Source organism: Arthrobacter sp. SD1074B (assembly GCF_056780195.1).
In genome coordinates this window covers 3,462,563-3,919,187 of the sequence record NZ_JBRAZT010000001.1, presented here as the reverse complement: position 1 = coordinate 3,919,187, position 456,625 = coordinate 3,462,563, and the positions used below count along the sequence as shown (strand labels likewise).

At 67.2% G+C, this 456,625-nt stretch carries 411 protein-coding genes, 1 tRNA gene, 6 rRNA genes, 6 pseudogenes and 4 riboswitches (1 of these 428 only partly in view); of the genes and pseudogenes, 247 read left to right on the top strand and 177 right to left on the bottom strand.

Features of this window, described 5'->3' with window-relative positions:
* Positions 1–161: 161 nt before the first annotated feature.
* The 5 genes from ACUYM2_RS18255 to ACUYM2_RS18235 all read left to right on the top strand — a co-directional run bounded on the left by ACUYM2_RS18255 (position 162) and on the right by ACUYM2_RS18235 (position 6,160).
* Positions 162–1,634, top strand: coding sequence for a CCA tRNA nucleotidyltransferase (locus tag ACUYM2_RS18255; protein WP_481601346.1), 1,473 nt, complete (start codon positions 162–164; stop codon positions 1,632–1,634).
* Positions 1,635–2,219 carry a histidine phosphatase family protein gene (locus ACUYM2_RS18250; protein WP_346958759.1) on the top strand — a complete coding sequence of 195 codons (585 nt, stop codon included), beginning with the start codon at positions 1,635–1,637 and terminating at the stop codon, positions 2,217–2,219. It abuts the gene before it with no gap.
* Positions 2,220–2,788: 569 nt separating this feature from the next.
* Complete coding sequence (locus ACUYM2_RS18245) at positions 2,789–3,025, top strand: hypothetical protein (protein WP_481601345.1); 237 nt, start codon at positions 2,789–2,791, stop codon at positions 3,023–3,025.
* A gap of 221 nt (positions 3,026–3,246) precedes the next feature.
* Positions 3,247–4,728, top strand: a complete 1,482-nt coding sequence (locus ACUYM2_RS18240; RefSeq protein WP_481601344.1) for a glycosyltransferase family 87 protein — start codon at positions 3,247–3,249, stop codon at positions 4,726–4,728.
* On the top strand, positions 4,721–6,160 hold the full coding sequence (locus tag ACUYM2_RS18235; RefSeq protein WP_481601343.1) for a phytoene desaturase family protein: 1,440 nt from the start codon (positions 4,721–4,723) through the stop codon (positions 6,158–6,160). Before ACUYM2_RS18240 ends, ACUYM2_RS18235 begins: the two co-directional genes overlap by 8 nt.
* Here the strand turns inward: ACUYM2_RS18235 and ACUYM2_RS18230 are convergent.
* Together ACUYM2_RS18230 and ACUYM2_RS18225 are read right to left on the bottom strand one after the other, a co-directional pair.
* Positions 6,157–6,855 carry an ABC transporter ATP-binding protein gene (locus ACUYM2_RS18230; protein ID WP_481601342.1) on the bottom strand — a complete coding sequence of 233 codons (699 nt, stop codon included), beginning with the start codon at positions 6,853–6,855 and terminating at the stop codon, positions 6,157–6,159. The genes ACUYM2_RS18235 and ACUYM2_RS18230 overlap by 4 nt on opposite strands.
* Positions 6,856–6,914: 59 nt before the next feature.
* Entirely contained in the window at positions 6,915–8,012 is a 1,098-nt protein-coding gene (locus ACUYM2_RS18225; RefSeq protein ID WP_481601341.1) for an ABC transporter permease, read from the bottom strand.
* A 202-nt stretch (positions 8,013–8,214) separates the two neighbouring features.
* Between ACUYM2_RS18225 and ACUYM2_RS18220 the strand changes: the two genes are divergently transcribed.
* The 10 genes from ACUYM2_RS18220 (at position 8,215) to ACUYM2_RS18175 (ending at position 22,065) form a co-directional block, all read left to right on the top strand.
* Positions 8,215–9,489, top strand: coding sequence for a sensor histidine kinase (locus ACUYM2_RS18220; protein ID WP_481601340.1), 1,275 nt, complete (start codon positions 8,215–8,217; stop codon positions 9,487–9,489).
* A complete protein-coding gene (locus tag ACUYM2_RS18215) occupies positions 9,486–10,142 on the top strand; it encodes a response regulator (protein WP_481601339.1) in 657 nt (218 codons plus the stop codon). Before ACUYM2_RS18220 ends, ACUYM2_RS18215 begins: the two co-directional genes overlap by 4 nt.
* 56 nt (positions 10,143–10,198) lie before the next feature.
* The gene (locus ACUYM2_RS18210; protein ID WP_481601338.1) at positions 10,199–12,175 is read left to right on the top strand and encodes a penicillin-binding transpeptidase domain-containing protein; all 1,977 of its coding nucleotides are present in this window, start codon (positions 10,199–10,201) and stop codon (positions 12,173–12,175) included.
* Between the two features lie 56 nt (positions 12,176–12,231).
* On the top strand, positions 12,232–13,914 hold the full coding sequence (locus ACUYM2_RS18205; protein ID WP_481601337.1) for an ABC-F family ATP-binding cassette domain-containing protein: 1,683 nt from the start codon (positions 12,232–12,234) through the stop codon (positions 13,912–13,914).
* Positions 13,915–14,036: 122 nt separating this feature from the next.
* Positions 14,037–15,224: an MFS transporter gene (locus ACUYM2_RS18200; protein ID WP_481601336.1), complete on the top strand. Its 1,188-nt coding sequence runs from the start codon at positions 14,037–14,039 to the stop codon at positions 15,222–15,224.
* A 96-nt stretch (positions 15,225–15,320) separates the two neighbouring features.
* Positions 15,321–16,823, top strand: coding sequence for a phosphatase PAP2 family protein (locus ACUYM2_RS18195; RefSeq protein ID WP_481601335.1), 1,503 nt, complete (start codon positions 15,321–15,323; stop codon positions 16,821–16,823).
* 124 nt (positions 16,824–16,947) lie between these two features.
* A complete protein-coding gene (locus ACUYM2_RS18190) occupies positions 16,948–17,892 on the top strand; it encodes an ABC transporter ATP-binding protein (protein ID WP_481601334.1) in 945 nt (314 codons plus the stop codon).
* Positions 17,893–17,895: 3 nt separating this feature from the next.
* Entirely contained in the window at positions 17,896–18,789 is an 894-nt protein-coding gene (locus ACUYM2_RS18185; RefSeq protein ID WP_481601333.1) for an ABC transporter permease, read from the top strand.
* 342 nt (positions 18,790–19,131) lie between these two features.
* Positions 19,132–20,586 (top strand): amino acid permease, encoded by a 1,455-nt coding sequence (locus tag ACUYM2_RS18180; RefSeq protein ID WP_481601332.1) that lies wholly within the window; start codon positions 19,132–19,134, stop codon positions 20,584–20,586.
* A 144-nt stretch (positions 20,587–20,730) separates the two neighbouring features.
* Complete coding sequence (locus ACUYM2_RS18175; RefSeq protein WP_481601331.1) at positions 20,731–22,065, top strand: M18 family aminopeptidase; 1,335 nt, start codon at positions 20,731–20,733, stop codon at positions 22,063–22,065.
* A gap of 28 nt (positions 22,066–22,093) precedes the next feature.
* Here the strand turns inward: ACUYM2_RS18175 and ACUYM2_RS18170 are convergent, their stop codons facing one another.
* On the bottom strand, positions 22,094–22,780 hold the full coding sequence (locus tag ACUYM2_RS18170) for a DUF1345 domain-containing protein (protein WP_481601330.1): 687 nt from the start codon (positions 22,778–22,780) through the stop codon (positions 22,094–22,096).
* A 248-nt stretch (positions 22,781–23,028) separates the two neighbouring features.
* On the opposite strand from ACUYM2_RS18170, the gene rpsF reads away from it, so the two are divergent.
* The 4 genes from rpsF to rplI all read left to right on the top strand — a co-directional run bounded on the left by rpsF (position 23,029) and on the right by rplI (position 24,794).
* Entirely contained in the window at positions 23,029–23,334 is a 306-nt protein-coding gene (gene rpsF / locus ACUYM2_RS18165) for a 30S ribosomal protein S6 (RefSeq protein ID WP_056428835.1), read from the top strand.
* Between the two features lie 54 nt (positions 23,335–23,388).
* Positions 23,389–23,958, top strand: coding sequence for a single-stranded DNA-binding protein (locus tag ACUYM2_RS18160; protein ID WP_481601329.1), 570 nt, complete (start codon positions 23,389–23,391; stop codon positions 23,956–23,958).
* A 126-nt stretch (positions 23,959–24,084) separates the two neighbouring features.
* Complete coding sequence (rpsR, locus tag ACUYM2_RS18155) at positions 24,085–24,324, top strand: 30S ribosomal protein S18 (protein ID WP_003800144.1); 240 nt, start codon at positions 24,085–24,087, stop codon at positions 24,322–24,324.
* 17 nt (positions 24,325–24,341) lie between these two features.
* Entirely contained in the window at positions 24,342–24,794 is a 453-nt protein-coding gene (gene rplI, locus ACUYM2_RS18150) for a 50S ribosomal protein L9 (protein ID WP_175323062.1), read from the top strand.
* 119 nt (positions 24,795–24,913) lie between these two features.
* Here rplI and ACUYM2_RS18145 read toward each other — a convergent pair whose 3' ends face one another.
* Positions 24,914–25,336: a DUF1801 domain-containing protein gene (locus tag ACUYM2_RS18145; protein ID WP_481601328.1), complete on the bottom strand. Its 423-nt coding sequence runs from the start codon at positions 25,334–25,336 to the stop codon at positions 24,914–24,916.
* An 85-nt stretch (positions 25,337–25,421) separates the two neighbouring features.
* Here ACUYM2_RS18145 and ACUYM2_RS18140 point away from each other — a divergent pair, with 85 nt between their 5' ends.
* The 3 genes from ACUYM2_RS18140 to ACUYM2_RS18130 all read left to right on the top strand — a co-directional run bounded on the left by ACUYM2_RS18140 (position 25,422) and on the right by ACUYM2_RS18130 (position 27,514).
* On the top strand, positions 25,422–26,276 hold the full coding sequence (locus tag ACUYM2_RS18140; protein WP_481601327.1) for a PhzF family phenazine biosynthesis protein: 855 nt from the start codon (positions 25,422–25,424) through the stop codon (positions 26,274–26,276).
* Between the two features lie 194 nt (positions 26,277–26,470).
* On the top strand, positions 26,471–27,097 hold the full coding sequence (locus ACUYM2_RS18135; protein WP_481601527.1) for an FMN reductase: 627 nt from the start codon (positions 26,471–26,473) through the stop codon (positions 27,095–27,097).
* Between the two features lie 54 nt (positions 27,098–27,151).
* On the top strand, positions 27,152–27,514 hold the full coding sequence (locus tag ACUYM2_RS18130) for a TFIIB-type zinc ribbon-containing protein (RefSeq protein ID WP_481601326.1): 363 nt from the start codon (positions 27,152–27,154) through the stop codon (positions 27,512–27,514).
* A gap of 24 nt (positions 27,515–27,538) precedes the next feature.
* Here the strand turns inward: ACUYM2_RS18130 and ACUYM2_RS18125 are convergent, their stop codons facing one another.
* Both ACUYM2_RS18125 and ACUYM2_RS18120 read right to left on the bottom strand, forming a co-directional pair.
* Positions 27,539–28,114, bottom strand: a complete 576-nt coding sequence (locus ACUYM2_RS18125) for a hypothetical protein (RefSeq protein WP_481601325.1) — start codon at positions 28,112–28,114, stop codon at positions 27,539–27,541.
* Positions 28,115–28,117: 3 nt separating this feature from the next.
* Positions 28,118–28,579, bottom strand: coding sequence for a hypothetical protein (locus tag ACUYM2_RS18120; protein WP_481601324.1), 462 nt, complete (start codon positions 28,577–28,579; stop codon positions 28,118–28,120).
* A 705-nt stretch (positions 28,580–29,284) separates the two neighbouring features.
* Here ACUYM2_RS18120 and dnaB point away from each other — a divergent pair.
* Complete coding sequence (dnaB, locus tag ACUYM2_RS18115; protein ID WP_346958780.1) at positions 29,285–30,667, top strand: replicative DNA helicase; 1,383 nt, start codon at positions 29,285–29,287, stop codon at positions 30,665–30,667.
* Between the two features lie 13 nt (positions 30,668–30,680).
* On the opposite strand, the gene ACUYM2_RS18110 is transcribed toward dnaB, so the two are convergent.
* Positions 30,681–31,640: an acyl-CoA thioesterase gene (locus ACUYM2_RS18110; protein ID WP_481601323.1), complete on the bottom strand. Its 960-nt coding sequence runs from the start codon at positions 31,638–31,640 to the stop codon at positions 30,681–30,683.
* Positions 31,641–31,889: 249 nt separating this feature from the next.
* On the opposite strand from ACUYM2_RS18110, the gene ACUYM2_RS18105 reads away from it, so the two are divergent.
* The 3 genes from ACUYM2_RS18105 to ACUYM2_RS18095 all read left to right on the top strand — a co-directional run bounded on the left by ACUYM2_RS18105 (position 31,890) and on the right by ACUYM2_RS18095 (position 34,312).
* Positions 31,890–33,245 carry an MATE family efflux transporter gene (locus tag ACUYM2_RS18105; protein WP_481601322.1) on the top strand — a complete coding sequence of 452 codons (1,356 nt, stop codon included), beginning with the start codon at positions 31,890–31,892 and terminating at the stop codon, positions 33,243–33,245.
* A 34-nt stretch (positions 33,246–33,279) separates the two neighbouring features.
* Complete coding sequence (locus tag ACUYM2_RS18100; RefSeq protein ID WP_481601321.1) at positions 33,280–33,873, top strand: hypothetical protein; 594 nt, start codon at positions 33,280–33,282, stop codon at positions 33,871–33,873.
* An 85-nt stretch (positions 33,874–33,958) separates the two neighbouring features.
* Complete coding sequence (locus ACUYM2_RS18095; protein ID WP_481601320.1) at positions 33,959–34,312, top strand: hypothetical protein; 354 nt, start codon at positions 33,959–33,961, stop codon at positions 34,310–34,312.
* A 9-nt stretch (positions 34,313–34,321) separates the two neighbouring features.
* On the opposite strand, the gene ACUYM2_RS18090 is transcribed toward ACUYM2_RS18095, so the two are convergent.
* Complete coding sequence (locus ACUYM2_RS18090; RefSeq protein ID WP_481601319.1) at positions 34,322–34,864, bottom strand: CGNR zinc finger domain-containing protein; 543 nt, start codon at positions 34,862–34,864, stop codon at positions 34,322–34,324.
* A gap of 138 nt (positions 34,865–35,002) precedes the next feature.
* Between ACUYM2_RS18090 and ACUYM2_RS18085 the strand changes: the two genes are divergently transcribed.
* The gene (locus tag ACUYM2_RS18085) at positions 35,003–35,974 is read left to right on the top strand and encodes an EamA family transporter (RefSeq protein ID WP_481601526.1); all 972 of its coding nucleotides are present in this window, start codon (positions 35,003–35,005) and stop codon (positions 35,972–35,974) included.
* Positions 35,975–36,060: 86 nt separating this feature from the next.
* Here ACUYM2_RS18085 and ACUYM2_RS18080 read toward each other — a convergent pair whose 3' ends face one another.
* The 5 genes from ACUYM2_RS18080 to ACUYM2_RS18060 all read right to left on the bottom strand — a co-directional run bounded on the left by ACUYM2_RS18080 (position 36,061) and on the right by ACUYM2_RS18060 (position 40,230).
* The gene (locus ACUYM2_RS18080) at positions 36,061–36,327 is read right to left on the bottom strand and encodes a hypothetical protein (RefSeq protein ID WP_481599194.1); all 267 of its coding nucleotides are present in this window, start codon (positions 36,325–36,327) and stop codon (positions 36,061–36,063) included.
* A gap of 166 nt (positions 36,328–36,493) precedes the next feature.
* Entirely contained in the window at positions 36,494–38,764 is a 2,271-nt protein-coding gene (locus tag ACUYM2_RS18075) for a heavy metal translocating P-type ATPase (protein ID WP_481601318.1), read from the bottom strand.
* Between the two features lie 77 nt (positions 38,765–38,841).
* Positions 38,842–39,072, bottom strand: a complete 231-nt coding sequence (locus tag ACUYM2_RS18070) for a heavy-metal-associated domain-containing protein (protein ID WP_481601317.1) — start codon at positions 39,070–39,072, stop codon at positions 38,842–38,844.
* Between the two features lie 76 nt (positions 39,073–39,148).
* Complete coding sequence (locus ACUYM2_RS18065; protein ID WP_481601316.1) at positions 39,149–39,496, bottom strand: metal-sensitive transcriptional regulator; 348 nt, start codon at positions 39,494–39,496, stop codon at positions 39,149–39,151.
* Positions 39,497–39,714: 218 nt separating this feature from the next.
* A complete protein-coding gene (locus tag ACUYM2_RS18060) occupies positions 39,715–40,230 on the bottom strand; it encodes a universal stress protein (protein ID WP_481601315.1) in 516 nt (171 codons plus the stop codon).
* A gap of 110 nt (positions 40,231–40,340) precedes the next feature.
* Here ACUYM2_RS18060 and ACUYM2_RS18055 point away from each other — a divergent pair, with 110 nt between their 5' ends.
* The 8 genes from ACUYM2_RS18055 (at position 40,341) to ACUYM2_RS18020 (ending at position 46,943) form a co-directional block, all read left to right on the top strand.
* A complete protein-coding gene (locus ACUYM2_RS18055; protein ID WP_481601314.1) occupies positions 40,341–40,541 on the top strand; it encodes a hypothetical protein in 201 nt (66 codons plus the stop codon).
* 50 nt (positions 40,542–40,591) lie between these two features.
* The gene (locus ACUYM2_RS18050) at positions 40,592–41,734 is read left to right on the top strand and encodes a WD40/YVTN/BNR-like repeat-containing protein (protein WP_481601313.1); all 1,143 of its coding nucleotides are present in this window, start codon (positions 40,592–40,594) and stop codon (positions 41,732–41,734) included.
* 9 nt (positions 41,735–41,743) lie between these two features.
* On the top strand, positions 41,744–42,031 hold the full coding sequence (locus ACUYM2_RS18045) for a MoaD/ThiS family protein (RefSeq protein ID WP_481601312.1): 288 nt from the start codon (positions 41,744–41,746) through the stop codon (positions 42,029–42,031).
* 191 nt (positions 42,032–42,222) lie between these two features.
* Positions 42,223–43,029: an ABC transporter ATP-binding protein gene (locus tag ACUYM2_RS18040; RefSeq protein WP_481601311.1), complete on the top strand. Its 807-nt coding sequence runs from the start codon at positions 42,223–42,225 to the stop codon at positions 43,027–43,029.
* Entirely contained in the window at positions 43,016–43,726 is a 711-nt protein-coding gene (locus tag ACUYM2_RS18035) for an ABC transporter ATP-binding protein (RefSeq protein ID WP_481601310.1), read from the top strand. The genes ACUYM2_RS18040 and ACUYM2_RS18035 overlap by 14 nt, the downstream gene beginning before the upstream one ends.
* Before the next feature lie 6 nt (positions 43,727–43,732).
* Positions 43,733–44,614: a branched-chain amino acid ABC transporter permease gene (locus tag ACUYM2_RS18030; RefSeq protein WP_481601309.1), complete on the top strand. Its 882-nt coding sequence runs from the start codon at positions 43,733–43,735 to the stop codon at positions 44,612–44,614.
* A complete protein-coding gene (locus ACUYM2_RS18025) occupies positions 44,614–45,687 on the top strand; it encodes a branched-chain amino acid ABC transporter permease (RefSeq protein WP_481601308.1) in 1,074 nt (357 codons plus the stop codon). The genes ACUYM2_RS18030 and ACUYM2_RS18025 overlap by 1 nt, the downstream gene beginning before the upstream one ends.
* Positions 45,684–46,943, top strand: a complete 1,260-nt coding sequence (locus tag ACUYM2_RS18020) for an ABC transporter substrate-binding protein (RefSeq protein WP_481601307.1) — start codon at positions 45,684–45,686, stop codon at positions 46,941–46,943. Before ACUYM2_RS18025 ends, ACUYM2_RS18020 begins: the two co-directional genes overlap by 4 nt.
* Here the strand turns inward: ACUYM2_RS18020 and ACUYM2_RS18015 are convergent, their stop codons facing one another.
* The 10 genes from ACUYM2_RS18015 to ACUYM2_RS17970 form a co-directional block, all read right to left on the bottom strand.
* Positions 46,944–47,564 (bottom strand): PadR family transcriptional regulator, encoded by a 621-nt coding sequence (locus ACUYM2_RS18015; protein WP_481601306.1) that lies wholly within the window; start codon positions 47,562–47,564, stop codon positions 46,944–46,946. It abuts the gene before it with no gap.
* Positions 47,565–47,633: 69 nt separating this feature from the next.
* Positions 47,634–49,046: a vanillate/3-O-methylgallate O-demethylase gene (gene ligM / locus ACUYM2_RS18010; protein WP_481601305.1), complete on the bottom strand. Its 1,413-nt coding sequence runs from the start codon at positions 49,044–49,046 to the stop codon at positions 47,634–47,636.
* 89 nt (positions 49,047–49,135) lie between these two features.
* Positions 49,136–50,008 carry a formyltetrahydrofolate deformylase gene (purU, locus tag ACUYM2_RS18005; protein WP_481601304.1) on the bottom strand — a complete coding sequence of 291 codons (873 nt, stop codon included), beginning with the start codon at positions 50,006–50,008 and terminating at the stop codon, positions 49,136–49,138.
* A 10-nt stretch (positions 50,009–50,018) separates the two neighbouring features.
* Positions 50,019–50,915 (bottom strand): methylenetetrahydrofolate reductase, encoded by an 897-nt coding sequence (locus ACUYM2_RS18000; RefSeq protein ID WP_481601303.1) that lies wholly within the window; start codon positions 50,913–50,915, stop codon positions 50,019–50,021.
* A 98-nt stretch (positions 50,916–51,013) separates the two neighbouring features.
* Positions 51,014–51,139 carry a hypothetical protein gene (locus tag ACUYM2_RS17995; RefSeq protein ID WP_481601302.1) on the bottom strand — a complete coding sequence of 42 codons (126 nt, stop codon included), beginning with the start codon at positions 51,137–51,139 and terminating at the stop codon, positions 51,014–51,016.
* Positions 51,140–51,453: 314 nt separating this feature from the next.
* A complete protein-coding gene (locus ACUYM2_RS17990; RefSeq protein WP_481601301.1) occupies positions 51,454–52,947 on the bottom strand; it encodes an aldehyde dehydrogenase family protein in 1,494 nt (497 codons plus the stop codon).
* 61 nt (positions 52,948–53,008) lie between these two features.
* Positions 53,009–54,004 carry a VOC family protein gene (locus ACUYM2_RS17985; protein WP_481601300.1) on the bottom strand — a complete coding sequence of 332 codons (996 nt, stop codon included), beginning with the start codon at positions 54,002–54,004 and terminating at the stop codon, positions 53,009–53,011.
* 28 nt (positions 54,005–54,032) lie between these two features.
* Positions 54,033–55,112 (bottom strand): 4-oxalomesaconate tautomerase, encoded by a 1,080-nt coding sequence (locus ACUYM2_RS17980; RefSeq protein WP_481601299.1) that lies wholly within the window; start codon positions 55,110–55,112, stop codon positions 54,033–54,035.
* Complete coding sequence (locus ACUYM2_RS17975) at positions 55,099–55,809, bottom strand: 4-carboxy-4-hydroxy-2-oxoadipate aldolase/oxaloacetate decarboxylase (protein WP_481601298.1); 711 nt, start codon at positions 55,807–55,809, stop codon at positions 55,099–55,101. The genes ACUYM2_RS17980 and ACUYM2_RS17975 overlap by 14 nt, the downstream gene beginning before the upstream one ends.
* Complete coding sequence (locus ACUYM2_RS17970; RefSeq protein ID WP_481601297.1) at positions 55,806–56,537, bottom strand: PIG-L deacetylase family protein; 732 nt, start codon at positions 56,535–56,537, stop codon at positions 55,806–55,808. Before ACUYM2_RS17970 ends, ACUYM2_RS17975 begins: the two co-directional genes overlap by 4 nt.
* A 239-nt stretch (positions 56,538–56,776) precedes the next feature.
* Between ACUYM2_RS17970 and ACUYM2_RS17965 the strand changes: the two genes are divergently transcribed.
* Together ACUYM2_RS17965 and ligM (ACUYM2_RS17960) are read left to right on the top strand one after the other, a co-directional pair.
* Positions 56,777–58,150, top strand: a complete 1,374-nt coding sequence (locus ACUYM2_RS17965; protein WP_481601296.1) for an aminomethyl transferase family protein — start codon at positions 56,777–56,779, stop codon at positions 58,148–58,150.
* A 23-nt stretch (positions 58,151–58,173) separates the two neighbouring features.
* Positions 58,174–59,586: a vanillate/3-O-methylgallate O-demethylase gene (ligM, locus tag ACUYM2_RS17960; protein ID WP_481601295.1), complete on the top strand. Its 1,413-nt coding sequence runs from the start codon at positions 58,174–58,176 to the stop codon at positions 59,584–59,586.
* Positions 59,587–59,631: 45 nt separating this feature from the next.
* Here the strand turns inward: ligM (ACUYM2_RS17960) and ACUYM2_RS17955 are convergent, their stop codons facing one another.
* Complete coding sequence (locus tag ACUYM2_RS17955; protein ID WP_481601294.1) at positions 59,632–60,330, bottom strand: GntR family transcriptional regulator; 699 nt, start codon at positions 60,328–60,330, stop codon at positions 59,632–59,634.
* Between the two features lie 58 nt (positions 60,331–60,388).
* Between ACUYM2_RS17955 and ACUYM2_RS17950 the strand changes: the two genes are divergently transcribed.
* On the top strand, positions 60,389–61,201 hold the full coding sequence (locus ACUYM2_RS17950) for an NAD(P)-dependent oxidoreductase (RefSeq protein ID WP_481601293.1): 813 nt from the start codon (positions 60,389–60,391) through the stop codon (positions 61,199–61,201).
* 53 nt (positions 61,202–61,254) lie between these two features.
* On the opposite strand, the gene ACUYM2_RS17945 is transcribed toward ACUYM2_RS17950, so the two are convergent.
* Positions 61,255–61,491 (bottom strand): hypothetical protein, encoded by a 237-nt coding sequence (locus ACUYM2_RS17945; RefSeq protein WP_481601292.1) that lies wholly within the window; start codon positions 61,489–61,491, stop codon positions 61,255–61,257.
* 209 nt (positions 61,492–61,700) lie between these two features.
* On the opposite strand from ACUYM2_RS17945, the gene ACUYM2_RS17940 reads away from it, so the two are divergent.
* A complete protein-coding gene (locus ACUYM2_RS17940) occupies positions 61,701–62,777 on the top strand; it encodes an ATP-dependent DNA ligase (RefSeq protein ID WP_481601291.1) in 1,077 nt (358 codons plus the stop codon).
* Positions 62,778–62,915: 138 nt separating this feature from the next.
* Here the strand turns inward: ACUYM2_RS17940 and ACUYM2_RS17935 are convergent, their stop codons facing one another.
* Positions 62,916–64,235, bottom strand: coding sequence for an MFS transporter (locus ACUYM2_RS17935; RefSeq protein WP_481601290.1), 1,320 nt, complete (start codon positions 64,233–64,235; stop codon positions 62,916–62,918).
* Positions 64,236–64,614: 379 nt separating this feature from the next.
* On the opposite strand from ACUYM2_RS17935, the gene ACUYM2_RS17930 reads away from it, so the two are divergent.
* The 12 genes from ACUYM2_RS17930 to ACUYM2_RS17875 all read left to right on the top strand — a co-directional run bounded on the left by ACUYM2_RS17930 (position 64,615) and on the right by ACUYM2_RS17875 (position 76,272).
* Positions 64,615–65,355 carry an IclR family transcriptional regulator gene (locus ACUYM2_RS17930; protein WP_481601525.1) on the top strand — a complete coding sequence of 247 codons (741 nt, stop codon included), beginning with the start codon at positions 64,615–64,617 and terminating at the stop codon, positions 65,353–65,355.
* Positions 65,356–65,516: 161 nt separating this feature from the next.
* On the top strand, positions 65,517–66,398 hold the full coding sequence (locus ACUYM2_RS17925; RefSeq protein WP_481601289.1) for a shikimate dehydrogenase: 882 nt from the start codon (positions 65,517–65,519) through the stop codon (positions 66,396–66,398).
* Positions 66,398–68,371, top strand: coding sequence for a TIM barrel protein (locus ACUYM2_RS17920; protein WP_481601288.1), 1,974 nt, complete (start codon positions 66,398–66,400; stop codon positions 68,369–68,371). Before ACUYM2_RS17925 ends, ACUYM2_RS17920 begins: the two co-directional genes overlap by 1 nt.
* 45 nt (positions 68,372–68,416) lie before the next feature.
* Complete coding sequence (pcaH, locus tag ACUYM2_RS17915) at positions 68,417–69,322, top strand: protocatechuate 3,4-dioxygenase subunit beta (RefSeq protein WP_481601287.1); 906 nt, start codon at positions 68,417–68,419, stop codon at positions 69,320–69,322.
* Positions 69,315–69,926 (top strand): protocatechuate 3,4-dioxygenase subunit alpha, encoded by a 612-nt coding sequence (gene pcaG, locus ACUYM2_RS17910; RefSeq protein ID WP_481601286.1) that lies wholly within the window; start codon positions 69,315–69,317, stop codon positions 69,924–69,926. The genes pcaH and pcaG overlap by 8 nt, the downstream gene beginning before the upstream one ends.
* The gene (locus ACUYM2_RS17905) at positions 69,923–71,437 is read left to right on the top strand and encodes a lyase family protein (RefSeq protein WP_481601285.1); all 1,515 of its coding nucleotides are present in this window, start codon (positions 69,923–69,925) and stop codon (positions 71,435–71,437) included. Before pcaG ends, ACUYM2_RS17905 begins: the two co-directional genes overlap by 4 nt.
* On the top strand, positions 71,430–72,248 hold the full coding sequence (locus ACUYM2_RS17900) for an alpha/beta fold hydrolase (protein ID WP_481601284.1): 819 nt from the start codon (positions 71,430–71,432) through the stop codon (positions 72,246–72,248). Before ACUYM2_RS17905 ends, ACUYM2_RS17900 begins: the two co-directional genes overlap by 8 nt.
* On the top strand, positions 72,245–72,700 hold the full coding sequence (pcaC, locus tag ACUYM2_RS17895) for a 4-carboxymuconolactone decarboxylase (RefSeq protein WP_481601283.1): 456 nt from the start codon (positions 72,245–72,247) through the stop codon (positions 72,698–72,700). The genes ACUYM2_RS17900 and pcaC overlap by 4 nt, the downstream gene beginning before the upstream one ends.
* An 87-nt stretch (positions 72,701–72,787) precedes the next feature.
* Positions 72,788–74,014 carry a thiolase family protein gene (locus ACUYM2_RS17890; protein WP_481601282.1) on the top strand — a complete coding sequence of 409 codons (1,227 nt, stop codon included), beginning with the start codon at positions 72,788–72,790 and terminating at the stop codon, positions 74,012–74,014.
* A 3-nt stretch (positions 74,015–74,017) separates the two neighbouring features.
* Positions 74,018–74,677, top strand: a complete 660-nt coding sequence (locus ACUYM2_RS17885; RefSeq protein ID WP_481601281.1) for a 3-oxoacid CoA-transferase subunit A — start codon at positions 74,018–74,020, stop codon at positions 74,675–74,677.
* The gene (locus ACUYM2_RS17880) at positions 74,677–75,348 is read left to right on the top strand and encodes a 3-oxoacid CoA-transferase subunit B (RefSeq protein WP_481601280.1); all 672 of its coding nucleotides are present in this window, start codon (positions 74,677–74,679) and stop codon (positions 75,346–75,348) included. The genes ACUYM2_RS17885 and ACUYM2_RS17880 overlap by 1 nt, the downstream gene beginning before the upstream one ends.
* 105 nt (positions 75,349–75,453) lie before the next feature.
* On the top strand, positions 75,454–76,272 hold the full coding sequence (locus tag ACUYM2_RS17875) for an IclR family transcriptional regulator domain-containing protein (protein ID WP_481601279.1): 819 nt from the start codon (positions 75,454–75,456) through the stop codon (positions 76,270–76,272).
* 64 nt (positions 76,273–76,336) lie between these two features.
* On the opposite strand, the gene ACUYM2_RS17870 is transcribed toward ACUYM2_RS17875, so the two are convergent.
* Positions 76,337–76,570: a hypothetical protein gene (locus tag ACUYM2_RS17870; RefSeq protein WP_481601278.1), complete on the bottom strand. Its 234-nt coding sequence runs from the start codon at positions 76,568–76,570 to the stop codon at positions 76,337–76,339.
* 213 nt (positions 76,571–76,783) lie between these two features.
* On the opposite strand from ACUYM2_RS17870, the gene ACUYM2_RS17865 reads away from it, so the two are divergent.
* On the top strand, positions 76,784–77,737 hold the full coding sequence (locus tag ACUYM2_RS17865) for a diacylglycerol/lipid kinase family protein (protein WP_481601277.1): 954 nt from the start codon (positions 76,784–76,786) through the stop codon (positions 77,735–77,737).
* 63 nt (positions 77,738–77,800) lie between these two features.
* Here the strand turns inward: ACUYM2_RS17865 and ACUYM2_RS17860 are convergent.
* Positions 77,801–77,983, bottom strand: a pseudogene (locus tag ACUYM2_RS17860) (MscL family protein); the annotation flags it as partial.
* 248 nt (positions 77,984–78,231) lie between these two features.
* Between ACUYM2_RS17860 and ACUYM2_RS17855 the strand changes: the two are divergent.
* The 4 genes from ACUYM2_RS17855 (at position 78,232) to ACUYM2_RS17840 (ending at position 81,909) form a co-directional block, all read left to right on the top strand.
* Complete coding sequence (locus tag ACUYM2_RS17855) at positions 78,232–79,284, top strand: FUSC family protein (protein WP_481601524.1); 1,053 nt, start codon at positions 78,232–78,234, stop codon at positions 79,282–79,284.
* Positions 79,285–79,320: 36 nt separating this feature from the next.
* Positions 79,321–80,100, top strand: coding sequence for an IclR family transcriptional regulator (locus ACUYM2_RS17850; protein WP_481601276.1), 780 nt, complete (start codon positions 79,321–79,323; stop codon positions 80,098–80,100).
* 109 nt (positions 80,101–80,209) lie between these two features.
* Positions 80,210–81,400: a 4-hydroxybenzoate 3-monooxygenase gene (locus ACUYM2_RS17845; protein WP_481601275.1), complete on the top strand. Its 1,191-nt coding sequence runs from the start codon at positions 80,210–80,212 to the stop codon at positions 81,398–81,400.
* A gap of 116 nt (positions 81,401–81,516) precedes the next feature.
* Entirely contained in the window at positions 81,517–81,909 is a 393-nt protein-coding gene (locus ACUYM2_RS17840) for a nuclear transport factor 2 family protein (RefSeq protein ID WP_481601274.1), read from the top strand.
* Positions 81,910–81,932: 23 nt separating this feature from the next.
* Here the strand turns inward: ACUYM2_RS17840 and ACUYM2_RS17835 are convergent, their stop codons facing one another.
* From ACUYM2_RS17835 to purB, 4 genes are all read right to left on the bottom strand, one after another.
* Complete coding sequence (locus tag ACUYM2_RS17835; protein WP_481601273.1) at positions 81,933–82,436, bottom strand: GNAT family N-acetyltransferase; 504 nt, start codon at positions 82,434–82,436, stop codon at positions 81,933–81,935.
* Positions 82,437–82,540: 104 nt separating this feature from the next.
* The gene (locus tag ACUYM2_RS17830) at positions 82,541–83,209 is read right to left on the bottom strand and encodes a histidine phosphatase family protein (RefSeq protein ID WP_481601272.1); all 669 of its coding nucleotides are present in this window, start codon (positions 83,207–83,209) and stop codon (positions 82,541–82,543) included.
* 52 nt (positions 83,210–83,261) lie between these two features.
* The gene (locus ACUYM2_RS17825; RefSeq protein WP_481601271.1) at positions 83,262–84,137 is read right to left on the bottom strand and encodes an endonuclease/exonuclease/phosphatase family protein; all 876 of its coding nucleotides are present in this window, start codon (positions 84,135–84,137) and stop codon (positions 83,262–83,264) included.
* Between the two features lie 109 nt (positions 84,138–84,246).
* A complete protein-coding gene (purB, locus tag ACUYM2_RS17820) occupies positions 84,247–85,689 on the bottom strand; it encodes an adenylosuccinate lyase (RefSeq protein WP_481601270.1) in 1,443 nt (480 codons plus the stop codon).
* Between the two features lie 195 nt (positions 85,690–85,884).
* On the opposite strand from purB, the gene ACUYM2_RS17815 reads away from it, so the two are divergent.
* Positions 85,885–86,181 carry a hypothetical protein gene (locus ACUYM2_RS17815; protein WP_481601269.1) on the top strand — a complete coding sequence of 99 codons (297 nt, stop codon included), beginning with the start codon at positions 85,885–85,887 and terminating at the stop codon, positions 86,179–86,181.
* Positions 86,181–87,650, top strand: coding sequence for a hypothetical protein (locus ACUYM2_RS17810; RefSeq protein WP_481601268.1), 1,470 nt, complete (start codon positions 86,181–86,183; stop codon positions 87,648–87,650). The genes ACUYM2_RS17815 and ACUYM2_RS17810 overlap by 1 nt, the downstream gene beginning before the upstream one ends.
* On the opposite strand, the gene ACUYM2_RS17805 is transcribed toward ACUYM2_RS17810, so the two are convergent.
* The gene (locus tag ACUYM2_RS17805) at positions 87,647–88,075 is read right to left on the bottom strand and encodes a phage holin family protein (protein WP_481601267.1); all 429 of its coding nucleotides are present in this window, start codon (positions 88,073–88,075) and stop codon (positions 87,647–87,649) included. The two genes, ACUYM2_RS17810 and ACUYM2_RS17805, sit on opposite strands and share 4 nt — an antisense overlap.
* Positions 88,076–88,134: 59 nt before the next feature.
* Here ACUYM2_RS17805 and ACUYM2_RS17800 point away from each other — a divergent pair, with 59 nt between their 5' ends.
* The 4 genes from ACUYM2_RS17800 (at position 88,135) to ACUYM2_RS17785 (ending at position 93,197) form a co-directional block, all read left to right on the top strand.
* Positions 88,135–89,253 carry a histidinol-phosphate transaminase gene (locus ACUYM2_RS17800; protein WP_481601266.1) on the top strand — a complete coding sequence of 373 codons (1,119 nt, stop codon included), beginning with the start codon at positions 88,135–88,137 and terminating at the stop codon, positions 89,251–89,253.
* Positions 89,254–89,401: 148 nt separating this feature from the next.
* Positions 89,402–90,673 carry a pyruvate dehydrogenase (acetyl-transferring) E1 component subunit alpha gene (gene pdhA, locus ACUYM2_RS17795; RefSeq protein WP_481601265.1) on the top strand — a complete coding sequence of 424 codons (1,272 nt, stop codon included), beginning with the start codon at positions 89,402–89,404 and terminating at the stop codon, positions 90,671–90,673.
* Entirely contained in the window at positions 90,670–91,650 is a 981-nt protein-coding gene (locus tag ACUYM2_RS17790; RefSeq protein ID WP_481601264.1) for an alpha-ketoacid dehydrogenase subunit beta, read from the top strand. The genes pdhA and ACUYM2_RS17790 overlap by 4 nt, the downstream gene beginning before the upstream one ends.
* Before the next feature lie 11 nt (positions 91,651–91,661).
* Positions 91,662–93,197 (top strand): dihydrolipoamide acetyltransferase family protein, encoded by a 1,536-nt coding sequence (locus ACUYM2_RS17785; protein ID WP_481601263.1) that lies wholly within the window; start codon positions 91,662–91,664, stop codon positions 93,195–93,197.
* Between the two features lie 177 nt (positions 93,198–93,374).
* On the opposite strand, the gene ACUYM2_RS17780 is transcribed toward ACUYM2_RS17785, so the two are convergent.
* Positions 93,375–93,713, bottom strand: a complete 339-nt coding sequence (locus ACUYM2_RS17780) for a hypothetical protein (RefSeq protein ID WP_481601262.1) — start codon at positions 93,711–93,713, stop codon at positions 93,375–93,377.
* 227 nt (positions 93,714–93,940) lie between these two features.
* On the opposite strand from ACUYM2_RS17780, the gene ACUYM2_RS17775 reads away from it, so the two are divergent.
* On the top strand, positions 93,941–95,542 hold the full coding sequence (locus ACUYM2_RS17775; protein WP_481601261.1) for an AMP-binding protein: 1,602 nt from the start codon (positions 93,941–93,943) through the stop codon (positions 95,540–95,542).
* A 55-nt stretch (positions 95,543–95,597) separates the two neighbouring features.
* Here the strand turns inward: ACUYM2_RS17775 and ACUYM2_RS17770 are convergent, their stop codons facing one another.
* From ACUYM2_RS17770 to ACUYM2_RS17760, 3 genes are all read right to left on the bottom strand, one after another.
* A complete protein-coding gene (locus ACUYM2_RS17770) occupies positions 95,598–96,029 on the bottom strand; it encodes a universal stress protein (RefSeq protein ID WP_481601260.1) in 432 nt (143 codons plus the stop codon).
* A 65-nt stretch (positions 96,030–96,094) separates the two neighbouring features.
* Complete coding sequence (locus tag ACUYM2_RS17765; protein ID WP_481601259.1) at positions 96,095–97,387, bottom strand: aminotransferase-like domain-containing protein; 1,293 nt, start codon at positions 97,385–97,387, stop codon at positions 96,095–96,097.
* A 126-nt stretch (positions 97,388–97,513) separates the two neighbouring features.
* Complete coding sequence (locus ACUYM2_RS17760) at positions 97,514–98,074, bottom strand: NAD(P)H-dependent oxidoreductase (RefSeq protein WP_481601258.1); 561 nt, start codon at positions 98,072–98,074, stop codon at positions 97,514–97,516.
* 290 nt (positions 98,075–98,364) lie between these two features.
* Between ACUYM2_RS17760 and ACUYM2_RS17755 the strand changes: the two genes are divergently transcribed.
* The 6 genes from ACUYM2_RS17755 to ACUYM2_RS17730 all read left to right on the top strand — a co-directional run bounded on the left by ACUYM2_RS17755 (position 98,365) and on the right by ACUYM2_RS17730 (position 106,397).
* Positions 98,365–98,895 carry a TetR/AcrR family transcriptional regulator gene (locus ACUYM2_RS17755; protein ID WP_481601523.1) on the top strand — a complete coding sequence of 177 codons (531 nt, stop codon included), beginning with the start codon at positions 98,365–98,367 and terminating at the stop codon, positions 98,893–98,895.
* A gap of 363 nt (positions 98,896–99,258) precedes the next feature.
* Positions 99,259–100,245 (top strand): ABC transporter permease, encoded by a 987-nt coding sequence (locus ACUYM2_RS17750; RefSeq protein ID WP_481601257.1) that lies wholly within the window; start codon positions 99,259–99,261, stop codon positions 100,243–100,245.
* A gap of 2 nt (positions 100,246–100,247) precedes the next feature.
* Positions 100,248–101,213: an ABC transporter permease gene (locus ACUYM2_RS17745; protein WP_481601256.1), complete on the top strand. Its 966-nt coding sequence runs from the start codon at positions 100,248–100,250 to the stop codon at positions 101,211–101,213.
* Positions 101,210–103,447: a dipeptide ABC transporter ATP-binding protein gene (locus tag ACUYM2_RS17740; RefSeq protein WP_481601255.1), complete on the top strand. Its 2,238-nt coding sequence runs from the start codon at positions 101,210–101,212 to the stop codon at positions 103,445–103,447. Before ACUYM2_RS17745 ends, ACUYM2_RS17740 begins: the two co-directional genes overlap by 4 nt.
* A 46-nt stretch (positions 103,448–103,493) precedes the next feature.
* Positions 103,494–105,203 (top strand): ABC transporter family substrate-binding protein, encoded by a 1,710-nt coding sequence (locus ACUYM2_RS17735; protein ID WP_481601254.1) that lies wholly within the window; start codon positions 103,494–103,496, stop codon positions 105,201–105,203.
* A gap of 129 nt (positions 105,204–105,332) precedes the next feature.
* Positions 105,333–106,397 carry a Gfo/Idh/MocA family protein gene (locus ACUYM2_RS17730; RefSeq protein ID WP_481601253.1) on the top strand — a complete coding sequence of 355 codons (1,065 nt, stop codon included), beginning with the start codon at positions 105,333–105,335 and terminating at the stop codon, positions 106,395–106,397.
* Positions 106,398–106,442: 45 nt separating this feature from the next.
* Here the strand turns inward: ACUYM2_RS17730 and ald are convergent, their stop codons facing one another.
* Complete coding sequence (gene ald / locus ACUYM2_RS17725) at positions 106,443–107,561, bottom strand: alanine dehydrogenase (protein WP_481601252.1); 1,119 nt, start codon at positions 107,559–107,561, stop codon at positions 106,443–106,445.
* Positions 107,562–107,804: 243 nt separating this feature from the next.
* On the opposite strand from ald, the gene ACUYM2_RS17720 reads away from it, so the two are divergent.
* Complete coding sequence (locus tag ACUYM2_RS17720; protein WP_481601251.1) at positions 107,805–109,025, top strand: PucR family transcriptional regulator; 1,221 nt, start codon at positions 107,805–107,807, stop codon at positions 109,023–109,025.
* Positions 109,026–109,048: 23 nt separating this feature from the next.
* Here ACUYM2_RS17720 and ACUYM2_RS17715 read toward each other — a convergent pair whose 3' ends face one another.
* The 3 genes from ACUYM2_RS17715 to ptsP form a co-directional block, all read right to left on the bottom strand.
* Entirely contained in the window at positions 109,049–109,306 is a 258-nt protein-coding gene (locus ACUYM2_RS17715) for a hypothetical protein (RefSeq protein ID WP_481601250.1), read from the bottom strand.
* Between the two features lie 86 nt (positions 109,307–109,392).
* The gene (locus ACUYM2_RS17710; protein ID WP_481601249.1) at positions 109,393–109,830 is read right to left on the bottom strand and encodes a helix-turn-helix domain-containing protein; all 438 of its coding nucleotides are present in this window, start codon (positions 109,828–109,830) and stop codon (positions 109,393–109,395) included.
* 41 nt (positions 109,831–109,871) lie between these two features.
* On the bottom strand, positions 109,872–111,557 hold the full coding sequence (ptsP, locus tag ACUYM2_RS17705; protein WP_481601248.1) for a phosphoenolpyruvate--protein phosphotransferase: 1,686 nt from the start codon (positions 111,555–111,557) through the stop codon (positions 109,872–109,874).
* Between the two features lie 176 nt (positions 111,558–111,733).
* Between ptsP and ACUYM2_RS17700 the strand changes: the two genes are divergently transcribed.
* From ACUYM2_RS17700 to ACUYM2_RS17690, 3 genes are read left to right on the top strand one after another with little or no spacing between them, the layout of a single operon-like run.
* Entirely contained in the window at positions 111,734–112,462 is a 729-nt protein-coding gene (locus ACUYM2_RS17700) for a TetR/AcrR family transcriptional regulator (protein WP_481601247.1), read from the top strand.
* Positions 112,463–112,520: 58 nt separating this feature from the next.
* Positions 112,521–114,512: a PTS mannitol transporter subunit IICBA gene (locus ACUYM2_RS17695; RefSeq protein WP_481601246.1), complete on the top strand. Its 1,992-nt coding sequence runs from the start codon at positions 112,521–112,523 to the stop codon at positions 114,510–114,512.
* A complete protein-coding gene (locus ACUYM2_RS17690; protein ID WP_481601245.1) occupies positions 114,512–115,660 on the top strand; it encodes a mannitol-1-phosphate 5-dehydrogenase in 1,149 nt (382 codons plus the stop codon). The genes ACUYM2_RS17695 and ACUYM2_RS17690 overlap by 1 nt, the downstream gene beginning before the upstream one ends.
* 192 nt (positions 115,661–115,852) lie before the next feature.
* On the opposite strand, the gene ACUYM2_RS17685 is transcribed toward ACUYM2_RS17690, so the two are convergent.
* The gene (locus ACUYM2_RS17685; RefSeq protein ID WP_481601244.1) at positions 115,853–117,319 is read right to left on the bottom strand and encodes an amino acid permease; all 1,467 of its coding nucleotides are present in this window, start codon (positions 117,317–117,319) and stop codon (positions 115,853–115,855) included.
* A 186-nt stretch (positions 117,320–117,505) separates the two neighbouring features.
* Here ACUYM2_RS17685 and ACUYM2_RS17680 point away from each other — a divergent pair, with 186 nt between their 5' ends.
* From ACUYM2_RS17680 to ACUYM2_RS17670, 3 genes are all read left to right on the top strand, one after another.
* Entirely contained in the window at positions 117,506–117,991 is a 486-nt protein-coding gene (locus tag ACUYM2_RS17680; protein ID WP_481601522.1) for an N-acetyltransferase family protein, read from the top strand.
* A 27-nt stretch (positions 117,992–118,018) separates the two neighbouring features.
* Complete coding sequence (locus ACUYM2_RS17675; RefSeq protein ID WP_481601243.1) at positions 118,019–118,492, top strand: MarR family winged helix-turn-helix transcriptional regulator; 474 nt, start codon at positions 118,019–118,021, stop codon at positions 118,490–118,492.
* A 96-nt stretch (positions 118,493–118,588) separates the two neighbouring features.
* A complete protein-coding gene (locus ACUYM2_RS17670) occupies positions 118,589–119,815 on the top strand; it encodes an MFS transporter (protein ID WP_481601242.1) in 1,227 nt (408 codons plus the stop codon).
* Between the two features lie 101 nt (positions 119,816–119,916).
* Here ACUYM2_RS17670 and ACUYM2_RS17665 read toward each other — a convergent pair whose 3' ends face one another.
* From ACUYM2_RS17665 to rraA, 3 genes are all read right to left on the bottom strand, one after another.
* A complete protein-coding gene (locus ACUYM2_RS17665; RefSeq protein ID WP_481601241.1) occupies positions 119,917–121,356 on the bottom strand; it encodes a sugar porter family MFS transporter in 1,440 nt (479 codons plus the stop codon).
* Positions 121,357–121,627: 271 nt separating this feature from the next.
* The gene (locus ACUYM2_RS17660; protein ID WP_481601240.1) at positions 121,628–123,280 is read right to left on the bottom strand and encodes an MDR family MFS transporter; all 1,653 of its coding nucleotides are present in this window, start codon (positions 123,278–123,280) and stop codon (positions 121,628–121,630) included.
* 125 nt (positions 123,281–123,405) lie between these two features.
* Positions 123,406–123,891 (bottom strand): ribonuclease E activity regulator RraA, encoded by a 486-nt coding sequence (rraA, locus tag ACUYM2_RS17655; protein WP_481601239.1) that lies wholly within the window; start codon positions 123,889–123,891, stop codon positions 123,406–123,408.
* A 102-nt stretch (positions 123,892–123,993) separates the two neighbouring features.
* Here rraA and ACUYM2_RS17650 point away from each other — a divergent pair, with 102 nt between their 5' ends.
* From ACUYM2_RS17650 to ACUYM2_RS17630, 5 genes are all read left to right on the top strand, one after another.
* Positions 123,994–125,313 carry an MFS transporter gene (locus ACUYM2_RS17650; RefSeq protein ID WP_481601238.1) on the top strand — a complete coding sequence of 440 codons (1,320 nt, stop codon included), beginning with the start codon at positions 123,994–123,996 and terminating at the stop codon, positions 125,311–125,313.
* Positions 125,314–125,441: 128 nt separating this feature from the next.
* The gene (locus ACUYM2_RS17645; protein WP_481601237.1) at positions 125,442–126,038 is read left to right on the top strand and encodes a TetR/AcrR family transcriptional regulator; all 597 of its coding nucleotides are present in this window, start codon (positions 125,442–125,444) and stop codon (positions 126,036–126,038) included.
* Between the two features lie 221 nt (positions 126,039–126,259).
* The gene (locus ACUYM2_RS17640; protein ID WP_481601236.1) at positions 126,260–127,483 is read left to right on the top strand and encodes an NAD(P)-dependent malic enzyme; all 1,224 of its coding nucleotides are present in this window, start codon (positions 126,260–126,262) and stop codon (positions 127,481–127,483) included.
* Positions 127,484–127,530: 47 nt separating this feature from the next.
* Positions 127,531–128,031: a DUF456 domain-containing protein gene (locus tag ACUYM2_RS17635; RefSeq protein WP_481601235.1), complete on the top strand. Its 501-nt coding sequence runs from the start codon at positions 127,531–127,533 to the stop codon at positions 128,029–128,031.
* A 42-nt stretch (positions 128,032–128,073) separates the two neighbouring features.
* Positions 128,074–129,039: a hypothetical protein gene (locus tag ACUYM2_RS17630; RefSeq protein ID WP_481601234.1), complete on the top strand. Its 966-nt coding sequence runs from the start codon at positions 128,074–128,076 to the stop codon at positions 129,037–129,039.
* Positions 129,040–129,070: 31 nt separating this feature from the next.
* Here the strand turns inward: ACUYM2_RS17630 and ACUYM2_RS17625 are convergent, their stop codons facing one another.
* Positions 129,071–129,721, bottom strand: a complete 651-nt coding sequence (locus ACUYM2_RS17625) for a LysE family translocator (RefSeq protein ID WP_481601233.1) — start codon at positions 129,719–129,721, stop codon at positions 129,071–129,073.
* A gap of 105 nt (positions 129,722–129,826) precedes the next feature.
* Here ACUYM2_RS17625 and ACUYM2_RS17620 point away from each other — a divergent pair, with 105 nt between their 5' ends.
* Entirely contained in the window at positions 129,827–130,282 is a 456-nt protein-coding gene (locus ACUYM2_RS17620) for an Lrp/AsnC family transcriptional regulator (protein WP_481601232.1), read from the top strand.
* A gap of 9 nt (positions 130,283–130,291) precedes the next feature.
* Here ACUYM2_RS17620 and ACUYM2_RS17615 read toward each other — a convergent pair whose 3' ends face one another.
* A complete protein-coding gene (locus ACUYM2_RS17615; protein ID WP_481601521.1) occupies positions 130,292–130,750 on the bottom strand; it encodes an Lrp/AsnC family transcriptional regulator in 459 nt (152 codons plus the stop codon).
* A 329-nt stretch (positions 130,751–131,079) separates the two neighbouring features.
* On the opposite strand from ACUYM2_RS17615, the gene gluQRS reads away from it, so the two are divergent.
* Complete coding sequence (gene gluQRS / locus ACUYM2_RS17610; RefSeq protein WP_481601231.1) at positions 131,080–131,976, top strand: tRNA glutamyl-Q(34) synthetase GluQRS; 897 nt, start codon at positions 131,080–131,082, stop codon at positions 131,974–131,976.
* Positions 131,977–131,985: 9 nt separating this feature from the next.
* Positions 131,986–132,603: an HD domain-containing protein gene (locus tag ACUYM2_RS17605; RefSeq protein WP_481601230.1), complete on the top strand. Its 618-nt coding sequence runs from the start codon at positions 131,986–131,988 to the stop codon at positions 132,601–132,603.
* On the opposite strand, the gene ACUYM2_RS17600 is transcribed toward ACUYM2_RS17605, so the two are convergent.
* From ACUYM2_RS17600 to ACUYM2_RS17570, 7 genes are all read right to left on the bottom strand, one after another.
* A complete protein-coding gene (locus ACUYM2_RS17600) occupies positions 132,600–133,928 on the bottom strand; it encodes an ATP-binding protein (RefSeq protein ID WP_481601229.1) in 1,329 nt (442 codons plus the stop codon). The two genes, ACUYM2_RS17605 and ACUYM2_RS17600, sit on opposite strands and share 4 nt — an antisense overlap.
* A 157-nt stretch (positions 133,929–134,085) precedes the next feature.
* A complete protein-coding gene (locus tag ACUYM2_RS17595; protein WP_481601228.1) occupies positions 134,086–135,654 on the bottom strand; it encodes an amino acid permease in 1,569 nt (522 codons plus the stop codon).
* 26 nt (positions 135,655–135,680) lie between these two features.
* The gene (locus ACUYM2_RS17590) at positions 135,681–137,096 is read right to left on the bottom strand and encodes an aspartate ammonia-lyase (RefSeq protein WP_481601227.1); all 1,416 of its coding nucleotides are present in this window, start codon (positions 137,094–137,096) and stop codon (positions 135,681–135,683) included.
* Positions 137,097–137,107: 11 nt separating this feature from the next.
* Positions 137,108–138,148 carry an asparaginase gene (locus ACUYM2_RS17585; protein WP_481601226.1) on the bottom strand — a complete coding sequence of 347 codons (1,041 nt, stop codon included), beginning with the start codon at positions 138,146–138,148 and terminating at the stop codon, positions 137,108–137,110.
* A gap of 71 nt (positions 138,149–138,219) precedes the next feature.
* Positions 138,220–138,927 carry a FadR/GntR family transcriptional regulator gene (locus tag ACUYM2_RS17580; RefSeq protein WP_481601225.1) on the bottom strand — a complete coding sequence of 236 codons (708 nt, stop codon included), beginning with the start codon at positions 138,925–138,927 and terminating at the stop codon, positions 138,220–138,222.
* Between the two features lie 176 nt (positions 138,928–139,103).
* Entirely contained in the window at positions 139,104–139,700 is a 597-nt protein-coding gene (locus ACUYM2_RS17575; RefSeq protein ID WP_481601224.1) for a DUF305 domain-containing protein, read from the bottom strand.
* A 111-nt stretch (positions 139,701–139,811) separates the two neighbouring features.
* Complete coding sequence (locus ACUYM2_RS17570) at positions 139,812–140,282, bottom strand: DUF6153 family protein (protein WP_481601223.1); 471 nt, start codon at positions 140,280–140,282, stop codon at positions 139,812–139,814.
* Between the two features lie 140 nt (positions 140,283–140,422).
* Here ACUYM2_RS17570 and ACUYM2_RS17565 point away from each other — a divergent pair, with 140 nt between their 5' ends.
* Both ACUYM2_RS17565 and ACUYM2_RS17560 read left to right on the top strand, forming a co-directional pair.
* A complete protein-coding gene (locus ACUYM2_RS17565) occupies positions 140,423–140,758 on the top strand; it encodes an ArsR/SmtB family transcription factor (protein ID WP_481601222.1) in 336 nt (111 codons plus the stop codon).
* The gene (locus tag ACUYM2_RS17560) at positions 140,755–141,852 is read left to right on the top strand and encodes a cation diffusion facilitator family transporter (protein ID WP_481601221.1); all 1,098 of its coding nucleotides are present in this window, start codon (positions 140,755–140,757) and stop codon (positions 141,850–141,852) included. Before ACUYM2_RS17565 ends, ACUYM2_RS17560 begins: the two co-directional genes overlap by 4 nt.
* Positions 141,853–141,864: 12 nt before the next feature.
* Here ACUYM2_RS17560 and ACUYM2_RS17555 read toward each other — a convergent pair whose 3' ends face one another.
* The 4 genes and pseudogenes from ACUYM2_RS17555 to ACUYM2_RS17540 form a co-directional block, all read right to left on the bottom strand.
* Positions 141,865–142,833 (bottom strand): L-lactate dehydrogenase, encoded by a 969-nt coding sequence (locus ACUYM2_RS17555; RefSeq protein WP_481601220.1) that lies wholly within the window; start codon positions 142,831–142,833, stop codon positions 141,865–141,867.
* Positions 142,834–142,843: 10 nt separating this feature from the next.
* Complete coding sequence (locus ACUYM2_RS17550) at positions 142,844–143,587, bottom strand: glucose 1-dehydrogenase (RefSeq protein ID WP_481601219.1); 744 nt, start codon at positions 143,585–143,587, stop codon at positions 142,844–142,846.
* Between the two features lie 163 nt (positions 143,588–143,750).
* On the bottom strand, positions 143,751–144,368 hold the full coding sequence (locus ACUYM2_RS17545; protein WP_481601218.1) for a uracil-DNA glycosylase family protein: 618 nt from the start codon (positions 144,366–144,368) through the stop codon (positions 143,751–143,753).
* Positions 144,369–144,709: 341 nt separating this feature from the next.
* Positions 144,710–146,132: pseudogene (locus tag ACUYM2_RS17540) on the bottom strand (HNH endonuclease).
* Between the two features lie 110 nt (positions 146,133–146,242).
* Here ACUYM2_RS17540 and ACUYM2_RS17535 point away from each other — a divergent pair.
* Positions 146,243–146,782, top strand: a complete 540-nt coding sequence (locus ACUYM2_RS17535; protein ID WP_481601217.1) for a hypothetical protein — start codon at positions 146,243–146,245, stop codon at positions 146,780–146,782.
* A 26-nt stretch (positions 146,783–146,808) separates the two neighbouring features.
* Here the strand turns inward: ACUYM2_RS17535 and ACUYM2_RS17530 are convergent, their stop codons facing one another.
* Positions 146,809–148,353 carry an amidohydrolase gene (locus ACUYM2_RS17530; protein WP_481601216.1) on the bottom strand — a complete coding sequence of 515 codons (1,545 nt, stop codon included), beginning with the start codon at positions 148,351–148,353 and terminating at the stop codon, positions 146,809–146,811.
* Between the two features lie 358 nt (positions 148,354–148,711).
* On the opposite strand from ACUYM2_RS17530, the gene ACUYM2_RS17525 reads away from it, so the two are divergent.
* The 9 genes from ACUYM2_RS17525 to ACUYM2_RS17485 all read left to right on the top strand — a co-directional run bounded on the left by ACUYM2_RS17525 (position 148,712) and on the right by ACUYM2_RS17485 (position 156,448).
* Complete coding sequence (locus tag ACUYM2_RS17525; protein WP_481601215.1) at positions 148,712–149,092, top strand: hypothetical protein; 381 nt, start codon at positions 148,712–148,714, stop codon at positions 149,090–149,092.
* On the top strand, positions 149,089–150,144 hold the full coding sequence (locus ACUYM2_RS17520; RefSeq protein ID WP_481601214.1) for a zinc-dependent alcohol dehydrogenase family protein: 1,056 nt from the start codon (positions 149,089–149,091) through the stop codon (positions 150,142–150,144). Before ACUYM2_RS17525 ends, ACUYM2_RS17520 begins: the two co-directional genes overlap by 4 nt.
* On the top strand, positions 150,141–150,590 hold the full coding sequence (locus ACUYM2_RS17515; protein WP_481601213.1) for a flavodoxin family protein: 450 nt from the start codon (positions 150,141–150,143) through the stop codon (positions 150,588–150,590). The genes ACUYM2_RS17520 and ACUYM2_RS17515 overlap by 4 nt, the downstream gene beginning before the upstream one ends.
* A complete protein-coding gene (locus tag ACUYM2_RS17510; RefSeq protein ID WP_481601212.1) occupies positions 150,551–152,311 on the top strand; it encodes a DUF4389 domain-containing protein in 1,761 nt (586 codons plus the stop codon). Before ACUYM2_RS17515 ends, ACUYM2_RS17510 begins: the two co-directional genes overlap by 40 nt.
* A gap of 137 nt (positions 152,312–152,448) precedes the next feature.
* On the top strand, positions 152,449–153,285 hold the full coding sequence (locus tag ACUYM2_RS17505; RefSeq protein WP_481601211.1) for a DUF4397 domain-containing protein: 837 nt from the start codon (positions 152,449–152,451) through the stop codon (positions 153,283–153,285).
* A gap of 453 nt (positions 153,286–153,738) precedes the next feature.
* Positions 153,739–154,161 (top strand): class F sortase, encoded by a 423-nt coding sequence (locus ACUYM2_RS17500; RefSeq protein WP_481601210.1) that lies wholly within the window; start codon positions 153,739–153,741, stop codon positions 154,159–154,161.
* 50 nt (positions 154,162–154,211) lie between these two features.
* On the top strand, positions 154,212–154,787 hold the full coding sequence (locus ACUYM2_RS17495) for an RNA polymerase sigma factor (RefSeq protein ID WP_481601209.1): 576 nt from the start codon (positions 154,212–154,214) through the stop codon (positions 154,785–154,787).
* A complete protein-coding gene (locus tag ACUYM2_RS17490; protein ID WP_481601208.1) occupies positions 154,774–155,589 on the top strand; it encodes an anti-sigma factor domain-containing protein in 816 nt (271 codons plus the stop codon). Before ACUYM2_RS17495 ends, ACUYM2_RS17490 begins: the two co-directional genes overlap by 14 nt.
* 79 nt (positions 155,590–155,668) lie before the next feature.
* Positions 155,669–156,448 (top strand): SDR family NAD(P)-dependent oxidoreductase, encoded by a 780-nt coding sequence (locus tag ACUYM2_RS17485; RefSeq protein ID WP_481601207.1) that lies wholly within the window; start codon positions 155,669–155,671, stop codon positions 156,446–156,448.
* A 15-nt stretch (positions 156,449–156,463) separates the two neighbouring features.
* On the opposite strand, the gene ACUYM2_RS17480 is transcribed toward ACUYM2_RS17485, so the two are convergent.
* From ACUYM2_RS17480 to ACUYM2_RS17465, 4 genes are all read right to left on the bottom strand, one after another.
* A complete protein-coding gene (locus ACUYM2_RS17480; protein WP_481601520.1) occupies positions 156,464–157,561 on the bottom strand; it encodes a sulfite oxidase in 1,098 nt (365 codons plus the stop codon).
* A 129-nt stretch (positions 157,562–157,690) separates the two neighbouring features.
* Entirely contained in the window at positions 157,691–158,545 is an 855-nt protein-coding gene (locus ACUYM2_RS17475) for an SDR family oxidoreductase (protein WP_481601206.1), read from the bottom strand.
* Between the two features lie 3 nt (positions 158,546–158,548).
* Positions 158,549–159,553 (bottom strand): aldo/keto reductase family protein, encoded by a 1,005-nt coding sequence (locus ACUYM2_RS17470; protein ID WP_481601205.1) that lies wholly within the window; start codon positions 159,551–159,553, stop codon positions 158,549–158,551.
* A gap of 40 nt (positions 159,554–159,593) precedes the next feature.
* Complete coding sequence (locus tag ACUYM2_RS17465; protein ID WP_481601204.1) at positions 159,594–160,271, bottom strand: hypothetical protein; 678 nt, start codon at positions 160,269–160,271, stop codon at positions 159,594–159,596.
* Between the two features lie 263 nt (positions 160,272–160,534).
* Here ACUYM2_RS17465 and ACUYM2_RS17460 point away from each other — a divergent pair, with 263 nt between their 5' ends.
* Entirely contained in the window at positions 160,535–160,963 is a 429-nt protein-coding gene (locus ACUYM2_RS17460; RefSeq protein ID WP_481601203.1) for a YchJ family protein, read from the top strand.
* On the opposite strand, the gene ACUYM2_RS17455 is transcribed toward ACUYM2_RS17460, so the two are convergent.
* From ACUYM2_RS17455 to ACUYM2_RS17445, 3 genes are all read right to left on the bottom strand, one after another.
* Entirely contained in the window at positions 160,960–161,853 is an 894-nt protein-coding gene (locus ACUYM2_RS17455) for a YrzE family protein (protein ID WP_481601202.1), read from the bottom strand. The genes ACUYM2_RS17460 and ACUYM2_RS17455 overlap by 4 nt on opposite strands.
* 164 nt (positions 161,854–162,017) lie before the next feature.
* A complete protein-coding gene (locus ACUYM2_RS17450) occupies positions 162,018–164,033 on the bottom strand; it encodes an acyl-CoA dehydrogenase family protein (protein WP_481601201.1) in 2,016 nt (671 codons plus the stop codon).
* Positions 164,034–164,097: 64 nt separating this feature from the next.
* Positions 164,098–164,412, bottom strand: a complete 315-nt coding sequence (locus tag ACUYM2_RS17445; RefSeq protein ID WP_481601200.1) for a hypothetical protein — start codon at positions 164,410–164,412, stop codon at positions 164,098–164,100.
* A 285-nt stretch (positions 164,413–164,697) separates the two neighbouring features.
* On the opposite strand from ACUYM2_RS17445, the gene ACUYM2_RS17440 reads away from it, so the two are divergent.
* From ACUYM2_RS17440 to ACUYM2_RS17430, 3 genes are read left to right on the top strand one after another with little or no spacing between them, the layout of a single operon-like run.
* Complete coding sequence (locus tag ACUYM2_RS17440) at positions 164,698–166,146, top strand: DUF3375 family protein (protein ID WP_481601199.1); 1,449 nt, start codon at positions 164,698–164,700, stop codon at positions 166,144–166,146.
* Positions 166,147–166,148: 2 nt separating this feature from the next.
* The gene (locus ACUYM2_RS17435) at positions 166,149–167,123 is read left to right on the top strand and encodes a DUF4194 domain-containing protein (RefSeq protein WP_481601198.1); all 975 of its coding nucleotides are present in this window, start codon (positions 166,149–166,151) and stop codon (positions 167,121–167,123) included.
* On the top strand, positions 167,120–170,629 hold the full coding sequence (locus ACUYM2_RS17430; protein WP_481601197.1) for an ATP-binding protein: 3,510 nt from the start codon (positions 167,120–167,122) through the stop codon (positions 170,627–170,629). The genes ACUYM2_RS17435 and ACUYM2_RS17430 overlap by 4 nt, the downstream gene beginning before the upstream one ends.
* Before the next feature lie 20 nt (positions 170,630–170,649).
* Here ACUYM2_RS17430 and ACUYM2_RS17425 read toward each other — a convergent pair whose 3' ends face one another.
* Entirely contained in the window at positions 170,650–171,144 is a 495-nt protein-coding gene (locus ACUYM2_RS17425; RefSeq protein WP_481601196.1) for an FBP domain-containing protein, read from the bottom strand.
* 460 nt (positions 171,145–171,604) lie between these two features.
* Between ACUYM2_RS17425 and ACUYM2_RS17420 the strand changes: the two genes are divergently transcribed.
* The 6 genes from ACUYM2_RS17420 (at position 171,605) to ACUYM2_RS17395 (ending at position 177,827) form a co-directional block, all read left to right on the top strand.
* Positions 171,605–172,711, top strand: a complete 1,107-nt coding sequence (locus ACUYM2_RS17420) for an iron-siderophore ABC transporter substrate-binding protein (RefSeq protein WP_481601195.1) — start codon at positions 171,605–171,607, stop codon at positions 172,709–172,711.
* A 13-nt stretch (positions 172,712–172,724) separates the two neighbouring features.
* A complete protein-coding gene (locus ACUYM2_RS17415; protein ID WP_481601519.1) occupies positions 172,725–173,855 on the top strand; it encodes a FecCD family ABC transporter permease in 1,131 nt (376 codons plus the stop codon).
* Positions 173,856–173,962: 107 nt separating this feature from the next.
* A complete protein-coding gene (locus tag ACUYM2_RS17410; RefSeq protein WP_481601194.1) occupies positions 173,963–174,982 on the top strand; it encodes a FecCD family ABC transporter permease in 1,020 nt (339 codons plus the stop codon).
* The gene (locus ACUYM2_RS17405; protein WP_481601193.1) at positions 174,983–175,828 is read left to right on the top strand and encodes an ABC transporter ATP-binding protein; all 846 of its coding nucleotides are present in this window, start codon (positions 174,983–174,985) and stop codon (positions 175,826–175,828) included. It abuts the gene before it with no gap.
* Between the two features lie 4 nt (positions 175,829–175,832).
* On the top strand, positions 175,833–176,903 hold the full coding sequence (locus ACUYM2_RS17400) for a siderophore-interacting protein (protein ID WP_481601192.1): 1,071 nt from the start codon (positions 175,833–175,835) through the stop codon (positions 176,901–176,903).
* 99 nt (positions 176,904–177,002) lie between these two features.
* Positions 177,003–177,827, top strand: coding sequence for an SGNH/GDSL hydrolase family protein (locus tag ACUYM2_RS17395; protein ID WP_481601191.1), 825 nt, complete (start codon positions 177,003–177,005; stop codon positions 177,825–177,827).
* A 1-nt stretch (position 177,828) separates the two neighbouring features.
* Here ACUYM2_RS17395 and ACUYM2_RS17390 read toward each other — a convergent pair whose 3' ends face one another.
* Positions 177,829–178,116 (bottom strand): YciI family protein, encoded by a 288-nt coding sequence (locus tag ACUYM2_RS17390; RefSeq protein WP_481601190.1) that lies wholly within the window; start codon positions 178,114–178,116, stop codon positions 177,829–177,831.
* Positions 178,117–178,197: 81 nt separating this feature from the next.
* On the opposite strand from ACUYM2_RS17390, the gene ACUYM2_RS17385 reads away from it, so the two are divergent.
* From ACUYM2_RS17385 to ACUYM2_RS17370, 4 genes are read left to right on the top strand one after another with little or no spacing between them, the layout of a single operon-like run.
* The gene (locus ACUYM2_RS17385) at positions 178,198–178,686 is read left to right on the top strand and encodes a MarR family winged helix-turn-helix transcriptional regulator (protein WP_346958912.1); all 489 of its coding nucleotides are present in this window, start codon (positions 178,198–178,200) and stop codon (positions 178,684–178,686) included.
* 45 nt (positions 178,687–178,731) lie between these two features.
* Positions 178,732–180,549 carry a glutaminase A gene (glsA, locus tag ACUYM2_RS17380; protein ID WP_481601189.1) on the top strand — a complete coding sequence of 606 codons (1,818 nt, stop codon included), beginning with the start codon at positions 178,732–178,734 and terminating at the stop codon, positions 180,547–180,549.
* A gap of 57 nt (positions 180,550–180,606) precedes the next feature.
* Entirely contained in the window at positions 180,607–181,368 is a 762-nt protein-coding gene (locus ACUYM2_RS17375) for an SGNH/GDSL hydrolase family protein (protein ID WP_481601188.1), read from the top strand.
* Between the two features lie 39 nt (positions 181,369–181,407).
* Positions 181,408–182,844: a GH1 family beta-glucosidase gene (locus tag ACUYM2_RS17370; protein ID WP_481601187.1), complete on the top strand. Its 1,437-nt coding sequence runs from the start codon at positions 181,408–181,410 to the stop codon at positions 182,842–182,844.
* Between the two features lie 33 nt (positions 182,845–182,877).
* Here the strand turns inward: ACUYM2_RS17370 and ACUYM2_RS17365 are convergent, their stop codons facing one another.
* From ACUYM2_RS17365 to ACUYM2_RS17355, 3 genes are read right to left on the bottom strand one after another with little or no spacing between them, the layout of a single operon-like run.
* Positions 182,878–183,684 (bottom strand): FAD:protein FMN transferase, encoded by an 807-nt coding sequence (locus tag ACUYM2_RS17365; RefSeq protein ID WP_481601186.1) that lies wholly within the window; start codon positions 183,682–183,684, stop codon positions 182,878–182,880.
* Positions 183,668–184,213, bottom strand: coding sequence for an FMN-binding protein (locus ACUYM2_RS17360; RefSeq protein ID WP_481601185.1), 546 nt, complete (start codon positions 184,211–184,213; stop codon positions 183,668–183,670). Before ACUYM2_RS17360 ends, ACUYM2_RS17365 begins: the two co-directional genes overlap by 17 nt.
* A complete protein-coding gene (locus ACUYM2_RS17355) occupies positions 184,210–185,652 on the bottom strand; it encodes a ferredoxin reductase family protein (protein ID WP_481601184.1) in 1,443 nt (480 codons plus the stop codon). The genes ACUYM2_RS17360 and ACUYM2_RS17355 overlap by 4 nt, the downstream gene beginning before the upstream one ends.
* Positions 185,653–186,127: 475 nt before the next feature.
* On the opposite strand from ACUYM2_RS17355, the gene rpmB reads away from it, so the two are divergent.
* The 6 genes from rpmB to rrf (ACUYM2_RS17325) all read left to right on the top strand — a co-directional run bounded on the left by rpmB (position 186,128) and on the right by rrf (ACUYM2_RS17325) (position 193,018).
* The gene (gene rpmB, locus ACUYM2_RS17350; protein WP_011693744.1) at positions 186,128–186,364 is read left to right on the top strand and encodes a 50S ribosomal protein L28; all 237 of its coding nucleotides are present in this window, start codon (positions 186,128–186,130) and stop codon (positions 186,362–186,364) included.
* A complete protein-coding gene (rpmG, locus tag ACUYM2_RS17345; protein WP_056737121.1) occupies positions 186,364–186,531 on the top strand; it encodes a 50S ribosomal protein L33 in 168 nt (55 codons plus the stop codon). The genes rpmB and rpmG overlap by 1 nt, the downstream gene beginning before the upstream one ends.
* 4 nt (positions 186,532–186,535) lie before the next feature.
* Positions 186,536–186,841: a 30S ribosomal protein S14 gene (gene rpsN / locus ACUYM2_RS17340; protein ID WP_043485315.1), complete on the top strand. Its 306-nt coding sequence runs from the start codon at positions 186,536–186,538 to the stop codon at positions 186,839–186,841.
* Positions 186,842–187,474: 633 nt separating this feature from the next.
* A 16S ribosomal RNA gene (locus tag ACUYM2_RS17335) occupies positions 187,475–188,999 on the top strand.
* A gap of 519 nt (positions 189,000–189,518) precedes the next feature.
* A 23S ribosomal RNA gene (locus tag ACUYM2_RS17330) occupies positions 189,519–192,652 on the top strand.
* A 249-nt stretch (positions 192,653–192,901) separates the two neighbouring features.
* A 5S ribosomal RNA gene (gene rrf, locus ACUYM2_RS17325) occupies positions 192,902–193,018 on the top strand.
* Together the 16S, 23S and 5S rRNA genes form the textbook arrangement of a ribosomal RNA operon.
* A gap of 463 nt (positions 193,019–193,481) precedes the next feature.
* On the opposite strand, the gene ACUYM2_RS17320 is transcribed toward rrf (ACUYM2_RS17325), so the two are convergent.
* Complete coding sequence (locus tag ACUYM2_RS17320) at positions 193,482–195,941, bottom strand: HAD-IC family P-type ATPase (RefSeq protein WP_481601183.1); 2,460 nt, start codon at positions 195,939–195,941, stop codon at positions 193,482–193,484.
* A 612-nt stretch (positions 195,942–196,553) separates the two neighbouring features.
* Here ACUYM2_RS17320 and ACUYM2_RS17315 point away from each other — a divergent pair.
* The 6 genes from ACUYM2_RS17315 to ACUYM2_RS17290 all read left to right on the top strand — a co-directional run bounded on the left by ACUYM2_RS17315 (position 196,554) and on the right by ACUYM2_RS17290 (position 206,936).
* A 16S ribosomal RNA gene (locus ACUYM2_RS17315) occupies positions 196,554–198,078 on the top strand.
* 519 nt (positions 198,079–198,597) lie between these two features.
* Positions 198,598–201,731 (top strand): 23S ribosomal RNA (locus ACUYM2_RS17310).
* Positions 201,732–201,980: 249 nt separating this feature from the next.
* Positions 201,981–202,097: ribosomal RNA gene (rrf, locus tag ACUYM2_RS17305) — 5S ribosomal RNA — on the top strand.
* Between the two features lie 305 nt (positions 202,098–202,402).
* Positions 202,403–202,690 (top strand): HU family DNA-binding protein, encoded by a 288-nt coding sequence (locus tag ACUYM2_RS17300; RefSeq protein ID WP_011776355.1) that lies wholly within the window; start codon positions 202,403–202,405, stop codon positions 202,688–202,690.
* Positions 202,691–202,833: 143 nt separating this feature from the next.
* Complete coding sequence (locus ACUYM2_RS17295) at positions 202,834–204,954, top strand: bifunctional copper resistance protein CopD/cytochrome c oxidase assembly protein (RefSeq protein ID WP_481601182.1); 2,121 nt, start codon at positions 202,834–202,836, stop codon at positions 204,952–204,954.
* Positions 204,954–206,936, top strand: a complete 1,983-nt coding sequence (locus ACUYM2_RS17290) for an NHL domain-containing thioredoxin family protein (protein ID WP_481601181.1) — start codon at positions 204,954–204,956, stop codon at positions 206,934–206,936. Before ACUYM2_RS17295 ends, ACUYM2_RS17290 begins: the two co-directional genes overlap by 1 nt.
* Positions 206,937–207,114: 178 nt before the next feature.
* Here the strand turns inward: ACUYM2_RS17290 and ACUYM2_RS17285 are convergent, their stop codons facing one another.
* From ACUYM2_RS17285 to ACUYM2_RS17270, 4 genes are all read right to left on the bottom strand, one after another.
* Positions 207,115–208,107, bottom strand: coding sequence for a hypothetical protein (locus ACUYM2_RS17285; protein WP_481601180.1), 993 nt, complete (start codon positions 208,105–208,107; stop codon positions 207,115–207,117).
* A gap of 115 nt (positions 208,108–208,222) precedes the next feature.
* Complete coding sequence (locus tag ACUYM2_RS17280) at positions 208,223–209,914, bottom strand: helicase HerA-like domain-containing protein (RefSeq protein ID WP_481601179.1); 1,692 nt, start codon at positions 209,912–209,914, stop codon at positions 208,223–208,225.
* Positions 209,915–209,988: 74 nt separating this feature from the next.
* Positions 209,989–210,690, bottom strand: coding sequence for a type 1 glutamine amidotransferase domain-containing protein (locus ACUYM2_RS17275; protein ID WP_481601178.1), 702 nt, complete (start codon positions 210,688–210,690; stop codon positions 209,989–209,991).
* A gap of 64 nt (positions 210,691–210,754) precedes the next feature.
* Positions 210,755–211,624, bottom strand: coding sequence for an aldo/keto reductase (locus ACUYM2_RS17270; protein WP_481601177.1), 870 nt, complete (start codon positions 211,622–211,624; stop codon positions 210,755–210,757).
* Positions 211,625–211,804: 180 nt separating this feature from the next.
* Between ACUYM2_RS17270 and ACUYM2_RS17265 the strand changes: the two genes are divergently transcribed.
* Positions 211,805–212,794 carry an LLM class flavin-dependent oxidoreductase gene (locus ACUYM2_RS17265; RefSeq protein ID WP_481601176.1) on the top strand — a complete coding sequence of 330 codons (990 nt, stop codon included), beginning with the start codon at positions 211,805–211,807 and terminating at the stop codon, positions 212,792–212,794.
* Between the two features lie 60 nt (positions 212,795–212,854).
* On the opposite strand, the gene ACUYM2_RS17260 is transcribed toward ACUYM2_RS17265, so the two are convergent.
* Positions 212,855–213,901, bottom strand: a complete 1,047-nt coding sequence (locus ACUYM2_RS17260; protein ID WP_481601175.1) for a GmrSD restriction endonuclease domain-containing protein — start codon at positions 213,899–213,901, stop codon at positions 212,855–212,857.
* Positions 213,902–214,196: 295 nt separating this feature from the next.
* Here ACUYM2_RS17260 and ACUYM2_RS17255 point away from each other — a divergent pair, with 295 nt between their 5' ends.
* Positions 214,197–216,410 (top strand): discoidin domain-containing protein, encoded by a 2,214-nt coding sequence (locus ACUYM2_RS17255; protein ID WP_481601174.1) that lies wholly within the window; start codon positions 214,197–214,199, stop codon positions 216,408–216,410.
* A 57-nt stretch (positions 216,411–216,467) separates the two neighbouring features.
* Here ACUYM2_RS17255 and ACUYM2_RS17250 read toward each other — a convergent pair whose 3' ends face one another.
* The 3 genes from ACUYM2_RS17250 to ACUYM2_RS17240 form a co-directional block, all read right to left on the bottom strand.
* Positions 216,468–217,394 carry an AEC family transporter gene (locus ACUYM2_RS17250; protein ID WP_481601173.1) on the bottom strand — a complete coding sequence of 309 codons (927 nt, stop codon included), beginning with the start codon at positions 217,392–217,394 and terminating at the stop codon, positions 216,468–216,470.
* Between the two features lie 142 nt (positions 217,395–217,536).
* Positions 217,537–217,965, bottom strand: coding sequence for an aspartate 1-decarboxylase (gene panD / locus ACUYM2_RS17245; RefSeq protein ID WP_481601172.1), 429 nt, complete (start codon positions 217,963–217,965; stop codon positions 217,537–217,539).
* Between the two features lie 72 nt (positions 217,966–218,037).
* Positions 218,038–218,946, bottom strand: a complete 909-nt coding sequence (locus tag ACUYM2_RS17240; RefSeq protein ID WP_481601171.1) for a LysR substrate-binding domain-containing protein — start codon at positions 218,944–218,946, stop codon at positions 218,038–218,040.
* Positions 218,947–219,088: 142 nt separating this feature from the next.
* On the opposite strand from ACUYM2_RS17240, the gene ACUYM2_RS17235 reads away from it, so the two are divergent.
* Both ACUYM2_RS17235 and ACUYM2_RS17230 read left to right on the top strand, forming a co-directional pair.
* Positions 219,089–220,552 (top strand): amino acid permease, encoded by a 1,464-nt coding sequence (locus ACUYM2_RS17235; protein WP_481601170.1) that lies wholly within the window; start codon positions 219,089–219,091, stop codon positions 220,550–220,552.
* A 281-nt stretch (positions 220,553–220,833) separates the two neighbouring features.
* Positions 220,834–224,391 carry a bifunctional proline dehydrogenase/L-glutamate gamma-semialdehyde dehydrogenase gene (locus ACUYM2_RS17230; RefSeq protein WP_481601169.1) on the top strand — a complete coding sequence of 1,186 codons (3,558 nt, stop codon included), beginning with the start codon at positions 220,834–220,836 and terminating at the stop codon, positions 224,389–224,391.
* A gap of 157 nt (positions 224,392–224,548) precedes the next feature.
* Here the strand turns inward: ACUYM2_RS17230 and ACUYM2_RS17225 are convergent, their stop codons facing one another.
* Both ACUYM2_RS17225 and ACUYM2_RS17220 read right to left on the bottom strand, forming a co-directional pair.
* A complete protein-coding gene (locus ACUYM2_RS17225; protein ID WP_481601168.1) occupies positions 224,549–224,809 on the bottom strand; it encodes a hypothetical protein in 261 nt (86 codons plus the stop codon).
* Positions 224,810–225,123: 314 nt separating this feature from the next.
* Positions 225,124–225,978, bottom strand: a complete 855-nt coding sequence (locus ACUYM2_RS17220; protein WP_481601167.1) for a LysR substrate-binding domain-containing protein — start codon at positions 225,976–225,978, stop codon at positions 225,124–225,126.
* Positions 225,979–226,135: 157 nt separating this feature from the next.
* Between ACUYM2_RS17220 and ACUYM2_RS17215 the strand changes: the two genes are divergently transcribed.
* The gene (locus ACUYM2_RS17215) at positions 226,136–227,500 is read left to right on the top strand and encodes an MFS transporter (RefSeq protein ID WP_481601166.1); all 1,365 of its coding nucleotides are present in this window, start codon (positions 226,136–226,138) and stop codon (positions 227,498–227,500) included.
* Between the two features lie 109 nt (positions 227,501–227,609).
* On the opposite strand, the gene ACUYM2_RS17210 is transcribed toward ACUYM2_RS17215, so the two are convergent.
* The 3 genes from ACUYM2_RS17210 to ACUYM2_RS17200 all read right to left on the bottom strand — a co-directional run bounded on the left by ACUYM2_RS17210 (position 227,610) and on the right by ACUYM2_RS17200 (position 229,097).
* Positions 227,610–228,770, bottom strand: a complete 1,161-nt coding sequence (locus ACUYM2_RS17210; protein WP_481601165.1) for a N(5)-(carboxyethyl)ornithine synthase — start codon at positions 228,768–228,770, stop codon at positions 227,610–227,612.
* Positions 228,767–228,916 (bottom strand): hypothetical protein, encoded by a 150-nt coding sequence (locus tag ACUYM2_RS17205; protein WP_481601164.1) that lies wholly within the window; start codon positions 228,914–228,916, stop codon positions 228,767–228,769. Before ACUYM2_RS17205 ends, ACUYM2_RS17210 begins: the two co-directional genes overlap by 4 nt.
* A gap of 107 nt (positions 228,917–229,023) precedes the next feature.
* Positions 229,024–229,097: transfer RNA gene (locus ACUYM2_RS17200), tRNA-Gly, on the bottom strand.
* Between the two features lie 644 nt (positions 229,098–229,741).
* Here ACUYM2_RS17200 and ACUYM2_RS17195 point away from each other — a divergent pair.
* The 9 genes from ACUYM2_RS17195 to ACUYM2_RS17155 all read left to right on the top strand — a co-directional run bounded on the left by ACUYM2_RS17195 (position 229,742) and on the right by ACUYM2_RS17155 (position 244,318).
* On the top strand, positions 229,742–231,127 hold the full coding sequence (locus ACUYM2_RS17195) for a sugar transferase (RefSeq protein ID WP_481601163.1): 1,386 nt from the start codon (positions 229,742–229,744) through the stop codon (positions 231,125–231,127).
* Positions 231,128–231,137: 10 nt separating this feature from the next.
* Entirely contained in the window at positions 231,138–231,596 is a 459-nt protein-coding gene (locus ACUYM2_RS17190; protein WP_481601162.1) for an FAD synthase family protein, read from the top strand.
* A 112-nt stretch (positions 231,597–231,708) separates the two neighbouring features.
* Positions 231,709–232,920 (top strand): DUF1972 domain-containing protein, encoded by a 1,212-nt coding sequence (locus ACUYM2_RS17185; RefSeq protein ID WP_481601518.1) that lies wholly within the window; start codon positions 231,709–231,711, stop codon positions 232,918–232,920.
* Between the two features lie 368 nt (positions 232,921–233,288).
* Positions 233,289–233,735 carry a hypothetical protein gene (locus ACUYM2_RS17180; protein WP_481601161.1) on the top strand — a complete coding sequence of 149 codons (447 nt, stop codon included), beginning with the start codon at positions 233,289–233,291 and terminating at the stop codon, positions 233,733–233,735.
* A gap of 119 nt (positions 233,736–233,854) precedes the next feature.
* Complete coding sequence (locus tag ACUYM2_RS17175) at positions 233,855–235,033, top strand: hypothetical protein (RefSeq protein ID WP_481601160.1); 1,179 nt, start codon at positions 233,855–233,857, stop codon at positions 235,031–235,033.
* A gap of 490 nt (positions 235,034–235,523) precedes the next feature.
* Entirely contained in the window at positions 235,524–240,545 is a 5,022-nt protein-coding gene (locus tag ACUYM2_RS17170; RefSeq protein WP_481601159.1) for a PKD domain-containing protein, read from the top strand.
* Positions 240,546–240,788: 243 nt separating this feature from the next.
* Entirely contained in the window at positions 240,789–241,547 is a 759-nt protein-coding gene (locus ACUYM2_RS17165) for a CDP-alcohol phosphatidyltransferase family protein (RefSeq protein WP_481601158.1), read from the top strand.
* Positions 241,548–241,655: 108 nt separating this feature from the next.
* Positions 241,656–243,041, top strand: a complete 1,386-nt coding sequence (locus tag ACUYM2_RS17160; protein WP_481601157.1) for a Wzz/FepE/Etk N-terminal domain-containing protein — start codon at positions 241,656–241,658, stop codon at positions 243,039–243,041.
* Positions 243,041–244,318, top strand: a complete 1,278-nt coding sequence (locus ACUYM2_RS17155) for an O-antigen ligase family protein (RefSeq protein ID WP_481601156.1) — start codon at positions 243,041–243,043, stop codon at positions 244,316–244,318. The genes ACUYM2_RS17160 and ACUYM2_RS17155 overlap by 1 nt, the downstream gene beginning before the upstream one ends.
* On the opposite strand, the gene ACUYM2_RS17150 is transcribed toward ACUYM2_RS17155, so the two are convergent.
* From ACUYM2_RS17150 to ACUYM2_RS17140, 3 genes are all read right to left on the bottom strand, one after another.
* Positions 244,247–246,115 (bottom strand): right-handed parallel beta-helix repeat-containing protein, encoded by a 1,869-nt coding sequence (locus tag ACUYM2_RS17150; RefSeq protein ID WP_481601155.1) that lies wholly within the window; start codon positions 246,113–246,115, stop codon positions 244,247–244,249. The genes ACUYM2_RS17155 and ACUYM2_RS17150 overlap by 72 nt on opposite strands.
* A 145-nt stretch (positions 246,116–246,260) precedes the next feature.
* Entirely contained in the window at positions 246,261–246,941 is a 681-nt protein-coding gene (locus ACUYM2_RS17145) for an acyltransferase (protein ID WP_481601154.1), read from the bottom strand.
* Positions 246,922–247,695, bottom strand: coding sequence for a glycosyltransferase family 4 protein (locus tag ACUYM2_RS17140; protein WP_481601517.1), 774 nt, complete (start codon positions 247,693–247,695; stop codon positions 246,922–246,924). Before ACUYM2_RS17140 ends, ACUYM2_RS17145 begins: the two co-directional genes overlap by 20 nt.
* Positions 247,696–248,347: 652 nt before the next feature.
* Here ACUYM2_RS17140 and ACUYM2_RS17135 point away from each other — a divergent pair.
* The 3 genes from ACUYM2_RS17135 to dcd all read left to right on the top strand — a co-directional run bounded on the left by ACUYM2_RS17135 (position 248,348) and on the right by dcd (position 250,911).
* Positions 248,348–249,646 carry a glycerophosphodiester phosphodiesterase gene (locus ACUYM2_RS17135; RefSeq protein ID WP_481601153.1) on the top strand — a complete coding sequence of 433 codons (1,299 nt, stop codon included), beginning with the start codon at positions 248,348–248,350 and terminating at the stop codon, positions 249,644–249,646.
* 175 nt (positions 249,647–249,821) lie between these two features.
* Positions 249,822–250,268 (top strand): SRPBCC family protein, encoded by a 447-nt coding sequence (locus ACUYM2_RS17130; protein WP_481601152.1) that lies wholly within the window; start codon positions 249,822–249,824, stop codon positions 250,266–250,268.
* 67 nt (positions 250,269–250,335) lie between these two features.
* Complete coding sequence (gene dcd, locus ACUYM2_RS17125; RefSeq protein WP_481601151.1) at positions 250,336–250,911, top strand: dCTP deaminase; 576 nt, start codon at positions 250,336–250,338, stop codon at positions 250,909–250,911.
* Positions 250,912–250,929: 18 nt separating this feature from the next.
* Here the strand turns inward: dcd and ACUYM2_RS17120 are convergent, their stop codons facing one another.
* From ACUYM2_RS17120 to ACUYM2_RS17110, 3 genes are read right to left on the bottom strand one after another with little or no spacing between them, the layout of a single operon-like run.
* Positions 250,930–252,126, bottom strand: coding sequence for a cation:proton antiporter (locus ACUYM2_RS17120; RefSeq protein WP_481601150.1), 1,197 nt, complete (start codon positions 252,124–252,126; stop codon positions 250,930–250,932).
* Positions 252,127–252,131: 5 nt separating this feature from the next.
* Positions 252,132–252,614 (bottom strand): cation:proton antiporter regulatory subunit, encoded by a 483-nt coding sequence (locus ACUYM2_RS17115; protein ID WP_175322308.1) that lies wholly within the window; start codon positions 252,612–252,614, stop codon positions 252,132–252,134.
* Between the two features lie 39 nt (positions 252,615–252,653).
* The gene (locus ACUYM2_RS17110; RefSeq protein ID WP_481601149.1) at positions 252,654–254,054 is read right to left on the bottom strand and encodes an MFS transporter; all 1,401 of its coding nucleotides are present in this window, start codon (positions 254,052–254,054) and stop codon (positions 252,654–252,656) included.
* 228 nt (positions 254,055–254,282) lie between these two features.
* Here ACUYM2_RS17110 and ACUYM2_RS17105 point away from each other — a divergent pair, with 228 nt between their 5' ends.
* The 6 genes from ACUYM2_RS17105 to mnhG are packed head-to-tail and all read left to right on the top strand — an operon-like array spanning position 254,283 to position 260,720.
* A complete protein-coding gene (locus ACUYM2_RS17105) occupies positions 254,283–257,348 on the top strand; it encodes a Na+/H+ antiporter subunit A (protein ID WP_481601148.1) in 3,066 nt (1,021 codons plus the stop codon).
* Entirely contained in the window at positions 257,345–257,911 is a 567-nt protein-coding gene (locus ACUYM2_RS17100; protein ID WP_481601147.1) for a Na(+)/H(+) antiporter subunit C, read from the top strand. The genes ACUYM2_RS17105 and ACUYM2_RS17100 overlap by 4 nt, the downstream gene beginning before the upstream one ends.
* The gene (locus ACUYM2_RS17095; RefSeq protein ID WP_481601146.1) at positions 257,908–259,521 is read left to right on the top strand and encodes a Na+/H+ antiporter subunit D; all 1,614 of its coding nucleotides are present in this window, start codon (positions 257,908–257,910) and stop codon (positions 259,519–259,521) included. The genes ACUYM2_RS17100 and ACUYM2_RS17095 overlap by 4 nt, the downstream gene beginning before the upstream one ends.
* The gene (locus tag ACUYM2_RS17090) at positions 259,518–260,063 is read left to right on the top strand and encodes a Na+/H+ antiporter subunit E (RefSeq protein ID WP_481601145.1); all 546 of its coding nucleotides are present in this window, start codon (positions 259,518–259,520) and stop codon (positions 260,061–260,063) included. Before ACUYM2_RS17095 ends, ACUYM2_RS17090 begins: the two co-directional genes overlap by 4 nt.
* Positions 260,060–260,338: an MrpF/PhaF family protein gene (locus ACUYM2_RS17085; protein ID WP_481601144.1), complete on the top strand. Its 279-nt coding sequence runs from the start codon at positions 260,060–260,062 to the stop codon at positions 260,336–260,338. Before ACUYM2_RS17090 ends, ACUYM2_RS17085 begins: the two co-directional genes overlap by 4 nt.
* Positions 260,328–260,720: a monovalent cation/H(+) antiporter subunit G gene (gene mnhG, locus ACUYM2_RS17080; RefSeq protein ID WP_481601143.1), complete on the top strand. Its 393-nt coding sequence runs from the start codon at positions 260,328–260,330 to the stop codon at positions 260,718–260,720. The genes ACUYM2_RS17085 and mnhG overlap by 11 nt, the downstream gene beginning before the upstream one ends.
* A 69-nt stretch (positions 260,721–260,789) precedes the next feature.
* Here mnhG and ACUYM2_RS17075 read toward each other — a convergent pair whose 3' ends face one another.
* A complete protein-coding gene (locus tag ACUYM2_RS17075; protein ID WP_175322316.1) occupies positions 260,790–261,053 on the bottom strand; it encodes a DUF4235 domain-containing protein in 264 nt (87 codons plus the stop codon).
* A 41-nt stretch (positions 261,054–261,094) separates the two neighbouring features.
* On the bottom strand, positions 261,095–261,643 hold the full coding sequence (locus ACUYM2_RS17070; RefSeq protein WP_481601142.1) for a heme-degrading domain-containing protein: 549 nt from the start codon (positions 261,641–261,643) through the stop codon (positions 261,095–261,097).
* Between the two features lie 226 nt (positions 261,644–261,869).
* Positions 261,870–262,012, top strand: a riboswitch (TPP riboswitch).
* A 71-nt stretch (positions 262,013–262,083) separates the two neighbouring features.
* Between ACUYM2_RS17070 and ACUYM2_RS17065 the strand changes: the two genes are divergently transcribed.
* The 5 genes from ACUYM2_RS17065 to ACUYM2_RS17045 all read left to right on the top strand — a co-directional run bounded on the left by ACUYM2_RS17065 (position 262,084) and on the right by ACUYM2_RS17045 (position 268,090).
* Positions 262,084–262,716, top strand: a complete 633-nt coding sequence (locus tag ACUYM2_RS17065; RefSeq protein WP_481601141.1) for an ECF transporter S component — start codon at positions 262,084–262,086, stop codon at positions 262,714–262,716.
* 13 nt (positions 262,717–262,729) lie between these two features.
* Positions 262,730–264,346: an ABC transporter ATP-binding protein gene (locus ACUYM2_RS17060; protein WP_481601140.1), complete on the top strand. Its 1,617-nt coding sequence runs from the start codon at positions 262,730–262,732 to the stop codon at positions 264,344–264,346.
* Entirely contained in the window at positions 264,343–265,146 is an 804-nt protein-coding gene (locus ACUYM2_RS17055; protein ID WP_481601139.1) for an energy-coupling factor transporter transmembrane component T family protein, read from the top strand. The genes ACUYM2_RS17060 and ACUYM2_RS17055 overlap by 4 nt, the downstream gene beginning before the upstream one ends.
* A 130-nt stretch (positions 265,147–265,276) precedes the next feature.
* Positions 265,277–266,800 (top strand): UDP-N-acetylglucosamine 1-carboxyvinyltransferase, encoded by a 1,524-nt coding sequence (locus tag ACUYM2_RS17050; RefSeq protein ID WP_481601138.1) that lies wholly within the window; start codon positions 265,277–265,279, stop codon positions 266,798–266,800.
* Between the two features lie 60 nt (positions 266,801–266,860).
* A complete protein-coding gene (locus ACUYM2_RS17045; RefSeq protein ID WP_481601137.1) occupies positions 266,861–268,090 on the top strand; it encodes a glutamate--cysteine ligase 2 in 1,230 nt (409 codons plus the stop codon).
* A gap of 11 nt (positions 268,091–268,101) precedes the next feature.
* Here ACUYM2_RS17045 and ACUYM2_RS17040 read toward each other — a convergent pair whose 3' ends face one another.
* The 3 genes from ACUYM2_RS17040 to ACUYM2_RS17030 are packed head-to-tail and all read right to left on the bottom strand — an operon-like array spanning position 268,102 to position 270,014.
* Complete coding sequence (locus tag ACUYM2_RS17040; protein ID WP_481601136.1) at positions 268,102–269,310, bottom strand: O-succinylhomoserine sulfhydrylase; 1,209 nt, start codon at positions 269,308–269,310, stop codon at positions 268,102–268,104.
* A complete protein-coding gene (locus ACUYM2_RS17035) occupies positions 269,311–269,721 on the bottom strand; it encodes a rhodanese-like domain-containing protein (RefSeq protein WP_481601135.1) in 411 nt (136 codons plus the stop codon).
* Positions 269,718–270,014, bottom strand: coding sequence for a DUF1737 domain-containing protein (locus ACUYM2_RS17030; protein ID WP_481601516.1), 297 nt, complete (start codon positions 270,012–270,014; stop codon positions 269,718–269,720). Before ACUYM2_RS17030 ends, ACUYM2_RS17035 begins: the two co-directional genes overlap by 4 nt.
* A 38-nt stretch (positions 270,015–270,052) precedes the next feature.
* A riboswitch (SAM riboswitch) is annotated at positions 270,053–270,166 on the bottom strand.
* A 401-nt stretch (positions 270,167–270,567) separates the two neighbouring features.
* Here ACUYM2_RS17030 and ACUYM2_RS17025 point away from each other — a divergent pair.
* Both ACUYM2_RS17025 and ACUYM2_RS17020 read left to right on the top strand, forming a co-directional pair.
* On the top strand, positions 270,568–271,512 hold the full coding sequence (locus ACUYM2_RS17025) for an ATP-grasp domain-containing protein (RefSeq protein ID WP_481601134.1): 945 nt from the start codon (positions 270,568–270,570) through the stop codon (positions 271,510–271,512).
* Positions 271,499–272,233, top strand: a complete 735-nt coding sequence (locus ACUYM2_RS17020; protein ID WP_481601133.1) for a glycosyltransferase family 2 protein — start codon at positions 271,499–271,501, stop codon at positions 272,231–272,233. Before ACUYM2_RS17025 ends, ACUYM2_RS17020 begins: the two co-directional genes overlap by 14 nt.
* A gap of 9 nt (positions 272,234–272,242) precedes the next feature.
* Here ACUYM2_RS17020 and ACUYM2_RS17015 read toward each other — a convergent pair whose 3' ends face one another.
* A complete protein-coding gene (locus tag ACUYM2_RS17015; RefSeq protein ID WP_481601132.1) occupies positions 272,243–273,205 on the bottom strand; it encodes an aminodeoxychorismate lyase in 963 nt (320 codons plus the stop codon).
* 135 nt (positions 273,206–273,340) lie between these two features.
* On the opposite strand from ACUYM2_RS17015, the gene cls reads away from it, so the two are divergent.
* The gene (gene cls, locus ACUYM2_RS17010) at positions 273,341–274,774 is read left to right on the top strand and encodes a cardiolipin synthase (protein WP_481601515.1); all 1,434 of its coding nucleotides are present in this window, start codon (positions 273,341–273,343) and stop codon (positions 274,772–274,774) included.
* 47 nt (positions 274,775–274,821) lie between these two features.
* Here the strand turns inward: cls and pabB are convergent, their stop codons facing one another.
* From pabB to ACUYM2_RS16995, 3 genes are all read right to left on the bottom strand, one after another.
* A complete protein-coding gene (pabB, locus tag ACUYM2_RS17005; protein ID WP_481601131.1) occupies positions 274,822–276,882 on the bottom strand; it encodes an aminodeoxychorismate synthase component I in 2,061 nt (686 codons plus the stop codon).
* Positions 276,879–277,454 (bottom strand): low molecular weight protein-tyrosine-phosphatase, encoded by a 576-nt coding sequence (locus tag ACUYM2_RS17000; protein ID WP_481601130.1) that lies wholly within the window; start codon positions 277,452–277,454, stop codon positions 276,879–276,881. The genes pabB and ACUYM2_RS17000 overlap by 4 nt, the downstream gene beginning before the upstream one ends.
* Before the next feature lie 119 nt (positions 277,455–277,573).
* A complete protein-coding gene (locus tag ACUYM2_RS16995; RefSeq protein WP_481601129.1) occupies positions 277,574–278,053 on the bottom strand; it encodes a MarR family winged helix-turn-helix transcriptional regulator in 480 nt (159 codons plus the stop codon).
* A 124-nt stretch (positions 278,054–278,177) separates the two neighbouring features.
* Here ACUYM2_RS16995 and ACUYM2_RS16990 point away from each other — a divergent pair, with 124 nt between their 5' ends.
* From ACUYM2_RS16990 to ACUYM2_RS16965, 6 genes and pseudogenes are all read left to right on the top strand, one after another.
* Positions 278,178–279,113: an SDR family NAD(P)-dependent oxidoreductase gene (locus ACUYM2_RS16990; RefSeq protein WP_481601128.1), complete on the top strand. Its 936-nt coding sequence runs from the start codon at positions 278,178–278,180 to the stop codon at positions 279,111–279,113.
* A gap of 1 nt (position 279,114) precedes the next feature.
* Positions 279,115–280,008, top strand: coding sequence for an amidohydrolase family protein (locus ACUYM2_RS16985; RefSeq protein WP_481601127.1), 894 nt, complete (start codon positions 279,115–279,117; stop codon positions 280,006–280,008).
* A 1-nt stretch (position 280,009) separates the two neighbouring features.
* Positions 280,010–281,233, top strand: a complete 1,224-nt coding sequence (locus ACUYM2_RS16980) for an acyl-CoA dehydrogenase family protein (protein WP_481601126.1) — start codon at positions 280,010–280,012, stop codon at positions 281,231–281,233.
* A gap of 95 nt (positions 281,234–281,328) precedes the next feature.
* Positions 281,329–281,784 carry a MaoC family dehydratase gene (locus ACUYM2_RS16975; RefSeq protein WP_481601125.1) on the top strand — a complete coding sequence of 152 codons (456 nt, stop codon included), beginning with the start codon at positions 281,329–281,331 and terminating at the stop codon, positions 281,782–281,784.
* Between the two features lie 32 nt (positions 281,785–281,816).
* Positions 281,817–283,163, top strand: a pseudogene (locus tag ACUYM2_RS16970) (MFS transporter).
* 42 nt (positions 283,164–283,205) lie between these two features.
* Positions 283,206–284,795 (top strand): acyl-CoA synthetase, encoded by a 1,590-nt coding sequence (locus ACUYM2_RS16965; protein WP_481601124.1) that lies wholly within the window; start codon positions 283,206–283,208, stop codon positions 284,793–284,795.
* A gap of 54 nt (positions 284,796–284,849) precedes the next feature.
* Here the strand turns inward: ACUYM2_RS16965 and ACUYM2_RS16960 are convergent, their stop codons facing one another.
* The 4 genes from ACUYM2_RS16960 to ACUYM2_RS16945 form a co-directional block, all read right to left on the bottom strand.
* Entirely contained in the window at positions 284,850–285,473 is a 624-nt protein-coding gene (locus ACUYM2_RS16960; RefSeq protein ID WP_481601123.1) for a LysE family transporter, read from the bottom strand.
* 80 nt (positions 285,474–285,553) lie between these two features.
* Entirely contained in the window at positions 285,554–286,105 is a 552-nt protein-coding gene (locus ACUYM2_RS16955; protein ID WP_481601122.1) for a dihydrofolate reductase family protein, read from the bottom strand.
* An 86-nt stretch (positions 286,106–286,191) separates the two neighbouring features.
* Positions 286,192–287,007, bottom strand: coding sequence for a methyltransferase domain-containing protein (locus ACUYM2_RS16950; RefSeq protein ID WP_481601121.1), 816 nt, complete (start codon positions 287,005–287,007; stop codon positions 286,192–286,194).
* 80 nt (positions 287,008–287,087) lie between these two features.
* Entirely contained in the window at positions 287,088–287,591 is a 504-nt protein-coding gene (locus tag ACUYM2_RS16945; protein WP_481601120.1) for a MarR family winged helix-turn-helix transcriptional regulator, read from the bottom strand.
* Positions 287,592–287,767: 176 nt separating this feature from the next.
* Between ACUYM2_RS16945 and ACUYM2_RS16940 the strand changes: the two genes are divergently transcribed.
* Positions 287,768–289,993: an MMPL family transporter gene (locus ACUYM2_RS16940; protein WP_481601119.1), complete on the top strand. Its 2,226-nt coding sequence runs from the start codon at positions 287,768–287,770 to the stop codon at positions 289,991–289,993.
* 84 nt (positions 289,994–290,077) lie between these two features.
* On the opposite strand, the gene ACUYM2_RS16935 is transcribed toward ACUYM2_RS16940, so the two are convergent.
* Positions 290,078–291,040 carry an NAD-dependent epimerase/dehydratase family protein gene (locus ACUYM2_RS16935; protein ID WP_481601118.1) on the bottom strand — a complete coding sequence of 321 codons (963 nt, stop codon included), beginning with the start codon at positions 291,038–291,040 and terminating at the stop codon, positions 290,078–290,080.
* A gap of 129 nt (positions 291,041–291,169) precedes the next feature.
* On the opposite strand from ACUYM2_RS16935, the gene ACUYM2_RS16930 reads away from it, so the two are divergent.
* The 7 genes from ACUYM2_RS16930 to ACUYM2_RS16900 all read left to right on the top strand — a co-directional run bounded on the left by ACUYM2_RS16930 (position 291,170) and on the right by ACUYM2_RS16900 (position 297,489).
* Positions 291,170–291,901 (top strand): TetR/AcrR family transcriptional regulator, encoded by a 732-nt coding sequence (locus ACUYM2_RS16930; protein ID WP_481601117.1) that lies wholly within the window; start codon positions 291,170–291,172, stop codon positions 291,899–291,901.
* 113 nt (positions 291,902–292,014) lie between these two features.
* A complete protein-coding gene (locus ACUYM2_RS16925) occupies positions 292,015–292,461 on the top strand; it encodes a hypothetical protein (protein WP_481601116.1) in 447 nt (148 codons plus the stop codon).
* A gap of 324 nt (positions 292,462–292,785) precedes the next feature.
* Positions 292,786–294,645, top strand: coding sequence for a molecular chaperone DnaK (gene dnaK, locus ACUYM2_RS16920; RefSeq protein WP_481601115.1), 1,860 nt, complete (start codon positions 292,786–292,788; stop codon positions 294,643–294,645).
* A gap of 2 nt (positions 294,646–294,647) precedes the next feature.
* Complete coding sequence (locus ACUYM2_RS16915) at positions 294,648–295,316, top strand: nucleotide exchange factor GrpE (RefSeq protein ID WP_481601114.1); 669 nt, start codon at positions 294,648–294,650, stop codon at positions 295,314–295,316.
* A 94-nt stretch (positions 295,317–295,410) separates the two neighbouring features.
* Positions 295,411–296,391 carry a DnaJ C-terminal domain-containing protein gene (locus ACUYM2_RS16910; RefSeq protein WP_481601113.1) on the top strand — a complete coding sequence of 327 codons (981 nt, stop codon included), beginning with the start codon at positions 295,411–295,413 and terminating at the stop codon, positions 296,389–296,391.
* Positions 296,392–296,406: 15 nt separating this feature from the next.
* A complete protein-coding gene (locus ACUYM2_RS16905) occupies positions 296,407–296,829 on the top strand; it encodes a heat shock protein transcriptional repressor HspR (protein WP_346959400.1) in 423 nt (140 codons plus the stop codon).
* Positions 296,830–297,090: 261 nt separating this feature from the next.
* A complete protein-coding gene (locus ACUYM2_RS16900) occupies positions 297,091–297,489 on the top strand; it encodes a hypothetical protein (protein ID WP_481601112.1) in 399 nt (132 codons plus the stop codon).
* 87 nt (positions 297,490–297,576) lie between these two features.
* Here the strand turns inward: ACUYM2_RS16900 and ACUYM2_RS16895 are convergent, their stop codons facing one another.
* Positions 297,577–299,193: an FG-GAP repeat domain-containing protein gene (locus tag ACUYM2_RS16895; RefSeq protein ID WP_481601111.1), complete on the bottom strand. Its 1,617-nt coding sequence runs from the start codon at positions 299,191–299,193 to the stop codon at positions 297,577–297,579.
* A 159-nt stretch (positions 299,194–299,352) separates the two neighbouring features.
* A complete protein-coding gene (locus ACUYM2_RS16890; RefSeq protein ID WP_481601110.1) occupies positions 299,353–300,762 on the bottom strand; it encodes an aldehyde dehydrogenase family protein in 1,410 nt (469 codons plus the stop codon).
* Between the two features lie 295 nt (positions 300,763–301,057).
* Here ACUYM2_RS16890 and ACUYM2_RS16885 point away from each other — a divergent pair, with 295 nt between their 5' ends.
* On the top strand, positions 301,058–302,524 hold the full coding sequence (locus ACUYM2_RS16885; RefSeq protein ID WP_481601109.1) for an APC family permease: 1,467 nt from the start codon (positions 301,058–301,060) through the stop codon (positions 302,522–302,524).
* 81 nt (positions 302,525–302,605) lie between these two features.
* Here ACUYM2_RS16885 and ACUYM2_RS16880 read toward each other — a convergent pair whose 3' ends face one another.
* Complete coding sequence (locus ACUYM2_RS16880; protein ID WP_481601108.1) at positions 302,606–303,577, bottom strand: AraC-like ligand-binding domain-containing protein; 972 nt, start codon at positions 303,575–303,577, stop codon at positions 302,606–302,608.
* A 125-nt stretch (positions 303,578–303,702) separates the two neighbouring features.
* Positions 303,703–304,293: a TetR/AcrR family transcriptional regulator gene (locus tag ACUYM2_RS16875; protein WP_481601107.1), complete on the bottom strand. Its 591-nt coding sequence runs from the start codon at positions 304,291–304,293 to the stop codon at positions 303,703–303,705.
* A gap of 120 nt (positions 304,294–304,413) precedes the next feature.
* Between ACUYM2_RS16875 and ACUYM2_RS16870 the strand changes: the two genes are divergently transcribed.
* On the top strand, positions 304,414–306,330 hold the full coding sequence (locus ACUYM2_RS16870; RefSeq protein WP_481601106.1) for a primary-amine oxidase: 1,917 nt from the start codon (positions 304,414–304,416) through the stop codon (positions 306,328–306,330).
* A 15-nt stretch (positions 306,331–306,345) separates the two neighbouring features.
* Positions 306,346–306,813: a hypothetical protein gene (locus tag ACUYM2_RS16865; RefSeq protein WP_481601105.1), complete on the top strand. Its 468-nt coding sequence runs from the start codon at positions 306,346–306,348 to the stop codon at positions 306,811–306,813.
* On the opposite strand, the gene ACUYM2_RS16860 is transcribed toward ACUYM2_RS16865, so the two are convergent.
* On the bottom strand, positions 306,803–310,249 hold the full coding sequence (locus ACUYM2_RS16860) for a DEAD/DEAH box helicase (protein ID WP_481601104.1): 3,447 nt from the start codon (positions 310,247–310,249) through the stop codon (positions 306,803–306,805). The genes ACUYM2_RS16865 and ACUYM2_RS16860 overlap by 11 nt on opposite strands.
* A gap of 162 nt (positions 310,250–310,411) precedes the next feature.
* Here ACUYM2_RS16860 and ACUYM2_RS16855 point away from each other — a divergent pair, with 162 nt between their 5' ends.
* Positions 310,412–311,320: a DMP19 family protein gene (locus tag ACUYM2_RS16855; protein ID WP_481601103.1), complete on the top strand. Its 909-nt coding sequence runs from the start codon at positions 310,412–310,414 to the stop codon at positions 311,318–311,320.
* On the opposite strand, the gene ACUYM2_RS16850 is transcribed toward ACUYM2_RS16855, so the two are convergent.
* Positions 311,317–311,856 carry a COG4315 family predicted lipoprotein gene (locus ACUYM2_RS16850; protein ID WP_481601102.1) on the bottom strand — a complete coding sequence of 180 codons (540 nt, stop codon included), beginning with the start codon at positions 311,854–311,856 and terminating at the stop codon, positions 311,317–311,319. The two genes, ACUYM2_RS16855 and ACUYM2_RS16850, sit on opposite strands and share 4 nt — an antisense overlap.
* A 153-nt stretch (positions 311,857–312,009) precedes the next feature.
* On the opposite strand from ACUYM2_RS16850, the gene ACUYM2_RS16845 reads away from it, so the two are divergent.
* Both ACUYM2_RS16845 and ACUYM2_RS16840 read left to right on the top strand, forming a co-directional pair.
* Complete coding sequence (locus ACUYM2_RS16845; RefSeq protein ID WP_481601101.1) at positions 312,010–312,510, top strand: sigma-70 family RNA polymerase sigma factor; 501 nt, start codon at positions 312,010–312,012, stop codon at positions 312,508–312,510.
* Positions 312,507–313,241, top strand: a complete 735-nt coding sequence (locus tag ACUYM2_RS16840) for an anti-sigma factor family protein (RefSeq protein WP_481601100.1) — start codon at positions 312,507–312,509, stop codon at positions 313,239–313,241. Before ACUYM2_RS16845 ends, ACUYM2_RS16840 begins: the two co-directional genes overlap by 4 nt.
* Positions 313,242–313,261: 20 nt before the next feature.
* Here ACUYM2_RS16840 and ACUYM2_RS16835 read toward each other — a convergent pair whose 3' ends face one another.
* Complete coding sequence (locus ACUYM2_RS16835; protein WP_481601514.1) at positions 313,262–314,083, bottom strand: DUF1206 domain-containing protein; 822 nt, start codon at positions 314,081–314,083, stop codon at positions 313,262–313,264.
* 143 nt (positions 314,084–314,226) lie between these two features.
* Positions 314,227–315,150 (bottom strand): tRNA (guanosine(46)-N7)-methyltransferase TrmB, encoded by a 924-nt coding sequence (gene trmB / locus ACUYM2_RS16830; protein ID WP_481601099.1) that lies wholly within the window; start codon positions 315,148–315,150, stop codon positions 314,227–314,229.
* Between the two features lie 240 nt (positions 315,151–315,390).
* Between trmB and ACUYM2_RS16825 the strand changes: the two genes are divergently transcribed.
* Positions 315,391–316,629, top strand: coding sequence for an MFS transporter (locus tag ACUYM2_RS16825; protein WP_481601513.1), 1,239 nt, complete (start codon positions 315,391–315,393; stop codon positions 316,627–316,629).
* A gap of 93 nt (positions 316,630–316,722) precedes the next feature.
* Here the strand turns inward: ACUYM2_RS16825 and ACUYM2_RS16820 are convergent, their stop codons facing one another.
* Together ACUYM2_RS16820 and ACUYM2_RS16815 are read right to left on the bottom strand one after the other, a co-directional pair.
* The gene (locus tag ACUYM2_RS16820) at positions 316,723–318,012 is read right to left on the bottom strand and encodes an MFS transporter (protein WP_481601098.1); all 1,290 of its coding nucleotides are present in this window, start codon (positions 318,010–318,012) and stop codon (positions 316,723–316,725) included.
* 24 nt (positions 318,013–318,036) lie between these two features.
* Entirely contained in the window at positions 318,037–319,305 is a 1,269-nt protein-coding gene (locus tag ACUYM2_RS16815) for a M20 metallopeptidase family protein (protein WP_481601097.1), read from the bottom strand.
* Positions 319,306–319,474: 169 nt separating this feature from the next.
* Here ACUYM2_RS16815 and ACUYM2_RS16810 point away from each other — a divergent pair, with 169 nt between their 5' ends.
* The 3 genes from ACUYM2_RS16810 to ACUYM2_RS16800 all read left to right on the top strand — a co-directional run bounded on the left by ACUYM2_RS16810 (position 319,475) and on the right by ACUYM2_RS16800 (position 324,337).
* A complete protein-coding gene (locus ACUYM2_RS16810; protein ID WP_481601096.1) occupies positions 319,475–320,506 on the top strand; it encodes an Lrp/AsnC family transcriptional regulator in 1,032 nt (343 codons plus the stop codon).
* A 73-nt stretch (positions 320,507–320,579) separates the two neighbouring features.
* Positions 320,580–322,088, top strand: a complete 1,509-nt coding sequence (locus ACUYM2_RS16805) for an MFS transporter (RefSeq protein WP_481601095.1) — start codon at positions 320,580–320,582, stop codon at positions 322,086–322,088.
* A gap of 362 nt (positions 322,089–322,450) precedes the next feature.
* Positions 322,451–324,337: a DEAD/DEAH box helicase gene (locus ACUYM2_RS16800; RefSeq protein ID WP_481601094.1), complete on the top strand. Its 1,887-nt coding sequence runs from the start codon at positions 322,451–322,453 to the stop codon at positions 324,335–324,337.
* Positions 324,338–324,442: 105 nt separating this feature from the next.
* On the opposite strand, the gene ACUYM2_RS16795 is transcribed toward ACUYM2_RS16800, so the two are convergent.
* The 5 genes from ACUYM2_RS16795 to ACUYM2_RS16775 all read right to left on the bottom strand — a co-directional run bounded on the left by ACUYM2_RS16795 (position 324,443) and on the right by ACUYM2_RS16775 (position 327,903).
* The gene (locus ACUYM2_RS16795; RefSeq protein WP_481601093.1) at positions 324,443–325,093 is read right to left on the bottom strand and encodes an MBL fold metallo-hydrolase; all 651 of its coding nucleotides are present in this window, start codon (positions 325,091–325,093) and stop codon (positions 324,443–324,445) included.
* A gap of 20 nt (positions 325,094–325,113) precedes the next feature.
* Entirely contained in the window at positions 325,114–326,124 is a 1,011-nt protein-coding gene (locus ACUYM2_RS16790) for an aldo/keto reductase (protein WP_481601092.1), read from the bottom strand.
* 135 nt (positions 326,125–326,259) lie between these two features.
* Positions 326,260–326,661, bottom strand: a complete 402-nt coding sequence (locus tag ACUYM2_RS16785) for a DMT family transporter (RefSeq protein WP_481601512.1) — start codon at positions 326,659–326,661, stop codon at positions 326,260–326,262.
* Between the two features lie 2 nt (positions 326,662–326,663).
* Entirely contained in the window at positions 326,664–326,987 is a 324-nt protein-coding gene (locus ACUYM2_RS16780; RefSeq protein ID WP_481601091.1) for a DMT family transporter, read from the bottom strand.
* A 9-nt stretch (positions 326,988–326,996) separates the two neighbouring features.
* Positions 326,997–327,064: riboswitch (guanidine-III (ykkC-III) riboswitch) on the bottom strand.
* Between the two features lie 179 nt (positions 327,065–327,243).
* Positions 327,244–327,903, bottom strand: coding sequence for a HutD/Ves family protein (locus tag ACUYM2_RS16775; protein ID WP_481601090.1), 660 nt, complete (start codon positions 327,901–327,903; stop codon positions 327,244–327,246).
* Between the two features lie 131 nt (positions 327,904–328,034).
* On the opposite strand from ACUYM2_RS16775, the gene ACUYM2_RS16770 reads away from it, so the two are divergent.
* The 4 genes from ACUYM2_RS16770 (at position 328,035) to ACUYM2_RS16755 (ending at position 330,396) form a co-directional block, all read left to right on the top strand.
* Positions 328,035–328,634 (top strand): phosphoribosylanthranilate isomerase, encoded by a 600-nt coding sequence (locus ACUYM2_RS16770; RefSeq protein ID WP_481601089.1) that lies wholly within the window; start codon positions 328,035–328,037, stop codon positions 328,632–328,634.
* A 145-nt stretch (positions 328,635–328,779) separates the two neighbouring features.
* Positions 328,780–329,340, top strand: a complete 561-nt coding sequence (locus ACUYM2_RS16765) for a YceI family protein (protein ID WP_481601088.1) — start codon at positions 328,780–328,782, stop codon at positions 329,338–329,340.
* Positions 329,341–329,461: 121 nt separating this feature from the next.
* Positions 329,462–329,863, top strand: coding sequence for a YccF domain-containing protein (locus ACUYM2_RS16760; protein WP_479782276.1), 402 nt, complete (start codon positions 329,462–329,464; stop codon positions 329,861–329,863).
* A 44-nt stretch (positions 329,864–329,907) separates the two neighbouring features.
* Positions 329,908–330,396: an SRPBCC family protein gene (locus tag ACUYM2_RS16755; RefSeq protein ID WP_481601087.1), complete on the top strand. Its 489-nt coding sequence runs from the start codon at positions 329,908–329,910 to the stop codon at positions 330,394–330,396.
* A gap of 64 nt (positions 330,397–330,460) precedes the next feature.
* Here the strand turns inward: ACUYM2_RS16755 and ACUYM2_RS16750 are convergent, their stop codons facing one another.
* Positions 330,461–331,330: a DUF4031 domain-containing protein gene (locus tag ACUYM2_RS16750; protein WP_481601086.1), complete on the bottom strand. Its 870-nt coding sequence runs from the start codon at positions 331,328–331,330 to the stop codon at positions 330,461–330,463.
* 94 nt (positions 331,331–331,424) lie between these two features.
* On the opposite strand from ACUYM2_RS16750, the gene ACUYM2_RS16745 reads away from it, so the two are divergent.
* The 5 genes from ACUYM2_RS16745 to ACUYM2_RS16725 all read left to right on the top strand — a co-directional run bounded on the left by ACUYM2_RS16745 (position 331,425) and on the right by ACUYM2_RS16725 (position 335,644).
* Entirely contained in the window at positions 331,425–331,835 is a 411-nt protein-coding gene (locus tag ACUYM2_RS16745) for a TOBE domain-containing protein (RefSeq protein ID WP_481601085.1), read from the top strand.
* Positions 331,832–332,602: a molybdate ABC transporter substrate-binding protein gene (gene modA, locus ACUYM2_RS16740; protein WP_481601084.1), complete on the top strand. Its 771-nt coding sequence runs from the start codon at positions 331,832–331,834 to the stop codon at positions 332,600–332,602. The genes ACUYM2_RS16745 and modA overlap by 4 nt, the downstream gene beginning before the upstream one ends.
* The gene (locus tag ACUYM2_RS16735; RefSeq protein ID WP_481601083.1) at positions 332,602–333,432 is read left to right on the top strand and encodes an ABC transporter permease; all 831 of its coding nucleotides are present in this window, start codon (positions 332,602–332,604) and stop codon (positions 333,430–333,432) included. The genes modA and ACUYM2_RS16735 overlap by 1 nt, the downstream gene beginning before the upstream one ends.
* Entirely contained in the window at positions 333,429–334,478 is a 1,050-nt protein-coding gene (locus ACUYM2_RS16730) for a sulfate/molybdate ABC transporter ATP-binding protein (protein ID WP_481601082.1), read from the top strand. The genes ACUYM2_RS16735 and ACUYM2_RS16730 overlap by 4 nt, the downstream gene beginning before the upstream one ends.
* Positions 334,479–334,561: 83 nt before the next feature.
* Positions 334,562–335,644, top strand: coding sequence for an SDR family oxidoreductase (locus ACUYM2_RS16725; protein ID WP_481601081.1), 1,083 nt, complete (start codon positions 334,562–334,564; stop codon positions 335,642–335,644).
* Between the two features lie 73 nt (positions 335,645–335,717).
* On the opposite strand, the gene ACUYM2_RS16720 is transcribed toward ACUYM2_RS16725, so the two are convergent.
* On the bottom strand, positions 335,718–336,251 hold the full coding sequence (locus ACUYM2_RS16720; protein ID WP_481601080.1) for a carboxymuconolactone decarboxylase family protein: 534 nt from the start codon (positions 336,249–336,251) through the stop codon (positions 335,718–335,720).
* 434 nt (positions 336,252–336,685) lie between these two features.
* Between ACUYM2_RS16720 and betT the strand changes: the two genes are divergently transcribed.
* The 4 genes from betT to clpB all read left to right on the top strand — a co-directional run bounded on the left by betT (position 336,686) and on the right by clpB (position 344,862).
* Entirely contained in the window at positions 336,686–338,827 is a 2,142-nt protein-coding gene (gene betT / locus ACUYM2_RS16715; protein ID WP_481601079.1) for a choline BCCT transporter BetT, read from the top strand.
* Positions 338,824–340,320, top strand: coding sequence for an aldehyde dehydrogenase family protein (locus ACUYM2_RS16710; protein WP_481601078.1), 1,497 nt, complete (start codon positions 338,824–338,826; stop codon positions 340,318–340,320). The genes betT and ACUYM2_RS16710 overlap by 4 nt, the downstream gene beginning before the upstream one ends.
* A 3-nt stretch (positions 340,321–340,323) precedes the next feature.
* A complete protein-coding gene (locus tag ACUYM2_RS16705; protein ID WP_481601077.1) occupies positions 340,324–341,901 on the top strand; it encodes a GMC family oxidoreductase in 1,578 nt (525 codons plus the stop codon).
* Positions 341,902–342,204: 303 nt separating this feature from the next.
* A complete protein-coding gene (gene clpB / locus ACUYM2_RS16700) occupies positions 342,205–344,862 on the top strand; it encodes an ATP-dependent chaperone ClpB (protein ID WP_481601076.1) in 2,658 nt (885 codons plus the stop codon).
* An 85-nt stretch (positions 344,863–344,947) separates the two neighbouring features.
* Here the strand turns inward: clpB and ACUYM2_RS16695 are convergent, their stop codons facing one another.
* On the bottom strand, positions 344,948–345,307 hold the full coding sequence (locus ACUYM2_RS16695; protein WP_481601075.1) for a VOC family protein: 360 nt from the start codon (positions 345,305–345,307) through the stop codon (positions 344,948–344,950).
* Between the two features lie 144 nt (positions 345,308–345,451).
* Here ACUYM2_RS16695 and ACUYM2_RS16690 point away from each other — a divergent pair, with 144 nt between their 5' ends.
* Positions 345,452–346,210 (top strand): VOC family protein, encoded by a 759-nt coding sequence (locus ACUYM2_RS16690; protein WP_481601074.1) that lies wholly within the window; start codon positions 345,452–345,454, stop codon positions 346,208–346,210.
* A gap of 27 nt (positions 346,211–346,237) precedes the next feature.
* On the opposite strand, the gene ACUYM2_RS16685 is transcribed toward ACUYM2_RS16690, so the two are convergent.
* The 3 genes from ACUYM2_RS16685 to ACUYM2_RS16675 all read right to left on the bottom strand — a co-directional run bounded on the left by ACUYM2_RS16685 (position 346,238) and on the right by ACUYM2_RS16675 (position 348,505).
* Positions 346,238–346,882, bottom strand: a complete 645-nt coding sequence (locus ACUYM2_RS16685) for a DNA alkylation repair protein (RefSeq protein ID WP_481601511.1) — start codon at positions 346,880–346,882, stop codon at positions 346,238–346,240.
* A gap of 340 nt (positions 346,883–347,222) precedes the next feature.
* Positions 347,223–347,387 (bottom strand): hypothetical protein, encoded by a 165-nt coding sequence (locus ACUYM2_RS16680; protein WP_481601073.1) that lies wholly within the window; start codon positions 347,385–347,387, stop codon positions 347,223–347,225.
* A 110-nt stretch (positions 347,388–347,497) separates the two neighbouring features.
* A complete protein-coding gene (locus tag ACUYM2_RS16675) occupies positions 347,498–348,505 on the bottom strand; it encodes a septum formation family protein (RefSeq protein WP_481601072.1) in 1,008 nt (335 codons plus the stop codon).
* A gap of 304 nt (positions 348,506–348,809) precedes the next feature.
* Between ACUYM2_RS16675 and ACUYM2_RS16670 the strand changes: the two genes are divergently transcribed.
* Both ACUYM2_RS16670 and ACUYM2_RS16665 read left to right on the top strand, forming a co-directional pair.
* Positions 348,810–349,043, top strand: a complete 234-nt coding sequence (locus tag ACUYM2_RS16670; protein WP_346959438.1) for a DUF3073 domain-containing protein — start codon at positions 348,810–348,812, stop codon at positions 349,041–349,043.
* A 283-nt stretch (positions 349,044–349,326) separates the two neighbouring features.
* A complete protein-coding gene (locus tag ACUYM2_RS16665; RefSeq protein WP_481601071.1) occupies positions 349,327–350,106 on the top strand; it encodes a VOC family protein in 780 nt (259 codons plus the stop codon).
* A gap of 10 nt (positions 350,107–350,116) precedes the next feature.
* Here ACUYM2_RS16665 and purM read toward each other — a convergent pair whose 3' ends face one another.
* The 3 genes from purM to ACUYM2_RS16650 form a co-directional block, all read right to left on the bottom strand.
* A complete protein-coding gene (purM, locus tag ACUYM2_RS16660; RefSeq protein WP_481601070.1) occupies positions 350,117–351,286 on the bottom strand; it encodes a phosphoribosylformylglycinamidine cyclo-ligase in 1,170 nt (389 codons plus the stop codon).
* Entirely contained in the window at positions 351,283–352,986 is a 1,704-nt protein-coding gene (gene purF, locus ACUYM2_RS16655; RefSeq protein WP_481601069.1) for an amidophosphoribosyltransferase, read from the bottom strand. The genes purM and purF overlap by 4 nt, the downstream gene beginning before the upstream one ends.
* Positions 352,987–353,048: 62 nt before the next feature.
* Positions 353,049–353,375, bottom strand: a complete 327-nt coding sequence (locus tag ACUYM2_RS16650) for a hypothetical protein (protein ID WP_481601068.1) — start codon at positions 353,373–353,375, stop codon at positions 353,049–353,051.
* A gap of 196 nt (positions 353,376–353,571) precedes the next feature.
* Between ACUYM2_RS16650 and ACUYM2_RS16645 the strand changes: the two genes are divergently transcribed.
* Positions 353,572–354,420 (top strand): class I SAM-dependent methyltransferase, encoded by an 849-nt coding sequence (locus ACUYM2_RS16645; protein ID WP_481601067.1) that lies wholly within the window; start codon positions 353,572–353,574, stop codon positions 354,418–354,420.
* A 121-nt stretch (positions 354,421–354,541) separates the two neighbouring features.
* On the opposite strand, the gene ACUYM2_RS16640 is transcribed toward ACUYM2_RS16645, so the two are convergent.
* The 5 genes from ACUYM2_RS16640 to ACUYM2_RS16620 form a co-directional block, all read right to left on the bottom strand.
* Positions 354,542–355,489 (bottom strand): type IV toxin-antitoxin system AbiEi family antitoxin domain-containing protein, encoded by a 948-nt coding sequence (locus ACUYM2_RS16640; protein ID WP_481601066.1) that lies wholly within the window; start codon positions 355,487–355,489, stop codon positions 354,542–354,544.
* Between the two features lie 234 nt (positions 355,490–355,723).
* A complete protein-coding gene (bcp, locus tag ACUYM2_RS16635; RefSeq protein WP_481601065.1) occupies positions 355,724–356,200 on the bottom strand; it encodes a thioredoxin-dependent thiol peroxidase in 477 nt (158 codons plus the stop codon).
* A 178-nt stretch (positions 356,201–356,378) separates the two neighbouring features.
* Positions 356,379–357,587, bottom strand: coding sequence for an MFS transporter (locus tag ACUYM2_RS16630; RefSeq protein WP_481601064.1), 1,209 nt, complete (start codon positions 357,585–357,587; stop codon positions 356,379–356,381).
* A complete protein-coding gene (locus ACUYM2_RS16625; protein ID WP_481601063.1) occupies positions 357,584–358,420 on the bottom strand; it encodes a hydroxypyruvate isomerase family protein in 837 nt (278 codons plus the stop codon). Before ACUYM2_RS16625 ends, ACUYM2_RS16630 begins: the two co-directional genes overlap by 4 nt.
* A 29-nt stretch (positions 358,421–358,449) precedes the next feature.
* Entirely contained in the window at positions 358,450–358,611 is a 162-nt protein-coding gene (locus ACUYM2_RS16620; protein ID WP_441416662.1) for a hypothetical protein, read from the bottom strand.
* 38 nt (positions 358,612–358,649) lie between these two features.
* Between ACUYM2_RS16620 and ACUYM2_RS16615 the strand changes: the two genes are divergently transcribed.
* Positions 358,650–359,633 carry an aldo/keto reductase gene (locus ACUYM2_RS16615; protein WP_481601062.1) on the top strand — a complete coding sequence of 328 codons (984 nt, stop codon included), beginning with the start codon at positions 358,650–358,652 and terminating at the stop codon, positions 359,631–359,633.
* A 26-nt stretch (positions 359,634–359,659) separates the two neighbouring features.
* Here the strand turns inward: ACUYM2_RS16615 and ACUYM2_RS16610 are convergent, their stop codons facing one another.
* Positions 359,660–360,184, bottom strand: coding sequence for a DUF488 domain-containing protein (locus ACUYM2_RS16610; protein ID WP_481601061.1), 525 nt, complete (start codon positions 360,182–360,184; stop codon positions 359,660–359,662).
* A 95-nt stretch (positions 360,185–360,279) separates the two neighbouring features.
* Here ACUYM2_RS16610 and ACUYM2_RS16605 point away from each other — a divergent pair, with 95 nt between their 5' ends.
* Positions 360,280–360,930, top strand: coding sequence for a uracil-DNA glycosylase (locus ACUYM2_RS16605; RefSeq protein WP_481601060.1), 651 nt, complete (start codon positions 360,280–360,282; stop codon positions 360,928–360,930).
* A 64-nt stretch (positions 360,931–360,994) separates the two neighbouring features.
* Positions 360,995–361,309: a hypothetical protein gene (locus ACUYM2_RS16600; protein WP_481601059.1), complete on the top strand. Its 315-nt coding sequence runs from the start codon at positions 360,995–360,997 to the stop codon at positions 361,307–361,309.
* Positions 361,310–361,428: 119 nt separating this feature from the next.
* Here ACUYM2_RS16600 and ACUYM2_RS16595 read toward each other — a convergent pair whose 3' ends face one another.
* Both ACUYM2_RS16595 and ACUYM2_RS16590 read right to left on the bottom strand, forming a co-directional pair.
* Positions 361,429–361,905: a hypothetical protein gene (locus ACUYM2_RS16595; RefSeq protein WP_481601058.1), complete on the bottom strand. Its 477-nt coding sequence runs from the start codon at positions 361,903–361,905 to the stop codon at positions 361,429–361,431.
* Positions 361,906–362,201: 296 nt separating this feature from the next.
* Complete coding sequence (locus ACUYM2_RS16590) at positions 362,202–363,038, bottom strand: alpha/beta fold hydrolase (protein WP_481601057.1); 837 nt, start codon at positions 363,036–363,038, stop codon at positions 362,202–362,204.
* A gap of 178 nt (positions 363,039–363,216) precedes the next feature.
* Between ACUYM2_RS16590 and ACUYM2_RS16585 the strand changes: the two genes are divergently transcribed.
* The gene (locus ACUYM2_RS16585) at positions 363,217–363,378 is read left to right on the top strand and encodes a hypothetical protein (RefSeq protein ID WP_175322402.1); all 162 of its coding nucleotides are present in this window, start codon (positions 363,217–363,219) and stop codon (positions 363,376–363,378) included.
* A 120-nt stretch (positions 363,379–363,498) separates the two neighbouring features.
* Positions 363,499–364,419, top strand: coding sequence for a 2-hydroxyacid dehydrogenase (locus ACUYM2_RS16580; RefSeq protein WP_481601056.1), 921 nt, complete (start codon positions 363,499–363,501; stop codon positions 364,417–364,419).
* 23 nt (positions 364,420–364,442) lie between these two features.
* Here ACUYM2_RS16580 and ACUYM2_RS16575 read toward each other — a convergent pair whose 3' ends face one another.
* Positions 364,443–365,255: an MBL fold metallo-hydrolase gene (locus ACUYM2_RS16575; protein ID WP_481601055.1), complete on the bottom strand. Its 813-nt coding sequence runs from the start codon at positions 365,253–365,255 to the stop codon at positions 364,443–364,445.
* Between the two features lie 235 nt (positions 365,256–365,490).
* Positions 365,491–365,928, bottom strand: coding sequence for a VOC family protein (locus ACUYM2_RS16570; RefSeq protein ID WP_481601054.1), 438 nt, complete (start codon positions 365,926–365,928; stop codon positions 365,491–365,493).
* Positions 365,929–366,071: 143 nt separating this feature from the next.
* Between ACUYM2_RS16570 and ACUYM2_RS16565 the strand changes: the two genes are divergently transcribed.
* Positions 366,072–367,097, top strand: coding sequence for a DUF808 domain-containing protein (locus ACUYM2_RS16565; protein WP_481601053.1), 1,026 nt, complete (start codon positions 366,072–366,074; stop codon positions 367,095–367,097).
* A 99-nt stretch (positions 367,098–367,196) separates the two neighbouring features.
* On the opposite strand, the gene ACUYM2_RS16560 is transcribed toward ACUYM2_RS16565, so the two are convergent.
* Entirely contained in the window at positions 367,197–367,436 is a 240-nt protein-coding gene (locus tag ACUYM2_RS16560; protein WP_481601052.1) for a hypothetical protein, read from the bottom strand.
* 219 nt (positions 367,437–367,655) lie between these two features.
* On the opposite strand from ACUYM2_RS16560, the gene ACUYM2_RS16555 reads away from it, so the two are divergent.
* The gene (locus ACUYM2_RS16555; protein WP_481601051.1) at positions 367,656–369,392 is read left to right on the top strand and encodes an ABC transporter ATP-binding protein; all 1,737 of its coding nucleotides are present in this window, start codon (positions 367,656–367,658) and stop codon (positions 369,390–369,392) included.
* Complete coding sequence (locus ACUYM2_RS16550) at positions 369,389–371,440, top strand: ABC transporter ATP-binding protein (protein WP_481601050.1); 2,052 nt, start codon at positions 369,389–369,391, stop codon at positions 371,438–371,440. Before ACUYM2_RS16555 ends, ACUYM2_RS16550 begins: the two co-directional genes overlap by 4 nt.
* A 182-nt stretch (positions 371,441–371,622) precedes the next feature.
* Here ACUYM2_RS16550 and ACUYM2_RS16545 read toward each other — a convergent pair whose 3' ends face one another.
* A complete protein-coding gene (locus ACUYM2_RS16545; RefSeq protein ID WP_481601049.1) occupies positions 371,623–373,596 on the bottom strand; it encodes a hypothetical protein in 1,974 nt (657 codons plus the stop codon).
* Positions 373,597–373,751: 155 nt separating this feature from the next.
* On the bottom strand, positions 373,752–374,393 hold the full coding sequence (locus ACUYM2_RS16540; RefSeq protein ID WP_481601048.1) for a GntR family transcriptional regulator: 642 nt from the start codon (positions 374,391–374,393) through the stop codon (positions 373,752–373,754).
* Positions 374,394–374,531: 138 nt separating this feature from the next.
* On the opposite strand from ACUYM2_RS16540, the gene ACUYM2_RS16535 reads away from it, so the two are divergent.
* Positions 374,532–375,263, top strand: coding sequence for an alpha/beta fold hydrolase (locus ACUYM2_RS16535; protein ID WP_481601047.1), 732 nt, complete (start codon positions 374,532–374,534; stop codon positions 375,261–375,263).
* A gap of 31 nt (positions 375,264–375,294) precedes the next feature.
* Here the strand turns inward: ACUYM2_RS16535 and tcuA are convergent, their stop codons facing one another.
* From tcuA to ACUYM2_RS16520, 3 genes are all read right to left on the bottom strand, one after another.
* Positions 375,295–376,782 (bottom strand): FAD-dependent tricarballylate dehydrogenase TcuA, encoded by a 1,488-nt coding sequence (gene tcuA, locus ACUYM2_RS16530; RefSeq protein WP_481601046.1) that lies wholly within the window; start codon positions 376,780–376,782, stop codon positions 375,295–375,297.
* A gap of 161 nt (positions 376,783–376,943) precedes the next feature.
* Positions 376,944–377,366 carry a universal stress protein gene (locus ACUYM2_RS16525; RefSeq protein ID WP_481601045.1) on the bottom strand — a complete coding sequence of 141 codons (423 nt, stop codon included), beginning with the start codon at positions 377,364–377,366 and terminating at the stop codon, positions 376,944–376,946.
* Positions 377,367–377,443: 77 nt separating this feature from the next.
* A complete protein-coding gene (locus ACUYM2_RS16520) occupies positions 377,444–378,103 on the bottom strand; it encodes a GntR family transcriptional regulator (protein ID WP_481601044.1) in 660 nt (219 codons plus the stop codon).
* Positions 378,104–378,415: 312 nt separating this feature from the next.
* Here ACUYM2_RS16520 and ACUYM2_RS16515 point away from each other — a divergent pair, with 312 nt between their 5' ends.
* From ACUYM2_RS16515 to ACUYM2_RS16440, 16 genes and pseudogenes are all read left to right on the top strand, one after another.
* Positions 378,416–379,534 (top strand): PrpF domain-containing protein, encoded by a 1,119-nt coding sequence (locus ACUYM2_RS16515; protein ID WP_481601043.1) that lies wholly within the window; start codon positions 378,416–378,418, stop codon positions 379,532–379,534.
* 34 nt (positions 379,535–379,568) lie between these two features.
* Positions 379,569–380,666, top strand: coding sequence for an ABC transporter ATP-binding protein (locus tag ACUYM2_RS16510; RefSeq protein ID WP_481601042.1), 1,098 nt, complete (start codon positions 379,569–379,571; stop codon positions 380,664–380,666).
* Complete coding sequence (locus ACUYM2_RS16505; RefSeq protein WP_481601041.1) at positions 380,663–382,450, top strand: ABC transporter permease; 1,788 nt, start codon at positions 380,663–380,665, stop codon at positions 382,448–382,450. The genes ACUYM2_RS16510 and ACUYM2_RS16505 overlap by 4 nt, the downstream gene beginning before the upstream one ends.
* A 37-nt stretch (positions 382,451–382,487) precedes the next feature.
* Complete coding sequence (locus ACUYM2_RS16500) at positions 382,488–383,603, top strand: ABC transporter substrate-binding protein (RefSeq protein ID WP_481601040.1); 1,116 nt, start codon at positions 382,488–382,490, stop codon at positions 383,601–383,603.
* 400 nt (positions 383,604–384,003) lie between these two features.
* Positions 384,004–385,356: an SLC13 family permease gene (locus ACUYM2_RS16495; protein ID WP_481601510.1), complete on the top strand. Its 1,353-nt coding sequence runs from the start codon at positions 384,004–384,006 to the stop codon at positions 385,354–385,356.
* A gap of 857 nt (positions 385,357–386,213) precedes the next feature.
* Positions 386,214–387,722, top strand: a complete 1,509-nt coding sequence (locus tag ACUYM2_RS16490) for a glycoside hydrolase family 32 protein (RefSeq protein ID WP_481601039.1) — start codon at positions 386,214–386,216, stop codon at positions 387,720–387,722.
* Positions 387,722–388,720, top strand: coding sequence for an aldo/keto reductase family protein (locus tag ACUYM2_RS16485; RefSeq protein WP_481601038.1), 999 nt, complete (start codon positions 387,722–387,724; stop codon positions 388,718–388,720). Before ACUYM2_RS16490 ends, ACUYM2_RS16485 begins: the two co-directional genes overlap by 1 nt.
* Positions 388,721–388,980: 260 nt before the next feature.
* Positions 388,981–390,051, top strand: a complete 1,071-nt coding sequence (locus tag ACUYM2_RS16480) for a LacI family DNA-binding transcriptional regulator (protein ID WP_479784455.1) — start codon at positions 388,981–388,983, stop codon at positions 390,049–390,051.
* 78 nt (positions 390,052–390,129) lie between these two features.
* Positions 390,130–391,803, top strand: coding sequence for an ABC transporter substrate-binding protein (locus tag ACUYM2_RS16475; protein WP_481601037.1), 1,674 nt, complete (start codon positions 390,130–390,132; stop codon positions 391,801–391,803).
* A 123-nt stretch (positions 391,804–391,926) separates the two neighbouring features.
* The gene (locus ACUYM2_RS16470) at positions 391,927–392,904 is read left to right on the top strand and encodes an ABC transporter permease (RefSeq protein ID WP_476862080.1); all 978 of its coding nucleotides are present in this window, start codon (positions 391,927–391,929) and stop codon (positions 392,902–392,904) included.
* 32 nt (positions 392,905–392,936) lie between these two features.
* Positions 392,937–393,863: an ABC transporter permease gene (locus tag ACUYM2_RS16465; RefSeq protein ID WP_481601036.1), complete on the top strand. Its 927-nt coding sequence runs from the start codon at positions 392,937–392,939 to the stop codon at positions 393,861–393,863.
* Positions 393,860–394,813 (top strand): ABC transporter ATP-binding protein, encoded by a 954-nt coding sequence (locus tag ACUYM2_RS16460; protein ID WP_481601035.1) that lies wholly within the window; start codon positions 393,860–393,862, stop codon positions 394,811–394,813. The genes ACUYM2_RS16465 and ACUYM2_RS16460 overlap by 4 nt, the downstream gene beginning before the upstream one ends.
* Positions 394,810–395,907 (top strand): ATP-binding cassette domain-containing protein, encoded by a 1,098-nt coding sequence (locus ACUYM2_RS16455; protein ID WP_481601034.1) that lies wholly within the window; start codon positions 394,810–394,812, stop codon positions 395,905–395,907. The genes ACUYM2_RS16460 and ACUYM2_RS16455 overlap by 4 nt, the downstream gene beginning before the upstream one ends.
* A gap of 310 nt (positions 395,908–396,217) precedes the next feature.
* Entirely contained in the window at positions 396,218–397,642 is a 1,425-nt protein-coding gene (locus tag ACUYM2_RS16450) for a glycoside hydrolase family 32 protein (protein WP_481601033.1), read from the top strand.
* Positions 397,643–397,737: 95 nt separating this feature from the next.
* Entirely contained in the window at positions 397,738–398,697 is a 960-nt protein-coding gene (locus ACUYM2_RS16445; RefSeq protein ID WP_481601032.1) for a PfkB family carbohydrate kinase, read from the top strand.
* Between the two features lie 274 nt (positions 398,698–398,971).
* Positions 398,972–399,629, top strand: a pseudogene (locus tag ACUYM2_RS16440) (ATP-binding cassette domain-containing protein); the annotation flags it as partial.
* A gap of 404 nt (positions 399,630–400,033) precedes the next feature.
* Here ACUYM2_RS16440 and ACUYM2_RS16435 read toward each other — a convergent pair.
* On the bottom strand, positions 400,034–400,204 hold the full coding sequence (locus tag ACUYM2_RS16435) for a hypothetical protein (RefSeq protein ID WP_481601031.1): 171 nt from the start codon (positions 400,202–400,204) through the stop codon (positions 400,034–400,036).
* Here ACUYM2_RS16435 and ACUYM2_RS16430 point away from each other — a divergent pair.
* The 3 genes and pseudogenes from ACUYM2_RS16430 to ACUYM2_RS16420 all read left to right on the top strand — a co-directional run.
* On the top strand, positions 400,203–400,379 hold the full coding sequence (locus tag ACUYM2_RS16430; RefSeq protein ID WP_479782189.1) for a CsbD family protein: 177 nt from the start codon (positions 400,203–400,205) through the stop codon (positions 400,377–400,379). The genes ACUYM2_RS16435 and ACUYM2_RS16430 overlap by 2 nt on opposite strands.
* Before the next feature lie 68 nt (positions 400,380–400,447).
* Entirely contained in the window at positions 400,448–400,846 is a 399-nt protein-coding gene (locus ACUYM2_RS16425) for an FAD-binding protein (protein WP_481601030.1), read from the top strand.
* A gap of 74 nt (positions 400,847–400,920) precedes the next feature.
* Positions 400,921–401,493 (top strand): annotated as a pseudogene (locus tag ACUYM2_RS16420) (ABC transporter ATP-binding protein); the annotation flags it as partial.
* Between the two features lie 66 nt (positions 401,494–401,559).
* Here ACUYM2_RS16420 and ACUYM2_RS16415 read toward each other — a convergent pair.
* Complete coding sequence (locus ACUYM2_RS16415; RefSeq protein WP_481601029.1) at positions 401,560–402,024, bottom strand: phage tail protein; 465 nt, start codon at positions 402,022–402,024, stop codon at positions 401,560–401,562.
* Positions 402,025–402,165: 141 nt separating this feature from the next.
* Here ACUYM2_RS16415 and ACUYM2_RS16410 point away from each other — a divergent pair, with 141 nt between their 5' ends.
* Positions 402,166–402,879, top strand: coding sequence for a haloacid dehalogenase type II (locus tag ACUYM2_RS16410; protein WP_481601028.1), 714 nt, complete (start codon positions 402,166–402,168; stop codon positions 402,877–402,879).
* Here ACUYM2_RS16410 and ACUYM2_RS16405 read toward each other — a convergent pair.
* On the bottom strand, positions 402,825–403,526 hold the full coding sequence (locus ACUYM2_RS16405) for an HAD hydrolase-like protein (RefSeq protein ID WP_481601027.1): 702 nt from the start codon (positions 403,524–403,526) through the stop codon (positions 402,825–402,827). The genes ACUYM2_RS16410 and ACUYM2_RS16405 overlap by 55 nt on opposite strands.
* A 134-nt stretch (positions 403,527–403,660) precedes the next feature.
* Here ACUYM2_RS16405 and ACUYM2_RS16400 point away from each other — a divergent pair, with 134 nt between their 5' ends.
* Positions 403,661–404,128: an Lrp/AsnC family transcriptional regulator gene (locus ACUYM2_RS16400; protein WP_481601026.1), complete on the top strand. Its 468-nt coding sequence runs from the start codon at positions 403,661–403,663 to the stop codon at positions 404,126–404,128.
* Positions 404,129–404,132: 4 nt separating this feature from the next.
* Here ACUYM2_RS16400 and ACUYM2_RS16395 read toward each other — a convergent pair whose 3' ends face one another.
* The 3 genes from ACUYM2_RS16395 to ACUYM2_RS16385 are packed head-to-tail and all read right to left on the bottom strand — an operon-like array spanning position 404,133 to position 408,016.
* Positions 404,133–405,542, bottom strand: coding sequence for an aspartate ammonia-lyase (locus tag ACUYM2_RS16395; protein WP_481601025.1), 1,410 nt, complete (start codon positions 405,540–405,542; stop codon positions 404,133–404,135).
* Between the two features lie 13 nt (positions 405,543–405,555).
* Positions 405,556–406,971: an aldehyde dehydrogenase family protein gene (locus ACUYM2_RS16390; RefSeq protein ID WP_481601024.1), complete on the bottom strand. Its 1,416-nt coding sequence runs from the start codon at positions 406,969–406,971 to the stop codon at positions 405,556–405,558.
* Entirely contained in the window at positions 406,964–408,016 is a 1,053-nt protein-coding gene (locus tag ACUYM2_RS16385; RefSeq protein ID WP_481601023.1) for a homoserine dehydrogenase, read from the bottom strand. Before ACUYM2_RS16385 ends, ACUYM2_RS16390 begins: the two co-directional genes overlap by 8 nt.
* Before the next feature lie 300 nt (positions 408,017–408,316).
* Here ACUYM2_RS16385 and ACUYM2_RS16380 point away from each other — a divergent pair, with 300 nt between their 5' ends.
* Both ACUYM2_RS16380 and ACUYM2_RS16375 read left to right on the top strand, forming a co-directional pair.
* The gene (locus ACUYM2_RS16380) at positions 408,317–409,762 is read left to right on the top strand and encodes an amino acid permease (RefSeq protein WP_481601022.1); all 1,446 of its coding nucleotides are present in this window, start codon (positions 408,317–408,319) and stop codon (positions 409,760–409,762) included.
* Between the two features lie 137 nt (positions 409,763–409,899).
* On the top strand, positions 409,900–410,700 hold the full coding sequence (locus ACUYM2_RS16375) for an IclR family transcriptional regulator (protein WP_481601021.1): 801 nt from the start codon (positions 409,900–409,902) through the stop codon (positions 410,698–410,700).
* On the opposite strand, the gene ACUYM2_RS16370 is transcribed toward ACUYM2_RS16375, so the two are convergent.
* From ACUYM2_RS16370 to ACUYM2_RS16360, 3 genes are read right to left on the bottom strand one after another with little or no spacing between them, the layout of a single operon-like run.
* A complete protein-coding gene (locus ACUYM2_RS16370; protein ID WP_481601020.1) occupies positions 410,697–411,473 on the bottom strand; it encodes an IclR family transcriptional regulator in 777 nt (258 codons plus the stop codon). The two genes, ACUYM2_RS16375 and ACUYM2_RS16370, sit on opposite strands and share 4 nt — an antisense overlap.
* A gap of 31 nt (positions 411,474–411,504) precedes the next feature.
* Entirely contained in the window at positions 411,505–412,257 is a 753-nt protein-coding gene (locus tag ACUYM2_RS16365; RefSeq protein ID WP_481601019.1) for a cyclase family protein, read from the bottom strand.
* A complete protein-coding gene (locus ACUYM2_RS16360; RefSeq protein ID WP_481601018.1) occupies positions 412,254–412,703 on the bottom strand; it encodes a hypothetical protein in 450 nt (149 codons plus the stop codon). The genes ACUYM2_RS16365 and ACUYM2_RS16360 overlap by 4 nt, the downstream gene beginning before the upstream one ends.
* Positions 412,704–412,818: 115 nt before the next feature.
* On the opposite strand from ACUYM2_RS16360, the gene mmuM reads away from it, so the two are divergent.
* The gene (mmuM, locus tag ACUYM2_RS16355) at positions 412,819–413,775 is read left to right on the top strand and encodes a homocysteine S-methyltransferase (RefSeq protein ID WP_481601017.1); all 957 of its coding nucleotides are present in this window, start codon (positions 412,819–412,821) and stop codon (positions 413,773–413,775) included.
* Between the two features lie 34 nt (positions 413,776–413,809).
* Here mmuM and ACUYM2_RS16350 read toward each other — a convergent pair whose 3' ends face one another.
* Together ACUYM2_RS16350 and ACUYM2_RS16345 are read right to left on the bottom strand one after the other, a co-directional pair.
* Complete coding sequence (locus tag ACUYM2_RS16350) at positions 413,810–414,511, bottom strand: SCO1664 family protein (RefSeq protein ID WP_481601016.1); 702 nt, start codon at positions 414,509–414,511, stop codon at positions 413,810–413,812.
* Positions 414,512–414,524: 13 nt separating this feature from the next.
* Positions 414,525–415,190, bottom strand: a complete 666-nt coding sequence (locus tag ACUYM2_RS16345) for an MSMEG_4193 family putative phosphomutase (protein ID WP_481601015.1) — start codon at positions 415,188–415,190, stop codon at positions 414,525–414,527.
* Between the two features lie 92 nt (positions 415,191–415,282).
* On the opposite strand from ACUYM2_RS16345, the gene ACUYM2_RS16340 reads away from it, so the two are divergent.
* Both ACUYM2_RS16340 and ACUYM2_RS16335 read left to right on the top strand, forming a co-directional pair.
* Entirely contained in the window at positions 415,283–416,671 is a 1,389-nt protein-coding gene (locus ACUYM2_RS16340; RefSeq protein ID WP_481601014.1) for a sigma 54-interacting transcriptional regulator, read from the top strand.
* A gap of 19 nt (positions 416,672–416,690) precedes the next feature.
* Entirely contained in the window at positions 416,691–418,694 is a 2,004-nt protein-coding gene (locus tag ACUYM2_RS16335) for a vWA domain-containing protein (RefSeq protein WP_481601013.1), read from the top strand.
* A 20-nt stretch (positions 418,695–418,714) separates the two neighbouring features.
* Here the strand turns inward: ACUYM2_RS16335 and ACUYM2_RS16330 are convergent, their stop codons facing one another.
* Complete coding sequence (locus ACUYM2_RS16330; RefSeq protein WP_481601012.1) at positions 418,715–419,419, bottom strand: GntR family transcriptional regulator; 705 nt, start codon at positions 419,417–419,419, stop codon at positions 418,715–418,717.
* 245 nt (positions 419,420–419,664) lie between these two features.
* Between ACUYM2_RS16330 and ACUYM2_RS16325 the strand changes: the two genes are divergently transcribed.
* The 7 genes from ACUYM2_RS16325 (at position 419,665) to ACUYM2_RS16295 (ending at position 426,047) form a co-directional block, all read left to right on the top strand.
* Positions 419,665–420,579, top strand: a complete 915-nt coding sequence (locus ACUYM2_RS16325; RefSeq protein ID WP_481601011.1) for an ABC transporter substrate-binding protein — start codon at positions 419,665–419,667, stop codon at positions 420,577–420,579.
* Positions 420,580–420,588: 9 nt separating this feature from the next.
* Entirely contained in the window at positions 420,589–421,560 is a 972-nt protein-coding gene (locus tag ACUYM2_RS16320) for an amino acid ABC transporter permease (protein WP_481601010.1), read from the top strand.
* Positions 421,557–422,321, top strand: a complete 765-nt coding sequence (locus ACUYM2_RS16315) for an amino acid ABC transporter ATP-binding protein (RefSeq protein ID WP_481601009.1) — start codon at positions 421,557–421,559, stop codon at positions 422,319–422,321. The genes ACUYM2_RS16320 and ACUYM2_RS16315 overlap by 4 nt, the downstream gene beginning before the upstream one ends.
* A 23-nt stretch (positions 422,322–422,344) precedes the next feature.
* A complete protein-coding gene (locus ACUYM2_RS16310; protein ID WP_481601008.1) occupies positions 422,345–423,520 on the top strand; it encodes an alpha-hydroxy acid oxidase in 1,176 nt (391 codons plus the stop codon).
* Between the two features lie 118 nt (positions 423,521–423,638).
* Positions 423,639–423,962, top strand: coding sequence for a YciI family protein (locus ACUYM2_RS16305; RefSeq protein ID WP_481601007.1), 324 nt, complete (start codon positions 423,639–423,641; stop codon positions 423,960–423,962).
* Positions 423,959–425,197 carry an RNA polymerase sigma factor gene (locus ACUYM2_RS16300; protein WP_481601006.1) on the top strand — a complete coding sequence of 413 codons (1,239 nt, stop codon included), beginning with the start codon at positions 423,959–423,961 and terminating at the stop codon, positions 425,195–425,197. Before ACUYM2_RS16305 ends, ACUYM2_RS16300 begins: the two co-directional genes overlap by 4 nt.
* A gap of 511 nt (positions 425,198–425,708) precedes the next feature.
* Positions 425,709–426,047, top strand: coding sequence for a hypothetical protein (locus ACUYM2_RS16295; RefSeq protein ID WP_481601509.1), 339 nt, complete (start codon positions 425,709–425,711; stop codon positions 426,045–426,047).
* Positions 426,048–426,060: 13 nt separating this feature from the next.
* Here the strand turns inward: ACUYM2_RS16295 and ACUYM2_RS16290 are convergent, their stop codons facing one another.
* Positions 426,061–427,473, bottom strand: coding sequence for an MFS transporter (locus ACUYM2_RS16290; protein ID WP_481601005.1), 1,413 nt, complete (start codon positions 427,471–427,473; stop codon positions 426,061–426,063).
* 135 nt (positions 427,474–427,608) lie between these two features.
* Between ACUYM2_RS16290 and ACUYM2_RS16285 the strand changes: the two genes are divergently transcribed.
* Positions 427,609–428,187 carry a hypothetical protein gene (locus tag ACUYM2_RS16285; RefSeq protein WP_481601004.1) on the top strand — a complete coding sequence of 193 codons (579 nt, stop codon included), beginning with the start codon at positions 427,609–427,611 and terminating at the stop codon, positions 428,185–428,187.
* Positions 428,188–428,555: 368 nt separating this feature from the next.
* Positions 428,556–429,311 (top strand): hypothetical protein, encoded by a 756-nt coding sequence (locus ACUYM2_RS16280; RefSeq protein WP_481601003.1) that lies wholly within the window; start codon positions 428,556–428,558, stop codon positions 429,309–429,311.
* A gap of 63 nt (positions 429,312–429,374) precedes the next feature.
* Here ACUYM2_RS16280 and ACUYM2_RS16275 read toward each other — a convergent pair whose 3' ends face one another.
* From ACUYM2_RS16275 to ACUYM2_RS16265, 3 genes are all read right to left on the bottom strand, one after another.
* Complete coding sequence (locus tag ACUYM2_RS16275) at positions 429,375–429,521, bottom strand: hypothetical protein (protein WP_481601002.1); 147 nt, start codon at positions 429,519–429,521, stop codon at positions 429,375–429,377.
* Positions 429,522–429,708: 187 nt separating this feature from the next.
* Entirely contained in the window at positions 429,709–430,578 is an 870-nt protein-coding gene (locus ACUYM2_RS16270) for an alpha/beta fold hydrolase (protein ID WP_481601001.1), read from the bottom strand.
* 76 nt (positions 430,579–430,654) lie between these two features.
* Positions 430,655–431,302, bottom strand: coding sequence for a class F sortase (locus tag ACUYM2_RS16265; protein WP_481601000.1), 648 nt, complete (start codon positions 431,300–431,302; stop codon positions 430,655–430,657).
* Between the two features lie 404 nt (positions 431,303–431,706).
* On the opposite strand from ACUYM2_RS16265, the gene ACUYM2_RS16260 reads away from it, so the two are divergent.
* Positions 431,707–432,060, top strand: coding sequence for a hypothetical protein (locus ACUYM2_RS16260; RefSeq protein WP_481601529.1), 354 nt, complete (start codon positions 431,707–431,709; stop codon positions 432,058–432,060).
* Between the two features lie 35 nt (positions 432,061–432,095).
* On the opposite strand, the pseudogene ACUYM2_RS16255 reads toward ACUYM2_RS16260, so the two are convergent.
* From ACUYM2_RS16255 to ACUYM2_RS16235, 5 genes and pseudogenes are all read right to left on the bottom strand, one after another.
* Positions 432,096–432,683, bottom strand: a pseudogene (locus ACUYM2_RS16255) (ice-binding family protein); the annotation flags it as partial.
* 121 nt (positions 432,684–432,804) lie between these two features.
* A riboswitch (cyclic di-GMP riboswitch) is annotated at positions 432,805–432,879 on the bottom strand.
* A gap of 106 nt (positions 432,880–432,985) precedes the next feature.
* Complete coding sequence (locus tag ACUYM2_RS16250) at positions 432,986–434,593, bottom strand: cytochrome b/b6 domain-containing protein (RefSeq protein WP_481600999.1); 1,608 nt, start codon at positions 434,591–434,593, stop codon at positions 432,986–432,988.
* A 2-nt stretch (positions 434,594–434,595) separates the two neighbouring features.
* Complete coding sequence (locus tag ACUYM2_RS16245; protein ID WP_481600998.1) at positions 434,596–435,579, bottom strand: electron transfer flavoprotein subunit alpha/FixB family protein; 984 nt, start codon at positions 435,577–435,579, stop codon at positions 434,596–434,598.
* Between the two features lie 10 nt (positions 435,580–435,589).
* Positions 435,590–436,366 carry an electron transfer flavoprotein subunit beta/FixA family protein gene (locus tag ACUYM2_RS16240; protein ID WP_481600997.1) on the bottom strand — a complete coding sequence of 259 codons (777 nt, stop codon included), beginning with the start codon at positions 436,364–436,366 and terminating at the stop codon, positions 435,590–435,592.
* A 60-nt stretch (positions 436,367–436,426) separates the two neighbouring features.
* Complete coding sequence (locus ACUYM2_RS16235; protein ID WP_481600996.1) at positions 436,427–437,725, bottom strand: MFS transporter; 1,299 nt, start codon at positions 437,723–437,725, stop codon at positions 436,427–436,429.
* Positions 437,726–437,799: 74 nt separating this feature from the next.
* On the opposite strand from ACUYM2_RS16235, the gene ACUYM2_RS16230 reads away from it, so the two are divergent.
* The gene (locus ACUYM2_RS16230) at positions 437,800–438,342 is read left to right on the top strand and encodes an ArsR/SmtB family transcription factor (protein WP_481600995.1); all 543 of its coding nucleotides are present in this window, start codon (positions 437,800–437,802) and stop codon (positions 438,340–438,342) included.
* A gap of 118 nt (positions 438,343–438,460) precedes the next feature.
* Positions 438,461–439,246 (top strand): alpha/beta fold hydrolase, encoded by a 786-nt coding sequence (locus tag ACUYM2_RS16225; RefSeq protein ID WP_481600994.1) that lies wholly within the window; start codon positions 438,461–438,463, stop codon positions 439,244–439,246.
* A gap of 42 nt (positions 439,247–439,288) precedes the next feature.
* Here ACUYM2_RS16225 and ACUYM2_RS16220 read toward each other — a convergent pair whose 3' ends face one another.
* Both ACUYM2_RS16220 and ACUYM2_RS16215 read right to left on the bottom strand, forming a co-directional pair.
* Positions 439,289–440,038, bottom strand: a complete 750-nt coding sequence (locus ACUYM2_RS16220) for an ABC transporter permease (protein WP_481600993.1) — start codon at positions 440,036–440,038, stop codon at positions 439,289–439,291.
* Between the two features lie 28 nt (positions 440,039–440,066).
* A complete protein-coding gene (locus tag ACUYM2_RS16215; protein ID WP_481600992.1) occupies positions 440,067–440,639 on the bottom strand; it encodes an MOSC domain-containing protein in 573 nt (190 codons plus the stop codon).
* 92 nt (positions 440,640–440,731) lie between these two features.
* On the opposite strand from ACUYM2_RS16215, the gene ACUYM2_RS16210 reads away from it, so the two are divergent.
* The 3 genes from ACUYM2_RS16210 to ACUYM2_RS16200 all read left to right on the top strand — a co-directional run bounded on the left by ACUYM2_RS16210 (position 440,732) and on the right by ACUYM2_RS16200 (position 444,063).
* Positions 440,732–441,343, top strand: coding sequence for a helix-turn-helix domain-containing protein (locus ACUYM2_RS16210; protein WP_481600991.1), 612 nt, complete (start codon positions 440,732–440,734; stop codon positions 441,341–441,343).
* Positions 441,344–441,514: 171 nt separating this feature from the next.
* Positions 441,515–442,744, top strand: coding sequence for an acetylornithine deacetylase (gene argE / locus ACUYM2_RS16205; RefSeq protein ID WP_481600990.1), 1,230 nt, complete (start codon positions 441,515–441,517; stop codon positions 442,742–442,744).
* Positions 442,741–444,063, top strand: coding sequence for an MFS transporter (locus tag ACUYM2_RS16200; protein ID WP_481600989.1), 1,323 nt, complete (start codon positions 442,741–442,743; stop codon positions 444,061–444,063). The genes argE and ACUYM2_RS16200 overlap by 4 nt, the downstream gene beginning before the upstream one ends.
* Before the next feature lie 90 nt (positions 444,064–444,153).
* On the opposite strand, the gene ACUYM2_RS16195 is transcribed toward ACUYM2_RS16200, so the two are convergent.
* On the bottom strand, positions 444,154–444,795 hold the full coding sequence (locus tag ACUYM2_RS16195; RefSeq protein WP_481600988.1) for a M15 family metallopeptidase: 642 nt from the start codon (positions 444,793–444,795) through the stop codon (positions 444,154–444,156).
* A 159-nt stretch (positions 444,796–444,954) separates the two neighbouring features.
* On the opposite strand from ACUYM2_RS16195, the gene ACUYM2_RS16190 reads away from it, so the two are divergent.
* On the top strand, positions 444,955–445,761 hold the full coding sequence (locus ACUYM2_RS16190; RefSeq protein WP_481600987.1) for a GOLPH3/VPS74 family protein: 807 nt from the start codon (positions 444,955–444,957) through the stop codon (positions 445,759–445,761).
* A 94-nt stretch (positions 445,762–445,855) separates the two neighbouring features.
* On the opposite strand, the gene ACUYM2_RS16185 is transcribed toward ACUYM2_RS16190, so the two are convergent.
* From ACUYM2_RS16185 to pxpA, 7 genes are all read right to left on the bottom strand, one after another.
* Positions 445,856–447,052: an NAD(P)/FAD-dependent oxidoreductase gene (locus ACUYM2_RS16185; RefSeq protein ID WP_481600986.1), complete on the bottom strand. Its 1,197-nt coding sequence runs from the start codon at positions 447,050–447,052 to the stop codon at positions 445,856–445,858.
* A 351-nt stretch (positions 447,053–447,403) separates the two neighbouring features.
* Positions 447,404–448,432: a DUF6454 family protein gene (locus ACUYM2_RS16180; protein ID WP_481600985.1), complete on the bottom strand. Its 1,029-nt coding sequence runs from the start codon at positions 448,430–448,432 to the stop codon at positions 447,404–447,406.
* A 969-nt stretch (positions 448,433–449,401) separates the two neighbouring features.
* Positions 449,402–450,388: a 5-oxoprolinase subunit C family protein gene (locus ACUYM2_RS16175; RefSeq protein WP_481600984.1), complete on the bottom strand. Its 987-nt coding sequence runs from the start codon at positions 450,386–450,388 to the stop codon at positions 449,402–449,404.
* A complete protein-coding gene (locus ACUYM2_RS16170) occupies positions 450,378–451,283 on the bottom strand; it encodes a 5-oxoprolinase subunit B family protein (RefSeq protein ID WP_481600983.1) in 906 nt (301 codons plus the stop codon). The genes ACUYM2_RS16175 and ACUYM2_RS16170 overlap by 11 nt, the downstream gene beginning before the upstream one ends.
* Complete coding sequence (locus tag ACUYM2_RS16165) at positions 451,280–452,635, bottom strand: acetyl-CoA carboxylase biotin carboxylase subunit (RefSeq protein ID WP_481600982.1); 1,356 nt, start codon at positions 452,633–452,635, stop codon at positions 451,280–451,282. Before ACUYM2_RS16165 ends, ACUYM2_RS16170 begins: the two co-directional genes overlap by 4 nt.
* The gene (locus ACUYM2_RS16160) at positions 452,635–452,874 is read right to left on the bottom strand and encodes an acetyl-CoA carboxylase (RefSeq protein WP_346957941.1); all 240 of its coding nucleotides are present in this window, start codon (positions 452,872–452,874) and stop codon (positions 452,635–452,637) included. The genes ACUYM2_RS16165 and ACUYM2_RS16160 overlap by 1 nt, the downstream gene beginning before the upstream one ends.
* A 36-nt stretch (positions 452,875–452,910) precedes the next feature.
* The gene (pxpA, locus tag ACUYM2_RS16155) at positions 452,911–453,666 is read right to left on the bottom strand and encodes a 5-oxoprolinase subunit PxpA (protein WP_481600981.1); all 756 of its coding nucleotides are present in this window, start codon (positions 453,664–453,666) and stop codon (positions 452,911–452,913) included.
* Between the two features lie 120 nt (positions 453,667–453,786).
* On the opposite strand from pxpA, the gene ACUYM2_RS16150 reads away from it, so the two are divergent.
* Positions 453,787–455,232, top strand: coding sequence for a PucR family transcriptional regulator (locus ACUYM2_RS16150; protein ID WP_481600980.1), 1,446 nt, complete (start codon positions 453,787–453,789; stop codon positions 455,230–455,232).
* Positions 455,233–455,289: 57 nt separating this feature from the next.
* On the opposite strand, the gene ACUYM2_RS16145 is transcribed toward ACUYM2_RS16150, so the two are convergent.
* Complete coding sequence (locus tag ACUYM2_RS16145) at positions 455,290–456,330, bottom strand: LacI family DNA-binding transcriptional regulator (protein WP_481600979.1); 1,041 nt, start codon at positions 456,328–456,330, stop codon at positions 455,290–455,292.
* A 289-nt stretch (positions 456,331–456,619) separates the two neighbouring features.
* On the opposite strand from ACUYM2_RS16145, the gene ACUYM2_RS16140 reads away from it, so the two are divergent.
* Positions 456,620–456,625, top strand: the start of a protein-coding gene (locus tag ACUYM2_RS16140) for an asparaginase (protein ID WP_481600978.1). Its footprint extends 1,068 nt past the window's final position; the window shows 6 of its 1,074 coding nt (coding positions 1–6); the start codon lies at positions 456,620–456,622; its stop codon lies off the right edge, out of view.

Sequence of the window (456,625 nt, the reverse complement as noted above, 5' to 3'; positions counted from 1 at the left end):
CTAACGACTCTTGCCGGGACTTGATGACCTAAACATGACAGGAAAATGGCCGGGCGGGAAACTGGATCGGCTGTCCCTTCCGCTCCGCGCCGCGGGTACCGGCGGACCGTGGACCGCCATGGTGTGGTGCTGGCCGGGATTTCTGACAAGCTTAAGAGACTATGGCGCACGCACATCACCAGACTGACCCCCACACCGTCGATTTCCAGGTAGACCCGGTGGTCCTCGAGCTTGGGCAGCGCTTTGTCGACGCCGGTCATGAACTCTCCCTCGTGGGTGGACCCGTGCGTGACCTCTTCCTGGGCCGGATATCGCCGGACTTGGACTTCACCACGGACGCGACGCCGGACCAGACGGTGGCGCTGATCAAAAAGTGGGCCGACAATTACTGGGAGATCGGGCGCGCCTTCGGAACGATCGGCATGCGCAAGTCCGGGTTCCAGATCGAGATCACCACCTACCGCGCCGAGGCCTACGATCCGGAGTCACGCAAGCCCGTCGTGGCGTTTGGAACCTCGCTCACCGATGATCTGCTGCGCCGGGACTTCACGATCAACGCCATGGCCCTGCGACTGCCTGCCATGGAACTGGTGGACCCGTTCGGCGGCGTCCGGGACCTGCACTCCTCCACGCTCGCCACCCCCGGATCACCGGAAGACTCCTTCTCCGACGATCCGCTGCGGATGATGCGCGCCGCCCGCTTCGCGGCCCAGCTGGGCGTGGCGGTGCATCCGGATGTGCGGCAAGCCATGACGAAAATGGCCGAGCGGATCAAGATCATCTCCGCCGAGCGCGTCCGCGACGAACTGGTCAAGCTGATCTGCGCCGACCGGCCCCGGACCGGCGTGGACCTGCTGGTGGAGACGGGGCTCGCCGAGTTCGTGCTGCCCGAAGTGTCCGCCCTGCGGCTGGAGTCCGACGAGCACCACCGCCACAAGGACGTCTACCAGCACTCCCTGCAAGTCCTGGAGCAGGCCGCGTCGCTGGAATCCGATGCGGAAGGCCCCGTGCCGGGCCCGGACTTCGTGCTGCGGTTCGCTGCCCTGATGCACGACGTCGGCAAGCCGGCAACGCGTCGCTTCGAGCCCGGCGGCGCGGTGAGCTTCCGCCACCACGACATGGTGGGCTCCAAGCTCACGTCCAAGCGGATGAAGGCGCTCCGCTTCGACAATGACACGATCAAGGCCGTGGCCCGGCTCGTGGAACTGCATATGCGCTTCTACGGTTACGGAGAGGCCGGCTGGAGCGACTCGGCGGTCCGCCGCTACGTCACCGATGCCGGGCCGCTGCTGGAGCGCCTGCACCGGCTGACGCGCTCGGACGTGACCACGCGCAACCAGCGCAAGGCCGAGCGGCTGGCCTTTGCCTATGACGACCTTGAGGCGCGCATCGCCGCGCTGCGCGAGCAGGAATCGCTCGATGCCGTCCGCCCCGACCTCGACGGCGGCCGGATCATGGCGCTGCTGGGGCTGAAACCAGGTCCGGTGGTGGGGCGGGCTTACAAGTTCCTGCTGGAAGAGCGGATGGAACACGGACCGCTGGAGCCCGCCGTGGCCGAGGCCAAGCTGCACGAATGGTGGGCGGCGCAGCCGGAAGCTGCCGCCCTCGACGTTTCCCCAACTGAGGAGTCATAAGTGATTGCACCTTCCAACGGTCCCCGTCCCCAGCTCTGGATCCTGCGCCACGGTGAAACGGAATGGTCCAAGAGCGGCCAGTACACCGGGCTCACCGACCTGCCGCTCACGGTGGAAGGCGAGCAGCAGGCCGTGGAAGCGCGGAAGGTGCTCGACGCCGTTGACTTCGACCTCGTGCTGACCTCCCCGTTGCGCCGGGCACGACGGACCGCGGAGCTGGCAGGCTTCCCGGACGCGCAGCAGGAACCCCTGGCGGTGGAATGGGATTACGGGGAGTACGAAGGCATCAGTTCGGACCTGATCCGCAAGGACAACCCTGACTACCTGATCTGGACCCACGGCGTCCCCAACGGGGAAGCCCTCGACGACGTTGCCGCCCGCGCGGACAAGATCGTGGCCCGCGTCCTCGAATCAGGCCTGGACAACGTCCTGATCGTGGCGCACGGCCATTTTTCCCGTATCCTCACTGCCCGGTGGCTTGGGCTCGATGCCCACGAAGGCCGGCACTTTGTGCTGGGAACCGCGAAAGTATGCACGCTTGGCTGGGACAAGAAGACTCCCGCCGTTGTGCGTTGGGGCTTATAAACTCCGCCGGGAACAGTTTTCCGCAAAAGTTTATGAATTCGGTGGTCAACTGCCGCATTCATGGTGTATTTTTATTTCTGACCCCAGAGCGACCTGCCGGGGCCCACGGCGCACGTCGCCCGGCCAGTCAGCCGGAGCCACGGCAGAACAGAAAAGGAGGTTGGGAAAAATGATTACTTTGACTAGCGGATGGATGTACACCCTCACCGCAAACCCGGCCTCTGTCGCTGCCGCGCGCCTGAATGTCGGACTGTCCGCCTGATCGCTCCACCCTTCCCGGCCTGAAGCCGGAACCGGAAGATCGCCAGGTTGTTCCCGCAGGACGACCGGGACGGAACGTCTGACCCAGCGGACCACGCGGTTGCGCAGTATCCCCATAGTTCGGAACCCAGCTTCTTTGTTGGGGTTGCGGCGCGCAGCGTCCGGGGCTATTCTTTCGCCTTTTTAAAGGTCACTCGATTAATGCCGGGCATTACCACGCCTCATTAGGGCTGCATTCCTCCATTTTCAGGGGCCCTATTTGTCGTGCCCAATTACATTCCTATTTCCATAACGACGAAAGGTCCATTGTGACTGTTGCAACAGGTTCAACCTCCCGCCGCGCCGCCGGGCGGGGCCTCCGAAGCCACCGTTCCTTCCAGCACCCCCGAGGGGAGGTGACCACCATGATCCGGAAACTGCAGGGCGTACTGATCTTCAACTCACACCCCGTGCGCAAGGACAAGACGCGCTTCAACGCCCAGTTGCTTGAGCAGCGTCGCGAAGACATCTTCCTTGCCATGCACCAGATGGGACTCCTCCGCTGATGCCTCGGCGCCTCGGCCCAGACCACGGCAACGAACGTGCCCGGCGAAGGAGAAATCGATGAGGACCCTCGTATCCGAACCCCAAGCAGCCCACGCGGCAACGCGTGGGCTGCTTGTTTTAACCGCCCCCTCGCCGCCGCGGCAGTTGCCGGCCCCGGTCCCTGTCACCGTCCCCTGGGGCCTGCCACCGCAGACCGCTGCGGCCCCGGTAAGCTCAAGGCATGCAGGAGACAATGCCGCCGGAGAACCGCAAGCGGACCCGACTGGTAGTCCCAAGCCGTAGCGACCTGCTGTTGCGGAACTTCACCGAACTTGTCGGGGGCCCGCTGGGCCGGCGCACTGCACCCGGCATGGTCTCCCCTGGGGTCTTCACAGTGGAACGGGTCCTCGTCCTGCTTACCGTCCTGGCAGCCCTGGCAGGGATCCTGCTGAAGAGCTACTGCCGCAGCAAGGGATGGGAATCCCCCGGCCAGTTCTATGCCACCTGCTACTCGGACTTCCCGGAACTCTTCAGGAACCGCGGCCTGGGGGACGGCGCCTTCCCGTTCCTCACCGCGGGCAGCTTCTTCGAGTACCCCGTGCTGATGGGGTTCATCGCCGGTGCCACGGCGCTGCTGGTCCCGGGCCAGGGCGTGAGCAATGCCCGCGTCCTGGGCTATTTCGACGTCAACGCCACCTTGATCGCCGCAGTCTGGATCGTCACCGTGCTGGCCACCGCGCGGACCGCGCGCCGCCGGTCCTGGGACGCCGCCATGGTGGCCCTCGCCCCGGGCATCGTCCTCGCCGGCTTCATCAACTGGGACATGTGGGCCGTCGCGCTGCTGGCCCTGGGCATGTACTTCTTCTCAAGGAACAAGCTGCTCCTGGCCGGCCTGTTCATCGGCCTCGGCACCGCGACCAAGCTCTACCCGCTGCTGATCCTGGGCGCAGTCCTGGTACTGGCCCTCCGCACTGGGAAGTTCCGCCCCTTCCTGGTTACCGCAGGCGCTGCTGCCGCGACCTGGCTGGCCGTGAACATCCCGGCTGCCACCGGCGACCCGTCTGGCTGGAAGTACTTTTACCAGTTCACCGAATCACGGCCTGCGGGCTACAGCTCCCCCTGGTTCGCGTACAACCTCGTTGCCGGACGCCTGGGCTGGAAGCCGCTGGAAGCCGAGGCGATCAACGGCGCGGCCCTGGACCTCTTCCTGTTCGCCTGCGTACTGATCGCCGCCCTCGCCCTCGCGGCGCCGCGAAGGCCGAGGCTCGCCCAGTTGGTGTTCCTGATCGTGGCCGCCTTCATCCTCACCAACAAGGTGTATTCGCCGCAGTTTGTGCTCTGGCTGATTCCGCTGCTGGCCCTGGCCAGGCCCAGGTGGCGGGACTTCCTGATCTGGCAGGCCATTGAGGGCCTGCACTGGGCGGCCATCTGGATGTATCTGGGCCAGGTGACCAGCGGAGGTCCCACCCAGCACAACATTGACATGCCCTACTACGTCCTCGCCGTAGTGGCCCACATGCTTGCCACGGGCTATCTCATGGCGCGTGTGGTGTGGGACATCTGCGACCCGCGCTACGACGTCGTGCGCCGGGGCGGCGTGGACGACCCGCACGGCGGACCATTCGACGGCGCCCCGGACTGGCTGCGGCTGAACCTGCGGCGGCCCGGAGCTTCTGTGCTGCCATGGCGGCACGCCCACGCCGGGGCTGATACCCGTGCCTGATGTAGCCGTCGTCGGGTCCGGTCCCAACGGGCTGGCGGCCGCGGTGACCATGGCCCGGGCCGGGCTGGCGGTGCACGTATACGAGGCTGCCGGTGCCGTAGGTGGCGGGCTCCGGACCACCGAGCTGATCGAGCCCGGACACGTCCATGACGTGTGTTCCGCGGTGCATCCGATGGTCCTGGCGTCACCCTTTTTCCGGGAGTTTGAACTGTCCCGGCGGATCCGGCTGGAGGTCCCCGAACTTTCCCACGGTGCCCCCCTGGACGGCGGGCGGGCGGCGCTGGGTTACCGCTCGCTGGAACGGACCGCCGCGGCCCTGGGGCGCGACGGCGAGGCCTACCGCCGCCTGATGTCACCCCTGGTGGACCGGCTGGAGGGCGTTGCCGACCTGACCTTGAACCAGCTGCTCCGGGTTCCGCGGCGGCCGCTGGCGGCCGCCGTCTTCGGGCTGCGGACCCTGGAGCAGGGCACGCGGTTGTGGGACGCGAGGTTCCGCGAGGAACTGGCTCCGGCACTGCTGACCGGGGTGGCCGCGCACGCCGTGGCTCCGCTGCCGACGCTGCCTGCCGCCGGCGCGGGCCTGTTGCTGGGTGCCCTCGGGCACGCCGGCGGCTGGCCCATCCCGGTGGGCGGCTCTGCGGCGATCGCCCGGGCGATGGTGGCGGACATCGAAGCCCACGGCGGCGTGGTGCAGACCGGGATGCGGATTGACTCGTTGTCCGACCTTCCGCCGGTCCGGGCCACCCTGCTGGATGTCGCGCCGCCCGGACTGCTTCGGATCGCCGACGGCCGCCTCCCCGCCGGCTACACCCGTGCCCTCGAGTCCTTCCGCTTCGGCAACGCCGCTTGCAAAGTCGATTTCATCCTGTCCGGCCCGGTGCCGTGGGCGGCGCCGGAACTCGCTGACGCCGGGACCGTCCACGTGGGCGGAACCCGAGCCGAAACCGCAGCGGCGGAGCGCCTCGTCGCCGCCGGCCGGCACCCGGAGCGGCCCTATGTCCTGGTTTCCCAGCCGTCCCGGTTCGATCCCTCCAGGGCACCGGCGGGTCGGCAGATCCTCTGGACCTACTGCCACGTCCCGGCCGGGTCCACCGTGGACATGGGCGGTGCAGTCATGGCCCAGCTGGAACGTTTCGCGCCGGGGTTCCGGGAACTGGTAGTCGGCTACCGGGTGACGACGGCGGCGGAACTCGGAGAGTACAACGCGAACTACGTTGGTGGGGACTTCAGCGCCGGGGCGATGGACCTTCGCGGCCTGCTCCGGCGGCCGGTGCTGAGCCCGGTACCGTGGCGGACGCCGCTTCCCGGCCTGTATCTGTGCTCCTCCTCGACGCCGCCCGGCCCGGGGGTGAGTGGAATGCCCGGCTTCCACGCAGCAAGATATGCATTGAAGGACATGTTCGGGCTCCCGGTCCCGCGACTGGGCACCTAGGGCGCCGGCACGAGGGTTCCCGCCGCCGAAAGACGGCCGTCGCACATCATAGCCACGGCATCGGTGGAGGACAGCAGTCCGGTGTCGTGTGTGACCATCAGGGTGGCCACGCCGAACTCATCCGTAACCTGGCGGAGCAGCCGGACAATCTCTTCGCTCCGGTGGTGGTCCAGCGCCGCCGTCGGCTCATCGACCAGGAGGACCGCCGGGCGGGCCATCAGCGCACGTGCAATGTTTACGCGTTGGCGCTGCCCGCCGGACAGCTGGTGCGGACGCTTCTCCAGCACGGAACCGAGGCCTACGCGTGCCAGCAGAGTTGCGGCCTTGTTCTTCGCCTCGCGGAGTGGTTCGGACCGCAAATGGGCGGCGATCACGAGCTGTTCGACCGCCGTCAGGGACGGCAGCAGGTTTGGCTGCTGGAAGATGATCCCGATGCTGTCCCGGCGCAGCGCCGTCCGTCCGGCCTCGGGTAGGGAACCGGCGTCGCTGCCTGCGATCACGACCGACCCGGACGTGGGGCGGACCAGAGTGGCGGCGACGGCCAGCAGGGAGGACTTTCCAGACCCGGACGGGCCCACCAGAGCGGCGAATTCGCCCCGGCGTACTTCCAGGGTGACGTCATCGAGGGCCCGCAGGACCCCCTCGCCGTCAGGGTATTCGAGCGTCACGTTGCTGAGCTTCAGAGCGGTTTCCATAGATATGCCTTTCAAGGAATGTTCGTGTGCTAGGCGAAGGGCGGTGCGCGGCGGAGGGGTCAGTTCCCGCCGAGCGCCAGCAGCGGATCGACGCGCGTAATCCCCCGCACGGCCAGCGCCGACCCGGCCAGGCCTAGAATCACAATCCCGGCAACCGGCAGCAGGGTGGTCTGCGGGGTGGTGAGGAACGGTGCGGCCCGGGCGGCGAGCAGGCCGCCGAGCAGGCCCGCCGTGCCTCCGGCAGCCGCTCCGGCGACGAGGACGACCGCGGCCTGCACCATTGCGTCCCTAAGTACGTAGCCCGAGGAGCCGCCCATCGCCTTGAGCACGGCGATGTCCCGGGTACGCTGCACGGTCCAGACGGTCAGGAACGCCACGATCACCAGCGCGGAGATTCCGTAGAGGAAGGCCTGCATCAACAGGAGCGAACCGTTCTCGCTGCGGTAGGAGCCGAGAGCCTGGAAGGAGCCTTCCCGGGTGGTGCTGACGGTTCCGGCCGCCCGGTTGGCCGCCGCAACGTCGACGCCGGTGCCGTTCTCGAAGCTGACCGCGAGCACCGTGCCGACGGTGTCGTTTCCGGCAAGATGGGCCAGCTTCCGCCAGTCACCCAGCGAGGTCCACACGACGCTGGTGTGCGAGTACCACTGGTCCGGGACCACGGCCGAGACGGCCAGTTCGGTGCCGCCCACCGCTACCCGGCTGCCGACGGCGAGGTTGAGGTCCTTGGCCGTCCCGGCGCCGATCACCACGGTGCCGTCGGCCACCGGGGCCGGAGCCAGGCGGCTTCCGGACCCCACGCCGAAGACGGCCACGTTGGCGGTGCCCGCGGGGAGTCCCCCGTCGCCCAGGGCCTGCAGGCGGCCTTGGCTGACGCCCAGTGCCTCCGCTGTCCCGATGCCATCACGGGCGGACCATGCGGCCACCTGCGCGCCGCTGACCTCGGATTCGGTAAAGGAGGCCTCGGGGCTGCTGCCGGCGGGGGCGCCGAAGACCAGCTGGTCCGCGGGCAGGGCCGCAATGGCGGAGGTCGACTGGTTGCCGAGTCCGGCGGTGAGTCCGGAGAGCATCACCAGCAGCAGGGTGATGAGGGCGACGACGCCGCCCATCAGGGCGAAGCGGCCCTTGGCGAAGCGGATGTCGCGGATGGCGAGAAACATGGGTGTCCTTTGTCGGTGGTAGTGGTTGCGCTCCCTTCCACTCTCCCGCCGAGGGCTCGTCGTGCCATCAGGCCTCCGGATGGTCTGCCGCGCCCGTCGGGTTGACCCGCCGGTCAACCAAAAGGTTGATCCTCGCCGCCGGGACCGCTTTCCCGGGGACGTTTCCCGGCTTTCGGCCGGGGCGCGGCACTAGGCTGAAACCATGGACGGCAGAAGCAGCGGGGCGGCGGAGGACTCCGCCGGCGCCGCCGTGGTCCTGCGGGTCCTGCGGGTCAGCCTGCATGTCGGATTCGCCGTGCTGCTGCTCGTGGCGCTGGTGCGGCTGCTGGCCGCCGGGGTCCACGGTGCGGGCTGGCTGCACTTGGCCCTCGCCTTGTGCCTCGCCGGCGTGTACCTTGCCGGCACGGTGCTCGAGAAGCGTCACTCCGCCCGGCCCGGCCGCTTCGACCCGCGCCGGTTTTCCGCGTGGTGGCTGGGCGTGGTCTGTCTGCTCTGGCTGCTGCTGGTCTGGGGCAGCGCGGACTTCGTCTGGCTGGCCTTCCCGCTGTTCTTCCTGCAGCTGCACGTGCTGCCCCGCGGCCCGGCACTGGCCGCGATCACGGCCAGCACGCTGCTGGTGATCACGGCATTGTGGTTCCACAACGGCGGCCCGGCCGGGAGCGCGCCGCAGCTACCGATGGTGCTCGGCCCAGCCTTCGGGGCCGCGTTCGCCGTCGTCACCGGCCTGGCCTACCGTGCACTGTACCTCGAAGCGGAAAACCAGCGGCGGGCGGCCAACGATCTCCGCCGCACCCGGGCCGAGCTGGCCCGCAGCCAGCACGAGGCGGGAACCCTGGCGGAACGGACCCGCCTGGCCCGGGAAATCCACGACACCCTGGCCCAGGGATTCTCCAGCATCGTGCTGATGGGGCGGTCGGCTGAACGGGCGCTGGACGCCGGGGACACGGCCCTGGCCCGGACTCGGCTCCGGACCGTCCAGGACACGGCAGCCGCCAACCTGGCCGAGGCGCGCAACTTTGTCCGCGGCCTGCAGCCGCCCGAACTTGAACAAAACCCGCTGGTGAACAGCCTGCGCCGGCTCTGCGAAACCACGGAAAGGGAAGCGGCCGCGCGCGGCACTGTCCTGCGCTGCCGCCTCGAAGTCGACGGGACCCCGCCGGAGCTCCCCGCCCCCTACCGGAGCACCCTGCTCCGCGCGGCGCAGGCCAGCCTCGCCAACGTGTGGACCCACGCGAACGCCGGCACTGCCGTCGTGACACTGTCCTTCCTGGGCACCGAGGTGGCCATGGATATCTTTGACGACGGCGCCGGGTTCGACCCGGCGGGAGTGCGGCCCCGGGCCGACGGCTCCGGCTACGGACTGAAATCGCTGCGGGACCGGGTCGCCGCGCTGGCCGGGACCCTCGACGTCGAGTCCGCGCCAGGTGACGGGACGGTGGTGGCCATCCGGCTGCCGCTGGGAAAGGAAAGGCCATGAACGGCATCCGCGTGCTGCTGGTCGACGACCACCCGGTTGTCCGGGCCGGCCTGCGGGCTATGCTGGGCGATTTCGACGGCATCACCGTCGCCGCGGAAGCCGCCGACGGCGCCGCGGCGCTGGCCGCGCTGGCACGGCTGCACGCCCTCGGTGAACCGGTCGACGTCGTACTCATGGACCTGCAGATGGGCGCCGGCATGGACGGAGTCACCGCGACCGGAAGGATCAAGGGCGGCGAAGCCGGGACACCGGCGCCGCCCGTGCTGGTGCTCACCACGTTCGATTCCGACGCGGACATCCTTGCTGCGGTCGAGGCGGGCGCAAGCGGCTACATGCTCAAGGACGCGCCGCCGGAGCAGATCCGCCAAGCGGTCCTGGCTGCCGCCGCCGGCCAGACGGCGCTGGCCCCAGAGGTCGCCGCGCGGCTGCTGGGGCGGATCCGCAACCCCGGGCCGGCCCTGTCCGCCCGGGAAATCCAGCTGCTCGAGCTGCTGGCCACCGGGCTGGGGAACCGGGCCATCGCCAGGCAGCTGTTCATCTCCGAGGCGACAGTCAAGACGCACCTGGTGCACATCTACGCGAAGCTGGGCGTGGACAACCGCACGGCGGCGATCGCCGTGGCCGCACAGCGGCGGATCATCCGGCGCGGCTAGGCAGGCGGCAGCCACGTGACACGGCCGCTGTCGGGGGCTCGGGGCATAATGGCGCCATGGGGAAATTTCACAAGCTGTCCTTGGCTCTTGTCGGCCTGCTCCTGGGCACCTCGCTCGTAGCCTGCGATGACGGCCGGTCCGGGGCGCAGGATGCAGCGAAGCAGTTGGCCTCGGCGGTCGCGGCGCTCGACGTCGGCGCCGTCGCCTTCGAAGGCACGGATTCCGGCGCGGCAAATGAACGGCTCAAGGCCGTGTTCAAAGCGCTTGATCCGGCAAAACCCGCGGTGACCGTGGGAGAACTGAAGCTGGAGAAGGACACCGCCACGGTCCCGCTGGATTACAGCTGGAAAATCGGCGCCGGCGAGTGGAGATACACCGTGTCCGCGCAGCTGAAGAAGGCGGACGGGAAGTGGCAGACGCTTTGGAACCCGGAACTGCTGGTGCCCGGCCTGGCTGAGACCGAAGTTCTCGGCACCTCGACCGAGTCCCCGCAGCGGGCCGAGATCCTGGGCGCCGGCGGCGCCAAGCTCGTCACCTACCGGCCGGTGGTCCATGTCGGCATCGACAAGCAGCAACTGGGGTCGGCGGATCCGTCCGCGGCGGCGGGCAAGCTGGCCCGGCTGGTGGGCGTCGACCCGGCCGCTTACACCAAGCAGGTCACGGCCTCCGGACCCGAAGCCTTCGTCGCCGCCATTACGCTGCGCCAGGACGGACGGACCATTACTGACGAACAAATTGCCGCGATCCCGGGGGGCCGGGCCGTCGCCGACTCGGTTCCGCTGGCGCCCACCCGCAGCTTCGCCCGCGCCCTGCTCGGAACCGTCGCCGAGGCCAGCGCCGAACAAATCGAAAAATCCGGCGGCGCGCTCCAACCCGGTGACATCACGGGCACCGGCGGCCTGCAGCAGCAGTACGACGCGCAGCTGCGCGGCACCAGCGGCACCCAGATCTTCGCCCAGACCGCCGGGCTCACCGCGGAGCAACGCCGGGCCCAGCCCAACGAAGGCCGCCGCGTCCTATTCCAGGAGCCGATGAAGCCCGGAACCGCGGTGAAAACCACCCTGGACCCGCGGCTGCAGCAACTGGCCGAGGACGTGCTGGGCGGCGTGGGACCCGCTTCGGCCATCGTCGCGCTCCGCCCCTCCAGCGGCGCGGTCCTGGCCGCCGCCTCCGGTCCGGGAAGCAACGGGTACGACACGGCCATGCTGGGGCAGTACGCCCCGGGCTCCATCTTCAAAATCGTCGACTCACTGGCCATGATCCGCAACGGAATGACCCCGGATGCCAAGGTTGACTGCCCCGCCACCCTCACGGTGGACGGCCGGACCTTCAAGAACGCCGAAGGCTACCCTGCCTCCTCGCTGGGCTCCGTGACCCTGCGCGACGCCTTCGCGCACTCCTGCAACACCGCATTCATCAACGCCCGGGAAAGGGTCAGCCAGGCCCAGCTGGAGTCGGCGGCCACCTCCCTCGGCGTCGCAGTGGAGGCCCCGTCCCTGGGGGCTGCTGCCTTCCTGGGCTCCGTCCCGGGCGAGGCGGAAGGAACGGAACACGCCGCCTCCATGATCGGCCAGGGCAAGGTGCTGATGTCCCCCCTGGCCGCCGCCGTCATGACCGGGTCGGTGGCCAAAGGCGCGCCGGTGTCGGCGCAGCTCGTGTTGAACCCGAACGCCGCGGCAACGGGCAGCGCGACGCCGTCGGCAGGCCCGACGGCGTCGCCATCGCAGTCCGCGCCCGAGCCCGCGAAGTCCGCCGGCAAACCGGTGACCGCCGCGGAGGCAGCGTCCCTGGCGGACATGATGCGCGCCGTGGTCACCTCGGGACACGCCGGTTTCCTCGCCTCGGTGCCCGGCGCGCCGGTGGGCGCCAAGACCGGAACCGCGGAGTTCGGCAAGGAGAACCCGCCGAAGACCCACGCCTGGATCGTGGCCGTGCATGGTGACCTTGCCGTCGCCGTGTTTGTGGAGGACGGCGGCCTCGGCGCCACCACCTCGGGGCCGCTGCTCAAGGAGTTCCTCACCGCCGCCGGCTAAGGGGGGCGGACCGACCTGCCGCGGTCCGGGCCGCCCTGCCATGGGAAGATTGGCGGGTGGCTCATATTGACGTTTCCGGCATCGACTACTTCCTCTCCGACGGCACCCAGCTGCTTAACGGGGTGACCTTCAAGGTCCCGGACGGCACCAAGACGGCGCTGATCGGACCCAACGGGACGGGCAAGACGACGCTGTTCCGGATCATCGCCGGCGACCTCGTTCCGGATGAAGGCGTCGTAGGCCGCTCCGGGAACATGGGCATCATGCGCCAGTTCGTCGGCCAGGTGCGCGACGACTCGACCGTCCGCGACCTGCTGGTTTCCGCCGCGCCGCCCGCGCTTGCCGCCGCAGCCCTCGCCGTCGACGAGGCGGAGCTGGCGATGATGGAGCACGACGACGAACCCACCCAGATGAAGTATGCGCAGGCGATCGTGGACTGGGGCGACGCCGGCGGCTACGACGTCGAAACCGTCTGGGATGAGGTCTGCATGGCCGCCCTCGGCCTGCCCTTCGACCGTGCGCAGCACCGGCCTGCGTCAAGCCTCTCCGGCGGCGAACAGAAACGGCTGGTCCTCGAGGCGCTGTTTGCCGGCCCGGACGAACTGCTGCTGCTCGACGAACCGGACAACTACCTCGACGTCCCCGGCAAGCGCTGGCTCGAAGCCAAACTCAACGAGTCCAAGAAGACCGTGCTCTTCATCAGCCACGACCGCGAACTGCTCAACAACGCGGCGGGGCGCATCGTGACCCTGGAGCCGGGTATCAACGGCGCCGGCGCCTGGATCCACGGCGGCGGCTTCGGCTCCTATGTCCAGGCCCGTGCGGACCGCAATGCCCGCTTCGAGGAGCTGCGCAAGCGTTGGGACGAGGAGCACGTGAAGCTCAAGGAACTCGTCAACATGTACAAGAACAAGGCCGCGTTCCGCTCCGACATGGCCAACCGCTACCACGCCGCGCAGACCCGGCTGGCAAAGTTCCTTGAGGCCGGCCCGCCCGAGGCGCTGCCGATCGAGCAGAACGTGCAGATGCGGCTCAAGGGCGGACGCACGGCCAAACGCGCCATCGTGGCCGAGAAACTGGAACTGACGGGACTGATGAAGCCGTTCTCCACCGAGGTCTGGTTCGGTGACCGGGTGGGCGTGCTCGGGTCCAACGGTTCCGGCAAGAGCCACTTCCTCCGCCTGCTCGCCACCGGCGGCACGGACCCGGAGCGGGAGCACCTGCCGGTATCCGACGTGGAGATCGCCGAAGTCCCGCACGAGGGCACCGTAAAGCTCGGCGCCCGGATCCGGCCCGGGTTCTTCGCCCAGACACACGTCCGGCCGGACCTGCTCGGCAAGACGCTGCTGGAAATCTTGCACCGCGGCGACGAACACCGCTCCGGCCTGGGCCGCGAGGCGGCGGCCGGTGCGCTGGACGGCTACGGCCTGGCTTCACAGTCCGAGCAGAAGTACGAATCCCTCTCCGGCGGCCAGCAGGCCCGCTTCCAGATCCTGCTGCTGCAGCTCTCCGGCGCCACCCTGCTGCTGCTCGACGAGCCCACCGACAACCTGGACCTGCACTCGGCCGAGGCACTGGAACGGGCCATCGACCACTTCGAGGGGACCGTCCTGGCCGTCACGCATGACCGCTGGTTCGCCCGTACCTTCGACCGCTTCCTGGTCTTCGGTTCCGACGGCAAGGTCTATGAATCGGCCGAGCCGGTCTGGGACGAAAAACGCGTCGAGCGGGCCCGCTGATTACAGGCAACGCGAGTCACTTCAGCGCCCACCCCCGGGGATTTGTGGGCGCTGAGTGACCCCGCGTTGCCGTGGCAAGAACATGACCGGCCGGCACAACACTCCGTGGAGGCAGTGATCGTATGACCAAAACCGCAACCGCCCCGCCCCTGAAGGCCGCCGCTGCCGCGACTTTCCTGATTTTCGGCATCAACGGCCTCGTGTTCGCCAGCTGGGCCGCGCGGATCCCCGCCGTGACCGAGACCCTGCACATCACCTCCGGGCAGATGGGAAGCCTGCTGCTGTGCGTCGCGGTCGGCTCGCTGATCGCGCTGCCGACCGCGGGGTGGGTGGTGGGCCGGCTGGGGACAGGCAACACGGTCCGGGCAGCCGGCCTGCTGGCCGCGGCCGCCGGTGTCGGGATCGCGCTATCCCTCAACGCCGGTTGGATCCTCGGAACCGCAATATCGCTCTTCTTCTTCGGCATCGGCATCGGACTCTGGGACGTGTCCCAGAACATTGAGGGGGCCGACGTCGAACACCGGCTGGGCCGGACGATCATGCCGCAGTTCCACGCCGCGTTCAGCGGCGGGGCCTTTGTGGGGGCCCTGGTCGGGGCGGGGCTGTCCACGCTTGGCGTGGGGCTCCCGGCGCACTTGCTGGTCATCGCCGCGGTGGTGGTCGTCGCGGCTTTGGTGGTGCCCCGCTACTTCCTGCCGCACATCCCGGCGCCGGTTCCGGGCGACGGCGACGCCAGGCCGGTACGGGCCGCCTCCGCCTGGCGTGACGGCCGCACCCTGCTGATCGGCGTCGTCGTCCTGGGCGCCACCCTGACCGAAGGCGCCGGCAATGACTGGATCGCCAAGGCGGCCGTGGACGGCCTCGGCGCCGAACAGTCCACGGGAGCCCTGCTGTTCGCGGTCTTTGTGCTGGCGATGACCGCCATGCGCTTCTTCGGCGGACGGGCGATCGACGTATACGGGCGGGTGGCGGTGCTGCGCGCCAGCATGGCAGCCGCCGCGGCCGGGTTGGGATTCTTCGTCTTCGCCGGCAACATCTGGCTGGCGGCTGCCGGCGCCGCACTGTGGGGCGTGGGAGCGGCCCTCGCCTTTCCGATGGGCATGTCCGCCGCCGCCGACGACCCCCGGTTCGCCGCGGCCCGGGTGTCGGTCGTGTCCACCCTCGGCTACCTCGCTTTCCTGGCCGGACCGCCGCTGCTGGGTTACCTCGGCGACCTGACCGGGATCCGGCTGGCGCTGTTGGCTATCGGGGTACCGATTCTGGGGGCGCTGCTACTCGCCGGCGCCGCGAGGCCCTTGCGCGCCAGCTGAGCAGCCGCCGGGCACCTGCGCCCTCCCGGACGCAGGCGGGCCCCGGCGTTCGAGTCACCGCCTCGTTCCAGCGGCGCCCCGCAGTAGGGTGGGGAAATGCGGAGCATGTTGGGAAAAACGCCACACCAACTGGAGAAGCTGGACCGCAGACTGGTTCAGTCTGTTTCCGCGCTGCCCGGCGGGAGCCACGACGACTTCTTCCGGCGGCTGTCCGCGGCCGCCAACAAGGGCAGGCTCTGGTTCGGCATTGCCGGCGTGATGGCACTCTTTCCCGGCAGGACCCGGCGTGCGGCGCTGCACGGCGTCCTGGCGCAGGGCGTCGCCTCCGCCGTGACCAACGTGGTCTTCAAGACCCTGCTGCCGCGGGCCCGGCCGCTGCCCGAGCACCTCCCGGTCTTCCGCTTCGTGCACCCGCAGCCGACCAGTTCCTCCATGCCTTCAGGGCACTCCGCCTCGGCAGCCGCCTTCGCCCTGGGCGTGGGATTGGTCCGCCCCGCACTTGGGGCCGCCCTGGCTCCCATCGCCGCCGGGGTCGCATATTCCAGGGTCCACACCGGGGCGCACTGGCCCTCGGACGTCTTCTTCGGCTCCGCGCTCGGGGCCGGCGCGGCCCTCGTGACGAGGAACTGGTGGCCGGTCCGTCCCCCGTTCCCCGCCGTCCGGCGCACCCCCGTGCCGGCGGCCGCGCTGCCCGGCGGCGAGGGGCTCGGCATTGCGGTCAACACGCTAGGCGGGTCCTACGCTGAGGAAACCGTCGCGGCCCTGCAGAAAGTATTCCCTAAGGCGTATATAAAGGTGATCGGTCCGGACGAGGACGTGGCCGCCGCCATTGAGTCGGTGGCGACCCGCCCCGGCGTCGTCGCGCTAGGCGTCTGGGGCGGCGACGGGACCGTGGGCACCGCCGCCGCGTCCGCCGTCGACCATTCCATCCCCCTCCTGGTCCTGCCGGGCGGGACTCTGAACCACTTCGCCCGCGACGCCGGCACTCCCACCCTGCAGTTCGCCGTCGAGGCCGCCGCCAAGGGGGAGGCGGCGCGAGCCGACCTTGGCCACGTCGCGGTGGAGCGCGGACTGCCGGACAGCCCCGAAAAGCTGGAGCTGACCATGCTGAACACCGCCAGCATCGGCCTCTACCCCAATCTGGTGCGCCGCCGGGAGCAGCTTCAACCGGCCCTGGGCAAACCGCTTGCCGGGGTCGTCGCCATGTTCCGCACCTTCGCCGCCGGCACCCCCAGCATCCTGGTGGTGGACGGCGTCCGGCACAAGCTCTGGATTCTGTACGTCGGCCGGGGCCGCTACTACCCCCGTGACCACGCGCCGCTGGTCCGGCCGGTGCTGGACGACGGCGTGCTGGACCTGCGCATGATCACGGCGGACGAATCCTTTGCACGCCTGCGCCTGCTGTGGGCCGTTCTGACCGGCACAGTGGCCACCTCCCGGATCACCCATCTGCGTGAAACCAGCCGGATCAGGGTGGAGCCAGGCGGCGCGACGATGGTGCTGGCGGTGGACGGGGAAGTCATGCCCGGAGTCCGCGCCGTGGAGTTCTCAGTCCAGCACGGCGGGCTGGTCTACTACTCCCCGAAGCCGCAGGACTGACCGGAGGTCCGCCGCGGGACGACCCTGATTGATCCCTGAATCAACCCTGAAAGGGGCGAATTCGGGTGGCCGCATCGGTAGCGTGGTGGGTAAACAACCACACGCAACGCAAAGGAACGCTTCCATGATCGAAGCACGAGGCCTGACCAAGGTGTACGGCGAGAAAACCGCCGTCGCGGGAGTCAATTTTACTGTCGAAGCAGGCCGGGTCACCGGCTTCCTCGGCCCCAACGGCGCCGGCAAGTCCACCACCATGCGCATGATCATGGGACTGGACCGGCCGACGTCGGGCTCTGTCACCGTCAACGGCGTGCCGTTCGACCGGCACCACGCGCCGCTGCGCGACGTCGGCGCCCTGCTGGACGCCAAAGCCGTCCACACCAGCCGCTCGGCCTATAACCACCTGCTCGCCATGGCCGCCACGCACGGCATCCCGAAGAAGCGGGTCCACGAGGTCATTGAAATGACCGGACTGGCCGAGGTCGCCCGGAAAAAGGTGGGCGGTTTCTCGCTCGGCATGGGCCAGCGCCTCGGCATCGCGGCGGCGCTGCTCGGCGACCCGCAGACCATCATCCTGGACGAACCCGTCAACGGCCTCGACCCGGAAGGCGTGGTCTGGGTCCGCAACCTGGTCAAGTACCTGGCTTCCGAGGGCCGCACCGTGTTCCTGTCCAGCCACCTGATGAGCGAAATGGCCGTCACCGCGGATCACCTGATCGTGATCGGACGCGGCCGGATCATCGCGGACGCCCCGATCCAGGAGATCATCACCGGCAAGGGCCAGGGCCGCACCCGGGTCCGCACCGAACAGCCGGAGCAGCTGATGCGCCTGCTGGCCGGAGCTGGGGGTGCTGTTGACGTCCACGACAGCGAACTCCTCGAAGTCACGGGGCTTCAGCCCCGGGACATCGCCCGCATCGCCCTCGACAACCACGTCATGATCTACGAACTCACCCCGCTCCAGGCCAGCCTCGAGGAGGCCTACATGGAGCTGACCAAGGATGAGGTCGAATACCACTCCCTGATCACCACGGGCGTCCCCGCCCCCGCCCAGTCCGGAGGCAACTAAGCCATGAGCTCGACCACTCTCGAACCCAACCCCTCAAGCCGCGGGGCGCACGCCGGCACCGAACCCGGCCGGGGCGACGGCCTCAGCAACGGCTCCGGCCCGAGCTTTACGCGTGTGCTCAATGCCGAATTCATCAAGTTCCGCACCTTGCTGTCCACCCTGATCCTGCTCGCCTCGACCGCGGCGGTGCTGGTGGGCTTCGGCGCACTCTCCGCGTGGGGAACGGGCCAGTTCTCGCGGGCTGCCGCGACGGATCCGGGCGCCGCCGCAGCGTTCGCCGCGCAGGGAAGTGAACTCGCGCTCGGCGCGCCCACCTCCGGCATCCCCTTCGCGCAGCTGATCCTCGGCTCGCTGGGCGTGCTGCTGATGAGCTCCGAGTTCACCACCGGCATGGCGCGCTCCACCTTCGCGGCCGTGCCGAGGCGGACGCCGGCCTTCGTGGCCAAGCTGCTGGTGGTGGTGCTGACGGCGTTTGTCCTCACCGCGGTGTCTGTGTACCTCGCCGGGCTGGTGTCCCTGCCGATCCTGGGCAATTACGATCTGCCGCTGGACCTGGCCAGCTCCCAGTCGATCAAGCTCCTGCTGGTCAACAGCATCTATGTGGCGGCTGTCGCTGCGATCGGCATGGCCCTCGGCGCGCTGCTGCGCAACTCCGCCGGCGGCATCATGAGCCTGGTGGGGTTGTTCTTCGTGCTTCCAATCGTGTTCCAGCTGATCCCCGGCGATTTCTTCGAGGAGGCGCGGAAGTACCTGCCGGGCAACACCGTCCAGGCGATGACCGCCGCCGAACACCTCCCGGACACACTGGAGGCCTGGCAGGCGGCCCTGGTCCTGGGCGCGTGGGTTCTTATCCCGGTGGTGCTGGCGGGAGTTCTGCTCAAGAAACGGGACATCTAGCCCGCAGTGGTTGCCGTTATGGGGCGGCATAACGGCAACCACTGCCAGCGGGTTTGGTGGGCGGCCGGGGCGGCCAGCGGGGCCGGCGGGAGCGCTGCCCGGCCTGAAACAGTGGTTTCAGGCACATTTCGGAATTGCCCGTGAGGCAACAGCCTTTGCCTTCAGGGCCCCGTCGCTGGAGTTCCGCCCCAACGGCGGCGGCGTAATCTGTGGGACTGCACAGACCGGGCCCTCCCCCGGGCGGTCTAGGGTGAAACGACATTGTGGTCCGCCGCACATCTTTGCCTGGCATCGCCGGCACGAGGCGCACGGGCCGACACCACCCACGAAGGACCGCGCTTAATGCAGGCTGACCAGCAACTCTCCAAATCCCTGAAACCCCGGCATCTGTCCATGATCGCCATCGCCGGCGTCATCGGCGCCGGGCTGTTCGTCGGTTCCGGCGCTGCCATTCAACAGGCCGGCCCCGGCATCCTGGTGGCCTACCTGGCGGCAGGGCTCGTGGTCATCCTGGTCATGCGCATGCTGGGCGAAATGGCTGCCGCCAACCCCGAGACCGGATCGTTCTCCACCTACGCGGACAAGGCACTTGGCCGCTGGGCCGGCTTCAGCATCGGCTGGCTCTACGCCTGGTTCTGGATCATTGTGCTCGGCATCGAGGCAACTGCCGGCGCCGCCATCATGCACCGGTGGGTGCCCGGCATCGACCAGTGGGTCTGGGCCCTGCTGCTGATGGTGCTCCTGACCCTGACGAACCTCGGCTCCGTGAAGTCCTATGGCGAGTTCGAGTTCTGGTTCGCCTCCATCAAGGTCGCCGCGATTGTGCTGTTCCTGCTCTTCGGCGCCGCCGCCATCCTCGGCCTCATCCCCGGCGTCCCGGCCCCGGGACTGGACAACCTGACCGGCAAGGGCGGCTTCATGCCCAACGGCCCCGGCGCAGTGCTCGCCGGCATCCTCGTGGTGGTCTTCTCCTTCTTCGGCGCTGAAATCGCGACCATTGCCGCCGGCGAATCCGAGAACCCGGTCGACGCCGTGAAGAAGGCCGTCAAGTCCACGGTCTGGCGCATCCTGGTGTTCTACATCGGCTCCATCGCCATCGTCGTGACCCTGCTGCCTTGGAACTCGGCCTCCGTGGCCAAGAGCCCGTACGTCGCCGTGATCGAACTCTTCGGCATCCCGGGCGCCGGCACCATCATGGACATCGTCGTGCTGACTTCCGTGCTGTCCTGCCTCAACTCGGGGCTGTACACCGCCAGCCGCATGCTCTTCTCGCTTTCCCGCCGCGGCGACGCTCCCCGCGCCTGGATGCGGATCTCCAAGCGCGGGGTTCCGGCCGCCGCGGTGCTGGCGTCGACCGTGGTCGGCTTCATCACGGTGGGCCTGAACTACATCGCCCCGGACACCGTGTTCCTGTTCCTGGTCAATACTTCAGGCGCCATCGCACTGTTTGTCTGGCTGGTCATCTCGGTCTCGCAGCTGATCCTGCGCCGCCGGATGGGCACCGCCGCGCGCGAACTGCAGCTGAAGATGTGGCTGTTCCCGTACCTGACCTGGCTGGCGATCGTCAGCATCGTCGCGCTGCTGGTGGGCATGGTGGTACTGGACACCACCAGGGAATCGCTGCTGCTCTCCCTGGCCCTGGCCGCCGTCGTGGTCGGGATCGGACTGTGGCGTTACCGCAGGCACGGCGCCGCGGCGGTCCCCGCTGCGCAGGCCGACCAACAGCCAGCCGAGCAGCCCGCCGACGCCGAGCTCCGCCGCGAGGATGCCGACGCCGGCGTCGGTCCGGCTAAGTAGGCCCGCGGCACAACCGCGCCACCGGACATGCCCCACCCCGGCGACCAGCAATGGACATAGTGCCACTATGCCCATCCGCCGCCGCCCAAGGAGGGCATGTCCGGTGCGGCGTTGGGGTCCAACCGCGACGCTAGACTCGGAGCCATGCCTTCTTCCACCACTGCCGCAGACCACATCCGGGACCTCGGCGCGTACGTCAGCGCGTCGCCGTCGAGCTTCCACGCCGTCCACGAGGCCGCCCGGCGGCTGGGCGAAGCGGGGTTCACCGGGCTCGACGAGCTCCAGGCCTGGCCGGGCGCCGCAGTCGGCAGCGCTGCCGACGGTTCCGCCGGCAAGTTCTACGTGATCCGCGACGGCGCCCTCATCGCCTGGGTGACGCCGCACGGTGCCGGCCCCACGACCGGCTTCAACATCCTCGGCGCGCACACCGATTCGCCCTCCTTCAAGCTCAAGCCCAAGCCCACCACCGGCAAGTTCGGCTGGCTGCAGGCCGGCGTCGAGGTCTACGGCGGGCCGCTGCTCAACTCCTGGCTCGATCGCGAACTGCAGCTCGCCGGCCGGCTCGTGATGCTGGACGGCACCGAGCACCTGACGGCCACCGGGCCGCTGCTGCGCTTTCCGCAGCTGGCCGTCCACCTGGACCGCGCCGTGAACGACGGCCTGGCGCTGGACAAGCAACAGCACATGAACCCGGTCTTTGGCCTCGGCGACCCGGCCGGTGCGGACCTTCTGGGCCTGCTCGCGGAGCGGGTGCCCGGCGCCGCGGTGGACCCGTCGCAGATCGGCGGCTACGACGTCGTCATCGCGGACACGCAGGCGCCGGCCGTGTTCGGCGCCAAGGGCGAATTCTTCGCCTCCGGACGACTGGACAACCTCTCCGCCACCCACGCCGGCCTCGCCGCGCTGATCGCGCACGCCGCCGGAGAGGTGCCGGCGGACGGCCCGATCGCCGTGCTGGCGGCCTTCGACCACGAGGAAATCGGCTCCGCGTCGCGCTCCGGTGCCTGCGGACCGGTCCTTGAGGACATCCTGGTCCGCGTCTCCGACGGACTCGGCGCCACAGCGAGCCAGCGCCGGCAGGCGTTCGCGGCGTCGTTCTGTGTTTCCGCCGACGCCGGCCACGCCGTGCACCCCAACTACGCCGAGCGCCACGACCCGGCCAACCGCCCGGCCCTGAACGGCGGGCCGCTGCTGAAGATCAACGCCAACCAGCGCTACGCCACGGACGCGGCCGGGGCGGCCCTGTGGGCCAGGCTCTGCACCGACGCCGGGATCCCGTACCAGGAATTCGTCTCCAACAACGTGATGCCCTGCGGCTCGACGATCGGCCCACTGACAGCTACCCGGCTGGGAATCAGGACGGTCGATGTCGGTGTCCCGCTGCTGTCGATGCACTCGGCCCGCGAGCTCTGCGGCGTCGAGGACCCGCATCGGCTGGCGGTGGTGACCGAACTGTTCTTCCGCACCGCCTCCCAGTAACCCGCCCGGGACCGCTCCGGCACGGTTCCTAGGACCCGGCGAGGCCGATCACGAGGTTGATGGTGGCGGCCAGGATCACGGTGCCGAACAGGTAGGACAGCAGGCTGTGCTTGAGTGCCTCGGCCCGGATCGCGTGGTTCTTCAGTGCCGTGTCCGAGACCTGGTAGGTCATTCCCAGGCTGGTGCTGAGGTAGGCGAAGTCGGTGTACTGCGGCGGGTCGTCCTGGTTGAAGTCGATGCCGCCCACTGCCGCCCCGGCCCGCGGCGCAGTGCTGTAGTAGAGCCCGGCGTAGCGGACGGTAAAGAGCGTTTGCACAAGCATCCACGACAGCGCGACGGACGTCAGCGCCAGCAGTCCGCCGCCGAGGCGGGAGCCGCCGTTGTTGCCGTGCGAGTCCAGCACGACGGCGGCCACCGCCGCCAGGCTGGCGATGTTGGCGGCGAGGATCATCAGATCCGTGACGCTGCGGGACGGGTCCTCCGAGGTGGCGTGGGCCCGCGTTTCGGCGGCGTCCAGCGGCCCGATCACGATCCACACCCACAGCACGTAGGTCAGGGCCGCGCTGCTCCAGCCGACCGCCGGAGCTTCCACCCAGTGTCCGGTGAACCCCGAGGACCCGCCGGCAATCAGGCCCGCCAGCAGCATCACGGCGAACCGCAGTCGGCTGCGGTGGACGGGGGATGCCACGGAACGGGACGGGGAACCGGTGCTCATTCCCCGATCATGGCACAGGCGGCCGGGCAGTTATCCACAGACCGGCCGGGACGCTTCCGCTGACGGCCCCCGGGGCCTAGGGTGGCGGTGGAAGAAATCGCTGAAACCGGCCCGGATGCACTAAGCTGTTGAAGTCTGTGCTGCGCCCTGCCTCCGTTCCGGGGGCTATGCACCGCACAAGCACCGCAAATGAACCTCCTGTTACGGAAATGCCGTAACCGCTTAGCCCAAAGGAGGTGGGTTCACATATGCGTCCTTACGAATTGATGGTAATCATCGACCCCGAGGTCGAAGAGCGTACCGTTGAGCCAACGCTTCAGAAGTTCCTGAACGTCATCACGACCGATGGTGGGACCATCGAAAAGGTTGACATCTGGGGCCGTCGTCGCCTGGCTTACGAAATCCAGAAGAAGTCCGAAGGTATCTACGCCGTGGTGAACTTCACCGCTGAGCCGGCTACCGCCAAGGAACTTGACCGCCAGCTGAGTCTCAACGAGACCATCATGCGCACCAAGATCACCCGCCCCGAAGAGCAGAAGGTTGTTGCTGAGTAATTCAGCTCCCCTCTTCAATCTTTAACCCCGCAGGAACGAACAAGGAGGACGTAGATGGCAGGCGAAACCACTATTACGGTCATCGGTAATCTCACCAATGACCCCGAACTGAGGTTCACACCGTCAGGTTCGGCAGTAGCGAACTTCACCATCGCTTCTACGCCCCGCACTTTCGACCGCCAGTCCAATGAGTGGAAGGACGGGGAAACCCTGTTCCTCCGCGCATCGGTATGGCGCGAAGCAGCCGAGAACGTCGCCGAGTCCCTCACCAAGGGCATGCGCGTGATTGTTTCCGGCCGCTTGAAGAGCCGTTCCTACGAAACCAAGGAAGGCGAGAAGCGCACCGTTATCGAGCTTGAGGTCGACGAAATCGGCCCCAGCCTGCGCTACGCCAACGCCAAGGTCAACCGCACCCAGCGCTCCGGCGGACAGGGTGGCCAGGGTGGCTTCGGCGGCGGCAACAGCGGCGGTTTCGGTGGCAACTCTGGTGGAAACCAGGGCGGCAACGCCGGCGGAAATTGGGGCGGCAACCAGCCCGCAGCGCAGGACGATCCCTGGGCAACGCCCGGGGTCAGCAATGCAGGCGGCTGGGGCAACGGCCCGGATTCCGAACCTCCCTTCTAAACAACATCTAAGGTCCGACATCGGGACCCGCATGGCAGCCTTCCGGCGGCCGCGCGGTGACCGCCGGCGGATCACCACCATCCCGTGGATCAATATCCACGGGCTCCATCGAATAGGAGCTCCACGATGGCTAAGGCTGAACTCCGTAAGCCCAAACCAAAGTCCAACCCCTTGAAGGCCGCTGACATCACTGTCATCGACTACAAGGACGTAGCATTGCTGCGCAAGTTCATCTCCGACCGCGGAAAGATCCGCGCCCGTCGCGTCACCGGCGTCACGGTGCAGGAACAGCGCAAGATCGCACAGGCAATCAAGAACGCCCGCGAAGTTGCTCTGCTGCCTTACTCCGGCGCTGGCCGCGGCTAAGGAAGGGATTAACTAACATGGCAAAGCTCATTCTGACCCACGAAGTAACCGGTCTCGGTGCTGCTGGCGACGTTGTCGAGGTCAAGGACGGTTACGCACGTAACTACCTGCTGCCCCGCAACTTCGCCCTGACCTGGTCCAAGGGTGGCGAGAAGCAGGTTGAGTCCATCAAGGCTGCCCGCGCCGCCCGCGAGCACGCTTCCCTGGAAGACGCTCAGAAGCAGGCCGCTGCACTGCAGGCCAAGCCGGTCAAGCTCGTTGTCAAGGCTGGCGAGACCGGACGCCTGTTCGGCACCGTCAAGCAGGCCGACGTGGCGGACGCCGTTGAAGCCGCCGGCCTCGGCCGCATCGACAAGCGCAAGGTTGAACTGCCGGCTCACATCAAGTCGACCGGTTCTTACCAGGCCAACGTCCGTCTGCACGACGACGTATCCGCTGTGATCGAGCTCGACGTAGTTGCAGGCAAGTAGTCTTTCCGACTGACTGAACTGCACGGGAGGCCCCTGCCTCCGGATTCCTTCGGGAGCCCGGATGCGGGGGCCGTCCGCGTTAACTCCAATACCCCCCGCGTTGCCCTCTGCAGCCGTGCTCAGTCCTGGTGCAGCACGGTGGTGACGTGGGCGTAGCCCCGCCAGATCAGCTCCGACAACACGGGCTCGTCGACGTCCGCGAGCTTGTAGATGTACAGGCACCCGGCGCCCGACTTGTGTTTTCCGAGCCGGCCGAGCAGTTCGGCGGCGTCCGGCCCGTAGGTCAGGCCGTAGAGCGAGAGGCTGGACTTCCGGGGCGAAAACCCGACGGCGGGGGAGTCGCCCCCGCGGCCGCTCGCGTACCGGTAGTGGTAACGGCCAAAGCCCACAATGGTCGGCCCCCACATTTCGGCGGGCTGGCCGGTGATCCGGGACATCAGCGCCAAGAGGCGAAACCCGTCCCCGCGCCGCACGGGGTGCTCGACGGAACCGAGAAACTCGTCCACGGACGCGCCCGTTGCCTGTGTTTTGTTTTCAGCCATAGGGGCAGTCTGACAGCTTCCGGGCGCGCCGTCAGCCGCGCCGGGAGCCAGACGCGGGCCGGGTGCCGGGTGATAGCCTGCGGCGGTGACCCCGACTACCGCTCCCCGTCTCCGCCCCTTCGCCCAGGTGGACGTCTTTTCCGCCGAACCCTACCGCGGGAATCCCCTGGCCGTCGTCCTCGACGCCGAGGGCCTCGACACGGCAGGTATGCAGCAGTTCGCCAACTGGACCAACCTCGCCGAAACGACGTTCCTGCTGCCGCCCACCGACCCGGGCGCCGACTACCGGGTGCGGATCTTCACCGGCAGCGAGGAGTTCCCCTTCGCAGGCCATCCCACGCTCGGCTCGGCCCACGCCTGGCTTGAGGCGGGCGGCATCCCCCGGCAGGACGGCGTCGTGGTGCAGGAGTGTGCCGCCGGGCTGGTCCGGGTGAAGCGCGACGGCGGACGGCTGGCCTTCGCAGCCCCGCCGCTCACCCGCTCCGGCCCGGTTGCCGCGCCGGACCTGGCCCGAATCGCGGCTGGCCTGGGGCTGCCGCAGGAGGCGCTCCTGGACGCGTCCTGGCTGGTCAACGGTCCGGAATGGATCGGAGTGCTGCTGGAGTCCGCGGCACAGGTGCTCGCCATCCGGCCCGATTACGCGGCCATGGCGGGACTGATGGTGGGCGTGATCGCCCCCCATCCCGCAGGTTCCGAGGTCGGCTTCGAGGTGCGCACGTTCATCCCCGGGGACGCGGCCGCGGAAGACCCCGTCACCGGAAGCTTCAACGCCGGGGCTGCCCAGTGGCTGATCGGGACCGGACGGGCCCCCGGGTCTTACCTCGCGGCGCAGGGCACGGCGCTGGGCCGGGCCGGCAGGGTCCACGTCGAGACACTGGACGGGGATATCTGGGTTGGCGGGCACTCCGTGAGCTGCATCGAGGGATTCGCCCTGCTCTAAGTGGACCGGCCCCGTCGAATCCGGCGCGTTCCACCGTGGTTGCTCAATCAGTTGTGGCTGCCACTCCGCGGGCAAAGGAACCATACGCGGCAGGGCAAACGGGGAAGGGAATAAAGACGGGCGCCCGCGGCTTCTACAGGTATATGCAAATGCATATAGTTACCCAAACCGTGGAACAGCTACAGGAGCACACCGTGGAAAGCCGCCGCATTACCGTTCTCTCCGCCGGACTCGGCGTCCCGTCCTCGAGCCGCCTGCTCGCGGACCAGCTGGCGGCCTCGGCCGAACGCCAGCTCGCCGCGGCTGGCTACGCCGTGACGGTCGACGTCGTCGAGTTGCGGGATCTCGCGGTTGAGATCGCCAACAACTTCGTTACCGGGTACGCAGCACCGCGGCTGGCCGAGGTGATCGCCGGGGTTGAGGCCTCGGACGGCATCATCGCAGTCAGTCCGGTCTTCAGCGCGTCCTACAGCGGGCTGTTCAAGTCATTCATCGACGTGCTGGACCCTAAGTCCCTCGACGGCAAGGCCGTCCTGCTGGGTGCCACGGGCGGCACGGACCGGCACCAGATGGTGCTGGACTACGCAATGCGGCCGCTTTTTAGCTACCTCCGGGCCCGGACCGCGGCCACCGGCGTCTTCGCCGGACCGCAGGACTGGGGAACCACCGGCGACGGTGGCTCGCCCCTCTCGTCACGGATTGAGCGGGCGGCGGCGGAGTTCGCCCGGCTGCTCGACGGCGCGCAGCCGCGGCCGAAGCAGGCTGCGCTGGAGTCGCTGCCGTTCGAGCAGCTGCTGGCGGGGATCTCCGGAGGCAACTAGCCCGGGTCCTGCCGGGGACCGAACTAATCCGGCCTCCGGTTCGTTGTCCGGGACATGAAATGCCCTGTGGATTCCGTAGACCTGGTAATGAGCGAACGAAGCGGCGTGGAAATCGACTACTGCCCGCAGTGCCGCGGCGTGTGGCTGGACCGCGGCGAGCTCGACAAGATCATCGACCGCGCCGCGGACGGCTTCGGTGGCGCCGCCCCGGCGTCCGGCGCAGCCGCGGCGCCGACTCCGCCGGGGCACATCCCGCCGCCGCTCTATAATCTGGACCCGCGGCGGGATGACCGCCGTCCGGACGACCGGCGCTTCGAGGAGCGCCGCGACCGGCCGCGTTACGAACAGCCGCGCTACGACGACCGCCGCCGGCCCAAGAAGAAGGAAGGCTGGCTGGGGGAGCTGTTCGACTTCTAGGACTGGCGGGTCCGGAGTGCGGCGTCAGTCCTCGAGCAGGGCGATGAACTCCTGGGCCTGCTTGAGGGAGATGTCCGAGTGCCGGGTCAGCGCGGCCGCGGCCGCCTCGGTGTCGCCGCTTTTGGCCAGGGTGCGGATTCGGCCATAAATCTCGTCGTTCAGCATGTTGCTGCTGACCTCGCGCGTGACGTCGCCCTTGCTGGCTATCGCCCGGTAGCGGTAGGGAAAGCGTTGCGGGGCGTCATCGTCGTCGTCGTGCGCGGGCTGCTCGGGCGCCTGCTTGGGCTGGTACGGCTGCGGGTGGGCAGCCAGGGCACCCACCGCGTCCCGTGAGGCGCGGAGGCCCTGGCCGGTGGCTTCAAGGTACAGCTTGATGGCGGCCATGGCCTGGCCCTGGGCGATCAGGGCGTAAAGGCGGCGGTGCTGCTCCTGGTCCAGCTTGGCGGCCGCGGCACGCGCCAGCTCCACGGAACTGCGGGCTGGCTGTGCGGGCGCCTCCTGCGGGCTCCGCGGCCCACGTCGCCCCAGGGCGCGCGCGGCCAGGACGACGACGACGCCGACGAGCACGAGGATCAGGGCGGGGACTAGCAGGGCTTCCATGGACTACAGCCGATCTACGTAATTCTTGGCGGTCAAGAGGTCTGTTCGGGTGGCCTGGCGCAGCAGTTTGATGGCCTGGACCTTGTGGCCGGAACGGGCCAGAGCCTGAAGTTGCAGCGTGAAGCCGGGGCTCAGTTGGCCGCCGGGAAGCACCGCGGCCGGGTGGCCCGGCTGGCTGCCAAAGGAGCCGTGCACCCGGCTCTGGGCCGCCCGGGCGTGCTCAGCCTGCTGCGACTGCTGCTGCTCGTTCTGGCTCGGGCGGGTCGCGGCGTCCACCCGGGCACGGGCGGCCGTTGCGGCCTTCACCTGGGCCTCGTAGTGCGCCCGGGAACGCAGCGCCAGCTCCATCTGGTAGCGCTCCGCGTCCGAGATGCCAAAATTGCGGGGTTTCAGCGCCGCAGAGACTGCCCAGAGCACCCCGGCGAGGATGAGGGCAGGGAGTATGACTAGCAGTACATCGCCCATGGCCACAGCTTATGCCAGATAGCAGTTATCCACAGCATATTCTGGGCCGGGCATACAAAATGCGGCCCGTCCGGCCAATTTGCCGCCGGTCGGGTGACAAGCATCACAAAATGCGTATGTTTTGAGCTGGCTGTGGTGTGGCAGTGCGCCCGCTATCCCCAGCCGCCGGTTGCAAGCTGTGGATGAAGCTTGCTGAAAAATGATTTCCATCCACAGGGAATGACCCGCGTTTCCGCATGTCAGAGCGCTATTTCCGGGAGAAGAATTTTGCTATCCACAGACCTTCCCACAGGCTGTGCACAAGCTGAGGGTAGTAGTCCACAACTTATCCACAGGCTGGCTGGTTGGTCGGGTTGGTGCCTGTCGAATCGGGGGATAACGTAGCGGGAGACCAGGTTGGCGGCGCGGAAACCGCGGTGCCGAACCGCGGTGCCTTGCGGCGGGTTCCACGGTCGCCCGCCGCCGGGTGAGTGATCCAGGGGCTCTGTGGACGAGGCGGGAAAATCGACCCGGCTGGTGGGCGGAGCGGCTGCCTGGGGGTGCGCCATTCCGGCGGACGGACAAACTGTCGGAGCCGGCTGATAGGAAGTAACCGGTGGTTGCCTGCCCGCCCCCGGGACGGGACGCAGCACACCGGGCACCACAACACATGGCTTAAGCGCCGGCTGCGACTGTTGCGCCGGCACACTATGAAGGACGGCAGTTTTGTCAGTTACGCATCTGGACTCGATCGAGGGCACCCGGGGATCCGAAGGCAGCCGCAAGCCGCCGCAGGACATCCCCGCCGAGCAGTCCGTGCTGGGCGGCATGATGCTGTCCAAGGATGCCATTGCTGACGTCGTGGAGATTCTCCGCGGCCAGGACTTCTACCGCCCGGCACACGAGACCATCTACGAAGCCATCATTGACCTCTACGGCCGCGGTGAGCCCGCCGACGCCGTCACCGTCTCGGACGAGCTGACCAAGCGCGGCGAAATCAACCGGATCGGCGGCCCGGCCTACCTTCACGAGCTGATCCAGACCGTCCCCACCGCCGCAAACGCCGGCTACTACGCCGAAATCGTGGCCGAACGTGCCGTCCTGCGCCGGTTGGTCAACGCCGGAACCAAGATCGTCCAGCTCGGCTACGGGCAGGACGGCGAGGTGGAGGACCTGGTTAACCAGGCGCAGGCCGAGGTTTATGCCGTGGCCGAGCGCCGCACCGCCGAGGACTACGTCGTACTCAAGGACGTGATGGAATCCACCGTGGACGAGATCGAGGCGTCCGGGCACCGCGGCGAGGGCATGGTGGGTGTCCCCACCGGCTTCTACGAACTCGACGAACTGACCCACGGCCTGCATCCCGGCCAGATGATTGTCATCGCCGCGCGCCCCGCCGTCGGCAAGTCCACCTTTGCCCTGGACTTCGCCCGGTCCGCGGCTATCAAGAACAACCTCGCCACGGTCATGTTCTCGCTGGAAATGGGCCGGAACGAGATCGCGATGCGCCTGCTGTCCGCGGAGGCCACCATCGGTCTGCAGGATCTCCGCAAGGGCACCATCAAGGACGAGCAGTGGTCCAAGATCGCCACCACCATGGGCCGGATGAACGATGCCCCGCTGTTCATCGACGACAGCCCTAACATGTCGCTGATGGAAATCCGCGCCAAGTGCCGGCGGCTGAAGCAGCAGCACGACCTCAAACTGGTCATCCTCGACTACCTGCAGCTCATGAGCTCGGGCAAGAAGGTCGAATCGCGCCAGCAGGAAGTCTCCGAATTCTCCCGCGCCCTGAAGCTGCTGGCCAAGGAACTCCAGGTTCCCGTGATTGCGCTCTCGCAGCTAAACCGTGGCTCCGAGCAGCGCCAGGACAAGCGCCCCATGGTCTCCGACCTCCGTGAGTCCGGTTCCATCGAGCAGGACGCCGACATGGTCATCCTGCTCCACCGCGAAGACGTTTACGACAAGGAGTCCCCGCGTGCCGGCGAGGCGGACATTCTCATCGCAAAGCACCGTAACGGCCCCACCAAGGACATTGTGGTGGCGTTCCAGGGCCACTACTCGCGCTTCGCCAACATGGCGGGCGACGCCGGGGGCGGCGGCTTCTAGGGCGCGGCGGCTCCTAGAGCAGGTGGTTGGGCAGCCGGTTCCCGGGCGCCCGGCCCCGGATCTCGAGCAACTCGCGGGCGTGGGCGTGCAGCCGCTTGTCCTCCTCGGACACCGGGACCCACTGCGGCACCGGAACCGAGGTGCCGCTCTCGTCGCGCGCGACCATCACGGTGAGGCAATACGTGGTGAGGTTGAGTTCGTGGCCCTTGGGGTCACCGGAGCGGACATGGACGGCAATATGCATCCCCTTCGTCCCCGTATAGACCAGCCTGGCCTCGACCTCCACCAGGTGGCCGATCAGCAACGGCCGGTAGAACCGCACCCCGCCGGAGAAGACCGCCACCGTGTCCATGCCGCAGTAACGCGAGGCGCAGACGTAGGCGGCCTCGTCGATCCACTTCATCACGATTCCGCCGTGCACCTTGCCGCCCCAGTTCACGTCCGTGGGGGCCGCCATGAACCGCAGCGTGACGCGTTCGGCGGTCCCGGCGTCGGTGTATTCCTGTCCGCTCATCGCGTGGACGATGTCTTCGCGGACCTTGATCCGCGCCAGCGCGTGCCCGCGTTGCTCGATTTCCTCCGGCGTGGCCGGGTCGAACTGCGGAACCGGAATCGGTTTTCCGTCCTCGCCCACCGCCACGAAAATCACCATGCACTGGCTGCGCATCGTGGCCGGGCCGCCCTTCGGATCGCCGGACGACACCACGGTGCGGATGTGCATCGAGGACCGTCCCGTGTAAACGATGGTGGCGGTCACTTCCACCATGTCGCCGCTGTTGACCGGATCCGCGAAGTGGATGTTCCCCACATAGGCGGTCACACAGTAGGACTTCGCCCAGCCGACGGCGGCGGCGTAGGCCGCCTTGTCCACCCACTCCAGCACCGTCCCGGCATCCACCGAGCCGCTGTGGCCGACGTCCATGGGGGCGGCCAGGAAACGCAGGGTAACGGCATTGGCGGAAGTCTCACTCATGGATGTGAGTGTACTGAGGGACCGGCGAAGCGTCGCGGGCTGCCGACACATTCGCGCTGGCCGCTGCCACAGACGGCGGCCAGGATGGGGACCGGTTTGTATCCGCCGGAACCCGCGCATATTCCCGCCCGGGCATGGACCAGGAACATTGCATCCGGCATGTCCACCGCGGACAGCAGGGCGAGGGCGCGGGTGAGGGCAGTGAACCAATCCGAAGCCGTGTGTCCGAACTGCCGCTAGGGTGGTGCCGTGCCAGCCTCCGCCCCGACCCCCGTAGCACCCCCGTCCCCGGCGCTCCTGCGTCGTGAAATCCTCCGCCTCGCGGTGCCCGCGTTCGGCGCGCTGATCGCGGAGCCGCTTTTCCTGCTGGCGGACTCTGCGATTGTGGGGCATCTGGGGGTGGCCCAGCTTGCCGGCGTCGGTCTCGCCTCGGCGGTGCTGCACACCGCGGTGGGCCTGATGGTGTTCCTGGCCTACTCCACAACCCCCGCCGTGGCCCGCGCGATCGGCAACGGCCAGCTGCCCAAGGCGCTGGCGGCCGGCCGCGACGGCGTCTGGCTTGCGCTGCTGCTGGGCGTTGCCCTGGCCGCGGCGGGATTCCTGGCCGCCGAACCGCTGCTGGACCTGATGGGCGCCCGCGGCGAGGTGCGTGCCTTCGCTGTGGACTACCTGCGCTGGTCCATGCCCGGCCTGGTCGCCATGCTGCTGATCTTCGCCGGCACCGGGGTGCTCCGGGGGCTGCAGGACACCCGGACCCCGCTGGCCGTGGCGGCCGCCGGGTTCACCGTCAATATCGTGCTGAACCTTTTCCTGGTCTACGGGCTGCGGCTCTCGGTCACCGGATCCGCACTGGGCACCAGCATCGCCCAGTGGGGCATGGCCCTGGTCTACGTGGTGATGGTGCAGCGCAACGCCCGCAACCACGGGGTGTCACTGCTTCCGGACTGGCGCGGCATCCGGTCCCTGGCCCGGGTGGGTTCGTGGCTGATGCTGCGGACGCTCAGCCTGCGCGTTGCGATCCTCGCCACGGTGCTGGTGGCCACCGCCCAGGGTCCGGTCAACCTGGCCGCCCATCAGCTCGCGATGACTGTCTTCACCTTCCTGGCGTTCGCCCTCGACGCCCTCGCGATCGCCGCCCAGGCCCTGATCGGCAAGGAACTTGGTGCCTCCAACCCGGCGGCGGCGCGGGCGCTCACCGGGACCATGATCCGCTGGGGCCTCGGATTCGGGGTGCTGACCGGGATCCTGCTCGCCGCCGTCGCGCCGTGGGCCGGGCTGCTGTTCACCTCTGACGCCGGGGTCCGGTCCACGCTCACGCTCGCCCTGTGGATGCTGGCGGTCGGTCAGCCAATCGCGGGCTACGTCTTCGTCCTCGACGGGGTGCTGATCGGCGCCGGCGACGCGCGCTACCTGGCGATCGCCGGCGTCGTCAACCTCGCCGCCTATCTGCCGCTGCTGCTGGTGGTAGGGCTGACCGGAGCCGACGGCGGCACGGCGCTGCTCTGGCTCTGGGCGGCCTTCTCGCTGGGCTACATGAGTGCGCGGGCGCTCACACTGGGACTGCGGGCACGCACGGACAAGTGGATGCTGCTCGGCGCCCACTGACGCCGCGCGCGCCGGCACGCACTAAACTGGGCGGGTGACTCATCCCGCGGACCCCCACGCCCCTGCTGCCCTGCTCGCCGCCACGGACCTCTGGAAGCCTGTGCTCCTCCGGGCCGTCATCGCGCTGGCCTTTGGCGCCGTGACGGTCTTCTGGGCGTCGCCCCCCGTCGCCGGCATGGGCTGGGCCGGCGGACTCTACCTCCTGGCCACCGGCCTGGTGCTGATCTGGAGCGTCAAAAAGACCGGGCTGCGTCACGGGGACCGGAACGCAAGGGTCCTCTCGGCCGCGGGGGCGGTCCTGGTGGGAACCGGCGCGGCCCTTATCCTGCTCGCCGGCAATTTGGTGTTCGGGATCATCGGAGCCCTCGGCCTGGGCCTCGCCGGCGCCGCCGAGCTCTACCTGGGGCTGGCCGCCCGACGCCGCTCCGGCCTGGCGCGGGACTGGATCGCCTCCGGCGTGATCGGCCTCGGCACCGCGGCGGCGCTGCCGTTCTTCATTGACCTGGGCCCGCATGCGCTGCTCGGCGTGGCGGGCGGCGGCGCAATCCTCGGCGGCGTGCTGTGGACCCTCGCCGGGCTGACCCTGCGGCACGATGCGCGGGACGTTTCCGCCGAGGCCGTAAACTAGTAGCGACAGGTTCTACCCAGCGTAGAACACCCGCGGTATCACGACTGCCACGCCTGCCCGGCGCTGGCGGCAGGAGGAAAGCACCTTGGCAGAGCAGACATCAGGAGAACGCCGCAGCCTGCGGACCTCGGTCAAGGGACCGCTCATGTTCTCCGCGTTCTGGGCAGTGCTGGCCTTCTTCGCCGTCCTGATCTTCGCTTCCGGGGGCAGCGCCAAAACGCCCCGCTTCGACCTGGCCTTCACCGGCGCAGGCATCGCCTTCATCGTCACGCTGGTCATCGCGGCCATGCTGTCGATGAGCTACAAGGACAACGCCGAGCACCTCGGCAAGGGCTCCGGTGTCAACCTGAGCTCCAAAGCGCCGTCCTCCCACGGCGGCCACGCGGCGCCGCCGGCCGCCGGCACCGAATCCCCCGAAGAGGGCGGCGACGCCCGCTAGTCGGTCCGCCTAGGACGCAGCCTTCCGGGCACGGTAGGCCGCCACGTGCGCGCGGTTGGCGCAGTTTCCGGTGTCACAGTAGCGCTTGGACCGGTTGCGGCTGAGGTCCAGCACGACGGCGTCGCAGTCGTCCGCTGCGCAGACCAGCATCCGGTCCATTTCCTTGCTGCGGATGACGTCCACCAGGGCCATCGCGGCCTCGGTACTCATCCGGTCGGCCAGCGGCGCCTCGGATGTGGTGGCGTGCAGGTGCCAGTCCCAGCCGTCGTGTTTGACCAGCTGCGGCAGGGCCTTGGCCTCGCGCAGCAGACGGTTGACCGTGTCCACCGCGGTGGCCTCGTCAGCCAGCCACAGGGCCGCAAGCTCGGCGCGCAGCCGGTGCACGCTGGCCAGTTCGTCCGCGTCCCGCCTCCGGGACCCGCTGAAGCCCTCGGCCGCGAGGAAGCGGTCCAGGTCCGCGACAGTCGACAGCTGCTCCGACCCGTTGGCCGCCGTGTTGATCAGCCCGACCACCGAGCGCAGCGCAACTTCCGTGTCAGGGGCAAATACCATCTTGACTCCTTACGTCGGCCGGGCGTACTGTCATGACCATAACCCAACTTTACTCCTGACAGGAGGCAGCCCGTGTCTGCCGCACGCCACCCCGCCGGGGCCCCGGCCCAGAATCGAACCCGGGCACGCGGAGCCGGGATACCGGACGCTTCGGGTTTCCTGGCCTCCGGGCTGGGCGTGGCCTTGTTTTCCTCGGCCGTGTTCGGCCTCTCCGGCTCCTTCGCCAAGGCGCTGTTGGAAACTGGTTGGACGCCGGGCGCCGCGGTCACTGCCCGGCTCACCGGAGCCGCGCTGGTGCTGGCGGTCCCGGCACTGCTCGCCCTGCGTGGGCGCTGGCATCAGCTCCGGGACAACTGGCTCACCATCGGGCTGTTCGGGCTGATCGGTGTGGCCGCCTGCCAGCTGTTCTACTTCAATGCCGTTGCCAGGCTTTCGGTCGGGGTCGCGCTGCTGCTCGAGTATCTCGCACCCGTCATCATTGTGCTGTGGCTCTGGACGGCCAGCCGGAAAAGGCCGCGGACCCTCACTATCGCCGGGACCCTGCTCTCCCTGGTGGGCCTGGTCCTGGTGCTGGACCTCACCGGAGCGGTAAAGATCGACGTGATCGGCGTGCTGTGGGGCATCGCGGCGGCCGTCTGCCTGGCCATCTACTTTTTCATTACCGCCAAGGAGAATGACACGCTGCCGCCGATCGTGCTTGCCTCCGGCGGACTAATGGTGGGCGCGCTCATCATGTGGCTGGCCGCCGCCACCGGTCTGCTGCCGATGGCCGCGAGCACGGCGGACACCAGGCTGGGCCCCTGGGTCACGCCGTGGTGGGTGGCGCTGGGCGGGCTGGTGATCCTCGCGACCGTGCTCGCCTACGTCTCCGGCGTCGTGGCCGCGCGGGCGCTGGGTTCCAAGGTGGCGTCCTTTGTTTCGCTGACCGAGGTGCTGTTCGCCGTCATCTGGGCCTGGCTGCTCCTGGGCGAGCTGCCCGGCCCGGTGCAGCTGCTGGGCGGCCTGCTGATCGTCGGCGGTGTGGTGCTGGTCCGGCTGGACGAACTGCGCCGCGCGGCGCCGCTGCCCGCCGAACTCGACCACGCCAACGACGTCGAGCCTGTCCCCTAAGCGGATGGTGCCGACCGGCGGCCCAAGGATTTAAAAGAAAGGCCCGGACGCGGCTGCGTCCGGGCCTTCCATGATCATGCTCCGGCTTAGTTGGAGGAGGCGCTTTCCTGGTCGGACGCGTTGCGGCTGGCCTGCTGGCTGGCCTGCTGCAGGGCCTGGGCCGCCCGGGTGAGGTTGGCCGCGTGCTCGCCGTTCCACTCGTTGCGGAACTTCGTCGCGTCCGGCCCCATCCATTCGGTCGACGCCAGCGCCTTCGTCAGGAGCGACCTCTGGTTATCGATCTCCTGCGAACCCGCCAGCAGCTTCGACCCCAGTGCCTTGAGCTGAGTAACATCCGCGCCCCACATAGCCATTGAAAAAACTCCTTAGTTCATCGGACCCGAACACTTTCGGCATCCCCAGCGGCCCCCGGCTGTTCCGGAAGATCCAATGCCTCGAACCTACCCTGCCCCGCGAAAACCTGTCGATGGGCAGCCCTCCCCATCCATCTGGCTACTGCGAGTTAGGTGGGCCGGCGGGCTACTTGCCGAAGCTGCGCAGCCGCAGGGAGTTGGCCACCACCAGCACGGAGCTGGCCGCCATCGCCGCGCCGGCGATCATCGGATTCAGCAGTCCCAGAGCGGCCACCGGAATGCCGACCGCGTTGTAGAAGAACGCCCAGAAGAGGTTGGTCTTGATCGTGGCCAGGGTCCGGCGGGACAGCTCGATCGCCTGGGCGACCTGCCCCAGCTCGTTGCCCATCACGGTCAGGTCCGCGGCCTCGATGGCGACGTCGGTGCCGGAGCCCATCGCAATGCCCAGGTCCGCCTGGGCCAGGGCCGCGGCGTCGTTCACGCCGTCGCCCGCCATGGCCACCGTCGCGCCACCGGTCTGCAGCGTCCGCACGGCCTCCACCTTGCCCTCCGGCAGGACCCCGGCGAAGACGTCCACCGGCGGGATGCCGACGGCGGCAGCCACCTGGCCTGCCACCGCCGCGTTGTCGCCGGTCAGCAGGATGGGCCGCAGCCCCAGCTCGCGAAGCCGCGCGATGGCTGCCGCGGAGCCGGGCTTCAACGTGTCGCGCAAGCTCACGATGCCGGCCGGTTCCCCGTCCACCGCAACCCAGATGGCGGTGGCTCCGGCGTGCTCGGCCCCGGCAAGGGCGGCCTGCTGCGGGCCGGAGACGCTGACGCCGTTCTCCTGCAGCCAGCCGGAGCGGCCCACCGTCACGACGCGTCCTTCCACACTGCCTCGGACGCCGCCGCCGGGGGCAGAGTGGAAGCCGACGACGTCGGGCAGCCGCGCGGCGTCGTCGGCGTCCCGCTCCGCGGTCAGCGCCGCGGCGGCGATGGCCCGGGCGATGGGGTGCTCGGAAGCGGCCTCTGCCGCTCCGGCGAGCCGCAGGACCTCGCCGTCACCGAACGGGGCGAACGCTCGGGTGCCGGCGACGGCAAGGTGCCCGGTGGTGACGGTGCCGGTCTTGTCCAGCAGGATGGTGTCCACAGTGCGGGTGTCCTCAAGTACCTGCGGGCCCTTGATCAGGATGCCCAGCTGGGCTCCGCGGCCGGTGCCGGTCAGCAGCCCCACCGGGGTGGCGAGGCCCAGGGCGCACGGGCAGGCGATGACCAGCACCGCGACGGCCGCGGTGAACGCGGCTCGGAGCTCGGCGTCGCTGATGTCAGGGCCGGCCGCGAGCAGCCACGCGCCGAAGGTGAGCGCGGCGATGGCAAGGACCACCGGGACGAAGACCGCGCTGATGCGGTCTGCGAGCCGGGCAATCGGGGCCTTCCCCGATTGCGCCTGGGAGACCAGCCGGCCCATCTGGGCCAGGGTGGTGTCGGCGCCCACCCGCGTGGCACGGACCAGGATCCGCCCGGAGGTATTGATGGTTGCGCCGGTGACCGGGCTGTCCGGACCCACTTCGACCGGCACTGATTCCCCGGTCACGAGGGAGGCGTCGACCGCGGAGGTCCCCTCCGTGACCACGCCGTCGGTGGCGATCTTCTCACCGGGGCGGACGACGACGACGTCCCCGACCTGGAGCCGGTCCGCGGGGACCCGGAACTCCGCCCCGTCCCGCAGCACGGTGGCGTCCTTGGCGCCCAGATCCAGCAGGGCCTTGAGCGCGTCGCCGGCTTTGCGTTTGGCGTTGGCCTCCAGGTAGCGGCCAAGCAGCAGGAAGGTGGTGACGACGGCGGCGACTTCGAAGTACAGGCCGGCGGACCCCATCCCCTCCATGCCCGGATGTTCGGTGAGGCGCGGGTCGGCCAGGAGCTGCCAGGCGGAGAAGACGTAGGCGGCCGTCACGCCGATCGACACCAGCGTGTCCATGGTGGAGGACAGGTGCCGGGCATTCACCGCCGCGGCCCGGTGGAACGGCCACGCCGCCCAGCTGACCACCGGCAACGCCAGCGCACCGGCAACCCAGCCCCAGTTCGGGAACTGGACTGCCGGGACCATGGAGAGCACAAAGACCGGAACAGTGAGGGCGGCCGCGGCGACCAGCCTCGGCCGCAGCTTTGCGGCCGGGCCAACTGCCGGGTCCTCGGCTGCGGCGGCCGGTGCCTGCGGAGTCCTGACGGTGGCCTTGTAGCCGGCGGCGTTCACGGTGGCGGCGATTTGCTCGTCCGTGATGTTGGCCGGGACCATGACCCGGGCGGACTCCAGCGGGAGGTTGACCGAAGCCTGCACGCCGTCGAGCTTGCCGAGCTTGCGTTCGACCCGGCCGACGCAGGAGGCGCACGTCATGCCCTCGATGTCGAGCTCAACCACCCGGTTCCCGGGCTGGTCCAGCAGCTGCGCGTTACTCACGGTATGTTCCTCTCGTCCTGCTCGGTGAAGTCCTGCCCGGGTCCTGGCCCGTTGCTGCCGAAATCCCGCGGTCGGGTTCAGGCCTCGTTCGCGACCACCAGGTAGCCCGCTTCGGCGACTGCCTCGCCGATGTCGGCGGGAGAGAGTTCCTTGTCCGAGGTGATCGTGACGGTGGAGATCCCGCCGGCGTTGAGGTCGACGTCGACGCTTTCAACGCCGGCCAGCGACTCAAGTTCTTCGGAGACGGAGGACACGCAGTGCCCGCAGGTCATGCCGGATACCTCGACGGTGGTGGAAACGGTGCTCATGGCTTGCTCCTTGGTGGGGGACTGGTGGTGGTCCATCAGCCCGGTTGTCTGACGGGTGGTGTGGGTGGTGTTGCCGTTACCGCAGCAGGCGCCCGATGGCATCGGTAGCCTCCTTCACTTTGAAGTCGATGGCTTCGGCCCGGAGTTCCGGATCCGGCTCCGCGGCCGCCCCGACGACGCAGTGCCCGATGTGTTCTTCCACCAGCCCGAGGCTGACGGCATGCAGGGCTTTGGTGACGGCGGCGACCTGGGTCAGGATGTCGATGCAGTACTTGTCCTCATCGACCATCCGGGCGATCCCGCGGACCTGGCCTTCGATCCTTTTAAGCCGCTTGAGGTAGGCGTCCTTGTTGGCGGAATAGCCGTGCTGCTGGGGCGGTGCGCCGTCCGGCAGGCCGGCAAGGGAGGCTTCGGACTCGTTCATGCCCCCAAACATATACCCCATGGGGGTATATGGCAAGTACCCTCCGGGGGTATCGGGAGCACCAAGGCCGACGGTCCGGAAATTAAAGAGCTCCGGAGTGCGTTATTGGGGGATACGCACTCCGGAGCAGCTATGGGGTAGGGGGTCTGCCGCCTACAGGTACAACCTTACGGGGCCGTGGAGACGATGCGCCAGCACCTCGAATAACTACTTTCGCTTTATTTTTCCGGCCCGCGGTGTGCCCGGCCGGTGCCGGCAGTCCGGGCCGGCACGATCAGGACCGGACGGTCCTGATGCTGGCTCAGCCAGGCGGCTACTGACCCGTTGAGGGCGGCGGTGAGCCGGTGTCCCAGTCCAGGTTCGGGAGTCCCCAAAATGATCATGGTTGCGCCGGCTTCCGCGGCCAGCCGCCCCAGCGCCCGCGCCGGGTCCCCGGCCAGCGTCCGCAGGTTCCACTGCACCCCGGGGCCCTCGCAGACGGCCCCGATGCCGGACCGCAGCCCCTCGGTCGTCGCCAGGATCTCCGCGCGGTCCGCTTCGGGATGGAGTGAGAGCCGGTGGGCGGAGCGGGCCGGATCCCATTCCACGAGGAAGCTGGCCTCGTCCACGTAGGCGCAGAGCAGCGGTGCGGCGAGCCTTTTCGCCAGGGCCGCTGCCGTTTCCAGCACCTCGGGCGGCTGGCCCGGCAGGACACCGACCAGCAGGGGTGCGGGGCTCGTGCGCTCGGCAGGCATACTCGATTTTTGCCCCGGCCCGGCGCCCCCCGCTAGGGCCTTCCTCCCCGGTCCCTTGCCCGCCTCCGGCCCCGGGCCTACCGTGGAAGGACACGGAAAGGCGGGCAGCGGTGGAAATCTTCATGTGGTGGCTGGATTTGGATCTCGCCAGCAAGGAATGGCTGCGCGCGAACCTGCGGACCGAGGAGTTGCCCCTGCCGGTGCTGCAGGGCATCGCCGAGGCCGGCGGCCCGCACCCGGACAAGGCGTCCGGCGTGCTGAGCGCCGCCGACTGGGACTTCGTCGAAACCCAGTCCGAATTCGTCGATTGACTGGCGAAAAACCATTGCGGCCGCCGGGCCGCGGTGGTTGCATGTAGGGCATGGCTACCGCAGAGAGTTATGTCCTGGCGATTGGAACCAAAAAAGGCCTGTGGCTGGCAACCAGCCCGGACCGGCGGGAGTGGTCCCTCTCCGGCCCGCATTTCCTGATGAGCGAGGTCCCCAGCATCGGCATTGACACCCGCGAGGGCAGGACCCGGATCCTGGTCGGGGTCCGCTCGGAACACTGGGGACCCACCGTTTTCCACTCCGACGATCTCGGCGAAACCTGGGACGAGCCTGAAAACGGTGCCATCCGCTTCCCCGAGGACACCGACGCCGCGCTGGAGCGCGTCTGGCAGATCTATCCCGACGCCGAGTCCCGGCCAGGCGTCGTCTGGGCCGGCTGTGAGCCGATTTCGGTCTGGAAATCCACCGACGGCGGACAGCACTTTGAGCTCAACCGCGGCCTGTGGGACCATCCGCACCGCAGCGAATGGGGTGCCGGGTACGGCGGGGCCGCGGCACATTCGATCGTCGTCCACCCGGACGGCGAAAAGGTGCACGTCGCGATGAGCACCGGCGGCGTCTACCGCTCGCTCGACGGCGGGACCTCCTGGGAGCCGCGGAACAAGGGGATCTCCGCCTACTTCATGCCCGACCCCAACCCCGAATTCGGCCAGTGTGTCCACAAAATCGCTGCGGATGCGGCCGTGGACGGGCGGCTGTACGCGCAGAACCACCACGGCGTCTACCGCAGTGACAACGACGCCGAGAGCTGGGAATCGATCGCCGAAGGGCTGCCGGCCGATTTCGGCTTCGTCATGCTGACGCATCCCCGCCGCGCCGGCACGGCCTGGGTCATCCCGCTCAAGGCCGACGGAGAACGGATCCCGCCGGGCGGAAAGCTGGCCGTGCACCGGACCGACGACGCCGGCGCGAGCTGGAAGCGGCTCGACGCCGGGCTGCCGGAGTCGGAATACAATGCCGTGCTCCGCGACGCGGCCTGCGTCGACACGGCCGAACCCGCCGGAGTCTATTTCGGCACCCGCGGCGGCAGTGTCTACGCCAGCGCCGACGAGGGCGAACACTTCACCGAGGTGGCCTCCCACCTGCCCGACGTACTCTGCGTCCGGGCCGTGCAGGTGACCGGCGCCCAGGCTCACGGGGCGCAGGGCGCCGCCGCCGCGGCGGTTTCCGCCTGAGGCTGCACCGTGCCGGAGATCAGCGTGGTGCTTCCGAGCGTCCTGGCGCCGCTGGCGGGCGGGCAGTCCGTCCTGACGGCCCCCGCGGACGGGCCCGTGACGGTCGAAGGGCTCCTGGATTCCGTAACCGGGGCGTTCCCGGCCCTGTCCAGGCGGCTGCGGGACGAGACCGGTGCCGTCCGCCGCTACGTGAATATCTACGTCAACGGGAATGAGGTCCGGCGGCTGCAGGGCCTGGGCACGGAAGTGTCACCGGGCCAGGAGGTCCTGATCATCCAGTCCGTCGCCGGCGGCTGACCCTACGGCCGGCACCCGGTCAACCCCACGGCCGGCACCGCCGGCCGTGTGCGCCAGGGACCGTCGACGTCCGCCCGGATTACCGCCGGCATACCCCCGCCGGCTGGGCTCCCTCAAATCGTTGACAATTGTGTCTGCGATCCGTACCGTCGGTCTCGGGCGGTCGTGACTGATCGCGCCGATTCCTAGCAATGGTGCGACAGGAAGGTATTCCGGTGGCCGCGAGCCTGAGCCTCAAGGACGTGAACCTGCATTTCGGCGGGGTCAAGGTGCTGCAGGAAGTGAGCTTCGACGTCGAGCCCGGTGTTATCTTCGGCCTGGTCGGTCCCAACGGGGCCGGCAAGACCTCGCTTTTCAACTGCATCAGCGGCCACTACAAACCGAGCTCCGGATCGATCACCATCAGCGGCACCGAGGTGTCGGGGAGTGCTCCGTCCCGCCTGGCCCGGCTGGGCCTGGCCCGCACGTTCCAGCATCCCGCCCTGCAGCTGAACGCCACCGTGCTGGAGAATGTGCTCCTCGGCGGGCATATCCGGCTCCCCGGCGGCCCGGTTTCCTGGGCGCTCCGGCTGCCGTACACCGCCCGCGCCGAGCGCGGCATCCGCGCGGAGGCGCGCGAACTGCTCGACGGCGCCGGTCTAGGCTGGGCCGCGGATCTGCCCGCCGATGAACTCTCGCACGGGCTCCACAAGGGGGTTGAGCTGTGGCGTGCCCTGCTCTCCAAACCCGCCCTGCTGCTGCTCGATGAGCCCGCGGCAGGGCTGTCGCACGGCGAGGTGGAACAACTCATCGCGACGGTGAAACGGGTCCGTGCCGAGCAGGACATCACCATAATCATCGTCGAGCACCATATGGGTCTCATCTCGGCCCTCACCGACCAGGTCGTGGTGCTCGACCACGGCCGCAAGCTGATGGCAGGGACCGCGGCGGAGGCCCAGTCCGATCCGCGCGTCATCGAGGCCTACATCGGGAAGGACGCCGCGGATGACGCTGCTTGAACTCACCGACGTGACCGCGTCCTACGGTCCCGTGCAGGTGATCGACGGGGTCTCGCTCAGCGTGCCCGAGGGCGGCTCCGTCGGCATCCTCGGAGCGAACGGGGCCGGCAAGACCACCACCCTGCGCGCGATCAGCGGCACGGTGCGCACCGGCGGCCGGATCATCTTCGACGGACGCGACATCCGGGGCCTGCGCCCCGACCAGGTCGCCGCCCTGGGGATCGCGCACGTCCCGGAGGGCCGCGGAACCCTCGGCCAGCTGAGCGTCCGGGAGAACCTGATGGTCGGCGCGTACCTCCGCAAGGGCCGGCAGGCCATCGCCGCGGACATCGACTACTGCCTGGACCTGTTCCCGCAGCTGAAGGACCGGGTTGGCTCGCGCGCGGCCGCACTGTCCGGCGGTGAGCAGCAGATGCTCGCCGTGGGCCGGGCCTTTATGGCCAAGCCGCGGCTGCTGCTGCTCGACGAAGCGTCGCTGGGCTTGGCGCCCAGCACGGCCAAGACCGTATACGACGCGATCCGCCGGCTCCGGCGCGAGTCGGGGATCGCCATGCTCGTCGTCGAGCAGAACGCCAACCTCGCCTTCTCCCTGGTCGACACGGCGACCGTGCTCGAAACGGGCCGCAACGTGCTGACCGGGTCCTCCGCCGAACTCAAGGGCATGGACGAGATCCGCCGTGCCTACCTGGGGGGTTGAACGGACATGGGAACCTTTATCCAGCTCGTGGTCGACGGCCTCTCGACCGGCTCCATCTATGCGGCGCTGGCCCTCGCGATCGTGCTCGTGAACCAGGCGACCGGCCTGATCAACTTCGCCCAGGGCGGCATGGCCGTGCTGTCCAGCTACATCGCCTACGCCTTCGTCAAGACCGGCCTGCCGCTGATCCTCGCGATCCTCATCGCGGTGGTGCTCTCGTTCTTCATCGGCGCGCTGGTGGAGCGTTTCCTGGTCCGCCGATTCGAACGCGGCGATCCCGACACAGCCGTGGTGGTGACGATCGGTCTGCTCACCCTTGTCACGGGCATCACCGCCGTGCTCTGGGGCTACAACAACCTCGGGTTCCCGTCGCTGTTCCCGCTCACCAGCGTGGAAATCCTCGGGGCGGTGGTGAGTGTCCGGTCGCTGGCCACCACGGTGACCATCGTGGTGATCATGGTGGTGCTGCAGCTGTTGTTCCTCCGCACCAAGCTCGGGCTCGCGCTCCGCGCGGTGGCCGACAACCCGGCGTCGGCTGCGTTTTCCGGCCTCCCGGTGGGGCGGCTGCTGATGGTCGGCTGGGGGCTGGCCGCGACCCTCGGGGCGATCGCAGGCGTCCTGGTCGCCCCGCAGCTGACGCTGACGCCGGGCATGCTCGACACAGCGCTGGTGTACGCGCTCGCCGCCGTAATCCTCGGCGGCCTGAGCAGCCCGATCGGCTGTGTCGTGGCCGCCTCGGCGATCGGTGTGCTGGAGAACCTGGTGGCCGTCTATGTGCCGCTGATCGGCCATGACCTGAAGATCGCCGTGCCGTTCGTCCTGATCTTCGTCATCCTCGTCCTCCGTCCCCAAGGCCTGTTTGGCAGAAAGGTCGTGGTGAGGGTCTGATGGCTACGGTAGCGTCCGCTTTCCGCAACAGGCCGGCACGGATTGCCCTCACTGCCGTGGCCGCGGTGGCGCTGATCCTTGCCCCGCTTGTCCTCCCGGCGTTTGCCAACCAGACGCTGGTGCGCATCGGCGTCTACGCCGTCGCGGTGCTGGGGCTGAACATCGTTATGGGCTACACCGGACAGGTCAACCTCGGGCAGATCTTCTTCGTCGGTCTCGGCGCCTACGTCACCGCCTACGGCGTCAACCAGGGCTGGAACATCCTGGTGGTGTTCCTCGCGGCCTGCGCGGTCGCGGGGATTGTCGGGCTGCTGGTGGCGCTGGCCGCTGCCCGGCTCGGCGGCCTGGCGATTGCCATGGTGACCATTGCCCTGCCGATTGTCGGCGTCCCCCTGGCCAAGCGCCTCTCGGAATTCACGGGCGGTTCTCAGGGCATCTCGGCCCGCTTCTCGGATGCCCCCGACTGGTCGGGCCTGTACAACGACCAGTGGCAGTTCTACATCGTGTTGTTGGTGACTGCTGTGGCGTTCCTGCTGGCCCGGAGCCTCGTGCGGGGCAAGTACGGGAGGGCCTTCGCAGTGGTGCGCGAGAACGAGGCCGTCGCTGCATCGATGGGCGTCTCGCCCTACCGCACCAAGGTGCTCGCGTTCACCATCGCCTCGATCTTCGGCGGCGCGAGCGGTTTCCTTTACCTGGCGGCCGTGCAGTACACCTCGCCGGAGACCCTCAGCTTCGGCCACTCCATCAGCCTCGTAGCGGCGATGGTCATCGGCGGCGCCGGCAGCATCGCCGGCGCACTCCTTGGCGGCGCCTACTACGTCTTCGTGCCGCAGCTGACGAACGCGATCGATCCGAACTTCACAACTGTCAGCCAGGGTGTGATCCTCCTCGCGGTGCTGTTCCTGTTGCCCGGAGGACTGGTCAGCCTTCCGCGGGTGGTCCGCCGGCTCAGCCGGCGTCGGACCGGCCGCCCCCAATCCGGGAATCCCCCGCAGCCCGCTCCTGCGCATCATCCGGTTCCGGACGCCGCGCCGGAGGGAGTCGAAAACACAGAGAGGCAAGACCGACCATGAAGATTAGAACAAAGCCAGGCGGGGTCCTTGGCATCGTCGCGATGGCATCGGTCGTCGCGCTCTCCCTCTCAGGGTGTACCCGCGACGGCGCCGGCCAAGGCGGCGGCTCGGGGGCGTCCCCCGGTATTACGGACACGTCCATCACGCTCGGTATCACCACCCCGCTCAGCGGCGCGACGGCGGGCCCCGGCAAGTGCACCGTCGCCGGCGTCTCGGCCTACTTCGGCGCGGTGAACGCGGCGGGCGGCGTGAAGTTCGGCGATGGCAAGACGCGCACTGTCAGCATCAAGTCCTACGACGATGCGTACGATCCGCAGAAGTCGCTGGCGAACTTCCAGCAGATGGTGTCGGACAACGTCTTCGCCGCCACCGCCGGCCTCGGCACGCCGACCAACCGCGCCTTCCGGGAGGCCGCGATCAGCCAGAAGGTCCCGCAGGTGCTGGTGATGACCGGCGATCCCTTGTTCAGTGACCGGAAGCAAAGCCCCTGGCAGCTGGGGTTCGTGCCGGTCTACCAGAACGAGGGAGCGGCGTTCGGCAAGCTGCTCGCGGCCTCCAAGGACCAGCACAAGGTCGCCATCCTGTCGCAGAACGACGACTACGGCAAGGGCTACGTGCAAGGCTTCAAGGACGCCATCAAGGGCGCCTCCAACATCTCGGTGGTGGGAGAACAGACCTATGAGGCCACCGACACCTCGGTGGACGCGCAGCTCACCCAGCTGGCGGCGTCGAAAGCCGATGTTTTCTTCAACGCCATGTCGATCACGCCGCTGACGATCGCCGCGCTGCAGAAGGCGCAGCAGATCGGCTGGAAGCCCAGCTGGTTCCTCCCGTCCAACACCTCAAGCCCGACGGCGATCCTCGAGCCGGGCGGCGGAGCCGCCTACCCGGGCGTCTACTCGGTGTCGTTCGCCAAGGCGCCGCAGAGCCCGGCGTTCGCGAAGGATCCCGACGTCGTGAAATTCCTCGGGGAACTCAAGCAGTACGGCAATTACCCGGACATGCCGGCGTTCCCGCACTGCATGTGGAGCTACATGGTCGGCGCCACCCTCGAGCAGGCGTTCAAGTCCATGACCGAGCCGACGCGTGACAGCTTCATGACGGCCCTGCGGAACATCAAGGACCTGAAGGCGCCGCTGATGCTGTCGGGCACCGCGGTCGACACGACGGTCGACGGCCAGCCGGCCGTGTCGTCGGTCATCGTGCAGAAGTACAACGGCAAGGGCTACGCTACGGCCGAGAATTTCGGCGGCTAGCTAGGCGCGCACCGCGCCGGGACCGGACCACACCCCGCCCGAGGCCTCCAGCTCATCGATGAGCTGGAGGCCTCGCCGGGCCCAGCCGATTTCGATCCGGGCGCGCTCCACCAGGCCCTCGTACGTGAAGCGTTTGAACGCTACGGTCCGTTCGCGGTCCTCGGGTTCGGTGACGGCGAGGCGCCGCACCAGCATCGGGTTGGCTGTCTCCGCGATCCGGACGAGTTCACCCTCCCACTGGGCGAGTTCGCCTTCCCACTGGGCGATATGCCGGCGGAAGAACTCGCGCGCCGCCGCGGGTGATGCCGCCTCCAGGTAGGCGGCCCGCAGGTGGGCGGGGTCGCGGACGCGTGCGTACTCCAGCGGGGTCTGCATCCAGTCGAGGAACGCACGGTTTCCGGCGTCCGTCACGTGGTAGACGCGACGGGTGGCGCGCTGGCCCCTGGGCTGCTCTTCGCCTTCGATGAGGCCTTCGGCCTCCATCTTGCGCAGCTCGGGGTAGATCTGGGAGTCGGGCGCGTGCCAGACGTGGCCGACCGACATGGCGAACTGCTTCTGCAGTTCGTAGCCCGAGAGCGGGCCTACCCGCAGCAGCGCCAGCAGCGCGTATCGCAGGCTCATGCGGCACTCCTTCAGTGGCTGGGTAGGTACAGGGGGGCGCCGCCGCCCCCCTGTACCGAGATCCCCAGCCTAGGCCGACTGGTAGTTCGTGCGCCAGCCGCCCTGGTAGGTAGCGCGGGCAACGGTGGAGTAGGGCACCGGGCTGACGACGGCGCGCACCTCGGTCTGCACGTGCGGCTCGACGGTGGCCTTGGCGGTGCCGCCGTTCGGCTCCCCCCACACGACCTTCAGTTCGGTGCCCTCCGGGACGTTCGGATCGATCGTCGCGAGTGAGAGGGCACGCCGCTCGTTGGCGCTGTAACCGGTGAACATCGAGTACCCGACGACCGTTCCGTCGGCGTCGACGACCGAGTCGTAGTTCGCCGAGCCGTAGTTGGCCAGCGGCAGGTCGAAGAACTTGTAGCTCGGTCCCTCAACGTTGAACAGCGACGCGTAGATCGACGTGACATCCTCGGCGTCCCAGGCCAGGGTCACTTTCTTGCGCTGTGCGGCCGGGTCAAGCCGCTGCAGGGCGTCGCGGCCGATGAAGTCGTGGTCGAACTTCACGAACGAACCGTAGCCGAGCTCCCAGGGGGTCAGGTAGTAGTCCTCGATGTTCTCGGACACGAACGACCCGGCGAGGGTGCCGGTCGCCTCGTAGCCGTCCGCGGGAAGCCATTCGCGGTAGCCGCGTTCGGCCTCGCCGGTGTAGATGGCCGGCAACGGCGAGGGGATCCAGCCTGATTCGAGCGTGTTGGACGGGTAGGCGCGCGAACCGACCGGAACGAGCCCGAACTCGGCACCGGCTTCGACGATCGCGTCGCGGATGCGGCCGTGGTCGGCGTAGGGGCCCCAGATCTCAAGCCCGGGTGCACCGGCCATGCCGTGGCGGAGGGTGCGGACGGTCGTCCCGTCGATCGTCATGGTCGACATGTTGAAGAACTTGAGCTGCTCGAGCGGACCCCCGTTGAGCTTTTCGATCACCTGCCAGGCGTTCGGGCCCTGAATCTGGAAGCGGTAGTACTGGCGGGTCACCTGGTTGCCGTAGGGCCGTGACGGCGAACGGCGGTCGACCGTGATGTCCAGATTCCCGTAGCCGCCGGTCTCGCCGTGATAGAGCAGCCAGTTCGCGGCCGGGGCGCGTCCGACGTAGACGTACTCGTCCTCCGCCTCGCGGAAGAGGATGCCGTCGCCGATGACGTGCCCGGACTCGGTGGTCGGCACATACTGCTTCGCCTTATTAACCGGGAACGCGGCGGTCGAGTTGATCGCCGTGGACGTGATGAGCTTGATCGCGTCCGAGCCCTTCATGAACAGGTTGTCCATGTGGTGGGACTGGTCGTAGAGCACGGCGGTCTGGCGCCAGGCGGTCTGTTCCTTGATCCAGTTCTGGAAGTCGGCCGGAACCACAGGGTAGATGTAGGAGCCGATCTGGGAGTTGCGGAGGAGGTCGACTGCGCCGCGGGACGCGTCGAGGACTTCCTGCAGATTCTTAGGTGCCACGGTGAACCTCTTGTTCTGTTTCGGTTGGTGCTGTCGGACTGTTCGGTCGGGGCCGCGGGGAGAAAGCCCGCGGCGCTGGGATTGATGGGTCAGAAAACGATGGTCTGGTTGCCGTGCCGGATGACGCGGTCCTCGGCGTGCCATTGGACGGCACGCGAGAGCACGGCCCGTTCGACGTACGCGCCGCGGGCCTGAAGATCAACGGCCGAATGGGCGTGCGTCACCCGGGCGACGTCCTGCTCGATGATCGGTCCCTCATCGAGGTCCTTGGTCACGTAGTGCGACGTCGCGCCGATCAGTTTGACGCCCCGCTCCTTGGCCTTGCGGTAGGGGGCCGCGCCGATGAACGCGGGCAGGAAGGAATGGTGGATGTTGATCAGCGGTACCCCCACCCGGTCCAGGAAGTCCGGGGACAGGATCTGCATGTAGCGCGCCAGCACCACAAAATCCACGTTCCCGTCCAGCAGCTTTAGGACCTCGGCTTCAGCCTGTGACTTGTCTTCGCCCAGGGAGGGCACGTGGAAGAAGGGCACCCCGAAGGAACGGACGTCCTCAGCCGTGTTCGTGTGGTTCGAAATCACCATCGGGATAGTCACCGGCAGCTCACCGCGCCGGTGCCGCCACAGCAGTTCGAGCAGGCAGTGGTCCGACGTCGACACCAGGATGGCCATCCGCTTGGGAACGGACCGGTCGGTGAGCGTCCAGGAGAGCCCCAGCGGCCCCAGGGTATTTTCCAGGTCCGCCTCGATCGCCGGCATGGCGGCCGCGAGGTCCGGCCGGTTGAACACCACCCGCTGGAAAAAGTCACCCGACGTCGGGTCTGACGAGTACTGGTCCAGGGAGACGATGTTTCCGTTGCTGCGGGTGATCAGGGCCGCGACCGCGGCCACAATCCCGGGCTGGTCGGGGCCGTGGACGATCAGGCACGACTGATCCCTCAGCGATTGCGTATGAAGGGCCACCGCTGCCTCCTCAACCCTGCTCGGCGGTAAAGTGCCGGGCCCACTCCGCCGTCGCCAGCAGGCCGCCGAAGGTGTAGAAGTGCAAGCCCACCCGGCCGCCGGTCTGAGGCTGCGCGCCGGGCGAATGTGCTGCGAGGACGGCCGCAAGATCGTTGACGAACCGGTCCGGTCCCGCGTCCCCCATCAGATTCGTGAGCGAGAAGCCGTACTTCTTCACGATCATCGCGTTGGCGCCGACGCCGAAGCGGCGCGCGAAGCCAAGCAGCCGTTTGATCCCCGCCGGCCCAGGGGTGCCGACGCGGATCGGGGCATTGATGCCCTTGGCCCGCACGGCATCGATCCAGTCGGCGACCGGGTCGGTGTCGAACGCGAACTGGGTCAGGATGACGGCGCCGAGCTCCTGCTCGGCCAAGGCAGCGGCCTTGTCCTCCAGGGCGCCCCAGAGACGGTCCTTCGGGATATCCGGGTGGCCTTCCGGATATCCGCCGATGCCTACCTCGCGCACGCCGAACTGCTGCAGGATGCCGCTGCGGATGACTGCGAGCGAGTCCTCGTATGGGCCCTCCGGTGCGGCCGGGTCACCGCCGACGGCGAAGACGTGTTCCGAGGCGCCGACCTCCTGCAGCCGGCCGAGGAACTCCTCCAGCTGGCCCTGGGTCTTCAAGCGGCGGGCGGAGATGTGCGGGACCGGCACGAAACCGAGGTCGCGGACCGCCTTCGCGGCGGCCACCCGCATCTCGAGGTCCTCGTTGCCAAGGAAAGTGACGTTGATCCGCGTGCCGGGAGGGATCTGGTTCTTCGCCTCGTTCAGGGCGGGGATGTCCTTGCCGGTCATCTCTAGTGAAAAATCCTGGATGAGTTCCAGCGATGCTGCCCGGTTGATCGCGGGCGTGATTCGAGTCGCCATCGGGGAGTCCTTTCGGTGGGTGCGACGGTGCGCCCACCTCCGACTTTAGCTATGTCGATAGGGACTGTCCATAGGTATTTGCAAAGAAGCCGGCGCCCCTACCGGCCGGCCCGGCCGGAACCGGCAAGTACGTGGCGTTCGCGTCCGACGAACAGGCCGACCACAAGCTGCGCCCCGAGCGCGAGCCCCACCAGCAGCAGCATCACGTCGATCCCGGCGACCACCTCCGCTGAGGAAGGCGGTGAAGAGGGCGGTCACCACCGGGAGGCGGTCGCTGAAGTCGCGCTTGATCACCGTCGGCAGCAACACGTTGGCGATGGCGAGGGACGCGCCGATCAGCGCCGTGCCGGCCCAGAGGTTCACTGGCGTGCCGGGTGCCGGGTGCCGACCGCCACACGGTGCCGGCTCCCAGCGCGAGGAGCGAGACGAGCACGACGGTGGAGATACCGAACCGCGTGCCGAGTCCATGGGCCAGCGGCGAGACCACCGCGAAGGCGATCAGGGGGATCGCCGGACCTGGCTTTGCCCGTGGCGCCGGTCAGCCCGCTGACGGGTCAACCGGCTCCAGGTGGGCGATCGCGCGGGTGTCCTGGAATGCCCGGACCCCTTCGATCCCCTGCTCCCGGCCCATGCCGGACTGCTTCATGCCGCCGAACGGAGCGCGCAAGTCCAGCCGGGTGGCGCCGTGGTCATTGACCCAGACATAGCCGCAGACCAGTTTGCCGCCCACGCGGTCCGCCGTCGCCGGGTCCGCGGTCCAGACCGAACCGCAGAGCCCTGCCCAGGTGGCGTTCGCGGCCTCGATCCCTTCATCCTCGGTGTCGAACGGGATGAGCGGGATGACCGGGCCGAACTGCTCCTGGGTGACGACGCGCAGCTTGGGGTCCGGGTTGATCACCAGGGCCGGTCGCAGGAAGTTCCCGTCCTGCAGGGCCGGGTCCGTCGGCAGGGCCCCGTACTCCCTGACGTCCGCCCCGGCCGCCTTCGCCTCCTCGATGAGCTCGGTGACGAAGGCCTTCTGTGCCGGCGAATGCAGGGGCCCCATGGTGGTCCCCTCCTGGAGCCCGTAGCCGATCACGGCCTGCTCGAGCCGGCCCGCCAGCCCCGCGACAACCTCGTCGAGGCGCGAACGGTGGACGTAGATCCGCTTCGCGTTCATGCAGATCTGCCCGGTGGTATCGAAGATCCCGGCGTAGAGCCGGTCCAGATGGGTGTCATCGAGGATGGCATCCGCCAGGATGACGGCGGCGTCGTTTCCGCCGAGTTCCAGCGTCACCCGGGTCAGCGATTTCGCGGCCATCTCCATGATGCGCTGGCCGCCGCCGACGCTGCCGGTGAAGCAAACCTTCGCGACGTCGGGGCTGGTGATGAGGGCGGCCATGTCGGCATCCTTGCCCGTCACGACGTTCAGCACGCCCGGCGGCAGTTTCTCCGCGATCCTCTGGACCACCCGGGTAGTCGCCAGCGGGGCCGTGGGCGGCGGCTTCACGATGGCGGTGTTGCCGGCGAGCAGCGCGTGCGGCAGCGAGGCCGCAAGGATGGCGATCGGCCAGTTGAACGGCACGATCACCGTCACCACGCCCAGCGGCTGGAACGCGACCGTGGTGGTGACCGGGATTCCGGGGGCCGGCGGAAGCACCTTGGTGGCCTCCACCTCGTCGGCAAGTGCCAGGGCGAGGTTCCAGCGGATCTCGAACACCAGCGAGTCGACCCATGCCTCCATCCGGATCTTCCCGTTCTCCTGGGACAGGATGGCGGCATCCTCGTCACGGAAGTCGGCGATGCCTTCAAGGGCGGTCCGCATCTGCGCTGCGCGCTCTTGCGCGCTCAGCGCGGACCACCCGGGGTAGGCCGCCTTCGCCGCGGCAATCGCGTCGTCGACGTCGCCGGGACCCGCTGCGGCCGCGTGCCCGACCGTCACGCCGGGCTTTCCCGGGTCCGCGATCTCCAGGGTCGAGGCGGCCTGGCGCTCGGACCCCCCGATATACAGTCCGGTTGTCACCGGCGTCGACGTGTTCGTTGCGTTGGTCATCATTTTGCACCTCTCTGTGCAGTACTGCCGGTTCCGTTGGTTTGGTACTTCATTGGGTGGTTCAATGGGTCGTTCGTGCGTCGCCGGCCACGTTCGGCGTGCCGTGGGTGTGGAACGTCTCGATCGTTTTCATGCCCCAGGCCTGGCCCTTCTTGCGTTCCTCCTGGGTCCATTCCACCACCGGGGAGTCAGGATCCAACAGCAGGCGGGCGCCGGCGTTGGCGAACTCGATGCGGTTGCCGCCGGGCTCCCAGACGTAGAGGAAAAAGGTCTGGTTGATGGCGTGCTTGTGCGGGCCGGATTCGATGTGGATGCCGTTCTCCAGGAAAATGTCGGCGGCCTTGAGGATGTCCTCGCGGGTGTCGGGGGCGAAGGCGACGTGGTGCAACCGGTTGCCGTGCTTGAGCCAGTCGTCGGAGTACACGATGTCGTAAGACTTGTTGTTGAAGTGGAACCACCAGGCGGCGTAGCCGCCGTCGTCGAGCTTGATGCGTTCGCTCTCCCGCCCCCCCAGCGCCTTCGCCACGAACTCGCCGTTGGCCACCACGTCTTTGGCCAGGTAGTTGATGTGGTCCAACCGCCTGGCGTTGACGCCGCGGCCGGGGAAAGCCGAGGCCTGGTTCTTCAGCGCGGGCTTGTCGTCGGTGGCCACATACCGCTCGGTCTCGTAGTAGACGGCCATGTCGTGCCCGTCCGGGTCGCGGAAGGCGTATGCGGGGCCCGTGCCCACCTCGCCGTCCACCCAGCCGACGCCCAGTCCGGTCGCCTCGATCGCCGCCACCCGGCGCTCCAGCGCCGCCTGGCTGCTGGTCCGGAACGACGTCCGCCCGACGCCGGCGTCGGCCGACTCGGTGAGTTTCAACGTGTAGACCTGGTACTCGTCCCACGTCCGCAGGTAAACCGACCTCTTGGTTCCGGATCCATCAGTTCCGCCGGTTTCCGCGACGACGCGCATGGCCAGCAGATCGCGGAAGAACCACAGGCTCTCCTCGAAGCTGGGGGTCAGTAGCTCCACGTTTCCCAGGTGGGCGACGTCGAACGAGGTGAACTCGGTCATGGAACTGTCCTCTCTACGGGGGTGGGTGTCACAGGCGGGGGCGGGGGTAGACGCGGCCCTCGAAGATTTTCCGCGCTGTGCGCAGGGCGGCCGAGCGGGTGACGGTGAATCCGCCGGCGGAAGCCTCGATCCCGACCTCGACGTCGAAGTGGCCGGTGGGATGCTCGACCCGGAAGGGGGCGTCCGGCGGCGGCAGCGCGGCCAGGCCGTGGCCCACCGACCCGTCCGCCAGCACTCCGGCGGCGACTGTGAGCGCCCCGAGGACGCCGATCGAGGTGTGGACGCGCACGGGCAGGAAACTGCGGGTGGCGATGGCCCCGCCCGCCCGGGGCGGGGCCAGCAGGACCAGCTTCGGCACCGTGGCGCCGGTGACGTCCCCCAGACCCATCAGCCCGGCCGCGGCCAGGCGGAGTTCGGCCAGGCGGGCGGCCAGGCCGGCATCCGCTTCCAGCTCTTCCGGCCGTTCGTCTCCGGTGACGCCAAGGTCGGCGGCACGCAGCAGCACGCTCGGCATCCCGTTGTCGACGCAGGTCAGTTCCACGTCCCCGACGCGGTCCAGGACCCGGCCCGAGGGGAACAGCGCCCCGGTCGACGAGCCCGCGGTGCCCTCGAAATTGAGCCGGATAGCGCCCGCCGTCCCGGGAACGCCGTCGATCGCGAGGCCGCCGTCGTAGTCCACCACGCCGCCGGGGGTGGCGAAGCGCGCGGTGGCGATGCTGTTGGTGTTGACCATCCGGATGCGCACTTCGGTCTGCTCGCCGCCGGCCGGCACCAGGCCGCGCTCAAGCGCGAACGGGCCGACCCCGGCCAGGATGTTGCCGCAATTCTGGCGGCTGGTGACAAACGCCGTGTCGACTCCCAGCTGCAGGAAGAGGTAGTCCACGTCAGCGCCGCCGTCCGGGGACGGCGCGATCACGGCGACCTTGCTGGTGAGCGGGTGCGCGCCGCCCAGCCCGTCGATCTGCCGGGCGTCCGGGGTGCCCATGATCCGCAGCAGCAGCCCGTCGCGTTCACCGGGGTCGGCGGGCAGGTCGGAGGCGAGGAAATATGCGCCCTTGGAGGTGCCGCCGCGCATCAGGGTGCACGGGATCCCTTCAACTGCGGCCATCGTCCGCCTCGTACTCTGCCGCGCTCAGGTATCGGACGCCCAGTTGCTCCAGCAGGCCGCGGAGCCGGTTCCGGTCCAGGCTGAGCTCTCCGGCGAGGTAGGCCGCGCGCGATTCGGCTTCTTTTGCGACCCGTGCGTCGGCGGCGTCGAGGGCGGACCGCACGTCGCCGCGGGGCACACACAGCACGCCATCGTCGTCGGCCACGATCACGTCCCCCGGGCAGATGCGGGCACCGCCAACAGTGATCGGCACGTTCACCGAGCCTGCCGTGGCCTTGACCGTCCCCTGCGCATTGACTGCGGCGGACCAGACCGGAAAACCCATCTCCCGCAGCTCGGCCACGTCGCGGACGCCGCCGGTGGTCACGAGCCCGCGCACCCCGCGGTACCGCAGCGCCGTGGCGAACAGTTCGCCGAATGAGCCGTCCAGGCACGGTGAGGTGGTGGTCACCACCAGCACGTCGCCCTCCTGGCACTGTTCGACGGCTGCGTGGATCATGAGGTTGTCCCCGGGCCAGCAGAGCACGGTGACGGCCGAGCCGGCAATCCGGACCCCGTCCTGGATCGGCCGGAGCGAGGCGCCCACCAGCCCGCTGCGGCCCATTGCCTCGTGCACCGTCGCCACGCCGTGCGCGGCGAGGGCATCGATCGACGGGGCGTCCGCCCGCTCGACGCCGGTGACCACAACGGTCTTCACTCGAGCACCTCGGTTACCTGCGGGTAGTAGCGCATGTAGGCTTCGCCCCGGGTATCGACGGGCAGGCCCAGGTTCGGGCCGGCGTTGCGTTTGACCTGCACGCCCCGGCGCACGGCGAGTGAGCTGTAGTAGTCCCACATGTGCTGCTGGGCGGGCAAGCACTTCATCGCCCGCTCCTTGGCGGGAAAGGCGGAGGTGATATCGAGCAGGACGTCGGGCTTGAAGTCGCACTGCTCGGGCTGGTGCGGTTCGAAGAAGAACACCGGCGGCGCGCCAAGCACCTCGCCCGGGGCGTCGTACCCGATGGCCTGGGCCAGGATCCTGGCCTCGATCGCCAGCTTCGCGGCCGTCGGATGGTCGCCGTTGTAGGGATCCAGCAGCGGATGGGTCAGCACGACCGCTGGCTGCACCCGGCGGTAGATCCGCACGAGTTCATCGAGCAGTTCCCGGCTCGGCAGGAGCGGGTAATCGCCGGCGTCGAGGAATTCGATTTCCGCCCCGAGCGCAGCCGCGGCGGCTTCCGCCTCCCCGCGCCGCAGCCCCTTGATCTCCTCCAGCGTCTTCCCGGCCAGCCATTGGCTGGCGGATTCGCCGCGCTCGCCGTAGGAGAGGCAGACGACGACGGCGCGCTCGCCGCGGGCGGTGGCGGCAGCGATCGCCCCGCCGGCCCGCCAGACGAAATCGCCCGCGTGCGCGCTGACCACCAGCACAGTGCCTCCATTGCCCATGATGAGGTCCTTCCCGAAATTGCTTGCGCATCCTCGACGTGCGTTCACGACGTGCGTTCCCGATCTCGCCCCCGGCAGCCGCGGACAATGCCAGAGAACCACGCTCTGGCACTACGGTCAAGGCATCGGATACAATTTTGTTAGCAATCGCGGGCTGATGGCTCCTGCGACGATGTCTTGCCCGCTGGGATCCGTCCCGTGGTCCGAACAAAGGAGTTCACAGTGACGGAGGCCTTGCGGTGACGGAGTCCTTGCAGGAAGCGCTGGACCGGGTCGGCTCACCGGTTGGGCTGCTGCGGAACTCGCCGGCCCGCCCCCATGTGTTCCCGGTGACGCCGGAGTTCAGCAACTGGCGGTCCGAGCAGCATTCCTGGCGCACCAGCTGCGCACTGCTGGACCAGTCCCACCACATGACCGATCTTTTCCTGGGCGGACCCGGCGCGGAGCGCCTGCTCAGCGGGCTGGCGGTGAACTCATTCGCCAAGTTCCCGGTGGACCGCGCCAAGCAGTTCATCGCGGTGAACCACCGCGGGCAGCTCATCGGCGACGCCATCCTCGCCCACCTTGAGGACGCCTCCTTCAACCTGGTCGGGCATCCGATGGTGATCGACTGGGTGCAGTTCCACGCGGAGACGGGGGACCACGACGTCGACGTCGTCCGCGACGGCAATTCGATCGTGCGCCCCGGCGACCCGCGGCTGTTCCGCTACGAGCTTCAAGGCCCCACCGCCGTCGCGATCATCGAGAAGCTGATCGGCGGCCCGGTGCCGCAGATCGGCTTCTTCCACATGGGCCGCTTCCCGATCGCCGGGCAACAGGTCCGCGCGATCCGCCACGGCATGGCCGGCCAGCCCGGCTACGAGCTTTTCGGACCGTGGGCCGACGGTGCGCGCGTCCGGGACGCGCTGCTTGAAGCCGGAGCCGAGTTCGGCCTGACCCCGGTGGGCGCGAAGGGCTATTCGACGGCGAACCTTGAATCGGGATGGGTGCCCTCGCCGGTGCCGGCGATCTTCTCGGACGAGCGGCTGCGGGCCTACCGCGAATGGCTCCCGGCCACGGCCGCGGGTTCACTGGGCGGAAGCTTCGACGCGCCGGACATTGAGGACTACTACCTGACCCCGTATGACCTGGACTACGGACGCTCGGTCGCGTTCGACCACGACTTCGTCGGACGCGAGGCGCTGGAGGCCCTGCCGGCCGGCGCTCACCGGCGCAAGGTGACCCTCGTCTGGGACCCCGACGATGTCCAGGCGGCGATCGGCTCACTGCTGCGCCCGGGCACCCCGGCGAAATACATCGACCTGCCGAAGGCGCGGTACGCCCTGTACCAGGTGGACCGGGTGGTGCAGGAAGGAGTGACGATCGGCCAGTCGTTCGACTGCGGCTATATCGCCAACGAGCAGTCGTTCGTCTCGCTCGCCACCCTGGACCCCGGCCGCGCCGAGCCCGGCGCCGAGGTCACCGTGCTCTGGGGCGAGCAACCCAACTCGGCCAAGCTCCAGGTCGAGCCGCACCGGCAGATCGCCGTGCGCGCCACCGTCGCCCCGGCCCCGTTCGTCCAATACGCCCGTGAAAGCTACCGCGCCGCCCCGCTGCGCGGCCCAGGCACCTGATCGACTACGAAGGAGAAAACCCGATGACCCAGAAGTCCCTGCAGGATGTGCTTGATGCGGCAGGCAACACTGTCGAACACCTGCGCAATTCACAACTTGGCACCTACATCTACCCGGTGGTCCCCGCGGAATTCACCAACTGGCGGCGGGAACAACGCGCCTGGCGCGAGACCGCAGTGCTCTACGACCAGTCCCACCACATGGTGAACTTCTTTATGAAGGGCCCCGATGCCCTCCGGCTCCTCTCCGACACGGGCATCAACAGCTTCGCGAACTTCCCGGTGAACACCGCCAAGCAGTTCGTACCGACGGCGTCCAACGGCGGCGTGATCGGCGACGGCATCCTCTTCCACCAGGCCGAACACGACTTCGTCTATGTCGGACGCGCCCCCGCCGCGAACTGGCTCCAGTTCCACGCCGAGACCGGCGGGTACGACGTCGAGTGCCGCTACGACGACCGGTCGCCGTCGCGCCCCTACGGCGAGGCCGTCCAGCGGGACTACTACCGCTTCCAGATCCAGGGCCCGAACGCCTGGCAGATCATCGAGAAACTCAACGGCGGGACCCTCGAACAGGTGAAGTTCTTCCACATGGGGCACCTGGACATTGCCGGCGAGCAGGTGCGCACCCTGCGCCACGGGATGGCCGGCGCCCCGGGACTCGAGATCTGGGGACCCTACGAGCAGCACGGCAAGATCCGGGACGCCGTGCTCGAAGCCGGCGCCGAATTCGGCATCGAACCCTGCGGCTCCCGGGCGTACTCGTCGAACACCCTCGAATCGGGCTGGATTCCGTCCCCGCTGCCGGCCATCTACAGCAGCGAGGCCGAGCGGGCCTACCGTGAATGGCTGCCGGCCACGAGCTACGAAGCGATCAACGCGCTCGCCGGCTCCTTCGTATCGGCGGACATCGAGGACTACTACCTGACACCCTGGGAACTCGGCTATGGCTCGTTCGTGAAGTTCGACCACGACTTCATCGGACGCGACGCCCTCGAGCAGATCGATCCGGCCCGGCAGCGCAAGAAGGTCACGCTCGCCTGGAACGACGAGGACCTGGCGAAAATCTGGGCGTCCTTCCTGGACCGCGACACCCCCGGCTACCAGTTCTTCGACGTCCCGAACGCGAACTACGGCTCATCGAACTACGATTCCGTGGTGGACGCGGACGGCGCGGCGGTGGGGCTCTCGCTCTTTACCGGTGTCACCGCCAACGAGCGCCGCGGGCTGTCGCTGGCAACAGTGGATCCCAACGTGGAAATCGGCACCGAAGTGCGTGTGGTCTGGGGCGAACCCGACGGCGGATCGCGCAAGACCACCGTGGAGCCGCACGAGCAGCTCAGCGTGCGCGCCGTCGTGAGCCCGGTGCCCTACGCCGTCACCGCGCGCACCGAGTACCACGGCGGCTGGCGTACCGCAGGCACCGCTGCCGGGTGAGGACCCTCGCGCCCCTGCCTGGCTCCGGCCGGGCAGGGGCGCACCTCAGCCCGCGGCGGCCGGACCGGGTTCTGCCGCTGAGACCTCGCGCAGGGCGTCGATGACGCTGAGCAGGTGGCGGCGCACGGCCAGTTCGGCAGCGTCGGGGTCGCGGGCGACGACCGCGTCGATGATCGCGGCATGCTCCAGCACCGAGACTTTCGCCCGCTGGGGCCGCGACGAGAGCTTGAACTGGTGCCGGACGCTCTGGGCGTGCAGCCGGGCCAGCACTTCGGAGGCGGTGGCATGGTGGCTCAGTTCGCGGAGCCGGACGTCGAGGGACAGGTTCAGGCGCGAGTACTCGACCAGGTCGCCCTCGGCGACCGACTCGATCATCCGGGTCCGCAGGTCCTCCAGGGCCGCGGCATCGTCGTCGGAAAGGCGGGCGGCGGTCTTGGCGGCACACAGGCCCTCGACGCCGATCCGCACCTCGAGGATCTCGATGGCCTCGTCCACGGAGATCGCCCGCACCCGGGACCCGCGGTTCGGCAGCCGTTCCACCAGGCCTTCGCCCGCGAGCTCGAGCAACGCGGTCCGTACGGTGGCCCGGCTCGCAGAGAACGCAGCACTAAGGTCCGCCTCGATGAGCCGCTGGTTGGGCGCGTAGTCACCGCGGATGATCGCGTTTCGAATGACGTCGGTGACACTCGGGTCAACGGCGGCGGCTTCGGCCTCCAGCGGTGGACCGCCAGTTACTGACGACATGTGCATTCAACTCCCAGAACGGCCGGACAAGGAAAGGGCCCCGATGCGAGACACCATATTGTCTACAATCCTAGGAGCAACGGAGGGCAGTGTCCGCAGGCGCGTCGCCGTTTTGGGTCTTGGCGAGGCAGGAAGCATCTATGCCGCGGATCTTGCCCGCCGCGGAGTGGCCGTCACGGCGGCCGATCCGGCCGTCTCCGCTGTCCCGGCCGGTGTGACGCCGGCCGCCGGTGTCGGCGACGCCGTCCGCGGCGCCGACCTGGTGCTGAGCCTGGTCGGAGGAGCTGCCGCGGGCGCCGCCCTCGAGGAGGCCTTGCCGGCTATGGCGCCGGCAGCCCTCTTCGCCGATATGAACACCGCCGGCCCCGGGGAAAAGCGGCGGCTCGCGGAACGCGCGGAGCGGCACGGCATCCTGTTCGTCGACGTCGCCATCATGGCGCCGGTTCCCCGCGCGCGGATCCTGACGCCGTTGGTGCTGAGCGGGGCGGGGGCCGATGAGCTGCTCTCCGTCCTGACCGGGTGGGGGATCCCGGTGACCACTGTGGGCGCCGACGCCGGGCTGGCCGCGGAATTGAAGCTGCTGCGCAGTGTTTTTATGAAGGGCCTGGCCGCGACCGTCCTCGAGACGGTGACGGCCGCCCGGGCAGTGGGAGCCGGGGACTGGATCGCGGACCAGATCGCCGCGGAACTGGGCCCCTCCGGCCACTCGCTCGTGGCCCGGCTGCTTGAGGGCAGCCGGGTGCATGCCGTGCGGCGGGAGGAGGAGATGCGGCAGGCGCGCTCGTTGCTCGAATCGCTCGGCGCCGCCCATCCGATCACGGACGGCACGATCGAGTGGCTGCATTCGCTGGCCGCGGGCAGTCCTGACTGACTACGCCCGACGGCCCGGCCGACTGGCTGCGCCGCGCCACTCCTGAGGAGGGCTCAGGCCACCCGCCAGAGGCTGCATTCGTCCGCGTTGACGGCCTTGCGCGTGCCGGATTGCCGGTCCAGGATCCAGACGACGCCGATCCCCGGTGCCGTTTCCTGCACGCTGCCGCGGCGGATCACGACGTCGTCGTAGTTCGGGCCGACGCGCAGGCGGGCTTCGATCTCGTCGCCGCGGTGCAGCTGGTCGAGGGCGCGGATGCGGGTTGTCTGGGCTTTGATTTCCTTCACCATGGCGGGCCTCCTGGACTGGAGCTGGTGCCTGCTCTTGCCGGCACCTCCAGTGTGCCGCGGCATTGTTGCCGCCGCGTTTCGGCCCGGTAAGCGGCGGGTTAGTTTTCCGGGGCCTCCGGGTTTCCGCGCCGTTCCGGCGGGCACGGGTCCGGCGCGCCGGGCGGGCCGGGGGATCGACGTCGGCGTCCGGGCGCGCCAGAATGGGCCGTATGCGACTGCCCTTGATGCCCCCGATCGCGCCGATGCTGGCGAAGGCCGTCAGCGCCCTGCCGGAGGGGGCCATGAGTTTCGAACCCAAGTGGGACGGATTCCGTTCCATCATCTTCCGCGACGGCGACGAGGTGGAGATCGGCAGCCGCAACGGCAAACCCCTGACCCGGTACTTCCCGGAGCTCGTTGAGTCCCTGAAGTTGAACGTCCCGCCGCGCTGCGTGCTTGACGGCGAGATCATCCTGGTCGGTGCGCCGGGGGACCGCCTCGACTTCGACGCGCTCCAGCAGCGGATCCATCCCGCCGCGAGCCGGGTCCGGCTGCTCGCGGCGCAGACCCCCGCGAGTTTTGTCGCCTTCGACCTGCTGGCCCTCGGCGACGAGGATTTCACCGGCCGGCCGTTCCAGGAGCGCCGCGCGGCCCTGGAACAGGCGCTCGCGGACAGCTCCGCACCGGTACACCTGACCGCTGCCACCCGGGACCGGGACACCGCGGGGCTGTGGTTCCGGCAGTTCGAAGGCGCCGGCCTGGACGGGATCGTGGCCAAGGCGCTCGACGCCAGCTACCAGCCGGACAAGCGCACCATGTTCAAGGTCAAGCACGAACGCACCGCCGACTGTGTCCTTGCCGGATACCGAGTGCACACCTCGGGTCCGGACCGGATCGGTTCGCTGCTGCTGGGACTGTACGACGAGGACGGCGTGCTGGCCAACGTCGGCGTGGTGGGCGCCTTTCCGATGCAGCGCCGCAAGGAACTGTTCGAGGAACTCCAGCCGCTTGTCACCGACTTCGCGGACCACCCGTGGGCGCGGGCCAGGCAGGAGGAGGGATCCCGGACACCTCGCAACGCCGAGGGAAGCCGCTGGAGCGGGGGCAAGGACCTGAGCTTCACGCCGTTGCGGCCGGAGCGGGTGGTGGAAGTGAAGTATGACCACATGGAGGGCGAGCGATTCCGGCACACCACCCAGTTTGTGCGCTGGCGGCCGGACCGGGAGCCGGCCTCCTGCACGTACGCCCAGCTGGAGGAACCGGTCAGCTACGACCTGGCCGCTGTGCTGGGCGCCGGCCGCGGCTGAACTCCCGCCGTCCAGCGTTCCACGCGACGCTCCCGCCCGGTTCTTCCGCCCACGCAGCGCCGACACGCGGAAAAGCCCGGTGTGTTGCGGAAACACACCGGGCTTTCCCGCGGAGAACCGGGCGGGAGCGTCGGGGCCTTAGCGCAGGCCGAGCTCCTTGGTGGGAACCTTGAAGGTCTCCTTGGCGGTCAGCGCCGAGACGGCGGCAATGACGCAGATGATGCCGGTGAAGATGGTGATCTGGACCCAGCCGCCGGGCTTGATGCCGCCCATCGCCGCCACGATTGCCGGGGCGAAGCCCGCCATCAGGAAGCCGAGCTGGGTGCCGATGGCCAGGCCGGAAAAGCGGACCTTGGTGCTGAACATCTCGGCGTAGAAGGACGGCCAGACGGCGTTGGAGGCCGCGTAGCCGAAGGAGAAGAAGCCGATCGCGGCCAGGAACATCAGCGGAACGCTCCCGGATTCGAGGCTGAGCAGGAACACCGGGGTCAGCACCGCGCTGGAGAGTGCCCCGTAGATGAAGACCGGCTTGCGGCCGATTCGGTCGGCCAGCTTGCCGAAGAGCGGCTGGGTGCCGAGGGCGACCAGGTTGGCGCCCACAACCAGCCAGAGTGTGACGGTGCCGTCCACATTCGCAACGTTCTTGGCGTAGGCGATGGCCAGGGTCCCGAAGACCGTGGATACGGCGGCGATGAAGGCGCAGGCAACCACACGCAGGACGTCGCGCCAGTGGTGCTTGAGCAGGTCGGCTACCGGGAGCCTGGAGATCTGGGCACTCTTCTGCGCTTCCTCGAAGGCGGGCGGCTCGTGCAGGGTGCGGCGGATGAAGAACGCGACCACCACGACCACGGCGCTGAGCCAGAACGGAATGCGCCAGCCGACGCCGTACTTGATCTCGTCCGGCAGCGCCAGGACGGGGATGAAGACGAGGGCGGCAAGGATCTGGCCGCCCTGGGTGCCCGTGAGGGTCCAGGAGGTGAAGAACGAGCGGCGGTTGTCCGGTGCGTGCTCCAAGGTCATGGACGAAGCGCCGGCCTGCTCGCCGGCGGCGGAGAGACCTTGGCAGAGCCGGGCCACGACGAGCAGCGCGGGAGCCCACCAGCCGACGGTCTTGAAGTCCGGCAGGCAGCCGATCACGAAGGTGGAGGCGCCCATCAGCAGCAGCGTGAACATCAGGACCTTGCGGCGGCCCACCCGGTCACCGAAGTGGCCCAGGATGACGGCGCCGACCGGCCGCGCCACATAGGCGAAGCCGAAGGTCGCGAAGGACATGATGGCGGCGTTGGCGTCAGCGTCCGGGAAGAAGACCTTCGGGAAGATCAGGGCGGCGGCGGAACCGAAAATGAAGAAGTCGTAGTACTCGACGGCGCTGCCGAGGAAGCTGGCGAGGGCTGCCTTCTTTGGTGTCCCGGCCGGTGCGGCAGTGCCCGGCGTCGTAGACGGGAGTGTCTGGCTCATGGTGTTCCTTTAGTGTGACGACGTTGTCGCGGATGGATCGGGAAGGTCTTGCCGGCCGCTGGCTTCAAGTGTGCGGCAGCCGGTGGACCGAGGAAAGACCCGGACTAGTAGCCACATGGTGGGAGCTACTTGTGCGATGTAGCAAGCATGGCTGTGAGCGTCATCACTTGTCAAGAAAAATAATCACGATCTAGCAATAGCTCTCATCATGTGAGAACATCGATGCATGAGTGTGAACCAAGACACAGCGGCGGCCCCTGGTGCCGACAGCCGCGGCGACGCCGCCGTTGCCCCTGCCGAAACCCCCGGAGGCGGTCCGGCCCAGCTGGCCCAGCCCGCCAAGGCCGCCAAGGCCGCCAAGGAGGACTCGCGCACCGACATGGTCGGCAAGGCCCTGGGGCTGCTGGTGCTGCTGGGCGATGAGCCCCGCGGGGCCAGTGCCGCCGAGCTGTCGCGCCGCGCGGAGCTGCCCTTCAGCACCACCTACCGGCTGCTGGGCTCGCTGACCAGGGATGGCTTTGTGGACTACGAGGCTGACGGCCGCCGCTACCACCTGGGCCTGCGGGTCTTCCAGCTCGGCCAGCGGGTCTCCAACCACCACGGCTTCGCGGGCACCGCGCTCCCCATCCTGCGTCGCGTCACCGAGGAGACCGGCGAGGCCACCATCCTGTCGGTCCGCGACGGGAAGCACCACCTCACCGTCAACAAGGTGGATGGTCCGCAGACTTTCCGCGTTACGTCCGATCCGGGCCACCTCGGTGCCCTGCACACCACCTCGGTGGGCAAGGCGCTCGTAGCGTTTGCCGACGACGCCACGCGGCAGCAGTTGGTGGAGGACCTTGAGCTGGAGCCGCTGACCGGGCTTTCCATTACGGACCGGGACGTCTTCCGGGCCGAGATCGAGCTGGTCCGGAAGCGCGGCTACGCCACCATGGACGAGGAAAACGAGCTGGGCATGCGTGCCGTTGCGGTTCCGGTCTTCAATTCGCAGGGCCATGCGTTCGCCTCGCTGGCCACCGCGGTCCCCGTTTTCCGGATGAGCATGGAGGCCCTGGTGGCACTCGTGCCACTGCTTCAGTCCGCCGCGGCCGAACTCTCGGCCCGCCTTCCCCAGGGCTAAAACCGGCGGATCCCTGCGGTCCGCAACTCAACGACTTCACAATGTGTTCGCTATAAGAACATTGGTGCAATATGTGAACACCTGCGCTAATGTAATCCCTATCACCCGGCCCGCCGCCCACTTCGCGGCCGCCGAGTGCCGTTGTCAAAGGAGCTAGACGGATGAGCAATCGAGCAGAGTCCTTCCTCGTGGGCCTGGTAGGCGATGGCGTCACGCCGTCCCTCACGCCCCCCATGCACGAACGCGAAGGCGACGTGCAGGGCCTCCGGTACCTTTACCGCCCCATCGACCTCACCGAACTGGGCCTCCCCGGCCAGGCCGTCGGAGAGCTCCTGACCGGCGCCCACCGGCTCGGCTTCAACGGACTGAACATCACCCACCCGTGCAAACAGCTGGTACTCGAACACCTCCACGAAGTCTCGCCGGACGCCCGGCGCCTCGGTGCCGTCAATACCGTGACCATCCGGGACGGCCGCTTCATCGGCCACAACACCGACTTCTCCGGCTTCGCGTCCGCCCTCGCCGCCGGCCTGCCCGGGGCGAAGCTGGACCGCGTCGTGCAGCTCGGTGCCGGCGGCGCCGGATCCGCCGTCGCCTACGCCCTGCTGACCGCCGGGGTCCGCCGGCTGGACCTCGTGGACACCGACGCGGCACGCTGCGCCGCCCGCGCGGCCGAACTGGCCGGATTCTTCCCGCGCAGCCAGGTCACGGCCCGCACGACGGCGGAGCTGCCGGAGCTGATGCCGCTCGCCGACGGTCTGGTGCACTGCACCCCCGTGGGCATGGCCGCCCACCCCGGCGTCCCGCTGGACATGTCCCTGGTGGAGCCCCGGCACTGGGTCGCGGACATCGTCTACCGGCCGATCGAGACCGAACTGGTCCGCGAAGCCCGGGCCAAGGGCTGCGACGTGCTCGACGGCGGACGGATGGCCGTGGGACAGGCCGCCGACGCGTTCCGGATCTTCACCGGCCTCGAGGCCGACGCGGACCGGATGCGTGCCCACTTCCTGGAGCTCGTCGCCGCCGAGGAAGTGGCCGCCTGATGCGCACCGGAATCGCCACCGTCTGCCTCTCCGGCACCCTGAAGGAGAAGATGCAGGCCTGTGCCATGGCCGGTTTCGACGGGATCGAAATTTTCGAGCAGGACCTCGTGACGTCGTCCCTGAGCCCGGAGGAGATCCGGGCGATGGCCGAGGACCTGGGCCTCAGCCTTGACCTCTACCAGCCGTTCCGCGACTTCGACAGCGTTCCGGAGGAGCTCCTCGGGGCCAACCTGCGCCGTGCGGAGGCCAAGTTCCGGCTGATGTCCCGGCTGGGCATGGACACCATCCTGGTCTGCTCCAACGTGGGCACCGCCAGCATCGACGACGACGAGCTCCGCGCCAGCCAGCTGTCCCGGCTCGCGTCCCTCGCCGGTGAGCACGGCGTCAAGGTCGCCTACGAAGCCCTGGCCTGGGGCAGGTACGTCAGCGACTATGAACACGCCCACCGCCTGGTGGAACTGGTGGACCACCCGAACCTGGGCACCTGCCTGGACTCCTTCCACATCCTGTCCCGGGACTGGGACACCGCCCCGATCGAGCAGTTCAACCCGGACAAGATCTTCTTCGTCCAGGTGGCGGATGCGCCGAAGCTTTCCATGGATGTGCTGTCCTGGAGCCGGCACTACCGGGTCTTCCCGGGCGAGGGACAGTTCGAGCTCGCCAAGTTCATGGGCCACGTGGTCCGCGCCGGCTACACCGGCCCCGTCTCGCTGGAGGTCTTCAACGACGTCTTCCGGCAGTCCGACGTCGAGCGCACCGCCGTGGACGCCATGCGTTCGCTGATCTGGCTGGAGGAACAAAGCGCACAGTGGCTGGAGGCGCACCCCTCGGCAGCAGCGGCGGCCGAAACGGACGCCGGGACCGCCGGCCGCCGTCGTCATGCGATGGAGCTGGCCACGCTGCCGCGGGTGGCCGAACCGGCAGGGTTCAACTTCGCCGAGGTGCGGGCAGCCGACACCGCCACGCTGGAGACCCTGCTGGGCCAACTGGGATTCGATTTCAACGGCCGGCACCGGACCAAGAATGTGCAATTGTGGAGCATGGGCCACGCACGCGTGATCATCAACGAGGAAGCGCCCGCCGCGGCGGAGACCGCCATTGCCGCTGTCGGCTTCGATGTCGACTCCCCGGTGATCGCTGCCGCGCGGGCGCAGCAGCTCAAAGCCCCCGCCGTGCCGCGCAAGAGCCAGGCGAACGAGGAGATCTTCCAGGGCTTCGCCGCCCCCGATTCCACCGAGGTCTTCCTGTGCCAGGGCAGCCCGGACGGCACCGCCGCCTGGGTCAACGAGTTCGGCGCCTCCGGCGACCCGGACCCGGCGGGATTCCAGGCCGCCGGATCCGGCGCGGCGGCAGCTGGCCCGGCCGCGGGTCCGCGGGCCGTGATCGACCACGTCAACCTTGCGCAGCCCTGGCAGCACTTCGACGAGGCGGTGCTTTTCTACACCAGCGCCCTGGCCCTGGAACCGCAGCCGTACGCCGAGGTGGCCAGCCCCACCGGGCTGGTCCGGTCCCAGGTGATGACCACCCGGGACCGCGGAGTACGGCTAGTGCTGAACCTGGCCCCGCTGCTCCAGCAAGAGGCCGGCCCGGACGCAGGCGTCGCCTCCGCGGGAGCACAGCGCCGGACCTACCAGGAACACATCGCGTTCGCCGTCGACGACCTCGTGGCCGCGGCCCGGGCCGCCCGCGGCCGTGGCCTGGAATTCCTGCGGATCCCGGCGAACTATTACGAGGACCTGGACGCGCGCTTCGACCTGGACCCTGCGTTCCTGGCCACCCTGCGCGAACTGAACCTGCTCTATGACCGTGACGCCGACGGCGAGTTCCTGCACTTCTACACCGCCACCGTCGGCAGCGTCTTCTTCGAAATGGTGGAACGCCGCGGCTCCTACGACGGCTACGGGGCCCCCAACGCCCCGGTCCGGCACGCCGTCCAGTACGACCACCTGCACCAGCTGAAACTCACCGCCTGACCGCACCCGGCCAGGACCGACCCACCCCAACGAAAGGAGGCTGCCGTGCCTGAAGAAATCAATCTCGAAATTTTCAACGCGGACCCGCTCACCGAAGACGTGTCCGACGCAGCGCCCGCGGCACCGGCTCAGGCCGCAAAGGCTGTTCCGGCCCTGGATACCGCGGCGGAATCGCAACAGATCCTCAGCGACGAGATGAAGGCGCTGGGGGAGGCCTACGCACTGGCCCGCCGCAACGGCGCCCCGGCGGAAACCCAACCGCGGCTGGACTATCCGCCGTACCGCAGCAGCATCCTGCGGCATCCGACCAAGAGCCTGCAGCACGCGGATCCGGAAACCATCGAGCTGTACTCGCCCGCGTTCGGGCACATGGACGTCCATGCCCTGGAATCCGACCTCACCATCCAGCACAACGGCGAACCGCTGGGCGAGCGGATCATTGTTTCCGGCCGTGTGCTCGACGGTGACGGCCGGCCGGTCGCCGGCCAGCTGGTGGAGATCTGGCAGGCCAACTCCTCCGGCCGCTACATCCACAAGCGCGACCAGCACCCGGCCCCGCTCGACCCGAACTTCACCGGCGTCGGCCGCTGCATCACCGGCGCGGACGGGTCCTACAGCTTCATCACGATCAAGCCCGGCGCCTACCCGTGGAAGAACCACCTGAACGCCTGGCGCCCGGCCCACATCCACTTCTCCCTGTTCGGCCGCGAGTTCACCCAGCGGATCGTCACGCAGATGTACTTTCCCGGCGACCCACTCTTCGCGCTGGACCCGATCTACCAGTCCATCGTGGACCAGGATGCCCGGGACCGCCTGGTCGCCAGCTACAACCACGACCAGACCAAGCCGGAGTGGGCGCTGGCCTACAACTGGGACATTGTCCTGACCGGTTCGAAGCGGACCTGGACCGAAAATGAGGCATTGGGTGCAGAAGGAGACGACCATGAGTAACTTGACCCCCACCCCCGGCCAGACCGTGGGCCCGTTCTACGGCTACGCCCTGCCCTACGCCAAGGACCGGGAGTTGCTGGCGCCCGGTTCCGCCGGCTCGATCCGCCTGCAGGGAACCGTGTACGACGGCGCGGGGCACCCGGTGCCCGACGCCATCCTGGAGATCTGGCAGGCCGACGCCGAGGGACAGGTTCCGCAGCGCACCGGCTCCCTGGTCCGCGACGGCTACACCTTCACCGGCTTCGGCCGCAGCGCGGTGGGCAACACCGGCGTCTTCACCTTCACCACGGTCAACCCCGGCCCCACCGCGCCGGGCGCCGCGCCGTTCATCTCCGTAGTCGTCTTCGCGCGCGGCCTGATGAACCGGCTCTTCACCCGCGTCTACCTGCCGGAGAACGAGGAAGCCCTCGCCGCGGATCCGCTGCTGTCCGCCCTGGATCCGGAACGCCGCCGGACGCTGATCGCCCGGCGCGACCCGGACGGCGGCCTGAGCTGGGACATCCGGCTGCAGGGCGAGGGCGAGACCGTGTTCCTCGACTTCGAAGGCGCGGGCGCCGCAGGAACCGGCGCCGGCGAAAACAGCGCCGCGGACGCCTCGCAGTGACGGCCGGCAATGCCGGCGGCGACGCCGGGCGGGACGGCGACGTCGGCCTGCTGAGCCCGGTGTCGGCGTCGCCCTCGGTGGCGGCCCTGACCGGGGACAGGGCGGTGCTCGCCGCCCTGCTCCGGGTCGAAGCCGGCTGGGCGGAGGTCCTCGAAGAGGCCTCTCTCGCCCCGGCCGGGTCCGCCGCCATGGTGGCGGAGGCCGCCGGCGTTGACCGCTACGACATCGCTTCAATCGCCGTCCGCGCCCAGGGCGGCGGCAACCCGGTGATCCCGCTGCTTGCCGACCTCCGCGCGCAGGTTACGGCCCTCGACACGGCCGGCATCGGCGCCGGACGGGCGGTGCACACCTCGCTGACCAGCCAGGACGTGCTCGACTCCGCCCTGATGCTGCTGGCCTCGGGAGCCGTCCGGGAACTGCTCGGTGACGTCAAGCGCACGACGGCGGCCCTCGCCGCCCTCGCGCAACAGCACCAGCAGACCCTGTGCGTCGGCCGGAGCCTGACCCAGCACTCGCTGCCGTTCAGCTTCGGCCTGAAGGCCGCGCAGTGGTTCCACGGCCTCGCCGCGGCCGCGCGCCGGCTCGAGGGACTGCCGTTTCCGGTGCAGACCGGGGGAGCGGCCGGAACCCTGGCAGCAGGCACCGTGCTGACCGATGGCTCGCCCCTGGCGCCGCTCGACCTTGCCGACCGCCTCGCCGCCCGGCTCGGACTGGCCGCAGTCCCGGCACCGTGGCACACCAACCGCCTCGCGGTCACCGCGCTCGGCGACGCCCTCGCGGCCGTGACGGACGCCGCGGGCAAGATCGCCGCCGACGTGCTGTTCCTGAGCCGTCCCGAGGTGGCGGAACTCGCCGAGCCGCGCGCTGCCGGCCGCGGCGGCTCCTCGGCCATGCCGCAGAAGCAAAACCCGGTGCTGTCCGTGCTGGTCCGCAGCGCCGCGCTGCAGGCACCTGCGCTGGTGGCCCAGCTGCACCTCGCGGCGGCCAACTTCAACGACGAACGGCCCGACGGCGCCTGGCACACCGAGTGGTCCGCGCTGCGCTCCCTGCTCCGCCTGGCCCTGGGCGCCGCCGGCCAGCTCCGCGAGCTGACCGAGGGCCTGCAGGTCTTTCCGTCGGCGATGCGGCGCAACCTTGACCTCTCCGGCCCGTTGCTGCTCTCCGAGGCGGTCTCCGCCGCCGTCGGACCCATGCTGGGAGCGGATGGCCGGCGCCGGCTCCAGGACGTGGTGGACCAGACCCTGCAGGTGCCCGCGCCCGAACAACCCGGCGCCTACCGGAAACACCTCCGCGCCACCGTCCCGGCCGGACTGCTCTCCGATGAGCGGCTCGAGGAACTGCTGGACCCGGCCAACTACCTCGGCGAGGCCGCCGAAATCTCCCGCCGCATCCTTGCGGCGTGGCCCGACTTCGCGCAGCCTGACGCCGCCCAGCCCGTCGCCGGGCAACCCCGCCCCGAACCGACTGAACCGACTGAACCGACCAAAGTGAAAGGCGCCAACCGTGGCTAGACCAACCGTTAAGGCCGTACTGCTCTCGCCCGTGCGCGAGCTCGGTGACAAGCCACTCCTCGTGGTGGGCCCGTCCCTGGGCACGTCCACACTGCTCTGGAGCCAGGCCGGCGCCCTGCTGGGCGACGACGTCGACGTCGTGGCCTGGGACCTGCCCGGCCACGGCATCTCGCCGGCCGCGGCGGAAACCTTCTCCCTCGCCGAGCTGGCCGACGCCGTCGTCGAGCTGGTCGATTCGATCGCGCCCGGTGCACAGTTCCACTACGCCGGAGTCTCGCTCGGCGGGGCCACCGGCCTGCAGCTGGGCCTCAAGCATGGGGAGCGGCTCAAGAGCCTGTCCGTGCAGTGCGCCGGCGCGAAGATCGGCACCCCCGAGGGCTGGCTGGAGCGGGCCGAAACCGTCCGCAAGCAGGGCACCCCGGTGATGATCGAGGGCTCCGCCCAGCGCTGGTTCGCACCGGGCTTTATGGAGCGCGAGCCGGAGCGCAGCAGCCAGCTGCTGCACACCCTGCGCGACGCCGACCGCTTCAGCTACGCCTTCTGCTGCGAGGCCCTGGCCGGCTTCGACCTGCGGAGCGAACTGGGCAGCATCCGGGTCCCTACCCAGGCGGTGGCTGGCGCGGAGGACACCGTCGCGCCGCCGTCGCTGGCCAAGGAAATCGTGGACGGCATCACCGCCGGCGGTGGGACGGCCAACGCGGTAACCCTGGAGGGCGTGGCGCACCTGGCCCCCTTCGAGGCGCCGGGCCATGTCGCCGGGCTGCTGCGCAGCCTGATCAGCTGGACCGAATCCCGCGGAGCGGGCCAGTGACCGGCCAGCAGCGGACCGGCCCGGAACGGAACGGTGTGGTGCAACCGGACGCCACCAGCCAGGAGATCTACGACGGCGGCATGCGGGTCCGCCGCGAGGTGCTCGGCGCCGCGCACGTGGACCGGGCCAATGCCAACAAGGACTCCTTCACCGAGGACTTCCAGGACATGATCACCCGGATCGCCTGGGGCGGGATCTGGACCCGGCCCGGGATCAGCCGCCAGATGCGCTCCGCCGTCACGATCACCGCGATGGTTGCGCACGGCCACTGGGAGGAACTGGCGATGCACATCCGCGCCGCCGTCACCAACGGCCTGAGCAGGGACGAGATCAAGGAAATCCTGCTGCAGACCGCCATCTATTGCGGAGTCCCCTCCGCCAACACCGCCTTCAAGACCGCGCAACAGGTTTTCCATTCCATGGACACCCCCGAACCGGCCCCACCCAACTAGCTCGCACTTGATGTCGTTTTGAGCCCTCATAACGACATCAACTGCGAGCCAGTTGGGACCATCAGACGCAAATCTAAGGGAACAGGTATGAATCAGGCTTTTGTGTACGACGCCGTGCGGACCCCGTTCGGCAGGTTCGGCGGCGGCCTCGCGGGAGTGCGCCCGGACGACCTTGCCGCCCACGTGATCGGGGAGGCGGTGCGGCGCGCGCCGGGACTCGACGCCGGGCGGATCGATGAGGTGGTGTTCGGCAACGCCAACGGCGCGGGCGAGGAAAACCGCAACGTCGCCCGGATGGGCACTTTGCTGGCGGGCCTGCCCGTCTCCCTTCCGGGAACAACGGTCAACCGGCTGTGCGGCTCGTCGCTGGACGCGGCGATCATCGCCTCCCGGCAGATCAACACCGGCGACGCGGACCTGATGCTGGTCGGCGGCGTCGAATCGATGTCCCGGGCGCCCTGGGTGCTGCCCAAGACCGAGAAACCCTACCCGGCCGGGGACATGACCCTGGTCTCCACGACGCTGGGCTGGCGGCTGGTGAACAAGAACATGCGCCCGGACTGGACTGTGTCCCTGGGCGAGGCCACCGAACGGCTGGCCGAAAAGTACGGGGTCTCCCGCCAGCAGCAGGACGAGTTCGCCGCGGCCTCGCACAACCTGGCCGCCGCGGCCTGGGACGAAGGGTTCTACGACCAGCTCGTCACGGCCGTGCCGGGCACGGACCTGGTCCGGGACGAGGGCATCCGCCCCGGGTCCACGGCGGAGAAGCTGTCCGGACTCAAGACCGTGTTCCGCGCCGAGAAGGGCACCGTCACGGCGGGCAATGCGTCCCCGCTTTCGGACGGGGCGTCCGCGGCCTGGCTGGGCTCCGAGGCCGCCGCCGGGATCCTGGGCCTTGACCCGCTGGCCCGCGTCGCGGGCCGTGGCGCGCACGCCAACGACCCCCAATTCTTCGGCTACGCCCCGGTCGAGGCCGCGAACAAGGCCCTCGCCAAGGCCGGAATCGGCTGGGACCAGGTCGGCGCCGTCGAACTCAACGAGGCGTTCGCCGCGCAGTCCCTGGCCTGCATCAACGCCTGGGGCATCGATGCGTCCATTGTGAACCGGCACGGCGGGGCGATCGCCATGGGCCACCCGCTGGGCGCCTCCGGCGCCCGGATCCTGGGCACCCTGGCCCGGTCGCTGCAGGCTTCCGGCGAACGCTGGGGCGTCGCCGCGATCTGCATCGGCGTCGGCCAGGGCCTCGCCATCGTCCTCGAAAACGTCACCACCGCCCGCCGGAATGACCCGTCGGCACCAGCTGCAAAGGGCTAGTCCATGCTGAATTTCATTGACACCGTCGGCGAAGCCGTCGCCGCGATCCAGGACGGTTCCACCGTGATGATCGGCGGCTTCGGCAACGCCGGGCAACCGTTTGAACTCATCGATGCCCTGATGGACTGCGGCGCCACGGACCTCACCGTGGTCAACAACAACGCCGGCCAGGGCGACCAGGGCCTCGCGCTGCTGATCAAGGAGGGCCGGGTGAAGAAAATGATCTGCTCCTTCCCGCGGCAGTCCGACTCCTGGCACTTCGACGCGAGGTTCCGCGCCGGAGAGATCGAGCTTGAGCTCGTCCCGCAGGGCAACCTGGCCGAACGGATCCGCGCCGCCGGCGCCGGGATCGGCGGCTTCTTCACCCCCACCGGCTACGGCACCATGCTGGCCGAGGGCAAGGAAACCCGCTTCCTGGACGGCAAGTGGCAGGTGTTCGAGACCCCGCTCCACGCCGACGTCGCGCTGGTCAAGGCATTCAAGGCCGACGGCAAGGGGAACCTGGTCTACCGCAAGACGGCGCGCAACTTCGGCCCGATCATGGCCGCCGCGGCCAAGCACAGCATTGTCCAGGTCTCCGAGATCGTCCCGACCGGCGGGCTGGACCCGGAAGTCATCGTGACACCTGGAATTTACGTCAACAGCATCGTGGAGGTGGCCTGATGAGCAGCGAGACGAGCATCCAGACTTCCGACAAGCCGCTGGGCCGCGATGACCTGGCCCGGCTGGTGGCCCGGGATATCCGGCCCGGCTCCTTCGTCAACCTCGGCATCGGCCAGCCCACCCTGGTGTCCAACTACCTCGAGCCGGAGCAGAACATCACGCTCCATACCGAGAACGGCATGCTAGGGATGGGCCCGGAAGCCACCGGCGACCAGATCGACGGCGACCTCATCAACGCGGGCAAGATTCCCGTGACGGAACTGCCCGGCGCCTCCTACTTCCACCACGCGGATTCCTTCGCGATCATGCGCGGCGGTCACCTGGACATCTGCGTCCTGGGCGCTTTCCAGGTCTCCGCGACCGGCGACCTCGCGAACTGGCACACCGGCGCCCCGGACGCGATCCCCGCCGTCGGCGGCGCCATGGATCTGGCCACCGGCGCCAAGGACGTCTTCGTGATGATGACCCTGCTGACCCGCGACGGCGTATCCAAAATCGTCGAAGCGTGCAGCTATCCGCTAACCGGGATCGGCTGCGTCACGCGGGTGTACACGGACAAGGCGGTGTTCTTGACCGGCCCCGACGGCGTCCAGGTGCGGGAGACTTTCGGCTGCACGCTTGAGGAGCTGCAGGCCCTGGTGCCGGTGCCGCTCACAGCCGCCGCAGCCTGACCCCCAATAGCGCGAACGTACACTTCCGGCCCCGCCGGAGCGCCCTTCCGGGGCCTGAAGTGTACGTTCGCGCCGATAGAGTGATGCGTGATCGAGAGGCGTGAAATGACTGAGGCAGCACAGGGCACCCGGACCGACGGGGCGCCGTCGGCCAGCGACCAGTACGTGCAGTCGCTGGCCAGGGGACTGGCGGTGATCCGATCCTTCGATTCCGAGCACCCGCTGATGACGCTGACCGAGGTGGCAGCCCGGACCGGCCTTACCCGTGCCACGGCGCGTCGTTTCCTGCACACCCTGGTGGGGCTGGGCTACGTCCGTACCGACGGCAAGACCTTCGCGCTGACCGCCAAGGTGCTGCAGCTCGGTTACGCCTACCTGTCCGGATTGTCCCTGCCGCAAATCGCCCAGCCGCACCTGGAGGAGCTTTCGCTCAAGCTCGGGGAGTCGACGTCGGCCGCCGTCCTGGACGGGACGGACATCGTCTATATCGCGCGGGTGGCCACGCGGCGGATCATGACCGTTGGCATCACCGTGGGCACCCGGTTCCCGGCCTATGCCACCTCCATGGGCCGGGTCCTGCTTGCCGGCCTGCCGCCCGCGAAACTCCAGGAATACCTGGCCGCGGCTGAGATCCGGCCGCTGACGCCGCGTGCGATCGGCACCCGCGAGGCGCTGCTGGCGGAGCTGGACACCGTCCGGGCCCAGGGCTGGTGCCTGCTGAACCAGGAACTGGAGCTCGGACTCATGTCCCTGGCCGCGCCAATCCACGACGGGCCCGGCAAGGTGGTCGCGGCCATCAACGTCTCGCTGCAGGCCCAGGCCGTGGCCGCGGAACCGGATCCCGAGGCTTACGTTGCCGCGGTGCGCGAGGCCGCCGTCGCCACCGCCGAACTCATTTCCGCGGACCTCTCCGCCGGACGGTAGCGACGCCGGCCAAGGCGCGCCGTCCGGCCAGAGTTGGCGACCGCGGCATTACCCTAGCCGGGCGTCACCGGGAGGAATCCGTCGACGTCGATACCGTGATGGTGACCCCGGCCGCCTCGTCACGGATGAACAGGTTTAACGGCCGGTCCACGAGGCTGGCGTGCATGTCCTCGCTGTCCTCCGGGGCCAGCTGCTCTGCCAGCCGGGTCAGGGCCAGGGCCATCGCCCGGCCCCAATCATGCGGATCCCTGCTTGATGCCTCAGCCTCGGCTGAATAGTTTTCTTCTGGTCCGGTCATGTGCCCCGCCTTCCGCGTCTGGAACGCGGCCGCCCCGGCGAGTCCGGAGAGGCAACCGGCCGAGCCGGCACGCTTCAGTTCCTAAACATGGCCAGTGTAGTGACCAGCCGCACAACGCGTCCATGACTCCCCGCCCCGCTGCGCGAGTCAGCCCTGCTGCACCGATAAACTTTCAGTTGCGGGACCCATCCCGCCAATTGCCCGAAGGACGCCATGCCACAGACGAATGCCGCGCAGGACACCACTGTTCCGACCAAACGCGCCGCCGTGATCATCAACCCGATGAAGTCCCCCGGCGAAGACTTCAAGGCCGCGTTCTACCGGCTCTGCGAGACCCAGGGCTGGACAGAGCCGCTCTGGCTTGAGACCACGGCCGAGGACACCGGCCTGGGCCAGGCGCGCGAGGCGCTCGAGGCGGGTGTCGACGTCGTGATTGCCGCCGGCGGCGACGGAACCGTCCGGTGCGTCGCGGAGGTCCTCGCGGGCACCGGGACTCCCATGGGACTGGTCCCGATGGGCACCGGCAACCTGCTGGCCCGCAACATGAACGTCGATATCACCGACCCCGTGGCCGCCAGCTTTGACATCCTCAACGGCGCGGACGTCAAGGTGGATGTGGTCAAGGCAACGCTGGACCACAGCCAGGACGAACAGCTCTTCCTGGTCATGGCCGGCCTTGGCTACGACGCAGCGATCATGGCCAACACCGTGGACGAACTCAAGGACCGGGTGGGCTGGCTCGCCTATGTGGAGGCCGGCATCCGGCACCTGCCCGGCAAGCCGGTGCGGGCGCAGATCAGCATCGACGGCCAGCGTCCGGTCCGCCGCCGGATCCGCAGCGTGATGGTGGGCAACTGCGGCAAGATCACCGGCGGGGTGGAGGTTTTTCCGGACGCCAGGCTGGATGACAACATCCTCGACGTGCTGCTCCTGGCCCCGAAGGGCAAACTGGGCTGGTTCAGTGTGCTGGCGGCCATGTTCGGCCGGAAGAACGACAAGAACAAGTCGGTCGAGTATTTCGCCGGGAAGACCGCGGAAATCAGCCTTGAGCGCGAACTGGAGTTCCAGCTTGACGGCGACCACAACGGCAAGGCCAAGCACCTCAGGGTCGAAGTGGAGCACGAGGCGCTGACCATCCGGATGACGCTGCCTCCGAAGCTGTCCTAGCCTCCGGGCGCCGCTTAAAATGAAATACACCACCGCCGCGGTGGTCATGAAAGTCACGAACGACGTGAAGGCGGCGCCGATGGTCAAGAAAGACTTGGAGTTTCCGGGCCAAATGGCGAAGCCGAGCCCGTCGGCGTGGGCCCCGCCCGTCGCGGCGACGATCGGGTTCGCGATGTTCGTCGTGAAGGCCGCGACCAGTGCGGTGAAGTCCGTGCCGACGACGGCGGCGATGGACAGATCGATCACGTTGCCGCGGGATGAAGTCCTGGAATCCTTTGAGCATGGGTCCTCCGCAAGGGTGCCGGCCGGGTGGTCCAACCGCTAGGCGCCACCACCTCGCCCACCCGCGCCGCCTTCCGTTGAATGGAAGACGGGGCGGGTTCTGCGGGGGATCCGGCGTAAAATCTACGCGGATGCCAGTGCCGTCGTCGTTCCCCCTCGACAGCAAAGGAAAGCCCATCCCACCCGTGAAGCCCGCGACACTGCTCGCCGAGATGTTCACTATGGCCCCAGCCAATAAAGACCACCAGGCCGCGGTCCGTTGCGCCGTCGGCGTTTTTGTGCCGCTGATCTCGCTGCTGTTGCTGGGCCGGTTGGATCTGGCCATTTTTGCCTCCTTCGGTGCCTTCGCCGGGATCTACGGACGGAACGAGCCCCACGGCCGGCGCTTCGTGCTGCAGCTGCGCGCTGGCTCGCTCATGCTCGCCGTGATCCTGCTCGGCGCCCTGACCGCCCGCGCCGGATCAGTCTTAGCGCTCACGCCATGGGCCACCACCTGGCTGCAGGTCCTGGCAACCACGCTGGTGGCCGGCGGCTGCTCCCTGATTGTGGCCTGGTGGCGGCTCCGCCCGGCCGGATCGCTGTTCCACATCTTCGCCTTCGCGGCCATCGCCTCGATCCCCAGCCAGCCGCCGCTCTGGCAGGGAATGCTGGTGGCCGTCCTGACGGTGACGTTTTCCCTGTTGGTCGGCCTGTCGTCCCGGGTGGCACCGGGCCGCCGCCAGCCGTGGGCATGGCCCCGGCGCGTCCGGCTGACCGCCGAGGAGCGCCGCGTGGCCTGGCTCGAAGCGGTGGGCTACCTCGTCGCGGCCGGGCTGGCCGGCAGCCTGGCCACCCTGGCCGGCGAGAGGCTCGGCTTGGGCCACAACTACTGGGCCATGGTGGCCGCCGTGGTGCCGTTGGTCGGGCACAGCACACGCCACCGCATTAGCCGCGGCGTGCAGCGCATCATCGGCACCGCGCTGGGGCTGGTACTCCTGGCCGCGATCCTGCTGCTGGAACCGGCCCCCTGGCAGACCGTGCTCGTTATTGCCGCCTGCCAGTTCGGCGCCGAGATGTTCATCGCCCGCCAATACATGCTGGCCCAGATTTTTGTCACCCCGCTGGCGCTGATCTCGACCCTGCTGGTGGCCCCGATGTCCGCCGGAACCCTGCTGCGCGACCGGTTCCTGGAGACCGTCATCGGAGCCGGCGTCGGCGTCGGCGTCGTGCTGGCCCCGGCCCTCTGGCGCCGGCTGTCCCCCGGCGGCCGTTCAATGGAAGACTGATCCCAGGCAGACAACAGTTCGCAGGAAGCGGGACGAGTGGCTAATTCCGGGTCGGGGGACTCCGTTGTGGACCGTGTGGTGCGCCTGCTGGAGGCCATCCCCGAGGGCTCCTCGGCCCTGCAGCTCTCCGACCTCGCGGACCGGGCCGGCCTGCCGCTGACCACCGCCCACCGGCTGGTCCGGCAACTGGCCGGGCACGGCCTGCTCGAGCTGGGCGACGCGGGCTCGGTCCGGCTGGGACTGCGGCTGTGGGAACTGGTCAACCGGAATTCGCCGACCCTGGCCCTCCGCCAGGCGGCGATGCCGTTCATGGAAGACATCCAGCAGGTGCTGAACCAAAACGTGAACCTGGCCGTGCTCGACGGCTGGGACGCCTTGTTCGTGGAGCGGCTGTCCCGCCGCGGCTCCGTGGCGAACCGCGCGAAGATCGCGGGACGGATGCCGGTGCACCTTTCCTCGGCCGGGGTAGTCCTGATGGCCCACCAGCCGGTCGCGGTGCAGTCCGCGTACCTGCGCCAGTTCAGCGATCCCGCGGGCCAGCTCCGGCCCGGGGAACTCCGGGCGCTTCTGGCCGAAGCGGCCGACCAGGGCTTTGCCCAGCTTGCCGGGGTGGTGGACCCCGACACCTGGGGGATCGCCGTCCCGGTCCGGGACACCAGGAAGCGGACCGTGGCGGCGCTCGGCGTCGTGGTCCCGCTGCGCGAGATGCGGCTGCAGGCGCTGGTGCCTGCACTGCAGACCGCGGCACGGGGCATCGGACGCCGGCTGGGAGACTCCCGCGCGGCCGCCGATTTCCATTCAACGGAACGCATGTAACGCGGATCACTGCTCCGGGGGCACACTGTTAGCCAGAAGACCGATCCGGTCCGGAACCGGGCGTGCACCTGACACGCGGTTCCGGACCCCGCAATGAAGCGAGGACACCATGGCAGCCCGAAAAGTCATTACCACCCAGGTGGCCATAGTCGGCGGCGGCCCCGCCGGGCTCATGCTCTCCCACCTGCTGGCCAAAGAGGGCATCGAATCCACCGTGCTCGAAGTGCGGAGCCGGCAGGAAATCTCCGAAACCGTCCGGGCCGGGATCCTCGAACACGGCACGGTGAACCTGCTCGTGGACAGCGACGTCTCCGACCGGGTGCTGCGCGACGGCGACCGGCACGACGGCATCGAGCTGCGGTTCAACGGCGAAAGCCACCGCATCGACTTTCAGGACCTGGTGGGCGAGTCGGTCTGGCTCTACCCGCAGACCGACGTCTTCATGGACCTCGCCGCGCGCCGGGAGGCCGACAGCGGCGATGTCCGCTACGGCGTGACGGACACCAGCGTCCACGACATCGACGGCCCGCCGAAGGTGTGGTTCACGGATGCCGACGGCACTGAGTTCGAACTGCGGGCCGACTTCATCGCCGGCGCGGACGGCTCGCGCAGCCACTGCCGTGTCCAGATTCCCGAGGCAGACCGCAAGTGGTACTTCCATGAGTACCCCTTCGCCTGGTTCGGCATCCTGGCCGAGGCGCCGCGCAGCTCCGAAGAGCTGATCTACGCCAACTCGGAGAACGGCTTCGCGCTGATCAGCCAGCGGACCGAGACCGTGCAACGGATGTACTTCCAGTGCGACCCGAATGAAAACGTCAACGACTGGAACGACGAGCGCATCTGGGAAGCCTTCCGCAGCCGCGTCAACGGCAACGGTTTCGAACTCAAGGAGGGCCCGGTCATCGACAAGACGGTCCTCAAGTTCCGCAGCTTCGTGCACGCCCCGATGCGGCACGGCAAGCTGTTCCTGGCCGGAGACGCCGCCCACACCGTCCCGCCGACCGGAGCCAAGGGCCTGAACCTGGCCATCCACGACGTCAAGGTCCTGTTCGAAGGCCTGGACAGCTTCTACAAGACCGGCTCAACGAAACTCCTTGACCTCTACAGCGACCGCGCCCTCGACCGGGTCTGGAAGGCGCAGCACTTCTCCTACTGGATGACCTCCATGCTGCACACCCCGGCCGAAGCCGACGACTTCGCCCGCGCCCGCCAGCTCGGCGAACTCAACTCCGTGGTGTCATCGCGGCACGGTCGCGCCTTTCTGGCCGAGGCCTACACCGGCTGGCCGGCAGGCCGCTAGGACCTCCTCGGGGGCTCGGGCAGCTCCGCAGATTTCCGTCGACAGCACCCCGGCCCAGGACTAGCCTTTAACCGTCCCAGCATGACCCGACAAGGACGACGGAGAGGTGTCCGATCATGGGAACCGCAGAGAATGTTGAACTGGTCCGGCGGGGGTACGAGGCCTTCAACACAGGGGATATGGCGACCCTCAGCGAGTTGTTCGCGGAGGACGCAGTCTGGCACGTGGCCGGAAGCGGCGTGCTATCGGGAACGAAGCAGGGCCGCGACGCGATCCTGGCGTACTTCGGCGAACTGGGAACGCGCACCCAGGGTAATTTCCAGGCCAATGTCCAGGACATCGTGGGCGGGGAAAACCACACGGTCGCCATCCAGCAAACCCATGGAGAAAGCAACGGTAAGACCTTGGACATGGGCACGGTGATCGCGTTTGTGGTCCGGGACGGAAAGATCGCCGAGGGCCGGGAATACTTCGAGGACACGGCCACATCAGACGATTTCTGGACCTGACCGCTCGCAAGCCTGGCCCACAGCTACGCCATCGCGGTGTGCGCGGCGCTGTGCGAATCGATCCGCTTCGCGTAGCAGTACGAGTGCTCGACGCCGATGTACGGGCCAAAGTTCGGCACGGCCACAAAGCCGGAGCTCTGGTAGAACTGCCGCCCGTCGGTCTGTACCGACCCCGCCTCCGCGGTCAGGGTGGTGACGCCGAGGGCATGGGCATGCCCCTCCAGCGCCGCCAGGATGGAACTGGCCACGCCCGAGCCGCGTGTGTACGGCAGCACATAGAGCCGCTTGATCTCGGCGGTGTGCTCGTCCAGGAGCCGCAGGCCGCCGCAGCCTACGGGCTGTCCGGAGCCCTTCTCGTAGGCGAGCAGGAACACGGCGGTGTCGGCTTCCGACGGCGGAAGCCCTGCCTCGTGCGCGCTGTGGCCGAAGCGGGCATCCAGTTCCGCCTGCTGGGCCGCCCGCAGGTCGGCGCCCACGGGGTTCGTCCAGGGGACCTGCCGGATGTTGAGCCGCGGGTTGGTCTGCATCGCTGCCTCGCTTCGCCGAAGGGTTATGCAGACCAAGACTATGGAGCGGCGGTTTCGGTGGTGTTTCCTGCAGGTTAGGGTTCGGCGAAATTGCCGCCGGTGCCTCAGGCGGGGCGGCCGGTGGGATCCTCCGCCGCCGGGTCCGCCAGGGCGAGGCCGCCCACCGGGGTGTCGTCCCAGTGGATCAGGCGCCAGCCGGCGTCGGGATCTCCCTCCAGCGCCACTATGCCGGTGTTCGCCAGCACATTCCGCGCGGCGAACTCCGCCTCGACGTTGGACGCGCGCAGCCCGGTCCACACCCGGATCGCGGCGCCGTGGCTGACGACGGCGACGGCGGCGGCGTCGCCGGCCGAGGCAGCGGCGGCGATCCGGGCGATCGAGTCGTCGTAGCGCTCGAAGAAGTCGTGGCCGCTGGGGCCGGAGGGCATCCGCCGGTCCAGTTCGCCCGCGGTCCAGGCGAAAACGGTGCCGAGGTAGCGCAGGTGGGATTCGCGGTCGGTGAGCTTCTCAAGCGCCCCGGCTTCGATTTCCCGCAGCCCTTCCAGCACCTCGATGTCCAGCCCGCGGGTGGTGGCGAGCGGGGTGGCCGTGAGCTGGGTGCGGATCAGGGTGGACGCGTAGAGCAGGCCGATCCGCTCGTTCGCCAGGGAGCGGGCCAGCGCGTGCGCCTGGCGTTCACCGAGTTCAGTCAGGCCCGGCCCCGGATGGGCGGTGTCCAGCTGCCCGAGGACATTGCCGGGGGTCTGGCCGTGGCGGATCAGCAGAAGCCTCATGGCAGTGATTTTACCGGCTGAGCGCCGCCCTGCCCGCGTCGCGGGCCGGGCATCAGGGGATCCTGACCTTGGCCTGGATGGGGGCGTGGTCGCTGGGGTAACGGTCGTCGAGCCTGAAGGTATTGACCGCGGCCTCGGCAACCTGGATGTCCGGCGTGACGGCGATCCAGTCGATGCGGCTTTCGCCGATGACCGGGTCCTTGTAGTTCGGGAACGTCCCGTACTCCGGGGTCAGCCGCTGCTTCGCCACGGCCCAGGAGTCCCGGAAGGTGCCGCTGCCCACCAGGGTGCTGTACGCCCCGGAGGCGCCGGCGTCGGCGTTGAAATCGCCCATCAGGACGGTCGGCAGGCCGGCGCCGACCTTCGTGGTGTGCTCGACGATGGCATCCGCACTGCGCAGCTGGGCGTATTCGGACTCGTGGTCGAAGTGGGTGTTGACCACCATCAGCTCGCGTCCGGTGCAGTTGTCTTCGAACCGGCCCCAGGTGGCGATCCGGGTGACGTCGTTGCCCCACGTCGCCGAGCCGGCCACGTGGGGCGTGTCGGAGAGCCAGAACTGGTCCCAGGTCCGCAGTTTCAGGCGGCGGGAGTCGTAGAAAATGCAGGAGTGCTCGCCCCGACTGCCGCCTTCGCGGCCGTGGCCGATCATCCGGTAGTGCTCCGGAAGGGCTTCGCCGATCACGGCCAGCTGGTGCTCCAGGCCTTCCTGGATGCCCAGCACCTCCGGCAGCTCCTCCGCCAGGACGGCCTGCAGTGCCGGAACGCGCTCGGGCCAGTAGTCGGCCTGCCCCGGCAGGGTCGCCTCGATGTCACAGCGGATGTTGAAGCTCATCAGGCTCAACGCCGCCGCATCTGCGTCAGCCTCGGGGTCGGCTGGGCCGGGGTCGGTCAGAACGGTCCGTGCTGTCGACGGATAGTCGCTCGGCAAGGGGTCTCCTCGGGTCGGTAACAGTCCCAGCTTCCTGGCGAAAGCTGGCCAGTCTTCGACGGCTGCGTAAACGGCGGCCTGCCGGAAGGTGAATTAAAGGACCTCCCGGCTACGCCAGGTGGTCGACCAGCTTGTCCGCGATGCCGGTGTACTTGCCCGGGGTCAGGGCCAGCAGCCGTGCCTCGGCGTCAGCGGACAGACCCAGGCCCTGCACGAATTCCTGCATCCGCGCGGCGTCCACCCGCTGTCCGCGGGTCAGGTCCTTGAGCCGTTCGTACGGGTTCTCCATACCGGCGACGCCGGCGATGGCCTCCGCGCGCATGACCATCTGGATCGCCTCGCCGAGGACCTCCCAGTTGGTGTCCAGGTCCCTCGCGAGGACGTCTTCCGCGACATCCAGGCGGTCCAGGCCCTTCGCCACGTTGGAGATGGCCAGCAGCGAGTGGCCGAAGGCCACGCCGATGTTGCGCTGCGAGGAGGAGTCCGTGAGGTCCCGCTGCCAGCGGGAGGTCACCAGGGTGGAGCCCAGCACGTCCAGCAGGCCGGAGGAGATCTCCAGGTTGGCCTCCGCGTTTTCGAAGCGGATCGGGTTGACCTTGTGCGGCATCGTGGAGGAGCCCGTGGCGCCGGCCACCGGGACCTGCGCGAAGTAGCCGATCGAGATGTAGCTCCAGATGTCGGTGCACACGTTGTGCAGGATCCTGTTGAAGCGCGCGACGTCGGCGTACAGCTCCGCCTGCCAGTCATGGCTTTCGATCTGAGTCGTGAGCGGATTCCAGCCCAGGCCCAGGCCCTCCACAAAGCTCTTGGCGACCTGCTCCCAATCGGCGCCTGGAACGGAGGCGACGTGGGCGGCATAGGTGCCGGTGGCGCCGTTGATCTTGCCCAGGTATTCGGTCCGGGCGATGCGGTCCAGCTGGCGGGTCAGCCGGTGCGCGATCACGGCCAGTTCCTTGCCGAGCGTGGTGGGCGTGGCGGGCTGGCCATGCGTACGCGAGAGCATCGGCACCGCACGGTTTGCCTCTGCCATCGCGCTGATCTGCGCGACGAGCTTCCGGGCCGCCGGCAGCCACACGTCCTCCACGGCGCCCTTGATGCCCAGCGCGTAGGAGAGGTTGTTGATGTCCTCGGAGGTGCAGCCGAAGTGCACCAGGGCGGTCAGGTGCTCGATCCCGATGCCCGGGAGCCGGCGGCCGATGTAGTACTCCACGGCCTTGACATCATGCACCGTCACGGCCTCGATTTCGGCCAGTTCGGCAACCGACGCGGCGTCGAACTCGGTGACGACGGCGCGCAGCTTGTCCTGCTGCTCGGCGCTCAACGGTCCGGCGCCGGGCAGTACGTTGTTGCTGGTCAGGTGGATCAGCCACTCAACCTCGACGGCGACCCGGTCGCGGTTGAGGGCGGCCTCGGAGAGGTAGTCCACCAACGGTGCGACCGCCGCCTGGTAACGGCCATCGAGCGGGCCGAGCGCGATCTGGTGGTCGGACGCGGCGAGGGCCAGGCGTCCGGACGGCGTGCGGGTCTCAGCTGTGGCGGCAGTTTCAGGCATGGTCCGATTCTTTCACGAAGTTCCGCCGGGCCTTAAGCGGGCCATTCCCGTATGACATCGCGGCCCAGCGGCGCGGGTGCTCTCCCGGCACGGTTCGGCTGTTTTTCCACATAGCCGTCCGGGCCGCTTCCGGCGCCGGCGGCCGGTGCCTAGCGTCGAACCGGGACAGAACCACGAACGAAAGGAGTTTCGGGCATGAGCGGGACGGTGACGGCAGCGGACGCGGCGGCGTGCGCCTCACGCAGCTACGAGGTCCAGCAGCTGGCCACCAGGGTTGCGTTGTGCGCCGAGCAGGCAGGCGCCGCGCTCGCCACGCTGAGCCGGCTGGAACTCGAGACCTGGCAGTCCCCGGCCGGCCGCGCCTACCGGACCACGCTGTCGCTGCAGGCCGCCTCGCTGCGGCGGAGCCGGGACGGGCTGCAGGACGCTGCCGCGCTCGTGCTGCGGCACGCCCAAAATGTGGCGCTCTCTTCCGGACGTCCGGGGCACTGATGCCGGAGGTCAGCCCGGCGGGTTCCGGAGAGGTCCCCCGCCCTTCCGCGCCGCCGCCCGACGGAATATTGCGGATCCGCGGGGGGATCGGCGGCCTCAACTTCCAGTTCGAGGAGCTGCTGGCCGGCGCGGCCGCGCTGGACGGTGTGGTGCGGGAGCTCTGCGCCGTGGAGGCTGAAGCCGACGGCATCCGCCGTGCGCTGTTTGACTACCAGCCCGACTCCTACCGGAGCGGCAGCAACGCCATCATCGCGGTCGGGGAGGCGGGCCGGGATGTCGGCCGGGTCCGGGCCGAGCTGGAAAACATCGCGGCCCAGGTCCGTGCCAGTCAACGGGAGTATGAATTCACCGAAGCCCGGAACGCCCTGCTGCTCCGGATGGGGGTTTCAGCTCCGGAGTACGGCTCCGCCCGGCGGCTCTTCGAGCTCCCCGGCGTCCGCGACCAGGTCGAACACGGGGTGGCCATGGCGTCAGGCGGCCTCGCCCTGTTGCTGGGACTGCCCGTTCCGCTGGCCGGGGCCGTCGGCATACCCAGCGGCCCCGCCGACGTCCGCCACGCGATCCGGGGGCTGTCGACGGCGCCGGGGCTGGGGTTCCTGAAGCCGCGGCCGGTCACCATCGTCGGCAGCCAAACGGCCGTGGCGAACGTTGACCTGTCCCCGGCGGGCCTGCTGCGGCGGGCGGAGGCAGTTGGCCGGACCAGCGGCGAGATTGAAGTCATCCGGGTCGACGGCGGCAGCCGGCGCGCCTGGACGGTTGTCCTCCCGGGAACCCAGCTCGGCGGCCTGCCCGAGGGAACGAACCCGTTCGATGCGGCAGGCATCGCCGAAGGGCTCGGCTACGACTCGCAGGCGACGACCGGGGCCATCCGGCAGGCCCTGCGGCAGGCCGGCGCGGAGACGGGCGAACAGCTCGCCGTCGTCGGCTACAGCCAGGGAGGCATCCATGCCATGAACCTCAGCAGGGACAAAGCCTTCCTGGGCGAATTCGACCTCAAATTCGTGATGACCGCCGGTTCCCCGGTCGGCGGCATCACCCCGGAGCCGGGGATCGGCAGCCTGCACCTCGAGCACCAGCACGACTGGGTGCCCGGAGCCGACGGGCTGGCCAACGCAGACACCAAGGACCGGGTGACCGTCACCCTGACCAACGAGCTGGTCATGCCACCGCCGCAGGACTTTGGCCTCGGTCCCGGCCACCGGCTGGAGAACTACGCGGACGGGGCGGAAGCGGTCTCGGCGAGCCGGGATCCCTCGCTCCAGGCGTCCACCGTGGCGCTGGCGGCGGTCACCGGTGCGGGCGGTACCGCGACGGTGACCCGATTTTCCTTGCGGCGTCAGGGGCTGCCCGCGCAGGGGGTGCTCACGGCCCCAGGTCCGGACCGCCGGGCAGGCGAACCGCCCGCGACCCGGTCCGCGCCGCGCACAGGACCGGCCGTGAAACCGGTGCCGCTGGGAGTGGCCGGCTAGCGACGCCGGCCGCCCGGCAGCCTGCCGGCAACCAAGGAGACCACGGTGATGATGATGGCGGCGAGGACCGCGGTCCAGAAGAACGAATCAATGGTGAAGTGAACCGGCGTGTAAGCGCTCAGCCAGGAGGTGAGGTAGAGCATGGCGGCGTTGATGATGATGGTGAACAGCCCCAGCGTCAGGATGGTGAGCGGCAGCGACAGCAGGCTCACCAGCGGCTTGACGAGGGCGTTGACGATCCCGAAGATGAGCCCGATGAACAAGTAGGCCAGGATGATCCCGATCGCATCCGTTCCCTGGGTAACGCCGCTGTTGGCCACGGCCCCGGTAGTGGCGGAGGTGGAGATATCCAGCCCGGGCAGGATCCAGCTGGCAATCCATAGGGCGAGTGCATTGACGATGACCCGCACGAAGAGTGAGCGCATGGCCCCATGCTGTCACACTGCCTGACGTTCCGGCAGGAGGGCGAAGTAGGCTAAGGGGCATGACTTCAACAGACAACCCGGCCGGCGGGATCCGCCCGCGGCCGGTGGTAGACCAGCTTCCCCGTTATGCCGCCGGCAAACCGCCTGCGCCGGTCGACGGACTCGTGAGCTACAAACTGTCCTCCAACGAGAACCCTCTGCCTCCGATTCCTGCAGTGCAGCAGGCCATTGCCGCGCAGACCGACTTTAACCGCTACCCGGACCCGCTGAGCACCAAACTGCGCGGGGCGCTCGCCGGCTTTCTGGACGTTCCGGCCGAGGACATCGTCACCGGCGCCGGCAGCCTCGGCGCCCTCAACCAGTTGCTGGCCACCTTCGCCGGCCAGAATGACGACGGCAAGGCCGACGAGGTCGTCTACGCGTGGCGCTCCTTCGAGGCGTACCCCATCAGCGTGGGTCTCGCCGGCGCGGAGAGTGTGCGGATCCCGCTGACGGCGGACGGCCGGCATGACCTGGACGCGATGGCGGCAGCAGTGACGGCCCGGACCCGGATGATCCTGCTGTGCACCCCGAACAACCCCACCGGCCCCATCCTCACCACCGAGGAGACCGAGCGGTTCCTCAAGAGGGTCCCGTCGGACATTGTGGTGGTCATCGACGAGGCCTACCAGGAGTTCGTCCGGGCCGAGGATGCTGTCGACGGCATCGAAATGTACCGCAAGTATCCCAACGTCGTCGTGCTGAGGACCTTCTCCAAGGCACACGGGCTGGCCGGCCTGCGCGTGGGGTACAGCGTGTCCCAGCCGGACCTCACGCAGCACCTGCGTGTCACCGCCACGCCGTTCTCGGTTTCACAGATCGCCGAGGCGGCGGCCGTCACCTCGCTCCAGCACTACGGCGAGGTTGTAGAAAGGGTACAAAGCCTGGTCGACGAACGGGAGCGGGTGACGGCCGGGCTGCGCGATTTGGGCTGGTTTTTCCCGGACGCCCAGGGCAACTTCGTCTGGCTCAATCTGGGCGCCAACAGTGCGGAATTCGCTGCGCTGGCGGGGGAGCGGGCGCTGTCCGTCCGTGCTTTCGGCAATGAGGGGGTGCGGGTCAGTATCGGCGAAGTCGAAGCCAACACCCGGTTCCTCGACTTGTGTGCGATCTATACAAAACCCCCGCAGCGTTCCTAGCGCTTAACACGAAACCCGCCGGTAGCGGCCTGCGGATAAAGTAGGGGACGAGTAAGCCAACATATATGCCAGACCAGGAATGCATGCCCGGTCCGGCATATATCCCAGCGATTGCGGCGCATTCGGGTGCGGCAGGCAAGGAGACGGTATGGGCGCCACACATCTGCCCGCTACCGAGTTCGACGGAACCGAAGTGGATGACCAGCTCGAGGCGCAGGCCGAGGCCGTCCTGGGCGATCCGGATGTCCCGATGGTCCAGCTGCTGGGTCCGGACGGCAGGATGGGCACCGATCCGGTGTTCTCCGAGTACGCCGCGCGACTCGACACCGAAAAACTCCGCGGCTTCTACGCCGACATGGCCAAAATACGCCGCTTCGACGTCGAGGCAACCGCCCTCCAGCGGCAGGGCCAGCTGGCCCTCTGGGTTCCGCTAACCGGCCAGGAAGCGGCGCAGATCGGCTCCGGCCGCGCGAGCCAGCCGCAGGACTACATCTTCCCCACCTACCGGGAGCACGGCGTCGCGCTGACCCGCAACGTCGACCTTGCCGAGCTGCTGCGCCAGTTCCGCGGTGTTTCCAACGGCGGCTGGAACCCCAAGGACACCAACTTCCACCTCTACACCCTGGTCCTCGCCGCCCAGACGCCGCACGCCGTCGGCTACGCCATGGGGATCCAGCGCGACCAGAAGCTCGCCGCGGCCAGCGCCGCCGACGGGGAGGCGGCGGCCGGCGCGCCGAAGCCCAAGGCCGCCGTCATGGTCTATTTCGGTGACGGCGCCAGCTCCGAGGGCGATGTCCACGAGTCCATGGTGTTCGCCTCCTCCTACAACGCACCCGTGGTGTTCTTTTGCCAGAACAACCACTGGGCCATCTCCGTGCCCACCGCCGTCCAGACCCGCATCCCGCTCTCCAACCGCGCCAAGGGCTACGGCTTCCCCGGCATCCGGGTGGACGGCAACGACGTGATCGCCGTGCACGCCGTCACCGAGTGGGCCCTCGAGCGCGCCCGCGAGGGCAAGAGTCCGGTGCTGATCGAGGCCTTCACCTACCGCGTCGGCGCGCACACCACCGCCGATGATCCGACCAAGTACCGCGGTTCGGAAGAAGAGGCGCAATGGCGGGCGAAGGATCCGCTGGACCGGCTGGAGAAGTACCTCCGCGCCGAAGGCTTCGCCGACGACGCCTTCTTTGATCAGGTCAAGGCCGACGGCGACGAACTGGCGTCCTACGTGCGCAGGACGATCCACGACCTGGGCAGCCCGGATATCCGGACGGCCTTCGCCAACACCTACGCCGAGGCGCACCCCCTGGTGGCCGAAGAGCTGGCGTGGTTCGAGGAATACAGTGCAGGTTTCGCCGATGAGGCGGACTCAGCCGGGCCGGACAACGCGGCAGATTCAGACGGGGCGGTGCGCCAATGACCACCATGACCATTGCCAAGGCCATCAACGAAGGCCTCCGCGCGACCCTGGCCAACAACCCCCGCACCCTGCTGATGGGCGAGGACATCGGGCCGCTGGGCGGCGTCTACCGTGTCACCGACGGCCTGATCGGCGAGTTCGGCGCGGACCGCGTCGTAGACACCCCGCTGGCTGAGTCCGGCATCATCGGTACCGCGATCGGACTGGCGCTCAGCGGCTACCTGCCGGTATGCGAGATCCAGTTCGACGGGTTTGTTTTTCCGGGCTTCAACCAGATCACCACGCAGCTGGCGAAGATGCATTCGCGCAGCAACGGCAACCTCACCGTCCCGGTCGTCATCCGCATCCCCTACGGCGGCGGCATCGGCTCGATCGAACACCACTCCGAATCCCCGGAAGCGCTGTTCGCCCACACCGCCGGACTGCGCATCATCACCCCGTCCAACCCGCACGACGCCTACTGGATGATCCAGCAGGCCGTCGACTGCCTGGACCCGGTGATCGTCTTCGAGCCGAAGCGGCGCTACTGGCTCAAGGGTGACGTCGACACTGACTCCCCGGGCCAGTCCGCGGACCCGTTCAAAGCCCACGTGCTGCGCGCCGGTACCGATGCCACCGTGGTGGCCTACGGCCCGCTGGTCCCCGTGGCCCTCGCCGCCGCCTCGGCTGCGGCCGAGGACGGCCACAGCGTCGAGGTGATCGACCTGCGTTCCATTTCGCCGATCGACTTCGACACCGTCACAGCCTCGGTGCGGAAGACGGGCCGGCTGATCGTGGCGCACGAGGCGCCGACGTTCGGCGGCATCGGCGGCGAAATCGCCGCCCGCGTCAGTGAGCGGGCCTTCCACTCACTCGAAGCCCCGGTCATCCGCGTCGGCGGCTTCCACATGCCCTACCCGGTGGCCAAGGTGGAGGAAGACTACCTGCCGGACATCGACCGCATCCTTGAGGCGCTGGAACGCGCCCTCGCCTACTGACGGGGACCTCCATGACCGTGAACAAGTTCAACCTTCCCGACGTGGGCGAGGGCCTGACCGAGGCAGAAATCGTGTCCTGGAAGGTCAAGGCCGGTGACACCGTCGCCGTCAACGATGTGCTGTGCGAAATCGAGACCGCCAAGTCCCTCGTAGAGCTTCCCTCGCCGTACGCAGGCACCGTCACCGCGCTGCTGGTGCCGGAAGGCGTGACAGTCGATGTCGGGACGCCGATCATCAGTGTCGCCGACGCCGACGCCGCGCCGGCTGCCCCGGCCGGCGCCCCGGCGGTGCCCGCCACCGCCCCCGCTGCTCCGGCAGCCCCCGCACCCGAGGCGCCGATGTACGGAAAGCTGGAGCAGGACGTGTCCGACGCCGAAGAGCCGGCCGGGCGCCCGGCCGGCGGACCGCTGGTCGGTTCCGGCCCCAAGGCCGACGCCGTCAAGCGCCGCCGCCGGATCGCCGCACCGTCGGCGGCAGCCCCGGCTGTCCGGGCGGCTCCCGCCACGGCGGCCGCCCCCGCTCCCGCCGTCGAGGCGCACGACATCTGGATCAGCCCGGACGCCGTTTCCCACGCCGAACGGAGCGCGCCCGCTGCCGGGGCCATCGACCAGCGCCCGACGCTGGGCGGGGCGATCACCGGCCTGGTCAACCGCGTCCTGGCCAAGCCCCCGGTCCGGAAGATTGCCCGCGACCTCGGCATCGACCTGGCCGACGTCGTGCCCACCGGCGCGCGCGGCGAGGTGACCCGCGAGGACCTGGTCAGCTACCAGGCACAGCGCGACGCCGAGCTGGACCAGGCGGACTCGTTCTGGGGCAAGACCGGCCGTCCCCAGGAACAGCGGATCGAGCGCATCCCGGTCAAGGGCGTGCGCAAGGCCACCGCCCGGGCCATGGTCGAGTCGGCCTTCGCGGCTCCGCATGTGAGCATCTTCGTGGACGTCGACGCCAGCCGCACCATGGAGTTCGTTAAGCGGCTCAAGGCCTCCCGCGACTTCGAGGGCATCAAGGTATCGCCGCTGCTGATTCTCGCCAAGGCTGTGATCTGGGCCGCGGCCCGCAACCCCAGCGTCAACGCGAGCTGGGTGGATGCCGAAGACGGCAGCGATGCGGCGGAGATCCACGTCAAGCACTTCATGAACCTCGGCATCGCGGCCGCGACCCCCCGCGGCCTGATGGTGCCAAACATCAAGAACGCCCAGGACCTGTCGCTCAAGGAACTTGCGCTGGCACTCAACGAGCTGGCCACCACGGCCCGGGCGGGCAAGACCCAGCCGGCGCAGATGCAAGGCGGAACGCTCACGGTCACCAACATCGGCGCCTTGGGCATCGACACCGGCACGCCCATCATCAACCCGGGAGAAGTCGCGATCGTGGCCTTCGGCACCATCAAGCAAAAGCCCTGGGTGCTCGACGGTGAAGTCATTCCGCGGTGGATCACCACGCTGGGCGGCTCCTTCGACCACCGGGTGGTGGACGGGGACCTCTCGGCCCGGTTCATGGCCGACGTCGCGTCCATCCTGGAAGAGCCTGCGCTGCTGCTGGACTGACCCCGGTGAGTGCGTACGCAGCCGGTCTCCGGCCGCTGACGTTCCCGCCCGGTTCTTCCCGGCCGGAGCCACGTGCGCTGACGGAAAGCCGCGGTTCTTAGGGCCCCGTGGACGCCGCCGCCGAAGAACCGGGCAAAGAACCGGGCAGGAACACCGACGGCGGTAGCGGAGTCAGGCCTAGCTGCCGGAGAACGAGGCGAGCAACTGGCTCATGGCCGGGTCATTGCCCCCGGAGGCAACGGCGACGGCGGCGGCAAAAACCACGCCGGCGAAACCGAAACTGGCGGCAGTGACAGCGCCGAGGAATTTCCAGTCCTCACGCAGCACGCTCCGGACGGTGGCGGGCATCCGCACTGTCGGGGAGATCAGGTTCGGGGCGCTGTCCACGGACCCGTCGTCGAGGTAGGCGACCACCCGGCCGGCGGCACGGTCGACCCGCATGGTGCTGATGTGGTTGCCGTGCCGGGCCAGCAGGATGTCGTGGCCGACGAGCTGGCGGCGCTGAAGGGTGGGCATGGTGTCTCCGGAGGAAGCGGGCGGATAGGACTGTCCGCACCATCGGGGGCACCCCCAATTTTACCGCCGCGTACGGCGCAGGTTCCGGCTGATGCGGGGTGAGACTGCCCACGAAGAGTGGTGACGGCGGTCAACTCGCCCCGAACCCTGTCCGGAAGTTGCGTGGCGGGATTAGAGTGGCACCAGCCGCCGGCGAGCCGGCGAACGCCGATCAAAGGAGATTTTGCGTGTTCTCGAGCCCGTTCCCTGCTGTGGATATTCCCGACGTCAGCCTCTACGAGTACCTTTTCGGCGGTCTGCGGGAGGCGGACCTGGACCGTGTCGCCGTCGTCGACGGCACCAGCGGCGCGCAGACCAGCTACCGCGAGCTGCGCGACCGGGTCGACGCCCTCGCTGGCGCCGTTGCCGCGCAGGGGCTGGGCATCCACGGCGTCGCCGCCATCCTTTGCCCGAACATCCCTGCGTTCACCGTCGTGTTCCACGGGCTGCTTCGGGCCGGTGCCACCGTTACGCCCGTCAATTCGCTGTACACGGCCAACGAGATTGCGAAGCAGCTCACCGACGCCGGAGCCGGTTGGCTCTTTACGGTCTCCGCGCTGCTGCCGGCCGCCCGGGAAGCGGCCGGTCAGGTGGGCATCCCCGCGGAGCGGCTGGTGGTGCTCGACGGTGCCGAGGGCCACCCCTCGCTGGCGGATCTGCTCAGCAGCGGCGCCCCGACCCCGGAGGTCAGCTTCGATCCGGCCACCCATGTCGCCGTGCTGCCGTACTCCTCGGGGACCACCGGGCGGCCCAAGGGCGTGATGCTCAGCCACCGCAACCTCGTGGCGAACGTGGAACAGTCGCGCGGGCTGCTCAAGGTGCGGCCGGACGACCGGTTGCTGGCACTCCTGCCGTTTTTCCACATCTACGGACTGACCGTGCTGCTGAACCTGGCCCTCCGGGAGCGTGCATGCCTGGTCACCATCCCGAAGTTCGACCTCGCGGAATTCCTGCGGATGGTCCAGGACCACAAGTGCAGCTATCTCTTTATCGCCCCGCCGGTGGCGGTGGCGCTGTCCAAGCACCCGCTGGTGGCCGACTATGACCTCAGCTCGGTGCACACCACGCTGTCCGGCGCAGCGCCGCTGGACGGCGAGCTGGGCGCGCGGCTGGGCGAGCGGCTGGGCTGCCGGGTGCTCCAGGGCTACGGCATGACAGAAATGAGTCCCGTCTCGCATCTGATCCCGGTGGATGCGACAGACGTTCCGGTCAGCTCGGTGGGCTACACCGTCCCCAATATGGACTGCCGGCTGGTGGATCCGGCCACGGGGGAGGAGATTGAGGTGCCTGCGGAGGGAACCAGCGCGCCGGGGCACCTGCTGTGCCGGGGGCCCAATGTGATGCTGGGGTACCTGAACCGGCCCGAGGAGACGGCGGACACCCTTGACCCGGACGGCTTCCTGCACACCGGGGACATCGCCACCGTGCGGGCGGACGGGGTGGTGTCGATCGTGGACCGGCTCAAGGAGCTGATCAAGTACAAGGGGTACCAGATCGCACCGGCCGAGCTCGAAGCGCTGCTGCTCACCCACCCCGGCATCGCGGACGCAGCCGTGATCGGGACCGCCGACGCCGATGGCCAGGAGGTGCCGATGGCCTTTGTGGTGCGCCAACCCGGTGCGGACGGCGACCAGCTCGACGCGGCCGCCGTGGAGGACTTCGTCGCCGCGAGGGTGGCGCCGTTCAAAAAGATCCGGCGCGTCGAGTTCATCGAGGCCGTACCGAAGTCCTCCTCCGGCAAGATCCTGCGCCGGATGCTTAGAACGGCGGAGCCGGCGACGCAGCCCTAGGCGGTCTGCCCTGGCACTGCGCGCCGGCTCCCGGGTATCCCCTGCGGAGTGCTTCCTAGTCGGGGATGTCGGTCTTGGCGATGTAGACGTCACAGGGGGCGTTGTGGGCCACGCTGTTCGCAACGCTCCCCAGAACGCGCCCCAGGCCCCGCATCCTGCGGTTCCCCACCACGATCATCTGCGCCCCGGTGCGCTCCGCTTCCTGAATTAGCGCCTCCGCAGGCTTGCCCCGGGCGGCGGAGTACGTGACATTGATGTCGGCCGTGCGCAGGCTTTCAGCGACGCCCTTGGCGACCTTCTCGGCGTCGTCGGCGTCGGACACGATCCACCGGTCGCTGCCGCTGCCGAACACCTCGGTCCGGTCGCTGTCGAAAGCGCTGACCACGTGCAGGGTGGCGCCCAGGGAAACCGCAAGATCACGGGCCGTGTGGGCCGCCTTCAGGGCAGTTTCACTGCCATCGACGCCGACAACGATGATTCCGGTCATAAGAGACTCCTCTGGTCAAGCATGGGTATGGTCAGGCACGTTTCAATCCACGGCAATGATTCAGGCTACAACGCCGCAATGGCTTCCCGCAGCACCGGAGCCAGGCGGCGCACGCCTTCCTCGATTGCGTCCGGCGGCACCGCGCTGAAGGCGAGCCGCAGCTTGTTGGAGGGCTCGTCCGAGTGCGTGAATGCTGCGCCGGGAATGAACACGACGCCCGCGTCGATGGCTTTCTGCAGCAGCGGGTAGGTATCCACGCCCTCGGGCAGTGTCACCCAGATGAAGAAGCCTCCCTCCGGCCGGGTCCAGCTCAGCCCCTCCGGCATGTACGTTTGCAGGGCGGCCAGCATGGCTTCGCAGCGTTCCTGGTACAGCCCGCGGTAGGTGGCGATCTGGCCCCGCCAGTCGTAGTCACGCAGGTAGGCGGAGACCAGCATCTGGTTGAGCGTCGGCGGGCACAGGGTGACGGCTTCCGAGGCGAGGTAGTAGCGGCGCTGCAGGTGCGCCGGGACCAGGGCCCAGCCGATCCGCAGGCCGGGGGCGAAGATCTTGGAGAACGACCCCATGTAGATAACGTCGTCCGGGTTCCCGGCCCGCAATGGGGTCAGCGGCTGGCCGTCGAACCGCAGCAGCCCGTACGGGTTGTCCTCGAGGACAAGGATATTCGCATTGCGGCATATATCCACGACCTGCTGCCGGCGTTCTGCGGCGAGGGTGATGCCGGAGGGATTGTTGAAGCTCGGAATCGTGTAGAGGAACTTGATGCTCTTGCCCGCGGTCTGCAGGGCGGCGATCTTGGCCTCGAGGAGGTCCGGGATGATCCCGTTCTCATCCATCGGGACGGTCCCCACCTCGACCTGGTAGGCCTCGAAGGTGTTAAGCGCACCTACGTAGGTGGGATCCTCCACGAGGACGACGTCGCCCGGGTTGCAGAAGACCTTGGTCGCGACGTCCTGCGCGGACTGCGAGCCAGCCGTGATGACGACGTTCTCGGGCTTCGCGTCGAGGATGCCTTCGGCTGCCATGACCTCGCAGACTTGCGCGCGGAGCTCCTCGGTGCCTTGCCCGCCGCCGTACTGCAGCGCCGTCATGCCCTGCTCGGCGATGATCTTTGCGGCGGACTGGCCGAGCCGCTCCAGCGGAAGGGACTGGAGGTAGGGGCTGCCGCCGGCCAGGGAAACGAGGCCCGGGCGCAGGGAAATGTCGAAGACATCCCGGACGGCGGATTGCTTGATATTGGCTGCGCGCTCCGAGAAAAGCCTCTCGTGGCGGTGGGCGGACGTAGCCGCTCGTTCGATTGCGTCAATTGCCTCGGCCGGAAGGAGCTCTGCGGCGGCATCAAGTGTTTCGTGGGTCACAGTCCTAGGATACAGGCCCGCGTTGTCACAGGGAAAACTTTTGTTCACAACCACGGCTAAAGCCGCCGGGCACAGGACACCCCCGGCAGCTGGTGTGCTGCCGGGGGTGTCGGACCGGGGTCTGGATCAGGCCGCGGCGGTGCGGCCTTCCGCCAGGGCGTCGAACACGCCCTTAATCTGCTCGACGATTTCGGCGTCGTCCTTCGGGTGGATCTCCGCAAAGCGGACCATCGAGCCGGGGACGGCCAGCTTGACGTCCTCCAGCACCTGGGCGCCGGCAATGCCTACAGCCTTGCGGGCCTCGTCCTGGGCCCAGACGCCGCCGTACTGGCCGAATGCGGTGCCGACGACGGCGGTTGGCTTGCCGCTCAGGGCACCGGCGCCGAACGGGCGGGACAGCCAGTCGATGGCGTTCTTGAGCGGCGCGGGAACGGTGCCGTTGTATTCCGGGGTGACCAGCAACAGCGTGTCGGCCTCGGCGGCGGCGGCGCGCAGCGCGGCGGCGGCGGCGGGAACCTGGCCTTCGACGTCGATGTCCTCGTTGTAGAACGGGATGTTGCCGAGGCTGTCGTGGATGACCACCTCGACCTGCTCGGGAGCGTTGAGCTGGATGGCTTCGGCCAGCTGGGCGTTGGTTGAGCCGGCGCGCAGGCTGCCGACCAGGGTAAGAACGGTGTTGGTGCTCATGTGGACTCCTCGTATACGCCGCGGAGGCTCCGGCGGCTGAATGGTCATGGAGGCGCGAAGGCCCTCACCCATAAAAACGGACTGCGGTCCGGTTATTATTCCCCGGTACTAGAATGGGCGCTGTGAGCCTCATCCCAATCCGCCCCGCGGGGGCCGCGCCCGGAAGTGCTGGCCATCCCCCAGGCCACCCCGCGGGTCCGCCAGCCGGCCCGCGTGGCGAATCAGCCGGCCTTCCCGCCGGCCGGCGTGCCGCCGAGTCCGAGCGCCGCGACGCGGCCCGCAACCGCGAGGTGCTGCTCCGGGCCGCCCGCGAGCTGGTCGAGGAGTGCGGGGCCGACGGCCTGACCATGGCGACCCTCGCGGGGCGTGCGGGCGTGGGCAAAGGAACCGTCTTCCGGCGGTTCGGTAGCCGCGCGGGACTGATGATGACCCTGCTTAGCGACGCCGAGGCCCAGTTCCAGGGCCGCTTTATGTTCGGCCCGCCGCCGCTGGGGCCGGGCGCTCCGCCGCTTGACCGGCTCATTGCCTTCGGCGCGGAGCGGATCGGCTGGGTGCTGGAATACGGTGAGCTTGCCCGGGCCGCGGACGTGTCCGCCTACAACCGGTTCGATGTTCCCGCCGCGGTGCTCTGGCACCGCCATCTGGAACTGCTCCTGCGCCAGGCCGGGGTCACCGCGGATCCCTGGCTGATGGCGGGCGCCCTGAGCGGGACGCTCGAACCGGAGCGCATCCTGCATTCGGTCCGGGTCCACGGCGTCTCCCCGGACCGGCTGGTCGAGTCCTGGCGGGAGCTGGCGACGCGCGTGGTCCGCGGCGCGTAGGCTAACCGACCAAAGCGGCGACTGCCAAGTCAAATCCATTCAAATGAGTAATTCATAACGATCTGGTAGTGCGCGTACCGTTTCGTCCCCTGTCGCGCGCCTCCCCGCAATTTTTATGTGGTAGTTTCCTCTGGAATGTGACCCGCAACATAGTCCTACTGGGCTGGCCGGAAGGCCTGCGGGCGGCCAGACACCCGCTGGCCGAGATCCCGGCGTGGCAGCGGACACCCCCCTGCCGCGCGGGGGACAACGGAAGGATCCATGCTGTGAATGCTGAAACCAACCCAGCTCCCGGACTGGCGGGTATGGCCCGCCCGGCGGCGGCCGGTACCGCGCAGGCAACGGCAATCCTGAACTAGTCCCATGCTCCGATACCTTGCCAAACGTGCCGTCACGTATGCGTTCATGATCTTCCTGACCACCAGTGCCGGGTACTTCCTGGCGGTCACCAGCCTGCAGCCGGCGTTGCTGGAGCAGGAAAAGATCCCCCGCCCTACACCCGAACAGATCGCCAACTCCTTCCGGCTGAAGGGACTGGATCCGGCGCTAAGCCCCTGGGAACGCTATATCGACTGGCTCACCGGGATCGTCACGCGCTGGGACTGGGGACGGAGCCCCAACGGCGCGTTCATCAACGCCGAGTTCGGCGACCGGGTCTGGATCTCCACCCGGCTGTTCCTCGCTTCAATCATCCTGACGCTGATCATCGGCGTCGCCTTGGGCGTCTACACCGCGGCCCGGCAGTACAAGTTCTCCGACCGGGCCATCACCTCGTACAGCTATCTCGTGTACATCGTGCCGGCGCCGATCGCCTACTTCCTGGTCCAGCTCGGCGCCATCAACGTCAACGAAACCGTCGGCGACCGCATCCTGTTCGTCACCGGGATCTCGACTCCCGGGCTGGACGGTGACGGCTGGGTCCAGTTCCTGGACATGCTGGCGCACTACGCCGTGCCGACCTTCGCGATCACCATCGTGGGCTGGGGGGCCTACCAGATTGCCCAGCGGCAGTACCTGCTGGACAACGTCAACGCCGACTTCGTCCGCACCGCCCGGGCCAAGGGCCTCACCCGCAACCAGGCCATCACACGACACGCCCTGCGTGTCTCCTTCATCCCGGTGGCGCAAAGCATCGCCTTCACCATCCCGGCAATCTTCGCCGGCGGCTTTTTTGCGGAAAAGATCTTCGCCTGGCACGGCGTCGGCTCCTGGAGCATCGATGCGATTGCCCTGCAGGATGTCAACGCCGCGACGGCGACGCTCGCCTACGGATCCGTGATCTTCGCGATCGGGGCGATCCTGGCCGACTTCGCCACCACCCTTGTCGACCCGAGAGTGCGGGTGCAATAGCCATGACGAACCTGAATGCCATCGACCCGGCAGCCGTCGCGGAAGAGGCGAAGATCGAGAACAACGACGTCGTCATCGCCAAGTCGAGGATCATCCTGCGACGCTTCCTGCGCAACAAGACCGCCGTCGTCGGCCTCACTGTCTTCGTGCTGCTGACGTTGTTTTCCCTGATCGGCGGGGCCTTCTCCAGCTGGGACAAGGAAACGATTGACTCCTTCAACATCGGCATGGGCCCCTCTGCAGAGCACCTGCTCGGCACCTCGCAGGCAGGCATCGACCTGTACGCCCTGACCGTGGAAGGAACCCGCGTCTCGATCCTGATCGGCTTGGTCGTCGGGCTCGTCTCTGTGCTGATTGCGGCAGTGTACGGCTGCACCATGGCCTACTTCGGCGGCAAGGTCGACAAGGTCATGCTCTTCATCCTGGAAGCCTTGATCATGATGCCGGCCCTCCTGGTCGTGGCGGTAGCCACCAGCGGCGGAGGTGACGGGCTGAAAAAGAACCTCCCCAGCTGGCTGCTGTTGATCATCGTCCTGCTCGTTTTCAGCTGGATGGGAACAGCCCGGCTCATCCGTTCGCTTTCCATGTCCCTGATGCAGCGCGACTTCGTGAAGGCGGCCCAGTACATGGGGATCCCGCCCCGGCGCATCGTCTGGCGCCACCTGGTGCCGAACATCGGTTCGCTGCTGGTCCTCGACATCACCCGGGGCGTTACCGGTGCCATCCTCGCCGAGGTCGCTTTCTCCTTCATCGGCATCGGCATCAAGGTCCCGGACGTGAGCCTGGGCGTGCTGATCGGCCAGGCCACTTCCCAGGTCTCCACCTTCCCCTGGATGTTCTGGGTGCCGCTGACCGTGATGTTCCTGCTGACCGGTTCGCTCGCCATGATGAACGACGGCCTGCGCGACGCGTTCGACCCCAGCTCCAGCTCCATTGGCAGCGCCAAAAAGAAGAAGAAGACCTCATGAGCAGCGACACCACCGCCACCGACCCGAGCACCGCCGAGCGGCTGCACGTCGCCGGGCTGCACGCCCCCGATGATGCCCCGGCGGGTGCCGTGCTCTCCGTCCGCGACCTCAACGTCCGCTTCAACACCGAGAACGGCGTGGTTCACGCGGTCCGCGGCATCGACTTCGACCTGATGCCCGGCAAGACCCTCGGCATCGTCGGTGAGTCCGGCTCGGGCAAATCCGTCACGTCCATGGCCATCATGGGCCTGCTGCCGGAGACAGCCGAGGTCACAGGTTCGGTCCGGCTCAAGGGCACCGAACTGCTGGGACTCAGCGACAAGGCCATGTGCCAGTTCCGCGGCAACGATATGGCGATGGTCTTCCAGGACCCGCTGTCCTCGCTGACCCCGGTGTACACCGTGGGCGCCCAAATCATCGAAGCCCTCACGGTGCACAACCCGACCATGAGCAAGCAGGCCAAGGAAGCCCGTGCCGTCGAACTCCTTGGCATGGTGGGCATCCCGAGCCCCAAGGACCGGCTGAAGGCCTTCCCGCACGAATTCTCCGGCGGAATGCGACAGCGCGTGATGATCGCCATCGCCATCGCCAACAACCCCCGCGTGCTGATCGCGGATGAGCCGACGACGGCGCTCGACGTCACCATCCAGGCGCAGGTGCTCGAGGTGCTTCACACCGCGCAGGAGGAAACCGGCGCCGCCGTCGTGATGATCACCCACGACCTGGGCGTGGTGGCCGGCATGGCGGACGACATCATGGTGATGTACGCGGGCAAGCCGGTAGAAACGGGCAGCGTTGATGACATCTACTACAACCCGCGGATGCCGTACACCATGGGCCTGCTGGGCGCCGTGCCACGGGTGGACGTGGCCGAAAAGACTTCGCTGGTGCCGATCGAGGGCATTCCGCCAAACCTCATCCACACTCCCACCGGCTGCTCCTTCGCGCCCCGCTGCCCGCTGGCCAGCGACCCCTGCTTCAAGGGCGAGCCCGAGCTCTGGCCCGTAGGCGGGGACAACCCGGATGGCGGGCTGCCGCACCGGGCAGCCTGCATTAAGACGGACTCCCTGGGCTTCGAAGTAGACGTCCGTGAGGTCTTCCGGGCACCGGCAGTGCCGGTCTCCCGCTTCGACGCGGTGCCGCGCGCCGACCGCAAGGCCGTCCTTGAACTCAAGGACGTCAAGAAGCACTTCCCGCTGATGAAGGGTGCACTGATCAAGCGCCGGATCGGCACAGTCAAGGCCGTGGACGGCCTGAGCTTCGATATCCGCGAGGGCGAATGCTTCTCGATTGTGGGGGAGTCCGGCTGCGGCAAGACCACAACGCTGCTGGAAATCATGGAATTCCACCGGGACCAGGACGGCGAGGTCACTATCGGGGGGCTAAGTAACAAGGCCGCCTCGGACGCCAAGACCAAGTCGGCCATGCGCAAGGAACTCCAGATGGTCTTCCAGGACCCCACCGGCGCGCTGGATCCGCGCTTCACCGTCTTTGAGGTGCTGGCCGAGCCGCTGGAGAACTCCGGGATGGCCAAGCCTGCCATCCGCAAGCGGATCATGGAGTTGATGGAACTCGTGGGCCTGCAGCCGGACCACGTCAACCGCTTCCCGAACCAGTTCTCGGGAGGCCAGCGGCAGCGCATCGGCATCGCCCGCGCCCTGGCGGTGAACCCCAAACTCGTGGTCCTGGACGAGCCGGTCTCCGCGCTGGACGTCTCCGTCCAGGCGGGGGTCATCAACCTGCTGGACAAGCTCCGGGCCGAACTCGGACTCAGCTACCTGATGGTGGCCCACGACCTCTCCGTGGTGCGCCACATCTCCAACCGGGTGGCCGTGATGTATCTGGGCAAGATCGTGGAAATCGGGAATGTCGATAACGTCTTCGACAATCCGCGCCATCCGTACACCCGGGCGCTGCTCTCGGCGATCCCGGTGCCGGACCCGCAGTTGGAGCGCACGCGGGAACGCATCATCCTGCAGGGCGACCTGCCGTCGCCGCTGGATGCGCCCAAGGGCTGCAACTTCGCCACCCGCTGCCCCGTCTTCGCCGCGCTCCCTGCCGCCAAGCAGGAGAAGTGCCTGACCCTGGAGCCGCCGCTGGAAACAGCAGCGGCACGCCAATCGGGCCGCCCGGCCGGCGATGCGCCGGTGGCCCCCACAGACCAGCAATTCGCCTGTTTCTACCCGGACGGCGAACTGGACGCGGACATGCTCGTTGTCCACGAAACCACCTGACTTACCCGTCAGACGCAGCACTGCAACAGAAGAAAATGAGGGAAAAATGAAAAATCTGACCAAGATCGGCGGCGTTTCCGCTGTCGTGGCAGCGCTTGCGCTGACCGCCTGCGGCGGCGGAGGTGCAGCCAAGGGCCCCGAAGCCGCAAAGGCCCAGGACTCGGGCAGCGACCTGGCCAAGCTCATCAGCATCAACGCCAAGGACGCCAAGGACCTGCAGCCGGGCGGCAAGGTCACCCTGCCGCTGGGCAACATCGGGCCGGATTTCAATGGTTTCTCGAACACGGGCAACAGCGCAGACAACACGGCCCTGCACCGGCCGATCGACGGGGCCGGCACCTGGGGCTGCTGGAACTTCGACTTCGACGGCACCGCCTCGCCGAACAAGGACTTCTGCGAAGACGTCAAGAGCGAGGTCAAGGACGGCAAGCAGACCATCACCATCAAGGTGAACGACAAGGCCACCTTCAACGACGGCACTCCGATCGACGTGAAGACGTTCGAGAACACCTGGAAGATGCTCAACGGCAAGAACAAGGACATTGACGTCGTCACGTCCGGTGCCTACGAGTTCGTCGACTCTGTCAAGGCCGGCGCCAACGACAAGGAAGTCGTGGTCACCACCACCCAGCCGGTCTACCCGCTGGACTCCCTCTTCACCGGCCTCATCCACCCCTCGGTCAACACCCCGGAGATCTTCAACACCGGCTTCACCGGTGAAATGCACCCGGAGTGGATGGCCGGCCCGTTTAAGGTGGACAAGTACGACTCCGCCGCCAAGACGGTCACCATGGTTCCCAACGATAAGTGGTGGGGGACCAAGCCGGTTCTCGAGAGCGTGGTCTTCCGCCAGCTGGAGACCAGCGCCCAGATCGCCGCGTTCAAGAACGGTGAAATCGACGGCGTTTCCGCCAACACCATTTCCCTCTACAAGCAGCTCGACGGCACCAAGGACGCCGAGGTCCGCCGCGGCCAGCGCCTGTTCGCGGGCGGTCTGAACATCAACGCCCAGAAGGCGCCGATGACGGACGTCGCCATCCGCAAGGCGATCTTCACCGCCGTGGACCGCGAGGCCCTGCGCAAGGTCCGCTTCAACGGCCTGAACTGGGAAGAGGAAAGCTCAGGTTCGATGATGCTGCTGCCGTTCTCCAAGTACTACCAGGACAACTACCCCGTCACCGAGACCGGCCCGGATGCGGCCAAGAAGGTCCTGACCGACGCGGGCTACAAGCCGAACGCGGCGGGCATCATGGAAAAGGACGGCAAACCGGCCTCCTTCAAGATCAGCAACTTCGGTGACGATCCCACCACCCTGGCCTTCGCGCAGACCCTGCAGAAGCAGCTTCAGGCCGGCGGCATGGACGTCGGCATCGACCAGCGTGGTTCCGCCGACTTCGGCAAGGTCCTGGGCAGCCGCGACTTCTACCTGAGCGTCTCCGGTTACACCGTCGGACCCGATGCCACCGATGCCGTCAAGCAGTTCTATGACTCCAAGACCAACGAGAACGAGCTCGGCGACGCCGAGCTGGACGCCAAGATCAAGAAGCTCTCCACCATCGCCGACAACGCCGAGCGCAACAAGGCAGCGATGGAGGTAGAGAAGGAGCACATGGCCAAGTACTTCTCCATGGGCGTCGTGATGAACGGTCCGCAGATCTCCTTCGCGCGCACCGGCCTGGCCAACTACGGCCCCTCCCTGTTCAAGAGCCTGTCCCAGGTTCCGGACTGGACCACCATCGGTTGGGAAAAGAAGTAAGCCTTCCCTTCCGACGCTCCCTCACCTAGGGCAGCAATCCAGGCGACCCTCCCTCACTCTGTGGGGGAGGGTCGCCTGAATTGTTGCCGGACCTGAGGGAGCGTCGCGTCGGCGGGTAACGTGGAGGCCATGGCACCTTCCTCCCCGCCCCTCCGCACCGCCATCGCCGGCTTCGGCCTCTCCGGCAGCGTGTTCCACGCGCCGCTGATCGCCGCCAACCCGGCCTTTTCCCTTGACGTCGTGGCCACCTCCGACGCCGGCAGGAAGTCGGCCGCTGCCGCAGGCTATCCGTCGGCCAGGATCGTCGACACCCCGGACGCCGTCCTGGAGCTCGCCGGTGGACTGGACCTGCTGGTGCTGGGAACCCCGCCGGCCACCCACTACCGGCTCGCCAAGGCCGCGCTGGAGGCGGGCCTCGACGTCGTCGTGGACAAGCCCTTCACGGTACGCAGCGCCGAGGGCCAGGAGCTGATCGAGCTCGCCGCGCGGCTGGGCCGGGTCCTCACCGTGTTCCAGAACCGGCGCTGGGACGGGGACTTCCTGACCCTCCGGGCCCTGCTGGACAGCGGGGCCCTGGGAGCTGTCACGCGGTTCGAATCACGCTTTGAGCGCTGGGCGCCGAAGGTCACGAAAGCGTGGAAGGCGGCGGCCACCCCCGACGACGGCGGCGGGGTGCTGTTCGACCTCGGCACCCATCTGTTGGACCAGGCGCTGCAACTTTTCGGCCCCGCCACCGTGGTCCATGCCGAACTGGCGGCCCGCCGGGAGGGCGAGCCGGCGGACGACGACGCGTTTGTGGCCCTGCGGCACGACTCCGGGGTCACGAGCCACCTCTCGATGAACCTGCTCTGCGCCCAGCAGGGGCCGCGCTTCCGCCTGCTGGGCAGCGAAGGCGGCTTCACCAAGAACGGCGTCGACCCGCAGGAGCCCTATATGGCAGCTGGCGGGAGCCCGCTGGATGCCAGTTACGGCGTGGAGGACCCGGAGTGGGCCGGGCTGCTGGGCCGCGACGGCCACTTGGACCGCCTGCCCACCGAACGCGGCGCGTACCCGGAGTTCTACCGCATCCTGGCGGAGAAGATCACCGGCGGTGGCACGTCCTCGGCCCTGCCGCTCCCGGTGGATCCCGCCGACGCCGTCGACGTCCTCAAATTAATTGAAAAGACTCGGGAGCTGGCCGGTAAGAGCAGTTAACGAACGACGCTGGACGACAGACATCCGGCAGCCCGGCAGAGCCAGTTACGCGGAGACCAGCTCGTGCCAGTCGGCGACGAGGGGCAGGTTGTGTGCCTCGGAGACCGAGCGGTGGGCCACCTGGCCGGCGGCAATGTTGAGGCCGGCGGCGAGGGCGGCGTCGCGCTCAAACGCGGCCTTGACGCCCAGGTTGGCCAGCGATACCGCGTAGCGCAGCGTGACGTTGGTCAGGGCGTACGTTGAGGTGTTCGGCACGGCGCCGGGCATGTTGGCGACGCAATAGAAGATCGTGTTGTGGACCTTGTACGTCGGTTCCTGGTGGGTGGTGGGGTGCGTGTCCTCAAAGCAGCCGCCCTGGTCCACGGCAATGTCCACCAGCACGGAGCCGGGCTTCATCCGGGAGACAAGTTCGTTGGTGACCAGCTTCGGGGCCTTGGCGCCGGGGATCAGCACGGAGCCGATCACGAGGTCGGCGTCGACCACGGACTTCTCGATCTCGTAGGCGTTGGAGGCAACCGTCTTCAGGCGGCCCTGGTACTGGGCGTCGAGTTCGCGCAGCCGGTTGATGTTGATGTCCAGGATGGTGACGTCGGCGCCGAGGCCCAGGGCCATGGCGGCGGCGTTGGTGCCGGCCACGCCGGCGCCCAGGACAACGACCTTGGCGGGGCGGACGCCCGGGACGCCGCCGAGCAGCACACCCTTGCCGCCGGCCGGAGCCATCAGTGAGGTGGCGCCGACCTGGACGGACAGGCGGCCGGCCACTTCGGACATGGGGGCCAGCAGCGGCAGGGTGCGGCCTTCCTGCACGGTCTCGTACGCAATGGCCGTGACGCCGGAGTTGATGAGCTCCTGGGTCAGTTCCGGCTCGGCCGCGAGGTGCAGGTAGGTGAAGAGGATCAGGCCCTTGCGGAAGCGGTGGTATTCGGCCTTGACCGGCTCCTTGACCTTCATGACCATGTCGGCGCGGGACCACACGTCGTCGGCCTCGGCGACGATCTCGGCACCGGCAATGGCGTATTCCTCATCCGTAATTCCGGAGCCGAGGCCTGCGCCGCGCTCCACCAGGACGGTGTGGCCGTGGTGGCGGAATTCGTGCACGCCGGCGGCCGTCATGGCGACGCGGAATTCGTTGTTCTTGATCTCTTTGGGGACACCGATGATCATTTTTGGCTCCAGGAGTGGCGGCCGTAGGGGCCGGGGTGTGCGGGGAAGTCGTGATTCCAGAATAGATCCGGCTGTGAGGCAGGCGACAGGGGCGGCGAACCGGACACCCGCCCCGCCCGCGTGTTTCCGGGGATTTAGAAAAGTCCGGCGCGACAATTGTCGAGCGCGGAAACGTCAGGTGTCGCCTGCTGTCCGTTGCAGGACTGTTCGTCGCCGCGGCCGGCGGGGCAGTAGTGTTGCAGCATGCAGCAGCAGGACGTGGAGCAGCTCGTGGAGCGTGTGGCCCTCAGGCTCGGCCGCGGGCTCTCGCTCGAAGACCTTGACGGCGTCCTGCTCGCCTACAGCTCCAACCAGTCCCACGCGGACCGGGTCCGGGTGAACTTCCTGCTCAGCAAGCGCGTTGCGGCGGACGTCAGCGCCTGGCAGCTCTCGCACGGCATCGCGACGGCGGTGCGCCCCGTCGTCGTGCCGGCCAACGAGGAGCTGGGAATGTTGGGACGCGTGTGCGTCCCGCTGTTGGTCCGCGGGTTCCGGGTGGGCTACCTCTGGGTGCAGCTCGACGCCGAGGAACCCACCGCGGGTACCGTCCTGTCCCAGCTGCCGGACGTGGCGCGCGAATTGGAGGAGCTCTCCGCCCTGCTCCTGGATTCCAACACCGCCGAATCCGAGTTCCGCCGCCGGCGCGAACAGGAGTTCCTCGCCGCCTGCCGCGGCGAACCCAACGCCGTGGCCGCCGTCGCGGGCTGGAAGGAAGTGCAGGGCCGGGGGCCGTGGCAGCTGGTCACCGTGCTCGACGCCGACGGCTGGGCCGAGGGCTCCGACCCGATCGCGTCCACGCTGATCCACCGTTCCGCCGCGCTGCAGGCGACCATCGGCGTGGACGCGGCACTGTTCAGCGCCGGGACCGAGACCCACGCGGTGGTGCTGTTCAAGGAATCCACCGGCCGGGCCGACCACGCCCAGGTGCTGGTCCACTACCAGCTGGAACTGGCCAAGCGCGCCGGCCGCCCGGTCCGACGCATCATCCTGGGCACCTCCGAGGGCTTCTCCCGGCCGCGGGAATTGGCCGAGGCGTACCGGCAGTCCCGCCAGGCGGCGCAGGCCGCGGCCGTGGACCCCCAGCTCGGCGAGCTGGTGGACTGCCGCGCCACCGGTCTCTACCAGTTGCTGGCCTCGGCGGGCGGCGGGGCGGGAGCCTGGGCGGACGCGGGTTCGGTGTACTTCCGGATGCTGGAGGACCACGACCGCAACGGTGAACTGCTGCCGGTGCTGGAGCTTTTCTACGACAACGACAGTTCGGTCCAGGAAGTGGCGGCCAAACTGCATCTGCACCGCAGCAGCATCTACAACCGGCTCGGCCGGATCCGGCAGGTGCTGGGCGTCGATCCGCTCAAGGGAATGGTGCGGCTGGAACTGCATGCGGCGCTGAAGGCTAGGCGCTGGGCCGAACGGCCAAGGATCTAGGCGGGGATTCAGGGCCCCCAGGGCTAGGGGTCGTCCCGGATGGCCGTCTCCCGCGGTGCGTCCTGCGCTGATTCGCGCGGCGCGTCCTGCGCTGTCTCCCGAGCTATGTCCCGCCTGCGGCGCGATAGCCGGCTGTCGGTCCACAGGGCTACGGCCACGAACGCGACGCAACTGGCCATGAAGGCCGCCGTGTTGTTCAGCCCCATCACGGTTCCGAGGATGCCTGTGAGCACCATGGCGGCGATGCCGGCCAGGATGTGCCACCCTCTGAACTTACCCACAATTCAAGCGTAACCCCGGCCTCCTCCGCGTTTCCGCGCTGGGCCGGGATCGTTGTTTGATCCTTATCACGCCGTCACGAAGCACGTCACGAAGCATCCGCGCCGCCGTCATCTTCACCGCCGCCGGCGGCCCCGGGGGAGACATTTTCGGCGGCCGTTTTCTTCTTCTGGGTTTCCAGCCAGGCCATGATGTCGGCCAGCCGGATCCGCCGGTGCGTGCCGCGGTATTCGACCGGGATCTCGCCCCGGTCCGTCATGTTCCGCAGGTAGGTGTGCGAGATGCCCGCCAACTCTGCCGCCTTCGAGGTGGTGAGCATTTCCTCCACGCTGCCGACCGTGACTGATTCGCCCCGGCTGAACCGGCCCAGCAGGTCCACGACGGCGTCCCTCGCCGCGGGCGGCAGGCGGTGCACGGTGCCATCCACAAAGACAGTGATGTCGTTGCTGCCGGTGAGCGCGTACTGGAGTTTTTGTGCATCCTCGGCCGGGAGTCCGGCCGTTACCCGGGGAGCTATCAGTGTCATGGAGTGCATCCTAGCGCCCCGGGTGGGGGCACGCCCTCTGGTTACAGGCCCAGTTCTTCCAGCACCGGCAGCTTGGCCCGGACCCAGGCGCGCGCCTCGGAGGCACTCGGGGCGGACAGGGCCAGCTTGGCGAGCTCCTGCGCCTCGGCGAGGGTGACGGTCTTCAGTACCGCGGCCACCGCAGCGATGGACCGCGCGGTCATGGACAGGGTGGTGACGCCCAGTCCGGTCAGCACGACGGCGAGGGCCGGATCCGCCGCAGCCTCGCCGCACACACCGACCGGTTTGCCGTGGCCTTCCGCGGCGGAACCCTCCACCGTGAGGGCCACGAGCCGCAGCACGGCCGGCTGCCACGGGGTGTTCAGCGCCGCCAGCGGGCCCAGCTGCCGGTCGGCGGCCATGGCGTACTGGGTGAGATCGTTCGTGCCCAGGCTCGCGAAGGACACCTCCCGGAGGATGGCCTCCGCCGTGAGTGCGGCGGACGGAACTTCCACCATGACACCGGGGGTCTTGATCCCCGCCGCGGCGCAGAGGGACGCGAACCGGGCGGCCTCCTCCGCCGTCGAGATCATCGGCGCCATCACCCAGACGTCCGCCTCGGACTCATGTTCCGCCAGGGCGATCGCCTGCAGCTGGCGTTCCAGCACCCCCGGCGTGGTGAAGTCGGTCCGGTAGCCGCGGACCCCGAGGGCCGGGTTCGGCTCGGTGGCGTCGGTCAGGAACGGCAGCGGCTTGTCCGCCCCGGCGTCCAGGGTCCGGAGCACCACCTTCTTGCCGGGGAAGGCGTCAAAGACGCCCTTATAGGCGGCGGCCTGCTCCTCCACGGAGGGTTCGGTGTCGCGCTCGAGGAAGCAGAACTCGGTCCGGAACAGGCCGACGCCCTGGGCGTTGAGCCCGGCCGCGGCCACCGCGTCCTTCGCGCCGCCGACGTTGGCCAGCAGCGGCACCAGGTGGCCGTCCGCCGTCGCGCCGTTGCCGTCAAAGTCCGCCAGCAGCGACGCGGTGGCGGCCCAGTGCTCCGCGGCGGCGCGCTGGGTCTCGTCGGGCTCCGCCGTGATGGTGCCGGCCGCGCCGTCGACATAGACCTCCGTGCCGTCCGGCAAGGCGTCGACGCCGGCTGCGGCGACGACGGCGGGCAGGCCGAGGGAGCGGGCGATGATCGCGGTGTGGGACTGCGGTCCGCCGCCGGCAGTGAGCAGTGCCAGCACCTTCTCCGGATCGAGCGTCGCGGTGTCCGCCGGGGCCAGGTCCTCGGCAATCAGGATGAACGGGCTGGTGGAGGAGGGGATGCCCGGGGCGGGCACACCGCGCAGCTCGGCCACGATCCGGGCCCGCACGTCCAGCACGTCGGTGGCGCGCTCTGCCATGTAGCCGCCGAGGTTGTGCAGCATTTCCGAGACGGAGGCGCCGGCTTCCCAGATGGCGCGCTGGTTGGAGGTGCCACGGCCGATCAATTTCGCGGCGGACTTCAGCAGCATGGTGTCCGTGGCCATCAGCGCCGTGGCTTCCAGCACCGCCTTGCCGTCGCCGCTGACCGTCTCGGACCGGGCCTTGAGCTCATCGTGCACAGCCTTCGCCGCCGCCTTCAGCGCCGCCGTCGCCTCCTCGGCGGAAACGCCGGCCGGCAGCTGCTCGCCCGCCGCAGGCTCACTGACCGGTTTCGGCATCTGGCGGATGGTGCCGATGATCCGGCCGGGGCTGACGCCTACTCCTTGGAAGTTCTGCACTGAAAGTCCTCATTCTCTGCCGTGAGCCAGTAAGTCAGTTCAGGTGCCGCCACTGAACGCCTAGATCCTAGATTTCCTGCGGCTGTCCGCTACGTCAACCGGCAATGTGCGGCACCTGAAAAAAGTGTATGTGATGCACTTCATATAGCGTTGCTATAGGTGCTAGGGTAGCGGCTATGAGTATCGATGGCCAGTTGCCACCCAAAATCCGGCTGCTGCGTGCAGCGGCCGGATTGCTGGCCAAATCCGGGGGAGCGGCGGTCTCCACACGCCAAATCACGCAGCTGGCGGGCGTCACCGCCCCCACCCTCTACCACCACTTCGGTGACAAGGAAGGGCTGTTCGACGCCGTCGTGGCGGCCGGCTTCGAGGAATACGTGGCCGGCGAACGCGACATTGCGCCGTCCGGGCAGCCGTTGGAGGATATCCGGCGGATGTGGGACCAGCACGTACAGTTCGGGCTCAAACAGCCGGAACTGTACCTCGTGATGTTCGGCAATATCCGGCCCGAGAGCCGTCCCGCCGTCGTCGCCGACGCCGAGGCGCTCATGGAGGAGATGCTGAACAAGGCCGCCGTCGCCGGCCAGCTCAGTGTCCCGCCCAGGGAAGCGGCGCGGAGCATCCTGGCCGCCAACGTGGGCGTGACCCTCATGCTCATCACGGAGAAGGCGCCGGAGCGCAACCTTGAGCTCTCCGCCATGACCCGTGACGCGATGATTTTTGCCGTCGCCACCGAGCAGGCCCGGGAAGCCGGGCCGGAGGACTCCGGGAAATCCCCGGTCGTGGTGGCGGCTATCGCCTTGAATGCGGCGCTGCAGGCCTCACACTCGGACCAGCTGTCCAGCTCTGAACTCAAGCTCTTTCTCGAATGGCTTCACCGGATCTCCATCAGTTCCACCAGCTAGCTCGTCGAAAATATCGGACAATCCTGCGGTGCAGCAGGAATCACGGTTAGGAAATCACATGGCAACAGAGACAGTTGCAAAACCCCGGACCAGCGTTCGGGTCGGCGTCCAGAAATTTGGCACCTTCCTGTCCGGCATGATCATGCCCAACATCGGGGCCTTCATCGCCTGGGGCATCATTACCGCCTTCTTCATCCCGGCGGGCTTCACCCCGAACGAGGAACTGGCCAAGCTGGTCGGTCCGATGATCACCTACCTGCTGCCGCTCCTGATCGGCTACACCGGCGGGCGCATGGTTTACGGTGTGCGTGGCGGCGTGGTCGGCGCCGTCGCCACGATGGGCGTGATCGTCGGAACGGACATCCCGATGTTCATCGGTGCCATGATCATGGGGCCGCTGACGGCGTGGATCATGGAGAAGATCGAAAGCCTCTGGGAAAACAAGGTCAAGCCCGGCTTTGAGATGCTGATCGACAACTTCACCGCGGGCATCGTCTCCGCTGGCATGGCCATCTTCGGCATGCTGGTGATCGGTCCGGTGGTGAAAGCTTTCAGCACCGGCGCCAGCGCCGTCGTCGAATTCCTGGTCAACAACGGACTGCTTCCGTTCACGAGCATTTTCATCGAGCCCGCGAAGGTATTGTTCCTGAACAACGCCGTGAACCACGGGATACTGACCCCGCTGGGCACCGAACAGGCGCTCGCCCAGGGCAAGTCCATCCTGTTCCTGCTTGAGGCCAACCCTGGCCCGGGCGTGGGCATCCTGCTCGCCTACATGGTCTTCGGCAAGGGCATGGCCAAGGCCTCGGCCCCCGGTGCAGCGCTGATCCAGTTCGTCGGCGGCATCCACGAAATCTACTTCCCGTACGTGCTGATGAAGCCGATCATCATCCTCGCCGCGATCGGCGGCGGCATGACGGGTATCTTCACCCTCGTCCTGACCGGCGCGGGCCTGCGCTCCCCGGCCGCCCCGGGCAGCATCCTAGCGGTCTTCGCTGCGACTCCGCCGGACAGCTATTTCGGCGTGGCCCTGTCCGTGCTGCTGGCCGCCACGGTGTCCTTCCTGATCGCCTCCGTGATCCTCAAGTCCAGCAAGGACGTCGAGGGCGATGAGCTCGGCGCCGCCACCACCCGGATGGAAACCATGAAGGGCAAGAAGAGCTCCGTTTCTTCCGCCCTCGTGGGTGCCGGAGCCGGTGCCGGCGGCGTCGCGGTGCTGGCCGGTCCGGTCAAGAGCATTGTCTTCGCGTGCGACGCCGGCATGGGCTCGAGTGCCATGGGCGCCTCGGTGCTGCGGAACAAGATCAAGGCTGCCGGCTACCCGGACGTCAAGGTCACCAACTCCGCGATCGCGAACCTGAGCGACACCTACGACGTCGTCATCACGCACCAGGACCTGACCGAACGGGCCAAGCCCGCGACGTCCAGTGCGGTCCACGTCTCGGTGGACAACTTCATGAACTCGCCGCGGTACGACGAGATCGTGGAACTGGTCCGGACCAGCAACGCGCCGGTTGACGCCTCCGGTGCCATGGACGCGGGGGCTGGAGAGGCCGCGGGCGCGGCCGTCGCTTCGGACGCCGAGGCGGCGCCGGACGCCGGCACCGGGTCCGGCCCGTCCGGGATCCTCGTGGCCGACAGTGTGGTCCTCAGCGGCACGGCAACCACCCGTGACGCCGCGATCGACGAGGCGGGGCGGCTGCTGCTGGAGCGCGGCGCCGTCGACGCCGGCTACCTGGACGCGATGCACGAGCGCGAGGAATCCGTCTCCACCTACATGGGCAGCTACCTCGCGATCCCGCACGGCACCAACGCCGCCAAGGACCACATCATGAAGTCCGCGGTGTCGGTGATCCGCTACCCGAACGGCATCGACTGGAACGGCAAAGAGGTCAAGTTCGTCGTCGGCGTCGCCGGCATCAACAACGAACACCTGCAGATCCTGTCCTCGATCGCCAAGGTCTTCACCAACAAGGCACAGGTCGCGCAGCTGGAGGCGGCCACCACCGTCGATGAAGTGCTCGACCTGTTCGGAAAGGTTAATTCCTAGTGAAGGCTGTTCATTTCGGAGCCGGAAACATCGGCCGCGGATTCGTCGGGCTGCTGCTGCACGATGCCGGGTATGAGGTGGTGTTCGCGGATGTCGCGGACGCCCTCATCGCCCAGCTCGCTGCGGCGGACAGCTACCAGGTCCACGAGGTGGGGGACAGCCCCGCCGTGCGGACGGTGGACAACTTCCGCGCGCTGAACTCCGGCACCCAGGAAGCCGACGTCGTCGCGGAAATCGCGACGGCGGACATCGTCACCACCGCGGTGGGCCCGCACATCCTCAAGTTCGTGGCGCCCGTGATCGCCAAGGGTATTGCGGCCCGCGCGGCGGGGCTGGCGCCGCTGCAGGTGATGGCCTGCGAGAACGCCATCAACGCGACCGACATCCTGAAGTCCGAAATTGCTGCCCAATGGGATCCGGCCGCCGGCTCCCTGGACGACGCCGCCGTGTTCGCCAACACGGCGGTGGACCGGATTGTGCCCAACCAGGAGGCCGGGCAGGGCCTGGACGTCACGGTGGAGACGTTCTACGAGTGGGTCATCGACCGGACGCCGTTCGCGGGCAAGGAACCGGTCATCCCTGGAGCGACCTTCGTGGACGACCTGGCCCCGTACATCGAGCGGAAGCTGTTCACCGTGAACACCGGGCACGCCTCGGCCGCGTACTTTGGTTTCGAGGCCGGGCTCGCCAAGATTTCCGAGGCCATGGCGGACCAGGACGTCGCCGCGGACGTGCGCGCCGTGCTGGACGAGACCAAGGAACTGCTGGTGGCCAAGCACGGCTTCAACCGCGAGGAACAGGAAGCCTACGTGCAGAAGATCCTTGGCCGGTTCTCCAACCCGCACCTTCCGGACACCGTGAACCGGGTGGGGCGGGCACCGCTGCGGAAACTCAGCCGGCACGAACGCTTCATCGGACCCGCGGCGGAGCTGGCCGAACGCGGGATCGTTCCCGAGGCGCTGCTTGGCGCGATCGCCGCCGCGCTGCGCTTCAACGACCCGGCCGACGCCGAGGCCGTGGAGCTGGCGCAGATCCTGAACTCCTCCACTCCGGAGGACGCCACGACGAAGATCACCGGCCTGGAGGCGGAGCACCCGCTCTTCCCGGCCGTCTGCGCCCTCGTCGAGGAAGCCAAGGCCGCCGTCTAGCCGGACGCTCCCGCACCTGCTGCACCATTCCGGCCGACGCTCCCTCACCTTTGGCCGGAAAACGATGGGCCCTCCCTCACATGATGTGAGGGAGGGCCCATCCTTAAAGCCGCGAATCTGCGGGAGCGTCGGCCCCGGACGTGCAGGAGCTGCGGGAGCGTCGGCCCCGGACGTGCAGGAGCTGCGGGAGCGTCAGACGCGACTGGCCGTGGCGGTCTCGGCGTCGGACATCGCCTTCCAGTCGGCCACCCGCGCCTGGTGCAGCGGCGAGCGGCGGACGACGGCGAACGCGGCGCCCAGGACGGCGAACCAGAGCGGCGTGACCAGCAGGGCCACGAAGGTGTCCGGCTGGGTGGTCAGCGCCCAGATGAGGAACGCGAAGAAGGCGAACACCACCCACACCATCGGAATGCCGCCGGGCATCTTGAATGTCGACGCCGCGTGCAGCTCCGGCCGGCGTTTCCGGAACACCAGGTAGCTGGCCAGGATGATGCTCCAGACAAACATGAAACAGACGGCGGACACAGTGGTGACCATATCGAAGGCCACGCCCACGTCCTTGCCCGCGTACAGCAGCGCAACACCGGCGAGCAGCAGCACGCAGGACAGGAACAGGGCGTTCTGCGGGACCTTGCGGCTGGAGAGGCGGCCGAACAGCTTGGGGGCATCGCCGTCGTTGGCCAGGCCGTAGACCATCCGGGAGGTGGAGTAGATGCCGGAGTTGGCCGAGGACATCGCGGAGGTCAGCACCACCAGGTTCACCACCGTGGCGGCCATACCGAGGCCGGCGAGAGAGAACATGGCGATGAACGGGCTCTCGCCGGCCTTGAAGCCGGTCCACGGCGTGACGGACATCAGGATGATGAGCGCGCCCACGTAGAAGAGCATGACACGCAGCGGGATGGCGTTGATGGCGCGGGGCAGGTTGTGCTCCGGGTTCTTGGTCTCGGCCGCGGCGGTCCCCACCAGCTCGATGCCCACGAACGCAAACACGGCGATCTGGAAGCCGGCCACGAAGCCCATGAATTCCTTGGGGAACAGGCCTCCGTGGCTCCACAGGTTACTGAAGCCCGCGGTGCCGGCGTTGGACTGGAAGCCGGTGAAGATCATGACCAGGCCAACCGCGATCAGTGCCACGATGGCCACGATCTTGATGAGGGCGAACCAGAACTCCGTCTCGCCGAAGGCCTTCACGGTCGGCAGGTTCAGCAGTAGCAGGATGATGATGGTGGCGATCCCGGGGACCCACAGCTGGACCCCGGGCCAGAGCTGCTCGGCGTAGCCGGCAATCGCTATCACGTCGGCCACGCCGGTGACCACCCAGCAGAACCAGTAGGTCCAGCCGGTGAAGAAGCCCGCCCAGGGGCCCAACAGGTCGCCGGCGAAGTCGCTGAAGGACTTGTAGCTCAAGTTGGACAGCAGCAGCTGGCCCATGGCGCGCATCACGAAGAACAGCATGAAGCCGATGATCATGTACACGAAGATCACGGACGGTCCGGCGACGGAGATGGTCTTGCCGGAGCCCATGAAGAGGCCGGTGCCAATGGCGCCGCCGATGGCCAGGAGCTGGATGTGCCGGTTGCTCAGCGAGCGTGCAAGGTGGGGCTCGGTGTCGCGGCTGGAGGCAGTTCTCTGCTCCGCGGTTGTCTGTTCGGGCATGTCAACAATCCTTAGTGTGGTCCGCCGTATTGGTGACGGCGGTTACAAATCAGCCTTTCTAAGGTACAGGCTCGGGGACCTGGCTGCCTTCTCGAACGTGTCACCCTTGCGTCATGGCAAGCTGGGCGGGTGCCTCCGAATTCAGCCGACCCGACAGTCCTGCTAGCAATCGGCGTCGACGCCGGGATGTTCCGGTTGCGTCCCGCAGCCCGGGCGGACCTGCCCGCTATTCTTCGGCTGCTCGCCGACGACCAGTTGGGCTCCTCGCGTGAGGACCCGACGGATCCGGCGCCGTATGAGGCGGCGTTTGCGGCGATCGACGCCGACCCGGCCCACCTGCTGCTGGTCGGGGAGTTGGATCCGGCCGGCGGAGCCGGGTCCCGCGTGGTGGCGACCTTCCAGCTCAGCTTCCTGCCCGGCCTGGCCCGCCGCGGTTCGTGGCGTGCCCAGCTTGAGGCCGTGCGCGTCGCCGGCGAACTGCGGGGCCAGGGCGTCGGCGCCGCCATGGTGCAGTGGGCGCTTGGGGAAGCGCGCCGCCGGGGCTGTTCGCTGATGCAGCTCACCACGGACAAATCAAGGACGTCGGCGCACCGCTTCTACGAGCAGCTGGGGTTCACGGCCAGTCATGAGGGCATGAAGATCCTGCTCCAGCAGCCTGCCATTGACTCTTAGGGCGCCTAACTGTTAGGCTCCCTAAGTATGAGTGACAATCCGCTGCCGGACGACGGCCTGCTCTCCCTCTCCCGGGACTTCCGGGAGGCCCTTCGCCACAGCATCTACCTCGTGCGGCGCCTGGACGCCGACGGCGAACTCAGTGCCGCGCAGCTCAGTACGCTCAAGATGCTGCTGGACACCCCGGACGGGAGTGACGAAGCCAGCGGCGTGCGGGTGGGCGAGATTGCCCGCAACCTCGGCGTGAAGGTGCCGAGCGCCACCGAGCAGATCATCAAGCTGGAACGGGCCGGGCTGGTCCGGCGGGAGACGGATCCGGCTGACTCCCGCGCCGTCCGGGTCAGGCTCACGCCGGAGGGCCATGCCGCCGTCGAATCATCCAATGCCCGCCGCAACGCGGTAATGGCGGGGATCCTCGGCTCACTCACGGACGGGGAACGGCATGCACTCGCGGCCGCCATTCCGGTGATCGGCAAGATCAACGAGACCCTGCAGCCCTGACAGGCAGGAATCCCCGCAGCCAGGCCCCCTCACAGCCGGGCACCCGGCCCGGCAGGGACAACCACATTACGAACCACAACAAGAGGAGCGCCCTCCATGGACGGCCAGCTCACGGCGCCCGCGCCGGAAGCAGCATCAACCCTCGAGGCCGAGAAGGCCTCACTACTCAAACAGCCCAAGGCGGTCTGGGCGACGGCCCTGGCGGCGGTGTTCGCCTTCATGGGGATCGGGCTGGTGGACCCTATCCTGCCCGCCATCGCCAAAAACCTGGACGCCACCCCCAGCCAGGTGTCCCTGCTGTTCACCAGCTATTTCATGGTCACCGCGATCGCCATGCTGATCACCGGGTTTGTCTCTTCCCGGATCGGCGGCAAGCGCACCCTGCTGGCCGGCCTGGCCATCATCGTGGTGTTCGCTTCGCTGTCCGGCTTCTCCGGCAGCGTCAACGAACTGGTCGGATTCCGTGCCGGCTGGGGCCTGGGCAACGCGCTCTTCGTGGCCACCGCCCTGGCCGTGATCGTCGGCGTCGCCAGCGGTGGCGCCGGGACCGCCATCATCCTCTACGAGGCCGCGCTGGGCCTGGGTATTTCGCTCGGCCCGCTGCTGGGTGCCCTGCTCGGCGGCTGGCAGTGGCGCGCACCGTTCTTCGGCACCGCGGTGCTGATGGCCTCGGCCTTCGTCGCGCTGATCGCGCTGCTGCCCAAGACCCCGCTGCCGGAACGGAAGGTCCGGCTCCGGGACCCGCTGCTGGCGCTGAGCCACAAGGGGCTGCGGACGACGGCGGCCAGCGGGCTGTTCTACAACTACGGCTTCTTCACCATCCTCGCCTTCACGCCGTTCATCCTGGGGATGGATGCCTACGGGATCGGCGGTGTGTTCTTCGGCTGGGGCGTCGCCGTCGCGGTCTTCTCGGTCTTCGTGGCCCCCGCGCTGCAGCGCCGGTTCGGGGCGGTCCGGGTCCTGGCCGGCACGCTGGCGCTGCTGCTCCTGGACCTGGTCGGCCTCGGCCTGGCCGCGGGGCATTCGGTGCCCGCCGTCGTCGTGCTGGTGGTGGCCTCGGGCGCGCTGCTGGGGGTCAACAACACCATCTATACCGAGCTGGCCATGGGCGTTTCGGATTCGCCGCGGCCGGTGGCTTCGGCCGGGTACAACTTCGTGCGCTGGATGGGCGGGGCGCTGGCCCCATTCGCCGCGGCCCAGCTGGGCGAGCACTTCGGGCCGCAGGTTCCGTTCTTCGCCGCGGCGGTCGCCATGGTGTTGGCTATCGCGGTGGTCCTCGGCGGGCGTCGGTACCTGAGCTCGCACGAGCCGCACCTGGTCTAACTCCGCCCCACCAAAGCGCGAACGTACACTTGAGGCCCATGTTTCCGCGGAAACATGGGCCTCAAGTGTACGTTCGCGCCTCTGTGACGGGCGCTAAGGGGCTACTTCTTGGCGGAGCCCTTCGGGACAAAGAGCGTCTCCGCGTGCTCCAGAGCCATGCCGTTGGTTTCCGGCACCTTGAACATCACGAAGAAGAACGACGCCGCCGCGAACAAGGCGTACATGGCGTAGGTGAGCGGCAGCGAGGCCGCCGCCATTACCGGGAAGCTCAGCGTGATGGCGAAGTTCGCGATCCACTGGGCCGCCGCAGCCAGGCCAAGGGCGCGGGCGCGGATACGGGACGGGAAGATCTCGCCTAGCAAGACCCACACCAGCGGACCCCAGGAGGCGCCGAAGCTGATGACGAAGACGTTGGCGGCCACCAGGGCGGCCGGGCCCCAGGCGCCGGGCAGCGTGATGGCGTCGCCGCTGCCGGTCGCGGAACCGAAGGCGAAGGCCATGGTCGACAGCGAGACGGCCATGCCGATGGAGCCGGCCAGCATGATCGGGCGCCGGCCGATCCGGTCCACCAGTGCGATGGCCACGAGCGTCACCAGGATGTTGGTGATCGCGGTGGCCACGGAGATGGTCAGCGAATCCTTCTCCTGGAAGCCCACGGCCTTCCAGAGCGTCGTGGAGTAGTAGAAGATCACGTTGATGCCGACGAACTGCTGCAGCACGGACAGGATGATGCCGATCCATACCACCGGCTGCAGGCCCAGGGCCTTGCCGCGCAGCGACCCCTTCTGGCCGGCGAGCTTGTCCTCTTCGATGGCCTTCTTGATGTCGCGCAGGTGGCGGTCGGTGTCCTCGTCCGGGGCGATGGACGCGAAGATCTTGAGGGCTTCCTCGTCCTTGCCCTTGAATACCAGGAACCGCGGCGACTCGGGAAGGGTGAAGGCGATCCAGCCGTAGACGACCGCGGGGACGGCACCGGCGATGAACATCCAGCGCCAGGCTTCGACGCCGAACCACAGGTCCTGGTCGGCGCCGCCGGCAAAGTTGGCGAACACGGCGTCGGAGAGCAGTGCGGCGAAGATGCCGGTGGTGATGGCGAGCTGCTGCAGCGAAGCCAGGCGGCCGCGCACGTGGCGCGGCGAGATCTCCGAGATGTAGGCGGGGGCAATCACCGACGCGAGGCCGATGCCCAGGCCGCCGATGAGGCGCCAGAAGATCAGGTCCCACACGCCGAGGGCGAAGCCGGTGCCAAAGGCGCTGACCAGGAACAACAGGGCACCGATCTTCATGGCGGGGATGCGGCCGTAACGGTCCGCGACCTTGCCGGCCAGGTAGGCCCCCGCCGCGCAGCCGAGCAGGGCGACGGCGACGGCGAAGCCGGTCACGGCCTCGCTCAGCGCGAATTCGTCCTTGATGGCGTCGACTGCGCCGTTAACAACAGAGGAGTCGAAGCCGAAGAGGAAGCCGCCAACGGCGCCCGCCACGGCCAGCCAAATGACCCGCTTGGGGATCTTGGCGACGGTCTGGTCCTGGGTGGTGGTCATATGGCTCCCTCGGCAATTCGTGGTCCACGGCTCACGCCGCAACTACCCAGTCTTACACCGGCCCCGCCGCGGTGCATGTCACAGGGCAGCTAAATGAGAGCAAGCTTACAATTCCGGCCACGCCGCTGGCTATGCCGCCGGTCTGGCCGCCGTCGGCGTCGTGCGGAGCAGGTTTTCGACGCCGTCGGGCACCGGCGGCCGCGTCCTGACAGGAAACGCAAACGGCAGGCAGTCCAAAAGACTGCCTGCCGTGACGCGCCGTTGCGTGCGGCTAGTGCGCGGGGACAGACTCCTGGGCGGCGGCCTTCGGATCGGTGAGCTTCTTGTTCGGCAGCGCGAAGCTGATCAGGAAGGCGATGCCGGTGAGGACGGCAGCGGTGAGCATTACGGCGTCGATCGAGTGCGCGAAACCCTCGGTGATCGGCCGGGTCAGGGTGGCGTTGGCGGTGTGCAGCCAGCTGGTGTCGTTCAGCGAATCGTTGCTGGCACCGTTCTTGAAGAACTCGTACAGCTTGGCGTTCGCCGGATCGCCCGCCACGGCGGGGTCCTTGAGGACCTTGAGGTAGTCGGCGTTCTGCGCGGCGTCCTTCATCCCGGTGGCAATCTTGTCCGCCGCGAGGCTGAACAGCATCGAGATGAACACCGCGGTGCCCACGGCGCCGCCCATGGAGCGGAAGAAAGCGGCGGAGGAGGTACCCACGCCCATGTCCTTGGCCGGGACGGAGACCTGCATGGCGAGGGTGAGCGGCTGCATGCAGAAGCCCAGGCCCAGGCCGAAGAACACGGCGATCGCGCCGGGGACCCAGAGCGGCGTGTCCGCCCCGAGGGACAGGCCCATGACGACGGCGGCCGCGGTCAGCACGGCGGTGCCCAGGATCGGGAAGATCCGGTACGTGCCGGACGCCGAAATGGTCCGGCCGGCCGTGATGGAACCGGTCAGGATGCCCACCGTGAAGGTGATCATCATCAGGCCCGCCTCGGTGGGGGTAAGGCCCTTGACCAGCTGGAGGTACATCGGCAGCATCGCGATCGCGCCGAACATGCCAACGCCGATGATGAAGTTCAGCAGCGAGGAGAGTCCGAACGTGATGTTCTGGAACAACCGGAGGGGGATCAGGGCGTAGTCTCCGGCACGCTTTTCAGCGAGCAGGAACGCGATGATGCCAAAGACGCCGAGACCGTAGCAAAGGAAGGCGCCGGTGGAGGCCCAGCCCCAGGTGCGCCCCTGTTCGGCGACGAGGAGCAGCGGGACGATCGCCAGGGTGATGGCGGCGGCGCCCCAGTAGTCGATTTTCTGCTTGAGGTGCTTGGCCGGCAGGTGCAGGTACAGGAAGACGACGGCGAGGGCGGCAAGGCCGATCGGGATGTTGATGAAGAACACCCAGCGCCAGCCGTCGAAGCCCAGAATGTTGGCGGACCCGGCGAATGCACCGCCGATCACCGGTCCCAGCACTGAAGAGATGCCGAAGACCGACATGAAGTAGCCCTGGAACTTGGCCCGGTCCTTCAAGGCCACGATGTCGCCGATGATGGTCAAGGCGAGGGCCAGCAGGCCGCCGGCGCCCATGCCCTGGATGCCGCGGGCAATCGCGAGTTCGGTCATCGAGTGGACCGAGCCGGCGTAGAGCGAGCCGGCCAGGAAGATCAGGATCGCCGCGAGGTACAGAGGGCGCCGGCCGAAGATGTCGCTGAGCTTGCCGTAGAGCGGCGTGCTCACAGTGGACGTGATCAGGTACGCCGTCGTCGCCCAGGCCTGCAGCGAGAGGCCGTCCAGGTCATTCGCGATCGTGTAGATCGACGTGGAGACGATGGTCTGGTCCAGCGAGGACAGGAACATGCCGAGCATGAGGCCCACCATGACGGTGATGGTCTGGCGGTGGGTCAGGACCTCTCCGGGCAGGCGAGAGGACGTGGTTTTGGACATGACTGCTCCGAGGGGAAGTTTTAGGGTCAAGCAGGAAGGTTGCTTTCAGTAACTATCTTAGGGCCTGCTTTGTTCCCGCCGATACTCTTCCCCTGGCCACCGCCGTCGCGGGGGCCCGCCACGGGTCACCGTTCCAGCAGGATCCCGTCCGGGTCGCACCAGATCAGCTGGCCCGGTCGGATGGCCACACCGTCGATTTCCAGCTCCACGTCGGTCTCCCCGGCACCGTCTTTGGCGCTCTTGCGCGGGTTGCTGCCGAGGGCCTTCACCCCGAGCGGCAGGCCGGCGACCGCCACCCGGTCCCGGATGGCGCCGTTAATCACGACGCCGGCCCAGCCGTTGTCGACGGCGCTCGCCGCAATCAGGTCACCCATCAGCGCGGTGCGCAGCGATCCGCCGCCGTCGACCACCAGGACGGCGCCGTTCCCCGGCGTGGCCAGGGTGGCCTTGACCAGGGCGTTGTCCTCAAGGCAGCGGACGGTCCGGACCGGGCCGCTGAAGTGCGTCTGACCGCCCAGCGACTGGAACTGAAGGGAGAGGGAGTCCAGCTCTTCGCCCCGCTCGTCGTAGAGGTCGGCGGTATTGACGGGGTGTGGCGGGGTGTCCGGCATGGGTTCTCCTCCTGCTGGCAAAGAGCTGATGAGCGTTGAAGCCCACGATAGTCTGGGCCCCCACTGATCATCAGCTTCAGTCATCCGTTCCGGGGGAACCACATGAGCCTGTCCGATCTGCCGGGCGCCGTTCCGGCCTCCGGTGCCAGCCAGGGTGCCGCCGCCGGGCCAGCCGCCGCGGGGGCCCTTGCCGAGCCGGAGCGCCGCGTCGGCCCGGCCTGGACTGCGGGAGTGGTCCTGGTCAACGTAGGCATCAACGCGGCGTTCTTCGGCCCGCTGCAGGTGCTGCTTGGCCAGCAGGCGGCGGCCTTCAACGAAGGGGAAAAGGAAGCAATCCTGGCCCTCGTGACCGGGGCGGGCGCGGCCGTATCGCTGGTGGCCAACCCCCTGTTCGGCGCGTTCAGCGACCGGACCGCCGCACGCCGCGGCCGCCGGGTGCCGTGGGTCCTGTTCGGCGCCATCCTCGGCGCCGCCGCGCTGACCGCGCTGGCCGGCGCACCGAACGTCGCCGTTATGACCATTCTCTGGTGCCTCGTGCAGGCAGGCTGCAACGGCGCCTATGCCGCCATCACCGCCGCGATCCCGGACCGGGTGCCGGTGCCACAGCGCGGCACCGTCGGAGGACTGGCGGCGATGGGCCAGACCGTGGGCATCCTGATCGGCGCGGTCATCGCCGCCGTCGCGTCAGGTAATTTTGCGGTTGGCTACGCGTTGTGCGCCGCGGCGCTGCTGGCCGGCGTCGTGCTGTACTTCTTTAAGAACGACGACGTCGCGCTGCCGCGGCACGGGCGGCCGCCGTTCCGGCTGGGCGAATTTGCCCGCAGCTTCTGGATCTCCCCGGCCCGTTACCCGGATTTCGCGTGGGCGTGGCTGACCCGCCTGCTCGTGAACATCGGCAACCACATGGTGACGCTGTATCTGTTGTTCTTCCTCACGGATGCCGTGCAGCTGCCCGAGACGCAGGGCATGAAGGCGGAGTTCGGCGTCCTGATCCTGACCGGCCTATACGCGGTCATGGTCATCATTACCAGTGTGATCGGTGGGCCGATCAGTGACCGGATGGGCCGGCGCAAACCCCTCGTCATACTTTCTTCGGTCATCATCGCGCTGGCAGCACTGATCCTGGCCTTCGCGCCGACCTGGCCCGGCGCCCTGGTGGGCGCAGCCGTGCTGGGCATCGGCTTTGGCTGCTACCTGGCCGTGGACTTCGCCCTGATCACCCAGGTGCTGCCCACCGCGCTGAGCCGGGGCAAGGACTTGGGGGTCATCAACATCGCCAATTCGCTGCCGCAGGTGCTCGCGCCGCTCATCGCGTACCCCTTCGTAGCCCTCTGGGGCGGGTACGTTTCGCTGTACGTGGCAGCCGCGGTGATCGGCCTGTTGGGTGCGGTCTTCGTGGTCAAGATCAAGGGCGTGGACTAGGCCGTCCGGGGCGCCCGCTTGACTGGCAAACCGCCCCGTGCGGTGCCGTATAGTGGACGGGATTGCCGCGGCAGCGCTGTGGACTAACCCTCCCGGTTGCCGAGAAAGACGACCCCGGAACGCTGCTGATGCCTGAATTCCCTTCGGATCTTCCGCCAATGGCCCCGCCGCCCACGCTGCCCCGGCAGCGCCGGCGCTATGCGCAGATTCTCGAGGTCGCGGCCGGCTTTGCCCGCAAGGGGATCGACTCCGTGGTCCTCTCCGAGGTGGCGGCCAGGGCGGACGTGCCGCTGGGAACCCTGTACCGCTACTTCCCCTCCTCGACGCAGCTGATGCTGGCCCTCTACCGCAACCAGCTCGGCGAGCTGCACCTCGGCGACCGGCCGGCCGGTGCCAGGATCCCCGTGCAGGCCCTCGTGGGCGTGGTGATGGAAATCTTCCACATGCGCCTCATGCAACCCGCGGTGGAGCAATGCCTGAACCGCGCGGTATATGCCAAGGACACGGACACCACGCACCTGCTCCGGGACATCGATGCGACGGCGGAGAAAGCGGTGACGGAGGTCAGCGGCGACACCGCCGTCTCCAGGGTGCTGCTGCTGACCGTCACCGGCCTCGTCCAGTCCGTCCGCTGCCGCCGGCTCTCGCTGTTCGAAGCCGAGGAAGACCTGAAGAAGGCCTGTTCGCTGTTGGCCCGGGGCCGCGGCGCCGCGCAGTCGGTCTAGACCAGTTACCGGAATATGTCCGCCCGAATCCCCCCGCGGGAACGGCATTGTTTACGATGGCAGAACCGGAGCGGCGCCAGCGCCAGCACTTCCGGGAGCTTCACCGCCGGCCCGCCACCCCCGGGCCCGCCCCGAAGTTCCTCCCCCAGACCCATCCTCGGCACCCCTGTGCCCAGTAGCCAAGCGCCGTACGCCCACGGTGAGCCCCAGGAGACAACGACGTGTCCATTGAAACGATCATTCCCGCCGATCCCACTTCCCCCAACGGAGCCGCAGAGGCGCCGCTAGCAGCGCTCAGCGACGAGGAGATCTTCGCCTCCCACCAGGGCGGCAAGCTCTCCATCGCCAGCACCGTCCCGCTCGCCAGCAAGCGCGATCTGTCCATCGCCTACACGCCCGGCGTCGCGCAGGTCAGCCGCGCCATCGCCGCCAACCCGGAACTCGCCAAGACGCTCACCTGGGCGCAGCGCCTCGTGGTGGTGGTCAGTGACGGCACCGCCGTGCTGGGCCTGGGCGACATCGGCGCCAGCGCCTCGCTGCCGGTCATGGAAGGCAAGTCCGCGCTCTTCAAGGCGTTCGGCGACCTCGACTCCATCCCGCTGGTGCTCAACACCACCGACGTCGACGAAATCGTCGAGACGCTGGTCCGGCTGCGGCCCAGCTTCGGCGCGGTCAACCTCGAGGACGTTTCGGCTCCGCGCTGCTTCGCACTTGAGGAAAAGCTGATCGAAGCCCTCGACTGCCCCGTCATGCACGATGACCAGCACGGCACGGCCGTCGTCGTCCTCGCCGCGCTCACCGGCGCCGCGAAGGTGACGGCACGCGGGCTTGAGGGGCTCCGCGTGGTGGTTTCCGGCGCCGGCGCCGCCGGGATCGCCGTCGCCGAAATCCTGCTGGCCGCCGGCATCGACGACGTCGTGCTGCTGGACTCCCGCGGCGTGATCAACAGGGACCGCACGGATATTGCCGCGGACCCGGCCAGCAAGAAGGCCCAGCTCGCCGCGCGCAGCAACCCCCGCGGCGTGGCCGGCGGCCCCGGCGAGGCCCTCCTCGGCGCGGACGTGTTCATCGGTGTCTCCTCCTCCCGGCTGGATGAGGAGCACCTGAAACTGATGAACCACAGCGCGATCGTCTTTGCCCTCTCCAACCCGGATCCCGAAGTCCTGCCGGAGGTCGCCGCCAAGTATGCGGCCGTCGTCGCCACCGGCCGCAGCGACTTCCCGAACCAGATCAACAATGTGCTGGCGTTCCCGGGCATCTTCCGCGGCGCCCTCGACGCCGGCGCCCGCCGTATCACCCCGGCGATGAAGCTCGCCGCGGCCCGCGCCATTGCCGAACTGGCCGAGAATGACCTCTCGGCCGACTACATCGTGCCGAGCCCCCTGGACCCGCGGGTCGCCCCGGCAGTCTCGGCCGCCGTCGCCGCGGCGGTGGAGGCGGAGTAACGGCGCCCGGCCCGGGCCTGGCACCCGCCCGGCCGTAGACTGGGCCGATGAACCCCGAAGTCGTCGTGACGATCCTCTGCGGCCTGGCCATCCTGGTGGGCGTGGCAGGCATCATCATCCCCGTCCTGCCCGGAAGTATCCTGATCGGCCTCAGCCTGCTGGCGTGGGCCCTCTGGGGAGGTGCCGGAACCGCCGGCTGGGTGGTCTTCGGAATCGGGCTGGTGCTGGTCCTGGCGGGAATGGCGGCCTCCGCCGTGCTGACCGGCCGGAAGCTCAAGCAGCACAGCATCCCCGGCCGTTCCGTCGTGACGGGCCTGGTCCTCGGCGTCGTGGGCATGTTCCTCATCCCGGTGGTGGGGCTGTTCCTTGGCTTCGCGGCCGGCCTGCTGCTCAGCGAATTCCACCGCACCCGCGTCTGGCGCACGGCGGTGGCCTCCAGCTGGGCAGCGCTGAAGGCCACGGGCCTGGGGATGATCGCCGAGTTCGTGCTGGGCTGCCTGGCCGCGAGCACCTGGGTGATCGGCGTCTGGGTGGCGGCGGCCAGCTAGCCCGTCCGCCGGCTGCCAACGGTGCACTATTAGCATGGAAGAATGAGCGCCGGACAGTCCCGAGGACCCATCTATCGCGACACCCGCGACCTCACCCCGTTCGGCGGCGCGCACGTCCGCACGCCGGTGCGCGACATCGCAGACGGCGTCGGCGGCGTCCTGCACACGGCCCTTGGCGGCCGGAACGGTGCGCTGCTCAGCGTGGACGGCGCCACCCCCCGGCTTAAGCGGATGCCCGGGAAGGCGGCGAAGGCGGTGTACGAGGCGACCTTCCACAACACCGATCCCAACCGGCTGATCGCGTTGGGCCGCGCCTACCCCGGGTGGGCCGGGCTTTGCTATGTTCTGGCCGGGCTCCTGGCGCACAAGCAGGGCGGCTATCTGCGTGCCTCGGAGCTCCTCCAGCGGGGACTCAGCACCGGGAACGACAACGACGCCAATCAGTTCGCGTCCGGCTATCTGACCCGTGTGGTTACCCGCGTCGAAGTCGCCGAGCGCATCGAGGTTCCGGTTCTCTTCAGCGAGGAAGCGGTGTTCCTGGCACTTTCGCACTCCCTGCGGGAGACAGGCCACCTCGAGGCAGCGCTGCAAACCGTAACGTCGCTGCCGCCGTCGCTGCCCGCGGCCCTGGCCCGGTGCTCTGTTGCATTCTCGATGGGCCGGGACAAGGAAGTGGTCGTCTGGACGGAGGGGCTGCTGAATGCCGATGACCTTTCGGCCGCGCTGCTCCTGATCCGCGCCCGGTCCCTTCGCCGCCTTGGTGCGGCTACGGCCTCCCAGGCAGCGTTAAAGGAGGTTCTCCGGCGGCGGAAGACCCACCTGGTGCTCCGTAATGATGCCCTGACGGACCGCGCTTTGCTGCTCCTGGATAGCGGCCGCAAATCACTCAATCCCCGCGACTGGCTGCGTGGCCGGCCTGCCCAGCTCGAAACCTTCGAAGTCATCCGCAAAGACGTGGAAGAACGCAGGCTCTGGGAACAGGAATGGAAGCAGTTGAACGGTGAATAATCCCGTCTGGGCAGATGCCTGAGGGCTACTGTCAGGCGATCCCTGCGACCAGCGGCACCAAGTGCTCCGCCAGCAGCACCAGGCCCAGTGCCACCATTATCACTCCGCTTGCCAGGGTCACCCGCCGGGCGGCGCCGGGCCGGGAGTGCAGGAGCTTCCGGGACAGCAGGGCCACGCAGCTATAGATGACGGCCACCAGCAGGACGAAGGTGAGGCCCAGCAGGCCGGACTGCAGCGGCACCGGAAGAGCGGCGTCCGGGCTGACGAACTGCGGGACCAGGGCGACGAAGAAGAGCAGTCCCTTCGGATTAATGCCGCTGGTGCCCACGCCCTGCAGGAAGACCCGGAACTGATTGGCAGCCAGCTGCGGGCCCGCGGCGGGCTCCCCGCCGAAGCTGGCGCCCCGCCACGAACGCACCGTGCTGGCACCCAGCCACAACAGATACGCCGCGCCCGCCACGGTGAGCCACCCGAGGAGCCCGGGCAGGCCGGTGATCACGGCGGCCAGCCCGGCGGCCAGTAACGCCGTATGCACCACATACCCGCCGCACAGCCCGGCAACGGCCGGCACGAAACTGCGGTCCTTGAGCCCCGCCGCGATGGAGTAGGCCCAGTCCACTCCCGGCGTGCAGGCGAGTGCCACGGCGACGCCGACAAAAGCGAGAAAGAGCTGGGGGTTCACGGCGGTCTCCTGACGCTGGGGGTACAGAAGCAAGCCTAGGAATTCCCGGCCCATAAGTGTTTACTGCTTTCGCCCGGCGACCCGCGTCGACGCTACGATTATTGCGTGATTGACCATGTTGATAGAAACATTTTGCGCCACCTCCGGGATGATGGCCGAATGACTGCGACGGCGCTCGCGGCAAAGGTCGGTCTGACCGTTGCCCCGTGCCACCGCAGGCTCCGCGAGCTGGAGTCCTCGGGCGTGATCCGCGGCTACCGCGCTGATATCGACCCGGCTGCCGTCGGACTCGGCTTCGAGGCGATCGTCTTCGTCACCCTGCGGCAGGTGGACCGCGCCACGATGGAGATCTTCGAGAACCGCGTTGCCGAGAACCCCAACATCGTTGAAGCCCAGCGGCTCTTCGGCGAACCGGACTACCTGCTGAAAGTCATCGCGGAGGACCTGCCGGCATACCAGCGTTTCTACGACGCCGAACTGACCTCGCTGCCCGGTGTCGAGCGGCTGACCTCGACGCTGGTCATGAAGAACCTGAAGGCAAACACCGGGCCGCCGGTGTGATCCGTAACTTCACCCGCCCAGCAGGCCCGTGGTCCGGTAGGGGATGACCTCGCGCAGGAACATGCTCGTGGAAGTCCGCACAATTCCCGGGCACAGCCGGATTTCCTCGGAGACCCGGTAGAGATCGTCGGGACTGGTGGCCACCACCCTGATCAGCAGGTCGGTGTCGCCGGCAGGTGCGTGGCACTCCAGCACCTCCGGGATCTTCCGCAACGCGGCGATCGCCTCATCCAGGTGGCTCTGATCCAGTTCAGCGCTCACTGCCGCCGCCACTCCGCGGCCCAGCGCGGACGGCAGCACCCGGCTGCTGTTCGGCCGGAGCGCGCCCGACGCCGTCATCCGCTCGAGGCGGGACTGGACCGTGCCGCGGGCCAGACCGAGTTTTTGGGCCAGCACCATGATGGGTACCCGGGGATCCGCGTCCAGGGCGAGGAGGATTCGCCGGTCCGTCGCGTCAAGCTGCTGCAATCTGACCACTTCCTGCTAACTATCGAAGCGCCTTATGGTCAGTCTGACCAGTAAGCACAGTGTGCGTTGCACCAACTGTATGTCTTCTGCTCAAATAGTGACAACAAGGGATGCGGGCCACCGCCGGCGCCCGAAGGCTACAGATTCCCCGGCACACCTCCCGGACTCTGGATGAGGCATCCCGCAAGGAGCCCGCCGCTGATTGACTCTTGTTCACGCATCGTCATTCCGCACACCTTTACGGCAAGAGCCCCTGAGCCCCCGACGTCGGTTGTCCGAAGTCATCGGTGGCTGAGGGGCTCTTGTGTTGCCCGGCATAGGCTTGTGCCATGACACCCGCCGGACGTTTCGCCCCCAGCCCCTCCGGCGTGCTCCACGTGGGCAACCTCCGCACCGCCATCCTCGCGTGGCTCTTCGCCCGGTCCACCGACCGGCGCTTCCTGATGCGCGTCGAGGACCTGGACCGCGCCCGCGCGGGTGCCGAGGCCGAGCAGCTCCGTGATCTGGCGGCGATCGGCGTGGACTGGGACGGCGGCGTCGTCCGCCAGACTGACCGGGAGCACCTCTACACGGCCGCGATCGACCGCCTTGCCGCGGCCGGGCTGACCTACGAATGCTTCTGTACGCGCCGCGAGATCCACGAGGCGCCGTCTGCGCCGCATGCCCCGCAAGGCGCCTATCCGGGCACCTGCCGGAACCTCAGCGACGCCGAGCGTGCCAGTAGGCGTGCCGTGCGGCCGGCCGCGGTCCGGCTCCGCGCAGCCGTGACGTCGGGGACCATCCAGGATGTGCTGCACGGCAACTTCACCGGGGTAGTGGACGACTTTGTCTTGCGCCGCAACGACGGAGTGACCGCCTACAACCTGGCCGTGGTGGTGGATGACGCCGCCCAGGGAATCGACCAGGTGGTCCGCGGGGACGACCTGTTGCCCTCCACGCCGCGGCAGGCCTACCTGGCTTCGCTTCTGAATATTCCAGTTCCGGAATATGCCCATGTGCCCCTGGTCGTGAACGCCGACGGCGCCCGGCTGGCCAAGCGCGACGGCGCGGTCACGCTCGCAGACCTGGCCGCCGCGGGCATCCCCGCCGGCCAGGTGCGGGATGCGCTGCTGGCCTCCCTGGGTCTGCCGGCGGGTTCGCTGGAGCAGGCGCTCGAGGTATTCGACCCGGCCGCCCTGCCGCGGGAGCCGTGGGTATGGCCCGGGCTGGGCGGACACGGCGCGTAGGCTGGAAACATGTCAGAACCAGAGTTCATGGAAGCGCACGCCCCGCAGCCGGGCTTCACCGTCGAGACGGCGAAGGTCCTCGCCGAGGTCGCCCACAACCGGCAGAAGGACAAGCTCAAGCGGCCGTACCGCGAGCACGTGATCGCCGTCGGCGACGCGCTGGCCGACTTCGATGACGACATCCGGATTGCCGGCTACCTGCACGACATCGCCGAGGACACCCCGATGACGCGGCAGGCGCTGCTGGAGATGGGCGTTTCCGAGCGGGCGGTGGACATCATCGAACGCGTCACGAAGCGCCTGCACGAAAACCCGGACGACTACCAGGCCGGAATCCGCTACATCGCCGAAGACCACGATGCCACCCTGGTCAAGATCGCCGACAACGCCCACAACTCGCTGCCCGAGCGCGTCAAGGCACTGGCCGAAAAGTGGCCGGACAAGCCCCCGGTCACCCGCTACGACGACGCCCGGCCCGTGCTCTACGCCGCCGTCCCGGTCGAGGAGACCCGCAAGATCCTGGCCCGGATCAACCCCTGGCTGCTTGAGGAACTCGATGACATGCTCGACGAGGCCGACGACACCGACTACGAGAACCTCTCCTACGACAGCACCCCGGAGGGCTAGACCCGGCCCAGCAGGTCGATGTCCTCCAGGAATTCCTGCTGCACCTCCGCGCTGACGGTGGTCCGGGTGTCCGCGATCGCGTCGAGGTAGTCCTGGGTCGCCGGGCCCTTCCGGACCGCTTCCCGGAGGGACGCGCCGTCGGATGCCCCGCCCCCGGAAGCCGCCCCGTCGTCGTCGTATACCGCCTTCTCCAGCGCACGCTGGGAGGCGCTCCGGGCCGCGTATTCGATGTCCGCCGGGGAGAAGCCTTCGGTGCGGTCCACCAGCAGCTCCACATCCACGTCGTCCACCACGGTGGCGGGGATGAAGCGCTGCCACATGGCCTCGCGGGCCAGTCGGTCCGGCAGGCCGATCGGGATGACGTAGTCGAAGCGGCCGTGGCGCAGGAACGCGGAGTCCAAGGCACGGATGAAATTGGTGGCGCAGACCAGCAGCCGTCCGGGCTGCTCGCGGAACGCCGGAATGATCTTTAGCAGCTCGTTGGTGACGCCCTGCAGCGGGGACGGGGGTTCGCCGGAGCGCTGTGAGGCGATCTCCTCCACCTCGTCGATGAAGACGACGGCGTGTTCCAGCTCGGCGATTTCCAGGAACGTCTCGCGCAGCGCGCCGGCCAGGCCCATCGGGTCGGCGGCGAGCCGGGAGGGGAAGACCTCCACGAAGGGCCATTCCAGCCGGGACGCAATCGCCTTGGCAAAGGTCGTTTTGCCGGTGCCGGGCGGGCCGAACAGCACCACGGCGCGCGGCGGCACCACGCCGTACTCGTCCGCGAGGTCGGCTTCGGCCAGCGGCAGCACGAGTCGGCGCTCCAGCAGTTCTTTCTCGTTGCGCATGCCGGCGACGTTTTCCCAGAGGTCGCGGGCCAGGATCCGGCCGCCCAGCTGGCTCAGCGGTTCCAGTTCCTGGCGCTGCACCGGGATTTTGCGCTCGAAATAGCGCAGGTTCTTCTTCAGCACGAAGCCGCGGCTCAGGAACGCCTCGACGCGGGTTTCGGACTCGGGCATCAGCGCGGAGAGTTTGTTCAGCCCGTGCGGGGCCATCCGGCTTTCCACCGAGGCCAGCAGCGAGGTGCCGATCCCGCGGCCGCGGAACTCGGGCAGCGTGGCCAGGAAGACGATCCAGCCCTGGTCGTGTGCGGCGCGGCCGACGGCGGCGCCCACCACCTGTTCGCCCTGCACCGCCACGACGGCGTGGTCCTTTTCGCACGAGGCGAGGACCTCGGAGAGGGCGTAGACCGGTTCGACATTCGTGGCCTTGAGGGATTCCCACAGGTGCAGGATCCCGTCGAGGTCGGACGAATGGAAATCCCTGATGCGCCAGTTGGTCATGTGGTGTCTCCCGGGTGGTTCGTCGCTGAGCCAGGTGGAACTGTTCCTCCGAGCTTAGGCGAACCGGGCGGGACCGGAGTGCCCCGGGGCCCTCCATTACGCCGCCCCGCGGCCAGTTAGTCCGGGCCGCGGGGCGCTGACGCGGGGTGCCGGAGGGCTAGCGCGGATCCCCGCCGGCTCCGGGGCCGGGACGGTTAGCCACGAGCGGGGCCGGGCCGGTGAAACCGTCACGCACCGCGGCGATCTCCAGGATCCGGTGCCGGCAGAGGCGCCAGCCGAGCATCAGAGCCGGAACGATGATGACCAGGGACGCGATTGTCCAGGTCCCCACCGGCGAATCGAACGCCATCAGAACCAGCACCGCCAGCAGGAAGGCCAGGGTGATCCAGCCCGTCACAGGTGCACCGGGCATCCGGAAGGCGGGCCGGAGCAGCTCCCCGCGGGCCGCGAGCCGGGCAAGCTGCATCTGGCACAGGACGATCATGGCCCAGGTGCTGATGATGCCCAGCGATGCGACGTTCAGGACGATCTCGAAGGCCTCGGCCGGGACTATGGCGTTGAGGATGACGCCGAGGCCGGCCACGCAGGCGGTCAGGGCGATCCCGCCGTAGGGGACGCCGGACTTGTTCATCCGGGCCGCGAATTTCGGCGCGGACCCCGAAACGGACATGGAGCGCATGATCCGGCCGGTGGAGTAGAGGCCGGCGTTGAGCGAGGACAACGCCGCGGTCAGGACCACGAGGTTCATGATGGCGTCCACGCCGTCCACCCCGATGGAGCCGAAGAACGTCACGAACGGGCTTTCGCCGGCCTTGTAGGAGCTGTAGGGAAGCAGCAGGGACAGCAGCACCAGCGAGCCGACGTAGAAGACCGCGATCCGCACGATTACCGTGTTGATGGCCCGCGGCATGATCTTCTCCGGGTTTTCCGTCTCGCCGGCTGCGGTGCCGATCAGCTCGATCGAGGCGTAGGCGAAGACGACGCCCTGCATCACCACGATGGCCGGGAGCAGGCCGTTGGGGAACAGGCCGCCGTTGTCCGCGATCAGGCTGAAGCCAACCTCCTGGCCGGCGACGGGGGTGCCGAAGATGACGAAGTAGATGCCGATGAGCAGGAAGGAGACCAGCGCCACCACCTTGACCAGGGCGAACCAGAATTCGAGCTCGCCGAACACCTTGACGCTAATCAGGTTCAGGCCCAGCACCAGGATCAGTGCGGCCAGGGCCCAGGTCCATTGCGGTACGTCCGCGATGGGCGCCCAGTACTTCTTGAAGAAGTTCATGTACAGCGCGACGGCGGTGATGTCCACAATCGCGGTCATGGCCCAGTTCAGCCAGTACAGCCAGCCGGTGACGAACGCGGCCTTCTCGCCGAAGAACTCGCGGGCGTAGGAGACGAACGAGCCGGACGAGGGCCGGTGCATCACGAGTTCGCCGAGGGCGCGCAGGATCATAAAAGCGAAGAAGCCGCAGAGGGCATAGCTGATGATCAGGGCGGGGCCCGCGGTGGCCAGGCGGCCGCCGGCGCCCATGAACAGGCCGGTGCCGATGGCGCCGCCGATCGCGATCATCTGGACCTGCCGGGGTTTCAGGCCCTTGTGGTAGCCCTGGTCCTCGGCGTGCAACGCCGCCTCGGAGGCATGCGCATGGGCCGGGACGGTGTGGTCGGAGATTGCAACCTGTGGGGCAGACGGTTTTTGGGCGCGGGCAGTTTCGGGATAAGTCATGGTGGTCCTTCGGGATTCGGGGGGCGCTACTTGCTCAGGTTGGCCAGACGCTGCGGGCTAAGTAGTTCGGTGAGCTGCTCGGCGGTGAGCAGCCCGTGTTCGAGCACGAGTTCCGCGACACCCTTGCCCGTGGCCAGGGCCTCCTGGGCGATGGCGGTGGCGGTGGCGTAGCCCAGGTGCGGGTTGAGGGCGGTGACGAGACCGATTGACTGCTCCACAGTGAGGCGGAGCCGTTCGGTGTTGGCGGTGATGCCCCGGACGCAGCGTGCCGTGAGGGTGCGGCAGGCGGCTTCCAGGTGGGAGATGCTCTTGTGGAGGCTGTGGACAATGATCGGTTCGAAGGCATTGAGCTGGAGCTGGCCGGCTTCGGCCGCCATGGTGATGGTGACGTCGTTGCCGATCACCTCGTAGGCGACCTGGCTGACCACTTCGGGGATGACGGGGTTGATCTTGCCGGGCATGATCGAGGAGCCGGACTGCACGGCGGGGAGGTTGATTTCGCCGAGGCCGGCGCGCGGACCCGAGGAAAGCAGCCGGAGGTCGTTGCAGATCTTGGACAGTTTCACGGCAACCCGCTTGAGCACGCCTGAGAGGTGCACGAAGGCGCCGACATCCTGGGTGGCCTCAATCAGGTCCACTGCCGTGACGAGCGGCAATCCGGTGATCTCGGCGAGGTGCCGGCAGGCAGCTTCGGCGTAACCCGCCGGGGCGTTCAGGCCGGTGCCGATCGCCGTGGCGCCGAGGTTGATCTCGTGGATCAGCAGGTCGGCTTCGGCCAGCCGGAGCCGGTCCTCGCCGATTGTCACGGCGTAGGTGCCGAACTCCTGGCCGAGTGTCATGGGGACGGCATCCTGCAGCTGGGTGCGGCCCATCTTCACCACGGTCCGGAATTCCACGGCCTTGGCGGCGAAAGCCTCTTCCAGCTCGGTCAACGCTTCCAGCAGCTCCCGGGCGGCGAAGATCGTGCCGAGCTTGACCGCGGTGGGGTAGACGTCGTTCGTCGACTGGCTGAGGTTGACGTGGTCATTGGGGTGCAGCCGTGCGTAGTCGCCCTTTGGGTGTCCGAGAATTTCCAGGGCCCGGTTGGCGATCACCTCGTTGGCGTTCATGTTCGACGACGTTCCGGCGCCGCCCTGGATGACGTCCACTACGAACTGCCCGCTGAGTTTGCCGCTCATGACATCGGTGCAGGCGTCCTCGATGGCCCGGGCGCGCTCGGCGTCGAGCAGTCCGAGTTCGTGGTTGGTGCGGGCGGCGGCCAGTTTCACGGCGGCCAGCCCGCGGACCAGGTACATGTTGGAGGCCAGGGGCTGGCCGGTGATGGGGAAGTTCTCCACGGCCCGGAGGGTATGGACACCCCAGTAGGCGTCGGCGGGCACGTCCCGGTCGCCCAGGAGGTCATGTTCGGAGCGGAAGGCGGCGGGATCGTCGAGCGGGGTCATGGCGGTGGTCCTTAGCGGGCGTCGGGGGCGGTGAAAGTTTCGCGGGAAGCGAGGAAATCGGTGGCCTGCACCAGCCCGACGGGCTCGCCGCCGCCCAGCACCGTGGCCGCGGCGAGGGGTGCCAGGGCCGAGGTGTCGACGTCGAGCGCTGCCAGGAGCCGCACGGTGGCGGGCATCCGGGCGCGGTCTCCGCCGTCGGAGATCTTCACGGCGATGGCGCGGCCGTCGGGGAGGCCCGCCAGCTGGACGCCCTCGAAGCCGTCTTTCGCGAGTAGTCCGGGGACCAGGCGCATCAGCGCGGTGACATCCCGGTCCTCGCCGGCCACCATTCCGGGGTGGCGGCGCATGGCGTTCGCGACGGCGGCCTCCGCGCTGCCCGTATCCGTTGCCGAGGCCAGCTTGCCGAAGGCGCGGGCCATGCCGCGCAGGGTAAGGGCGAAGAGCGGGGTGCCGCAACCGTCGGTGGACGTGCGCTCCGGCTGCTCGCCGGTCAGTTCCACCACGGTCCGGGCCACGAGCTGCTGCAACGCGTGCGCCGGGTCCAGGTATCCCCGGACGGGCCAGCCGTTGATGACGCAGGTGGCGGCCATCGCGGCGTGCTTTCCGGAGCAGTTCTGCGCCAGCTGGGTGGCCTGGCCGCCGCCGCTGAGCCATTCCTCGCGTTCACGGACGCCGTAAGGGAGGTCGGTGCTGTTCTCGAGGTCGGCGGGGGTGAGGCCGTGCAGTTCCAGGATTTGCAGCGCGCCGTCGCGGTGGATGGCGGCGCCGGAGTGGCTGGCGGCCGCGAGTGCGAGGAGGTCCCCCGGGAGGTCGAGGCCGGCGCGGACCATGGCGACGGCCTGCAGGGGCTTGAGGGCCGAGCGCGGGTAGAACAGGGCGAGCGGCTCGCCGGCGGCCAGGAGGGTCCGGCCGTCGGCCGCGGTGGCGATGGCCGAGCCGTAGTGGATGCTCTCGGCCAGGCCGTCGCGGGTCTGGAGCGCAAGCGGGACGTGCTGCGGGAGCCTCGCCGGGGCGGGTGGAGTCGGAATGTGCGCGACGGCAGGGGAAGTCATTGCGTCCTTAGCGGTGGAATTGATCGTTGCTGGTCAAGCTGCTGTTGCGGAGTCTGCGCGGTAGGCCGGGATCACACGCCGGCGCGGGGTTGCCGGATCGAGGCGAGGGCAAGGCCGACGGCATGCAGGTGCTGGCTCATGGCGATGCGCGCCGTTGCCGCGTCGCCGGCTTCGATGGCGGCAAGGATGCGCCGGTGTTCCTCATCGGAGGCGTGCTGGCGGTCCGCCACCATATTCAGTGTCTCGGACTGATGGGCCAGGGCCTCGCGGATGTCCGCGACGACGTTCTCGAAGACCTTGTTCCGGCTGGCCTTCGCGATCAGGGCGTGGAAATTCGAGTCCAGGCCAACCCACACCTCGGGGTCGTCCTCGGCGGTCATGGCCGCGACGATGTCGCGCATGGCGTCCAGTTCCTCGGCTGACCGGCGTTCCGCGGCGAGTCCGGCGGCCGGAACCTCAATGTGGGGGCGGGCCTCAGTGAGATCCAGGGCGGAGTACTGGCCAAGGACCAGGTCTTTAGCCACGTGGTCGGCGACGACGAAGGTGCCGCGCCCGGTCCGGGTGACGGTGAGCCCCAGGGCATTGCAGGAGCGCAGGGCCTCACGGACCACCGAGCGGCTGACACCGTATTGCTGGGCGAGTATGGCCTCGGAGCTCAGTTTGGCGCCGATGCCGAGCTTGCCGGATTCGATCTCGGAGCGCAGGACGTTGAAGACCGCTTCGGCCGCGCTAAGGCGGGCGAGAGGTTGTCCGGCTGTCCGGCTGTCTGACAGGTTCACGCTTCAAATATGGCAGAGGTCACACTGGAGTGTCAACTCTCTCCCGCGCCCGAGGCTAGGCCGAACGTACACTTGGGGCCCCATTTCCGCGCCCCGGTATGGTCGAACGTGCACTTGGGGCCCAAAAACGTTCGCGATTGGGGCCTCAAGTGTCCGCTCGGCCTCCCCAGGCGAGCCTAGAGTCCGGCCAGCAGCTCTTTCATTTCGGTGATTTCATCCGCCTGGGAGGCCGCGACGTCCTTGGCCAGGCCGATCGCCTCCGGGTCCTTGCCACCCCGGACCTCAGCGTTGGCCATCTCGACGGCACCCTCGTGATGGCCGATCATCTGGGTCAGGTACAGCCTGCTCGCCTCGGCGCCGGCGGCGGCGTCGAGCTTCTCGAGTTCGTCGTCGCCCAGCATGCCGGACATGACATGGCCACCCGGCATCTGGGTGGATTCATTCCAGCGCTGGAGCCAGCCGGTCATCCGGTCGATCTCCGGACCCTGGGCAGCTTTGATCCGGCCGGCCAGTGCAGCCACCTTGGCGTCGACGCCTCGCTTCTTGAGCATCATCTCGCTCATCTCCACGGCCTGGGCGTGGTGCGGGATCATCCCCTGGGCGAACATGGTGTCCGTGCCGTTATGGTCCGCGGCTCCGGGGGCGGAGCTTGATCCTGAGCCGCCGTGGTCCATTCCGGGCATGCTGCCGCCGGAGCTGGTGCTTGCGGAGCAGCCGGTCAGGGCGATGACCGCGGCGAGTGCAGCGGCCGGAATCGTCAGTGTCTTGTTCATCGAAATTCTGTCCTTTGCTGTCCGGCGTGAGCCGGCGTCGGACGATGCGAGCCTGAGGGGTGCGCACCGTGTGGGGGCGTGGGTGCCGGCGAAACGCGGCACGGATCCCCTTTACGTCCGGCTAATGGACAGCTCGTTCGGCGTTGGCGTGGCGGGGAGGTAGCAGTTGGCGGGGAGCTGCTCCACTTCCGCCGCGCTCCGTGGCTGCACCGCGAGCAGTGTTGTCCCGGGCGGGGGAGCGCTGAGGGAGGCTCCGGAGGGCACCGGGGTGCAGGTCGCGTGCGCAGTGTGCTGATCGCCGCAGTCTCCACCGCAGACGCACGACGACGTCGGCTCCGGAGTTTGGGGGAGGGCCGCCGGGCTGGAGCGGCCGGAGTCGGCGTGGCCGGACATAGGGTGGTCGAACGGGTGGTCGGATGCGGTTGACGCCGCGTCGGTCCCGGAGACGGGAGGCCAGATCGAGTCGTGCGCGCCGGCAAAAACATGCATGCCGAGCAGCCCGGCGACTACGGCGAGAATGGCGCTCAGCAGGGCGGCGCGCGTGAGTGCGGCTGCCGGTTTGCGCATGGGTGCTGTGACCATTGCTGCCCCCTCCTCACGGCTGTTGTCCCGCACTTCAGGCTACCTGTGTTCAACGGTGGTCCCGGGCACTGTGTTCCAGCGTTCCAGGTCCGGCGGTGTCATCAGTTGGCATAGCGCTGAAGACATGACAGTATCTGCGTATGAATGCAGATATGCAGATTGAAGTCGACAGCCCCTATGTGGAGCTTGCCGTCGAGGTGTTCTCCATGCTGGCCGACGCTACCCGGGTCCGATTGATCCTCGCTCTGGGGGACGGCGAGCTGCCGGTCAATGCGCTGGCCGAGCGCGTAGCGAAACCGGCCTCCGCCGTCTCGCAGCACCTGGCTAAGATGCGGCTGGGCGGCATGGTCGCCACCCGGCAGGAGGGCACAAAAGTCTTCTATCGGCTGCAAAATGACCACGCCCGCCAGCTGGTGATGGATGCAATCCACCAGGCCGAGCACGCGCTTGGCACTGCCCCGGGACACGGCGCATGAGCGGGCCGGGGAGCGCCTTGGGCCAACACAGCCACGGCGGACACGAGGGCCATGAGCATCCGCACGGCAGTGACCACGCTCATGATCACGGCCACGAGGCCCACGACCACCCGCATGACCACACCCACGGCCATGACCACACCCACGCCACCGGGCTGAAGGGCTGGCTGCACGAGCTCTTCGTCCCGCATTCCCACGACGCCGCGGACTCCATCGATGAGGCACTGGAATCCAGCGCCCAGGGCATCCGCGCCGTCAAGGTTTCGCTGTTGGGCTTGGGTGCCACCTCACTCTTCCAGCTGGCGATTGTGCTGATCAGCGGCTCGGTGGCGCTGTTGGCGGACACCGTCCACAATTTCTCCGACGCGCTGACTGCCGTGCCTCTGTGGATCGCGTTCCTGCTCGGCCGGCGGAAACCCACCCGTACCTACCCGTACGGCTTCGGCCGCGCCGAGGACCTTGCCGGACTCTTTATTGTCGCCATGATCGCCCTCTCCGCGGTCGTCGCCGCCGTCGAGTCCATCCGCCGCTTCTTCGAACCCCAGCCCGTACAGAACCTCGGCTGGGTGCTTGCCGCCGGCCTCGTCGGCTTCGCCGGCAACGAGCTGGTCGCGATCTACCGGATCCGGGTCGGCCGGCGGATCGGTTCCGCGGCGCTGATCGCCGACGGCGTCCACGCCCGGACCGACGGCTTCACCTCGCTCGCCGTGGTGGCCGGTGTGATCGGCGTCTGGCTTGGGTTCCCGCTGGCCGACCCGATCGTGGGACTGATGATTTCAGTGGCCATCATGGTGCTCCTGTGGGGCACCGTGCGCGACGTCGGACGGCGGCTTATGGACGGCGTCGACCCCCAGCTAAGCGATGCGTTGGCCGCCGTCGTCCGGGAGCGTGCGCAACCAGGCGGGACCTCCCGGCTGCGCTGGTCCGGCCACCGGCTGCACGCGGAGATCACCATCCCCGTCGATCCTGACGCCCGGTTGGCCGACCTGGCCTCGGTGGCAGCACACCTGGAGGAGGGCGCCAGGGGAGCGCTGCCGCACCTCGGCTCGGTGACGGTGGTGCCGGCGCTGACGCGTCCCTCTGCATCCAACTAGCTGGCAGTTGGGTCAGATCCCCAGCGAGGCGAGGCTCTGCCGGAGCGTCTCGGCCGAGTGGTGGAGCGAGGCGCGTTCGCCCTCGTCCATGGGCGTCTCCAGGACCGCGCGTACGCCGCCCTGGCCCACGATGCTGGGCAGCGACAGGGCGACGCCGTCGATACCGTATTTCCCGCCAAGCACGGTGGAGACCGGCAGCACCGCGTTTTCCGAGCGCAGCAACGCCTCTACGATCCGGGCGCCGGAGAGCCCGATCGCGTAGTTCGTGGCGCCCTTGCCGGCGATGACTTTGTAGGCGGCCTGGGTGACTTCGCGGGCAGTCTCAGTGAGGTAATCGGCCGTGAAGATGCGCTCGCCGTCGACCGTCCAGTCGCGGATCGGTACCGGACCGATGGTCGCGCCGGACCACACCGGGAACTCGGTGTCGCCGTGTTCACCGACCATGCTGGCGTGGACGCTGCTTACGGAAACCCCGGCACGGTGGGCCAGAAGCCAGCGCAGCCGCGAGGTGTCCAGCACGGTCCCGGAGGAAAAAATCCGGGTCGCCGGCAAGCCGGTGATTTTTTGCGCGGCGACGGTCAGCACGTCGCAGGGGTTGGTGACCAGGACGTAGACCGCGTCCGGGGCGTGCTCCAGCAGTTGCGGCATGAGCTGCTCCAGGATGCGGACATTGGTGCCGGCCAGGTCCAGCCGGGTCTGCCCGGGCCCCTGTTTGGCACCGGCGGTGATGACCACGACGTCGGCACCGTCGGTGACGCTGATGTCCGCGCCGCCGTTGACGGTCGCCGCGGCCGCGGTGAACTGGGTGCCGTGGGCCAGGTCCAGGACCTCAGCCTCGGCCTTGGCCGCGTTCACGTCAAAGAGCGCCACATGGCTGGCCGAACCGCGGATCAGGGCGGCGTAGGCCAGGGACGTGCCGACGCTGCCGGCGCCGATGACGGCCAGTTTGGAGCCGGAGTGCGCGGACAAGAGCGTCTCCATCTTCTGCCGGTCAGCGGGCGGGCGGCACGACGGTGCCGGCCGTTTCGCCGCCGTCGATGACAAATTCGGCGCCGGTCACGAAGGAGGATTCCTCACTGGCCAGGTAGACGGCAAGGTCCGCGACCTCCGTGGGCTGGCCGATCCGGTGCAGCGGAACGTGCCCGGTGTCGAAGGTCATGCCCTCGGTCATGGGGGTCTGGATGACGCCGGGGTGCACCGAGTTGACCCGGATCCCGTCCCGCCCGAGGTCCAGCGCTGCGGCCTTGGTCAACCCCCGGACACCGAATTTCGACGCGGTGTACCCGGCGAGGTTCTCGTAGCCGCGCAGCCCGGCGATGGAGGAGACGTTGATGATGGACGCGGTTCCTGTTTTGGCCAGATCGGGGGAAGCGGCCTTGATGCCGTTGAAGACACCCGTGAGGTTCACCTCGATGATCCGTGTCCACTCTTCGTGCAGGTAGTCATCGATCCGGCCAAAGTTCACGATGCCGGCGTTGTTGACCAGGACGCTCAGGCTGCCAAACGAGGTAACTGCCTCGTTGACTGCAGCGTCCCAGTCTGCCGGGCGGGTCACGTCCAGGTGCACATAGCGGGCGCCGTCGCCGAGTTGGGCCAGCAGGTGGGCGCCGTCGTCGTCCAGGACGTCACCGACGACGACACTTGCCCCTTCGTCAAGGAAGCGCCGCGCGATCGCGGCTCCGATGCCGCGGGCGCCGCCGCTGATCAGGGCAACTTTGCCGTCCAACCGTCCCATGCTGTTTCCCTCCATGGCGCAACCGTCAGCGCTGTAACCGTCTGCGACGGGCCGGCCGTGATCCGGCCAGATATTCCAGCTTGGCCGTGGGGGGACGTGCTTGGGCAGGGCCGTTGGTCCCAACCGGCGCCGCCGGGAGGCGGGGGCCGACGTCGGGGTTCCCTTAGAGGTGCTGGATCCCCGCCCGCTGCATGGCGTCCTTGTAAACCGCGACGTTCTTGGCCAGGAGTTCTTCCTGCTTGGCCGGCGACACGGCGAAGGCGCGGCCACCGAGGGCGGTGGCCTTGTAGATTTTGACGCCGCGGTTCTTCAGCGAAGAGTGGTAGGTCTTTTCAAACAGCGTCAGGAAGGCATGGGCGTCGGCGCCGTGGGCGATGATCGCCGAGGTGCGCTTGTTGATCTTCATAAACTGGCGGAAGGGGCGCAGTCCGTCAGTCTTTTCCTGGACGTTCAGGGCAGAGGGGAGCTCCGGGTCGCGGACCCAGGGGTACGCGTTCCACGGCATCACATAGCGTGGGTCAAGTTCGACTGCTTCGTAGATGGAGGTGGCGCGGCGGGCTGCCTCATCCTCATTGAAATGCGAGACAAACCCTGATTCGCAGCCCTTGCCGGGCGCAACATGGAGGCTGACGATCCGGCACTCGTCCTCGTCGTGGACGGGGTCGATGTAGGGGACCACGGACCCCGGCTTCTTTTCCATCAGTTCGTCGCAAAGTTGTGTCACGGCCGCGATGTTCGGTTCCTGCAGCAGGGTCTTCTTTTCGTCCCAGTCAATCGTCACGATTTCTCCCTCAGCACTCGGCGTCCAGAATCAGGCGTCTTGTTCCACTCTACGCTTCTGTGCCGGAGGGCGTTTTCGAGTGTCGCGGAAGAGGCGACGGACCCCTAGTCACGGCTCCGCGGCCGGGCGTACGCTTAAAGCGCCTGCAGGTAACCACTTGATTAAGCCGGGTCGTTCTGGACATGAAAATGTCCGAGCCGTCTCATAGCGAGATCGCGAAGGTACCTGCAGGTCCTGTGTTTAAGGCAACCTGGGTGCCGGGCAGGGCCAGCGCAATGGCCGGTTTCGCGGAGCCTTAGCGGGCCGGGTCCCTATTTTCCGCGTGCCTTTTCAGGAATTCCTCAGACCGCCGGTGAACCTGCTTGGGCGGGGTGCCGCAGTTCCCGACGACGACGGGATGGTGGCGTCGACCGATTCCTGGTTCCCGGCAACGGCGGGGCGGTGGAGTAGTAGCGGTGGCCGGTGGGCGTCGTTAGTTGGAGGGTGTGCCGGCCGGGTCCGGGGCGTGGTTGTTCGCTCCAGCCGGGGGTTTCTTTGGTGTGGTTGCAGGCCTCGCAGAGCCCGGCGCCGTTGCTGAGGCTGGTGGGTCCGCCGTTGTGCCAGGGGACGATGTGGTCCAGGTGGCGGATCGGGGCGTCGCAGTACGGCGTCCGGCAGGTATGGTCCCGCGCCTCGATGAACCGGCGGTGTCCGGCCGGGAAGAGCCGGGCGCGGGAGTCCATGGCCACGAGTTCCCCGGAGCCGGGGGCGGTGTAGAGGCGGCGCAGCCAGGTGACGAAGGCCTGCTCGCCCGGGCCGGACACCGGGCCGGTGCCGGAAGCGTTGCTGTCGCGGCCGCCGCCGGTGTCCGGGGCTGCGCCACCGACGTCTTTGAGTAAACGTCTGGCCCACCCGGCGGGGACGGTGCCGTAGCCGGGGAGTCGGGCGGGTTCGCTGTCGGCCTGGAAGAGGGCGCGGTCGGTCATGACGAGCTGGATCTCGATCCCCGCGATCCCGCCGGTCTTTCCGGTGGTGCGTTCGACCAGCGCGTCGGCCATCAACTGGCCCCGGGTCCGGGTATCCCCGGCGGCGCGGGCAGCGTCGGCATGCCGCGTCAGCGCGGCGTGGGCGGCGACGCCCTGGCTGACCGGCAACAGCGCGGTCAGGTAGCACATGGTGTCCGGGGCCGGGCGGAGGCTGACGTGGCGTTCGGTTTCGGCGTGGGCGGCGCGGTCGGTGACGGAGCGCGGGTCGCGCCGGTACGCGGCGGTGCGGGCCGCGGCGATGATGGCGCGGTCCCCGGCGCCATCGAACGTTCCGGTGTCGGGGGGCGAGTTCCTCGTCGACGGCGGCCCGGTCGGCGGCGGAGAGGCAGGCGGTTTCGCGGACCAGGAGGGTGGCGCGCCATTCGTTGAGCCGGCCGGTTTCCAGGGCGGCGAGGGTGTGCGGCATTTCGGTGACGAGTGCTTTGGCGAGGCCCAGGAGCCGTCCGCCCTTGGCCGGGGACTCGGACCGGGCGAGGGCAAGCTGCGCAGCAACCCCGGCACCGAGCCGGTCCGCCGGAACGCCGGCAAGGGATTGTTCGCGGCGCTGGGACAGGTCGAACGCGACGGCGTCCCGGGCCTGGCGGGCGGCCAGGGCAGACTTCAGGTCCTCCAGTTCGCGTGTTTCGTCGATGAGGGCCGCGGCGCTGGCCGGGGCCGGGATCCCGGCCAGGATCCGCGCAAGGTCCGAGACCGTCACGCCTGCCGTCAGAGCCACATCGGGCCCTCGCTTGCCGTCCATGGAACCCAGTCAATCAGGCACCTGTGACAATTAAGGCGGCCGATAAGAGCGGCCGCTAAACCGGTGCCGCCGTATGACTCAAGGGGAAGCCGTCCCGAACCAAGGAACCAATGCCGATCAACAGACAGTCACTGAAGCAGGACGGGTTCACCGGGTTCCGGCCGCTCGCGGAGCTGGACATCAACCGCATCCCGCAGAAACCCGGCATTTTCGCGGTGCTGTTGCCCGAGGGCGCCGGGCCGGGCAACGCCGCGAACGGCACCGCCAGGCCCCAGTTCCTCGCCAAGAGCACGGCGGGCATCTTCAAGAAGAAGGACCCCACCCTGAAGCCGGAAGCGCTCCACGCCGAATGGGTCGACGGCGCCGACGTCCTCTACGTCGGCAAGGCCGGTCCCGGGAGCAAGGGCAACCGCGGGCTGCGCCGGCAGATCCAGGAATTCGTTGACTTCGGCAAGGGCAAGCCGCCCGGTCACTGGGACGGGCGCTTGATCTGGCAGCTCGCCGCCGCCAACACGCTGGTCGTCGCCTGGAAAGAGCTGCCCGTTGAGCAGCTCACCGCGGCCGAAGCCGGCTACCACGGCGCGTTCGTCGAGGAACACGGCCGGCTGCCGTACGCCAACCTGGTCCAGGCCCGGGTCAAAGGCGCCTAAGGGCCGTCGGCGCCTCGAAGCGTCAGCTACATCCCGCCGCCGTGCGTAAACCGTCCCGCCACCAGCGTCGCGGCCACCGGCATCGCGGCAAACCCGGAGTCTGAAACAGCCAGCGGATCGGCGTCCAGCACGACGACGTCCGCCGTGTCACCAACGCTGATCCGGCTCCGTCCGCGCGACGATGCCGCCAGCGCTTCCTGCCGCGTCAGGGCCTGCTCCGGGTGCCACGCCGGACGCCCGTCCCCGCGTGCCCGGGTGGTGGCCGCCGACATCGCGGTCCATGGTTCCAGCGGCGCCACCGGCGCGTCGGAGCCGAGCGCCAGCCTCGCTCCGGTGTCGAGCAGCGAGCGCAGCGGGAATGCCCGCTCCGTTCGGCCTGCCCAGTTGGAGTCGGCGGCGTCGCGGTCGTCAAGGGCGTGGGCGGGCTGCACGCTGGCGGTGAGGCCCAGTTCGCCGAACCGCGCGAAGTCCTCCCGCCGGACGAACTGGGCATGCTCGACCCGGCCCCGGATGCCGGCGGCGGCGAAAGCGTTCAGGGCTACCTCGTTGGCGCCGTCGCCAATCGCGTGCACCGCCGGGACAAACCCCGCCACGCCGGCCTTGACCAGCAGCTCCAGCAGTTCCGTCTCGCTGACCGTGAGCAGGCCGCGGCCGCCGTGCGGGTAAGGGTCCACGCAGTATGCTGTGCGCGTGTTGAGCGAGCCGTCAATCAGCACCTTCAACGGTCCCACCCGCAGCAGCCCGCCGCCCTCCGGAACCAGCTGGCCCGTCCGCATGCCCTCGCCGATGGCACGGTCCAGGTCCTGCGGGTAGACCCCGGCGTCCACACGGAAGGAATCGAAGCCGGCGGCGATCCGCCGGAGCCAGGCATCCCGATTCCAGACCATCTCAAAGTCGACAATTCCCACGACGCCTCGCGCCGCGGCTGCCTTTCCGGCGTCGCGGACCAGGGCGTCGACTGCCTCGTCGGGAAGGCGCCCGAGCTCCCGGGTCAGTTCAAAGGCCGGATCCTCGCGGAGGAGCCCGTCCGCGTCCACCGTCACCCCGTAGCGCGCCGCCGCCGCACTGTTGAGCCACACGCAGTGCAGATCGTGGCTTACCAGCGCCGTGGGGACGCCCCCGGTCGCCCCATCGAGCAGTTCGCGACTGGGCATGTCCCCCCAGATGGCATCGCGGAATCCGACGCCGACGACCGTCGGGCCGCCCGCGATGTCCGCCGTATTTGCGCGCTGTTCTTCCAGCCGGGAACGCACGACGGCGGCCGCCTCCTGCGCGGAGGCGGCGCCGGACAGGTCGATGCGGCCGGTGGTCAGGGCCCACTGGGTCATGTGGACGTGCTCATCCCAGAGCCCCGGAATCACGAAGCGTCCGTCCAGGTCCACCACCCGCGGCCCGCCTGCCTGCCCGCCTGCCTGCCACCCGGCCGGCGAACCCGCCGGCGCTCCGGTCGGCACGATCTGCGCAACCACCCCGTCAGTAATGAAAATGTCACACAGCGTCATGTCGCCCGGTTGCCGGACCGAGGCGAGCGCGAGGCCGGACTCGGCGGCGGGAATGGCGTTTTTCGGCATGGGAACAGGGTAGGGGCGCAGGGCGGCTGCAGCAATTCACGCCACTTTGGTCACTGCCGACACATCGTTACCAAGCCGCCGGAGCCGCGGCCCCGCAAGGGACCTTCGCCCCCTTGCCCGGCAACGGCGGCGAGGTCATTCTGGAGTTGGGCGGTTCCTGCACGGTTATTTGGGGGATGAACCGCTTGTCAGCAGTATCGGTCTCGCTAGGACCCTGGGGTGAGGAAATGGCATTTGCACTTTCCAGCTTGGGCAGGAAAGGCAGGAGACCATCCATCATGGCTATACATTCACTGACAGCAGCTACTGAGGCGCGGGCGACCGCGGTGGCTCCTCTGCGGGGGAGCTCTGAGGACGTATGAGCCCGCTGCGCCATCTGAACCATGCCAGCCGCGCCCGGTCATACCTGGCGCACCCAGCCCACGGAGATCCGCGGCTCAAGGTAGTGATCCGGATCGACCCCGCGCAGGAGTCCGCCCGGGTGGAGGTCCGCGGCGGAGTGACCTCCGCCAACATCAGGGCACTCTATGTCGTCTGCCGCCGCGTCACCGCCAAACTTGCAGGCTACGAGCTCATCGTGGATCTTGCCCATGCCCGGGTCACCGAAGCGGCGTTCGAGGAACTCCGCGAGCATGCCCGCCAATCCATCGTTTCTTCCGGCATTGACTCCTCGGTCACTCCGTGCCGCCTGCGGATCGTCGATCCGCACGTCATCCTCAGAACCAAGGAGCTCGCATGAAAGCACTCGTCTACGGCGGTCCGGGCCAGAAGTCCTGGACGGAGGTCCCGGATCCGAAGATCCAGAACCCCACCGACGTGATCGTGAAGGTGGACACCACCACCATCTGCGGCACGGACCTTCATATCCTCAAGGGCGACGTGCCCGCCGTCACCAAGGGCCGGATCCTCGGCCATGAGGGCGTGGGGACCATCACCGAGGCGGGATCGTCCGTGACCGGCCTCAAGGTGGGGGACCGGGTCATCATTTCCTGCATCAAGTCCTGCGGTCACTGTGCAAACTGCAAGACCGGCCTGTACTCGCACTGCATGGGCGACGAAGGGCAATCAGGCATCGGCTGGGTGTTCGGCCACCTGATCGACGGCACGCAGGCGGAGTACGTCCGCGTTCCCTACGCCGAAAACTCGCTGCACTTGCTGCCGGCTGGCGTCAGCGATGAGCAGGCCGTCATGCTGTCCGACATCCTGCCCACCGGGTTTGAAATCGGTGTGCAGTACGGCCGGGTCAAGCCCGGCGACACAGTCGCCGTGATCGGCGCCGGACCGGTCGGCCTCGCCGCGATCGCCACCGCGGGCCTGTACGGCGCCGCCACCATCATCGCCGTCGACCTCGATGCGAACCGGCTGGAAAAATCCCGTGAATTCGGTGCTACCGACGTCGTGCTCTCCGGTGACGCCGACTGGAAGGACCAGGTCCTCGCGCTCACCGACGGTCAGGGCGTCGATGTGGCGATTGAGGCCGTCGGCATCCCGGCCACCTTCAGCATGTGCACCGGCATCGTCCGGCCGGGCGGCAATGTGGCCAATGTGGGGGTCCACGGCAAGCCGGTGGAGCTCCACGTGGAGGACCTCTGGATCCAGAACATCAACATCAGCATGGGCTTGGTCAATGCCAACACCACCCCGATGCTGCTGAAACTCGTGGCCCAGAACAAGGTGCCGGCGGAAAAGTTCGCCACCCACCGTTTCTCGTTCGACCAGTTTATGGACGCCTATGACACCTTTTCACGGGCCGCGGAAACGAAGGCGCTCAAGGTGGTGATCACCGCATGAAGGCCCATATCGTCTACGACTCAGCCTTTGGCAACACAAAGTCCGTTGCGGAAGCAGTCGCTGGCTCACTCGGCGAACTCGACGCCAGCCCCGTTGCGGTCGGCGACTTCCGGCCCGACGACCTGGCCGCCGGTGACCTGCTCGTCCTCGGCAGCCCCATTAATGGCTGGCGTCCGACGCCGAAGATCACCCAGCTTCTCTCGGCGCTCGGGGACGGCCACCTCAACGGGGTCAAGGCCGCCGCTTTCGACACCCGCGTCCGAATGTTCGTCCATGGCGACGCGGCGAAGAAAATGGCGCACACGCTCCGCGACAGCGGCGCCGATATCATCTCCGAGCCCATGCCGTTCTACGTCCAGGGCAGCGAGGGGCCGTTGCGCCCCGGCGAAATCGAGAAGGCTGCACGATGGGGCAAGTCACTGTTGGAGGCGTTGGCACGGCCATGAAACCGGGCCGGATTGTCATGCTGGTGCTCGGCACGCTTGCAGCGCTGCTGGGCCTTGGACTTCTGGCCGGCGCCGGTTTCACCGGCTGGGCCAATTATCAGCAGCGCGACGGGGGATACTTCACCACCCCGTCGGAGCGCTACACGGTGGACTCTTACGCCCTGACGTCCCCGCGGCTGAATGTTATGACCGATGCCGGGCCTTCCGGCGTTGACCCGGCCGCGATGGCCGGCCGCGTGATGCTCCGCGGATCCGCTGCCGACTCCGCGCAGCAGATCTTCATTGGCATCGCGCCCCAGGCGGAGGTCGCCGCCTACCTCAGCGGCGTCAGGCATTCCGAGCTGACCGAGGTCCGTTTCTCGCCCTTCCGCGCCCAGTACCGGGACGTGTCCGGGACCAAGCCGCCGGCCCGGCCGGCAGAGCAGACGTTCTGGACAGCTTCCGCAACCGGGCCCGGCACACAGGAACTCCGATGGGACTTGCGCTCCGGAGACTGGGCCGTGGTGATCATGAACGCCGATGCAAGCAGCCCGGTTTCCGTTGATCTGCGCGGCGGCGCACGCTCAGACCTCCTCTGGCCGGTCTTCATCGGCCTCCTGATCGGAGGCATCGTGCTGCTGGCAGTGGGTGTCCCGTTGATTGTGGCCGGCGCTGCCGGGCTGGGCCGCGGGGGACCGCCGCAGGGCCCGGGCCAGCAGCCGCATCCCGGAACTCCCTACGCCGGTGCACCGTATGGCGGTGTCCCCTCAAGCGGGGGTCCCTACGGTGCCATTCCCTACGCCGGCGCTCCCCCTGCAGGGTCTCCGTACGCGGCGGCGCCGCCAGGGGGCGCCCCGCCGGGGGGATACGTCTACCCGGCGCGGCTCAGCGGCTATCTGGACCCGCAATTGTCCCGCTGGCTGTGGCTGGTCAAATGGTTCCTGGCCATCCCGCACTACATCGTGCTGTTCTTCCTGTGGTTCGCGTTCGTCGTTACAACGATCGTTGCGGGGTTCGCGATCCTCTTCACCGGCCGCTATCCGCGCTCGCTGTTTAACTTCAACGTGGGTGTGATCCGGTGGAGCTGGCGGGTGGCGTTCTACTCGTACGCCGCGATCGGTACGGACCAGTACCCCCCGTTCACGCTGGCCCGCACCGGCTACCCCGCGGATTTCGACGTCGACTACCCCGAGAAGCTCTCCCACGGGCTGGTGCTGGTGAAGTCCTGGCTGCTGGCCATCCCGCACCTGCTCATCGTCGCTGTGCTCACGGGGACCGCGCGCGGTTGGGGCGACCGCGACCGGTACTGGGCCGACGGGCAGTGGGTGCAGCAGAACGCCGGCATCTCGCTGATCGGGCTGCTCGTGCTGATCGCGGGCGTCATCCTGCTGTTCACCGGACAGTACTGGCGCGGCCTGTTCGACCTGCTGATGGGCCTGAACCGCTGGGTGTCCCGGGTGGTCACCTATGTGGCCCTCATGCGGGACGAATACCCCCCGTTCCACCTTGACATGGGACCGACCGACCCGGGAGACCTGCAGCCCGTGACGCCCGCCGGACCGCCGCCTGCCCCCGCCTACGGCCAGACCGCGCCCGGTGCGGGCCAGTCGGCACCCCAGGCCGGAACGCCCGAACAACAGTCCCGGCCGCCGGGCTTCTATGGGATCGGCGGTCCGTCCGCGGCGCTGCCTCCTGAAGTACACGAGGGGAGGGACGGCCCGGAGACCCCTCCGCGGCCCTAAGCCACACGTCCTCCCGGACATCTCTGTCCTCCTTCAAAAGATTTCTACATGCATGTGCATCCAAACGGCTCCGCGCGCCGGTAGTAGGTGTGTAAGCAAAGAATCGCCCGCTTGCCGGGCCGTTGAAGGAGACGTAAATGCGTACCAGCCTTTTCACCGCGGGCGCCGTGGCAATCGCGGCAGCTCTCACCCTTGCCGGCCCCGCCCAGGCGGCCGAGCCCGACGCCCAGCTTTCTGTCCTCCACGGAGTGCCGGGGCTGACCGTTGACGTCTGGGTCAACGGCGAACGAACCCTTGACGACTTCGCCCCCAGTACCCTGGCAGGACCGCTGGCTTTGCCCGCGGGGGACTACGACCTTGCCATTACCGCCGCCGATGCCGCGGACGCTTCCGACCCTGTGATCGGCCCCGTGAAGGTCACGCTCGCCGCCAGCGGCAACTACACGGCGGTGGCCAACCTGGGCGCAGACGGCAAGCCAACGGCCAACTTCTTCACCAACGACGTTTCACAGATCGGTGCAGGCAAGGGCAAACTCACCGTCCGGCACACGGCCGCCGCGCCGGCGGTGGACATCCTGGCTGGCGGCACCCCCGTCATTTCCGGCCTGGCCAATCCCAAGGACAAGACGCTGACCCTGGATCCCGGCACCTTGTCCGTGGCGGTGGCCGCTGCAGGCACCACGGCGCCGGTGATCGGACCGGCCGATGTGACGGTCACGGAAGGCACCCACACGGTGGTGTACGCGTGGGGCAGCCTCGCGGACAAAAACCTGCAACTCGCGGTGCAGACCATTGACGGGCTGCACTCCGCCCCAGCAGGCGTTCCCGGCGGACGTTCGGGAGCCGCCGACTCCGGGACGGGGACTACCGACCAGACAGCCGTCACGGTAGGCATCGGCGCCGCGGCCCTCCTGCTGCTTGCCGGCGGGATCGCCGCGACCCGCAAGCAACTGGCACCTCGCCGCATCCGCTAGCCCGCCCCAGCTGACCGGCCGCCCGGCGAACTACCGGGCGGCCGGCCCCTTGAGGTCCACCACGGCAGGAGGACGGACATGTTGCGCACGACGACGACGGCGGAGGCCACCGGGCGCCCCCCGGCTCCCGGTCTGCGGACTGAAGCAAGGCGAGCTGAAGCAAGGCGGGCAGCCCCGCGGATTACGGCCGCCGCCGTCACGACGGTGCTGCTGATCGCGGGGTGCGCTGCGCCCCGGGGGGCCGAGGCCCCGCCAGCCCCCGTTGCGGAGCGAACTGCCGCGGCGCCGGCCGTCCCTGACGACGGAGGCCCTGACTCCGGGCGCACCGCGCCGGCGCCGAACCAGCCGCCGGCGCGGCCCGCTGCCGGCTCCGTCCCGAAGTCCGGCATCGCTGTCCGGCCGGCAGCCCCGCGGGCGCAGGCGGCCAAGAACCCAGCCCCGCGACTCCTCAGCGTGGAGGGCACCACGATCACCGACATGGCCGTCGTCGAAGTCGGCGTGAGCCCGAACGGGGCCATGGAAATCCCGGAGCCCTTCAACCAGGCAGGGTGGTACCGTTTCGGACCGGCTCCTGGAGCTGCCGCCGGCACCGCGGTGATGGCGGCGCATGTTGACACCACCTCCGATTCGGCGCCGTTCTCCCAGCTCAAGTCGCTCCCTGCCGGCACCCAAGTGACGGTTCAGCGGCAAGGTGCCCCGCCCCTGACCTTCCGGGTGACCCGGGTGGAACTCATGGCCAAGGACGCGTTCGACGGCGCGTCCGTGTTCCGCCGCGACGGACCGCCCCAGCTGAAGCTCGTGACTTGCGGGGGCAGATGGCTGGACGAACAACAGGACTACGGCGACAATGTCATTGTCACGGCGGTGCCGGCGTGATCCAGGACGCAGCGCTCATCGCCGCCACCAGCAGGGGGAAGGAGCCGGGCTTGGCACCTCTCGAGTCCCCTTCCGCCTGGGACGCGCGACTGAACGAGGCGTTCGCCGCCGGTGACGAAACCGCCCTGGCAGAGGCGTACCGGCAATTCTCGCCCATGGTGCATACGCTGGCGCTGCGCTCGCTGCGCGACAACGCCGCAGCCGATGACGCCACCCAGGAAGTCTTCATCCGAGTGTGGCGCTCGCGGTCCGCTTTCGACCCGTCGAAGGCGCGGCTGCCGGCGTGGATCGTAGGCATCACCCGGAATGTCATCACGGACGCCCAGGCGGCCTCAACGCGGGAAACCCGGAAGGTCCTGGCCGCCGTCGAGCTCTCACCTGACCCGGAACACGCCGCCGGGCACGCAGCGGCGGAGCTGCTGGCCGACCGGCTGCTCCTGGACGGGGAACTGGAGCGGCTGGGCGAACCGCAAGGATCCATTCTTAAGCTGGCCTTTTACGATGACCTGACGCACTCGCAGATCTCACAGAAACTGGACCTGCCGCTTGGTACCGTCAAGAGCCACATCCGCCGCAGCCTGTCCCAGCTCAGAAGCCGATTGGAGGTAGACCGTGCAACATCTTGATCCGGAGTCCTTGAGCCTGCTGGCCCTTGGCGAGGAGCTCGGAGACGACGCCGCGGACCACCTCCGCTCCTGCGCCAGCTGCGCAGCCGACTACGCGGGGCTCCGCCGCGCCGTGGTGGCGGCGAAGCCGGCGCCGGACTCCACCGCCCTCGAAGCGCCGGGGCCGCAGGTGTGGGCGGGAATCCACAGTGCGCTGGGCCTTTCCGCCGCCGTCGCCGCCGATCCGCTCGGATCCCCGGCGCCGACCGATTCGCGACATGCGTCACCGGCGGGTTCGCGCCCGGCGCCACCGGCGCCGTCGGGCTCGGTCACGCCGTTTCCGTCCCGGGGTGGAAACGGCAACGGAAAACGGGGACCCGGCGCGGGGCGTGGCTGGTTCGGCCGTCCGGGGGTGTGGCTGGCGGCCGCCGCGGCCACAGCACTGCTGGCGGCGGGAGTTTTCTGGTCCGTGCAGCAGAACCAGGCGCAGGTGACCCCGCTGGCCCGCGCCCAGCTCGCCCCGGTCGATCAGCACTCGGCCACCGGATCGGCCCGGGTCGTGGAGGCCAAGGACGGACAGCGCACCCTGGAAGTCCAGGTCAACAAGAACGAGGCCCGGGGTTACCAGGAGGTCTGGCTGATCGCACCGGACCTGTCGCGGCTGGTGAGCCTGGGGGTCATGACCTCCGATTCCGGCACCTTCCCGGTGCCGGCGGGCCTGAACCTGAGCGAGTACCCGATCGTGGACGTGTCCGATGAACCGGTTGACGGCAATCCCGCGCACTCCAGCGTGAGCATTGTGCGCGGAACCCTCGTGTCCTGAGCCGTTTGTCCCCTTGCCACCGGACCCCGGCGGGAACATAGTTGAGGGACTTCACCACTCCGCGGCGGGAGGCAGGGAAATGCTGACGAACCAGACGCCGGCCGGCGGCCTGTTGCAGGGCAAGACGGCGCTGGTCTACGGCGCCGGCGGCGCGATCGGCGGAGCGGTGTCCCGCGCTTTCGCGGCCGAGGGGGCCACGGTCTATCTCGCCGGGCGCACGGAATCGCGGCTGGAGAAAGTCGCCCGGGATATCAGGGAGACCGGCGGATCAGCGGAAACCGCCGTCGTCGACGCCCTGGACGAGGAGCAGGTGGACGCCTTTGTGGACGCTGTGGCAAAGAAAACCAAGCGGATCGACATCTCCTTCAACGTCATCTCCTTCGGGGATATCCAGCAGCCGCTCATGGAAATCGATGTCAACGACTTCACCCAGCCGATTACCCTGGCCACCCGAACGCACTTCCTGACCACCCGGGCCGTGGCGGGCTACATGATCAAGCAGAAGTCCGGCGTTGTGCTGATGTTCGGCGGCTCAGGCCCGCAGACGCTCGCCGGGCTGGGCGGCTTCAAGGTGGCCCTCGACGCAATGGAGGGGCAGCGGCGGCAGTGGGCGCTGGAGTTGGGCAAGTCCGGTGTGCGCGTTGTCACCATGGTCAGCGGCGGCATCATCGAGACAATCCCGTGGCAGGTGGAGGGGCGTGAGGAGATCGTGGTCGAGATCGCCAAAGCGGCACACCTGAACCGCACGGCCACCCTGGCGGACGTCGGCGCCGTCGCCTGTTTTATCGCTTCGGACAGGGCCGGCGCCATCACCGATGCCACCCTCAACATCTCCAGCGGCGCGATCGTGGATTACTAGCACGCCAGAGTTGGCTCATTCCACCGTGACCTTGATCCGCTGGACCGCGTTGTTGCCCATGCCCTGGTAGTTCCAGACCGGCTCCAGCGGCTGGGTGGCGCCGCTGGCGTCCGTGGCGCGGCAGGAGAGTTCGTGCTGCCCGGGATCCGCTACCCACGGCATGGACCAGGCGGACCAGGCGAACGGCGCGGCGGGGTGCTCCAGCTGCGCGGGGGCCCATTTGCCGTCGATCCCCACCTCGACCCGCTGCACCCCGCCGTGGCCGGACCAGGCCCGTCCGGTCAGCATCACCGGGCCCGCGGGGAGGACCCGGTGCCGGGTGAAGAAGTCCGGGATGCCGGGCGGGACCATCAGTGCGCGGACCTTGATCCACGTGACCGGAGTGCCGGCGTCGTCCGCATCCTGCTGGTAGCGGTACGCGACGGACTGCTGGAAACCATCAAACGGCCTGGTCAGCACCTTGATCGAGGACAGCCACTTGACGCTCGCCATGCCGTACCAGCCGGGTACCACCAGCCGCAGCGGGTAGCCGTGCTGCGGCGGCAGCTCGGCGCCGTTCATCCGGTACGCGAGCACGACGTCGGGCCGCAGGGCCTCGCTGACCGGCAGGCTCCGGGCGTACTGCTGGCGCACGCCGCCCTGGATCCCGGCATCGGCGCCGGTGAAGGCCACCTCGACGGCGTCCTCGTCCACGCCGGCCTGGCTAAGCAGGTAGGCCAGCGGCACCCCGGTCCAGACGGCGGTGCCGACGCCCTCCAGCATCCAGGGCTGGCTTAGCGGCCGCGGCTTGAGCAGGGACCGGCCGTTTCCGGCGCATTCCAGCGTGACGGGGACGCTGATGCTCGGCGCTCGGCGGAGGGCGCGGAGGTTGAGTTCCAGGGACCGCTGCACGGCGCCGCCGATCCGCAAATGCCAGCGGTCCCCGTCGATGGCCGGGATGTCGAAGTGGTCCAGCAGGTAGTGCAGTCCCGGCGGTGTTACGTCGTTCCGGAGTGCCTCGAGCGGCATCGAATGGTTCCGCACCGCAAGCTGCAGCTCTTCGGCTGTCAGCGGCCCGTGGCTGGGCTCCCCGGGATGAGCTGCCAGCTGCTGTGCCTGCCGGCGCCGTGCCATGAGCGGTGAGGTGTGCTTGGACACTTGTTTGGGCATCTGACTGCGATTCTGTGCGGGTTCGCCTGCCTTCAGGTCTACGCCGCGGCCCGTGGTGCGTCAATACCGGGCCGCGGTCCCCGGCCTGTCGCCCTAGAGTGAGTGGGCTTCGGCCAGGAAGTCCGCGAGTCCCAGCGGTTCCCGCCCGGTCAGTTCGTGCACGTCCGAAGTCGGCCCCGCGAGCTCTCCGGCGGCTATGGCGGTGTAGGTGCTGACCCAGGCGTCCACCTGCCACCGCGGCGCGCCATAGGATTCCCGGGAAGCGTAGGCCTCCTTGAGGGTCTCGTTGTGGAAGCTGATGGTGCGTCCCGTTCCCGCGGTCAGCAGGCCGGCGGCCGCCGCCAGCGAAATGTCCTCCGGGCCGGTCAGGTCGTAGCTCCGGCCCACGTGCAGCGCCGGATCGCGCAGCACCGCCACGGCGGAGCGTGCAATGTCCGCCCGGGCTACAGCTGCCATGACACCGTCGCCGGCGGGTCCGCGGATCACCCCGTCCTCCCCGGCCAGCAGCGGCAGGAAGTCCAGGTAGAAGTTGTCCCGCAGGATCGTGTAGTCCATGCCGGAGGCTTTGATCCGCTGCTCGGTGGCGTAGTGGTCCCGTCCCAGCGTGAAGGTGCAATCCGGGGCTGCGCCGAAGAAAGAGGTGTACACGATGTGCTGAACGCCCGCGTCCGCTGCCGCGTCGACGAAGGCATAGTGTTGCTGCAGCCGGTCCTCGGCCTCCGCGGCGGAGACCATGAACAGCGTTTTCACCCCGGCCAGGCCGGCTCGTGCCTGCGCGGCGTCCGCGTAGCTGGCGACGGCGGGAACCGCGCCGTCGAGCTCCGGCGCGCGGCCGGCGTCGCGCACCAGAAGCCGCTGCGCGCTGCCCGCGTCGGCCAGCATCCGGGCCACCTGGCCGCCGAGCTGGCCGGTGGAACCGGTGACGGCGAGTCCCGGGAGGGTCTCCACCGACTAGGCCTCGCGGGAAGCGGGCGACTTGGTCTGCGCCGGATCCCGCTCGGCGAGGGACCCAATCGCGGCGTCGATCTTGTCCATGATGACCTGGTCCAGCTTCACCCCGGCCGCTGCCACGTTGCCGGCAATCTGCTCCGGCCGGGACGCGCCCATGATCGCCGAGGCGACGTTCTTGTTCTGCAGCACCCAAGCGATGCTCAGCTGGGCCATGGTCAGCCCGGCCTCCTCCGCGATCGGCTTGAGCTGCTGCACGCCGGTCAGGACCTCGTCGGACATCCAGCGCTCGATCATCCGGGCGCCGCCCTTTGCGTCCGTGGCGCGGCTGCCCTCCGGGGCGGGTTTGCCGGGGTGGTACTTGCCGCTGAGCACGCCCTGGGCCATGGGGGACCAGACGATCTGGGACAGGCCCAGCTCCTCCGATGTCGGGACCACTTCTGCCTCGATGACCCGCCACAGCATGGAGTACTGCGGCTGGTTGGAGATCAGCTGGAAGCCGAGCTCCTTGGCGAGGGCGTGGCCGTCGCGGATCTGGCTGGCCGTCCACTCGCTGACGCCGATGTACAGCGCCTTGCCCTGCCGGACGATGTCGGCGAACGCCTGCATGGTCTCCTCCAGCGGAGTCTCATAGTCAAAGCGGTGCGCCTGGTAGAGATCCACATAGTCCGTCTGCAGCCGGGACAGGGAGCCGTTGATGGATTCCATGATGTGCTTGCGGGACAGCCCAAGGTCGTTGTGGCCCTTGGGTCCGGTGGGCCCGAAGACCTTGGTGAAGATCTCCAGCGATTCGCGCCGCTCGTCCTTCAGCGCCTCGCCCAGGACCGATTCGGCGGCGGTGTTGGCGTAGACGTCCGCGGTGTCGAAGGTGCTGATCCCGGCGTCTAGCGCTGCCCGCACGCACTGGGTGGCGACGTCGTTCTCCACTTGCGAGCCGTGCGTGAGCCAGTTGCCGAAGGTGATTTCCGAGATCTTGAAGCCGCTGTGCCCGAGGTATCTGAATTCCATGGGTTCCAACGTAGCCCAGATGACGGTCGGGAGTAAGGCCTCAGCTGGCCTTGCGCTCCGTATCCTGCCGCTGGTCTTGCCGAGGACCCTGCCGCTTGCCTTGCTGCACCGGCTGGTTCTTGAGCATGGCCAGCGATCCGGTATCCAGGACGGGGCTCTTGGCCGGAACCGGGGGTTTCGTGAAGGCGCGTGGCGCGGACGTGGGGGCGCCGTTCCTGTCCGTCGCGGACTCGACCAGGGGCCCTACCTGCTGGATCTGGAGTGCCGGGGCCTTCGGGCTGGGCAGCTCGCGGACTGAAACCTTGACCTCGGGTACGGCATCGGCGTTTGCCCGGGCCGCGGCGCGGGCGTCTGCACTCTCGACGGCGGCGGCCCAGTCCCGGGACAGCTGGGGCTCCTTGCGCGCAAGCTTGGCCGGCTTGGCAGGCTTGGCCGGCTTCGCGGGGGTCTGCGGGGACGCGGATTGCGGCGCCGGGGCTCCGGCGGTGCCGGGCGCTTCCGGGCCACGTGCGGCGGTGCCGGCGGTCCGGCCGGCAGGTGTGCGCAGGTGCTTCACGCCGTGGAACAGGCCCATGGCGACCGTGGCCAGCAGCCGGCCGATGCCGGCAATGAGCAAGGTGATGACAAAGGCGAGGAAGACGCCGACGAACATCACGAAGCCAACACCAAGGGTGCCGAAGAAGGTCAGGTTCATGGCGATCGTTGTTGGGTCTTCCACTTCGCCTCTCCATTCCAGCCTGCAGTGAGGTCCGTGCCGCAATCGTCTCGCCGGGCAACAGCCCTCCTTAACCATACGGACTATTTCCAACGGACACGCGGCGAAAAGCCCTGCGGGGCACTATGTGTCCAAGCTGATACCTTAGGCCCCGGCCGACGCGACGCCGGCGGCCCGGGTTCTGCCCGCCAGGTCCTCCCGTGCGGCGGCGTCTATAGTCGGAGGCAGCCCACGCCGGAGAAGCCCGGCCTGCCGGAAGGAACCTCGTGACGCACGCCCAGGCCGACAACGCCGAGCCCTATGGAGCCACGTACCGGGGCAACTGCCCGTGCCTGTTCGGCGAGCAGTACGCCGACTGCTGCGGCCTGTTCCACCGTGGCGACGCGGAAGCGCCAACTGCGGAACAGTTGATGCGCTCCCGCTACAGCGCGTTCGTGCTGCGCGATGCCGGCTACCTGCTGCGGAGCTGGCATCCGGACACCCGGCCGGCCGGGGTGGACCTGGATCCGGACATGACGTGGCGGCGCCTGGACATCGTCTCCACGGGCCGCGGCGGCCCGCTGGACAGCGAGGGCATCGTCGAGTTCAAGGCCTGGTACCGGCACGGCGGTGAGCGCGGCGTGCACCACGAAACAAGCCGGTTCGTCCGAGAGGACCGCCGCTGGTACTACGTCGACGCGCTCACGCCCGCCTAGCGCTCCTCGACGGACTCCACCGGGGTGAAGCCGGCGCGGTCCACTTTGCGGTGGAAACGCATGCCCGCCAGGCCGCCCAGCACGGCGCCGACGAGGGCCACCAGGGCCACGACGACGGCGGCGATGATGCTGGTGGTGGTGAGGGCGCCCTCGTTCACGGGAATGCGGGGGAAGCTGTTCAGGTTCGCCAGCACGTTGTACTGCTGGCCAGCGGTCAGGGCCAGGATGGCGACGACGATTGCCGCAATCAGCGCCCAGATCCACACCATGAGGCCCTGACGGGCGCCGTTGAACCGGGCCATCCGACCGGCTACGTAGCCGCCGCAGTAGTAGGACACGAAGAGGACCACGAGCAAGGTGATGATCCCCGCGATCCCCACGCTCTGGTTCCGTGAGGCCTGGTTGACGGCCTCGTTGACGTTGGTGTTGGTGGCGAGGCCGACGGCGGTGCCGGCGGCGGCGACCAGTGCGGTCAACAGCACCGCCATCCCGGTGGCGGCGAGCCAGCCGAAGAACGCCGAGCCGATCTTGATGCCGCCGAACTGTTCTTTCTCCCTGGCCACCACCGTCTCGCGAGTGGGGATCTCGTCAACGACGGTGTCATCGACATAGCCGTCGTCGCGGGCGCCGTGGAGAGGCCGGTCGTCGCGGCCGGCTGGGCCCGCGGCGCCGGCCGGAGCGGCGGGGAAAGCGCGGGTGTCGTCGGTGCGTTCTTCGCGCATCTCAGCGCGTGCCGCTGCGCGGCGGTCTGTTTGTTCGTCGGCCGGGACGGGCCGTACCACGGTTGCGCCGTCCTGGCGGGCGTCGTGGATCCGGCCGTCCCGGTCAAGCGTTCCGTCTTCGTTCCGGGGGCGGCGGGGGAGGTCTTCGGGGCCTGTTGTGCTGCTCATGATGGCTGCTCGCTTTCATTGATTGACCCGGACTCGGCGCTTGGTCAAGGCACTGCGATGCGTCGACCGTCACCAGGTCTTGACCTCACCTAACCATGGCAGCGGCTCAATAGCAAGGGTGCTTACTATTTACGCCGGGAGCTCCGGGCGGGCGTAGCCGCACGTCAGCGGTACTTTCGGTGGAGGTTCTGCTTCACCGAGGCGCGCGGGCTGGCGTCCGCGATCCAGGGTCCGGTCCCCTCGGACTGGTCCAGTACTCCCGCCTCCAGCCACTGGAAGTCCCCGGCCAGCACTTTACGGGTTAGGGAGCGGTCGCCGTCGTCGGTGTTGCGCCAGAGCTGGTCGAAATACTCCTCGACCCGGACCCGCGCCTGCTCGCAGTATGCGTCGGCGAGTTCGTAGGCCGAGGCGCCGCGCTCCGGGGCGGTCCGCAGCAGCATTTCCGCCCGCGAGCAGCTGGCGGCCATCGCGAACAGCTCGGCACCGATGTCCACGATCCGGCCGAGGAACGCCTGCTTGTGCTCCAGCTTCGCCTGCCAGCGGCCCATGCCGTAGAAGGTCTGCCGCGCCAGCCGCCGCGACGCCCGCTCCACGAACCGCAGGTGCCTGGCCAGCCGGCCGAAATCGCCGTAGGAGCGAGGGTCCATGCCGGTGCCGGCCACCAGCTTGGGCAGCCAGCGGGCATAGAAGCCGGAGGCGCCGACCGCGGCCTTCGCCTTCTCTGACAGGCTGGCGTCTTCCGAGGCGAGCGCGCCAGCGGCGGCAAGGTGGGCGTCCACGGCTTCGCGCGCGATCAGCAGCCGCATGATTTCCGAAGACCCCTCAAAGATCCGGTTAATCCGCAGGTCCCGCAGCTGCTGTTCGGCCGGGACGGCGCGCTCACCCCGGGCCTCCAGCGAATCGGCCGTCTCAAAGCCCCGGCCGCCGCGGATCTGCACCAGTTCGTCCGCGATCCGGCAGCTGATCTCGGTGGACCAGAGCTTGGCCAGGGCGGCCTCGATCCGGACGTCCTTCTGCCCCGCGTCGGCCAGTTCGGCGGACAGTTCGAAAACGGCGTCGAGGGCGAAGGCGCTCGCAGCGATGAAGGCGATCTTCTTCCCTACCGCCTCATGCTGACCCACCGGGCGGCCCCACTGGGTGCGGGCGTTGGACCATTCGCGGGCAATCTTCAGGCTCCAGCGGCCGGAGGCGACGCAGAGCGCCGGGATGGAGAGCCTGCCGGTGTTGAGCGTAGTGAGGGCGATTTTCAGGCCCTGGCCTTCGCGGCCCAGCCGGTTGGCAGCGGGCACCCGTACCTGGTGGAAGCGGGTGACGCCATTCTCGATGCCGCGCAGCCCCATAAAGGCGTTGCGGTTCTCTACCGTGATGCCAGGCGAGTCCATTTCCACGACGAAGGCACTGATGCCGCCTTTGTACGCTGTGCCGTCCGCGTCGGTGTGCGCGGGCACCAGCGCCATCACCACCACGAGTTCGGCGATGACGCCGTTGGTCGTCCAGAGCTTCACGCCGTCCAGCACGTAGGACTGCCCGTCCTCGGACGGGACGGCGGTGCTCCCCATCCGGGCCGGGTCGCTGCCGACGTCGGGCTCGGTGAGCAGGAACGCGGTCACCGCGCCCGCCGCACAGCGCGGCAGGTACTCACGCTTCTGCTCCGGCGTGCCGAAGACCTTTACCGGCTCTGGAACGCCAATTGACTGGTGCGCGGACAGGAGCGCGCCGAGGCTGGGGTGCACCGAACCGAGCAGGGCCAGCGCCCGGCCGTAGTACACCAGCGACAGGCCCAGGCCGCCGTATTCGCGGGGGATCTTCATCCCGAAGACGCCGAGGCCGGCCAGCCCGGACAGGTATTCGTCGGGGATCCGGGCGTCGCGTTCGATGGTGCGCCCGGACATGGTCCGGCAGTAGGCGGTGAGCCGTTCCATGAACGCTTCGCCGCGTTCGACGTCGTCCGCCGGAGCCTGCGGCCAGGGGTGGATGAGGCTGAGGTCGAAGCTGCCGAGGTAGAGGCCCTTGGCGAAACTGGGCCGGTCCCAGCTGGTTTCGCGGGCGGCCTCGGCGATGGCCCTGGCGTCGGCGGCGGTGGCGTCGGGACCGATCTTCTGCGTGTCCACCGGGACTTTGGCGGCGGGGCTGTCGGTGGCCGGATCTTCGGTGGCTGGGTTGTCGACGGCGGAGCTCATTGGGCATCTCCTCTAACCGGGTTGTCCGGCTCGAGCCCTGGATCCGCCGCGGGTGGAGGACCCTTCAGCTGTCCCGCAATACTACCCGCGGGTAGGTGCCCGTACTAGGGGAGGACTGCCCTATTAGCTCGCCGGGGAACTCAACCGGCAGCTCCACGGTGGCGGCGTGGTGCAGGAGCCGGTCCCAGCCGGTGTTGATGCCGTGGACCAGGCCGAGCAGCACGCTGGCCGCGAGGAACCAGGCCAGCCGCCCCACCCCCACCAGGACCAACGCCGCGAAGGCCGCTGCCAGGATGAAGAGGGCTATCACGAGGGCGAAAACCAGCGTTCCGAAAAACACCAGGGTGCCCGTTTCCACCGCGCTTAGATCGAACTGCATTCTTCCTCCTGCACCGTCGCTTCGGCTGAACCAGTAGGCCGAGCGTAGGGTGCCGGAGGGAACGCAGCCAGAGTCGCCGGGCGCGTCGGGGGCCCTTGATACGGGATCGAAATGCTACCCGGGCGTAGGTCACGGAGAGGTCGCGGCAACGTCACCGGCAGCTCGGTCCGGCAGGTCACGACCGGGACAGCGGGGATCCCGAAGGCCCTGCGTTAACCTTGTAGTTGGCAGTTTTTCTTTGACCCGCTGCCCGACCCCCCACCCCGGCAGCGATTGGAGAACTGCGTGTCCCGTTCCGCTGTGTCCTCCGCCGACGCCATCAGCGCCCGGCTCAGGGACCTCGAACTCCTCACCAAAGGGCCTGCCTGGGCACTGACCCGCTCGGCGCCGTGGGTGATTGCCGTGTTGCAGGCTTCCTTCACCCGCACCCGGCCGCAGCTGCCGCTGGAACAGTTCCACGCCGACGTCGACGCTTTCCTTGAGCAGCTCCGCCGCCAGGACCCCGGGCTGGGCGGCTCCGCCAACGGAAAGGGTTTCGGCGACGAGTGGACGCGCAAGAACTTCCTGACCCGGCGCAACCAGTCGGGCCAGATCGTGTACGAGGTCACCGAGCCCGCGGCCCGCGTCCTCGCCTTCCTGGACAGCCTCTCCAGCGAACGCTCCACCCTCAACGGATCGCGGCTCGGCACGCTGCTGGGCGACGTCGAAAAGCTCGCCAACGAGACCAACCCGGACCAGAGTGCCCGGCTGGAATCGTTGGAAGAGGAGATTGGCGAACGCCGCCAGCTGATCGAGGAGATCAGCTCGGGGGAGTTCGACGGCCTGCTCGACGACGAGGAAGCCGTCGAGGCCGCGGGCAACATCCTGGACCTCGCCGCGAGCCTGCCCGCGGACTACAAGAAGATGCGTGACCGGATCGAGGAGCTGGTGGGCGAGCTCCGGAACCAGATCATCGAGGAATCCCTCAGCAAGGGCGCCACCATGGCCCAGGTTTTGGAGGCGGACAAGCGACTCCGACAGAGCCCGGAGGGCAGGACGTTCCGGTCCTTCACCGCGTTCCTGGAGGACCCGCAGCAGCAGCTGCGTTTCCGCTCGGCGATCGGGGAGGTGCTCAGCCGGCAGTTCGCCGACGAGCTCACTCAGGACGAGCGCGAGACGCTGAAGAACCTGGTGGCCGAACTGCGCAGCCAGCACAGCCAGATCCAGCGGATCTACGGCAAGCTCAGCGAAAGCCTCAACACCTACGTCCAGAGCGACGACTACCGCCAGTCCGTCCGGCTGCGAAAGGTGTTGCGCGAAGCCGAGCAGGCGATCCGCTCGCTGCCCTACGAGCGCGAACGCCCCGGGCTGGTCCGCGGCCCGGTGCTCTTCAACGCCGGCTTCGAATCGCTGGCTATGGTCAAGCTGTTCGACCCGGACGAGTTCGCCGCGCCGCCGAAGTTGGCCGATCCCATCGCGTTCAGTGACTCGGACCGGGTGCGCTCGCCGCGGACCGGCAAGGCCAGCCCCGAGGCGATCCGCACCGCCGTCGCTGGGGCGTCCACCCTCGCCGAAGCCTGGCAACAGCTGCCGGAGGCGGAACGCCACATCAACTCCATCCGCGCCCTGCTCTCGCACGCCCTGCACCAGGGCGCCGGCTTCGACCGCGCCGCCTGGGAGCCGCTGGACTTCGAACAAATCGACGGCTCCACCCGCACCGCTTACTTGCCCGTCGTCACGCTCAAAAAGGATTGAAGATGACCGAACTTTCCCAGGAAGCGCCCGGCACGGAACCGGATCGGGAGCCCCGGAACGCGCCGGAGCACGTGCCGGCGGACCCCTTCACCGTCACCCCGCGGGATACCTTCGTCGACGGCGCCGCCCTCTTCCCGGGGGACACCGGCGTGCTCCCGATGAAGGTCCGCCAGGCCCTGGTGAAGCTCCTCAAGGGCCCGTACATCGACGGTGGCCGGGACGAAAAGCTCTGGACCACGCTGCTGGACAACCAGCTGATCCTGCGCAGCCGGCTCTCCGAGCTGTTCCTGTCACTCCAGCTGGACCACGACCGCAAGGTGGCGGTGCTGCGTCCGGTGGACCCCGAGGCAATCGGCGGCAGCACCCGCTCCAGCATCCTGCGCCAGCAGCGGGCCCTGAGCCGGGTCGAAACGATCGTGCTGCTGCGCCTGCGCCTGCTGCTGGACCGCCACGTCACCGCCCAGACCGATCCCACGATCACGCGCGAGGAAATCGCCGACCTCGTGGCCCACTACCAGCCCTCCGGCCAGCAGGATGCCCTGCGCGATTCCGACGTCGTCAACCGAGCCATCACCAAGCTCCTGGCCCGCCAGCTCCTCCTCCCCACCGGCCTGGACGAGGTCTACACCATCTCCAACGCCCTCCCGCTGGCGCTCCCCTTCGAAAACATCGGCGACATCCCGGCCCAAATAGAATCCCTCATCGCCGCCAGCACCGACCCCGCCGGCACCGAACCCCTGCTGGAACTGGACGGCGACGGCCCGGCCAGCTCTGGCGACGACGCAGAGGACGACGACGGCGATGTCGCCGGTGTAGATCTGAGCCACGACGATTCGGTTACTGACAGCAGCGGCAGCGCCGGGGACATGCGGCAGCATGCGTCTAAGCGAGGAACGAGCGAGCATGCAGAGCATGTGTCCGGTGATGTCGCGAAAGGCGACCACAACGGCGCGATCATTGAGGAGGCCACCAAGTGAGCATCGCAACCATGCTGCCAATGGGCGAGCTCACCAACCCCGGCCAGATGCGCCTGGCCCTGGTCCAGGTGGTCAACTGGGGCACGTTCCATGGCGCCCACACAATGCACGTGGACCGCAACGGCACCCTGCTGACCGGCAATTCCGGTGTCGGCAAGTCCACCCTGTTCGACGCGATGCTGCGGGTTTTCGACGCCCGGCCGCGCTCCAACGAGGCCGCCGCGCAGCGCGCCGGCGGCGCGGTCGAGGACAAGAGGACCACGTTCACGTACATGCGCGGCAAGGTGGGGGACAAGGCCGTCGGCGAGGGATCGGCCAGTGCCTTCCAGCGTCCCGGCGCCACCTGGTCCGCCGTCGCGCTCACCTTCGACAACGCGGCGGGCACCCGGGTGACGATCTCTGCACTGTTCGACCTGCCCAAGAACGGCACCGAGTCCAGCGTGGGCCGGTACTACGTGATCGACCACAAGCCGCTGGACCTGGCCGCCCTGGAGGGCATCGCGGAGAAGCGGTTTACCAAGTCGGCGCTGGAGGCGATCTTCCCCGAGGCGCAGATTTTCGACGTGCACAAGGCCTTCGCCGAGCGGTTCCGGCGCCTGCTGGGGATCAACTCGGACCAGGCCCTGCCGCTGCTGCGCGTGATCCAGGCCGGCAAGGGCCTGGGCGGCAGCGTCAACACCTTCTTCCGGGACCAGGTCCTGGATGCACCCGCCACGCTGGCCGCCGCGGACGACGTCGTCGAGGAATTCAGCAACCTGATGTCCATCCGGCAGCGGCTCGAGGACGTCCGGCAGCAGCGCGACCAGCTTGCTCCGGTCCCCGGGCTGAACAAGGAGTATGCGCAGTCCCTGCTCGACGCCAACCGGCTGCGGGACCTCGCGGGCGAGGAATTCGAGGCCTACAAGCAGCAACTGGCCGTCACCGTGCACGAGAAGACCTTGGAACGCTTCAAGTCGCTGGCCCAGGCGAAAGCCCAGGAACTCGGCGCCGAACGGAGCGTCCGTGACGGCCTGGCCAAGGAACTGCGCCAGCTCGAGACGGATTACAACAACCAGGGCGGCAACGCCATCTCCGCGATCGAACAGTCGCTGGAGAACGCCCGGGTGGGCCTCAAACTCCGCCAGCAGGTCGAAGAATCCGCCCGCAAGGCCCTCACCGACGCCGGCCTGGAGCTCGAATGGTCCGCCGCCGGCTGGGAGCAGGCGCACGAGCAGGCCGCCGCACGCTCGACCGAACTCAAGGACGACTCGGAGGCGCTCAAGGAGCTGCGTTTCGAGGCCTTCGACTCCCACGCGACCAGGAAGCGGGAGCTCGCCGCGGCCCAGCAGGAACTCGTCTCGCTCAAGACCCGCAAGTCCCTGCTGCCGCCGTCGAGCATTGAAAACCGGAGCGCCATTGCGGCCGCCACCGGCGTCCCCGAGGAGCGGATGCCCTTCGGCGGCGAGCTGATCGACCTCGCCGAGGGCCAGGAACAGTGGCGGCCGGCGGCCGAGCGCGCGTTGCGCAGCCTCGCCACCACCCTGCTGGTCCCGGGCGAGCATTTTGCCGCCGTCACCCGCTACCTCAATGACCACCCGGTCCGCGGGGCGTTGCGCGCCGTGGATGTCTCCAAACCCCTGGCCGGCGGCGCGCTGGCCGTGCAGGACGCGGCCGACGGCGACCTGCTGACCAAGCTGGACATCCTCACCGCCGGGGCCGCCACGGAGGCGGGCGAATGGATCCGGGAGCGGATCGCCCTCGATTTCGCCTACCCGTGCGTCGAGGACCCGGATGAACTGGCACGGCTGGACAAGGGACTGAGCCTGGGCGGGGTGGTCAAGCGCAACCGCCACACCGTGGAAAAGGACGACCGCTTCACCTCCCGGCAGGACTACGTCCTCGGCTTCGACAATGCCGCCAAGCTCGAACTTGTCGCGGCGCAGGTGGAGGACCTGCAGCAGGAACTCGCCAAGGCCGCCGAACTGGCGCAAAGCCGGGAAGAATCCCACCAGGGCATGAGCCGCCAACTCGACGCCCTTCGCCGTGTGGCCGATGACCACCGGAGCTGGGAGCAGGTGTCCGCGGCGGTCGCAGCCGACGAGCTCGCACGGATCGAGCGGCGGCTCAAGGACGCCCTCGCCGCGCAGGCCGACCTCGAACCGCTGCGCGCCAACATCGAGGCCACCCGCCAAAGGCACCAGTCCAGCACTGAAGCCGCCGCCGTGCTGCAGAGCGAATACAAGGCCCTCGAATCGCAGCTGACCACCGCCGACTCACTGCTGGACGCGTCGCGGCAGCGGCTGGCGCAGCAGCCGCCGTCGGAGGCCTCGGTCGAGGCGCTGGCGCCGTACTTCGCGGACTTCGGCGACGTGCTGGAGATGCACGAGCTGGACAACCTGGCCAACCAGGTCCGGACCCGGCTGCTGGCCGAGCTGCACACAGCCGAATCCCGCGGCCAGGCCACCTCGGAGCGGCTCACCCGGATCTTCGAAGGCTTCGTGCGCGAATGGGGCACGGCCATCTCCGCCGACCACGGCACCTCGATCGGCGCTGCAGGCGAGTTTGAAGCCCGCTACCACGCGATCGTCAGTGACGGCCTCCCCGCGCAGGAGGCCGAGTTCCGGCAGTTCTTCAACCAGCGCACCCACGAATCCTTCAGCACGCTGCTGCACTTGCTGGACGAGGAACGCCGCTCCATCACCAGCCGCATCCTGCCGCTGAACGGCATCCTCTCCCAGGTGAACTTCCACGAAGGCAGCTTCCTGGAACTCGACATCAAGCAGACCCTGCCGGCGACGGCGAAGCAGTTCAAGGACGCCATCCAGAACGCGCTGAAAGTCCGCCACGCCCGGCCGGGGAAGGTTGCCGCGGCCGCAGCCGGCGCCTCCGCCCGCTCCTCCGGCACGGACTCCGACGACGACGCCGAGCTCACCACCCGCTACAAGTCCCTCGAAACGCTGGTGAAGCGTCTGGGCTCGCAGACGCCCGAGGACCGCCGCTGGCGTGCCGAGGTGCTGGACGTCCGCGGCCACCTCTTCATCCAGTGCAAGGAGCACCGCGAGGTGCAGGGTTCCGGTTCCAAGGCGGTGCCGAGGGGCGGCGGCGACAACCGTGCAGCGAAGACCGAGGTCTTTATGCACGCGGACACCGGATCGATGTCCGGCGGCGAGCGTCAACGTTTCACCGCGTTCATTATGGCCGCGGCGCTGAGCTACCAGCTGGGCATCGCCGAGCAGGGTTTCACCACGTACGGCACCGTGATGATGGACGAGGCCTTTGTGCTCGCCTCGGAGGAATTTGCCGGTGCCGGCATCAAGGCGTTGCACGAATTCGGCTTCCAGTTGCTCCTGGCCGCGCCGGAGAATGTGATTGACCTGTCCCGTCACCTCGGATCCGTAACCGAGATCCTGCGGGACAAGCGCACCAACCGCTCCGGTGTGCTGACGGCGCCGGTGATCGCCCAGGGCCCGGGCGCCGAGGGCGTCTGGCGTTCCGAGGCGAACCCGGTGGACATCGTCCTGCGCTGAGCTGGGTTGCGGGCGCCGGGCTAGGTTCCGCGGACGCGGTCCAGGAACTGGGCGGTCCGGCCCACCAGCCCGTCGATCTGTCGGCGGACCACGGCGGCCGGGTCCGGGTTGATCTCGTTGGCCGGGGGTTCCACCCGCACGTTGCGGCAGCACCCGAATTCGGCGCAGATCAAAGTGCCCACGGTGTTGCCGTTGCGGCCGGACTGCCCGGCCCGCTTGGCCACCCACAGCAGCACATCATCCTTGGAGTGGATGTCGCGGCACAGCTCGCACAGCACGGACCGGTTTTTCTTGGCGCCGCCTTCAGGGGCCCGGAGCATGATTCCGGTGGGGCCCTTCGGGCCGGGCAGCAGCAGATAGCCGCGCAATGGCATCTTCGCATCGCGCCAGCCGAGGAAGTCGAGGCTCTCCCAGTCCAGGGTGTCGAAATTTTTGGGCAGGTTGAGCTTGGCGGCTTCTGACCGGCTCGCGTTGATGAACGACGAGCGGACTTGCTGGACGGTGATTTTTTGCATGTCGGAGTCTTTCGGAATCAAAGGGTCCCCGCCGGGCGGCACAGTAGCGCCAAGGCGGGAGGAGGGCAGGGGGCTGCCAGCCTGCGCGACTCCGATGGAATCTGGGCGTTCCCGTGGACTCAGTCCGCGGCGGGAGCGGATCCTTCGGGAGGGGCTGGCGACTGTGCGGGCGCGTAGCAGGCCAGAGCGGCCACCCCGCTAACCGCGGCAACAGTCATCATCGTGATGCCCATGCTCACTTCCCCATCAATCCGTGCCATCAATCGTGCTTGTGAATTCCGGGCCGGTCCCGAACTGCCGGCCGCGCCCATCCTTGCAAAACCGGCCCAGTCCTGTCCAGTTCCACGCTCCGCTCCGGAGTGGAGCGCAACCGAGGTAATTACGTTACTCAAACCTTGCGTAATTATAGCGAGGATAGGCTAGCCTTACTTAGGTCGTCTTCACTTACCTAAGGAGTTCCGTGGCTTCCGCCATCTTCCGCCGTCCCACCGGCCCTTCCGACGGCCGCCCCCGCCGCAGGACCGCCCTTCGGACGGCGGCTCTGCTGGCCGCCGTCGGACTGGGCTTGAGTGCCTGCTCCACCGGACCGGTGGTGTCGCCGGCGGGTGACGCTGCCGCCCCGGTTCCCGGCTCCGGGTTCCCGGTGACCATCAAGAACGTCTATGGCGAGACAACCATCAAGGAACAGCCCCAGCGGGTCGTCACGGTTTCCTGGGTCAACGACGACGTCGCCCTGGCCCTTGGCGTGGTTCCGGTAGGTGTCCCGAAGAATGAATGGGGTGGCAACGCGCAGGGGTCCACGCCCTGGAAGGACGCCGCGCTGACCCAGTCCGGCGCCGCGTTCGGCTCGGCGAAGGCCCCGGCCCAGTACTCCGAGGCCGACGGCATCAACTTCACCGAGATTGCCAAGCTCAACCCGGACGTCATCCTCGGCGCCTACTCCGGCCTGACCGCGGAGGACTACAAGAAGCTCAGCGAAATCGCCCCCGTCGTAGCCCAGCCGGAGGTCGCCTACGGCACGTCCTGGCAGGATTCCACGGCCGTCATCGGCAAGGCCCTGGGCAAGGCGGCGGAGGCCGGCAAACTCATCGCCGACACTGAGCGAACCATCAAGGACAAGGTCGCGCAGTACCCCCAACTGGCGGGCAAGACCTTCATATACGGCAACCTCGAGCCGGCCAAGAGCGACGGCATCAACGTCTACACCGCCAATGACAACCGCCCCCGCTTCCTCAGCGAGATCGGCATGAAGCTGGCCCCGGTGGTCGAGGAGAAGTCCAGAAACTCCAAGGACTTCTTCATCCCGTGGTCGGCAGAGAAGGCGAACGAGCTCAACTCCGACGTCTTCGTGACCTGGGTTCCCGACGCGAAAACCGCGGATTCCATCAAGAACGACCCCTTGCTTGGCCAGATTCCGGCCCTCAAGACCGGTGCCCTGGTCGCCGATTCGGACAACACCCTCACGCTGTCCATCTCGGCGTCCTCGCCGCTGAGCCTGCCCTGGGCTCTGGACAGGTTCCTGCCGCAGCTGGCGACCGCGGCGGACAAAGCCGCCGCGGCGAAGTAGGCGCCGTACCATGATGCCGCTGACGACGACGGCGCGTCCGGCAACGCCGGGCAGTCCTGGAGCACCGGAGCCCTGCGCTGCACCGGAAGACTGTGCTGCCCGGAAGCCCTGCGCTGCGCCGGATGGGCCGGCGTCGGCATCCGGTTCTGCAGCGGTCCGCCGGACCGCCTGGCTGCTGGCGGCCGCCGTCGTCTTGGCGCTGGTGGCCGCCGCATCCCTCGCCGTTGGAGCCCGGGGCCTTGGCCCGGGGACCGTATGGCAGGCGCTGGCCGCTTTCAATCCGGCCGACGGCGACCACGCCGTGGTCCACGCCCGCATTCCGCGCACCGTTCTTGGCCTGCTGGCCGGCGGCGCCCTGGGCCTGGCCGGGGCGGCAATGCAGGGTGTGACGCGCAACCCGCTGGCCGATCCCGGCATCATCGGCGTCAACGCCGGGGCGGCGCTGGCAGTCGTTACCGGAATCTACGTGTTCGGGATCTCCTCGCTGTCCGGCTACATCTGGTGTGCCTTTGCCGGGGCCGCTGCGGCCGCCGCGCTCGTGTACCTGATCGCGTCGCTGGGCAGGGACGGTGCGACGCCGATCAAGCTGGCGTTGGCGGGGGCTGCCCTGAGCGCGGGGCTGTATTCGCTCATGAACATCATCCTCGTCTCCAGCCAGGACACCCTGGACCGCTTCCGGTTCTGGCAGGTCGGGGGGATCGCGGGCCGGGACTGGTCCGCGCTCCACGCCGGAATGCCGTTCCTGCTGCTGGGTGCGGCCATTGTGCTCGGGACCGGCCGGAACCTCAACGCACTGGCGCTGGGTGATGACCTCGCCCGCGGCCTCGGCCAGCGCGTTGGCCTGACCCGGGGCATGACGGCCCTCGGCGTGGTCCTGCTCTGCGGTTCGGCAACGGCGCTGGCGGGACCGATCGGCTTCGTGGGCCTGGTGGTTCCGCACGCCGTCCGCTTCCTGACCGGCCCCGACTACCGCTGGATCCTGCCGTTCTCGATGGTGCTCGCGCCGGCGCTGCTGCTCGCAGCCGACGTCGCCGGCCGCGTCATCCTGCCGCCCGGCGAGGTTCCGGCCGGGATCATGACCGCGCTGGTGGGTGCGCCCGTCTTCGTCTGGCTGGTCCGCCGGAGCAAAGGAGCCGGACTGTGAGCACCGGCCCAAAGACCGCACCTCCCGCCCCGGTCTTCCCCGCCGAAGCGGCACCTCGCGGCAGTGATCGGCGCAAATATCGGCGCCATCTGCCACCTCGGCGGAGGATGCCCGTCCGGACCGCGGCGCTGGCCCTCGCGGCGGCGGCCCTGTTCGCGGCGAGCATCCTGCTGGGCGGCTACACCGTCACGGTCCCGGACTTCTTCACTATCCTGGCAGCCCACGTCACCGGCGGCGCGAAGATCCCCGGTGCGAGCTTCATCGTGATGGAACACAAGCTGCCGCGGGCTGTGGTCGGCGGGTTGGTCGGCGCGGCGTTCGGCCTCTCCGGGGCACTGTTCCAGACGATGCTGCGCAACCCGTTGGCCAGCCCGGACGTGATCGGCATCAGCTACGGTGCCAGCGCCGCTGCCGTCACCGCGATCGTGGTGTACGGCGCCGCCGGGACCGCCGTGTCGGGAGCGGCCCTCGCCGGCGCGCTCGGCGTCGCGGCCCTTATCTATGCCATTTCCGGCCGCAGGTCCTCCGGCTCCCCGGCCGGCAGGGGAGCGGCCGGGAACCGGCTGATCCTGGCGGGGGTGGGAATCGCCGCCGCCCTGCAGGCGGTGGTCAGTTTCCTGATGACCCGGGCGGACATCCGCACAGCAGCCGACGCCCTTGTCTGGCTCAACGGCTCGCTCAACGCCGCCAGTTGGGAGCGGGCAGGAGTCCTCGGGATGGCACTGCTCGTGCTGGTGCCGGCCGTCGCCGTCATCGCCGGCCCGTTGCGCATCCTCGAACTCGGCGAAGATACCGCCTCGGGCCTGGGCGTCCGCGTCGGCACCACCCGGCTCGCGGTCGTCGTTACCGCCGTGGCCCTCTCCGCCGTGGCGACGGCGGCGGCCGGACCGGTCGCATTCGTAGCCTTCCTCGCCGGCCCGGTTTCCCGCCGCTTTGTCCGCAAAGCGAGTCTGCCGGCCTCGGCCCTGGCCGGAATGCTGATCGTTCTGGCCGCGGACTTCCTGGCGGCGAACCTGGCCCCGCTCCTGCTGGGCGGCACCGTCCTGCCCGTCGGCGTCGTCACCGGCGCCCTGGGTGCGCCGTTCCTGCTGTGGCTCCTGGTCACGGCCAACCGAAAGGATGCCTGAATGGCTACCCTGCAAGCCTCCGGCCTGAGCCTCAAATACGACCAGCGGACCGTCATCGACGGGCTGTCCACCGGCATCCCCGAGGGCAAGCTGACCATGATCGTCGGGGCCAACGCCTGCGGAAAATCGACGCTGCTCCGGGCCCTGTCCCGGCTGCTGAAGCCCGCGGCCGGGACGGTGGCCCTCGACGGCAGGGACATCCACGCGCGGCCGGCCCGGGAGGTTGCCCGCACCCTCGGCCTGCTTCCCCAGCACCCGACGGCGCCCGACGGCATCACCGTTCGGGACCTCGTGGGCCGCGGCCGCTTCCCGCACCAGGGCCTCTTCCGCGGCTGGCCGGCCGCCGGGTCACCGCAGGACGAGCGGGCCGTGCAGCGCGCAATGTCGGCCACGGACACGCTGGAGCTTGCGGACCGGACGGTGGATCAACTCTCCGGCGGGCAGCGCCAGCGCGTGTGGATCGCGATGGCCCTGGCCCAGGAAACCGAGGTGCTGCTGCTCGATGAACCCACCACCTACCTGGACCTCGCGCACCAGGTCGAAGTCCTGGACTTGCTGACGGACCTGAACCGCCAGCGCGGCACCACTGTGGCGATCGTGCTGCACGACCTGAACCTGGCCGCGCGCTACGCGGACCACGTCATCGCCATGAAGGACGGACGGATCGTGGCCGAAGGCGACGCACGGACGGTGATCACCGAGGCGCTGGTCCGCGAGGCGTTCGGCTTGGAATCCCGCGTGGTACCCGACCCCGTCTCCGGCACGCCCATGATCGTCCCCCTCGGCCGCCATCACGGAGCGGCCCCAGCGCCGTCCGCCGAAAACCCGACCCGCAGCTGGAGCTGATCCCATGACCGCAACGCTTCCCCCGCCCCTGGCCACCGCGGCAGCGTCCGCTCCGGCTGCGGCCGAACCCCTGACCCGGGCTTTTGAGGTCCGGGTCACGGCCGTTGAACAGCTCAGCCCGAACTTCCTGCGGATCACCTTCGGCGGCTACTCACTCCGGCAGTTCGGTGTGCACGGCAGCACGCTGGACCTGCGGATCAAGCTGATGATCCCCTCCAAGGCCCCCGACGGCACCGACGTCCCGCTGCCCGAACTCAAAACCGAACGCACCGGCTGGTACAGCGAGTGGCTTGCCCTGGACCCGGCCGTCCGCGGCTCAATGCGGACTTACACCGTGCGGCAGGCGCGCCTGGACGCCGTGTACCCGGAGATCGACGTCGACTTCGTGCTGCACCTGGACGCGTCCGGACACGGCGGTCCCGCGGCCAAGTGGGCTGTGAACGCCAGGCCCGGTGACACCCTGATCCTCATCGGGCCGAACAACCGGGCCGCCCACTGCGTCACGGCGGAAAGCTACGCCGGCATTGAATGGCGCCCGGGTCTGGCCCAGCGCGTGCTGCTGGCCGGGGACGAAACAGCGGTTCCGGCCATCGCTGCCATCCTCGAAAGCCTCCCGCCGTACCTGAGCGGCCACGCCTTCCTTGAGGTTCCGTCGGCGGCCGACTTCCAGGACCTCAGCTCGGCGGCCGACGTCGACGTCACCTGGCTGGCCCGCGGGGCAGCCAACGGACCCCGCCCGCACGGGGAACTGCTCCGGGCGGCGGTCCGTGCCGCCGTACCGGAGCCAGGCTGGGTGGGCGCCACCTTCCCGCACCCTGCCGCCGGGCCGGAGCCCGAGGACGTCAACGTGGACCGGGACATTCTGTGGGAAACCCCGGCCCGGTTGGATGCCCGCGCGGTTCGAGCGGGCCGGAACCCCGACAGGGCCGCCGGTTCCCTGCCCTTTTACGCCTGGATCGCCGGCGAAGCGGGCACCGTCAAGGAGGTGCGGCGCTACCTGGTGCGGGACGTGGGGATCGACCGGAAGCAGGTGGCGTTCATGGGGTACTGGCGGCAGGGGAAGGCTGAGCACTAAGCCTGCGCCGGGACCGGACGGCGGCGGCGCGTAGAGCCGAACATCTGGGGTTAATCCGGCCGTCGCCTGACGGTTTTGTGGAACGGCTAGCGTGCTGGCGTGGCGTCATTACCTTTGCTTCCGGGCCCGGACGGGCGGCGGGTCTACGTTGCCCTGGGGGATTCGTTCACCGAGGGCGTGGGGGACCGCAGCAAGCGGCTGCCCAACGGGGTCCGCGGCTGGGCGGACCGGGTGGCGGAGAAGCTGGCGAAGGCCCAACCGGGATGGGAGTACGCCAACCTCGCCATCAGAAGCAAGCGGCTGCGCCACATCATTGCCGAGCAGCTGGAACCGGCGCTGGCCATGAAACCGACCCTCGTGACCCTGTATGCCGGCGGCAACGACCTCCTTGACTTCGGCACGGACATCCAGGACCTCATGGATGACTACGAATACCTCGTGGCCAGGCTCGTTGCCAGCGGCGCCACGGTAGTGCTGTTCACAGGGTTCGACGTCAAAGTCTCGGTGCTGTTGGAGCCACTGAAAAGGCGCAACACCCTCTACAACCGGCGGGTCCGGGAACTGGCCGCCTGGTACGGCGCGGTCCTGGTGGACTACTGGTGCTTTGACGCCTTCCACGACCCCCGGATGTGGGATACGGACCGGCTCCACATGTCTAAGGCCGGCCACAAGTACCTCGCCGCCCAGGTCCTGGACCAGCTCGGCGTGCCGCACAACATCAGCCCCAAGGAATGGGAGCCGCCGGCCAGGCTGGGTCTTTGGGACTGGGAACGGCGGCAGCGCCGCTGGGTGCACGACTGGGTGCTTCCCCTCTTTGGCCGCAAGCTGCGCGGCGTAACGCTGGGGGATGAGCTCGGCCCGCGCTGGCCCGAACCGGTAAAGGTGCCCCGGAAGGGCGGCCTGAAAAAGCTGTTGCCGGGCTGAGCTAGCTGTCCAGCAGGTTCTCGTACCCGGGGGCGACGCGGCTGGCGTGGAACTCCTCGACGTCGAAGTCGGCGACGCCATTGACGTAGAAGGGGTCCTGGACGAGTGCGGCGTCCAAATCGGCGCGGTCGGCGTTGGAGAGCAGGAGGCCGCCCGTGCGGGGGATCTTGCGGCCGGCCACCATGAAGACGCCGCGGTCGAAGGCGTCCTGCAGCCAGGCGACATGTGCCGGGAGGTGGAAGTCGACGATCTCGTCAGGCACCTTGTAGGTCAGGGAGACTACGTACATAGCGCCAGCCTACCTCCTGGACCGACGCTAAAGACGGCACGAAGTTGAACCGTCAAGCATCGAGGCTCATAGAATGGAGCCATGACCGAACCGCGCTGGCTCAATGCCGACGAACGCCGGGCCTGGCTGGCCCAGCTGAGCATCAACACGCTGCTGCCCGCCGCCTTGGACACGCAACTGCATGCGGCCGGGAAACTCTCGCTGTTCGACTACAACGTCCTGGCCATGCTCTCCGAAGCCGAGGGCCGGTACCTGCCCATGAGCGAACTCGCGGCGCGCACCAGCGCCTCGCTTTCCCGGCTCTCGCACGTGGTCACCAAACTCCAGAACCGTGGATGGCTGGAACGCCGCCCGCACCCCGGCGACGCCCGGGTCACGACGGCGCACCTCACCGACGCCGGCATGGCCACCATCGTGGGGCTCGCCCCGGCGCATGTCGAAGCGGTCCGCTCGCTGTTCCTGGACGCCCTCGATCCGGACGACGTCGCCGACCTGGCCCGCATCGGCGAGAAGATCGTGTCCCGGCTCGACGCCGGCCACTGGATCCTGCGGGAGAACAAACGGGCCTGAGACCCCCGTGGGGCCAGCGGCCCGGTGTCCCCTAGTCTTGGCATTATGGAATCGCCGATCGACAGCTATCTGCGCCAGATCCACGCCGAGATCGCGCTGCTCAAGGACGGCAAGCCGTACAGCGCCATTCCGGCCATGGCCAACGTGGATCCGGACAACTTCGGCATCGCCCTCGCGACCGTTGACGGCAAGGTGTACGAAATCGGTGACACCCGCGAGGAATTCACTATCCAGTCCATCTCCAAGCCCTTCACCTACGGACTGGCACTCGAGGACCTTGGCGCCGAGGCCGTGGATGCCAAGGTCGACGTGGAACCGTCAGGTGATTCCTTCAACGAGATCTCCCTCGCCGAAGGGACGGGGCGGCCTGCCAACGCGATGATCAACGCCGGGGCCCTCACCGCCACCTCCCTGATTAGGGGATCAGGCGGGCAGTCCGGGTTCAAACGGATACTCAGCACGTACTCCGGGTTCGCAGGCCGTCAGCTCTCGGTCAACGAGCAGGTCTACGAATCCGAGCTCAAACACGGCCACCGCAATACAGCCCTCGCCTACCTGCTTCGCTCCTTCAACATCATCGAAGACGACCCGACACCGGTCCTGCAGGACTACTTCCGGCAGTGCTCGGTCCTGGTGAACTGCTTCGACCTCTCGGTCATGGCGGCTACGCTGGCCAACGGCGGCCGGAACCCGCTCAGCGGCAAACAGGTGCTTGAGATCGGGCCCGTGGAGCGAGTGCTGTCCGTGATGATGACCTCCGGCATGTACGACGACGCCGGCGCCTGGATCAGCAGCGTGGGGATGCCGGGCAAGAGCGGGGTAGCGGGCGGCATCATCGCCGTGCTGCCCGGCCAGGTGGGCCTGGCGGTCTACTCACCGCCGCTGGATGAGCACGGCAGCAGCGTCCGCGGGCTGGCCACCGCGCAGCGACTCTCCCGCGACATGGAACTCCACTTCGTCCGGGCGGCCCGGGCGGGCCGGTCCGCCATCCTCGCCGCCTACGACGTTACCGAAACACCTTCGGGCATCCGCCGCAACGACGAGGCCGCCGATGTCCTGCGTGCCCACGGCCACCGGGCCCGGGTGATCGAACTCAACGGCGACCTTCTCTTCGCCGGGACTGAATCCATGGTGCGTGAGGTCAGCGGCCTGGCCGACGACGTCGAGCTGGTGATCCTGGACATGCGGCGCACGGACCAGGTCAGCGAGGTCGCAGTGCGTACGCTGGCCAGAATTAGGCAGGGGATGGCCGACGCCGGGCGCGACCTGGTGCTGGTTGAGGCGGACGGGTCGGTCACCGAAGCCCTGGCAACGTCAAGCGAGCGCCCGGTTCCGTCCTTCACAACACGGAGCGCCGCCGTCGAATACTGCGAAAACCGCCTGCTGGAGCGCCACGGGGACCATCTGCTGATCCCGGACCACGTTCCCGTCACCGCCTCGCCCGCGCTGGCACCGCTGGAGGAAGCGGAGGCGGCGGCGCTGGAAGCGCTGATGACGCCGAAATCCTATGACGACGGCGACGTCATCCGGCGCGTCGGTCTGCGGTTCGGCGGAGTCTACTTCATCACCTCCGGAAAGGTCAGCAGCACGTCCCCCGGTCCCACCGCGGACCGGGTCAAGCTGAACACCCTCAGTGCCGGGATGACTTTTGGCGAACTGGCGCTGGGCAGTGGCAACCGGCAGGAAACCACTGTCCGGGCAGTGGGGCCGGTGGAGGTCATGGTGCTTAGTGTGGAGGCGATCGCCGAGTTGGAAGCCGCCGACCCTCGCCTGGCCATTGCCCTGTGGAAAGCCCTGACCCGGGACGCCTACACCCGGGTGGAGCAGTACCTGCGAGAAACGGCGGTCCGGATCCGGGAATAGCGGCTGCCGCGATTCCCTGGTGTGAGCCACCCAGGCGGGCTCTGGCAGACTGAATCCATGGATTTCACAGCCCGCTACGTTGCACTCGGAGACTCCTTCACGGAAGGCGTCGGCGACGACGACCCGGCCCGCCCCAACGGTGTCCGGGGCTGGGCGGACCGGGTTGCCGAGCAGCTGGGCTCGGCCGACCCCGGCTTTGGCTACGCCAACCTCGCCATCCGCGGCCGGAAGCTCCGCCAGATCATGGCAGAGCAGGTGGATGCTGCCGTCGAGCTCAAACCCACCCTGGTGACCATCTACGCCGGCGCCAATGACATCCTCCGTCCCAAGATCGACATCGACGACCTGCTGGTGGAATACGACGCCGGCATCCGCAAACTGAAGGCCGCCGGCGCCACCGTCGTGATGTTCACCGGCTTCGACGCCCGCGGCTCCAAGGTCTTTGGCACCATGCGCGGCCGCACGGCCATCTACAACGAGCTGGTCCGCGGGATCGCCGGAGACCACGATGCGCTGCTGGTGGATTATTGGCGGTTTAGCGAGTACTACGACTGGGGCATGTGGGCCACCGACCGCATGCACATGTCCGCCGCCGGCCACGCCAACATGGCCAAGCGCGTCCTGACCGTGCTGGAGCACAACCACTCGATCGACGTCCCGCCGATGACGCCGGTTCCGGAACTGAGCCGCTCCGAGGCGCTCCGGGCGAACGCCCGCTGGGTCCGCGAGTTCGCCGGGCCGTGGGTGATGCGCCGGGTCACCGGCAAGTCCTCCGGCGACGGCCTCTCGCCGCGGTATCCTCAGCTCACCCGCCTCTAGCACTACGCCGGCTAGTCCGATGCAAGGAGCAGCACCAGGATGAACAGCAGCCCCCTCGCCTTTCCTGCCGGCTTCCTGTGGGGAGCTGCCACCGCGGCGTACCAGATCGAAGGCGCCGCCCACGAGGGAGGCCGCGGGGAATCCATCTGGGATGTGTTCTGCCGGGTGCCCGGGGCCGTCGCGGATGCCCACAACGGCGACGTCGCCTGCGACCACTACCACCGCTCGGCCCAGGACGTCGGGCTGATGCAGGACCTGAACCTCGCGGCCTACCGCTTTTCCATCTCCTGGGCCCGCTGCATGCCCGACGGTGTGACCCCGAATGCGGAAGGCATCGCGTTCTACTCGCGGCTGGTTGACCAGTTGCTCGCCGCAGGCATCACACCCTGGGTCACGCTGTACCACTGGGACCTGCCGCAGGCACTGGAGGACAAGGGGGGCTGGGCCACGCGGGAGACGGCCGAGCGTTTCGCGGCCTATGCCGCGGTGATGCACGAGGCGCTCGGCGACAGGGTCCGGATCTGGACCACGCTCAACGAACCCTGGGTCTCCGCCTTCCTGGGCTACGCCGCCGGGATCCACGCCCCCGGCCGCCGGGACCCGGCCGCGGCGCTCGCGGCTGCCCACCACCTGCTGCTGGGCCACGGGTTGGCCGTCCGGAAACTCCGCCGGCGCGATCCCGGGGCGACCCTGGGCGTCACGCTGAACCTGACGGTCGCCGATCCCGCGGACCCGGTCCGGGAAGGGGACGTGGACGCGGCGCGCAGAGTCGACGGCCAGTCCAACCGGCTCTTCCTGGACCCGCTCTTCCGCGGCGAGTACCCCGCCGACGTGCTCGCCGACGTGGCCCACCTCGGCATGGCCGACGTCGTCCTGCCCGGGGACCTGGACATCATTTCGGAGCCCGTCGACGTGCTGGGCGTCAATTATTACCACGGCGACGCTTTCACAACGGACCCGGAGCAGGGACCGGACAACCCGGCTGCAGCAGCTCCCGCGTCACCATTGGTCGCTGCCGACGGCGTCCGGCAGGTCCCGCGCGGGCTCCCCGTCACCGGGATGGGATGGGAGATCCAGCCCGAGGGCCTGCGCCGGCTGCTGAACCGGCTGCAGCGCGACTACACCGGACCGACCGGGATCCCGATATACATCACCGAAAACGGTGCCGCCTTCGAGGACGTTCCCGATGCCGACGGGTTCGTGGATGACCGGGCACGGCTGGAGTTCTTCGATGCGCACCTGCGGGAACTGCACGAGTCACTGGCCGACGGCGTGGACGTCCGCGGATATTTCGCGTGGTCCCTGCTGGACAACTTTGAGTGGGCGTTCGGGTATCACCAGCGCTTCGGGCTGGTCCGGGTCGACTACGAAACGCAGCGGCGCATTCCCAAGGCGAGCGGGCTCTGGTACTCCCGCGTCGCAGCCTCGAACACACTCCCCGCAATGGGGCAGGGGCAGGAGCAGGAGCAGCAGTAACGGCCCCGGGGGAGGGCCCGTCGTCGTGCCTGCCTAGGCGCGGAACCCCGGCGTCGCTAGGATGCCGCCGTCGGTCCGGACGGCCAGCACCTCAACGTTCCAGCCGCTTGTCGCGCGGTTGAGCATTCGGGAGCCGCCCGCCACGACTGCCGTCGCGAGCACGTCGGCGGTGACAATATCAGCGGCGGCGACCGAGACCTGGCGGAATTCGCTGGCCCCGGACCCGCGGGTCCAGATGTGGTCGCCGCGTTCGGCAGAGCCGGAGGTGGCCAGGGCGCCGAAGCCGGCGCCGCCGTCCAGCGGGAACGCTGCAATCAGGGTCCTGCGGTCCTGGGGATCGACAATTCCGGCCTGCCACGACGAACTGCTGCCCGCGATGGGCGAACCTGCCACCAGCACATCACCGCCGGCGTTCAGGCACCAGTCGCCAAACCCCAGAGAGTGCAGCGCGGCTCCGGCTTCCTTGATCGCAACCCCCTTCACCAGCCCCGACAGGTCCGGCACGCCGTCCGGCCGTTCCGGCGTGAACGCCCCCTCAGTGAGCAGCCGCCATTCGGCGGCCTCGGCGTACCGGTCCCGGAACTCCTGCGACGCCGCGCGCAGCGACAGTTCGCCGTGCGCCAGTCGGCTGGCCTCGGACTCGGGCCGGTAGAGGCTGAAGCGGGCGTCCAGTTCCCGGAAGCACCGCTCGACGACGCCGGTGGCGTCTGCCAGCGCGGCGGCCGCCGCCGGGGACAAGCCCACGGTTGCGGCGGGAAACGTGAGGCTGACGACGGTCCCCATGCACTGGAAGGTTTTGGCCGACAGGTCCGGCCGGCCCAGCTCAGAGGTGGGCTGCATCAAGGGCTGCCTGGAGCGAGGTCAGGTAAGCGTCACTGGTGACGGTGGCTCCGCTGATGGTCTGCACGTTGGCTGATTGGGCCTGGAGGACCTCATCGCGCAGCAGGGGCGCGGCGTAGTGGCTGATCTGCACCGATCGGCCGCCGTCATCCGTGAGTTGGAGCGCGGTGACATCGGATATGCTGCCGCCGCTGACGGTGATCTGCACCTGGACCGGACCGAAACGGGTCTGCACGACGTCGCCGGCGAAGGTGCCGCCGGCCTTCGCCGCCGCGCCGGTGGAACCGGTCGTGCCGGACGAACCGGCAGACCCGGAGCTTCCGGTGGTTCCCGAGGACTGCGCTGAACTCCCGGCGGAACCGCTCGACCCCGGGCCGGCGGAGCTTGCGCCCGTGGAACCGGCCCCGGCGGAGCCGGCTGATGTGCCGACGGCGCTCGCCGTGCCGGCGACGTGGGTTCCGGACTGCCAGCCGGCCACAAGAATCCCGACCGAGGCCAGGGTTGCTGAAACTACTGCACGAATTCTCACCAGTCGAACCTTTCGTAGTGGAGTTGTTCTTCCCGCACGCCCGCCCGGCGTGCGTCATCGAGGACGTTTTTTGCCCAGCCGGCCGGTCCGCAGACGTAGATGTCAGCGTCGGCGATGTGGGGGGCGTAGCTCGACAGCCGGTAGCCGGCGCGCACCTCCGCTTCCGGCTGCCAGGTCCGGACACCGCGGGGCCGGCGGCCGGTCAAATGGAAAAGTGTGGCGCCGCGGCGCCGGCAGAGCTCCAGGATTTCCTCGCCGAGATACAGCCCGGACTGGCTGTGGCCGCGCAGAATCACGGTCGCGTCACCTGGGGCGAAGGGGGTGTTCTCGAGCAGGGCGCGGATGGGGGTGATGCCGATGCCGGCTCCAATCATCACGACGCGCGCCCGGCTGCGGGCCGCGGTACTGAAGAGCCCGTACGGACCTTCGACCACTACCCGGGTGCCGGGCTTCAGCCTGGCCAGGGCCGCCGAACCCCTGCCGAGGTTACGGACCGTAATCCTTAGCCGGCCGCCGCCGTCGACGTCGAACTGCAGCGGCTCCGCGGAGAGGCTGAAGGGATGCGGGTGCCACCACTGGCCAGGGGCGAGGAAGCGCCAGATAAAGAACCGCCCGCCGCTGCCGGCCAGCTCGTCGAGGTGCCGGCCCGTCATTTCGATGCTCACCACGCCGTGGCCCGCGGCCACGACTCGGCTGACCCGCAGCTGGTGCCGGACGGTGGCGACAATCGGCTCAAGGACGCGGTAGTGCAGCAGCGCCGCACCCGTGGCGATGCACACAGCCAGCCAGTACCAGCGCTGCCAGGTGCCCTCGGCGAACAGCCCTCCGACGCTGAACTGGTGCGGCAGCGAGGTCAGCACGGCGGCGTAGGTCAGCAGGTGGACGGCGTACCAGAACTCATAGGGGAACCGGCGGCGGACGGCCACCAGGGAGGTGACGACCACCGCGAGGAACAGCGCAAGGGAGACAAACGCCAGCCACATGTCGGGGACCAGGACCCATAGGGCGACCGCCTCGCTGAACGGATCGATCCCTTCCGCCAGACCGTAGCCGATCGCGAGCAGGACGCCGTGCGCCAGCAGGAGGTACAGGGACGGTTTCCCGAGTTTGCGGTGGAATTCGAGTGCCCGGTCATGGCCCACAGCGCCGTCGATGATCGGAAGGCGGGCCGCGAGGAGCAGCATGAGCAGCACCAGATCCATGCCGGCGAGCCCGGCCACGATCCCCACGGCCGTGAACGCCCCGGCAACGCTTGAGAATCCGGCGGCGCCCCCGTCGGCCAGCCACAAAGCCACCGCTCCGGCCAGTGACGCCCAGGCGATCACGGTGAGGAGGTCGGCTCGGAGCAGCCGCCTGCGGTACTGCCCTTGGAAGGGATTGCCGGCGGCTGTCACCCGCCGGGTCAAGGGCTCCACGGCAGTCTGGGATGGTGGGTTCATGGATCCAGCGTCTGCCCGTTGCCTATCATTTTGCTGTGAAAGGACTACGTTGCTGATGTGACTAGGGAGCCGCCGCACGGTGCCCGCTTATACACCCTCCGGGCCCGGATTGGTCTTTAATTCACCAAGCTCGTAGACTTGGTAGGCGCTAGGTGGCGCGGAGCGTGCGCAATTGCTCCGGTTGGCGGAAACGGCTGAGAAATCAGGTCCCTCCGGTGGCCGGTAGTTAGGGGCTCAAGTTGCGTGCACTCCTGTATTCGCCCAGCATCCCGGCACGTCGCAGAGATTCCCTTGTGGTTATCACCGCCCGGTGCCCGTGACCCATAATCTTCGCCGCAGTTGAGGACTGAAGCCGGTTTACCGGTTATCCGCCGGCTGCGCGTCGCTTGTGGGAGCTGGATGCGGACGCCGCCTGTCGCACGGTTATGCGGAACTCCGCCAGCCGTTTCATTTTATTTTCATGAGGAGAGTCGTCATGGCAGCACACTGCCAGGTGACCGGAGCCGAGCCGGGCTTTGGACACAGCATTTCGCACTCGCACCGCCGCAACAAGCGCCGGTTCGACCCGAACATCCAGAAGAAGCGCTACTGGGTTCCGTCCCTGCGCCGCAACGTCACCCTGCAGGTCTCTGCACGTGGCATCAAGACCATCGACGTACGCGGCATTGACGTAGTCGTCGCCGCCATCCTGGCACGAGGAGTGAAGCTCTAGTGGCAAAGGACAAGGACGTACGTCCGATCATCAAGCTCAAGTCGACCGCGGGCACGGGTTACACCTACGTGACGCGCAAGAACCGTCGTAACGACCCGGACCGTATGGTCCTGCGGAAGTACGATCCCAAAATCCGCCAGCACGTCGAATTCCGAGAGGAGCGCTAAACACATGGCTAAGAAGTCAATGATCGCTAAGAACGAACAGCGTAAAGTCATCGTCGAGCGTTACGCTGCAAAGCGCCTTGAACTGAAGAAGGCCCTGGTTGACCCCAACTCAACCGATGAAGCACGCGAAGCCGCACGCCTCGGCCTGCAGAAGCTGCCCCGCAATGCCTCGCCGGTCCGCCTGCGTAACCGCGACATCATCGACGGCCGCCCCCGCGGTACGTTCCAGAAGTTCGGTATCTCCCGTGTTCGCTTCCGCGACATGGCTCACCGCGGTGAGCTCCCGGGCATCACGAAGTCTTCCTGGTAATTCAGTACTCCTGACACCAGTGGCTTGAAGAAGGGCCGGCAACCAAGTGGTTGCCGGCCCTTCTTGCGTTTAATCGCAGCTGACTGACGGGGTCGTGACGGTGACAAAGAGCACATGCGCCACTTCCGACGCTGGCGCTTGGATTCCTGCCCCGGTGGCCCCTAATTCCCCGGATTTTCGCGGATCCATGTGCTCACGATGCCGATTTGCGTGGCGTCCTGGGCGTGTGTAAAGTAGTTCGAGTCGCCGCCGCTGAAGCGGAAAGATAGCGACCGACCCCCTGATAAACGGCCTGGAAATGGCGTGGAATTTTGCGCGCTGATTCATGGTGGGGCCCTGTTCGTGGGTTTGGGAATCGCGGAAACGCTGGTTTGCGAAGTGTCAGGGACTCGGGTAAGTTTGAAAAGTTGCTCCGGAGCGATCCTGGACCGTTGGGTTTGGGTGGTGCCGGGTGTGTCTGTTGTTTGAGAACTCAATAGTGTGCCAAGTTTGTTGATACCAATTTTGTATTGAATTGGTTGATTGTGCCGGATCTGCCACCCCGTGGTTGGGTTCGGTGTTTTTAGCTGGTTTCAAATTTTGTGCAGCCTGGTTCCGCGTTTTCCCGTGGTGCCTGGTTGTGTCTGTTTTTCTTCAACGGAGAGTTTGATCCTGGCTCAGGATGAACGCTGGCGGCGTGCTTAACACATGCAAGTCGAACGATGATCCCAGCTTGCTGGGGGATTAGTGGCGAACGGGTGAGTAACACGTGAGTAACCTGCCCTTAACTCTGGGATAAGCCTGGGAAACTGGGTCTAATACCGGATATGACTCCTCATCGCATGGTGGGGGGTGGAAAGCTTTATTGTGGTTTTGGATGGACTCGCGGCCTATCAGCTTGTTGGTGAGGTAATGGCTCACCAAGGCGACGACGGGTAGCCGGCCTGAGAGGGTGACCGGCCACACTGGGACTGAGACACGGCCCAGACTCCTACGGGAGGCAGCAGTGGGGAATATTGCACAATGGGCGCAAGCCTGATGCAGCGACGCCGCGTGAGGGATGACGGCCTTCGGGTTGTAAACCTCTTTCAGTAGGGAAGAAGCGAAAGTGACGGTACCTGCAGAAGAAGCGCCGGCTAACTACGTGCCAGCAGCCGCGGTAATACGTAGGGCGCAAGCGTTATCCGGAATTATTGGGCGTAAAGAGCTCGTAGGCGGTTTGTCGCGTCTGCCGTGAAAGTCCGGGGCTCAACTCCGGATCTGCGGTGGGTACGGGCAGACTAGAGTGATGTAGGGGAGACTGGAATTCCTGGTGTAGCGGTGAAATGCGCAGATATCAGGAGGAACACCGATGGCGAAGGCAGGTCTCTGGGCATTAACTGACGCTGAGGAGCGAAAGCATGGGGAGCGAACAGGATTAGATACCCTGGTAGTCCATGCCGTAAACGTTGGGCACTAGGTGTGGGGGACATTCCACGTTTTCCGCGCCGTAGCTAACGCATTAAGTGCCCCGCCTGGGGAGTACGGCCGCAAGGCTAAAACTCAAAGGAATTGACGGGGGCCCGCACAAGCGGCGGAGCATGCGGATTAATTCGATGCAACGCGAAGAACCTTACCAAGGCTTGACATGGACCGGACCGGGCTGGAAACAGTCCTTCCCCTTTGGGGCCGGTTCACAGGTGGTGCATGGTTGTCGTCAGCTCGTGTCGTGAGATGTTGGGTTAAGTCCCGCAACGAGCGCAACCCTCGTTCCATGTTGCCAGCGCGTAATGGCGGGGACTCATGGGAGACTGCCGGGGTCAACTCGGAGGAAGGTGGGGACGACGTCAAATCATCATGCCCCTTATGTCTTGGGCTTCACGCATGCTACAATGGCCGGTACAAAGGGTTGCGATACTGTGAGGTGGAGCTAATCCCAAAAAGCCGGTCTCAGTTCGGATTGGGGTCTGCAACTCGACCCCATGAAGTCGGAGTCGCTAGTAATCGCAGATCAGCAACGCTGCGGTGAATACGTTCCCGGGCCTTGTACACACCGCCCGTCAAGTCACGAAAGTTGGTAACACCCGAAGCCGGTGGCCTAACCCCTTGTGGGAGGGAGCTGTCGAAGGTGGGACTGGCGATTGGGACTAAGTCGTAACAAGGTAGCCGTACCGGAAGGTGCGGCTGGATCACCTCCTTTCTAAGGAGCACCTACAGCAACCCTGCCCCGTGTATGCGGGTGTGGTGGTGTTGTCAGGAGTAGGCCCGTTGCGCAGGCGTTTGTTCTGCGGCGGGTGCTCACGGGTGGAATATCAGCAAATAGCGGCCGCATGGTTTTGTTCTTGCCCAGTACGGATGCTCTTGAGTGTCCTGGAACGGCGGGGGCGGGGCGGAGGCGGTTTAGTGTTTGGCACACTGTTGGGTCCTGAGGCAACAGGACCGGGGATTGAAAAGTTCCCGGGACTTGTGTTTCTGGTTTCCCGGCTGCAGCGAACATGCACTGGTGGGTCCTTTCGGGGGTCCGGGTGTGTGGGGTGTGTGGTATGGGGTTGTTGTTTGAGAACTACATAGTGGACGCGAGCATCTTTTATAAGAAGCAATTTCCAAGAAATATGAACCTGGATCTGTGCTGTTGCTGCGGTGGTGCCCTGTTTGGGTGTTGTTGTGGTGATGGTGTGGTTTCCGTGGTTTTCTCGAAAATTACTCCTTGATCTTTTGTGGTCAAGTTTTTAAGAGCACACGGTGGATGCCTTGGCATTAGGAGCCGAAGAAGGACGTAGGAATCTGCGATAAGCCTGGGGGAGTCGATAACCGGACTGTGATCCCAGGGTGTCCGAATGGGGAAACCCCGCCAGACGCGCGAGTGATCTGGTGACCCGCATCTGAACACATAGGGTGCGTGGAGGGAACGCGGGGAAGTGAAACATCTCAGTACCCGCAGGAAGAGAAAACAATAGTGATTCCGTTAGTAGTGGCGAGCGAACGCGGATCAGGCTAAACCGTTCCATGTGTGATAGCCGGCGGGCGTTGCATGGTCGGGGTTGTGGGACTTTCCGTTCTGTCTCTGCCGGGACAGTGGGGTGAGAGCATGTGCATAGGTGAACGGTCTTGAAAGGCCGGCCAGAGAGGGTGTGAGCCCCGTAACCGAAATGTAGTGTGCCGCCTGGGAAGTATCCCAAGTAGCACGGGGCCCGAGAAATCCCGTGCGAATCTGTCAGGACCACCTGATAAGCCTAAATACTCCCTAATGACCGATAGCGGACCAGTACCGTGAGGGAAAGGTGAAAAGTACCCCGGGAGGGGAGTGAAACAGTACCTGAAACCGTGTGCTTACAATCCGTCGGAGCAACCGCAGCTTGCTGTGTAGTTGTGACGGCGTGCCTTTTGAAGAATGAGCCTGCGAGTTAGTGTTACGTCGCGAGGTTAACCCGTGTGGGGAAGCCGTAGCGAAAGCGAGTCTGAACAGGGCGTTGCAGTGGCGTGATCTAGACCCGAAGCGAAGTGATCTACCCATGGCCAGGTTGAAGCGACGGTAAGACGTCGTGGAGGACCGAACCCACTTCAGTTGAAAATGGAGGGGATGAGCTGTGGGTAGGGGTGAAAGGCCAATCAAACTTCGTGATAGCTGGTTCTCCCCGAAATGCATTTAGGTGCAGCGTTGCGTGTTTCTTACCGGAGGTAGAGCTACTGGATGGCTAATGGGCCCTACAAGGTTACTGACGTCAGCCAAACTCCGAATGCCGGTAAGTGAGAGCGCAGCAGTGAGACTGTGGGGGATAAGCTTCATAGTCGAGAGGGAAACAGCCCAGACCACCAACTAAGGCCCCTAAGCGTGTGCTAAGTGGGAAAGGATGTGGAGTTGCGAAGACAACCAGGAGGTTGGCTTAGAAGCAGCCATCCTTAAAAGAGTGCGTAATAGCTCACTGGTCAAGTGATTCCGCGCCGACAATGTAGCGGGGCTCAAGTACACCGCCGAAGTTGTGGCATTCAGATATTAGCTAAGCCCTTGTGGTTCAGGCGTCTGGATGGGTAGGGGAGCGTCGTGTGGGCAGTGAAGTCGCGGTGTAAACCAGCGGTGGAGCCTACACGAGTGAGAATGCAGGCATGAGTAGCGAAAGACGGGTGAGAAACCCGTCCGCCGAATGATCAAGGGTTCCAGGGTCAAGCTAATCTGCCCTGGGTAAGTCGGGACCTAAGGCGAGGCCGACAGGCGTAGTCGATGGACAACGGGTTGATATTCCCGTACCGGCGAAAAACCGCCCATGCTGAACAGGGGATACTAACCGCCCGAGACCTGCCCGATCACCCTTGTGGTGTGAGGGTTTTGGTGGAGCGCGGGACCTGATCCTGGGAGGCAAGCGTATTAACAGGTGTGACGCAGGAAGGTAGCCGAGCCGGGCGATGGTTGTCCCGGTCTAAGGATGTAGGGCGAACGGTAGGCAAATCCGCCGTTCATGATGCCTGAGACCCGACGGGACCCCCGTATGGGGGGATTCGGTGATCCTATGCTGCCTAGAAAAGCATCGACGCGAGGTTTTAGCCGCCCGTACCCCAAACCGACACAGGTGATCAGGTAGAGAATACTAAGGCGATCGAGAGAATTATGGTTAAGGAACTCGGCAAAATGCCCCCGTAACTTCGGGAGAAGGGGGGCCCCCATCGTGATGGACACTAGCTGTCCGGAGCGTGCAGGGGCCGCAGAGACCAGGGGGAAGCGACTGTTTACTAAAAACACAGGTCCGTGCGAAGTCGCAAGACGATGTATACGGACTGACTCCTGCCCGGTGCTGGAAGGTTAAGAGGACCGGTTAGCCGCAAGGCGAAGCTGAGAATTTAAGCCCCAGTAAACGGCGGTGGTAACTATAACCATCCTAAGGTAGCGAAATTCCTTGTCGGGTAAGTTCCGACCTGCACGAATGGAGTAACGACTTCCCCGCTGTCTCAACCATAAACTCGGCGAAATTGCAGTACGAGTAAAGATGCTCGTTACGCGCAGCAGGACGGAAAGACCCCGAGACCTTTACTATAGTTTGGTATTGGTGTTCGGAGTGGCTTGTGTAGGATAGGTGGGAGACGTTGAAGCCCGGACGCCAGTTCGGGTGGAGTCATCGTTGAAATACCACTCTGGTCACTTTGGACATCTAACTTCGGCCCGTAATCCGGGTCAGGGACAGTGCCTGATGGGTAGTTTAACTGGGGCGGTTGCCTCCTAAAAAGTAACGGAGGCGCCCAAAGGTTCCCTCAGCCTGGTTGGCAATCAGGTGTCGAGTGTAAGTGCACAAGGGAGCTTGACTGTGAGAGAGACATCTCGAGCAGGGACGAAAGTCGGGACTAGTGATCCGGCGGTACATTGTGGAATGGCCGTCGCTCAACGGATAAAAGGTACCTCGGGGATAACAGGCTGATCTTGCCCAAGAGTCCATATCGACGGCATGGTTTGGCACCTCGATGTCGGCTCGTCGCATCCTGGGGCTGGAGTAGGTCCCAAGGGTTGGGCTGTTCGCCCATTAAAGCGGTACGCGAGCTGGGTTTAGAACGTCGTGAGACAGTTCGGTCCCTATCCGCTGCGCGCGCAGGAAATTTGAGAAGGGCTGTCCTTAGTACGAGAGGACCGGGACGGACGAACCTCTGGTGTGTCAGTTGTACTGCCAAGTGCACCGCTGATTAGCTACGTTCGGATGGGATAACCGCTGAAAGCATCTAAGCGGGAAGCTCGCTTCGAGATGAGATTTCCATACACCTTGTGTGTGAGAGGCCCCCAGCCAGACCACTGGGTTGATAGGCCGGATGTGGAAGCGAGGACTAACGACTCGTGAAGCTGACCGGTACTAATAGGCCGATAACTTACACCACACACTTCCCCGCGTGAACGGATTCAAAAGACGTTCACACCAGCGGAGAAGTACAAAGAAACAAGACTGCTTGCGTCCACTATGTGGTTCCCAACCAACAAACCCGCCACGGGCACGTTGCACGGAAACCCACAGCTGAATAACAACACCACAACTGCACCACCAAGTGCAGCGAACATGTTGTAACCACCAGATTTCCCACCCCGGAAACGCCCCTTACACGGGCCGGACCAGGGCGCGGACACAGGGTTACGGCGGTCATAGCGTGGGGGAAACGCCCGGTCCCATTCCGAACCCGGAAGCTAAGACCCACAGCGCCGATGGTACTGCACCCGGGAGGGTGTGGGAGAGTAGGTCACCGCCGGACAACCATTACAGCCAGGCCCCGACACACACGTGTCGGGGCCTGAGCTCTTTAACCACCCACACCACCACCAAACCCCCGGCACCCCCGCCCACCACCCACACCCTCCCGCACCAGAGACGCCCACCACCGGAACCCTCCCGCACGAGAGACGCCCAAAACCGGAACCCTCCCGCAGACCCTGACGGCACGACACCAACCCTTCCGCACAACCAGGGCCCACCGCGGAAGCCCTACCCCGATGTTTCAACGCCCGGCGCCGGTCGCAGCCGGAGGCGTCACCCGCACAGCACCAGACTCCATGGATCCCCCGCCGCGCCGCGGTTAGGCCACGTCTGCGGGAGCGTCGGTCATGGGCGTGCCACGTCTGCGGGACCGTTGCGGGGAAGGGGGGCGTCCCAAGCCGAGCTGGGATCCGGGCGGGATTGTGCGTTTTTCCACGAAGGAGTCAACGCCGTCCGCAGAATCAACGCGGAAATTTCCGTCCGTGCAGCCATGCCAGCAGCTCTATGGCGAGCCCCCCGGCAGCCCCCGCAATCAGCGCCGGGACGAGGAGCGAGGATGGCGGCCAGGAGAGGATGAAGAAATCCTGCGCTAAGGGGAGGTTGAACAAGGCCACGAGCGCTCCGCACATGCCGGCCAACACCCCCACCCGGCCGGCGTTGAGCGGCCGCGACACCACGGCCAGGATCCAAAGCCCCACGATCGAAAGAGTGAGGACGGAGGCAGAACGAACGGCATCCGGTGCCGGCTCCGGAGCTATGGCGACTGTCGCGAATCCGTTAAGCACGAGCAACGAGGCGGCGACGATGAGTCCTGCGGGCAGGGAAAACCAGAGGGAACGCTGGAGGAATCCAGGCTTGTACCGCCGGGTATTCGGCATAAGTGCCAGGAAGAACGCAGGGATTCCGATCGTCAGGCCGTCGGTAAAAGACAGTTGCCGGGGGAGAAACGGGAACTGCCACTGCAGTAGCCCGAAACTGACGGCTATGGCGATCGAATAGGCCGTCTTGCTGAGGAAGAGGCTGGAGACGCGTTCGATGTTGGCGATCACGCGACGGCCCTCCGCCAGCACTTCCGGAAGCCGGTCAAAGCGGCCGTCGAGGAGGACCAGCCGCGCGACGGCTTTCGTGGCCGGCGCAGCCGAATCCATGGCAATGCCCAAGTCGGCCGTCTTGAGGGCCAGGGCGTCGTTGACCCCGTCGCCGGTCATGGCCACGGTGTGCCCAAGCCTTTGCAGTGCCGCAACCATGTCCTTCTTCTGATCCGGGCTGACTCGGCCAAACACAGTGTTGCCCTCCATGACTTGCTCAAGCAGCCGGGGGTCTTCCGGCAACGAGCGGGCATCAAAGCCCTGGCTGACGTCGAGGCCAACGCGCCGCGCAATGGCTGCGACTGTCCGCGGGTCGTCCCCGGAAATGATCTTCAACTCAACGCCCTCGGCGCGGAAGAACTCCAGGGTTTCCCGTGCGTCCGTGCGGGGTTGTTCCCTGAACGTCAGGAGGGCGACGGGCCGGAGACCGTCCGGCAGCGTCGCCGACTTGCCCGCCCGCGTCAGCCCGTCTGCCCCGGCCAAGAGCAATGTCCTCAGACCGGCGCCGGCCAGCTGGCCGGCTTGCTCCAGGACGCTGGCGTGGCTTGGGTCCAGTGCTCGGGACGGAGCGTCGCCGGAACGGGCTTCCGGGCGGAATGCCGGCTCGGATGGAGTGCGGTTTGCCGGAGCAAGGATCATTTCAGGTGCGCCCAAGATCCACGTGGGGGTCGACCCATTACTCCCGCCGAAGGTCACTCCGCTCCACTTCCGGGAGGAGGAGAACGGAACGTACGAGATTGACTGAAATCCGCCGTCGTCCTCAAATGCGGTGCCAAGGCTCCGCGCGGTCGCGTTCGCCTCGGGCTCGGAGGCGAACCAGCCGAGAGCCTGCTGCCAGCCCGGATCCGGAGCACCGGTCAGCTGGTGGACTGCGTCGAACCTGAGGCCGCCCTCCGTCAGGGTGCCGGTCTTGTCCATGCACAGGACGTCAACGCGGGCTAGCCCTTCGACGGCCGCGAGCTCCTGGATCAAGACCTCGTGGGCGGCGAGCCTGAGTCCTCCGACGGCGAACGCGACGCTGGTCAGCAAGACGAGACCTAATGGCACCATGGCGATGACGCTGGCGATGACCCCTACCAAAGCCTCCGTCCAGCTGCCGGTGGCAATCGCATCCTGCCAGCCGCCCCGTGCCTGCAGCTCGCCGTTCACCACAAGAACGGCGACCGGCAGGATGGCCCAAGTAATCCAGCGAAGCACCCTGTTGAGGCTGTTGCGGATCTCAGAATTAACGAGCGAGAACCTTCGGGCATCAGCCGTGAGACGGCTGGCGAACGACTCGGCACCCACCCGCACCACCCGCGCCTTGCCGTGGCCAGCCACAACTATAGATCCAGATAGCACGTCCGACCCGGTGTCCTTGTCAACGGGATCCGATTCGCCGGTCAGCAGGGACTCATCGGCTTCAAGGCCTGCGGCTTCGAGCACTGCTGCGTCCGCTGTCACCTGGTCGCCGGCCCGCAGGACCAGGACATCGTCGCGGACGACATCGGCGGTTGCGATCTCCTGGATCTGGCCGTCGCGCAGCACGCGGGCACGAGGGGCATCCATGACCGCGAGGCGGTCCAGGGACCTTTTGGCGCGGAATTCCTGCACCACGCCGATCACGGCATTTCCCAGGGCCGCGAGCCCGAAGAGGGCATCCTGCCACCGTCCCAGGAGGAGCAACGCGAGGAAGCTCGCGCCGACGACTGCGTTGAAGAGCGTCAGGACGTTGGCGCGGAAGATCTGCCACAGGCTCCGGCTGGTCTTGTCCGGGACCCGGTTGTCGAGCCCGCTCTCGACGCGGGCAGTGACGTCGTGCTGCGAGAGCCCGTCCACAGCCGGGCCGGACACGCGACGATGGGGCTGGACTGCATTACGGCGCCGGCGCTGTGCCCTCACCCCCTGACGGTATCCATAGCAACGGCCTAAAGTGATGGGTCATACGCCCCCAATGTGGACGGCGGGTGCCGTCCTGGCGCATACGACGGCGGTGCTGGAGCAGCCCCGGAGTGGGTTGCGGTTACGGCCGACTGGGTGTATTGTTTTCTAAGTCGCCACGAGGGAGAACAGCGGAAACGCTGGAGGACCGGAGGCGGCCAATCCCCCAAAAAAATTCAAAACCGAGTTCTTTCGGCGTCTCAATCGCTAAAGGATTTTGGTGGGGCTGGTTCGTCTGCTGATGCGGATCCGGGAAGCCGGATTTGCTTCGGGAGCCGAGACCGGGTAAGTTTGAAAAGTTGCTCCGGAGCGATCCTGGACCGTTGGGTTTGGGTGGTGCCGGGTGTGTCTGTTGTTTGAGAACTCAATAGTGTGCCAAGTTTGTTGATACCAATTTTGTATTGAATTGGTTGATTGTGCCGGATCTGCCACCCCGTGGTTGGGTTCGGTGTTTTTAGCTGGTTTCAAATTTTGTGCAGCCTGGTTCCGCGTTTTCCCGTGGTGCCTGGTTGTGTCTGTTTTTCTTCAACGGAGAGTTTGATCCTGGCTCAGGATGAACGCTGGCGGCGTGCTTAACACATGCAAGTCGAACGATGATCCCAGCTTGCTGGGGGATTAGTGGCGAACGGGTGAGTAACACGTGAGTAACCTGCCCTTAACTCTGGGATAAGCCTGGGAAACTGGGTCTAATACCGGATATGACTCCTCATCGCATGGTGGGGGGTGGAAAGCTTTATTGTGGTTTTGGATGGACTCGCGGCCTATCAGCTTGTTGGTGAGGTAATGGCTCACCAAGGCGACGACGGGTAGCCGGCCTGAGAGGGTGACCGGCCACACTGGGACTGAGACACGGCCCAGACTCCTACGGGAGGCAGCAGTGGGGAATATTGCACAATGGGCGCAAGCCTGATGCAGCGACGCCGCGTGAGGGATGACGGCCTTCGGGTTGTAAACCTCTTTCAGTAGGGAAGAAGCGAAAGTGACGGTACCTGCAGAAGAAGCGCCGGCTAACTACGTGCCAGCAGCCGCGGTAATACGTAGGGCGCAAGCGTTATCCGGAATTATTGGGCGTAAAGAGCTCGTAGGCGGTTTGTCGCGTCTGCCGTGAAAGTCCGGGGCTCAACTCCGGATCTGCGGTGGGTACGGGCAGACTAGAGTGATGTAGGGGAGACTGGAATTCCTGGTGTAGCGGTGAAATGCGCAGATATCAGGAGGAACACCGATGGCGAAGGCAGGTCTCTGGGCATTAACTGACGCTGAGGAGCGAAAGCATGGGGAGCGAACAGGATTAGATACCCTGGTAGTCCATGCCGTAAACGTTGGGCACTAGGTGTGGGGGACATTCCACGTTTTCCGCGCCGTAGCTAACGCATTAAGTGCCCCGCCTGGGGAGTACGGCCGCAAGGCTAAAACTCAAAGGAATTGACGGGGGCCCGCACAAGCGGCGGAGCATGCGGATTAATTCGATGCAACGCGAAGAACCTTACCAAGGCTTGACATGGACCGGACCGGGCTGGAAACAGTCCTTCCCCTTTGGGGCCGGTTCACAGGTGGTGCATGGTTGTCGTCAGCTCGTGTCGTGAGATGTTGGGTTAAGTCCCGCAACGAGCGCAACCCTCGTTCCATGTTGCCAGCGCGTAATGGCGGGGACTCATGGGAGACTGCCGGGGTCAACTCGGAGGAAGGTGGGGACGACGTCAAATCATCATGCCCCTTATGTCTTGGGCTTCACGCATGCTACAATGGCCGGTACAAAGGGTTGCGATACTGTGAGGTGGAGCTAATCCCAAAAAGCCGGTCTCAGTTCGGATTGGGGTCTGCAACTCGACCCCATGAAGTCGGAGTCGCTAGTAATCGCAGATCAGCAACGCTGCGGTGAATACGTTCCCGGGCCTTGTACACACCGCCCGTCAAGTCACGAAAGTTGGTAACACCCGAAGCCGGTGGCCTAACCCCTTGTGGGAGGGAGCTGTCGAAGGTGGGACTGGCGATTGGGACTAAGTCGTAACAAGGTAGCCGTACCGGAAGGTGCGGCTGGATCACCTCCTTTCTAAGGAGCACCTACAGCAACCCTGCCCCGTGTATGCGGGTGTGGTGGTGTTGTCAGGAGTATGCCCGTTGCGCAGGCGTTTGTTCTGCGGCGGGTGCTCACGGGTGGAATATCAGCAAATAGCGGCCGCATGGTTTTGTTCTTGCCCAGTACGGATGCTCTTGAGTGTCCTGGAACGGCGGGGGCGGGGCGGAGGCGGTTTAGTGTTTGGCACACTGTTGGGTCCTGAGGCAACAGGACCGGGGATTGAAAAGTTCCCGGGACTTGTGTTTCTGGTTTCCCGGCTGCAGCGAACATGCACTGGTGGGTCCTTTCGGGGGTCCGGGTGTGTGGGGTGTGTGGTATGGGGTTGTTGTTTGAGAACTACATAGTGGACGCGAGCATCTTTTATAAGAAGCAATTTCCAAGAAATATGAACCTGGATCTGTGCTGTTGCTGCGGTGGTGCCCTGTTTGGGTGTTGTTGTGGTGATGGTGTGGTTTCCGTGGTTTTCTCGAAAATTACTCCTTGATCTTTTGTGGTCAAGTTTTTAAGAGCACACGGTGGATGCCTTGGCATTAGGAGCCGAAGAAGGACGTAGGAATCTGCGATAAGCCTGGGGGAGTCGATAACCGGACTGTGATCCCAGGGTGTCCGAATGGGGAAACCCCGCCAGACGCGCGAGTGATCTGGTGACCCGCATCTGAACACATAGGGTGCGTGGAGGGAACGCGGGGAAGTGAAACATCTCAGTACCCGCAGGAAGAGAAAACAATAGTGATTCCGTTAGTAGTGGCGAGCGAACGCGGATCAGGCTAAACCGTTCCATGTGTGATAGCCGGCGGGCGTTGCATGGTCGGGGTTGTGGGACTTTCCGTTCTGTCTCTGCCGGGACAGTGGGGTGAGAGCATGTGCATAGGTGAACGGTCTTGAAAGGCCGGCCAGAGAGGGTGTGAGCCCCGTAACCGAAATGTAGTGTGCCGCCTGGGAAGTATCCCAAGTAGCACGGGGCCCGAGAAATCCCGTGCGAATCTGTCAGGACCACCTGATAAGCCTAAATACTCCCTAATGACCGATAGCGGACCAGTACCGTGAGGGAAAGGTGAAAAGTACCCCGGGAGGGGAGTGAAACAGTACCTGAAACCGTGTGCTTACAATCCGTCGGAGCAACCGCAGCTTGCTGTGTAGTTGTGACGGCGTGCCTTTTGAAGAATGAGCCTGCGAGTTAGTGTTACGTCGCGAGGTTAACCCGTGTGGGGAAGCCGTAGCGAAAGCGAGTCTGAACAGGGCGTTGCAGTGGCGTGATCTAGACCCGAAGCGAAGTGATCTACCCATGGCCAGGTTGAAGCGACGGTAAGACGTCGTGGAGGACCGAACCCACTTCAGTTGAAAATGGAGGGGATGAGCTGTGGGTAGGGGTGAAAGGCCAATCAAACTTCGTGATAGCTGGTTCTCCCCGAAATGCATTTAGGTGCAGCGTTGCGTGTTTCTTACCGGAGGTAGAGCTACTGGATGGCTAATGGGCCCTACAAGGTTACTGACGTCAGCCAAACTCCGAATGCCGGTAAGTGAGAGCGCAGCAGTGAGACTGTGGGGGATAAGCTTCATAGTCGAGAGGGAAACAGCCCAGACCACCAACTAAGGCCCCTAAGCGTGTGCTAAGTGGGAAAGGATGTGGAGTTGCGAAGACAACCAGGAGGTTGGCTTAGAAGCAGCCATCCTTAAAAGAGTGCGTAATAGCTCACTGGTCAAGTGATTCCGCGCCGACAATGTAGCGGGGCTCAAGTACACCGCCGAAGTTGTGGCATTCAGATATTAGCTAAGCCCTTGTGGTTCAGGCGTCTGGATGGGTAGGGGAGCGTCGTGTGGGCAGTGAAGTCGCGGTGTAAACCAGCGGTGGAGCCTACACGAGTGAGAATGCAGGCATGAGTAGCGAAAGACGGGTGAGAAACCCGTCCGCCGAATGATCAAGGGTTCCAGGGTCAAGCTAATCTGCCCTGGGTAAGTCGGGACCTAAGGCGAGGCCGACAGGCGTAGTCGATGGACAACGGGTTGATATTCCCGTACCGGCGAAAAACCGCCCATGCTGAACAGGGGATACTAACCGCCCGAGACCTGCCCGATCACCCTTGTGGTGTGAGGGTTTTGGTGGAGCGCGGGACCTGATCCTGGGAGGCAAGCGTATTAACAGGTGTGACGCAGGAAGGTAGCCGAGCCGGGCGATGGTTGTCCCGGTCTAAGGATGTAGGGCGAACGGTAGGCAAATCCGCCGTTCATGATGCCTGAGACCCGACGGGACCCCCGTATGGGGGGATTCGGTGATCCTATGCTGCCTAGAAAAGCATCGACGCGAGGTTTTAGCCGCCCGTACCCCAAACCGACACAGGTGATCAGGTAGAGAATACTAAGGCGATCGAGAGAATTATGGTTAAGGAACTCGGCAAAATGCCCCCGTAACTTCGGGAGAAGGGGGGCCCCCATCGTGATGGACACTAGCTGTCCGGAGCGTGCAGGGGCCGCAGAGACCAGGGGGAAGCGACTGTTTACTAAAAACACAGGTCCGTGCGAAGTCGCAAGACGATGTATACGGACTGACTCCTGCCCGGTGCTGGAAGGTTAAGAGGACCGGTTAGCCGCAAGGCGAAGCTGAGAATTTAAGCCCCAGTAAACGGCGGTGGTAACTATAACCATCCTAAGGTAGCGAAATTCCTTGTCGGGTAAGTTCCGACCTGCACGAATGGAGTAACGACTTCCCCGCTGTCTCAACCATAAACTCGGCGAAATTGCAGTACGAGTAAAGATGCTCGTTACGCGCAGCAGGACGGAAAGACCCCGAGACCTTTACTATAGTTTGGTATTGGTGTTCGGAGTGGCTTGTGTAGGATAGGTGGGAGACGTTGAAGCCCGGACGCCAGTTCGGGTGGAGTCATCGTTGAAATACCACTCTGGTCACTTTGGACATCTAACTTCGGCCCGTAATCCGGGTCAGGGACAGTGCCTGATGGGTAGTTTAACTGGGGCGGTTGCCTCCTAAAAAGTAACGGAGGCGCCCAAAGGTTCCCTCAGCCTGGTTGGCAATCAGGTGTCGAGTGTAAGTGCACAAGGGAGCTTGACTGTGAGAGAGACATCTCGAGCAGGGACGAAAGTCGGGACTAGTGATCCGGCGGTACATTGTGGAATGGCCGTCGCTCAACGGATAAAAGGTACCTCGGGGATAACAGGCTGATCTTGCCCAAGAGTCCATATCGACGGCATGGTTTGGCACCTCGATGTCGGCTCGTCGCATCCTGGGGCTGGAGTAGGTCCCAAGGGTTGGGCTGTTCGCCCATTAAAGCGGTACGCGAGCTGGGTTTAGAACGTCGTGAGACAGTTCGGTCCCTATCCGCTGCGCGCGCAGGAAATTTGAGAAGGGCTGTCCTTAGTACGAGAGGACCGGGACGGACGAACCTCTGGTGTGTCAGTTGTACTGCCAAGTGCACCGCTGATTAGCTACGTTCGGATGGGATAACCGCTGAAAGCATCTAAGCGGGAAGCTCGCTTCGAGATGAGATTTCCATACACCTTGTGTGTGAGAGGCCCCCAGCCAGACCACTGGGTTGATAGGCCGGATGTGGAAGCGAGGACTAACGACTCGTGAAGCTGACCGGTACTAATAGGCCGATAACTTACACCACACACTTCCCCGCGTGAACGGATTCAAAAGACGTTCACACCAGCGGAGAAGTACAAAGAAACAAGACTGCTTGCGTCCACTATGTGGTTCCCAACCAACAAACCCGCCACGGGCACGTTGCACGGAAACCCACAACTGAATAACAACACCACAACTGCACCACCAAGTGCAGCGAACATGTTGTAACCACCAGATTTCCCACCCCGGAAACGCCCCTTACACGGGCCGGACCAGGGCGCGGACACAGGGTTACGGCGGTCATAGCGTGGGGGAAACGCCCGGTCCCATTCCGAACCCGGAAGCTAAGACCCACAGCGCCGATGGTACTGCACCCGGGAGGGTGTGGGAGAGTAGGTCACCGCCGGACATACATTAGGTCGAGAGCCTCCAACCACCAGGTTGGAGGCTCTCCCCCTTAACCACCAAAACCCCCACCAGCACCCGCCGGAATGCGGGCGCGGCTCCGTGGAGTCTGGCCTGGATCGGGCAGCGTCCGCTGACGGCTGAAAAAGGGCCTCCAAAGTCATCGAAACCCGGATTTTTTCCCGAAAAACGGCGAAAACACGCGGAATTTGCCGCCTCAAGGCCAGCAAGCTGGTAAGTTTTCGAAGAGTGGCTTGTGCGCATGCCGCGTGCAGGCTTCAGAAATTAGAACAGTCCAGGAGGACATAAATGGCTAAGAACCGTAGTGAACTTGTTGCAGAGGTAGCTGGCAAGGCCGGCACCAGCCAGGCAGCCGTCAACTCCGTGCTCGATGCACTGTTCGAGGTTTTCGAGACCTCTGTCGCCGCGGGCGAGAAGATCACCATCCCGGGCTGGCTTGCCGTCGAGCGCACCGACCGTGCCGCCCGCACCGGACGCAACCCGCAGACCGGCGAGACCATCCAGATTGCCGCTGGCCACAGCGTCAAGCTGACCGCCGGGTCCAAGCTGAAGGCTGCAGTCGCCAAGAAGAAGTAGTCTTCTTCTCACGCTTGAGAGGAGCGGCAGCCCATGGGGCTGCCGCTCCTCTGCGTTAAGCACCGTCGCCCCGATTCGGCGCGCAGGCGGCCGTAGCGGACAATAGAGTTGTGCCTTCCGCAGCAAAACCCCGAACCTCAGCAGTGCCCACCCCGACGGGGGGAGCGCTTGGCTCCGGTGCCGGAGCGCCGGGAATCTCCCGCCCCTGGCAGCTGGCCGGGCTGGGCGCATTGATCCTCGGGCTGGTGGCCGCGCTGCTCTTTTCGGGAGCGGCAGGGGCCCGCGCGGTCTCCGACCCGGGGGCGCTGGTGCGCTGGGGGCTTCCCGTCAGCAAGGCTCTCCACAACGTCTCCCTCGCCACGGTGATCGGCGGCCTCATTTTCGCCGTCGGGATCCTGCCCAGGAACCTCTCCGGCCGCCGGTCCAAGGACAAGGACGCTCCCGAACATCCCGCGTTCACGCGCTCACTGGCGATTGCCGCCGTCGCGGGCGTCACCTGGACGCTTTCGGCCGTTGCGGTCCTGGTGCTGAGCTACTCCGACATCGCCGGTCAGGCGGTTTCGGGGGACCCGCAATTCACCAAGTCCCTGGTCTACTTCATGACCGATATCGACACCGGCCGGGCCTGGCTGGCGGTGGTCATCATCGCCGCGGTAGCCACCACCGCGCTGTTTGGGGTCCGGTCGAGGGGAGCGCTGGCCCTCACCCTGATCCTCGCCATGGCGGGACTTGTCCCGGCGGCGCTGATCGGCCACTCGGCCAGCTCGAACGACCACGAAGGCGCCATCAACTCCCTGGGCCTACACCTCGTGGGCGTCTCGGCCTGGGTGGGAGGCATTGTTGTCCTCGCCCTCCTCTCCGGAGTCCTGGCTGCTGCATCGGCCCCCGGGGCCAGGGGCGCATCCGACATTACCGAGCCCACCCTCCGCCGATTCTCGTCCCTGGCCGGCTTCGCCTTCGCCTTGGTCTTCGCCTCCGGCGTGATCAACGCCAGCATCAGGGTCTCCAGCTGGGCCGACCTCTTCGGGTCGGCGTACGGCCAGCTCATCCTGGCCAAGACGGCAGCGGCACTGGTCCTCGGCGGCATTGGCCTGATGCACCGGCGCTGGGTGATCCCGCAGCTGGGCGCGATGGGGGCCGGCCTGTCCGCCCGCCGGGTGCTCTGGCAGCTGGTGCTCGTGGAGCTGCTGATCATGGGCGCGACGTCGGGAATCGCGGTCGCGCTGGGCCGTTCCGCGCCGCCGCAGCCCACAACGTTCGCCCCGGACGCGTCGCCGGCTTTCATCCTCTCCGGCTACGAACTGCCGCCGGAGCTAACCCCGCAGCGATGGCTCACGGAGTGGCGGCTGGACTGGCTGTGGGTCGCCGTCGCCGCCTTCGGCCTGGTGTCCTACTTCCTGGGCATCCGCAAAGTCCTCCGGCGCGGTGACTCCTGGTCCTGGTTCCGCAGCGTCAACTGGGTGATTGGCCTCGCGGTGCTCACCTACGTAACGTCCGGTCCGCCGTCGGTCTACGGCCGGGTGCTGTTCTCCGCGCACATGGTGGACCACATGGCACTAACCATGGTGGCACCCATCTTCCTGGTCCTGGGCGCGCCGGCCACGCTCGCGCTGCGGGCGCTGGCCCCGCGGCAGGACAGCTCCCGCGGACCGCGGGAATGGCTGCTGGTCTTTGTGCACTCCAAGTTCTCACAACTCGTCACGCACCCGCTGTTTGCCGCCGCGAACTTCGCCGGCTCGATCGTGCTGTTTTACTATTCGGACGCCTTCGGCTACGCCATGCGCGACCACGTGGGCCACGAGCTGATGAACCTGCACTTCGCCCTGACCGGTTACATCTTCGTCCTGACCATGATCGGCACCGACCCGTTGCCCCGGCGGGCCCCCTACCCGATGCGGCTGCTGCTTCTGCTGGCCACCATGGGCTTCCACGCTTTCTTCGGTGTCGCCATCATGGGCGGCACCGGTCTGCTGGCCGCCGACTACTTCGGCAACCTGGGCCGCAGCTGGGGCCCTTCGGCCCTCCTGGACCAGCAGATGGGCGGCGCGGTGGCCTGGGGAATCGGCGAAGTACCCACCCTGCTGGTGGCGATCGGCGTCGCCGTCATGTGGTCCCGGTCCGACGCGCGCGAGTCCAAACGCACCGACCGGGCGGCGGACAGGAATAACGACGCCGATCTCACCGCTTACAACGATATGTTTGCCCAGCTCGCACAACGCGACGCGAAGCTGGCAGAACGCAATTCAAAGCTGGAAGGACGCTGATGAGCGAAACAGTACGCACCCACCTCCGGGTCCGGGCCTCCGAACTCGTGGGCCGGGGCTGGCTGAACACCGGCGGCAAATCCCTGGACCTCGAATCCCTCCGCGGCAAGATCGTGCTGCTGGATTTCTGGACCTTCTGCTGCATCAACTGCCTTCACGTCCTGGACGAACTGCGCCCGCTTGAGCAGCAGTACTCCGACGTCCTGGTGACGGTCGGCGTGCACTCGCCCAAGTTCGAACACGAGGCGGACCCGGTCGCTTTGGCTGCCGCCGTGGAGCGTTACGAGATCCACCACCCGGTGCTGGATGACCCCGAGCTGGAAACCTGGAAGGCTTACACCGCCCGCGCCTGGCCGACCCTGGTGGTCATCGACCCCGAGGGCTACATCGTCGCGCACCTTTCCGGCGAAGGCCACGCGGACGGCCTGGCCGTACTCATCCCCGAGCTGATCGCCGAGCATGAGGCCAAGGGCACCCTGCACCGCGGCAACGGCCCCTACGTGGCCCCGGAGCCGACGTCGGGCACGCTGCGGTTCCCGGGCAAGGCCCTTTATCTTCCGGCCAGCCGCGGCGGCAGCGCCGCTGCGGGAGACGCCCCGCCGGAGTCCGGCGCCGGCTCCTGGCTGGTCACCGACACCGGCCACCACCGTCTGGTGGAGCTCTCCACCGACTTCCAGACCGTCCTGGGCACCTACGGGTCGGGGGAGAAGGGCTACGCCGACGGCGGCGCCGCAGACGCCCGCTTCAACGAACCCCAAGGCCTGGTGCTGCTGCCGGCGGACGTGGCCGCGAGGGCCGGCTACGACGTCGTGGTTGCCGATTCGGTCAACCACCGGCTCCGCGGGCTCTCCCTCACAGACGGCACCGCCAGCACCCTCGCCGGCAACGGGGTGCAGCGGCTGCTCGAGACCGGGCCCGCCCGCGTTGACGAGGAGGGCGCCGCCTACGGTGCCCGGCTCGAAGCGGATCCGCTGCAGGTCTCGCTGAGCTCGCCCTGGGATGTTGTCTGGTCCAGCAAGCTCAGCGCCGTCGTGGTGGCCATGGCCGGCGTGCACCAAATCTTCAGCTTCGATCCGGTCACCGGCGCCGTGTCCATCGTCGCCGGCAACGGCCTCGAGGGGCTGCTCGACGGCCCGGCCGCGGAAGCCTGGTTCGCCCAGTCCTCCGGCCTCGCCGAGGACGCGGACGGCAACATCTGGGTCGCGGACTCCGAGACCTCGGCGCTGCGCAAGCTAGTGATCGACGACGCTGGCGCCATCACGGTCGAGTCGGCCGTCGGCAAGGGCCTGTTCGACTTCGGCTTCCGCGACGGCCCGGCCGCCGAGGCGCGGCTGCAGCACCCGCTGGGCGTGACGGTGCTGCCGGACGGCTCGGTGGCGATCGCGGACACCTACAACGGTGCGGTCCGGCGCTACGACCCGACCTCGGGAACGGTGTCCACGCTCGCGCGCGGCCTGTCCGAACCTTCGGACGTGATCGTGGACCACACGCACGTGGCCGGCTCCGAGCCGCTGCTGGTGGTGGTCGAAGCGAACAAGCACCAACTCGTCTACGTGCCCATCCCCAAGGAAGCCCAACAGGTGGATGAGGGGGCAGCGCAGACCCACCGGCCCAAGAGTCCCGTGGCCCCCGGACTGATGTCCCTGACGGTGCGGTTCACCGCCCCGACCGGGCAGAAGCTGGACGACCGCTGGGGCGACCCGACGCAGCTGAAGATCTCGTCCACCCCGCCGGAGCTGCTGGTGGCCGGCGGCGGGACCTCCGTGGGCCTGCTCCGCACCCTGGAGCTCGCCTCCGACGTCCCCGAGGGCGTGCTCCACATTACCGCCCGCGCTGCGGCCTGCGACGGCCCGGAAACTGAAGACGGCGAGATCCCGGACCACGCGGCGTGCCACCTGTACCAGCAGGACTGGGGCATCCCCGTGGTGCTGCAGGCCGACGGTGACACCGAGCTGGTCCTGGACCTGCGCGGGATGGACTAAAGCTCCGCCTGGCGCCAAAAAGGCTGCTGTCCGCGACCTGCGTGTCAAGGACGGCAGCCTTTTGGTGTTCCTGGGGCACCGCTGCCTTGGGGTCGCGGGCGGGTCCGGCGTTGGAATCGGCAAAAGACTGCGGTGAACGACGCAGGCCTGCAGCGACGGACGGCCGGGCCGAGCAGCCCTAGTTGCTTAGCTGCGGGGTGAGCTTGACCGAGTCGCCGGCGATGTCCAGCCGGGTGGTGAAGCTGAAATCATGGACCGTGTTGAGCTCCGTGACCGCGCCGGTGAAGAGGTCCACCTGCCGGGCCTTGATCCTGGCCTTGCCGTCCAGCGGTGCCACTACCCAGCGGCCGCCGAAGGGCTCGATGCTGACGGCAGGGTAGTCGGTGATGCTCCAGTCGATGGTCCCGTCCACCACCCGGTTGTTGGTGGCGTGGTAGAACGGGCAGTCCGGCTGAAGCCGCTGCTGTTTGTCGGCCTGTGCAGCGCAGGTGTCCAGGAACTCCTTGACCTTGGCGGTGACGGCGTCCTTGAGCCCGTTGGTGGCCTCTGTGAGCAGGTTCAGCGGCGCCGAGGGCATGTCCCGGCTGGAAACCGTTGCCCGGGTCGCGGGGGCGGCGAAGAACTTGCCGTTCAGGGACGCCACGTACTCGCCGGGGTAGAACACGGCGAAGGAGTTGCGGCCGTTGGGCATGTTCACCGGAACGCCGTTAAGGGAAGCCTGGTTCGAGTTCACGACGGTGACGTCCAGTACCGGGAGCGCGGCCGGAACGAAGGACCAGTCGTGGAAGAAGAGCCACTGTGTGCCGGACCGCTGGAGCAGGAACTCGGTGTGCAGCCGGCTCCCGCCGAGGGTGTAATCAATCGGAACCATAACCTGGTTGCCGCCCCGGTCCTCCGCGTTACCGAATTTCACCTCCGAAATCCCGGCGGCCGCAGTCTTCAACGCCTCCCCGTCCAACATCGCGGGGTTGCTTTGCGGTACAGAGGCATTCAGCAGGCCGAGGGCCTTCTCGCCTTCGCCCTTCTGCAGCGCGTCCAGATATTCGCGCACCGGCTGTTGCGGGCTGGCAATCGAATTGTTCACCAGATTGATGGCGACGACGGCGCCGGCCACGGCGAGCATCAGGCCCAACAGCCACACGGCTGCAATCCTGACCAACGCCTGACTCATTTGCACGTACCTTACGTTACCTGCATGCCCGCTGAATACCGGCCTCAAGGGTGCGCGCTGTGACGCGGACCATTCACGGCGTGCGGGTTGGCGGGAGCGCCGGTCGGCGGTGCGGCTAGCGCCTGCGCCGCCGGGACGAGGTTCCGAAAACGCCGCGGAGCAGCTCCCGGCCGATCTGCGTACCCAGCGAACGGGCCATGCTCTTAAGGCCGCCGCCAAGCGCGCCGCCCAGTGCCCCGGCGAGGTCTCCGGCCATGCCGCCACCGGTTTCCTGCGGCTTCGGGGCGCGCGGCTGCGGGGCGCGGTCCGGTCCGGGCGCAGTGGCGGAGCGGCTGCTGGGACGGCCCAGGATCTCCTCCTCGATCCGGCGGGCATCAGCGTCGACGTCGGGATCCAGGCCGGTTCCGGATCCCGAACCCGTGGGGGAGCCGGCCGCCGGGCCGGTCGGTGCTGCCGCCCGGCCCGCGAGCTTCTCGAAGGCGGAGACGTTGTCCACGGCGGTGCCGTACTTGGCGAGCAGGGCGGAGCCGGCCACGGTGCTGGAAATCAGCGCATCGTCGCTGGGGCCCATCACGGACTCCGGTGCCCTCAGCCGGGTCAGCGCCACCGGCGTGGGCGCGCCCCTCTCGTTCATAACGGTGATGACGGCCTCGCCGATTCCGGCCGAGGTCAGCGTCTCTTCGAGGTCGTAGTCGCTGATCGGGAAGGTCGACACCGTCGCCCTGAGCGCTTTGGCGTCGTCTGGGGTGAAGGCGCGCAGGGCATGCTGGACCCGGTTGGCCAGTTGGCCCAGGACATCGGCGGGAACGTCCTTGGGCGTCTGCGTCACGAAGAAGATCCCGACGCCCTTGGAACGGATCAACCGGACCGTGGTGGTGATCGCGTCCAGGAACGCCTTGGAGGCGCCGTTGAACAGCAGGTGCGCCTCGTCGAGGAAGAACACGAGCTTCGGCTTGTCCAGGTCCCCGGCTTCGGGAAGGTCCTCGAACAGGTCGGCGAGCAGCCACATCAGGAAGGTGGAGAACAGCATGGGCTTGGCCTGCAGGGTGGGCAGTTCCAGGCAGGTGACGACGCCGCGCCCGTCGGGGGCGGTCCGCAGCAGTTCCGCCGTGTCGAACTCCGGCTCGCCGAAGAATTTCTCCATGCCCTGCGCCTCAAGCGTGATGAGTTCGCGCAGGATGACGCCGGCGGTCGACTTGGAGAGGCCGCCGAGGTTCTCCAGTTCGTCCTTGCCCTCCGTCGAGGTGAGGAACTGGATGACCGCGCGCAGGTCTTTCAGGTCGATCAGTTCAAGGTTGTTCTTGTCCGCGAAGTGGAAGACCAGCTGCAGGCTGGACTCCTGGGTCTCGTTGAGCTCCATCACGCGGGACAGCAGGATGGGGCCGAACGACGTGATGGTGGAACGGACCGGGATGCCGGCCCCGTCGCCGCCGAGGGCGAGGAACTCCACGGGGAAGGACTTGCCGGACCACGGCTGGCCGATGCTGTCCGTGCGGGCCTTCAGCTTGTCCGAGCCAACGGCGGCGGTGGCGAGGCCGGACAGGTCACCCTTGATGTCTGCGAGGAAGACCGGGACCCCGGCGGTGGAAAGCTGCTCAGCCATCATGTGCAGCGTAACGGTCTTGCCGGTGCCGGTGGCGCCGGCCACCAGGCCGTGCCGGTTCATCATCGCCAGCGGCAGCCGAACCGGGGCCTCTTTATGCAGCTCGCCGTCGACGATTGCGGCTCCCAGCTCGATCGTGGGCCCTTCCAGGGTGTACCCCTTCTGGAGGGTGGCGACTTTATCTGCAGTGGATTTGATGGCCATGCCGCTAGCTTAGCCGGGTCCGCCAGCGCGGACCCGGCATCGGCCGAGGTTTATGTGCGGCTTGGCCGACGGCGCTATTCGGCGAGGGCCTTGAGCACTTCCTTCGCGACGTCCTCACTGGACTGCGGGTTCTGGCCGGTGATGAGGTTGCCGTCGCGGACCACGTTGGAGCTCCAGGCGGCCCCGTTTTCGATGAGCGAGCCTTTCTCCTTCAGCACGTCCTCGGCGAACCATGGCGTGTTCTCGCCGGTGCCGCCGCCGAGCTCCTCCTCGTTCGTGAACACGGTGAGGCGGCGCCCCGCGAAGGCGAACGTCCCGGCGTCGTCGACGGCGCTCAGCAGGCCGGCGGGACCGTGGCAGAACGGCGCGATGATCTTTCCGGCCTTGTTGGCCTCGATCAGCAGGCGGCCGAGGTCCGCGTCCTCGAACAGGTCGGCCATGGGGCCGTGGCCGCCGGGCATCACGATCGCGTCGTACGCGGAAAGCTCGACGTCGGCCAGCACCAGCGGGGCGGAGAGCTCGGCGTCGATCTCGGCCAGGTACTGGCGGAAACCATCGGCGCGGTCCTGGCCCCCGGCGGACTCGGCGGCGAGGCTGACCTCATCCACGGTGGGCTTGGCGCCGGCGGGGGTCGCGATCCGGACGCTGTGTCCGGCCTCAAGCAGGGTCTGGTGCGAGACCACGAGCTCCTCGGCCCAGTAGCCGGTGGGGTGCTTGCTGCCGTCACGCATGGTGAGGGAATCTGCGGCGGATACGACCATCAGGATGTTAGCCATGTTGTGCTCCTGTTCTGCCGGCCACAGGGCCGGCCAAGGGTGGGGAGAGGGGGTGGTGGGTTTCTTAGCGAGCGGCTTCGAGTTCGGCAAAGGTGGCATCATCGAGAACGACGCCGACGGCGGCCAGGTTCTCCTCGAGGTGCTTGACCGACCCGGTGCCCGGGATGGGCATCATGACGGGGGAGCGGCGCAGCAGCCAGGCGAGGGCAACCTGGGAGGTGGTGGCGCCCAGCCGCGTGGCTGCCTCGTCCAGCGGGCCTCCCGGGCGGGCGAGTTCGCCCGCCGAGATGGGCGCCCACGGGATGAAGCCGATGCCGTGCTCTTCAGCGTAGTCAAGGACGTCCTCGGAACTGCGGTCCGTCATGTTGTACCGGTTCTGCACCGTGGAGACAGTGAAGTATCGGCTGGCCTGCTCCAGCTCCGCCACGCTGACCTGGGAAAGGCCAAGGGCCTTGACCTTGCCTTCTTTCTGCAGGTCACGGAGCACACTGAACTGCTCTTCCGGATCGACCTTGGGGTCGATCCGGTGCAGCTGCAAGAGGTCCAGGGCCTCGACCTTGAGCTTGCGCAGGCTCAACTCGGTCTGCTGGCGCAGGTATTCGGCCCGGCCCAGCGGCACCCATTCATTGGGGCCGGTACGGGTGAAGCCGACCTTGGTGGCAATCTTCAGGCCGTCCTTGTAGGGGTGTAGGGCCTGTGCGAGGATTTCCTCGCTGATGTTGGGCCCGTACGAGTCGGCCGTGTCGATGAAGTCGACGCCCAATTCGACGGCCCGCCGGACGACGGCGATGGCCGCGTCCCGGTCGGCTGGTTCGCCCCAGACACCGTCGCCGACGATGCGCATGGCGCCGAAGCCCAGCCGGTGGACTGTCCCAAGGTCCTTTAAATCGATCGTTGCGGATGATTCCGGATGCTGCGAGTGGTCGTGGCTCATAAGGGCGGCAACCCACTAAGGGTGCTGAGTATTCCAGCCGGGCGGTCTTGCCGGCGATTCCGGCCGCCCTGAAATAAGCCGGGCCCCGGCGTCGTTGGCACCAGTGTACGCCGGCCGGAGTCCGGCGCGGCATATGAAATTTTCCCGAACCATGCTCCGCTACGAAAGGCCGGCTATTCCGTGACTGTTCCGCTTTCCATCCTTGACCTGGCAATCATCGGCAAGGGCCAGACGGCGGCAGAAAGCTTCGCCGGAAGCGTGGCCATGGCCCAGCGCGCCGAGGAGCTGGGTTACCGCCGCATCTGGTACGCCGAGCACCACAACATGTCGTCCATCGCTTCGTCCGCGACGAGTGTGCTGATCGCCCACATCGCGGCCCACACCAAGAGCATCCGGCTCGGAGCGGGCGGCGTGATGCTGCCCAACCACGCGCCGTTGACCATCGCGGAGCAGTTCGGCACGCTGGAGACCCTGCACCCGGGGCGGATCGACCTGGGCCTGGGCCGCGCGCCCGGCAGCGACCAGAACACCATGCGGGCCCTGCGCCGCGACCCGATGAGCGCGGACAGTTTCCCGCAGGATGTCCTGGAACTGCAGGGCTACCTGACCGGTCCCACCCGTATTCCCGGTGTGGAGGCCACCCCCGGCAAGGGCACCAACGTCCCGCTCTACATCCTGGGTTCCTCGCTGTTCGGGGCGAAGCTGGCGGCCCAACTGGGCCTGCCGTACGCTTTCGCCTCGCACTTCGCGCCGAACGCCCTGCAGGACGCTGTGGCCCTCTACCGCCGCGAATTCCGGCCCTCCGAGCAGCTGGACGCCCCGCACGTGATCGCCGGCGTCAACGTGATCGCCGCGGATTCCACGGCCGACGCCCAGGAGATGTTCCAGGCCACCAAGCGTGCCCGGGTATCGCTGTTCTTCGGCAACGGCCGCGTCTTCAGCGACGACGAGGCGGACATGATCCTGGACTCGCCGCAGGGCCAGCACATGGCACAGATGATGAAGTACTCCGCCGTTGGCACGCCGGCCGCCGTGCTGGAATACCTGGCGGAGTTCACCGCGCACGCCGACGCCGACGAGCTGATCGTCGCGCACCAGAGCGCCGGCGTCGAGGACAGGCTGCGTTCGGTGGAGCTCCTCGCGGAGGTCGCCGGGCTCGCCCGCGTCTGAGCTCGGGCCACCCCCGCAGCTCACCCCGGAGCCCTGCCTGTACCGGAGGCCTGAGGGCGGCTACTCGCAGCCGACCCCGTCGCCGTCGCCGTCGAATTTGCTGCTGAAGCCGGGCTGCCCCTGCCGGATGGGGGCGGCACCGGCGGCCCGCACCGCTGTGCAGTTTGCGTAGGTCACCGCAGCCGGTGCGGGCGCCGGCGGTGCGGGGACCGCGGCCGGGGCTTTCCGGGCCGGCGGAGCCGCCGGTGCGGGTGTCGGCCTCGGAGCGGCGGGTTGCTGGCCGGCGGGGACCACGGCATCCGGGCAGTCGGCCAGGATCCGCGTCATGGCGTCGTGCTCGGCCGGGGTGACCCAGAGTGCGTAGCTGGCCTTGACCGAGATCTGGCGTGCCACGTAGGCGCAGCGGTAGGACTTGTTCGGCGGCAACCAGGTGGCGGCGTCGCCGTCGCTCTTTTGCAGGTTCGCCGGGCCGTCCACCGCCAGGAGGTTGAGCGGATCGTTGGCGAAGGCGAGCCGCCGCGCCGGGCTTAGCCGCTGCGCGCCCTTCTGCCAGGCGTCGCTGAGCGCCACAACATGGTCAATCTGGACGGCGCTGCTGGTGCTCGCTCCTCGAAGGAAACTGATGGGCTTCCCGGTGTAGGGGTCCTTCAGGGCTCCGGAAAGCACCACGCAGCCCCGGGTCCCCGGCTTGAGCGCCTCCGCCGTCAGGTCGCGGCGCAGCATGTCGTTGCGGGTATCGCAGCCGTTGCGGTCGACGTCGGCCCAGGCCTGGCCAAACTGGTCACGGGAATAGCCGGTCTTGGGCGCCCTGCCCTTGACCGGAAGGGTGGCCAGCACGTTGAGGGCCGTGTGCGCGACGGCGGTCTGCCCGGAGGCCGGAGCCGAAGTTTTGGCGGCGGCAGTCGCAGTGTTGGCGGCCGCCGCGCCGGAGGCGGCAGTGGGGGGCGCTGTGGTGGCGCCGGCAGTGCCCGAGGGCGGCCTCGCCATTCCCGTGCCAACCGGGACGGCGCAAGCGGTGGAAGCCGCCAGCATGAGTCCGGCAACGCCGCAGGCAATCCAATCGACGGCGCCGCGGCGCGAGCCCTTCTTGAGCAAATGTTCCCCCATTGCCTGCCTGGTTTCGGGACCCGTTCTGTGGCCTTTACCAGCTTAAGGCCTGCGGCGGCCCGGGCCGTCCTGCCACGCCGTCCCCGGCGGCCCGGCCCTGCCCCTGCGCGGCACGGCGCTGGGGAGGCGCGTTAGCGGAGCAAATTGGGGCCCTCCGGGCCGTAGAAATTTACGGCTTGGCCCGGCACACTGGGACTTGATCGTCTCGACGGCGTTGCCGTTGCGGGTGGCTGGCTCAGAGCCGCCCAGTTTAGTTCCCATGCCCTGCACGGACTACTGCGGACCAGAGGATCTCATGACATCTCATGCTGAGCGGAAAAGACCGGCCCTTCGACCCTCCCGGCGCGTGGTCCTGATGTCCGTCGCGGGCCTCGCGGCCCTGGGCATCTGGCTGGGTTCGACCGTCGCGTTGCGCGGTGCGCCGCCGGGTCCGCTCCCGCACGCCGACGGCATCATCAGCATCGAGACGGACAACGCGGTGAACAAGTTCGACGGCCACCGTGCCATGGGTGTCGGAGTCGACGGGCTCGAAGAAAACGAAATCGACCGGGTCTGGTCGGCCAGGAACGTTGAAGCCATGAAGTCGGCCGGGTTCGGCCCGGTGAGTTACCGCCTGCGCACCGAGCTGGGCGTCAAGGCATGGCACTGGAACCCCCGGGGGACGTGGAGCCAGCCGGACAAGCAACAGGGATACTGGACATCTTCCTCCGAACCCGTGGAAGACTATGGCGTCTCCTACGGCTACCGCCTTCCCCGACGCGGCAACACCATCGATCAAGGAAAGAACAGCGGCCACTCGCGCCTCAACGACGGCGACGTCGAGACATTCTGGAAGTCCAACCCCTACCTGGATTCCCACTTCACCGGCGAACCCGACGGCCTCCATCCGCAGTGGATCATGGCCGAGTTCCCGCAGGCTCTGCCAATGGACACGGTCCGCTTTGACTGGGGGGCGCCGTACGCCACCCGCTTCAAGGTGCAGTACTGGAGCGGCCGGGATGCTCGCTTTCCTGTTGACAACGGCATCTGGCGGGACTTTCCGCAGGCCGCGCAGCGGGGGACCGGGGGATCCCAGACGGTTCGGATCGCGCCCAAGCCGGTCAACGCCCAGTACGTGCGCATCCTCTTCACGGCGGACTCGAACACCGCGCCCGCCGGATCCCGCGACATCCGCGACAGGCTCGGGGTCGCCGTGCGCGAACTGTACATCGGGCAGCAGCAGGCCGGGGACTTCGTCGACCACGTCCGGCACCGGAAGTCGCATCGGCAAACGGTCATGTGGACCTCGTCGACGGACCCGTGGCACAGCAAGGACGACATCGACAAGGACTATGAGCACGCCAGCTTTGAGCGTCTTTTCGCCAGCGGTATTACCAAAGGCGAGCCGATGATGGTCCCCGTTCCCGCCCTGTACGGAACGCCCGACGACGCCGCCGCCCTGGCCCGCTACCTCGGCAAGCGCGGCTACCCCATCCAACGGATTGAGATCGGCGAGGAACCCGACGGGCAGCTAGCCCAACCGGAGCACTACGGGGCCCTATACGTGCAGATGGCCGCCGCCATGAAGGCCGTGGACCCGTCGCTGGAGTTCGGGGGCCCGGGCTACCAGACCACGCTGCCGGACTGGGTGCACTGGCCGGACGACAAGGGGGTCCGGTCCTGGACCGGCCGGTTCGTCTCCTACCTGCGTCACCGGGGGGCGATGGCGGACTTCGATTTCTTTTCCTTCGAGTGGTACCCCTTCGACGACGTCTGCGCCAATCCCGCCGGGACCCTGCCCCAGAACCCGGAGCTGCTGAGGCAGCTCCTCAAACGCCAGGCGGACGCCGGCCTGCCGGCCGAGGTGCCCAAAGTCATCACCGAGTACGGCTATTCCTCGTTCGTTGGACAGGTGGAGCTGGAGTTGCCCGGCGCCATGGTCAACGCGGAAACGGCCGCTATGTTCCTGGCGATGGGCGGAGAGACCAGCTACTTTTACGGAATAGAGCCGAACTGGGTCTTCCAGGACGAGGTGGGCGAGAAATGCGACACCCGGGGCAACCTGATGATTTTCCAGTTCTACGACGAATGGAGAATCCGGCCCGTGGCCGGATACCAGGCCGCCAGGCTGGTGAACCACACCTGGCTGGAAGCCGGCACCGGCAGCCACACGATGTACAACACCACCAGCGATGTGCGAAACGCCAAAGGCCAGGATCTGGTCACCGCCTATACGCTCCGCCGCCCCGACGGCAAGCTCAGCGTGATCCTGTTCAACAAGGACCCTCAGCGGGCCATCACGGTCCGGCTGATGCAGAAAGGCGGCGGCACGTCCCAACCGGTCGAAGGCAAGCTCGACCTGGACCAGTACTCCGCTGAGCAATACAAGTGGAACCCATCCCATGGCAGGGGCAACGGTGGACACCCGGACCCCAATGATCCGCCGGTGAGCAGCACGATCGCCCCGGACAGACACGCCACCATCACACTGCCGCCTTACAGCATCTCCGTGGCGACCGCCGCGGGCTGAGGAGCGCCCGGACCCGCCGTCCGTCGGCGTCGCACCGCTCTCAAGCCACCCCCGTTCTCAGGCGAGGAGCAGGGCCACTCCGATCATCGCGGGGACGGCGACCACGGTGGTGATCAGTACGGTGTCCTTGGCGACGGTCAGTCCGGTCCGGTAGCGGTTGGCCACCACAAAGACGTTCTGCGCAGTGGGCAACGCGGACGTGACGACGACGGCGAAGAGTGCCTGGTCCTGCAGGCCCAGTGCGAACCGGGCGAAGAGGTACGCCAGCGTCGGGTGCACGATGAGCTTGAAGGCGCAGGCCAGCAAGGTGTCGGTCCGGCGTTGGGCCGAAGCGTGCAGCGGGCGGGAACCGTTCAGGCTCATGCCGAAGGACAGCAGCATGGCCGGGATCGCCGCGCCGCCGATCAGGTGGATGGGCTGTAGTACCAATTCGGGAACCTGCCAGCCCGTCCCGGCCACCAGCAGCCCGAGCCCGGAGCCCACGATCATCGGGTTCCGAAGGATCATCAGGACAAAGCTGAGCGGCGTTGTCCGGTGGGCGCTGGTGGTGGCGTCCAGGACCATGAGGAACAACGGGGTGAAGAAGGCCAGTTGGAAGATCAGCAGGGGTGCCACGTAGCTGGCGTCGCCCAGGACGAACACGGCGATCGGAATACCCAGGTTGGCGGAGTTGGCCAACGAAGCGCTCATGGCGGAGACCAGGGCTTCCGGCAGCGGGCGTTTGAGCAGGAGCCGCACCACGCCGAAGTAGAGGGCAGCCGTGGTGATGGCGCCGACCGCGGTCACAAGCAACGGTGCGGCAAAGACGTCGCTGAGCCTGGCTTTGCTGAGCGTCTCGAACAGCAGGGCCGGGCTGGCCACGAAGAACGTCAGCGCGCTGAGGACGGAGCGGGCGTTGTCGCCCAGAATGTTTCGCCGGCCGACGAACATACCGACCAGGATGATGCACCAGACGACGAAAAAACCGGCCAGAACGCCTAGCACGCGGTTGTCCGGGGCAGCACGGGCGGGGGAAGGATAACGGACACCGTCCCACAATAATCAGATTTTTGCGTTGCGCCCTCAGGCGGGCAGCGGGACGACATGTTCGGTCCACGGCCGCCGGCGGCGGCGCGGCAGCAATGGGTCAGTTCAGCGTAGCGTTGTTCAGCGCGTGCGGCGGCCGGAGGAGACCGGCCGTGTGACCCTCTGCCGGGTCGCTCCCGATCTGGACCACCTTGTTGTCCTTGTCCACGTGGACCACCTTGGGAGTGTAGGACTTGGCCTCTTCCGTGGTCATCTGGGCGTAGGTAATCAGGATGACGATGTCGTTTTCGTGCATCAGGTGCGCGGCCGCGCCGTTGATGCCAATGACACCGGATCCGCGCTCGCCGGCGATGGTGTACGTCTCAAGCCGTGCCCCGTTGGTGACGTCGACAATGGCCACCAGTTCACCGGGCAGGATGTCGGCGGCCTCGAGCAGATCCAGGTCCACGGTGACCGAGCCGACATAGTGAAGGTCCGCGTGGGTAACCGTGGCGCGGTGGATTTTGGACTTGAACATTGTTCGATTCATAACGTAAATAGTCTAGCGCCGGCGTCGGAGCTGCGCTGTGAGCCAGAAAACACCGGCGACGGCGGTTGGACTTCAGGCCGCGGGAGCGATGGACGCTGCGGTCTCGGCCAGGATTTCGCGGGCCGCGACGATGGCCGGGCGCTTGGCGCTGGAACGGCGCACGGACGTGAAGACGGTGCGGTGGGGGTCGCCCGGGAGATCGATCAGCTGCGCCGTGGTGCCCCGGCCCGTCCAGACCAGGTCCGGCATCAGCGCCACCGCGTTGCCCGACTCGATCAGCCGAATCTGCGCCTGCAGGTCGGCGGTCTCAAAACGAACATCCGGCTCGAAGCCGGCACTGCGGCAGGCCTGCTCGGCCCAGTGCCGGGACGCCGCACCCCGGGGCTCCATCACCCAGGCCAGCCCTGCGGTGTCGGCGAGGGTCATGACGGCGGGACGGTCCGGGGACGCGGGCGGGACCGCCAGGCGGATCGCATCGCCAGTGAGGCGGAGCCGGTCCAGCTCGGCGTAGCGGGGCGCCGCGTGGCCGGGATACTGTTCAGCGATGACCAGGTCAAAGTCCCGCGCCCAGGTCTCATGGAGGGCCGTTTCGGGCTCCCGCTGGATCATTTCGATCCGGACCTCCGGGTAGCTGGAGGACATCCGGGTCAGGGCGTCGGGCATCAGGGCCAGCGCCGCGGACTGGAAAACGGCGATCCGCACCGTTCCGGTCACGGTGGTCAATGAGGCCGCGAGGTCGGCCTCCGCCTGCTCCAGTGTTTCCAGCAGTTGGGCAGTATGGGCCACCAGCACTTCGGCCTGGGGAGTGAGCTGCACCCGCCGTCCGGTCTTCCGCAGGAGTTCGACGCCGGCTTCCTTTTCCAGCAGGGCCAGCTGCTGGGAGACGGATGAAGGACTGTACTGCAGCGCCTCGGCGACCTCGGCGAGCGTGCCCCGGATTTTGAGTTCGCGCAACAGGCGCAGCCGCCGGACGTCGAGCATCGCTATTCCTTTGTGAATTCTAATGCTTATTGATTAGGAGAATTCACTTTATCTAATGCAATCCGGCTTGCATACTGTTGTCACCGAGTAACCCCCATCACAGGGTGGATTGATGGGCGCCACTTCTGAGCAGGAGACCCTGATGAGCACCAGAGATTTAACCAAGTCGATCATGCGGCGCAAGCCCATCGATGACATCGAGGAAGAAAACAAGCACAGCGGCCTTTTCAAGAGCCTGGGCCTGTGGCAGCTGACGGCCATCGGCGTCGGCGGCATTATCGGCGTCGGCATCTTCTCACTGGCCGGGCTGGTGGCCCACGGAAGCGAGAGCGAGCCCGGCGTCGGCCCCGCCGTGTTGTTCTCCTTCCTGATCGCCGGCCTGGCGTCCGCGGCCGCCGCCCTGTCCTACGCCGAGTTCGCGGGCATGATCCCCCGGGCCGGCTCGGCCTACACCTACGGTTACGTGGCGCTGGGGGAGGTGATTGGCTGGTTCATCGGCTGGGACCTGCTGCTGGAATACATCGCCATCGTTGCCGTGGTGGCCATCGGCATTTCCGGTTACTTCGATGCGTTCCTCTCCGGAATCGGCGTCCACATGCCCGCCTGGATGACCTCGACGTTCGATGAAGGCAAGGGCGGTGTCGTCAACATCCCCGCCATTGCCGTCTGCCTGCTCGTGACCTGGATCCTCTCCCGCGGTACCAGGACGTTCGGGCGATTCGAGCTCGTGGCCGTCGCCATCAAGGTGGTCCTGATCCTGTTCATCATCGGGCTGGGCATCTTCTATATCGACACCAACAACTACAACCCGTTTATGCCCAGCGGCTTCGGCCCGGTGTTGGCCGGCTCAGCGACCGTGTTCTTTGCCGTGTTTGGCTATGACGCGATGAGTACCGCGGCGGAGGAGGCCACGGACGGCAAGAAGCACATGCCGAAGGCGATCATCCTGTCCCTGATCGTGGCCATGCTCCTGTACGTCGCCGCAACGCTGGTGCTGACCGGCATGCAGAACTACCAGGACATCGATCCCAAGGCCGGCTTCGCCTCCGCCTTCAACGGGGTGGGCCTGCCGGTGATCGCCACGATCATCTCCGTCTTCGCCGTGCTGTCCATCCTGACGGTCATGCTGACCTTCCTGCTGGGCGTTACCCGCGTCTGGTTCTCGATGAGCCGCGACGGGCTGCTGCCGGGCTGGTTCGCCAAGACCGACCGCCACGGCACCCCGCAGCGGGTCACCTGGATCGCTGGCGTGGCCTCGGCGGTGCTGGCCGGCATCTTCCCGATCAAGGCCGTCGCGGACCTGACGAACATCGGCATCCTGGCCGCGTTCGTCGTCGTCTGCCTCTCCGTGATCATCTTCCGCTACAAGAAGCCAGACGCGCCGCGCACCTTCCGGCTGCCGTTTATGCCGGTGGTTCCGCTCTTCGGCATGCTCGCCTCCGCGTTCCTGATGTTCCAGCTGCACTGGGAGACCTGGGTCCGTTTCGGCGTCTGGCTGGTCGTGGGGCTGGCCATTTACTTCGGTTATGGCCGCAAGAACTCGCTGATGAACCCGGACAGCCCGCGGCACGAAGAAGCCGTGGAGCTGCACCGCCACGTCGGCTAGCAGCCCACGCTCCCTCACTTCCTGCGACCATCATCCGGACGCTCCCTCAGGTCCGGCCCATTTTCTGCGAACCCTCTCTCACCCTGTGGGAGAGGGTTCGCCGTTTCGGGGCAGGGACTGAGGGAGCGTCGTCCCGGTAGGTGCCGGAGGTGAGGGAGGGCCACTCGAATGTGCGATTTTCCTAACGAGTATCGCTTAGAAAACATCGCTTTATCTTATGGAAATCCGGTCGCATACTGATTTCAAGAACGCCCATACCCTGAGAAAGAACGAGTGCCACCATGACCAACACCTCAACGGAATCCGGCCTCACGACCGGCGACGCCGCCGGCAACGACGCCGCCCACGCCGCCGTCTCGGAAGGCTCGCCCGTGCTCGAGGCGGCAGCCCTCGCCGAGGAGGCCATCTCGCTGGTCCGCCGCTGGCTCACCGCGGCGGCCCAGGTCCCCGTCGACGCCTCCGCCGCGCAGCTCGCCGGCGTGTTGAAGGACCCGAACGGCCTGGACTTCACCGTTGGATTCGTCGACGGCGTCGTGCGCCCCGAGGATCTGCAGGTTGCCGCCCGCAATCTCGCAGCCCTCGCCCCGAAGGTCCCGGCCTTCCTGCCCTGGTACATGCGCAGCGCCGTCCGCGTTGGCGGCGCCGTGGCCCCGGCACTGCCGCAGGTGGTCATCCCGATTGCCCGCCGCGTGCTGCGTGAAATGGTCGGGCACCTCATCGTCGACGCCACCGACGCCAAGCTGGGCCCCGCGATTGCGAAGATCCGAAAGGACGGCATCAAGCTGAACGTCAACCTGCTGGGCGAGGCCGTGCTCGGCGAACACGAGGCATCCCGCCGGCTCGAAGGCACGCACACCCTGCTCGCCCGGCCGGACGTGGACTACGTCTCGATCAAGGTTTCCTCCACCGTGGCCCCGCACTCCGCCTGGGCTTTCGACGAGGCGGTAGAGCACGTCGTCGACAAGCTCACCCCGCTCTTCGCCCGCGCCGCGTCGTTTGCCAGCGGCGGGCAGAAGGCCAAGTTCATAAACTTGGACATGGAGGAGTACAAGGACCTCGACCTGACCATCGCGGTCTTCACCCGGATCCTGGACAAGCCGGAGTTCAAGGACCTCGAGGCAGGGATCGTGCTGCAGGCCTACCTCCCGGATGCCCTCGCCGCGATGATCCGCCTGCAGGACTGGGCCGCGGCCCGCCGCGCCGACGGAGGCGCCGCCATCAAGGTCCGCGTGGTCAAGGGCGCCAACCTGCCGATGGAACAGGTCGAAGCCTCGCTGCACGACTGGCCGCTCGCCACCTGGGGCACCAAACAGGACTCGGACACCAACTACAAGCGTGTCATCAACTACGCGCTGCACCCGGACCGGATCCGCAACATCCGGATCGGCGTCGCCGGCCACAACCTCTTCGACATCGCCTTTGCCTGGCTACTGGCCAAGCAGCGCGGCATCGCGGATGCCGCACAGCAGGGCATCGAGTTCGAGATGCTGCTTGGCATGGCGCAGGGCCAGGCCGAAGCCGTCAAGAAGGACGTCGGCTCGCTCCTGCTCTACACCCCGGTAGTCCACCCCGCGGAGTTCGACGTCGCGATCGCCTACCTGATCCGCCGGCTCGAAGAGGGTGCGAGCCAGGACAACTTCATGTCCGCCGTTTTTGAACTCAGCGAGAACGAATCCCTGTTCGAGCGCGAGAAGCAGCGCTTCCTCGCCTCCCTCGCCAAGCTCGACGACGAGGTCCCGGCGCCGAACCGCCGGCAGAACCGCGCCCTCCCGGCCGCGCCGATGCCGCACGATTCCTTCGAGAACACCCCGGACACCGATCCGTCACTGCCGGCCAACCGCGACTGGGGCCGTGCCATCCTGGGCCGCGTAGCGACGTCCACCCTGGGCAACGCCGCGGTCGAGGCAGCCACCATCGACGATGAGGCAACCCTCAACGCCGTCATCGACACTGCCGTGGAGAAGGGCAAGGCCTGGGGCGCGCTCTCCGGCGCCGAGCGTGCCGCGATCCTGCACCGCGCCGGCGACGTCCTCGAGGCCCGCCGCGCCGACCTCCTCGAGGTGATGGCCAGCGAAACCGGCAAGACCATCGACCAGGGCGATCCCGAGGTCAGCGAGGCTGTCGACTTCGCGCACTACTACGCCGAATCGGCCCGCAAGCTCGACGACGTCGACGGCGCCACCTTCGTGCCGGCCAAGCTCACCGTGGTGACCCCGCCGTGGAATTTCCCGGTGGCCATCCCGGCCGGTTCCACCCTCGCGGCGCTCGCCGCCGGCTCCGCCGTCGTGATCAAGCCCGCCAAGCAGGCCAGGCGCAGCGGCGCCGTGATGATCGAGGCGCTCTGGGAAGCCGGGGTACCCCGGGACGTGCTCACCATGGTGCAGCTGGGCGAGCGTGAGCTGGGGCGGCAGCTGATCTCCCATCCCGCCGTGGACCGCGTCATCCTGACCGGCGGCTACGAGACTGCCGAACTGTTCCGCTCCTTCCGCAAGGACCTGCCGCTACTGGCCGAAACCAGCGGCAAGAACGCCATCATTGTCACCCCCAGCGCCGATCTGGACCTGGCGGCGAAGGACGTTGCATACTCCGCCTTCGGCCACGCCGGCCAGAAGTGCTCCGCCGCCTCGCTGGTGATCCTGGTGGGCTCCGTCGCCACATCCAAGCGGTTCCACAACCAGCTGATCGACGCCGTCACCTCGCTCAAGGTGGGCTACCCCGAGGATCCGGCCAGCCAGATGGGCCCGATCATCGAACCGGCCGGCGGCAAACTGCTCAACGCGCTGACCACCCTCGGCGAGGGCGAGGCCTGGGCGGTGGAACCGAAGCAGCTGGACGAATCCGGCAGGCTTTGGAGCCCCGGCGTGCGGCACGGCGTCCGGCGCGGGTCCTACTTCCACCTCACCGAGTTCTTCGGGCCGGTCCTCGGCGTCATGACGGCCGCGACCCTGGAGGAGGCGATCGCGATCCAGAACCAGATCGAGTACGGCCTGACCTCGGGCCTGCACTCGCTCGACTCGGATGAACTGGCACTCTGGCTGGACACCGTCCAGGCGGGAAACCTCTACGTCAACCGCGGCATCACCGGCGCGATCGTCCAGCGCCAGCCCTTCGGCGGCTGGAAGAAGTCCGCCGTTGGCGCGGGCACCAAGGCCGGAGGTCCCAACTACCTCGCAGGGCTCGGCGAATGGGTCAGCAAGCCCAGCACCGCCGCCGGCGCCGGGTCGGCCCCGGCGCCGCTGCACTCCGGCGTGCGCCGGATCGAGGACGCGGCCAAGGGATTCCTGACTGCCGAAGAGCTGGCCCCGCTGCAGCGCTCGCTGGCCTCCGACGCCCAGGCCTGGGCCGAGGAGTTCGGCACCGCCAAGGACGTCTCCGGGCTGAGCGCCGAACGCAACGTCTTCCGCTACCGCCCGCTGCCGGTCACGGTGCGGCTCGCCGCCGGGAAACCGCTCGGCGAACTGGTCCGGGTCGTTGCCGCCGGCGTCCAGGCGGGATCGAAGCTCGCGGTGTCCAGCGCCGTCGAACTGCCCGCGCAGCTGCGCGCCGTGCTGTCCGGCCTGGGGATCGCGACCACCGTGGAGGACGACGCCGACTGGCTGGCTTCGGCAGCCCGGCTCGCCGGAGCCGCGAAGCTGTCCGCGACGCGGATCCGCCTGATCGGCGGGGACGCGAAGGCGCTGGCAGAGGCCACCGGTGGCCGGCCCGACCTGGCCGTTTACTCCCACCCGGTCACGGAGGCCGGGCGCGTGGAACTGTTGCCGTTCCTGCATGAGCAGGCCGTCAGCATCACGGCACACCGCTTCGGCACCGCCAACCACCTCTCGGACGGCCTGATCTAGCTGCTTCAGATCTGCCAAGCTTCGGCCGTGCCCGGGATTCACCGGCACGGCCGAAGCAGTGTCCGGGTAGACAGCATCGCCGCCGGACCGCACTTATCGAGAGCGGGCACGGCGGCGATTGCCGTTCGTGGGGGGGGTGCGGTGGGTGGCGCGGCTCTCAGCCGAGATACCAGCCCGGCGGCGCCCAGGACGCCGGAACGGCGTGCGCGGAGAAGTCTTCGCATCCCGAGCAGAAGTACGTGACCTCGCCCAGCCTGCTGACGGTCCCGTCCCGGCGGTGCTTGGCCGGAACGAACGTCTCCAGGTAGACGAACTCGTCCGTCCCGCAGCGTTCGCAGTAGGGGATGCCGACGAAGTCGTCGTCACTCCGTGCGGGGGCGGGATGCGGATCGAGACGGCCGAGGCCGGGGTGCGGCACGCTCTCGAGTCGGGCCGATGCCGCGAGTGGCCGGGAGGCCTTCAACAAGCGGGCGGACCGGATCGCTGGATGGGGTCGGTTTATGGCTGGCGTCATTGCTGGCCTATCCCGAACGCCGGGTGACCTTGCCGCAGGGCAGCAACAATCACTGGCGTTCGTTTATCGAATAGTGGTGGCGGGCCTCTGCTTGACCTTCAACAAGGTCAGGATAGGGCAAGTACCACCCGTGTTCAATGGGCGCGTAATGACCCCGTCCGATCGAGTATTTTGCGGGTAGGTACCGGGCCCGACCCAGTAGGTACACGGGTACGCGTTCAGGACGAGCGGTTCAGGGCCCGGCCGACGATGGTCTGGGTGAGGGCCTCAATCACCTCGGTGTTGGCCAGCGGATTGCGGATCAGGGTGAAGTCGACATCGCCCACCGCAGGCAGCTCGAAACGCCGGGTGATGACTTTCAGGTCCTCCGGGACCAACGAGGACGGCATCACGGCGACGCCGATTCCGGCCCGAACGGCGGCAAGCACGCCGCTGATCTGCCGGGTAGTGCAGGTGATGCGCCAGGTCCGGCCGCTGGCTTCGAGGGCGTCGATGGCCAGTTTCCGGCTCAGGCTGGGTGCGGGGTAGGCGATCAGCGGCACCGGGTCGCCCGGGTCCAGCACGGTCTGCTCGAGGCCCACCCAGGAAAAGGAATCCTGCTGCACCACGGTGCCTTCCTTGGCACCGGCCACCCACTTGACGAAGACGAGGTCCAGCTGGCCGGCGTTGAGCCGCTTGTAGAGCTGGTCGCTTTGGCCCACCGTGAGCTCGAGGTTGATCTGCGGGTAGATCTGCCGGAACTCGCGCAGGATCCGGGGGAGTCCGGTGATGGCAAGGTCGTCCGCTGTGCCGAAGCGCAGCCGGCCGCGCATGGCCGAGCCGGAAAAATAGCGGGCGGCGGAATCATGGGCGGCGAGGATACTGCGTGCGAAACCGGCCATGGCGTCGCCGTTGTCCGTCAGGCGCACATCGCGGGTGTCGCGGGTGAACAAGGTTCGCCTGGCCGCCGCTTCCAGTTTCCTCACGTGCTGGCTGACGGTCGGCTGCGCCAGTCCGAGGCGTTCCGCCGCCCGCGTGAAGCTGAGCGTCTCTGCCACCGCCAGGAAAGAGCGGAGCTGGGCGGGTTCAAACATGGCCGTCCCCGGTCAGTGCATCCCGCACTCGCTTCATTCCGGCTCCCGTCCATTGCATTTCGTGATGCTAGTTATGCGCAGAATAACCTTCCATTATCGATTGGCGCCAGCTTAGCGTTAAGGCAAGCCCCGTAAACCCCTTCCTGAGGACCCCCCCGTGCCACCCCCTCCGCCCCTCCAGGCAACCGAAACGCAGCAGGAGCCACTCCGGCAGGACTGCCAGCAACCCGTTACCGAGCCGATCGGCGTCGTCAGTGAGCGGCTGCCTTGGCGGCACACCTTCATCTCGCTTAGGGTCCGTAACTTCCGGATCTTCGCGGCCGGGCACTTCGTCGCGGTGGTGGCGCTGTGGATGCAGCGCATTGCCCAGGACTGGCTGGTGCTCCAGCTCTCCGGCTCCGTCACCGCCGTCGGCGTCACGGTGGCGCTGCAGTTCCTGCCCTCGCTTCTTCTCGGCCCGTGGGGCGGCATGATGGCGGACCGTTTCGCCAAGCGGAGGATCCTGATGCTGTGCCAAGGGGCGGCAGCGGTCCTGGCCGCGGGCCTCGCGGCCCTGGCTCTCTCGCAGCGGATCGAGGTCTGGCACGTGTACGCGATCGCCCTGACGCTGGGCCTGGTCACGGTGCTGGACCAGCCGGCCCGTCAGGTCTTCGTGAACGAACTCGTGGGGCCGGCCTACCTGCGGAACGCCATCAGCGTGAACTCCACGATCTTCCAGCCCGGCGGCCTGATCGGACCGGCCGTCGCTGGCATCCTGCTCAGCGCGGTGGGGGCGGGCTGGGCGTTCGCCGCCAACGCGCTGGCCTGCTGTTCCACGCTGGCCATGCTCCTGGTCCTGCGCAAGGACGAGCTGCATCTCACGGCGCCGGCCGCCAAACGCAAGGGCATGCTCAGGGAGGGGCTGCGCTACGCCCTGGCCAAACCCACGATCTACTGGCCCTGGCTGATGGCCGGCTTCGTCGCGGTGTTCGCGATGAGCCTGCCGGTGCTGCTGGCGGCCTTCGCCGACCACGTGTACGGCGCCGGAGCGGGCGGCTACGGCCTGCTCAACGCCCTGGTGGCGCTCGGCGCGCTCGCCGGGGCCATCACCTCCGCGCGGCGGAGGCAGCTCCGGCTGCGCTCGGTCGTGCTGGGCGCCGGAATCTACGGGCTGATGCTCTGCCTTGCCGCCGGCGCGCCCTCGGTGGCCTGGTTCGGGGCAGCCATGGTGCTGGCGGGTTTCTGGTGCCTGATGTTCCTCACTGCAGCCAACCAGCTGGTCCAGGTCAGCGCCAACCTCGGGATCCGTGGCCGGGTCATGAGCCTGTACATCATGGTGCTGATCGGCGGGCAGGCCATCGGCGGCCCGCTGATGGGATTCCTGGCAGAGCACCTGGATCCCCACACGGCGATCCTCGTCTCCGGCGGCGTGCCGGCGCTCGCCGCGGCGGTGATCGCCGTCGTACTGGCCAGGCGTGGCGAGCTCACACTCAAGGTGGACCTGAGGGACCGGCGGCGCCTGCTGCGGATCGTCCGGGCCTAGCTTTCGGCGCCGGATACAGTTTTCCGCCCCGACAACGGACAGCCGCTCCGCCGATCGGCGCAGCGGCTGTCCGGAAACGCCGCGGAAAACCGGACGGGGTGCGAAACCGCTAGCCGGCCAGCGGGAGGTGCGGGTAGCCCGGCTGCCGCTGCTGGAACTCCAGGACATCCGGGTTGAGCACCACGCCGTCGCGGATCTCGATGGCGCGGCGGATGGTCTCGTTGCCGTCCCAGGCTGCCGGCCCGGAAATCACCGTCTCCAGGAACGGCAGCAGCGCCTCGCTGATCTCCGAGCTGGCGGAGTTCCACAGGTAGGACGGGCTGTGATCCACCGCATAGTAGTCGATGTGGTCACCCACCTTGAACATGGGGTCGGCGAAGGTGGTGGTCTTCGCCCAGCTGAACCCCATGCCCTCGTCGCAGGACACGTCCACGATCAGGCTGCCGGGCCGGAAGGCGTCCAGATCCTCGGTGCGCAGGTATGTCAGCGGCGCGTTGGGGTCCTGCAGGGTGCAGTTGACGACGATGTCGCTCTCCGCCAGGAACGGCGCGAGCGGCACCCGGCCCCGTTCGGTGATGACTTCGCTCAGGAACGGCGCCTCGTTGTCGTGGTCGAACTGTGCGATCCGCACCGAGTGGATGGGGGAGCCCACCGCCGCGACACCGCGGTTGGTCAGGACCTGCACATCGTGGACGCCGTGGGCGTTCAAGGCGGTCACTGCGCCGCGGGCCGTGGCACCGAAACCGATCACGACCGCACTCAGCCGACGGCCGTAATCCCCGGTGGTACCGGTCAGGGACAGGGCATGCAGCACCGAACAGTAACCGGCCAGCTCATTGTTCTTGTGGAAGACGTGCAGGCCGAAGCCGCCGTCGCTGGCCCAGTGGTTCATCGCCTCGAACGCGATGAGCGTGAGCTTCTTGTCGATCGCCAGCTGAGTGATCGCCGCGTCCTGGACGCAATGAGGCCAGCCCCAGAGGACCTGACCGTCGCGCAGTTCGGCGAGGTCCGCCGGCTGCGGCTTGGGCAACAGCACGACGTCGGCCTCGGCCAGCAGCTGCGCCCGCGGCGCGATCCGGCCCACAAGACCGGCCAGCTGGGCGTCCGGGACGCCAAAACGCTCCCCGTAGCCCGCTTCCAGAATCAGGTGCTGCCTGAGCTCCGGGGCGATGCGTTCGAAGTGGCGGGGGTGGATGGGAAGGCGGCGTTCGTCCGGCTTGCGCGTGGCTGCGATGACGCCGAGGGTGAGGTGGTTCGGGGAACCGGTCACTTCTTTTTGGGGCTCGCCGTCTTGGCGGCGGTCACTTTGTCCAGGGAGCTGGGCGGCGCGGAGGCGGCCCTTTTATCAGCGCGCTTTTCCTTGATGGACTTGGCGGATTTTTTGGATGCTGCTTGACGGGGGGATTTGTCAGCCATGATTGCTCCTGTAGCGGAACCGGAAAGGTTCCTGACTTCTGACGATACAGGTACACACCTAACCGGCTCCGGCGCGGCAGGGCTGCGGACCAGAGCGTGCGACGAACTGGAGCGGCTGACGGGAATCGAACCCGCGTATCAAGCTTGGGAAGCTAGCGCTCTACCATTGAGCTACAGCCGCAGAGAGACGGGCCGGAATCCTGCAACCCGTCCCACGGAACAACGAGATTCACCTTACCCCAGGCGGGCGACTTCCCAGAACAGCGACACTGACTGGCAGGGACGTAAGCGCTCTGCCCGGTGGGCCGGAGAGAGCCCCAAAGCGGCACGGAATGGACGGCTGAACAGGTAGTCCCGTCTCGGAACCCCGTAGTACCTGCCGGACGCACCGAGTGGACCACAAGCCATAAAAGGGTAGCCCGCACTCGTGTGCGGCCAAAAGTCATCTAATTTACTTGGGGAGACCACAGCCAACCTATTCGCTAGAAGGTCTCACAATGTTTCGTCGAACGTTGATCGGTGTTCGCGTTTCCAGGCTAGTGAGTCAAACTCGTCGACCGAAGTCGCTCTCCAGGCTCGCCGGCAGCGTCGTTCCCACCCCACGAACCCTGGCACGTCCACGGGGTGGCAGTCATGAGTGAACTCAAGCACCGCCGTCCAGTCCATGCGGTGAAGCCGCTGACGCCTCCAATCACGATCCACGAGCGACCACATGCTTCTGCGAGGCCGCGGCATTCGGTGTGGGACGACGAATCCCGGACTGATATCACCGCTTCAAGAAAGGCGGTCACCCGACGGTGGCGAAACTTCGCCAACCGCCTTCGAATGACCGATGCGGCAGCGATCGCAGTGTCCGTCGTGCTGGCATATGTGGCCAGATTTGGCGTGGACGCGATGGTTCCGGCCGGGGCCGAATTCGAGATGCGATATCTGGCGGTCTCTATCCTGCTCATAACGGCATGGATCGCGGTGCTGGAAATCTACCCCACCCGTGACTGCCGGACGTTTGGTGTCGGCGCTGCCGAGTACAAGCGCGTAGTTCAGGCAACCCTGAAGCTATTCGGCGCACTCGCCATCGCAATGGTCTTTGTCCGCTTCGATGTGGTGCGAGGCTACTTTGCTGTTGCGTTGCCACTGGGACTGCTCCTGCTGACCGGTAGCCGCTGGCTGTGGCGCCGGTGGTTGAACCGCAAGCGAGCCGAGGGCGGATACATGTCCAAGGTGATTGTGATCGGTGATGCGGCTGACGTCGAGTACGTGGTCAACCAAATCGAACGGAACCCGACTGCCGGCTACCAGGTTTCCGGAGTGGGTCTGCCAACACTGGACAAGTCAATGGAGTTACGTCCCCCGTGGTACCGGGTCCCGGTGGTGTCGACCCTGGCCGATGTGTCCCGAATGGTGGAAATCGCTGGTGCAGACGCCGTCATTGTCGCGGGCCGCGTGCCTGGGGGCAGCACGTACATTCGGGAACTCGGGTGGAAACTCGAGGCCTCCGGAACGGAGCTCGTCCTCGCCTCAAGCCTGACCAACGTGGCCGGGCCCCGAATCCACTGGCGCCCGGTCGATGGATTACCACTCGTGCACGTGGAGCTTCCGCAGTACGCGGGCGCCAAACACGTGCTCAAGAGGGTCATGGATGTCGCCGTCGCATCCCTGGCGTTGCTGGTGCTGGCGCCGCTCATGCTGGTTCTCGCCATTATCGTCAAACGGGACAGCTCCGGCCCCGTCCTTTTCCGTCAGTTGAGGGCAGGCAGAAACGGCGCGCCCTTCCACATGCTGAAGTTCCGTTCTATGGTCCAGACTGCCGAATCGGACCTCGATGCCTTGCGCGAACTCAACGAAGGCTCAGGACCATTGTTCAAAATCCGGAACGATCCGCGGGTCACCAGGTGCGGGCGGTGGATGCGGAAGTACTCCCTGGATGAGCTTCCACAGTTCTGGAACGTGCTGACCGGCGAAATGAGCCTGGTTGGCCCCCGACCGCCGCTGCCTGCCGAAGTTGAACGCTACGAGAAGTTCACCAATCGCCGGCTGCTGATCAAGCCCGGCATCACGGGCCTGTGGCAGATCAACGGCCGCTCCACCCTCCCGTGGGAGGAGAGCATCCGGCTGGATCTCTACTACGTGGAGAACTGGTCACTCACCGGGGACCTGATGATCCTGTGGAGGACCTTCAAGGCCATGCGCAGCCCAGTCGGCGCTTACTGATGGAGCAGCCATGACAACGCGAATTGGATACGCGGCCGGTGCTTTCGATCTGTTTCACATTGGCCACCTGAATTTGCTGCGGCACGCGAAGGCGCACTGCGACTTCCTGATCGCCGGCGTCGTATCGGACGAGCTGCTGGTCCAGTCGAAGGGCCGGTATCCCGTGATTCCGCTGGCCGAGCGCCTGGAGATCGTCCGGAACATCCGCTACGTCGACGAAGCAATAGCTGAGACCCTGCCCCGCAAGATCGACACCTGGCGCAGCCATCCGTTCGATGTCTTCTTCAAGGGCGACGACTGGCGGGGAACGCCGAAAGGCCTTGCGCTGGAGCGGGAATTCGCGGCGGTCGGGGTGGAGGTCGCCTATTTCCCGTACACGATGCACACGTCCAGCACCGCACTCCGAAGGACTTTGGAACTCATGAACTCCGGGGCCGAGGAGAGAGGGGCTCTGCAAAGTCTGCCCTGAAAGCCAGTCCGGCAGCTGCCAGCACGCTTACCAAGGCTGTGCCCGGTCTCGATCAACGCTCGGTCTCCATTTACAGCTCGGTCTCTATCAGAAAGAAACACCTGTGGGGGTAATAGTGAAGCATTCAACTCGCCTGTCTGACGGTTTACGGATTGCCTTAGTGGGTACGCGCGGCGTGCCGGCACACTATGGAGGATTCGAAACCTGCGTCGAGGAAGTAGGGCGCCGACTCGCGGAACGCGGGCACCGGGTGACCGTCTACTGCCGCACCGGTAACAGCCCGGGCCCGGAAGCCCGGGAATTTGCCGGCATGCGGCTGGTGCACCTGCCCGCCCTTCGCCGACGCTCCCTTGAGACTTTGAGCCACACCGGACTTTCAGCAGCTCACCTCCTGGCCCGCCGAGCGGATGCCACGATAGTTTTCAACGCAGCCAATGCGCCCTGGCTTCCACTGCTCCGGCTGGCCCGGCTTCCGGTCGCCACCCACATGGATGGCCTGGAATGGAAGCGCGCCAAATGGGGCCCCGTCGGCCAACGCTATTACCGCTGGGCCGAGGGTTTCGCTGTTCGGTTCTCCAATGCATTGATCGCGGATGCGGTCGGCATTCGCGACTACTACCGGGCCACCTTTGACGCCGATACCGAACTGATTTCGTATGGTGCGCCGTTGCTTGCGCCCCGGGAGCCCAAAGAGCTGGCGTCCCTTGATCTGGGTTCCGGCAAATACCATCTGGTGGTTGCCCGGCTTGAGCCGGAGAACCACGTCCACACCATCGTGGAGGGCTATGTACGCAGCAGCGCCAAACTCCCCTTGATCATCGTGGGCTCCACACCCTATGGCCGCGAATACAACGAAAGGCTCACGGCGTCAGCGGACGAACGGGTGAGATTCCTCGGCGGAGTCTGGAACCAAGACCTGCTGGACGAGCTCTACGCCAACGCCCTGGTCTACTGGCACGGACACTCCGTGGGCGGGACCAATCCGTCGCTTCTTCGGGCCGTCGGTGCCGGCGCGGCAACAAACGCCTTCGATGTGAACTTCAATCGGGAGGTCCTCGGCTCGGCCGGGCGGTATTTCCGAGACCCGGGCGACGTTGCGCGCCTGGTGGAGGAATCGGAAGCGCACCCTGCCGATATCCGGTCCAGGGGAAGCCAGTCGAGGGACGTCGCCACGCGTTACGACTGGGACGTCGTGGCCGATCGCTATGAGGCCCTCTGCATCGCCCTGGCATCCAGGACGCTGACGAGGGCGCAGGGCCGAGGCCGTGGCCGGACCGCCGCCCCGGCCAGCCACGCTCCGGACGAAAGCCAGGTGGCGTTGTGACCCGCCTGGGCCGGGGAGCTCCCGGGGGTTCTGACTCGATCCGAATCGGCTGTGGCGCCGCTCTGCCCGTTTCCAGTAGTGCGCTTATGGAGGTCCCAATGCACCAAAGCCCGGTGGTACAGCAAATCTTCGCTTTTTGGGGTTCAAATGGCGGGCCGCTGTCGCGGAAAGTCCTCGTGGCCGTCGTAGGAGCTACCGCAAGCATCGCCCTCTTGTCGGGCTGCAACGCGCCCTCCGTACCCGGCGTCGGGCAAGCCGGTACTGTGTCGCAGTCAGATGCCGGCGCGGCTGACCCCAAACCCACGGCGGAAGGACCGGCAGTAGCGCCAGGCGGCCCGGGGTTCGTAGATAATTCCAAGGTTGCCCCCGTGGTCAAGCGGGACCACGAAAAGCCTGCTGCAGCCAAGGCCCGCGCCGTCGCCGGGGACTTCGAATCAACGCCTGCCAGATACAGCGACGGAGTGCTCGTCTCGGCAGGAGGCCTGCGCAGCGGCGTCGTTACGGCCACTGGCCCTGGTTCGATATCCGGGGCGTCCTACGTGTACATGGACATCAAGATCCAAAATGGCTCCAGCCAAAGCCTCACGGTGTCGAACGTCGTGGTGACCATGCGGTACGGTAGCGGCAACACGGCAGCTGCACCGCTATACGAGGGCAAGGACGAGCTCGACTTCGCCGGCACCGTTAAGGCCGGTGAGAGCCAGACGCGGGGTTACGCCTTCATGGTCCCCAAGGGCACCGACGCCGGCACCGTGTTCATCGACATCGACGGCGCCCACACACCGGCCGCCCTCAGCGGAAACCTGCCACGGTAGTGGGCAGTCACAAAGTCCAGCAAAAAACCTCGGCTGCCGCCGGCGGCCGAGGGATGGTGGGCGGTGTCGCGGCCCAGGGATCCCAGGCGCTCGCAAGCTTTGGACTGCAGCTTCTGGCGGTGAGGACTCTCGGGCTCGACGGCCTGGGGCAATTCGCGATCTTGTACGGCGTCATTCTTTTGATCACCGCGATCGTGAGCGGCTTCGTGGGCGACACCCTGACCGTACTGGACCGCCACGACTCGTCGATCAGGTTCACCCTTCAGCTCTGGTGCCTCGGCCTGAGCCTTGGGACCGGCCTTTGCGGCGCCGTGGTTGCGCTGGCTTCGGGTTTGCTGGCGCCGTCCGGAGCCTGGATCTTTGGCGGCGCGATCATCGCCTTCGTCCTCGAGGACACAGTGAGGCGGCTGCTCATGTCGCACCTCCTGTTCTGGAAGATCGTGGTGGTCGACCTGACCGGGCTCGGTGGGGCCCTTGCGGCCCTGGGCTTGGCCGCAACTGCCGGTCCGCTTGCCCTGACCTCCTTCTTCGCGGCCCTCATCTGGGGGCAATTGGCGGCGCTTGCGGTCGGGATCGTGCTCCTGCCGAAAAGCGACCGCTACCTCATTGTCAGGGCCCGGACATTCTCGCCGGAGGTGGCACGGTACGGGATCTGGCGTTCCCTCCAGCAGGCCGTCCGCCCCGCGCTGCTGACGGCCGTCCGGGTGACGGTCACCCTTATGGCCGGACTGGCCGCGACCGGTCACCTAGAGGTCGCGCGGATCTACGTCGCCCCGATCATGTTGATGGTCAGCGGGGCATCTTCGTACCTCTTTGCAGCCTTTGCCCGGGAACACGCCGTTCCGATGAAGGACCTGCTGCGGAGGGCGGACCGGGGTGTGGCCGTGCTAACCCTCGTCGCGCTGGGAGCCGGCATCATCGCCATGGCTTCGCTGCCCAGCATCGGCAAGTTGGTGGCCGGGCAGCAACCCGATGCGGCGGCCGTCCTCGGGTGGATCGCCTACGCCACCTCCGTGGCGGCGGTAACGCCGTACGGTGCCCTAGCCGCCGTCCGGGGAAAACAGGCAGGCGTCCTCGGCTTGCGCCTGGTGGACTCCGTCTTATCCCTCTTTCTCGCCGGAGTTTTCGTCGCCTTCACAGCTGGATACACCTTGGTTCCGGCGCTGATGGCGGTGGGCTCCTTGCTGGGAGGGCCCCTCATACGCGGGTTGCTCATCCGGCCCCTGCTTACTTCCGAAATTCGATCACAAGCAGCAGTTCAATATCCGCGGTCTCGAAAGGTGGCACATCGTGCATAGCAGTAAGTATCCAGCGCAGGAACGCTCGTTCAGGGGGTCATCGGCGGGGAAGGCGGGCGATGTCGGCTTCCGGCGTTCCGTCCGGGCCCTCGCGGGCGCAACCGCAGCCGTCGTCATTGCCGCCTTCTTCAGCGCCGGTGCCGCGGCGGCTGCGGACAACCCCCCGCCGCCACCCCCACTGCCACCAACAGTAAGCGGCGATGTGCTGCCTACCCCGCAGATCAACGGTGTTGTCTGGAAGACGGCGGTCGTCGGTAATACGGCTTATGCGGTTGGCAGTTTCACCAAGGCCCGCCCGTCGGGGGCCGCGCCGGGTACCAGCGAAGTTATCCGGAACAATGCGATGGCCTTCAACATCCTTACCGGCGCTATTCTGCCTTGGAATCCGAACCTGAACGCTCAGGCGCGGACGGTCAAGGTGTCGCCCGAGGGGACAAAGATATACGTGGGCGGTGATTTCACGACGGTATCGGGAGCCGCTCGGTCAAAGGTGGCAGCATTTGATGTGGCCACCGGAGCCTTGGACCCCGGTTTCAAGCCCGTTGTGAACGGAGGTGTTCGCAGCGTCGCGATCAGCAACTCCGCGGTGTACGTTGGCGGTGGCTTCGGTAACGCAGGAGGAGTGGCGCGGCAAAACCTGGCGTCCTTCAGCCGTTCGACGGGCGCCGTCCTGCCGTGGCAGCCCTCCACTGACGATCTTGTGGAGGCCCTGATCGCGGCACCGGACAACAGTAGGGTCATTGTCGGCGGCCGGTTCCAACAGCTTAACGGTTCACCAATCGTCGGAATCGGAGCGGTCAACGGTGCCGAGGGGAGCTTGCTTCCCTGGACGAGCCGTCCCATTCCAGCCCGGCAGGGCACAAACAGGTCCGGAGTGACCGAGATGTCCCTGGTCGGAGGCGTAGTCTACGCCAGCGCCGACGGCGAGGGTGGGCACTGGTTCGACGGCCGGTTCGCGGCAGAATTCAGCACCGGTGACCTAGTCTGGCTGAACAACTGCTACGGCGCGACGTATGACGTCTCCGTGATGGACCAGGTCATGTACTCCGTTGGGCACGCGCATGATTGCACGTCAGTTGGCACTTTTGCCGACCACGACCCGCAGATTTGGAAGCGGGCTACGGCCGATACGACCTTCGCCACCGGAACTGACCAAGGCGCGCCCGGGTCAAACATGAACTACGCCTATCAGCCCGTACCGACGCAGCTGCCGTGGTACCCAGAGGTCAACGCTGGCAGCTACACCGGTATCTACCAAGGTGGCTGGGCGCTCGCGAACAACGGCACATATCTCGTAATGGGCGGTGAGTTTACCCGCGTCAACGGACAGAACCAGCAGGGCCTCGCGACCTTCGCCAAACGATCCGTCGCCCCCAACAAGGTGGGACCGGCCTACAGCCCGATGAAGCCTTCCGTTCTGTCCCTGAACTCAGGGACAACCCGGGTTGCCTGGACCGGCACCTCCGACGTCGACGACGGAACGCTCACCTATGAGGTCCTGCGCGACAACGGCACCGTCCCGGTGTTCAGTATCGACGCCAAATCACCCTGGTGGGCCCTGCCACAACTGGGCTTCACGGATACCGGCCTCGTTCCGGGCTCCAGCCACACCTACCGCGTCCGGGTGAAGGACCCGGCGGGCAACAATTACACGGGCAGCCGGTCGGATGCTGTTGTAGTCTCGTCGGCCACGCCCAGCGCCTACGCCCGGAAGATCATTGCCGACGGGGCCACGAACTACTGGCCGCTGAATGAGCCCACCGGGTCCGTCGTCTTCGACAATGCCTCCTTCGCGGATGCCGACGCCGGCACCGGAGTCACCCGCGGTGCCACGGGCGCCATTCCCAACGACGCGGCGTCGAACTTCGACGGCTCCGGCGCCGGGTTCGCTGCCACACGTGGCGCCGCACCCGGTCCTGACACCTTCACGGCGGAAGCATGGTTCAACACCACCAGCACTCGGGGCGGGAAGATTCTCGGGTTTGGCGCCTCGGCGACCGGAAACTCGGGGAGCTACGACCGCCATATCTATATGGATAACGCAGGGCATATCTGGTTTGGTGTCTACCCAGGTGGGGTCCAGACACTGAGCACCAGCAACACCTACAACGACGGACAGTGGCACCAAGTCACCGCCAGCCTGGGCACTGACGGCATGCATCTGTTCATCGACGGGGTCCCCGCGGGTCAAAGAAGCGACGTTACCTCCGGCCAGGCCTACAGCGGCTACTGGCGCATCGGCGGCGACAACCTCGGAGGCTGGCCCAACCAGCCGGACAGCGCCTACTTCGCCGGTGCCATCGACGACGTTGCCATCTACCCGACGGTGCTTTCCCGGCAGACGGTCCTCTCGCACTTCACTGCAAGCGGCCGGGAATCGAGCCTTCCTCCGGCACCGACGGACGCCTACGGAACGTCCGTAACGTCCGACCAGCCGGATCTCTACTGGCGCCTGGACGAGTCAACAGGCAACGTGGCTGCTGACTCTAGCCAGTCCAGCAACAACGGTGCCTACCAAGGCGGCGTAACCAAGGGCGCTACCGGTGTGATTCCGGGCTACAGCGGGACCGCGGCCAGCTTCGACGGCCGGGACGGAGCAGTCGCCAGCCAAAGCTCGCTCACTAATCCGACGAGCTACTCCCTCGAGTCGTGGTTCAAGACGACCACCACCAGAGGTGGGAAGATCATCGGATTCGGCAACAGCAACACGGGCCTGTCCGGTAACTACGACCGCCACGTCTACATGCAGGACGACGGAACTCTCGCCTTCGGTGTCTGGACGGGCCAGCCAAACCTGATCATCACTCCGGTCGCGTACAACGACGGCAAGTGGCATCACATGGTCGCCGAGCAGTCCAGCGACGGGATGAAGCTCTTCCTCGATGGCGCCCTGGTGGGAACCAACCCGCAGACGCAAGCCCAGCCCTACACCGGTTACTGGCGCGTCGGCGGGGACACGACCTGGGGATCGTCCAGCCCCTACTTCGAGGGCACCATCGACGAAGTAGCGGTGTACTCGAAGGCGCTGAGCGCAGATCGGGTGGCTGCCCACTACGACCTGGCCGCACCGGCGAATGTCCTGCCTGTCGCGGGTTTCACCTCGACGGGCGACAACCTGAACGTCACCATGGACGGCACCCAGTCCAACGACCCTGACGGCCAGATTGTGGACTACGCCTGGGACTTCGGTGACGGCCAGCTGGGTTCGGGGGCCACGGCAACGCATAGCTACACGGCTGCCTCCACGTACGTCGTCAAGCTGACGGTTACCGATAACCGCGGCGGGAAATCAACGGTCTCCCACGACGTAACCGTCACGGAACCGCCCAACCAGCTGCCGTCGGCGGATTTCACCGCGACGGTGGCGAACCTCAAGGTGTCCGTGGATGCAGCGGATTCCCAGGACCCGGACGGCACCTTGGTGAACTATGCCTGGGACTTCGGCGACGGGCACACGGCGACCGGCGTGGACGCGGAGTACACCTACCTGACTCCGGGAAAGTACACCGTGACGCTGACCGTGACGGACAACCGCGCCGGGACCAGCACCACCACGCGGGAGGTGACCGTGGAACGGCCGCCAAACGTGCTGCCCACCGCAGCCTTCACCCCGGCGACCCAGGGCCTCGACGGATCCTTTGACGCTTCGGCTTCAAGCGACTCCGACGGGCAGATCGTGGACTACAGCTGGGACTTCGGTGACGGCTCAACTGGTACCGGGGTAACCGCGCACCGCAGCTACGCGGCTGCCGGCACATACACCGTCACACTGACGGTGACCGATGACCGCGGAGGCCAGGCGCGGATCGCACACGACGTCACCGTCGCCCCTGTACCCAACAGGACACCGACGGCCGCCTATGCGTTCACAGCCACCGATCTTCGGGTGGCCTTCGACGGATCTGCGTCCTCGGACCCGGACGGAACTGTTGACAGCTATGCGTGGGACTTCGGCGACGGTTCAACCGCTTCCGAGGGTGCACCGACGCATACCTATGCTGCGGCCGGGACGTACAACGTCACATTGACTGTCAGCGACAACAAGGGGGCCCGGGATGCGGTTGTCCACGCGGTCACCGTCACCGTCGCCCCGCCGCCCAACACGCCGCCGGTTGCCTCGTTCACGAGCAGCATGGACGGCCTCAGCGGGCAGTTCGACGGCACTGGCTCATCAGATCCGGACGGCACACTCTCCAAGTACGTGTGGGACTTCGGTGACGGAAAGGGCGCGAACGGACCGACCGCGAACCATAACTATGTCAGCGCGGGTGAGTACTCGGTCACCTTGACTGTCACTGACAACGAAGGGGCAACGGCCTTGATCGTCCACACCGTCACGGCCACGGCACCCGCGAACGCTGTCCCGGTGGCGGCCTTCACGTCCCGGGTTCAGAACCTGAAAGTCAGCTTTGACGGCTCGGATTCCACGGACGCGGATGGCACCATCAGCAGCTATGAGTGGGCCTATGGCGATGGCGGCACGGGCACGGGAGCCACCGCTGACCACACCTACGCGACCGCCGGCGACTACGACGTCGTACTGACGGTGACGGACAACACCGGAGCGACCAACTCGGTCACGCACCGGGTGACGGCCACCGCGGCGCCGAACACCCCGCCGGTGGCGGCCTTCACCAATTCGGCGGGCAGCCTGCAGGTTTCCTTCGACGGCTCCACGTCGACGGATTCCGACGGATCGGTAGCCGGCTACGCCTGGGACTTCGGTGACGGGGCAACCGGCACGGGAGTGACAGCGTCACACCGCTACGGGAAGCCCGGAACGTTTACTGTCCGCCTCACGGCCACCGATGATCAAGGGGCAAGCTCCACCAAGACTGCTCAGGTGGTGGTGACGCAGCGGAGCTTCTCGCAGGATACGTTCTCCCGGACCGTCACCGGCGGCTTCGGTTCTGCCGACCAGGGCGGCGCCTGGACTAGCACTTCCAACGCCAGCAACTTCTCGGTCACCAACGGAAAGGGGAACATCCGCATGGCGGGTCCGGGATCGGGCCCTTCCATCTTCCAGAAGTCGGTAAGCCAGACTGACGCCGAGATTCGGGTGGCCGTCGGAGTGGACAAGGCGCCGACAGGCGGCGGAATCAATCTGTCCGTCATTGGACGCAGCGTTGACGGGCAAGGCGACTACCGCGCCAAGGTCAACCTGCTGGCCAACGGGGGAGTCACCCTGGGCCTGTTCCGTGTGAACACCTCCGGGGCGGGCGCCATGGTTTCGGCCGAGTCGGTGGTTCCAGGGCTCACCTACCAAGTCGGGGATGTCCTGAACATGCGGGTGCAGGTAACAGGAACATCCCCGACGACGGTGAAAGCCAAGATCTGGAAAGAAGGGTCGGCAGAGCCGACGGACTGGACAAAGATGGGTACTGACTCAACCACCGCCTTCCAAACGGCGGGGTCGATTGGACTCTTCGCCTACTTGTCCGGTTCAGCCACAAATGCGCCGGTTGTTGCCTCGTGGGACAACCTGTGGGCGGGGGAGAGCTCCGCACAGTAAGTGGCGGCGAACCTCCCGGGCGTTGGTTGAGACCGGCGGCCGGGAGGGCCCTGCCTCCCACGGAACTCCGTAGGGAAGTGACAATACCCGACAAGCGAGTGGCGGAGCCCGGAGCGGCCAGGCAGGCCGCTTGGGGTCCGCCCTGGCAGCCCTTCCATGTCCCCCTCCCGGAAGTGCGGGCGGGCCGAGAACTGAAACACCTGGGAGGTCGGTCTGGTCTCCCAACCAGAAGGAGAGACTCACATGTATGAAGTAGCCGGAACCGGAGTGCCGGCAGCGACCGGGTACAGGCAGGCGCTGGCGACGCTTCGAGGAGCCCAAAAGACCTCGAAGGGTGCACCGGCGTATTCGCGGTACATAAACCGGCCGCTTGGCCGCTATGCCGCGGCCGGCGCACACATCCTGAAAATGACACCCAACCAGATCACTGCACTGAGCGCAGGATGCACCTTCGTCGGCCTGCTGGTCGTCGCCTTCAGTCCGCCCACGCCATTGTCTTCTCTCGCAGCAGTGCTGCTGCTGGTTATTGGGTATGCGTTGGACGCTGCAGACGGGCAACTCGCGCGGCTGGGGGCGGGCGGGAGCCCGGCCGGCGAATGGCTGGACCATGTCGTGGATTCAGTCAAGGCCAGCCTCCTGCACATCGCCGTTCTGTTGTGCTGGTGGCGACACTACGACGTGTCACCGGCGTGGTTCTTAGTGCCCCTCAGCTATACCGCTGTAGCCACGGTCTTCTTCTTCGCTATGATCCTCACCGATCAGCTACGACGCCAGAACCGGGGCAACTCTGCCATGTTCCTCAAGGGGGAGGGGCACTCGACCCTGTTGTATTCGTTGGCGGTTGCACCGACCGATTACGGCGTCATGATCCTGGCGTTTGGTCTTATCTGGTGGACAGACGGATTCCTGTGGTTGTACAGCGCATTGCTCGCCGCAAACGTCATCTTCCTCGCATTGGCGCTTCCGAAGTGGTTTCGAGAAGTGCGCTCGTTTTCCAGATAGCGTGATTTTCCGTGTTTGTATCGAGTTTTTCTCGTCAATTTCGCTTTGGGGTGTAATGCTGTGTACGTCCAACCTGAACGGGCATTGAACTGCGAACGGACCAACCTAATGGAGCTATCGGACTATTTGAAGGCCATCCGTGAGCGTTGGCTCATGATCCTGGTGGTTACAGTCATGGGGGCCGGGCTCGCGGGCGCCATTACCGAGCGCATTACGCCAACCTATACAGGTGAGGCCACGTTGTTCCTAAGCGTCGATTCACCAACCGGTTCTCTGTATGAGAGGTCGCAGTTCGCTCTGCAACGTATTAAGTCCTATCCGGGCGTGGTGGAAAGTCCGGACGTATTAATGCCCGTCATTGACGAGCTCAAGCTGGGTCTGAGTCTGGCAGAGCTAAGATCACGCGTCACAGCGACGAACCCGACCGAGACGGCCTCCCTCGTAGTGAAGGCCGAAGACAGCACACCGGAGCGGGCAGCTGCGATAGCCAATGCCGTGTCTAGAAGTCTGGCTTCGAAGGTGGCCGACATTGAAACCGCTAAAGGAGAAGCCAAGTCAGCTGTCTCCCTCATACTGACCGTTCCGGCATCGGCACCGACGAGCAAGACGTCTCCGAGCCTGGCGCTGAATGGTGCGCTCGGCCTGTTGATTGGGCTGTCGGTCGGGCTGTCCGGCGCGGTCATTTGGAAAAGATTCCACCAACGAATCAGGAGCGAAGAAGATGTCCGGTCGGCAAGCGGCCTGCCGCTCCTGGGTCAGTTGAGCCGCCCCTCGGACCACCGCCCGCTGAAGCATTCGCTTCAAGGCCACGACGTGGCGGCGGAGTACCAGGAATTGCAGACTAACCTGCAGCTAATCGCCGGCGGCAAGGTTCCCAGTGTTCTCGTCTTCGTGTCGGGCGAACCCGACTGCAAGGAACCTTGTTTGGTGCTCGCACTGGCCTCATCGCTGGACCGAAGCGGAAGAGTCGTCTGCGTCCTTGAGGCGGGTTACCCGTCCAGCGCGCCACCCCACGAGGGAACTGCCCCGGCGCCAGTCGGCGTAGCAGACATTCTCAATGAAAGCGCCACAGTGGCCGACGCGCTTGTGGAGGATGGCGACGGGAATTTAAAAATCCTTCCGTCCGGATCAATGTCTTCCGGGCCGAGAGAGTTTATTGCACAGCAACGTTTCCCGGCCATTGCCAAAGAACTTCGGGACGGTTTCGATGTGGTTCTGGCCCATACGAGCCCCGTCTCCCAGCCCATTAGCCTGGCGATGATGGCCCCCTTTGCGGACGGATCCGTCTTGGTCGTCGAATATGCAAAGACGGGCATACGCGACCTTGCCCGGCTGCTGGCAGAGGCAAAGGCTTGTGGCGTTCGCCCACTGGGAGTGGTCATGGTTTCTGTCCCGAAGCGTCGTCGCCGAGCCGTCAAAAAGGATTGGCGCCCAGGCGATTTCGCGGACGCTGACCCGGAAATGAAGTTGGAAAGAGTCGACGGGTACCGGTAATGCCCCCCTCGCACCACCATCCTCTCCTTCATGCGCTGGCGCCTTATGCGGCTTGGCTGCTCACTCTGGCGAGCATCGTCTCCTGGCGAAGGGGAGTCTATTTTGCCGGTGGGGCCGATCCGGTGGTGGTGCTCAAAGCGGTAGTCGGAGTCGCTGCCCTGGCCGTAGCCGCCTGCAGTTTCTACTTCCGCAAAGCCAAAATCCGTTCCGGTGCACGGTCAATCGTGCTCCTCTGCGCATTCGTCGCGGTTTCGCTGCTCGGGGCAATCGCCGATGGAAATTTCGCGGCCTCTGCTGTGCTCTCCGTAAGGGTACTGCTTATTGCTGCGACAGTGATGTTTCTTGTGAGCGCTTTCCCTCCCCGAGTGCTCATTAACTCCCTGCTCGCAATGATGTCCGTGGTCGGCCTCGTAGCGGCTGGTTCCGGTATCGGCGCCTTCGCGGCTGAGGGCCGTATATTCGGCGTGATTCCGCCACTGAATCCGAACGACATCTCACTTCTCTGCGGTCTGCCCGCCCTCGGGCTCGTGCACGAACTAAGCCTCGGCACGGCGAAGAACCGCTTCGGAGTTCCATTGCTGGCGGTACTGATGACCGTGGTTTGGTTCACGGGATCGCGCACCGGTCTCTTTGCTTTCGCTACCGCCGCGGCACTTATTCTGCTGCATGCCAGGCGACTGCGGATTGGTGCCGCGATAGCGGTGTTCGCACTCGTCCCCGTCACCTTTTATGTCCTGACTTCAACAGATCTCTTCACTAAGGTTTTGCAGCGAGGCGACGATACGGGGGCGAATCTGCTGACCCTCAACGCGCGGACGATCGCATGGCACGCCGTCCTGAACACGCCGTCTGATACTTGGCAACGATGGGTGGGTGCTGGATTAGCGGTAAAGCAGGTGGCAGTAGCAGGGCAGTACTGGCAAGACCAAGTGCTGGACAGCAGTTGGATCTCGGCGCTGGCGCAGGCGGGAGTCGTAGGCACCGCCTTGCTGGCGGTCTGGGCGCTCGGAACATTGTTCTCCAGTGCCGCGTCGCGGCCTATCCGTTCCTTTACGACTCCCGCCCTGGTTTTCATCCTGATCCGGAGCTTTCTGGAGAACGGATTGGTGGATTCCAATGTGCCGTTTGTCGTGTTCCTAACGATTTCCTTCTTGGTGGAGCGATCTGCCGGGGAAGAAATGGGCGTCAACCGACATGTGTGGACCTCAGCTCTGCCAGGCTCCGAGGTGTCGAGTGCCCGCAGCTTTGCCCAAGATGGCGGCTACCCCCGCCGATAGCGGCTGGGCAACAGTCGCGTCCTTCGCCGCCAGCTCCGGCGCAGTCCGCCACCCGCTCAGCGCCGGGCGCCCCTCAATGAAGAAATGCGTGGCCTCCTGTCCTGTGGCCGCACGGAACGCGGCGATTGTCGTGTAGACGCCGGGATTGGCGGCGCCTTTCGACCACACCGCGACCCATGCGGGACTTGTGGCTGACGGCCGCTGGTAAACGTCGCCATTGGCGGAAATTTTGAGCTGTTCGGCAGTGAACTGGCGGGAATAGTCCTCGACGCACAACAGGCAGTTGCCAGTGCCACCCGCGATGATGTTGTTGCGTACCGCGATGTTGGAGTTGATCCATGTCATCGTCGGGTCGGGGAACGCTTGTCGGGGATCGTGGCCCGGCACCGATCGATTGCTCGCGCGCCGGGTGTCCTGGACGATGTTGAGATTTCTCCCGTTATCACTGATGGTGTTGTTCCAGATGTCGACGTTGCTCGTGTCGTTTAGCTTGATTCCGTTACCCGCGTTGCCCGTTATGACATTGTCCGCAACTACGAACTTCGCTGATATTTCCAGGATCAATCCATGGCCGGTGTTGGCCATGAAGTCATCGTGGGTGATTTGCCCGTTGTAGACAGATTCATCTATCCACAGCCCGGGGCCCAAATTGCGAATGAACGAGCTGTCTACGAAGCGCACATTGCGGGAGCGACTGATCTTGAAGCCACCGGCTACCGGCGCCTGGTTGAATTGTTCTGTGTTGTTGCCGTAGGCCAGGATGCCCGTGGCCTTGAAGTTGTCGGCGGTGCTGGCGCTTCCGCCCAACATGCCATTGCGGGCCAGCGTGACATTCCGGAAAGTGATGTTGGAACCCACAGCATGGAGGCCGGTCACGGCGTTGTCCTGGGCGATGACGTTCTCGATAGTGACGCCATCCTTCTCCGCGGTGATGGCCCCCATGTCCGGGACCGACGGTGCAAACCGCTGGAACCCGACGCCGCGAAGAGTGCTGCCTGCGCCCTGGACCGTGGCGGCCTTGGAAATGTCGCTGGCTCGAACGCTGTGACCGGCTGGGTTACTGCCGAGATAGAGCTTCTTGGCGGAGTAATCAACGTAGAACGTCCCGGGGTGAACGAGGTTCAACGACTTTACTTGGGTTACTGATTTGCCGTCTATCCACACTTGATCAGGGTGGGCAGCCATGGGGTGCGCAGGATTGACAAAACTCCAGCCGGCCGAAGTGCCGTCCGCGGCTCCCCGGGTGTAGGTGGGACTTGCGTCGAACCGGGCCGTCCAACCCGAGGATACCCAGGCGCTTCCTGCAGGCACCCAATTGGTTACTTGGCGGCTACCGTCGAACCAGACACTCTCCCGCGGGTATGACTGCACCGTAAGGCGCTTATTCGCGGGGATCTGAAGGCCTTCGTGATAGGACCCGCCTCGAACGACAATGGTGGCGCCACTTGCGGCCGCTCCGACGGCGCGGCTTACGGTCTTGAAGGGTTTCTGGATGCTCCCCGCTCCGGAATCCGAACCGGTGGCCGCGACGTAAACCGCGTTGGATGGGAGGGCATAGCTGGTGGAGCCCAGCGGCGCAGCCCCGGCCGGGACGCGTTGGCCGGACAGGTCCATCGCCGACGACTGTTCCACCGGCGGGGAAACGGACGTGGCTGCCTCAACCGGAGCGGACAGCAGGACAAATGAAGCCGCGACAGCGGCCGCAACGACCGTTGTTACCCGCGGCGTCCGGTGGGATCCGCCCGCAGCCGAGCGCGGCTGGGCAAAGAGATTCTTCGAACTGTTATAGGAAACCACGGGTGATCCTCATGTAGGCAATGGTGGGGGGCCAAAGAGCGGCAGATTTGAGACCAGCATTACGAGACCGTTAGATGATTGTTACATTTGGAGTCGCGGAATGGCAAAGCCCCCCGCGCAGCAGGCTCAAACCGGTGGTTGAGTTCTAAGCCCCTCTTTTTCCGATCACTCTGGCTGGAACCCCGCCCACAATCTGGAAAGGTTCCACATTTCCCCGTACCACTGCCCCGGCCGCCACCACGGCTCCGTCGCCGATGCAGGCACCTCCCAAAATGACCGCGCCGGCGCCTATCCAAACGTCGTTGCCGATTGTTGTGCGGGCTCTCGTTTCCCCTTGTGCGCGGATCGCTTGCTGAGCGTTGTCGAAGTTATGGTTTTCCGATACGACGGTTACGTGCGGGGCAAGCAGGCAGTCTTCTCCGATGGTGATCCCTCCTTGACCCAGGAGGACGTTGAAAGCGCCGATAGCTGATCGGGCACCGACCGTAACTCCGGTTCCAAGATTGCGGATGACCCCTGACCCGCGTATCACTGCGTGTTGGTCCACAGTTGCCCGGTCGTGCAGTCTCACGCCTTCTTTGCTGACGGCGTCGATAGTGACAAAGTCATTCAGGACCACTTGGTGCCCCAGGGACAAATAGGATTTCCCCCGGATAGTGACGCTGGGGGAGATGAGCGCCCCCGGAAAACCGCGGACCCCTGAGGAGAGGAGTTGCACGCCGCGCCGCGTCAACGTGGCGGCGAGCTCCTTCGAAGTCAAAGCAGGGTCGATTCCCGATTCGACCCCCCTGACGCATCGGTACAGACTATCGAGTGCTTTTCTCACTGCGGCGACCTGATCTTTCTGCGAGGGCTGCGCTGATGAGGGCACGAGAGCTTCGAACCGTGGATTCCCACGAATAAGATGTCACGCGGCGGAAGCCGTCCGCTGGCCCGTTCAGCGCCTCGCGTACGCCCCTTGCTATATCTACCGGGTCGGTTGGATCAAAAAAGGTTCCGACATCGCCAAACTCTTGGAATGCGGGGATCCGGCTCAACGCCATCGGGGCGCCGCAGGCGGAGGCCTCGAGAACGGGCAAGCCAAACCCCTCGTCAAGTGACGGAAAGACAAATACTGCGCACTCGCTGTAGAGGCCTTTAAGTTCGGCGTCGGAAACCGGCCCCGTCCACACAACGTCATTATCCGTCGCAGATGACGGGTCAGGGATATTGCGGTTTAGACCGTCGGGAGCCCCGACAACGACCAGCGGAAAGTCGGGGGAGATCAATGATTCGCGACGGAGGGAAAGAATGAGCGTCTCCACATTTTTCCTTGCCGTCAGGCGGCCCACGGTCAGAAAAAAGCGTTTCGGAGAGAGGCGAGAGCGCAAAGGAGTGGCGACGGCAGCGTGAAAATCGGTCGGAAGAGCAAGTCCTACGTGATGAACGCGGTGAGCCAGTTTGTGATTCAACCGTGCTATTCGCGCTCGCTCGGCCTGGGATGACGTCAGGATCAAGTCTGCTCCACGAGCGAGACGGGTTAACGGGGCCAAGTAGAGGCGTTCAGACCTCGTAAACCACTCCGGGTGCTCTTGGTACATGACATCGTGGATAAAAACGACTCGGAGAGCCTTTGACCAAGCCGGGGTGAAGTTTTGCGTCAAAATGACGTCGTAGTTCCGGAAGTGGCCGATTTCTAGCGTTGCAGAAGCCGCCTGCTGGGGGACGCGGCTGTGGCGAATTGTAGGGTGTGCAATCCCCGGCGCCAATCCTAGCGATTCGCTATCAATGCTGGGCGGCAAAGCAAGGGTTATAGAGTCGCCCGGGTATGTGGCAAGCCACTGGGTCACCATCGAACGGACAACGTTCCGTCCTGAGGGGGGTCCATGCGTCCACCAAAATGCGTCAAGTAATATTCGCACCGCGTCTCCTTGAGTCACAGGTTAATGCAGTCTAATGGATTAGTTGTGAAATTCCATGGGATTATTTGGGCAAATTGTCTGGGAACGCACCGGGTGGCGCTCCGCCATAACGTTCAGAAACTAGGCCTATACTCACGTCCAGACAGCAGATGTTGGCAGCTAATCGACGTTGGGACGAGAAGTGGTGACTGCGGGTGGGGACCAAGGGCGGAAACTCCTTACGCGCCGTCGTGCGTTGGCGCTTGGAAGTTCGTCTCTGCTTCTGCTGACTGGTTGCGGCCAGGGGGCACCTGCCTTGCAGGGTCCCAAACAGGCGACTGTCGACGACCTAGTGGGTACCGATCCGTTTTTCGTTGCCCACAGGGGTTCAGGCGATAATTGGACAGAACATACCGCCCTTGCCTATTCCTCGGCGATCGCTGCTGGAGCCCGTGCGATCGAAGTTTCCGTCCACGCCACATCGGACGGTGTGCTTGTCTGCCATCACGACGAAAGTACTCTTCGCCTGGCGGGCCGGGATCAACCGATTGCCGCCCAAGACTATGCGACTATCGCCGCCCTCCGGGCCGACGCCCGCCAATGGCTTGGCCCGAACGCCGCGCCGCAGCCAATTCCGAAGCTCGAGGAAGTGCTGGACGAACACGCGTCGAAAAGCGTGATCTTCATAGAGGACAAGCAGGGTACAAACACCCATGCGCTACTCGACCTGATGGACCGCTACCCTGCTTCGAACGACCACTTCGTTTGGAAGCAACCTGCACGATCGCAAGCCCGGATCGAGGCCCAGGCGCGCGGCTATAAATCATGGGGCTACTTCATGGACGGCTCGGGGGGACAATTCGACAAGTATGCGCAGGACCACGACTTCGTGGGGTTGTTCCATGCCGCCTCCGACGACGACATCCGCGCACTCGTCGCCTTCGGCAAGCCGGTGATCGTGTGGGAAGTTCACACGCGACGGATGCGGGACCGGTTGCTGGCACTGGGGGTGCGGGGGCTGATGTGTTCGAACATCCCCTACGTGACGACTGATGTTCCTCTCAATAGGTCGGACACCTTCGCTTCCGGCACCCGGAGCGCGGGCGATCTGCCTTGGGTGATCAACTGGAAGCTGCAGCCGAAAATCCAGCCGGAAAGCAGGTCCATTCGCCTCGACGACGGATCCAACTTCAGCTACTCCATGGGGTCGCTTTGCCCGGTCCGGGCGGGCGTCTATTCCATCGACTTTGAAATGCGATGGGCAGGGGCGGTTCCCAAGAATGGGGCGCAGGCGGGAATCGCCTTCGGCCTGCGGGACGACCGCCCGTATCTGCCGAATGTCTCCAGCAGCCCTGGGGGTTACCACGTGCTGATCGACGTCGCGGGCACGGTCCAACTTTTCCGCCGCGCCGCTAGCGGCGCGGCGTCGGAAGTCATTGGCTCCTTCGACTCCACTGCCCCCTGGGAGGGGCAATGGTTGAAATTCTCCGTCAGGATGACCGACGATGGCATTCGTTGCTCCCGATTGGACGACGGGGAGCAGACCCTCGCCGTCGCGGACGCCACGCACAGGGGCGGATATTTCATGCTCTGCAAAGCCTATGACGGAGAGCAACCGGTGGAGTTCCGGTCGATCGCCGTTTCGCCGTGATGCCCCGGCCCGGCACTGATTCGCCGCGCCCTCCGGCCCTGGTTGGGTAACTCTTCGATAAAGGCCCGCCGTGCACAGGGCCCGCAGCGGGTCTGGCTGGATACCCTGAGTAGGTTAGCTGCAGTCTCCGGGGAACGGGCTACGTCCATCAGCCGTCCGCCAAGCGAGGATTTCCGTGGCCTATGCAGAGTACGAAGTCGTCATTCAACGCGACGCGTTGAGCGTCTACCATTTCCTGCTGGACCCGGAGAACCTGCCGTCCTGGCGGGACGGAATCCGCGGTATTGAACTGGTCTCCGGGGTTGCCGGCTCCGTGGGGGCCGTCTACCGTCCGCTGTTCGCCGGGACCGGCCAGCGGCCGGCGGACGCGGACTTCGAACTCACCGCGGCCCGGCCCGGAGCCGAGATCCAATTCCAGGTCATTTCCGGACCGGCGCGTCCGCACGGCGGTTACTACCTCAGCACGGAGGGCTGCAGCACCCGCGTCCGGTTCGCCCTCCGGTACCGGCCTGCAGCTGCCGCGCTCCTGGCCTATCCCAAGGTGCGCCGGGCGATGAAGGCGCAGGTCGCCCAGCTGGAACGGCTCAAGTCCGTGCTGGAGCACCGGCTGGCGGCAGCCTAGGGTGTTACCGCGGTAACACTTGGCCCCGCGCGTACCGGCCGGCCATTACTGGGGTATTTTTGATCCTGTGCTGATCTCTGACCGCGACATTCGTACTGAAATCGATTCCCGGCGCATTGTGCTGGAGCCGTTCGACCCCGCCATGGTTCAGCCGTCGTCGGTGGATGTGCGGATTGACCGTTTCTTCCGGCTTTTCGACAACCACAAGTACGCCCACATCGACCCGTCCGAGGACCAGCCCGAGCTGACCCGTCTGGTGGAGGTCGACGCCGGCGAGCCCTTCATCCTCCACCCGGGCGAGTTCGTGTTGGGCTCCACCTATGAAACCGTCACGCTGCCGGACGACATCGCGGCGCGGCTGGAGGGCAAGTCCTCGCTGGGACGGCTGGGCCTGCTGACACATTCGACGGCGGGTTTCATCGATCCGGGATTCTCCGGCCACGTCACGCTGGAGCTCTCCAACATGGCCACCCTGCCGATTAAGCTGTGGCCCGGCATGAAGATCGGGCAGTTGTGCTTTTTCCGCCTGACGTCGGCCGCCGAGCACCCGTACGGTTCCGGCGAGTATGGAAACCGCTACCAGGGCCAGCGCGGCCCGACGGCGAGCCGCAGCCACCTGAACTTCCACCGCACCGAGATCTAATCCCGCGGGTGGCGGGTCCTAGCTGACCGGCCGGACCGGGACAGCCGCCCGCCGGATCGGGCGGCGGAGCATTCGCACAAGGGGCTCCACAAAGCGGGCCGCCAACGGGCCCATAACTGCCATGATCAGCACATAGGCAGTGGCCAGCGCGGCGAGATCGCGGGGCACCACCCCGGAGGCGACCGCGAGCCCGGCGATCACGATGGAGAATTCGCCGCGGGCAATCAGCGCCGCGCCGGCCCGGAAGCGTCCGGGCAGGGCGATCCCGGCCCGCTTGGCAGCCCAGATTCCGGTGATCATCTTGGTGGTTGCCGTCAGTACGGCCAGCACCAGGGCCCAGCCGAGCACCGGCGGGATGGACGTCGGATCAGTGTTGAGGCCGAAGACCACGAAGAAGATCGCGGCGAAAAGGTCCCGCAGGGGCTCAAGGATCCGCGTCGCGCTGTGGGCGGTGGCGCCGGAGATCGCAATCCCGAGCATAAACGCGCCGACAGCCGCGGAGACCTGCATGGCGGCGGCCAGCCCCGCGACCAACAGCGCCGCACCCAGCAGGTTGAGCAGGAACACCTCGGAATTTTCGCTGTGCACGGCCTTGGAGACGTGGTGGCCGTGGCGCAGTGCGACCACCAGCACCAGGGTGACGACGGCCAGGGAAATCCCGACGGTCTGCAGGCCCACCAGGAAACTGACTCCGGCGAGGGTGGCTGTCAGGACGGGCAGGTAGACGGCCATCGCCAAGTCTTCAAACACCAGGATGGACAGGATCACGGGCGTCTCGCGGTTACCGATCCGGCCCAGGTCGGTGATGACCTTCGCAGCGATCCCGGAGGAGGAGATGTAGGTGACGCCGCCCATCACCATCGCCCCCACAACGCCCCAGCCCAGCATCAGCGCCAGGCCCGCGCCCGGAAGGAAGTTCAGCACAAGGTCCAGCACGCCGGCCTGCCAGGAGCGGCGCAGCCCCGTCACGAGCTCGGCCGCCGTATATTCCAAGCCGAGCATAAGTAGGAGGAGGATGACGCCGATCTCACTGGAGAGATGTGCGAACTCGTGCATCCCCTCCAGTTTGACCAGCCCTCCGGCGCCGAAAAACAGGCCGCCGATGAGATACAGCGGAATGGGGGACATACCGATCCGCCCGGCCAGCCTGGCCAACAGGCCAAGACAGAACACGACAGCCCCCAGTTCGATGAGGGTCAGGGCGAGCGGATCCATGCCGCTTATCCGTTGCGCAGGATGCTGGCTGCCGTGTCCAGGCCTTCTTGCGTGCCCACCGCAACGAGGAGGTCCCCGGGGTGCAGGACGACGTCGGGGCCCGGGGAGGGAAGCACTTCACCCTCCCGCATGATGGCCACGATCGAGGCGCCGCTGCGGGTCCGGATGCAGGCCTTGCCCATGGGCTGGTTCTGGAAGGGGGAGTCCGCGGCGATGGAGAACTGCCGGGTCACGATCCCCGGGACTTCCCGGTGCGCTTCGGAAAGCTGCATGGCCAGGCGTTGACCGCCCAGGAGGTTGCCGAGGGCGGCCGCCTCGTCTGCGGTCAGCGGGATGGAGGCCTGGCAGGTGTCCGGATCGTCCCAGGTCGAGACGATCAGTTCGGTCTGGCCTTCGCGGTACTCGACGACGCCGATCCGGCGTCCCGAGGCGGTCATGAAGTCCTTGCGCCGGCCCAGGCCGGGTAGGTCTGTCTCATCCACGTTCATGCCTCCAGCCTAGTGGGCCGGCCGGCTTTTGGCGCTGGTTCAGGCCTCGGGCACCACGGCGATTTCCGTCTTTCCCGGCGGCTTGACGGGCAGCATCACCAGCAGCCCGGCCAGCAGGACGACCATGATGCCCAGGATGCCCCAGCGCTGGGCTTCGCCGGCGGCGACAAGGGGCGTCGCGACCGTGATGCACAAGGTGAAAAGCGCCGGCGCGAGGAAACTGACGGCCCGGCCCGTGGTGGCGTACAGGCCGAAGAGCTCGCCCGATTCGCCGTGCGGGGCCAGGCGCGCCAGGTACGCGCGGGAGGAAGACTGGGCCGGACCCACGAAGAGGCACAGGAACAGGCCGAACACCCAGAAGGTCGTGCTGCCCGCCCACTGCATGCCGAAGAAGGAATAGTTTCCGTTCCCCAGGGCCAGGAGCACCGTTCCGGCGGCCAGCAGGCCGATCAATGAGCCGATAATGACCGCCTTCGGCCCTACCCTGTCGTCCAGGAAACCACCGAGCAAAGCACCGACGGCGGCGACCACGTTGCCGAAGATGGCGAAGAAGATCACCTGCTTGAGTTCGAAGCCGAAAGTGCCGGCGGCGATGATCCCGCCGAAGGTGAACACCGCGGCAAGCCCGTCACGGAAGATCGCACTGGCCAACAGGAAGTAAATGGTGTGCGGGCTGGTCCGGTAGATCGCGCGGACGCGGCGTACGAGCAGGCCGTAGGACGCGAAGAACCCCAGGCCGGACTGCTTGGCCTTGGGCACTTCCGGGACCGCGAACAGCACCGGAAGCGCGAACACCAGGAACCAGAGGGCGGAGAAGACCGCTACGAGGCGGATGTTCAGGCTGTCCTCGGTGGAGGCCCCGAACCAGTCGATACTGGGCTGGACGAAGAGCTGCAGCACGATCAGCAGAGCCACGATGCCGCCGAGGTAGCCCGCCGCCCAGCCGAATCCGCTGATCTTGCCGATGTTCGCGGGGGTGGAGATCTGGGCCAGCATGGCGTTGTAGTTGACGCCGGCGAATTCGAAGAACACGTTGCCAAGCGCAATCAGCGTCACCCCGAGGAGCAGGAACTCCGGCCGGGGGAAGACGAAGAAGCAGAGCCCGGTCAGGAGCGCCACGGCGGCGGTGTTGACCCCCAGCCAGAGTTTGCGCCGGCCTCCCGTGTCCGAACGCTGGCCCGTGACCGGCGCCAGCAGGGCGATGGCGGCTCCGGCGACGGCCAGCGCGGAGCCGAGGACGGCGGAGGCCGCATCTTCCCCGCCAAAGGCCTTGGACGTCAGGTACACGGTGAAGACGAACGTGGTCATGACCGCGTTGAAGGCCGCGGAACCCCAGTCCCAGGCGGCCCAGGCCAGGATGCGGCCCTTTCCGGTGGCATGGTTGCCGGACTCAAGTTCGGAGCCCGGGCGCATGGCCTCCGGGGCGGTGGCGGAATTCATAGCCTGATGTTATCCGTCCGAGGCGCGCTGCCGGCGGAGCAACGGTTCCGGCTGGCCCGGATCTCCGCCGGTAGCCGGTGCGGCGCAGGACCGGCAGTGCGCGGCGTTCGGTCAGGTCCGCGGCAAAACAATTTGTGCACGCTTGGTAAACTGTCCGGACCGAACCTAACCAATGCCCCGCCTGCTCCAACTTTTGACAATCGAATTCCTAACGTTGCGGAGATTCCAGTGATCACAGTCCTTGCCGCGCACTTTGCGGTGGCTGCTGTGGCGCCGTTCCTCTTCCGCAGGCTGGGCAGGAATGCGTTCTTCGCGCTGGCCGCAGTGCCGGCAGGATCGTTTGTTTGGCTGCTCCTGCAGCACGGTGCGGTGTATTCGGAGGCCGGTTCCACCGCGGTCACCCTCCCCTGGATCCCGGACCTCGGCCTTGAGCTGGCGTTCCGGATGGATGCCCTGGCCTGGGTCATGTCGTTGCTGGTCCTGGGGGTTGGAGCGCTGGTCCTGGTCTACTGCGCCCGGTACTTCAAGAACAAGGACAGCTACCTGGGCGGCTTCGGCGCCCAGCTGCTGGCGTTCGCCGGGGCCATGTTCGGCCTCGTCACCGCCGATGACCTGCTCCTGATGTTCATTTTCTGGGAACTGACAACGGTGCTGTCCTACCTGCTGATCGGCTACGCCCGGACGCGCTTGTCCGCCCGGCGCTCGGCGCTCCAGGCGCTCGTGGTGACCACCGCCGGCGGCCTGGCCATGCTGGTCGGGTTGATCATGCTGGGCTCCGCGGCGGGAACCTACCGGATCTCGTCCATCCTGCAGCTGGCGCCGGAGCTGGTGACGGGACCTGCCGCGGAAGCGGTGGCGGCCGCCGTCCTGCTGGTCCTGATAGGTGCGATCACCAAGTCCGCACTGGTCCCCTTCCACTTCTGGCTCCCCGGGGCGATGGCCGCGCCGACGCCGGTGAGCGCCTACCTGCACGCCGCCGCCATGGTGAAGGCCGGCATCTACCTCGTGGCGCGGCTCGCCCCCGGTTTTGCCGAGACGTCGTTGTGGCTCCCGGTGGTGCTGGGCCTGGGCCTGGCCACCATGCTGGTGGGCGGGTACCGCGCCCTGCGCCAGACCGACATTAAGCTCATCCTCGCCTACGGCACGGTCAGCCAGCTGGGCTTCCTGACCATGGTGGTGGGGCTCGGCAAGCCCGACGCGGCGCTCGCCGGCCTCGCGCTGCTGCTGGCCCACGGGCTCTTCAAAGCCACGCTGTTCCTGGTCGTCGGCATCATCGACCACCAGGCCGGAACCCGCGACATCCGCAAGCTCTCCGGGGTGTACCGGTCCTCCCGGGCCCTGGCGGTGGTGGCGGCCATTGGGGCGGCGTCGATGGCCGGAGTGCCCCCGCTGGCAGGCTTCGTGGCGAAGGAATCGGTCTTTGAGGCCTTCGTGCACCACGCCGGGACCGGGCCTTGGGGCGCGGTGATCCTGCTGGGAGTGGTTCTCGGCTCCATCCTGACCTTCGCCTACAGCGCCCGCTTCATGTGGGGCGCCTTCGCGGTCAAGCCGGGCGTGCCGGCCACCCCGTTCAAGTCCATCAAGCCGGCATTCTTGGCAGCCCCGGCCCTGCTGAGCCTGCTGACCGTCGCCTACGGGGTGTGGCCGGTGCCGGTGGACTCCTGGATCCAGCCTTACGCCGCACTCTTTGCCGGCCCCGCCGGTGCCGCCGGCGGGAAAGCCGACGCCGCCGGCCACCTGGCGCTGTGGCACGGGTTCACCCCGGCGCTGGGCCTGACCGCGGTCACCTTCGCCTTCGGCCTGGCGATGTTTTACGGACGGAACGCCGTCGCCCGTGCGCAGGGGCTGGTGCCCGGCTGGATCGACGGCGACCGCAGCTACCAGCGCACCATCGGCGCCCTCGACGACGTGGCGGTGTGGGTCACCGGCCGCACCCAGCGAGGCTCGCTGTTCTTCTACCTGGCCGTCATCCTGACCGTCGCCTTCGTCCTGCCGCTCACCGCACTGCTGCTGGCCAACAAGCCGCTGCCGGGCGGTCTGTACTTCGTGGACCCCGGCTCGCCGCTGCAGCTGGTAGCCGGCGCCGGAATCGTGATCGGAGCCCTCGCCGCGGTGCGCGCCAATAAGCGTTTCCTGGCCGTGCTGATGGTCTCGGTGACCGGGTACGGCATCGCGCTCATGTTCGCCCTCCAGGGCGCCCCGGACCTGGCCCTGACCCAGATGCTGGTGGAAACCATCATCCTGGTGGCCTTTGTCCTTGCCATGCGCAGCCTGCCGCCCGAACTGCGGGACCGCACCGGCGGCAAATACCGGGTGATCCGGGTGATCATCGGCGCGGCGTTCGGCCTCACCATGGTCTTCGTGGCGATCTACGCCCTGGGGGCCCGCGTCGCCACCCCGGTATCGCTGGAATTCCCGCGCCTGGCCTACGAGGGCGGCGGGGGACTGAACGTCGTCAACGTCACCCTCGTGGATATCAGGGCCTGGGACACGTTCGGCGAGATCTCCGTCCTGGCGCTCGCCGCCACCGGCGTCGCCAGCCTGATCTTCGTCCGCGGCCGCGGCGACCGCATCAGCCCGTCCGCGTCCGTGGCGGAGGGGACCGTCGGCCGCCGGACCGGCCTGCCCGCGCACACCAGGGACAACGCGGCACTGGCCATGAGCCGGCGGTTTGCCGCCTCGACGCGCGACGCATGGCTGGTCGCCGGGCGCACCATGGCTCCGGAGCGCCGCTCGATCATCTTCGAAGTCGTCACCCGGCTGGTCTTCCATTCCATCATCGTCTTCTCCCTCTACCTGCTCCTGGCCGGCCACAACCTTCCCGGCGGAGGTTTCGCTGGCGGCCTCACGGCCGGCCTGGCCCTCACTATCCGCTACCTCGCCGGGGGCCGCTTCGAACTGCGCGAAGCCACTCCGGTCAGTGCCGGCGCCCTGCTTGGGATCGGCCTCGCGACGGCCGCGGCGTCGGGCGTGGCGCCGCTGCTGTTGGGCGGCCAGGTCTTCCAAAGCGCGGTGATTGAACTCTGGCTGCCGGTGTTCGGCGACATCAAGTTCGTCACCTCCACCATCTTCGACATCGGCGTCTACATCGTTGTGGTCGGCCTGGCCCTGGACGTGCTGCGCAGCCTCGGCGCGGAAATCGACGAGCATTTCGAGGACCAGCCCGGGGAGCGCTCCGAGGAGGAGCCCGCGGAGTCCTCCGCCGAGCCCTCGAACGGGCCGTCCAACCGGCCGTCCGACGCTCCAAAGGCCGATGGCCTCCCGGCCGAGGCCACCGCGAAGGGGAACGCATGAGCGTCAATCTGACCCTGCTGACGGTCATGGGAGCCCTGTATGCCTGCGGCATTTACCTGATCCTGGAACGCAGCCTCACGCGGGTCCTGCTGGGCCTGATGCTGCTGGCCAACGCCACCAACCTGCTGATCCTGGCCACCGGCGGCTACGCGGGCCTCGCCCCGCTGTACAACAAAGACACCGCAGCCAACGACTACAACGACCCGCTCCCGCAGGCGCTGATCCTCACCTCGATCGTGATCTCCTTCGCCGTCACCGCCTTCATGCTGGGCATCATCTACCGCACCTGGGTGCTGGCCCGGCAGGACGAAATCCAGGACGACGCCGAGGACCGCCGCGTGGCGGAGACCCCCAGCTTCGACGCCGAGGACGACGCCGTCATCCCGGTGGAGACCTCGGAGTTCCCGCTGGTGGCCTCCCCGGAGCCTGCGGACACCGCAGGGACGAAGTCGCCGGAAACCGTGCAGGCCGGCGCCCGCCGGATGCCCGCAACGGATGCCGCCGCCGAAGAACAACCCGGTTCCCGCAATATCGATCCCGGCCCGGAAGGAGGGACCAAGTGAACATCGCAAGCTTTGCCCCGCTCGCCGTCGTCCTCCCCATCCTGGGGGCCGCCCTGACCTTCCTGCTGATCCGGCGACCGCGGGCGCAGCGGACCGTCAGCATTGCGCTGCTCTCGCTGACCCTGCTGCTGGAATGCTTCCTGCTGGCCTCCGTCTGGCAGGGCGGCACGTCCGCGGTCAACATCGGCGGCTGGCTGCCGCCCTGGGGCATCGTGCTGGTGGTGGACCAGTTCTCCTCCCTCATGCTGGTGGTGTCCTCGACCGTCAGCCTCGCTGTGCTGGTCTACGCCACCGGCCAGGGCATGGCCGACGGCGACCGCGACGCCCCCGTGTCGATCTTCCACCCCACCTACCTGATCCTCGTGGCGGGCGTTTCCAACGCCTTCCTCTCCGGCGATCTGTTCAACCTCTACGTAGGCTTCGAGATCCTGCTGACCGCCAGCTACGTGCTGATGACCCTCGGCGGGACAGGCCCGCGGATCCGCGCCGGCGTGACCTACGTGGTGGTCTCCGTGGTGTCCTCGGTGCTCTTCCTGATCGCGATCGCCATGATCTACGGCGCCACCGGGACCATCAACATGGCCGACCTGGCGGTCAAGCTGGTTGAACTGGACCAGGGCACCCGGAACCTGCTGCACGTGCTGCTGCTGGTGGCGTTCGGGATCAAGGCCGCCGTCTTCCCGCTGAGTTTCTGGCTCCCGGACTCGTATCCCACGGCGCCTGCCCCGGTCACCGCCGTGTTCGCCGGGCTGCTCACCAAGGTGGGCGTCTACGCGATGGTCCGCACCGAGACCCTGCTCTTTCCCGGCGACACGTTCAACACCCCGCTGATGGTCGCGGCCCTGCTGACCATGGTGGTCGGGATCCTGGGCGCCCTGGCGCAAAGCGACATCAAGCGACTGCTCTCCTTCACCCTGGTCAGCCATATCGGCTACATGGTGTTCGGCCTGGCGATGTCCTCTGTTGCGGGGCTGGGGGCCGCGGTGTTCTACGTGGCGCACCACATCACCATCCAGACGAGCCTGTTCCTGGTGACCGGCCTGATTGAGCGCCGCGCCGGGAGCTCCTCGGTGGACCGGATCGCCGGGCTCGCCAAGCTCTCGCCGCTGCTGGCGGTGCTGTTCTTTGTGCCGGCCATGAACCTGGCCGGCATCCCGCCGTTCTCCGGGTTCCTGGGCAAGCTGGGGCTGCTGCAGGCCGGCGTGGCCCTGGGCACCCCGCTCGCCTACGCCCTCGTGGCCGGCGGCGTGCTGACCAGCCTGCTGACCCTGCTGGCCATTGCCCGGGTCTGGAACCGCGCCTTCTGGCGCAAGCCCGAGGACGCCGAACACCCCGCCCCCGTGCTGCTCGCCGCTCCCGGCGACTCCGCCACCGGCGACCGCGCCGGGCAGCAGAACGTGACCTTGCTGCCCCGGACCATGGTTGGTTCCACCCTGGGCCTGGTGCTCTTCGGGGTGGCGCTGACGGTGTTCGCCGGGCCGCTGTTCCGGGTGGCCGGCCAGTCGGCCGAGGTGATGCTGGACCGGTCAGCCTACATCCAGGCCGTGCTGGGGGACGAGGCGCAGGTCCCGGTGATCGCCGAGCCGCCGCGGCTGGAGGGCGGGAAATGACGCGAAAGAGAATTTCACTGCGCCAGGAACTGCCGCTGCTCGTCTGGCTGGTCGTCGTCTGGGGTGCGCTCTGGCAGGACTTCAGCGCCGGGAACCTGCTATTCGGCGCCCTGATCGCGGTGGTGGTGGCGCGGCTGTTCTACCTGCCGCCGGTGGAACTGGGCGGCCGCTTTAACGTACTGCGCGCCGTGCCCTTCGCCGTGATCTTCCTGGGCAAGGTCGTGGCGGCCAGCTTCCAGGTCTTGTACCTGGCCGTGGTCCGGGGCCCGCAGGTGATCAGTGCCGTCGTCGCCGTCCAACTCCGGAGCCATTCAGACCTGCTGGTGACCGCCACCGGGCATGTCACTTCGCTGATTCCGGGGTCCGTGGTGGTGGAAGTGGACCGGTCAACGTCCACGCTCTACATCCACGGCATCAACGTCCGCGACGGAGGGGACGCGGCCAAGCTCCGCAAGGAGGTCCGCGACACCGAGGCCGCGCTGATCCGGATCATGGGCACCCCGGCGGAACTGTCCGCACTGAAGCAGGAGGTGGGCGCATGATGCCGCTGGTCCTGGCCATCACCGCCGTCGTACTCTCCCTCGCCGCGGGCGGCGCGATCATCCGCATCGCGCGGGGGCCCTCGCTGCTTGACCGCGTGCTGGCCGCCGACGTGCTGCTGGCCATCCTGGGCGCGGCGCTGTGCATCGACATGGCCGTGAACCGGCACCTGAACAACCTGATGCTGCTGGTGTCCATCTCCATCATCGGCTTTGTCGGCTCGGTGACCGTGGCCCGTTTCGTGGCAGACCGGAGGAAGCAGCCCAATGAATCCTGAGACAAGCTCCGCCGACGCCGTGATCGACGCCGTCTCCGCCGTGTTCATGGTGGTCGGGGCGCTGATGTCCCTCGGCGCGGCAATCGGCCTGCTGCGCTTCCCCGACCTCATGAGCCGGATGCACGCCGCCACCAAGCCGCAGGTGCTTGGCCTCTTCCTGCTGCTGTGCGCGGTGGGGCTGCAGCTGCGCACTTGGTGGGTGTGGCCGGTGCTGGGAGTGGCGTGGATCTTCCAGTTGCTCACCGTGCCGGTCTCGGCCCACATGGTGGGACGCGCCGGCTACCGCACCAAGCACCTGCATCCGGAACTCCTCAGCGCCGACGAGCTCGAGGCCGTCGTGCAGCAGGCGGCCGGCAAGCGCGGGTTTACCGACGACGAGTGACGCCGCAGCCGTCGCCCAGGGCCGTCGCCCCGGGCGGTGCGCTAGCTGAGGCGCGCTAGGCGATGCGCCCTAGACGAGGTCCTGGGTTTTGGCGAAGCGGGTGATTGCCCGCTGCGTGCCGCGGTTGGCGAGGACCTGGATGATGGCGCTGACCGAGGCCGAGATCAGGGCGAATGTCAGCGCCTGGCGCAGTGTGGTGGGAACGTCGTCGTCGTGGCCCTTGGGCGGCTTGTTGCCGGTGGTCTTCTCCCAAACGGTGTCGACCACCTTGGTGCCAACAAAACCGGCCAGAAGGCTGATGCCGGTGCCGAGCAGTTTGATGAAGATGTTCATACGTCTTACTCCTTGCGGGAGGAAACAGGGCTTCCCCTAGCCTAGCGTCCCAGTGACGCCGGCCGGCCAAGGACCTCCGTCAACGCCTCGACCACCAGCTCATGGTCGGCTTTCTGCGGCAGTCCCGACACCGTGACGGCGCCTACCATCCCGGTGCCGCGCAGGTAGATGGGAAACGAGCCGCCGTGGGCCGCGAACTCCTGCTGGTCGAACCAGGCGTTGTCCTCGATCCTGCGCCCGGCCGCGCGCGCCCGAAGGCCCACCAGCAGCGATGGGACTTCATACCGCACGGCGGTACGCTGTTTGGCTCTGATCCAGCGATCGTTGTCAGGGGTGGCGCCCTCCAGCGCAGCGTGGAATAGCACCTGCTCACCCTTGGTGATGTCGATGGCGATCGGGTGGGAGCGTTGCCGGCCAAGTTCCACCAGGCGGAGCCCAAGGTCAAGGGCGTCGTCTTTGCTGAAGGACTCGAACTGCAGTTCCTCGATCTCCATCAGGAGGCGGCCGATGAGCGCCGCCAGGGACCCGTGCGGCTGCGGTTCGGCGGAGTCCGGGTCGTACTCGGGGGAAGGCGCTGGGGAGTCGGTCAAGGGCTTCAGCTTCCGTTAGTCGGCCGCCGTCGGCAGGACCCGGCCTCGGCGGTGTCACGTGATCGCATGCTACGCCGACTCTAGCAAGCCGGCTCTCGCAGGTCACAAGCGGTCCAGCCCCAACTGGCTGGCAGTAGTTGTCGTTGTGGGCCCTCGGGACGACGACAACTGCGAGTCACCGGGGAGGTCTGCCGGGTGTAAACTGGCCCAGCCCACAAGGGCGATTTTGATACGACAGGGGAGCGCCGCCGTCGGGCATCACTGGAGCAGTCCAGGGAACCGTAGGTGGGCGCTGAGAGTGCGGACAGCCGCAGACCCTCGAACCTGATCCGGTTAGTACCGGCGCAAGGGAGTCGAGTTCTCAGGGTGCCCGGCGCCCGTGGCGGAAGCCGCGGCGCCGCCGGAACACACCCTCCCCTCCTGTACCTCAGGAGGACGACATGACTGATATTTCTGCGAAGCAGACACCTACCAGCGGCAAATACAACTGGCGCGTGGTCGACATTGTGGTGGCGGCGTTGATCGCTGTTGCCGGCGGTGTGATTTTCTGGGCTTGGTCCCAGGGTTCCAACCTTGTTTCCGTTCCGCTCAACGCCGTTTACCCGCCGCTAACCGGGCTGTATGCCGGCGGCTGGATGATTCCCGCGGTGCTGGGCATGCTCATTATCCGCAAGCCCGGAGCGGCGCTCTTCTGCGAAACCGTCGCCGCCACCGGCGAGCTGATCATGGGCTCGCAGTACGGCGCCTCGGTACTGTTTTCCGGCTTCGTCCAGGGCCTGGGCGCCGAACTGATCTTCGCAGCGTTCCTGTACAAGCGGTTCAACCTGCCGGTGTCCCTGCTCGCCGGAGCCGGCGCGGGCCTGTTCTGCGGCCTGAACGACTCCTTCCTGCCCTGGGGCTGGAACATCGCGTACGAAACGGGTGACAAGCTCGCCTACATCATCTTCTGCGCCATCTCCGGAGCCGTAATTGCCGGCGGGCTGTCCTGGCTGGCCGCCCGCGGCCTGGCCAAGACCGGGGTGCTGGGCTCATTCGCCTCCCGCAAGGCAGCGTCGGAACCCGTGTTCTCCTGAGACCCGCACACGCATGAGAACTTCCGACGCCGTCCGGCCGGCCGCGGTCGCCGCCCGCGGCTGGGGCTGGCGGCACGCCGGCCGGCCCCGGCCCGCCGTGAGCGGCCTGGACCTGGACATCCGCCCGGGCGAGCGCGTGCTGCTGCTGGGCCCGTCCGGTGCAGGCAAGTCCACGCTGCTGCATGCCCTCGCCGGGGTGCTCGGGGACAGCACTGCTGCAGCGGCGTCCTCGGCAGCCGCCGCGGACGCCGAGGACTCGGACGAGACCGGCAGCCTGCTGATCGACGGCGTCCCGCCCCGCGCCCGGCGTGGCAGGGCGGGGCTGATGCAGCAGGACCCGGAGACCCAGGTGGTGCTGTCGCGGCTTGGCGACGACGTCGCCTTCGGAGCCGAAAACCTGTCCGTACCCCCGGCGGAGATCTGGCGCCGGGTGGCGGAGGCGCTCGATGACGTGGGGCTGGGCGGCCTGTCGCTGCAGCACCCGACGTCGGCGCTCTCCGGCGGGCAGAAGCAACGGCTGGCGCTCGCCGGGATCCTCGCGATGCGGCCGGGCCTGCTGCTGCTCGATGAGCCCACCGCCAACCTTGACCCGGCCGGTGTCCTGGAGGTCCGCGACGCCGTGGGACGGTGCCTGGACAAGACCGGGGCCACGCTGGTGGTGGTGGAGCACCGGGTTGCCGTCTGGAAAGACCTCGTGGACCGGATCGTCGTGCTCCAGCCCGGATCCGCCACGGACTCCGCCGTGCTGCTGGACGGGCCCCCGGACCTGGTCCTGGAGCAGGCACGGGACATCCTCATCGCCGCCGGCGTCTGGGTGCCCGGCCATGTGCCTGCCACCCGGGCCCGCACCGGGGGCGCCCTCGCGAGCGAGGGCGGCGGCTTCGCGCCGGGCCAACTGCTGCTGGCCGCCGAGGGGCTGGCCGTGTCGCGGGAACGGCCCCGCCGCACCGGTGTGCTGCGCGGGTTCCGCACTGTCCCGCCCGCGCCAGTGCAGTCCGGCATCACGGCGCAGGTCCGGGCCGGGCAGGCACTGACCATCACCGGCCCCAACGGGTCCGGGAAGTCAACCTTCGCCCTCACCCTGGCCGGACTGCTCGCCCCGGTGGCCGGTGCGGTCTCCGCCACGACCGAACTGAGCGCCGGCGCGGGCATCGATCCCTACAAGTGGAGGGCGCAGCAGTTGATCGCCAGGATCGGCACGGTGTTCCAGGAACCCGAGCACCAGTTCGTCACCGGCCGGGTGCTGGACGAGCTGATGTTCGGACCCCGCCAGCTGGGCCGCGGCGAAGAACGGGTCGACGAACTGCTGGAACGCCTCCGGCTGCGCGACCTGGTCGACGCCAACCCCTATACCCTCTCCGGCGGCGAAAAGCGGCGGCTCTCGGTCGCCACCGTGCTGGCCGCGCACCCGCAGGTGCTGGTGCTGGACGAGCCGACCTTCGGCCAGGACGCCAGCACCTGGGCGGAACTTGCCTCCTTCCTCTCCGAGCTCCTCGACGCCGGCACTGCCGTGGTCTCGGTGACCCACGACGCGGAATTCAGCGACGTCCTGGGCGGCACCGAGTTGAAACTCGGCGCACCGCGGCCCGGCGTGCCCGGCCGGACGAATCCGGGGGTGGCGGCGCCATGAGGGACACCCTGACACTGCCCGGGAACCGCGCAGTGTTGGCCCGGGCCAACCCGCTGGCCAAGTTCGCCGGCGTCGTGCTCATTACGGTCGTCCTGGCGCTGTCCATCGACTGGGTGTCCGCCTCCGTCGCGCTCGGTTTCGAACTCCTGCTGTTCCCGCTTGCCGGCCTGACCCTGGCCCTGCTCTGGCAGCGCGGCTGGCCGCTGATCCTCGCGGCGGCCGTGGGCGGCTGGAGCACCGCGATCCTGGCGCCGGACCACGGAAGGATACTGCTCGACGTCGGTGTCTGGTCCATCAGCGAGGGCTCGCTGCAGCTCGGGCTGGGCTTCCTGTTACGCGGCCTCGCGATCGCCTTGCCGGCGGTGCTGCTGATGAGCTGCACGGACCCGACGGACCTGGCCGACGCCCTGGCGCAGCAGGCAAGGTTGCCGCACCGGTTCGTGCTCGGCACCCTCGCCGCGATGCGCCTGGTGGGGCTCATGGCCGAGGAATGGCAGACCATCGGCATGGCCCGGCGGGCCCGCGGCGTCGGTTCGCACGGCAATCCGGCGCAGCGGCTGAGGGCCACGCTGGGGCAGAGCTTCGGGCTGCTGGTCCAGGCACTCCGGCGCGCCTCCCGGCTCGCGGTGACCATGGAAGCACGTGGCTTCGGCGGCGCGCCGCGGACCTGGGCACGGACGGCGACGTTCAGCCGGCTGGACGCGTGGGTGGTCCTCGGCGGCGTGCTGATCGCCGGCGCGGCGGTGGCGGCGGCGATCAGCGCCGGGACCTGGAATATGGTGTTCCTGGGCCAGCAGTAGAGGCCGGGCGCTGGCTTCTGCGTCGGCATCCCATGGGTGCGGTATCGCACGAAATGGATATTGTGTGAGCTTTAATGCAATTTTTAGCATCTACGGCGCTCAGATAGACCATCCATGATATTTATTGCTTATGACTCAACAGACTGCTGAATCCGTTGGCGCCGTGCTCCGGGACGCCCGCGGCGAGAAGGGCTGGACCCAGGGACAGCTTGCGGCCGAACTGGGAACCAGCCAGAGCGCCATTGCCCGGATGGAACAGGGCAAGCAGAACCTGAGCCTGAAAATGATCCAGCGGCTCGAAGCCATTTTCGGCCGGGCCATCGTCAAGGTCGGCCGGCCGCAGATGACCCACCTCAGGGTGGAGGGCGGCCGCACGCTCTCGGGCGCCGTGGACGTCAACAGCAGCAAGAACGCCGGCGTCGAGCTGCTGTGCGCGAGCCTGATTAACAGGGGCACCACCATCCTGCGCCGGCTCGCCCGGATCGAGGAGGTCAACCGGATCGTCGAGGTTCTGACCAGCATCGGCGTCGAATGCACCTGGCTGAACGCGAACGACCTGCAGATCCGTCGCCCGGCCGTGCTGGACCTTGATTCGATGGACGTCGAGGCCGCCCGCCGGACCCGGAGCGTGATCATGCTCCTGGGCCCGCTGCTCGATGAATCCGCCGAATACCGTCTGCCGTACGCCGGCGGCTGCGACCTCGGCACCCGCACCGTGGAGCCGCACATGCAGGCCCTGCGCCAGTTTGGCCTCAGCGTCGAGGCGAAGTCCGGCTTCTACAGCGTGCAGGCGCCGCCCGCGGACGGCGACGACCGTTCATTCGTCCTGAGCGAGCGCGGCGACACCGTGACTGAAAACGCCATCATGGCTGCCGCCCACCGCCGCGGCACCACCATCATCCGCAACGCCAGCCCGAATTACATGGTCCAGGACCTCTGCTTCTACCTGCAGATGCTGGGAGTGGAGATCGGCGGCGTGGGCACCACGACGTTGAAGATCGTCGGCCGCCCGTCAATCGACGCAGACATCGAGTACTTCCCGTCCGAGGACCCGATCGAGGCGATGAGCCTGATCACCGCCGGCATCGTGACCAACTCGGAAGTCACGATCCGCCGGGTCCCGATCGAGTTCATGGAAATCGAGCTGGCGACCCTTGAACAGATGGGCCAGCGGCTGGAGGTGTCCGCGGAGTATCTAGCCCGCAATGGCCGCACCCGGCTGGTGGACGTCACCACCAAGCCCTCCGAGCTGCGGGCACCCGCGGACAAAATCCACCCGATGCCTTTCCCCGGCCTGAACATCGACAACCTGCCGTTCTTCGCTGTCATTGCCGCCAACGCGCAGGGCCAGACGATGATCCACGACTGGGTGTACGAGAACCGGGCCATCTACCTGACCGAGTTGAACAAGCTGGGCGCGCAGGTCCAGCTGCTGGATCCGCACCGGATTTACGTCAATGGGCCCACCAAGTGGCGGGCCGCGGAAGTCGGCTGCCCGCCGGCCTTGCGCCCGGCCGCCTGCCTGCTGCTGGCCATGCTGGCCGCGCGCGGCGTCTCCGAGCTGCGTAACATCTACGTGATTGAGCGCGGCTACGAGGATCTGGCCGAGCGTCTCAACACCATCGGCGCCAGGATCGAATACTTCCAGGACTGAGTCGTCTGACCACCCTTTTGGGGTAGCGCTCCCGGGGCGGTGCTGGCGCACAATGGTTGCATGCGCACCTTCGGCGTCGAGGAGGAACTGCTGATCGTGGACCCCGTCAGCGGGGCGCCGCTGGCGCTGGCCGACGCGCTGCTGCGCGGGCTGAAGCCGGCCCCCGACGCCGGTCTCGTCCCCGACGCCGCACCCGCCCCCGACGCTGGCCGCGATCCGTACCACGACGATTCAGGTTTCAGTTTCGAGCTTAAGCTCGAGCAGATCGAGACGCAGACGGTGCCCTGCCTGGACCACGGCGGGCTGCTCCAGCAGATCCGGCAGTCCCGGGCGTTCACGGACCGGGCTGCGCGGACGCACGGCGCCCGGGTGGCGGCCCTGGCCACGTCGCCGCTGGCCTCCGCTACCCACACCACCCCCAACCCGCGGTATGCCACCATGCAGAAGCGGTTCGGCCTTACCGTGCAGGAGCAGCTGACCTGCGGGTTCCACGTCCACACCTTCATCGAATCCCCGCAGGAGGGCGTGGCCGTCCTCGACCGGATCCGGGACAAACTGGCGGTGTTGATCGCGCTCAGCGCCAATTCGCCGTTCTGGAACGGGGCGGAGACCGGCTTCGAAAGCTACCGCACCCAAGCCTGGAACCGTTGGCCGGCGGCCGGTCCCGCCATGATCTTTGGCAGCCTTCCGGTGTACCGGCGGGTGGTCACGCGGCTGCTGGAGAGCGGGGTGCTGTTTGACGAAGGCATGGTCTACTTCGATGCGCGGCTGGCCCGGCACCACCCCACCGTGGAGGTCAGGGTCGCGGATGTCTGCCTGCGCGCGGAGGACGCGGCGCTGATCGCGGTGCTGGTTCGAGCGCTGGTGGAGTCCGCCAGCCGGGAGTGGCGCGACGGCGTTGACCCGGCCCCGGTTCCGACGGTGCTGCTGAAAATGGCCGCCTGGCAGGCCAGCAACTGCGGGCTGCGCGGCGAGCTGCTGGACTTCGGCAGCTTCCGCCCCGCCCCAGCCGCCGAGGTGGTGCATGCGCTGGTGGACTTTGTGGCCCCCGTCCTGGAAGAGCAGGGCGAGCTGGAGCTGGCGCGCCGCGGCGTGGACAGGATCCTGGCGAACGGCACCGGGTCACAGCTGCAGCGCCAGGCGCTCTGCGCGCCCGGGCTGGACACGCCCCTCGACGGCGCCGGCCTGGCCGCCGTCGTCGCCCACGCCGTGCGCATCACAACGCACGGGGCGGAGGCCGAGGCGGCGGCGGACCCGGCCCCCGTGCTCTCGCGGGTGCGCCGGGACTAGCCGAGCCGGCGCTAAGCCAGCTTGAGTGCCTGACCGAGGTCGCGGATGAGGTCCTCGACGTCTTCCAAGCCCACCGACAGGCGGACGACGCCGTCGCTCAGACCGATCGCGGCCCGGCCGTCCGGCCCCATGGCACGGTGCGTCGTGGTGGCCGGATGGGTGATCAAGGACTTCGAATCGCCGAGGTTGTTGGAGATATCGATGATCCGCAGCGCATCCAGCAGTGCGAAGGCGGCCTCCTTGGCCGAGCGGCCGGGCGAGGGTGCCAGTTCGAACGTCAGGACGGTGCCGCCGGCCTTCATCTGCCTGGCGGCAAGCTCGTGCTGCGGGTGGGACGGCAGTAACGGGTACTTGACCCAGCTGACGGCGGACTGGGCCTCCAGCCATTCGGCCAGCCGCAGCGCCGAAGCGGAGGAGTGGTTCACCCGCAGCGCCATCGTCTCCAGGCCCTTGCTGAGCACCCAGGCGTTGAAGGCGGACAGGGCGGGGCCGGTGTGGCGCATGAGCTGCTTGACCGGGCCCTCAATGAACTCGCGGGTGCCGAGGATCGCGCCACCGAGCACCCGCCCCTGGCCGTCGATGTGTTTGGTGCCGGAATACACAACCACGTCCGCGCCGAGCTCCCCGCACCGCTGCAGCAGCGGAGTGGCGAAAACGTTGTCCACCACCACGGTCGCGCCGGCGGCGTGCGCCAGTTTGCTTACGGCGGCGATGTCGACGATTTCCTGCATCGGGTTCGACGGCGACTCGAAGAACACGGCCGTCGTCGGCACGGCCAGGGCCGAGCGCCACTGCTCAAGGTCGGGGCCGTCCACGAACACCGTCTCCACGCCCCAGCGCGGCAGGATCTCGTTGAGGATGACGAAGCAGGATCCGAAGAGCGAGCGGGCGGCGACCACGCGGTCACCTGCCCCCAGCAGCGCCCCCAGCGCGGTGAACACCGCGGACATGCCGGACGCCGTCGCGAAGCACGCCTCGGTTCCCTCCAGCAGCCGGAGCCGTTCCTGGAAGGTGGCCACCGAGGGGTTCCCGTAGCGCGAATACACGAATCGTTCGTCCTCGCCGGTGAAGGCGCGCTCTGCCGCAGCGGCGGATTCATAGACGAAGCCCGAGTTCAGGAAGATCGGTTCGGTGGTCTCCTGGAACCCGCTGCGGTCGAGTCCGCCGCGGACGGCCTGGGTGTCCGGGCTCCAGCCCTGGGCATCGGGATTGAAGCTCACTTAGTGCTTTCCGGGGTGGAGGGGGAGGCCGCGGTTCTTCCAGCCATTAATGGTCCGGCGGCCGGTCGGGCCGGGTTCGCCTTCGAAACCCTCAAGGACGTTGTAGGCGGTGAAGCCGGCCGCCGCGGCGGCGTCCGCGGCGGCGACCGAGCGGGCGCCGGAGCGGCACAGGAAGACGAGCTCGGCCGCCGGCGCCTGTTGCTGGAGTTGTTCCAGGAAGTGCGGGTTGGGCGCTCCGCCGGCCAACGTCCACTGGACGAACAGGGGGTCCTGCCGCTTTCCGGCGGCGGTGGGGGTGGCCGGGGTGCCGATCTGGGCCCATTCGCGCTCGGTGCGGACGTCCACCAGGACGGCGCCCGCCTCAAGCCTGGCCCATGCCTCCTCCGGGCTCAGGTCTCCGGCGTAGCTCATGCGTGGCCCTCGCCGTCGAACTCGACGACGTCCAGCTCATCCACCGCGTTGGCGACGGCGGCGTCCGCGCTCGCGATGGCGGCAGGCAGCACGACGGCCTGGGCCACGATCACGGTGCTGCCGTTGAAGGTCGCCGAGGGGCTGCCGTGCAGGACATAGCCCTCGGCCAGGGCGGCGGAGACCCGTTCGCAGAAGCTGCGGTCATCGGGCCCGGTGAACAGGCGGTAGGCCAGCCTCCCGTCGGCGGCCGGTCCGGGGACGGCGGAGGACGGGGCGGGGACTGTGGCGGGCACAGCAGGTGCGGACGCGTCGGGCACGACGGATCTCCTTACTTTCACGCTTGCAGCTCGAATTTCGATATGCCGAGTACTCACCTGAGGCACCCCGCCGCGAAAGGGAGGGTTGCCGACCGGCCAGTCAGGGCTTGGCGCCGGTTCTCATTACTCCCCAAAAACGTAGCACTTCCGGCGCTGGCGGCACCGGCGGCCCCGTCATGTTAAGTCACGCGGCCGCTGTGGCGGGCAGTTTCCAGCCACAGCGTGGGAGCGGGTAGCGCTGGCAGGAGCCCCAGTATTCGTGAGCATCCGGCGCAGTGCCTGCGGGACAGATTCGGGTAGTTCCTACTCGGGATATCCCTGGCGCCCTCGCCTTGACTGGGACGGGCATGACCGATGTGCCAGCAGATTTTCGATGGGATAACCAGCAATTTGCCCGGCGCTGCACTGTGGCACCGGCACGTCTACAAAGGAACTGGATTCTTATGGTCTCGATGCACGGCTTAATCTTTGCCTTCCTGGCCCCCCTTCCGGCTGGCGCGGTTCCCTGTGGCACTGGAACGGACCGCTTGTGAAGCCCCGCGTGCTCGTCACCGGCGCGGGCGGATCTGCCGGACGGGCCGTCGCGGCGCAGCTCAAAGCGCGGGGCATACCCGTACTGGGTACCGATATCCGCGAACTGCCGGCAGGGTCGGGAATCACCGCCGTCCGCGTTCTGGAGGCCTCGGATCCGGAGCTGGTCTCGGCGCTCCGCCGGCTGGTGGCCGCCGAAGACGTGAACGTTGTCATCCCTACCGTGAGTGACGAGCTGCCGCAGCTGGCGGCCTTCCGGCCCGCCTTCGGCCCCGACGTCCGCGTCATCATCGGCGAGCCGGGACCGGTGGCCCTCGCCCACGACAGGCTCTTTACCGCATGGCGGCTGCAATCGGCCGGGGTGGCCGTCCCGCGGTTCGGGGTCCCCCGGGATTTCTCCGGCCCTGAGGCCGCCATGGAAGCCCTTGGTGGACCGGTAGTCGTCCGCCCACGGGTCTCCTGCGGCGGCAGCGGCGTGTCTGTTGTCGACGGAGGCGCCGCGGTCGACTGGCACCGGCTGCCGGAAGGCCAGATCGTGCAGGAATTCATCCCGGGAACCGCTTACGGCCCGATGGTCTTCGGCACCCCGGTGCAGAACGCGGCCGCCCCGTTCGTCGTCGTGGTCGAAAAAACCGCACTGGCCGGGGGGAAGGCAGGAAACGCGGCGGCCGCCCGTCGGGTCGGAACCGGCGAGGACGTGGACGTGGGCAATGTGGCCATGGCCGCTGTCCGCGCGCTTGGGCTGACCGGCCCGGTTGACGTCGATGTCCGGCGGCGCGCCGACGGGACGCCGGTGGTGCTCGGCGTGACCGCCCGGTTCGGCAGGAACAGCGGGCTCGCCCCGGAAATGCTCGACGCCGTTTTAGGGGCTTTTGCCCTGCCATCGTTCAACCCGGCATCCTTCCGCCAGTTTCCAAGGGCGCACAGCAATGTCCTGGTATGAGGTCCGCGCTGCCATGCGCCGCCGTCGCGGGGTGCCAACCCTGCTGGACATGTGGCCGACCGTGTCGATCATTGTGCCGGCCTTCAACGAGGCGACCCGCATAGAGAACTGTGTGCGGTCCATCCAGCTCACCAGCTACGACCGGTACGAAGTGGTGCTGGTCGACGACGGCTCGGCCGACAACACGTTCGAATTGATGAAGGGCGTGGCCGCAGCCGATCTTCGAATCAAAGTTCTCAGCCAGGCCAACCTGGGCAGGGGCGCCGCCCTGACTCTGGGCTTACGGCACGCGGCAGGCGAGATCGTGATGTTCATGGATGCGGACCTGGTCCTTTCCCGGAACACCGTCAAACGGGTGCTCCAGGGCTTCGCGGACGAACGTACCGGCGCGGTCTTCGGCGACGCCCGGCCAGCCACGTTGAACCCGAAGCGGCCCCGGATACTAGCCTCCTTGGGCCGCGGTGCCGGGCTGCTCCGGAGAGCCGTTGCCGTGAGCGCCTGCCTGCCAGGCCGCGCCGGCAACATCAGAGCGGTATCCCGGACTGTGTTGGAGGAAATCGGTCCTGTCCCGCACGACCTGTGGGGCGGAGATCTTGAACTGACCAGGCGGGTGCGCCGCGCCGGTTACCGGGTGGCCTTCGCTCCGCGTGACTTGGCATGCGCCGATACGTCAGCGACCACCGCGGGGGACCGGTTCCGTCGCTCAAGTACCCGGAACTGAGTTGCGCCCCTACTCGATCGTGGCGAAAAGCTCGTTGAGCTCCGCCGTGAGCTGCCGCCGCAGTTCGGGGGTGCCGATCTCCTTGCCGTCGATGTGGTTCACCGGTGCGAGGAGCCGGATGCTCGAGATGAGCCAGACGGCGTCGGCGTCGTACAGGTCCGCGGGGACCAGGGGACCGTAGCCCAGCTCCCACCCGGCCGCCTTCGCCGCGGTGAACAAGGCGCCCTGTGAGGTGCCGGGCAGGATTCCGCTGTCCAGCTGCGGGGTGATCAGCCGGCGCACGGTCCGTACCCCGCCGGCGCCGTCGTCGGTGGTTTCCAGGTGCGCCAGCAGCACGGTCGACGTCGGGCCCTCCAGGACCCGGCCGTCGGCGGAGGTGAAGATGACGTCGTCCGCGCCCTGGTGGTGGGCATACCGGAGCGCCGCCATGTTGACCGCGTAGGAGAGTGTCTTCGCGCCCAGCAGCAGCCACGGGGCGCGTTCGCCCACCTCGCTGTCGTAGCCGCGGTCCAGCAGGATCACGTCGATGCCGGTTTCGCGCTGCAGCCGGCCGGCCGCGGGCGGCGGCGAGGCCTGCACCCAGCACGTCGGTGTGGCGGCGCCCTCGACGCCCCGGGTGGCGAGCAGTTTCACCACCATCTCGTCAGCCGCGCCCGCTTCGCCGGCCCTGCCAGCCGCGCCGCGGAATTCCCCGATGGCCGTCTCGATCGCGCGGCGCCAGGCGTCCTCGGCCGGGATGGCCAGCTCCAGGGCGCAGGCGGAGCCGGCCAGCCGGCTCAGGTGGGCCTGCAGTTTGCGCGGCCGGCCCCCCACCACCAGTAACGACTCGAAAACGCCGTCGCCACGCGTCGCGCCCTGGTCCGTGGCCATCAGCTGCGGCTTGGACGAGTCGGTGATGCGGCCGTTTTCAAACGCGGGATCGAGGAACACCAGCACCGTCGGGCGGGCCGGGTCAGAAGCGGGGGTAGTCATGCCTTCAGCTTAGTGCGGGAGTTGACGGGATAGGATTTGACCGTTACCCGTTCCGGAACTGTTCCGCGGGTCTGGAGCTTGAGGGGTTCGCCTGTGCTGTGGCCATTTTCGCTGGCGGAATCGCTTCCATCCTGGATGATCCTGATCCTGACCGTCGTCGACCTCGGCATCCGCGTCCTTGCCCTTGGCATCATCCCCGGGAACCGCCGTCCCACCACCGCCATGGCGTGGCTCCTGATCATCTTCTTCGTCCCGGCCGTGGGCCTGATCCTCTTCCTGCTCTTCGGCAACTTCCGGCTCTCCCGCAAACGCCGGGCGCAGCAGGACGCGGTGAACACCCGCGTCCGCGCAGGCACCTCCGAACTGGCCATGCTGGAAAGCCGCTATGAGGGCCCGCAATGGGTGTCCTCTGCGGCGGAACTGAACAAAACTCTCGGCTCGCTGCCCATGGTGGACGGCAACCACGTGGAGCTCCTGCCGGGCTACCCGGACTCAATTAAGGCGATGGCGGCCGCCGTCCGCGAAGCCGAGTCTTTTATCAACGCCGAGTTCTACATCCTCAGCTCGGACCACATCACGGACGACCTGCTGACCGCGATGGAAGAGGCCGCCGAGCGCGGCGTCGAAGTCCGCCTGCTGTTCGACCACCTTGGGACCCTGCGGATCAAGGGCTACAGCAAGCTCATCACCCGGCTCAAGGCCAGCAAGATCCGCTGGCGGCCGATGCTGCCGCTGCGGCCGGTGCACGGCCAGTGGCGCCGCCCGGACCTGCGGAACCACCGCAAGATCATGGTGATCGACGGCGAAGTCGCCTTCACCGGTTCGCAGAACCTGATCGAGCCCTCCTACAACAACCCGCGGCACCGCAAGATCGGCCGGGAATGGGTCGAGCTGATGGCCTGCCTGCGCGGGCCCATCGTCACCACCCTCAACGTGGTCTTCGCCACCGACTGGCTCAGCGAGACCGACGAATCCCTGGAGCACCAGCTCGCGCACCGGCCCGAACTGCACGCCGGCAACACTACCGCCCAGGTGGTGCCCAGCGGTCCCGGCTTCATTACCGAAAACAACCTGCGCCTCTTCAACACGCTGATTTACTCGGCGCAGCGCAAGATCTCCATCTGCAGCCCGTACTTTGTCCCCGACGATTCGCTGCTGTACGCGGTGACGACGGCGGCGCAGCGCGGCGTCGACGTCGAACTCTTCGTCTCGGAGAAGGGCGACCAGTTCCTGGTCCATCACGCCCAGCAGTCCTACTACGAGGCGCTGCTGGAGGCCGGGGTGCGGATCTACCTCTACAAGGCCCCGTTCGTACTGCACGCCAAGCACTTTACGATCGACCACGAGGTGGCCGTACTGGGTTCCAGCAACATGGACATGCGCTCCTTCTCGCTGAACCTCGAGGTCTCGGTGATGCTCCTGGGCGAGGACATCGTGCGGCGGATCAGCGCCGTGGAGGACACGTACCGGGACATCTCGCGGGAGCTGACGCTCGAGGACTGGATGAAGCGGCCCATGGGAGTCAAGTACGTGGACAACGTCGCCCGGCTCACCTCCACGTTGCAGTAGGTACAGTGCGGTAGCGGGCCCGTGCCCGTTGTTGTCCTGGACCGCAGCTAGTCCAGCGGGAAGCCGGCGCCGAGCGTCGAGAGCACGCCAAAGGCCTTGGTCCGGATCTCCTCATATTCTTCCTGGGGCGAGGAATCCGCGGTGATGGCGCCGCCGACACCGAGGCTCACCGCGCTGCTGTGGCCCGGCCCCGGGCCCACCACCAAGGTCCGGATGGCCACCGCGAGGTCGGTGGCGCCGCTGAGCGAAAAGTAGCCGATCGCCCCGGAATAGACGCCCCGCGGGGCCGCCTCGAGCCGGTCCAGGATGGCCATGGTGCTGACCTTGGGCGCACCGGTCATGGAGCCGGCCGGGAAGCAGGCCGCCACGGCCTCGGCCCGCGGCATGCCGGGACGGAGCTGTGCGTCGATGGTGCTGACCATCTGGTGGACCGTGGCGTAGCTTTCGACCGCGCAGAGACGGCTGACGGATACGGAACCGGGCACCGCGAAGTGGCTGAGGTCGTTGCGCAGCAGGTCCACAATCATGATGTTTTCGGCCCGGTCCTTGGGCGAGGATTCCAGCTCCCGGCGCAGCAGTTCGTCCCGGGCGGCCTCGTTCTCCCGGCGCCGGGTACCCTTGATCGGCTCGGCCCGCATGGCGCCGTCAGCGTCGATCCGGAGGAAGCGCTCCGGCGAGGTGCTGGCCACGGTGAGTTCGGCGAGGCGCAGGAAGCTCGCAAACGGCGCCGGGTTGCGCCGGCGCAGCGCCAGATAGGCCTGCCACGGATCGAGTTCCCCGGCGGGCACGGTGGCCGTCAACGCCGTGGTGAGGCAGACCTCGTAGCTATTGCCCTCGGTGATTTCGTGCTGCGCCGCGGCGATCTTGGCCTTGTACTCCGCTTCGGTGTCCCTGGCGCGGAAAGCCAGGGCTGGTGCGGTCCCGTCGGAGCGCACGGCGCCGCCGCCTTCCGCGGCCGTGACCGCTGCGCGGGCCGCGGCGAGCCAGTCCCCCGCGTCCGCGGAGTCGAGCGCGAGCAGCCACACGGTGCGCTCCCGGTGATCCAGGACCACGGCGCGGCCGGCGAATATCATGCCGGCATCCGGAGCGGCAGCGGTGACGTTGCTGCCGCCCGTCTCACGCTTGAGCTCGTAGCCGAGGTAGCCCAGCCAGCCGAGCGTGAACTCGCACGGGTACTCCTCCGGCGCGCCCAGGGCGCGGCGGCCCCAGACCCCGTCGAGCCAGCGGAAAAATCCTCCCTCGGTCTGCACGGTGGCATTGCCCACGCGCACCCAGGTCCGGCCGGACCGGTGCCGGACCGACTGGCCGTGGCTGCCGCCGTCGTCCGCCAGGATGCTGAAGCGGCTGCGTTCAGCAGCCTCGCCGCCTGGACCTTGGCCGCGCCGGCCTTCTCCGGTTCCCTCGGCGAGCGAGGAATCCAGCCACACCGCGTTCGGCGAGCTGCCGTAGAGCGTTTCGAAGAGCCGGGCGGCATCCGGGGCGGCATCGATCCGCTCGGTCTTCAGCTGGAACCCGCGGCGGTCCGCAAGCTCGGGAAGCAGCGCCGGGGACAGGACCGGAAGGTACTGGAGGGCCTGCAGCACCTCGGCCGGAGCAGCGCCGTCGGCGAGGTTGAGCACCCGCACGTCGGCGCGGGAAGGAACGTCGTCGCCGGCCAGCCACTCGTCTTCCTGGCCGGCCCACTGCTCCCAGTAGGGTTCGTAGTTTGCGCCGTCGCGGGCGAGCGCCCGGGTGCGGCGGTCCTGCTCGGGGGAATCGGCCCAGACCACGGCGTCGAGGAAGGGTGCCGCGGCCGCGGCGGCGGCGCCCACGCCCTCGACCAGGACGATTTCAGCCGGCGCGGTGACGCGGGTGGCGCCGTCGTAGTGCCGTTCCCAGTCCCAGCTGACCCAGCGGGCCGGTTCGCCGCGGCGCAGCGGGGCGAGCACGGTGGCGGCGTAGCGGTCGATGCCAGCGGCCAGGCCGTTCCAGCCGGGGTAGATGTCCTCGAGATGGAAGAGCGAGACCTTGTGGTGCTCCCGGAGCCGGGCCGCGAGCTCGATGGCCAGGGTGGTCTTCCCTGCGCCGGAGCGTCCGTCGATGGCGATGATGACGGGTGCGCGGCTCATGAACTAGAGCGTACCCGCTGTCCTGTGCCGTCCGGCTGCGCCCGGTCCTGGCGTCCTGAGCCGGCCGGCCGACGCGCGGCGCGGACGTGTTCGAGGATCCCGGGGATCGCGGCGTGGATCAGCTCCCAGGTGGTGTCAAAGTCGGTGTGCCCGCCGTACCAGGGGTCCTCGATACCCTGGTCCAGCGGATCCCTGCCCGCCACGGCGGGATCAAAGCTGCGCAGCATCCGGATCTTCGCCAGCGAGGCCTGGTCCGGGGCGGCCTGGCGGAGCCAGCCGTAGTGGTCCACGTCCAGGGCCAGGACCAGTTCGCGGGACTGGAACCATTCGCTGCGCCACTCGCGCGCGACGTGCAGCTCGGAGGAGATGTTGTGGGCCGAAAGCTTCCGCGCGGCGCGGGGATCAATCGGGCGGCCCACCTCGTACGCGGTGATCCCTGCCGAGTCGACGTCGACGCCGGTCATCTGGGCTGCGGCCAGGGCCTCGGCCAGCATCAATTCGGCCATCGGGGACCGGCAAATGTTTCCGGTGCAGACCGTGATGATCCGGTACCGGCTCGGCGTTGAGGTCATGACTAAGCATGGCCGATCCGACGGCCTCTTGGCTACCCGCCGCGGCAGCTATATGACAAGTTGTGTCATATAGCTATCGCATACCGTCAAGTGCGGTCGGGCCGGCGTTGTGCCGAACCTCAGGCGGCCCGGCTCCAAAGTGCCTTGCGCAGCAGGGCCTTCAGGTCGCCGACCTCCGCATCGCTGAGGTCGGCGAGGGCTTCGGCCTCCGCCACCCGCGCGGCGGCCTCGGCCCGGCGGAACACGGCGGCTCCCTCCGCGGTGGCGGACACAATCTTGGCGCGGCGGTCCTGCTTGCCGGGAGCCCTGACCACCAGGCCGCGCTGCTCCAGCTCATCGATCAGGGCCACGATCTGGCTGGGATCGAGGCTCAGGAACTCCGCCATCTCGCGCTGCGTGGGGTCCAGTTCGCTGTTGGCCAGGGCCAGGACCGAATAGGAGCGCTCCTTCAGTCCGAACGCGGCCAGCGCGCGGTTGTTGAGGACGGAGCCGGCGGCATGCAGCTTCGCCAGCAGGAAGCCCGCATCCAGGCTGATCGACGCCGCCATGAGCTTGTCTGCCGGCCGGGTTTCCGGTGCCTCGTCTACTTCGGTCGCCATGCCCGCTCCAATAGTCCACAAAATAAATCATTGACATTTTCAATTATCCATACTTTCATGGGATGCAGACCAGCATCCCATGCCTCCGGGCGGGATGCACACGGCAGCTAGCAAAGGAGCAGCGATGAGCCTCGCAGGAAAAGTAGCAATCGTCACGGGAAGCGGCCGCGGCCTGGGCCTGGCCTACGCCCGGGAGCTGGCCCGGCAGGGCGCCGCCGTCGTGATCAACGATGTGGACGCGGCCGTCGCCGAAGAAGCGGTCCGGATTATCGAGTCCGACGGCGGGCGGGCTGCGGCAGTCGTCGCCCCGGTGGGCAGCTCCGAGGTCGCCAAGCAGCTGGTGCAGGCGGCCGTGACGGAATTCGGCCGGCTGGACATCATGGTCACGAACGCCGGAATCCTGCGGGACAAGAGCCTGCTAAAGATGACGGACGACGACTTCGACGCGGTCATCAACGTACACCTGCGCGGCACCTTCACCTGCGCCCGGGAGGCGTTCGGCTACTTCAAGGAGAACGGCATCCCCGGCCGCATCATCACCATCGGCTCGCCGACCGGCCAGCGCGGCAACTTCGGCCAGACCAACTATGCCGCGGCCAAGGCCGGAATCGTCGGCATGGTCCGGACCTGGGCGCTGGAGATGAAGAAGGCGGGGGTCACTGCCAACGCCGTGATCCCGGTGGCCGCCACGGCGATGACCAAGACCGTCCCGTACTTCCAGAAGGCCGTCGAGGCCGACGACCGCGGCGAGGCCATGCCGTCCTTCTTCCGCCACGAGCTCGGTTTCGGCACCGCCGACGACGTCGCCGGGCTGGTTGCGTTCCTGGCCTCCGACGCCGCCGCCGGCGTTACCGGCCAGGCCATCGGCGCCGGCGGGGACCGCCTGCAGCTCTGGACCCATCCCGAGGCAGCGGCCACCGAGTACCGCGAGGGCGGCTGGGGCTACCAGGACCTGGTCGACAACTTCGGCGCGCTCTTCGGCGACAAACTGCAGAGCGTGGGGGAGGAGTTCCTGCCGCTGCCCGAGGAACTGAAGCCGGAACCCGCAGAGGCCCGCTGACATGACGGCCGCACGCTACGAACTCGGCATCGATGCCGCAAAGCTCGATGCGATCGATATGCACGTCCACCTCGAGGTGGACGGCCACGGCCACGGCTCCCTGCCGGAGACGCTCACCGAGGCCTCCGCCAAGTACTTCAAAGCCACGGAGCGGACGCCGTCACTGGACCGGATCGCGGAGATCTACCGCGAACTGAACATGGCCGCCGTCGTCTTCACGGTGGACGCCCGCACCCAGCTCAAGCACGAACCCAACAGCATCCCCGAGCTCATCGCCGGGGCTGCCCGGAACAACGATGTGCTGATTCCGTTCGGCAGCGTCGACCCGCGCACCGGCACCGAGGCCATCCAGGGCGCCAAGCACCAGGCCGTGGACCTGGGCGCCCGCGGCTTCAAGTTCCACCCCAGCCTGCAGGGCTTCGACCCCTCGAACGAGCAGTTCTATCCGCTCTGGGAAGCCCTCCAGGAACTGGGCCTGCCGGCGATCTTCCACACCGGCCAGAACGGCATGGGTGCGGGACTGCCCGGCGGGTACGGGATCAAGCTCGCCTACTCCAACCCGCTCCTGCTCGACGCCGTCGCCGCGGACTTTCCGGAGCTGCAGATCATCATGGCGCACCCCTCGGTGCCGTGGCAGGACGAGGCCAACTCGATCGCCACCCACAAGGCCAACGTGTTCATTGACCTTTCCGGCTGGTCGCCGAAGTACTTCCCTGAGTCGCTGGTCCGGATGGCCAACTCGGTGCTGCAGGACAAGGTGCTGTTCGGCACCGACTTCCCACTGATCACACCGCAGAAATGGCGGGGTGCCTTCGCGGACCTGCCGCTTAAGGACACGGTCCGCCCCAAGATCCTCAAGGACAACGCCGTCCGCCTGCTCGGGCTGGAGGGCTGAGATGAGCGTTGACACGGACGTCGCCGCCGCGCAGGAGCGGCTTTACGGGGTCTGCGACTTTTACGACGCCGAATCCCTGCTCACCGACGCCGAACGCCGCGTCCTGGGCCGGCTGCGCACCTTCCTGGACGAGCAGGCCCGGCCGCTGCTCGCCGACTACTGGGAGCGCGGCGAGTTTCCGGACCAGCTCGCCCGGCCGCTGATCGACCTGGACCTGATGGAGCCGGCGGAACTGACCGGCGCCCCGGGGGCAGGACGAACAGCCGCCCGGGGCATCTACCACGGCTTCCGGATCTTCGAACTCGCCCGCACGGACGCGTCGCTGGCCACCTTCTACACGGCCCAGGCCGGGCTGTTCCGCACCGCCATCCGGGTCGGCGCCTCTGCCGAGCAGCAGGCTGAATGGATGCCCAAGGTCCTCGATTTCTCGCTCAAGGGAGTCTTTTCGCTGACCGAACCGGAATCCGGGTCGGACATCGCCGGCGGGCTTTCCACCAGCGCCCGCCGCGACGGCGACGGTTGGGTCATCAACGGCGCCAAGCGCTGGATCGGGGGAGCGGCCACGGCCGACGTGCTGGCCGTGTTCGCCCGCGACGAGGCCGACGGGCAGGTCAAGGCGTTCCTCGTGGACCGCGGGGCCGCCGGCGTGACCCTGGAAAAGATCCACGGCAAGACCGCCCTGCGGATGATGCAGAACGCGCACATCACCCTCGAGGACGTCCGCGTCCCGGAGTCGATGCGGCTGCACAACGTCAACTCCTTCCGCGACGTGTCCGCGATGCTGCGGGCCATGCGCTCCGACGTTGCCTGGATCGCCACCGGCATGGCCGCCGGCGCGTTCGAGGCCGCCTGCCGCTACGTCACGCAGCGGGAGCAGTTCGGCCGGTCGCTGGGGTCCTTCCAGCTGGTGCAGGAGAAGCTCGCCCGGATGCTCGGCAATGTCACCTCGGCCCTGTCCCTCGTGGTCAGGCTGACCGAGCAACAGGCAAAAGGCATCTACCGGGACCAGGATTCGGCCCTGGCCAAGATGCAGACCTCCCTGCTGATGCGCGAGACCGTGGCGCTCGCCCGGGAAGTGGTGGGCGGCAACGGCATCACGCTCGAGACCGACGTCGCCCGGTTCCATGCCGACGCCGAGGCCGTCTATTCCTACGAGGGCACGCACGAAATCAACGCCCTGATCATCGGCCGCGCCCTCACCGGCCACAGCGCCTTCACCCGCTGAGCCACCACCTACCGCTCGTTGACTACTGATCCTTCAGGCGGGTCCGCCCAGCCGGATCCCGCCGTCGTTCCACCCACCTACACCAGGAGCCAAAGATGCCCAACCTCGTCGTCGACTTCGACAAACTGCTCACCCTCGCCGGCACCGACCTCGGCGCCACCGAATACCGCGAAATCACCCAGGAACAAATCAACAAATTCGCCGACGCCACCGGCGATGACCAGTGGATCCACGTGGACCCGGAGCGCGCCAAGGACGGGCCCTTCGGCGCCCCGATCGCGCACGGCTTCCTCACCCTCTCGCTGATCATCCCGTTCTGGGGCGAGTTGTTCGACGTCGAAGGCGTCACCACCAAGGTCAACTACGGCCTGGACAAGGTCCGCTTCACCTCCCCGGTCAAGGTGGGTTCGCGAATCCGGATGCGCGCCACGATCGCCGAGGTGACCGAGGTCAAGGGCGGGGCCCAGATCAAGGTCTCCAACACCATCGAGATCGAAGGCCAGGAACGGCCCGCCGTCGTCGCCGAGTTCCTCGCGCGCTTCTACAAGTAAGCCCCCACCGCCCACTGCCCCAAGGAACAACGATGTCCCAAATTACGCAGCTGCAGTCCATGGACGCGGGCACGCGCCGCCGGGAGGCCCGGACTGTCATCGCCTCGAGCTACCTCGGCAGCACCATTGAGTACTACGACTTCCTGCTCTACGCCACGGCGGCCGCGGTGGTCTTCCCCAAGGTCTTTTTCTCCGGCATGGATGACTGGGTGGGCGTTGTCGCCGCCTACGGCACCTTTGCCGCGGGCTACGTCGCGCGGCCCCTGGGCGGCGTGATCTTCGGCCACTTCGGTGACAAACTTGGGCGCAAGGGCATGCTGATCGTCTCGATGCTGGTGATGGGCATCGCCTCCACGCTGATCGGGCTGGTTCCGGACGCCTCGGTGGCCGGTCCGTGGGGAGCCGTCATGCTGGTGATCCTCCGCGTCTTCCAGGGCATCGCCGTCGGCGGTGAATGGGGCGGCGCCGCCCTGATGGCGTTGGAGCACTCGGAGTCCGGCAAGCGCGGCTTCGCGGCGTCGTTCGTCAACGCCGGGGCCCCCACCGGTGCGGTGCTCGGCACGCTCGTGATGGGCGCCTTCTCCGCCCTGCCGAACGCGCAGTTCCTGGCCTGAGGTTGGCGGGTGCCGTTCCTGCTCTCCTTCGTCCTGCTGGCCGTGGGCATGTTTGTCCGGCTCAAGGTCTCGGAAAGCCCGATCTTCAAGGCCGCGCTGGAGCAGGAGGCAGCCGAGCAGGCCGAGCTGGGTGCCGCCGAGCGCCGCGAGATCCCGCTGCTGCAGGTCCTGCGTCGGCCCAAGACCCTCATCTTCACGATGCTGGCCGGGGCGGCCGGATTCGCGCTGCAGGTGGTGCTGGCAACGTTCTCCGTAACCTATGCGGTGTCCAAGGGCGCCGACCGTCAGGGTGTGCTGTACGCGTTCGCGGCGGCCTCGTTCGTTTCCATCATCTTTGTGGTCATGGGCGGCCGGCTTTCCGACAAACTGGGCCGGCGGCCCGTGATGATCGGCGGCCTGGTCCTGTTCATCGTGTACCTCGTCCCGATGTTCCAACTGCTGTCCTCGAACAACATCGGGCTCATCTTCGTGGCATTCGCGGTCGGCCTGATGATCCACTCCACATTGTTCGGCCCGCTCGCGGCCTTCGTCTCCGAACAGTTCGGCACCACCTCGCGCTACACGGGAGCCTCGCTGGGCTACCAGCTGGCCACCCTGCTCGGGGCGGGCTTTACGCCGGGGATCGTGGCGCAGATCTTCAAGGATTCCGGGCAGGACACCTCGTCCGTGGTGTGGTACCTCGCCGTCATGTCTGTCGTGTCGATCGTGTTCATCCTGCTGACCCGGGAACCGAAGAACAACGATCTGGAAGCCGTCCGGCCCTAGCCGACCCTGCAGGCATTACCGTCTAACTAGAAAGGATTTGCCGTGGAGAATCTTGGCATCGGTTCGTGGCTGCAACGGCGCAGCCCGAAGTCGGGTCCGAAGACCGCCGTCATCGCCGGAACGCGGGAGCTCAGCTACGAACAGCTCGCGGAGCGTTCCGTCCGCCTCGCGAACGCCTTCCGGGACCGCGGGGTGGGCCGGGGCGACAGGGTGGCGTACCTCGGCGAGAACGATCCGTCCTTCCTGGAGACCCTCTTTGCCGCCGGCCTCATCGGTGCGGTCTTCGTGCCGCTCAACACCCGTCTGGCTCCGCCTGAGGTCCAGTTCCAGCTCCGGGACAGCGGCGCCGTGCTGCTGGTCCACGCGGCCACGCTCGCCGGACTGGCGGAGCGAGGCTCCGCCGACACCGCGGTGCTTGCCCGCGTCGTCGTCGACGACTCGCCGGCGCCCGGCACGGCAGTGACCGGCACCGCTCCCCGTACCGGTGCCGGTCCCCGCGCCGTGGAGTCCTTCGAAGACGTGGTGGCGTCCGGCTCCCCGACCGCGCCGGACGAGCCCGTGGGCCTCGACGACGGCGCCATGATCCTCTACACCTCGGGAACCACGGGCAACCCCAAGGGCGCGCTGCTGACCCACGGCAACGTCACCTGGAACTGCATCAACGTGCTGGTGGATTTCGATTTCTCCTCCACCGATGTGGCGCTGATGATCTCCCCGATGTTCCACGTGGCATCGCTGGACATGGGCGTCCTGCCCACGCTGCTGAAGGGCGGCACCGTGGTCCTGGAACCCAAGTTTGATCCCCGCCGGACGCTGGCGCTGATCCAGCAGCACCGCGCGACCACCATCAGCGGGGTCCCCACCACCTACCAGATGCTGTGCGAGCACCCGGACTGGGACTCGACCGACCTCAGTTCGCTGAACAAGCTGACCTGCGGCGGCTCCGCGGTGCCCATGCGGGTCCTGGACGCCTACGAACGCCGGGGCCTGCGGTTCTCCAACGGCTATGGCATGACCGAAACGGCCCCGGGGGCCACCACCCTGCCCGCCGCACGGTCCCGGGAAAAGGCCGGATCCTCCGGCCTGCCACATTTCTTCACGGATGTCCGGGTGGCCGATCCCATGGACCCGGACGCCGGCCCGGCCGCGCCCGGAACCGTGGGGGAAATCCAGATCAAGGGCCCCAACGTGATCCGCGAATACTGGAACCGGCCGGAGGCCTCGGCCGATTCGTCCACCCCTGACGGCTGGTTCAAATCCGGCGACATGGGCTACAAGGACCCGGACGGCTTCGTGTTCATCTCCGACCGGCTCAAGGACATGATCATCTCCGGCGGGGAAAACATCTACCCGGCCGAAGTGGAACAAGTGATCGCCGAACTCGACGCCGTCGGCAGCGTCGCGGTGATTGGCGTGCCGGACGAGAAGTGGGGCGAGGTGCCGCGAGCCGTGGTGCTGCTGCGCGACGGCGCCCGGCTCACCGAAGAGGAGCTGCGCGGCCACCTGGAAGGCAGGCTGGCCCGGTACAAGATCCCCAAATCGGTGGTGTTCGTGGAGGAGATGCCGCGCACCGCCAGCGGCAAGATCCGGAAAGCCGATCTGCGGAAGCTGACGCCCGCGAACGGACAGTAGCGGCCCGGGCGGGTGGCGCGAACGTACACTTGCGGCCCCGTGTGTCCGCCCGGACTAGTGGATCAGCGCCAGCAGCACGCCGACGGCCATGAACAGCACCCCGAAGGTCCGGTTCAGGATCCGCTGCCCGCGGGCGTCGTGGGTGAAGCGCTGGAAGCTCTTGGCGGCCGCCGCGAAGAAGAACCACATGACCAGGATGTCGATCACGATCACAGTGGCAGACAGGACCAGGTACTGCGGCAGGAGCGGCTGGTCCGGCCGGATGAATTGCGGCATGAAGGCGAGGAAGAAGACGATCGCCTTGGGGTTGAGCAGGTTGACCCACAAGCCGCGCCGGAACATTGAGAGCGCCGGCTCGTTGCGCAGTGCGTCGGCCTTCTCCTGGTCCAGGTCGGGTTTGTGCCGGAACTGCTGGATGCCCAGGTAGACGAGGTAGGCGGCTCCGGCGTACCGGATGATGTTGAAGGCCAGCGGCGAGCTCGCCACCAGCACCCCGACGCCGAGGGCCACGATCAGGATGTGCACCACCAGGGCTGCCTGCTGGCCAAGGATGCCCCAGATGGAACGCCGGAAGCCGGAGTTCAGGGAGTTGCTCATGGTGTTGATGGCGCCCGCGCCCGGCGTGAAGCTGATCAGGACGCCGGCGCCGGCCAGGGCCAGCCAAAGGGAAAGTTGCACCTACCAAGTTTACGTTTCCCGCGGGGGCCGCCGGTTCGATGACGCGGCCGGCACCCCGGCCAGCCGCCGACGGGGCCCGGTCAGGCCTGGCGGAGGCCGTAGCTGAGAATCATGTTGCCTTTGCTGGTCTGCTGGGACGACTGCAGCTCAAGCCGGGTCAGCGGATCTCCGTCGCTGAAGAGCCGCCGGCCGCTGCCTGCGATCACCGGATGGACGATCAGCATCAGGCTGTCCAGCAGGCCCGCGAACAACAGTTGGCGGACCAGCGAAATGCTGCTGAAGATCCCGATGTCGCCGCCGGCGCCCTGTTTCAGGTCCGCGACGAAGTCCTCCAGCGGGCCCTCGATCAGCCGGGAGTTCTGCCATCCGAGGTCACCGGTCAGGGTCCGGGACGCTACAAACTTGGGCAGTGGGTTGATGAACCCGGCGAAGTCGGCGTCGGCTTGGGCGTTCGGCCAGTACTCTGCCCATTGCTGGTACCCGACACGGCCGAGGAGCCCGGTGTCGATCCGGCCCATCATCTCGCCCATCCCGGCCCCCAGCTCCTCGTCGAAGCTGTCGAACTGCCATCGGAACGGGTCCTCAACCACCCCGTCCACGGAACTGAACAGGCCGGCCGTCACCTTGCGCATGGTTTCTCCTCGCTGCTGGGTCTTTGAATGCACCCTAGCGGGAGTTTGGAAAGCGCGGAATGGCTGACGTGAACCTGCTTTGTCGCTCAGGCCCGGGCGATCACTTCGCCATTGGGGATCAGGAACCACCCGTCGTCCGTGGAACCCCAGCGGTGCCAGCCCGCGGAAATCCGGGCCAGATCCGCGGCGGTGGCGAAACCGTACTCAAGCGCCTGGTCCGCGAAGGCCGAATGCAGCACGCGCTCGCCCCAGACCCGGGCCTGCCAGCGCCGCTGCTGCCCGGTCGCGTAAAGCCAGTTGCTGCTGGACGGCGCGACGTCCGTGAACCCGGCGGCCTGCGCCCAGGACACAAGCCGCCGCCCGGCGTCGGGCTCGGCGCCGTTCCGGCGAGCGATCCGCTGGTAGAGGTCCATCCACTCGTCCAGCTCGGGGACTTCGGGGTACCAGCTCATGCCGTGGAAGTCGGCGTCGCGGATGGCCACGATTCCGCCCGCCTTGGCCACCCGGCGCATTTCCCGGAGGGCGGCTACCGGATCGGTGAGGTGCTGCAGCACCTGGTGGGCGTGGACGACGTCGAAGGTCTCGTTCGGAAAGTCGAGATCGTAGAGGTTGCCGGCGACAAAGCGGACGTTGGCCACCCCGCGCTCCGCGGCCAAGCTGCCGGCCTGTGCGATGACCTCGGTGGAGCGGTCAAGGCCGGTCACCTCCCCGGGGGCGACGAGCGCGGCGAAATCGCACGTAATGCTGCCGGGTCCGCAACCGACGTCGAGCACCGAAACCCCGGGGGTCAAATGCGGGAGGACGAACGCCGCGGAGTTCTCCGCGGTCCGGGAGGCGTGCGCGCGGACCACCGATTCGTGGTGGCCGTGGGTGTAGACATCGTCGGGCTGCTCGGCACTCATAAGGAAAACCTACGCCTCCCGCGCCCGGGACGGGCCCAACCAACGGGCACTTGTTGCCGTTTGGTCCCGTCAAACGCCCTCTATTGGGGGTCAGCCGGGGCGGCGGCGGCTTCCTCGCCCGCGCGGACCGTGGCATCGATCATGGCGTGCAGGAACCGGGTGGCGATTTCCAGCTCGGCCGGGGTGAACTCCTCCATGGCGGCCCCCATGTGCCGGGCGAGCGGCAGGAACATGGCGCCGCCGTCGCGGTACGCCTTGGGGGTCATCCGGAGCTGGACCTGCCGGCGGTCCGTTCCCTGCCGTTCACGGACTACGTGTCCGGATTTGTCCAGCCGGTCGATCAGGGCCGTGGTGGCGGGCGAGCTGAGATGGAGTTCCTTGCGCAGCACGCCCGGTGTCACGACCTGGTTCCTCGCGGTGTGCTGCATGATCACGGACAACGCGTTGAGGTCGGTGCGGTGCATGTCGTTCCGGGCGCCTGCCGAGTCCGCGTAGCGGTTGGCTTCGAGGCTGAACTCCTGAAGCAAGCTGACCAGCGGTGGGGGACCGGCGGCGTCAGGGATTGCCGGCATCTCAGTTGACATTGCACCCTTCCTGCTCGGCGCCCCGGGAGGCCTGCGCGGTTAGCGCCTTCCGGAGTTTACTCCAGCCCTTCAGCCTTCAACGTCAAAATCTTTCTAGACTGTCACTTATATCGATGATGGAGATAATCTATGATTTACTAAAGTCTACTCCGCACCGCCACCCCGAGAAGGACGCCATGAAACACAGCCGGCAAGACTCCACCCGTGTCCCCTTTTGGCTGCGCTGGCTGGTTCCCGTGGTGCTGGTGGTCGCATGGCTCGCCATCGCCGGCATCGGCGGCCCCACGTTCGGGCGGCTCAGCGAGGTCTCGTCCAACGACCAGGCGTCGTTCCTTCCCGCAGGCGCCGAAGCCACCGAGGCGCAGGATTGGCAGGCCAAGTTCCGGGACTCCAAGGAGATCCCGGCCGTCATTGTGATCGAAAGCGATACCGCGTTCACCCGGGCCCAGCTCGGCGAGGCAGCTGCCCTGAAGGGCAAACTCGAGGCCCTGCAGGTCGGCAGCACAGTGATCGGACCCACCCCGTCGGAGGATGCGAAGGCGGTGCAGTTCGTGGTGCCCATCGCCTCCTCCGATGAAGTCAAGGACGTCATCAAGGAGCTCCGGGACGAGGTGAAGTCCTCCGCTCCGGAGGGCATGCAGACCTTTGTCACCGGCCCGGCCGGGCTGACGGCAGACCTCGTCAGTGCGTTCGCCGGCATCGACGGCATCCTGCTGCTGGTGGCACTGGCGGCGGTCTTCCTGATCCTGCTGGTGGTTTACCGCTCGCTGCTGCTGCCGATCGCCGTGCTGTTCACCTCGGTCTTCGCCCTCTGCGCCGCCATCCTGCTGGTCTTCGGCATGGCGAAGCTGGGCTGGATCCAGCTCAACGGCCAGAGCCAGGGCATTCTGTCCATCCTGGTGATCGGCGCCGCCACCGACTACGCGCTGCTCTATGTGGCCCGTTTCCGCGAGGCGCTGACCCACACCACCAACCGCACGGGCGCGGCGCTCACGGCGTGGAAGGCCGCCTGGGAGCCGATTCTGGCCTCCGGTGCCACCGTCATCATCGCGCTCCTCTGCCTGCTCTTTTCCGACCTCAACTCGAACAAGGCCCTCGGCCCGGTGGCGGCCGCAGGCATCCTGTGCTCGCTCTTCGCCGCACTGACCCTGCTGCCGGCGATGATGGCGCTGCTGGGCCGCGCCGCTTTCTGGCCGTTCCGCCCCAAGTTGCTCCCGGAGACCGAACGCGAGCCGGAACTCGTCACCGGCCTCGAGGGCCAGAAGGGTATCTGGCGGGCCACCGGGTCCCTCGTGTCCCGCCGGCCCCGCACGGTCTGGACCGCCTCCGTGCTGCTGCTCCTGGTGGCATCCGCCGGTGTGCTCCAGCTCAAGGCCAACGGCGTGCCGCAGACCGACGTCATCCTCGCCGCCTCCAACGCGGTGGACGGACAGGACGCCCTGGCCCGGCACTTCGACGCCGGCTCCGGCAGCCCCGCCGTGATCGTCGCCGACGAGGCAAAGGCGCAGGAGGTACTCGACAAGACCAAGGCGAGCGACGGCGTCGGGGATGCCTACCTGTTGGCCGAAGGCAACGTGCCGATCGTCCCCGGCGCCCAGGGTGCGCCCGGCGCTCCGGCTGCTCCCACCGCCCCGGCGGTCCGGGACGGCAGGGTGCTGATCAACGCGACGCTGAACTACGCTGCGGACTCCAATGAGGCCGAAAATGTCGTGGTAAACCTGCGGCAGGAACTGAAGAAGATCGACGGCGGTGCCCTCGTAGGCGGGGTGACTGCTACAGCCCTGGACACGAACACCACTGCCCAGCGCGACCTCGTAACCATCATCCCCGTGGTCCTCGCGGTGATCCTGGTGATCCTGATGCTGCTGCTGCGTTCGGTGCTGGCACCGGTCCTGCTGGTCGCCTCGGTGGTTCTCTCCTACGGCGCTGCTATGGGCGTCTCCGCCGTCGTCTTCAACCACATCCTCGGATTCCCGGGAGCCGACGCCACCGTCCCGCTATTCGGCTTCGTCTTCCTCGTCGCGCTGGGCGTGGACTACAACATCTTCCTGATGAGCCGGGTCCGCGAGGAGTCCCTCAAGCACGGCACCCGGCCCGGCATCCTGCGCGGCCTCGGCGTCACCGGCGGCGTCATTACCTCGGCCGGTGTGGTCCTGGCCGCCACCTTTGCGGCGCTGAGCGTCATTCCGATCATGTTCCTGGTGCAGCTGGCGTTCATCGTGGCGTTCGGTGTGCTGCTGGACACCGTCCTGGTCCGGTCCCTGCTGGTCCCGGCGCTGGCCTACGACATTGGCCCGCGGATCTGGTGGCCGAGCAAGCTGGGCCGACCCGCGGCTGATGCCGCGGTGCGGGACCTGCCGGCTGCCCCGGAGCCGGAATCCGCCGAAGCCGGCATCCGCTAGCCGGTACTCGGCCCGCGGGAACTCCGCCCGCCGGAGCCCCGCCTGCCGGAACCCCGCCTGCCGGAACCCCAAGCGCAGCCGCCGTCACCGTCCCTGGTCCCCCCACCAGGCAACGGTGGCGGCGGCTGCTTGCGTGAGCGGCGTCGGCTGCAGGCCCAGCGCCGCCTCGCTGGCGCGGGAATCCATCACAAAGGGGTGCTCGAACTGGTACAGGGTTTCGGCCATTTCCCGCGTCCCGGGGGAGAGCATGCCCATGGCCCGCAGCGCCCAGCCGGGGATGGTGGCCACCCGGGGTGTGCGGACGCCGGCGGCGGCGGCAAACGCCGCAGCCATCGCCCGCTGGGTGAGGGCCGGTCCGGTCGGTGCGTGCCACACCCGGTTCCACAACGCCGGCTCCCGGGCTGCCTTGATCATGGCGGCTGCCAGGTCCGGTACATAGGTGAATGAATGCGGCTGGTCCGCGCTGCCGACCACCATCAGGGACCTGCCCGCCAGTACCGGCTTCAGCATGCGCTCGCCGGCGTGTGCGCCGAGCACCCGGGGGCCGAAGAAGTCGCTGGCCGCCACGCTCACGGTGTCCGTGGCAGACGCGGCCCGTGCCTTGAGCAGAGCGGTGCGGATACCGCGCTTGCCGCCCCGGGCCTCCCGTGGGCTGTCTTCGCTCATCGGCCGGTCCGGCTCGCTGTAGGAGTACAGGCTTTCCGGGAAAACGACGACGGCGCCGGCGTCGCCCGCCGCTGCCAGCACCGCCTGTTCGGCGCCGGGCAGTTCTGCGGCCCAGACCTTGGCGCTGTACCGGGAGCCGTGGATGCAGTGGAAGACGGCGGCAGCGCCCCGGAAGAGTTCGCCGAGCCTCGCCGGGCTGGAGACGTCCACGGCGTGCCTCTCGACCAGCGGGTGGGCCGGCCCGCTGCCGGAGCGGGTGAGCACCCGTACCCGGTGGCCCGCTGCGGAGAGCTGTTCGGCCACTGTCCAGCCGACCGGCCCAGCGCCGGTGACGATGAACAGTTTGGGGTCCTGGCTTGCTGCGGATTCGGGCTGGGACATGGCGGGCTCGCTTTCTGGGAGAATGGGAGAGCGCTGCTCTCGAACTTCAGGATGCGATTCCCCGGCGGGAAAGTCAAGAGCAGTGCTCACATTTGTTGACAGTGCTCTGCTATGTGGAATGCTGGAGCCATGCCACAAGCCGCCACCGCACCGCCCGCCCAGCCATCGACGCCGCGCCAACGTGCCCGGGCGCGGACCATCCGGGACATTGTGCGCATCGGCCGGGTCCACCTGGCGCTGCACGGGGCCGCCGCGCTGTCCCTGCGCGCCGTCGCCCGGGACCTCGGCGTCGTCTCCTCGGCCGTGTACCGGTACGTCGAAAACCGCGAAGAGCTGCTGACCCTGCTGCTGGTCGACGCCTACGACGAACTGGGGGATGCGGTGGACGCCGCCGTCGGGGCGCTCCCGGAGGGCGATTTCAACGGTAGGTTCGCCGCGCTCGGGACGGCGGTGCGGAACTGGGCGCTTCGCGAGCCAGCCAGCTATGCGCTGCTTTTCGGCAGCCCGGTGCCCGGCTATCAGGCTCCTGCGGAGCGGACCACCGGCCCTGGGACAAGGGTGATCGTCGCGCTGATGGCCATCCTGGATGGCGCATGGCGGGCCGGCAGCCTCGCCGGAGAGGGCCCGCACGCTCCGGTGGCCGCGCCGCTCGCCGCGGACCTGGCCAAGATCCGGGCGGAGATGGGCCTGGCCGTGCCGGACGCGGCGCTGGCCCGCGGGGCGCTGGTCTGGACCTCGCTGTTCGGCGCCATCAGCTTCGAGGTGTTCGGCCAGTATGGTGCGGACACGTTCGCCGGCCGGGACGAGCTTTTTGCACACCATCTGGCTGTCCTGGCCGGGCTGGCCGGGCTCCGTTCCTGACCCGGTCTTCCGGGTGTCGAGCGGCCGGGCGGACCTCTGTTGCCGCCCCGCCGCTCTCGATAGACTGCGACTGCGCCCGCGCGGGCGCCCACGCCTGCAGGAGGGATCCACACATGTCTGAAAACAGTGAGTTTGATCGAACGGCAGCAGCAAAGCAGCATGGCTCCGCCCCGGGCCCGACCGGTGCCGAGGAGCCGGCAGTCGAGGGCGACGCCGGCCAGTACGTCGAGGGTGACTACGGCCAGGCGGGTGTTGCGGGCGAAAACCCGGCGGCGGCCCCGGAGGGCGAATATGCCGAAGGGGATTACGGCAAGGCGGGTGTAGCCGGCGGCTCGACCGTGGGCGCCGAAGAGGGTGACTATCCGGAAGGCGACTATGGGGCGGCAGGTGCCACCGGCCCGGACGCCGCCGAGGAGGGCGAATACCCCGAGGGCGACTACGGTGCAGCCGGCTCCGCGGGCTCCCAGCGTACCGGCCGCCGTTCCGAGGACGTTGCGGACGAGGAATCGGCGCGGCGGGATGGCACCGTCCGGGACGACGCAGGCCGCGAGGGGCTCTAGGGCCGACGCGTGTCGCCTCCCCGGCTCGTTCTCGCACAGCGAAATCGCCGGCGCCGAGCTTTTGGGCTGCCAGAAAACCGCGGGATTCCGCGCAGTGGCGGCGGAGCCGGGGCCGGATGGGGCGGCCCCGCGACCAGGTTGAGCCGGGTCGACTCAACTTCAGATTGACATCTCACCCGGGCTGCGTAAAGTTGAGTGCAGAGCGCTCAATAAGTGGGCGCGCCTCGTTTTCGACGGGCTCGAACTCCGGGTATGGCCCGGCAATCGGGCACCCGCCCGATTGCCGGGGGCCAGCAAGTTTCCAAGGAAAGAAGGAAGCCACACATGTCACGTGCAGTAGGTATTGACCTCGGAACCACTAACTCCGTCGTCTCCGTTCTCGAAGGTGGCGAGCCCACCGTCATTGCCAACGCCGAGGGTGGCCGCACCACGCCGTCGGTTGTTGCATTCTCCAAGTCCGGCGAAGTCCTGGTCGGCGAGATCGCCAAGCGCCAGGCCGTCAACAACATCGACCGCACCATCGCCTCGGTCAAACGCCACATGGGCACCGACTGGAGCGTCGCGATCGACGATAAGAAGTACACCGCCCAGGAAATCTCTGCGCGTATCCTGATGAAGCTCAAGAACGACGCCGAGTCCTACCTGGGTGAGAAGGTCACGGACGCCGTGATCACCGTTCCCGCGTACTTCAACGACGCCGAGCGCCAGGCCACCAAGGAGGCCGGCGAAATCGCGGGCCTCAAGGTCCTGCGCATCGTCAACGAGCCCACCGCGGCCGCCCTGGCCTACGGCCTGGACAAGGGCAAGGAAGACGAACTCATCCTCGTCTTCGACCTCGGCGGCGGAACCTTCGACGTCTCCCTCCTCGAGGTCGGCAAGGACGAAGACGACTTCTCCACCATCCAGGTGCGCGCCACCGCCGGTGACAACCGCCTCGGCGGCGACGACTGGGACCAGCGCGTTGTGGATTACCTGCTGAACCAGCTCAAGGTCAAGGGCATCGACCTCTCCAAGGACAAGATCGCCCTGCAGCGCCTGCGTGAGGCTGCCGAGCAGGCCAAGAAGGAACTCTCCTCGTCCTCGAGCACCAACGTCTCGCTGCAGTACCTCTCCGTCACCCCCGACGGCCCGGTCCACCTGGACGAGCAGCTGACCCGCGCCAAGTTCCAGGACCTCACCAAGGACCTGCTGGAGCGCACCAAGAAGCCGTTCCACGATGTCATCAAGGAAGCCGGCATCAAGCTCTCCGACATCGACCACATCGTGCTCGTCGGCGGCTCCACCCGTATGCCTGCCGTCTCCGACCTGGTCAAGGAACTCGCCGGCGGCAAGGAGCCGAACAAGGGCGTCAACCCGGACGAAGTCGTCGCCGTCGGTGCCGCACTGCAGGCCGGTGTGCTGAAGGGCGAGCGCAAGGACGTGCTGCTGATCGACGTCACCCCGCTGTCCTTGGGCATCGAGACCAAGGGCGGTGTCATGACGCACCTGATCGAGCGCAACACGGCCATCCCCACCAAGCGCAGCGAGACCTTCACCACTGCTGACGACAACCAGCCGTCCGTGGCGATCCAGGTCTTCCAGGGCGAGCGCGAGTTCACCCGCGACAACAAGCCGCTGGGCACCTTCGAACTGACCGGCATCGCCCCGGCTCCGCGCGGCGTTCCGCAGGTCGAGGTCACCTTCGACATCGACGCGAACGGCATTGTGCACGTCTCCGCGAAGGACAAGGGCACCGGCAAGGAACAGTCGATGACCATCACTGGCGGCTCCAGCCTCTCCAAGGAAGACATCGACCGCATGGTCCGCGACGCCGAGGAGCACGCAGCAGAGGACAAGGCCCGCCGCGAGGCGACCGACACCCGTAACACTGCCGAGCAGCTCGCCTACTCCGTGGACAAGCTGATCGCCGACAACGCCGACAAGCTGCCGGAAGAGGTCAAGACCGAGGTCCAGGCCGACGTCGACGCCCTCAAGGCAGCGCTCGAAGGCACCGATGACGCCGCCGTCAAGACCGCGTTTGAGAAGCTGCAGGCTTCCCAGACCAAGCTCGGCGAGGCCATCTACGCCCAGCCCGGCTCTCCCGACGGCGCTGCCGGCGCCCAGGGTGCCCCGGCCGGCGAGCAGGCAGCCTCCGACGAGGACATCGTTGACGCCGAGATCGTTGACGAAGACGAGAAGAAGTAATCATGCCGCACCACGGTAACGAAGAAGAGCACGGTGCCTCCGGGGACCGCCGCGACGAGAGCCGCGACGAGAACCAGAAGCCGGTGATCCACGACAACCGCAAGGTTGATCCGAAGACCGGCCAGGCACGTCATCCCGACCAGGAGCGCGCTGCCGCCGGGGAGCCGGATTCCGGGGATGCACTGTCCCAGGCCGAGGACATCCTCAACAGCGTGGACGTTCCGGCAGCAGAGTCCGTGGCGCAGGGCGCGGGTGCCGGGGAGGCGGAGGAATTGAAGAACGACCTCCGCCGCCTGCAGGCCGAGTACGTCAACTACCGCAAGCGCGTCGAACGTGACCGCGCCGTGGCAGGGGAGATGGCCGTCATCGGCGTCCTGAATGCCCTGCTCCCGGTGCTGGACGACGTCGACGCCGCCCGGCAGCACGGCGACCTCGCGGACGGACCGTTCGCCGCGATCGCCGCGAAGCTGGAGAACGCGCTGAAGACCTACGGCCTGGTGCGCATCGATGAGACCGGCGTCGAGTTCGATCCCACGATCCACGAGGCCCTCATCCAGCAGCCCGGCCCGGATGTCGAAACCGACACCGTCAGCCAGGTCCTGCGCTCGGGCTACAAGTCCGGCGAACGGGTCCTGCGGGCGGCCCAGGTCATCGTCGCCGTCCCTGCGTAGCAGCACCCCATCGAGATGACAGTTCGCGCCGGTGTTTCCAGCAAACATTGGCGTGAACTGTCATCTCGGCACACACTTTAGAGAGGAAACGCCATTGGCTAGCCAGGACTGGGTGGACAAGGACTTCTACAAGATCCTTGGTGTCGCCAAGGACGCTTCCGACGCCGACATCAAGAAGGCCTACCGGAAGCTCGCGCGGCAGCACCACCCGGACACCAACGCCGGGGACACGGCGTCGGAAAAGAAGTTCAAGGACATCTCCGAGGCCTACTCGGTGCTCTCCGATGCCGACGAGCGCCAGCAGTACGACGCCATCCGCGCCATGGGCGGCGGCGCCCGTTTCGCGCCGGGCGGGGCCGGCGGTGCGGCCGGCGGTGCCGGGTTCGAGGACCTCTTCGGTGGCCTGTTCACCGGCGGCGGCGGACGCCACTCCGGCGGGTACAGCACCGCGGGCGGCATTCCGCCCGAGTTCGCCGACCTGTTCGGCGGCGGCAGTTTCGGCGGCGGCCAGTCCTTCCAGCGCGGACCCCAGAAGGGCGCCGACCGCACCGCGTCGACCAGCATCTCCTTCGCCGGCTCGATCCGCGGCACCACCATCGGACTGCGCGAACCGGACGGCGAGGTAATCGACGTGCGGATCCCGGCCGGCATCAAGGACGGCCAGAAGGTCCGTGTCCGCGGCAAGGGCCAGTACGGTCCGGCCGGCAACGGTGACCTCATGGTCACGGTCACGGTCAAGCCGCACGACTTCTACACCCGCGACGGCGACAACCTGCGCATCCACGTCCCGGTCACGTTCGCCGAGGCAGCCCTGGGCGCCGACATCGAGGTCCCGACCATCGACGGAGACAAGGTCAGGGTCCGGGTTCCGGCCGGCACGCCGTCGGGCCGGACGCTGCGCGTCAAGGGACGCGGCGTCAAACACTCCAAGGCCACCGGGGACTTGCTCGTGACCATTGACGTCGCCGTGCCGAAGAAGCTGAACAAGGACGCCGAGGAAGCCGTCAAGGCCTTCGCCGCGGCCACCTCCGGCGAGGACGTCCGCGCCGGCCTGGCAGCCAAGGCCCGGCTCTAGGGACGGGGTCCGGGCATGGACATCGAGTTCGACCAGCCGATCTTCGTCATCTCCGTGGCCGCGGAGCTGGCGGACATGCACCCGCAGACGCTGCGCCAGTACGACCGGCTCGGCATCGTCTCGCCCAGCCGCGCGCCCGGGAAGTCCCGGCGGTACTCACAGCGCGACGTCAACATGCTCCGTGAGGTGCAGCGCCTCTCACAGGAGGGTGTCTCGCTGGAGGGGATCAAGCGGATCCTGCAGTTGGAGAACCAGGTTGCCGCGCTGCAGCACCGGGTCGCCGAGCTGACCGACGAGCTGGGCCGCCGCCGGCAGCCGCTGGACTCCCGCATCTTCGCCGCCGGAGCCGCCGGCGACGTCGTCACGCTCGCCCGCGGCCAGCGGCCCCGGGCCCGCTCGCAGGCCCTCGTGGTGTGGCGGCCCCGGGAGACCCCCTAGCCCGTCCACGCTGCCACTGCCGCCTCCAAGTAGCCGGGCTGCGCCAACTAAGTACTAGCGCGCAAAGTCACGTGGTCGACGGCACATATTCGGGTACCGGCGGGCCGTGACTTCCCGCCCGCTCGGCCGGTTGAATTGTCTTGGCGGCCAGGTGGCCGCCCGGTTCGTATGTTCCGGTGCAAATGTCGGGGGGCAGCACATGTTCAGTTCACCATTTCCGGGCGCAGCGGCGCCGGTGTCCGCAGCGATCGCGGGCCGGCCATGAACACAGGACTGCACGCGGTCGCCTTCTTCGGGAACTCCTTGCCGGGCCTGCTCCTGATTGCCCTCGGGCAGTCCGTGGTGGTGGTCTGCGTCTGTTTCGACATGGTGCGGGCGGTCTCCGTGCCGCGTTCGAGGCGGCGTTATCTGGCCAACACCGTGTTCCGGACCCTGGCTCTGCCCTCGATCCTCAGCATGGCCCTCATCGTGCTGGTCCATGCCGCATCCGGCGCCTGGGAACAGGTGGCCGCCGGGGTTTTTGTCCTCGTGGCGGTCATCTTCCGGTGGCACCACGACACGGACGAGGACAGTTGGTGGACCGGAAAGGGCAAGGCCCTGGGACGCTGGCTGCGAGGAACCCTCGCCTCCGGACCGGTCGCGGCCCCGGCCGCGGGGTAAGGTCTCGTCAGCAGGTCTCGCCATGGACCCGAAGTCTCGCCATAGGCCCACGGGCGCGTCCGCCCAACCGCCCGCCGCGGCGGCGGCTTAGAAGATCGCGTTCATGATGTTCCAGCCGATCCCGGCCCGGACCCGGGGGAGCCATGTGCCGCCGCCCGTGGTGGGATAGAGCCAGAGCGCTCCGGAGCTGTCACGGGCCAGGATGTCCGTCGTGCGGTCGCCGTTGAGGTCCCCGGGGCTCATCACAGCCGTCATGGCGTTCCAGCCGCTGCCGACCAGGACCCGGGGGAGCCAGCCGCCGGTGCCGGTGCCGCGGTACAGCCACATCCGGCCGTTGGCGGCCTCCCGGGCCAGGACGTCTGCCGCGCCGTCGCCGTCGAAATCCCCCGGGGCCACGAGCGCATTGAAGATGTTCCACCCGCTTCCGATCCGGACGCGGGGCAGCCAGCCGCCGCTGCCGTTGCCCGGGTAGAGCCAGAGGTAACCGGTCGCGGATTCGCGGGCGAGCACGTCGACGCGCTGGTCGCCGTTGAAATCGCCCGGGCCGAGGATAGAGTTCATCACCTGCCATCCCGTGCCGATCTGCACCCGGGGGAGCCAGCCGCCGGTCCCGGTCCCGCGGTACAGCCAGAGACGGCCGGTGGCGCTCTCCCGGGCGAGCACGTCCAGCGGTCCGTCGCCGCTAAAGTCACCCGGAGTTTCGAGGGCATTGAAGGCGGCCCAGCCGGTCCCGATCTTGATGCCCGGGGACAGGCCGCCGCGGCCCGTCCCGGGGTAGAGCCGCATCTCGCCGGTGGCCGCAACCCGGGCCAGGACATCGTTGTTCCAGTCGCCGTTGAAGTCCGCCGTCGCGCCGGAAAGGGTGGACGCCGGAATCGGGAGCGGCGTGAAGGCGTAGGGGTCGCAGGTCAGGTCATAGTCGCGGACGTCGTCGTACCACTGGGATAGGTAGACCCGGCCGCCGGAGAAGCTGGCCTGCCGGCACCGGTCGAGCGCCTCCGTCGGGTAGTCCAGGCGCCCGGCCGTGGCCCAGACCGGAACCCCCGGCAGCCGCCACGAGCTGGTGATCGCTTGCCAGCCTGAGGCGAAGGAGTAAAGCCCGTAGGGATATCCTGCGTCCCGGAGCCCGCGCATCAGTCCTTCGACCACGTACCGGTTCGCGCGCTGCTGGACAGCGTTGGCGGTGGGCCACGGCTGGGCCGGGCGAGGCTCCACGTCGATCCAGACCATGGGGGGCCGGAAACCCGTCCGTTGCAGGCTGGCGACGGCGTAGCGGGCTTCGGCATAGCCGACGTTGGAGAGTTGCCCGGCCCGGGTACTGGCGGACCAGGGTCCCTGCGCACGGTATGCCGTCAGTTGGGCGGCTGTGGGGAACGCGGCCATGGTGTAGGCGTGGGCGCGCTTGTTGTTCGCCTTGACCCAGGCGATCTGGCTGGCCAGGCAGGGGTTTTCGGTGAAGGGAAGCCCCCGGGTCAGTCCCAAGACCACGAACGCGGTGGTGGCCGGCGGGAGCGGCAGGCCCAGGCCGCCGACCGCCGCCGGGCATTGGGGCCAGGAGATGTCGTGCCCGTACAGGGTGGCCGCCTCCGCCGGCGCAGCGGTGGCAGGCATCAGGCCCAGCGCCAGCGCCAGGGATGCCAGCACCGATGCCAGCCGCCGCCGCGGGCGCGCCGCGGCGCCCCTGAACCGTATCCGCGCGGCCATGGCCACCCGCTCCTTCGCCCGGCTTCCCCTTATCCACCATTGGACACCCGGCGGGCGCCTAACGGTAGGGCTGAAAGTAACCGGATTCCTTATTCGGTGAAGGTGGGGAAACTCGCAGCGCTTCGCCGTTCATGCGGCACCGCAGGGCTTCCCGGAAGATCAGCCGTTGATGACCTGGGGCACCCCGAGGGCCTTGAGGCCTTCGACGCCGAATTCCAGGCCGTAACCGGACTGTTTAGCCCCGCCGAAGGGAATGCGGGGGTCGACGGCGCCGTGCTTGTTGATCCAGACCGTGCCCGCTTCGATCCGGGCAGCCACCCTGCGGGCCGCGGGGAGGTCGGAAGACCAGACCGAGGCGCCGAGCCCGACGTCGAGGGCGTTGGCCATGGTGACGGCCTCGTCCACGCTGCCGTAGCGGATGATCGGCAGGGCCGGGCCGAACTGTTCCTCGGCCACGAGGGGGTTCTCGTTGTCGATGTCCGCGACCAGGGTGGTGGGGTAGAAGAATCCCGGCTGATCCGGATCCGGATCGCCGCCGGTCAGGATCCGGGCGCCGGATTCGCGGGCGGCCTCGACGAGGGCGGCAACGATGTCGTACTGCTGGCGGTTCTGCAGGGGGCCCAGGACGTTGTTCTCGTCCAGGCCGACGCCCATCGGCATGGCGGCGGCGACCGCGGCGAGCTCTTCGCAGACGGCCTCGTAGATGCTGTCGTGGACGTAGAGGCGCTTGAGGGCGGCGCAGGTCTGCCCGGTGTTGATGAAGGCGCCCCAGAAGAGGTCCTGGGCGATGGCCTTCGGGTCGGCGTCGGGCAGGACGATGCCGGCGTCATTGCCGCCGAGTTCAAGCGTGAGGCGCTTGACCGTGTCTGCCGAGGATTTGATGATGGCCTTGCCGGTGGCGGTGGAGCCGGTGAACATGACCTTGCCGACCGTCGGGTGCCCGGCCAGGGCTTCGCCGACGTCCCTGCCGCCCGAGACCACGGTGAGCAGGCCGTCGGGAAGTTCCTCGTTGATGACGTTGACCAGGGCCAGGACGCTCAGCGGCGTGTATTCCGAGGGCTTGACCACGACGGCGTTGCCCATCCGCAGCGCCGGGCCGATCTGCCAGACGGTGATCATCATCGGCCAGTTCCAGGGGCCGATCGCGCCGACGACGCCGATCGGCCGGTAGTGCATTTCGGCGCGGGTTTCGCCGTCGTCCACCACGGTTTCCGGATCCAGCGGCGTGCCGGCGGCGGCGCGCAACCACGCGGCGCAGGCGCCGACTTCGAAGCGGGCGTTGGGGCCGTTGAGCGGCTTGCCCTGTTCGCGGGAGAGCAGCCGGGCCAGTTCCTCGGCGGAGCGTTCGACGGCGTCGGCGGCTTTGAGCAGTGCGGCGCTGCGGGCGTCGTGGCCGAGGGCCGCCCAGCCCGGCTGCGCCGCTGCGGCAGCATCGATGGCCCGCTCGAGGTCCTGCACCGTGTGGACCGGCGCCTCTCCGACCGGCTGGCCGGTGGCGGGGTCGCTGATGGTCCGGGTTTGGCCCGCAGCGGGCGCAATCGAGGCGAGAAGGGCGTCGTAGGTTTCCATGGGTACTCCACATCGAGTCGTTGAGGCGGTGGCTGAAGCACTGCGCGGGGCGCGGCAGGCTTCCAGTCCAGCCGTTCGGTCATCTCCGAGTGTCCCCCGGCGCCGGACGCGCCGTCTTGTCTTTGCGCGAACTGAAGTTGCCCCGCTGCGAAGGATCGCGGCCGGCCCGGCGGCCGTTGCGCTGAGGATCAACAACCGGTCGCTGATCGACAAAAGAGTGACAGGCGTCACCTGCCATGCTGGTTTGCACAATGCCAGGCGTTGCCCCGCACCGATGACCGATAAGAAGGATCTGATGAGTATTTCAAACACGGAATCCCCGGCGGTGGAAGCCGCTCCCAGCAAGGAGCACTCCACTGCCCTGCGAAGCGGCAGTGTGGGTGTTTTGGGCATTATCTTCTTTGTCCTGTCCGCCCAGGCGCCGCTGACCGGAATCGTCGGCGCGTCGCCGCTGTCCGTAGCCCTCGGCAACGGGGCGGGGGCGCCCGGAGCGTACCTGGTGGTGGGTATCGTCATCGTGATTTTCGCGGTCGGATTTGTTGCCATGAGCCGCAAGATCCAGGCCAACGGTGCCTTCTACGCTTACGTGACGGCCGCTTTCGGGCGGAAAGTCGGGGCCGGTGCCGCCTGGCTCGCCCTCCTTGCCTACAGCACGATCCAGGCCGCGATGTACGGACTGTACGGCGCAGCGTTCTCCGGTCTGCTCGAATCCGCAGGCATCAGCGTGCCGTGGTGGGTCCTGTCCCTGGTCACGATGGCCGGCGTCCAGGTGCTGGGTTCGCTCAACATCGAACTCGGGGCGCGGGTCCTGGCGGTGCTGGTGGGCCTGGAGGTCGCGGTGCTGCTTATGTTCGGCTTCGCGGTCCTCTTCCGGGGCGGCGGCCCGGAGGGGCTCAACGCAGCGGCTTCCTTCTCTCCCCAGGCGATCGCCACCGGCGCGCCCGGGGTGGCCATCATGTTCGCCGTCGCGTCCATGTTCGGCTTCGAATCCACGGCCATCTATTCGGCCGAGGCGAAGGATGCCAGCCGCACCGTGGCCCGCGCCACGTACCTCTCCGTGGGGGTCATTTCCGTCTTCTTCTCCTTCATTTCCTGGATGCTGGTTAGCTACTACGGACCCTCGGGCGTCATGGACGCCGCCGGAGCCGCCCTGGAGTCCGGAGACTCCACGGCGTTCGTGCTGACGCCGATGGTCGAGATGTTCGGCCCGTGGGCCGGGACGGTCACGGGAATCCTGCTGGTGACCTCCCTGCTGGCCGGGATCATCGCCTTCCACAACGGCATCAACCGCTACCTTCATTCATTGGCCCTGCAGGGGTCGATGCCGCGGGTTCTCGCACGCACCAACCGGCACCGGGCCCCTGCCATGGCCGCCCGAATCCAGACCGTGGTCGCCTTCCTGCTCGTGGTGCCGTTCGCGGTACTGTCCCTTGACCCCGTCCTGACCCTCTTTTCCTGGTTCAGCGGCCTCGCCGTGGCCGCACTCCTCGTGCTCTACATGTCCTCGTCCCTGGCCGTCGTCGCGTATTTCCGGCGGGAACGGGCCGCAGGCCAGGTCTGGCAGACCCTGGTGGCGCCGGTGCTGGCCACCGCACTGCTTGCCTGGGTGCTCTACCTCGTGGTGGGCAACTTCACTGCCCTGATCGGCGGCAGCTCCGAAACGGCCGTCGGATTGTTGATCGTCGTGCCCGCCGTGTTCGTCGCCGGCGTCCTGGTGGAGATCGCCATCGAGCGCCGGTCCGGCCGGGGAGTCGCGGTCTAGGGGCCGCGGCCAGCTTCGGGGTGCGGTGCCGGAGCTTCCGGGGCCGCACCCTCCGTCTTCCGCCGCCGCCGGAGGGGCCCTTCAGTCGCCGCGCCGCCAGTCGCTGGGCGAAACCCCGAAGGCGTCCCGGAAGGACCGGCTGAAGTGCGCCGCATCCACGAAGCCCCAGCGGCAGGCCACCGCACCAACCGGCATGCCGGCCAGGAGGGGATCCCGCAGTTCGCGGCGGGCGCCGTCCAGCCGTTGGGAACGGATCCAGCTCGCCACGGTGGTGCCCGATTCATGGAAGACATTGTGCAGGTGCCGCGTGGAAATGAAATGGGCCGCCGCGATGGATGCCGGCGAGAGCGTCGGATCCGAGAGATTGGCGTCGATGTACTCGCGGACCGACGCGGCCAGCAGGGCCTGCGGCCGCATCCGGTCCGGGCACATGTCCAGTTCCGCATGCAGCATCGTCGAGACCAGATCGAGGGCGTTCGTGGCCAGTCGCGACCCGCTGGGGCCGCTGAGGGAATCCAGGTTCTCCGCGAGGTGGGCGATGAACGGCCCGACGATCGAGGCGAGGCCGCCCTCCGCCGCCATCCGTACGGCCGACAGCTGCGTGATGCAGTCCGGCGGCAGGGAGAGTGCGTCCCAGGGGAACATCACCACCATGAGCCGGGCGTCCTCTTCAAAGGCCAGTGTGTAAGGCCGGCTGGTGTCGTAGATTGAGAGATCCCCCGGGCGCAGCAGGGCCTCGCGGTTGTCCTGGATGAGAAGCCCGTTGCCCTCCAGTTGAAGATTGAGCTTGAAATAACGCTCGCGGGACTGCGCGATCAGGGCCGGTGTGCGGTGGACCTCATGGCTGGTTGAGGTCACTTCGACGACGGCCACACGGTCCAGCCTGCGCGACCGCATGCGGCCGCGGAAATTGTCCGCGTCCCCGCTCGAGGCGCCCAGGGGGACGAAGGATTCGGCAATGAGGTGCCGCCAGTGCTCGAAGGAGGCTGCCGTGCTGGTCTGGACGTCCTGCCCGGCCGGGCTGGACGAGGGGCGGGCTGCTACTGCGGTCATCGAGGATCCTGACGCCGTCGTATTTCGGAGGACTGTGTCATGGGACACAGTCTCTTCAGGGTAGCGCCGCGCCCGGCCGATGTCATCTTTTTTCGACAGTCGGCGAAAAAAGACCGCCGCGTCGCCTAGCCCGCGAGCAGGGCCAGGAAGCCGTCCAGCTGTTCGCCGAGCCCGAGCTCCACATGGCCTTCCGGCGCGAGTGCCGCGGTGATCTGCGCGCCAAGCAGGAGGTTGAGCAGCTGCCCGGCCAGGACGGCGTCGTCGACGCCGGCCGTGACGGTGCTGGCCTGCCGCGCCTCCGCGAGGTGCCCCCGCATGGCGGCCAGCCATTGCTGCATGGAATCCCGGTGGATCCGGGCCTTGTCCGGATCGTTGGTGGCCTTCTGCCAGAACGGGATGACGATCCTGGCCTCGTTGATCCGTTCCTCGTCCAGGGGCAGCACCTCGGCGCAGAATGCCCTGAGTGCCTCGAGCCCGGACTGCCCTGCGGTGACCCGGGCGATGCGTTCATTGGTGCGGTTGAAGACGTGCCCGAACGCGAACGTCAGCAGGTCGTCCTTGGTTGGGAAGTAGGGCTTGAGGGCCCCGTTGGCAAAACCGGCCTCGAGGGCAATCTCCCGCATGGTGGCGCTTTCGATGCCCAGCCGGGCAATCGTCCGCCAGGTGGCGTCGACGAGTTCAAGCCGCCGCTGGTGGTGGTCGACAATCTTTGGCACCGGGCAGCTCTCCAATATTTCGTGCGTCGGACTCTTGTGGCACAGCTTACATTTCCGTATTCTCTACAACTATAGAAAATAAAGGTTCCGGCCCGCCAGGGTCCCCGAACGAAGGCTCCCATGATGCCCGCAAAAACTGAGACCCGAAGCGCGTACCGCCTGGCCGCGGACGCCGAGATCACCGCCGTCCAGGCCATTCTGCGCGACGCCGGACTGCTGGGCGAGACCAAGCGCATCGCCTATCTGGGCCTCGTGGACCCAGCCAGGGACACGCCGGCCAACACCGAGGACCGCCGTTTCCGCATCTTCCTGCACGACGTGGCCGGGGGCCGTCCGTGCGACGTGACCGTCTCCGCCTCCCGCGGCGCCGTGATTTCGGTGGTTGAGCTGGATACGGCGGCGACCGGCGAACTCCCCGTCCTGGAGGAAGAGTTCGAGGTGGTCGAGGAGCTCCTGGCCGCGGACAGCCGGTGGCTCAAGGCCCTGGCCGACCGGGGCCTGGATGTCGGCAAGGTCCGTGTGGCCCCGCTCTCCGCCGGGGTGTTCGAGTACCCCGGGGAGAGTGGCCGCCGGATCCTCCGCGGACTGGCGTTCGTCCAGGACTTCCCGGAGGACAGCGCCTGGGCGCATCCGGTCGACGGACTCGTGGCCTACGTCGATGTCGTCAGCAAGGAAGTTACCGAGGTCCTGGACCTGGGCGCTGTCCCGATTCCCGCCGAACACGGCAACTACACCGATCCCGGGCTCACCGGCGAGCTGCGCACCAGCCAGAAGCCCATCAGCATCACCCAGCCGGAGGGGCCCAGCTTCACGGTTTCCGGAGGCAACCACGTCGAATGGGAGAAGTGGAGCGTCGACGTCGGCTTCGACGTCCGCGAGGGCGTCGTCCTGCACAACCTGGCGTTCCAGGACGGCGAGCGGAAACGGCCCATCATCAACCGCGCGTCCATTGCCGAGATGGTGGTCCCGTACGGGGACCCCTCCCCGGTCCGGTCCTGGCAGAACTATTTCGACACCGGCGAATACCTGGTGGGCCAGTACGCCAATTCGCTGGAGCTTGGCTGCGACTGCCTGGGCGAGATCACCTACCTCAGCCCTGTCATCAGCGACGCCTTCGGCAACCCCCGGGAGATCCGCAACGGCATCTGCATGCATGAGGAGGACTGGGGGATCCTGGCCAAGCACAGCGACCTCTGGACCGGCATCAACTACACGCGGCGCAACCGCCGCCTGGTGATCTCCTTCTTCACCACGATCGGCAACTACGACTACGGCTTCTACTGGTACCTCTACCTGGACGGCACCATCGAATTCGAGGCCAAAGCGACGGGCGTCGTCTTCACCTCCGCCTACCCGGAGGGCGGATCGGAGAACATCTCCCAGCTCGCCCCGGGGCTGGGCGCCCCCTACCACCAGCACTTGTTCAGCGCCCGCCTGGACATGGCGGTCGACGGCTTCACGAACCGGGTGGAGGAAGAGGACGTGGTCCGGCAGGCCATGGGGGAAGGCAACGAGCGCGGCAACGCGTTCTCCCGGAAGCGCACGGTGCTTGCGCGGGAATCGGAAGCCGCCCGGGAGGCGGACGCCCGCAGCGGCCGGACCTGGGTGATTTCCAACCCGGAATCGCGCAACAGACTGGGTGAACCGGTGGGCTACAAGCTGCACGCGCAGGCGCAGCCCACCCTCCTGGCCGACCCGGAGTCCTCCATCGCCCGCCGTGCGGCCTTTGCCACCAAGGACCTCTGGGTCACGCGCTTCGCGGAAGACGAGCGCTACCCCACCGGGGACTTCGTCAACCAGCACGCCGGGGGAGCGGGGCTGCCGGCCTTCCTGGCCCAGGACCGCGATATCGACGGCCAGGACATCGTCGTGTGGCACACCTTCGGGCTGACGCACTTCCCCCGGACCGAGGACTGGCCGATCATGCCGGTGGACACGGTCGGGTTCAAGCTCCGGCCGGACGGCTTCTTCGACCGGAGCCCCGTCCTTGACGTTCCCGCCTCCGCCCAGACCTCCGGCGGCCACTGCCATGCCTAGGCCGCCGCTGTGGCCGTGAGCGGCACCGCTGCAGGAGGGCGCCGGCCCGGCGCCCTCCTGCACCTGCGGTCCTGCGCCGTCGTGACGGCCGGCTCATGCCTGGTCCACCTCTGGCTCGTCGCGGAAAACCGGCACGGGATCTGGCTGAACCTGCTGATGCTGGCCATGGCGGCGGTCTGCGCGCCCTGTGCCGTGCATATCTGGCGCAGGGGAAGGCCCGGTGCCCTGCGCCAGGTCATGGTCTCAGCGCTGGCCATGACCGGAGTGCACGCGGTGCTACTCCTCGGCGGCGGGGCCGCGGCCCACGTCCACCAGGCGGCGGTGGCCCCTGCCGCCGCCGCAGCACCCCCGGGCGCCGCCGGGCTGCTGGCGGTCCTGGTCCTGGAACTGGCGACGGCGCTGCTCGCCGCGACGCTGCTGGCCCGGCTCCGGACCCAGCCGGCCGGGGCGCTGCCGGGAAGCGCCCCGGCCGTCAGTCGGTGAAGAGCCCGGCCAGGTCCTCGGCCGTCAGCGCGCCGCCGGAGAGCGCGTCGCCTTCCATCACGTCGGCGAAAAGCTGGGATTTCCTGGCCTTGAGGGCCATGACTTTTTCCTCGATCGTGTCCTTGGCCACCAGCCGGTAGACCATCACGTTGCGGGCCTGGCCGATCCGGTGCGTGCGGTCCACGGCCTGCGCCTCGGACGCGGGGTTCCACCACGGGTCCAGCAGGAACACGTAGTCCGCCTCGGTGAGGTTCAGGCCGAAGCCGCCCGCCTTGAGGCTGATCAGGAACACCGGTGCGGCGCCGTTCTTGAACTCGTTGACGACGTCGGTGCGGTTGCGGGTGCTGCCGTCGAGGTAGCAGAACTCGATGTTCTCCTCGATGAGGCGTTCGCGGACCTTGCCGAGGAACCCGGTGAACTGGCTGAAGATCAGCGCACGGTGGCCTTCGGCCACAAGGTCCTCCAGCTGCTCGAATAAGACGTCGAGTTTGCTGGAGCGCACCCCCGTGAGCGTGGGGTCGATCAGCGAGGGGTCCAGGCTGAGCTGGCGCAGCAGGGTCAGCGACTGGAAGATGGTGAAGCGGTTCTTGTTCACGTCCTCGATCAGGCCCAGGATCTTCTGCCGTTCGCGCTGCAGGTGCGTCTGGTAGACCTTCTGGTGCCGCGGGTTCAGCACGACTTCGAGGATCTGCTCCTGCTTGGGCGGCAGGTCGTGGATGACCTGTTCCTTGGTGCGGCGCATCATCAGCGGCCGGACCCGACGCCGGAGCTTGTCCAGCTGCGCCTTGTCGCCGTTTTTCTCCACCGGCTTCTGGTAGTACTCGGCGAAGCGCTTGGGGCTGGAGAAGAGTCCCGGTGCCACGATCGAGGTCAGTGCCCAGAACTCCATCAGGTTGTTTTCCAGCGGCGTGCCGGTGATCGCCAGCTTGAAAGCGGCGGGGAGCTTCCGGGCGCACTGGTAGGCCTTGGACTGGTGGTTCTTCACGAACTGCGCCTCGTCCAGCACCAGGCCGGCCCACTGCCGGGAAGCGTATGCCTCGTAATCGATCCGGAACAGCGCGTAGGAAGTAATGACGACGTCGGCCCCCGCCATTGCCTCGGAAGGCGCCGAGCCGCTCTTCGCGAAGGTCTCGCTGATGGCCCGCACCGTCAGGCCAGGCGCGAAGCGCGCGGTTTCGGCCTGCCAGTTGCCCACCACGCTGGTGGGTGCCACCACCAGGAAGGGCGCACCGCCGGGCGCAATGCCGGGCGCACCGCCCGGGGCGTTGCCGCCGTCGGCCGACTGGACCGTGTCAGCGCCTGACTCCGCCGCGGCAATCTTGGCCGCGCAGATCAGCGCCAGTGCCTGCACGGTCTTGCCCAGGCCCATGTCATCGGCCAGCACACCGCCCAGCCCGTGGCGGTAGAGGAAGCTGAGCCAGTTGAAGCCCTCGAGCTGGTACGGGCGCAGCTCGGCGTCCAGGGTCTCCGGCAGCGGCAGCCCCTGGACGCCGCCCTCCAGCAACCCGCCCACGGCTTCGCGCCACGCGGCGGCCTGTTCGTCGACGATGCCCAACTGCGCCAGCTCGTCCCAGAGTCCGGCCTGGAAGCGGCTGATCTGCAGCGGGGCATCCTTGTTGTCCTGCAGCTCCCGGGCCTCTTCGATCAGGGCGCGCAGCTGGTGCAGCTCGGGCAGGTCCAGGGAGAAGTAGGCGCCGCTGGGCAGCAGCATCTTGGTTTGGCCCGCCGCCAGGGCGGAGAACACGGCGGCGAAGGACACCGGCTGGCCCTCGAGGGAAATCTGGATGCCCAGGTCGAACCAGTCCCGCTGCTCGGTGGCCTTGGTGGAGATGGACACCACCGGAGCTTCCTCGGCTTCGCGGTAGTCGGCTATCTCACCGGCCGTGTCCACGGAGACCTCCGGAAGCTCGCGGAGCGCAGGGAGGACCTCCTCGGTGAAGGCCAGGGTGTCCAGGCCGCTGAGTTCCACGGATGCCGCCAGCCGCGGCGTGCCCCAGCCTCCGGTGGCGGACTCGCCAAGCTTCGGCACCAGGTCCCACGGCTGGCCCACGGTTTCCAGGATGCGGGCCTCGGCGGTGTCGTCGCGGTAGCCGTGGTCGCCGGGGTGCCGCCACAGGGGCTGGGCCGTGACCAGAGTTCCGGACTTGTAGTGCCACTCCCAGTGCAGGCGGACCCGGTGGTCCGCGCCGTAGTTGGCCAGCAGGGACAGGGTGGGCGCCGCCAGGGCTGGCAGCTCGACGGATTCGTCAGAGGCGGTGACCCGCGCGGTCTGCTTGAGCTTGGGGTAGAACCCGGTCAGGAAGCGCCCCTCGTCCCGGGCCGGAATATGCAGGGTGGTGCCGCCGGTGACGAAGGTCAGGAGCTCCTCGCTAAGCCCGGCCTCCAGGGGTGCCAGGGTGATCGCGGAGTCACCCGGCGCCACGCCGGGCAGGGCGTCGGCGCTGGAGGTCAGGAAGATCCCGTGGGCGGGCCGTCCGATGGTCCCGACCGACGCCGGATCGACCACCGAGCCTTCCACGGTGATGGTCGGAGCGAGCGCCAGCCCGCCGCCGTCGGTCTCCTCGGCGCCGAGCCGGGTCAGGTTAAGTCCGACGGCGGCCGGCTCATCGGCAAGCCGCACGGGTTCGTCGCCCCTGCCGTGGACCAGGGCGAGGCCGATCTTCCGCGCCTCGGCCAGCAGGCTCCACAGATTCTTGCCGGCATAGGTGTTCATTCCCAGCCAGGGCGCGGTGCCGGCGTGCTGGCGGTTCGCCAGGGCAGTGTGCGAGGCGAGGAATTCCAGCATCCACTCCACGTGGGCTTCGTTGCATTCGCGCCGGTAGTTGAGGTAGCTCAGCGTGTTCCAGGAGACGTCGCCGCGGATCCACTTGCCCTTGGCGCCCATGATGACGGGCCGGGCCTTGAGCTGCCGGACGCTGCGCAGCGGATCGCGGCGTCCCGTGTAGGAGAAGTGCGGCGCCGGTTCCTCGATCTCGAACTGCAGCGCAAGCGGGACGCCGTTAGTGGACTGGGTGATGCCCGGCCGCGCGATCAGCGGGCTGAGGGCCTGCTCCCAGTCCGGCAGGTCCTGCGCCGGGAGCTGGCGGGACAGCCGGGAGGACTCAGCGGGTGCCAGCAGCTGGACGCGGGTCGCCGGGTTGTCCTCGGCGGCAAACAGCAGGGCAGCCACATGCTTGCAGTCCTTGCGGACCGGGCAGCTGCAGACACCCACGCTGCAGCTCCAGCCGCCGCCCTTGCGGACCAGCTTCGCCGTCGTCGAATAGGGAACATCCGCGCCGCCGCGGACCTTCCCCAGCATCAGCCCGGTGGCGGCGTCGAAGGAAATCCCGGAGACCCGGCTTCCCATGGCGTAGGCGAGCCCGGCCGCGAGGGAGCGGTCGTTGATTGCGGGGGTCTGTATTGCCAGTGCCGCACTCTCGTCCGGATGGGATGGCATGTGCGCACTACTTTCAGCAGTTGGTCATCTGATCCATCTTAGCCAGCCTGGCGTGGCCCGGAAACTTCGCCTGGCGTTCACTCCCGCGTGGGCCGTCCGGCACGGGGCGGACCTACCGTGGAAGGGACCGGAGCAGCACCCGCCATCACCGTGAGGATCCCCATGAGCAGCAGCCTGACCTCGAGCCCCACCGCCGTCGACCGCGCCCCCGTCCTGACCAGGGACTGCCTGCACGGCGGCAACGTGGATGTTGTTGACGCGAACGTGGACGTCGTCAACGCCATGTACGCGGAACTGCTCGACGCGGAGGAGATAGCGCCCACTGCCCTGCGCAGCTATTACGTGGACTTCTACCTGACGCAGGCGCTGGGCGGCGGCTTCGCCCAGTACGTCTTCACCCTGCCGGACCGCGGGGAGGTCGACAGCTACGTCCGTGAAGGGCTGGCCGCGATGGGTGCCACGGCGCACCTGGACCTGTTCAACCGCAGCGTGGCCGCCTTCGACTCACTCTCCGAGGAGGACGCAGACGCCTACCTGGACGGTGACGCCGAGCTGGACGGCGACGGCGGACCAGGCGGCGGCGGGGCGGCGGTACCCGACGCGGTGCGGCTGCTGGAGCAGCTCGACGACGAATTCGAGCCGCTGCTGGAAACCGAGGACATCGTCGCGCTCAACGCCGCCTGGCTGCGCAGCCAGCCGGACCTGCTGGTCCTGGACGCGGACGACCTCGACCGCCACATCCACGAGCGGGTGTCCCGGATCCCCAACCTCGCGCAGCGCCAGGCCGAAGCGGCTGAGGAGGAGCTCAGGAGCGCCCCGGAGTTTGAGCTGATCATCCGGGAGCTCTGTGAGGTGGCCGGACAGGCCCTGCTGAAGATCACCATGGGCGACCCGAACTACGACCACCGCGGTGAACGCGTCCTGGCCTGGCACTTCACCACGGACCAGGGCGAGTTCCTCATGCTGGAGGACGACGACGAGGCCTACATGATCCACCCGGAGACCCGCGAGATCGTGGCCGCCGTCGAATTCGAGGACGACGTCGACGGCGAGCCCGGGGCCGGCTTCTAGTAACCGCCGCCGGCGGCGGACATGACCATCTCGCCGGCAGGGTCCACTAGGTACCAGACGCTGCCGACGCCCTGCCCGGTGATGTCACCGGGGGCCCGGTCCTTGGCGTAGTAGTACACGGGCATCCCATTGATGGTGAGCTGCTTCTTGCCGTCCGGCGTGTCGATGGTGCCCACCCGGCCTGTGATTCCTTCCACCGCCGGGGTGCCGGAGAGGGTGAGGACCGGCGGCCACGCAGCGATGCAGGACCCCGTGCAGGCGCTCGTGCCGGAGTCCTTGGTGTCCTTGGTGAAGACGTAGACGCTCATCCCCTTGGCGTCCACGACCACCCGCCCGGCGCTGGTCGCGGCGGTCCTGAGGTCAGCGGCGGACGCCGGGGCCGGGGAGGGGGCCGGGCCCGTCGTCGTGCCGGCCGGGCCCGTCGTCGTGCCGGCAGGAGACGGGGTCGGGGCCGTGGTTCCGCTGCCGCCGGCGCAGCCGGAAAGGACGGCGGCGAGGGCAAGGGCGGACAGGGTGGTGCCGAAGTGCTTGGTCATTGTGGGCTCCTAGGCTAGGTGCCGGCCAGCTCACTGTCCGGCTAGCTGATACGACGGCGGCGGGTGAAGAATGGTTCAAGGGCGTTCCGTTGAACTTTCGCGCCGGCGTGTACGTCCTAGTGGGGCAGAGGGACCAAGCCCGGGAGGTGCCGCATGCCGCTGGATGAAGACGTGGTGGCCGCGATCTACCGCGACCACGGAACGGCTCTGAGGCGGTTCGTCCTGGGCGCCTGCCACGACCCGCAACTGGCTGAGGACGTTGTGCAGGAAACGGTGCTGCGCGTCTGGCAGCAGGCCCCGCAGATCACCGGCAGCTTGCGCAGCTACTTGTTCCGGACGGCGCGCAACGTCATGATCGACAACTACCGCAAGGCACAGCGCCGCCCGCGGGAGGCTTCGGAACGGGACGTGGCGGATGCCGCCGGGGCCGCGGAACGCGTCGACGAACTGCTCAACCGGGTCCTGATGGAGGAGGCGCTGCTGCGTCTCAGTTCGGAACACCGGGATGTGCTGGTGGCGCTGCATTACCGCCGCTTCACCGTCCAGGAGGCCTCCGTCCATTTGAACATTCCGGCCGGCACGGTGAAGTCCCGGGCCTTCTACGCCGTCCGGGCCCTGCGCGCTATCCTCGACGAAATGGGGGTGCAGCAGTGAGCGGAACAGAACTCCACCGGCTGCTCGGCGCGTATCTGCTGGGCGGCCTCGAGCCGGACGAGGCCGCCGCTTTCGAGCGACACCTGGCCGAATGCGCGCACTGCCGTGGCGACCTTGACCAGCTCGCCAGCCTGCCCGCGCTGCTCGATGCGGTCCCCGTGCCCGACGCCGTCGCACTCACTTCGCCGGCGGCGCCCGCCCCGGGGGCGCCCGCCCCGGCCGCGGTCCGCGGGTCTGCGGCAGACGCGGGCGCCGGCGCTGTGCCGGGTTCCGATCCTGATTCCGTCGTCCCTCGGGGGCTACTGGCGGCGCTCGCGGCCCGCCGGAGGACGTCTCGCCGGCTCTGGTCCGCGGCGCTGGCGGCCGTTGCCGCGGCCTGCCTGGGCTTGGGTTTCCTGGCCGCCCCGCTGCTCGGAGTGCAGGCCAAACCGGACGCCAGCTACTCGGTCGCCGCCGGCGGCGGGCTGCAGGTCTCCGTGGGCCTCGTGAAGAAGGCATGGGGCACCGAGCTGGCGGTCGAGGGCAGCAGTATGCCGGTGGACGGCACCCTCTCGCTTTGGGTGAAGGACCGCGACGGCGGCGAGGACCGGGCGTGCGCCTGGACGGCCACGCCCAGCGGGAAGGTGCGCATCACCGGGGCCACCCCGCTGCAGCTGGCCAGTATCGCCAGCATCGAGATGCGCGACGGCCGGCAGCGGCCCGTCGCGGTCATCACCGTTCCGCGGCCGTAGCCGGCGGTCCGGCGTCGTGGTTACATCCGGGCGAGCCGCGCCCGTACGGCCAGGAAGATGCCGTAGCAGATCAGGCCAGCGCCCACGGCGGCGAGCATGTACATCCCGAGCGGCTGCTCCCGCAGGGCCTTCAGGCCGCCGTCGAGCCCGGTCGATTCCGCCGGGTTCGCTTTCAGGGTGGCGATGACAATCAGCAGCCCGGTCAGCAGCAGCGCCACGCCCTTGGCGGCATAGCCCGCGACGCCGGCGACGGTCACCGCGGTGCTGGCCTGCTCGTTGGCGGGCAGGCGCAGGTACTTCAGGAACGACTTCCGGAAACCCCGGACGGCGTAGACGACGCCGGTGATGGCGATGGCGGCGCCAACGACGATCAGCAGCAGCACCCCGCCCGGGACCTTCATGAGCTGCACGGTGAGGTCGCTGGTGGAGCGGCGGTGGTCTGCGTGGGCGCCGAGGGCCACCGACGCCAGCGTCAGCCCGAATCCGGCGTAGACCACAGCCTGCAGGGCGGCCTTGAGCTTCCTGCCGACCTTGTCCTTGGTGGGCAGGTGGTTGAAGTCGAACACCGCGTCGCTGGTCTGCCAAATGGCCAGGGCGACACAGGCCGCGAAGGCGCTCCACAGCAGCGCCGGTCCGGCCGGCTGCTTGGCGAGCTCTTCAACGGCGCCGCTGACGTCGGCCTGCCCCTGCCCGCCCATGGCGAGCCGGATCGCGACGAGCCCGATCAGGAAGTGCAGGATGCCGGACACGGCGAACCCTGCCCGTGCCGCGTATTCGAGCGGCTTGGAGTTGGTGACGTCCTCGGCGACTTCCGCGGCGTCCTTAAGTTCTTTTTTGATGATCGGTCCTTCGTGTCTTCAGGCTCTGCCGGCGCCGTCGTGCCGCCGCCAGCCCTGCATCTTCGGTAATCCTGCCACGGGAAACCGCAGCGCAACAGCATCTTGGCCGCGCTCGCTGCTCCGGGCCGCGAAGGGCGGTGCGTGGGTCAGCGGCGCCGGTAGCAGAGATCGAAGATCAGCCGGCCGGCCTCGTGTGCCTTGTTCTCGAAGCTCGTCAGGATCCGGCCCTCGAACCTCGGCGCCCAGCCGCCCGTGTCGTCGACGCCTTCGTTGGGGCCGGTATGTTCGGTGCTGACCGGCGCACGGCCCTCCTTGACCGGAGCACCGCCCACGACTGACTCCACCCCGGACTCCCAGACCTGGGTAAGCGGGCTGGCGTCCCCGCTGCGCTCGCCCTCGTGCGGGTTCTCGAAGTCGGGGGAGCCGGCCAGGACCTCGCGCACGTGCACGGCGTAGTTGGACCAGTCGGTGGCGATCCGCCAGATGCCGCCGGACTTAAGCGCCCGTGCCGCGAGGTCGGCGAAGGCCGGCTGGATGAGGCGCCGCTTGTGGTGCCGCGACTTGTGCCACGGATCGGGAAAGAAGACCCAGAGTTCGGTAACCGAGCCCGCCGGGAGCATGCTGGCCAGCACCTCTGGGGCGTTGGCCTCCACCACCCGCACGTTGCTGAGTCCGCGGCTGTTGATCTTGATAAGGGTGTTGGCCAGGCCCGGCGTGTAGACCTCCACGGCCAGGAAGTCCTTGTCCGGGTTCTCCTCGGCCGCGTGGCAGACAGCGTCGCCCAGCCCCGAGCCGATCTCGACGATCAGCGGGGCCGTCCGGCCAAACTCGGCCTCGGCGTCGAAGACGTAATCGGGGTGCACGGAGGTGTTCGCAATGTGCCGCGGGACCTCCACGGCCCACCGGTCCGCGTGCTCCTCCCACGCCGCCTGGCGCCGGCCCTGCAGGCGGGTGCCGCGGCGCACGAAGCTGACCGGCCGGCCGCCGTAGGTGCCGAACGATGCTTGGCTGCCGGGCGTGACCGGGCGGGAAGGCTGCGGCGTCTGGGGGGATTCTGGGGATTCGCTCATCACTTTCCAGAATAGTGGAGTCAGAGGGCCCCGGCCGGACCGGAGAACCCGCGGCCGGCTGGGCCCAGGACGGTTCCGGCGGCGAGGGCGGTGCGCCCGGTTCCGTTCGAAGCGGCGCGCACCGCCTGCCAGAATGGGTCCGTGACGACACCAAAGAATGCGCCCGGATCCGCCGGCAGGGCCGCCCACGGCGCCCACAGGGGGCCGGACCACGCCCCGGACCACGCGGCGGACCATGGAGTGGACACCCTGGTCGACGCCGAGATCGACGACGTTCCCGCCGCGGAGCCCACAGTGCTCGGCAGCCGCCGTGCACTGGCCTACCTGGGCGTGTGTCTGGTGCTGATCGGGCTGAACCTGCGCACCGTGTTCTCCAGCTTCGCCGCGGTCCTCCCGGAGGTGACCGCCGACGCCGGCCTGCCGGGCTGGGCCGTCGTGGCGCTGACCACCGCGCCGGTGACCCTGCTGGGCGTGTTCGCCCCGCTCGCCCCGCTGCTGGCCCGGCGCTTCGGCGCCGAACGGGTGCTGCTGGGAGCCATGGCCGTGCTCACGGCGGGCCTGCTGCTGCGCCCGCTGGACACGCCCGGAGTGGGTCATCTGCCCGCGCTCCTGGCCGGCACCGCCGCGTGCGGAGCCGCGATCTCGCTCTGCAACGTCCTGCTTCCGGGCCTGGTCAAGCGCGACTTCCCGCACCGCCTCGGCCTGATGGGCGGGCTCTACACTACGGCGATCTGCGCCTCCGCGGCCCTCGGCGCCGGCTTCACCTACCCGCTGTTCAGCGCCACCGGCCAGTGGACGGCGGCGCTGTGGTTCTGGGCCCTGCCCGCCGGCGCCGTGCTGCTGTTGTTCCTCCCGCTCGCAGTAGCCCAGCGCCACGGGCGGCACCAGGTGGCGGCCAGCGGCGTCAACGTCTGGCGCTCGGCGATCGCCTGGCAGGTGACCGGGTTCATGGTGCTGCAGGCGATGATGTCCTTCAGCGTTTTCGCCTGGCTGGCGCCGATCCTGCGGGAACGCGGGGTGGACGGGGGCACCGCCGGGCTGATCGTGTCCGCCTCGATCGTGCTGCAGATGCTGGGATCCCTGTTCGCGCCCGCCCTGGCTGCCCGGCTCCGGGACCAGCGTGCCATCAACACGGTGGTGGCCTTGATGACCGGGGGAGGGTTCGCCCTGAGCATCTTCGGCCCGTTGGACCTGGTCTGGGTGTGGACCGGGCTGCTCGGCCTGGGCCAGGGCAGCCTGACCGCGGTGGCCCTGACCATGATCATGCTCCGCACCCGCGACGGCCACACCGCCGCCCACCTGTCCGGCATGATGCAGGGGGTGGGCTACGGCGTCGGCTCGGTCGGAACCCTGCTGGTGGGACAGCTGCACCAGGCCACCGGATCCTTCGCCGCGGCGGGGGTGCTCTTCCTGATGGTCGGCTCCCTGGCTGCCGTGTTCGGCTACCGCGCGGGGAAGGACCGTTTCGTCGGCGGCTGACCCAAGCAGCTGACAGCAGGGGCCGTCATGACGCCTCATAACGGCCCCTGCTGCCAGCCAGTTGGGCGGGTGCTGCCCAGAACGGGCGGCGGCTCAGAGCGTGAGGTCCTTGCCCTTCGTTTCCGGGATGGTAAAGACGAACGCGGCGGAGATGGCCAGCAGCAGCACGGCATAGACGTTGAACAGCTGCGGCAGCTGCAGGCTCGTACCGAGCCACTGCTGGAGGTACGGAGCGGTGCCGCCGAAGAGCGCCACGCAGATCGAGTACGGCACGCCGACGCCGACGGTGCGGATGCTCGTGGGGAACAGCTCGGCGTAGACGGCCGGGACGATCGCCGCGCTCGCGGCGATGAAGACCAGCATCACGGACATGCTGACCGCCAACTGCCAGGCCGAATCCTTGAGCAGGGCGGTCATCGGGAAATGCATGATGCCCGCGCCGATCGCACCGGACCACAGCACCTTCTTGCGGCCGATCCGGTCCGAGAGTTTGCCCCAGAACGGCAGCGCGGCGATGAACACGATGTTGCCGATCACGCCGGCCCACAGGGCTTCGCCGCGGTCGATCTTCAGGGCGGTGGTGGCGTAGCTGGGGGCAACGACGCCCCAGATGTAGTAGATCACCGTCAGGCCGACAGTCAGGCCGATGACCTGCAGCGCCTGCTTGCGGTGGCGGACGATCTGCGGCCAGATCGGAGCGCGCTTCTCCTCGGTCCCTTCGCCGGCAAAGATGTCGGTTTCGTGTAGCCGGGACCGCATGAATAGTGCGTAGAGCCCCATGGCCGCGCCGACCAGGAACGGGATGCGCCAGCCCCAGGCGTTCATCACTTCGGTGCTCAGGGCCATATTGAGCACGGCGCCCAGCAGGGTGCCGAACAGGATCCCCAAGGTGCCTGAGGTGTAAATCAGGGTCGCCCAGAAGCCGCGGTGTTCCCTCGGCGCCATTTCGGACAGGTACGTCTGCGACGACGGCAGCTCGCCGCCGTGCGCCAGGCCCTGGACCAGCCGGGCGACCAGGAGCATGAACGACGCCCAGGCGCCGACTGCCGCGAAGGTCGGTGCGATGCCGATCATCAGGCTGCCCACCGAGGCGAGTCCGACGGCGAGTGTCATGGACGCCTTGCGGCCGATCCGGTCGCCGATCCAGCCGAACAGGAAGCCGCCGAACGGTCGGGCCACGAAGCCGACGGCAAAAATCGCCAGCGTGGACAGCACCGCGGAAGCGGGATCGGCCTTGCTGAAGAGCTGGCTGGCGATGAACGGCGTGAAGGTGGCATAGATGGCCCAGTCGTACCATTCGACGGCGTTGCCGATGCCGGTGCCGATGATGGTCTTGCGGGTGGAGGTCCGGGTTGCCGTCGGCAGGGACGCGGTTGCGGTCATGGTGTTCTCCCTCAAGGGGTAGGGCTAGGAAAGGGTGGAGGCGGCGGCAACGGTGTTGCCCGTGCCGGGAGCGGCCGCTGCCGCAAGGGCGGCGAGCCGGGAAAAGGCGAGTTCCGCGTAGAGCGCGGCGCCGTCGGCCAGCACGCCGTCGTCGAACGTGGCGTACGGGGAGTGGTTGAACGCGGTGGCGGCGTGGTCGGCGCCGCGGGGGACGGCGCTCAGCCCGATGAAGGTGCCGGGGACCTCGGCCAGGACCCGCGAGAAGTCCTCGGAGCCGCTCAGCGGGGTGGCCCAGCGGGCGAGCCGGGAATCGCCGAACAGTCCCTCGATGACGTCCTCCGCGGTGTGCGTTTCGTCTTCGTCGGTGATGGTGAGGGGGTACTCCTGCTGGTAGTCGACGTCGACGTCGAGGCCGTGCGCCGCCGCGATGCCCTTCAGCAGGCGCGGCACGGCGTCCATCATTTTTTGCCGGGATTGCTCGGAGAAGGTCCTGATGGTGGCCTCGATGCGTGCGGTTTCCGGGATGATGTTGCGCTTGGTGCCGGCCTGGAGCACCCCCACGGACAGGACGACGGGGTCGAACATGTTGAACTGGCGGGTCACCATGACCTGGAGGGCGGTGACCATTTCGGCCGCGGCCGTGACGGGGTCCTTCGCCGAATGCGGGGCCGAACCGTGGCCGCCGGCGCCCAGCACGGTGACCGTCAGGCCGTCGGAGGAACTGAGCATGACACCGGGTTTGGTGCAGAAGGTGCCGTGTGGTTCCAAGGCGGAGAACACGTGCATGCCATACGCGGCGTCCACGCGCCGGCCGGCCGCGTCCAGCACGCCTTCGCGGATCATGTGGCTGGCGCCGTCGAAGCCTTCCTCGCCGGGTTGGAACATGAGCACGACGTCGCCGGCCAGCCGGTGCCGCCGCTCGGCCAGGAGGGTTGCGGCGCCGGTCAGCATGGCGGTGTGCAGGTCGTGGCCGCAGGCGTGCATGGCGCCGTCGATCCTGGACGTGTAGTCCACGCCGGTTTTCTCCTGCACCGGCAGGCCGTCCATGTCCGCGCGCAGGAGGACGGCGGGGCGGCTCTCCGTGCCGATTCCGGAGTCCTGGCCGCGCAGCACCGCGGTGACCGACGTCGTGTCCTGGCCGAGGGTGATCTCGTAGCCGAGCCCGTCGAGCGCCTTGAGTACTTTCTCCTGGGTGCGGGGCAGCGTCAGGCCGATCTCGGGCTCCCGATGCAGCTCGTGGCGGAGCCGGGCAAGGTCCGGCTGCATGTCCCGGGCGTCTGCGGTGATCGGCACGTGTTCTCCTCAGTAGTTGGTGTCATAGGTCGGTGTAGGGCGGTTCGGGTCCGTCGGGGACCTTCTGCGTCTATTCTGAAGTGACCTGGTTCACAGGATCGAAAATGGCTGAAAAAATGCAGAAAATAGCTCATTGCGCAGGTTTTATGCATGAGCGGAAGGGTGGAGGGTGGAACTCAGCGAAGAGGACCTTGCCTTGATCAACGTCCTGCAGATCGCCCCGCGCCTGAGCTGGGCCGATGCCGCGGAGGTGCTGGGCGTTCACGCCACCACCCTCGCGGCCCGCTGGGAGCGGCTGCGTGCCTCCGGCGTTTCCTGGGTCACCGCCCACCTGATCGGCGACCCCCACCAGATGTGCCTGGCGTTTGTCGCGGTGGACTGTGAGATGCACCGGCGCGAGGAGGTCACCGCCCGGCTTGCCGGGATGCCGGAAATCATCACGGTGGAGGAAGCGGCCAGTAACCGGGACCTCATGCTGACCGTCATCACGTCCTCCCTGGACGACTTCAGTACAAAGGTGATTCAGCGGCTGAAGGAGATCGACGGGCTGCTCAAATACCAGACCGCGTTGTGCACCAGGCTGCATGCAGGCGGCGGATCGTGGCGGCTGAACGTGCTCAGCCGCGCACAGCAGGCCGCCGTGAAGGCCATGGCCGGACCCGAGGCCACCGGTAGTGTCCCGGCCGCCGCCAGGGAGGACCTGCCCGCCAGCCACCTGGCGCTCCTGCCGTTCCTGGCCAAGGACGGACGGGCGACGGCGGCGGAGATTGCCCGCGGGTTGGGCAGGCATCCGGCCACGGTCCAGCGGCAACTCAACCGGGTGCTCGCGAGCGGAATCCTGTCCTTCCGCTGCGAGGTCGCGCAGCGGTTTTCGGCCTTCCCGGTGACCTGCCAGTGGTTCGTCAACGTCCCGGCCGGCCGGCACGAGGAGGCCGCCGCCGAGCTGAAGTCGATCCGGAACGTGCGGCTCAGTGCCTCCACCACGGGGCCCACCAACTTCGTGATCATCATGTGGCTGCAGTCCCTGGCGGACGTCATGAACATCGAACTGGCCCTGCAGCAGAAGGTGCCGGGGATCGAGCTGGTGGAAAGCGTCGTCATGCTGAGCACCGTGAAGCGGGTGGGCTGGATGCTGAACCCGGACTCCAGGGCGAGCGGCGCCGTGGTGGTTCCGGCCGAAGGCATCGGTGCGGCCGGGTGAGCCTTCGGGCCCGGGCGGGCGGCGGTCCGTCCCGCCGTCGCAGGCCGAGTGCCCTTCTTATAGGCTGTGGCACGTGCTTCGAAACGACCCGTCCGGACCGGGCGCCGCCCCCGCCCTGGCTACTGGCGGCATCTTCCACCGCCACTACCTGCTGGTGACCCTGGGCGCCCTGGCCCTCGTGTTCCTGGCGGCCTTCGAGTCGCTGGCCGTCACGACCATCATGCCGCTGGTCAGCCGTGAACTGGACGGCGCCAGCCTCTATGCCCTGGCGTTCGCCGGTCCGCTGGCCACCGGTGTCATCGGGATGGTGGCCGCCGGGAACTGGTCGGACCGGCGCGGTCCGGTGGGTCCGCTCTATGCATCCGTGGCCCTGTTCGTCCTGGGCCTGCTGATCGCCGGATCGGCGGGGACCATGGCCGTGCTCCTCGCCGGCAGGCTGGTGCAGGGACTCGGCGGCGGCGCAGTGACGGTGGCCCTCTACGTGGTGGTGGCCCGCGTCTATCCGCCAGTGCTGCATCCCAAGATCTTCGCCGCCTTCGCCGCGGCCTGGGTGGTTCCGTCGCTGGTGGGCCCGTTCGCCGCCGGGCTGGTCGCCCAGCTGGCCGGCTGGCACTGGGTCTTCCTCGGCGTGGTCGGCCTGGTGGTGCCGGCGCTGCTGATGATCGTGCCGGCCCTGCGCGGACTCTCCGGCGGGGACGGCGGGCGTGGCGGCGACGCCGACGGCGGGGCCGCCGAGAGCGACGGCGCGGGCGGCGGGGCCGAATGCGGGACCGCCGGGACCGCCGTCGCAGCGTCCGCGGAGGAGGGCGTTGCGCCCGGCAAGCCGTGGGACTACGGGAGGCTGGCCTGGGCCGCCCTCGCAGCGCTCGCGGTCCTCGGGCTGAACCTGTCCGTGGAGCTGCCGGCGGCCGGCTGGGTACTGGCGGCGGCCGCCGTCGTCGTGGCGCTGGTTGCGGTGCGACCCCTGGTGCCCCGCGGGACCCTGACGGCCCGCCGCGGCCTGCCCGCCGTCATCCTCTCCCGGGGCCTCGCGTCGGCGGCGTTTTTCGGTGCGGAGGTGTACCTGCCTTACCTGCTGGTGGAGCGCTACGTCTTCTCGCCCACCTTCGCCGGCCTGACCCTCACCGGCGGGGCCCTGGCCTGGGCGGCGGCCTCGGCGGTCCAGGGCCGGCTCGGGGCCAGGCTGGACCACCGCCGGGCGATCAGGATCGGCTCGGCGCTGGTCCTGGGCGCCGTCCTCCTGGCGCTCGCGACCACGCTCCTGGCCTGGCCGGCTGCAGTCGCGATCACCGGCTGGATCTTCGCCGGCGGCGGGATGGGGCTGATGTACCCGCGGCTGAGCGTGATGACCTTGGCGCTGTCCACCAAGGACACCGAGGGCTTCAACAGCTCCGCCATGTCCATCTCCGACTCGCTCGGCGGCGCCCTGGCGCTGGCCTGCACGGGGATCGTCTTCGCGGCGTTCACGACGGCGGCGGGCGCCGGCGCCGCGCCGTTCGCGGGGGTCTTCGCGCTCACTGCCGCGATCGGCGTCGCGGGCGTGGCGGTGGCCCCGAGGGTATCCGGCGCCGGGCCGGCCTAGGGCCCCGTTCCACGCAACTGCGAGCCAGCCGGGCGGCCCCGGAAACGAGAGGGCGGACGCAGATGCTAGACTGGAGGAACTTGATGTGCAGTGATGCCCACTTTGGATTCGGTTGGCCAGCTTCGGCTCACCAGTCGGATCCCCTGCAGGATTCCTCCCGGACTCCGGACGCAGGCGGTGGGCTTTATTCATGTGAGAGGCACATCCTGCGTCGATGAACGCGTTCTATTTGGTCCCGACGGCCTGCAAAATTTTGCAAGCGGCCCGGTTGATCACCTGACTTTTCTTCGGCGAACCCCTGGGCCAACCGGCACCGGGGGCCGATATCCGCATGGATACCGCCTGAAAGACCTTTGACACACATGACTACATTTGCTGCCCTCGGCACGCCCAAGGCCCTCGCCGACACCCTCACCGCCCAGGGGATCGTTGAACCGTTCCCCATCCAGGTCAAGACCCTCCCGGACACCCTGGCGGGACGCGACGTCCTGGGCCGCGGCCGCACCGGCTCCGGCAAGACCATCGCCTTCGCCATCCCGCTGGTTGCACGGCTCGCCGAGCGGGAAGCCGCGCACTTCCGTAAGCCCGGCCGCCCCATGGGACTGGTCCTGGCACCGACCCGTGAACTGGCCACCCAGATCAACGCGACCATCGAGCCGATGGCCAAGGCCATGGGCCTGACCACCACGGTCATTTTCGGCGGTATCTCCCAGGCCCGCCAGGAAAAGGCGCTGCGCTCCGGCGTCGACATCGTCATCGCCTGCCCGGGCCGCCTGGAGGACCTGATCCGCCAGCGCATCCTGACCCTTGAGGCCGTCGAGATCACGGTCCTGGACGAGGCTGACCACATGGCCGACCTCGGGTTCCTCCCGGTGGTCAAGAAGCTCATGGACATGACCCCCAGCCAGGGCCAGCGCCTGCTCTTCTCCGCCACCCTGGACAACGGTGTGGACAAGATCGTGCAGCGCTACCTGTCCAACCCGCTGACCCACGCGGTGGACGAATCTCAGGCTGCGGTGACCACCATGGAGCACCACGTCCTCGTCGTCAACGACCAGACGGTCAAGAAGCAGCTGATCGTCGAGCTCGCCTCCGGCGCCGGTCGCCGGGTGCTCTTCATGCGCACCAAGCACCACGCCCGCAAGCTTGCCAAGACCCTGACCGACGCCGGCATCCCCGCCGTCGACCTGCACGGCAACCTGTCGCAGAACGCCCGTGACCGCAACCTCGCCGAGTTCTCCTCCGGCGACGTCCGCGTCCTGGTGGCTACCGACGTCGCTGCCCGCGGTGTCCACGTCGACGACGTCGAACTGGTCATCCACGTGGATCCGCCCACAGAGCACAAGGCGTACTTGCACCGCTCGGGCCGTACCGCCCGCGCCGGTTCCGACGGCACCGTAGTCACGCTGACCCTCCCGGAGCAGCAGTCCGACGTCAAGAAGCTGATGAAGGCTGCCGGGGTCGAGGTCAACTTCGAACGCGTCACCGCCAATTCCCCGCTGGTCGCCGAGCTGGTGGGCGAGATGGCCGAGAAGATCGACCCGCGCACCCGCGCCGCACTGCTGGCCACCAAGGCCAAGCAGCAGGGCGGCGGCACCTCCACCGGTGCCAACGCCGAGCGCAAGCGCGCCCGCCGCACCACCCAGGCTGCACCCACCGCGGGTGGACGGGGCGGCCGTGGCGGCCGCGGACGTGTCGGAGCAGAGGCCCCCCGCACGGATCTGCCGCGCGCCGAGCGCCGCGCCGTAGCCTACGAAGGACAGGCCGCCGCCCGCAACGCCGCCGATCGCGTCGCCGAAAAGAACCAGGACCGGGCCGACGCCGAGCGCGCCGAGCGCCGCAACGCCCGTGGCCGCACCACCGCCTACGCGCACCATAACGATGTTCCCGCCGCCGGCGGCCGCGCCTCCGCCGGCCGTGGCTCCGACGGCCGTGCAGCTGATGGCCGCGACTCCCGCGGCGGCTCCGCACCCCGCAGCGGCGCACCCCGCACCGGCGCACCCCGCACCGGCGCAGCCCGCACCGGCGCTTCGACCGGCGGCCAGCGCGGCGGACGCCCCGCCACCGGCCAGCGCGCAGCGGCCGGCGCCAAGTCCGGCGGCTCCGCAGCGGTCTGGTCCTCCAACACCGGTGGCACCTCCGGCGGATCCTACGCAGGCGGCGGCCGCTCCGGCGAAGGCCGTCCGGCACGCAGCGGCGGCCCCCGCCGCGCGTCGGCCCCTGCGTCGAACGAACGCCGCAGCCGCTAAGGTTCCGGCGTTCCGCTGGCCTAAGTAGTTTCCGCTACGCAAACGGACGGCCGCTACGGGGATCCCCGTAGCGGCCGTCCGAAAGCGCAGCGAAAAGCCCCGGCCTTACCAGCCGCGGGCGCGCCACTCTTCCAGGTGCGGACGTTCCGCGCCGAGAGTGGTGGCCTTCCCGTGGCCCGGGTGCACCACGGTGTCATCCGGGTAAACGTCGAACAGCCGCTCGCTGACGTCGCTGATCAGCTGGGCAAACCGCTCCGGATCCTGCTGCGTGTTGCCCACGCCGCCGGGGAACAGCGAATCGCCGGAGAAAATATGCGCCGGGCCCTCCGGGTCCTGGTAGACCAAGGCCACCGACCCCGGGGTATGCCCGCGCAGGTGCACTGCCGTCACGTCGAACCCGTCGAAGTTGCCGACGTCGCCGTGGTCCAGCAGTACATCGACCTTCACCGGCAGTTCCGGGGCGTCATCCGTCCCGGCCGCCGTCTTGGCGCCGGTGGCTTCCACCAGGCCCGGCAGCGCACGGACGTGGTCCCAGTGCTGGTGGGTGGTGGCAATCAGCGCCAGCTTCGGCGTCGCGGCGGTATCCGCGGCGGCGTCAGCGAGCAGCCCCTGGATGGCGGCCAGATCATCGGCCGCATCGATCAGGAGCTGCGCACCGGACGCCTTGGCGGTGAGCAGGTACACGTTGTTGTCCATCTCGCTGACCGAAATCCGGCGGATGGTGATGTCACGAAGTGAATGAATAAGCGAGTCCATGGGCTTTAGTCTAGGACGGGCTATTCGCGGCCCTGGGAAACCCAGTTGGGGTCTGCCGAGCGGGAGCCGACGACGGCGTCCGCGGCGGCGTCGAGCCACTCCAGTTGCGCCGGGGTCAGGTCGAGCGACAGGGCGCCGAGGTTTTCATCGATCCGGGCCGCCTTGCGGGTCCCGGGGATGGGGACCACCGGTAGCCCCAGCTTGCGGCCTTGGGCGAGCAGCCAGGCCAGCGCCACCTGGGCCGGCGTCGCGGCGTGTCCGGGACTGCTGAGCTCCGCGGCCACCGCCTGGACCGCGCTGACCACAGCCTGGTTGGCGTCCAGCGCGGTTTCGGTGAAGCGCGGGATGTTGCGGCGGAAGTCGTTGCTGCCCAGCTTCGAAGCGTCAACCGTGCCGGTGAGGAATCCCCGGCCCAGCGGCGAGTAAGGCACAAAACCCACGCCCAGTTCGGCCGCGGCAGGAACAACGTTGCGTTCCACGTCGCGGCTCCAGATGGACCATTCGCTCTGGACTGCGGCGATCGGGTGGACGCTGCTGGCCTCCCGCAGTTCCTCGGCCGTCACTTCCGACAGGCCAAGGTGCCGCACCTTCCCGGCCTGCACCAGCCCCGCCATGGCCTCCACGGTTTCCACAATCGGAACGCGGAGGTCGCGGCGGTGCATGTAGTACAGGTCGATGGTGTCGGTGCCCAGGCGCTGCAGGCTGCGGTCCACCGCCTGCTTCACGTAGGCGGCGTCGCCGCGGATGTCCGAGTAGCCGGTGGACGGTGTTCCCACCAGGCCGAACTTGGTGGCCAGCTGCACCTCGCCGCGGCGTTCCTTGAGCAACCGGGCGATCAGCTCCTCGTTGCTGCCGCCGCCGTAGATGTCCGCCGTGTCGATAAAGCTCACACCCGCGTCCACGGCGTGGTGCAGGGTGGCCAGGGCCTCGGCCGGATCCACGTCGCCGTAGACGGGGGTCAGGGCCATGCCGCCGAACCCCAGCGGGCTGACGCTGAGTCCGTCGCCGAGCTGGACTGTTGCTGAAGACATCTTTGATCTCCTATCGCTGTTTCCTAGCCGCAACCCGTGTCCGCTCCGGTGTATTCCAACGCTCCCGCCCAGTTGCTGCCAGCGGACAGCCCTGAGCCACGGCGCGTCGCCCCGGATTACCCCTCGAGGCAGGCATCAACTGGGCGGGAGCGTCCGGGATGCCGAGGGGGAGGGCGGCAGGAGCTTCAGGCCGGCCGCGCAGGCCACGATCCCGGCAATGAAGAGCAGTTTCAGCGGACTCGCGGGCTCGACGCCGGTCGCCATCGCCCAGCCGACCGTGAGTGCGGCGCCGATTCCCACCCAGACGGCGTAAGCGGTACCCAGCGGAATGCGCTTCACCGCCACACCCAGCCCTGCCAGGCTCAGGGTTGCAGCCACGGCGAACACGGCGGTGGGTCCCGGCCGCGCGAAACCGTCCGACAGTCCGAGGGCCGTGGCCCACACCGCCTCCAGGACCGCGGAGGCAAGCAGGACGACCCAGGCCAGCGTGGTGCGGGGCGTCCTGGCCACTGCTCCCTGCCCAAGGTTCACAGCCATGCTCACGCCACCAGCTTCAGGCCGGCCACACACGCGGCGATCCCGGCAAGCAGCAGGATGCGTCCAGTCGTGGCGGGTTCGGCCTTGGTGGTCATGGCGTACACCGCGGTCAGGACGACGCCGACGCCCACCCAGACGGCGTAGGCGGTGCCGGTGGGAATGCTTTGCATCGCGACGGCCAGGCCGCCGGTACTAGCAGCGACGGCGACCAGGAAGACCGCGGCCGGCGCAATCCGACGGCGCCCGCGGGCCCGGGACGCCCGGTGCAACGCTGCAGCCCAGACAGCCTCCAGCGCCCCGGAAAATATGAGGATGAACCACGACATGACAGATCCTTTGGCCAGTCTTGTCGCGTGCCGGGTACTGAACCGTCGTCCGGAGGCCGCGAAGCAGGCGGCCTTGATTCCAGCCTAGCAACGCGTCGAGGTGGGCGGCCAGCCCGGGCGAACCCCCGCCGAGCATTCCCGGGTCCGCCAGGTCCATCGGTTGCTCCATAACGGCCGTTTTGAGGGACCATAACGGCACTTTTGGAGCAATCGAGGGGATTCTGGCGGGGGTCCAGGGGCGTCGGCCGGGGAGAAGCTAAGCTTCGGGGCTCCCGACGGGATCCGCCGGATTAGCGGGATCCGCCGGGTCGATGGACACGACGGCAAGGAAGCCGCGGCCCAGGATTTCCGGCGTGCCGGTGTCCGAGCCGACGACGGCGTCATACCGGTCGAGCGGCTGGGGCACGGCGTCGCCGGCGCCGCCGCCGCCCGCACCCGGGGCGCCGCCGTCGGTGACGGTGGCCTGTCCCTGCAGCAGGATGCCGAACTGGCCGGCAAAGACCGGGTGGGCGCGCTTCTTGGAGAGTTCGATGATGGAGGTGTAGCCCTTGAAGGCGCCCGTGCGGGTGATGACGTTCAGGTCGCGGATGTCGCCGGTCGGCAGGGCTCCTGCCGCGTCCGCATCGCCGGAGAACCGGAAAGGCCGGTATTTCTCCAGGGGATGCTCGGCGCCGTCCACGGTGAGCAGCAGCAACTCGCCGTCGACCACGGTGAGCACCCGCTCCATCCCAGCAAAGCGGGAGAACGCTCCGGCCCGCGCGACCTCGGCGATGCTGACGCGCCAGTCCCAGTTTCCGGCGTCTGCCGCGGCGCCCTGCCCGGCAGCCGCCACCGGGAACCTGGCCAGTTCGCGGGTCGCCCCGCCGCCGTTGCGCCAGGGGGCGGGCTTGAGGTCGGCATAGCGGATGATCTCCATCGACCCAGCCTAGCGGCCAGCCGCCGGACGCCGGGACCAGCGCCGGACGCCGGGCGCCGGGACGTAACGTCAGCGTGGCCGGGATGGGCTTGCTAACGTCAGAGCAGCGAAAAACTGCGGAGGGAGCCGGAATGTTCGTCAAAGTGTGCGGCCTCAGTACCACCGATTCGGTGCTGGCCGCGGTCGACGCCGGGGCCGATGCCCTCGGTTTCGTGCTGACACGCAGCCCGCGCGAGGTGGCCCCGGCCAGGGTCCGTGAGCTGCTCTCCGCGGTGCCGGCCGGGCTGCCCGCGGTGGGGGTCTTCCGGCACGAGGCGGCGGCCGACGCCGTCGCCGTGGCCCGCGCGGCCGGGCTGGAATGGGTCCAGCTGCACGGCGACCGCACCGCCGGCGATGTGCACACAGTCCACGACGCCGGCCTGAAGGTCATCCGGGCCGTCACCATGTCCGCGGCCCGGGAAGCGTTTGCGGACTGGGGCGAGGAGCTGCTGCTCATCGACGCCGCGGTGCCCGGCTCCGGGGAAGCCTGGGACTACGCCTCGGTCCGGGCGCTGGGGCTGGAAGGACGGAACTGGCTGCTGGCCGGCGGGCTGGACCCGCAGAATGTGGCCGAAGCCGCCGCCGCGGCCGGCGCCTGGGGAGTGGACGTCTCCTCCGGCGTCGAGCAATTCCGCGGCGTCAAGGACCTGGCGAAAATCCGCGCCTTCGTCCGGGCGGCCAAGGGGTTCTGACCGGCACCCGGCGGCTCCGCAGCCGGCGCCGCTCCTGATCCGGCGGGCGCACCTACCGCCGGGATAGCATCCTCGTTAGCATGCTTCATAGGGACTCCCGAATCCCGGCGGGAACGCCCGTCACCTATTCAAAGGAGAAGCGGCCATGGCCCTGCCTGAAGGATTGACCCCCGGCGTCTGGACGCTGGACATGTCCCACAGCGAGATCGGCTTCAGCGTTCGACATGCCGGGATCAGCAAAGTCCGCGGCCGCTTTAACGAGGCCGCGGCGGAGGCACGTGTCCGGGATTCGTTGGCGGATGCCAGCCTGCACGCCACCATCAAGACCGCCAGCTTCGACTCCGGAGACGCCAACCGCGACGGCCACGTGCGCGGACCGGACTTTTTCGACGTCGAGAAGTTCCCGGAGATGACCTTTCGCGCGACGTCCATCAGGGGCGTCGGCGAGGACTACGTGCTGACCGGCGACCTCACCATCCGCGACGTGACCAAGCCCGTGGACCTGGAAGTCGAGTTCACCGGCGTCGCGGTGGATCCCTTTGGCGCAACCCGGGCCGGGTTCAGCGCCGAGGCCGACATCAGCCGCAAGGAATTCGGCCTGACCTGGAACGCGGCCCTCGAAGCCGGGGGATTGCTGGTCAGCGACAAGGTCAAGATCAGCGTCGAAGCGGCCATGGTCAAGCAGGCCGATAGCGAGCCTGCCTGACCCCCAGGGACGCCTGGTTCCGGGGCCGGGCCGGGGTATGCACCCACCCGGCCCCGGAACCAGGGCTTGATCAGGGCAGACCCCTGATCCGGATTGGCGACGGGCGGGAGACAATGGAGCCATGAAGACACTGCTGAACATCATCTGGCTGCTTTTCGGCGGCCTCTGGCTGGCGATCGGGTACTTCCTTGCCGGCATCGTCTGCTGCCTGCTGGTCATCACCATTCCGTGGGGACTTGCCTCGTTCCGTATCGCGTCCTACACCCTGTGGCCGTTCGGCCGGATGGTGGTAGACAAGCCCGGCGGAAACGGCGTCTTCACCCTGCTGGGCAACGTCATCTGGCTCCTGGTGGCCGGCATCTGGATTGCGATCGGCCACGTGGTCACCGCCTTCGCGATGGCCATCACCATCATCGGCATCCCGCTGGCCATCGCCAACCTCAAGCTCATCCCGGTATCCCTGATGCCGCTGGGCAAGCAGATCGTGCCCACAGACCGGCCCTTTGCCGGCAGCTACCGCTAGGTCCAGCCCGGGCGCACCACCCCCACGAAGCCGAGGGAGAAGCAATGCCGGAGTCATCAGCCCCGGAGGCAGTGCCCAACGACGACGAACTGATGCTGGTCATCACCCGCGAGTTCCAGGTCCCCATAAAGGCGGTCTGGTCCGCCCTGACCGACCCGGAGCAGGCGCCCGCGTGGTGGGGACCGCGCGGCTTCCACACTCCGCGGGAGAGCATCGACGCCGACTTGGAAATCGGCGGCCTGTACCGCGCCTGCATGATCCAGGACGCCACCGGGCAGCAGTACTGGTGGAGCGGCGTCTACACTGACATCGAACCGCCCGATGTGCTCCTGTTCACGCATGCCTGGGACAAGACGGACGGGACGCGCGGCTTCGAGACCGAAGTGGCGTTCCGGCTGGAGGAGATCGACGGCGGCACCCGGATGACGTTCACCCAGGGCCCCTTCGACACGGCCGAAAACCGGGACAGCAACGGTACGGGCTGGCGCGAGTCCTTCGACCGCCTCGCCGAACACCTGCGCAGGGCAGCCTAAAGCCCTTCACCTTCCGCCGCAGCGCTGCGCCCTGGCGCGCCGGGTGCGCGGGCCCCGGGCAGGATCAGGCGAGTTCGCCCTGCAGATTGCGCCGCGCCGTGTCCTGCCACAGTTCCCGGCCCCGCACGGTGTGGAAGAGCGGGTCCAGTTCCAGCAGCTGGCGCACGACGGCGGCGCGCCCGGCGGCGAAATCGGCGTCGCCAATGTGCGCGAAGTCCTGCCGGACGGCCGCGAGGTAGCGGGCGTAAGCCGCAGGTTCGCCGCCCAGGACGGAAAGGTCGGCGTCGCTGAGCAGTGCCGCGGGCTCGTCGCCGGGATCCGGCCGGTGGTCCGCCGTCATCCGGACCAGCCGCGCGACCTCGTCGACCTCGTCTGCGGGCAGCGCGGCGTGCTCCAGTCGCTCCTCGGCCAGCCGGGCCGACTCCTCCTCGTCTTCCCCGGCGATGCCGCGGTAGACGGCGTCGTGGAACCAGGCCGCGAGCAGCACGGCCCGCAGCGGGGGAACCGGCGCGGTCAGCCGGTCCAGGGCCTCCAGCACGGCGAGCAGGTGGGTGCGGCCGTGGTACTTGCGGTGCTCCTCGCCCCAGCGGTCCAGCAGGTCGAGGAAGAGCGCATCGTGGCCCGGGAGGACCTCGTTCCAGCGGGTCAGCAGCGGCAGTTTCAACGACCCGTTGCGCCGCCGCGCCGGAATCCGCAGGCCGCTGTCGATCAGCTTCCGGACCAGGACCCTGCCTTCGACGGGGACGGCGCCGGCGGCCACGAGGGCGTCGAAGCGGGCTTCGGCCACGTCGTAATGATCGCCGTCGAACGCCCGCTCCGGGATCCCCGCAGCCCGCGCGAAGGCATGTAGTTCCTCCAGCGAACTGTCCGAGATGAGGTGCGAAAAGTGCGTTCCGTGGGCGGGCCAGAGCGGCGGATCAAGGTAGACAGCCATGCAGGCAGTCTACGAGGCGGCCGGCAGCTGCCCGGATCCCGAAATGAGGAGATAATGGGCATCATGATCCGCAAATGCGGGTTACAGTGTGTCTATGCCTACTTTCCGCGTCTCTGAAGCCGCCCGCTTCCTCGGCGTCAGCGACGACACCGTCCGCCGCTGGACCGAGAACGGAAGCCTCACTCCGCTCAGGGATGAATCGGGGCGGCTCGCCGTGGACGGGCTCGAGCTCGCCCGGATGGCCCGGGAACAGGCGAAACTGCCCGAGGACCCTGCCCGGTCCGGGAGTTCGGCCCGGAACCGCTTCGTCGGGCTGGTCACCGCCATCACCGCCGACACCGTCATGGCCCAGGTCGAACTGCAGTGCGGACCGTTCCGGGTGGTGTCGCTGATGAGCAGCGAGGCGGTCCGTGAACTCGGCCTGCAGCTGGGCTCCGTGGCCACCGCCGTCGTCAAAGCCACCACGGTGATCATCGAGAGCCCGCACGGAAAGGCCCTGGTGTGAGCCTGCTCCGGAAAGCCGCCGCCCTGTCGCTGGCGGTCTCCCTGGCCGCCGGGGCCGCGGGCTGCGCCGCCCCGGCGGGGACGGCCGGGACGGGCCAAAAGCTCACGGTGTTCGCGGCGGCCTCGCTCAAGGCGCCCTTCACGGCGCTCGCCCGCGAATTTGAGGCCAGCCACCCGGGAACCACAGTCGTGCTCAGCTTCGCCGGGTCCGCCGACCTCGCCACCCAGCTCAGCCAGGGCGCGCCCGCGGACGTGTTCGCCTCCGCCGACCTGCAGAATATGGCCAAAGTCGCCGACGCCGGAGTCGTGGAAGGCGATCCCCGGAACTTCGCCAGCAACGTCCTGGCCATCGCCGTGCCGCCGGCCAACCCCGCGGACATCGGCTCTTTCGCCGACCTGGCCAGGCCCGGGGTCAAAGTGGTCGTATGTGCGGCCCAGGTTCCGTGCGGCGCGGCCGCCAAGTCGATCGAGGCCGGGACCGGCGTCACCCTGAAGCCGGTCAGCGAGGAATCCTCAGTGACGGACGTGCTGGGCAAGGTCACCTCGGGCGAGGCCGACGCAGGGCTCGTCTACGTGACCGACGTCCGGGCCGCCGGAGGCAAGGTCAAGGGGATTGCCTTCCCCGAGGCGGCGGCCGCCGTCAACCAATACCCGATCGCCGCGGTCAAACACAGCAAAAACACGGAGCTCGCGGCAGCCTTCATCTCGCTGGTCACCGGAACCGGGGGCCGTAAAGTCCTCGCCGACGCCGGCTTCGGTAGCCCGTGATGCGGCACGACTACAGCGGCATTCCGCGCTGGGTCCTGGCGCTCGCCGCGGCGGGGGCGCTGTTTGTCCTGCTGCCGCTCGCCGCCATGGTCGCCAGGGTCGACTGGCCGCAGTTCGTCCCGCTCATCACCTCGGAGGCCTCGCTCACCGCCCTGGCACTCAGCCTGCGCACGGCGGCGGCGAGCACCGTGCTCTGTGTGTTGCTCGGCGTCCCGTTGGCCCTGGTGCTGGCCCGGGGCCAATTCCGCGGCCAGCGGCTGCTGCGTTCTTTCGTGCTGCTGCCGCTAGTACTGCCGCCGGTGGTGGGCGGCATTGCGCTGCTTTATACCTTCGGACGGCAGGGCCTGCTGGGCCGGAGCCTTGAGGTGGCGGGCATCCAGATCGCGTTCTCGACGACGGCGGTGGTGCTCGCGCAGACCTTCGTCGCGCTGCCCTTCCTCGTGGTGAGCCTGGAAGGGGCACTGCGCTCCGCCGGCAGCCGGTATGAAGCCGTGGCGGCGACCCTCGGCGCGCGGCCCACCACGGTGCTCCGCCGCGTCACCGTGCCCCTGGTGCTGCCCGGCCTCGCCTCCGGCGCCGTACTCTCGTTCGCCCGCAGCCTCGGCGAATTCGGTGCCACCCTGACCTTCGCCGGCAGCCTGCAGGGCGTCACCCGCACCCTGCCGCTGGAAATCTACCTGCAGCGGGAGACCGACGCCGACGCCGCCGTCGCGCTCGCGCTGCTGCTCGTCGCGGTGGCGGTCGTCGTCGTCGGACTCAGCTACCGGGGGCCGGCAGCCGCCGGGCGCCGTGCGGGAAGCCCTGCCCGCGCCGGGAAGGAGCGGTCATGACGCTCACGCTCGACGCCGCCGTCGCCGCCCGCGGTTTTGACGTCTCGTTAAGCCTGGGCGAGGGGGAGACCGTGGCGGTGCTCGGACCGAACGGGGCCGGGAAGTCCACCCTGCTCTCCGTGGTGGCCGGCCTGCTCCGTCCCGATGCCGGCCGGGCCGCGGTGGACGGGCGCATCCTCTTTGAGCTCGGCCCGGGGCGGAACGCCTGGACCGCGCCGCACCGCCGCGGCACTGTCCTGCTGGCCCAGGAGCCGCTGCTGTTCCCGCACCTGACCGCACTCGACAACGTGGCATTCGGCCCCCGCAGCGCCGGGGCCGGCCGGGCCCTGGCGCGGCAAACGGCCGGGCACTGGCTTACGGAGGTCGACGCGGCGGACCTTGCCGGCCGGCGCCCCGGAGAGCTCTCCGGCGGGCAGGCGCAGCGGGTGGCGGTGGCCCGGGCGCTCGCCGCCGACCCGCAACTGCTGCTGCTGGACGAACCGATGGCCGCCCTCGACGTCCACGCGGCCCCGCTGCTGCGGCGCCTGTTGAAACGGGTCCTGGCGGGCCGGAGCGCCATCATCGTCACGCACGATGTGCTGGACGCCTATATGCTCGCCGACCGTGTGATCGTGATGGAGGGCGGCCGGATCACCGAGGACGGCCCCACCCGGGACGTGCTGCAACGGCCCCGCAGCCGCTTCGCCGCCGGGCTGGCGGGGCTGAACCTCGTCGCGGGCACCGTCACGCCGGCCGGGATCCGGACGGCCGCGGGCCAGGAATTTGCCGGCCGGCATGAGGATCCGCCGGTTCCCGGCCAGAACGGCGTGGCGGCGTTCCCGCCGTCGGCCGTCTCCGTCTTCCTTTCCGAAGCGCACGGCAGCCCGCGCAACTCCTTCCCGGTCACGGTCACCGACCTGGAGCCGCACGGCGACCAGATCCGGGTCCGGGCCGGGGAACTGGCCGCGGACGTCACGCCCGCCGCGTCGGCGGACCTTGGTCTCGCGCCGGGGGTGGGCGTGTACTTCGTGGTCAAGGCGGCCGCCGTGTCGGTCTACCCGGCATAGGGCTTCGGGTGCCGCTGCGGTAACGGCCGTGCGGGCCGCGGGCCTAGGGTGGAGAGAGGCCCGCCCGCAACCAGGAGGAAACCGTGCCCGAAAACTCAGCCCCCGCCCCCGGACAGACCGCCCTGGTGGTCGGAGCCAGCGGAATCGCCGGCTCAGCCCTTGTCAACTCCCTCGCAGAGACGGGCTGGGATGTGCTGGCGCTGTCCCGAGGCGGCGTTGCACGCCCCGGGGCGCGGCCGGTCAGCGCGGATCTCAGTTCTCCGGAGAGCCTCGCCACAGCGCTGGCCGGCGAATGCCCGACGCACGTGTTCTTTACCGCGTGGTCCCGCCAGGACACGGAACAGGAAAACATCGAGGTCAACGCCGCGCTGCTGCGCAACCTGCTCCACGCGCTGCAGGACAGTCCGGTGAAACACGTTGCGCTGATGACCGGGCTGAAGCATTATCTTGGCCCGTTTGAGGCCTACGCGGCGGGCGAAATGCCGGACACGCCTTTCCACGAGGAGGAGCCCCGGCTGCCGGTTCCCAACTTCTATTACGCCCAAGAGGATGAGCTGTGGACCGCAGCGCAGCGCCAGGGGTTCAGCTGGTCGGTCCACCGCGCCCACACGGTGATCGGCCACGCCGTGGGCAACGCCATGAACATGGGGCTCACCCTCGCGGTGCAGGCGTCGATCTGCAAAGAGCTGGGGTTGCCGTTCGTCTTCCCCGGTTCCGAGACGCAGTGGAACAGCCTGACCGACATGACCGACAGCGGGCTGCTGGCCGATCACATGATCTGGGCAGCCACGGCGGAGGCTGCCGGCGACCAGGCCTACAACATTGTCAACGGCGACGTTTTCCGCTGGCGCTGGATGTGGCCGCGCCTGGCCGCCTACTTCGGCGTCGAAGCCGTCGGGTTCGAAAAGGAACCCCGGCCCCTGGAAGGGCAAATGCGGGGCATGGAAACGGTGTGGGCGGACATGGCCGCCCGGCACGGACTGGCCGAGCCGGACCTTGGCCGCGTCTCCTCGTGGTGGCACACCGACGGCGACCTGGGCCGCAACATCGAGGTGCTGGCCGACATGAGCAAGAGCCGCCTCGCGGGCTTCACCGGCTACCGCCGGACCCTGGACTCCTTCACGGACCTGTTCGACAGCCTCCGGGCGGACCGGCTGATCCCGTAACTGCTGGCGGACGGGTTCCTGCCGGAGGTTCCTGCAGCGGTTCCTGTGGCTGGCTGCGGCGGCCGCGGGCCGGTTACTCGGGCTTGGTTTCCTTGTCCTTGCTGCCGTGGTCCCTGTTCCCCTGGTCCTTGTTCCGCACCGGGTGCTGGCTGACGATCGAGACGCGGTTGAAGGCGTTCATCGTGATCGCCAGCCAGCTAATGGCGGAGAATTCGACGTCGGTCAGGTGCTTGCGCGCCCGGCCTCCTTCGCGCTCGCGGGCCTCGGCGTCGGAGATGTTGGTGATCGCCTCGGCCAGGGTGAGCGCGGCACGTTCCTTGTCGCTGAAAAGGGCGGTGTCGCGCCAGGCCGGGAGTACCGCCAGGCGCTGGGCTGACTCACCGTTTTTGACGGCATCGCTTACGTGCAGGTCAAGGCAGAACGCGCAGCCGTTGATCTGCGAGATGCGGACGTTCAGCAGTTCGATCAGCGTCTGGTCCAGCCCGGCCTCCTCCGCGGCTTCCTTGGCCTTCAGTCCCAAACCGTTGAGCGCGCGCCACGCGGCGGGGTGCGCCTTGTCCAGGAAAACCTTGCGGGTGCCGTGCTCCGGGCTTGAAGTCTCATCCATGGGTCCCAGATTACAGAGGTCCCGATGGCTCCGCGCGCCCGGGGTGTGACAAGCTTGTCAAATGTATGACAGAATTTATTAGTAGCCAGTATTCGATCCGGTGGTCGGTTCCTTGGGGGAGCCGACCGCCGGATCGCTTCGTTGTGCGGGCGCCCGGTTTATGCCGCCGGCCTGGCCGCCGGGCATGCCCATTGCGGGCGCCGGCGAATGGACACAGGGCTATATGCAACCAATTGGGGCCGGGGACAGGCGTGTCCAGCGAGTGAGCCATCTCACCAAACTCCGCACTCCGGCCGCATAATTGCTAGCCTCGGTGGCTCAGCCAGACCCGACGGGACGCCGCCACCAGGCCTTGGCCCGGATGGAAACAGCCTCACCGCATCGCCTGACCGCACCGGTGTCCCCACGCAGCCTCAACAACTGAAATGGGATCCATGAGCCAAAATGCCACTGTCAGGACCAACTCGACCCCGGCCCCCGGTGAGCCGGACGGAGGTGTCGAGCGTAAGACCAGGGCCAACAAGACCGTCTTCATCGGGTCCGCGACCGGTGTCCTGGCGATCGCGCTGTGGGCCATCGTGGCCAAGGACAACGCCGAGGCAGTCATCGGAACTCTGGTCGGCTGGGTCTCGACCAACATGGGCTGGTATTACTTCCTGATCGTCACGGCGGCCGTGGTTTTTGTGCTCATCGCCGCCCTGTCCAGGGTGGGCAAGACCAAGCTGGGCCCGGACCACTCAAAGCCGCAGTTCGGCATGTTCACCTGGGCTGCGATGCTTTTCGCGGCCGGTATCGGCATTGACCTGATGTTCTTTTCCGTCTCGGAGCCGGTCAGCCAGTACCTCGCGCCTCCCCAGGGGGAAGGATCGACCCCGGACGCCGCCCGTCAGGCGCTTGTCTGGACGCTGTTCCACTACGGCCTGACCGGGTGGGCGCTCTACGCCCTGATGGGCCTGGCGCTGGGCTACTTCGCGTACCGGCACAACTTGCCGCTGAGCATCCGCTCGGCGCTGTATCCGATCTTCGGCAAGAAAATCGACGGCCCCATAGGTCACGCCGTCGACATCGCCGCGCTGCTGGGCACCATCTTCGGCATCGCCACCTCGCTGGGCATCGGCGTCGTGCAGCTTAACTACGGACTGCACTTCATGTTCGGGGTCCCGGAGAACCTCGCCATCCAGATCGGCCTGATCGCGCTGTCCGTCGTCATGGCTACCATTTCTGTGGTCTCCGGAGTCGAAAAGGGCATCCGGCGATTGTCCGAACTCAACGTGGTCCTCGCCGTCGCGCTGATGCTGTTCGTCCTGTTCGCGGGCAAGACCAGCTTCCTGCTGGACGGCGTCGTGCAAAACGTCGGCGACGTCATGAGCCGGTTCCCGGCCATGACGCTGGACACTTTCGCCTACGACCGGCCGACCGACTGGCTGAACGCCTGGACCCTCTTCTTCTGGGCCTGGTGGATCGCCTGGGCACCGTTCGTCGGCCTGTTCCTGGCCCGCATCTCCCGCGGGCGGACCATCCGCCAGTTCGTCGTGGGCACCATGACCGTCCCGTTCCTATTCATCCTGCTCTGGATCTCGATTTTTGGTAACTCCAGCCTCGACCTGATCATGGGCGGCAATGCGGCCTTCGGCGAGACGGCCATGAGCAATCCTGAGCGCGGCTTCTATAGCCTGCTGGCGGAGTTCCCGGCCGTCCCGGTAACGGCCGCTATCGCGACGTTCACCGGGCTGCTGTTCTACGTCACGTCCGCCGACTCGGGCGCCCTGGTGATGTCGAACTTCTCCTCCCACCTCAAGGACGCCGACTCCGACGGTCCGGAATGGATGCGCGTCTTCTGGGCGGTCGCAACGGGGCTGTTGACGCTGGCCATGCTGATGGTAGGCGGCGTCACCACCTTGCAGAACGCCACAATCGTGATGGGCCTGCCGCTGTCCCTGCTCCTAGTGTTCATCATGCTGGGCCTGTACAAGGCGCTGCGGGTCGAGAACTCCCTGAATGACAGCTACCGGGCCAGCCTGCCCGGCATCATCTCCGGCCGTTCCGGCGGAGAGCAGCGCAGTGGCCGCAGCTGGCGCCAGCGGCTCAGCCGGGCCATGAGCTACCCCGGCCGCCGGCAGACCACCCGATTTGTCGAAACCGTCGCGTTGCCGGCCCTGCAGGAGGTCAGCGAGGAACTCAAGTCCCAAGGTGCGGAGACCGTCCTCTCGGTGGCCCGGGTGGAGTCCTGCGGAATCGACAGCATCGATCTGCAGCTCGCCTTGGGGGAGGAACGCCCGTTCAAGTACCAGATCTACCCGGTGCAATACGAGACGCCTTCCTACGCCACCCGGCGCGCGGACCCGGAAGACCACTACTACCGGATGGAAGTGTTTTCGCTCGAGGGAAGCCACGGCTACGACCTCATGGGATACACCAAGGAACAGGTCATCACCGACGTCCTGGACCACTACGAACAACACCTGGAATTCCTGCACCTGAACCGGGCGGCGCCCGGAAACACCGTGCTGGTTGAAGACCAGGTAGCCAAAGACAATTGGGAATCAGATTTCGATACGCAGGAGGCAACGCAATGAGCACCGAAACACTCTTCATTGGAGGAAGCTGGAGCGCAGCCTCCGACGGCGGCACCCGGGAAATCCACTGCCCCGCCGACGGCGAACTGGTTGGCGTCGTCTCTGAGGGGACCGCCGAGGATTCCACGCGAGCCGTGGCGGCTGCCCGGGAAGCGTTCGACGCCGGCGACTGGTCCGGCCGCTCACCGCTGGAACGCGGTACCTTCCTGATCAACGTGGCCAACCGGCTGCGGGCGCGCAAGGACGAATTCGCGCGGGCGGAGACGCTGGACACCGGCAAACGCCTGGTGGAAAGCGAAATCGACATGGACGACATCGCCAACTGCTTTGAGTACTTCGGCAAGCTCTCCGGCCAGGACGCGGGCCGCGTGGTCGACGCCGGCAGCTCCACGGTGGTGAGCCGGATCGAGTACGAGCCCGTCGGCGTCTGCTCCCTGATCGCCCCCTGGAACTATCCGCTCCTGCAGGCCTCCTGGAAGATCGCCCCGGCGCTGGCTGCCGGATGCAGCTTCGTCCTCAAGCCCAGCGAACTCACCCCGCACACCTCCATCCTGATGATGGAAGTGCTTCAGGAGCTGGGCCTGCCCGCCGGCGTCGCCAATCTGGTTCTGGGTGCCGGGGCGACGGTGGGGGCGGTACTCTCCAGCCACCCCGACGTCGATCTGGTCTCCTTTACGGGCGGCCTGGAAACGGGCAAAACGATCGCCGCCGCGGCCGCCGGCACGGTCAAGAAGGTGGCACTGGAACTGGGCGGCAAGAACCCCAACATCGTCTTCGCGGACGCCGACCTCGATGCCGCCCTGGACAACGCCCTCAACGCCGCTTTCGTCCATTCCGGCCAGGTCTGTTCCGCCGGGGCACGGCTGATCGTTGAGGAGTCCATCGCGGAGAAATTCGTCGACGAGCTAGTGCTCCGTGCCCGGCAGATCCGCCTGGGCGGCCCCTTCGATCCCGACGCGGAGACGGGCCCGCTGATCTCAGCGGCCCACCGCGACAAGGTCACCGCCTATGTGGACAAGGGCGTCGCCGAGGGCGCCCGCCTGCGCTGCGGCGGCACATGGGGCGAGGGCGAGCTGGAAAAGGGGTTCTACTACCTGCCCACCGTGCTGGACCAGGTCAAGAGCGGCATGTCCGTGGTGGTGGACGAAGCCTTCGGCCCCGTGGTCACCGTCGAGACGTTCAGCACCGAAGCGGAAGCCGTTCAGATCGGCAACGACACCCACTACGGACTCGCCGGCGCGGTGTGGTCCCAGGATGCCGGCAAGAGCCAGCGTGTGGCCCGGAAACTGCGGCACGGCACCATCTGGATCAACGACTTCCACCCGTACCTGCCTCAGGCGGAATGGGGAGGATTCGGCCAGTCCGGCGTCGGGCGAGAACTCGGCCCGACCGGTCTCGCCGAATACCAGGAGGCCAAGCACATTTACCACAACATCGACCCGCAGGTAACGGGCTGGTTCGCGGACCGTTCCGCTGCCGCAGAGGGGAAGTAGCACATGACCGACCTGAACAAGAAGGAATTCGACTACATTGTGGTGGGCGGCGGCTCCGCCGGTGCGGCCGTGGCATCCCGGCTCAGCGAGGACCCCGCCGTGGAGGTGGCCCTCGTCGAGGCCGGCCCCGATGACCGCGGCCAGGACGAAATCCTGCAGCTGGACCGCTGGATGGAACTACTGGAATCCGGCTACGACTGGGACTACCCCGTCGAGGAGCAGGAGAACGGCAATTCGTTTATGCGCCACGCCCGGGCCAAGGTGATGGGCGGCTGCTCCAGCCACAACTCCTGCATCGCCTTCTGGGCCCCGCGGGAGGACATTGACGAGTGGGAGCAGAAGTTTGGCGCCACCGGCTGGAACGCCGAGATGGCCTACCGGCTCTACAAGCAGTTGGAGACCAACGAGGACGCCGGGACGGACGCGCCGCACCATGGCGACAGCGGCCCGGTGCACCTGATGAACGTCCCGCCCTCCGACCCCACCGGCAGGGCGCTGCTGGATGCCTGTGAGCAGGCCGGCATCCCCAAGGTCCGGTTCAACACCGGCGAGACCGTCATCAACGGGGCCGGCTTTTTCCAGATCAACCGTCGGGCGGACGGGACCCGGTCGTCGTCCTCGGTGTCCTACATCCACCCGATCATGGAGCGGAAGAATTTCACCCTGCTCACGGGGCTGCGCGCCAAGGAACTGACCTTCGACGACGCCAACCGCTGCACCGGCGTCGCCGTCGTCGACAATGCCTTCGCCAAGACCCACCTGCTGGGCGCCCGCGCCGAAGTGATCGTCTCGGCCGGAGCCATCGATTCGCCGAAGCTGCTGATGCTCTCCGGCATCGGCCCCGCGGCCCAGCTGGAGGAGTTCGGCATCCCGGTGCGGTCTGATTCGCCGGGCGTCGGCGAGCACCTGCAGGACCACCCGGAAGGCGTGATCCAGTGGGACGCGAAGCAGCAGATGACGGAGACTTCGACGCAGTGGTGGGAGGCAGGGATCTTCACCACCACCGAAGAGGGGCTGGACCGGCCGGACCTGATGTTCCACTACGGTTCCGTGCCGTTCGACATGCACACCCTGCGGCAGGGTTTCCCGACGACGGAGAACGGCTTCTGCCTCACCCCGAACGTCACGCACGCCCGCTCCCGCGGCACGGTCAAGCTGCGCAGCAAGGACTTCCGGGACAAGCCCAAGGTGGATCCCCGCTACTTCACCGACCCGCACGACATGCGCGTGATGGTCGCAGGGATCCGGAAGGCGCGCGAGATCGCTGCCCAACCCGCGCTGGCCGAGTGGGTGGGAACCGAGCTGTACCCGGGCCAGGACCTCCAGACCGACGAGGAGCTGACCGACTACATCCGTAATACGCACAACACGGTTTACCACCCGGCCGGGACCGTCCGGATCGGCGCCCCGGAGGATCCGATGTCGCCGCTGGATCCCGAGCTGCGGGTCAAAGGTGTCACCGGGCTGCGCGTGGCCGATGCCTCGGTGATGCCGGAGCTGACGACCGTCAACCCGAACATCACCACCATGATGATCGGCGAACGCTGCGCGGAACTGGTGAAGCTGGCCCGCCAGGCCTAGGGGGCGGCCGAGCGCTGGACATGCCCGCTGTTCGCGCGGGCTCTTCGGGGACATGCCCAGCCCGACGGACCAGGAGTGGACATATGCCCTATATGTCCACTCCTGGCGGCAAAGGGAGGGCATGTCCCGAGGTGCGTGCTCCGGGCGGATGGGCATGCCCTGTGGCGCCCCGGCGTCCGCGGGGGACTCCGCCCCTAGACAGCAGTTTCGCCGTGGGCAAACATGGAGGCAAAGGGCCCAAATCCAAAGTTGAGCGGGATAGACTCAACTTTGACGACAGTGTTATCCCGGAAGGAGCTCTCTTTGGACGCCAAATTCACCACCAAGAGCCAGGAGGCTCTTTCGGCAGCAGCCATGAACGCCTCGACGGCCGGAAACCCGCAGCTGGAACCGGCGCACCTGCTTAAGGCGCTCATGGACCAGCGCGAGGGGGTCGCCGTCGCGCTTTTGCGCGCCACCGGAACCGATCCGGATGCTGTCAGCGTCCAGGCCAGCTCCGCCATCAAGTCCCTGCCGTCCACCTCGGGCAGCTCCGTGCAGCAGGCCCAGCTCTCCCGCACCGCCATGCAGGCCATCAAGAATGCGCAGAACGAGGCTGAACGGCTCGGGGACACCTTCGTCTCCACCGAGCACCTGCTGCTGGGCCTCGCCTCCGGCAACGACGACGTCGGCCGGCTGCTGCGCGACGCCGGCGCCTCGCACGAGGCGCTGCTCGCGGCCCTCCCCGGGGTCCGCGGCGACCGCAAGGTGGACAACGCCGACCCCGAGAACACCTTCCAGGCGCTGGAGAAGTTCGGCACCGACCTGACCGCGATCGCGCGCTCGGGCAAGCTGGACCCGGTGATCGGGCGCGACGCCGAGATCCGCCGCATCATCCAGGTCCTCAGCCGCCGCACCAAGAACAACCCGGTGATCATCGGCGAACCCGGCGTGGGCAAGACCGCCGTCGTCGAGGGCCTGGCCCAGCGGATCGTGGCCGGCGACGTGCCGGAGAGCCTGCGCGGCAAGACGCTGGTCGCCCTGGATCTGGCCTCGATGGTGGCGGGCGCCAAGTACCGCGGTGAATTCGAGGAGCGGCTCAAGGCGGTGCTGGAGGAGATCAAGAGCTCCGAGGGCCAGATCGTCACCTTCATCGACGAGCTGCACACCGTGGTGGGCGCCGGCGCGTCCGGGGACAGCTCGATGGACGCCGGCAACATGCTCAAGCCGATGCTCGCCCGCGGCGAGCTCCGGTTGATCGGCGCCACCACGCTGGACGAGTACCGCGAGAACATCGAGAAGGATCCGGCACTGGAGCGCCGCTTCCAGCAGGTCTTCGTCGGCGAGCCGAGCGTGGATGACACCATAGGCATCCTGCGCGGGCTTAAGGAACGCTATGAGGCGCACCACAAGGTCTCCATCTCCGACTCCGCCCTGGTGGCCGCCGCGACCCTGTCCAACCGCTACATCTCCGGCCGGCAGCTGCCGGACAAGGCGATCGACCTCGTGGACGAGGCCGCATCCCGGCTGCGGATGGAGATCGATTCCGCGCCGGAGGAGATCGACCAGCTGCGCCGCCAGGTGGACCGGCTGACCATGGAGGAGCTGGCCCTGGCCGGCGAGACCGATCCGGCCTCGGTGGAACGCCTTGCGGCCCTGCGCGCCGACATGGCGGACAAGAAGGAAGCGCTCGCGGCGCTCAACGCCCGCTGGGAAGCGGAGAAAGCCGGGCTGAACCGGGTGGGTGACCTGCGCGCCAAGCTGGATGAGCTTCGCTCGGCGGCGGACAAGGCGCAGCGCGAGGGCGACCTTGAGACGGCCTCCCGGGTTCTCTACGGCGAGATCCCCGCGCTGGAGCGTGAGCTCAAGGCCGCGGCGGAGGCCGAAGCGGCCGTGCCGGACAAGTCCAGGCAGATGGTGGCCGACGAGGTCACCGCGGACGACATCGCCGAGGTGATTTCCGCATGGACCGGCATCCCGGCCGGGCGCATGTTGCAGGGCGAGAGCCAGAAGCTACTGGAGATGGAGCGCGTCCTGGGCGAGCGGCTGATCGGCCAGACCAAGGCCGTGACCGCGGTGTCCGACGCCGTGCGCCGTGCCCGCGCCGGCATCAGCGACCCCAACCGGCCCACCGGGTCCTTCCTGTTCCTCGGTCCCACCGGCGTCGGCAAGACTGAGCTGGCCAAGGCGCTCGCCGACTTCCTTTTCGACGACGAGCGGGCCATGGTGCGGATCGACATGTCCGAGTACTCGGAGAAGCACTCCGTGGCGCGGCTCGTCGGGGCGCCTCCGGGCTACGTGGGTTACGAGGAGGGCGGCCAGCTGACCGAGGCGGTCCGGCGTCGTCCGTACTCCGTGCTGCTGCTCGACGAGGTGGAGAAGGCGCACCCGGAGGTCTTCGACATCCTCCTGCAGGTGCTCGACGACGGCCGCCTCACCGACGGCCAGGGCCGCACCGTGGACTTCCGCAACGTGATCCTGGTCCTGACCTCCAACCTGGGCAGCCAGTTCCTGGTCGACCCGAACCTCGACGCCGCCGCCAAGCGGGACGCGGTCATGGCTACGGTGCACGCCTCCTTCAAGCCCGAGTTCCTGAACCGGCTCGACGAGGTGGTGCTCTTTGACCCGCTGAGCGTCGAGGAACTGGCCCAGATCGTGGAGCTGCAGGTCAAGGAACTGGGCGAACGGCTCAAGGGCCGCCGCCTGACCCTGGAAGTGTCCGAAGGCGCCCGGGCGTGGCTGGCCGTCACCGGCTTCGACCCCGCTTACGGCGCCCGGCCGCTGCGCCGCCTGGTGCAGCGGGAGATCGGCGACCGGCTGGCCAAGGCCATCCTCGCCGGCGAGATCGCCGACGGCGACACAGTCCTGGTGGACACCGCACCGGACCTGATGGAACTCACCATGGGCGGGCCGGACGTTTCCGCGCGGCCCGACGGCCGGGCCTCCACGGGCAGCGGGCTCTCGGTACGCCGCAAGGAGTAACCGCCGCAAAAGCCCCAGGGGCTGCCAGCCGCACCACATGGGCTGGCAGCCCTTTTGCTGGGCTGCACTGCTGGGTTGCTGCTGGTCAGTCCAGGCAGAGGCAGAATGGATGGCCGGCCGGGTCCAGGAAGACCCGGAAAGTGGCCCCTGGCTGGTGCTCGTGTTTCCTCGCGCCCAGCTTCAGCGCCGCGGCCTCGGCAGCGTCGAGGTCATCGACCACGAAGTCGAGGTGCATCTGCTGGGGGACGTCCTGGCCGGGCCACTGCGGCGGGGTGTAGGACTCGACCCTCTGGAAGCTCAAGGAATCGCCGTAGTCGGCGCGGATGGAGCACCAGTCGTCGTCGTCCTGCTCCACCTTCCAATCCAGCAGGGCGCCGTAGAACTCGGCCAGGGACTTGGGATCAGGGCAGTCGAGAACAACCACCGGGAAGCGTGCGATAGCCATGGCCACACTCTAGGACCATTTCCGGCGGATCGCACCGGATGTGGCGGACGGGCCACGAACTGCCGCCGACGGGTCTTGCCCCCACACGCCGGGGCGGGTAACAATATTCCGGCCGAAACCAGCCAGGCCGAAAGGATTAATACCATGACTGCACGGGACACCTCCTCCGTCGGTGCGCCGTGCTGGGTCGACACCTGGCAGCCCGATCCCCGGTCCGCCAGGGACTTCTACGGCCCGCTCTTCGGGTGGACCTTCGACCGCCCCGTTCCTATGCCGGCCGGTTTCGACGGCGACTATTACAACGCGCGCCTTCGCGGGCAGCTGGTTGCCGGCATCGGGCAGGCGCCGCCGCTGTCGCCGCCGGGCTGGCTCACCCACGTCCGCGTCGACGACGTCGGGGAATCACTGGCCCGCGCCGAGCGGGCAGGAGGCAAGCGCCTCGGGCCGGGTAAGGACGGCGCCGGACGCCGCTTTGCTGTGCTCGCCGACCCTGCCGGCGTCCCGTTCTGCCTGCGGCAGGCGGGTGGGCACGACGGCGTCGAGCTGGCCGATGAGCCGAACTGCTGGGCCATGAGCTCGCTCCACACCACCAACGTGGGGCAGGCCCAGGCCTTCTACGGAGCCATGTTCGGTTGGGAACTCAAAGCGGTGCCCGACGCTCCCTTTTCACTGTGGCTCCGCTCGGACCGGGTCGTGGCCGTCGTGACGGCCACCGACGGCGTCGAGGTTCCGCCGCACTGGAGCGTCAACTTCGCAGTCCGCGACGCCGACGCCACCGCGGAGCGCGCTGTCGCCCTGGGCGGCGGCGTAGCGATGGCGCCGGCGGACACTCCGGGGTTTCGGAGCGCCGTGATCAGGGACCCGCAAGGCGCCGTCGTCGCAGTCAGTGCAGCCACCGGCTGACGCGCGCTGCCAGCGGTTGCCGGCTCCCTACTGCTCTTGCTTTCGGCGCACCATCTCGGTGATCCAGGCGGGCGCGAACGGGGACGTGCAGTTCGGCGGGGTCGGGTAGTCCTTCAGCACCTCGAGGCGTTCACCGATGCCGATGGCCCGGGCGCGGTGCCCGGCATGCTCGATCCCGATCTGGGCGAGACAGTGGTTCATCGCCCACTGCAGGCGGGCCGGTGCGTCTTTCATCTCCGCCTCGATGACATCGAGCAGTCCCGGGAGGTCCAGACCTTCAGGTTTCTTTGCAACGCGTTCGGTCGTCAGCGCCCAGCCCGCACTTGCCACGACGGGATCAGGATCGGCGGACCAGAGCAGGCGCAGGTCCTCGGCGTGCGGGTTCGCCTTCACCACGTAGTTCAGCAGCCAGTCGTGCACCTTGGGTACGCGCGCCTGGCGCATCATGTGGACCAGCTCGTCGCGCTCGAACGCCTTGGGCCGGCAGATCAGGGTCGCTAGCAGTCTCGCCGCGGTGTCACCGGTGGCCCAGATCTGGCGCGCGAGGTCCTGCTGCGTCTTCAACCGCTTCGCGAGGGCGCGCAGCTTGCCGAGGTTCACACCGTGGTCGTCGCCGTGTTTCTCGTTGATGCGGCGAGCCTTCGGGTCCTGAAGACCGGCAAGCTCCGCCATCACCTCGCCAAGCGTCGTGTCGGTCAACGCCCTTCCTCCTGTCCGTCAGCTGAGGGCTTCAGCCTACGGCGTCGGCTGGCCGTGGAAGGGGCTGCACCCGTGCCGGCCGCAGAAACAGGCCTACTGCAGATCACGCTGTGGATTGCGGGACCCTTGCGCCCGCAGCGAATGATCGAGCCCACGGCCAGCGCGGCCGCGGCACCGATGAGGAACGCTGTGACGGCGCCGGTGGATCGCCAGAGGAGAGCAAACGGCAGGTAGCCGGCGCAGAAGATGGCGAGCATCTGAACGAATTTGGGCTTTGTCATGCTGGCCCGACGCTGTAGCGGCTCACCATTCCTCAGGGCCTGGGGTCGGCGCTCGGGCCGGGACGCTGGGATGCCTTGAGCTCCCGGATGCGGAGCCGGAGGAAGATGGTGACGAGCACCAAGGCATAGACGGCTAGTCCGAGCAGTGCCGCCATCAGCGCGTAATAGAGAATCCCGAATAGTCCAAACGAAAACACGTTCCAGCCCCCACATCTTGGTTCGCCCGGGGTCCCGGCGCGAAATCTTGAGGCTAGCACCCGATGACGCTGCGATGACAGTTAAAGCCGGTGCCCGGCACCGCGGCAGCCTAGAGCCGGGGGATCAGGGATTCCTTGATGACGTTTCCGCCGTCCGCCACGAAATAGCAGTCCACTCGCCGGTCGCCCGCTCCCCAGCTGGAGGAGCTGGGGTAGGCCAGCTTGTAGCTGAACTGGTAGTCGCCGGAATTGCCGGTGAGCTGGGCCGCCTTGCAGGTATCCAGCGCCTTCTGCTTCAGCGGGTCGCGGCCAGGGTAGGCGTCCTCGGCAGCGTAACGATCCACCGCCACCAGCTGCGCCGAGTGTCCGGAGTCGCAGGCCACGACGGTGGAAGTCGGGGCGTTCGCGTCGAAGTCCTTGAAGCAGTCGCCGAGCTGGAAGTCCATCGGGTTGACGCCTTCGAGCGGCAGCGGGCCGCGGGTTGCGGCGGCCGAGGACGAGGCTGAGGCCGCCGGGGCCGGGGAGGTGCCGGCCTGCGGCTGCTGCTTCGCGGCCCCTAGCGCGGTGAGCCACCAGATCACCAGCCCCAGCACGACGACGGCGGCCAGCGCGGCGCCGACCTTCGCCAGGCCCAGTCGGTAAGCGCCAGCCCACACGGCACGGCCGAACCGCCGGGCAGCGGCCCATAGCCTGCCACCTAGCCGCCGGGAGCGTGGACCGAGTTGCGCGGTCTTGAGCTGCGCTGCCTGGGCGGACAGCAGCTTGCCAAGTTGGGACGCGCCGGAGGTGGTCTTGCGGTTGCGGGTCTTGGCGGCCGCGCTTTCGCCGGGAGCGCCCGACGGCGACTCCGGGGTTTCGGACCGCGCTGCGGCGGCCGGGGCTGCAGGGCCCGGGGCAGAGCTGACGGCTCCTGGACGCTCCGCTGCGTCGCCGCGCTGGACAAGCGGCACGGCAGAGGTCGGCGGTGCGGTCGGCCGCGGCGGAATATGGACGGAAGAGGGGACGCGTGCCGGAGGGGCCGGGACCGGCCGCTCGCCGGCGTCGTTCGCGGGGGAAACTTCAGGCATTCCGGCATCGCCGCGCCTGGCGTTCTCGTCGCTCACAGGCTTTTCGGTCACTCGGGAATTCACCTCTTCCGTGCGTATTTGCCGGGGCTGGACGTCCGGCTTGGGGTTCCGCTTCCGCGAGCCCACCAAGAGACTCTATCGAAGATGCCCGCCGGGACGCATGCGGAAGCGCGCGGGCCCGGTGTGCGGGCCGGGCCGGGCGTGAGGCACGACTCCGCTCACCGCCGCCCGGGCGGCAAGCAGTCATTGCCGAAAGCATGTAATCTAGGTGTACGACAAATTGACCAAACATTCCGGGGCCTCACTAACGCCAATGGTGACCACCTCCGGTCCGAGTACAAAAGGGGGTCACGCCATGGGGCGCGGCCGTCAAAAGGCAAAAGCTACCAAGCAGGCTCGGGATATTAAGTACTATTCCCCGAACACTGACTACACTGCGCTTCAGCGTGAGCTCAAGAGCTCCGAGGGTCGTGCACCGAGTCGTTTTTCGAGTGAGCCGGTTGAACCGGACTATTCGGCCTACGTGGACAAGTACGCGGACGATGTGGAAGAGGACGACGACGAGGTAGATTCACGTCGGATCGGTTAGTCGACGCTTCTTCCGGTAAGTCCGTCCTGAGCGGACTGCCAACCACCTGATTCTGGCCCGTCGGCCATGCCCTGTCTGGGGTGTGCCCGGCGGGTCTTTTTGCGCCCGGACGTGCCCTGCCCATCCCTGCCGTTTCGATGGTTCCGCGCCCAGCCGGCGTTTGTAAACTTCGAACGGGGAAGCGACCATCGAAACGGCAATCGCGCACAGGTTGCTGGGTCCCCCGCCGGGGGATAACTTGGTGGTGCCGGGGTGTCCGGCGTTTCTCCCGGAAAGGACTTCCATGGCCATTCGCTCAGGGTTTGCCGAGGGCGAGGTCTGCTGGGCCGACCTCCAGACATCGGACGTGGCGGCCGCCAAGGAGTTCTACGCGGGCCTGTTCGGCTGGCGGTACGAGGACCAGCCCACGCCCGACGGCCGTAGCTACGCCAAGGCGTTCCTCGGCGAGGAACTGGTGACGGTCATTGCTCCGCAGAACCCGCAGCAGCTACAGGCCGGTTCGCCGGGCCAGTGGAACGTCTACTTCGCCGCCGACGACGCCGCCGGGCTCGCCGCAGAACTGCCGCACGCCGGCGGGACGCTGGAATTCGGCCCGGAGGCCGTGGCGGACACCGGGGTGATGGTCTTTTTCGCCCCGCCCGGTGGAGGGACCACGGGCGTGTGGCAGGCGGGAACCCACTTCGGCACGGCACGAAGTGAGGAGCCGGGAACTCTGGCCTGGGTCGAGTTGCTCACTCCCGATCCGCAGGCCGCCGTCGGCTTCTTCCAGCAGCTGTTCCGCCACGAGGTGACCGAATACCCGCAGGACGACGGCGGAACCTACACGACCCTGATGGTGGATAGCGCCGAGGTGGCAGGGATCGCTACGGTGCCCGCGGCCGAACACAACCTTGAACCGGGCTGGCAGGTGTATTTCGGCGTCTCAAGCGTCGCCGAGGCCGTCGCCGCAGCGCGGGCGGCCGGCGGCGTCGTCCTCGTAGAACCGGAGGACGACGGCGAGGCCGGTGCCGTTGCCACGCTCAGGGACCCGCAGGGCGGCGTGTTCAGCGTGCTGGAGGTTTAGACGATGGAGGCTAGGCGTAGGCGTTGACCATCCGGACGGCGCCGCCGTCGACGCCCTTGGCGCCCTGGACGTAATCCGGGCCGGTCTTCACCATCGAGTCGGAGTCCTCCCCGACGGTGCCCATGATCCACGAGGGCAGGCCGCGGGCGTTCAGGTGGTTCACCGCGGCGTCGGCGGCCTCCGGCGAGACGATCGCCACCATGCCCACGCCCACGTTGAGGGTGCGTTCCAGGTCGGCGAGGGGGACGTTGCCCAGCTCGGAGACCAGCTTGAAGATGGCGGGCAGCTCCCAGGTGGCGCGGTCCACGGTGGCCAGCAGGCCCTGCGGCAGGACGCGCGCCAGGTTGGCGGCTAGCCCGCCGCCGGTTACGTGGCTGAAGCCGTGCACGGCCTGCCCGGCGGCGGAGCCGTTGACCGGGAACGTGCGGGCCAGGTCCAGGCAGTCAGCGGCGTACACCCGGGTGGGCTCCAGGAGTTCCTCGCCGAGGGTGCGCTCGAACTCGGAGACGTGGCGGTCCAGGGCCCAGCCGGCGTGGTTGACGACGCGGCGGACCAGGGAGTAGCCGTTGGAGTGCAGGCCGGAGGAGGCCATGCCGATCACGACGTCGCCGGCGCGGACGCGGTCCGGGCCCAGCAGCGAGTCGGCCTCGACCACGCCGGTGGCGGCGCCGGCGACGTCGTACTCGTGCTCACCCAGCAGGCCCGGGTGCTCGGCGGTTTCGCCGCCCACCAGGGCGGTGCCGGCAACCGAGCAGGCGGCCGCGATGCCGCGGACAATGTCCGCGATGCGCTCCGGGACCACCTTGCCGCAGGCGATGTAGTCGGTCATGTAGAGCGGCTCGGCGCCCACCACCACGATGTCGTCCACCACCATGCCGACCAGGTCGAAACCGATGGTGTCGTGGATGTCCATGGCCTGGGCGATAGCCACCTTGGTGCCAACGCCGTCGGTGGAGGTGGCCAGCAGCGGCCGCTTGTAAGTCAGCAGCTTCGACACGTCGTACAGGCCGGCGAAGCCGCCGACGCCGCCGATCACCGAGGAGTTGTGGGTCGCCTTGACGGCGTCTTTCATGAGTTCGACGGCGCGGTCGCCCGCTTCGACGTCGACGCCGGCGGAGGCGTAGGTGATGCCGGTGTTGGGGGCGTCGTTGGTGTCAGCGGCCGGGGAGGCGGAAGTCATACTGGCTCTTTCTTGTCGGCGTCAAGCTTGTCGGCGGGGACGCGGTCGGCGTCGGTGAGCAGTTCTTCGAATTCGGCGTCCGGTCCGGGATCGCAGCCGGTGGCGCCGGCCTTCTCGGCGGGATCCTGATCGGAGGGGATGGCGGCGTCGGACGCAGCGTTGGCGACGGCGTCGGCGGCGGGGCTGCCGGCGGTGGCTGCGGGCGCTGCGTTCCCGGATGCGGGCAGGCCGCCGAGGTCGGTGCGTTCCAGGAGGTTCTTGCCGAGCTTGTCGGCACCGGGAAGTTCGATCGGGTACTGCCCGGTGAAGCAGGCGGTGCAGAGGCGTTCGCGCGGCTGCCGCGTGGCGCCGATCATGCCGTCTTCGGAAATGTAAGCGAGCGAGTCCGCGCCGATGGCCTGCGAGATTTCCTCGATCGTGGCGCCGTTGGCGATCAGCTCCGCCCGGGAGGCGAAGTCGATGCCGTAGAAGCAGGGCCACTTCACCGGCGGGGACGAGATCTTCACGTGCACGGCGGCTGCGCCGGCCTCCCGGAGCATCCGCACGATGGCCCGCTGGGTGTTGCCGCGGACGATCGAGTCGTCGACCACCACCACGCGCTTGCCGCGGATCACGGACTCCAGCGCGTTGAGCTTGAGCCGGATGCCGAGCTGGCGCAGGGTCTGCGAGGGCTGGATAAACGTGCGGCCCACATAGGCGTTCTTGACGAAGCCGTGCGCGAACGGGATGCCGGATTCCTGTGCGTAGCCGACGGCGGCCGGGGTGCCCGATTCCGGCACCGGGATGACGATGTCCGCGTCCTGGGTGTTCTCGCGGGCCAGCTGGCGGCCCATCTCCACGCGGGACTCGTACACGGAGCGGCCGGCAATCGCGGCGTCCGGGCGGGCGAGGTACACGTACTCGAAGACGCACCCGGCCGGCGTTGGCTCGGCGAAGCGCTGGGAACGGACGCCCTGCTCGTCGATGGCGATGAATTCGCCCGGTTCGATCTCGCGGATGAAGCTCGCGCCGACGGTGGCGAGGGCAGACTGCTCGGAGGCGACCACCCAGCCGCGCTCCAGTCGGCCGAGGACCAGTGGGCGGATGCCGTAGGTGTCGCGGGCGGCGTAGAGGGTGCCTTCATCCATGAAGACGAAGCAGAAGCCGCCCTTGATCTTGGGCAGCAGTTCCAGGGCGGTCTGTTCGAGGGACTTGCCCTCCTCGCCCTCCAGCAGGGCGGTGACCAGGGCGGTGTCCGAGGTGTTGCCCTGCTTCATTTCGCCGCTGAGCTGGCCGCCGTTGCGGTCCACGATCATGGCCTTGAGCTCGGCGGTGTTGGTCAGGTTGCCGTTGTGCGCCAGGGCGACCGTGCCGGTGGCCGTCGCACCGAGGGTGGGCTGGGCGTTGGCCCAGTGGCTCGCACCGGTGGTGGAGTAGCGGCAGTGGCCGACGGCCAGGTGTCCGGTCAGGGTATTCAGCGTGGTCTCGTCGAAGACCTGGGACACCAGGCCCATGTCCTTGTAGACGTTGATCCGCTTGCCGTCGCTGGTGGCAATACCAGCCGACTCCTGACCGCGGTGCTGTAGCGCGTACAGCCCGTAGTAGGTGAGTTTTGCTACCTCTTCGCCGGGAGCCCAGACCCCGAAGACGCCACATGCGTCCTGCGGGCCTTTTTCGCCAGAGAGAAGATCATGAGAAAGTTTTCCATCGCCGCGTGCCACTGGTCGATTATCTCACGTTGTGCGCTAGGACTTTTCCGGCGGCCGGTTTATGACCTGCCGGCCTAGGCGCGGTCCTCGCCGTCGGTGTCCGGAACCGAGTCCGGGACGGATTCGACGACGGCGCGCTCGGCGCGGCGGACGCTCAGTCGGTCCAGCACCAGCGCGACGACGGCGCCCACGATCGCGCCTCCGGCGATGCAGAAGGTCAGGAAGAAACCGAAGACGGAATTGGCGTCGTAGCCCTCGTCGCCGGGCAGGCCGTACGCGATGACAGCCGCCACCACGACGCCCAGCAGGCCGCCCAGGATCAGGAACGGCACGTACTTCGGAGCGCGGCGGACGGTGACGGCGCGGCGTTCGGGCGCAACGGGGGTGTCTTCAGGAGCCATGCCTTTAAGCCTACTGCCCGCGCGCCCCCGCGTTTTTCGCCGGCATTTCCGCGCCGTTTTCGGACCGCTGCTGCGCGGATCCGGTGGGCGCCTGTCCGGAACCAGGGCGTAAATCCGGGACCCTAGCGGGAACGCCGACGGCGGAGCACACTAAGGGGTGGGGGAGGGTGCGGTCCGGACCGGTAAAGGACGCACCATGTCAGTTGCAGCGGACAGTATCCCTGGCCGGCAGCGCATCATCTGGGACCAGTTCGCGGCGGGCTGGAAGAAATGGGACGCCGAACTACTCGACTGGCAGGCCCCCTTTGGCCACGCCGTCATCGAGGACGCCCGGCTGCACCCGGACTCCGTTGTGCTCGACGTCGCGTCGGGGACCGGCGAGCCCGGCCTCACGGCCGCGGTCTTGGTGCCGGACGGTGAGGTGGTGCTGACCGACATCTCGGCCGGCATGCTGCACGTGGCCGAGGAGAAGGCGTCCGCCCAGGGGCTGGCCAACGTGAGCTTCAGCGTCTGCGACGCCGCGCAGCTGCCTTTCGGGGATACGACGTTCGACGCCGTCCTGTGCCGTTTTGGCTTCAACTACTTTCCCGACATGAAGGCCGTCGTGCGGGAGATGGTACGGACGGCCAAGCCGGGGGCGAGGATCAGCGCGGCCGTCTGGGGGCGGACCGCGGAAAACCCCTGGGCCGCCCTGATCCTTGGCACACTCGCTCAGCACGCGGAACTGCCGCGGCGGCCCGATGTCATGCCGGGGCTGTTCCGTTGTTCCGCGCCCGGCTTTATGACACGGCTGTTCCGGGACGCAGGCCTGGTGGAAGTGGCCGAGCGCAGGGTGAGCACGGACCTGGTGCACGATTCCCCGGACAGCTACTGGGAGTTCATCACTGATATCGCGACGACAGTGGCCACGGGCCTGGCGAAGGCGGACAAGGAGGCACAATCGCTGATCCGCTCCGACGTGTTCCAGCTGCTCGGCCGTTACGAGCACCAGGGCGCGCTCAGGCTCCGATCGACGGCGACGATTGTGGCGGGCACCCGGGCCTAGGCTCCAGTCCGCGGCGATTCCGCGCCGGTTCCGGACCGGTGCGCCGCGGATCCGAGGCGCGGCTGTCCGGAACCGCCGCGGATTTCCGATCCGGGCGCGGATTTCCGAACCCGCCGTGCCATCACCGGCGGCAGGCCGGCCGGATCAGCCGCGGAACCCTATGGGCGGTGAGGAACGCCGCGAACTTCGCCGGCCCGGAGATCTCCGTCCAGGTCCAGCGGATGACCCGTCGCCCGGTCGCCCGGATCCGGTCCTCGCGGGTCTTCTCGTCAACGACGACTTCGGAGGGGGTCCGTCCCTGCAGGTACTCGGCCTTCTGGTACTTGACCAGGCCGTCGAATTCCCCGCACAGCCGGTCCTCCGGCCACTCGAAGTCCGTGTAGGCGGCCACCCCGCGGTCGTCGAGGATGGCGGTCTGCAACCGAGGGGGCTCGAAGCCCAGCCGATGCATCAGCGCACGGCTCACCGATTCCCCGGGGGATCCCGATGCCGGGTCTGCGAAGTCGATCGCCGCCCGGATTCTGCGCGCCGCGGCCGCGCTGTAGTTGGGTCCGATGCCGCCGTCGAGCTCCTCCTTGCTCAGGGCAGGCAGCTCCGGCTGCGGACGCAGCACGTGGTCCAGCGCCGCGACGGCCTGTTCAAATGACTCGAACGCCGCCAGATCCAGGACGGTCCGGAGCCGCCCCGTGACCAGCAGCCCCCGGCGTTCTTCGACCTGCAGGGTCAGCGGATCAGCGTAATGCCGCCGTACACCGGCCCGCGAACGGCCGCCGCCGTCGTCGGATGTGCAGGCATGCACCAGAGTGGGGCGGCCCAGCACCGGAAGGTCCCACAGCGCGGCCGAGGACTTCCGGCAGAACACGGTGCGGGTTTGCAGCGTCGAGGCGGCCGCCTGGATCAGCAGCGGGTACCGGCTCCAGCCCGGCAGCGCGTCCCAGGCGGCCGCTTGGACGTAGACGCCCCGCCTGATGCGGCGCAGCTCGCCTGCCGCGGCCCGACGGGACAACGCTCGGCTGTCCAGGCCGAGCCGGGCCGAGTCGCTGCTGAGGATGAACGCGGGGATCTCCATCTCCCGATGCTCATCCGTCGGCCTGGCGGGCTGCAACGGGGCCGGTGTCAGATGTGGATAAGCTACAGTTTCGGATTTCCGCTGCCGTTTCGGACTTGGGCACCCCGGGCCCGGCCCGCACCAGCCCGAAAGAGGCGCGAAAATCCGGAACCCGCGCGGAAACCCGGAGTGCCGGCCCGGCGCGAACAGCGAGAAAACCCCGAGCCGGCGCGAGAATCCGGAACCGGCGGGGGCCTAGATGCCCAGCTCATCCTTCAGGGCGGCCACGTGGCCCTCGGCTTTGACCTGGTACTGCGCGAGCTTGACCTTCCCCTCGGGGTCGAGGACGACGGTGGAGCGGACGATGCCCTCCGTGATCTCACCGCGGACCAGCTTCTCGCCCCAGGCGCCGTAGGCCAGCGCGACGGCATGGTCCTGGTCGGCGAGCAGCGGGAAGGTCAGGGCGTAGTCGCCGGTGAAGTGCGCAAGCGCCTCGGGGCCGTCGGGGGAGATGCCCAGCACCTCGTAGCCCGAACCCTCCAGAGAGGCCAGGTTGTCGCGGAAGTCGCAGGCCTCGGTAGTGCAGCCCGGGGTGGCGGCCTTGGGATAGAAGTACACGATGACGTTCTTACCTCGGTAGTCGGCCAGCGCGACCGGTTTGCCCTCGGCGTCGGGCAAGGTGAAATCGGGTGCGGGGGTTCCGGGCTGGAGCTTGACGGGGTTCTGGCTCATAGGAAGTCCTTCGGGGAGGGCTGGAATGGAATCTGTGGTGCACAACACCGGTGGCGCAATCACTATTCCGCCTGCATGCCTAAGGTCGCGCCCGGCTGGGCAGACCCGCCCGCACGGGCCGGTCCGACTCGGGGCAGGCTTCTCGGGGCCCACACGGGCTAAGCCGGGACGCGGAGCCTCAGGCCGGGCCGCTGATGACCCGGGCCCGTCCGGCCAGCAGCCCCACCAGCGAGAGGACCGCCATGATGCCCGCGGTCACGAGGAGCGGCAGCGTCCAGCCGTCGGTGAGGTCGTGAAGGGCGCCGAACAAGACCGGCCCCACCGCGCTGAGCCCGTAGCCGACCGACTGTGCCATGCCGGACAAGGCCGCCGCCTGCGGGTGGTTCACGGTCCGCAGGCTGAACAGGGACAGGGCGACGACGATCAGGCTCCCGCAGCCCATGGCCCCCAGGACGATCCACAGCAGCACGAGCTCTGGCGCCAGGGTCAGCCCCAGGAACGTCGCCACCGTGAGCGCGCCGCTGCTGAAGGCCACCAGCCGCTGGTCGCGTCCGCGGTGCAGGATCCCGCCGGCGGCAAGGCTGGCGAACACGCTGATCAGCAGGAAGACGGACAGGTGGATCCCCGCGGTCGTGGCCGGGACGCCCCGGCTTTGCTCGATGGTGGGCAGCCACGCCATCAGGACATAGAAAGCGACCGACTGCAGCCCCATGAAGATCGTCACCTGCCAGCCCAGAGCGGAGGTCCAGGGTGAGCGGTAGGCAATCTTCGGCGCGGCAGCATGGGCAGCGCCGGACCGGTGACGGCGCAGCCACGGCAGGAGCACCGCCGTGGCGACGAGCGCCAGCCCCGCCCAGATTCCGAGGGCGAGCCGCCAGCCCGCGGGCGATGTTTGCGCAACGGGAACGACGACGGCGGCGCCCACCGCTGCGAATGCGGCCTGGGCGGCGGTGTAGCCCCCGGTGACCTGGCTGACCCGCAATGGAAAGTCGCGCTTCACCAGCGAGGGAACCAAGACGTTGAGGAATGCGATGGCGAGCCCGATCAGCGCGGTGCCGGCCCAGATGGCACCGGCCAGGGGCAGAGAGCGCAGCACGATGCCCGCGGCCAGGATCAGCAGGGACGTCCAGAGCGCCCGGTCCAGGCCAACCCTGGCCGCGAAACCGGGTGCCAGCGGTGAAAAGACGGCGAATGCGATGAGCGGAAGGCCGGTGAGGAGCCCGGCTGCGGCGCTGGAAAGCCCGAGGTCGCTGCTGATGTTCCCCAGCACGGGTCCGACGCTGACAAAGGACACCCGGAGGTTGACCGCAATGAGCAGCACGCCGATGAAGGCGATGCCGATCCTGGTGTTGCGGTCGGCCGCGTTCCGGGTGACGGTCGGCGTCACGGCCTGTCCTTCCGGCCGGACGCGGGCTGCTCGGACGCCCGGCCGGACGCGGCGCGCGCCCACTCGAAGGCCGATGCCGCCGGTGCCTGGTACTCCAGGCCGATGCGGCCCTCGTAGCCGAACGCGCGGCTGCGGGCGATCCACTCGGCCAGTGGGAGTTGTCCGGTTCCGGGGGCCCCGCGGCCGGGGGCGTCGGCGATCTGGACGTGGCCGAAGTCCTTGGCGTGCTGTTCGATCACAGCGTCGACGTCGTCACCGTTGACCGCCAGGTGGTAGAAATCGGCGAGCAACCGGATGTTCGCCGCCCCGGTTTCCTCCTTCACCCGGGCGATGACGCGCAGGGCGTCGTCGGCGGTGCGGAGCGGGTAATCCGGGGCGCCGCTGACCGGTTCGAGCAGCACCGTTCCGCCGATCCGGGCCACCGCGGCGGCCGCGGCTGCCAGGTTCTGCACGGCCAGTTCGTCCTGGGCTTCGGGGGCGTGCCCGGGCTGCCGGTTGCCGTAGAGGGCGTTGAAGGAGGTGCAGCCGAGCCGTCCGCCGATCCCGGCCACCACGTCGATGTTGTCCCGGAACTCGGAGGAGCGGCCCAGCCAGGAGACCAGCCCGCGGTCGCCGGCGGGCATGTCGCCGGCGTTGAAGTTCAGGCCGACCAGCCGGACCCCCGCGTCCGTGATCGCGCGCTCGAAGCGGCTGAGTTCGGCGTCGCCGGGGACGGAGCCTGCAAACGGCCACCAGAACTCGACGGCGTCAAAACCGGCAGCCTTCACCGCGGCCGGCCGCTCCAGGAGCGGCAGCTCGGCCAGCATGATGGAGCAGTTCACGGAGAAGGTCATGAGGGGTTCTTTCAGATGCAGGAGCGGCCCTACCGCTTCGTGGGGTCCTTGCGGGCGGCCAGGCCGATCAGCGCCCCGACGGCCACTCCGATCAGCAGACCGGTAAAAGGCTTGTCGGCCGTGGCCACGCCGATGGCAAAGCCGAGGGCGGCGCCAACCAGCATTCCGATCCACAGCCTCTCGTATTTCACAGGCTCAGGCTAGCAAGGCAACGCCCTATAGTCGGATCATGGAACAAAGAATCTTGGGCAAGACCGGTCGGAACGTCTCCATCGTCGGGCTGGGCACGTGGCAGCTCGGCGCGGACTGGGGCAACGTGGACCCGGCGCAGGCGCAGGCCATCCTGGCTGCCTCCGCGAAAGCCGGCGTCACGTTCTTCGACACCGCGGACGTGTATGGCGACGGCCGCAGCGAGCAGGCCATCGGCGCTTTCCTGGCGGACAACCCCGGCCTGGACATCACAGTGGCCACCAAGATGGGCCGGCGGATGGAGCAGCGGCCGGAAAACTACAACCTCGCCAACTTCCGCGAATGGACGGACCGGTCCCGGCGGAACCTCGGCGTCGAGCAGCTCGACCTGGTCCAGCTGCATTGCCCGCCCACCGCCGTCTACAGCAACGCCGAGGTGTACGACGCGCTGGACACCCTGGTGGCCGACGGCGCCATCCGGAACTACGGCGTCAGCGTCGAGCGGACCGACGAGGCCCTCGAAGCCATGCGGCACGAAGGCACGGCCACCGTGCAGATCATCCTCAACGCCTTCCGGCTCAAGCCGCTGGACGAGGTGCTGCCCGCAGCGGTGGCCGCCGGCGTCGGCATCATCGCCCGCGTGCCGCTCGCCTCGGGGCTGCTCTCCGGCAAGTACACGGCGGACACCTCCTTCGCGGCGGACGACCACCGGAACTACAACCGCACCGGCTCGGCGTTCGACGTCGGGGAGACCTTCTCCGGCGTGGACTTCGGGGAGGGCCTCAAGGCGGTGGCCGAGTTCCAGGACCTGGTGCCCGACGGCGTCAGCACCGCCCAGGCGGCCATCGCCTGGATCGCGGCGCAGGAGGGCGTCAGCACGGTGATTCCGGGGGCCCGGAACGTCGAGCAGGCGCGCGCCAACGCCGATGCGGCCTCGGTCAGTGGCATTGACGCAACGTTCGACGTCGGCGTCCACGAAATCTACGACCGCTACTTCCGCGCATCGATCCACCCCCGCTGGTAGGCGGCGGTCCGGTAGCCCGCCGGGCGCTACTCCGCCGGGTAACACACCCGGTGGCCGTCCACCCGGGCGAACGAGGTCAGGGTGTGGGGTTTGGCGGACTTTTCGCTCATGATGTCCAGCACCTCGACACCGCGGACCAGGAGCGCGTCACCGATCAGCGAACGGTGGCAGCGCCACGGGACGGCCTCCGCGCACATGATGGCCGCATTGCTGGTCCGCCCGCGCTCCAGCAGCTGTCCGACGGCTGCGGAAAACTCCTCGGTCTGCATGTAGTCCGCGTAGCCCCGGAACGACGCGTTCCGCCAGGCGCCGTTAGGGCTGTCCTTGGTGGTGTGCCGCAGTCCGCCGAGGGATTCCATCCGCCGGTAGGTGATCCCAGTGGCACGCACGCTCGCCGCGAGTGCATCCGCATTGAACTGCGGGTTGTGCCGCGACTTCGGGACGGTGCGCACGTCGATCAGCTTTTTGATGCCGTGGGCCTGAAGGATGCCGATGAATTCGTCGATGGGATGAGTGGAGTGCCCCACCGTAAAGATGGTCATGTCCGTCATGTCCCCATGTTAGGGCGGTGCCGGGGGCAGTGCGCGCACGGGAGCGCCGCGGATAGTCTGATGGACCGAGATGCCGCCAAGGAAACGGGCCTGGAATGATTGCACCCCCGATCGAGAACTTTGTTGACCGGCTCGCGTCCGTGCAGACCGGACCGGGGTGCGCCAACTTCTTCGACCACTCCGAGCCCGCGAACGCGCAGCGCCGGCGGAACCTGGCGATCTACCTGCAGGAAATGCGGGACCGTTCGCCGAAGGTGCTGCTGGTGGGGGAAGCCCCGGGCTTCAGGGGCATGCGGATCACCGGGGTGCCCTTCACCAGCCGCACCATCCTCGAGGGGCCAGCCAACGCTTTTGGCCTGTTCGGGCCGGGCAAGGGGTACGTGCTGCCCCCGGACGCTGCGGGCATCGCCGCGGAGCCGACGGCGACCGTGATGTGGGAGGTGCTGGCGGAGTTGGAGTTCCTCCCGCTGCTCTGGAGCGCCTGCCCCTGGCATACCCACGTGCCGGGGCGGCCGCTGTCCAACCGCACTCCGAGGGCGTCCGAGGCGGCGCTGGGGACCCCGTTCTGGCAGGCGCTGACGGAAGATTTTGCCATCGAGACGGTGGTGGCCGTGGGCAACGTGGCGCACCGCAGCCTGCAGCGCAGCGGCCTGGCAGCGCCGAAGATCAGGCATCCGGCACACGGCGGACGGTCCGGGTTCAAACGCGGGCTCGAGGAGCTGATCGCTGCCGGCGTCACCCGCTGAGTAATGGTGCGGGCCTGCCCGATAGTGTGGGGGAGACGTGTATCCGCGGATGAAAGGCAGTGCCATGAGTGATCCGAACGAGCCAGCCAACGATCCCGCCGGCCTGCGGGGTCCGGGCGATCCTGACGCTGCCAAGGAACGCCAGCCGCAGTCCGAGCCTGACGCTGCGGCAGCCCGCCAGCAGCAGTCCGAGCCCGAGCCCGCGAAAATCCCCGGGGAACAGGCCGACTCCGGCCGCGCCGGCAACATCCGCGAAGAACAGATGACCCAGGCTGCAGGAACGGTCCCGGCCGCCTACGTCGGGTCCGGCGACCCGACGTCGGACGACAAGCCGGAAAACGCCGTCGACGCCGGCGGCGGCTGGGACGACGAAACGTAGCCGTCCGTCCTCGCCGCAAAGGGCACAGAAAAGCCAGGGGGATCGCTCCTGGCATTTCGGTATGGCAAGCAACGACCGGGCATCAGGGTAGGACGCCGGCCGGGACCTGGGTTTCGGCGTCAGTGCCAGAGAGTTGCCACCTGGCTCTTCTCCCAGCGGGTCCAATCGGACCAGTGGTTGCCGACGCGGACTCGGAACGACACGAGCTGGTAGACCTTCTCGGGGCCGCGGCGGTCCTGGACGTGGTCGTAGCTGTGGACGGTAGCTGAGTCGTGGCGGCGGTTGAAGGACTCCCAGAACGTTGAACCGCCCAGGAAGTCGTCGTGACGGCGACCGCGCTCGTCTTCATAACGCAGCTGCCTGATCTGGACGGTCTTGTTGTCCCTGCAGTCCACCTTGATGCGGAAATCGACCCAGTGGCTGCGGTCGGTGGGCTTCAGCGGGTTCACGGTGCAACCGCGCACGGAGGTGGAAGCGTCGGCCGGTGCGGCTAAGGCGACCGGGCCGCCGATCAGCCCCAGGGCGACGGCCGAGACCAAGGTGAACTTGGCCGTCCGGTGGCGGGTCTTGGTTGGTGATGGGGTAGTGACGGACATTTTGTGCTCCTGCGCGAGGATACGGTTCTACGGGGCGGACGGCGAAGGCTGGCGGCGCGGCGGTGCCCCGCGCACGTGGCGGCAAACCCGTCCGGTTTTGAACAGCGCGCCCGTGTTAAATCCGGGCTACAGCCGGGCCCTGCTCTTGGCGTTCCCGGTACGTTAATCGTCCGCCCATGGACCCGTCTGCACCAGACCCCTGCGGCGTTTCCGGAAAACCGCGGCGGACACGGACGGACGCACCCCGGATCCGAGGTGCGTCCGTCCGGAACCGGCGCAGAAATGGCGGCGGCGGCCTACTTCGCCAGGAAGCCCAGCAGGGCCTCGTTGACCTCGGCGGCGTGGGTCCAGAGCATGCCGTGCGGGGCCCCCTCGATCTCCACGTACTCCGCCTCCGGGAGGGCCTTGGTGAAGCGGCGGCCGGTGACGTCGATCGGCAGGATCTGGTCCGCAGTGCCGTGGACAATCAGGGCCGGGACGTCGATCTTGGGGATGTCGCCGCGGAAGTCCGTGAGCCAGGTGGGCTGCGCGGCCGCGGACGCCGTCGGGCCGCCCGCGGTGGCGAGGTTCCAGCCGGCCCGCATGACTTCCTCGCTGAGCCGCGGCGTGCCCAGGAAGGTCTCGCTGTTGTAGAAGTTCTTGAAGAAGTCGGTGAAGAAGGCGTAGCGGTCGGCCGTGACAGCCTCCATCAGGCCGTCGAACACGGACTGCGGAACGCCGTCGGGGTTGTCCTCCGTCTGCAGCAAGTACGGCTCCAGCGAGCCGAGGAACACTGCCTTCGCCACCCGCTCCGAGCCGTAGCTGCCCAAGTAGCGGCCCACCTCGCCGGTGCCCATAGAGAAGCCCACCAGCACGGCGTCGTGCAGGTCCAGGCTGGTCATCAGGGTGTCCAGGTCGGCGGCGAAGGTGTCGTAGTCGTAGCCCTCGGTGGGCTTGCTGGACTGGCCGAAGCCGCGCCGGTCGTAGGTGATCACGCGGTAACCGGCGTCAAGGAGCGCCGCGGTCTGCTTCTCCCAGGACGAGCCGTCCAGCGGGTAGCCGTGGATCAACACCACCGGCTGTCCGGAGCCGTGGTCTTCGTAGTAAAGCTCGACGTCGGTGCTGTTCTCGGTTCCAACCTTGATGTGTGCCATGAAGCGATCCTCTCGGTACGGTGTGAAGTCAGTACGTGCGTCCCTTCGACGGGTCCCACTGTAGGGAACTAACGCTGCCGGGGCACAGGGTGTTCCAGAAAGTTGCCTAAAATACCCCGGGGGGTATACTGAAGCTACAGACCACCGGGGTCGCAGACCTACAAAAGGGAGACACCAGATGTGCCGTCAGGTTGCATGCAAGAAGTGCGGTAAGACCACTTGGGCCGGTTGCGGCCAGCACGTTGACCAGGTCATGCGCGGCGTCAAGAGCGCCGACCGCTGCAAGGGCCACGCCGACGAGCCCAAGACCGGCTTCTTCGCCAAGCTCTTCGGTCGCTAGGCACCTCCGGGCCCGGACGGTGGGAACTCCCCTCCGTCCGGGCTTCCTATTGCCCGGCCGACGACGGCGGGAGCCCGCCTTGTCCGCCGTCGGCCCCGCCGGCCTATTAGGCTGGCAACTATGCCGAACAAAATTACTGTCAGCCTGCCGGACGCAACCTTGCGCGAATACCTCCAGCCCCACCCGGATGTCACCGTCCTCGAGTGGGACCTGTCCGGCGATGCGCCGCAGCCGAGCATCGACATCGTCGTTCCGCCCTACATGGGCGGCTGGTCCGCGCTGCGCGGGCTGGAAGGCGTGGAGACCGGGCTGGTGCAGAGCCAGTCGATCGGCTACGACGGCGTGGAGGAGTTCCTGCCGTCCGGCCGGGTCATGGCGAATGCCGCGGGCGTCCACGAGGCGTCCACCGCCGAACTGACCTTGGCCCTGATCCTGGCCAGCCAGCGCGAATTTCCCCGGATGCTGAAAAACCAGCAGGAGGGCCGCTGGGAGAGCCGTCCCACCGCCAGCCTCGCGGACCGCCGCGTGATGATCGTCGGCTATGGCGGCGTCGGCAAGGCGATCGAGGACCGGCTGCTGGCCTTCGAAACCACCGTGACCCGGGTGGCCAGCAAGGCCCGCTCCGACGCGCGCGGCCAAATCCACGGCATCGACGAGCTGCACAGCCTGCTGCCGGAGCAGGACATCGTCGTCGTCGTGGTCCCGCTCAGCGACTCCACCCGGAACCTGGTCGATGACACGTTCCTTACCGCAATGCCGGACGGCGCGTTGCTGGTCAACGTCGCCCGGGGACCGGTCGCGGACACCGAGGCCCTGGTAAAGCACACCGCCTCCGGCCGGATCCGCGCCGCCCTGGACGTCACCGACCCCGAACCGCTGCCGCAGGACCACCCGCTCTGGAGCACGCCCGGCGTCATCATCAGCCCGCACATCGGCGGCGCTACCTCAGCCATGCGCCCGCGGATGGGGAAGCTGCTGCAGCGCCAGATCGAGCTGATGCTCGCGGACGAACCGCCGGCGAACGTCGTGATCGGCGGCTAGCCCAGCGCGGTGCGCAGGGAGCGCTATTCGGGCTGCTCCCTGCGGGCCAGGTGCTCCACCTGCCCCTGATGCACGCCGGTCAGCCATTCCAGCGGGGCCGACGGACCGAGCCGCGGGTCGTCGGGCTCGGCACCGTCCCGCAGGGCCTCCACATAAGCGCGGTCCTGGTTGACTCGCGCCCGCAACTGCTCGGCTCCGCCGACTGAGCCATGACCGGGGACGACGGCGACGACGTCCCCGGCCACGCCCTCCAGGAGCAGCAGCGCGGCGAGGTAGTCGGCGATCGGATCCGCCGCCTTCAGATCGAGGAACGGCATCAGGACGTCGGAAAGCATGTCCCCGGCGACGAGGACGCCGCTCTCCTCGATGAGGAGCGCCGCGTGGCCCGCGGCGTGGGCCTGATGCTCGATGATCCGGACCCTGGGGCCATCCCAGGGAATCTGCGCGGTGCCGGCAGGCAGGCCGGTGATAAGGCCGAGGAGTTCCATCGGGATCTCCCCGGCGAACTCCGGCGGCAGCACTCCGGCGACGCGGGCCTTCCAATCCGGCTGCGACAGCAGACCTTGAATCGGTGCCGCGCAGCGGGCCGTGGCGTAACGGGGCACGTCGCCGAAGTCCGGGTGCCAGAGCACGTGGTCCCAATGCGGATGCGTCGAAAAGCCAGCCACGACGGGCTGGCCCACGCCGCGAAGGTCGTTCGCGAGATCCGCCATTTCGCCGCGCGTTATGCCGGGGTCAATGAGCAGCACACCGGCCCGGCCCTGCACAATAACGCAGTTGCTCTGCAGGAACTTGCTCTCGTGAACCCAAACCCCTTCAGCGACTTGCTTCAGCACGGCATGCCTTCCCCTCGTGGTTGCTCCTGCTTCTCGAGAAGGTATTCCCGGGCGGGAGCGGAGCGCAAGCACTTTGGCGGCCCACTTTCACCAGGCACGTTCATCAGGCACCGGGCGAGGAGCCGCTGCACTTCGGCGTCCTGCCGGTCCGTATAGAGGTCGGATCACGATCGAGCCAATGCTCAGCATCAGGCCAAACTACACCGGGCCGGCGGACGGGGAACCGCTCCGGGCCTCAGTTTTTCTGCAGTTCCTCGGCAAGCATCACGAGGATACCGCTGGGACCGCGGAGGTACGTGAGCTTGTAGACGTCCTTATAGGTCGCCACACCGCGCAGCGGATAACAGCCGTGCCGCGCGGCTGTCGCCAGGGCTTGGCCGATGTCAGGGACTGAGAACGCGACCCGGTGCATGCCGATCTCGTTCGGACGGGTGGGCGCCGTCTCGATCGCCTCGGGGTGGATGTATTCAAAGAGCTCGAGGCGGCCGTGACCGTCCGGCGTTTCGAGCATGGCAATGTTGGCGTGGTTGCCGTCAAGCCCGACGGCGGTGTCGGTCCAGTCGCCGCTGACGGTGTCCCGGCCGACGACCGCGAGACCGAGGTCGGTGAAGAAAGCGATCGCCTCCTCGAGGTCGCGCACGGCGATGCCGACGTTCTCAAGTCTGATGTCCATGCTCCTCACGCTACCGAGCCGACCCGGTCCAGGGCCAGCGTCGGCGGGCTGCCCGCCACATATAATTCGAGGATGCCGATCACGCGCCTTGACCGAGGCAACCCCGTCCAGCCGTCCGCCCCCAAACAGTGCGGACGCGGGCTGTGAGCGGCGGTCTCGTCGCCCTGCTCGACGACATCGCAGCCCTGGCCAAGATTGCAGCCGCCTCGGTGGACGACGTCGCAGCCGGAGCGGCCAAGGCGGGGGCCAAGGCCGCCGGCGTGGTCATCGACGACGCCGCCGTCACCCCGCAGTACGTGTCCGGGGCGGACCCGTCCCGCGAACTGCCGATGATCAAGAAGATCTTCTGGGGCTCGCTCCGGAATAAACTCCTGATCATCCTGCCGGCGCTGCTGCTCATCAGCTCCTTCATCCCGGGGGTCATTCCGTTCATCCTCATGGCGGGCGGCACCTACCTCTGCTACGAGGGTGCCGAGAAGGTCTGGCACAAGCTCCGCGGCCACCACGAGGCCGCCGAAGACACGCCGGCGGTCGACCGGGGGCCGGAGGCGGAGGCCAAGGTCACCAAGGGCGCCATCACCACCGACTTCATCCTCTCCTGCGAGATTATGGTCATCGCGATGAACGAGGTGGCGGCCGAATCCCTGTGGGTCCGGGCGGCCATCCTGGTCGCAGTGGCGATCGCGATCACGGCGGCCGTGTACGGCGCCGTCGCCCTCATCGTCAAAATGGACGACATCGGCCTGCACCTGACCACCAAGGAATCCGCGGGCTCCCAGCGCTTCGGCGAGCTGCTCGTCAAGGGGATGCCCGCCGTGCTGACCACAATCACCGTCGTCGGGACCGTCGCCATGCTCTGGGTGGGCGGCCACATCATGCTGCAGGGCGCCCACGACCTCGGCTGGCACCTCCCCTATGACCTGGTCCACGCCCTCGAGCACCCTGTCGCCGGGATCCCGGTGGTGGGCGGCTTCCTGGCCTGGCTCGTGAACACCCTGTGCTCGGCCGTCCTTGGCCTCGCCTGGGGCCTTGTCGTGATGGCCGTCCTGCAGCCGCTGCTCAAGGTGCTGCCGTTCGGCAAGAAGGACGGCGGGCACAAGGAGGGCGACGTCCGCGCCGCCGTCGCCGGCCATCAGCCGGCAAAGCACGACGCCGACCCCGCCTCCTAGCTCGCCCCTACCGGTAGCCGTCGGACAGCAGGGCCCGCGGAACACCCACGACGGACGGTTCTGGGGCCGAACCACAGCGGCGATATTCGGCGGCTGAGGTCAGCGTTGCGAAGTCTCGCTGGGTGGACGTTCATCTTTGCCTTTGCCTGCGGGCTTCTGCATCCCGAGGATGAGGAACGTGATGCCCATGGTGAAGAACGCAATCCAGGCCGTGCTGCCCAGAAATATCATTGAGACCGCAACGGCAAGGAAGACGATCCCCACCGGCAGGAATGCCGTGCCCCCGCTTCTCTTCGCTCGGCCGTTCGACTCCGACGTAGGCATTCCTTCACCATTCATCTGGCCGAGGCTACGTCGGTGAACGGAGACCCGCAAACGCTCCCCGCGACTGAGCGCTGCTGCGGACGGAGGGCAGGGACGTGGAGGTGTCCAATTTCCCGAGACACGCCCCCGGATTCGCCCTGAGAGGAACCGGTTCCGCTCCCAGCCTCCGGACGTAAACTGGCGTTCGTATCACCGTGCGTGAACCGTGCGTGAACTAGGGACCGTGGAGACCGGATGCTCTGGAAACTGCTCGTCGAATACCTGAGGCCGCAGCGGCGGCTGCTGCTCGCCGTCGTCGTCTTCCAGCTGGCGGCTTCCATCGCCTCGCTGTACCTGCCCACCCTGAACGCGGACATCATCGACCAGGGCGTGGCGCGCGGGGACACGGACTACATCATGCGCGTCGGCGGCGTGATGCTGATGGTCACCCTGCTGCAGATCGCCTGCACCATCGCCGCCGTCTACTTCGGCGCGAAGGCCGCAATGGCGCTGGGCCGGGACGTGCGCGGGGCGATCTTCACCCGGGTGGCTGAGTTCTCCGAGCAGGAGGTGACCCGGTTCGGCGCGCCCAGCCTGATCACCCGCTCCACCAACGACGTCCAGCAGGTCCAGCAGCTGGTGCTGATGTCCGCCACGCTGATGGTCACCGCGCCCATGCTGAGCATCGGCGGCGTCATCATGGCGGTCAGGCAGGACGTGCAGCTCTCCTGGCTGATCGCGGTCAGCGTGCCGGTGCTCCTCATCGCCGTGGGCCTGATCGTCACCCGGATGGTGCCGCTGTTCCGGCTCATGCAGACCCGGATCGACACGGTCAACCGGGTGCTGCGCGAACAGCTCACCGGCATCCGCGTGGTCCGCGCCTTCGTCCGGGAGGACATCGAAACCGCCCGCTTCGGCCGCGCCAACGAGGACGTCACGGACACCGCACTGCGCGCCGGCCGGCTGATGGCCCTCGCGTTCCCCACCGTGATGCTGGTGCTCAACGTCTCCTCCGTGGCCGTGATCTGGTTCGGCGCGTTCCGGATCGAGGACGGCTCCATGCAGGTGGGCACCATGATCGCGTTCCTGAGCTACCTGATGCAGATCCTGATGTCCGTCATGATGGCCACGTTCATGGCGATCATGATCCCGCGCGCCGCCGTCTCCGCGGACCGGATCGGGGCGGTGCTCGGCACCGAATCCAGCGTCCGGCCGCCGGAGCGCCCGGTCAGCCTCGCCGGTGCAGCCCGCGGCGAACTGGAAATGCGCGACGTCGGATTCGCCTACCCGGGTGCCGAGGCGCCCGTCCTCTCGGACGTGGACTTCACCGCCCGCGCCGGGCAGACGACGGCGATCATCGGCTCGACCGGGTCCGGGAAGACCACCCTGGTGAACCTGATGCCCCGGCTCTTCGACGCCACCTCCGGCTCGGTGCGGATCGACGGCGTGGACGTCCGCGAGCTGCACCCGGACCTGCTCTGGGGGCACATCGGCCTGGTCCCGCAGAAGCCCTACCTGTTCTCCGGCACGGTCCGCAGCAACCTGCTCTACGGCAAGCCCGACGCCACCGAGGACGAGCTCTGGCGGGCGCTGTCCATCGCGCAGGCCGAGGACTTTGTCCGCGGGATGGAGGGCGGCCTGGACGCGCCCATCTCGCAGGGCGGCACCAACGTCTCCGGCGGGCAGCGGCAGCGGATCGCGATCGCCCGGGCGCTGGTGAAACGGCCCGAACTCTACATCTTCGACGACTCGTTCTCCTCGCTGGACACCGCCACGGACGCCCGGCTGCGGCAGGCGCTCCGGCAGCACACCGCAGGAGCGACCCTGGTGATCATCGCCCAGCGGGTGTCCAGCATCGTGGACGCGGACCAGATCCTGGTGCTCGACGACGGACGGATCGTCGCGCACGGCACGCACGAGGAACTGCTGGAGACCTCGCCGACGTACAACGAGATTGTGAACTCCCAGCTCGCGGCGGAGGAGGCGGTATGAGCAAGGTCGAGTCTCGGACTTCCGGTGCCGCCGAAGGTTCCGGCGCCGGCGCGGGCGGCGGTGCCGGCGGGAAGCCGGCCGGCGCCGGCCAGGAAGCCCCGCTGCGGATCCCCCGCCCGCGCGGCGGGCCCGGCCACGGCGGCCCGTTCGCGGGGATGAACATCCCGGCGGAGAAGGCGATGAACTTCGGCCCTTCCGCGAAACGGCTGCTGGGCGAACTCCGCCCCGAGCGGATCTGGCTGACGCTGGTACTCCTGCTCGCCGTCGTAAGCGTGACGCTGTCCGTGATCGGGCCGCGGCTGCTGGGCGAGGGCACCAACCTGATCTTCGCCGGCGTCGTGTCCAAGCAGCTGCCCGCCGGGGTGAGCAAGGCGCAGCTGATCGCGCAGCTGCGGGCCGCGGGGGAGAACCAAAAGGCGGACATGCTCAGCGCCATGGCGCTGACGCCGGGGACCGGGATCGACTTTGCCGCGCTGTCCTCGGTGCTGCTGTGGGCGCTGGTGCTGTACGTGCTCGCGTCGGCGTTTATGTGGATGCAGGCATATATCCTCAACGGCGTGGTGCAGCGGACCGTGTACCGGCTGCGCGAGCGGATCGAGGCGAAGATCAACCGCCTGCCGCTGCGCTACTTCGACACCGTGCAGCGCGGCGAGCTGCTCAGTCGGGTGACCAACGACGTGGACAACATCTCCCAGAGCCTGCAGCAGTCCATCAGCCAGGCCGTGACCTCGGTGCTGACCGTGGCGGGGGTGCTGATGATGATGGTGATCCTCTCGCCGACGCTGGCCATCATCGCCCTGGTGACCATTCCGCTGACCCTGGTGACCACGACGGTGATCGCTAAGCGCTCGCAGAAGCTGTTCGTGGCGCAGTGGAAGAACACCGGCGAGCTGAACGGCCAGATCGAGGAGACCTACACCGGGCACGCGCTGGTGAAGGTGTTCGGCCGGCAGCGCGAGGTGGAGGAGACGTTCCGGCAGAAAAACGTGGAGCTGTACCAGGCCAGCTTCGGGGCGCAGTTCATTTCCGGGCTGATCATGCCGGCCATGACATTCATCGGGAACCTGGTCTATGTGGGGATCGCCGTGGTGGGCGGGCTGCAGGTGGCGTCCGGGGCGATGCAGCTGGGCGATGTGCAGGCGTTCATCCAGTACTCCCGGCAGTTCACCCAGCCGCTGGCCCAGCTGGGCTCGATGGCGAACCTGCTGCAGTCCGGGGTGGCGTCGGCCGAGCGGGTGTTCGAGCTGCTGGATACGGAGGAGCAGCTGACCGACCCGGACGTGCCGCTGCGGCCGGAGTCGAGGCGCGGGCGGCTGGTGTTCGAGGACGTGTCCTTCGCCTACTCGCCGGACAAGCCGCTGATTTCCAACTTGAGCCTGGTGGCCGAGCCGGGGCAGACCGTGGCGATTGTAGGCCCGACCGGCGCGGGCAAGACCACGCTGGTGAACCTGATGATGCGGTTCTACGAGCTCGATGCCGGGCGGATCACGCTGGACGGCGTGGACGTCGCGGCGATGTCCCGGCACGAGCTGCGGTCTCGGATGGGCATGGTGCTGCAGGACACCTGGCTGTTCGGCGGGACCATCCGGGACAACATCGCCTACGGCCGGCCGGATGCTTCCGAGGCGGAGATCCTGGAGGCGGCAAAAGCGACGTACGTGGACCGCTTCGTGAAGTCGCTGCCGCAGGGCTACGACACCGTGCTCGACGACGAGGGCGCAAACGTTTCGGCGGGGGAGAAGCAGCTGCTGACCATTGCCCGCGCTTTCCTGGCCCGTCCGTCCGTGCTGATCCTGGACGAGGCCACTTCGTCGGTGGATACCCGCACCGAGGTGCTGGTGCAGAAGGCCATGAGTGCGCTGCGGAGCGACCGGACGTCGTTCGTCATCGCCCACCGGCTCTCCACCATCCGCGACGCCGACCTCATCCTGGTGATGGAAGCCGGCCAGATCGTGGAGCAGGGAACGCACGCTTCACTGCTGGAGGCCGGCGGGGCGTACGCGGCGCTGTATGCGGCGCAGTTCGCGGCTCCGGTGGCGGAGGTGTAGAGAACCATGGCTGAGAGCCGCACAGGACTATCCCCTGCCGTGGTGATTCTAACTTCTTGGGGGTCTTGGAGTGGGCTGCGTTCGAGTGGGTACGGCGTTCCTCAATGGCGGTCTCCTACGACAACCCTATTCAGGACCCCGTTCCGTAAATGGATAAAATTTGAACTTTCCTCAAAGTCACCTTAAGGGGTGCCCTTCGGGTCAAGGAGGATGTCGTTCTCGGCGTGAGTAAGACAAAATTCATCGTTAATCTTGATCACAAGCCCTATCAGCATGCGGAGGGCAATGAGATAGGTTCGAAAATGCTCTGACTCACTTGCGAAATTTGGTTGCGATCCGTGTAGGTACTTGTTTCGAAGCTCGGGGCCATTGCTAAACTCAGCCTTGTTCAGAAAGTAGTTAAAGTAGCTTGACTCTGATTCGGTGAAAAGTGTTGATGTGCGGACCACCCAGCCCCTATCTTCAAAAGTCTTGACTATCGCTCGACCGTCGGCCTGGAGATGGTGATACGCCGCCGCTTGCTTGGAGAATAGCCTGTGAAGCAACATCAACTGATGTCTATTACTAACTTGGACTCGGATGCCCGTATCTTCAAGCACTCCGAGTTCGATCAAGTGATCCACTGTGGATTTCTGGTGCTCGTGGAAGTCTGAGTATGAGATCTCGTGTTCGATTAAGAGTCGAACGGCACTCCGCTCCTTAAGCGTGGAATTGATGTACTTCAGTCTAGACTGGTCGTCAAATAGTGTGTAGAGTACGTCCTGGATTTCTTGAAGGTTGGACGCGTAAACGTATTTTCCTACCAATAGACTAGGTATTGTCTTGTACGCCACGGGATCAGAGCTGACGGAAAGAAGTTCTCTATCCAACTCACCATCTCTTGCGTAATGCTGGAATTGGTTTACAAGTCCCTCCATTTCGGCGAACAAGTGCCGTGCCTTCTCCAAGTACGACGAGGACTCCGCGGAAGGTGCGAAGGTAAAGTTGAGCGCTTTGAATTCCTCGACCAAATAGGTATCAAAGAACCAAGCGATCACTCCTTCAAGATTGATGTTGGCACCAGACAGGTAGTCCTGGTAGATGCGCGTCTGCAGCAGGGAACCGAGATCCTTGGCGTCGAACGCAGCTCCAGTTAGATAGTCCTTGCGCCCGGTGGTTTTCATGAATCTATCAACGATACCCAGTTCAGCAGGGTAAGAAGGTAACGTTAGTAATGCTTGATCATCGGCAAACTCGAACAAGTGCTGGAAGTTATTTAGAATACTTGGGTTATCCAACGTTTCGTCAAACCAAACCCTGCTGTATTTGAAGGTCATCCGACCAGCATCAAATTCCTTTACCGCGGGCTCCTCCTGAGACTCGACAAGCCGTATTTCAACGCCAGATTTAACTTTTACGGTCGATTCATTTTCGAAAAGTTCTTCAGTTTGTCGCTCTGCGCGGCGTTTAGCCTTGAGTTTGAGTTTCGCATCAACTGCTGTATGCATTTCGTTGGGTGCGGTAGCAATGAGTCGTATGAAGTTTAGGTTTGCTTGGGGACTTTCAGTATATCTATCTAGCAAGTCGCGTGAGTCGGCGGGCGTGAAGCTGTCAGGAATATGCATTTGGGATGATGCATCTCGGGCGATGTACTTACGTACCAAGTATTCTGCATTGACGGGATCGGCGATTAGTGCTTTTCGTATTTCGCTGTCATAGCTGGAAACGAGCCTCCGGTTACCGAGTTGCTCCCCAAGGCCGATTCCGTTATCGGCAAGTGCCTGGAGCATCACTCCGGCGGGGCAGCGATCGAAAGCATTTGTCTGAGCGAGAAGTTCAAGAACATCAGAGTGGTAGTAATGCGGAATCCCAGCGAGGGCTGCCGCCAGGTTTGTTCCGTCTATGACACCAAAGAACCTATACGCCGCAGCGCGCATTTTAGTCGCCAGTTGCACGGCGGCCGCACGTTCCGACGGAGTGTATGAGGCAGGGAGAATTCCGGCTTCGAAGTACAGCTGTACGTTGAAGAGTTCGGCAGCATCAACCGCCGTCTCAGGAACTCCTGCTGCGTCGAAACCGGCAACTACTTGAGCGATACGCTCAGACTGCCAGTATGTTGCTAAGTCGCCGCGGCCATAGAACTTTGCCCGCTCGGACTCTTCAATGCCCTCTGCCATGCTCCGGACAACTCCCATTTGCCAGTTTGCAAGGACCGATGAGTCCCCCAACAGCAGGATAGCTCGCACATAACCCGCGACCTTTCAACAGACCCCAGATCCGGCCGTCGTCGCCACGCGGCACGTGGCTGTCTTTGCGGCGGACGACAGCGACCCTAAAGTCGGGTGGGGTCCTCGGCGTACATCTGCAGGCGGATCTCCAGGGCCTCGGTCATGTGGCGGGCGGCGATGTCGCCCCCAGTCGTGGCGTCGCCGGCCTCGATCGCCGCAACCAGGGCCTCGTAGTCGGCGAGCACCGCGTCCCAACGGCCCGGGTGGGTGAGGGTTGTCAGGGTGTAGCGGCGGACCTGTTGGTCCAGGCCGGTCAGCAGCCGCATCAGCGACGGGCTGTGGGCCGCGGACCAGATCAGGCCGTGGAACTCCCGGTTCGCCTCGGCCAGGGCCGGCCCGTTCGCCGGATCCAGCGCGCGCATGCTCTGGTACTTGGCCCGCAGCAGCCGGACGTCCAGGTCCGTCCGCTTCCGCGCAGCCTTGGCCGCCGCGGCCTCCTCGAGCACGATCCGCGACTCGTAGATGTCCACGATCTCCTCGGCCGTGTGCGTCCGAACGGCCAGGACCTTGCCGCGGCGCTCCAGCAGCCCGTCCTGTTCCAGCCGCTGTAGTGCCTCGCGGACCGGGGTGCGGGAGGCGCCGTACCGCTCCGTCAGCTTGACCTCGGTGAGGGTCTCCTCCGGCGTGATCGCCGAGCTCAGGATGTCCTCCCGCAGGCGGCTGTAGACCGACTTCTCCAACACCACGCACGCTCCTCACCGGGCCAGGACCCGATGTCCACGGGCAACCATCCGGGTTCCCATCACCCAGCTCGCAGTATACATTTGCATTCAATCGCGGCGCTGGAGTCCCGGCGGCCGCACCCAGCCCCAGAAGGAGAGTCCATGCCCGCCGAGATCCTGCTGGTCCACGGAAGCATGCTCGGCGCCTGGTGCTGGGAAGACACCATCGCCGAACTCGCCGCCCTCGGCACGCAGGCCACCGCGTTCGACCTTCCCGGCCACGGGAACGATGCCACCCCGCGCGGCGCGGTGAGCGTGGCCGATTACGTGGCCGCCGTCGTCGAGCGCCTGGCCGCCGCCCCGGAACCCGTGGTCCTCGCCGGGCACAGCATGGCCGGGTACCCGATCGCCGCCGCTGCCCTGGAGCGTCCGGACAAGGTCCGGCACCTGGTCTACTTCAGCGCCCAGGCCCGGAAGCCCGGCCAGTCCTGGGCGGACACCCTGGACCCCGCGATCCGCGAGACCTACGAGCGGGAAGCCGCGGAGCGAGGGGACGGCAGCTACGTGGTCCCCGCCGACGTGGTGGCTTCCCGCTGGCTCTCCTCGCGGGACCCGGGCGACCCCGCGGTCCGGGCCATCCGCTCCCGCCTCACCCCGCAGCCCGCCGGGCCGCTCTTCGAACCGTGGACCCTGGCCGCCGGTGCCCTGGACGGCGTTCCCGTGACCTACATCTGGCCCGAGGACGACCGGCAGAACACCGAACGGCGGATGCGGATGTCCCTCTCCAACCTGCCGGGCGCCACCCGGCTGGTCACCATGAGCGGGGACCACTGTGCCATGCTGACCGACCCCGCGGGCACCGCCGCCGCCCTCCACGCCGTCGCCGCCGGCTAGCAATGAACGCGGAGGACAACGTAGGAAAGGCTCAGGCGACGGATCCGGCCCGCCGGCCGAACACCGCCCCGGCCGCCAGCCCGCTGCCGCCCGGGTAGTTGCCGCTGAAGAGCCCGCCGAGCGCCTCGCCGCAGGCCAGCAGGCCCGGGATGGGCGCGCCGTCGTTATCCAAAACCCGGCCGTAGGTGTCCGTCTTCAGCCCGCCGAACGTGAACGTCACGCCGCAGGTGACGGGGAAGGCGTAGAAGGGGGCCGTCTCCAGCGCCAGCGCCCAGTTGCTCTTGGGCGGAACCACGGCGGCCGCGCGCCCGTCTTTGACGTTCGGGTCGAACGGCCGGCCGGTGCGGATGCCGGCGTTGAACCCGGCCACCGTGCGTTCCAGCCCCGCCGGGTCGATGCCAGCCCGCCCGGCCAATGTGGCCAGGTCCTGGGCTTCGATCACCGAGACGCCGGGCATCTGGTACTCCTCGGCGCGGAGCATGGGCCGGGTGGTGGCGTCGAAGAGCTGGTACGCCACGGCGCCGGGCTGCTGCAGGATGTCGCGGCCGTAGCGGGCGTAGGTGTAGTTGCGGAAGTCCGCGCCCTCGTCCACGAACCGCTCGCCGTCGCGGTTCACCACGATCCCCAGCGGGTAGCCGCCGCGGGTGAGCTGGTTGGTCAGCTCGTAGTTGCTCTCGTTCTCCGCGAACCCGGCGTCCCACGCTACGCTGTGGCAGGTGGACCAGTCCCCGCCCTGCGCCGCGCCCGCGTCCAGGGCGGCGCGGATCATCTCGCCGGTGTTCCCCGGCGTGCCGCGGACCTTCGCGTTCTGCCAGCCCTCGCCAAGGTAGCGCTGCCGCATCTCCGGATTGGCCTCGAAGCCGCCGGAGGCCAGGATCACGGACTCCGCCCGCACCTCCCCGGCGGAACCGCCGTCGCCGTCGTCTCGGAACCGCGCGCCGGCCACGCGCCCGTCCTCGACGATCAGGTCCGTGACGGGGTGGCCGTAGCGGACGTCGACGCCGGCGCGCCCGGCCGCCGCCGCGTGGTCCGCCATCAGGCCCTTGCCGCCGCCGACGTTGCCGATGTGCAGGCCGCCCCAGAACAGAAAGGACCCGTCCGGCTGGCTGTACGCCTGCCGCTCGTACATCAGCCGGTACTTCAGCCCCTGCCGCTGAAGCCAGCGCAACGTCCCGTGGCTCTCCTCCACCAGCACCCGGGACAGGTCGGGGTCGTTCCGGCCGCCGGAGACCTTTGCCAGGTCCGCCAGGTAGTCCTCCTGCGTGTACGGCGGCACCTCGGTGACGGCGTGCCGCACGTCCGGCTCGACGACGTCGGCCAGGTCTCCCAGCCCGCCGTGCGGGATGCGGGTGGCGCCGGCCGTGTAGTAGCTGTTGCCGCCGGCGCGGTCCTTCTCCGCTTTCTCCAGCAGCAGCACCGAGCGGCCGTTCTCCGCCGCAGCCAGCGCCGCCGTAAACCCGGCGTTGCCGCCGCCCACCACCAGAACGTCCACGTTCTCCACCATTGTCCAGACTCCCATCTCGTTGTTGAATACGAATGTATACAACAGAATGCAATCCGACAAGAGGTGACGCGAAGTGTTGCGGGGGAGGGGTGTTGGAAGCCCGGAACGCGACAGGGAACCCGGCCTTTCCGGCCGGGCTCCCTGCTGCTGGTGCCGCGCCCGCGAGGGGCGCGGGACTAGTTGGTTTTGGCGATGAAGACGTCGCACGGTGCGTTGTGGGCGACCGTGTTGGCCACGCTGCCCAAGACGCGGCCGAGGCCCTGCATCCGGCGGTTTCCTACGACGATCACCTTGGCTTCGAGGCGTTCGGCCTCGCTGATGAGGACCTCGTGGGGCTTCCCGTGCGCGGCGGTGTACGTGGTGGAGACGCCCGATGCGCCCAGCAGCAATGCCACGCGCTGGGCCACCTTGTGCGCCTGCTCCGAGTCGGAGACGGTCCAGTCCTCGCCCGCGATCTCCACCACCTCGATCTTGTCGCTGGCGTACGCGGTGACCACATTGAGGGTTGCGCCCATGGCCGAGGCCAGGTCCGCGGCGGTGCGCGCTGCCTTCATGGCTGTTTCTGATCCGTCGACGCCGACGATGACAATGCCTGACACTGGTCGATCTCCTTCGCTAGTTCCTCATGGCTGTGCTCCCGGATGCCCCGCGGGCATCCGGGTGACGTGCGTGGGTCTTACGGCGCAGGGATCTCCTGTGCGTCGATATACATCTCGATCCGGATGTTCTTGGCAACTTCCAGGTGGGCGCTGGCGATCTTGCCGGCCCGCTCCGCGTCCCGGTCGCGAATGGCGGCCACCAGTTCCTCGTGTTCCTTCAGCACCTGGTTCCAGCGTGCCGGCGTGGCCAGCGTGGTGCCGGGGTAGCGGATGAAGTGGACCAGGATGCGGTCCAGCAGATCCAGGAGGGCCGCGCTGTGGCTCGCGGCCCAGATGCGTTCGTGGAAGGTTCGGTTCACGGCGGCCAGCTGCGCCGCGGTGGCCTCCTCGAACTTCAGGTCCACCATGCTCTGGTGGGCCCGCTCGATCAGCATGAGGTCCATGTCCGTGTGGCGCAGCGCAGCCGTCTTCGCGGCCGCCTCCTCCAGGAAGGAGCGCACCTCGTACAGGTCCAGCATCTCCTCGGGCCGGTACTCGCGGACCTGCATGCGCGAGCCGATGCGTTCCACCAGGCCCTCGGTTTCCAGCCGGCGCAGGGCCTCGCGGATGGGGGTGCGGGAGACGTTGTACTTCTTGGCCAAAGCGCTCTCCACCAGCTGGGCCTTTGGCGGGAGCTCCTGGGCGATGATCGCGTTGCGGATCATCAGGTACGGGCTCATCAGGGCCGGATTGCTCATCGCTGGTCTCCTCCTCGTGGCAGCAACGATGTGAACATCAGGCAGGCCTGATGGAACTCACCATACAGTCGAAGGCCATTTTAACACACGGTATACCGCTGGCTCTTTTCGTGGACACGCTGGGGAGACCGTGGTGGGACGCTCGTCACATTTCGGTAAAGGGTGTGTGCCAACACACATTTTTGTTGCTCGCTTCTTGCAAACGGTATACATTCGACCGAAAACGAGGACAGTTTCTTCAAACTGTACCGAATGCGCTTCAAAGATCGACCGGTACCAACGACGGTACGCAGGCACCATTGAGGAGACACCATGACCAGCCCCACCGGCACGGTCCATTTGGGGGAATCGGACTCCCCACGAACGTCAGTCATTCAGGTCCCGGCCGCCCTGGTCCGCGGCGGGACGAGCAAGTGCTGGATCTTCCGCCAGAGCGACCTGCCGGCGGACACCGCCGATATCGAACGCCTGCTGATCCGGACCTTCGGCTCCCCGGACCTCCGCCAGATCGACGGCGTCGGCGGCGCTTCCTCCACCACCAGCAAGGCGATCATCGTGGACGACCTTGGCTCGGCGGATGGCGTTGTGAACTACCGCTTCGCCCAGGTGGCGATCGACAACCCCTCGGTGGAGTGGGACAGCAACTGCGGCAACTGCGCCACGGGCCTGGGCCTGTATGCGCTGCACGCCCGGCTGGTGCCCCCGGCCGACGGCGTCTCCCGGGTCACCATCGTCAACATAGTCACCGGGCTCAGCCTGGTCTGCGAGGTTCCCACCCCCGGACGCGAAGTCCCCACCTACGGGGCGCGGCAGATCCCGGGGCAGTACTACCCGGGCGTGCCGGTGGACATCATCTTCGAGAGCAGCAGCTGGACCAGCTTCGAGACGGAGATGCCCACCGGCAACCCGATCGACGAGGTCACCGTCCAGGGCCGCACCTTCCACGCCACCCTGATCGACGCCGGAGCGCCGGCGGCGATCTTCGATCCCCGCGACTTCGGCTTCACCGGCCAGGAAAGCGCGGAAGAACTCGAGCAGCTGGTCGACATGGCCCCCGCGCTGCGGGCTGCGGCCGCGAAGGTCATGGGCATCCCCAGCCACCTGACCTCCATCCCCAAGGTGGGCATCGTCGGTCCGCCTCCGGCCGGAGAAACCGGGGTCTCGGCGCGGATGATCTCCATGGGCGCCCTGCATCCGGCCATCGGCCTCACCAGTGCCGTCGCCATCGCCGCCGCCTACGGACGCGCCGGCTCCGTCGTCGCGAACTCCTCGGTTTCCCAGCCGGACCAAAGCGGCGAAGACACTTTGACAATCCATCTTCTGAACGGCGCGACCAGGACGGCCCTGGACGCAGCGGTTCCCACCAAAGTCGCATTCCAGCGGTCCGCCAGGGTCATCAGCGAAGGAACAGTGCTCGTCCCCGGCGACTGACCGGGCGGCAGGCTTACATTCACAAGGACGTGTCATGAAAATCAGCATCCAGAATTTGCAGCTCAAGTACGGCGATTTCGTCGCCATCGAGAACCTCAACCTAGACGTCGGCGACGGCGAGGCACTGGTCCTTTTGGGCCAGTCCGGCTGCGGCAAGACCAGCACCATGCGCTGCCTCGCCGGCCTGGAGGAACCCAGCTCCGGCCGGATCATCATCGACGACGTCGTGGTGTTCGATTCGGAGAAGGGCATCAACCTGCCGCCGAACAAGCGCAACGTCGGCATGGTCTTCCAGTCCTACGCTGTGTGGCCGCACATGACGGTCTTCCAGAACGTCGCGTACTCCCTGAAGCTGCAGCGGCTCTCCAAAGCCGAAACCCGGGAACGCGTGATGGAGGTCCTCACCATGGTGGGCCTGGAGAAGTTCGCCGACCGGGGCGCCAGCCTCCTCAGCGGCGGGCAGATGCAGCGCGTGGCCCTGGCCCGCAGCCTGGTGATGCGCCCCAGCGTGCTGATGCTTGACGAGCCGTTGTCCAACCTGGACGCCCGGCTCCGTGACCGACTCCGCGTCGAACTCCGCGAGATCCAGCTGCGCCTGGGCCTGACCTGCGTTTACGTGACCCACGACCAGCACGAGGCCTTCGCGCTGGCGGACCGCATCGCCCTCCTCCAGGGCGGCAAAATCGTCCAGATCGGCGGGCCGCGGGAAATGTACGAGACACCGGCCAGCGCCTCGATCGCCCACTTCCTGGGCGTCTCCAACGTCATGGACTGCGAGTCCGTGTCCGCCGCGGACGGATCAGCGTCCGCCAAGGTGGCCGGACACGACCTCACCGTGCACTCCACCCAGGGCGCCGGCGCGGCGTCGCAGCAGATGAAGGTCTGCATGCGCGCCGAAGACCTCCAGATCAGCTCCCGGCCCACGACGGCGCCCAACGCCTGGCAGGGCAAGGTCATGGTGGCAGGCTTCCAGGGCAATGACATCCGCTACGCCGTCGAACTGGAGGGCGGGCTGGAACTGGACGCCCTCGGCACCATCAAGCGCGGCGAACAGCACGAGGTGGGCGACTCGGTCTGGGTCACCATCGAACCCGCCCAGGTGCAGATCCTCCCGGCGGAGGTACTGGTATGAGTATCAAAACGCCATTGGCGCGCCCCTTGACCACGGATGGGGAACAGGACACGGCGCCGGCCACCTTCCGCCGCACCAAGGCACTGGCGAATCTGCGTAAAAGCACGCCAGCAATGATCATCATCGCTATTTTGGGTGTCCTTGTACTGCTCCCGCTGGCCCTGGTCCTGCTCGCCGCGTTCTCCGACGCCGTTCCCCGGCCGGGCAACATCTCCCTGGGCGGGCTGACGCTGGATAACCTGAAGCTCCTGGCCAGCCCGGAAGCCCTGGGGGCGCTCGGCAACTCGCTCATGGTGGGCGCCGGGTCGGCCGTGGTGGCTCTGGTCATCGGGGCGTTCCTGGCCTTCGTCTGTGCCCGCACCGACGCGCCGCTGCGCAAGTTCATCTTCTTCATCGGCATGGCCCCGATGTTCATCCCCGCCCTGGTGGGTGCCCTGGCGTGGTCGCTGCTGTCCTCCCCGAGCGCCGGCTACCTGAACATCCTGCTCCGTGACCTCGGCATCGACTTCGTCATCAACATCTACAGCCTGCCGGGGCTGATCTTCGTGCTCGGGATCTTCTATGCCCCGTATGCGTTCCTGCTGATGCACAGCTCGCTGTCCATGATGAACGCCGACCTCGAAGAAGCCGCCACGGTCCACGGGGCAACGCTGAAGACCATGCTGCGCACGGTCACGCTGCCGCTGGCGCTGCCGGCCGTCCTGGGCTCCGCAATCCTGGTTTTCGCCCTGACGATGGAAAACTTCCCGGTCGCCCAGGTGATCGGCAACCCGGCCGGCATCGACACCCTGCCCACCTACATCTACCGTCTGATGAGCGCGACGCCGGCCAAGAGCAACCAGGCGGCCAGCATCGCGATTGTTCTGACGGCCGCCCTGCTGATCATCACCGTGATCCAGCAGCGCATCATCAACAAGCGCAAGTTCACCACCGTGACGGGCAAGGGCAACCGGCCCCGCCAGGTTCCGCTGCGGAAGCTGCGCTGGCCGTTCACCATCATCGCCCTGGCCTACTTCGCCGTCGCCGTCGTCCTCCCGATGCTCGCGCTGCTGGCAGCGTCCATGCAGGCCACACCGTTCGTGGCCTCCATCTCCCAGCTCTTCGAGACCGGAGCGATGAGCTTCGCCAAGCTCGCTGACGTGCTCGGTTCCCACGATTTCCAGCTCGCGCTGCGCAACAGCGTGATGGTGGCACTCCTGGCCGCGATCGCGGGCACCACGCTGAGCTTCATCGCTTCCTATGTCCGGTACCGGACCAAGTCGCGCGGCGGCCAGCTGATCGAGCTGATCGCGATGACGCCGCTTGCGGTTCCCGCGATCGTCATGGGCATCGGCCTGCTCTGGACCTGGCTGCTGCTGCCGGTTCCGGTCTACGGAACGCTGGCAATCCTGGCAATAGCCTGCGTGGCGGTCTTCCTCCCGCAGGGCTACCGGGGCATCTCCGCCTCGATGCTGCAGATGGACCAGGACCTGGAGGACAGCGCCGTCATGCTCGGTGCGCGGCGGGCCAAGGCGATCGTCTCCGTCACCTTGCCCCTCATGCGCGTCGGCATCACGTCATCGTTCCTGCTGTTCCTCATGCTCTCAATGCGGGAGCTCAGCGCCTCGATCTTCCTCTTCACCTCCGATACCCGGATTCTCTCGATCCTGGTGTTCGACAACTTCGACAACGGACAAAGCCAGGCCGCCGCGGCGGTCAGTGTTCTGTACATCGTCGTCATCGCGGTGCTGGCGGTGATCGCCCAGAAGGTGGGCGCCGACCGCAAGCTCGACACCACCAAATAAAGCTGCACCAACCAAAACAGTTGAAAGGGTCTACACAATGAAGTTAGCGTCCAAAATCCCCCTGATCGGCCTCGGCGTCGTCCTCTCGCTGAGCATGGCTGCCTGCGGCGGCTCCGCCCAGGGCAACAGCGTCGTCACGGCAGCGGCAGAGGTGAAGACCGACGACGGTCTGGTCATCAACGGTGAAAAAATCGCGGACAAGGCCACCTACGACAAGGCCAAGACCCAGACGCTGAGCCTCTACTCCGGTTACACCGAGTCATCCGAGAAAGCCCTCGTGGCAGCTTTCACCAAGGACACGGGCATCCAGGTCAACGTCGTGCGGTTGACCCCGAACAAGCTCTCGGAACGTGTCCAGTCCGAACAGGGCGCCGGGAAGCTGGGGGCAGACGTCATCCGTACTTCCGACTACCGGATCGCCAAGACCCTGGAGGATGCGAAGGTCTGGAAGGCCTACGATGTTCCGGGCGCCTCGCAGTTCAAGGACGTCTCGATCGACGGGGGCCAGTTCACCCGCATGTTCAACTCTGTCTACACGCTGGGCTACAACACGCAGCTGGTCAAGGAAGCGGACGCGCCGAAGTCATGGGCCGACGCCGTGAGCGGCAAGTGGCAGGGAAAGCTGGGCATTGTCCAGGGCGGCTCCGGTGGGAGCACCGCGGCGCTGAACAGGTTCATGGAAACGAAGATGGGCCCTGACTACTTCGCGAAGTACGCGGCACAAAAGCCGACCATTTATGACTCCCTCGGCGCGGAAGCCACCGCCCTGGCGCGCGGCGAGGTCGCTGTCGGAACCGTTACGATCAGCGGAACCAACATTTCCGCCGTCCAGGACAAGGCACCTGTGAAGTTCATTGTTCCCGAAGAAGGCCTCGTCGCGTACGACTACTACCTCGGTATGGCAGCTTCCGCCAAGAACGTCGAGGCGGCAAAGGTCTTCATGAACTACAACCTGTCCAAGCAGGGCCAGAAGGTCTTCGCGCAGCTCGGCGAATACCCCGCCCGGACCGACGTCGAGCCGCCCACCATCATGGGCGTCAAGCTTCCGGCTGCCGACTCCGGCAAGGTCTACCGGATGGCGAACTCCGACGCGGCCACCTTCGGCAAGGGCGACCTGGCCAAGTGGAACAAGGTCTTCGGATACAGCAAGTAACCCGCAAGCTGCCCTGGCCCTGAGGGCCCGGGCGACGGACCGCAGTGGGGCGGCGAATGATGATCACCGGGATCATCGCCTATTCGCAACGTGCGCCGCCCCGCTGCACCAACCCAATCCCTGAGCGTGCGGCCCAAGCACCGTAACTACTCCCCGTGGACTCCTAGCGCCGGATAAGCTCTACCAAGCCGCTGCAGTCAGGCTCCCCTGCCGAGCAAGATTTCCGGAGGCGCGCCTGCGTGGGCCGGCTGCCGATAGCGCCGTAGACGGCTGTCTCGCAGTAGCTGTTCTCAAGGAGGAGACCAAGGTGACTAGGACCGCGCAGCGCACTGCTGCTCCTGTGGGTGACACCCCCGGCAAACGTCCCCGGCGTACCGCACCCCGTCGCCTTGTCCTGCTGATGGCTGCGAGCATTTTCGCGGTCTTGGCTCTGGTTGCCCTCGTGCTGGGCGGAGGCGTCTTCCAGCCTGCGTCCGCCGCGGAACCGGAGGGGACCATGACCGCCATCCAGATCATTCCCCTCGTCATCCTCGTCGTGATGTTCGTCGTCGCCACGAAATGGCCGCTGAACATCGGAGTCATGGGGCTGGTCGCATCCTTCGGCGTCGGCTATTTCGTGCTGGGCATGACCGACAAGGAAATCCTGGAGGACTTCCCCGCCAGCATTGTGCTGACCATCATCGGGGTGACCTACTTCTTCAGCATGGCCCAGCGCAACGGCACCATCGACATCATCGTGCAGAACTGTGTGCGCCTCGTCCGGGGCAAGACCATGCTCCTGCCTTGGGTGTTCTTCCTCATCGCTGCCGCACTGACGTCGCTGGGCACGTTCTCTCCGGCCGCCGTCGCCCTGCTGGCGCCCGCGGCCATTGGATTCGCCTACGAATCCCGCATCCACCCTGTGCTGATGGGCGCGTTCATCATCAACGGAGCCCACGCCGGCGGCTTTTCCCCGCTGTCCGTGGCCGGCGTGCTGGTGCACGACGTCGCGCTGAAGAACGGCTTTCCCATCTCCCAGGGGGCACTCTTCACGGCGAGCTTCGCGCTCAACCTCATCCTCTCCGTACTCACCATTGCCGTCTTCGCCCTTCTGGGCAGGCTGCGCGATGGTGGGAACGGCCAACATGTCGATCTCGACGCAACCCGTACTGGGCGTCCCCACGGCCAGCAGATCCTCACCGTCATGCTGATCGCCATCATCTTGGTGTGCACCCTTGGTTTCCACATGCCGATCGGCTTTGTCGCCCTCTCTGCCGGCCTCCTGCTGGCCCTGGTCAACATCAAGGAACACCAGACGTTCATCGGCGGGATCTCCTGGTCCACGGTCCTCCTCGTGGCCGGCATGATCACCTATGTCTCCCTGCTCCAGCACGTGGGCGTCATCGACACGCTCGCCAAGCAGGCCTTGGCACTGGGTGCGCCATTGCTGGTGGCACTGGTCCTCTGTTACGTGATCGGCGTCGGCTCGGCCTTCGCCTCCTCCACGGCACTGCTGACAGCTTTCATCCCCCTCGCCGGTCCGCTCCTGGCCACCAGTTCGTTGAGCGCTTCCGGAACAGTTGCGGCGCTGGCTATTGCTGCCACAGTTGTGGATGTGTCCCCGTTCTCCACTGACGGTGCGTTGGTGGTGGCCAACGCAAGTGAGAACGACCGGCAGCGCGTCTACCGCCAGCTGATGGTCTACGCGGGCGCGGTCGTGCTGGTGGCCCCGGCGCTTGCCTGGGGCCTGCTGGTACCGACTGGCATTATGTAATCGTTCCTGTGACAGGTCCCGGGTAGACCCGGCGACCTGTCTCCCTTTCACCGGGACGGGTTCGTCCGGTCGCTGCCGCAGGGCTACGACGACGAGGGCGCCGACGTCTTGGCCGGGGGCGACATCGTCTGCGGATACGGGGACCGAGGTCCCGGTGCAGAAGGCGATGAGAGCGCTGCGTCCCTCTTCCGAGTGCCGCGAGACCGCCGCCCTTCAACCAAGAGCGTTGCTCCATCCGTCCAGCGCGGTGGCCGTGCGGCTGACCGGTATTGGAGCTGTGGATGGTGATGATCCGCCTTTGGTGCTGGGAATGTCTGCCCTCACCGCGAAAAAAACTTTTGACACTGCAGAGATAACGCGGGTAACTTTGATCACACGCGATAGGTAACGCGAGTTACTAGCGGCCCCACCCGTGGCCTTGACGGGGAACTGGTCGGCGTTTGCGGGGCGTCCGCGGGCCTTGGCTGGCGTGGGTCTGGAGAGTGTCCGGAGCTCTGGTGGTGGCCGGGTCCAGGCGCTCGCTGCTCTTACAGCAGGACAGCCGATCACTGCCGGCCAGCAGTTGGTCGACTGTCCGCTGCTAGAACGCTCTTCGGTCTGACCGCGAAATCAACGTCGAAGAGCTTACCCCCACCCACCCTTCACCTTGCTGATGAAGACAGGAAAGAGATAACCCATCATGACACAACCCAAAATCTTCAGGTCGGCCCGCCAGGAGTGTGCCCAGAAAATGAGCTCCTGAGCACCCTGCAGCACCCGCCCGGGGCACCCTGTCCGATTTCAGGCTGCTCCTCCGCGCGAAAACACCCCTTCCTCACACGTTCGCGGACCCCACGCACCGTCATGAAACGAGAACAATGAACAGCGTCCCCTCCACCCTTGAGACCTACAGGCCGGCCATGCACTACGCCGCCAGGGACACGTGGCTTAACGATCCCAACGGACTCGTCTTCCACGATGGCATCTACCACCTGTATTACCAGAACAACCCCTTCGGAAACGTCCACAGCAACATGTCCTGGGGCCACGCCACCTCCAAAGACCTGGTCCGCTGGGAGGAACAACCGGTAGCCATTCCCTGCGATGACAACGAGGACATCTTCTCCGGCAGCATCGTGGTGGACACTGCCAACACCAGCGGATTCGGCGCCGACGGGAAAGCCCCGCTGGTGGCCATCTACACGAGCGCGTATAAACCGGGCTCCCCTCATCAGGGCACCCAGGCCCAGTCCATCGCGTGGAGCGTCGACGACGGTTACACCTGGACCAAGTACGCCGGCAACCCCGTCCTGACGAGGAATTCCCCGGAATTCCGGGACCCCAAGGTCTTCCGCTACAGCGGTCCGGCCGGCAGCTACTGGGTCATGGTGGCCGTCGAAGCGCACGACTTCACTGTTCTGCTCTACCGCTCCGAGGACCTCAAGAACTGGGAATACCTCAGCACCTTCGGCCCTGCGAACGGCACCGGTGGCATCTGGGAATGCCCGGACCTCTTTGAGCTGCCGCTGGACGGCGACGCCGCGGCCCCTAAATGGGTCCTGACGGTAAACATGAACCCCGGGGGCCCAAACGGCGGCTCCGCAGGCCAGTACTTCGTGGGAGAGTTCGACGGCGTAACGTTCAGCTCAGAGACAACCCTCACCGAGGGGATGGAGGACCCGGACCGCGTAACCGACTACCAATGGCTGGACTGGGGCCGCGACTACTACGCCGCCGTCTCGTTCAGCAACGTCCCAGCCGGCCGGCGGCTGATGATCGGCTGGATGAACAACTGGCAGTATGCCAACCACATTCCCACATCGCCCTGGCGCAGCCCCATGAGCCTCGTCCGGGACGTGTCCCTGGTTTCCGTGAGCGGGCAACCCCGGCTCGTTCAGCAACCCGTGCCGGAAGTGGGAATAACTTCGCAACCCGGTCCCGTGAGGCGGGTGACCCTGGACGGGCCCGCGGCGGTTGAGGGCGGCGCGGCAGTGCAACTCGTTGACGTCACCTTCACGCCCGGTAGCGCCGAGGAATTCGGCCTTGTGGTCCGGGGGTCAACCGACGGCACGGTCGGGACACGGATCGGGATCCGTCCCGGCAGCGGAGAACTTGTAGTGGACCGTACCCGCTCCGGTGACACCGGCTTCCATGAGGCCTTTCCCTCCACCAGCCGCGCCCCGATTGCTGCCGGACCGGACGGCAGCTACACCCTGCAGATCTTCGTTGACCACTGCTCGGTGGAAGTCTTCGGGAGCGCTGGGCTCGTCACCATGACCGAACTGGTCTTCCCCGGTGCCGCCCAAACATCCCTCACCCTATACTCCACCGGCGGCACAGCGGACGCTGCGCTCCAACTCACTGACTTCGGAAAGGACGTCGCCTGATGGAACACCGCAAGCTGGGTTCCTCCGGCCTATACATCAGCGAAATCGCCTACGGGAACTGGTTCACCCACGGTGAGCAGATCGACCAGGCCGCTGCGACGCAGTGCGTGAAGCAGGCGCTGGACCTGGGCATCACCACTTTCGACACCGCCGATGCCTATGCCGGAACCCGGGCCGAGGAGGCGTTGGGCCAGGCGCTCAAAGGAACACGCCGTGAAGGCGTGGAGATTTTCACCAAGGCCTACTTCCCTACTGGGGAGGGCCGGAATGACCGAGGCCTGTCCCGAAAGCACGTCATGGAGTCCATCAACTCATCGCTCCGCCGGCTCCAAACCGACTACGTCGATCTATACCAGGCTCACAGGTACGACTACGAGACCCCACTTGAAGAGACGATGCAGGCCTTCGCCGATATTGTCAGGGCCGGGAAAGCGCACTACATCGGGGTGTCGGAGTGGACGACGGACGAGATCCGGTCCGGAGTTGCCCTTGCCAACGAACTTGGCGTTCAGCTCATATCCAACCAGCCGCAGTATTCCATGCTGTGGCGCGTCATCGAGCAGGAGATCGTTCCTCTGAGCGAGGAATTGGGCATCGGCCAGATCTGCTGGTCTCCGCTCGCGCAGGGAGTCCTCACCGGCAAGTACGCCCCCGGCGCGGCGGCTCCTCACGGCTCCCGCTTCCGTGCCGACAACGGCGATCTCAAGGACGACCACCGCTTTCTCAGCGAGGACATCCTCACCCGCGTCCAGGAACTGAAACCCCTCGCCGAAGAGACCGGACTGTCCATGGCAGCCTTCGCTGTCGCATGGGTACTGCAGAACCCCAGCGTCTCAGCGGCCATCGTCGGAGCATCCCGGCCCGAGCAGCTCGTCGACAACGTCCGGGCCGCAGGAGTCAAACTCGACCCTGAACTGCTCCAGAGGGTCGATGACATCCTCGGCCCCGTGATCGAGAGGGATCCGGGCAAGGTCGAATCCTTCAAGAACCGTCCCTGAACCGCCCTGTGAGCCAACGAGGGGCGGCGGCGCTGGACGTTCGGGCTTGGCTGCACTGCGTCCGGAGCGCTGCCCTCAGCCCCCGGATGGAAACCTGAAACCTACACCCATCGACACGAAAAATTTGTTGACACCCGGGAGTAACGCGGGTAACTTGAATCACAGCCGCTAGGTAACGCGAGTTACTAGAGCGGACCGGGACGACTTTCTCCCGCGAGTACCGGCATTACCAAGCTCAACGACGACTACTGGAGCATTCAATGGCGAAAACCACCTCCCCAAGCAATAGGGGCACTGCCAGGCCGCGTGGGGTCACCATGAATGATGTCGCCAAGCACGCCGGAGTATCCCGAACGGCTGTTTCATTCGTGCTGAGCAACCGCGAAAACGCGAGCATTTCGGAAGAGACGCGGACCCGCATCGCCGACGCGGTTCAGGCATTGGGCTACCGTCCGAACGCCGGGGCGAGGGCGCTGGCATCCCAGCGCAGCGACTGGTACGGAATTGTCACCGAGATCGTAACCGCACCCTTCGCTGTGGACATCATCAAAGGCGCTCAGGACCAGGCTTGGATTGACCGCAGATTCCTCCTTATCGCCCCCTCGGACCAAGGTGTTGCGGCCGGCCCCACCCAGGGTATGGAGGATGCTGCCGTTGAGAAGCTGCTGGAACAGCGGGTCGAAGGTTTGCTGTATGCCGCAACGCACCACCGCGGCGTTCATGTGCCCCCAAGCGCTCACGAGGTGCCCACGGTGCTCATCAACTGTTTCGACCTGGACGGGAAGCTGCCCTCGATTGTCCCCGATGAACGGGCGGGGGGACGAGTCGCCGTCGAACGGCTCCTCCGGGCCGGTCACACCAGGATCGGTGTGATCAATCTGGACCCGCACATTCCGGCAGCTGTCGGGCGTCTGCAAGGCGTCCGCGAGGCCTTGGCCGACGTGGGCCTGGAGCTTGATCCGGAACTGGTGGTGGCCGGGTACGCGACCGCGGATGGCGGCTACGACGCTGCCTGCCAAATCCTTGACCGGTACCCCGCCAAGGACAGGCCAACCGCCCTGTTTTGCCTCAATGACCGCATGGCCATGGGCGCCTACGACGCCATCAAGGAACGCGGCCTGGCCATACCCGGGGACATCGCCGTGATCGGCTTCGACAACCAGGAACTCATTGCCGCCTACCTCAGGCCCAAGCTGACCACAGTGGCTTTGCCGTTCGAAAAGATGGGCGCTCTGGGAGTCCAGACGCTCGCTGCTCTTACAGCAGGACAGCCGATCACTGCCGGCCAGCAGTTGGTCGACTGTCCGCTGCTAGAACGCTCTTCGGTCTGACCGCGAAATCAACGTCGAAGAGCTTACCCCCACCCACCCTTCACCTTGCTGATGAAGACAGGAAAGAGATAACCCATCATGACACAACCTAAAAACTTCAGGTCGGCCCGCATCGCCGCGGCCGGACTGGCGGTAGGCGCGATGTTGCTGACCGGCTGCGTAGCCAATGTCAACAAGCCCGCAGACGGTGGCGCCGCGACCAACGCCAGTGCGTTCCTCACTATCCCGCGTGAGGACATGGGCACTTTCGTGCGGAACTTCAACCCCTTCGCACCGACGGTCAACCCGATGGTCCAGCAGTCCATTTACGAGTCTCTCCTGGTCTTCAACCCGGCCAGAGGCGACACCGTGCCGTGGCTGGCCACCGACTGGAAGGCAGCCAAGGACGGAAGGTCTATCACATTCACACTGCGTGACGGGGTGAAATGGTCCGATGGCCAGCCGTTCGTCGCCGACGACGTGGCATACACCTTCGAGCTTCAGAAGAAACTCAAGGGTGGCTACGAGTACCTCGACGCCGTAACCGCAGAAGGCAACAAGGTCACGTTCAAGTTCAACAAACCATGGTCCCCCGCTTTGTACGACGTCGGTCAGCTCAGCATCCTGCCCAAGCACGTCTGGTCCGCGCTGGCTGATCCGGAAAAGGACGCCAACGCCAAGCCCGTCGGCACAGGGCCCTACACGGAGGTGGACAGCTTCCAGGCCCAGTCCTTCGTGCTGAAAAAGAACCCCAACTACTGGCAGCCGGAGAAGCAGAAGATCGCCGGCATCAAGATGCTCGCCTTCGCTGGGAACGACGGCGCGAACCTCGCTGCCGCTAATGGTGACGTGGACTGGGCCCCGCAATACATCCCGAACATCGAAAAGACGTTCGTCTCGAAAGACAAGGAACACCGGCACTACTGGTTCCCCCCGACGGGTGCCATGATCAACTGGCAACTCAACACCGCCAAGGCACCGTTCAACGACGTTGATGTCCGTAAGGCATTGAGCATGGCTGTGGACCGGGACCAGGTCACCAAGATCGGTATGAGCGGTTACGCCCAGCCCGCGGACTGCACCGGCCTCTCCGGAAATTACGAGACGTGGAAGAACACCCAGGTCAAGGACAACTGCACCTGGACCAAACACGACGTCCAAAAAGCCAACGACCTCTTGGACAAGGCCGGCTACCCGAAGGGCCCCGACGGCAAACGGACGCTCAAGGACGGTTCTCCTTTCCAGTTCAAGATCTCCGTGGGTGCAACATCGTCCGACTGGTTGTCCGTTGCCAACGTGATCTCCCAGAACCTGGCGGAGGTGGGCGTGACCGCGAAGGTGGACTCCCCGGACTGGGCCGCTGTGGTGGCAGGGTACGAAACGGGTAACTTCGACTCCGGCATTGTATGGAGCGCCAACGATCCGAGCCCGTATAAGTACTTCAACACCTCCATGTCCACCAAAACGGTGAAGCCTGTGGGCACGAAGACGTTCGACAACTACCACCGTTTCGGCGATCCCAAAGCCGATGCTCTGCTGGCGGAGTTCGCTGCAGCGACGGACCAGTCCAAGCAGAAGGACATTGCCAGCAAACTGCAGGACGAATACGATGCCGTCGCGCCGCTGGTGCCGCTCTTTTCCGGGCCGGAATGGGGGGCGTACAACGACACCCGCTTCACCGGCTGGCCGACTCAGGACAACCCTTACGCCACCCTCTCGGTCCGCGCACCCACCACGGTTCTCGTGCTGACCAGCCTGGAACCGCGCAAGTAGCGTCACACGCAGCATGAGGCCGAACCGCCCTCATGCCACCCACGCCCGACGGCCTGGCCAATTCGAAAGCAGGCCGTCGGGCGTACCCCACCATGTTGACCACTCCCGAATTGGAGGGAAACCGTGCGCTTCATCCTGCGCCGCCTGGGTTTCTACCTGCTCGCCTTCTGGGCATCCATCACCCTGAATTTCCTGCTCCCGCGCTTCATGCCCGGGGACCCCGTATCACGCATGTTCGCCCGCTCCCAGGACAGGATGCAGCCCGAACAGATCGAGGCCCTGCGCAAGCTGCTCGGCGTGGACGACCGGCCCATCTGGGAGCAGTACGCCGGCTACCTCCAGAACATCCTCACCGGGCAGATGGGGGTATCCATTTCACGATTCCCCACCCCCGTCACCGAGGTCATCTCGTCCCAAGTCGGCTGGACCCTCCTGCTCGGTGGCACCGCCCTTGTCATAGCCGCCGTCGTCGGTAACCTGCTCGGCATCCTGGCAGCATGGCGCCGCGGCGGAGCCATCGATTCGGTGCTGCCTCCCCTGTTGGTCTTCATCGGATCCTTCCCGTACTTCTGGCTCGCGATGGGCGCGCTGTATCTGTTCGGCGTCGTTCTGGGCTGGTTCCCAATCCGCCACGCGTTCACGGATGGGCTGGAGCCCGGCTTCACCTGGGAGTTCATCGGCGACGCCGCCGCCCACCTCGTGCTCCCGGCGCTCACGATCGTGCTGGTCTCCATCGGCGGTTGGATGCTGGGTATGCGGAACACCATGATCGCCACCAACTCTGAGGACTACATCACCATGGCGGAGGCCAAGGGCCTACGCCCCGGACGGATTATGCTCCGTTACGCGGCCCGGAACGCGATGCTGCCTTCGGTGACCAGCTTCGGCATGGGCCTGGGTTTCGTGGTGGGCGGCGCCCTTCTCACGGAGGTCGTATTCGCCTACCCCGGCGTCGGCTACCAGCTTCTGAACGCCGTCCAGGGCCTTGACTACCCGCTCATGCAGGGCCTGTTCCTGACCATCACCGCCGCCGTACTGCTGGCGAACTTCCTGGTGGACATTCTCTATGTCCGCCTCGACCCCCGCGTGCGCAGCAACTGACCATTGCGTACCCAGTAACCAAGGGACCGACCATGACCAGCGTTATCCTCCAGCAGCCGATCGAACCAAAAGCTGCCCGCAAAACCAACCGCGGTTTCATCCACGGACTTATTAACAACAAGAAGGCCATGACAGGCATGGCCATCATGTTCGTCTTCATCGTCCTGGCGCTGGCCGCGCCGGTACTGTTCCCGGGCGACCCCTCCCGGATCACCGGCATGGCCTCGCTGGAACCGGACGCTGAGCACTGGCTCGGAACCACCGCCAAAGGCCAGGACGTGCTCGCCTTGACCATCCACGGCTCCCGAAGTTCCCTGCTGGTAGGCCTTACAGTCGGGTTCGCGTCCACCTTTATCGGGATTCTGGTAGGACTGGCATCGGCCTATTTCGGCAAATTTATCGACGAAGCGCTGTCGCTGCTGACCAACGTCTTCCTCCTCCTTCCCGGACTGCCATTGCTCGTCATCCTGGCTGCCTTCCTGCCGCCGGGGCTGGGCACCGTCATCCTGGTACTCACGGTCACGGGATGGGCAGGATCAGCGCGCGTCCTCCGGTCACAGGCCCTGTCCATCCGCTCCAAGGACTTCGTGGCCGCCGCCGTCGTATCAGGTGAGAGCGCCGGGCGGATCATGTTCCGTGAAATTCTGCCAAATATGGCCTCGATCGTGATGGGAACACTGCTCGCCTGCGTCATCTACGGTATCGGTGCCCAGGCCGGCCTCGAATTCCTTGGGCTGGGAGACGTCAGCACCGTCTCCTGGGGCAACAACCTCTTCTGGGCCGGAAACGAAGGTGCCCTGCTCACCGGGAGCTGGTGGGTCTTTGTCCCTTCCGGCCTCTGCATTGCACTGGTGGCCTTCGCCCTGGCACTGGTCAACTACGCGGTCGACGAAGTAACCAATCCGCGGCTGCGGAAGATCCGCAAACCCGCCATCACCGAAAGGAGCACCGCAAAGTGACTGTCTCTCAAGTCTCCTTCGGCTCCCACGAAGCAGTCCTCGACGTCAAGAACCTCACCGTCAAGTACATCGGCGACACCCGCTCGACCACTGCCGTGGACAACGTCTCCTTCAGCATCGGCGTAGGTGAGGTGTTCGGGCTGGCCGGTGAATCCGGTTGCGGAAAATCAACCATCGCCAACTCAATCATGCGTCTGCTCAAGGATCCGGCGAAGATCGCCGCCGGCAGCATCTCCTTCGGCGGCAAGGACGTCCTGGCCATGAGCCAGGATGAGCTGCGTCGTTTCCGCTGGCAGGACGTTGCCATGGTGTTCCAATCCGCCATGAACTCGCTGAACCCGGTGCTGACCATCGGGGAACAGATGGCAGACATCTTCACCACACACGCCGGCTACTCCCGTAAAGAATCCCTTCGACGCGCAGCACAGCTGCTGGAGCTCGTAAGAATCGATCCGGCCCGCCTCAAGTCGTATCCGCACCAACTCTCCGGGGGGATGCGGCAACGCGCCGTCATCGCCATGGCCGTAGCACTGAAGCCATCACTCCTGATTCTGGACGAGCCGACCACCGCGCTGGACGTGGTGGTGCAGCAGGAGATCATGGCCCAGATCAAGGACCTCCAGCGCGAACTGGGCTTCTCCGTCCTGTTCATCACCCACGACATGTCCCTGATGGTGGAACTCTCGCACCGCATGGCCGTCATGTACGGCGGCCGGATCGTGGAGACCGCAAAAGCCCACGACATCTACACCAGGCCCGGGCACCCCTATACCAGGGCCCTGATGGGCGCGTTTCCGCCGCTTACCGGCCCACGGGTTCCACTCAAAGGCCTGCCCGAAGGCGTGAAGTTCCAGAACATCCCGGACCTCGCCGAAGTCGCTCCGGGCCACTTCGTGGCCCCATTTGATGCCGACGCCGAAGCCGCCGTTTTAGAAGGAGCAGCACAATGACCCACACCGCACACTCCGCGGCAAGGCCGGACGCTTCACCCCAGACGCCGGCTCTTGAAGTGCGGGGACTGGGTAAGTCCTTCCGCATCGGCGGCCTATTCTCCAACCAGGCAGTCCGGGCATTGCACGGCGTCGACCTGACCATCGGCCGTGGAGAAATCGTGGCACTGGTCGGGGAATCCGGTTCGGGCAAGAGCACCCTGGCCCGCTGTGTGGCCCGGCTCGAGAAACCCAGCGAAGGTGCCATCCTGCTCGACGGCGTCGACGTCCTCAAAAGAGACCGCTTCCAGGCCTCACGCATGTTCCGATCACAGCTGCAGATGGTCTTCCAGGACCCCTTCGGCTCCCTAAACCCCGCGCACCGGATCGAGCACTTCCTCCGACGGTCCCTTGCGATCCACGGCAAAGGCGGCACCGGCCAGCGAGGTTCCGAAGAGCAGACCACGCGCCGCCTTGAAGAGCTCTTGACCACCGTGGGGCTTCAGGCCGACATGCTCAACTCCTACCCCCATGAGCTCTCCGGCGGGCAACGTCAACGAGTCTCTATCGCGCGCGCCCTAGCCGTCGAACCAGAAGTCATCCTCGCCGACGAACCAACGTCCATGCTGGACGTATCGGTCCGCATCGGGGTGCTAAACCTGATGCGGAAACTTCGCGATGAGCAGGGCATCTCCATGCTCTACATCACCCACGATCTCGCGTCCGCCCGGTACCTCGCGGACCGGACCGCCGTCATGTTCGCCGGCGAGATCGTTGAAGAGGGCGAATCACTGGACCTGCTGGCCAATCCGGCCCACCCCTACACACAATTGCTGGTCTCAGCTGTCCCGGACCCAGCCCGGGCCGGGTCATACGACCCAGTTCACCGCGCCACGCTCAGGCAGGCCGTCATGGCTTCCACCGCCTGCGACTTCGCAAATGACCCCCATCAGCGCTGCTCATCTGAGGAACCCGTCCGGCATCAGGTGGGTGACCCCCTCAACCGCCACTGGGTCCGCTGCCACCTCTACCGTCCACGCGCTGGCGCCAGCGGCCATGCCCTGGCGACAGAACCCCTGCCGAAACCACACCCTGCAGACGGGGAAACTCTCTGAAAATCCTGTTCCACGAACGGGTCAACCCCTCTGTCTTAGCAGGATCCCCTCAGATTCAAGCCAAATGAGGACCTGCACTGCCCAAAAACATCACCATCCATGCAGCAGAAGCACCGAAGCTGCCCACCGAAAGGGAACCATGGAAGATTCCCCCGCCGTCTCCCGGCGTGCACTCCTGACCGGAAGTGGAGCCGTTGCCCTCACCGGGTCACTCGCGCTTTCCGCTTCGTTCTCCGAGTCAGCGGCAGCCGCGCCCCCAAACAGTCCCGGCACCGCGCAGGCCATGCCGCTCTCAAAAGGACCAACCCGTATGCGCCCGACCTATCACTTCAGCGTCCCCGACAATTGGAAGAACGACCCTCAGCGGCCCATTTACATCGACGGCGAATACCACTACTACTACCTCTACAACGGCGATTACATTCAAGGTGGCGGAGGTACGTCGTGGCGCCGTGCGACCACCACCGACCACGTGTCCTTCCGCGACCGCGGCGTCGCCATCCCCAAGTTCAGCAATGACAACGGCGACTGCTGGTCAGGATGCCTTATCGTCGACGAACGAAACACCGCCGGCTACGGTGAAAATGCCGTGATAGCCCTCGTTACACAGGCACCACAGGGCCGCCAGGCCCAGTATCTCTGGTACTCGACGGACCGTGGGCGCACCTTCCAACCCGGTGGCACAGCCCCGGTACTGCCAAACCCAGATGTGCAGGACTTCCGCGACCCGAAGGTAATTTGGGACGCCGACCGGGGGCAGTGGTTCATGGTCAACGCCGAAGGGCAGAAGCTTGGCTTCTACACATCTCCCAACCTGCGCTCCTGGCAGCGCGTCGGCGAATTCGTCCGCACGGATCTTGGGGTACTTGAGTGCCCGGACCTTTTCCGTATAACCGCCGACGACGGCACTTCCCACTGGATTCTTGGCACCAGCGCCAACGGCAAAGGCAGGGGGCTGCCGGCCACTTATGCCTATTGGACAGGGGCCTTCAACGGGGCCACCTTTGCTCCCGACCATGCCGAGCCGGAATGGCTGGATTACGGCTATGACTTCTACGGAGCAGTGACCTACCCCCATCACGACTCCTCCGGGACAGAGGATGCCACCCTGCGCAGGGCGCTCGGATGGGCGAACTTCTGGGATTACCCCCACAACACTCCGACCTTGGCGACCGACGCTTACAACGGCGATGACATGATCGTGCGCGACATCCGCCTCAAGAAGGGAATCGGAAGCTACTATCTCGCCTCAACCCCGACAGCCGGTCTGGACAACTACGTCAAGCGCAGCCACCGTCTTGGTGATGTCGTGGTATCGGGCACCCACGACCTCGATATCCGTTCGCTGGCCTACGACCTGCACTGCGAGCTGGTATGGGACCCAGCCGCCCCACCGGCCAACATCGGTCTCGAGATCTGTCGTGCAGCCGGCGGGGGCCGGCACGTCGCCGCCGGGGCATTCCTCCGCGGACCTTTCGCGTACCTCAACCGGTGGCCCACCATCAACCCCACCGGCGGTGAAAGCCAGACGCCCGTCGACCCCTCGGCAGGGCGCCTCACACTTCGCGTCCTCGTGGACAGCACAAGCGTCGAAATGTTCGTGGGAGACGGACGGGTCGTGCACTCCCACCGCGTATTCCCACTCGAAGGGGACAACGGCATCCGTCTCTACGCACACGAAGGAACTGCCACTTTCCGCAACCTCACGATCAACGAAATCAACGCAGCACCTTAACCGACCCGAAATGCTCCGGTAGGTCATTCCGTACAGCCATAGAACGCCAGAATGACCTAGACGCTCCCGTACTATCACTTGCCCGAGAGACAAACATGGATAACCTCAAAGCAGCACTGCCTGATGCCCAACAATCCCTCGACGTGGTCGTTGTCGGAGAAGCGCTGATCGACGTGGTCACCACCCCGAATAGCCAGGTAGAGCATCCCGGTGGGTCGCCGGCCAACGTCGCCTACGGCCTCGGGCTCCTCGGCGTCTCCACAGGGCTGCTCACGGCCATCGCGCCCGATGCGCGGGGAACGTCGATAGAAGACCACCTCCCCCGGGCAGGAGTAACTCTCCTGCCCGGGTCAAAATCCCTCACCCGCACAGCGACAGCCACAGCAACCCTTGGGCCTGATGGTTCCGCCGCCTACGACTTCGACATCCGCTGGGACCTACCCCCAAAGGCGCCGGCCTACTTCCCAAAAATCCTCCACACAGGTTCCATAGCCACGTTCTTGGATCCTGGCGCCAAGGCCGTCAAAGCCCTGCTGGAACAAGCCCACAAGCATTGCGCCATCACCTACGATCCCAACATCAGGCCATCCCTGCTTGGCAGTCATGCCGAAGCCAAAGCGACCTTCGAAGAACTCGTCTACCTGACCGATGTTGTCAAACTCAGCGACGAGGACGCCTATTGGCTGTACCCCGGGAAAACACTCGACGAAACCGCAGCCCATATCCTCCGACTGGGCACCGGACTGGCAGTGATAACCAAGGGAGCTGAAGGCTCCCAATTCACCTCCCGTGCCGCAAGCATCACTATCCCCGCTGTCAAAGCCAAGGTTGCGGACACCATAGGCGCCGGGGACTCCTACATGGCTGCACTGATCCTGGGTCTCCTCACTCGCCGAACCGACGGCTTCGCCCCAGGGGTGTTGGAGCAACTGGGACACACGGCAGCTGCGGCGGCGGCCATCACCGTTCAACGGGCCGGAGCAAACCCGCCGACTCTTGATGAACTGAGATCAGCAATGGAAGCACCTACTTTCGCGCCTAAAACTTTCGCCTAGACCGTCTCCGCCGGTGGGCTGCGGAACTAATTGACACGGAGGTCCCTGCTATAGGCGTTATAACTGCCCGGCGAGTCACGAAGTGGTTCCAGAAATAACCGCCCTTCAAGCCTGTCACAGTCACCTGAATCACCTGAGCGGGAATTGCCAAGCCCCGGATACCGTCTCGGCTCAGCGTTCGAGCTCGCCACGCTCCAGCGTCCGTCCGCGCGGCTGCCGCGGAAGATCCTGGCTACGTGGTCCGCTGCGCCTTGACGAGCAGACAAGTCCAAAGCTGGTGAACCTGATGATGCGTTTCTACGAGCTCGACGCCCGGGCGGATCACGCTGGACGGTGGGGACGTCGCCGCGATGTCCCGGTACGAACTGCGCTCGCGGATGGGCATGGTGCTGCAGGACCCCTGGCTGTTCGGCGGGACCATCCGGGACAACATCGCCTACGGCCGGCCGTCTGGGCGGCGAAGGTGACCTACGTGGACCGGTTCGTAAAGTTGCTGCCCCAGGGCTACGACACGGTGCTCGACGACGAGGGCGGCGGGGGAGAAGCAGCTGCTCACCATTGCCTGAGCGTTCCTGGCCCGGCCGTCGGTGCTGATCCTGGACGAGGCCACATCGGCTGCGGATACACGCGGACCGAGATGCCGGTGAAGAAGGCCATGAGCGCCCTGCGCTCGGACAGGACATCGTTTGTCATTGCCCACCCGGCTCTCCACCATCCGCGACGCCGACCTCATCCTGATGATGGAGGCCGGGCAGATCGTGGAGCAGGGGACCCATGCTTCCCTGCTGGAGGCTGGCGGGGTGTACGCGGCGCCTTACGCGGCCCAGTTCGCCGCTCCGGTGGCGGAGGTCTTGATGGAATCCGTTGAGGAACTTGCAGGTTTGCTGGTGACTGAGCAGACGGGCCTGTTGGAAGGCCGCGGCCCTGCCTAGACTTAAGTTGCGCCGGAGCAGACGCATGAATTCGTCTCGGAAGGGCAAGGATCATGACAGACCGCAGCGACTCCGAATTGCCGGCAGAGGTACCCACGGAAGGGAAACCAGAAAAACGGGAGCCTCATGTCCCGTCACCTGAAGGTGCCAACCAAGACGACGACCAGCGCGTCTCGTCCGGCGCTGAAGCCCAGGCCGATAACTCTCGTAGTGGTGCAGATGTGCGAGAAGCGGTCAACGTCGCGGAAGCGGGCACCAGGGCTGAAGGGGACCACGCACATCCGGAACGGGCCAAGTCCGGAGAGGCGCCCGTCGAGCAGGTTTACGACGATCCCGCGATGACTGAGGGGCAGCGAATCGTAACCGGGACCGCAACAACGAGCGGCGGTGTACCGCCTGGACCGTCACCGGCCGAAGCCGGATCCGGCGGTGCTCAGTCCGTTGTTGGTGCGCGGGAGTCGGACCGTCGTGCGGCGGGCCAGCCGCCTACTGCGGGCGCGCCCTTCGAAACCGGTGAGCACGAACATCAAAACAAGACCGGGACTGCCGGGCAGTACCCCAAGGAGGAAGATCATGGGACTGGGTGACAAGATTCGCAATGCCGCAGCCAAGCGGGGCGGCAAAATGAAGGAAGCTACGGGCAAGGCGACGGGTGACGAGCGCCTGAGGTCCGAGGGCAGGGGCGAACAGGTCAAAGCCGACCTAAAGCAGGCGGCCGAAAAGGTGAAGGACGCTTTCAAAAAGCACTGATAACCGGCAGCGCCGGAGTTCAAGTACGCCCATCTGCGGCTCCGGAAGAGGGCGCGCGGGTACGCGGCGTGTTCGCGCACGCCATCTTGGCCTGGTGCCGTGGCCAGGTCATCGCGGCCCGGGGAGAGGCGACGGCCGGGGCGGCCTTCACCGAACTCCTGCAGGACGACGGCGGTGCAGTCACCGGTGTCCTGGTGCGGACCGCGGACGGGCACCAAATCCGCTACGAGGCGGCCGCCGTCGTCCTCGCCAGCGGCGGATTCCAGGGCGACCGCGCCGAACTGACGCGATCTATCGGGCCGAACGCGGACCGGTTGATGCTGCGCTCCAACCCCGGCAGTGCCGGCGACGGGCTGCGTATCGTGCGGGCTGCGGGAACCGGGGTGACGTCGGCGATGAGCACCTTCTACGGGCACCTGATGCCATATCCGGTGGACAGCGGACGTCGGTGCCGTCGGAGAGCTTGAAGCCGGCCGCACGCTTCCCGCCGTCCTCAAGGCTTTGCGGTCGTTAGCGGACTGGGGACCAGACAAGTCCATGGCTGGTGAACCTGATGATGCGCTTCTACGAGCTCGACGCCGGGCGGATCACGCTGGACGGGGTGGACGTGGCGCTGATGTCCCGGCACGAGTTGCGTTCGCGGATGGGCATGGTGCTGCAGGATCCCTGGCTGTTCGGCGGGACCATCCGGGACAACATCGCCTACGGCCGGTCTTCGGCTTCCGAGGCGGAGATCCTGGAGGCGGCGAAGGCGACGTACGTGGACCGGTTCGTGAAATCCCTGCCGCAGGGCTACGACACCGTGCTCGACGACGAGGGCGCTAACGTCTCGGCGGGGGAGAAGCAGCTGCGGACCATCGCCCGAGCGTTCCTGGCCGGCCGTCGGTGCTGATCCTGGACGAGGCAACTTCTTCGGTGGACACCCGGACCGAGGTGCTGGTGCAGAAAGCCATGAGCGCGTTGCGCTCGGACCGGACCTCGTTTGTTATTGCCCACCGGCTCTCCACCATCCGCGACGCCGACCTCATCCTGATGATGGAGGCCGGCCAGATCGTGGAACGTGCGCACGCGTCACTGCTGGAGGCCGGCGGGGGCGTATGCGCAACTGTACTAGGCGCAGTTTGCGGCGCCGGTGGCGGAGGTTTAGGGGGCGCGAGGGCCGAGGACCGCGGATAGGTCCTTAGTACTCGCCTTTGATGACGAAGTATGAGCCGCGGATGGTGCCGGCGAGCTTGGACTTCTGCCGCGCGAACTTGAACCTCTCCGCAAGCTCCTCCGGGACGTCCATGCCGTCCGAGAGCTTGAGCCCGACCGCCCGCTTCCCGCCGTCCTCGATGCTGTACATGACGTTAATGGACAAGCCGGATTCGTAGAAAACGTAGTCCATCCGCAGCCCGTCCACCTCGAAGCTGGTGGCCTCCAGCGGCCGGGATCCGATGACGATGTCCCGCTCCTCCTTGAGGATCCGGCTGACCCGCTCCACTGTTTCCTTGGCATCCGCCGCGGGGCTGACGGTGAAGGCGTGGCTGTACTTGGTGTTGTAGTATCGGGCCTCGTTGGCGCGCAGCCCGGCCAGCGCCTCCGCCACCGGGGAGGACTCGAGTCCGACGGCGGACACGTCCTTGAAGTCGACGACGTACGGCATGGGGTCCCTCCCGGGGTCTGTCCTGTGGTGGGACAAGGGTAGCGCGGACGTCGCGGATAGCACCGTGGTTCGCCGGCGGTCGGCTAGGCTCGGCACATCCGAGCCTCCTCCGAGGCGCCGCCCGACCGTGAAGAAGTCATGATGCCCAACAGATCATTCAACGCCGTTCTGTTCGACGTCCAGGGCACCCTCACGGACTTCCGGACCACACTGCTGGACCACGGACAGTCCGTCCTGGGCGACAGGACCGCAGCGCTTGATTGGCCATCGATGGTGGACGAGTGGCGGGCGGCGTACCGTTCGGAGGTGGCGGAGTTGTCCAGTGCGCGGCAGTGGCGGTCGGTCCGCTCCATTTACGCCACGGGACTGGCGGACATCGTCCGCCGGCACGGGCCGGAAGACATCATCACCGCCCAGGAGATTCTCCTGCTCACCGACGGCTGGGAGCAGTTGCGGCCGTGGCCCGATGCAGCGGAAGGGCTCAGGGCTCTGCGCCGGGGCCATCTGGTGGCGGCTCTCTCGAACGCCGACTATTCCTCCGTCCTTTCGACGTCGCGGGCCTGCGGTTTCGATTGGGACGCGGTCTTTTCGGCGCAGCAGTTCCGCGCCTTCAAGCCCGACCCGTCGACCTATCTCGGTGCGGCGGCCCTGCTGGGCGTGGACCCCGAACAGATCCTCATGGTGGCCTCCCACCGCTACGACCTGGATGCCGCCGCGGCGCTGGGCTTCGGGACGGCCTTTATTGCCAGACCCCACGAATACGGGCCGGAGGGTCACGCGGACGAGGCGTCCGACGGCGACTACGACGTCGTCGTTCCCTCCGTGGAAGAGCTCGCGGCGGCGCTCCGGCGCTGAGCCCGTCCGCTTGGGCCAGCGCCGGCGTCCAGGAGCATGGACAGCAGGGCTCTCGGCGTCTCGGCAACCGCGGCAGCACCCGCGGTTTCCTCCGCGTCACCGTACCCCCAGGACACAAAGATCGTAGGGATTCCGTGGCTGGCTGCCCCCGCGATGTCGTGGCTCCGATCGCCTACCATGACCGGGTTCGAGACGTCGGCGCCGAACGCTTCGAGGCGCAGCAGTGCCTCGGCGACCACCTCGCCCTTGGCGGCCCGGCCCTCGCTGTCGGATGCTCCGCACACGGTGATGAAACGTTCCGCCAAATCGAAGCGCCGCGCGAGCCGGACTGCCTGGTCTTCCACTTTCGAGGTGGCCACGGCCATGGGGATGGCGGCGCGCTGCACCTCGGCAAGCACGTCGGTGATGCCTTCGTACAGGCAGGATTGCTCCGCACCCCGTTCCGCATACGCTGCGCGGTAATGGCGAAGGGCTCGTTGGGCGATTGGTTCACTCAGCCCTGCAGCGCTTCTGAAGGACTCGATCATCGGTGGACCGACGAATCCACGCAACACCTCGTGTGAGGGGATGGGGGCGCCGACAGCCGTCAGGGCCTCGGCAGCACTGGACGTGACGCCCGGTGCCGAGTCGAGGAGTGTCCCGTCCATGTCAAAAAGGACGCACGTGATGACGCCAAGCGTTGGACGGTCATGCTGCGGAAGTATCATTTCTCAGAAGCCTTCGGTCTTGGGATTGGTTCAACCCGGGCTGTGCCCGGGGGATCGATAGCTGGGAGGCAGAGATGGATCGAGTGAGTCTTGACCAGATAGACCAGAGGATCCTCGCGGAACTCACGAAGAACGCACGCATCAGTCATGCCGAACTGGCCACGAAGGTGCTCCTTTCCCGCAACGCCGTGCGGCAGCGGGTCGACCGGATGGAACGCCAGGGATACATCCAGGGCTACACAGTGGTTTCCGGGGCCAGCGGCCTGAGCCCCGTCTCGGCGTTCCTGATGGTCTACCGCAAGGACCGCGTCCGGGGCCTGGATGTGATCAGTGCCCTGCGGTCGATCCCGGAAGTGGTCCTCTGCGACGTGGTCAGCGGTGACTTCGATCTACTCGTAAGGCTCGAGGCCCGGTCGCTGGAGCGGATACAGGAGATCTGGGAGCAGATCGCCTCGCTCCCGGGGGTCACTGACACGGTGACGGCGATGACTTTGTCCAGCCTCGTCCGGCGCGGACCCGCCGGCCAAGGAGCCGCCGACTGAGCCGTCAGGCGGGTGACATGTCAGCAACCCTGTCGGGAAATACGGCGGAATCCAGAATCGCTTGGGCTGCCTCCCGGTCCAGGAGGCCCCGCCCGGTGACAACGTCGAGGAGCGTTGATCCGTTGTGGAGAACATCTTTCGCGACCTCCGCCGCGGCAACGTAGCCGATGGCCGGAATCAGCGCCGTCGCAAGCCCCGCCGACGCTGCCGTCTGGCGGGCGAGGCGTTCGCTGTTTGCTTCGATGCCCTCCATGCAGTGTGTCCGGAGGACACTCACGCCCCTTTCAAGCCACGAGATACTCTGGAGCAGGACGTGGGCGATGACGGGTTCAAAGGCGTTGAGCTGGAGCTGCCCGTTGTCCGCCGCCATGGTTACCGTGGTGTCCGCCCCGGCCACCACGAAGGCGATTTGGTTCATTGTCTCCGGGATCACCGGGTTGATCTTCCCCGGCATGATTGAGGACCCGGCCTGACGGGCGGGCAGGACGATCTCGCCGAACCCGTTCTGCGGCCCGCTTGAGAGCAACCGGAGGTCACTGCTGATCTTCGAGAGCTTAATGGCCGTCCGCTTCAGCGTCCCTGAGACGTGCATGAAGACGCCGACGTCGGACGTCGCCTCAATCAGGTCGGCGGCGGGGACCACGGGGACGCCGGCAATTCGGGACAGCTCCCGCAGGACCAGACTCTGATAGCCCGGTTCGGCGGTAATGCCGGTGCCGATGGCGGTAGCGCCCAGGCTGCATTCGAGCAGCAGCGCCGCGGACTCCTGTAGCCGGGCCCGGTCCTCTTCCAACGTCGCGGCAAACGCGTTGAACTCCTGACCCAAGGTCATGGGGACGGCGTCCTGCAGTTGGGTCCTGCCCATTTTTATGACCCGGGCGAACTCGGAGCCTTTGTCCCTCGCGGCTGCCGCCAGCCTGCCGAGCTCAAGATTGAGCTCAGCCGTCGCGAAAATCAGGGCCAGCTTGATCGCCGTCGGGTACGTGTCATTGGTGGATTGGCAACGGTTCACGTGATCGATCGGGTGCACGTGGTGGTAGTCCCCGGGCATGTGGCCCATTTTTTCAAGCGCAAGGTTGGCGATCACTTCGTTCGCATTCATGTTGGTGCTGGTGCCGGCACCGCCTTGGATGACATCCACGCAGAAATGCTCATGATGTTGGCCCTCCTGTATCTCTTGACACGCTGCGCTGATGGCTTCGGATTGCTCAAGCGTGAGAACTCCCAGTTCGCCGTTGGCCCTGGCGGCGGCGTTCTTGATCATTGCCAGGGCGCGCACCAACTGAGGGTGACGGGAGACTGGAATGCTGCTGATCGTGAAGTTCTCCAAGGCGCGGGCCGTGTGAATGCCCCAAAAGGCGCCAGCCGGTACGGCGATGCTCCCGAGTGAATCTGTTTCGATGCGGGTGGTCATGATGCCCCAATCCTTAGTTCTTGATGCAGATGACCTTCGGCTGGGTCATTTCCTCGTAGGCGAAGCGGACTCCTTCGCGGCCCATGCTCCCGTACTTGGCACCGCCGAAAGGCATGCCGTCAAAGCGGTAGTCCGAGGAGTCGTTGATCATGACGCCGCCTGCCTCAAGCCGCCGGGCGGCGTCCATGGCGTGGGTGAGCGAGTCCGTGAAGATGCCCGCGTGCAGGCTGAAGTCAATGGCGTTCGCTATTTCGATCGCTTCCTCGAAGGTGTCGAAGGATCGGAGCATGACAACGGGTCCGAAAACCTCTTCACTCCAGAGCCTGCAATCTGCCGGGACGGATTCCAGAACGGTCGGCTGAAGCACGTTGCCGTCCGCCGTGTTCCCGCACAGCAGGCCGGCGCCGGCGTCGATTGCCTCATCAACCTTGGTCCGCAGTCCGCGCAAGGCGGCGGGGCTGATCATCGGACCGACATCGGTTCGCTCGTCGGACGGGTCGCCGACCACGAGACAGGCTGTGGCCGAGAGGAAACGCCGCCGGAATTTTTCGTACAAGGGCGCTGCGACGAGTATCCGCTGAACCCCAACGCAGTTCTGGCCGGCGGCCCAGAACGCTCCGGAGATGCAGGACTCCACGGCGTCCTCGATGTCGGCGTCGTGCAGGACGATCACCGGCGCGTTTCCGCCAAGATCCATGGACAGCTTCTTCAACCCAGCCGTTCGGGCGATGCTTTCACCGGTGGAGAACCCTCCGGTGAAAGACACCATGCGTACGTCCCGGGACGCGATGATGGCCTCGGCAACGTCCCGTCCGCCCTGGACGACGGTGAGCACCTCCGGCGGAAGCCCGGCACCCCGCAGGGCCTCCGTGAGCAACTGCGCGGACAGCGGAGTCAGCGCGGACGGCTTGAGGATGACGGCGTTTCCGCCCGCGAGGGCCGGCCCGATCTTGTGCGCTACCAGGTTCAACGGATCGTTGAATGGCGTGATCGCGGCGATGATGCCCAACGGTTCGCGCGAATACCAGCCGGTCCGGTCTTCCGACCCTTCGTAGGAGTCGAAGGGAATGACCTCCCCGGCGTTCCTGCGGGCCTCGGCAGCGGAGAGGCGGAGGGTGTTGACCGCCCGAAGGACTTCCTTGCGGGCCTGCCGGATGGTTTTACCGGACTCGGCCACGATCGTCCGGGCGAACTCGTCGCCGCGGCGCTCGATGTCCGCCGCGGCGGCGTCGAGAATTTTCCCGCGTGCGTTGCGCGACATCGCCTGGGCCTTCTGCGCCCCCGCACGCGCTGCTTGGAGCACCGTGACGCAGTCGGCGACGGCGGTGACGGGGACTGAGCCGACGACGCGCCCGTCGAAGGGACTTTTCACGTCGCGCAGTTGCTGCGACAGCGCCGTCTCCAGGTGGCACAGCGTGGACTCAGACATGTGCCACGGCTCCCGTCTTCGCCGTGTGCATGGCGATGATGTCCGAGAGCAGGGCGTAGGCGGTTTCCACGCGGCCGGCTCCCGGGCCTGAGACCGTGACCTGGCCCAGGAGGTCGGTGTCGAAAGCGACGGCGTTCGTGGCACCCGAGACCCCGGCCAGGCCGTGGTCGAGGGGCAGCTGGAGGGGGGCCACGCTTGCCGTGACCGTTCCGTTAGCGTTCCGACGTGCCGCGCCGACGAGTTTCCAGCGGCGGCCCGCCTGGGCCGCGGAACGGATGTCCTCAGCAGTCAGCGTCGAGATTCCCCGGCGCTGGACGTCCTTGAGCTCGATGCCGGCCCCCAGCAGTTCGTTGGCCAGGATCAGGACCTTGAGCTGGACGTCGAATCCCTCGACGTCCGCCGCAGGGTTTGCCTCGGCGTAGCCCAACTTCTGGGCCTCGCGGAGGGCCTCGTCGTAGTCCAGGCCGGCCTCCATGCGTCCGAGTACGTAGTTGCTGGTGCCGTTGAGGATGCCCTCGAAGCCGGTCACTTCCAAGCCGGGCAGCATTGTCTTCGCCAGGCGGATGACGGGTGTGCCGCTCATGACGGCGCCCTCGAACTCGAAGTGCACGCCGTTCCGTTCGGCCAGCTCGGCCAGCTCGGCACCGCGGAGCGCCACCGGTCCCTTGTTGGTGGTGCACACGCTCTTTCCGGACTCCAGCGCCCACCGGACATGGGAAACCGCCGGCTCACCGTCTTCAGGGTTCGTGAAGGTGGCCTCGCAGATAATGTCGGCGCTACTCGTCCGAATCACCGCCTCGTTGTTTGGATCCGAGGTTCCGCCGTGCGCTGCAAACGTGTCATTCCCGGCGCCCAGTCCCAGGGCCAGAGAGAGATCGATTCCTTGGGGGCGGACCAGGGACCCGAGACGAAGGTCGGTGATGGCAACGACCCGCAGCCCGAAGCCCAGGTCTGATCGGAGCCGCTCGCCACGGGATTCGATCAGTTCGGCCAGGGTCCTGTTGACGCCGCCGAAGCCGATCAGCGCGATGTCGTAGGTGGTCATGGTGCTCCTTTAGTCGTTCAGTCAGGTCCCCCCATGGTGACGGGGTTCCGTGTCAGTCGGAGCATGTGATTTCGACCGTAAACACGAGCGAAATGACCATCCCGCTGCCGATGTGACATCAACCCGGAGAGGTAACACACGTGCAACATATGCATGCTCAAATGTTTTTGATGACCATTCGGGCTATTTCGTGTTACCTTCGTCACCATCCCCCGCGCAGCTGCCGCCACCCGACATCCCTCGGCCCGAGGCCCACGTGCACCGTTCGTATCTGATCTGACTACCCACCTGGGAGAAACCATGGAATCCGCAACCCCCACAACGCTGGAACCACAACCTGCCACCCTGCCGCCGGCCGACGTCGGACTCCGGCGGTCGATGGGGCCGCGGCACCTCGTCATGATCGCCATGGGCGGTGTCATCGGATCCGGGCTGTTCCTAAGCTCCGGCTACACGATTTCCCAGGCCGGTCCGCTTGGCGCCGTGATCGCCTACCTGATCGGCTCGTTCGTCGTGTACCTCGTGATGGCCTGCCTGGGCGAGCTGGCCATCGCCTACCCGGTCTCGGGTGCCTTCCACATCTACGCGGCCCGATCGATCGGTCCGGCCACCGGGTTCGCCACGGCATGGCTGTACTGGCTGTGCTGGGCCGTGGCCATCGGTTCGGAGTTCACCGCCTCGGGGCTTCTGATGCAGCGCTGGTTCCCCGGCATTGACGTGTGGGTTTGGTGCGTCATCTTCGCCGCGGTCCTGTTCGGCCTGAACGCGGTTTCCTCTAAGTTCTTCGGTGAATCGGAGTTCTGGTTCGCCATCGTCAAGGTCGCGGCGATCATCGGCCTCATCGTGCTCGGCGGCGCCGCGCTGGTCGGTTTCCACCCGCTCAGTGCCGACGGCAACCACCCCGTCATGTTCGAGAACTTCAACACCTCCGGCGGGCTTTTCCCCAACGGTTTCACGGGCGTGCTGGTGACGGCGTTGGCAGTGTTCTACGCCTTCTCCGGCTCCGAGCTGATTGGGGTCGCGGCGGGGGAGACGGCGGATCCGGCCAAGAGCATCCCGAAGGCCATGCGAAGCACCGTCGTCCGCCTGCTTATCTTCTTTGTCGGGGCGATCGCCGTCATCGCTGCCACCGTTCCGTTCGATGAGGTCGGGCTGGACGAGAGCCCCTTCGTGACGGTGTTCTCTTCGATCGGCATTCCCTTCGCCGCCGACATCATGAACTTCGTCATCATCACCGCGCTGCTCTCGGCCGGCAACAGCGGGCTCTTCTCCTGCGCCCGGATGCTGTACTCGCTCGCGGACGAGGGGCACGCGCCGCGGGCGCTGAAGAAGCTGACCCGTCGCGGCATTCCCCTGATCGCACTCTCCGTGAGCATGGTCGGCGGCGTGGCGTCGCTGATCAGCAGCGTCATCGCCCCTGAGACGGTGTACCTGATGCTCGTTTCGGTGGCGGGCTTCGCCGTCGTCGGCGTCTGGATGTCGATCGTCGCGTCCCACTACTTCCACCGCCGGGCCTTCGTGAGGAACGGCGGAAACGTTGCCGCCCTTCCGTACCGGGCCCCGCTGTTCCCGTTGGTTCCCATCCTGGCCTTCGTGCTGTGCCTGATCTCGCTGGTCGGGATCGCCTTCGACCCGAACCAGGTTGCGGCCCTCTACTTCGGAATCCCCTTCGTGGCCGCCTGCTACGCCTTCTTCTACTTCAAGTACGGGCGCAGCGCGCGGCTACGGACGGAGGTCCCGGCCTAGCCGGACCCTTTGACGGCGTCCTTCAGCAACGCGGCCGGTGACCTTGTCCCCGGCCGCGTTGCCATGCCGACCTCGCCGGACCGGCGCCGCGGCCGTGTGAGAATAGGCGTGGCCATCGGGTGGAAGGAGTTGTGACAATGGAGTCTTCCGCGGAATCGTCGTCCATGACGCAGGGCCTCCGCATCGTCCGCCTGGTGGCTGACAGGGAGAAGTCGGGCAGAAGACTTTTTGGCGTTTCGCAGCTCGCCACGGAACTCGGCATGGAGCAGAGCCGCGTATCGCGACTGACCCAGGAGCTCTGTGAGCTGGGTCTGCTAGAACGCGTGGACAGGGGTCCTTTCCGGATGGGCCCGCAGTTCTTCGCGTTGGCTGCGTCGCTCAACACCGGGTGGGTCCATGGATCCAGGGCCGAGTTGGAGGCCCTGGTGGCGCGGTTTGGTCTCAGGTTCAGGGTCTCCGTTCGGGAGGGCTTCCGCGTCCTCCTGCTGCGGGCTTCGACGAACGACGCGCTGCCCTGGAGCTTCGTCCGGCCCGGGATGGAGACGCCCGTCTGGTGCACCGGTGCCGGGCGCGCCCTTCTCTGGGACCACGATTCCGCAGCCGTCCAGGACCTGCTTGGCGGGGTGAATTTCATCGGCGTCGGCGGCCCGGGGGCGGCACATTCGCCGGCCGCCGTCTGCGAACTGATGGACCGCGACCGGACAACCGGTTTCGTGGTGGCGGAGGAAGAGTTTGAGCACGGCGTCTACGAGCTTGCCGTGCCGATCCGCGATGCGGGCGGGACGATTCTCGCCTCGTTCAGCGTCCTGGGTGCCCGGTCCCAGATCGAGCCCGGCGCAAAGCGCTTGTTCAAGGCCCTCACGGAGGCGGCAGAACGGCTCGGAACTCAGGCACGTGCCCAGCGTGGGGACGCGGGCCAGCTGACCTTGCCCGGCTAGCGACGCTCTTCCGGCGTCATATAACCCAGCGCCGACTCAAGCCAGTTTCCCCACGAGCGGAGTGCCTTGGCGCAGTGATCGCGGCGCGGCTCCAGCCGCGTTTTAGGTCCGACGACCTGCAGTGCGGACACCACCTCACCCTTAAAGTCCCGGATGGGAACGGCCAGGGAGTAGAGCCCGGGTTCGGCTTCCTCGTTCACAACGGAGTATCCCCGCGACCGCGCCTCGCGCAGCCGCGTCAGGAAGTCCTCGACATCCACGGGCGTGTTGGGTCCGTGGGGAACAAAGGCCGCCCGGGCAAACACCGCACGGACTTCGGCGTCCGTCGCCTCCCAGAGCAGGGCCTGGCCGGCATCGCTGCAGTACGCCGGGTAGGGGCGGCCCAGCCAGGAGCCCACCAGATTGCTGCTGGCCGGCACGTGTTCGCCGATCGTTACCGTGCTGTCACCGCTGAGGACCCCCAGGAAGCAGGCCTCATCCGTGTCCCGGGCGAGGCCCTCCAGAGCGGTTGTGCCCTCGGTCTGGAGCCGCTGCTCCGTCAGTAGCTGGGCATCGGTGAAGAGTGACCAGTCCAGGCTGTACGAACGCTGGTCCCGGCGGTCCAGGAAGCCTTCCTGCTGGGCTCCGCGGAGACTGCGCGATACCTGGCTGCGGTCCTTGCCCAGGTCGGCCGCGATGTCGGCAACCGTTCCGCCATGCAGGCCTCGTGCGCTCCGGGCGCCGACGGCGAGGACTGCCATGATTCCGCGTCCCATGCTGGATGTCCTGGCCATGGCTCAGAGTCTAGCCGTCCGCGGGTCCGGCTTAATGGATGGCGAAGACCCGCGCCGGGAAGCCGCTTCCCTCCAGGGGCTTTGGCCACGCCGCGATGAGCGCGGCGCCCGCCTCGGGAAGGCCGTCCAGGTTCGCCAACAGTTCGATCTGCCAGCGGTTCTGCGCCAGGACGTAGGTCTCCAGACTGAAATCCTGCCGGGACGTTGCCAGGCCGGGATCCGTGTCGGTCTGTTCGTGGCCTACCGCGGCCACCGATCGCTGCTCGATCAGGAACGCCAGGACGTCCCGGGACCAGCCGGGGGTGTGGCTGATTCCGTCCCGGTCCTTGTTCGCCATCGCTTCGGAATCGGGCCAGCGCCGGCTCCAGCCCGTGCGCAGGGCCACGAAGGCGCCCTCGGGGATGGTCCCGTTGCGATCTTCCCAGATGCGCACGTCGTCCATCGTCGGGGTGGCGTCGGCGTCGGCAGCGACGCGTTCCGTGATGTCCAGAATGACGAGCGGGAGGACCATCTCCCGGACGGGGATCCGGTCCAGCGTGCGGCCCCCGCGGATGAAGTGCGACGGCGGGTCCACGTGGGTTCCCCACTGCCCGACGATCGAGTAGCGGTGCGCGGTGAAACCGTCGCCCTTCTCAAGGTCGTAGAGCGCCTCCCTGGTTTCGTCCGGAAACGCCGGAAAGTGCGGCTGCCCCGGGTGGAAGGCGTGCGTCAGATCGGTGAAAGTCCTGCCGGCGAGGAGTGGCTGGAGATCGGTCCAGAGGCCGGCGACGGCGGTTTCGCTCACGATGCGGCCCCGTTCTCAACGGATGCTGCCAGTGCGGTGCTGGAGACCGCCACGGGTCCGGAGAGCTCGATCACCGGAACCTCCCACGGGTGGATGTCGATGATGCGCCGCACGAACCGGTCCACGGCGGCGTCATCCAGCGCAGCGTCGAAGTACGTGGTGAAGACAAGGGTCGGGGAGATGGTCCGCTGGCCTACCGTCCCCAGCGTCGGATTAGCGCCCGCGGCCACGGTGAAGCCTTCGAAGCCGATGCCGGACTCGAAAACGTGCCGATAGTTGCCGAAGTCGCCGAGCTCGGGGGAATCATCGAGGGTTCGGAGGAGGGCCGCGACGCCGGGGTCGTCCCGGAACGCCGCGGTTTCAGCGCCGGCTAGCCGGGTGAGGCTCTCGGAGGCTATGGGCCAGTGCACGCGGAGCTTGCGTACGGACTTCATCTCAATGTTCAAGGGAACGCCTCTTCCTAGCGGTGTCGCGGATTGCGTGACAGCCATGGTGACATATAGTGATGTTCATTACAAGCATCTAAAAATGCTTATTATGATCAACATGAAGGATTGATGGATGCCGACCGTAAAGCTGTCCCACGCCCTCGCCGCAGTCGAATTCCTGGTGGCGGACGGTGCCCTCGCCACCGAACTTGAGGCGCGCGGCTGCGATCTGGCGGATCCGCTGTGGTCGGCCAAGGTCCTCATCGAAGCGCCGCACCTGATCAGGGAGGTGCACCTCGATTACTTCCGTGCCGGGGCGAGTATCGCCACCACGGCGAGCTACCAGGCGACGCCACAGGGCTTCGGGCAGCGCGGGATCGGCGAGGCAGAAGCCCTGGAACTGGTGGCTCTCAGTGTGCGGTTGGCCGATGAAGCCCGCCGCGAGTACCAAGCGGAAAACCCGGCCGCCGGTCCGCTGCTGATCGCCGGGTCGGTGGGGCCATACGGTGCCTTTCTTGCGGACGGCTCGGAGTATCGGGGCGACTACGAGCTTGAGAAAAGCGAGTTCCTGGACTTCCACCGGCCGCGGATCGCCGCTCTGGTGAGGGCCGGCGTCGACCTTCTGGCGTGCGAGACACTTCCCTCCCTGCCGGAGGCGGAAGCGCTGCTGGAACTTCTCGACGAGTTCGACGTCGAGGCCTGGTTCTCCTTCACCTTGCGCGACGGCGGCAGCATCAGTGACGGCACACCACTGGGCCGGGCCGCCCGGCTGGCGGCCGAACACCCCCGGGTCGCAGCAGTCGGGGTGAACTGTGTCCCCCTGGACCTGGTGACCCCCGCGCTGGCCAGCCTTCGGACCGCCACGCGGACGCCCCTGATCGCCTACCCGAACTCCGGGGAAGCCTATGACCCGGTGACCAAGACGTGGGGTCCGGCCAAGGATGGCGCGTCGGGAGCTGCGGCAAGTCTGGCCGGGGAGGCCGGCGCCTGGCGCCACCTCGGCGCCCGCATTGTCGGCGGATGCTGCCGGACAACGCCGGGGGACATTGCCGCCATCGCGCGCCTCTACCGGCCACGGCCGGCCGCATAGCACCGGCGGGCCTGCCCGGCACGGTGACCCGGCCCTAAACGAGCGGCCACGGGTAACGCATGCCGGTGCGGTCAACCGGCAGCACCCCGGCAACCAGCATCCGCTGGACGCGGCGTTGCAGCGCGGTGACCTCGTCGTCGTCGAGCAGCTCGGCTATCTCGGAAGGAATGGCCTCGGCGAGCGGGGCGATGTCCTCGAGCAGGGCGTCCGGTATGGGTTCACCGGCGAAGTCCCAGATCACGGTGCGCAGTTTGAATGCTGCGGAGAAGCACAGGCCGTGGTCGATGCCCCAGATCCGGCCGTCGTCGCCGCGCAGCACGTGGCCGCTCTTGCGGTCCGTGTTGTTGGCGACGTAGTCGAACAGGGCGATCCGGGCCAGCTCGCGGTGGGTCTCGGGGGCGTCCTCGAACAGGGTGAAGTAGTGCTCCTGGAAGTCGCACTCGATGAACCACTGCAGCGACCCGACTCCCAGGGGTGCGTCCTCCCGGATGACGGTGAAGGGCACTAAGCCCCAGCCCAGCGCTTCGCTGAGCAGGTAGGCGGCGCGTTCGCGCTTGTAGAGGCCGGGTTCGAAGTCGGAGAGCGGCCGTTCGCCGGCCTCCGGCTTGTAGACCGCGTACCCCTCGTCCTCGCCGCAGGTGACCTGGACGAGGAACGTCTGGTTGCTGCTGCGCGGGATGAGACCCAGCAGTTCAATGCTGCCCTCGGTCAGCAGCGTCAGTTCACGGCCGGACACCCTGGACCCCGCTTCACGACGCCCTCAGTCCGCTGAGCGGTTCCGACGTCGAATTCACCATGTGCACTGCGGGGTCCTGGCCCTCCACGAAAGAAATAGCAGACACCGAGCCCGGGCTGATGACGATGCGCTGGAACAGATCCAGCGGCGTACCCAGGGCATGGGCGACGGCGGCCTTGATGGGATCGGCGTGGGAGAAGCAAACCACCACACCCCCAAAGTGGGCTGCGCACAGCGCCTCCATCGCCCTCACGATCCGCGCCTGCATCTCCGGGAAGCTCTCACCGCCCGGGAAGCGGAACTCGGACGGGCTGTGCTGCACGGTCTGCCACTCCGGCAGGACGGCCAGGTCGGCGATCGCGGATCCGGTCCACTCGCCAAAGTCGCACTCCAGCAGCCCGTCGTCGTGCTTCACCGCCAAACCGGTGCGGGCCGCCGTCGGCTCCGCGGTCTCGCAGGCGCGCTCCAGCGGCGAGGAATACAGGGCGTCGACGGGAAGTCCGGCGAGCCGCTCCGCGATCCGTTCGGCCTGGGCCCGGCCGCGCTCGGACAGGTGCAGTCCCGACGCCCGCCCCGGCAGGACCATACCCGTCGTCGGGGTCTCTCCATGGCGCACCAGAAGCAGGAGCGTGCCCTGCCGAGAGGGCTCCGCCGGACGTCCGGACGTTGCTGCAGTCATCAGAATCCAGCGTAAGCCGCACAAGCGCCCGATGCGCAGGAATCTCCGGAAATCCCTCGATAACCCGCCGGGTACAGGTCTACGGTGGAGGAGTGAGTGATCGCCCCGAAATCTTCACTGTTGGTGAACTGCGTGCCTCCGGCCACGTTCACAAGGACCTGCGCCGCGAAATCCGCGACAACCTGCTCGCCGCGCTCGCCGCCGGCCGCGACCCCTGGCCCGGGATGTTCGGCTTCAGCCGCACCGTGCTGCCCCAGCTGGAACGCGCCCTGCTCGCCGGGCACGATGTCGTCCTGCTCGGCGAACGCGGGCAGGGTAAAACCCGGCTGCTGCGGACCCTGGCCGGGCTGCTGGACGAGTGGTCGCCGGTGATCGAGGACTCGGAACTGAACGAACACCCCTACGAACCCCTCACCGAGCACTCCCGCGCCCGCGCCCTCACCGAGGGGGACCGGCTGCGGGTGGCGTGGCGGCACCGCTCCGAACGGTACGTCGAGAAGCTCGCGACGCCGGACACCTCCGTCGCGGACCTGATCGGCGACGTCGACCCGATGCGGGTGGCCGAGGGCCGCCGCCTGGGCGACCCGGAAACCATCCACTACGGCCTGGTCCCGCGCTCCAACCGCGGCATCATCGCCATCAACGAACTCCCCGACCTCGCCGAACGGATCCAGGTCTCCATGCTCAACGTGATGGAGGAACGCGACATCCAGATCCGCGGCTACGTGCTGCGGCTGCCGCTGGACGTCCTGGTGGTCGCCTCCGCCAACCCGGAGGACTACACCAACCGGGGCCGGATCATCACGCCGCTGCGGGACCGCTTCGGCGCCGAGATCCGCACTCACTACCCGATCGAGCTCGACGACGAGGTGGCCGTCATCCGGCAGGAGGGTCACCTGGTGGCCGGCGTCCCGCCCGTCATCCTCGAAATCCTGGCGCGCTACACCCGGGCGCTGCGGCAGTCCCCGGCAATCAACCAGACCTCCGGGGTATCCGCCCGGTTCGCCATCGCCGGTGCCGAAACGGTCGCCGCGGCCGCCCTGCGCCGCGCCAGCGTGCGCGGCGAAGACGAAGCCGTCGCCCGGATCATCGACCTCGACGCCGCCGTGGAAGTCCTCGCCGGGAAGATCGAGTTCGAATCCGGCGAGGAAGGCCGGGAACAGGACATCCTGGACCACCTGCTGCGCATGGCCACCGCCGAAGCCGTCCGGGCGCACTTCCACGGCCTCGACATGGGCGACCTCGTCGCCGCCCTCGACGGCCACACCACGGTGACCACCGGTGAACTCGTCACCGCCCGGGAGTTCCTCGACAACCTCCCGTCGCTCAACGGATCCAGCCTCTACGACGACATCGGGGACCGCCTCGGCGCGGAAAACGACGGCCAGCGCGCCGCCGCCGTCGAACTGGCCCTGGAAGGCCTCTACCTCGCCCGGCGGATCTCCAAGGACTCCGACGACGAGGCGACCGTCTACGGGTAACGGCAGCTAAGGAGGGCCCATGGCCGCTCACCACCGGTCCCGGTACAGCCGCTACGCGGGCGGGCCGGATCCGCTCGCCCCGCCGGTGGACCTGGCGGAGGCGCTGGGCGCCGTCGCCGAAGACGTGATGGCCGGCTACTCGCCCCGGCACGCCCTGCAGGAATACCTGCGCCGCGGTGGCCGGAACCGGGAAGGCCTGGACGACCTCGCCGGCCGCGTCCAGCAGCGGCGCAAGGACCTGCTGGGCCAGCACAAGCTGGACGGCACCCTCAACGAGGTGCAGAAACTGCTGGAGACCGCGGTGCTGGAAGAGCGCAAACAGCTCGCCCGCGACGTCCGGATGGACGACACGGACCGCGCCTTCCGCGAGATGCAGCTGCAGAACCTGCCCAAATCCACGGCGGCAGCGGTCAACGAGCTCGCCTCCTACGACTGGCAGTCCACCACCGCCCGCGAGGCCTACGAGCAGATCAAGGACCTGCTGGGCCGCGAGATCCTGGACCAGCGGTTCGCCGGGATGAAGGAGGCGCTCGAGGGCGCCACCGAGGAGGACCGCGCGGCCGTCGCCGAAATGCTGGCCGACCTCAACGAACTGCTCGACAAACACCGCCGCGGCGAGGACACCGACGCGGACTTCCAGGGCTTCATGGCAAAACACGGGCAGTACTTCCCGGAGAACCCGCAGTCGGTCGAGGAGCTGATCGACGCGCTCGCCCAGCGCGCGGCCGCCGCCCAGCGGCTCATGCGGTCCATGTCCGCCGGGCAACGCGAGGAACTGATGCGGCTTTCCGCCCAGGCGTTCGGCTCGCCGGAGCTTATGGCACAGCTGGGCCAACTCGATGCGAACCTGCAGGCCCTGCGCCCCGGCGAGGACTGGTCCGGCTCCGAACAGTTCAACGGCGAGGAGGGGCTGGGGCTCGGCGACGGCACCGGCGTGCTGCAGGACCTCGCCGAACTGGACGAACTCGCCGAGCAGCTCTCGCAGTCCTACAACGGCTCCCGCCTGGATGACCTGGACCTGGAGGCCCTCGCCCGCCAGCTGGGTCAGGACGCTGCCGTGTCCGCCCGGACCCTGGCGGAGATCGAAAAGGCCATGCACGACGGCGGCTTCCTGCAGCGCGGCGCCGACGGCGACCTGAAGCTCTCTCCGCAGGCCATGCGGCGGCTGGGCCGGTCGCTGCTGCGCGACACCGCCAAGCAGCTCTCCGGCCGGCAGGGCCGCCGGGACACCCGCGTGGCCGGGGCGGCGGGGGAGCAGACCGGCTCCAGCCGCCCATGGGAGTTCGGCGACGCCGAACCGTGGGACGTCACCCGGACCATCACCAACGCGATCCGCCGCACCATCGCCGACGGCGGCGACCCGCGCCACGGGCTGCGCCTGGCCGTGGACGACATCGAGGTCACGGAAACCGAGGCGCGCACGCAGGCCGCCGTCGCGCTGTTGGTGGACGTGTCCTTCTCGATGGCTGCCGAGGGGCGCTGGGTGCCGATGAAACGCACCGCGCTCGCCCTGCACCACCTCGTGTCCACCAAGTTCCGCGGCGACCGGCTGCAGCTGATCGCGTTCGGCCGGTACGCGCGGACCATGGACATCGGCGAGCTCACGGCCCTGCCGGCATTCCGGGAACAGGGCACCAACCTGCACCACGGGCTGCTGCTGGCCGGCCGTTTCTTCCGCCAGCACCCGTCCATGCAGCCGGTCCTGCTGGTGGTGACCGACGGCGAACCCACCGCGCACCTGGAGGCCGACGGCGAGTCGTGGTTCTCGTATCCGCCGGACCCGGAGACCATCCGGGTGACGGTCGCCGAGCTGGACCGCCTCGGCCGGGCCGGCACGCAGGCCACGTTCTTCCGGCTCGGCAATGACCCGGGCCTGGAACGGTTCGTCGCCCGGATGGCCCGGCGGATCGATGGCCGCGTCGTGGCCCCCGACGCCGGCGACCTGGGGGCCGCCGTCGTCGGGGAGTACCTCCGTGCGCACTTCCGCGGCCGGGCCTACGGCGACGACGACTGGGCGACTTAGGCGAGAGCCGGCGTCGGTGTCTACGTGTTCGGGGAGAACTTCTTGAGGCGGGATGAGCGGGACTTGATCCCTTCAATGTGTTCGTTCATCGCTGCCCTCGCGCTCTGGGCATCATGGGCGCGGAAGGCGTCGATGACAGCTTGATGTTCCCGGACGGTGTGTTCGCCGCTCATGTCGTTATGCACCATGAGCCTGAATCTTTGGATGTGGCCCTCGATTGAGCCATAGGCTCTCAGCAGGAATTCGTTGTCGGTAGCTTCCGCGATACAACGGTGAAAGTTCTCATCCGCCTTCCAGTAAGCACGATAGCCCGCAAAAGTGTCTCCGCCCAGGCGAGAAGCATCGAGATCGGTGTTATAGCCCTCCAGTTCGGCGACGAATTCGTGAGTTGCATTGGTGCAGGCGATTTCCGCCATTGATGGCTCAAGAACGAGCCGTGAGGTCAGCAAGGCAGCTACGTCGGCTGCCGTCGGTTCCGGTGCGACCTTGTAGCCTCGAAGGGCCTCGCGTCGGATCATCCCTGTTGCTTCCAGCCGGGCTAGGGCTTCGCGGACAGGCGTGGAGGACACCTTGAAGCGCTTGGCCAAGCCATCGATGCTTAGCGGCGACCCGGTGGCTATCTTGTCGTCCAGCAGCAGGGATAGGACGGCCTCAAACACCTGGTCTACCAGCATGGGCCGCGCGGCTATGAGCCCTGCGTCGTCCTGAAACGAGATGTCGTTCATATGGAGATCCTCTACCAGAAGTGATCGTTGCGACGACAGCGCAACGATGGATGCTGAGATACCGACTACCCGCACATCCCGGCTAAGTCATCCGTTGCTACCGAATCGTGCATGATGTACGGTACATGATATCAAGCGAAGATGTGATCTAAAACACAGGGGGCGCCTTCGCCCGTGACCCGATCGGGATGCCCCGTTCGCTCGTTTTCCCTCCGGCACGACATCGACTTTCAAAGGGTGTGCAGATGAATCAGCTCAGAACAAGCTTGTTGTCCGTGGCAGCAGTCTCACTGGTGGCAGCCGTGCTCACAGGATGCTCAAACCCTGCGACGGGTAGCACCACGGCGGCAGCGACGGCGACGTCTTCGGCGTCGACCGCGCCGGTCCAGCCCAACGCCGCCGCCGTCGCCGCGCTTCCCCAGGCCATCCGGGACCAGGGAACCCTCACGGTGACCATGAGCCAGAGCTCGCCGCCTCTGCATTTCATGGATCAGGACGGGACCACTACGATCGGCGTGGATCCCGAGATTGCGGTCGCCTTGGGTCAGACCCTTGGTTTGGATACCAAGGTGGTCAGCGGACCGTTTGACGGCATAATCCCCGGGATCGCAGCAGGCAAGTTCGACATGGCCATTTCGCAGATGTCACCCTCCTCGGAGCGAATGAAGGTGCTCGACTTCGTCGACTACTACCAGTCGGGAAGCGGGATCGGAGTGGCGCCGGGGAACCCCCAGCACCTCAGTCTGGACACGCTCTGCGGCAAGCGAGTCGGCGTCCTGAAGGGGTCCTTCCAAGATCTCAAGCGGCTCCCCGCGCTGTCGGCAGAATGTACGTCTGCTGGCAAGGAGGCCATCCAGGCCATGACCTACCCCGACATGCAGGCGCCCAATCTCGCGTTGACCGCCGGCCGGATTGACGCCGTGTACGTCGATGGTCCGACTCTGGGATACGCAATCAAACAAGGTGGCCAGATCGAACTGCTCGGCGAGAAGGACCTGTCGCCGGTCAGTATCGGATTCAAGAAGGGTGCTGGCCTGGAGAAGGCAGTGCAACTCGGTATGGAATCTCTCGCTGAGAGCGGCAAATACAAGGCCATTCTCGACAAGTGGGGAGTCGGTAGCGGCGCCATCACGGACTTCGCCTTCAACAAGGCCCAGTAGGCCCCTGTCATGAATGACACTGCCACGGCCCACGGCGACCACGCCCTCACCGACGACGGCCTTGATCGCCAACTGCTTTCGGGCCGCCCGCAACAGCATCACGGCCTGCTGTGGTTGACGGCGGCAATCGTCCTCTTTGCCATCTTCTTGGTCGGCTATTCCCTGGTCACGAATCCCCGATTTGAATGGGGGGTGGTATTCGGCTGGTTCGCCTCTGAGCGGCTGTTTTCCGGGCTCATGCGCACCCTGCAGTTGACGGTAATTTCGATGGCAGTCGGGATCGTCGTCGGCGTGCTGTTGGCGCTGGCGAGGCTCGCGCCGAACTTCATCATCGCCGGAGTAGCGGCTTTCCTGGTGTGGCTCTTCCGCGGTGTTCCCGTGTTTGTCCAGCTCCTCTTTTGGGGCTTTATCGCGGCCATCTACCCGCGGTTGTCGGTGGGGATCCCTTTCGGGCCCGAATTCTTCTCAGCTGACGCGAACACAATCATCACGCCGTTCCTCGCCGCCATCCTGGGCCTCGGGCTCAACGAAGGCGCCTACATGTCCGAGATCGTTAGGGCTGGCCTCCTCAGCGTCCACCGCGGGCAAACTGAGGCGGCCAAGGCGCTCGGGATGCGGCGCTTTACCACCTTCTGGCGGATCATTTTGCCGCAGGCAATGAAGATCATCATCCCGCCTACCGGCAATCAAACTATCTCCATGCTCAAGACGACGTCGCTGGTGAGTGTGCTGGCCTTCCCGGAGCTGTTGTATTCCGCGCAGCTCGTCTATAGCGCGAACTTCAAGACCATCCCCCTGCTGATCGCGGCCAGCCTCTGGTATCTGCTGGTCACCAGCATTTTGAGCCTTGGCCAGTTCTATATCGAACGGCATTTCAACAAAGGAACGGCAGTGCCGGGCCGGTCCGCCCGGCGCGGCCCTCTCCGCAAGGCCAAGGCCTTGCGATCCGGTTCCGTCGCGACTCAGGAGGTTCAGTCATGAACGACGTAGTGGTCGAGGCCAGGGACGTCACGAAGCAGTTCGGAGGCCTCAACGTTCTCAAGGGAATCGACTTGACGGTCCGCAGGGGCGATGTGACCTGCATCATCGGCCCCTCCGGTTCCGGAAAATCCACGTTCCTGCGCTGCATAAACCAACTGGAGATGCTGGATGGCGGCTACATCATCGTCGAAGGGCAGCCGGTGGGAGTGAAGATCAAGAACGGACGCTTGCAGGCGCAGAGCCATTCCGAAGCGGCAAGGGCGCGCGAGAACGTCGGCATGGTTTTCCAAAGTTTCAACCTTTTCCCCCACATGACCGTGCTGGAAAACGTATGCGAGGCGCCGATCAGGGTGAAGAAGCTGGGCCGCAAGGCCGCCCGGGATAGGGCCATGGCCCTGCTCGAGCGGGTGGGGCTGGAGGCAAAAGCCGACGCTTACCCGGGCGCTCTGTCGGGCGGCCAACAACAGCGCGTGGCCATCGCCCGCGCCCTGGCCATGGAACCCAGGCTGATGCTGTTCGACGAGCCGACATCGGCCCTGGACCCTGAACTGGTGGGCGAGGTGCTCGACGTCATGCGCGGGCTGGCCGACGCCGGAATGACGATGATCGTCGTCACCCACGAAATCGGTTTCGCCCGCGAGGTCAGCGATCACCTCATCTTCATGGACGACGGCTGCATCGTGGAACAAGGGCACCCTGGAACCGTACTGAAGGACCCCCGGCATGAACGGACCAAGCAGTTTCTGGCAAAAGTACTCTAGACCGTGACATTGGAGCAGGAACCTTGAGAAAAAAATGGATTGTCAGCATCGACGACTACCGCAAGGCATCGCGGAGGCAGCTTCCGCGCATGATCTCTGACTACCTTGAAGGCGGCGCGCTCGACGAAACCACCATGCGGGCCAACGAGGAGCACCTTGATTGCCTGATGTTGCGCCAGCGTTCCTTGGTAGACGTCACCGGGATGAACACGTCCACAACGGTGCTCGGGCACTCCTTGGCGTTGCCGCTCATGGTCGCCCCAATGGGCATGCTCACGATATTTCATCCTGGTTCCGACCCTGCCGTCGCCAGAGCAGCTGTGCGGGCAGGATCGATTTTCATTCACAGCGCCTGGGCCGGATGCTCGTTGGAAGAAGTGGCCAGGGTGGCGCCTGACAATCTCTGGGCGCAGGTGGCCTTCTGGAAAGATCCCCAAGAGACGGCCAACTACGTCGCGCGCGCGCGGGCAGTCGGTGTCAACACGCTGGTCGTTGCCGGCGACGTAGGGTCTTCCAGCAAGCGGGAACGCGATCTCCACCACGGGCTGTCCATGCCCCCGCGTCCTCCGGTGGCGGACTACTTCGACGCAGCAACCCACCCGGGGTGGCTGTGGCGGTGGCGCACGGGCCGCAAGATGACCTATGGCAACTACCAGATGAACGGGCGTCCGCTCCGGATGGACGAGATGAACAGCTGGATGGCATCCAACAAGAATCCCGCAGCTAACTGGGATGACTTTGCCAAGCTTCGCGCCGAGTGGTCCGGAAACCTCGTCATCAAGGGAATTATGGACGCCGAGGATGCCGTGCGGGCTGTGAACGAAGGCGCTGATGGCATCTTTATTTCAAATCACGGCGGCAGGCAGTTTGATGCCCAGCCTGCGACAATCGACGTTCTGCCGTCCATCGTGGAAGCCGTCGACGGCCGGGCCGAAATCTATCTTGATGGTGGAATCCGGCGTGGCCACGACATAGTGAAGGCAGTGTCGCTTGGGGCTAATGCAGTGCTTGCTGGACGCCCGTTCGCATACGCACTCGCTGCAGGTGGAGAGCCCGCGGTTGACCGGGCTTTCTCCATCCTGCACGAGGAACTGAAAGGCGCAATGGGCTTCGTGGGCCGAACCTCTGTTGCAGAGTTGAACAAGACCGTTTTCGTCGATGCGAAAGGGGCGCCGGTCCTCGACGGTTTGCTCCGGTGAACCGAGCCGTAGCAGTGCGGGCTGCTGCCACTTCCTGTCGAATAGCGGCAGAGTTGTTCGTAGTAAAGGTGAGCGGCCGCCCAGGAGGGGCGCCCCAAACCGCAGGAGATGACTCGAAATGCAGTACTTGCTGTCCGTGATTCACGACAAGCTTGAGCTCGCGCCGTCGGACGAGATGGCGGCCATCGACGAGTTCAACGACCGGCTCCAGGCCGACGGGCACTGGGTCTTCGCCGGCGGCCTCGGATTCCCGGACACGGCCACCGTCATCGACAACCGCGGCGAGGGCCCGGTGATGACCGACGGCCCCTTCGTGGAATCGAAGGAGTACCTCGCCGGGTTCTGGATCATTGAGGCGCCCGACCTCGACGTGGCGCTCAAGCTCGCCGCCGAGGGGTCGAAAGCTTGCAACCGGAAGGTCGAGGTACGGCCGTTTCTGTGACCGGATCCGACGTCGGCGGCGCCGTCACCCGCGCCTACCGGGAGAACTGGGCCAGGCTGGTCGCCGCCCTGACCCGGCGCTTTGGCGACCTCGACCTCGCAGAGGAGGCGGCCGCTGAGGCATTCACGACGGCCGTTGAACGGTGGCCGTCCGACGGCGTCCCCGCCAACCCCGGCGCATGGCTGACCACCACGGCCAAGCGCAAAGCCATCGACCGGCTCCGCCGCGAGAACAAACGCGACGGCAAACACCAGGAGGCCCAGTTGGTGTCCGAAAACGACGGGCCGCCTGAGCCCCTCGGCGCCATCGACGACGACCGGCTCCGGCTGATCTTCACCTGCTGCCACCCGGCGCTCGCGCCGCAGACCCGGGTGGCCCTGACCCTGCGGATGGTGGGCGGGCTGACCGTTCCGGAGATCGCCCGGGCCTTCCTGGTGCAGGAGAGCGCGATGGCGCAGCGGATCACCCGTGCGAAGTCCAAGATCAAGGCGGCCCGCATCCCGTACCGGGTGCCGTCCGCGGAGGACCTGCCAGCACGTGCCTCCGGCGTCCTCGCCGTGCTCTACCTGATCTTCAACGAGGGGTACCTGGCAACGGGCCCCGACACGCATCCAATCCGCTCCGACTTGACCGCCGAGGCGATCCGGCTCACCCGGTTGCTCCGCGCCCTCCTGCCCGAGGACGGCGAGGTGGCCGGGCTCCTGGCCCTGATGCTGCTCATCGAAGCCCGGAGTGCCGCCCGGATCTCGGTTAGCGGCGAACTCGTGACCCTGGACGTGCAGGACCGGGAAGCCTGGGATGCATCCCTCATCGCCGAAGGCAACCGCCTGCTGCGTGAGCGACTGGCGTCCGGTGCGGCCCCGGGCCGGTACCAAATCCTCGCGGCGATCAACGCCGTGCACACTTCTGCCCGCGACTTCCGCGACACCGACTGGTCACAGATCGTCGCGCTCTACGACCAGCTGCTGACCATCGATCCGTCACCGATCGTCGCACTGAACCGGGCCATCGCGGTCGCCGAGCTGGACGGCCCGGACACGGCGCTGGCCGCCGTCGACCGGCTCGAAGCCGACCTGGCCGGCTATCACGCCTACTACGCGGCCCGCGCCGAACTGCTGCGGCGGGGAGGCCGCGCCGCGGAGGCGCGCGTGGCGTACGACAAAGCCGTCGAACTGGCGGGCAACTCTGCCGAGACCGCCACGCTCCGGCGACGCCGGGACGAGCTGCCTGACTGAACGGTGGACCGGGCGGTTGCTTTCAAAACGGGCGCCCATCCGGTTTACTGGGGTGCACGGTCAATACGGAGGGGGAACCGTGTATTCCAAAGGGTCATGGCAGATTACGGTCGGTTTAGTACTGCTTGCGGCCACGGTGTTTGTCTTACCCATGTCGCTGTTTGAGGTTGCAACTGGTGTCGCCGCACAGGGCGCGCTGGTGATGTTCGTTGTCGGACTTAGTCTCCTGCTTGGCAGTTTCGCCTTGATCGCCGTGGGCCTCTCCCTGCGATCGCGGAACCTGCGAACGGCGCGCAGTTACCACACGCGGGAGCCTTCCTCGTCTGACGGGGATCGGCCGGTCAATCCCCATGCCCTGCCGAACTCCTACGGGGCGATCCCACCGCTGGGATAGGGAGTCTACGGGCCGCGGAAATCCTGCGCTTCAGCGAAGTCCGCCACCTGAGGGTGCCGTTCTCGTCCGCGCGGCCCAACACGGCTACTCCGTGCGAGACTTTCAGCCATGGACCCTATGGATTGCCTGGTCATCTACGTTCCCACCGACGCTGCGCACGCCGTACGGCAGGCCATTGGCGATGCCGGGGTGGGCAGGCTGGGCAACTACTCGCACTGCTCGTTCAGCTTGGAAGGAACCGGGCGATTTACGCCGTTGCCGGGCGCGAACCCGGCCATCGGCGTCGTCGGTTCCCCCGAGGAAGTCCCGGAAACCCGGATCGAGGCCATTTACCCGCGGTCCCGGCGCAGCGCCGTCGTCAGCGCGGCACTGTCCGCACACCCGTACGAGACGCCGGCGTTCATGACCTTCCCGGTCGATGCCAGCGTGCCGGAAGGCACGGGTCCCGCAGCCTAGCGGCTGGGCACTGTCAGACCGTGCCGGCACCCGTCCCCGCATACGACGCCGAGACCCGGCGGTAGACAGGCGCCAGGAATGCCAGCAGCGCAGCTGCGATCAGGATGACGCCCGATATCAGGAACACCAGGGCGATGCCGCGGGATGTCCCTTCGCCCAGCAGCGGGGCCAGCTGGGCGGCACCGTCGGCGGACCGTGCGTACGGGATGATCCAGACCTGGGCGATCGGCGCGATGAGGAATGCTGTGATCGGCGCTGCCGCGGACTCGAACGCCATGGCGAATCCGAACACCCGCCCCTGCCGGTGCAGGGGCACCACCCGCTGGATGACTGTCTGCTCGGCGGCCTCGACTACAGGCACCAGGACGAGGTACAGCCAGATGCCGGCGACGTACAGCCAGGCCCACTCCCGGAGCGTGAAGACCGCACCGAGGAGGCCCATCAGGATCACCGCGAGGAGCATGGTGCGCAGCGGGTTGGATCCCAAGCCGAATTTGTTGACCAGCGCCCCGCCCACGATGAAGCCGGTGGCGCCGAGCGCGAGATAGGTCCCCCACAGCTCTACCGGGAACATCTCCAGGCCGTAGGGATCCATCAACGCCATGTAGACGCCGCCGATGAAATTGTTGAACGTGGAGAAGAGGATCAGCGCAAACAGCCCGGCAACCGCCGAGATAGCGGCCAGGGAGCCCCGCAGGTCAAACCCGCCCTGCGCGTCCGTGGCGGCAGCGCGGACCTCTTCGGGCATGCGCAGGGTGAGCACGTGCGCGAAGGCCAGCGCGGTCAGCACCACGGCCACGACAATGGTCCAGCCCATGCCCAGCAGCCCGACCGATACCCCGGAAAACACCGAGGTGACGATGAACATCAGCCCCTGCACCATCCCGACCAGCCCGTTGGCGTTGGCTCGCCGTTCCGGCTCGATCAGGATGGTGACCGTAGCGGCGAGCGCGATGTTGCGCATGTTCTCCACCACGGCGCCGAGCAGGACGATCAGCATGAACGCCCAGAACCACGGCTGCGCCAGGTCCAGCAGCGAGTCGGCGGGTGTCAGCAGGAACATCACCCCCGAGAGCACAAACATGGCCAGGGTGAAGGCGGCGGCGAAACGCATGACGGCCAGCTTGCGGTAGCGGTCCACGTAGGTGCCGAAGCTGATGCTGGACAGGGCGATCAGCAGCATGTACGCGCCGCCGACTACGCCGGTGGCGATGACGTTGCGCGTCTCCAAATACACCCAGAACGTCAGCGCAAACCACAGGTAACTGGTGGTGACATTGGCCAGGCCGGTGTTTAGCAGGATCCCGTAGAAGGTGCGGGACCGCTGCTGGGAACTTCGCAAGGGGGTGTCGACGGCGTTCTCGGGGGGACCGGCGACGCCGTCGGCCACGGCCGTCCGCGGCGGGACCGGTTCCTGCTCGGTCATGCGTCCCAGTGTAGTGAGAACCGGCCTGCACGGACATGGATTTTTGGCCCCGCGTGGTCGGGATAGGCTCGCTTCCGACCGAAACGGTCATCTACATACGGCAAGGCAGGAAAATTCTTGGATCCTCTGGGCGGCATGAGCCTCGACAACTTCCGCATCCTTCCGTGGGCTGTGGCCGCCGTATTTACGCTCGCGGCCGGACTCTGGCGTCCGGGCAGGCTTCACAGCACGGCGCTTGGTGCCGTCCTCCTCTTCGCGGCCCTCAACGCGGCTGCCGGGATCTACGTCCTAAACCATTTCGCTGACCCGCGCTGGTCTGCCGGGGGAGAGCAGCGCCTGAGCGCTCCTTCCCTAGCAGGCACGCCCGTCGTCGGCCAGTTTCTGCAACCTCTGGATGCGGCCCTGAGCGGAGTGGTCGGCGGGGTGAACGAGTTTCTGGCGTTCAAGGAGGCGCTTCCCGTCGCCCTGGACTTCCTTGCGGTCTCCGGCTGGGCGTTGCTGCTGGCCTTCCCGCTGGCGGTTCTCGCCGCCATCATCAACTACGTCGCAGCGAAACGCCGGGCGGCAGCCTTCGCAAAGTACCGCGCCGCCGTGGAACAGCTTCAGGTCGAGCTTGATCAAGTCAAACGGCAGCTGTCGTTGATGAGCCCCGTGCATACGGTGGGCGCCGCCGGGAGCGAGGACCCGGCCGAACGGCCCGGTCCGACCCGCTAGGGAGGCGCTGTCAGGACTACTCAGGCGGATGGCGCCGCCCGGCGGGTTCTCTTGTTGGGTCCTATGGGTCTGGCGGGGGAACAAACTGTGTAGGACACTTTGGCATGGCGTCGAATAATCGGTATCCGCCGCATTTCAAGGTTTATGCCGTCAGCGAATACAAGGCGTATAGAACGCAGAATCCTAATGAGTCCCAGTCGACTTCACTTCGGGCTGTCTCCTCACGCCTGGACGTGCCGGAATCCACGATGGCAGCTTGGATCCGAGCAGATGCGGCGGATCCGCCTACCTCGGGGACGGCCGTAAGCCTGGGGCAGGTACCGCCCCAACCGGAGAAGAAGAGAGGGCGGGTTCTAGACTTTGTGGCCGTGATCATTGCCCTCTTCGCGGCGGCTCCTTCCTGGCTCGGGATTCAGCCGATCCAGGATACGCAGGAGCAAAGCAGAAATGCACTTAGCTATTTCAGGGCGGTCACGGCGCCCAACCCCGCCAGCTTTGGTGCATTGGCTCAACGGCTGGACACGGCCCAGATCTACACTGAAGACGGCTCACCCGCCGCGCGCGTCCTGGCTTTGTGGTCCGAGATAGCCCGCGTAGGCCGAAACGCGCAGGTTCCGATCGAAAAATCGCAGGGAACTGAGCTCACTGCTATTGACGGCGGCTACCGTTCGTGTAGCCCCGCCCAGCCCGCAGACTGCCGAGAATACCACGCCCTGGAATTCGATGATCGAAACCGTCTGCGGGCCTATTCCATCGGAGACCTGCGCATCCAATCTGCATTACTGAACAGGGAAGAGGCGGCAAGCCAAAACGAAGACGCCAAGGTGAGCCTCATCGACGGTCTTGAAATCCAGAACGGAGTGGCATTCGCGGCCGAAGTGACAAATCAGCGGACGGGGGAGGTCGCAACCCTGGAATTCGCAGGAGCACGATACGCGGCCGGGGAAAAGCAATTCACGGCCGAAGTCTTCGGTCCCGCCACCCTCGGACCCAATGAGTCGGTCACAGTCGCGGGCATGGTCAAGCATGGTCGTGGGATCACCCTGAGCCTGCCGGTGCACTTCAAAAGCCAGAGTGGAAACGGTCCGGAACGCTCCGCTGTCCTCCACATCAAACTGAACTGACGGGCCGTCAACGGCGGTTTAGCTTTCCGCTGGCGCTGAGTGAACGATCCCTCCCTGTTCGGGTTACTTCTTCTCCGTCAGCGTGGCTGCCTTGTGCGCCGCCCTCGCGCCGGTCTTGTCGGACTCCATGATGTCCCCACCGAAGCTACGCCCGCCGTCCGGCAGGCCATTGGTGACGCCGGTGCGGGCAGGCCGGGCAACTACTCGCACTGTTCGTCCAGCGACGAGGGGACCGGGCGTTTCACCCCGCTACCGGGTGCGGCGCATGGCACGCCCGAGGAAGTGCCGAGATGGGTGGAGGCGATCTACCCGCGGGCCCGGCGCAGCGCGCCGTCGGCAACGCCGCCCTGTCGCACCCCTACGAGGCGCCGACCTTCATGACCTTTCCCCGTCGACGTCAGCTTGCCGGACTGAGGGGGTTCCGCGGACTAGCGGAGCCAGCCGGCCGGGCGCTTGAACTGTCGGCGTGTTCCAGCACGCGCGCGAGCCATTCAACCAGCAGGGCGTGAGCCAGGGCGGGCTGCTCATGCAGCAGGGCATGGCCGGCGTGATCGAGGACCGCCAAGGTACAGCGAGGGTACTGCCCGGCGAGGTCGGCCGGGGCCGCGTAGCCCGCGGTGGAATCCTGCCGTCCGGCCAGAATCAAGACGGGATGAGGATAGGTCTTCGCCGTCTCCGGGCGATCCTGCAGCTCCCAGCGCGAAAAGATCCGCATCAGGGCGGTCTCGTCAACGAGCGGCGCTGCCGCGGCGACGGTGTCCTGGAACCGGCGCAGCGTTTCGGCCGTCTGGACAACGAAGTAGCCACGGTAGGAGGCCTCGAGCTCCGGGCTGAGCTCGCCGGCAAGGTCCGCCGAGGATACAAGAACCGTGTGTTCAGGCACGGGGCCGGTGTGGGCGCCCACCGGGCAGACCAGCGCGAGCCCGATGACCTGCCCAGGTCTGTGCTGGGCAATGGCACGGGCTAAGTAGCCGCCGTAGGAGTGGCCCAGGACGAGAAGAGGTCCAGCGCCGATGGTGTTGTCGATGAAGCCGAGCAGTAAGTCCAGGACATCATCGTTGCTGGCGATGGCCGCAGGCGCCGCGGTGAGGCCCATCCCCGGCAAGTCCGGGTACAGGCGCCGAAAGCCGGGGGCGGAACTGAACACCGGTTCAAGGGCTTGGGCGATTTCGCGGTGGTCTACCCCGACGCCGTGCAGAGCGAGAACCGGAGTACCGCTGCCGGACTCGACATAATGCACAGGAACCCCGCGGACCGTAGCCTCCATCCAGCCAGTGTAAAACGGACGCTCTCGCTGATACCTCCATTTTTAGCCCGCAAACAGCAGCTGTGCCTGAGGACACCTAGCGGCGGGCCGGGTCTTGGTCCGCGGTGATGACGATGTTGGTTCCCCAGAGGTCGGCGGTGTAGCAGCTGACGAGGACGAGGCGGTTCGGCACCTTGTCCCAGATGCGACTGTTTTTCAGAGTGTCTTTATTTTCAGTGGTGACGGTTTTGACCATGTAGCTTGCGGGCCCGGCTTTGGTTGTGACAATAATCCGGTCGCCCGGCTTTGCCCGGGTGCTGAGGTGGTTGAAGGGCGAGTCCCGGCCCTCCCAGCTGTGGCCGATGATGTAGGTGGTGTCGGGGGAACCGGGGCTGCCGTACGACGTCAGCCAGTAGGCATCCATCGTCACGGGCGGAATGATTGACTCCTGCCCGTCGGACGGGGTCAGCGGCAGGAGTTCCTGGTCCATGCCGACGGAGGCGTAGGAAATGTGCAGCGGCGTCGATCCTTGGGGCGCCCGAGTGGCCGGCGCAGGCCGCGCCGTGCCCTCAGCCGCTCCTGGCTGTGTAGAAACGGGAACGGGCAGCGCCGTGGACGGAGTGCCGGACGACGTGGCGAGGGTGCCAAAAACGGACAGCGAGACAACGAGCAGAGTGCCGAAGGCGATAAGCCGGAAGCGCCGCCACGCGCCGGCGCGGTCGGCGTGGAACCCATCTTGGGTCAAGACCTGAGCATCGCCCCGAATGGCTGCCCCGGAAGCTTTGCGGCGACGACGCAGCAACCCATCCTCCTCAGCTATTTGCTTGTACCGTGCGCTTCCTGCGGGCCAGCATGAACGCCCCGACCAGGCCAACAGCTGCGGCGGTTGTGCCGATGGCCAGCCCCGGACTGGAGGCGTCGGTTCGCGCCGCCGTGTCGATATTCCGCCCGCGTCCGGCTGTAGTCCCCGTGCCCAGATCGGTCCCGGAGCTGTCTGCGGCTGTCTTATCTCCCGTGCTCACATCTGTTCCCGCCTCCAAGCCGCCACCGGTCGTGCCGGCTCCGTTCCCGGCGCCTGCATCTGTCCCGACGTCGGTGCCGGTTCCGTTTCCGGTTCCGGCGCTTGTGGGAACGACGGTCGGCGTTGCGGTGGCTGAAGGGGAAACGGTCGGGATTGCGGCGGCCGTGAGTGAAGCGGTGGCGGTGGCGGTGGCTGAGGGCGCAGCGGTGACTGAAGGTGAAGCGGTGGGGGCGGCGCTGACCGACGGCGAAGCGCTTGCGGTGACCGAGGGTGAAGCGGTCGGGGCTGCACTGACCGAGGGCGCAGCGGTGACCGAGGGTGAAGCGGTCGGGGCTGCACTGACCGACGGCGAAGCGCCTGCGGTGGCCGAGGGTGAAGCGGTGGGCGTTGCGGTGGCCGAGGGCGCTGCCGTTGCGGTGGACGAAGGCGATGCTGTTATGCACCCGGGCAGCGCGAAAATATTGGTATCCAGGGATACTTGACCGTTTCGGGCCAGTGCCCGTCCCTGGACGGATGTGCCTGTCGTCGCGGTGATCGAGGTCAGGGCCAAGATGTTCCCGTTAAACGTCGACGCGGTGCCCAGTGTTGCAGAGCTGCCAACCTGCCAAAAAATGTTGCATGCCTGGGCGCTGTTGGTCAGGACGATACTGCTCGCCGAGGCAGTGGTGAGTGTGGAAGCGATCTGGAAGATGAATACCGCGTTCGGATTTCCTTGTCCGTTCAGCGTCAAGGCGCCGCTGACGGCGAGGGGACCGGTGGATTTATAGACGCCGGGGATCAGGGTCTGTCCTTTGAGGTCACCTGCCACAGTTGCGGTCGCCGCGCGGCTGGCGGCGTCGTTGTACGCGATGGTCAAGTCGGCCTGGGCATTACCAGCCTGGGCATCTCCCGCGTGGGTGGCGCCCGCGGCGAGGCCAGGGGGAAAGCCGGTGATCGCGCTGCCGGGGTTGACCCCGAGCTCTCCGGCCAATCTCGTTGGCCCGGTGTTGGTGACTGTCGAGCCGCCCAAAACGGAGTATGAGGCCGCCGTTCCTAGCCCCACGGGGGCGTCGGCGGCGTAAGCCGGTGCTTGGCCGACGAGTGCCCATCCCAAAATGGCGGACATGCCAATCGCGGCCGCCGCTGTGTGCCGTCCCGGGCGTGGACTTTGTGGAGTGCATCCGCCGGCGCGGTGTTCTCGAAGGCGTTTATGGGTAGGGGAGATCGAAGCCATGATGGAATCCCTTGGTGGCGGCCCGGCTGACCACTAGGGCCCCGTAGCTTTGCGTCGCGGATTCGCATCCGGTTTGCCCTTATCGACGAGCGGATGCCCGATCTTCCGTAACCCTAACAGCACAAAGCGAGAACTCCTGGCAGGTGTCGCCCCGGGTGGCTTGCTTATTTCTGGGCTGGCCATCGCTACGTTCCCTAGCGGCTGCTCACCTGGCCGAACAGCTTGGCGATGGGTGCGAGCACCAGAGGGCGGGCGGCGTACCACCCGGCGGCGGTGATGGCGATGGCGGCCGCGAAGAGCCAGAACCCGGTCCAGTTCACCACGTCGGTGCCGCCGAACATGTGGTTCAGATTGCGCAGCGCACCGGTGGCGAAGACCAGGAACACGTGGACGATGATGAACAGCACGAAAAACAGCATGGTGGGGAAGTGCACCGCGCGCGCGGCTTCCACCGGGTAGATCCTGTTCAGCATCTTCGCGTTCTTCGGCCAGAACTCGCTCATTCGCACCCCCGTGATTGCCGCGAGCGGGGCAGCGATGAACACCACCAGGAAGTACATCAACTGCTGCAGGCTGTTGTAGTTCACCCATCCGTTCTCTACGGGCCAGTCCAGGGTCATGTACTGCAGGAGCGCGGACAGCGCGTTCGGGAACACCTCCCAGCTGCTCGGGACAATCCGCAGCCAGCGCCCGGAGGCGAATAGCAGCAGCGCGAAGATGAGTCCGTTGGCCAGCCACAGGAGGTCCAGGGACTGGTGCAGCCACAGGTTGATGCTGATCTTCTTGCCACCGCGCTTCGGCGTCCAGAACGCCGGTGGCTTCTGCTGGGTGCGCACCTGGTAGCCGGACCGGATGATGAGGACCATCAGGAAGAAGTTGAGGAAGTGCGTCCACTGTGCCCACCACGGGAAGCCGGACTCGGCCGTTTCGGGCAGGGGGTATTCGCCGGGGTATCTCCGGAGGAACTCCGGCACGCCGGGCAGCGTGGTCACCCCGCGGGCGGCGAGGATAAGGATCGCGGCGGCGGCCACGGCACCCACCGCGAGGAACACGACGCGCTTGATCCACTGGCCCAGGGTGCGCGAACCGTAGAGCCTTGCCTCGGCCTTTGGCCGCGCGGGCATTTCCGGCGCGACGGCGGCCGCTGCCGGGGCCGGGGCGGGAGTCGGCGCAGGGGCCGGTGCTTGGGGCTGAGCAGCGTGTTCGGCCTGCGCCTGCACCGCAGCAGCAGGAACAGGGCCGGAGGCCGCGCGCGCCGGAGCAAGTCCGGCCGGCGGCCATGGCTCACCGCCGGGGACACGGGGGAGTCCGCGGCGCAGCGGAATGGCTCCCGGCGCCGGCGCCGGCGCGGCGGGTGCGGTGATCGTGGCAGCTACGGGCGGCGGCGCGGCCGGCACTGCTTGCTCAGGTGCAGCAGCAACAACATCGGCCGGTGCCGGCGAAGGGACGTCGACGCCGGCGGTAGGCCGGGACAGCGCCGCGATTCCTACCGGCGCCTTGCCGGCCGGCGGCCAGGGCTCCCCGCCCGGCACGCGCGGCAGCCCGCGGCGAAGCTGCCGCGCACCGTCGCCCGCGCTGAATGCAGGAACGGGTACCGCCGGGGTGTTTACTGCAGGAACGTTTGCCGCCGGAATCCCCACTACGGGCACTGCAGCGGACACCGCCGTCGTACCTGGCGCCGTTTCCTCGACAGCGGGCGGGGCGGAAGCCAGATGTGCGGGCGCGGTGCCCGCCGGTGGCCAGGGTTCGCCGCCCGGCACGCGCGGCAGGCCCCGTCGAATGGATCCGGACTGAGTTGCCATCCTTACTTCTTCCGGGCCTCGAGGGCGCTGATCAGCTGCGGCACAACCCTGAAGACGTCGCCCACCACACCAAAGTCGGCGATCTCGAAGATTGGAGCGTCCGCATCCTTGTTGACGGCGACGATCGTCTTGGCGGTCTGCATGCCGGCCCGGTGCTGGATCGCTCCGGAAATGCCCAGTGCGATGTACAGCTGGGAGGACACGGACACTCCGGTCTGGCCCACCTGCTGTGTCTGCGGGACGAAGCCGGCGTCCACGGCGGCCCGCGAGGCGCCAACGGCGGCGCCGAGCGTGTCGGCAAGCTGTTCGACCAAGGCGAACTGTTCCACCGAGCCGAGGCCGCGGCCGCCCGCGACGACCTTCGCGGCGCCGCGCAGCTCCGGCCGTGTCGTGGCGGCGGCTGCCTCCTCGAACGAATCGATCCGCGCGGCCGGCTTTCCTGAGGGCGTCACGGCCAGGATCTCCGGCACTGGCGGCTGGGCCGTGGCGCGCGCCTCGATGGAGCCCGGGCGGACCGTGATGACCGGGGCGCCGAACGTGGCCGTTGCCGTGACGTTATAGGCCCCGCCGTAGACGGAGTGTTGTGCCACCACGCCCTCGTCGTCGCGGGACACGCCGACGGCGTCAACGCACACCGCTGCCCGCGTACGGGCAGCGTACCGGCCGGCCAGGTCGCGCCCGTTCAGCGAGTGCGAGATCAAGATGGCGTCCGGCTGCACCCGCTCCACCGCGGCGGCAAGCGCGTCCACGCCCGGTACCCCGAGTGCGGACGGGTCGGGTGTCTCAGCGATCAGCACGCGCGCGGCACCAAGGTCCGCGGCCTGCGCGGCCGCGGCGCCCCCGGCGCCGGGTTCGGCAAGCACCAAGGCAACCGGGGTGCCGACGGCGGCCGCAGCTCCGAAGAGCCCGGCCGCCGCCTTCTCGAGTTCACCGGACGCCCGGGTCTCCACGACGACGAGGATTGCGTCACGAGGGAAGTCAGCCATGTCGTTTCTCCTACGCCAGTCGGTTTTCGATCAGGAACTCAGCGAGCTTCGCGCCGGCATCACCCTGGTCGACGATTTTCACGCCCGCCGTACGCGGTGGCTTCTCGGCCACCGCCAGCATGATGGACCGCGCCGCGTCCGGGTCCTCGGCCGTGATTCCGAGGTCTGCGAGGGTCAGCACCTCAAGCGGCTTCTTCTTCGCCGCCATGATTCCCTTGAAGTTCGGGAAACGCGGGCCGGGAAGTGCTTCGGTAATCGAAATCACCGCGGGCAGGTCCGCCGACACCTGCTGCACGCCGGATTCAACTGCCCGGGTTCCGGACACCGCGCCGTCGCTGATCTGGACGGAACTAAGGCCCGTGGCAAGCGGCACGTCAAGTAACTCTGCAAGCATCGCGGGGACCATGCCGCCGGAGCCGTCGGTGGAGACGTTGCCGGTGATCACCAGGTCAAACCCCATCCGGCGGACCGCCGCGGCGAGGGTCTCGGCGGTCAGCACAAGATCGGCACCCCGGAGCGCCTCGTCACAGATGTGGGTAGCGCTCCCTGCGCCCATCGCCAGCGCCTTGCGGATGGTGGCCGTCGCGCCCTCGGGAGCGAGGGAGAGGACCGCGACGTCGGTGCCGTCGTTTGCGTCGGCGTAAGTCAGCGCCAGTTCCAGGGCCCGCTCGCCGATCTCATCAATAACTGTTTCGCTGGCTTCGCGGTCGGCAAGGCCGGTTTCCAGGTTCAGTTTTCGGTCCCCGTAGGTGTCGGGGACTTCCTTGACTAGGACGATAATCTTCATCGATGACTCTTCCTGTGGCGGGCATGTCTCTGCACAAGACATGTCGGATCTCCCTAGAGTCTACGAAGAGGAAACGCTGCCTGGTTCACTGGGCGCGTGTCGCGGATCCCCGGAATCGACGTCGGCCGCTGCAATGGCGCTGTCGGTAAGGATGGGCATCATCCCGAGCAGGGCGAGGGTCAGCGCTCCCATCACGCCGAACATGACCTGCAGGCCGAGCCACTGCGCCAGTACGCCGCCAACTGCCGCGCCGAGCGGCATGCTGCCCCAAGCCAGCAGGCGGTAGGCACTGTTGACTCGGCCCAGCAGGCGGTTGGGGGTGATGCGCTGCCGCAAGGACACGGTGATGACGTTCCAGAGCACGACCAGCATGCCGCCCACAAAGAGGATCGGTCCGAGGATGTAGGGATTGTGGGTCATGGCAGGCGCTCCCACAAGCAGCGCGGACCCGAAGATCGTCAGCGTCAGGGACTTCGACCGGCCCAGCCGGGCCTCGACCCGTTCGGAAATAAACGAGCCCACAAAGGCGCCGAGAGCGGAGGCCGTCAAGAGCAGGCCGAACCCCACTTCGGACAGCTGCATTTTTGACGCCGGACCAACGGCAAACAGGACCAGGACCGCGAATGCCGCGCTGGACGCGAAGTTGAACACCCCGGTCATCACCGCGAGCGTACGGAGGATCTTCTGGTTCCAGAGGAACCGCAAACCCTCACCGATGTCGAACCGCAGTGTTGTCTTCCGCTCGCGCTCCATCCGGAAACCCCCCGGGACCAGGAGCAGGCCGCCGGCGGCTGCAAGCCACAGTGCCCCGGGCACGGCAAAACCCGCAACGACGCCGGCGGCCACCAGCAGTCCGCCCAGCGGTGGACCCACGAACTGGTTGGCGGTGAGTTCGACCGCGTACAGCCTGCCGTTGGCGCGCGAAAGCTGTTCCCTCGGCACCACCTGGGGCAGGATCGACTGCGCGGAGGTGTCGTAGAGCGTCTCGGCCACACCCACCATCAACGCCACAATGTAAAGGGCCCAGATGGAGCCCAGATCCAGCAGGACGATGGCTACCAGCAAGGCGGGAAGCAGCCCGCGGGCGAGGTTGGCCCAGACCATCAGCTTGCGCCGGTCCAACCGGTCAGCCAGCGCTCCGGCAGTAAGGGCGAAAAGAAGCCAGGGAAGCGTCGCTGCGACGCTCAGCCCGGCGACCAGCGTGGGCGACTGCGTGAACTGGATTGCCAGCAGCGGCAGCGCGATCTTGAAGACGCCGTCCGCGAGGTTGGACAGCCCTGAGGAGGTCCACAGCTTCCAGTAGGAGGAACCCAGTGGCCCGCGAATCCGTTCCCCCGCCTGTGCGGCCTGACTCGTCATAGGTGAACCATGCCGCATTGATTGAGAAAATTCAAGGTGATTGAATTTACTGCATCGGATCGTAGGATGGGGACATGACGGATCCGGAGCCGACCGGCACGAATGAGAAAAAGCCTGCGGCCAGCGCCCGGGAAGTCAAAGCGCTGGCCCATCCGCTGCGCTTGAGGATCCTGCGCCTCTGCGGGCTTCACGAACTGACCAACAAACAACTCGCCGACCGGCTGGGCCAGGATCCGGGGACGGTGCTCTATCACGTGCGGCAGTTGCTCTCCACGGGGTTCCTGGAACCCGCCGAGGTGCGGACTGGAGACAGCGGCGCGCTGGAGAAACCGTACCGGTCCACCGGGCGGTCCTGGAATCTCGACACCGCCTTGGGTGACGCCGGTCCGGCCGGTCCGCTGGCACCGGTCGAGGCGTTCCGGGAAGAGCTGACGGAAGCGGGTCCGGACGCGCTTGCCAGCCTCTCCCGTTTCGTCCTGCACCTCTCTGACGCCGACGCCGCCGACCTCGTTACGCGCATCTCCGATGTGCTGGGCGAATACACCGCCAGTGACCGGCTGCGGACGGACCAGCCCGCATACGGCGGCATCTTTGTCCTCCACCGGTCGCCTGACTAGTTCGTCGCCTCCTTGGGGCCCACCTGCCTGAGCGAGGAGCCCCGGGGCGGAGGTTGCTGATCGCCGTTTCGCCCTCTGCGGCCCTTTTCGCCGCGGGGGTCCGGCGTTAGGATGCCGTGTGACCTTCACCCACGGCTACGCGGACAACGGCGGCCTCCGCATGTACTACGAGGTTCATGGAGCAGCAGTGCCCGGCCAGCCGCCGCTGCTGCTCATCCCGGGCGGCGGCTCCACCATCGGCACCAACTTCGGCAACCTCATCCCGCTGCTGGCCGGCCAGCGCCAGGTGATTGCGGTGGAGGAGGAGGGCCACGGCCGCACCCAGCCCACCAGCCGCCCGCTCACCGCAGAAAACTCCGCCGGCGACATCCTCGCCGTGCTGGAGCAGCTCACCGCGAACACGGTGGATGTGCTGGGATTCAGCGCCGGCGGGCACACCGCCGTCGCGCTGGCACTCGCGCGGCCCGCCGCCGTCCGGCGCCTCATCGCCGCTTCCACCTTCGTCAGCCGTGACGCCGTCCCGGACGAGTTCTGGGCCTCCATGGCAAACGCCACCCTGGACGACATGCCGGACACCTACAAGGACGAGGACCGCCGGCTCAATCCCGAGCCCGGCCACCTGGAGCGGCTGTTCGAGCTGGACAACGGACGTATCCGGGACTTTCCCGGCTGGTCCGACGACGAGCTGGGCGCGATCACCGCCGCCACGCTGGTGGTGTGCGGTGACCGGGACATCCTCACGCCCGGGTACGCGACGCGGATGGCCGGTGCCATCCCGGGCGCCCGCCTGCTGGTCGTCCCCGGCGGGCATGGTGACTACCTCGGCGAGAGGGGCGCCAGCGGCGGCGATCTGCGCGCCATGCACGCCACCGTCCCACAGCTGCTGCGGTTCCTCGACGACTAGCCCGACGGCGTCGGTCCAGTCCCGCCGCGTGGCGCCCGCAGTTCAGGGAAGCGGCAGCGGCCGCATGCGCAGCGGCGCCAGGAACAGGATGGTGACGACGGCAGTGATGGAGCCCGCCGCCATGATGGATGCCAGCACCACGATCTGGAACAGGCCCGCGGCCAAGGGAGAGATCCCGCCAAAGATGGCCCCGACGAAGGCGCCGGGCAGGGTGACCAGGCCGGTTGTCTTGCTCTGGTCGGTTGAGGGGATCAGGGCAGAGTACACGGCCCCCCGCGCCAGTTCGGCTGCGGACTGCCGGGGCCGGGCGCCAAGAGCCATCCACCCTTCCACTTCCTCCCACCGGGAGATCACCGTCTGGCTGAAATGCCGCCCGGCGAGGGTGGTGATGGACATGGCGTTGCCAATCACGATGCCGCCGATGGCCAGGGCAAAACGGGGTGTGAACTCGATGGCGCCGGTGGCGAAGACGACCGCTAACGTGGCAATCACCCCCGCGCCCATTGCCGTGCAGACGTGTCCGAACATGGCCCAGTCCCAGCCGAGGCGTCTGGTTGCTGTGGCCGCTGCGACGGTGAACATGACGAGCAGTGCCAACCCGACGAGTAACGCGTTGGTAATGATGCCGCTCAGCACCAGGCTGATGGCAGCCAGTTGCGCGGCCCCGCGAAGAATTGCCCAAGCCGGCGCTAAGCGGGCCGGCACCCGGTACAGCGACAGCACCGCGACCGTGAGGGCCACCAGAACGGCGACGCCGAGCAAGGTCGCAACGACACCGCCGGGCTGGTCCATAGCGCCAGCCTAGTAGTTGCCAGGGCTGTTACGGCAGCCGCGACGGCCGCAGTACGGTGGCCTCGCCTGCGCGGGCAGGATCCAGCGGCACGGGGCTGATCAGCACGGCCGGGCCGCGGTGCAGGACACCGTCGGAGAGCACCTGGCACCGTACGCCGCCGCGCCCGCGCATGGCCTTGTGGGCGCCCGGGGCGAGCATCTCGTCCATCCAGGCGCACGGGTGGGCCGGCCGCCCGGCCTTGAGCCGCACCAGGCCTCCGCCGGATTCCAGCGCGAACTCGTGGCCGAGCAGCGGCGCCAGCTGGGCTCCCCGGACGACGATGTTGCGGCGCGTCAGCAGCGGGTCAAGTGGTGCCGTTCCGAGCTCAGCGGCGACGGCTTCGAGTGCCTCGCCGGCGAAAACTGTGACGGCGGCATCCATGTGTGCGGCCTTGCCGAAGAACCGGTCGCCGATGATTCCCTTGCCGGCCACGAGCGTCGCCTGGTCCGCGTCCGTGGTGGGGACGTCGGCCGCACCCTCCCGCGCCCGGCCGAAGTAGGCATGCGCCGGCGACACGAGCAGGTGCAGGATCTCGACGTCGTACCGGTAGCTGGCGGTCATGGCACCAAACTATCGCCCCGCGGGCAGCGCCCGCTATCCGACCTCAGATTCATTATCTTGACGATATCTTCACTATGACGGACGATCGTGGAATGGAACATCACGGCCTCGGCCCAGCAGCAACGGAGCTCCCCGGAGTGGAGGACCAGGCAGAGCGCGCGATGACCGCCGTTGGGGCGCTGGTTTTGCAGCTGCGGCGCGAGGCCGGGTACAGCATCGGCAGCCTTGCCGCAGCGGCCGGCCTGAGTCCGGGCCTGCTCAGCCAAATCGAGCGGGGCCAGGGCAACCCGTCGCTGACCACGCTGATCAAACTGTCCCAGGCCCTAAAGGTGCCGGTGGGGCGCTTCTTTGACACCAAAGACCAGGGCGGGGCGCTGGTTCGGCGCGCTGACCGGCGGCGCCTCGAGGTCGCCGAGGACAACCTCATCTATGAACTCCTGACCCCCCACATGAGCGGCCAACTGGGCATGCTGAGCGCGCAGATCGCCGCCGGATGGGACAACGAGGATGCCCCCTTCAAGCATTCCGGCGAGGAGTGCGTGACCATGCTGCAGGGCAGACTCCACGTCTGCGTCAACGGCGTGGGCTACGACCTGGAGGAAGGCGATTCGCTGACCTACGACTCCTCGTTGCCGCACTGGTACCGCAACTCGACCTCGGAAGGCGCGGTGTTGATCGGCGCCATGACGCCGCCGTCGTTCTAAGGCTGCGGTGAGGGGGCGTTCAATTTATTGAACAAATCGCGTCTTAAGTGTTGACATGGGTGGCGGGCCGACCGAATACTGAGGGGAGCGCGCGGAGCCAGCAGGCGGCCGACGCCAGCCGCAGCCGGCCGATCAGGCCAGGCCCGTCCACCACCCCAAGGGAACCTGCCCATGACGCCCACCACCGCTTCGGCCACCGCCGTTCCAGCCACCGCAGCGCCAAGTGCCGCCGCGCTTGCCTGGACCGAGAAGCTTGTCGCCTTCGACACCACTAGCCGCAATTCCAACCTCGAGCTGATCCACAGCATGGCGGACGGGCTCACCGCCCACGGCATCACCCCGCTGATCGTCCCCAGCCCGGACGGCAGGAAGGCCAACCTTTTCGCCACCATTCCGGCCCACGACGGCGCCGTCACCGGCGGCATTATGCTCGCCGGCCACACCGACGTTGTTCCCGTGGACGGCCAGGCGTGGGACAGCGACCCGTTCACCCCCGAGGTCCGTGAGGGACGGCTGTATGGCCGCGGCACCACCGACATGAAAGCCTTCAGCGGCGCGATCCTGGGCTTCCTGCCGGAATTCCTGTCCCGTCCGCTGGCGGAACCGCTGCACTTCGCCTGGACCTACGACGAAGAGGTGGGGTGCCACGGCGCCGTCGTCCTGCTGGACGAGCTTGCGGCCCGCGGGATTCGTCCCCGGATCGGTTTCGTCGGCGAGCCGACCAGCATGCGCCCGGTCTCGGCGCACAAGAGCAGCCAGCTCTACCGCGTCACCGTCAGCGGGATCGCCGCCCACTCGTCCATGACCTCCACCGGCGTCAACGCCATCGAATACGCTGCCAGGTCCATTGCCTTCATCCGCTCCCTCGCCGACGAACACCGGCTGTCCGGCCCGTTCGACGAGAGCTTCGTGGTCCCGTACACCACCGCCAACGTCGGCATCGTCAGCGGCGGTGCCGCCGTCAATACCGTTGCCGAAAAATGCGACTTCGAATTTGAGTTCAGGACCATTCCTGGCGTCGACCCGGAGGCAGTGATATCCCGCATCGAAGACAACCTGGCCGGCCTCCGGGCCGAAATCCAGCAGGAAAACCCCGCCGCGGACATCCGGATAGTCCCGCTGGGCACGGTGCCGGGACTCAGCCCCGAGGGCCCGCGCATTGCGCTGGAACTGGCCCAGGACCTCACCGGCCACGCGGTCGAAGAATCCGTCGTCTACGCCACCGAGGCCGGCCTGTTCCAGCAAGCCGGAATCGACACCGTGGTGTGCGGCCCCGGCAACATGGACCAGGGCCACACCGCCAACGAATACATCGAGCTGACCCAGATCGCCGCCTGCGAGGATTTCCTGCAGGCCCTCGCCACCCACCTCTCTACTACCGAAAGGACCGCCAAGCCATGAGCCACCAGACCGCCACCGGTACGGGATCGAGTCAACAGGTCCTCAACCCCCGCCCGCCTGCCGACCTTGCCCTGCAGCAACGCAACGCCCGCAAAGCCGTCGTTGCAGCCTCCATTGGCAACGGCCTCGAGTGGTTCGACCTGATCGTGTACGGCACGTTCGCCGTCACCATTTCCAAGTTGTTCTTCCCCACCAGCAATGAAGCCGCGTCGCTGCTGTTGACCTTCGCCTCGTTCGGCGTCTCCTTCATCATGCGGCCGCTTGGCGGCATCATCATCGGCCGCTATGCCGACCGGGCCGGCCGCAAAGCGGGCATGCTGGTCTCCATCCTCGTGATGTTCGTCGGCACGCTGCTGATTGTTGTCGCACCCACGGCCGCCGCGATCGGCGTCGCAGCCAGCATCCTGGTCCTGATCGCCAGGCTGCTGCAGGGTTTCGCCACCGGCGGGGAATTCGGCACCGCAACGGCCTACCTGATTGAGTACGCGCCCAGCCGGAAGGCGTTCTACGGCAGCTGGCAGGTAGCCACCCAGGGCGGCGGCATCCTGCTGGCCGGCATCTTCGGGTTCGTCCTGAACACCTACCTCAGCACCCAGTCGCTGGACTCCTGGGGCTGGCGGCTGCCGTTCATCTTCGCGCTGGCCATCGGGCCCGTTGGCTGGTACATCCGCTCCAAGATGGAGGAAACGCCGGAATTCTTGGCCACGGAACGGTCCGCCGCGCCGCTCCGGGAGACGTTCATCGGCAACGGCGGCCGGCTCTGGGCCATCGTCGGCGTCGTCTCGCTCGGATCCGTGGGCGTCTACATTGCCCTGTTCATGCCAACCTACGCAATCGTGAACCTCGGGATGCCCAAAGCCGTCGCATTCCTCTCCACCCTGATCTTCGGTGTGGTCATGAGCATTGGTTCCCCGTTCATCGGCATGCTCGCGGACAAAGTCGGGCCCGCCCGGGTCATGACCTGGGCCGCCGGCGGAACCATCGTCGTCGGCATCCCGGCGTTCCTGGGGCTCATCGCCGCACCGGAGCTGCCCACCATGATCGTGGTCGAACTCGTCCTGTCCGTGCTGGCCACCGCCTACTTCGCGCCGCTGCCGGCCATCATGTCGTCGATGTTCCCGGCCCGCATCCGGTCCACGGGGCTCTCCCTGGGCTACAACATCGGCGTCACCGTCTTCGGCGGCTTTGCTCCCTTTATCCTCACCTGGCTGATCGGCAGCACCGGCTCCCTGCTGGTGCCGGGCTACTACCTCGTGGCCATTGCGGTCATCGCCGCGGTGAGCCTGACCATTTCGCGGAAGGTGTACCGCCAGGCCTGACCGAGGCACCCCGCGCAAACGGCTCCTGGCCCCGATTTCAGGCGGAGCAGACAGGAACGCCCCCGGCAGCTGCCGGGGGCGTTCCTTGGTTTAAAGGTAGTCCGGGGCCGGTTCCAGGCCGAAGTAATCCTCAAGGGTGCTGCTGACTTGCCCCGCGAGTTCCTTGCCCACATAGCGCAGGTGCCAGGGCTCGTAGGTGTAGCCGGTTACGCCCTCGGCACCCGCCGGATAGCGGATGATGAAGCCGTACGTCACGGCGTTCTGGGCCGCCCACTTGCCTGCCGGGGTGGTGGCGAAGCACGCTTCCAGGGCACAGACTCCGCTGGCGTTGCCGATATCCATCGCCAGGCCGGTCTGATGCTCGCTGAAGCCGGGCCGGGCGGCCAAAGTGTCCGCCGTCGCCTGTCCGTACTGGCGCACGTAACTGTCATAAAGGCTGGCCTGCTGGCTGTAGGAACGGTAACCGCTGACCGGAATGATGTTCACGCCCGCCCCTTTGGCGGCTTTGGCCAATTGCTTGTAGGCGTCCGCGGCCTCTGACCGCAGCCGTTCCCCCTGGACCCTGACCAGCCGCGGCGGCACGTACGTGGCGGGGTCCAGCGGCCGGTGCTTGTTGACCACCACCTGCAGGCTGGAGGCGGAATCGATGTCGTAGCCCGCCGCCGACAACGCCGTCACGGGGGGTGCGATCATCCCGAGCGCGAGCATCAGCCCCGCCACCGCACCAGTCATCCTGCTGATTCTCTTGAGCACCGTTGCCTCCCAGAAATGTCCGGAACAGATGCGGGGAACCCTACCGGTCTGACCGGCCGGCGTCGAGGGTGTTTTGGCTTGGAAGATCCGGGACGAAATCCCCATGTGGTGGCTGCCCAACAGGCCCACCATGATCGTATGAACGCTGAAACCCCGAAGGCACCGGAGCTGAACCTTCCCCAGGCCTTCCTCCTGCTGGCAACGAACGACAAAAACGGCAAACCCGAAGTGCCGGTGTTCGCGCTCAGAACCACGTTGGCCGGGGCCATCCTGGCCGAGCTGGAGCTGACCGGTGCCATCGGGCTGCAGGGAAAAAATGTCCGGGCCACCGCCGCCGCCCCGCCCACCGACTTCCAGCACGAACTGGGGCTCATCCGCGGCAAGTCACGGCCGCACACTCCCAAGCGCTGGGTGGCCATGCTGGAGGGACGCGCCGAAGTGCAGCGTGTTTACGAGGGGATGGCGTCCTTGGGCATCGTGGAACCCGTCGGCGAGAAACACCTTGGCCTGTTCAAGTCCACGCGGTACCCGGAGAAAGACCACGGCCCGGAAGCTGCGCTGCTGAAAAAGATCGAGGCCGCGCTCAGCGGTGCGCCGGCCGATGCCGGCGGGGCCGGCTCCACGCCAGCAGACGACGCCGGGACGCCCGATTCCTTGTCCGCCCCCAGTGCGCCGGGGTCCGGAACGGCCGCGCCGGAAACCGGGGCACCCGACGCCGGCACGCCAGCGGCGACGACCCCCGGCCCCGGCGCACCCCCAGCACCGGATCCCCGAACCACGGCACTGATCGCCCTGCTTCAGGCGGCCGGGCTGTTCGGGAAGCTCTTCCCGGCAGCAGACCGAAGCTACGCCGACGAGTTGGCCAAGGACTACTGGCCTGCCCGGGCGGTGGAGGACGAACTTCGGATGATCCGGCTAGCGCAGGAAGAAGCCGCCACCCTCTGATGCTGACGGGCCTTCCGGGACCGGGACGGAACCGGACACGACGACGGCGGGAACTCCCGCCGTCGCCGTTCTGCCAGCTGGACTCAGCCCGGCCTCAGGCGTAACCCTTCAGGATCAGGTTCCAGTACATAAACGGCAGCCCGTAGCGCTTCAGCAGCCACATGTCGGTGCATTCCTTCGTGGTATCGATGAACGGGATGCTGGGTGCGGGCTGGAGGCTGTAATCAAATTCCGCCAGCAGCATCTTCCCCCGCGCCGTCGTCAGCGGGCAGGAGGCGTACCCTCCGTACTGGGCCGCCGGCGCTGCGCCTTCGAGGGCGGCCAGCAGGTTTTTCACCAGCACCGGGGCCTGCTTGCGGATCGCCGCGCCGGTCTTCGAGTTCGGCGTGGACCCGGCGTCGCCCAGGGCGAAAATTTCCGGGTAGCGCTTGTGCTGCATGGTGTGCTTGTCAACGTCCACGTAGCCTGCGGGGTTGGCCGGATCCGCCAGCGGGGTGCGCTTGAGCCAGTCCGGGGCCGACTGCGGCGGCACCACGTGGAGCAGGTCGTAGTGCAGTGATTCCTTGGTCCCTGCCGCGTTGTCCGTAATCTCCGCCACGCCGGCGGCGGGGTCCACTGAGGTCATCTCACTGTTGAAGCGGACTTCGATGCCGTACTTGGCCACCACCCGTTCAAGCTCGTCGGCGAAGACCTTGACACCGAACATGCCGGGTGTGGGCAGGACCAACACCACCCGGATCTGGTCCAGCACCCCCTGCTTCTGCCAGTAGTCGGCGGCCAGGTAGGCGATCTTCTGCGGCGCGCCGGCGCATTTGATGGGCCCGGAGGGCTGGGTGAAGATGGCGGTTCCGGACTTCAGGTTCCGGATCAGATCCCAGGTCTTTGGCGCCAGATCGAACCGGTAGTTGCTGGATGCCGTCGGTGAGTCCATAGCTTCGGCCATACCGGGGATCTTGTCCCAGTCCAGCTGGATGCCGGGACTGACCACCAGGTAGTCGTACGTGACGGTCCCGCCGGAGGCGAGTTCGACGCTGCGACGATCCGGGTCGATGTCCGCCGCGGCGTCCTTGATCCAAGCCACCCCCTGGGGCATGACGGAGGCCTGCGGCCGGACCGTTTCCGCCTGGCTGGCGGAACCTCCGCCGACCAGGGTCCACAGCGGCTGGTAGTAGTGCTGGTCGCTCGGCTCGATCACCCCGATATCGGTCCGCCCTGCGCGGCGGAGCCGGGCTGCAACGCTCAGCCCCGCGTTGCCGCCTCCGATGATCAGGATCTCGTGGTGCATGCTCATGGATAAGACGCCTCTCTGGGAGCCGGGCATCGCGTCAGCGCCGACGCCGGGTATATCGGGGGATTGATCGGGCCGCGGAAGCCGGCGGGGCGGTACCCGCAGCATCTTCGCCTGCGCGTCCGGACTCCGGGGTCTCCGTGCATTTCAATCACTGTGATGTCACTCACTATATACCCCCGGTGGTATTTCGTATACCCCCTGGCGGTCCTCCCGCCGGTCGCCGCTCGACGCCGAGCACGGCCCTGCGCCAGGCAGGCGGCTCCGGCATCAAGGCCATGCCAGTCCAGGGGCAGAAACGCCCCCGGCACATGCCGGGGGCGTTTCGTGGCTCAGCTGCGCTACTTCTGCGGGCTACTTGGCTGTGGTGACGGTGGCCTCGTAGGTGAGGATTTCGGTGCCGTTGCCCTCCTCGCCGTTGTCGGGGGCCACCTTCAGGGTGAGGTGGCCGCCGACGGCGGTCATTTTGAAGGGATTACGGGTGGCCACGTGCCCGGCGGTGGACCACTGCTGGAACGGGACGTCGCGGATCACGCTGCGGGACTTGAGATCGATCATTGCCATGCCGCCGAGTTCATAGGTGGCGCCGGTTCCGCCGGCGGCAGGAGTCTGCGGGAGATTGGTGACCCCGCCGCACAGCATCTTCGAGTTGGGCACGTACTGGCAGTCCTGGTAGTCGATGAAGTAGTTGGGGTTCTGCCAAGTGGAGAGCTGCTTGCCGCGCAGGTCCCATTCGGCAAAGCGCCGCGAGCCCCAGGTGTTGCCGACCAGATGGCCGGTCTGCTTGTCCATCACGATGCCGCCAAAGTGGTCCTTCACCTCGAATTGCTTGTGTACGTCGAGGGTGGTCGCGTCCACCCGGTAGATGATGGCGCTGCTGTCGGGCCGATACTGGGCAACCGGGACCCACACGTTGGTGCCGTCGAAGTCGATGCCGCCGGGGTGGTACATGTCGCCCTCGCCCAGGATGATGTCCTTCTGCAGTTTCCCGGCCTTGTCCATAACGAACAGGTGCCCGACTCCTTTGCCCGGCGTGCGGTCGAAACCGCCCTGCGGGGAGGGGAATTTTGTGGTCGGTTCGATGATCTGGACCGCCGAGAGGAAGATGTGGTCCCGGCTGAAGGCGATTCCTTCGGTGTGGTAGGTGGGGAAATCCAGCTTCAGTTTGCCGGTCTGGTGCCAGTTCGTGGCCCGGTCGACCCCGCCGAATGCCTCGGTCAGGGCGGTGTTCGTTCCGCGGTTGGCGCCGGAGCCGTCGTCGGCCCCGCCGTGCCGGGTGCTGTGGCCGGCGGCCTGGGCGGCGGCCGTGCCGCCGATTGCGGACGCTGCCAGGATGATGGCGGCGGCGGCCGTGAGGACGCCTCGGGTGCGAGTAGCGCTCATGGGGGGAGCCTCTCAAAATTGGATCTCAACAGGACCCCGCAAACGTACTGACCGGTAGTGAACCGTTCGTGGAGTGCCGGTGAACGGCAAAAAGCATCACCGGTTCCTGCCTACCCGAATTTTCTCCATTGACGGCACCCAGGGTGAGGGCCATGACGTCGGCGGATAGTTCCAGGAGTGCGGTTTCGTCGCTGGCTACTTTGCGGGAAAGCAGCCGGTTTCCTTCGTTGTCAACAAGTACGCAGCGGTGATGAGCTTTCCGGCATCTATGCCGGCCCGGAGTTCGGGCATGTATCCCTCCGTCGCGTTGTCCTTTTATCGGCCCAAGCGGATGGCCGCGCCGTCGTGTACTTACACTGCGATCGGGTCGCTTTTCTCAATTAGCGGTCGAGCCATCGCGGGGGTGTTCGGGCGGCCATTCCTTCGGAGCCGTGACGCGAAGTCCAGCAAATTAGCTTTTGCCATACCCGACACCCCTGGGTTGGTCGAGAGCTTACAACGCCCCCAATCCAGCCTCAATCACCGTAAGGAAATCGGTTTGTGTCTTCTGCGGAGGCGGCGCGAGGGCGATGCTTAGATTATCGACCTCGGCCGGCAATCGATTCGATCGGAGGAGGCCATGTTCAGAACCCTATTGTGCAAGCTGAATATTCAACACGATTGGCATGTCGAACACGCCGACGATGGCGCCGTCTACAAGCGCTGCAAGCGTTGCGGTAAAGACGACGACAGCGGAGGCGGCGGGACAGGTACCTTCGGTGCCTGGGCTGGTTAGGCTGGCGGCTAGGGCGCATCTCGTTGTCATGACGTGGGATGCGGGCGGCGCTCAGCCTGGGGGGACGTCGCGGCGAACCTCCAGCAGTCCGCCGCTGGCCAGCGCCTCAGCGCGAGCTGATCGGCGTCGTCGAAGTCCATAAAGCGACGCGGCAGAGTTCTTCCACGTTCGCGGTTCGCCGCACCGTGCCGGCATCATCCGCGGAGGACCAGGGCTGCACGCGCATTGCTCTTGCGCTCGGCGAGTTCCTTGCGCGCAGCCAAGGCTTCGTCCATGCTGACGGCGACGAACCTGGTGGACGTGCCCGGCGCGGCGCGGGCCACGAGGTCCATGTCTGCGCTGATGACTGTTCCCACCATGGCGTAGCCGCCGCCGGAGACGGCATCACGGTGCAGGATGATCGGCTGGGTACCGCCCGGAATCTGGATGGACCCGACGGCGTAGCCGGCATCCACGATGTTGGACGGGTCCGAACCGGCCCCGAAAGGCTGCTCCCGTTCCTTCCACTTGACGCCGGGACCGGAGTACCGCAGTCCCATCCGGTCGGCCACCGGAGTCACCTTCCACTCGCCGTTCAGGAGGTTGTCCAATCCCTCGTCGGTGAGGCGGTGGTCGTAGAGCCCCAGCACAATCCGGACGGTCTGCTCCTTGCCGAAGACGGGCCGGAACTCTTCCGGAACGGTATCGGCGTCGGGCACGGCTCCGTTGTTGAGCGGGCTGCCGAAGGAAATCCGGTCGCCGGCCTCCAGCTTGCGGCCGTGGAATCCGCCGATTGCGCCCAGGCTGTAGGTGGACCGGCTACCGAGCACCTCGGGCACGTCGATGCCGCCCTGGACCGCGATGTAATACCGGGTGCCGCCCTGGATGACGCCGAAGCTGAGTTCGTCGCCGGCCTTCAGTTGCAGCCGGGTCCACTGGGGCCGGGGTTCGCCGTTGACCTTGACCTCGACCGGGGCACCGGTGACGGCAAGAACAACATCCTGGTCGGTGGTCAGCGCCGGGCCCAGGTAGGTGCATTCGAGGACCGCTTCCTTGGCGGTGTTGCCCACCAGCGCATTGCCCAGTTCTGCGGAGTACTGGTCCAGTGAACCGCTCTGCGGGATGCCGACGTTGTAGTGGCCGGTGCGTCCCTGGTCCTGGACCGTGGTAGCCAGCCCGGGGCTCTTGATATCAAATGCCATTGAGGGCCTCCATGAGTTCCTTGTTGTAGCCTTCGGGATTCGCCAGCGCTTTGGACAGATCGAAGGTCACGGGCGCCTGCCGGTAGCGGAACGTCCCCGCGGCGATCTCGGCTTGGATGCTGTTGTACTCGGCTTCGGTCACGGGCTTGAACTTCACAATGTCGCCCGGCCGGAAGAACACCATAAAGTCCTTGAAATCGGGCAGGGCCTGCGCCGGATCGAAGATCGGCGCGGCAGCGATGCCGAACATCTGGTACCCGCCCGCGCCGCGCACCGAGTAGATGCAGCCGAAGCAGCCACCGTGCCCCACGGTCAAGGCGGGTGTGTCCGTCCGGGGGCTCAGGTACTTGGGGACTTCCAGCTGCTTCTCGCGCTCAACCAGCTGGAAGAGGAACGGCAGTCCGGCGACGAAGCCGACCATGGACACAAGCCAGGGCTGCTCGTGGTGCCGCCCGATGAATTCCGCGGCGTCCTTGAGGTTGTTGACTCTGGCGGCGTAGTCGATGTCGCTGCCGCCCGGCTCCTGGTGGAATCCTTCGCGGAAGCGTTCTGCCACTTCGGCCGTGAAGGGATCGTCGTACCAGACCGGCACCTCGATGATCCGGGTTTCGAGGGCCTGCTGCTGGTGGTGCGCGAGGTCGCCTTCAATGGTCCGGACGGTCTCTTCAAGTCTCGACGGCGGCAGGACGTCGGGGTCGAACCTCACCAGCAGTGAGGCGTTGGCAGGGCAGATGTCCACGATGCCGGGCAGCTCCAGCTCTGTAAGCTTCTCGGCGATCGACATGACCCTGAAATTGGCGGCCAGGCTCATGGACTCGGAGACCTCGACGAACAGGAACTCGTCTCCGCCCCAGGTGTAGCGGGCCTCCAGCTCGGCGGGTGCGGGGCTACTCATGGTGCCTCCATCAGATTGTCGACGGTTTCTATGAATTTTGAGTGGTGCTTGACGGCGGCGAATTCGAGCCGGTCCAGCAGCTTCTTGAGCACCGGAATGGTCGTCTTGACCCCTTCGATCCTGGTCCCGTACAGCGCCTCCAGCGCCCCTTCGATGGCGGCTTCGCGGGTGTCCTTGTGGACGATGAGCTTCGCGAGCATGGAATCGTAGTACGGGCTGACCGTGGACCCTGCCTCCACGCCGGCATCGATGCGGATCCCGTCGCCTTTAGGCCATTCCAGGGCCGTGATCAGGCCCGGGCTGGGGAAGAAGTTGTTGTGCGGGTCCTCGGCGTTGATGCGGCACTCGATGGCGTGGCCGCTGAATGTTATGTCCTCCTGCCGGACCGACATGGAGCCGGTGGAGGCAATGAGCAGCTGTTCACGGACCAGATCGACGCCGGTGATTTCCTCGGTGATGGGATGCTCCACCTGGATCCGGGTGTTCATTTCGATGAACGCGGCCTCGTGGCCGACCGGGTCGTAGAGGAACTCGACCGTTCCGGCGCCGCTGTAGCCGCATTCCCGGGCGAGTTCCACTGAGGACTCGCGGATGGTCCGGCGTACGGCGTCGGGAAGGTCGGGGGCCGGGGCTTCCTCGATGACTTTCTGGGAGCGCCGCTGCATGGAGCAGTCGCGGTCTCCAAGATGGATGAAGTTGGTACCGTCGCCAAGGACCTGTACCTCCACATGCCGGGCGTGCTTCACGAAGCGCTCCAGGTAGACGGTGGGGTCCCCGAAGACCGACGCCGCCTCGCCGCGCGCCATCTCGATGGTTTCCAGCAGTTCGGCCTCGTGGTGCACAAAACGGATGCCGCGGCCCCCGCCGCCGGCGGAGGCCTTGACCACGAGCGGGTAACCGATGCCGCGGGCCTCTTCCACAGCGTCGGCGTCGGGGTCGAGCGGCCCGTCGGAGCCGCGGAGGATCGGGACTCCTGCCTTGCGGGCAGATTCGCGGGCCAGGGACTTGTTGCCCATCATCTCGATCGCGTCGGCGTCGGGACCCACCCAGGTGAGGCCCGCTGCTGCGACTTTTCGCGCAAACTCGGCGTTCTCCGAGAGGAATCCGTAGCCAGGGTGGACGGCGTCGCAGCCGTTGTCCACGGCGGCGGCGATCACGGCGTCCTGGTTAAGGTAGCTGGCGGGGGCAGGGGCCGGCCCCACCACGACAAAGTTGTCCGCCGTGCGCGCGGCCAGGGAATCGGCGTCGGGCTCGCTGACCACCAGGAGCGTCTCGATGCCCATTTCGCGGGCTGTGCGGGCGATCCGCACGGCGATTTCACCGCGGTTGGCGATGAGCAATTTCTTCATCATTAGCCTTCTCGGATGACGATAATGGTGTCGCCCGGATTGACCATGTCACCCTCGTTGACCTGGAAGGATTCGAGGGTTCCGGCCACATCGGACTGGATTTCGGTGAACTGCTTCATGATTTCGATGATGCCGACAGTCTGGCCGACCTCGATGGTGTCGCCCTCGTTGGCGAACGGCGGCTTGCCCGGGCCGGGCTTGCGGTAGAAGACTCCGGGGAGGGGGGAAACAATGTTTGCCATGGGGTGCTCGCTTTCAGGTGGTTGGATGATTCGGCTCTAGCCCAGGACGGCGCGCACGGCGCTGGCCACGGCAGTGGAATTGGGTGCGTCGGAGTGGACGCAGATGCTCCGGAAGGGAATGTCCAGTTCGGTGCCGTCCACGGCCAGTACCGGCTCGCCGGCCAGGGCACGGCTGACGCGCTCGGCGGCGGCTGCGGGAACGGTAGGAACCGGCCGGCGCTGGATCAGCAGTTCGCCTGCCGGACCGTAGTTGAGGTCGACATAGAGTTCCGGCACGAATTCCACGCCCATCGCCCGGCACACTTTTTCGTGGGCCGTGCCGGCGAGTCCGTAAAACGGCACTCCGTACTGCAGCGCCGCTCCGGCGGCGGCTTGCATCAGTTCCTCGTCGCCGGCCAGCATTCCGTACAGGGCGCCGTGCGGTTTGATGTGGTTCAGCGTGAGGCCGTGCTTGCCGAGGAAAGCTGTCAAAGCCCCGGTCTGGTAGAGGATGATCGACTCGACCTCGTCGGGGCTGAGTACCATCCGGCGGCGGCCGAAGCCTACGACGTCGGGGAGGCCGGGGTGCGAACCGACGGCTACCCCGTGCTCGGCCGCGAGCGCCACGGTCCGGTTCATTACGTCGGGATCGCCCGCGTGGAACCCGCAGGCGACGTTGGCAACGTCGATGATGCGCATGAGTTCTTCGTCGTTGCCGAACTCGTGGAGGCCCAGGCCTTCACCCATGTCGGAGTTCAACAGCACACGCCCTTGAGCACGGGGAGCGGTGTCGGGGGTCACATTTGTTTGCATGGTGCAACGCTACTCAGCATCCGGGGCCGCCGATATTGTGCAGTGCGATGAATCGGACGGGCTGACTTATGATGTTTGCACTATCTGGAGGGTTTTTGCCCGCCACTATGGGAGGCTTCCGTGCGCATCTCAGACCTGATTGGCGACGCCGATCTCAACATCCGTCTTCGTGTTCCGGGCGCCGAAGGCCGCCTGAACCGGCCGATCACCTGGTGTGCTCCGACGGAACATATGGACCCCACGCCCTTCCTCAGTGTCAATGCCCTCGTGCTGACCAACGGCATGGGCCTGAACGTCAAGGACTTCAGGATCTGGGACGCCTATGTGGAGCGGCTGGTCTCCGTGCCCGTCTCGGGACTCGCGTTTGGCCTGGGCGCCGCGCACCGCGAGCTGCCGGAGGGACTGTTACGGGCCTGCGAGGCGCACGGCCTGCCGCTGCTGGAGCTCCCGCCGGAGGTACCCTTTGTGCTGGTCATGCGCCACGTGGAGCGGATCATTGCCACCGAGCGTTATGAGGAACTGCGCAAGGGCTGGGAGCTGGCAGACGAGTGCACGCGTCTCGCGGCCGACGGCCGGTCCCTGGCGGAGGTGCTTGGGCGGGTGGCGGGCGCCGTCAACGCAAGGGTGGCCGTCATCGATCAGAATGCCTTCGAACTCGTTGCCGCAGGCACGGCCCACGGGGATACGGCGCGGACCACCTTGCGCCTGCCAAGCGGCGCAGCGGAGCAATTCCGGCTTGCCATCGAGGGGATTGGCAGTGACATCGTGCTGCAGCCCGTCCTGGGTCCCGTCGCCGCCGTGATCGGCCTGCAGCTGAGCTACACCCTCGGCTCCCGCTCGCCCCTGCATTCCCGGGAAGCGGCGCGCTTCATGGAGGCCCTCTATGCGGGCCACGGCGAGCCTTCCCGGCCGCTGCGCCGCTATGCCCTCGAGTCCGGTTTCGATCCCGACGGAGACTGGAGCGCGGTACTCATCGGCAGTTCGGAGGAGACCGCGCCCGCCAAGCTGCGTGCCATCGCCTGGCGCGCGCGGGTGGGGCTGCAGGGCTCTTTCGGCACCGTGCGGTTCATGGAGGAAACCGGGCTCACCACCTTATTGCTGCAGCGCCGGCACAGCACGGCCGACCTCCTTGACGCCGTCGGGGACTTCTTTCTGGATGCCCCGGAACTGTCGATCATCGTCACGGAGTCCGCGACCCTCAGCGAACTGCCGCTGGCGCTTCGGCTTGCACGGCGCCAGGTGGGGCGGCCCGGCGTGCACAAGGCGCCGCTGGCCGACCTCGCCGGCATTGTGCAGGGGCTGCCCAGCCCAGGTCTCGTGGCTATGTGCCAGCGCCTCCTGGCACCCCTGGCCTCCGACGGCGGCAGTGCGCTGCGGGAGACGTTCGATGCATACCTGCGGCACAGCGGGAATTCCGCGAAAATCTGCGAGGAGCTCTTCATCCACCGCAACACGCTCAGCTACCGGCTGAGGAAGATCCAGGAGCTCCTGCAGCTGGACCTTACTGACGGCGAAGTCCGAGCGACCTACATGCTGGCGTTGGGCATCGTGGCAGCAGCGCAATGAGGACGGCGGCAGCGGGCTTCCGAGCCGGCTGCGCTGGCTAGCGGAGTCGCCGCGGTGTCAGCCTGCGTTGTCCCAGGCGCTGCTTTCCCGCACGCACAGGACGGGTTTCAGCCGGACAGGCTCGACGTCTTCGCCGTCGAGCACCCGCTTCAGGAGTTCCATCGCAGTCCGGCCGATATCCACCATGGGGGAGCGGACCGAGGAGAGCGGTATGGGAAGCTCCGCGGCGACGGACGTGTCGTTAAAACCGACGACCGCGACGTCCTTGCCCACGGTGAGGCCGTGTGAGCGCAGCACGCCCATGGCGCCAATTGCCGCGAAGTCGTTGACCGCGAAGATGGCAGTGGGATGCGGCTGCCCGCCCGCCAAGATGGTTTCGGTGGCTTCGCGGCCCCCCGCCGTGTCGAACCGGGACCAGACGATGGCTTCCTGGGGGACTTTGCCACCCAAGGACTTCCACCGGTCCGCGAACCCGGCTGTCCGGTCCACGGCTGTGCTGGCGTACGGTTCGCCCGCGATCACGGCGACGTTCCGGTGGCCTTTGCTCCACAGGTGGTCGGCCACGAGCTGGCCGCCGAGGACATCGTCGCACGTGGCCGAGGGGTAGCCGGTCACGCGGCGGTTCATGAGCACGAAGGGAATGTTGCGGGCGGTGAGCTCCCGAAGCTGGCTGCCATCCAAGTGGGCATCGCCGATGATCAGACCGTCCACGCGGCGGGCCAGCATGGTGTCCGTTTTTCGGCGTTGTTCTTCCGGGTCATCGCGGGAGTTCATAACGAACGTGGAGTAGCCCAGCTCGGCCGCGGCCTCTTCAATTCCCTCGTACATGATGGCCAGGACAAGGTCCGAGAGCCGGGGGACAATCACGCCCATTAGGCGGGTCCGTCGCGTCCGCAGGCCGGCGGCCTGGGGATTGGGGGAGTAGCCCCGCTTCCGCGCCAACTCGCGGACCCGTTCAGCCGTCGCCACGGACGCGGCGCCGCGGGCAACGTCGGAGCCCGAATGCAGAATCCTGGACACGGTGGACGGGTGGATGCCGAGCTCGTTGGCGAGGTCCTTCAGCGTGACCGTGCGGCCAGCGGCCGTGATTTCTTCCATTTGTTCCCCTGCCGCAGCTCAAGAAGGCGTCATACAAGACTGCCCGAGGCTGTGCGAATCTTCAGCCATAGGACTCTTGACGTGTCCCAAGTCACATCCTATAGTCACTTTAACCCTTACCCAATCGATTGGGTAGTCCGGCGGGACGTAATAGACACCACAAGTGTTTACGTCGCGGAAACGCCGGGCGGTACACGGGCGAAACATCGCACAGTTACTTTTTAGCCAGGAACCCAAACGATTGGGTAGGCGTTCGCCAGCGGCGAATGCAGGAGCAACGGAGTCAAACATGACC

Coding starts and splice junctions, on each gene's coding strand:
- ACUYM2_RS18255 (WP_481601346.1), top strand. CDS start 162: ATGGCGCACGCACATCACCAGACTGACCCCCACACCGTCGATTTCCAG.
- ACUYM2_RS18240 (WP_481601344.1), top strand. CDS start 3,247: ATGCAGGAGACAATGCCGCCGGAGAACCGCAAGCGGACCCGACTGGTA.
- ACUYM2_RS18230 (WP_481601342.1), bottom strand. CDS start 6,855: ATGGAAACCGCTCTGAAGCTCAGCAACGTGACGCTCGAATACCCTGAC.
- ACUYM2_RS18225 (WP_481601341.1), bottom strand. CDS start 8,012: ATGTTTCTCGCCATCCGCGACATCCGCTTCGCCAAGGGCCGCTTCGCC.
- ACUYM2_RS18220 (WP_481601340.1), top strand. CDS start 8,215: ATGGACGGCAGAAGCAGCGGGGCGGCGGAGGACTCCGCCGGCGCCGCC.
- ACUYM2_RS18215 (WP_481601339.1), top strand. CDS start 9,486: ATGAACGGCATCCGCGTGCTGCTGGTCGACGACCACCCGGTTGTCCGG.
- ACUYM2_RS18210 (WP_481601338.1), top strand. CDS start 10,199: ATGGGGAAATTTCACAAGCTGTCCTTGGCTCTTGTCGGCCTGCTCCTG.
- ACUYM2_RS18200 (WP_481601336.1), top strand. CDS start 14,037: ATGACCAAAACCGCAACCGCCCCGCCCCTGAAGGCCGCCGCTGCCGCG.
- ACUYM2_RS18195 (WP_481601335.1), top strand. CDS start 15,321: ATGCGGAGCATGTTGGGAAAAACGCCACACCAACTGGAGAAGCTGGAC.
- ACUYM2_RS18190 (WP_481601334.1), top strand. CDS start 16,948: ATGATCGAAGCACGAGGCCTGACCAAGGTGTACGGCGAGAAAACCGCC.
- ACUYM2_RS18185 (WP_481601333.1), top strand. CDS start 17,896: ATGAGCTCGACCACTCTCGAACCCAACCCCTCAAGCCGCGGGGCGCAC.
- ACUYM2_RS18180 (WP_481601332.1), top strand. CDS start 19,132: ATGCAGGCTGACCAGCAACTCTCCAAATCCCTGAAACCCCGGCATCTG.
- ACUYM2_RS18175 (WP_481601331.1), top strand. CDS start 20,731: ATGCCTTCTTCCACCACTGCCGCAGACCACATCCGGGACCTCGGCGCG.
- ACUYM2_RS18170 (WP_481601330.1), bottom strand. CDS start 22,780: ATGAGCACCGGTTCCCCGTCCCGTTCCGTGGCATCCCCCGTCCACCGC.
- rpsF (WP_056428835.1), top strand. CDS start 23,029: ATGCGTCCTTACGAATTGATGGTAATCATCGACCCCGAGGTCGAAGAG.
- ACUYM2_RS18160 (WP_481601329.1), top strand. CDS start 23,389: ATGGCAGGCGAAACCACTATTACGGTCATCGGTAATCTCACCAATGAC.
- rpsR (WP_003800144.1), top strand. CDS start 24,085: ATGGCTAAGGCTGAACTCCGTAAGCCCAAACCAAAGTCCAACCCCTTG.
- rplI (WP_175323062.1), top strand. CDS start 24,342: ATGGCAAAGCTCATTCTGACCCACGAAGTAACCGGTCTCGGTGCTGCT.
- ACUYM2_RS18145 (WP_481601328.1), bottom strand. CDS start 25,336: ATGGCTGAAAACAAAACACAGGCAACGGGCGCGTCCGTGGACGAGTTT.
- ACUYM2_RS18130 (WP_481601326.1), top strand. CDS start 27,152: ATGAAATGCCCTGTGGATTCCGTAGACCTGGTAATGAGCGAACGAAGC.
- ACUYM2_RS18125 (WP_481601325.1), bottom strand. CDS start 28,114: ATGGAAGCCCTGCTAGTCCCCGCCCTGATCCTCGTGCTCGTCGGCGTC.
- ACUYM2_RS18120 (WP_481601324.1), bottom strand. CDS start 28,579: ATGGGCGATGTACTGCTAGTCATACTCCCTGCCCTCATCCTCGCCGGG.
- ACUYM2_RS18110 (WP_481601323.1), bottom strand. CDS start 31,640: ATGAGTGAGACTTCCGCCAATGCCGTTACCCTGCGTTTCCTGGCCGCC.
- ACUYM2_RS18090 (WP_481601319.1), bottom strand. CDS start 34,864: ATGGTATTTGCCCCTGACACGGAAGTTGCGCTGCGCTCGGTGGTCGGG.
- ACUYM2_RS18080 (WP_481599194.1), bottom strand. CDS start 36,327: ATGGCTATGTGGGGCGCGGATGTTACTCAGCTCAAGGCACTGGGGTCG.
- ACUYM2_RS18070 (WP_481601317.1), bottom strand. CDS start 39,072: ATGAGCACCGTTTCCACCACCGTCGAGGTATCCGGCATGACCTGCGGG.
- ACUYM2_RS18065 (WP_481601316.1), bottom strand. CDS start 39,496: ATGAACGAGTCCGAAGCCTCCCTTGCCGGCCTGCCGGACGGCGCACCG.
- ACUYM2_RS18060 (WP_481601315.1), bottom strand. CDS start 40,230: ATGCCTGCCGAGCGCACGAGCCCCGCACCCCTGCTGGTCGGTGTCCTG.
- ACUYM2_RS18050 (WP_481601313.1), top strand. CDS start 40,592: ATGGCTACCGCAGAGAGTTATGTCCTGGCGATTGGAACCAAAAAAGGC.
- ACUYM2_RS18040 (WP_481601311.1), top strand. CDS start 42,223: ATGGTGCGACAGGAAGGTATTCCGGTGGCCGCGAGCCTGAGCCTCAAG.
- ACUYM2_RS18035 (WP_481601310.1), top strand. CDS start 43,016: ATGACGCTGCTTGAACTCACCGACGTGACCGCGTCCTACGGTCCCGTG.
- ACUYM2_RS18030 (WP_481601309.1), top strand. CDS start 43,733: ATGGGAACCTTTATCCAGCTCGTGGTCGACGGCCTCTCGACCGGCTCC.
- ACUYM2_RS18025 (WP_481601308.1), top strand. CDS start 44,614: ATGGCTACGGTAGCGTCCGCTTTCCGCAACAGGCCGGCACGGATTGCC.
- ACUYM2_RS18020 (WP_481601307.1), top strand. CDS start 45,684: ATGAAGATTAGAACAAAGCCAGGCGGGGTCCTTGGCATCGTCGCGATG.
- ACUYM2_RS18015 (WP_481601306.1), bottom strand. CDS start 47,564: ATGAGCCTGCGATACGCGCTGCTGGCGCTGCTGCGGGTAGGCCCGCTC.
- ACUYM2_RS18000 (WP_481601303.1), bottom strand. CDS start 50,915: ATGGCGACTCGAATCACGCCCGCGATCAACCGGGCAGCATCGCTGGAA.
- ACUYM2_RS17990 (WP_481601301.1), bottom strand. CDS start 52,947: ATGACCAACGCAACGAACACGTCGACGCCGGTGACAACCGGACTGTAT.
- ACUYM2_RS17985 (WP_481601300.1), bottom strand. CDS start 54,004: ATGACCGAGTTCACCTCGTTCGACGTCGCCCACCTGGGAAACGTGGAG.
- ACUYM2_RS17980 (WP_481601299.1), bottom strand. CDS start 55,112: ATGGCCGCAGTTGAAGGGATCCCGTGCACCCTGATGCGCGGCGGCACC.
- ACUYM2_RS17970 (WP_481601297.1), bottom strand. CDS start 56,537: ATGGGCAATGGAGGCACTGTGCTGGTGGTCAGCGCGCACGCGGGCGAT.
- ligM (WP_481601295.1), top strand. CDS start 58,174: ATGACCCAGAAGTCCCTGCAGGATGTGCTTGATGCGGCAGGCAACACT.
- ACUYM2_RS17955 (WP_481601294.1), bottom strand. CDS start 60,330: ATGTCGTCAGTAACTGGCGGTCCACCGCTGGAGGCCGAAGCCGCCGCC.
- ACUYM2_RS17945 (WP_481601292.1), bottom strand. CDS start 61,491: ATGGTGAAGGAAATCAAAGCCCAGACAACCCGCATCCGCGCCCTCGAC.
- ACUYM2_RS17940 (WP_481601291.1), top strand. CDS start 61,701: ATGCGACTGCCCTTGATGCCCCCGATCGCGCCGATGCTGGCGAAGGCC.
- ACUYM2_RS17935 (WP_481601290.1), bottom strand. CDS start 64,235: ATGAGCCAGACACTCCCGTCTACGACGCCGGGCACTGCCGCACCGGCC.
- ACUYM2_RS17930 (WP_481601525.1), top strand. CDS start 64,615: ATGGTCGGCAAGGCCCTGGGGCTGCTGGTGCTGCTGGGCGATGAGCCC.
- ACUYM2_RS17925 (WP_481601289.1), top strand. CDS start 65,517: ATGAGCAATCGAGCAGAGTCCTTCCTCGTGGGCCTGGTAGGCGATGGC.
- ACUYM2_RS17920 (WP_481601288.1), top strand. CDS start 66,398: ATGCGCACCGGAATCGCCACCGTCTGCCTCTCCGGCACCCTGAAGGAG.
- pcaG (WP_481601286.1), top strand. CDS start 69,315: ATGAGTAACTTGACCCCCACCCCCGGCCAGACCGTGGGCCCGTTCTAC.
- ACUYM2_RS17890 (WP_481601282.1), top strand. CDS start 72,788: ATGAATCAGGCTTTTGTGTACGACGCCGTGCGGACCCCGTTCGGCAGG.
- ACUYM2_RS17885 (WP_481601281.1), top strand. CDS start 74,018: ATGCTGAATTTCATTGACACCGTCGGCGAAGCCGTCGCCGCGATCCAG.
- ACUYM2_RS17880 (WP_481601280.1), top strand. CDS start 74,677: ATGAGCAGCGAGACGAGCATCCAGACTTCCGACAAGCCGCTGGGCCGC.
- ACUYM2_RS17875 (WP_481601279.1), top strand. CDS start 75,454: ATGACTGAGGCAGCACAGGGCACCCGGACCGACGGGGCGCCGTCGGCC.
- ACUYM2_RS17870 (WP_481601278.1), bottom strand. CDS start 76,570: ATGACCGGACCAGAAGAAAACTATTCAGCCGAGGCTGAGGCATCAAGC.
- ACUYM2_RS17865 (WP_481601277.1), top strand. CDS start 76,784: ATGCCACAGACGAATGCCGCGCAGGACACCACTGTTCCGACCAAACGC.
- ACUYM2_RS17855 (WP_481601524.1), top strand. CDS start 78,232: ATGTTCACTATGGCCCCAGCCAATAAAGACCACCAGGCCGCGGTCCGT.
- ACUYM2_RS17845 (WP_481601275.1), top strand. CDS start 80,210: ATGGCAGCCCGAAAAGTCATTACCACCCAGGTGGCCATAGTCGGCGGC.
- ACUYM2_RS17840 (WP_481601274.1), top strand. CDS start 81,517: ATGGGAACCGCAGAGAATGTTGAACTGGTCCGGCGGGGGTACGAGGCC.
- ACUYM2_RS17835 (WP_481601273.1), bottom strand. CDS start 82,436: ATGCAGACCAACCCGCGGCTCAACATCCGGCAGGTCCCCTGGACGAAC.
- ACUYM2_RS17830 (WP_481601272.1), bottom strand. CDS start 83,209: ATGAGGCTTCTGCTGATCCGCCACGGCCAGACCCCCGGCAATGTCCTC.
- purB (WP_481601270.1), bottom strand. CDS start 85,689: ATGCCTGAAACTGCCGCCACAGCTGAGACCCGCACGCCGTCCGGACGC.
- ACUYM2_RS17815 (WP_481601269.1), top strand. CDS start 85,885: ATGAGCGGGACGGTGACGGCAGCGGACGCGGCGGCGTGCGCCTCACGC.
- ACUYM2_RS17810 (WP_481601268.1), top strand. CDS start 86,181: ATGCCGGAGGTCAGCCCGGCGGGTTCCGGAGAGGTCCCCCGCCCTTCC.
- ACUYM2_RS17805 (WP_481601267.1), bottom strand. CDS start 88,075: ATGCGCTCACTCTTCGTGCGGGTCATCGTCAATGCACTCGCCCTATGG.
- ACUYM2_RS17800 (WP_481601266.1), top strand. CDS start 88,135: ATGACTTCAACAGACAACCCGGCCGGCGGGATCCGCCCGCGGCCGGTG.
- pdhA (WP_481601265.1), top strand. CDS start 89,402: ATGGGCGCCACACATCTGCCCGCTACCGAGTTCGACGGAACCGAAGTG.
- ACUYM2_RS17790 (WP_481601264.1), top strand. CDS start 90,670: ATGACCACCATGACCATTGCCAAGGCCATCAACGAAGGCCTCCGCGCG.
- ACUYM2_RS17785 (WP_481601263.1), top strand. CDS start 91,662: ATGACCGTGAACAAGTTCAACCTTCCCGACGTGGGCGAGGGCCTGACC.
- ACUYM2_RS17780 (WP_481601262.1), bottom strand. CDS start 93,713: ATGCCCACCCTTCAGCGCCGCCAGCTCGTCGGCCACGACATCCTGCTG.
- ACUYM2_RS17770 (WP_481601260.1), bottom strand. CDS start 96,029: ATGACCGGAATCATCGTTGTCGGCGTCGATGGCAGTGAAACTGCCCTG.
- ACUYM2_RS17760 (WP_481601258.1), bottom strand. CDS start 98,074: ATGAGCACCAACACCGTTCTTACCCTGGTCGGCAGCCTGCGCGCCGGC.
- ACUYM2_RS17750 (WP_481601257.1), top strand. CDS start 99,259: ATGCTCCGATACCTTGCCAAACGTGCCGTCACGTATGCGTTCATGATC.
- ACUYM2_RS17745 (WP_481601256.1), top strand. CDS start 100,248: ATGACGAACCTGAATGCCATCGACCCGGCAGCCGTCGCGGAAGAGGCG.
- ACUYM2_RS17740 (WP_481601255.1), top strand. CDS start 101,210: ATGAGCAGCGACACCACCGCCACCGACCCGAGCACCGCCGAGCGGCTG.
- ACUYM2_RS17735 (WP_481601254.1), top strand. CDS start 103,494: ATGAAAAATCTGACCAAGATCGGCGGCGTTTCCGCTGTCGTGGCAGCG.
- ACUYM2_RS17730 (WP_481601253.1), top strand. CDS start 105,333: ATGGCACCTTCCTCCCCGCCCCTCCGCACCGCCATCGCCGGCTTCGGC.
- ald (WP_481601252.1), bottom strand. CDS start 107,561: ATGATCATCGGTGTCCCCAAAGAGATCAAGAACAACGAATTCCGCGTC.
- ACUYM2_RS17720 (WP_481601251.1), top strand. CDS start 107,805: ATGCAGCAGCAGGACGTGGAGCAGCTCGTGGAGCGTGTGGCCCTCAGG.
- ACUYM2_RS17710 (WP_481601249.1), bottom strand. CDS start 109,830: ATGACACTGATAGCTCCCCGGGTAACGGCCGGACTCCCGGCCGAGGAT.
- ACUYM2_RS17700 (WP_481601247.1), top strand. CDS start 111,734: ATGAGTATCGATGGCCAGTTGCCACCCAAAATCCGGCTGCTGCGTGCA.
- ACUYM2_RS17695 (WP_481601246.1), top strand. CDS start 112,521: ATGGCAACAGAGACAGTTGCAAAACCCCGGACCAGCGTTCGGGTCGGC.
- ACUYM2_RS17685 (WP_481601244.1), bottom strand. CDS start 117,319: ATGCCCGAACAGACAACCGCGGAGCAGAGAACTGCCTCCAGCCGCGAC.
- ACUYM2_RS17680 (WP_481601522.1), top strand. CDS start 117,506: ATGTTCCGGTTGCGTCCCGCAGCCCGGGCGGACCTGCCCGCTATTCTT.
- ACUYM2_RS17675 (WP_481601243.1), top strand. CDS start 118,019: ATGAGTGACAATCCGCTGCCGGACGACGGCCTGCTCTCCCTCTCCCGG.
- ACUYM2_RS17670 (WP_481601242.1), top strand. CDS start 118,589: ATGGACGGCCAGCTCACGGCGCCCGCGCCGGAAGCAGCATCAACCCTC.
- ACUYM2_RS17665 (WP_481601241.1), bottom strand. CDS start 121,356: ATGACCACCACCCAGGACCAGACCGTCGCCAAGATCCCCAAGCGGGTC.
- ACUYM2_RS17660 (WP_481601240.1), bottom strand. CDS start 123,280: ATGTCCAAAACCACGTCCTCTCGCCTGCCCGGAGAGGTCCTGACCCAC.
- rraA (WP_481601239.1), bottom strand. CDS start 123,891: ATGCCGGACACCCCGCCACACCCCGTCAATACCGCCGACCTCTACGAC.
- ACUYM2_RS17650 (WP_481601238.1), top strand. CDS start 123,994: ATGAGCCTGTCCGATCTGCCGGGCGCCGTTCCGGCCTCCGGTGCCAGC.
- ACUYM2_RS17645 (WP_481601237.1), top strand. CDS start 125,442: ATGCCTGAATTCCCTTCGGATCTTCCGCCAATGGCCCCGCCGCCCACG.
- ACUYM2_RS17635 (WP_481601235.1), top strand. CDS start 127,531: ATGAACCCCGAAGTCGTCGTGACGATCCTCTGCGGCCTGGCCATCCTG.
- ACUYM2_RS17630 (WP_481601234.1), top strand. CDS start 128,074: ATGAGCGCCGGACAGTCCCGAGGACCCATCTATCGCGACACCCGCGAC.
- gluQRS (WP_481601231.1), top strand. CDS start 131,080: ATGACACCCGCCGGACGTTTCGCCCCCAGCCCCTCCGGCGTGCTCCAC.
- ACUYM2_RS17605 (WP_481601230.1), top strand. CDS start 131,986: ATGTCAGAACCAGAGTTCATGGAAGCGCACGCCCCGCAGCCGGGCTTC.
- ACUYM2_RS17600 (WP_481601229.1), bottom strand. CDS start 133,928: ATGACCAACTGGCGCATCAGGGATTTCCATTCGTCCGACCTCGACGGG.
- ACUYM2_RS17595 (WP_481601228.1), bottom strand. CDS start 135,654: ATGACTTATCCCGAAACTGCCCGCGCCCAAAAACCGTCTGCCCCACAG.
- ACUYM2_RS17590 (WP_481601227.1), bottom strand. CDS start 137,096: ATGACCCCGCTCGACGATCCCGCCGCCTTCCGCTCCGAACATGACCTC.
- ACUYM2_RS17585 (WP_481601226.1), bottom strand. CDS start 138,148: ATGACTTCCCCTGCCGTCGCGCACATTCCGACTCCACCCGCCCCGGCG.
- ACUYM2_RS17575 (WP_481601224.1), bottom strand. CDS start 139,700: ATGAACAAGACACTGACGATTCCGGCCGCTGCACTCGCCGCGGTCATC.
- ACUYM2_RS17570 (WP_481601223.1), bottom strand. CDS start 140,282: ATGGTCACAGCACCCATGCGCAAACCGGCAGCCGCACTCACGCGCGCC.
- ACUYM2_RS17565 (WP_481601222.1), top strand. CDS start 140,423: ATGAATGCAGATATGCAGATTGAAGTCGACAGCCCCTATGTGGAGCTT.
- ACUYM2_RS17560 (WP_481601221.1), top strand. CDS start 140,755: ATGAGCGGGCCGGGGAGCGCCTTGGGCCAACACAGCCACGGCGGACAC.
- ACUYM2_RS17555 (WP_481601220.1), bottom strand. CDS start 142,833: ATGGAGACGCTCTTGTCCGCGCACTCCGGCTCCAAACTGGCCGTCATC.
- ACUYM2_RS17550 (WP_481601219.1), bottom strand. CDS start 143,587: ATGGGACGGTTGGACGGCAAAGTTGCCCTGATCAGCGGCGGCGCCCGC.
- ACUYM2_RS17535 (WP_481601217.1), top strand. CDS start 146,243: ATGCCGATCAACAGACAGTCACTGAAGCAGGACGGGTTCACCGGGTTC.
- ACUYM2_RS17530 (WP_481601216.1), bottom strand. CDS start 148,353: ATGCCGAAAAACGCCATTCCCGCCGCCGAGTCCGGCCTCGCGCTCGCC.
- ACUYM2_RS17525 (WP_481601215.1), top strand. CDS start 148,712: ATGAGCCCGCTGCGCCATCTGAACCATGCCAGCCGCGCCCGGTCATAC.
- ACUYM2_RS17520 (WP_481601214.1), top strand. CDS start 149,089: ATGAAAGCACTCGTCTACGGCGGTCCGGGCCAGAAGTCCTGGACGGAG.
- ACUYM2_RS17515 (WP_481601213.1), top strand. CDS start 150,141: ATGAAGGCCCATATCGTCTACGACTCAGCCTTTGGCAACACAAAGTCC.
- ACUYM2_RS17510 (WP_481601212.1), top strand. CDS start 150,551: ATGGGGCAAGTCACTGTTGGAGGCGTTGGCACGGCCATGAAACCGGGC.
- ACUYM2_RS17505 (WP_481601211.1), top strand. CDS start 152,449: ATGCGTACCAGCCTTTTCACCGCGGGCGCCGTGGCAATCGCGGCAGCT.
- ACUYM2_RS17485 (WP_481601207.1), top strand. CDS start 155,669: ATGCTGACGAACCAGACGCCGGCCGGCGGCCTGTTGCAGGGCAAGACG.
- ACUYM2_RS17480 (WP_481601520.1), bottom strand. CDS start 157,561: ATGGCACGGCGCCGGCAGGCACAGCAGCTGGCAGCTCATCCCGGGGAG.
- ACUYM2_RS17470 (WP_481601205.1), bottom strand. CDS start 159,553: ATGGAATTCAGATACCTCGGGCACAGCGGCTTCAAGATCTCGGAAATC.
- ACUYM2_RS17455 (WP_481601202.1), bottom strand. CDS start 161,853: ATGAGCAGCACAACAGGCCCCGAAGACCTCCCCCGCCGCCCCCGGAAC.
- ACUYM2_RS17450 (WP_481601201.1), bottom strand. CDS start 164,033: ATGAGCTCCGCCGTCGACAACCCAGCCACCGAAGATCCGGCCACCGAC.
- ACUYM2_RS17445 (WP_481601200.1), bottom strand. CDS start 164,412: ATGCAGTTCGATCTAAGCGCGGTGGAAACGGGCACCCTGGTGTTTTTC.
- ACUYM2_RS17435 (WP_481601198.1), top strand. CDS start 166,149: ATGACCGAACTTTCCCAGGAAGCGCCCGGCACGGAACCGGATCGGGAG.
- ACUYM2_RS17425 (WP_481601196.1), bottom strand. CDS start 171,144: ATGCAAAAAATCACCGTCCAGCAAGTCCGCTCGTCGTTCATCAACGCG.
- ACUYM2_RS17415 (WP_481601519.1), top strand. CDS start 172,725: ATGCCGCTGACGACGACGGCGCGTCCGGCAACGCCGGGCAGTCCTGGA.
- ACUYM2_RS17410 (WP_481601194.1), top strand. CDS start 173,963: ATGCCCGTCCGGACCGCGGCGCTGGCCCTCGCGGCGGCGGCCCTGTTC.
- ACUYM2_RS17405 (WP_481601193.1), top strand. CDS start 174,983: ATGGCTACCCTGCAAGCCTCCGGCCTGAGCCTCAAATACGACCAGCGG.
- ACUYM2_RS17400 (WP_481601192.1), top strand. CDS start 175,833: ATGACCGCAACGCTTCCCCCGCCCCTGGCCACCGCGGCAGCGTCCGCT.
- ACUYM2_RS17390 (WP_481601190.1), bottom strand. CDS start 178,116: ATGTACGTAGTCTCCCTGACCTACAAGGTGCCTGACGAGATCGTCGAC.
- ACUYM2_RS17385 (WP_346958912.1), top strand. CDS start 178,198: ATGACCGAACCGCGCTGGCTCAATGCCGACGAACGCCGGGCCTGGCTG.
- glsA (WP_481601189.1), top strand. CDS start 178,732: ATGGAATCGCCGATCGACAGCTATCTGCGCCAGATCCACGCCGAGATC.
- ACUYM2_RS17375 (WP_481601188.1), top strand. CDS start 180,607: ATGGATTTCACAGCCCGCTACGTTGCACTCGGAGACTCCTTCACGGAA.
- ACUYM2_RS17370 (WP_481601187.1), top strand. CDS start 181,408: ATGAACAGCAGCCCCCTCGCCTTTCCTGCCGGCTTCCTGTGGGGAGCT.
- ACUYM2_RS17365 (WP_481601186.1), bottom strand. CDS start 183,684: ATGCAGCCCACCTCTGAGCTGGGCCGGCCGGACCTGTCGGCCAAAACC.
- ACUYM2_RS17355 (WP_481601184.1), bottom strand. CDS start 185,652: ATGAACCCACCATCCCAGACTGCCGTGGAGCCCTTGACCCGGCGGGTG.
- rpmB (WP_011693744.1), top strand. CDS start 186,128: ATGGCAGCACACTGCCAGGTGACCGGAGCCGAGCCGGGCTTTGGACAC.
- rpsN (WP_043485315.1), top strand. CDS start 186,536: ATGGCTAAGAAGTCAATGATCGCTAAGAACGAACAGCGTAAAGTCATC.
- ACUYM2_RS17300 (WP_011776355.1), top strand. CDS start 202,403: ATGGCTAAGAACCGTAGTGAACTTGTTGCAGAGGTAGCTGGCAAGGCC.
- ACUYM2_RS17290 (WP_481601181.1), top strand. CDS start 204,954: ATGAGCGAAACAGTACGCACCCACCTCCGGGTCCGGGCCTCCGAACTC.
- ACUYM2_RS17285 (WP_481601180.1), bottom strand. CDS start 208,107: ATGAGTCAGGCGTTGGTCAGGATTGCAGCCGTGTGGCTGTTGGGCCTG.
- ACUYM2_RS17280 (WP_481601179.1), bottom strand. CDS start 209,914: ATGGCCATCAAATCCACTGCAGATAAAGTCGCCACCCTCCAGAAGGGG.
- ACUYM2_RS17275 (WP_481601178.1), bottom strand. CDS start 210,690: ATGGCTAACATCCTGATGGTCGTATCCGCCGCAGATTCCCTCACCATG.
- ACUYM2_RS17270 (WP_481601177.1), bottom strand. CDS start 211,624: ATGAGCCACGACCACTCGCAGCATCCGGAATCATCCGCAACGATCGAT.
- ACUYM2_RS17260 (WP_481601175.1), bottom strand. CDS start 213,901: ATGGGGGAACATTTGCTCAAGAAGGGCTCGCGCCGCGGCGCCGTCGAT.
- ACUYM2_RS17255 (WP_481601174.1), top strand. CDS start 214,197: ATGACATCTCATGCTGAGCGGAAAAGACCGGCCCTTCGACCCTCCCGG.
- panD (WP_481601172.1), bottom strand. CDS start 217,965: ATGAATCGAACAATGTTCAAGTCCAAAATCCACCGCGCCACGGTTACC.
- ACUYM2_RS17240 (WP_481601171.1), bottom strand. CDS start 218,946: ATGCTCGACGTCCGGCGGCTGCGCCTGTTGCGCGAACTCAAAATCCGG.
- ACUYM2_RS17235 (WP_481601170.1), top strand. CDS start 219,089: ATGAGCACCAGAGATTTAACCAAGTCGATCATGCGGCGCAAGCCCATC.
- ACUYM2_RS17230 (WP_481601169.1), top strand. CDS start 220,834: ATGACCAACACCTCAACGGAATCCGGCCTCACGACCGGCGACGCCGCC.
- ACUYM2_RS17220 (WP_481601167.1), bottom strand. CDS start 225,978: ATGTTTGAACCCGCCCAGCTCCGCTCTTTCCTGGCGGTGGCAGAGACG.
- ACUYM2_RS17205 (WP_481601164.1), bottom strand. CDS start 228,916: ATGGCTGACAAATCCCCCCGTCAAGCAGCATCCAAAAAATCCGCCAAG.
- ACUYM2_RS17195 (WP_481601163.1), top strand. CDS start 229,742: ATGACCGATGCGGCAGCGATCGCAGTGTCCGTCGTGCTGGCATATGTG.
- ACUYM2_RS17190 (WP_481601162.1), top strand. CDS start 231,138: ATGACAACGCGAATTGGATACGCGGCCGGTGCTTTCGATCTGTTTCAC.
- ACUYM2_RS17165 (WP_481601158.1), top strand. CDS start 240,789: ATGTATGAAGTAGCCGGAACCGGAGTGCCGGCAGCGACCGGGTACAGG.
- ACUYM2_RS17160 (WP_481601157.1), top strand. CDS start 241,656: ATGGAGCTATCGGACTATTTGAAGGCCATCCGTGAGCGTTGGCTCATG.
- ACUYM2_RS17155 (WP_481601156.1), top strand. CDS start 243,041: ATGCCCCCCTCGCACCACCATCCTCTCCTTCATGCGCTGGCGCCTTAT.
- ACUYM2_RS17140 (WP_481601517.1), bottom strand. CDS start 247,695: ATGTACCAAGAGCACCCGGAGTGGTTTACGAGGTCTGAACGCCTCTAC.
- ACUYM2_RS17120 (WP_481601150.1), bottom strand. CDS start 252,126: ATGGATCCGCTCGCCCTGACCCTCATCGAACTGGGGGCTGTCGTGTTC.
- ACUYM2_RS17115 (WP_175322308.1), bottom strand. CDS start 252,614: ATGAACGTGGATGAGACAGACCTACCCGGCCTGGGCCGGCGCAAGGAC.
- ACUYM2_RS17110 (WP_481601149.1), bottom strand. CDS start 254,054: ATGAATTCCGCCACCGCCCCGGAGGCCATGCGCCCGGGCTCCGAACTT.
- ACUYM2_RS17100 (WP_481601147.1), top strand. CDS start 257,345: ATGAGCGTCAATCTGACCCTGCTGACGGTCATGGGAGCCCTGTATGCC.
- ACUYM2_RS17090 (WP_481601145.1), top strand. CDS start 259,518: ATGACGCGAAAGAGAATTTCACTGCGCCAGGAACTGCCGCTGCTCGTC.
- ACUYM2_RS17085 (WP_481601144.1), top strand. CDS start 260,060: ATGATGCCGCTGGTCCTGGCCATCACCGCCGTCGTACTCTCCCTCGCC.
- mnhG (WP_481601143.1), top strand. CDS start 260,328: ATGAATCCTGAGACAAGCTCCGCCGACGCCGTGATCGACGCCGTCTCC.
- ACUYM2_RS17075 (WP_175322316.1), bottom strand. CDS start 261,053: ATGAACATCTTCATCAAACTGCTCGGCACCGGCATCAGCCTTCTGGCC.
- ACUYM2_RS17065 (WP_481601141.1), top strand. CDS start 262,084: ATGACTGATATTTCTGCGAAGCAGACACCTACCAGCGGCAAATACAAC.
- ACUYM2_RS17060 (WP_481601140.1), top strand. CDS start 262,730: ATGAGAACTTCCGACGCCGTCCGGCCGGCCGCGGTCGCCGCCCGCGGC.
- ACUYM2_RS17055 (WP_481601139.1), top strand. CDS start 264,343: ATGAGGGACACCCTGACACTGCCCGGGAACCGCGCAGTGTTGGCCCGG.
- ACUYM2_RS17050 (WP_481601138.1), top strand. CDS start 265,277: ATGACTCAACAGACTGCTGAATCCGTTGGCGCCGTGCTCCGGGACGCC.
- ACUYM2_RS17045 (WP_481601137.1), top strand. CDS start 266,861: ATGCGCACCTTCGGCGTCGAGGAGGAACTGCTGATCGTGGACCCCGTC.
- ACUYM2_RS17035 (WP_481601135.1), bottom strand. CDS start 269,721: ATGAGCTACGCCGGAGACCTGAGCCCGGAGGAGGCATGGGCCAGGCTT.
- ACUYM2_RS17020 (WP_481601133.1), top strand. CDS start 271,499: ATGTCCTGGTATGAGGTCCGCGCTGCCATGCGCCGCCGTCGCGGGGTG.
- ACUYM2_RS17015 (WP_481601132.1), bottom strand. CDS start 273,205: ATGACTACCCCCGCTTCTGACCCGGCCCGCCCGACGGTGCTGGTGTTC.
- cls (WP_481601515.1), top strand. CDS start 273,341: ATGATCCTGATCCTGACCGTCGTCGACCTCGGCATCCGCGTCCTTGCC.
- pabB (WP_481601131.1), bottom strand. CDS start 276,882: ATGAGCCGCGCACCCGTCATCATCGCCATCGACGGACGCTCCGGCGCA.
- ACUYM2_RS17000 (WP_481601130.1), bottom strand. CDS start 277,454: ATGACCTCAACGCCGAGCCGGTACCGGATCATCACGGTCTGCACCGGA.
- ACUYM2_RS16995 (WP_481601129.1), bottom strand. CDS start 278,053: ATGGCGACCGAAGTAGACGAGGCACCGGAAACCCGGCCGGCAGACAAG.
- ACUYM2_RS16990 (WP_481601128.1), top strand. CDS start 278,178: ATGAGCCTCGCAGGAAAAGTAGCAATCGTCACGGGAAGCGGCCGCGGC.
- ACUYM2_RS16985 (WP_481601127.1), top strand. CDS start 279,115: ATGACGGCCGCACGCTACGAACTCGGCATCGATGCCGCAAAGCTCGAT.
- ACUYM2_RS16980 (WP_481601126.1), top strand. CDS start 280,010: ATGAGCGTTGACACGGACGTCGCCGCCGCGCAGGAGCGGCTTTACGGG.
- ACUYM2_RS16975 (WP_481601125.1), top strand. CDS start 281,329: ATGCCCAACCTCGTCGTCGACTTCGACAAACTGCTCACCCTCGCCGGC.
- ACUYM2_RS16955 (WP_481601122.1), bottom strand. CDS start 286,105: ATGCGCAAGGTGACGGCCGGCCTGTTCAGTTCCGTGGACGGGGTGGTT.
- ACUYM2_RS16950 (WP_481601121.1), bottom strand. CDS start 287,007: ATGAGTGCCGAGCAGCCCGACGATGTCTACACCCACGGCCACCACGAA.
- ACUYM2_RS16945 (WP_481601120.1), bottom strand. CDS start 287,591: ATGTCAACTGAGATGCCGGCAATCCCTGACGCCGCCGGTCCCCCACCG.
- ACUYM2_RS16940 (WP_481601119.1), top strand. CDS start 287,768: ATGAAACACAGCCGGCAAGACTCCACCCGTGTCCCCTTTTGGCTGCGC.
- ACUYM2_RS16935 (WP_481601118.1), bottom strand. CDS start 291,040: ATGTCCCAGCCCGAATCCGCAGCAAGCCAGGACCCCAAACTGTTCATC.
- ACUYM2_RS16930 (WP_481601117.1), top strand. CDS start 291,170: ATGCCACAAGCCGCCACCGCACCGCCCGCCCAGCCATCGACGCCGCGC.
- ACUYM2_RS16925 (WP_481601116.1), top strand. CDS start 292,015: ATGTCTGAAAACAGTGAGTTTGATCGAACGGCAGCAGCAAAGCAGCAT.
- dnaK (WP_481601115.1), top strand. CDS start 292,786: ATGTCACGTGCAGTAGGTATTGACCTCGGAACCACTAACTCCGTCGTC.
- ACUYM2_RS16915 (WP_481601114.1), top strand. CDS start 294,648: ATGCCGCACCACGGTAACGAAGAAGAGCACGGTGCCTCCGGGGACCGC.
- ACUYM2_RS16905 (WP_346959400.1), top strand. CDS start 296,407: ATGGACATCGAGTTCGACCAGCCGATCTTCGTCATCTCCGTGGCCGCG.
- ACUYM2_RS16900 (WP_481601112.1), top strand. CDS start 297,091: ATGAACACAGGACTGCACGCGGTCGCCTTCTTCGGGAACTCCTTGCCG.
- ACUYM2_RS16895 (WP_481601111.1), bottom strand. CDS start 299,193: ATGGCCGCGCGGATACGGTTCAGGGGCGCCGCGGCGCGCCCGCGGCGG.
- ACUYM2_RS16890 (WP_481601110.1), bottom strand. CDS start 300,762: ATGGAAACCTACGACGCCCTTCTCGCCTCGATTGCGCCCGCTGCGGGC.
- ACUYM2_RS16885 (WP_481601109.1), top strand. CDS start 301,058: ATGAGTATTTCAAACACGGAATCCCCGGCGGTGGAAGCCGCTCCCAGC.
- ACUYM2_RS16880 (WP_481601108.1), bottom strand. CDS start 303,577: ATGACCGCAGTAGCAGCCCGCCCCTCGTCCAGCCCGGCCGGGCAGGAC.
- ACUYM2_RS16870 (WP_481601106.1), top strand. CDS start 304,414: ATGATGCCCGCAAAAACTGAGACCCGAAGCGCGTACCGCCTGGCCGCG.
- ACUYM2_RS16860 (WP_481601104.1), bottom strand. CDS start 310,249: ATGCCATCCCATCCGGACGAGAGTGCGGCACTGGCAATACAGACCCCC.
- ACUYM2_RS16855 (WP_481601103.1), top strand. CDS start 310,412: ATGAGCAGCAGCCTGACCTCGAGCCCCACCGCCGTCGACCGCGCCCCC.
- ACUYM2_RS16850 (WP_481601102.1), bottom strand. CDS start 311,856: ATGACCAAGCACTTCGGCACCACCCTGTCCGCCCTTGCCCTCGCCGCC.
- ACUYM2_RS16845 (WP_481601101.1), top strand. CDS start 312,010: ATGCCGCTGGATGAAGACGTGGTGGCCGCGATCTACCGCGACCACGGA.
- trmB (WP_481601099.1), bottom strand. CDS start 315,150: ATGAGCGAATCCCCAGAATCCCCCCAGACGCCGCAGCCTTCCCGCCCG.
- ACUYM2_RS16820 (WP_481601098.1), bottom strand. CDS start 318,012: ATGACCGCAACCGCGTCCCTGCCGACGGCAACCCGGACCTCCACCCGC.
- ACUYM2_RS16800 (WP_481601094.1), top strand. CDS start 322,451: ATGACTACATTTGCTGCCCTCGGCACGCCCAAGGCCCTCGCCGACACC.
- ACUYM2_RS16795 (WP_481601093.1), bottom strand. CDS start 325,093: ATGGACTCGCTTATTCATTCACTTCGTGACATCACCATCCGCCGGATT.
- ACUYM2_RS16790 (WP_481601092.1), bottom strand. CDS start 326,124: ATGTCTTCAGCAACAGTCCAGCTCGGCGACGGACTCAGCGTCAGCCCG.
- ACUYM2_RS16785 (WP_481601512.1), bottom strand. CDS start 326,661: ATGGCTGTGAACCTTGGGCAGGGAGCAGTGGCCAGGACGCCCCGCACC.
- ACUYM2_RS16780 (WP_481601091.1), bottom strand. CDS start 326,987: ATGTCGTGGTTCATCCTCATATTTTCCGGGGCGCTGGAGGCTGTCTGG.
- ACUYM2_RS16775 (WP_481601090.1), bottom strand. CDS start 327,903: ATGGAGATCATCCGCTATGCCGACCTCAAGCCCGCCCCCTGGCGCAAC.
- ACUYM2_RS16770 (WP_481601089.1), top strand. CDS start 328,035: ATGTTCGTCAAAGTGTGCGGCCTCAGTACCACCGATTCGGTGCTGGCC.
- ACUYM2_RS16765 (WP_481601088.1), top strand. CDS start 328,780: ATGGCCCTGCCTGAAGGATTGACCCCCGGCGTCTGGACGCTGGACATG.
- ACUYM2_RS16760 (WP_479782276.1), top strand. CDS start 329,462: ATGAAGACACTGCTGAACATCATCTGGCTGCTTTTCGGCGGCCTCTGG.
- ACUYM2_RS16755 (WP_481601087.1), top strand. CDS start 329,908: ATGCCGGAGTCATCAGCCCCGGAGGCAGTGCCCAACGACGACGAACTG.
- ACUYM2_RS16750 (WP_481601086.1), bottom strand. CDS start 331,330: ATGGCTGTCTACCTTGATCCGCCGCTCTGGCCCGCCCACGGAACGCAC.
- ACUYM2_RS16745 (WP_481601085.1), top strand. CDS start 331,425: ATGCCTACTTTCCGCGTCTCTGAAGCCGCCCGCTTCCTCGGCGTCAGC.
- ACUYM2_RS16735 (WP_481601083.1), top strand. CDS start 332,602: ATGCGGCACGACTACAGCGGCATTCCGCGCTGGGTCCTGGCGCTCGCC.
- ACUYM2_RS16730 (WP_481601082.1), top strand. CDS start 333,429: ATGACGCTCACGCTCGACGCCGCCGTCGCCGCCCGCGGTTTTGACGTC.
- ACUYM2_RS16720 (WP_481601080.1), bottom strand. CDS start 336,251: ATGGATGAGACTTCAAGCCCGGAGCACGGCACCCGCAAGGTTTTCCTG.
- betT (WP_481601079.1), top strand. CDS start 336,686: ATGAGCCAAAATGCCACTGTCAGGACCAACTCGACCCCGGCCCCCGGT.
- ACUYM2_RS16710 (WP_481601078.1), top strand. CDS start 338,824: ATGAGCACCGAAACACTCTTCATTGGAGGAAGCTGGAGCGCAGCCTCC.
- ACUYM2_RS16705 (WP_481601077.1), top strand. CDS start 340,324: ATGACCGACCTGAACAAGAAGGAATTCGACTACATTGTGGTGGGCGGC.
- ACUYM2_RS16695 (WP_481601075.1), bottom strand. CDS start 345,307: ATGGCTATCGCACGCTTCCCGGTGGTTGTTCTCGACTGCCCTGATCCC.
- ACUYM2_RS16690 (WP_481601074.1), top strand. CDS start 345,452: ATGACTGCACGGGACACCTCCTCCGTCGGTGCGCCGTGCTGGGTCGAC.
- ACUYM2_RS16685 (WP_481601511.1), bottom strand. CDS start 346,882: ATGGCGGAGCTTGCCGGTCTTCAGGACCCGAAGGCTCGCCGCATCAAC.
- ACUYM2_RS16670 (WP_346959438.1), top strand. CDS start 348,810: ATGGGGCGCGGCCGTCAAAAGGCAAAAGCTACCAAGCAGGCTCGGGAT.
- ACUYM2_RS16665 (WP_481601071.1), top strand. CDS start 349,327: ATGGCCATTCGCTCAGGGTTTGCCGAGGGCGAGGTCTGCTGGGCCGAC.
- purM (WP_481601070.1), bottom strand. CDS start 351,286: ATGACTTCCGCCTCCCCGGCCGCTGACACCAACGACGCCCCCAACACC.
- ACUYM2_RS16650 (WP_481601068.1), bottom strand. CDS start 353,375: ATGGCTCCTGAAGACACCCCCGTTGCGCCCGAACGCCGCGCCGTCACC.
- ACUYM2_RS16645 (WP_481601067.1), top strand. CDS start 353,572: ATGTCAGTTGCAGCGGACAGTATCCCTGGCCGGCAGCGCATCATCTGG.
- ACUYM2_RS16640 (WP_481601066.1), bottom strand. CDS start 355,489: ATGGAGATCCCCGCGTTCATCCTCAGCAGCGACTCGGCCCGGCTCGGC.
- bcp (WP_481601065.1), bottom strand. CDS start 356,200: ATGAGCCAGAACCCCGTCAAGCTCCAGCCCGGAACCCCCGCACCCGAT.
- ACUYM2_RS16625 (WP_481601063.1), bottom strand. CDS start 358,420: ATGACCTTCTCCGTGAACTGCTCCATCATGCTGGCCGAGCTGCCGCTC.
- ACUYM2_RS16615 (WP_481601062.1), top strand. CDS start 358,650: ATGGAACAAAGAATCTTGGGCAAGACCGGTCGGAACGTCTCCATCGTC.
- ACUYM2_RS16610 (WP_481601061.1), bottom strand. CDS start 360,184: ATGACGGACATGACCATCTTTACGGTGGGGCACTCCACTCATCCCATC.
- ACUYM2_RS16605 (WP_481601060.1), top strand. CDS start 360,280: ATGATTGCACCCCCGATCGAGAACTTTGTTGACCGGCTCGCGTCCGTG.
- ACUYM2_RS16600 (WP_481601059.1), top strand. CDS start 360,995: ATGAGTGATCCGAACGAGCCAGCCAACGATCCCGCCGGCCTGCGGGGT.
- ACUYM2_RS16595 (WP_481601058.1), bottom strand. CDS start 361,905: ATGTCCGTCACTACCCCATCACCAACCAAGACCCGCCACCGGACGGCC.
- ACUYM2_RS16590 (WP_481601057.1), bottom strand. CDS start 363,038: ATGGCACACATCAAGGTTGGAACCGAGAACAGCACCGACGTCGAGCTT.
- ACUYM2_RS16585 (WP_175322402.1), top strand. CDS start 363,217: ATGTGCCGTCAGGTTGCATGCAAGAAGTGCGGTAAGACCACTTGGGCC.
- ACUYM2_RS16580 (WP_481601056.1), top strand. CDS start 363,499: ATGCCGAACAAAATTACTGTCAGCCTGCCGGACGCAACCTTGCGCGAA.
- ACUYM2_RS16570 (WP_481601054.1), bottom strand. CDS start 365,928: ATGGACATCAGACTTGAGAACGTCGGCATCGCCGTGCGCGACCTCGAG.
- ACUYM2_RS16560 (WP_481601052.1), bottom strand. CDS start 367,436: ATGAATGGTGAAGGAATGCCTACGTCGGAGTCGAACGGCCGAGCGAAG.
- ACUYM2_RS16555 (WP_481601051.1), top strand. CDS start 367,656: ATGCTCTGGAAACTGCTCGTCGAATACCTGAGGCCGCAGCGGCGGCTG.
- ACUYM2_RS16550 (WP_481601050.1), top strand. CDS start 369,389: ATGAGCAAGGTCGAGTCTCGGACTTCCGGTGCCGCCGAAGGTTCCGGC.
- ACUYM2_RS16545 (WP_481601049.1), bottom strand. CDS start 373,596: ATGGCAGAGGGCATTGAAGAGTCCGAGCGGGCAAAGTTCTATGGCCGC.
- ACUYM2_RS16535 (WP_481601047.1), top strand. CDS start 374,532: ATGCCCGCCGAGATCCTGCTGGTCCACGGAAGCATGCTCGGCGCCTGG.
- tcuA (WP_481601046.1), bottom strand. CDS start 376,782: ATGGGAGTCTGGACAATGGTGGAGAACGTGGACGTTCTGGTGGTGGGC.
- ACUYM2_RS16520 (WP_481601044.1), bottom strand. CDS start 378,103: ATGAGCAATCCGGCCCTGATGAGCCCGTACCTGATGATCCGCAACGCG.
- ACUYM2_RS16515 (WP_481601043.1), top strand. CDS start 378,416: ATGACCAGCCCCACCGGCACGGTCCATTTGGGGGAATCGGACTCCCCA.
- ACUYM2_RS16510 (WP_481601042.1), top strand. CDS start 379,569: ATGAAAATCAGCATCCAGAATTTGCAGCTCAAGTACGGCGATTTCGTC.
- ACUYM2_RS16505 (WP_481601041.1), top strand. CDS start 380,663: ATGAGTATCAAAACGCCATTGGCGCGCCCCTTGACCACGGATGGGGAA.
- ACUYM2_RS16500 (WP_481601040.1), top strand. CDS start 382,488: ATGAAGTTAGCGTCCAAAATCCCCCTGATCGGCCTCGGCGTCGTCCTC.
- ACUYM2_RS16495 (WP_481601510.1), top strand. CDS start 384,004: ATGGCTGCGAGCATTTTCGCGGTCTTGGCTCTGGTTGCCCTCGTGCTG.
- ACUYM2_RS16490 (WP_481601039.1), top strand. CDS start 386,214: ATGAACAGCGTCCCCTCCACCCTTGAGACCTACAGGCCGGCCATGCAC.
- ACUYM2_RS16485 (WP_481601038.1), top strand. CDS start 387,722: ATGGAACACCGCAAGCTGGGTTCCTCCGGCCTATACATCAGCGAAATC.
- ACUYM2_RS16480 (WP_479784455.1), top strand. CDS start 388,981: ATGGCGAAAACCACCTCCCCAAGCAATAGGGGCACTGCCAGGCCGCGT.
- ACUYM2_RS16475 (WP_481601037.1), top strand. CDS start 390,130: ATGACACAACCTAAAAACTTCAGGTCGGCCCGCATCGCCGCGGCCGGA.
- ACUYM2_RS16465 (WP_481601036.1), top strand. CDS start 392,937: ATGACCAGCGTTATCCTCCAGCAGCCGATCGAACCAAAAGCTGCCCGC.
- ACUYM2_RS16455 (WP_481601034.1), top strand. CDS start 394,810: ATGACCCACACCGCACACTCCGCGGCAAGGCCGGACGCTTCACCCCAG.
- ACUYM2_RS16450 (WP_481601033.1), top strand. CDS start 396,218: ATGCGCCCGACCTATCACTTCAGCGTCCCCGACAATTGGAAGAACGAC.
- ACUYM2_RS16445 (WP_481601032.1), top strand. CDS start 397,738: ATGGATAACCTCAAAGCAGCACTGCCTGATGCCCAACAATCCCTCGAC.
- ACUYM2_RS16430 (WP_479782189.1), top strand. CDS start 400,203: ATGGGACTGGGTGACAAGATTCGCAATGCCGCAGCCAAGCGGGGCGGC.
- ACUYM2_RS16435 (WP_481601031.1), bottom strand. CDS start 400,204: ATGATCTTCCTCCTTGGGGTACTGCCCGGCAGTCCCGGTCTTGTTTTG.
- ACUYM2_RS16415 (WP_481601029.1), bottom strand. CDS start 402,024: ATGCCGTACGTCGTCGACTTCAAGGACGTGTCCGCCGTCGGACTCGAG.
- ACUYM2_RS16410 (WP_481601028.1), top strand. CDS start 402,166: ATGCCCAACAGATCATTCAACGCCGTTCTGTTCGACGTCCAGGGCACC.
- ACUYM2_RS16405 (WP_481601027.1), bottom strand. CDS start 403,526: ATGGACGGGACACTCCTCGACTCGGCACCGGGCGTCACGTCCAGTGCT.
- ACUYM2_RS16400 (WP_481601026.1), top strand. CDS start 403,661: ATGGATCGAGTGAGTCTTGACCAGATAGACCAGAGGATCCTCGCGGAA.
- ACUYM2_RS16395 (WP_481601025.1), bottom strand. CDS start 405,542: ATGACCACCCGCATCGAAACAGATTCACTCGGGAGCATCGCCGTACCG.
- ACUYM2_RS16390 (WP_481601024.1), bottom strand. CDS start 406,971: ATGTCTGAGTCCACGCTGTGCCACCTGGAGACGGCGCTGTCGCAGCAA.
- ACUYM2_RS16385 (WP_481601023.1), bottom strand. CDS start 408,016: ATGACCACCTACGACATCGCGCTGATCGGCTTCGGCGGCGTCAACAGG.
- ACUYM2_RS16380 (WP_481601022.1), top strand. CDS start 408,317: ATGGAATCCGCAACCCCCACAACGCTGGAACCACAACCTGCCACCCTG.
- ACUYM2_RS16375 (WP_481601021.1), top strand. CDS start 409,900: ATGGAGTCTTCCGCGGAATCGTCGTCCATGACGCAGGGCCTCCGCATC.
- ACUYM2_RS16370 (WP_481601020.1), bottom strand. CDS start 411,473: ATGGCCAGGACATCCAGCATGGGACGCGGAATCATGGCAGTCCTCGCC.
- mmuM (WP_481601017.1), top strand. CDS start 412,819: ATGCCGACCGTAAAGCTGTCCCACGCCCTCGCCGCAGTCGAATTCCTG.
- ACUYM2_RS16345 (WP_481601015.1), bottom strand. CDS start 415,190: ATGACTGCAGCAACGTCCGGACGTCCGGCGGAGCCCTCTCGGCAGGGC.
- ACUYM2_RS16335 (WP_481601013.1), top strand. CDS start 416,691: ATGGCCGCTCACCACCGGTCCCGGTACAGCCGCTACGCGGGCGGGCCG.
- ACUYM2_RS16330 (WP_481601012.1), bottom strand. CDS start 419,419: ATGAACGACATCTCGTTTCAGGACGACGCAGGGCTCATAGCCGCGCGG.
- ACUYM2_RS16325 (WP_481601011.1), top strand. CDS start 419,665: ATGAATCAGCTCAGAACAAGCTTGTTGTCCGTGGCAGCAGTCTCACTG.
- ACUYM2_RS16320 (WP_481601010.1), top strand. CDS start 420,589: ATGAATGACACTGCCACGGCCCACGGCGACCACGCCCTCACCGACGAC.
- ACUYM2_RS16315 (WP_481601009.1), top strand. CDS start 421,557: ATGAACGACGTAGTGGTCGAGGCCAGGGACGTCACGAAGCAGTTCGGA.
- ACUYM2_RS16305 (WP_481601007.1), top strand. CDS start 423,639: ATGCAGTACTTGCTGTCCGTGATTCACGACAAGCTTGAGCTCGCGCCG.
- ACUYM2_RS16295 (WP_481601509.1), top strand. CDS start 425,709: ATGGATTGCCTGGTCATCTACGTTCCCACCGACGCTGCGCACGCCGTA.
- ACUYM2_RS16290 (WP_481601005.1), bottom strand. CDS start 427,473: ATGACCGAGCAGGAACCGGTCCCGCCGCGGACGGCCGTGGCCGACGGC.
- ACUYM2_RS16285 (WP_481601004.1), top strand. CDS start 427,609: ATGAGCCTCGACAACTTCCGCATCCTTCCGTGGGCTGTGGCCGCCGTA.
- ACUYM2_RS16270 (WP_481601001.1), bottom strand. CDS start 430,578: ATGGAGGCTACGGTCCGCGGGGTTCCTGTGCATTATGTCGAGTCCGGC.
- ACUYM2_RS16250 (WP_481600999.1), bottom strand. CDS start 434,593: ATGGCAACTCAGTCCGGATCCATTCGACGGGGCCTGCCGCGCGTGCCG.
- ACUYM2_RS16245 (WP_481600998.1), bottom strand. CDS start 435,579: ATGGCTGACTTCCCTCGTGACGCAATCCTCGTCGTCGTGGAGACCCGG.
- ACUYM2_RS16240 (WP_481600997.1), bottom strand. CDS start 436,366: ATGAAGATTATCGTCCTAGTCAAGGAAGTCCCCGACACCTACGGGGAC.
- ACUYM2_RS16235 (WP_481600996.1), bottom strand. CDS start 437,725: ATGACGAGTCAGGCCGCACAGGCGGGGGAACGGATTCGCGGGCCACTG.
- ACUYM2_RS16230 (WP_481600995.1), top strand. CDS start 437,800: ATGACGGATCCGGAGCCGACCGGCACGAATGAGAAAAAGCCTGCGGCC.
- ACUYM2_RS16220 (WP_481600993.1), bottom strand. CDS start 440,038: ATGGACCAGCCCGGCGGTGTCGTTGCGACCTTGCTCGGCGTCGCCGTT.
- ACUYM2_RS16215 (WP_481600992.1), bottom strand. CDS start 440,639: ATGACCGCCAGCTACCGGTACGACGTCGAGATCCTGCACCTGCTCGTG.
- ACUYM2_RS16210 (WP_481600991.1), top strand. CDS start 440,732: ATGGAACATCACGGCCTCGGCCCAGCAGCAACGGAGCTCCCCGGAGTG.
- argE (WP_481600990.1), top strand. CDS start 441,515: ATGACGCCCACCACCGCTTCGGCCACCGCCGTTCCAGCCACCGCAGCG.
- ACUYM2_RS16200 (WP_481600989.1), top strand. CDS start 442,741: ATGAGCCACCAGACCGCCACCGGTACGGGATCGAGTCAACAGGTCCTC.
- ACUYM2_RS16195 (WP_481600988.1), bottom strand. CDS start 444,795: ATGACTGGTGCGGTGGCGGGGCTGATGCTCGCGCTCGGGATGATCGCA.
- ACUYM2_RS16190 (WP_481600987.1), top strand. CDS start 444,955: ATGAACGCTGAAACCCCGAAGGCACCGGAGCTGAACCTTCCCCAGGCC.
- ACUYM2_RS16185 (WP_481600986.1), bottom strand. CDS start 447,052: ATGAGCATGCACCACGAGATCCTGATCATCGGAGGCGGCAACGCGGGG.
- ACUYM2_RS16180 (WP_481600985.1), bottom strand. CDS start 448,432: ATGAGCGCTACTCGCACCCGAGGCGTCCTCACGGCCGCCGCCGCCATC.
- ACUYM2_RS16175 (WP_481600984.1), bottom strand. CDS start 450,388: ATGGCATTTGATATCAAGAGCCCCGGGCTGGCTACCACGGTCCAGGAC.
- ACUYM2_RS16170 (WP_481600983.1), bottom strand. CDS start 451,283: ATGAGTAGCCCCGCACCCGCCGAGCTGGAGGCCCGCTACACCTGGGGC.
- ACUYM2_RS16165 (WP_481600982.1), bottom strand. CDS start 452,635: ATGATGAAGAAATTGCTCATCGCCAACCGCGGTGAAATCGCCGTGCGG.
- ACUYM2_RS16160 (WP_346957941.1), bottom strand. CDS start 452,874: ATGGCAAACATTGTTTCCCCCCTCCCCGGAGTCTTCTACCGCAAGCCC.
- pxpA (WP_481600981.1), bottom strand. CDS start 453,666: ATGCAAACAAATGTGACCCCCGACACCGCTCCCCGTGCTCAAGGGCGT.
- ACUYM2_RS16145 (WP_481600979.1), bottom strand. CDS start 456,330: ATGGAAGAAATCACGGCCGCTGGCCGCACGGTCACGCTGAAGGACCTC.